We start from the raw sequence: 461373 nt of genomic DNA, 5'->3' as shown, positions 1-461373 counted from the left end.
GGCCGCCGGGGAGACCGTCGCCCTGCTCGGCCCTTCCGGGTCGGGCAAGTCGACGGCGCTCAAGGCGGTCGCCGGGTTCGTTCGGCCGAGCCGCGGGCGGATCCGGATCGGCGGGGTCGACGTCACCGACGTACCGCCGGCCCAGCGCGGGATCGGCGTCGTCGTTCAGCAGTACGCGCTGTTCCCGCACCTGAGGGTCGCCGACAACGTGGCCTTCGGGCTGCGGGCGGCGCGTCGGCCGAAGCGTGAGGTGCAGCAGCGGGTTGCCGAGATGCTCGCGATGGTGGGCATGGAGGCGTATGCCAGGCGATTCCCACGCGAGCTGTCCGGTGGGCAGCAGCAGCGAGTCGCGATCGCGCGGGCGCTCGCGATCCGGCCGCCGGTGCTGCTGCTCGACGAACCGCTGGCGGCGCTCGACGCGCAGTTGCGGGCCGACATGCTGGACGAGCTGCAGAAGCTCCGGCGTGAGGTACCGGACGTCGCGATCGTCTACGTCACGCACGACCAGGCCGAGGCGCTCGCGCTCGCGGACCGGATCGCGGTGATGCGGGATGCTCGACTTGTCGACATCGCGCCGGCGGCCGAGCTCTACCAGGCGCCGCCGTCGGCGTTCACCGCGTCGTTCCTGGGCGGCGCGAACCTGCTGCCGGTCGAGGTGAAGGACGACGAGGTGACGGTCGCGGGTCATCGGGTGCCGGGCGTGAAGCCGGCGAGTGGCGATCTGCTGTGTGTACGGCCGCACGCGATCCGGCTCGAGGCCGGCGGGGTGCCGGCGCGGCTGGTCGGTGCGCAGTGGCGTGGTGCTTCGTACCGGCTGACCTGTGTGATCGACGGGCTGGCCGATCACCCGGTGCACATCGACGTACCGGCTGATCGGGACCTTCCCGCGGTCGGGTCGGTGGTGTCGATGCGGTTGCCGAGCGAGGCGTGCAGCTTGGTGGAGTCGCGATGACCGCCGTCGCGGTTGCGCTGAGCAACAAACAGGTAGCGGTACGCCGTACCTGGTCGCTCTGGCTGATCCCGCCGTTGCTGCTGATCGCGATCCTGGTGGTCTACCCGTTGATCCTGGTGGCGGCCGAGTCGCGCGGGTCGTGGAGTGAGGTGATCGGGTCGAGCGAGTTCCGGCAGGCGTTGCTGCGAACCGTCCAGATCGCGGTCTGCTCGACGGCCGGGTGCCTGCTGGTCGGGACGTTCCTGGCGGTGGTGATCAGCTTCGTGCCGTTCCCGGGCGCGCGGATCGTGTCCGGACTGGTCGACGCGATGCTGGCGTTGCCGTCGTTCCTGGTGGCCTTGTCGTTCACATTCCTCTACGGTTCGGCCGGCGTACTCGGCGCGGTCACGGGTGGGTTTCTCACGACGCCGTGGGCGGTGGTCCTGGCCGAGATCACCTTCTACACCCCGTTCGTGATGCGCCCGTTGCTCGGGGCGATGAGCCAGATCCCGCGCGTCCAGCTCGACGTCGCGGCGAGTCTCGGCGGCGGTCCGTGGCGCGTGCTGCGCCAGGTGATCCTGCCCGAGGTCCGGCCGGCGCTCGCGGCCGGTGGCGGACTGACGTTGCTGCTGACGCTGAACGAGTTCGGGATCGTGCTGTTCCTCGGGGCGCGCGACACGACCACGTTGCCGCTGCTCGTGCACACCAAGGGGATCGTGATGTTCGACTACCCGGCCGCGTGCGTGATCGCGGTCGTCCAGATCGCCTTGTCGATCGGCCTGTACGCCGTACTGCGCGGAACGCTGGGAGGTCGTCGTGCTCGTCTGGTCTAGGGGTCCGAAGCTGGTTGTCCAGGGCATCTTCCTGCTGGTCTTCGGCGTACTCGTGCTGGCGCCGTTCGTCGTGGTCGCGGCCGCGGCGTTCGCCGGGAGCTGGAACGGCGTCCTGCCGTCCGATCCGACCGTCGCCCATGTCAAAGAGGCCTTGTCCGGCGACGAGTTGGCCTCGATCGCCGTGAGTCTGCAGACGGCGTTCCTCGGCGGGTTGCTGGCGGTCGGGTTCGGGACGTGGGCAGCGCTCGCGAGCCGGGCCGCGACGCCGGGGCTCGCGCGGCTGACCGATGCGTTGCACCACCTGCCGATCGCCGTACCGTCGGTGGTTGTCGGACTGAGCCTGCTCGTCGCGTTCTCGCGGCCGCCGCTGCTGCTCAACGGGACGAAGTGGATCGTGGTCATCGCGCATCTCGTGCTGATGGTCGCCTTCACGTACGGGACCGTGACGGCGGCGTTGCAGCGGACGGACGACGTGTACGCCGACGTCGCCGCGTCCCTGGGGGCGTCGTCGGCGCGCGTGCTGTGGAAGGTCCGGCTGCCGATGCTGCGGCCGGCGATCGTGTCGTCGGCGGGGCTGTCGATCGCGTTGTCGATGGGTGAGGTCGGGGCGACGATCATGGTCTACCCGGCGTCGTGGCGGACGTTGCCGGTGGGCGTGTTCGCGTTGACGGATCGGGGGCAGACGTTCACCGCCGCGGCGGAGTCGCTGGTGCTGCTGGCGGTGACCGTCGTTCTGGTGGTCGGGCTGGATCGGCTGCGTGGGCGAGCCGCGGGCTAGAGGAGTTCGGCGAGGAGGTTGGCTGCCCGGTCGGCGCCGTCGGTGCTGACCGGGAGGTAGTCGACGGGGTCGGTGAGGGCTTTGGCGACGGCTTCGGCGAGGAGGTCGGGATCGGCGGCTTCGGCGTACTCGAGTTGGTGGCCGGCGCGGTAGCGGTCGAGGCGGGCGGCGACGTGGAAGTTCTGCTCGAAGTGGTGCTGGAGCGGGACGTAGACGAAGGGGACTCGTTGGGCGGTGAGTTCCATGCAGGTGGTGAGGCCGCCTTGGGTGATCACCACGTCTGCCTTGCCCAGTTGCAGGTGGAGGTCGGGGAGGTAGCCGTGGAGGCGGACGCCGGGGACTACCTGTAGGGAACTGGGATCGATCCGGGGCCCGGTGACGATGTCGAAGGTCAGGCCGGGGACAAGGCGTTGGATGGCTGGTACGGCGTCGAGGACGCGGCCGAGGAGAGCGGCGCCGGCGCCGGAGCCGCCGACCGTGACCAGGCAACGAGGCGATCCGGACAGCTGACGAGGCGGAGGCTCGAAGCCGGTGATGTAGCCGGTGAAGGTGTAGTGCTGCTCGGTCCACTCGCGGATCAAGGGGAGACCAGGGCCGAAGCCTTCTCCAACGATGTCTTCGGGATCACCGACGAACAAGGAATGATCGCGCAGGCGGCGGTAGCGCGCCCGCTGGGTGAGCATCTCCGCGTTGTAATCGGTCGTCAGGGCCGACTCCGAGGCGTCCATCGGGAGCCAGCCGACGAAGTCGGTGAGCCAGGCGTAGGCGAAGCGTTTGAGCTCCGGGTTCTCGTGCAGGAAGTAGTCGACCTCCCAGGCCTCGTCGCCGATCACCAGGTCGTAGTGGCGGTCCTCGACCACGTCGTCGAAGGTGAGGAAGTTGGCGACCAGGATCTCGTCCATCCGCCGCAGCGTCTGGAACGCGTGCAGGTCGTGCTCGGCGAACCCGGCCTCGAAATCCACGTGGTCCGACTCGCTGAGCAGCCAGGCCGACGCCGGGTGCACGACCTCGCCCGCGTCGGCGAGCACGCGCGTCACGGGATCCTGCGCGAGCCACTCGATCTCGACATCAGAAGCGAGTGACCGCAACGACCGAGCGATCGCCAGATCCCGGCGCGCGTGCCCGAGCCCGATCGGCGACGACAGGTAGAGCACCCGCCGAGGCCGGGACGCCGCGCGTTCCCACGTACGCCGTACGGGCTGCTGCGGCATCAGCCGGGATGCGAAGTCCTTCAGCAGGTGATTGACGACGACCGGGTCCCGAGCCTGCGGCGCGTGCCCGCCGCCGACGACCGTCACCAACGAGCCCCCGGTCAGTTCAGCGAGCCGGGAACCCTCGGCCGGCGGCCGGATCCCGTCCTCCGATCCGTGGACGACGAGCACCGGGCAACTCACGTCGGCGAACCGCGCGGGGTCGAGATGCCCGGAGCGCCCAGCCTCGGTGTCGACCAGCAGCGACGGCGTGATCTCGTGCCCCCAGCCGATCCCGTCCTCGACCTGCTTGGTCGAGTGCGGCTCCGGGAACATCTGGTCGAAGAAGAACTCCAGGAAGTCGTCGTACCCGCCCTCGAGCCAGTAGTGCCGGTTGTACTTCGCCCACCCGTCCGTGCTGTCGTGCCGCTCGTCCCACGTCCACCGCGTGCGCTCCTCCAGCATCGGCGTCAGCCTGGTCGCCGAGCCGATGCAGACCACGCCGAGCACCCGCGACGGCTGCCGCAGCGCGACCTCCAGCGCCCAGGGGCAGCCGCGGGAGAACCCCACCAATACACAGGCCGGAACCCCCACGGCGTCGAGCACCGCGATCGTGTCCGCGACCAGCTCGGCATCGCTGTACGCCGAAGCGCCGGCCGGGCGATCCGACGAACCCGAGCCGCGCCCGTCGAAGGTGACCACCCGGAAGTGCCGCGCCAGGTACGGGACCTGCGCCTTCCAGACCCGTGAGGGCACGAGCGACCAGGTCGGCAGCAGGACGAGCGCCGGGCCGTCGCCTTCGCCGTACACCCGGTAGTGAATGTTCACGCCGTCGCGGGCGACCGAACCCTCCCGATCGGCCGCCCGCGCGGGACGTTGCGCCATGCCGCTCACTGTGTCAGGGGCGGACTTCGTAGACCAGGTTGAACGGCGTCTGCGCCGCGACCCGGAACCGGGTGAAACCGGCCGCTGTCGTCACGTCACGGATCCGCGCCGGCCCGGCCTGCGTGCCGAGCCCGAGGCCGACCTCCTGGGACAGCGACGCCGGCGTGCAGAGCAGCGTGGAGAAGCCGTAGTACGCGCGGCCGACCGGGTTCAGGTTGTCCTCGACCTTGTCGCCGGCCATCGGCTCGACGACCATCCACGTGCCGTCGGCCGCGAGCGACTCGCGGACCCGGCGGGCGGCGCCGACCGGGTCGCCCATGTCGTGCAGCGCGTCGAACGTGGTCACCAGGTCGTAGTTCTCACCGCCGTACGCCGTGGAGCCGGCGACCTCGAAGGTGACATCGACACCCGCGGCGGTGGCCCGTTCACGAGCCGTCGCGATCGACTCCTGGTGGTAGTCGGACCCGGTGAAGCTCGACCGCGGGTAGGCCTGCGCCATCAGGATCGTGGAGGCGCCGTGGCCGCAACCGATGTCGGCGACCTTCGCGCCGTTCGTCAGCTTGCCGACGACGCCGTCGAGCGCGGGCAGCCAGCTCTCGACCAGGTTGGCGTGGTAGCTGGGCCGGAAGAAGCGCTCGCAGCCGTCGTGCACGTCGGTGTCGTGCTCGTGCCAGCCGATGCCGGCGCCGCTGCGGGCCGCGTCGATCATCCGGTCGGTCTCCTGGACGGTCCCGAGCGCGATCTGGAAGAAGCCGGGCAGGAACGCCGGGCTGTTCTCGTCGGTCAGCGCGACGGTCTGCTCGGGCGGCAAGGTGTAGTGGCCGGTCGACGGGTCGTAGGTGACGAAACCGCCTGCGGCCTGGGCGTTGAGCCACTCGCGGACGTAGCGCTCGTGGGTGCCGGTGCGGTCGGCCAGCTCGGCCGGCGTGAGGCCGCCGGCGCCGGCCATGGTCCGGTAGTAGCCGAGTTTGTCGCCCATCACGACGAGGGCCGCGTTGAGCGTCGCGCCGACCTCGCCGACGGCCTGGAACACGAACTGCATCAGCTTGTCGCCGTCGATGCTGACGGGCTGGTCGATGGTGGTCATTCTTGGTCCCCTCCCTGGGATCGCTGTACGTCGCTGACGCTACGAACGGACGCTTTTCAGTCGCATCAGGTGGGTCACCTAGTTCTAGACTCCGAAGATGCTGATCGGGCGGGAGGCCGAGCGGCGGGCGATCGAGCGGCTGGTCGCGGGGGCGAGGGTGGGATCCAGCGGGGTGCTGCTGATCACGGGGGAACCGGGGATCGGCAAGACCACCCTTCTCGACCAGGCAGCCGAGCAGTCCGCCGGCCTTCGCCTGCTCCGGGCGCGCGGGACGGAGAACAGGAGGTGCCGTTCGGTGGGTTGCTGCAGTTGCTCCGTCCGGCGTTGGGTGAGTTGGAGCGGATTCCTTCTCCCCAAAGGGCTGCTCTGCAGGCGGCCCTCGCGCTGACCGCACCGGGTGATCCTGCTGGGCGATTCGCTGTCGGCGCCGCGACTCTCAGCCTGTTGTGCCGGTACGCCGAACAAGCGCCGCTGGCGGTCCTGGTCGACGACGCGCAGTGGATCGACCGGCCGTCCGCCGAAGCGCTGGTATTCGCCGCGCGCCGTTTGGTCGCGGATCCGATCGTGCTGCTGGTGGCGGCGCGGGCGGGCGAGTCGCATCCGTTGGCCGAGGCGGACCTTCCCGTACTGCGTCTCGACGGCCTCGGCCTGGACGACGCCCGCGAGCTAATCGGACGTCGTACGGCGGACGTCGCGCAGGTGCACCGCATGGTCGGCGGCAACCCGCTGGCGTTGCTCGAGCTGAATCCCCAGAGCCTGCACAGGATTCGGCCTGGCGCGCCGGTGCCGGTGCCGCGGTTGCTGGCGGAGGCGTTCTCGGCGCAGGCCGACCGGTTGAGCCCGGAGGCCCGGATCGCCTTGCTGGTCGCGGCCTCCGACGACGGCGAGCTGCAACTGGTCGCCGCCGTCTGCGAAGGCCTCGGCGTTGACGTCGCCGTACTGGCCGAGGCCGAGGACGCCGGACTGGTCCGGATCGTCGACGGGCGGGTGGAGTTCCGGCATCCGCTGGTGCGCTCGTCCGTGTACGCCGGTGCTGCGTCGGGTTTGCGGCGTACCGTCCACCAGGCGATCGCCGGCGAGCTGGCCGACCCGGATCGGCAGGTCTGGCACCTGTCCGAAGCCGCGCTGGGCTCGGACGACGAAGTCGCGCGAAGGCTGGAGATCGTCGCCGGGCACGCGGTCGAGCGCGGCGCGCACGCGGTCGCCGCGACCGCGCTGGAGCGGGCCGCGAGGCTGACGGACGACGAGGCCGAGCAAGGCCGCCGACTGGTCGCCGCGGGGGAGGCCGCGTGGTTCGCGGGATTGCCCGGCCGGGCCGAGGAACTGCTGGTCGAAGCGCTGCGCCGGAAGCTCACGCTGGTGGTCGAGATCCGCGCCCAGGAGCTGCGCGGCGACATCGCCGTACGCTGCGGCTCACCTGGCCAGGCCCGCGACATCCTCCTGGCCGCGGCCGAAGCCGCCGACGACCTACCGACCCGGATCAGACTGCTCGGCGACATCGTCAACGCCTGCTTCTACCTCGGTGACACCGACACGGCGCTACGCGTCGCCGAAGACCTCGACGCACTGCTGCCGAGCATCAACCAGCCCGAAGGCCGCTTGCTCGGCCTGCTCGCGAGCGGGGTCGCGCGAGTGCTCGCGGGCAGCGGCGGCAGCGAGCAGATCCGTACGGCGGTCACGCTGTCCGGCAAGGTGAAGCTCGACCGGCGTCACCAGGTGTGGGTGGTGCTCGCGCCGATGTTCCTGCGCGAACGCGAGGGCGGCCGCGAGGTGATCGAGCAGGTCCTGCGCGACAGCCGGGACGGAGTAACCCTCGGCATGCTGCCCGGCGTCCTGTTCCACCTGGCCCGCGACCAGGCGACCACCGATCGCTGGGCCGACGCGGCGACGTCGTACGACGAAGGGATCCGGCTGTCGCGGGAGACCGGTCAGACCACCGAGCTGGCGATCAATCTCGCGGGGCAGGCGTGGTTGTCCGCGCGGCGCGGGCGGGTCGACGACTGCCGCGCGCAGGCGGCCGAGGCGATCGAAATCTGTACGGCGCGGGAGATCCGGCTCGGGTTGGCATGGTCGTCGTACGCGCTGGGGGACCTCGAACTGGGCCGCGGTGACCCCGCCGCTGCGCTGGAGGCATACAACCGGTTGGTTACTACGCTGTCGGACGGCGGGATGCTGGACCCGGATCTTTCGCCGGCGCCTGAGCTGGTGGAGGTGTATCTGCGGCTCGGCCGTCCGGAGGACGCGGCGGTGACGGCTCGTGCTTTCGCCGAGCGGGCTGCCCGCAAGGGGCTGCCGTGGTCGCTCGCGCGGGCCGCGCGAGCGACAGGGCTGGTGGACGACGACGAAGCAGCCTTCGAGCGCGCGCTGCGGCTCCACGCGTTGACTCCCGACCTCTTCGAGACCGCGCGGACGCAGCTTGCCTACGGCTCCTGGCTTCGGCGGGTGCGACGGCGGGTGGACTCGCGGGTTCAGCTGCGGGCGGCGGTCGGGATCTTCGACCAGTTGGGGGCTGGTACTTGGGCTGATCAGGCGGCGGGGGAGTTGAAGGCGACCGGGGAGACGGCTCGGCGGCGGGAGCACAGCAGTGCCGACGACCTGACGCCGCAGGAACGCCAGGTCGCGCAGCTCCTCGCTGGCGGTCACAGCACTCGCGAGGCCGCGGCGAAGCTGTTCCTCAGCCCGAAGACGGTCGAGTACCACCTGCGCAAGGTCTACACGAAGCTCGGCATCCACAGTCGCGCCGAGCTGGCCGAGCAACTCACCGAGACGTGAGCAGCTTCTCCAGGCGGTCGAGCTCGGGCTCCCAGCCCTGCAGGTGGTTGGCGGCGTCGTCGGGGCCGGTGAAACCCGTGTGCAGCAACAGCATCCGGGTGCCTTCGTCGGCCTTGCTCAGTTCGACGCGCACGGTCGACGGCTTGTCGTCGTCCTCGTCCCACTTCCACGTGAAGGCGAGCAGGTGCGGCGGGTCGACCTCCAGGTAGCTGCCGCGGACGACGTACGGGCCCATCTCGACGACGTACGCGCCACCGACCCGGACGTCGGCGTCGACCTTCAGCTCCAGGGCCGGGTTCGGGCAGTACCACTGCGCGAGCAGCTCGGCCCGCGTCCACGCGGCGTACACGTCCTCGAGCCCCGCCTTCAGCACGCGCTCGATCCGGATGTCACTCACCATCGCCGTTCCCCTCCAGAAGGTCCGCCAGCCGGTCGACCGTGCGGTTCCAGGACGTCGTGAGGTCGCCGAGCCAGACCTCCACCTCGGACAGCGCCTCCGGCCGGATCGCGCAGACCACCGTCCGCCCGGCCTTGCGCCGGGTCACCAGCCCGGCGTCGACCAGGATGTGCACGTGCTTGGTGATCGCCGGCGGACTGATCGCGTGCGGCGTCGCGAGCTCGCCCATGGTCGCTTCGCCACGGCTCAGCCGGGTCACGATCGCCAGCCGGGTCGGGTCGGCCAGCGCGGCGAAGGTCGTGGTCAGCACCAGAACACTTCACCATTTGGTGAACTGTTGCGTCAACCCCCAACGCCACGGCTGACAGTCCACCTGTGAACACTGGGTGAATTCAGCCCCAGGGGCCCCGAACCACAGCGTTGGGATTGGGAGCTCTTTGACACCGGATGGCATGCTCGGGGGCGTGACCGAGTTGATGGACGCCGCCCGAGAGCTGCTCAGCATCGCGATGGCGTCCCATTGGCTGCTGCTCATCCTGTTCCTCGCCGCCGCGATCGACGCCGTGTTCCCGGTGATCCCGAGTGAGGGCCTGGTCGTCACCGCCGGGATGGCGGCCGCGGCCGGTCACCAGAACCTGCTGCTCGTGATCGTGCTGGCGATGGCCGGCTCGGTGATCGGCGAGTGCGTCTGCTACTTCATGGGCCGCGGTTCCGGGCCCGCCCTGCGGCGCTGGATGCGCCGGCGAGAGGCCCGGCAGGCGATGTACGACAAGGTCAGCAAGGCGCTGCACACCCGCGGCGGGCTGATCCTGATGACCGTGCGCTACATCCCCGGCGCGCGGATGGTCGCGACGCTGACCGCGGGCGCGACGGCGTACTCGTTCCGCAAGTTCGTGCTGTTCACCGCCGCCGGCGTCACGGTGGCGTACACGTACGTCGCCCTGCTCGGGTACCTGGGCGGCGACGCCTTCGCGCACGACTCGCTGAAGGCGCTCGCGTTCAGCCTGGGCCTGGCCTTCACGATCGGGCTGGTGCTGGAGACGACCCGGCGGGTCGTCGGCCGCCGCAAAGCGGCGAAGGTTGCGGCCGAGTAACGACTAACTGGACGCTTTCGGCCCGGCCGCGTGTCCCGCGCCAACTGGATCGGCCCCTCGTGCGTCAGTAGGTGTATGACGGGGGCCGTGACACCAACACAGTTCTGGGGAACTGTCCAGGTCGTGGTCGAGGCATGCTGAGGCGGCAACGACTGATCGCAGCGACGGCGGTAGTGGCGGCGCTGGCCGCCGGATGCGCGGACACCGCGCCGGAAGGCTCGTCGAGTCCGTCCGGGAAACCACCATCAGGTACGCCGGCGCCGAGCGAGCCCGACCCGTCGACCACGCTGACGCCGGGCGTGAAACCGCCGGCCGCGGCGCCGGTGACCAGGTCCTTCCCGGCCAAGCTGCCGAACGGCAAACCGCCGCTGTTCATCGTCGTCTCCTTCGACGGCGCCGGCGACCTCGCGCTCTGGTCGCACTGGCGCACGGTCGCCAAGCAGGTCGATGCGCGGATGACCTTCTTCCTGTCCGGCCCGTACGTGTACCCCGAGGCGCGCAAGACCGACTACAAACCGCCGTACAAGAAGCCCGGCGCGTCCGACATCGGCTGGGCCGACCCACCCAAGGCGGTCGCGCGGGCGACCGTGCTGCGGCAGGCGATTGCCGAGGGCCACGAGATCGGCACCCACGCGAACGGCCACTTCTGCGGCAAGAACGGGATCGACCGCTGGACCGCGACGCAGTGGAAGGCCGAGCTCGACGCCTTCGACAAGATGGTCAGGACCGGTCCGGCGCTGGCCGCGGGCAAGGCGCTCGCGGCGCCGTTCGACCCGGCCACGGTGAAGGGCATGCGGACACCGTGCCTGGAGGGCAACCGGCCGGCGTACCGGCAGGTGATGCGGCAGCGCGGGATGCTGTACGACGCCTCCGAGCCGGGCTACATCGCCTGGCCGAAGAAGGAGGACGGCGTGTGGGACTTCCCGCTGCAGTCCGTCGACCTCGCCGGGACGCAGAAGAGCACGCTGACGATGGACTACAACCTCTGGTACGCGCAGACTAAGGCCAAGAAGGCGCCGGTCGCGCACGCGCCGAAGCTGAAGGCGCAGGTGCTGGCGACGTACCGGCAGGCGCTCGCGCGGTCGCGGGCCGGGAACAACCCGCCGCTGTTCCTCGGCAACCACTTCAACCGGTGGAACAACAGCGTCTACTCCGACTCGCTGACCACGTTCGTCAAGGAGACCTGCAAACAGCCGGACGTGAAGTGCGTCAGCAACGTCGAGCTGATCGCCTGGCTGACCAAGTACGGCGTGCCGAAAGGCTGAGCCTCACAGCGTGAAGTAGCCGAACGCGGTCTGCCAGGTGCCGCCCGCCCTGATCCGCTCGACGATCAGCCGCTGCAGCGCGGTGTCCTGCGGGAACTCGTCGAGCCGGCCCAGGTCGTGGCTGCGGAACGTGAAGAAGATCGCGCTGTCCTGGGAGTCGTGCGGTTCGCCGTACTGCGTGAAGCGGCGGCCGAAGCGGACCATGTTCGAGTCCTGCGGCAGGTGGTCGAGCAGGTACGGGTCGATCAGCCAGGAACCGAGCGTGACGGTCTTCACCGGGTGTTCGGGGAAGTGCTCGGCGAAGAACGCGCGCGCCTGGTCGATGCTGTCGTCCACGGCCTCCGGCGTCAGCGGGCCGGTCTCGGCGATGTGCACGCCGATCACCCACTCGCCGGGCTCGACGCCGGGCACCGGGTGCGAGTCCGGCACGGGGTGGATCAGGAACTGCAGCCGGCCCAGCGCGTACAGAGCGCCGGTCCAGTACGTCGTGACCCACCAGTGCGTCTCCAGGCCGAACGTGCCGTGCGTCCGCCGGTGCACCTTCAGCTGCTGACCGAGATCGGCCAGGCTGGCCCAGCTGATCTCGTCGCTCACCCCGCGCTCCTGGTGGAAGCGGCGGATGTCCGGCAGGGTCTCCAGGTACGCCGCGAGCGAGACCAGAGGGTCGTCGGGAGCCTCCAACTGACCTTCCACCGGCACACCGCCGATCGCCTTGCGCAGCTGCGCGGCGAACTCGGCCACCTTCACCGGGTCGACGGAAAGCTTCTCGGCGTCGGCCTGGTCCTCGGCACTGAAACCCAGCAGGCGGTACTCCTCAGCGGTGGTCACCGGTCCAGGATGTCAGATCCTCACCACCCGGGCCGGATGCCGGTCAACGTTCTTCGGCCAGGCCCAGGTAGAGGATGCTCGGGTCGGCGGGGTTGAAGGCCAGGCCCGGGATGCCGTCGAAGGTGTTGTGCTGCTTGGTGAGCTCGCCGGTCGAGGTGCGGAAGCGGTAGAGGTCGGCGCCGTAGTTGGCGAACGAGGTGCCGTAGGCGAAGTACAGGAGATCCGGGTCGGCCGGGCTCGGCCAGAGCCTGTTGCCGTTGTAGAGCGTGGCCTGCGACTCGTCCAGCACCGGCCGGAACTTGCGGCCGCCGTCGTCGGACTGCCAGAGGAAACGAGTACTCCGGTCGCGGTCGTAGCCCTCCATCCAGACCCGCCGCGGGTCGGCGGGGGAGATCGCGACGCTGAACGCGTTGACCCGCTCGACCGGCGCGGCCTGGGTCCAGGACCGGCCGCCGTCGAAGGTCGTGTAGACGCCGTCCGACATCACGCCGGCGACGATGTGGTCGGGGTTCGCGGGGTCGATCACCGCGTCGTACACGAACAGGTCGCGCGCCGGGGCCTTGCCGTGGCGCTGCCAGCTCCGGCCGTCGTCGTGGGACGCGAAGACCTGCCCGTCGCCGGCGACGACGGTCAGAACCCCTTGCCCCGCGTGCAGTGCGGCGATCCCGTTGCCTGGCGTCGGACCCTGCACGGTACTGACCCTGGTCCCGTCGACCCGGTGGATCGGCTGGTCGTTCACGCTGTGCACGTACGCCGTACCGCCCGGCCCCGCCGTCACGTCGTACGTGGCGAGGTCGTCCGGCGATTTGTCGATCTGTTGCCAACTGCAACCAGCATCCGCCGACCGCTGGATCGACTGCCGGCCGATCGCGATCAGCACGTTCGGCTCGTCGAGCGTCGCGACCTTGGCGTAGGTGACCCGCTGCAGCTTCCCCTTGGTCGGCGCGAGCCGGGCCCCGTCGTCGGCCGAGAAGGTCACCCCACCGTCGCCGTACACGGTGTCGCACCGCGGCACGGTCCAGAACCACCCGGGCGAGCTGACCGGGATCATGAGCAGGGCGGCAAGTCCGTGGATGAGCATGCGTCAAGATCTACGGGCGGCACGCCGTACGGGCCAGTGCTGACTCTGGCAGACCTACGACATGACGGGAACCGGTCATATCGTGGGGCCGTGGTCGCCTACCTGCGTTTCCCGCCACCGCCCGAGCAGCACGACGTGGTCGAGCACTACTGGATGGTCGAGGGCGAGGGAGTGGCGGACCAGATCCTGATCCCCAATGGACGTCCCGCGCTGGCGATCGCGCTGGGCACTCCGGGCCACCGGCACGACCCGGTGACCGGCAGCACGTGGCTCAACGACGGCTCGCTGTTCGGCGTGATGACGAGACCGCACGTCCTCAGCCAGTCGGGTCCGTCGAGCTACGTCGGCGTCGAGCTGAGGCCGTGGGGCATCGCCGCGCTGACCTCGCAGCAGCTTGTCGACCAGGTGCTACCGATCGACGCATGGGCGGGAGACGGCGCGACCGAGCGGCTCGCGGAACGGCTGCGGGAGGTCGAGTTCGGTCAGGCGCGCGCCGCGACGCTGGCGGACTGGTTGGCTCCTCGCCTCCGGCCGGTCGACTTCGTCGTGGCCGAGCGCGCCGTGCGTTTGATCGAGGACTCCCGCGGAACGCTGCCGGTCGCGACGCTCTCGCGGGCGCTCGACGTCCCGTACAGCACGCTGCACCGGCGGTTCCGCGACCTGGTCGGGGTCGGGCCGAAGCAGTTCGGGGAGATCGTCCGGTTCTTCCACTTCACCGGTGGGCTGCTCGACGGGCCGGCCGACGGCGCCGCGGTGCTGGCCGCGTTGCACGGGTACTACGACCAGGCGCACGCCGCGCGGGACTTCAAGCGGTACACGGGGGTCAGCGCTTCGTCGTTCCGGCGGATGAGCCACGGGATCGCGGCGCTGATGCATGAGAGTTCCGTCCAAGACCCGCCGGGCGGGGAGCAGGCACGCTGACCGCATGGGACGGATCATTCATGTGGAGCTGACCTCGGCCGATCCTCGCCGGGCGGCGGAGTTCTACTGCGCCGCCTTCGGGTGGCAGAGCGAGGCATCGCCTTTCGCCGACGGCTACCTGCTGGCGGCGACCGGCGAAGGGGACGGGATCGACGCGGCGATCATGAGCCGGGATCACCAGGCGCAGGCGGCGATCGTGTGGTTGCGGGTCGACGATCTGGAGGCCAGCCGTACGGCGGTGGTCGCGGCCGGCGGCTCGGTGGTGGGGGAGCCGCAGGAGATCCCCGGTCAGGGATGGGTTGCCTATGTCCGCGACCCCGAAGGCGTGCTGCTCGGCTTGCGCCAACCTGGGTGAGGGTGGCGCAAGCCGAGCCGCGGGTCAGCCCTGGTACTTGGAGTCGATGTAGACCAGTGCGTCGCCGACGGCGCGTTCGGCGCCGCCGGGGTGGTTGACGAGGGCGCCGTTGACGGCCATCGAGGTGGAGCCGCCGCCGTCGAGGTTCATCGCGTCGCGCAGGCCGAGGGCCTTGGCGAGCGCGGCGGACTCGGTCATCGTGGTGCCGACGCTGGTGGTCTGGCGGCCGTCGACGGTGACGAAGACGATCTTGCCGTCCTTGGTGGTGCCGGCCAGCGTCCGCGGGTTGCGGTCGTTGAAGCTGCCGCCGGTCGGCTGCTCGACGACCTTGCCGGCCCGGACGAGCAGGCCGCGCCCGGTCACGCCGTACAGGCTGTCCTTGAGCGCGACCTTCTTGCCGTTCTCGTCCTTCACGGCCAGCGCCGTGGTGACGCACCCGCCGGCGAGCGTCTGGAACAGGTTGATCGTGTCTTGACCGGTGGCCTGGATCGAGGTCTGGCCGGCGCCCAGCGCCGTACCGCGCGTGGTGGCGGTCCGTACGACGCAGCCGCGCTGGTCGAGCACGACCTCGATCCCGGCTCCGGCCGGCGTCGCGGCGGCGAACTCGGGCGTGAACAGCGAGACGTCACCGGGCACGGCGCAGTCGGTCTGCGCGGTCAGCGTCGCGCAGGCGGCGGGGACCACCGGCGGGTGGTTGACGAACTCGAGCGGCAGCTTGGCCTTGGTCTTCTTGTTCGTCACGGTGCCGGTCCAGCTCAGGTGACCGATCAGCGCCTTGCTGGTCTTGGCGTCGATCACGAAGTTCGTCTCGGCCGGGTCGGCCAGCGGCTCGCTCAGCAGCTTGCCGCCGAACAGGCCGAGACCGACCTGCTCGCCCGGGTACAGCTGGCTGGCGGTGAAGGTGAAGAACGACGCGTTCACGCCCGCGAGCGCACCGGCGCCGGTGACCAGCGCGGTGGTCTTCTCGGTCCGGGCCAGGTCCGGCCCGTACGTCGCCTTGACGTAGCCCTTGGCCTTCTTCGGGTCGATCGTCAGCACCTTGATCGACCACGGGCCGCGGGTGGTGGTGTTGATCTGGTCAGCCGGCGCCGGCTCGGTGCCGCGCACGATGCTGGTCAGGGTGACGCCGTCGGTCAGCGTCTGGGCGCTGCGGGTCTCGGTGAGGTCCTGGTCGCCCAGCGGCAGGGTGAGGCTGCCGGCGGCGCCGGCGGCGGCCGGGGCGAGGCTGAGACCGGCGATCGCGGCCAGCAGCACGGCACCGGCCACGGCGGCGCGCGGTCGTCGTACGGAAGAAGTCATGCCTGGACCCAACGCGATCGGGAGGAAACTTTCGCCTGATCTAGTTAACAGGTAAGCAACTTCCGCATGACGCTTTCGGGTGCGTCAGCCCGCGGCGGTGTCGATGTGCCGGGCCAGCACCAGGTCGTCGTCGGTGATCCCGCCGGCGTCGTGGCTGGAGACGCGGAAGGTGATCGTGGTGTAGCGGATGTCGATGTCCGGGTGGTGGTTCATCGACTCGGCCAGCTGCGCGACCGTCGCGACCAGCCGGATCCCGTCCAGGAAGGAGTCCTTCTTGACGCTGCGGACCAGGGCGTTGTCGGCCACCTTCCACTCCGGGAGGTGGTCGCGGATCGCCGCGTCGATCTGGTCATCCGTCAGCAGCTCAGCCATGGCGCACACTCTAGGGCATCGCGCTCAGCCGACCGACGCCCAGAACTTCAGCTGGTGCTCCCGCTCGTAGTCGACCGGCGCGATCGCGTCAGGGGCCAGGGACTGGACGGTGGCCGGGCCGGTGAACTTCGGCCACGACGGGAGGCCGTCGCGGTTCGGGTCGCCGTGGTGGGCGAACGCCGACCAGTAGCCGATGATCTTCTCGGACAAGGCGATCTGCGGCTTGGTCATCGTCTTGTTCTCGCCCGCCGTACGGAACACGTAGCCGACGTCACCGGCGTGCCACGCGCCCGGGTCGAAACCGGGTGGGAACGGGATGTCCAGCGGTGCGTCGCGGTCGGCGAACTCGTAGAACCACAGCGGATTCTTTGCCGAGAGCAACTGGTTCTGCCGGAGCTGGGCCTTCGCCCAGAGCCGGTCGGTGAGCACCGAGGCCCAGGCCAGCGCCGGAGTCTTGTACGCCGACAGCGGGTACTGCGCCGCGATCCTGGTCGCGGCCGGCCCGAACGCCGTCCGCAGCAGTTCCGGGTAGTTGGCCTTCGTCACCGGGCTGCCCGCGAGCTCTCGGAAGAACGCGACGAAGGTCGTGTGCTCGTCCCGCGTCGTCCCCGCGATCACCGGGACGTCGGCGAACTGCCGGGCCTCCAGCGCGCGGACCGGATCCGGCGGCAGCTCGTCGTTGCCGAGGGCGTACGGCTGGAAGATGTTCATCACCTGCGGTACGGCGAGCAGCTTGGCCACCGGCACCTTGCGCAGGCAGTCGAGCGCGGTCGCCGGGTCCTTGCAGCCGAGCTGGTTCGCGACCACCTGGCCCTGCGTCTGTGCGTCCTTGGTCGTCGTCCAGCCGTACCAGGGCAGGGCCGGGATGCCCGGGTACGTCGAGCCGGCGGGCATGTCCATCACGGTGAACGCGCTCTGCAGGATCGCCCGGTGGAAGAGCCCACGCGACTTCTCCGCGAGCAGGTGCGCACCGGTCGACGTCGCGCCGTACGAGACACCGAACAGCGTCACGTTGCCCGGGTCGCCGCCGAACGCGGCCGCGTTGCGCTGCACCCACTCGAGCGCGGCGCGCTGGTCCTGCAGGCCGATCGTGCCGGAGCCCGGCATCTCGGGCAGGCCGAAGCCGCCGAAGACCCCGAGCCGGAAGTTGAAGGTCACCACGACCACGTCGCCGTCGACCACGAGCCGCTCGGGGTCGAACTGGTCGCCGGAGCCGATCGCGCCGTCGCCGTGGATCCAGACCATCACCGGTTTGCGCTGCTCGGGACCGGCCGTCCTCGGCGTCGTGACGTTGAGGACCAGGCAGTCCTCGGTGGTGCTGCCGAGGTCGGCGATCGCGTTCTTGGTCTGAGGGCAGCGGTTGCCGGGCTTCGTCGCTGGGCGGACGCCGGTCCACGGCTGTGCGGGAGCCGGTGGCTTCCAGCGCAGCGGGCCGACGGGCGGTGCGGCGTACGGGATGCCCTGGAAGACGCGGCGGTCCTTCAGGACCGTGCCGCTGACCGCGCCGGTGTCGGTGCGCACGACCGGGCCTGGCGGTTCAGCGGCCTTCGGCGCGGACTTTTCGTTGCAACCAGCAACGAGCGCGAGGGTGAGGACGAGGGGGACGAGTAGGGCGGCGCGTCGGGTCATCGGTCAGGCCTTCCGGGTGGCGAGGTCGACGAGCGTGGTGAACTCGCGGGCTGCGGCGGTCAGGTCGAGGTCCGGTTCGAGGTCGAGCTGACGGATCAGGCCGTCGCGGATCGACAGGATGGAGACGGCGACCAGATGCGCGTCGAAGTCGCGCATCACGCCCGACCGCTGACCGTCGCGCAGGACGTCGGCGAGCTGCGTCTGGTCGGCGCGGGCCAGCGCGACCGGCGCGAGCTCCTGCTTGATCCGGACCAGCGTGGACGCGTGGCTGCGATGGGTGCGGAGGAACTCGAGGTTGGCCTCCACGAACCCGCGCAGCACGGCGGCCGGCTCCTCGATGCCCTCGGTCCGCGCGAGCACGAACTCGCCGAACCGGGCGAGGATCTCCCGGCCGACCTCCTCGACCAGCTCCTGCTTGCCGGCGAAGTGGTACGAGATCAGCCCGGTGCTGCTCAGGCCGGCCTCCTGCGCGATCACCTTGAACGACGCCTGGGCGGCGCCGTCGCGGGCGATCACCTCGATCGCCGCCGCGACGATCTGGGCCCGGCGGGCCTGCTCGGTCAGGCTTCGTTTTGCTCGCATGAGCAAATATTAGCTTACCCGAGCAAATCCGGCGTTCGAGGCTGGATGCGGGCCGAGGTGAGCAGCGCGAGCAGGGCCAGTACGGCGGACGAGGTGATGATGGCGCCGAAGACCCAGCCGGTGGGGTGGTCGGCGTTGACCGCGAGCAGCGTGCCGAAGAGGGCGAACACCGCGGCGATGCTCATCGTGCCGGCCATCTGGGCGCTGCTGCTGTTGCGGCCCGAGTTGGTGGCGTCGGACAGGTCGAGGGTGAGGACCGAGACGCTGGAGGAGTTGAGGCCCATGCCGACCCCGGCGAACGACCAGCAGATCAGGCCGAGCCACGTGTTGCCGGTCCAGGCGAGCAACGACGTACCGGCGATGCCAACGGTCATCAGGGCCAGGCCGGCACGGAGGACGGTGAGGCGCTGAAGTCCGTGGTCGCGGCCTTGCAGCCAGGAGCCGAGGGCCCAGCTGACGCCGGTGATGGACAGCGTGACGCCGGCCTTGGACGGGCTGAACTCGTGGAGGACGGTGAGGAGGAGCGGGAGGTAGGCGCCTGCGCCGGCGAAGGCGGCACCGCCGAGGCCGCGGACGGCGACCACGGCGGGGAAGCCGCGGCGGGCGGTGAAGGTGCCGGCCGGCATTACGCGGACGGCGGCGACGGCGAGGACCGCCAGGCTGATCGGGATCGTGATCCAGGCGGCCGCCGGGTGGCCCTCGAGCTGGTCGCCGGCCCAGGTGAGGGTGAAGAGCGCGACCGAGGCAGCGAGTGCCCAAGGCAACAAAGTTCGCTGGGCGGCCAGGGCTTCCCGGTCTTTGGGGTCGGACGTGGGCCGGCCGGTGAGACGGAGGGCCGGGCGCAGGCAGAGCCAGCTCGGGACCAGCAGCAGCAACGCGCCGAGGAACACCCAGCGCCAGCCCACCTGCTCGGTGACCAGGCCGGTCAGCACTGGGCCGACCACGGACGGCAGGATCCACATCGCCGCGAACAGCGAGAACATCCGTGGCCGCAGGACGGCGGGAAGGGCCCGGGCGACCAGGACCATCAGCGCGACGTCCAGCAGTCCTTCGGCGAAGCCGCTCAGCAGCCGGCCGCCGATCACCATCGGCATCGACTGCGCCGTACCGACCAGCAGCTGGGCCAGCGCGAACGTGATTGCTCCGGCGCGCAACGCGGCGACCGGTCCACGCCGGTCCGCCCACAGTCCGGCGAGCGCGAGCGACACCAGGTACGACGCGTTGGGGGCGGCGTTGGCCAGGCCGAAACTGCCGAGCGCGTCGAACTCCCGGACCATCGTCGGCAGCGCCGTACCGACCGCGCGGTTCTCGAACGCGGCGAGGGTGACCAGACCGACCACGCCGAGCACGAGGGCGAGGTGCTCGCGGCCGAACAGGCGGGGCGGGGCGGCGTGAACCTGAGACATGCGCTTCATCCTCACGGTTCAAGCGCGCTTGAGGTCAACCGCTGCGGCGGGCGTCGGGGAGACGGAAGATCAGGACGAGAACGCGCAGCACGAGGACAGCGCAGATCACCAGCAGGTTGTAGCCGAAGAGCTGGAACAGCGTCATCGTGTCGGTGACCCGCGGCCCGCCCGGCGTACCGAGCAGCAGGACGGCCATCACGCCGGCCGTCGCGCCGAGGATCGCGAGCAGGGCCTGGTGCAGCATCGCGGTGAAGTGCCGCCGGTCGCGTTCGTCGGCGAAGAGCCGGACGTTGAGGCCGAGCCGCCCGGACTCGGCCGCGGCGGCGATCCGGTCGATCCTTCGCGGGAGCCTGCGCAGCATCGGCAGGAGGGTGGCGAGTTCTTCGGTCGCCGTACGGCGTAAGGCGTCGGGCGCGAGCCGATCGGTCACGTGCGCGGCGGCGAACCGGCGGGACGCCGCGATCAGGTCGAAACCGGGCGACAGCCGCGCGATGGTGCCCTCGATCGTCGCGAGCGCGCGGAAGACCGCGGCCACCTCGGGCGGAACGCCGAGACCGTGCGCGGTGATGATGCGGAACAGGTCGTTGAACATCGCCGGCCCGAGCGCGGCACCGGCGCCGAGGTGGCGGGCCATGAACTGACCGACCGCGCGTTCCAGGGCCTGCTCGTCGACGACCTCGGGGCGGTTGACGATCTCGAGCAGCGCGTCCGTCGCGGCGACCGGGTCGCCGTGGTCGACGCCGAGCAGGAAGCGCTGCAGGGCCTCGCGGGTGGACGGGTCGAGGCGGCCGACCGACCCGAGGTCGAGCATGCCGAGCCGGCCGTCGGTGAGCAGCAGGAAGTTGCCCGGGTGCGGATCCGCGTGGAACACCCCGTCGATCGCGACCTGGCTCAGCAGGCAGTCGAAGAGGGTCTTGGCGAGCTGCGCGGCGTCCTGGCCACGCTCCGCCAGTACGGCGGCCGCGTTCCCCAGGCCGACGCCGTCGAGGTGCTGCATGGTGAGGACGCGGTGGGTGGACAGGCGTGGGTAGAGCTCCGGTACGACGACGTCGGCGTTGGCGACGACCGCCCGGCCGGCGGCGACGGTCGTCATGTTGCCGGCCTCGACGGTGAAGTCCAGCTCCTCCAGCATCGCGTCGGCGAACCCCTCGGCGAGCGCGCGAACGCCCATCGAGCGGCCCCAGTCGGTGTTGCGCTCGAGCATCCGGGCCAGGCGGCGGACGATGTCGAGGTCGCGCTGGACCAGGGCGGTGATGCCCGGGCGCTGGACCTTCACGACGACCGCCGTACCGGTGTCTGCGAGGCGGGCTGTGTAGACCTGCGCGACGGAGGCGGCGGCGAGCGGCTCGGTGCTGAAGTCCTGGAAGATCTGCTGGGGATGGGCGCCGAGCTCTTCGGTGAGAGCCTGCTCGATCTCGGGCCAGGGAGCGGGGGAGACCTGGTCCTGGAGGCGGCTGAGCTCGTTGGCGACCGACGCGGGGATCACGTCGCTGCGGGTCGAGAGGACCTGACCGAGCTTGACGAACGTGACGCCGGCTTCGTCGAGGGCGAGGCGCAGCGAGCGGGCCAGGTCGGCCTGGCCGGCGGCGTCCTCGCGGCCGGGGCGACGACGGCCGCGCAGGTACGGGCCGAGACCGCGGCGTACGGCGATGCGGAGGATCTGCAGGTAGCGACGGGTGCGGGCGATCCGTCCGCCGACGTCCCGGCGCAGGTCGCGGACACGGGGGAGCGAGCCGGTCGGGACGAGGGCCTCGGACAGGACGAGGAAGATCAGGCCGGCCAGCATCGAGCAGAGCGCGGTGAGCCCGAGGTACGCCGCGGCGGCGCCGTTCGAGCCGGTCCAGGGCAGCGGGCCGACCAGGGCGTTCATCAACGGACTGAAGATCAGCAGGGTGAGCAGGGCCCCGATCGCCATCCGCCCCAGCCCGAACCGCACCCCGAGCAGCCGCTGCGACACCGGCACGAAGATCACCATGAAGATGACGAGATTGACCAGCCCGATCAGCAGAACGTCCATGCCGAGCACCCTAGAAGACAGAACGTGGCGAATGTCTCACCCACACAGGTGAGCTGCCTCCCCCACAGGAGTGAGCAGCCCCCGAGCCCTACGGGCTCGGCGTCGGGGGAGGACGACGGGGAAACGGAGCGGGAGGCGGAGCGGCGGGATCGTGAGCGAGCGCAGCGAAGCGTTCGGGCGGCACTACTTCTCCACCCCCAAACCCAGAAACCCCCGGGCCGCGCAGCGGGCCGGGGGTTTCTGGGTTTGCTCAGGTCAGCTGGGGCGGCGGCGGATCTTGTTGCCGAGCCAGACGATCGGGTCGTACTTGCGGTCGGCGACGCGCTCCTTCATCGGGATCAGCGCGTTGTCGGTGATCTTGATGTGCTCGGGGCACACCTCGGTGCAGCACTTGGTGATGTTGCAGAAGCCGAGACCGTGCTGGTCCTGGGCCTCGTGCTGGCGGTCGGCCGCGTCCAGCGGGTGCATGTCCAGCTCGGCGATCCGCATCAGGAAACGCGGGCCCGAGAAGGACTCCTTGTTCTCCTCGTGGTCGCGGATCACGTGGCAGGTGTCCTGGCACAGGAAGCACTCGATGCACTTGCGGAACTCCTGCGACCGCTCGACGTCGACCTGCTGCATCCGGTACTCACCGGGCTTGAGGTCGGCCGGCGGCGTGAAGGACGGGATCTCCCGCGCCTTGGTGTAGTTGAACGACACGTCGGTGACCAGGTCGCGGATCACCGGGAAGGTGCGCATCGGCGTGACCGTGACGGTCTCGCCCTCCTCGAACGTGTTCATCCGGCACATGCACATCAGCTTCGGCTTGCCGTTGATCTCGGCCGAGCACGAGCCGCACTTGCCCGCCTTGCAGTTCCACCGGACCGCGAGATCCGGCGTCTGCGTGGCCTGCAGACGGTGGATGACGTCGAGCACGACCTCACCCTCGTTGACGTCGACCTCGTAGTCCTGCAGCTCGCCGCCTTCACCATCCCCGCGCCAGACGCGGAACTTGCCTTTGTAGGTCATGCCGGCAGCTCCTCCTCGGTCAGGTACTTCGACAGCTCGTCCCGCTCGAACAGCTCGAGCAGGTCGTCCCGCATCGGGACCTGGTCCTTCTTCGTGAGGTCGACGCTGCCGTCGGCGTTCAGCCGGCAGACCAGCAGCAGCTTGCGCCACTCGGCGTTCATGCCGGGGAAGTCGTCGCGGGTGTGACCGCCGCGGGACTCCTGCCGGTCCAGCGCCGCCTTGGCCACGCACTCCGACACGGTCAGCATGTTGCGCAGGTCCAGCGCGAGGTGCCAGCCGGGGTTGAACTGCCGGTGCCCCTCGACGGTCATCTTCGCGATCCGGCCGCGGAACTCGGCCAGCCGCGCCAGCGCCTGCTCCATCTCCTCGGCCTTGCGGATGATGCCGACCAGGTCGTTCATCGACTGCTGCAGTTCCTGGTGGATGGTGTACGGGTTCTCCCCACCCTCCAGCTCGAACGGCGCCAGCGCCTCGGCCGCCGCCGTGTCGATGTCGGCCTCGGAGATCTTCGGCCGGTCGTCCCCGAGCGAGTCCAGGTAGATCGCGGCGCCCATCCCGGCCCGCCGGCCGAACACCAGCAGGTCGGACAGCGAGTTGCCGCCCAGCCGGTTCGACCCGTGCATGCCACCGGCAACCTCACCGGCCGCGAACAGTCCCGGTACGACGGACGACGCGGTGTCGGGGTCGACCTCGACGCCACCCATCACGTAGTGGCAGGTCGGCCCGACCTCCATCGGCTCGGCGGTGATGTCGACGTCGGCCAGTTCCTTGAACTGGTGGTGCATCGACGGCAGCCGCCGGGTGATCTCCTCGGCCGGCAGCCGGGTCGACACGTCCAGGAAGACACCGCCGTGCGGCGTACCGCGCCCGGCCTTGACCTCGGAGTTGATCGCCCGGGCGACCTCGTCGCGGGGCAGCAGCTCCGGTGGGCGCCGGTTGTTGTCGGCGTCCTTGTACCAGCGGTCGGCCTCTTCCTCGGTGTCCGCGTACTGCGCCCGGAACACGTCCGGCACGTAGTCGAACATGAACCGCTTGCCCTCGGAGTTGCGCAGCACCCCGCCGTCACCACGGACCGACTCGGTGACCAGGATGCCCTTCACCGACGGCGGCCAGACCATGCCGGTCGGGTGGAACTGGATGAACTCCATGTTGATCAGCGTCGCGCCGGCCCGCATCGCCAGGGCGTGGCCGTCCCCGGTGTACTCCCAGGAGTTCGAGGTGACCTTGAACGACTTGCCGACGCCGCCGGTGGCCAGGATGACGGCCGGTGCGTCGAACAGGATGAAGCGGCCCGACTCACGCCAGTAGCCGAAGGCACCGGAGATCGCGTCGCCGTCCTTCAGCAGCTCGGTGACCGTGCACTCGGCGTACACCTTGAGGTTGGCCTCGTAGTCGCCGGTGGCCTGGAAGTCCTCCTGCTGCAGGGAAACGATCTTCTGCTGCAGGGTGCGGATCAGCTCCAGCCCGGTCCGGTCGCCGACGTGCGCGAGCCGCGGGTAGGAGTGACCACCGAAGTTGCGCTGGCTGATCCGGCCGTCCGGCGTCCGGTCGAACAGCGCGCCGTACGTCTCCAGCTCCCAGACCCGGTCGGGGGCTTCCTGCGCGTGCAGCTCGGCCATCCGCCAGTTGTTCAGGAACTTCCCGCCGCGCATCGTGTCGCGGTAGTGGACCTGCCAGTTGTCGTTGGAGTTCGCGTTGCCCATCGCCGCCGCGCAGCCGCCCTCGGCCATCACGGTGTGCGCCTTGCCGAACAGCGACTTGCACACGATCGCGGTGCGCTTGCCCTGCTCGCGGGCCTCGATCGCCGCGCGGAGTCCGGCGCCGCCGGCCCCGATGACGATCACGTCGTACTGGTGTCGTTCCAGCTCAGTCATAAGTAGCTAACGTCCGAATCAGTTGAAGAAGCGCAGGTCGGAGAACCAGCCCGCCGACAGCGACATGATGTAGAAGTCGGTCAGGATCACGGTGAACAGCGACACCATCGCGAAGGTGCCGTGCTTCGGGTTCAGCTTGGACACGAAGGTCCAGTACCGGTAGCGCAACGGGTGCTTGGAGAAGTTCTTCAGCCGGCCGCCGACGATGTGCCGGCAGGCGTGGCAGGACAGCGTGTACAGCCACAGGGCGACGAGGTTGACCCAGATGATCAGCGTGCCCAGGCCGATGCCGAAGCCGCCGTCGGTGCCGTGGAAGGCGAGCACACCGTCGTACACGTTGAGGATTCCGAAGACCAGCGCGCCGTAGAAGAAGTACCGGTGCAGGTTCAGCGCGACCAGCGGGAACTTGCGCTCACCGGTGTAGCTCTTGTGCGGCTCCGGGACGGCGCAGGCCGACGGCGCGAAGAACAGCGAGCGGTAGCCGGCCTTGCGGTAGTAGTAGCAGGTGCCCCGGAAGCCGGCCAGCACCGCGAAGGTGATGATGCTGAACGGGATCACCCGCGGGAACTCGCCGAACCACGTGCCCAGGTGACTGGACCCGGGGACGCAGGACTCGGTGATGCACGGCGAGTACAGGGGCGTGAGGTAGTGGTGCTCGTCGACCCAGTACCACTTGTTCATGAAGATCCGGATCGTCGCGTAGACGATGAAAAAGCCCAGGATCACGCCGATCCGCAGCGGCGCCAGCCACCAGCGGTCGGTTCGCAGCGTCTTCTGCCCGATCTGCGCGCGACCGGGACTGTTCACCCCGATAGCCATCAGGGCGCGCGCCGGTCCGGTGCTCCGAAGCCTTCGTGCTCTGCTTCTGTCCACATGGACGCGTCATACTCCACGTCGGGAATCTCCTCGAGTTCCTCCGGAACAGGTCCGGGTCTGTGCCGCGGGTCGGGCGGGCCCAGCTCGGCCAGGTCGTCGCTCAACCGGGCCACGTCGGAGACCAGCCGGCGTACGCCGAGGGTGTCGCCGTACTCCTGGCTGAGTTTCCCGACGCTTCCGTGCAGCGCCTCGAGTGCGCGTTGCACAGCTGCCACACTGCTGCTGCCATCGCCCATACCGACTCCAGTAATGGTTTTGTCGCTGTAAGTATGGGCACACTTTGCCCGCGCTCGGCGCACAACGGAAGACCCTTCGGTACGGCGTGTTTCTAGTTAGGTTCCCCTTTGTTGCCGACCGCGCTTTCGTGGAGTAAAGGGACGTATCCGGCCTTCAGCACAACGAGATTCGCCGGTGGGGTCAGCACCGTCACTTCGTCGTACGACGGCCGCGTGGCCCCCGCGGCGTAGCCGTCCCACGACCAGTGGTGAACTCTCCCCGCGAGAACGAGCGCCGGTCCGCCGTCGTCCGCGATCGTCGCGCCGTCAGGCAGTTCCCCCAGGACGGCGCGCGTGGTGCGTTGCCGGCGACTGTGGGGTTCGACTCGTTGGCGGTGCAGCACCGCGTCCATCGCCGCGGCCCGGGGCCGCTCGGCCAGGTCGTGGCCGCGGGCCCACGCTTCGCCGTACCGGACGAAGTCGGTACGGCGGCAGTACGCGCACGGCCGATGCCCGGCGGCCAGCGCGACGGCCTCGTCGAAGAAGAACAGGGCGGTCCACCGCCCGGGTGGCATCGGGTCGCGGCTGACGCCTTTGTAGTCGAGCAGGCAGCACAGCCATGCCTTCGACCGCCACCGCGCCGTACCGAGCCGGCGGTCGGTGTCGTGCAGTGAGCCGCGGTTGCCCATCAGCAACCCGCGGCCGGGCGACGCGACGATCTCCTGACTCGGCAGGACTCTGTTCTGCAGCGGCATGACGACATCCTGCGCGCCGGGACCGACAGTCGCGCGGTCGGTGGCACAGTCGGCGCATGGACAGACGGGTGGTCGTCGGCGTGGCGATCGTCGACGGGGGCCGGGTGCTGGCCGCGTTGCGGCCGGGGCCGGACGGCGGGTGGGAGTTTCCCGGCGGCAAGGTGGAGCCGGGAGAGTCCGACGAAGTGGCCGCCGCCCGGGAAATCGAGGAGGAGTTGGGACTCCGAATCATTGTCGGCGCCGCTTTGCCCGGGGAAGAACTCATCGGGGACAAATACGTTTTACGCGTTTACCTGGCCGAACCGGCCGGTCACGACTGGTTACCGGTGCTGCGCGAGCACACCGAGATCCGTTGGGTGCAGGCCGCTGACCTGGGAACTCTCGGTTGGCTCCCGGCCGACCGGCCGTTTCTGGCCACGCTCGGTCACCATCTGGTCGCCGATGGGTGATCAGTCACGATTCAGCGACGAGGTGGCCCGTCCCGTGGCGTCCACACTGCGAGATTTGTAGGGTTCCGGCCAGGCCGCGAAGACATTTTTCGCTCGACCGGAAGGCTTGGGGAAAAACAATGACTCTGGGAGCGACCGAAGCTTCCCCGCCCGACGGCGGACTCCCCGCTGAACACATCGCCGAGACCGCCGAGGCGAAGCAGATCGAAGGCCGTTCGCTCGGGCAGATCGCCTGGGCGCGGCTGCGCAAGGACAAGATTGCCCTGATCAGCGCGATCGTCATCGTGCTGATCATCCTGATCGCCATCTGTGCCCCGCTGATCGTGAAGATCAGCGGCTTCCCGCCGGATCAGCCGAACTTCAAGGACAGCAACGGCAACGACCTGCTGGACTCCTCGCTGGGTGGTATACCGGCCGGTGGCCTGTTCGGCAGCGGGATGAGCTCCGAGCACTGGCTCGGCGTCGAGCCGCAGAACGGTCGCGACGTGTTCGCGCGGCTCGTGTACGGCGCTCGCTCTTCCTTGCTGGTCGCCCTCGGCGGCACGGTCGTGGCCGTGGTGCTCGGCACCGTCATGGGCATGGTGGCCGGTTACTTCCGCGGCTGGGTCGACGCCCTGATCAGCCGCTTGATGGACATCCTGCTCAGCTTCCCGACGCTGCTGTTCATCCTGGCGCTGACGCCGGTGATCGCGGACCGGGCGCAGGACACCTTCGGGATCCCGGACAACAACACGCTGCGGATGGGCGTACTGATCTTCGTGCTCGGCTTCTTCGGCTGGGCCTACCTGGCCCGGATCGTGCGCGGCCAGACGCTGTCGATCCGGGAGCGCGAGTTCATCGACGCGGCCCGCTCGCTCGGTGCCGGTCCCGGCTACGTGATCTTCAAGCAGATCCTGCCGAACCTGATCCCGACGCTGCTGGTCTACTCGACGCTGATCATCCCGACCTACATCACCGCCGAGGCCGCGCTGTCCTTCCTCGGCGTCGGCGTCAAGGAGCCGACCTCGTCGTGGGGCCGGATGATCTCCGACGCCTCGAACTGGTACGAGGGCAACCCGCTCTACCTCTTCTTCCCTGGCGCGATGCTGTTCATCACAGTGCTCGCCTTCAACCTGCTGGGTGACTCGGTGCGCGACGCGCTCGACCCGCGAGCCGGACGGAGCTGACCGAAGCGTGTTCAACTACATCGTCCGCCGCTTGCTACAGATGGTCATGATCCTGTTCGCGATCAGCGCCATCACCTTCTTCCTGTTCTGGGCGACGCCGGCCAACCCGGCCCTGCTGATCTGCGGCAAGGATTGCAACACCGAGCGGATCGCCGAGGTCAATGCGTCGTACGGGTTCGACGACCCGCTGATCGTCCAGTACGGCCGGTACATGGGCGGTCTGGTCAACCCCGGTGGCCGCGAGCTCGGCACGGAGGGCTCCCAGGAGCACTGCTCGTGGCCGTGCCTGGACCGTTCGCTGCAGAACGGCCTGCAGGTCACCGACTCGATCACCGACGCGATCGGCCCGACGTTCTGGCTGGCCACCGGGGCCGCCGTTCTCTGGCTGGTCTCCGGTGTGCTGCTGGGGCTGATCGCGGCTCTGCGCAAGGGCAAATGGGTGGACAAACTCAGCGTCGGACTGGCGTTGTTCGGTGTTTCGTTCCCAACGCTCGTCCTCGGCTACCTGCTGGTGTTCGTCTTCATCGTCAAGGGCGGGATACTGCCCTATCCAGATCAGGCGAACTCCAGTCCATCGGCCGGGATAGGACCGTTCTTCCAGTTCTACATCCTGCCGTGGGTGACGCTGGCGCTGGTCAACGCGGCGCTCTACACCCGGCTCACCCGGGCCAACATGATCGACACGATGAACGAGGACTACATCCGCACCGCGCGGGCCAAGGGCCTGGGCGAGCGCAAGGTGGTCTTCAAGCACGGCCTGCGCGCCGCACTGACGCCGATCGTGACGATCTTCGGTCTCGACCTGGGCGCGCTGCTCGGCGGCGCCGTGATCACCGAACGGATCTTCAGCATCCAGGGCCTGGGCAAGCTGTCGATCGACTCGGTGCTCGGCAACGACCTGCCGGTGGTGATGGGCGTCGTCCTGGTCGCCGCGTTCTTCGTGGTCTTCGCCAACATCGTCGTCGACGTGCTGTACGCCTTCATCGACCCGCGGGTGCGGCTCTCGTGAGCGCGGCAGTAGTCAGCCCAGAGACCAGCTTCCGGACGGAGTCGACCCTGTGAGCACGACCGCATCCACCGAGCCGACCAAGCCGGCCGGCACGCGGGACCCCGAGGCCTTCCTCGAGGTCCGCGACCTGCAGGTGCGCTTCCCCACCGACGACGGTCTGGTCCGCGCCGTGAACGGGCTGAGCTTCTCGCTGCGGCCGGGCGAGACGCTCGGCATCGTCGGCGAGTCGGGGTCCGGCAAGAGCGTCACCAGCCTGGCGATCATGGGCCTGCACAAGGGCAGCCGGGCGCAGGTCGAGGGCGAGATCTGGCTGGACGGCGACGAGCTGGTCTCGATGCGGGTCGAGGAGATGCGCCGCCTGCGCGGCAACAAGGTCTCGATGATCTTCCAGGACCCGCTGTCGGCGATGCACCCGTTCTACCGGATCGGCGACCAGCTGGTCGAGGCGTACCTGGTGCACAACGACGTGTCCAAGGCGGTCGCCAAGAAGCGGGCGATCGACATGCTGGACCGGGTCGGCATCCCGTCGCCGGCCAGCCGGTTCCACGACTACCCGCACCAGTTCTCCGGCGGGATGCGGCAGCGCGCGATGATCGCGATGGCGCTGATGTGCGACCCACGGCTGCTGATCGCCGACGAGCCGACCACGGCGCTCGACGTCACCGTGCAGGCCCAGATCCTGGACCTGATGAACGACCTGCAGAAGGAGTTCAACTCCGCGATCATCATCATCACCCACGATCTGGGCGTGGTCGCCCAGATGGCGGAGAAGCTGGTGGTGATGTACGGCGGCCGGGTGGTCGAGGCCGGCGACGTCCGGGACATCTTCTACCGGCCCGAGCACCCCTACACCTGGGGCCTGCTCGGCTCGATCCCGCGGATCACCGGTGGCGGCGACCGGCTGAAGTCGATCAAGGGCTCGCCGCCCTCTCTGATCAACCTGCCGACCGGCTGCCCGTTCCACCCGCGTTGCGACTTCCGCGGCAAGGTGCCCGGTGACCTCTGCGTCACCGACGTACCGGAGCTGCTGCAGATCGGCGGTGGCCCGCACGCCTCCCGCTGCCACATCGACAGTCCCGAGCGGCAGCGGTTGTTCACCGAGCAGATCAAGCCGGCGCTGTGAGCGCGGCCACCCAAGGGGACAACGTGACCACGACCTCCACTCCGAAGCCCGCAGGTCGAGCCAAGGGCATGCCCGAACGCACCGGCGGGGTCCGCGGCGAGGTGCTGCTGGACGTGAAGGGCCTGCAGCGGCACTTCCCGGTCACCCAGGGCATCGTGTTCCAGCGCCAGACCGGCGCGGTCAAGGCGGTCGACGGGATCGACTTCCAGTTGATCGCGGGGGAGACCCTCGGCCTGGTCGGCGAGTCCGGCTGCGGCAAATCCACCACCGGGCGGCTCGTCACCCGGCTGGACGAACCGACCGGCGGCACGATCACCTTCCAGGGCACGGACATCACGCACCTGAACCGGGCCAGGATGCGGCCGTTCCGGCGCGACGTGCAGATCATCTTCCAGGACCCGTTCTCGTCGCTGAACCCGCGCCAGACGGTCGGCACGATCATCTCCGCGCCGTACGAGATCCAGGGCATCAAGTCCGAGGGCGGCACGAAGAAGGCCGTCCAGGACCTGATGGCCCGGGTGGGGCTGAACCCCGAGCACTACAACCGCTACCCGCACGAGTTCTCCGGCGGGCAGCGGCAGCGGATCGGGATCGCCCGCGCGCTCGCGCTGCGGCCGAGGCTGATCGTCTGCGACGAGCCGGTCTCGGCGCTGGACGTGTCGATCCAGGCCCAGGTGGTGAACCTGCTGGACGACCTGCAGGACGAGTTCGACCTGACCTACCTGTTCGTCGCCCATGACCTGTCCGTGGTGCGGCACATCTCCGACCGGGTGGCGGTGATGTACCTGGGCAAGATCGTCGAGATCGCGACCCGGGACGAGCTGTACAACCACTCGCGGCACCCGTACACCCACGCGCTGCTGTCGGCGGTTCCCGAGCCCGACCCGGACGCGGTCAAGCGCCGCGAACGGATCCGGCTGACCGGCGACGTACCCAGCCCCCTGAACCCGCCGTCCGGTTGCCGGTTCCGTACTCGTTGCTGGAAGGCGCAGGACGTCTGCGCCGAGCAGGAGCCGCCACTGGTCCAGATCGGAGCCCCCGGCCACGCGGCCGCCTGTCACTTCCCGGAGGAACGCGACGTCGTCTGACGGACACAGACGGTAACAAACGGTCTCCGTCCCGCACTGAAGTCGTCACGATCCGGTGACGGAGGCGGAGAACCGTTGAAGGGAAATCACGGTCATGAGTAGATGACCGGCATTCCAGTCACCAGGGCAGCCGTGACCCGGCGTCCCGATGGAGGAAACAGAAAGAAGGATGGCATGAGACACGCCAAGCGCGCCGGATCCGTGGTCGCCACGGGTCTGGCCCTGACCCTCACGCTGGCGGCATGCGGCGGGGACAACAGCAACGACGACGCCGGCGACCAGAACTCGGAGCAGGGGGCGAAGGGTGGAATCGTCACCGTCTACCACGCTTCGGACTTCGAGCACCTGGACCCGGCGCGAGCGTTCGTCACTGACACCGGCATGGCCGGTCAGCTCCTCTACCGCACGCTGACCGCGTTCAAGTGGGACCCGCAGGCCAAGAAGGTCCAGCTGGTCGGTGACACCGCCGAGAAGTGGGAGAAGTCGGCCGACTTCAAGACCTGGACCTTCACGCTGAAGGACGGCCTGAAGTACGAGGACGGCTCGCCGATCACCTCCAAGGACATCAAGTACAACGTCGAGCGGTCGTTCTCCGCCGACCTGTCCGAAGGTGCGCCGTACGGCAAGAACTACCTGGACTGCAAGGGCTACGCAGGCCCGTACACGCCGGCCGGCAACAACGGCGGCAAGGGCTGCACCGCGATCGAGGTTCCGGACGACAAGACGATCGTCTTCAAGCTGAACCAGGCGGTCTCGGAGTTCGACATGACCGCGTCGATGAAGATCTTCGCGCCGGTGCCGCAGGCCAAGGACACCAAGACCCAGTACGACAACCGGGTGTTCTCCTCCGGTCCGTACAAGATCAAGACCTACACCCGCAACAAGACGCTGGTGCTGGAGCGCAACACCAACTGGGACCAGGCCACCGACCCGATCAACACCGCGATGCCGGACGGTTTCGAGTTCAAGTTCGGTGACGACGAGGCGATCGTCGACCAGCGCCTGATCGCCGGTACCGGCCCCGACGCCAACGCGATCAGCTTCTCCGGCGTCCAGCCGCAGAACCTGGCCAAGCTGACCCAGGCCAGCGTCAAGGACCGGATCGTCGAGGGCACGGACGACTGCCGCCGCTACATCGCGTTCAACCAGCAGAAGCCGCTGCTGAAGAACCAGAAGATGCGCGAAGCGCTGACCTACGCGTTCGACAAGACCGCGTACATCACCGCCCGCGGTGGCGACAAGCTGAACGTTCCTTCGGACTCGATCGTGCCGGAGAGCCTCGACGGCTACCGCAAGAACAGCGCGTTCGAGGTGCCGCTGACCGGTGACCTCGAGAAGGCGAAGGCCGCGCTGGCCGAGGCCGGCTACAAGGGCGAGAAGCTGCAGCTCGGTGCGTCCGACGCGACCGACATCTCGATCAAGGCCGCGGAGTCGGCTCAGGCCGCCTGGAAGAAGATCGGTGTCAACGTCGACATCAAGAAGATCCCGGGCGACAACTACTACTCGACGCAGCAGAACGACGCGTCGGCGACCGACCTGATCACGGCCGGCTGGTGCAAGGACTGGCCGTCGATGTCGACCATCGTTCCGTCGGTGCTCGGCCCGGACAACTCCGCCCCGGGCAAGGCCGCGCAGAACAACTACGGTCGCTCGCAGGTCGGCTGGGACAAGATGAACGAGATCCCGACGATCGCGGACCAGAAGGAGGCCACCACCGCGTGGGCCGACGTCCTGGACGAGGCGATGAAGGCGTTCCCGCTGGTTCCGATCTCCGCGGACAACAACATCTACGTGCAGGGTGGCAACATCACCGGCGCGACGGCCAACCCTGACATCGGTGGTCTGCCGGACCTGACCAAGATCGCCCTGAAGAAGGTCGGCTGATCTCGAGCAGGTAGCACGAACTAGCTGAACCCGAGGGCGGTACCGGATCTCCGGTACCGCCCTCGGCCTGTCCGGGCTCGGTACGCTGTTCGCCCAGCCGGCGGCAGACGGGATCGATCAGGAGTGAACGAGACGTTCGGCGCCGTACTGCGTCGCCTGCGCCACGACCGCGGCCTCACCCAGGAACGCCTTGCGGAGACGGCCGGCATCAGCGGGCAGGCCGTGCGGCTGCTGGAGACCGACCGGCGGCGGTTCCCGCGGCCGTCGACCGTGGCCGCTCTCGCCGACGGGTTGCGGTGCGGCCCCGGGGATCGAGAACTGTTGCTGTCGGCCTCGAAACGGCCGTCCGGCCAGTCGCGCCGGCTGCCGTCGGCACCGCCGGACTTCACCGGCCGTGCCGACGAGATCAAGGAGCTGGCAGGCTTCCTGACCGCAGGTCCGGCCACGCCGGCCGTACCGATCGCGGTGATCACCGGGATGGGTGGCGTCGGCAAGACCAGTCTGGCCCTGAAACTTGCGGAGGGTCTGGCCCAGCACTTTCCGGACGGTCAGCTCCTGCTGGACCTGCAGGGTTTCGGGAGGTCCGGGGCACTCGATCCGCTGGCCGGTCTGGGCGTCCTGCTGCGATCGCTGGGTGCATCGGACGCCGACCTGCCCACGGACGTCGCCAGTGCGTCGGCGCGGTTCCGTAGTGCGGTGGCCGGTCGGCGGATGCTGCTGATCCTCGACAACGCGGCCGACAGCGCCCAGGTCCTGCCGTTGCTGCCGGGGACGAGTGGCACGGCAGTCGTGGTGACGAGCAGGCGGCAGCTGCCCGAGCTCGCCGGCGTACGGCAGATCCAGCTCGACGCCTTCTCCGACCAGGAGGCACTCGACCTGCTCGGCGACGTCGGTGGTGCGACGGTGCTCGCCGAAAGCGATGCCGCAGAGAGGATCGTCCGATACTGCGCTCGCCTGCCGTTGGCGGTGCGGATCGCGGGAGCCCACCTGATCGGTCGGCCCGCGAGCGCTGTCGGGGTGCTCGCAGATCGGTTGGCCGATCTGTCGGACCGGATGTCGATGCTGGACGATCACGGGCGAGGAGTTCGGAGCAGCATCGAGGTCTCGGTCGAACAGCTCACCGCGTCGAGCGATCCGCTCGATGCGGCAGCCGGTCGGCTGCTGCCGAGGCTGGCCGTGCTCGACGGCGCGGATGTCTCGACCCGGGTCGCGAGCCGGGTAGCGCGAGTCGCGCCGGAGCAGGCCGAGCGGCTGCTGGACAGGCTGGCCGACGTCAGCTTGATGGAGGCCCTGACTCCGACCAGGTACCGGTTGCACGACCTGGTCGCCGGCTACTTCGACGAGATCGTGCCGGCGGCCGAGCGCCGTACCGTTCGCTGCGCGGCGCTGGAGACCTACAGCGCGATGGTGTGGCAGCTGTCCCGGATGTCCCGGATGCCGTCAGGGCCGCGGGAGGCGTGGGCGGACGAAATCTGGTGGGCGGACGCTGCCGACCTTCAGGACCGGAACAAGTTGCTCGACCTGCTGGACGACGAGCGGGCCGACCTGGTCGCGACCGTACGGCAGGCCGTCGAGGCGAGTCCGGCCGAGCAGGCGCTGGCCGTCCGTCTGGGGGTCGGGATCAAGTACTACGGCATCGCCCGGAAGCGCTGGGCCGAGTGGCGTGACGTGGCGGGTGCGGCGGCGCCGGCGGCCGTCGAGGCGCTTCCGAAGGCGATGCTGTTCGCCGATCACGGTCTGGCCCAGGCAGAGCTGAACGACTTCGGTCCGGCGGCGGACGCGCTGATCCGTGCTGTCGGCGAGCTGACCTCGATCGAGGTCCCGGAGTACGAAGTGACCACGCTGGCAAACCTGAGCCACGTGCTCGAACGGGCCGGCCGGACCACCGAGGGGCTGGATTATGCCGCCCGTGCATTGGACGGCGCGCTCGCGACCGGGCTGGGGATGGAGGAAGCAGAGGCGTTGCTCGTCCTCGGCATGCTCCACGGCAAGCTGGGCAGTCCGGAGCGGCCTGCCTACTTCGCTCGCGCCATCGAGGCCATGCGCTCGGCCAGTTCGCCCCGCATGCTGGCCATGCCCTTCCAGATGATCAGCCACTCGTACCGGGAGACAGGCGATTTTGCAGCGGCGGTCGAGTCGTCGGCAGAGAGCTTGCGCCTACTGATGGCGGACAACGCCGGCCCCTACCTGCCGGAGGCCCATGAGGATCTCGGCTGGACCCGCTATCTGTCAGGTGATGCTGTCGGCGCGCTCGAGCCGCTCACCGAGGCGCTGCGGGGCGCTCAGGAGTTTCAGCTGTGGGACCGGGAGGGCAGCGTGCGGCTGCGCCTCGCGCAGGTGCTGACGGCGTTGGACCGCCGGGACGAGGCGCGCGAGCACCTGGACCGGGCGCTGGAGATCTACGGGAGCCGGGGGATGGCCGCGGCCGACGAGGCTCGGGCTCTGCTGGACAAGCTCTAGCGGACCGGAGACTGGCCCAGCAGTTCGCGGAGTTCGGCGGTGCCGTGGGCGTTGTGCTGGTCGCGGATGGACAACGCGATGCGCCATTCGCGGCGGGCTTCGGGGAGGCGGCCCTGGAGGTGGCGGACCTCGCCGAGGGACTTGCGGATGTCGGCCTCGCAGAGCCAGTCGCCGTACTGGCCGGCGATCGCTAGGCCCTCGCTCTGGTGGGCTACGGCCTCGTCGAGGTGGCCCTGGGCCAGGCAGAGCTTGCCGAGCTCGTTGAGGACCTCGGCCTGCTGTACGGCGGCGCCGGCCTGGCGGTAGAGGGCGAGGCTCTGCTGGAGGCTGTCGGCGGCCAGCTCGTACCGCCCGGCCTCGCGGTAGGAGACGCCGATGTTCTGGGCGATCATGCCGCGGTAGCGTTCCTGGCCGGGCTCGACCAGGAGGTCGAGGGCCTCGGCGAACAGCCGTTGCGCGGCCGTGGTCGCACCTGTCTTCAGGTAGAGCATGCCGAGGGCCAGACAGGCCCAGGCGGCGCGGGGTGGGATGCCGAGGCGCAGACCGATCTCGCGGGCGCGTTCGGCGTACGGGATGCCGTCGGGGGTCCGGCCGGTGCGTTCGAGGACGTGGCTGAGGCTGCTCAGGCAGAGCGCCTGGAGGTTGCCGTCGCCGGACGCGTCCGCCGCGTCGATCGCTCGGCGCAGTGGCATCACGGCCTGCTGGTACTGGTCCAGCTCGGCGTGGGCGGCGCCCAGGTCGTGCAGGACGAGTCCCTCGGCGATCCGGTCCGGGCCGCCGCTGACCAGGCGCAGTACGGCCTCGTTCACCTGCAGCCAGTCGAGCCATGCGCGCCGCAGCGCGTAGTACGCGTTCAGGCCGACCGCTACCTGTACGGCGAGGTCGGGCTGCTCGGTGGCGGTGTGCTGGAGGGTCGTGACCAGCCCGGAGCGCTGGGCGTCCAGCCAGCCGAGCACGTCCTCCTGCGTCGGCAGGTCGTCGGCGCCCTTCAGCCACTCCTGGTCCAGCCAGTGCTCCCGGGTTACCCCGTGGCCGGAGTACTCGCTGGCCCGCCAGACGACCGCCGAGATCCGCTTGATCCAGCGCGTGGTCACCGCCAGCCGGTCGTCGGGCGAGAGCGTCTGCTCGGCGAACTCGCGGGCAGCGACCCGTACGAGGTCGTGCAACCGGTAGACCCCCGGCGCGGGCGTGGTCAGCAGGTGCACGTCCACCAGCCGCTCCAGCACGATCTCGGCCTCCTGCTCGGGGCTGTCCGAGAACGACGCGGCCAGTGCGGACGTCAGGTCGGGACACTCGGCCAGGCCGAGCAGGGCGAACATGGACACGGCCTGGACGTCGACCGGGTCCTCGCTGCCGGCCAGCTGCTCGATCGACAGCACCAGAGTCGCCCGTACGCCGGAGTCGTCGAGCTGGAGCTCGTCCAGCCGGCGCCGGCCGTCAGCGAGCCGGTCAGCCAGGTGCGCGACCGGCCAGGACGGCCTGGACGCCAGACGGGCGCCGGCCATCCGGATCGCCAGCGGCAGGCCGCCGCACTGCCGGACCACCGCGGCGCACTCGTCCTCCGGAGCGTCCGGACGGCCGGAGATGCGCCGCAGCATCTCGATCGACTCGTGCAGGGGTGGTTCGCCCAGCTGGTACTGGCGGCCGCCCAGCCCCGCCATACTGCGACGGCTCGTCACCACCGCCGCGCAGCCACCGGCTCCGGGGAGCAGTTGACGGACCTGCTCGTGGTCGGCCGCGTTGTCGAGCAGGAGGACGAGCCGACGCTCGGCCAGTACGGTCCGGAACCGGGCCGCGGCGGTCGACAGGTCGGCGGGCGGGGTCTCGCCCAGGTCCTCGAGCAGATAGGTCAGAGCCTCCAGAGGCTCCAGCGGCGGGCCCAGCCCGAAGCCGCGCAGGTCCAGGTACAGCTGGCCGTCCGGGAAGTGTGCGGCCACCTCGTGGGCGACGTGAATGGCCAAAGTGGTCTTCCCGATACCGCCCATGCCGGTGATCGCCGTGACGCTCACCCCGGGGCTGTCGATCAGGTACCGGCTCAGCTCGGCCAGCTCCTGGACCCGTCCGGTGAAGTCGCCACTGGCGAACGGCAGCTGTCGCGGCGAGACCACTGGCGTCGCCGGCTCGTCCAGCGGCAGCCGGTCCGTCCGGCCGCGTCGGGAGGCCGCGGCGACCAGAGCGGCCTGCTGGTCCTTGTCGAGCCGCAGGGCGTTCGCCAGCGCCTGGACAGTGGCCGGCTGGGGGTACCGGCGGGTGCCGCGCTCCAGCGTGCTGATGGCCTGCACGCTGATCCCGGACACCGCCGACAGCTCGTCCTGGGTGAGGCCGGCCGCCGTCCGGTGCCGGCGCAGCAGGGCCGCGAACTGCGACTCCATCGCACCGTCACCCCTCACGATCGCCACTTTGTATGGGTGAACTGTATGGGTTGTACCTGGTGACCTCCCCGGGCCGTCAGAAGAATGGGCTGCGCTGGACCAATCTGGGGAGGAGTTGAGGATGTCCGTTTACCAGGCTGTCCCTGTGGTGCGAAGGGAGGACTTCGCGCCGGAGGTCGTCTGTGAGGTGTACGAGCTCGGTTCGCGGCGGGCGGCACCGGCCGCGGCGAGGGATCTGACCACCCGTCAGGTGATGATCGGCCGGCTGATGGCGACCGGTGCCAAGGACGCCGCGATCGCGCGGCAGCTGGGGCTGTCGCTGCGGACCGTGCGGTCCGAGATCAGCGCGCTGATCGCCGGGCTGGGGGCTCGGTCGCGCTTCCAGGCGGGGTGCCTGCTGGTACGCCGGTTCGGCTGATCCCGGGCAGGGCCGTGACCTGGTGGTAGCGGCCCGCGGCGGCCGGTCTGCGTCGTCCGGAACTGTCCGGGGTGCGACGTAGGCTGGCCGCATGAGTGCACTTCCTGACCGCCGGCTGCTGCTGGTGCACGCCCACCCCGACGACGAGACGATCAACAACGGCGCGACGATGGCGAAGTACGTTGCCGAAGGCGCCCACGTCACGCTGATCACCTGCACCCTCGGTGAGGAGGGGGAGGTGCTGGTGCCGGAGCTGGAGCACCTGGCGGCCGACCAGACCGACGGGCTCGGTCCGCACCGGATCGGCGAGCTGGCCGCCGCGATGGATGAGCTCGGCGTCACCGACCACCGCTTCCTCGGCGGCCCCGGCCGGTACCGCGACACCGGGATGATCTACGACGAGACCGGCAACGCCGCCGTACCGCCGGACACCCGGCCGGACAGCTTCTGGCAGGCCGACCTCGTCACCGCCGCCAACGACCTGGTCCCGATCATCCGGGAGATCCGCCCGCAGGTCCTGGTCACGTACGACGAGTGGGGCAACTACGGGCACCCCGACCACATCCAGGCCCACCGGGTCGCGACGTACGCCGCGGCCCTGGCGGCGGCCCCTTCGTACCGGGAGGACCTCGGCCCGGCCTGGGACATCGCGAAGATCTACTGGACCGCGATCGCGGAGGGGAGGATGCGCAACAGCCTGCGCAGGCTGCGGGAGGCCGGCGACACCACCACCTTCGAGGGGATGGACCCCGACGGCCCGATGCCGCCGATGATCACACCGGACCGGCTGATCGACTGCATCGTGTCCGCCGACGGTTACCTCGACCGCAAGATGAACGCGATGAAGGCGCACGCCACCCAGATCACCGTCGACGGCCCGTTCTTCGCCCTGTCCAACAACAACGGCAGCGAGATGTTCGGCGACGAGGCCTACCGCCTGGTCAAGGGCATCGCGGCTCCGGGGCCGAACGGTCTGGAGTCGGATCTGTTCGCCGGGCTCTGACACCGCGCGACGCCGGCCGTGCCCGCCTGACTACGATCAGGCAGCATGGCCGGTCTCGCTGAACTGCTAAGAGAGTTCCGGGTCGCCGCCGGACTGACCCAGGAACAACTGGCCGAGCGCTCCGAGCTGAGCGTGGGTGCCGTCGCGACGCTGGAGACCGGGCGTCGTCGGTTCCCGCGTCCGGCAACGCTCGACGCGCTCGCGGAAGCGCTCGGACTGTCGACGACCGAGGCCGGCGTACTGCGGGAAGCCGCTGTCCGACCGTCGGGCGAGAGCCGCTCGGAGAGTCTGCCGGCCGACCTCGAGGACTTCGTCGGCCGGGCTGACACCTTGGCCCAGCTGACGGGGGTCCTGTCCGGAGCCGGGCGGCAGTTCGGCACCGTGATCGCGGTCGTCTCGGGAATGGGCGGAGTCGGGAAGACGGCCCTCGCCGTACGGGCCGCGCACTCGTTGGCCGCGGCGTTCCCGGACGGCCAGATCTACCTGAACCTGCGGGCTCACAGTGGTGGTGAGCCGGTGGACCCCCTGGAAGCTCTGACCCGCGTACTCCGCGCGCTGGGGACGCCCGCTGCCCGGATCCCGGCCGACGTGAGCACCGCCTCCGCGAGGCTCAGGTCGCTGGTGGCCGACCGGAAGCTCCTGCTGGTCCTCGACGACGCGCGATCGGCCGAGCAGATCCAGCCGCTGCTGCCCGGTGTCGGCGAGTCCGTCGTACTGGTCACCAGTCGTACCCGGCTGCTCGCCCTGGCCGGAGCTCGGCAGTTCCCCTGGACCTCCTGGACGAGCCGGACGCACTGAGTCTGCTGCGGAAGTCCCGCGGTGGCGTCGTGGACCAGGATCCCGGGTCCACGCGAGAACTGGTCCGGCTGTGCGGACGTCTCCCGCTGGCGCTGCGCATCGTCGGCAGCCAGCTCGCGACCGGCCGGCGGTCGATCGAGGAGATCACCGCGGCGCTCGCGGACGAGCGCGCCAAGCTCGACGTCCTGGACGAGGCGGACCACGGTGTTCGCGCGACGATCGGGCTGTCGGTCGAAGCGCTCCGCCAGGGGACGCACCCGGTCGACCTGAGCGCCGCGGACGCGCTTGCGCAGGTGGCCCTGATCGATGGCGAAGACTTCTCGGTCCGGCTCGCGGCAGCGGCGCTCGACGTCGAGGAGAGCGACGCCGAGGCGGCCCTGGAGCATCTGGTCGACACCAACCTGCTGGAAACTCCCACGCTGCACCGCTACCGCCTGCACGACCTGGTCCGTTCGGTCGGACGAGATCTCGCCCGTCCCGGGGATGCGGCCGCGGTACGCCGCAACATCCTCGACTACTTCGTGGCGCTGGCCTGGCGGCTCGACGACCTGGCGCCGACCCGCCGGACGATCGGCAACGGATGGAACGACCCGGGCTGGTCCCGGTCCGCTGCTCAGCTCGACATCCCGACGACAGCCGACCACCTCGACTCCGATCGTGCCGCGATGCTGCTCGCCGCCCGGACGGCGGCCACCGGCAGCGAGCACGAGCGGGAACTCCTGGTCCGGCTCGCGGTCGGCATCAGCGTGTACGCCATGCACCGGAAGCGGTGGGCGGAGTGGCGCGACCTGCTGCTGATCGGGCTCGACCTGGTGGACGAGCAGCCGGACCCGACGCTGCCCGCGATGCTGCGCTTCGACCTGGGACTGGTCTACGACGAGTTGTACGACTTCGCCGCCGGGGCCGCGCACCTGGAACGAGCACTCGCGCTCGGTCACTCGCTGGAGTCGCGCGCGTTCGAGGTCAGGTGCTTGACCAACTTGGCCCACGCGTACGAGCAGTCCGGCGACGGGCTCGACCGGGCCCGTGTGGTCGCCGAACAGGCGTTGCAGATGTCCCAGGACGACGGCGATGTCGTGCAGGAGTCCTGGTGCCACCTGGTGCTCGGCATGATCGCCGGCCGCGCCGGAGACCTGGTCGCGCAACGCGCGTCGTTCGAGCCCGCGATCGACCTGTACCTGCGGCGCCCGGACGTTCCCCTGTCCCACGCCGCCATGCGCTACTTCATCGTCGGAGCCGCCTACCAGCAGGCCGGGCAGCTGACGGACGCCGGTGCCGCGCTGGAGCAGAGTCTGGCGTTGTACCGCGAGGCCGGCCGGACGAACGGCGCCTGCGAGGCCCAGCAGCACCTCGGGGAGATCGCGGTCGAGCTCAGCCGGTACGAGGAGGCGCTCACCCGGTTCACCGAGGCACTCCGGATGGCGATCGCCAACGAGCTGTGGGACGGCGAAGCGGCGATCCGGGTCGGCCTGGCCCGGACGTACCAGGCGCTGGGCAGGAGTTCCGAGGCGCGGACGGAGCTGCTGGCCGCACGGCAGCTGTACACGGGGCACGGCGTCGCCGTACCGGGCGAGGTCACCGAACAGCTCGCTGAGTGACTCGGGCCACACGCCGGGTTGAGACGTCAGCTACTGGTGGGTCTTAGGCTGCTGGAGTGACCCCGGACTCCAGTGGCAGCATCGCGCCCGCGGACTTCCGTACGGCGCTGAGCCGGTTTGCGTCGGGCATCACGATCATGAGCACGCTGCAGGGTGGGGTCGCGCACGCGATGACGGCGAGCGCGTTCACCTCGGTGTCGCTGGACCCGCCGCTGGTCCTGGTCTGCGTGGACAAAGGCGTGCGGATGCACGAGGCGGTGCTGTCCCGCGGGGACTGGGCCGTCTCGGTGCTGGCTGCCGGTGAGCACGCGGTCGCGGAGCGTTTCGCCCGGTCGGGGCGGGACCTTTACAGCCAGTTCGACGGGGTGCCGACCGTGCCCGGGCCGAAGACCGGCTGCCCGCTGGTGGTCGGGGCGCCGGCCTGGCTGGAGTGCCGCACCTGGGCGACGTACGAGGGCGGTGACCACACGATCGTGGTCGGTGAGGTGCTCAGCCTGGGCGCCACCGATGACCCCGACGCCCTGATCTACTACGCGGGGCAGTACCGCGACCTCAGGGGCAGCTAGGGGCAGCCAGGGGCAGATCGGCGGCTTTTCTGTCGGCCCCGGTCGCGTAGGATGTGCCGTCTGTCATCTGGTTCGAGCAGGAGGACTCTGTCCGGTGGGGAGAAACAAGCTCGCGGGGATCATCGCCGCGGCGGGGTTCGGAGTGCTCGTCGTCGTGTACGGCGTGGCGTTCGCGCTGACCGGCGACAAGGTACCGGGGGACACGACGGTGCTGGGCATCGAGCTCGGCGGACTGTCCGAGGACGAGGCCAAGGCCAAGCTGCAGGCGGGGATCGACGACCGGCTCAAGCTGCCGATCAAGCTCAAGGCCGGCGACTCGACGTACCAGGTGAAGCCGGCCGACGCCGGACTCAGCCTCGACGTGGACGCGACCGTTGCCGACGCCGGTGCGGGCCGCAGCCTGAACCCGGCCCGGATGTGGCAGGTGCTGACCGGCGGTGACGCGGTCGCGCCGGTGGTCGCCAAGGACGAGGGCAAGCTGAAGGCCGCCGTCGAGAAGCTCGCCGGGCAGGTCAACCGCCCGGCCACCGAGGGCACGATCACGTTCCCCGACGCCAAGGCCGTCCAGCACGCGCCGGCGGACGGGCTGAAGCTCGACAACGACAAGGCCACCGAGACCGTGGTGTCCGGGTTCCCCTCCGACGGGAACCCGAAGGACCTGCCGGTCGGCGTGACCAAGCCGCAGGCCGGGACGGACGCGATCACCAAGGCGATGAAGGAGTACGCCGAGCCGGCGATGTCCGGTCCGGTCCGGCTCACCGTCGGTGACAAGGGCGTCAACCTCACCCCGCAGGAGCTGGCGCCGGCGCTGAAGCTGGTCGCCAAGGACGGCAAGTTCACCCCGAGCCTGGACGCGAAGAAGCTCGAGCCGCTGTTCAAGAAGCGGTTCAAGGACCTCGAGACGCTGCCGAAGGACGCCACGATCCAGATCGCCGGCGGCCGCCCGCGGGTGGTGCCCGCGGTCGACGGCGAGATCGTCGCGCGGGACAAGGTGGTCCCGGCCATCCTGTCGATCCTGCCGAAGGGCGAAGGTGAGCGGAAGGCGTCGGTCGGGCTGGCCAAGTCGAAGGCCGCGCTGACCACCGAGGCCGCGCAGGCGCTCGGGATCAAAGAGGTGATGGGGCAGGCGACCACCCGCTTCCCGCACGCCGAGTACCGCAACGTGAACATCGGGACCGCGGCCCGCAAGATCAACGGCGCCCTGCTCAAGCCGAACGAGACGTTCAGCCTGAACAAGATCGTCGGCGAGCGGACCAAGGAGAACGGCTTCACCGAGGGCAACATCATCAACGGCGGCAAGTTCGTGCTCGACCTCGGCGGCGGTGTCTCGCAGTCGGCGACCACGACCTTCAACGCGGCCTTCTTCGCCGGGCTCAAGGACGTCGAGCACAAGGCGCACAGCGTCTACATCAACCGCTACCCGGTCGGCCGCGAGGCGACCGTGGCGTGGCCGTCGGTGGACCTGAAGTTCCAGAACGACTCCGGGCACGGGGTCTTCGTGCAGACCATCTTCTCCGCCTCGACGCCCGGCAAGCAGGGCAGCCTGACGGTGAAGATCTGGGGTACGAAGGTCTGGGACGTCACCGCCGGCCAGTCGGCGAAGTACAACTTCCGCTCGCCCGGCCTGGTCTACAGCCAGGAGGCGGGCTGCCGCCCGCAGGCCCCGACCGGCGGTTTCGACATCAAGATCTACCGCTACTTCGCCAAGAACGGCGCCCGCGTGAAGACCGAGTCCTTCACCACCAACTACAACGCCGCCGACGACATCCGCTGCGGCCCGAAGCCGGGCACGCCGACCCCGCCGAACACCCCGGACACGCCCCCGACCCCGGGCACGGGCAAGCCCACCGGCAGCACCCGCCCACCGAGCTGAACCAAGGACAAGAGCCGCCTGGATCCCCAGGCGGCTCTTGTCGTTGGTGAGCGGGGATGGGGGCGGGGACGGCGATCGCCGCCGGAGGCGCCCCCCGCATCAGCTGGGCCCCGACCCCACCGCAGTAGCCGTTGGAGCCTGCGGCGAGGTGAGGGCAGTGCGTGTGCTGGTGTCAAGCGCGGTGTAGTTCGTGCAGTTCTTGGGCGACCTGGTCGAAAATGTCTTCGCTAATCACAGCACCCTCGCGGCGGACCTGGCCCGGCTCCACCCGCAGCACCCGGTCGAGGCGGACCTCGCTGTTGCGGTTCTCCTTGTCCCACGGCCCGCTGCCGATGTCGAGCCAGACCCGCCCCCAGCGCGCCTCGTCGGCGGCGTCGCGGTCGTGGTCCTTGCTGGTGAGGATCAGCGCCAGCAGGTACGCCCCGTCGGAGCCGACGACCAGCACCGGGCGGTCCTTGCCGCGGCTGTGGTCCTCCTCGAACGGCACCCAGGTCCACACGATCTCGCCCGGGTCCGCCACCCCGTCATCGGGGTGCGGCGTGTACTCGACCCGCACGGTCCCCTCGTAGTCACCCGGGTACTCCGGCCGCTCAACCACATGGTCCGCCATGAGCAGACCCTAGTACGCCGTCCTCACACGACAACCGTTCCGCGCGTTCCACCCCCGTGACAGTGCGGACAACCAGCCAGACGACCACTCCCAGCCGCGGCGCCATGCTCGCCGTCCTCCTGACCGGCCAGTTCATGGCCAACGTCGACACAGCCGTCGCCAACATCGCCGCCCCGGCCCTGCAGACCGATCTCCACGCCACCGAAGGCCAGGCGGCGCTCGTCGTCTCGGCGTACGTCGTCGCCTTCGCGGTGCTGCTCGTCACCGGCGCCCGCCTCGGCTCGTCGATCGGCTACCGCCGCGTCTTCCTCGCGGGCCTGCAGCTGTTCACCCTCGCCTCCCTGGCCTGCGGTCTCGCCCCCGACATCCGCGCGCTCACCGTCGCCCGCTTCCTCCAGGGCGCTGGAGCCGCGCTGATGGTCCCGCAGGTCCTCAGCGGCATCCAGCTCTCGTACGCCGGTCGCGACCGCGTCAAGGCCCTCGGCTGGTTCTCGATCGCCCTGTCCGGCGGCGCGGTCGCCGGTCAGGTCCTCGGCGGCGTCCTGATCTCCGCCGACCTGTTCGGCACGAGCTGGCGCCCGATCTTCCTCGTCAACGTCCCGATCGGCATCGCCCTCACCATCGCGGGCCTCCGCCACCTCGACCCCACCCGCGGCACCAAACAGCCCCTGGACGCCAGGGGAGTCCTCACCCTGTCCGCCACGGTCCTCCTGGTGATCGTCCCTCTCCTCCTCGGCTCCGAACGCGGCTGGCCCACCTGGTCCTGGATCAGCCTGGCCCTCAGCCTCCCCGCCCTGGCCCTCTTCGAGTACGGCGAACGCCGGGCAGCCGCATCCGGAGGCCGTCCCCTGATCGCCCGCCAGCTCCTCCACAACCGCCGCGTCCGAGCCGGCCTGCTCGCCCACGGCGCCACCACCGGCTCGTACTTCGCCCTGCTCTTCGTGCTGGCCCTCTACCTCCAGCAAGGCCTCGGCAAGAGTCCGGCGTACTCGGGCCTGGCCATGGTCGTCTGGGTCGCCGCCTTCGGCATCGCCGGCCCACTGCTCCCCAGACTCCCCGAGGGCATCCTCTGGCTCCCCGTACTCGGCTGCTCGATCCTGGGCGTGGGCTACCTGGCCGTCCTCACCTACCTGCAAGCAGGCGGCACGTCAGGCCCTCTCCTGTTCGCCCTGCTCGGCGTAGGCGGCCTCGGCCTGGGCATCAGCGCCAACACCCTGATCGGCGGCATCACCTCGAGCATGCCCACCCAGTACGCCGCCGACCTGTCCGGAGTGGTCGCCACCAACGCCCAGCTCTCCGGTGCCTTCGGAGTCGCCCTGGCCGGAGCGGTCTACTCCAGCCTGAGCACGGACCCGCAGCACGCGCTCAGCGTCGTACTGGCCGGGTTCGCCGCTCTGAGCGTGATCGGCGCGCTGGCGTCCTATCGGCTGGTCAGATAGCGGTAGCGGTACGCCTCGACGTACCCGAGAGCCGTGTAGATGGTCAGGGCCCCCACGTTCTCCTCCTCGACCTCCAGGTAGGTCCTGCGACCGCCCGCAGGCCCGGCCCAGCGCGCCAGGCCCTGCACGAGTGCTGTCGCCAGACCACGCCGCCGGTACGCCGGATCGACCCGCACCGCGTCCACTCCGAGCCAGTGCCCCGTCATCGACCCCCGCGCGACGGCCACCACGCGCCCGTCGAGCTCCACCGAGGCGAAGGCGGCCTTGGGTGCGCCCTCCATCACCGGCGGGGCTGTGGCGGGCACCTGGTCGTCGAAAGCGGCCTCGTACCACTCCGCGTCCGGCCGGCCCGCCACCAGCACCTCGTACGCCGGTACGCCGTTCACGTGGTCCAGCGTCGTGTGCAGGACCAGCGCGTCGGATTTCGCCGGCCGTGCGTCGATCCAGCCCAGCCCGGTGAACTCCTCGAACTCCGGGTAGCCGATCCGCGCCAGCGCCAGCGGCGGCAGCGCCCGCTCCAGGTAGAACGCCTCCACCTGCTTGGCCGCGTCACTGAACGGCAACCCGGGGTCACCAGCCGGGAGCACCGAGTTCCCCCGGCCGGTCCAACCGCCGGACGCCCTCAGCAACCACTCGCCGACGTACAGGGTCTCGACCGCCGGCCGGCCGAGCGCGGTGGTCAGGAACAGCTGCTCCACGTCCACCCGCCGCAGCGGCATCGGGGGGATCGGCTTGGCCGCCACCACGGCGGTCTGGTGGATCCGGTACGGCGTACTGTCGGCGTGACGGACCTCCAGGGTCTGCTCGTCGTACGACTGCAGCACCCCGATGACGTCGGTCGCCTGACCGCCGTCCAGCCGGTGGCGGACCACGACACGGTGGCCGATATCACGGGTGCTGAGGCCTGACACGATGCGGACTCCTGGCAGAGTGGGTCATCTACTACCGTGATACTAGAGAACCGAGCACTACCGCACCGCAGCATTTTCCCGACCGCTGCGCTTGCCGGCCATAGGAGGAGTACCCAGTGACTTACGTCATCGCGCAGCCGTGTGTTGACCTCAAGGACCTCGCGTGTGTCGAGGAGTGCCCGGTCGACTGCATCTACGAGGGCAACCGGATGCTCTACATCCACCCCGACGAGTGCGTCGACTGCGGAGCGTGCGAGCCGGTCTGCCCGGTCGAGGCGATCTACTACGAGGACGACACGCCGGAGCAGTGGAAGGACTACTACACGGCGAACGTCGACTTCTTCAACGACCTCGGCTCGCCCGGTGGCGCGTCGAAGCTCGGCAAGATCGACAAGGACCACGCGTTCATCGCCGCCCTCCCCCCGCAGGAGCACGACGAGTGAGCTAGTTCCAGCTTGAAGAACTGCGGTGCACCGGCACAGGTGCACCGCAGTTTTGCTGTGTCCTATTGGTCGACTACGTCGACGTGCACGTGGTCGAGATGCCGCAGGGTGTCGCGGTTCCCGGTCCGGTCCGGCGCCTGGTAGTCGCGCCAGCCGCTGTCCGAGCGGCCGCCCGCGGTCCAGATCCTGTCGCTGAAGATGACGGTCTTGATCTTCAGCCGGTCCGCCTGGGCGACCAGGTACTGCGCCAGCGCCCAGCCGCGGGTCGTGTTCGCCGCCGAGATCGGCTTGACGAAGATGTCGACCGCCCGGCCGTCGTAGTGCGCCGAGCCCTCCATGTGCCCCGACCGGACGCCGCCTTCGGCGTACCCGCCGGTGGACAGCTTGCCGAACGTCTTGGCCAGGTCCTGCCGCACCGCGTCGGCCCGCGGCGTCAGGCCGTTCGCGCCGATCGTCTCGACCGCGCCGGACGGGTTGTCCAGCGTGCAGCTGAACGCGCCCTTGGTCTGCCCGGTCAGCGCCGAGGCCAGGATCCGCGCGTCGCCCTCGTGGTCGGCGTACGCGTTGGGGAAGGCGCTGCGCTGGACCCGGTCGGCCGCGACCGTCACCGCGAGCTTCTCGTAGCCCTTGATCTTCACCAGCGCGTCGTAGAACTTCCACGCCGCGTAGTGCGGGTCCCGGACCTGCGCGGCCGTGCCCCAGCCCATCGACGGCCGCTGCTGGAACAGCCCGAGCGAGTCCCGGTCGCCGTGCGCCAGGTTGCGCAGGCCGGATTCCTGGTACGCCGTCGCGAGCGCGATCGTGGCCGCCCGCGGCGGCAGTCCACGCCGTACGGCGACGCCGCTGATCACCGCGGCCCACTGGGCCTGCTCCAGGTCGAGCGTCACGGTGGTCCCGTTGACGGTCGCCTCGCACTGCTCCCGGGGCGGGATCAGCGGCCCGATGCCCTGGCCGCCGACCCACGCGATCGCGCCGCCGACGGCCAGCGCGAGCGCGCCGATCGCGCCGACGGCGACGATCACTCCACGATTCACCGGCATACCGCTCCCAACGTGCGGGGGGCGGGCCCGGGTTCCGGATAGTTGGTCACGAAGTGGTTGACGTGTGGCGGCCCCGGCAGGTTCGCGGTGGCGGCCGCCACCGGGGGAAAATCGTCACAAAGGATGATCACGCGTTCGCGTGCAGGGCCTCGTTGAGCGTGATGCCCTCGCCCTGCCGCGGCCGCGCCTCGACGGCACCGGTGACCGAGTTGCGCAGGTAGAGCAGGCCCGGCCGGCCGGACAGGTCGCGCGCCTTGACGACGGCGCCGTCCGGCAGCGTCACCTTCGTACCGGCCGTCACGTACAGCCCCGCCTCGACCACGCAGTCGTCACCGAGCGAGATGCCGATCCCGCCGTTCGCGCCGAGCAGGCAGCGCTTGCCGATCGAGACGACCTGCTTGCCGCCGCCGGACAGCGTGCCCATGATCGACGCGCCGGCGCCGATGTCGCTGCCGTCGTCGACCACCACACCGGCCACGATCCGGCCCTCGACCATCGACGTGCCGAGGGTGCCGGCGTTGAAGTTCACGAAGCCCTCGTGCATCACGGTGGTGCCCTCGGCCAGATGCGCGCCGAGGCGGACCCGGTCCGCGTCGCCGATCCGGACACCGGACGGTACGACGTAGTCGGTCATCCGGGGGAACTTGTCGACGCTGGCCACCGACAGGTGCAGGCCCGCGGCCCGCGCCCGCAGCCGGACCTGCTCGACCTGGTCGACCGGGACCGGGCCGTGCGACGTCCAGGCGTTGTTCGGCAGGGCGCCGAAGATGCCGTCCAGGTTGACGCCGTGCGGGCGGACCAGACGGTGCGACAGCAGGTGCAACCGCAGGTAGGCGTCCGCCGTACCGTCGGGAGCGGCGTCCAGCGCGATCTCGGCCTTGACCACCTCACGGCGGACCTTGCGCAGGTCGTCGTTGCCCTCGGCAGCGATCAGCTCGGCCGGCGCCTTCACGTCCGCCGGCGCGGTGCCCAGCTCGGGCGCCGGGTACCAGACGTCGAGCACCGAGCCCGACTCGGTGACGGTGGCGAGGCCGAAGCCCCAGGCGTGCGCGGCAGTCTCAGTCATGCGGGCAAGCCTGCCAGACGGCGCGGGCGCGTTCTAATTGGTGGGCACAGTGCGGACAGGGCGTGCTTCACTGGCTGCTCTCGGAAGGTGGTGTACGGCGTGCTGCCGGTGTGGATCGAGGCCGTCGAACCGGCCGTGCTGAAGGCGACCGGCGCTCCCGTGCGGGACGAGGTGAGCGGCGACCGGCTGCGGTACTGGGGGTCGTCGGAGGTGTGGCGGCTGTCGTACGGACTGCGCAGCGTGATCGTCAAGCGGGGGAGTGACGCCCAGAGCACCGAAGGTACGGCGTACGAGCGGTATGTACGGCCGCTGCGGCTGCCGGCTCCGGAGTTGATCGAGCTGGTCCGGCTGGACGGTGCGGTGCTGCTGGTGATGGAGGACGTCGGCCGGGTGACGCTGGAGCAGGAGCCGAGCCTGGACGGGTTCCTCGCGGCTGTCGAGCTGCTGGCGGAGATCCGATCGGTGGAGGTCGCGGGGGAGAGCGAGTTCGATGCGGACCGGCTGGTGGAGTTGGCTGCCGGAATCTCTCACGCTTCTCTTGCCGAGCGGGCCGAGACGCGGCTGCGCCCCGCGGTCGACGAGCTGCACCGGCTGGTGCGGCCGGCCGTGGTGCACGGCGACTACGTCGGCAAGAACCTCGTCACCGACGGCAGGCGCTGGACACCGGTCGACTGGCCGTTGACCTACCTGGCACCGCAACTGCCCGACCTCTACACGATCGCCCGCGAAGCCGTTGCCCTCGGCCACGATCGCGACCTGCTGGTCCGCCGGTACTGCGAGGCCGCCGAGGCCGACCGCGCACTGGTCGAACAGCAGACCCTGATCGGCGGTTGCGGCTTCACGCTGCGCGCGCTGGCCTGGGTGATCGAGGAAGGCGTGCACACGGTGCCGTCGTCGAAGGACTGGATCGACCCGCTGCTCGAGGAGCTCGACGGATTGCTGGATCAGCTGTGAAGCTGCTCGTCCTCGGCGGCACCAAGAACCTCGGCCGCCACGTCGTCGAGGCCGCACTGCGCGACGGCCACGAGGTCACGCTCTTCAACCGCGGACAGACCAATCCCGATCTGTTCCCGGAGGTCGAGCGGATCGTGGGGGAGCGGGCGGCACCCGGCGTACTGGCCGCGGGGGAGTGGGACGGCGTGATCGACATGTCGGGCTTCCTCGTCCGGGACGTCCTGCGCAGTGCCGCGGTCCTGCGCGATCGCGTCGGGCACTACACGTTCATGTCCACGATCGGCGTGTACGCCGACCAGCGGACGCCGCATCAGAGCGAGGACGCGGAGTTGTTGCCCTGGCCAACCGATGCGCCGGAGGACGTCTTCTCGGTGGACCTCTACGGCCCGTCGAAGGTCCGGGCCGAGGCAATCCTGACCGACCTGTACGGCGACCGCACGGCCGCGATCCGCTCCGGTTTCGTGGTCGGCCCGTACAACCCCGACTTCGGCAACTGGGGTCAGGCGATCGCGACCATGAGCACGCTCGAGTGCGCGGCGCGGCCGGACCAGCCGATCCAGTGGCTGGACGCGCGGGACCTGGCCGACTTCCTGCTGCTGGTCACGACTCAGCGGCTCGCCGGCCCGTTCACCGCCGTGAGCGAGACGTGGACGATGCGGGACCTGGCCGAGGCGTGGCGGTCCGTCGTACCGGCTGAGCTGGCGGTGGACTGGGCGCCGGAGATCGATCGGTTCCACCTGCCGCACGACGGGTCGAACGACGGCACCTTCCAGCTCGACAACGCCCGCGCGACGGCCGCCGGGCTGCGCGTGCGTCCGCCGGCGGCGAGCGCCTTGGACTGCGTGCGCTGGATCCGCGAAGGCAACGTCCCGCCACCACCGCCGCACTAGTCCTCTTCACCTCATGTATCTTGATGTCGAGAGATATGGAGGAGAGGATGCCTGGCTTCAGCCTCTGGCGGATCGCGGTGCCCGCCTTCGGCCCGACGGTGCTCAATGCCGTCGGCCAAGGCGCCGTACTCCCCGTCGTGGCCCTGTCGGCACTCCAGCTGGGCGCCTCCGTCGGCTTCGCCGCGTTCCTCGTCGGGGTCCTCGGCATCGGTCAGTTCGCCGGTTCGCTCCCGGCCGGCGCGCTCGTCGTACGGATCGGTGAACGCCGCGCACTCCTCGTGGCAGCCGTCGTCAGCGCGGTCGCGTGGTGCGCCGCGATGGTCGTCCGTACGCCGTGGCTGCTCGGCCTCAGCCTCCTCGTCGCCGGCCTCGCCGGAGCGGTCTTCAGCCTGGCCCGCCAGTCGTACGTCACCGAGGTCGTCCCCGTCGAACTCCGCGCCCGCGCGCTGTCCACCCTCGGCGGAGTCAATCGCATCGGTCTGTTCGTCGGCCCGTTCCTCGGTGCGCTGGCCGGCCACTACTGGGGCATGCCCGGTGCCTACGCTGTCGGCGTCGCGGGCTCGATCGGCGCGATCGTCGTCCTGGTCACCGCCGGCGAACCCCAAGGCGCCCACGAACCCCTCCAGGTCGAACGCCTCTCCCTGAAGCAAGTCCTCTGGGCGCACCGCCGGACGTTCCTCACCCTCGGCACCGGCGTCTTCGTGATCGCCGTCGCCCGCGCCGCCCGCACCAGCCTGATCCCCTTGTGGGGCGAGCATCTGGGCCTGTCCGCGACCGACACCTCGATCGTCTTCGGCATCACCAACGGCATCGAGATGCTGCTCTTCTACCCCGCCGGTCTGATCATGGACCGCCTCGGCCGCGTCTGGATCGCAGTCCCCGCCACAGTCCTCCTGGGAATCGGCATGCTCACCCTTCCTCTCTCCACCGCCTTCACCAGCATCCTCGCCGTAGGCGTGCTGATGGCCGTAGGCAACGGCCTGGGCTCCGGCATCGTCAAGACCCTAGGAGCCGACGCGGCCCCACCCGGCCACCGAGCCCAGTTCCTGGCCGGCTGGACCTTCTGCGCCGAGTTCGGCTCCGTCATCGGCCCGGTCCTCATCGGCGCCATCACCCTCGTCTTCCCCCTGGCCGCCGCCTCCCTGACCCTAGGAGCCCTGACTCTCACCGGCTCCACCTGGCTCGCCAAATGGGTCCCCACGTTCGACCCCCGCAGGGCAACCAAGGGCATCTCGGGGCAGATATCCACAGGCACTCCGTGTCGCGCCCCAGCCCCTGGTGACAACTCGTAAGGTCCAGGGATGTTCTTCCAGCGGCCGCTCGTTCGTGCCTACGTGGACGAGACCGGCGACCGCGGTACGACGGCGAAAGCGTCCCGCTACTTCGCCATGGTTGCCGTCGTCATCGCCGACGAGGACGATCCGGCGCTGAGGTCGGCGATCAGCACCTGCCGGACGCAGCTGTCGGTCCCTTCAGGCAAGCCTTTGCACTGGTCAGAGCACGTGAAGCGCTTCCCACGCAGGCAGTACGTCGCCGGACGGCTGGCCGCCGTACCAGGTGTGGTTCTGAATTACGTCGTCGTCGAGAAGGCAGCTGTTCCAGCGCATGCCGGCCTCAAGACCGATCAGGTGTTGTTCTACAACTACGTCGCAGGCCTGGTCGTGGAGCGCATGCTGCTGACCGCCGCCGAGTGGCCCGGTGGCGCACGGGACGTGGTCGCGAGCTTTGGGCACGTCCGTGGCTTTCCACACCAGCAGACGTTGGAGTAGCTCGAGTTCGGCGGGTTCGAGCAGCACCACCTGCTGGCGGTCAGGCATCAGGTGCGGCGGGTCGAGGGAGAGACCTGGGGGCACGGCTTCAAGGTGATGGCTTTGCCGCGAACGATGGAGGCCTATCCGTGGTGGCCGGTCGACGGGCTGTGAAAGCAAGAGACGAGGCCTTCGATGGTCCGGAGCGCCGCGACCGGGCAACCGGAGGGGTCTGGCAGCAGACCTGGCGTTCTCTCCGCGGCCATCGAAGGCCTCGTGCTCACCAGATTAGCAGCTGCTCAGTTCTTCTTCCGCGAGTTCTTAGGGGCCGACGTCGCGCGGATGTGGAGTTCGGTGCGGAGGGTGACGGTGGACGGCGGGCGGCCGGGGGCGGCGATTCGGTCTTTGAGGAGCAGGCCGGCGGTGCGGCCCAGTTCGTACGTCGGCTGGGCGACCGTGGTGAGGCTGGGGACGACCAGGTCGGCCCAGGGGATGTCGTCGAAGCCGACGACGGCGATGTCGTCGGGGGCCCGGACGCCCTTCTTGGCCAGGCACTCCAGGGCGCCGACGGTCATCAGGTTGTTGGTGACGAAGAGGGCCTCGGGTGGTTCGGGCAGCTCCAGCAGGCTTTCCATCGCGGCGTAGCCGCCGGCCTCGCGGAAGTCGGCGTGGCGGACCAGGTCCTTGTCGTACCGGATGCCGCCGGCGCGCAGCGCGGCGCGGTAGCCGGCGAGGCGGTCCATCGCCGTACTGACGCGGCGCGGGCCCGTGATGCAGGCGATGCGTGAGTACCCGCCGTCGATCAGGTGCTTCACGCCCTCCGCGGCGCCGTGCTCGTTGTCGACCAGGACGGTGTCGGCCTCGACGCCCTCGACGCGGCGGTCGATCAGCACCATCGGGGTCTTCGCGTCGGCCAGCTGCTGCACGCCCTCGGCGGTGGAGGTCGGCGAGATCACCACGCCGGCCATCTGCTCGGTGAGCACCGCACCGGCGTACGCCGCTTCCTTCGCCGGGTCCTCGTCGGAGTTGCACAGGACGACGTGGTACCCCTCGGTCTGTGCGACGTCCTCGAGCCCGCGCACCAGCGACGTGAAGAACGGGTTCTCGATGTCGGAGATCACCACGGCCCACAGGTTCGTGCTGGCCCGGCGCAGGTTCCGCGCGACACCGTTCGGCCGGTACCCGAGCTCGGCGACGGCCGCGCGGACCTTCTCGGACAGCTCCGGGTCCACGTTGCGCCGTCCGCTCAGCACCCGCGACACGGTGGCCGGGGACACCCCTGATCTACGCGCGACGTCGTAGATCGTCGTCATGCTCACTCCCCGCTCAACCCGTAGGTGCCGTCTGGACGGCATCTAGAGTCTCACGGGTTGGGTGGAGCGGCGGCGAACGACGACGAATCGATTTCCGACGAGTCGAGCAGAGCGGCCGCCGAAGCCCGCGAAGGAGCCGACGCGGCGGCCCCGTTCACGGTCGTGGACAGCGCCCCGGCAGCATTCGCGAGCCGTACGGCGTCCGCCAGCGAAGCTCCCTCGGCCAGCGACGCCGCGAGCGATCCGCAGAAGGCGTCCCCGGCCCCGACCGTGTCCACGGTGTCGACCCGATGCGGCCCCACTCGCAGCTCAACCCCCGCCGATCGATCCAGCACGTAAGCCCCACGCGAGCCCAGCGTCACCACGCATCCGCGCAGGTCCCACTCGTCGGCCAGCTTCCGCGCGATCACCGGAACCTGCGACTCGTCGTCGCAGTCCAGCCCGGTCAGCGCCGCCGCCTCCACCTCGTTCGGCACCAGGATGTCTACGTACGCCGCAAGCGAGGGATCGACCGGACCGACCGGCGCCGGCGTCAGGATCGTGGTGACACCCGCGGCCGAGGCGAGCCGGAGGGCAGCGCGGCTCGCCTCGACCGGGAGTTCGAGCTGGACGCTCAGCACCCGGCTGGCGGTCAGTACGTCGCCCGCCGCCTCGATGTCGTCCGGCGTGATCGCCGCGTTCGCGCGCGACACGATGATGATCGAGTTGCTCCCGTCGGGCAGCACCAGCGGCAGCCCGACCCCGGTCCCGAGCGACGGGTGGCGGATCACCCAGTCGGTGTCGACGCCGTCGGTCTTCAGCAGGTCCAGGAACTCCTCGCCGTACCGGTCGTCGCCGATCGTCCCGACGATCGCGGTCCGGGCGCCCATCCGGGCCGCGCCGATCGCCTGGTTCACGCCCTTGCCGCCGAGGAACTCCGCGAACCCCGTGCCGTGCAAGGTCTCACCGGGCAGCGGCCGCCGTTCGGCGCTCGCGACCAGGTCCTTCATGAACGACCCGAGCACGCACACGTCGTACCCGCTCATGCCTGCTCCCCGTCGAGCAGCCGCCGGCCGAGCGCGCCCGAGGGATGGAAGCGCGCGAAGTCGTGGTGGGTGAACTCCCGCAGGACGACGAGCGCGCACGCGAGCGCGTCGCCCATCACCAGCGCGGCGGTCGTCGACGCGGTCGGCGCGAGGTTCAGCGGGTCGGCCTCGCGCAGGACCATCGTGTCCAGCGTGTACGTCGCCAGCCGCGCGAGCGTCGACTCCTCGGCGCCGGTCATCGCGATCACCGGGATCTGCCGCTCGGCCAGCATCCGCGCGAACGCGCACACCTCGACCGTCTCGCCCGACGCCGACAGGGCGAGCACGAGATCGCGCGAGGTGACCGCGCCGGAGTCGCCGTGCAAGGCGTCGCCGGCGTGGATGAAGGTCGCCGGGGTCCCGGTCGAGGCCAGTGTCGCGGCGATCTTGCGACCGACCAGGCCGGACTTGCCCAGGCCGGTGACGACCAGATGCCCTTCGCAAGCAGCCACCGCGGTCAGCACGTCGAGGAAGACGCCGTCCAGCCGGTCCGCCAGGGCGGAGACGGCCGCGGCCTCGGTCTCGATCGCCGTCCGCGCCGCCGCCAGTCCACGGGTGACCAGGTCCCGCGGGAGCTCGTCCGCCGCGACTCCGTCGGCCGCCGGGTGATCGGCGTCGGCGAGCTGCTGCCGTGCGGCGGTGGGGCGATCCGCACGGTTCGGCACTACTGGCATCCTCGACCCGCTTTCCGGTCTGTGTCAGAAATCGATTTCCGAAGCGTAGGCAGCGGGTCGCGGCGGTGTCAACGTCTGCATCCTGTTCAAAACAAGGCCAACCGCCATGTCCGGTCAAAGTCGTCGCGGTCACCCTCTTGACCGTTCCGGCGTCCGCTCGTAGATTGCGAGAAATCGATTGCCCGTTCCGGAGCGCGACCCCCTGGAGCCCTGATGTCCGCAACCCCCAACCTGCACAGGCCGGTCAGCCGGCGTTCCGTCCTGCGCGGTGGTCTCGGCGCCCTGGCCGCCGCCGGTGTCGGCGGCCCCCTGCTGACCGCGTGCGGAGGTGACGGCGGCAGCGGTGGCGACGGCAAGGAGATGTCGTTCTGGAACTTCTACGGTCCCTCCGACGACGGCGGCCCGCAGAGCAAGTGGTTCGTCGACGTGGCCGAGAAGTGGAACGCCAACAACGACGTCAAGGTCAAGCTGCGCTACATCCCGGGCAAGGACTACCTGAACGGGACCACGCTGCAGACCGCCTTCCAGTCCGGCGAGGGCCCGGACATCTTCCTGATCAGCCCCGGCGACTTCCTGCGCTACTACAACGGCGGTGTCCTGCAGGACCTGTCGTCCGCGCTGCCGGCCGAGGCGAAGAGCGACTACCTGCCCGGCCTGCTGGAGGCCCGGTCGGTCGACGGCAAGGTGTACGGCCTGCCGATGGAGATCGAGCCGCTGGCGATGTACTACAGCGAGGCCGCCTTCACCAAGGCCGGTCTGTCCGAGGCTGACCTGCCGAAGACCTGGGACCAGACGCTGGCGGTCGCCGAGAAGCTGACCGGCAAGGACCGGTACGGCGTGATGTTCGAGACGCTGCCCGGCTACTACCAGAACTTCACCTGGTACCCGTTCCTCTGGCAGGGCGACGGGACGCCGATCAAGGACGGCAAGGTCGCGTTCGACTCGCCGGCCGCCGTCCAGGCGCTGAAGTTCTGGAAGGACACCATCCAGGCCAAGGTCGCGCCCCGCAAGGCGCTCGGCGACGGCGGCGGCGACGTGGTGTCCAACCTCGGCTCCGGCGCGGTCGCGCTGCAGCAGAGCGGGATCTGGGCGGTCGCCGACATGAAGGGCAAGGCCGCCAAGTTCAAGTACGGCATCATCCCGCTGCCGACGCCGGACGGCGGCAAGCCGGCCACCGACCTCGGCGGCTGGGCGTTCGTGGCCAACTCCAAGGGCAAGAACCCCGAGGCCGCGGCCAAGTTCATCGCCTGGGCGCTCGGTTCGACCGACGCCGAAGGGGTCGAGCGGCAGCGGCAGTGGAACACCGTGGTGAAGACCAACGTGCCGCCGCGCAAGTCGGTCCAGGCGGCCGCGGACGCCAAGGGCGCCTTCGAGCAGGGTGTGCTGAAGAAGTTCGTCGACGAGATCGCGCCGACCGGGCAGCCCGAGCCGCGGTTCCCACCGGAGGTGTACCAGCCGATCGCCGACGCGATCCAGGCCTGCCAGCTGAACGGGTCCGACCCGGGCAAGGCGGCGGCTGACGCGGCGGAGCGGATCGACACCTTCCTGAAGACCTACCAGGGCGCGCCCATCAGCTGATGACCACGACGACAGCGCCCCCGTCCAAGCCGTCGGTCCGCCGTACGGCGGCCACGCCCAAGGCCGGTATGACGCGCAAGCGGCGCGAGGCCCTGGCGGCGTACGCCTTCCTCGCGCCGGACCTGCTCGGCCTGCTCGCCTTCGTCGCCGTCCCGATGGTGCTCGCCCTCGGCGTCGCGTTCTTCAAGGTCGACGGCTTCGGCAACTACCAGTACGTCGGTCTGGCCAACTACAAGCTGATGGGCAGCGACGACCAGCTCTGGGCGTCGCTGAAGATCACCGCGATCTACGTGGTCAGCTTCGTGCCGATCGCGTTCGTGATCAGCTTCGGGCTGGCGATGCTGGTCCGCAACCACTTCCGCGGCATCGGCTGGGTCCGGTCGGCGTTCTTCCTGCCGCACGTGGTCAGCCTGGTCGTGGTCGGTCTGATCTGGCAGTTCCTGCTGGTCGACAAGCGCGGTGCGGTCTCCAAGCTGCTGGCGCCGTTCGGGCTCGGCGACGTGTCGTTCCTCGGGACGCCATCGCTTGCCCTGGGCACCTATGTGGTGATCAGTGTCTGGTTCGTGATGGGCTACCAGATGCTGGTCCTGCTGGCCGGGCTGAAGGACGTGCCGAAGGAGCTCGAGGACGCGGCGCAGATCGACGGCGCCTCGGCCTGGCAGCGGTTCCGGTTCGTGATCTGGCCGTTGATGCGCCCGACCAGCTTCTTCGTCGTGGTCAACTCGACGATCGGCGCCGTCACCGGCCTGCAGGCCTTCGACCTGGTCTTCGTGCTGACCAAGGGCGGCCCGGCCAGGGCCACCAGCACGGTCGTGCTCTACATCTACGAGCAGGCCTTCACCTTCAACAACATCGGGTACGCCGCCGCGCTGACCACCGTCGTGGTGGGGATCCTCGTGCTCTGCACCGGCCTGATGTTCGCCTTCACGAAGGGAGGCCGTTTCAGTGAGGACTAGATTCTTCCCGATCCTGGCGCACGTGCTGGCGCTGATCGCTGTCGCGCCGTTGCTGTGGGTGCTGCTGAGCGTGATCAAGCCGGCCGAGGACGTGTTCTCGTTCGGCTGGCCGTCGACCTGGACGCTGGACAACCTGCAGTACGTGCTGCTGAAGTTCCCGCTGCCCAGGTTCCTGCTGAACTCCGCGATCGTGTCGGTCGCGGTCACGGTGATCGCGCTGTTCTTCCACTCGATGGCGGCCTACGCGCTGGCCCGGCTGCGGTTCCCCGGCCGCGCGATCATCTTCTCGGGCATCATGTCGACGCTGCTGGTGTCGCTGCCGGTGATCCTGGTCCCGCTGTTCCTGGTCGCCAAGCAGTTCGGCCTGCTGGACAGCTACGCCGGGCTGATTGTGCCGAGCATCTTCCATGCCTTCGGCATCTTCCTGCTGCGCCAGTACTACCTGAACATCCCGCGCGAGCTGGAGGAGGCCGCCGACCTGGACGGCTGCGGCTACTGGCGCCGGTACTGGAGCGTCATCCTGCCGCTGAGCCGTCCGGTCCTGGCCTCGCTGTCGGTGCTGTTCTTCCTGGCCAACTGGAACGCGTTCCTCTGGCCGCTGACCATCACCCGCAACCCGGACCTGCGCGTGGTCCAGCTGGGCATCTCCGGTCTGCAAGGTCAGTACGCCTCGGCGTGGAACCTGATCCTCGCCGCCGCCGTGATCGCGGCGATCCCGACCGTCGTCGTCTTCGTCGCCGGCCAGAAACGCCTGGTCGACGCGATGAAGACCACCGGCCTGAAGTAGGAGTCCGTCGTGAAGCGTGGAGCGTTGCTTGCCGTCCTGCCACTGGCCTTCGGGTCGGTCGCCGTCCTGACCTCGTCCGGGGACAGTGCTTCCCCTGCTGCCGGAGGTGGTGCCAGCACCTACGTCGGTACGGCGTCGGTGGAGACGACCGGGCAGGCCAGCAAGAGTGACGGCGACCTGTGGCCGTCGTGCTGGGCCGGGAACGGGGACCTGTACTCCGCGAACGGCGACGGCAAGGGCTTCAGCCTGGACGCGGAGTTCTCCGACATCGCGGTCAGCGAGATCAAGGGGCAGCCGGGCTCGTTGACGGGCGCGACCGTCGCCCGCGGCGACCAGGTCGGTCCGATCTGGAGCGGTCCGGGGTACAACCGGAAGCCGACCGGCATGGTCTGCGTCGGCGACACGATGTACCTGGCGGTGCAGGATCTCGCGCTCGACTTCAACGACGTACCGGCCGCGACGATCCTCAAGTCGGTGGACCACGGACGGACGTGGACCTGGGACCAGCGCAAACCGATGTTCGGCGACCACGTGTTCACGACGATCTGGTTCGCGGACTTCGGCAAGGGCGGAGCGGCGGCACCGGACGGGTACGTGTACGCGTACGGGCTGGACGGGAACTGGCGGGACTCCTTCGACGACACGGTCGAGGACCCGCAGAGCGTGTTCCTGGCCCGCGTACCGAAGAAGAAGGTGCAGGACCGGAAGGCCTGGGAGTTCTTTGCCGGCAGCAACGACCGGGGGAAGCCGGAGTGGTCACGGAAGCTCGCCGACCGGCGGCCGGTGCTGACCGACCAACGGCGGCTGTACGCGCAGACCTACGGGACCAACGCGAGCAACCTGTCGGTGATCAGCCAGGGCGGTACGACGTACCTGCCGCAGCAGAAGCGCTACGTCTACACCTCGTGGACCGAGTACACCTTCGAGTTCTACGAGTCGCCGACGCCGTGGGGACCGTGGAAGCACTTCCTGTCGAAGGACTTCGGCGGGTACCCGTGGTCGACGTCCAAGTACGGCGGGTACGGCGTGACGATTCCCTCGAAGTTCGTCCAGCCGGACGGGAAGACGATGTACCTGCAGGCCAACGTCTGCCCGTGCGGTGGCGGCGGGATCGGGACGTCGGTCTACAACTTCAACCTGCGCAAGCTGGTGCTGACGCCGTCGGCTCCAGGCCCTGCTGTGGATGTCCCCGGTGCCGCGAACCTGGCCGCGCCCAGCACTGGCGCGGTCGCCGTTTCCAAGTCGTCGCAGTCCGGGAAGCTCGCCCTGCTCAACGACGGCGTGCTGACCGGGAGTGAGAACGACTTCGACGACGAGGTCAAGGGCGCCTCGTGGTGGGGTTACACCTGGCCCTCGAAGCACAAGGTGAACCGGGTCGAGTTCACGTCGGGCGCGGTGTCGGCCGAGGGCGGGTTCTTCACCGGGCGGCCCCGGGTGCAGGTGAAGAAGGACGGCGCCTGGGTCGAGGTCGGCGCGCAGACCGTCAGCCCGGCGTACCCGGGGGATGTTTCGGCCGGCGCGAACAAGACCTACACGGTGACGTTCCCGGCGGTCGAGACCGACGGGGTGCGCGTGATCGGGCTGCCGGGCGGGACGCGGAGCTACACGTCGGTCGCCGAGGTTGCCGTGCGGTACGCCGTACAGGTGGCTGACGGGGGCTTCGAAGGGACCGGCGGCGGCAAGCCCGCGTGGCTGTTCGAGGGATCGGCGGCGAACGGGGTGGACCGCGGGCTCGGGTTCGCGCACTCCGGCGCGAACAACGGGTGGATCCGGACGTCCGGGACGGGGCTCAGCGCGCTGACGCAGAAGGTGCCGGTGCAGCCCGGGTCCACCTACACCTTCGGGTCGTGGATCAACGCGTCGGAGGCACTGCCGGCCGGGCAAGGCCGCTTCGGCGTCCGGCTAGGGGCCGGCGGGTCCACGGTGCTCGGTGAGAAGACGTTCGGGGCCTCGACCGGGTACGTGCACCACGAGGTGACGGTGAAGGTGCCGGCCGGAGTGCACGAGGTGACCGTGTACGCCGGGTTCGAGGCGCCGGGGACCGACACCTTCATCCAGGTGGACGACTTCACCGTCAGTTAGGGCCAGGGGGACAGCTCTGGGAGATCTCCGGTGAGGGGTCCCCGGGGCTGTCGTCCGGCCATCCAGGCGGTCAGGTCGGTGAGCTTGCCCTCGATCACCAGGCGGTCGCCCTCGCCGTGGGCCCAGCGGACGCCGGGCGCCTGCAGGACGAGGCGGGTGCCCTCGGGGACGCGCGGGCGGAGGAACGCGAGCAGGTGCATGCAGAAGTCCTGCGACCAGTCGTCGGTGGTGTAGCTCAGGTCGAGGTCCGCGGCGTGGACGTCGACCTCGCGCCACGCGTTGAGGACCGTGTCGGCCAGCGTGCCGTTGCGGTGGCGGATCGGGCGCGACCAGTCGTCGACGCGTTCCCACGCCGTGACCAGGTTGCCCAGCGCTTCGGTGATGTGCCCGGTCAGCTCGTCGACGGGCTTCGCCGCGTCACTCTCGATCGCCGCGTTCCGGGCCGGCGGGCCGCCGTCGTACATGTCGGCCTGCCGGCCTTCGAGAGCCTCGGTCACCTGCCGCGTCATCGCGTCGCCGAAGTTCCCGATGTGGGCGAGCAGGTGCGCGCGCGACCACCCCGGCAGCGCCGACGGCTCGCGAGCGTTGTCCTCGTCGACCTCGGTGAGCAGCACGTTCAACCGCCGCACGGCGGCCGGGACCTCGGGCTTCAGCATGTCGCTCCTCACGGCAGTCACCAGACCTGACGTCAGAACCCTAGACGAGGTCTCGTCGGTGCCGTCGGCTGCCGGGGCTGCTGGGCGTCAACCGGGCTGTCGCAAACAGTCGGCGGACCCCTCTAGCCTTGGGGAATGAGTGTTGCGCGGTTCAAGGACCTATGTGTCGACGTGAGTTCCGTCGGCCCGATGACCGAGTTCTGGGAGACGGTGCTCGGGCTGTCGTCATCGGCGGACGCCGCGGCGGACGGACCGGTGCCGCTGCGTGGCGACCTGCCGGGGCAGACGGTCTGGATCAACAAGGTGGCCGAGCCGCGGACCGTGAAGCAGCGGGTGCACCTGGACGTGCACACCTCCGCGATCGCGGACCTGGAGACGCTCGGCGCGACCGTGCAGTCGCCGATCAGCGCCGAGCAGAGCTGGGCGGTGATGGAGGACCCGGAGGGTGGGGAGTTCTGCGGGTTCCCGCGGGACAGCGTTCCGGCGTACCGGTTGATGGAGGTGGTCGTCGACTCGGTCGACCCGGAGGCGCAGGCGCGCTGGTGGCACGGTGTGCTCGGCGGCGACTTCAACGCCGGCGAGGGCAAGCCGTACAGCTGGATCGAGAACGTGCCCGGTACGCCGTTCGACTACTTCGTGTTCATCGCGGTGCCCGAGCCGAAGACGGTGAAGAACCGGATCCACTGGGACGTGGACGCCGGCACCCTCGACGCGGTGCTGGCCGCGGGTGCGACACTGCTGCGGCCCCAGGACGACGCGATCGACTGGTCGGTCTGCGCCGATCCGGAGGGCAACGAGTTCTGCGTGTTCCTGCCGAAACCCGAGGACGTTTGATGGCGAAGTTCGACCTGACCCACTCCGGACCCGATCTGACGGCCGCGCTGGTCGACGTCTCGTCGGTGAGCGGGACCGAGGAGGAGATCGCGGACGCGGTCGAGGCCGCGCTGTCGGCGTACGGGCACTTGAAGGTGTTCCGGCACGGGAACACGGTCGTCGCACGGACCGACCTGGGCCGCGCCGAGCGGATCGTCATCGCCGGGCACCTGGACACCGTCCCGCTGAACGACAACCTCCCGTCCCGGCGCGCGGACGGGCTGATCCACGGGCTCGGCGCCTGCGACATGAAGGGCGGGGTCGCCGTCGGGCTCCGGCTCGCTGCCACGCTGGCCGAGCCGAACCGCGACGTCACCTACGTGTTCTACGACTGCGAGGAGATCGAGTCCGAGCGCAACGGGCTGTTCAAGCTCTCGCAGTCCAACCCCGAGCTGCTCGAAGGCGTCTTCGCGGTGGTGATGGAGCCGTCGAACGCGGTGGTCGAGGCCGGTTGCCAGGGCACGATGCGGATCGAGATCACCACCCGTGGTGAGCGGGCCCACTCGGCGCGGTCGTGGATGGGCGTCAACGCGATCCACGCGGCGGGAGAGGTGCTCGCGCGACTGGCGGCGTACGAGCCGCGGCGGGTGCCGATCGACGGGCTGGAGTACCGCGAGGGGCTGAACGCGGTCGGGATCAGCGGCGGCGTCGCGGGCAACGTCGTACCGGATCTGTGCACGGTGACGGTCAACTACCGCTTCGCGCCGAGCCGGTCCGAGGCCGAGGCCGAGGCGCACCTGCGCGAGGTCTTCGACGGGTACGACGTGGTGGTGACCGATTCCGCGCCGGGTGGGCTGCCGGGGTTGCAGCGGCCGGCGGCGGCCGCGTTCCTGGAGGTCGTGGGCGGGGAACCGCAGCCGAAGTTCGGGTGGACGGATGTCGCGCGGTTCACGCTGCTCGGCGTACCGGCGGTGAACTACGGGCCGGGCGACCCGCTGCTCGCGCACAAGCAGGAGGAGTACGTGCCGGAGGCGGAGATCGAGCAGTGTGAACAGCGGCTGAGGAGCTGGTTGACAGCCTGAGTCCTGGGGGCGAGTCCCCGGTCCCTGGCGGTGCGCCGCACTAATCTGGGGGCATGGCAGATTCCCTTCACCCAGACCGCCCCCAGTCCCAGCAGCGGGGGCCGGTGGTCATGCGGCGCAACCAGGTGCAGCAGTCCACCTCGGAGCAACGGCTGCTGGACAGCCGCGGCCCGTCGGACTGGGTGCACACCGACCCGTGGCGGGTGCTGCGGATCCAGTCGGAGTTCATCGAGGGCTTCGGCATGCTCGCCGAGCTCGGTGCGGCGATCAGCGTGTTCGGGTCGGCGCGGACCAAGCCCGACGACCCGATGTACGCCGCCGCGGAGTCGTTCGGGCGCAAGCTGGTCGGCGCCGGGTACGCGGTGATCACCGGTGGCGGGCCGGGCGTGATGGAGGCCGCGAACAAGGGTGCGTCCGAGGCCGGCGGGGTGTCGGTCGGTCTCGGCATCGAACTGCCCTTCGAGAACGGCCTGAACGAGTGGGTCGACATCGGGATGAACTTCCGGTACTTCTTCACCCGCAAGACGATGTTCGTGAAGTACGCGCAGGGGTTCGTCGTGATGCCCGGTGGTTTCGGGACTTTGGATGAGCTGTTCGAGGCGCTCACGCTGGCGCAGACGCGCAAGGTGACGTCGTTCCCGGTGGTGCTGTTCGGTACGTCGTACTGGGGTGGTCTGGCCGACTGGCTCCGGGACACCATGCTTGCCGATGGCAAGATCTCCGCCGCGGACCTGGACATGTTCACGATCACCGACGACGTGGACGAGGCGATCAGCTACATCGTCAAGGCCGGGGAGATGGCGGATGCCGCGGCGGAGGAAGCGGCGGCTGCCGCGGCCGCGGACGTCACCGACAACCCGGAGGCCCGCGAACGGCGAGAGCAGCACCGCCTGGGCTCGGACGGCAGCTGACGCCCGGGGTGCTTCGCGTGCGCAGGTGACCGGCGTCTCGGTGGCGGAAACCCGCGGGGATTGTGCGCCGGTACACCCCGGCGTGGCACGATCGGTCCCGTGATGTGGTTCTTCGGGCTGGTTGTCGTCGTACTGATCGGGGCTGTCGCCGTTGTCGCCTCCGGGCGCTGGGGCGGGATGAGCCCCGCCTACGACGACCGGCCGGACGTGTCCGTACCCGCTCGCCAAGTGCTGTCGTCCGACGACATCGCGACGACGCGGTTCGGGGTCGCGTTGCGCGGCTACCGGATGGACGAGGTCGACGGCCTGCTCGAACGCCTCGGCCGCGAGGTCGCCGAACGCGACCGCCGCATCGCCGACCTCGAACGCGCCGTCACCCCCATCCTGCACGGCCCCGAAGGCGCCGGCTTCGCCTCCCGCGCCGACTACGACCCGACGGACTTCGACGACACGGGCTACCAGAAGCCGATCCTCGTCGGCGGTGACTTCCCGTCGGCCGCCGCGGACCAGCAAGCTGCCGCTGATGAGCAGGCTGCTGCTCACCCGGAGGCCGTCGCCGCTCCGCAGCCGGTTGCCGATCAGCAGGCCGCCCCCGTAGTGCAGCCGCCGGCTGCCACCGAGCAGCAGACCATTCTTGACGCCCGGCTGGCCGCCATCGAGGCACGGACGTCGGCCGCCGAGCCGACACCGACGGACGCCCAGCCTCAAGCCGGCCTGGGCTACCCAACGGACACGCTGCCGCCACAGCCCGAGCCGGAGCTGCCGCCGGAGCCGGTCCTTCCGCCTACGCCGGAGCCGGTACGCCCGCCCGAGCCGGAGCCCACGCTCCCGGAGCCCGAGCCGGTCCTCCCACCTGACCCAGCCCTGCCGGCGCAGCCGGAGGACAACCGGTACGCCGGTCCGTACGCAGCTCCCACCGGCCAGCAGGCCGACCCGTACGCCGACCCCGCAGCCGACCCGACGCAGGCCGTCCCGTACGCCGCCCCGGCGAACACGCCGGCCTCCGCACAGCCGACCCCGCCTGCGCAGCCGGCCGATGCACTGGGCGCCTCACCCTACGAGCCCCCGGCCGACGCGCAGGCGGCAGTACAAGCGGACCCGTACGAGCCCCCGGCCGCCACACCGGCCGCCGGCCAAGCGGACCCGTACAAGCCACCGGCCGATGCATCGGCCGCCGCACAGGCCGAGCCATCCGAGCGCCCGGCCGACGTACAGGCCGAGCCGTCCGAGCGCCCGGCCGACGCACGGGTCGCCGGACAAGCGGACCCCTACGTGCGCCCAGCCGATGGGCCTGCGCAGGCAGGCCCGCACCAGGCTCCGGTGGCTGCGCAGGCTGACCCGTACTCGACGTCGGGGGAGCCGGCCGGAGCGCCGGGGTGGGGTGTCGGGGCGTACCCGATCCGGCAGGTCGATGAGTACTCGCCGACGTTGGACCAGCTCGGGACGCAGCAGCCCGTTGCCGCACCGCAGGCCGAGCCGGAGCCATGGTTCCAGCGCACGCCGCCACCCGAGCCCCCGCAGGCCGAGCAGTTGCCGCTGGACGACGCCGGTGAACCCGACGAGACCGAAGGCGTCTGGCGACCGACCACCGGATCCGCAGACGCTGCACCGGGGTCTGGCGGGCACGCAGGAGCGACAGGCCTGGGAGCTGCCGAAGACGCCACCGCTGGACCCGCCACGGCTGGACCCGCCACGGCTGGACCCGCCACGGCTGGACCCGCCACGGCTGGGCCCGGGACCGCTGGACCCGCCACCGCTAGACCCGGGACCGCTGGACCTGGGACCGCTGGACCTGGGACCGCTGGACCTGGGACCGCTGGATCCGGGGCAGGCGGACCGGCGGCTGGCGGGACCGCGAGCACCGGTCAGCCCGCCGAGAGCGGCGACGCAGGTGACTCCTCCGACGCCGCCCCTCGCGGCCGGCACAGTGCTGCGCCTGATGTGGTTCGGCGTCCCGGGCTGTGAGTGTGCTGGGGGCCGACGGGCGGCCTCGGTGTGACTGGGCGGTGTCGGCGCCGGAGTACGTGGCCTACCACGACGACGAGTGGGGGCAGGAGATCCGGGACGACCGGGGGCTGTACGAGCGGATGACGCTCGAGGGGTTCCAGTCGGGGCTGTCGTGGATCACGATCCTGCGGAAGCGGGAGAACTTCCGGCGGGCGTTCGCCGGGTTCGACCCGGAGGTGGTGGCGGCGTACGGCGAGGACGACCGGGCCCGGCTGATGGACGACGCCGGGATCGTCCGCAACCGCCTGAAGGTCAATGCGGCGATCGTCAACGCCCGCGCCCTGCTGGAGCTGGAGCCGGGGGAGTTCACCGAGTTCCTGTGGTCCTTCCGCCCCGATCACCAGCCCGTCCCGAAGACGCTGTCCGACGTACCGGCGACCACCCCGGAGTCGATCGCGATGGCCAAGGCGCTGAAGAAGAAAGGCTTCGTCTTCGTCGGCCCGACCACCGCCTACGCGCTGATGCAGGCCACCGGCATCGTCAACGACCACCTCGCCGACTGCATCGCCCGCTGACCTGCCCCGGACAGCGACCTACTTGCCCTCGAAGACCGGCTTCTGCTTGGCGACGAACGACGCGACCGCGTTGCGGTGGTCGGTGGTGCTGCCGGTGGACTGCATCTTGCCGGCTTCGAAGGCCAACGCCTCGGCGAGCGTGTGGGAGGCGGAGTAGGCGAGGGACTGGCGCACACCGGCGTAGGCCTGGGTGGGCCCGGTGGCCAGCTTCCGAGCGAGATCCGCGGTGGCGGTGGCCAGGTCGGCGGCCGGTACGACGGACGTGGCCAGGCCCAGTGTCAGCGCCTCGGCAGCCGGGATCGTGCGCGGGAAGTAGAGCAGTTCGGTCGCCTTGGCCTGACCGATCAGGCGGGGGAGCGTCCAGGAGATGCCGGTGTCGCAGGACAGACCGATGCCGGTGAAGGCGAAGTTGAAGCCGGCGGTGTCGGCGACGACACGGAAGTCGCAGGCGAACGCCATCGACGCACCCGCGCCGGCGGCGACGCCGTTCAGCGACGCAATCACGGGCTTCGGCATCTCGGCGAGCGCCAGCGCGATCGGCGCGTAGTGGTCGGGCACCGTGGACCACAGCGCGTCCATGTCGTTGGCCTCGAGCAGACCGATGTGCTCCTTCAGGTCCTGCCCGACGCAGAACGCCCGGCCGGTCCCCGTCAGTACGACGCATCGCACGGCCTCGTCCTCGGCCGCGGCCTTCACGGTATCGCGCAGCGCGATCTTCGTCGCCGTGTCCAGCGAGTTCATCGCGTCCGGCCGGTTCAGCCGGATCGTGCCGACGCCCTCGGTCACGTCGTACACCACAGAGTCACTCATCGTCGCGAGCTCCCAACAATCGGTGAGAAAGGTCAATGAACAGTCAGGCAGTTGTCGACGAAACGCCCGGCCGCGTGACCCAGGCGTGCGGCGTGCGCATCGAAGAACGTGGCGGCCCGCGCACCGGCCCAGCCGGCCGGCAGAAGCTCCGCGGGAAGCCCCGGATCGACGAAGAGGAACTTGCGCCACTCGTGCACCAGTTCCGACCGTACGGCGAACGCCTGCTCGTCGCTCACCTCGCCGTCGGCGCGCGCCACCAGGGCCTTCGCCTCGGCCAGCCACGCGTCGTACGAGGCCCCGAGATCGTCCAGCTTCCAGACCCGCCGGGCGAACTCCACCGCGTCGTTGCCGACCGGCGCCCGGAAGCGGTCCGCGGCGATTCCCTCGACCTCCAGGATCTGGTCCACCTCGGTGTCGTGCCGCAGCCCGACCCAGGCGCCGTCGGACAGCGGAGCCCAACCCAGGAAGGAAAGTTGGCTCACCAGCTGCTCGCGGCGACGGGCGTTCGGGACCTCGCGCAGAATGCACAGGTGCCAGTGCCGGTCCCACCGTCCGGTGGTGGCCGGTACGGCGTCCGGGCCGTCGCCGTCCTGGTCGGTTCGGTAGATCCGGACGGCCGCTTCGTCGAGCCGGCGACGCGCCCGGGTGGTCAGCGCGTACCCGGGCTGGCCGTCGGTCCGGACCGGCTCCAGCCAGCCCTGCCGGACCATCCGCGAGACGGCCGTTCGGACCGCCGGTGGCTGGACGCCCAGGGGCGCGAGCAGCCGGACCAGCGCGGCCACGGGTGCCCGCGCGCCGCGGGCACGCAGGTGGTCGCCGTACAGGTCGAAAAGGGCTGATCGGGCGTGCACGAGACCTGAGTCTGCCGTATGGTGCGCGGCTCTGGCCTCGGATCGGGGATAATGGGTCCTGATACACACTGCGATACGCGCCGACGGCGCATCACCGCGTGGCACCGGCGACGGTCACCGCGCGGTGTCGTCGCTCAAAACCGATGAGGACAGTATCCGAATGAGGGAAGGGGTGCGCGCATGGCGGCGATGAAGCCGCGGACGGGCGATGGTCCGCTCGAGGTCACCAAGGAGGGCCGGGGCATCGTGATGCGGGTTCCGCTCGAAGGCGGCGGTCGGCTCGTCGTCGAGCTGAACGCGGATGAGGCGACCGAGCTGGGGAACGCGCTCAAGGCCGTAGTCGGCTAGCTGTCCCCGCAGGGTGACGCCACGCGCACCCTCCTGACAAAACCCGTAACAACCCCGGTGGCTGCCTGGTTCCAGGCACCCGCCGGGGTTGTTACTTCTGCTCCAGAAGTAAAGTCGCGGTCGTAACGACCCGGCCCGTTCGACATAACCCCGTGAGGTCTCCTGTGGCTCGCCGTAGCGCCAAGTTCGTCTTCCCGACCCTGCCGGCCGTGGCCTGGCAGCCCGGGCTCCCTGTTCACGGTGCCCCCACGTGGGTCGTCGTGGTCGGCGAAGCCGGTCTGCCCGCCGCCGCCAAGGAAGCCGGTGAGCGGCTCGGGGTCGACCTGGACCGCCTGCTCGAGGTGCAGCGCGACACCGGTTTCAGTACGTCGGCCGGCGCCACCGCGGCGTACCCGCTGCTGTCCGGCGAGGTCAGCGAGGTGCTGCTGGTCGGCGCCGGATCCGGTACGTCGGCCGAGCTGCGACACGCCGGGGCGGCGGTCGCGCGGTTCGGCCGCGGCAAGGACGAGCTCACCACACTTGTTGCCGAAGGCATCGATGCTGAGGCGCTCCAGGGCTTCGCCGAAGGACTCGTGCTCGGCTCGTTCACCTACACCCTGAAGACCGTCGACGCCGGGCAGCCGGTGGCCGGCCGGATCACGCTGACCGACGGCTCGGACGCGGACCGGTCGGACGCCGTCGACCGCGGCCTGGTGGTCGGCCGGACCGGCTGGCTGGCCCGCCAGTTCGCCACGACTCCCTCGAACGAGAAGGACCCGGCCTGGCTCGCAGCCCGGGCCACCGAGCTGGCCGCGCACGGCGGGCTCGAGGTGAAGGTCTGGGACGAGAAGCAGCTCGTCGCCGACGGGTTCGGCGGCATCCTCGCGGTCGGCAAGGGCTCGACCCGCCCGCCGCGGCTGATCCGGATCGACTACACGCCCGAGGGCGCGGGCCCCGACACGCCGTACGTCGTCCTGGTCGGCAAGGGGATCACGTACGACACCGGCGGCCTGTCGCTGAAGCCGCGCGAGTCGATGGTGTCGATGAAGCGCGACATGACCGGCGGCGGTTCGGTGATCGCGACGATGTCGGCGCTGCGCGAGCTGGGCGCCAAGATCCGGGTCACCGGCCTGGTCTGCTCGGCTGAGAACATGCCGTCCGGTACGGCGTACCGCCCGGACGACGTGATCCGCCACTACGGCGGCCGGACCACCGAGGTGAAGAACACCGACGCCGAGGGCCGGCTGGTGCTGGCCGACGGACTCGCGTACGCCGTCCAGGAGCTGAAGCCGGACGCGCTGGTCGACATCGCGACGCTGACCGGTGCGATCAAGGTGTCGCTCGGCGCGATGCTGTACGGCGGGCTGTTCGCGACCGACGACGCGCTGGCGGGTCAGCTCGCGGCGGCCGGTGAGGTCTCCGGCGAGCGGCTGTGGCGGATGCCGCTGCCGGCCGAGTACGCCGACCTGATCTCCACCCCGATCGCCGACTCGGTGAACAGCTCGAAGGGCCCGGGGTCGATCACCGCCGCGCTGTTCCTGAAGGCCTTCGCGGGCGACGTCCCGTGGGCGCACCTCGACCTGTCGAGCATCGCCGAGTCCCCGCGCGACGAGTACGAGTACTCGGTCGGCGCGACCGGTGCCGGCGCCCGGCTCCTCACCACGTGGCTCACGTCGGAGGACCCGCTCGCCGGTATTGCCTGACGGCCGACGCGCACCACTGATCAACCCCGGCGGGATCGCAGGCTGCACGCTCAGCTGAGGGTCCGGCCGGGCTCCGCACGGAGGTTAGTCAGTGGTGGGCGTCGACCCGGCGATCCCGTCCAGCTCGGCGATCGCGTCAGCGGGCAGCGTCAGGTCCGCCGCGGCGACGTTTTCGCGCAAGTGGGCGACGGATGACGTGCCGGGGATGACGACGCTGGTGGTGGAGCGCTGCAGCAGCCAGGCGAGCGCGACCTGCTGCGGCGTCGCGTCGAGGCGCTGGGCGACCGCGGTCAGCGTGCCGGACTGCAGGGGAGAGAAGCCGCCGAGCGGGAAGTACGACGCGAACGCGATGTTCTCCTGCGCGCACAGCTCGACCAGGGCATCGTCCTGCCGGTTGGCCAGGTTGTAGAGGTTCTGCACGGTGACGACCGGCGCGACGGCCTGGGCCTCGGACAACTGGTTCGCGGTCACGGTGCTGAGGCCGAGGTGCCGGATCAGCCCTTCCTTCCGCAGGTCGGCCAGGGCACCGAACTGCTCGGCGAGCGACTCCTCGACCGGTCCCTCCGGGGTGCCCATGCGCAGGTTCACCGCGTCCAGCGTGTCGACGCCCAAGTGCTCCAGGTTCTCGCGGACCTGGGCCTGAAGGTCGGCCGGGTCGCGCGCCATGATCCAGCTCGCGTCGGCGCCCCGCCGGGCGCCGACCTTGGTGACGATCCGCAGCTCGTCGCCGTACGGGTGCAGTGCTTCCTTGATCAGCTCGTTGGTGACGAACGGCCCGTAGAAGTCGCTGGTGTCGATGTGCGTGACGCCGAGCTCGACGACCTCGCGCAGAACGGCGATCGCGGCGTCGTGGTCCTTCGGCGGCCCGAAGACGCCGGGGCCGGCCAGCTGCATCGCGCCGTACCCCATCCGGCTGATGACGAGGTCGTCGGCGAGCCGAAGCGTGCCGCCGGGAGTGTTGCTCATGAGGGGGATGCCTTTCGGAAGGAAGTGGATCTACCTCCCACTGTTCGTCGACGGCGGCGGATCAGGGAGTGCCCTGCTGTTCCTGGGACTGACAGGACCCAGTCACCAACCTCGGCCCGCGGCTACCGTGGAGGCATGGAGAGCAACCCGCTCGGTGAGTTCCTCCGCGCCCGGCGCGAGCTGGTCCGGCCCGAGGACGTCGGGCTGCGCAGGGTCGGGCTGCGCCGGGTGCCCGGTCTGCGCCGCGAAGAGGTCGCGATGCTCGCCGGGATCAGCTCCGACTACTACCTGCGGCTCGAGCAGGGCCGCGACCGGCACCCGTCGGTCCAGGTGCTCGACGCGCTCGCCGAGGTGTTGCAGCTGGACGCGGACGCGACGGCGTACCTGGTGGAACTGACCCGTGAGCGGTCTCGCGCCCAGGCCGAGCCGCAGCCTGAGGTGCCGAAGAGCGTGCGGCAGCTGATCGACGGATGGCCGAACAACCCGGCGTACCTGCAGAACAAGTTCTCCGATGTGCTGGCGGTCAACGAGCTCGCCGCTGCGCTGTCGCCGAACTACGCGGTCGGGGTGAACCTGCTGCGAGCTGTCTTCCTCGACCCGGACGAGCAGGCCCTGCGGCGGGACTGGGAGGAGACGGCGACGGAGGGCGTCGCCAGTCTCCGCTCTCACGTGGGGCCGGATGTCGAGGACCCGCGGCTGGTCGAGTTGGTCGGTGAGCTGTCGGTCCGCAGCGAGCTGTTCCGCCGGTTGTGGGCTCAGTACGCGGTCCGGCCGAAGCGGGGTCGGGTGAGCAGGTTGCAGCACCCGCTGGTCGGCGAGCTCGACCTGCAGTCGAACAAGTTCGTCGTCAGTGGCACCGACGACCTCATCCTGGTCGTGTTCCATGCCGAGCCCGCCTCCCGCAGTGCTGAAGCCCTCAGCCTCCTGGGCAGTCTGGCCACTAGTAGCGGCTGAAGGCCCGGATGATCTGCGGGTACGCCGCCATCGCTGTGCCGAAGTGGTCGACGGCGCCCATCGAGTGGATCCGGACGTCGGCGCCGCGGGCGCGGAGCGAGGCTGCGCAGGAGTCGGTGTTGGCGGCGACCACGTCGGTGTCCTTGGTGCCCGAGTAGAGGTGAACCGTGACACCAGGGGTCCAGTCCTTGCAGATCCGGTCGGCCTGGATCAGCGCCTGGCGGAAGCGTCCGGTCGGGTGCTCGAGCTTGGCCAGGAACTGTGGCGTGAACAGCTTGGCCGGGCTGTCCGGCAGGCTGGTGAAGATCTCCTCGTCCGAGTGTGTCCCGTCGAGCAGCCCTTCGACGATGTCCGCGTACGGCGCGCGGAAGGCGTCCCGCGGCTTGTCGTACAGGCCGACGGTCCGGTCCCAGGCGGTCACGAAGTACGCCAGGTAGAGCGTCGCGACGTGCGGCTCGACCTCGCCGCTGAACACCGCCGGCAGCTCGACGTCGAGCAGGTCGTACGGGCCGGAGACACCGTGTACGGCGCCGAGGCGGAACGGTCCGGCCTCGCCCCGGCTGAGCGCTCGCGCGACGCCGATGGCCGCGCGGCCGCCCTGCGAGAAGCCGGTGACCAGGACGTCCCGCTTCAGGACGACGCCGTGCTTCAGCGCGAAGGAACGGGCCGCGAGCAACAGGTCGACCGACGCGCTGGTCTCGGTCTTGGTGTCGATGTAGGGGTGCTTGCCCGGCCCGACTCCCAGCCCGAGGTAGTCGGGTGCGACCCCGGCCAGCCCGGCACCGGCGAAGAGCGACGTGACCACCCGATCGGTCGAGTCGTCCTCGACCGACGGCGCGTAGGCCTTGGTCGCCATCGTGCCGTGCAGCTGCGCGGCCACGGTGAGCGCACCGCGCCGTCCGTCCGGCAGGACGACGAGCCCGCTGGCGGTCGTCGACCGGCCCCAGGGATCGACGGTCCGGTAGATCAGCCGGTACGCCGTGACGTCGTACCGGGCTTTCGGCGCGCCGACGAAGCCGGCGTCGACCGCGGCCTGGTCGACCGCGGCAGCCCGCAGTCGGGCGACCGGGACGGCCGAGACGAGCGCGCCACGAGAGGTGTGCACGCTGGTGACGGCAGCCTCCGACAGCGTCGGCTGTGACACCGTCGACAGCGTCGGCTGGGACACCGCGGCGTACGCGGACAAGGGTGCCGCGAGCAGCGCGGCAGTGGCGAGGGTGGCGGCGATGGCCTTGCCGGCAGGAGATCTCATGAGGCCAGCCAACCGCCGGCGGGAGCGCGGAACGAGGGTGCCGGACCCCCAGCCGAGGGTGGGGTTTTGCCTACTGTTGCGCGAGGAGTGAACTGTAGAGCGCGACGGTCCGATCCGCGACCGCGTCCCAGCCGAACTCCGACACCGCGCGTTCGCGACCGGCCTTGCCCATCGTCTCGGCCTTGGCCGGGTTGGCGACCAGGTCGTTGATGCCCTCGGCGAGCTGCCGCTCGAAGGTGACCACGTCGTTCTCGTCGTACGCGACCAGGGTGCCGGTGACGCCGTCGTTGACAACCTCGGGAATGCCGCCGACCGCGCTCGCGACGACGGCGGTCTCGCACGCCATCGCCTCCAGGTTGACGATGCCGAGCGGCTCGTAGACCGACGGGCAGCAGAACGCCAGCGCGTGCGTGAGCACCTGCCGGACGTCCTCGCGCGGCAGCATCTCCGACACGACGAACACACCGTCGCGAGCTGCCTTCAGCTCGTCGATGAGCGCGTCGGTCTCGGCCTTGAGCTCCGGGGTGTCGGCGGCTCCGGCGAGCAGCACGAGCTGCACGGACGGGTCGAGCTGCAGCCCGGCGCGGAGCAGGTGCGGCACGCCCTTCTGCCGGGTGATCCGGCCGACGAAGGTCACGTACGGCCGGCTCAGGTCGACCCCGAGCCGGTCGAGCACGTGCGTGGCCGGATCCGGGTGGTAGAAGTCCGCGTCGATCCCGTTCGAGATCACGTGGACCTTGGCCGGGTCGATGGTCGGGTAGCACTCCAGGACATCGTCGCGCATGCCCCGGCTGACCGCGACGACGGCGTCGGCCGCCTCGTACGCCGTCTGCTCGGCCCAGCTCGACAACCGGTAGCCGCCGCCGAGCTGCTCGGCCTTCCACGGCCGGCGCGGCTCGAGCGAGTGCGCGGTCACCACGTGCGGTACGCCGTACAGGAGCTTGGCCCAGTGGCCGGCCATGTTCGCGTACCAGGTGTGGGAGTGGACCAGGTCGCTGCCGCCGACCCCGGCGGTCATCGTCAGGTCCGTCGACAGCACGCGGAGCGCCGCGTTGGCTCCCGCGATCCGGGCGTCGTCCTCGGAGTGCGCGGTCGCGCCGGCCCGCGGCTCGCCCATGCAGTGCACGTCCACGTCGATCAGGCGGCGCAGCTCGCGGACCAGGAAGTCCACGTGCACACCGGCCCCGCCGTACACGTCCGGAGGGTACTCACGCGTCAGGATGCCGACCTTCATGACCCCGACCATAGATCAGCTGAGCCGGGTGGGCACCCAGAAACGCAGTTTGCCGTGGCGCTCGTCCTCCAGCTCGCCGCCGGCCGCCTCGATCACCTTGCGGGAGGCGTCGTGGCCGACGTCACAGGTGAGCAGCGCGGGGTCGATGCCGAGCGCGGCCGCGCGGGGGAGTGACTGGCTGAGCATCTCGGCCGCATGGCCCTGCCGGCGAGCTGACGGGCGTACGACGTACCCGATGTGGCCGCCGAGCTCGAGCAGGGCCGGGGTGAGCTCGTGGCGGATCGACAGGCGGCCGAGCCACTCGTCGCCGTCGGTGAACCAGAGCACGGTCTGATGCACCAGGCCGGGCGGCAGCTCGGTGCGCTCATCTGATTCCGACCGGATCCGGCCGACCAGCCGGGCGAACTCCGCGGGGTCCTCGGCCTGGGTCCTGGTCCAGTCCTCGTCGAGGGCGTGCGCACCCATCCACCGCTGCTCCTCCGGCCCCAACTCGTCCCAGGCCGCGAGGAACGATCGGTGAACGGCGACAGTCGGCTCGGTGAGGGTTGGCATGTACCTAGTGTGGCGACACTCGCAAGCGTCTTATGCAAAGGGGGATCCGCGGTTAGGGTGCGGACATGGCGAAGGCACCCAGAGTTCTCGGAATCGTGCTGGCCGGCGGCGAGGGGAAGCGGCTGATGCCGCTGACGGCGGACCGGGCCAAACCGGCCGTGCCGTTCGGCGGGAGTTATCGCCTGATCGACTTCGTGCTGTCCAACCTGGTCAACGCGGGCATCCGCAGCCTGTGCGTGCTGACCCAGTACAAGTCGCACTCGCTGGACCGCCACGTCACGATCACCTGGCGGATGTCGACCTTCCTGGGCAACTACGTCACCTGCGTCCCGGCGCAGCAGCGGCTCGGCCCGCAGTGGTACCAGGGCAGCGCCGACGCGATCTACCAGTCGATGAACCTGATCAACGACGCCAAGCCCGACATCATCGTGGTGTTCGGCGCCGACCACGTGTACCGGATGGACGCCTCGCAGATGGTCGCCGACCACATCGCGCGCGGCAACGGCGTGACGGTCGCCGGGATCCGGGTGCCGCGGGCCGAGGCGTCGGAGTTCGGCGTGATCAAGACCGCCGACGACGGCCACACGATCGCGGAGTTCCTGGAGAAGCCGGCCGACCCGCCGGGCCTGCCGGACTCGCCCGACGAGACGTTCGCCTCGATGGGCAACTACGTGTTCTCGGCCGACGTCCTGGTCGAGGCGCTGCGCAAGGACGCCGCGAACCCGGCCAGCCGGCACGACATGGGCGGCGACATCGTCCCGATGCTGGTTGCCGAGGGCAAGGCCGGGGTCTACGACTTCAAGGACAACGACGTACCGGGTGCGCTCGAGCGCGACCGCTCGTACTGGCGCGACGTCGGTTCGCTGGACTCGTACCACGAGGCGCACATGGACCTGGTCTCGGTGCAGCCGGTGTTCAACCTGTACAACTCCGACTGGCCGATCTTCACCTCGCACCCGCAGCTGCCGGGCGCGAAGTTCACCGACCACGCGACCGTCAGCGAGTCGATCATCTGTCAGGGCTCGATCGTGTCCGGCGCGGTCGTCGACCACTCGGTGCTCGGGTCGAACGTGATCGTTGCCGTCGGCGCGCACGTCGAGCGCGCGGTGATCATGGACAACTGCAAGATCGGCGCCGGCGCCGTGCTGAAGAACGTGATCCTGGACAAGAACGTGGAGATCCCACCGGGAGTGGAGATCGGCGTCGATCCCGAGCACGACCGGGCGCGCGGGTTCACCGTGTCCAAGGGCGGGGTCACCGTGCTCGGCAAGGGCCAGGTGGTCGACCCGCCGGCCGCCGTCGCCGAGCCCGCGGACGAGGCCCTCGAGGCGTGAGCGCGGACAGCGGAGAACCGGCGCGCCCCGGCTCGGAGGCCGAGGCGTTCGCGCTGGACGCCGGGGATCCGGGGCATCGCGAGCTGTTCGACGTACCGCCGGTGGACGACGGGTACTACCCGGACGTCGCGTACTTCGCGGGGAACTCGCTCGGGCTGCGTCCGAGAGCGACGCGCGGGGAGCTGCTCGCCGACCTCGACTCCTGGGCCGCCTTGGGCGTCGAAGGGCATCTGGAGGCCGAGCGCCCCTGGTTGCCGTACCACGAGTTGCTGACGGCACCGGCCGCCCGGCTCGTCGGTGGGCTGCCGAGCGAGACGGTGGTGATGAACTCACTCACCGTCAACCTGCACCTGCTGATGGTCTCGTTCTACCGGCCGACCGCCGAGCGCTTCAAGATCGTCATCGAGGACTCGGCGTTCCCGTCCGACAGCTACGCCGTCCGGTCGCAGGCGCGTTTCCACGGGCTCGATCCGGACGACGCGATCGTCCGCCTCAGGCCCCGCGACGGTGAGGACACGCTGCGCACCGAGGACGTCGTCGGCAAGCTCGGCCCGGACACCGCGCTCGTGCTGCTCGGCGGCGTCAACTACCTCACCGGCGAGCTGATGGACATCCCGGCGATCACCGCGGCCGGCCACGCCGCCGGCGCGGTCGTCGGCTGGGACCTGGCGCATGCCGCGGGCAACGTTCCGCTGCGGCTGCACGACTGGGACGTGGACTTCGCCGCGTGGTGCTCGTACAAGTACCTGAACTCCGGGCCGGGCGCGCTCGCCGGGGCCTACGTGCACGAGCGGCACCACGGTGGCGACCTGCCGCGGTTCGAGGGCTGGTGGAGCACGGAGCCGGCGACGCGGTTCGAGATGGCGCCGGAGTCGCGGCCGCCGCGGTCGGCCGACGCGTGGCAGGTGTCGAACCCGCCGATCTTCGCGATGAGCCCGGTGCGGACGTCGTACGAGCTGTTCGACAAGGTCGGCATGGACGTCCTGCGGGCCCGGAGCCTGCGGCTGACGGCGTACCTGGAGCGGCTGCTCGCGGACGTCACCGTCGGTCGGCCGTTGCAGGTGATCACGCCCGCCGATCCCGCGCGGCGGGGGGCGCAGCTGTCGATCCGCGTGGGTGGCGGGCTGCGCGCGGGGGAGCTGTGCAAGACGCTCCGCTTCGAGTACGGCGTGATCGCCGACGCGCGCGAACCGGACGTCGTCCGGTTGGCACCGGTGCCGTTGTACTCGCTCTACCACGACTGCTGGCGTGCGGCGCAGGCGCTCGCGGCCGCCGTACCCGAGACTGCCTGACGGAGGCCAGATGACTGTCGCGATCGTTGGAGCCGGGCTGACGGGCAGCCTGCTCGCCTGCTTCCTGGCCCGGCGCGGTCTGTCGGTGACCTTGTACGAGAAGCGCGCCGACCCGCGGACCGGCGAGGCCGAGCGCGGGCGGTCGATCAACCTGGCGATCTCCGAACGCGGGCTGGACGCGTTGCGGCGGATCGGGCTGGACGAGGAGGTGATGGCCGACGCGCTGCCGATGAAGGGCCGGATGATCCACCCGGTCGACGGGCCGCTCGACTTCCACTCCTACAGTGCGTCGCAGGACCGGGCGATCAACTCGATCGGCCGGGGCGCGCTGAACAACGCGCTGCTCGACGCGGCCGAGAAGGCGCCCGGGGTCTCGATCGTCTTCGAGCACCGGCTGGTGGCGCTGGACTCGCAGACCGGGGCGATGGGGTTCGAGACGCCGGGCGGGCTGGTCGAGGTGACGGCGGACGTCGTCCTCGGAGCGGACGGCGCGGGGTCCGCGGTGCGTGAGCAGTTGGTCGGCGACGGGTCGGTGGTGGACGACGTCGACTTCCTGGACTACGGGTACAAGGAGTTGTCGATCCCTTCGGCCGGTGGGGAGTTCGTGCTGGATCCGGGCGCACTGCACATCTGGCCGCGCGGGACGTCGATGATGATCGCGCTGCCGAACCCGGACAAGTCCTTCACCTGCACGCTGTTCTGGCCCGCCGGGTCGTTCGACGCGTTGACCACGCCGGCGCTGATCCTGGGGTACTTCGGCGAGCACTACCCGGATTTGTTGCCGGTGGCCCCCACGTTGGTGGACGACTACCTGAACAACCCGGTCGGTGTGCTCGGGACCGTGCACACCCATCCGTGGCAGGCGCACGGGCGGACGGCGCTGATCGGCGACGCCGCGCACGCGATCGTCCCGTTCTACGGCCAGGGCGCGAACTGCGCCTTCGAGGACGTCGTCGCGCTGGACCGCTGCCTGAACGAAACGAGCGGTTCCTGGGCGCGGGCCCTGCCGCTGTTCGAGGCCCGCCGCCGGGACAACACCGAGGCGATCGCCGAGATGGCCCTGGCCAACTTCGTCGAGATGCGCGACAAGGTCGCCTCGCCGGTCTTCCGCCTGACCAAGCAACTCGAGCACGCGGTCGAGCGCTTGCTGCCCGGGCACTACGTGTCACGCTACGAGCTGGTCAGCTTCAGCACCACGCCGTACGCCGAGGTGCGGCAACGCGTCCGGCGCCAGCATCAGCTGCTCGGCGTCGCGGTCGCTCTGGGAGTGGGCGCGGTGGGTGCGTTGGTCAGAGCGGCGGTGAGACGGCGGTGACCACCTTGTGGCGCCCTGAGCTGTTGACCGGGGTGGTGACCGAGCCCGGGTTGTTGCGGAACTTCGTCGACGGCTCCTTTGTCGAGAGTGCTTCGACGTTCGCCAAGCTCAGTCCGGTCACCGGGGCGCACATCTTCGACGTGTGCGAGGCGGACGAGTCGACCGTGGACGCGGCGGTCGGGGCTGCTTCCGCTGCGTTGAAAGGCCCCTGGGGCCGAATGAGCGAGCAGGAGCGGGCCGCCGTACTGCGTCGCGTCGCCGACGAGCTGGAGCGGCGGTTCGACGATCTGGTGGCCGCCGAGGTGGGCGACACCGGGAAGTCGATCAGCCAGGCGCGCACGCTCGACATCCCGCGGGGCGCGGCCAACTTCCGGGCGTTCGCCGACTTCGCGACGACCACGCCGACCGAGTCCTACACGACCACGCTCCCGGACGGCCGCCGGGCGCTGAACTACGCCGTCCGCAAGCCCGCCGGCGTCGTCGCGATCATCGTGCCCTGGAACCTCCCGCTCCTGCTGCTCACCTGGAAGGTCGCGCCGGCGCTGGCCTGTGGCAACACCGTCGTGGTGAAGCCGTCCGAGGAGACGCCGGCGTCGGCGACCGTGCTCGCCGAGGTGATGGCCGCGGCCGGCGTACCGGACGGTGTCTTCAACCTCGTGCACGGCTTCGGCCCGTCGTCGGCGGGGGAGTTCCTGACCACGCATCCCGGCGTCGACGCGATCACCTTCACCGGCGAGTCCTCGACCGGCTCCGCGATCGCCAAGGCCGCGGCCGACGGCGTCAAGGCGGTCTCGTTCGAGCTCGGCGGCAAGAACGCCGGCCTGGTCTTCGCCGACGCCGACCTCGACGCGGCGATCGACGGCTCGGTCCGCTCGGTGTTCACCAACGGCGGCCAGGTCTGCCTGTGCACCGAACGCCTGTACGTCGAACGCCCGGTCTACGACGAGTTCTGCGCCCGCCTGGCCGCTCGCGCCGAGGCGTTGACCTTCGGCTGGCCGTCCGACGAGGCGACGGTGAACATGCCGCTGATCTCCCAGGACCACCGGACGAAGGTCCTGTCGTACTACGACCTGGCCCGCGCCGAGGGCGCGACGGTGCTGGCCGGAGGTGGCGTCCCGTCCTTCGGCGACGCCCGCGACAACGGTTGTTACGTGCAACCGACGGTCGTCACCGGCCTGGCCGCGGACGCCCGGACGAACACCGAGGAGGTGTTCGGACCGATCTGCCACGTCGCGCCGTTCGACACCGAGGACGAGGCGTTCGCCCTGGCCAACCACAGCAAGTACGGGCTGGCGGCAACGGTCTGGACCCGCGACGTCGGCCGCGCCCACCGCGCCGGCGCGGCGCTGGACGTCGGCCTGGTCTGGGTCAACACCTGGTTCCTCCGCGACCTGCGGACGCCGTTCGGCGGCATGAAGCTGTCGGGTCTCGGCCGTGAAGGGGGCACCCACTCGGTCGACTTCTACTCCGACCTCACCAACGTCTGCGTCGAGCTGACCTGACGACCCGCGCCCGCCCCCGGACACGGGCCGTCAGGAGTTCAGCAACCGAGCCGTTGCAGCGTCACCGGCTGGACCACCGCAGCGCCTTGGCGCAGCACCACGGTCAGTGAGGCCGGCCGGTACTCCGGAAGCGCCGCGATCAGACCGGCCTTCGCCTTGCTACCCGGCACCCAGAGCGCGTAGCCACCGTCGGCGCCGCTCGTGAGCGTCCACGAACCGGTCCCGCGGTCGACCGCGATGGTTGCACCAGGCAACGGCACGACCGACCCGTCGCACTGCTTGCCGCTCACGACCCCCGACAGCTTGGCCCAGCTGGCAGGCGCCTGCGCGGTGAGGGTCAGATCGGTCGCAACGGCCGGGTACGGCGTCTCCTCACCCAGCGTCAGCCGCGCCTGGTAGACACCCGGCTGGCTGACCTGCTGGCCGTCCAGCGTGAGAGTGACGGTGACGCTGGACTTCGCCGGGATGGTCCCGGTCGGCGCCGACGCGCTGAGCCACGGAGCATCCGAGCCGGCCTCCTCGCAGTCGTCGTACCCCGGAAGAGACTCGGCGATCGGCAGGGTGAAGTTCGGGCTCTTTCCTCCGACGCGGTAGAGCCCGCACGCACCCGCGCCACGGAACACGCCCTGCGTCGCGTTGGGGATCGCCGTCCACCGATCGAGGTCGGGGTCGTAGCCGAAGCCCTCGTTGGTCAGCACCGACGAGTCGTACGCCGCGCCGCCGCTGACCATCAGGGTGCCGTTCGCCACCGCGTGGCTGCTGGCCCAGAGGTCGACCGGGAGGTCGGCGACCCGGGTCCAGGTGTTCGCCTTCGCGTCGTACGAGTAGGTGTTCTTGGTGCTCACCGGCCGTCCGCTCGCCCCGTCGATCAGACCGCCCGCGCAGTACACGCGACCGTTGATGCCACCGCAGGAGGTCCACGAGACCGGCTCCGGGTACGACGCCGCCTGGCTGAACCGGTTGGTCGTGGGGTCGTAGACCATCACGTCGCTGGTGGCACTCTGGCAGTCGCCCGTGCAGCCGCCGATCGAGTACAGCTTCCCGTCGAGCACGGCCGAACCGGTTGCTCCCCACGGCTTGGGGTTGTCGGCGCCGGTGCTCCACAGGTTCGTGGCCGGGTCGTAGATCAGGGTCTTCTTCGCCGCGCCGGCCTGCGCGCCCCAGCCGCCGACCACGAAGTACTTGCCGTCGACGAACCCGGCCGCCGGTCGCTGCCGGCCTTCCGGCATCGGCGCGAGCTGCTTCCAGGCGAGGGCCGCTGGGTCGTAGGAGTACGCGTCGGTGGTCGCGCCGTACCCCTGGAGGGTGCCGCCGAAGGAGTACAGCCGGCCCTTCGACCAGCCGGCCACGTTGTCCTGGATCGTCGACGGGTAGTCGGGCAGCCCGACCCACGAGCCCGCGGCCGGCGCGGCTGGAGTGCCGCTCACGGGGCCGCTGATCCGGCCCGGCGTCAGGCCCGTGACGGGCGTACGGCGTACGGGGGTGTTGCTCTTCAGGCTCTGGATCCGGGAGCCCTGCTGGGACTCGCCCAGCTTGTACGTCGCCGGCGCGGTGCCGGTGTTCGTGATGACGACCTGGCTCGTGGTCGCCTTGCCCAGCTGGACGGTCGCGGCGACCGTGCCGGGGGTCATCGAGAGACGGCCGGCCTTGAGCGCGACGTTGGCCTGGATCGTCCAGTCCGGATCGACGGCGATCGACTTGTTCAGGGGCTGGTAGCCCCGCTTGGTCGCGGTCAGCCGGGTGGTCCCGGTCGGGGCGAAGGCGTAGTAGAAGCCGTCCGCCCTCGATCGGCCGTCGGCGACGGTGGCGCCTTCGACGGGCTGACGGGTGTTGGCGTCGGTGATCCTGCCCTGGACGAGCCCACCGCGGATCTTCTGGCACTCGGCGTCGTACCCGGGTGCCGTGCAGTTCGCGCTGTCGATCGGGACGCCGAAGTCCTTCGCCACGTCCGCGTGGCCGACCTCGATCTCCGTCGTGGTCGCCGCATAGCCCGGGTAGACCGGCTGCACGGACACCTTGTACGTCGTACCGGCGGGGAGGTCGACCGTGAACCGGCCGGTGGACGGGTTCGTGAACCACTCGCCCGGAGCGCCTTCGACCGTCACCTTCGAGTACAGCGGCCAGCCGTGCCCGGAGGCGTCGCGGACCAGGCCGGTCACGGTCGAGCGGGGCGTCGCGGCCAGGGTGGCGTTCTTGGTCGTCGTGCTCTGCCGGGTGATCACCAGACCGGTGAGGACCTGGGTGTCGTACCCGAAGAGCGCGAGGGTGACGTCGTGCGTGCCCTCGTCGAGGTAGAGCTTGTAGTTGCCGTCAGCATCCGCCGTGACGGTGTTGCCGTCGGGCGTACTGACCGACACGTTCGGGAGCGCCTTGCCGGTCGCGTCGGAGATCTTGCCGGTGACGAGTCCGGCGGCGGCGCGGGGCGCATTGCTGACGGCGTCGAACGCGTCGAGCGTGCCCTCGCCGTACGTGTTGTTGACCGCCGCCGTACCGCCGCAGGTGTCGTCCGCGTGGTCGTGCGCCGAGGCGTCGAGGACGGCGCGGGTCGCGGCGACGTCGCCGATCAGCGAGGGCGCCGCCGACCAGAGCAGGGCGACCGTTCCGCTGACGTGCGGCGTCGCCATCGACGTACCGCTGCTGATCCCGTACCGGGAGCCCGGCACGCTCGAACGGATCGCCTGCCCCGGCGCGCTGAGGTTGGGCTTGCCGTCGTGCGCGGCGTCCCCGCGCGCGGAGAACGAGCTGATCCGGCCGGTCTCGTCGACCGAGCCGACGGCGTACGCCTCGCTGTAGCCGCCCTCGCTCGCGACCGAGCCGCAGCCCGGGCCGTCGTTGCCGGCGGCGAACGCGGGGAAGATGCCGGCGGCGACCCACTGGCGGACGAAGTCGCGGTACCAGCCGCCGGAGCCGGCCGAGCCCCAGGAGTTGTTGACGATGTTCGGGCGGCGCGCCGGGTCCGGGTCGCTGCCGTCGAGCTTGGTCGGGGCGAGCATCCACTGGGCGCTCAGCGCGAGGGACAGGTCGCTGCAGCTGTTGGTCTCGCAGCCCTTGGCGGCGATCCAGGTGGCGCCCGGGGCGACACCGACCTGGTTGCCCGCGTGGTCGTCGCCGACCATCGTGCCCATCGTGTGCGTCCCGTGCCCGGCGTTGTCGCAGGGCGCGGCGCCGCAGATGTTCGCGGGGTCGTACCAGTTGTAGTCGTGGCCGCTCGTCGCCCCGCGGTACGAACCGGCCAGCGCCGGGTGGTCGAACTGGGCGCCGGAGTCGATGCTCGCGATCACGACGCCTTGGCCGGTCGCGCCGTACCTGGTCCAGGTCCGGTCGGCACGGATCGCCTTCAGACCCCACTCGACGCCGTTGACAGCGTTGATCTGCTGGGCCGGCTTCAGCGTCGGCAGCGCGTAGCTTCGCGGGGCCGCCAGCGTGACGACGCCGTTCTGCGCGGCCAGCTGGTCGGCGAGTGCGCGGGTGCCACCGTGCACGTAGATCGAGTTGTCGATGAAGAGTCTCGTGTAGCGGAGGCGCGCCTGGTCGAGCGTCCGGATCACGCTCGCCTGGTCCCGGTTCGCCTTGTCCTGAAGGGTTTTGAGGACCGTCTCGCCGCGGGCCTTCCAGCTGGTTGCCTTGGTGGCCGCGGTGAGGTCGGGCTGGGCGGCGAAGCGTACCCAGAAGTCGGCCGGGCCGTTGGACAGCCGGGCGGCCAGGTCGGGCGGCAGGGCGGCGACCGGCGGCGTCGCGTGGGACGGGCCGGTGGCAACAACTCCCTGGAGCGGGACCAGGAGCAGCAAGGCGAGGGCGGTGAGTTTTCGGCGACGGGACGACGAGACCTGCACGGGGTTCCTCCCCAGACGGATGGCGGCCGGCCGGCACGGGACGGCCGGCGACCGCGTTCGATCCTCGTCAGGGCGGCCGGGGCCCGGCAAGGAGGTCGGCTGGCCTGATACCGCCATGTCGTAGATCAGCCAGTTCCGGGTCCCCGGCCCGGTGCGCGCTGGCCGGATCCGCCGGTCCGGGAGAGGATGCAGCTGTGGCTGACGCGAAGGTGGTCCCAGGCAAGGCGGTCCCGCGCGGGCGGTTCCCGCACGTGAAGGTGGCTGGTGGGTTCGCCTACGTGTCGGGGACGTCGAGCCGGTTGCCGGACAACACGATCGCGGGCGCGTCGGTGGACGAGCTCGGGACGACGACACTGGACATCCGGGTGCAGACGCGCGCCGTACTGGAGAACATCCGGGACATCCTGGAGTCGGTCGGGGCCGGGCTCGACGATCTGGTCAGCGTCACGGCGTACCTGGTGTCGATGAACGACTTCGGCGGGTACAACGAGGTGTACGGCGAGTTCTTCGACGAGACCGGGCCCGCGCGTACGACGGTGGCGGTGCATCAACTGCCGCATCCACAGTTGTTGATCGAAATCCAAGCTGTAGCGGCGATGTCGAGGAGCTGACGATGGTCAATCTGGAGTCGACGAACTTTCCCGACTGGGTCGAGGAGAACAAGCACCTGCTGAAGCCGCCGGTCGGCAACAAGCAGATGTTCCCGACCGGGGACGACTTCATCACGATGGTGGTCGGCGGGCCGAACCAGCGCACCGACTTCCACGTCGACCCGTACGAGGAGTTCTTCTACCAGATCTCGGGTCAGCTCCGGGTCAACGTGATGACCGAGGACGGGCCCGCGACGGTCGAGGTCAACGCGGGCGAGATGTGGGTGCTGCCGCGGAACATGCCCCACTCGCCGCAGCGCGGACCGGAGTCGATCGGCCTGGTGATCGAGCGGGTCCGCGAGCCCGGCGTCCTGGAGAAGTTCCGCTGGTACTGCGGCAGCTGCAACGCGGTCGTCCACGAGGTCGAGCTGCAGGTGACCGACATCGTCGAGGACCTCCCGCCGGTCTTCAAGGCCTTCTACGAGAGCGAGGACGCCCGCACCTGCCCGTCGTGCGGCACGCTGCACCCCGGCAAAGCCTGATGGCAGTTGACGTCCACACCCACCTCGTCCCCAAAGGCTGGCCTGATCTGGCAACAGCCTGTGGGGGGACCGGGTGGCCGTGGTTGCGGGTCGATTCCGAGCGGGCCGCGATGATCATGGTCGGGGAGACCGAGTTCCGGCCGGTCGGGCCGCAGGCGTGGGACACCGGCGTACGGCGTACGGACATGGATGCCGACGGCATCGATCTGCAGGTGGTGTCACCGACGCCGGTGTTCTTCGGGTACGAGCGGCCGGCCGACCAGGCGGTCAAGCTGGCCAGGATCTTCAACGACCGCACGCTGGAGACGCTGGCGGGGGACGAGCGGTTCGTGCCGTTCTGCCAGGTCCCGCTGCAGGACCCGGACGCGGCGTGCGCCGAGCTGGACCGGTGCCTGGACGCGGGCCACGTCGGGGTCGAGATCGGCAACCACGTCGGCGACCGCGACCTCGACGACGACGGGATCGTTGCCTTCCTCACCCATTGCGCGCACGTTGGCGCGCCGGTGCTGGTGCACCCGTGGGACATGCCGGGCGGCCCGCGGATCGACCGCTGGATGGCGCGCTGGCTGACCGGGATGCCCGCGGAGACACATCTTTCGGTGCTCGCGATGATCCTCGGCGGCGCCTTCGACCGGTTGCCGCCGGAGCTGCGGATCTGTTTCGCGCACGGCGGCGGCAGCTTCCCGTTCTGGCTCGGCCGGCTCGACAACGCCTGGCACCGGCGCGGGGACATCGTCCGCGGCGCCTCGATGCATGCCCCGAGCCACTATCTGGACCGCTTCTTTGTCGATACCGTGGTGTTCGACGAAGCCCCGCTGCGGCTGCTGGTCGACACGCTGGGTGAGGACCGGGTGATGGTCGGCAGTGACTATCCGTACCCGTTGGGTGAGCGCCCGGCCGGTGAGGTGGTGCGCAGGGCCGGCTTCCTGTCCGACGGGCAGCGGCACAAGCTGCTGACCGCCAACGCGACGCGTTACCTGGGGAGGTCCGGATGAGCGAAGACCGCTCTGTGCTGTCCCGCGAGGCCCGTGAGCCCGACGAGCAGCTCCGGTACGGCGCGGACGCCGACCACGTGGTCGACGTCTGGCACGCCAAGGAGTACCGCCCGGCCGTCATCTTCTTGCACGGCGGCTTCTGGCGGCCGGAGTACGACCGCATCCATGCCGGCCCGCTGGGCGAGGCGCTGGCCGCTGAGGGCTGGCCGGTGGCGTCTGTGGAGTACCGACGGATCCCCGGGCAGCCTGACCTCACGACGAACGACATCCGCGAGGCCCTGGACCGTCTGCCCGGCCTGATGGACCTGCAGGCCGGGTACGTCCTCGTAGGCCACTCAGCAGGCGGCCAGCTGGCCCTGTGGGCCGCCGCTACCCTCAACCCGGTCCAGCTCCGTGGTGTGGTCGCCCTGGCCCCCGTGGCCGACCTCCTCCTCGCCGACCAGCTCTGGCTCGACGACGGCGCCGTGCAGGCCTTCATCAGCTCCGGAGTCCGCAACGACCTGGACCCGACCCACCTGCCCGCCCCGATCGCCCCGGTCGCACTCATCCACGGCACCCGCGACCAGCGCGTCCCGCTGTCCCTGTCCGAGTCGTACGTCTCAGCGCACCCGACAGCCAAGCTGGACCGCCTGGACGGCGTAGGCCACTACGAGCTGATCGACCCCTTGACCGACGCCTGGCACACGGTCACCAACGAAATCACCCGCTTCACCGGCCACGCAGAAACGAGCCCGCAGCAGCCCGGCTCCCCGGCGTAAGAGCTGTTCAGCTCTCCGCGCGTTTGACGGCCGTGAGGAGGCCGTCGCCGCAGGGGAGGAGGGCCGAGACCAGGTCGTCGTCGTCGCGGATGGCTCGGATGAGGTCGCGGACGGCGGTGGTGTCGGGGTCGCGGTGGGAGGGGTCGGCGACGCGGCCCTCGTGGAGGGCGTTGTCGAAGGCGACGACGCCGCCGGGGCGGAGCAGGCGCAGGGCCTCGTGCAGGTACGCCGTGTACTCGCGCTTGTCGGCGTCGCAGAAGACCAGGTCGTAGTGGCCGTCGGTCAGGCGGGTGACGACGTCCAGGGCGGAGCCGGCGATCAGGCGGAAGCGGTTCGCGGGGACGCCGGCGTCGAGGAAGGTCTTGCGGGCCAGGCGCTGGTTCTCGGCGTCGATGTCGACCGTGGTCAGCGTGCCGTCGGGGCGCATGCCGCGCAGCAGCGCGAGGCCGGACACGCCCGTCCCGGTGCCGATCTCGACCACCGACTTGGCGCCGACGGCGGCGGCCAGCACGCTCAGGGCGGAGGCGGCGCCGGGTCCGATCGCGGAGATCCCGCTGTCGGCGGCGCTCGCCCGGGCACCGGCGACCGTGTCGGTCTCGCCGGTGTAGTCCTCGGCGTACGCCCAGGACGCGGGGTCGATGCCGGTGGCGATGATGCCCTCCCAATGTCTCGCCGCTGCAGTCCTCATCCGTCGAAAGCCTAGCGCCCTGCGGTGCAGGTTCCGTGTCTCCCGCGCTGAGACTGCGCACTCTTGCTCATTACACTGCCACTTGAGTCAGATATGATCGTGCTGACGAGTCAGAGATCGCCCCTGGGAGGTGGCCGTGCGGAAAATCAGTCGATCAGGACCGGATGACGTCGATGCCGGCTTCCTTGAACACGGCCAGCTGGGACTCGTCGGCCTGCGCGTCGGTGACGAGCGTGTCGATCTCGCTCAGCTCGCAGATCCGGGCGAAGGCGCGCTGGCCGAGCTTCGAGGAGTCGGCGACCACGACCACCTTGGCGGCCCGGCTGACGATCAGCTGGTTGATGTTCGCCTCGCCCTCGTGGTGGGCGGTGGCACCGGTCTCGTCGATGCCGTCGACCCCGATGAAGGCGATGTCCAGCGACAGGTCGGCCAGGATCCGGTGCGACAGCGGTCCGATCATCTCGTAGGACTGCGGCCGCGCCACACCACCGGTCAGCACCATCTTCACGTGCGGGCGGACGATCAGTTCGTTGGCGATGTTCAGCGCGTTGGTGACGAGCGTGAAGGCCGGCTCGCCGTGCTCGGCCGACAGCTCCGGCCGGGTCGCCAGCGTGCGCGCCACCTCCGAGATGGTGGTGCCGCCGTTCATGCCGATCACCATGCCGCGCCGGACCAGCGTGGCCGCGGCCTGCGCGATCCGCTGCTTCTCCGACGCGAAACGCGCAGTCTTGTAGCGCAGCGGCAGGTCGTAGGAGACCGCGTTGGCGACCGCGCCTCCGCGGGTCCGGGTGAGGAGCTGCTGCTTGCCCAGGTGGTCCAGGTCGCGGCGGATCGTCGCCGCGGACACGTGCAGCTGCTCGGCGAGCTCGTCGACGTCGATCGCGCCCTTCTCGGCCAGCGACTCGAGCAACGTGTTCAGCCGTTCATAACGCTTCACCCGGGGCTCCTCCTTCACACAATCGGTCAGCCGGGCGGCTGCCGGTTGGCACCATTCGATCACGTTCGAGCAGTTTCGACCATTACATCGACGGAGACGACATGACCGACACCCCGTTCGTGAGCACCGAGATCGCCACCCAGCCGGCCCTGTGGCGACAGGTCGCGGCCGGTTTCGCGCAGTACGGTGGCGCACTCCCGCAACCCGGTCAACGGGTCGCGGCCGTGGGCTGCGGCACCTCCTGGTTCATGGCGATGGCGTACGCCGCGCTGCGCGAGGACCTCGGCCAGGGCGAGACCGACGCGTTCGCCGGCTCCGAGTTCGCCTTCGACCGCGCGTACGACGCGATCGTCGTGATCAGCCGGTCCGGTACGACGACCGAGGTGCTCGACCTGATCCGCCGTACGTCGGTGCCGACGATCGCGATCACCGCGACGCCCGGTTCGCCGATCGTCGAGCTGGCCGACCACACGATCATGCTGGACTTCGCCGACGAGCAGTCGGTCGTTCAGACCCGCTTCGCGACCACGACGCTGGCGCTGCTGCGGGTGTCGCTCGGCCAGGACCTGACCCAGGCCGCCGCCGACGCCGAGACCGCGCTGACGATCGACGTCGACGAACTGGCCAAGCTCGAGCAGGTCAGCTACCTCGGCACCCGCTGGACCATCGGCCTGGCCCACGAGGCTGGCCTGAAGCAGCGCGAGGCGGCGTCGGCCTGGACCGAGGCGTACCCGGCGATGGACTACCGCCACGGCCCGATCGCCATCGCCCAGCCCGGCCGCGGCGTCTGGCTCTTCGGCGAGGCCCCCGACGGCCTCCTCGACGACATCACCGCGACCGGCGCCACCGTGGTGCACCACGCCGACCTCGACCCGATGGCCTCCCTGGTGGTGGCCCAGCGGGTCGCCGTCGCCAAGTCCCTCGCGCTCGGCCTCGACCCGGACCAGCCGCGCAGCCTCAGCAGGTCGGTCATCCTCGGCTAGGGCGTGGCAGGGTGGGCCGCATGACGATCGAGCGGTTCGAGGTCCAGCGGCAGGTCGCGGCGGCACCGGAGAAGGTGTTCGCGGTGCTCCGCGACCCGCAGGGGCACGTCGCGATCGACAGCTCCGGCATGTTGCAGTCGGCCGAGGGGACGCCGGTCGGTGCCGTCGGCGACGAGTTCGTCGTGCACATGGACCGCGAGTCGCTGAACGACCTGCCGATGGGCAAGTACGACGTGACCGTGATCATCACGCGGTTCGTACCGGACGTGGAGATCGAGTGGACGATCTCCGGGACGATCCAGCCGCCGATCCAGCACCTGTACGGCTACCGGCTGGAGCCGTCGGAGACCGGGACCCTGGTCACGTCGTACTACGACTGGAGCCGGATCGCGGAGCGCTACCGCAAGGCGGAGATCTTCCCGGTGATCCCCGAAGCCGGCCTCCGCGCCACGCTCGGCATCCTCGCCCGCACGGTCGAGGTCAGCGCTGGTAGGTGACCACCGGGCTGGGCTGCGGGCGCATCGCGACGACGAAGGCCGCGGTGGCGGCGAGGCAGGCCAGCAGGCGGGCGTGGTTCCACCAGAGCCACTGGGTGAACAGGTCGTCCCAGCGTGCGGCCGTGTCCGGGGCGGCCGGGTCGAGCGCGTCGATCGACGCGCTGATGGGGATGTTGGCCGCACCCGTGATGACGACCGCCGCGAGCAGGAACGCGGCGGTCGCGGCCGCGACCCACGGGCCGGCCGTGCGGTCCCGCCGGACGGCGGCCTGGACGACGACCACGGCGCACACCACGGCGGTGCAGAACGCGATCAGCGCGAACGGGCCCGGCGCCGTCCGGTTGAGGGCTCGCATGGCGGCGATGCCCTGCTCGGCCGGCAGCTCACGGACGGCGGGCATGACGACCAGGGAGAAGTCGAAGAACACGCCACCGGTCAGCGCCGTACCGACCGCGGCCGTGATCGTCAGCCAGTGATTCGTTGTCTTCGTCATGAGTTCCATCGAACCGGCCGGTCCCGCGGGCAGCCATGCCTGAGAAGCTCAGGTCGATACGCCGTCGTCCAGCCGCAGCCCCGGGCCCGGCGGCCGAACACCTAGGATCGGCAGCCAGATCCCCGCAGCAGAGGAGTGCCCGTGAGTCACACCGTGGTGGCAGAGCTCGTGGCCAACGTCCTGAAGGTCACGGCCAAGGCGGGGGACAGCGTCGGGCCGCAGGACACCCTGGTGATCCTGGAGTCGATGAAGATGGAGATTCCGGTGCTGGCGGAGGTGACCGGGACGATCACCGAGTTCAAGGTGGTCGAGGGGGAAGTGGTCCGCGACGGGGACCCGATCGCGGTGATCGAGGAGAAATAGGTCACCCGGTCAACCAGGCGCCGGTCCGATGGCGTCTACTGAGGGACAGGTGACCACCGGGAACTTCCCGTCCACGCGCGCCGTTGGACCGTCGTACCGGCATCTCAGGGTTCGGCCCGGGTGTCCCCGACGTGCGCAGAGGACGGTGAACACGGCACCATGGTGGTCACACTCGTTGCCGAGCGGACCCAGGGAGGCGTTGCCGTGAAGCCGGTCGACACCTCCGTGGTGCCTGCCCTGGCCCCCCAGCCGCTCCCGCAGGACCAGCCGGACGTGCTGCCGTCCTGGGACGAGATCGTCCGGACCCACTCGGCCCGCGTCTACCGGCTGGCCTACCGCCTGACCGGCAACAAGCACGACGCCGAGGACCTGACCCAAGAGGTCTTCGTCCGGGTCTTCCGGTCGCTGTCGAGCTACACGCCGGGCACGTTCGAGGGCTGGCTGTACCGGATCACCACGAACCTGTTCCTGGACGGCGCCCGCCGCCGGCAGCGGATCCGTTTCGACGGGCTGCCCGAGGACGCGCACGACCGGCTGCCGGCCAAGGGCAGCGGCCCGGCCGAGAAGCTCGACCAGGACCAGTTCGACCACGACGTCCAGCACGCGCTCGACGCGTTGCCGGAGGACTTCCGCGCGGCCGTGGTGCTGTGCGACATCGAAGGCATGACGTACGACGAGATCGCCGCGGTGCTGGACGTCAAGCTCGGCACCGTCCGGAGCCGGATCCACCGCGGCCGCTCGATGCTGCGCAAGCACCTCGAGCACCGCGCGCCACGGACCGGCCACTCCCGCGTCAGCGGCCCGCCCGCGGACGGGCCCCTTCCCGGTGGAGGTGACGACCGATGACCGTGCAGCATCCGCTGGACAAGCTGAGCGCCGCCGTCGACGGCGAGCTCGACCACGACTCCCGCGACCGGGTGCTGAGCCACCTGGTCTGCTGCGACTCCTGCCGCGCCGAGGTCGACGCCCAGCGCCGGCTGAAGGCGCAGATGTCGGCCCTGGAGGCTCCGGAGCCGTCGACCGACCTGATGCAGCGCCTGATGGGTGTACCCGCGTTCTCGCTGGAGCCGCGCGAGGAGGTGCGGCCGGTGCTCACGCCGGCTGTCACGCTCAGCCCGCAGCGCTCGGCGTTCCCGGCCGCCCGGACCGGTGCGACCCGGCCGGCAGCTCGTACGACGACGCCGAGGTCGCGCCGCCGGACCGGCGTACTGGGTGCTGCTGGGTCCGCTGCCGCTGTGGCGTCCCTGCTGGGGACGGCCTTCGTGCTGGGCGACCCGGCGCGTGGCACCGAGCAGCCGCCGGTGCTGGCGCCCCCGGTGGCCAGCTTCTCCGCCGACCACGCGGCCACTGCGGGCGGTAGCCCGTTCGGTGACCCGGTGGGCTTCTTCAACTCCTACAACGGGACTGGGTACGCCGGGCTGAGCCCGACGCTGCAGCCGGTGGCTCTGACGGGGCGCTGAGTCCTGTGAGCACTCCCCGGCTGGTCGGCCCTGCCCGGCTCGCGGTGTTGGTCAGCACTGTTCTGATCGGTATCGGCCTGCCCCTGCCCGCGACTGCCGCGCCCGCCCCGGCGGCTTCTCGTGAGGACGCGCCGCTGGCGGTCAGCTGGCTGGAGCGGGCCGCTGCCGCGCCAGACCACATCTCGTACCACGGCACGCAGATCGTCACCTCGTGGGGACCGCAGGGCTCGAGCTCGGCGATGCTCGACATCGTGCACGCGGCCGCGCAGGGCTCGGAGATCAGTCTGGTCGGCTCCGGCTCGTCCGACGCCAAGTCGTTCGTGCAGCGGGGTATCCAGGGGCACAGCCCGGCTGTGGATGGCGGACCGCTCGCGCTGCTCAAGGCGACGTACCAGCTGGTCTACCGGTGCTGCACGGACACGATCGGGCGGGCCGCCGTACTGGTGGAGGCCCTGCGCGGCGACCAGACGCTAGCGGCACGGTTCTGGATCGACCAGGCGACCGGGCTGCTGCTGCAGCGGCAGCTGTTCGCCGCGGACGGCGAGGCGCTGGTGCGGGCGACGGTGTTCACCGACCTCGAGATCGAGAACGGCGAGTTCCTCGGGCACCTGCCGCCGATGCTGCCGGGCGGGTCGGACTCGATGGGCATCGGCGGGGTCGACGGGCTGCGGACCCAGGGCTGGACCTGCACGAGCGAGCTGCCGGCGTCGCTGGAGCTGTACGACGTGCACCAGGACACGGCGGCCGGCGTCCTGCAGTTCTCGTACTCCGACGGCCTGTTCAACGTGTCGCTGTTCCAGCAGCGCGGGGCGCTCGACCCGAAGGCCGTCGCCGGGTACGGGACGATGGGCACGCCCGGAGTGCACGTACGGTACGGGATACCGTCGTACGCCGTATGGTCGTCGGGCGGGATCGTCTACACGCTCGTCGGCGACCTGCCCCCGGACGTGCTGGCACGGGTCGTGGAGGCGTTCCCGCACGAGGTGCCGGCCCGGGTGACACCGGTCCGGCGGATGGGTACTGGACTGGCCCGAATCGCGACGTGGCTCACTCCGATGAGTGCGCTCTCGTGGAAGCTGGGATAATCAAAGCTGGGAGTGACTTCCGGAGCTCCCACCACGAGACAACGACGACGTGAGGCGGCCACCGTGAGCTGGGACGACGCCGAGCCGACAGTACGAACCCCACAGGACGCGGAACCGACCCGCCCGGTCCCCACCGCGGGCCCTGTGGTGCCTCCACCTGCCCCTGACGGGGGGAGGGGAGAGGGGTCCGCGTCCCCGGGGTCCAGCGCCTCCGGCGCGGACGGGCTGGGTGCTGCGTCCGATGGCACTGCCCCCGGCGGCTTGCCCTTCACCAACCCCGCGAGTGGTTCCCCCGGCGCGACGCCGCCGGTGAGTCCTGCGGTTTCCGCCTTGACACCGCCTGCGGCGCAGAACGGGGCTGCGCCTCTGGCGACTCCCGGTGGGGACGCCGCCTACCGGCAGGCCGAGCGGTCGGTGACGCAGCGGAGCTTCGGGCAACCCCAGGAGCCTGGGTTCCGGCCCGTGTACCCGGGGCAGGCGTGGCCGACGCAGCCGCAGCCGGCGTACGTGCCTCCGCCGCCGCTCGACTGGCACCAGCAGCAGGCGCGGGCGTACACCCCGTCCCAGCCGCCGAAGAACCCCAACGGCAACCGGACGATCCTGATCGCGGCGATCGTCTCGCTGATCGTCGCGCTCATCGCCGGTGCCGGTGCGGCCGCGACCGTCGTCGCGCTGGACCGTCCCGACCCGATCGCCGACCAGTCGGGCCCGGAGATCGGCAACGGCACCGACCCGAAGATCCGCACCGGCAGTGTGTCGGCGGTCGCCCAGGCCCTGCTGCCGAGCGTCGTCCAGCTCAAGGTCGAAGGCGCCGACAACAGCAACGCGACCGGTTCCGGGTTCGTGATCGACACCTCCGGGCACATCCTGACCAACAACCACGTCGTCTCGGCCGCGGCCAACGGCGGCTCGATCCAGGTCGTCACCCAGCAGGGCAAGGCGGCCACGGCCCGCCTGGTCGGCCGCTCCCCGGCGTACGACCTGGCGGTCGTGCAGGTGGTCGGGATCAACGCTCCGGCGGTCCAGTTCGGCCGCTCCGACCAGGCGATCGTCGGGCAGGACGTGGTGGCGATCGGTTCGCCGCTCGGCCTGGCCGGCACCGTCACCTCCGGCATCGTCTCGGCCAAGAACCGCCCGGTCACGGCCGGCGGCGAGGGCGAGATCTCCTACATCAACGCGCTGCAGACCGACGCCGCGATCAACCCGGGCAACTCCGGCGGCCCGCTGGTCGACATGAACGCGAAGGTGATCGGCGTGAACTCCGCGATCGCCACCGTGCGCGGCGCCGAGGAGGGCAGCAGCGGCAACATCGGCCTCGGTTTCGCGATCCCGATCGACCAGGCCCGGCGGACCGCGCAGCAGCTGATCGCCAGCGGCAAGGCGTCGTACCCGGTGATCGGGGCGAACGTGGACATGCGGTTCGAGGGCGGCGCGCGGGTCACCGACGTGACGGCGGGCTCGCCGGCGTCGCAGGCCGGACTACGGACCGGTGACGTCGTGACCTCGATCAACAACCAGCCGGTCGACACGGCCGAGGGACTGATCGTCGCGATCCGCACCCACCGGCCGGGCGAGACCATCCGGCTCGACTACCAGCGCGCCGGCCGTCCGCGGCAGGCCACCGTCACCCTCGGCCAGCAGACCGGCTGAGGCCGGCGGGCCATCCGGTCCGCCGAGGGCGCCGAAGACCCGGTACGGCGTACGGCCGGAACCGGGCCCGGCACGGCGGCCGGGAATCGGCTGCCCGGTGACGGGAAAGCAAAGCCGCCGGGTAGAGGCGGACCCGCCCGACGCGCTGACCGCACGCGGGCTACCCTGTCTGCGGACTGGGGAACGACCGGAGAAGGTGGGGACATGTTCGGCATCGGGCCGCTCGAGCTCGTCGTGATCGCCATCGTCGCCGTGCTGCTGTTCGGGCCGGACCGGCTGCCGGAGTTCGCCCGGACGGCGGGCCGCCTGTTGCGCCAGGTGCGGCAGATGGTCAACAACGCCCAGAACGACCTGCGCAACGAGCTCGGCCCGGAGTTCGCCGACCTCGACGTGCGCGACCTGAACCCGCGCAGCTTCGTCCGCAAGCACCTGCTCGACGGCATGGACGACGACTACGACGAGGACAAGCCGGTCTCGAACTCGTCCGACCTGATGGAGTCCGCGCAGCGGCTCCCGGCCGGTCAGCGCGCGCCGTACGACCCGGAATCAACCTGAGCTTCGTCCCGCTGGACGAGACCTGTTGACGGGCCGTCACCAGGCGCCCTCTAGGCTGGGCGCGCGATGAAGACCTTTGAGGAACTGTTCGCCGAAATCGGTGAGAGGGCGCTGACGCGGCCGGAGGGATCCGGCACCGTGGCCGCGCTCGACGCCGGCGTGCACGCGATCGGCAAGAAGCTGGTCGAGGAGGCCGCCGAGTCCTGGATGGCCGCCGAGCACGAGAGCAAGGACCGGGCCGCCGAGGAGCTGAGCCAGCTCTTCTACCACGCGCAGGTGATGATGCACGCGCTCGGCCTCGACCTCGACGACGTGTACCGACATCTGTAGGAGCCACTGCGGATCCCGGGACCACCTCTTCTGAAAGGCCGACCCATGCTGCGCGTCGCAGTACCGAACAAGGGCTCGCTGAGCGAGTCCGCCACCGCCATCCTGACCGAGGCCGGCTACAAGCAGCGCCGGACCACGAAGGACCTCGCGCTGACCGACACCGCGAACGAGGTCGAGTTCTACTACCTGCGCCCCCGCGACATCGCCGTGTACGTCGGGGAGGGCACCCTCGACGTCGGCATCTCCGGCCGTGACCTGGTGCTCGACTCGCACGCCGACGACGACATCCTGATGGAGCTCGGCTTCGGCGGCTCGACCTTCCGGTTCGCCGGCCGGCCCGGCGTCGCGGACTCGGTCAAGGACCTGGCCGGGAAGCGGATCGCGACGTCGTTCGCCGGCATCCTGTCCGACCACCTGGCCGAGCACGGCGTCGAGGCGTCCGTGGTGAAGCTCGACGGCGCGGTCGAGTCCGCGGTCCAGCTCGGCGTGGCCGACGTGATCGCCGACGTCGTCGAGACCGGTACGACGCTGCGCCAGGCGGGGCTCGAGGTGTTCGGCGAGCCGATCCTGTCGTCGGAGGCGGTGCTGATCACGCGGCACGGCGTCGACCAGCCGGCCGGTCTGCAGCAGTTGGTCCGCCGGCTGCAGGGCGTCCTGGTCGCGCGCAACTACGTGATGATGGACTACGACATCCGGGCCGAGTCGGTGGAGGCCGCCAACGCGCTGACCCCGGGCCTGGAGTCGCCGACGGTGTCGCCGTTGCATCGGGAAGGCTGGGTCGCCGTCCGCGTGATGGTGCTCCGGGCCGACGCACAGAAGATCATGGACCAGCTCTGGGACGTCGGCGCCCGGGCGATCCTGACCACCGACATCCACGCAGCCCGGATCTGATGGCCACCCCGGAGTCGCTCGTGACCGGTGTCACCCCGTTGTTCACCTTCCACCCGCGGATCGTCGCGGCGGTGACGACGGCGATGGCGGCGTCGATCCTCGCGGTCTTCGGGGTGATCTGGTTCCGGCTGCCGGACGAGTCGCGGGCGACGTTCACGCTGTTCCAGCGGCTGACGCTGATCGCGTTCTTCGGCACGGTGCTGTACCTGCTCTACCGGATGGCCACGGTCCGCGTCACGGCGTACGCCGACGGCCTGCGGGTGCGCAACGTCTTCAAGTCGTACTCGTACCCGTGGAGCGACGTGAAGGTGCTGCGCTTCACCGCGGGTGATCCGTGGCTGCAGATGTACGACACCGACGACAACCGGCTGGGGATCCTTGCGATCCAGGCGTCCGAGGGCGTCCGGGCGACGGCGGCGGCGAAGGAGCTCGCCGCGGTCGCGCGGGCGCACGGGGCGGGAACGCAGACGTCCTGAGCGAGGCGGCCGCGGCAGGCGGGCGCGACGCCGTACGGGCTAGACGCTCACGGCGAACGTCGTGCTGTGCTCGGCGCCGGGCTGGAGGACGACCAGGTCCTCGCCGGTGACGAAGCTGTCCGGCGGGCAGGTCATCGGCTCGACGGCCAGACCGACGCGGCCGATCGCGTTGCCCGTGTAGAGCTGCAGCCAGCCGGTGTCACCGCTCAGGACGGCGCGGTTGCCGCTGCCCGGGTCGGTCAGCGTCACGACCCAGCCGCTCGGCAGCCCGGTGAACGCGTTGTCGATGTCGAGCCCGCCGATCGTGCGCGCGGTCCCGAAGTCGAAGTCCGACCCGGCGACCGGCCGCTTGCCGACCGGCGTCAGCCGATCCGGCGTGACCTCGAGCCACTGCTCGGCGCGGAACTCCAGCTCGCACTCGTCGAGCTCCCGCCCGACGGTCAGGTACGGGTGCGTGCCGTACCCGTACGGCGCTGCGCTGGTCCCCACGTTCTTCGCCGAGGCGGTGACGGTCAGACCGGTCTCCGCATCGAGCCGGTAGGTCAGGGCGATGTCCAGCTGGTGCGGGTACCCCGGCTGGCCGTGCAGGCGGTACGCGACCTCCACCAGGGACTCGTCGAGGCCGTCGTCGATCCGCTCCCAGTTCGCCCAGCGGGTCAGGCCGTGGATGGCGTTCGCCCGGGTCGGCTCGGTCAGCGGGAGCTGCTGGTCGGAGCCGTCGAAGGTGTACCTGCCGTCGGTGATCCGGTTCGGCCACGGGAAGAGGTGCTGCCCGATCCCGGCGTGCGCCGCCTCGTCCTCGCCGTACCCGACGAGCACCTCGCGGTCGCCGTACGAGAGCCCGCGCAACCCACCGCCGACACTCACCACGGTCCCGGCGTACTCCCCGGCCCGAATGGTCCACTGCTCGCCCGATGGCAAAACGCTCATACGTCCATCCTCACCCGAACCAGAGCCCCAGCAGAGCCTGTCCGGCCTTCGGATTCGTCACAATGCGCGGCTCACGAAGCCGCGGAGTCGTGGTCCAGGTGGACCGACTTGGTGACGAGGTCCGTGTCGGGGTCGTGGGGATGAGTGGGGTTGCCGTCGACGATGACGTGGGCCCGGTCGCGGGTGTGCTGGCTGGCGAAGTGGTCGCGTTCCCAGCGCATCCAGTCCAGCCAGCGGTCGCGGAGGGCTTCGCCGTCGCGCTCGATGCCGCGGTCCAGGCGGACCTCGTTGCTGGTCTCGATCCAGACCCGCAGCGACTGCCAGTGGTCGGCGTCGCGGTCGCAGGACGTGACGCCCTCGACGATCAGCAGGTCGAGCGTGGTCGGTACGACGTGCAGCTCGGCGTACGCGCCCTGGATCCAGTCGTAGCGCCGGTACCGGCCCTCGCGGCCGTCGGCGATCCGCTGCAGCACGTGGTCGCGCAGCAGGCCGAAGCCGCGGACGGCGCCGTCCCAACCGTCGTACAGGTCGTCCATGTGGAGCACCTGGCACCGGAGTCCGCGCGCCTCCGCACGCGCGGCGAAACGGGCGGCCAGGGTGGTCTTGCCGGAGCCGGCCGGACCGTCGACGCCGATCAGGCGGGTCCGCCCGAGTCGGGCCGGAGCGGCCTGGACGTGGTCCAGCAGGCTGTCGACGGTCAGCGTGGCAGGGGCAACGGTGTCAGGGGTGGGGCTGTCAGTTGATTCCATGACGCTTCAGGATGTCCTCGATCTCGTCGAACTCCGACGACTCCTGCCGGCTCGCCTTGGCGCCCTTCGGGGCCTTGGCCGGCTGGGTGGCAGGGGCGGAGGCCGAGGCGGGGGCCGGTCCGGTGCTGGTCAGTTCACCGGTGGCGGCCGTGGGCTTCGTCTTGGCCGGCTTCTCCGCCGCGGGGCTCCGGCGGGCCTTGGCCACACCGGACACGACGTACAGGACGACGGAGACGCCGAACAGCGCGACCCCGGCCCACACCGTGGGGGAGAAGATCAGGTGCGAGACCCAGCTGACCGCCGAGCGGACGACGTCCCAGACCAGCTCCAGCAGGCCGGTCAGGTAGAGCGAGACCGGTAGCAGGGACCAGGCCACGCCTCGTACGCCGGCCGCCGCCCCGCGGCGCCGCCAGGCGGCCCACGAGCCGATCAGGCCGAGCAGGGTGAGACCCGCACAGAACGGCAGCAGCGTCAGATCATTGAAGTCAGGCACACACCCAGGCTCGCACAGACCCGCCCGGAACCAAGCCGGGAACAGCCCTGAGCACACCCTGAAACCGGTGTCCGGGGACAATGGTCGGTGTGCAGCCGGACAAACGCTTGGCCTTCACCGGGTTCGACAACGACGACGGTACGGCGGACGCCGCCCTGGCCGAGGCGCTCGCCCGGCAGGACCTCGGCGCGATCCTGCACGCGCTGACCTCGGCCAGGCTGCTGGTGCCGGTCGTGGCGATGCTCGGCGAGGTCGAGTACGACGACCAGGGCCTGGCCCACGACAAGACCTCCGACATGGCGGTGGCCCTCCTCCAGGGCCAGGACGGGCGGAACGCGCTGCTGGCGTTCACCAGTACGGCGTCGCTCGCCCGCTGGAGCCCCGAGGCCCGCCCGATGCCCGCTCAGACGCAACTGGTCGCCACCGCCGCCGTCCAGGAAGGTGCCGCGGCCATCGTCCTCGACGTGGCAGGCCCGGCCCCCGCCGTCATCGAAACCGACGACGTCCAGCGCCTGGCCGCCGGCCTCCAGGTCGTCCGCCTGGAGGACGGCGCCTTCGGCTGGGCCCACCCCACTACCTAGACCACCGCGTCGATCGGCTTGCCCTTCATCGCCAGGCGGCTGGTGATGGCCGTGGTCGGGAGGACCAGCAGCAGTACCACGCCCACCCAGGCCACCGCGATCCACCACGGGCCCGACGGGATGGGCCAGCCTCGCGTGGCGACAGCGATGGGGAGGACCGTGAAGGCGGCGGCGACCAGTCCCAGTGCCAAGCCGAGTGCGGCGATCACCAGGTGCTCGACGTACAGCATCCGCAGGACCTGGCGACGAGTCGAACCCGTCAGACGCTGGAGGCCGAACTCCCGGCGCCGGTCGAGCACCGCGACGGCGATCGTGTTGATCGACGCGATCGCGGTGTAGGCGATCGCGATGCCCGCCAGCAGGTAGGCGATCCACGCGTCCACGCCGAGGCCGGTGTCGAGGTCGGTGCCCAGCACGTCCCGCGAGCCAACCGTTGCCCCCGGCCACTTCCCGAGGTCGAGCGCCGCGATCACCGCCGTGGGCGACGACGTACGGACCAGAACCTGCGAGGGCAGCCCGGTCGAAGTGTGTGCCGCGAGCAACGCCGACGGCAGCAGCAGCGACTCGTACCCGGACGTCCCCTCGGCCAGCGCCACCACCCGCACCTTCACGAGCGCGTCGTCCCCGAGTCTCACCCCGATCGTCGACCCGACCCCGACCTCGAGACGGCGAGCCACCCCAGGCGGCAGCGCGACCGTCTCCCCGGTCAGGTCGTCCAGCGACCCCGCCTTGACCTTCCCCTTGTACACCGGCCCGTTCACGCCGAGCAGCGGCCACGGATCGCTCGTGTGCGAGCTGTCGTACGGCTCCTCGATCCACCCCTTGCTCCGGACCAGCTCCGATGCCGCCGACACACCCTCCGTACGACGAACAGCCTCGACCACTCCACCCGGCAACCCGCCAGCGCCGGTCACCACCACATCGGCGTACAGGTTGTCCGTATAGGCCTCGACCGCCGCCTTCTGCTGCGTCGTCTGCGAGTAAATGTTGCCCAGGGCAATCGCCGACGCCAGTACGATCGGCACCAGGATCGCCGCGAACTGCACCGCCCGGACCCGCAGGTTGATCACCGCGAGCGCTCCGGTCGGACCGCGCGACGACAGGAACTCCGTGACCCGCGGCGTCAGCGCCCGGCGGATCACCAGCGGCCCCAGGACGGCGACCGCGATCGACCCGGTCAGCACCGCCGGCCCACCGATCGCCGCCGCGTTCGCGGGGCTCATGAAGATCGTCGACACCCCGATCCCGACCGTCCCGACCGCGAACACCGCGCCGATGATCAGCCGCACCCGGCCAACAGCCACCGGCGGTACGGCGGCCTCGGCGAGCGCCTGGATCGGCCGGATCCGCGCCGCCCGGCCGGCCGCGATCCCGACCGTCACGCGCAGAATCACCAGCGTCAGCAGCGCCGAGCCCACGAACGGGAGCACGCCCTGGTCGAACCGCAGGGCCGCCGGGACGATCCCGCCGCCGGTCAGCATCCCGAAGATCCACTCGCCCGCGGTCCGCCCGAGCAGCAGGCCGAGCACCAGCGCGAGCGACGACACCAGCATCGTCTCCGCGACCACCATCTTCCGCACCTGCTCCGGCGTCGCTCCACTCGCGCGCAGCAGGGCCAGCTCACGACGCCGTTGCCGGACCGACAGCCCGATCGTCGCGGACACCACCAGCGCCATCACCACGCCGACCATCCCGCCGAACACCCCGGACAGGATGATCAGCGGCAGACTCGTCGCGATCCCCGCGAACTCGGCCGCACCGCGGTCGTCCCCGGTCAGCGCGACCGCCCCGGTCGGCAGGTCGAGCTGCTCGGCCAGGCCTTTCACCGGCACCCCCGCGGCCGGAAAGACCCCGATCGCGTCGACCAGCCCCGGCCGCGGCGACAGCTCGCGCGCCTCCCGGTCGTCGAAGAAGATCGCCGGTACGTCGACCGCGCCCTCCGCCACACCCGCGAGCACGAAGTCCCGCGGCTCGCCCTTCACGATCAGGCCGACCGTGGACCCGACCCGTGCCGACCCGACCAGCCGACGATCGAGTACGACCTCGCCGACGGCAGGTGCCCGCCCGCTGACCAGCTTGTACGGCGCGAGCGCGGCCGACGCCCACCCGTGCCCGTTCAGCTCGTCGCCCGGCGCCACGGCCGCCGGGACGAACACGTCCGGAACCACCTTCGCGACGCCCGGCGTACTGGCCAGCCTGTCGGCCAGTGCGACGTCGATCGCGTGCCGTTCGGGATACGCCACCGAGCCGCTCCCGTTCGGCGGGTGGTACGCCGGCCGCCCGGTCACCACGATCGGCGCGTCGGCCAGGCGCTGCGGCGCCGCGTTCAGCCGCAGGCCGGTCTCGAGCAGACCGCCGGCGGCGGCCATCAGGGAGCTGCCGAGCAGCACGGCGACGAAGATCGCCAGGAACGCCGCCGTACGGAAGCGCAGGCTGGACAGTGCGAGCCGGATCATCGGGACACCTTCAGACGGGAGAGTTGGGCGAGCTCGGCCGCCACCGACGACGCGGTCGGCGCCGGCATCCGGGACACGATCCGGCCGTCGACCAGGAACACCACGGTGTCCGCGTACGACGCGGCGACGGGATCGTGGGTGACCATCACGACGGTCTGGTCGAGCTCGCGCAGCAGTGCGAGCACGTCCCCGGCGGTCTGGGTGTCCAGGGCGCCGGTGGGCTCGTCGGCGAAGGTGATCGCGGCCCGCCCGGCCAGGGCGCGGGCGATGGCCACCCGCTGCTGCTGGCCGCCGGACAGCTCACCCGGCCGGTGCCCGGTGCGCTCGGCCAGGCCGACGCGCTGGATCACCTCGTTGACCCACGCCTTGTCGGGGCGCTGCCCGGCCAGCGTGAGTGGCAGTACGACGTTCTGCCGCACGGTCAGCGCGGGCATCAGGTTGAAGGCCTGGAAGACGAAGGAGACGTGCTGCCTGCGCAGCTCGGTCAGGGCGGTCTCACCGAGCCCGCGCAACGCCGTACCGGCCAGGTGGACCTCACCGGCGGACGGGGAGTCCAGTCCGGCAGCACAGTGCAGCAGCGTGCTCTTGCCGGAGCCGGACGGGCCCATCACCGCGGTGAACGAGCCCTCGGCGAAGCCGTAGCTGACTCCGTCGAGGGCGGTGACGGCACCGGGACCGGTGCCGTACACCTTGCGGACGTCGGTCAGCTGGACCGGGGCCGTCATCAGAGGGCCCGCAGCTGGGACTTGCGGTGGTAGGACTCGTTGGTCCTCCACAGGACGCCGACGGCAGCACCCAGTCCGAGGTCGGACCAGAGCCACCACGGGCCGTCGAAGTGCCCGAAGGCGGCCAGCGTCAGCCAGACGACGAACTGCACGGCGCAGACCGCCAGCCAGCCGACGGCCGCGATCCGCAGCGCCAGCGTCAGCCCGTACGGCGGTACGGCGTCGGCGAAGCCGTCGAAGACCCGGCGCAGCTCGCCGCGGGTCCTGGCGACGCCGACCAGGTCGTGCCGGTCGGCCGCCTGCTGCGGTGACAGCCCGCCGAGCCGGGCCGCGGAGTCGATCTTCTCGTGGGCGGCGCGCCGGTCGGTGTCGGTCAGCTCCAGCTCGTCGGGGGACAGCAGCGGGCCGAGGGTGGCGGTCAGGGTGCTCATGGTGGGCTCCTTGCTCGAGGGCCGCTCATCGGCCGACAAGAAATAGCGTAGGGATTGAACAGTTTCACTCCGAGGGGTCTGCGTCCCGTTGTCGAGGTGGAGCTAGCACCCCGAACCGGCACCGAAGCTCGGTTCGCGGTCCGATCTGAGCCAGGATGGTGCCCGTGAGTGACGACCGGACCCAGCTGCCGCCCGGGCTCGCCCTGTCCTGGGGCGTGCTGCCGGTCCAGCGGCGTGGGCCCAAGCCGGCGCTGAGCGTCGACCAGCTCGTGGCCACCGGCATCGAGTTCGGCGACCGCGACGGCTTCGAGGCGATCTCGCTGCAGAAGATCGCGGCCCACCTCGGCGTCACGACGAACGCCATGTACCGCTACGTGCGCTCCAAGGACGAGCTGCTGGTCCTGGTCCTCGACGCCGCCTTCGGCCCCGCGCCGGACCTCGGCACCGGCGACTGGCGCGCCGGTGCGACCGCGTGGGTCAACGCCCAGATCGCCCTGTACGCCGAACGCCCGTGGCTGCTCGACTTCCCGATCCGCGGCGCCCCGGTCACGCCCAACCTGCTCAGCTGGGTCGAGACCCTGCTGCAGTCACTCGACTCGACCGGCCTGAGCATGCACGACAACCTCGGCTGCGTGCTGCTGCTCGACGGCTTCGTCCGCAGCTACGCCAACCTGGCCCGCCAGCTCGGAGCGAGCGAACAGGTCCCGGTCCAGGCCGAGCACGTCGGCGCCTTCCTGGTCCCGCGGCTTGCCGCAGGCAACTACCCGATGCTCACCAGGCTCTACACCCACCACGAGTACGAGGACGAGCTCGACGACGACCTGGAGTTCGGCCTGACCAGGATCCTGGACGGCATCCAGGTCCTGATCGACCAGAAAGCCTGACCATCCGCCCGCCCGTGTGTCGGCCGGCTACGGCAGTGCGATCCGGACCGGCCCTTGAGTGCGCGCCTTGACCCACTCAAGGTGAAACGCACTGCCCGGCGCGATCTCCGCGCGACGGTGCAGGTCGGTGCGCAAGTTGTACGGCGCCGTCAGCGTGGTCGCCTCTGCCGGCTGCACCCCACCGGAGCGAACCTCAGCGATCACCTCGGCCAAGGCGATCGCGGCCGGCTTGGCCCGGTGGTCGACGGTGAACAGCCCGAGGTCGTACTCGCGGTCCGGGAAGTCCAGCAGCCTGCGGTCGATGTCGTGGGACGACCACCAGGTGATGCCCCACAGGGCCGGGTTGTGCACGACCTGCTCGACGGTACGGCGTACGAACTCGGCCTGGAGATCCACCGGGATGTCAGGACCCGGTACGCCGATCTCCTGCAGCCAGACGGGCCTGGTCGGGTCCAGCGAGGCCGCGGCGGCGAGCTCGACCAGGTAGTCGGCGTGCGTGAGGGTCGCGGGGCCGAGCGGCCCGTCCACTCGGGAGACCCCGTTGAACACCCACGAGTGGACGGTGCTCAGCTCGCCCAGGTCGACCACGTCGACAGGGCTGAACGGGTGGTTTGGCTTGTACCAGGCGTCGTCGAAGACCGAGTGCAACGCGAGCACGTCCGGCGCGGCCTTCTTCACCGTGGTCAGCAACTCCCGCGCCCAGGCGGTCGAGGCCTCGGGCGTGGTCGGGCTGTCCGGCCAGAGGTTGTTGACCTCGTTGCCGAGGGTGATCGCGAAGACGTTCGGCCGAGTGGCGACCGCGGCGGCGACCTTCTCGCAGTACGCCGTGAGGCCGTCGCGCACTGTGGGGTCCTCGAAGAGGCTGGCCTTGTGCCAGGTCAGCGCCCACGACGGCAGGAAGTCGAAACTCGACAGGTGCCCTTGGATCAGGTCGACCGCCACGCTCAGCCCGTGCTCGGCGGCCGCGTCGATGGTGTCCAGCAGGTCGTCGATCGGCTGTTGCCGGATGATCGCCCGGTTGGGCTGGATCCAGGGCCAGACCGGGAACACCCGCACGTGGTCGAGCCCGATCCCGGCCAGGTCGGCGAAGTCCCGGCGGACCGCCGCCGGGTCGTAGTCCAGCCAGCTGTAGAACCAGCCGGCCGAGGGAACGTAGTTCGCGCCGAACCGGGGCGTGGCGGGATCCGAGAGCATGGAGATGATGCTAAAACGGTTTAGAGGATCGGGCAAACAGCGTCTGATGGCCGGCCGCCGCTGTCCCGCCGGGTGACGTCCCTGGAACGTCCCGCCGCTGCCGGCGGCGAGAGATTGGGAGGGCCGATTCTCCTCAGGCGGGCGGGGCTGTTGATTCCCTCACCGTGAGTACCGGGTCCGCTGTGCGGCGGTTGATGGTGGCGGTCGGGTCGGCGATGACCTCCAGCAGGACCTCCGCCGCCTGGCGGCCGAACTCGAAGGTGTCTCGGGACAGCGCGGTCAGGGCCGGGTGCATCAGTTGGGTCAGGATCGAGTCGTCGAAGGCGACGATCGACAGCTCGCCGGGGACCGAGACGCCCATCTCCATCGCGACGCCGAGCCCTGCGACGGCCATCACGTCACTGTCGTACACGATCGCGGTCGGCCGGACGGCCTGCGACAGCAGCTTCCGCGTCGTCGCCGCGCCCTCGGCGTCGCTGAAGTCCGTGGCCAGTGACGGCGCCTCCACCAGCCCGAGCCGCGGCGCCGCGTCGCGCAGCGCGCGCATCCGCCGCTGCGTGTGCTGGAAGTTCGGCGTACCGGCGACGTGCGCGATCCGCCGGTGCCCGAGCGCGGCCAGGTACTCCACCACCGCGAGCATCGCATCCCGGTCGGACGCCCACACCGACGGCAGCGCGCCCTTCCCGCCGCGCCCGCCGATCACCACCGCCGGCAGCTCCAACGCCTTCAGTTCGTCGATCCGCGGGTCCCGGACGGTCAGGTCGACCAGGATCACCCCGTCCACCCGGTGCTCGGAGTTCCACCGCCGGTAGACCTCGATCTCCGCCTCGGTGTCCTCGACGATCAGCAGCTGCAGCGAGATCGAGTGCGCCGACAGCCCGGACTGCAGCCCCGACACCAGGTGCGCGAAGAACGGCTCCACCCCGAGCGTCCGCGCAGGCCGCGCGATCACCAGCCCGACCGAGTCGACCCGGGAAGCACCCAGCGCGCGCGCCGCGCTGTGCGGCCGCCAGGCCATCTGCTCGGCGATCGCCAGGATCCGCGCGCGCGTCGCCTCGCTCACCCCCGGCCGCCCGTTCAGCGCGAAGGACACCGCGCCCTTGGACACGCCCGCGCGGTCCGCGATGTCCGCGATCGTCGGTCTGGCCATCGGCCACCTCCTGGTCGGTCCCCACCCTTGACAGCGGATTCTACGATGTGGATAGTGCAGGAGCTATACCGGTTTATCACTTCAGGAGAATTCCATGCGTAGTCGTCGTCTCGCCCCGGTGGCAGCTCTCGCCGTCGCGGCGCTCACCCTGGCCGGTTGCGGCCTCGGATCGTCCGAGGAGTCTTCGTCCGGCGCCCAGCCGACCGTCGACGCGAACGCGAAGGTGACCGGCGAGGTCAGCTTCCAGACCTGGGCGCTGAAGCCGAAGTTCACGTCGTACATCGAGGGCGTGATCAAGGCCTTCGAGGCCAAGTACCCCGGGACCAAGGTGACCTGGCTGGACCAGCCGGGCGACGGGTACGACAAGAAGGTGCTCAGCCAGGCCTCGGCCGGCCAGCTGCCCGACGTGACCAACCTGCCGCCGGAGTTCGCGCTGCCGCTGGCCAAGCAGAGCCTGCTGCTCGACGTCGCCGCGGCCGACCCGGCCGTGAAGACCGACTACGTCGAGGGCGGCGTCACGGCGTACCAGTACCAGGGTGTCGACGGCACCTTCGGCTACCCCTGGTACCTGAACACCGACATCGACTACTGGAACTCCAGCAAGTTCGCCGCGGTCGGTCTGGACGCGAAGAACCCGCCGAAGACCTTCGACGAGCTGCTCGCGGCCGCCAAGGTGATGCACGACAAGTCCGGCGGCAAGGAGTACCTGATGAGCCGGCTGCCCGGCATCGGCGACTTCACCAACGCCGGCGTCAAGGTGATCAGCGACGACGGCAAGAAGTTCACCTTCAACACTCCCGAGGCGGTCGCCCTGCTGGACAAGTACGCCGACGCGTACAAAAACGGCTACCTGCCGCGCGACATCCTGACCCAGGAGTACCTGGGCAACTCCAAGCTCTTCACCCAGGGCAAGGTCGCCTGGACCACCGGTGGCGGCAACGCGATCGTGGACTTCCAGAAGGACAACCCGTCGCTGAAGGGCAAGGTCGTCCCGTCGCCGGCGCTGGACACCCCGCCGCTGTACGTGCAGGGTCTGTCGGTCTCGGCCAAGTCGAAGAACCAGGCCGCCGCGATCGCGCTGGCCAAGTTCGTCACCAACGCCGAGAACCAGGCCGCGTTCGCCAAGATCGTGAACATCTTCCCGTCCACCAAGGCGTCCGCGAACGACCCGTACTTCTCCAAGTCCGACGGTACGCCGGAAAGCGACGCCAAGGTGCTCGCGTTCGAGTCGCTGGCCAAGGCCAAGTCGCTGCAGCCGGCCGTGATCAGCGGCGCCACCAACGACTTCATCAACCAGCAGATCTCGCTGGCGATCTCCGGCAAGGTGACGTCGCAGAAGGCGCTGGACGCCGCGGTGGCCAAGGCCGACCAGCTGCTGGCGCAGTAACGCGATGCGCTACCAGCGGTGGTTCTCCCCGTGGGTGCTGGTCGTCCCGGCCCTCACCTGGTTGCTGGTGTTCAACCTGTGGCCGTCGATCAACACCGTGATCCTGTCGTTCACCAACGCCCGGCCGATCGGCGGCGGGACCTTCGTCGGGCTGAAGAACTTCGAGGCTCTGCTGCACGACGAGCAACTGCGCTACGCGTTGCTGAACAGCGTCATCTACATGGTCGTCTGCCTGCCGTTCCTGACGATCGTGCCGTTGGCGCTGGCGGTCCTGGTCGAGAAGAAGCTGCCTGGGATCACGTTCTTCCGGACCGCCTTCTACACCCCGGTGGTGGCCTCCGCGGTCGTCGTCGCGCTGATCTGGCAGTGGATCCTGGACGACCGCGGCCTGGTCAACGGGATGGCCGAGAAGCTCGGCGTGATCTCCGGGCCGCTGCCGTTCCTGTCCGACCAGTGGCTGCTGCTGTTCAGCGCGATCAGCCTGACGATCTGGAAGGGGCTCGGCTACTACATGATCATCTACCTGGCCGCGCTCGGGAACGTCGGCCGGGAGTTGCACGAGGCGGCCGCGGTCGACGGCGCGAGTGCGTTCCGGCGGTTCACGAACATCACCATCCCCGGCGTCCGGGGCACGATGATCCTGATCGCGATCCTGATCTCGGTGTCGGCCCTGCGGGTCTTCTCCGAGCTGTTCATCCTCAGCGGCGGCAACGGCGGTCCCGGCGGCCGCGACTCGTCGGTGGTGATGCTGATCCAGCAGTACAGCCAGGGCTTCGAGGGCAACCTCGGGTACGCGTCCGCGCTGTCGATCGTGCTGTTCTTCGTCACCGTCGTCCCGATGCTGGCCTTGGCCCGGCTCAACCGGAAGGCGGCGGACGCATGACCGTGGTGACCGATCCGGCCCGGCCGGTCGCCGTACCGGACGAACCCGGTACGCCGGTACGCAAGCGCAGACGCGGCACGTTCAGCTTCAACGCGATGTCGCCGACCGAGAAGGTGGTCCGCTACGTCCTGCTCGTGTTCGTGCTGCTGATCACGATCGGGCCGTTCCTGTGGCAGTTGTCCACGTCGCTGAAGGGATCGGGCGAGGACATCTACACCCGGATCCCGCGGCTGCTGCCGGGCCAGCCGACGCTGGAGCACTACGGCGCGGTGGCCGACACCATCCCGGTCTGGGACTACATGCGCAACTCGCTGCAGGTCGCCGTACTGGTTGTCGGAGGCAACATCATCGGCTCGTCGCTGGCCGGCTTCGCGCTGTCGCGGCTGCAGTTCAAGGGCCGCAAGCTGGTGCTCGGGCTGTTCCTGGCGACGCTGGTGCTGCCGGGCGAGGTCACGATCATCTCCCAGTACGTGACGGTCCGGGAGTTCGGTCTGGCCAACACGCTGTTCGGGGTCGCCCTGCCCGGCATGATCGGCGCGCTGAACGTGCTGCTGATGTACAACGCGTTCCGCTCGCTCCCGATCGAGGTCGACCAGGCCGCGATCGTCGACGGCGCGAACGTCTGGCAGCGCTTCCGCTACATCGCGCTGCCGAGCGTGCGCGGCACGATCAGCGTGGTCGCGATCTTCGCCTTCATCGGCGCCTGGGACGACTTCCTCTGGCCGCTGATCGTGCTCACCGACCCCGACAAGTACACGCTGACCGTCGGCCTGCAGTACCTGTCCGGCACCTTCAGCAACAACCCCCGCCTGATCGCCGCCGGCACGATGATCGCCTTCATCCCGATCGTGATCGTCTTCGCCGCCCTGCAACGCTTCTTCTTCAAGGGCGTCGAGGAAGGCGCGGTCAAGGGCTAGTACGCCGTTCAGCCGAGATCGCACCGGCCGGCTCGGTGGACCTTTCCACCAGCCGGCCGGCGGCCGGCGCCGGTCCATCTTTGGTCGCCCGGCACGCGTCTTTGGTCGCCCGGCACCCGACCATCGGCGGACTCGCCGGACCAGGCCCTCGCGGCAGGGTCAGGGCATGACTGTTTCCGGACGCTCCAAGGCGCTGCGCGCCGTCGCGATCGCGACGGCTGCCGCGCTTGCTGTCAGTCTCGCGGTGGTTGCCGGGTCCGCCGCCGATCAGGCGCACCCGCAGGCGGCGGTGCGGGTCGTCGTGCCGACGGACAAGGGCCGGGTGGAAGGTCTCTCCGAGGGCGGGACCAGCGTCTTCCAGGGCATCCCGTACGCCGCGAGCCCGGCGCGGTGGACGCTGCCCCGACCGCATGCCGCGTGGCCGGGAGTCCGCGACGCCACCCGGCCGGGCGCCAAGTGCGCGCAGCTCGGGGCCACCGGAGGCCTGGACCCGGAGTCCGCCGAGGACTGCCTGTTCCTCAACGTGACCACGCCGGACGAGCGACCCGCCGTACGGCGTACTGCCGGTGGCCGGCCGGTGATCGTGTGGTTCCACGGCGGTGCCTGGGCGTCCGGCCAAGGCTCGGAGTACGACGGCCGGTCGCTGAGCCGGATCGGCGACGCGGTGGTGGTCACGGTCAACTACCGGCTGGGGATCTTCGGCTTCTTCGGCTACCCGGGCCTGGCCGGGTCCGGCACCTTCGGTCTGGCCGACCAGCAGGCCGCGCTGCGATGGGTCCGCCAGAACGCGCGGGCCTTCGGCGGTGACTCGTCGAACGTGACGATCATGGGCGAGTCGTCGGGCGGCGCGGCGGTCTGCGCGCAACTGGTCTCACCGGCGTCGGCCGGGTTGTTCCAGCGCGCGGTGGTCCAGAGCGGTTCGTGCCGCCAGAACTGGCCGCGCAACGTCATGGTCCCGGACTCCGAGCCGATCAGGTACTGGGCCCCGAACTCCGAACTCGCGGCCCGTGGGCGCGAGGCCGGCCGGGAACTCGGCTGTTCGGCGCTGGCCTGCCTGCGCGCGCTGGACGACGCGGCCGCGCTGCTCAACCGCAACGGCGATTTCACCTCGCCCGGTTATGGCACGCCGATCCTGCCGGTCGATCCCGTGCGTGCCGTCCGCGCCGGAGCGTTCCACCGGGTGCCGGTGCTGCAGGGCAACACCCACGACGAGCACCGGTACTTCGCCCAGTTCGCCGGGGACATGGACGTTCCGGCGTACCGGGCCAGTCTGGTCAAGAGTTTCGGCGCCGGGGCGAAGGCGGTCGAGGAGCGTTACCCGGCCACGGCGTACCCGTCGCCGCTGCTTGCCTGGGCGGCGGTGGGGACGGACAGCAGCTGGGTCTGCCCGACTCTTCGGACCGACCGGGAGCTGGCCCGCCGGACGAAGGTGTTCAGCTTCTCCTTCGACGATCCGGCTGCCGCGGTTCTCGAAGGCTCGTTCCCGCCGGGATTCCCGTCCGGTGCCTACCACGCCTCGGAGGTGGGCTACCTGTTCGACTTCGGGCCGTACGCGCCGATGACGCCGGCCCAGCAACGCCTGGCCGACCAGATGCGGCGTTACTGGACCAACTTCGCCCGGTCGGGCGATCCGAACGGGCCGGGCCTGCCGCACTGGCCGTCGTACCGGGGTGGGGCGTCGAGCCAGTCGCTCGCGCCGGAGGCCGTTGGTCAGGTCGACGCCGGCCGTGAGCACCAGTGCGCCTTCTGGCAGCCGTCCACCTGAGGGCGCACGGGCTCAGCGGCGGCGGGCGGCCTTCGGGTGGACTTCGCCGGTGTACTTCTCGCCGGGGCCGGTGCCGGGCTCGTCGGGGATGGTGGAGGCTTCCTTGAAGGCGAGCTGCAGGGAGCGGAGGCCGTCGCGCAGGGGAGCGGCGTGGTGGTGGCCGAGGCTCGGGGCCGCGGCGTCGAGCAGGCCGGCGAGGGCGTCGATCAGGGAGCGGGCTTCGTCCAGATCCTGGTGGTCGGGGAGGTCCTCGGCCAGGCCGAGGTTGACGGCGGCGGCGCTCATCAGGTGCAGGGCCGCGGTCGAGATGATCTCCACGCTCGGTACCTCGGCGATGTCGCGGGAGACGGTCGACATCGGGTCCACCCGCGACTCCTCGACAGCCGGGGAGTCGGTGGGGGTGTCGGGCGAAGTGGAGATCGGGTCGGTCATGCTGTTACTCTTACATGGCGACCGACTCGGTCCGACGGTGACCCCTGAGCGGAATACTCGGGGGCCGGCAACGGTTCGAGTCTAAGCGGAGGGCCACCTCCCACCCAGTCGACGAAGAGTCGGCGGGTCCCGGTCACGCCGAGGTTCCCGGCTTCATCGCCGGACCAACCGCGGCGATCGTACGGCGAACCACCCCGCGGTCAGGGGTTGGTGGGTCGTCGATCTGGGAATTGGGCCTTCGTGTGGATCGCGCACGGAGGCCTTCGTCGTTCCCGGCGACGTTCTCCGGAGCGGTCAGCAGGTGGCACCAGTTTCGAACAACCCAGGAGGACCCATCACCATTGAACTGCGCGTCAACGAGCGCATCCGCGTTCCCGAGGTGCGTCTGGTCGGACCGAACGGTGAGCAGGTAGGCATCGTCCGGATCGAAGACGCTCTTCGGTTGGCACAGGAAGCCGATCTCGACCTGGTCGAGGTTGCGGCCACGGCCCGCCCGCCGGTCTGCAAGCTGATGGATTTCGGCAAGTACAAGTACGAGACCGCGCAGAAGGCGCGCGAGTCCCGCCGGAACCAGACCAACACCGTCATCAAAGAGATGAAGCTGCGGCCGAAGATCGACCCGCACGACTACGAGACCAAGAAGGGTCACGTCGTCCGCTTCCTCCGTGCCGGTGACAAGGTGAAGATCACGATCATGTTCCGTGGTCGCGAGCAGTCCCGCCCCGAGCTGGGGTTCCGGCTGCTGCAGCGGCTGGCCGAAGACGTCACCGAGCTCGGCTTCGTCGAGTCCTCGCCGCGTCAGGACGGCCGGAACATGATCATGGTGCTCGGACCGCACAAGAAGAAGTCCGAGGCGCGCGTGGACGTGGAAGCCGAGAAGGCCAAGAAGCTGGCCGAGCACGAGGCCGAGCAAGAGGCCGAGCGCCTCGAGCGGGCCGCGCAGCTCAAGCAGTTCGAGGCCGAGAAAGCAGCCGGCGCCACCAAGAAGCCGAAGGGTCCGGCCGACAACCTCGACCCGGAGTGATCCGTCGCTCCGGCCGCGAGGCCGGAGCCGGACCACCGGATCGAGTCGACGAAAGAAACGAGAGAACACAGCCATGCCGAAGATGAAGACCCACTCGGGGATGAAGAAGCGTGTCCGGGTCACGGGCTCGGGCAAGCTCCGCCGTGAGCAGACCGGTGTCCGCCACCTCGCCGAGGCGAAGTCGTCCAAGCGCAAGCGTCGCCTGTCCGGCACCGTCGAGGTCGCACCGTCGTACGTCAAGAAGGCCAAGAAGCTCCTCGGTATCTGAGCCTCGCCCCCTTTTCCCCGGACATCCCCGCCGCGTGGGTCCAGCCCCGCCGGCGCAGAAGTACAAGGAGTAACACCTCATGGCACGCGTGAAGCGGGCAGTCAACGCCCACAAGAAGCGCCGGGTCGTACTCGAGCAGGCCAGCGGTTACCGCGGCCAGCGCTCGCGCCTGTACCGCAAGGCCAAGGAGCAGGTCACCCACTCGCTCGTCTACGCCTACCGTGACCGCAAGGCGCGCAAGGGCGACTTCCGCAAGCTGTGGATCCAGCGGATCAACGCGGCGACCCGCGCGGAGGGCCTGACCTACAACCGGTTCATCCAGGGTCTCCGCCTGGCCGAGGTCGAGGTCGACCGCAAGATCCTGGCCGACCTCGCCGTCAACGACCCGGCCGCGTTCAGCGCGCTGGTCGTCGTGGCCAAGGCCGCTCTGCCGGCGGACGTCAACGCGCCGTCGACCGCGGCCTGAGCATCACCGCACCCAGTAACAGCACTCGAGTGGCGAGCCCTGGTCTGCTGACCGCGCAATCCGTGCGGATCAAGCAGGCCCGTAGGCTCGCCACTCGCGCGTTCCGCCGCAAGACCGGCCGCTTCCTGGTCGAAGGCCCCCAGGCCGTCCGGGAAGCGCTCGAGCATCGCGAGCGGGTCGTCGAGGTGTACGCCGAGCCGGACGTCGCCACCCGGCACCGCGACCTGCGGGACCTGGCGACGGTCGCCGACGTGCCCTGGTTCGAGGTGAACCGGGCGGGAGTCGAAGCGCTCAGCGAGACCGTCACGTCCCAGGGCGTGGTCGCGGTCTGCTCACTCGTCGACGTCTCCCTCGACGAGGCGGTCCGTCGTACGGCGTCGCTGGTGGCCGTCGGGGTCCAGGTCCGCGACCCGGGCAACGTCGGCACCCTGATCCGGACCGCCGACGCGGCCGGCGCGGACGCCGTCGTACTGTCCGCGGAGTCCGTCGACCCGCACAACCCGAAGGCCGTCCGGGCCAGCGTCGGCAGCCTGTTCCACCTGCCGATCTCGCTCGACGTGGACGTCCCCGCGGCCGCGAAGGCGTGGCGGGACCAGGGCATCCAGGTTCTCGCCGCGGACGGCTACGGCAGCGTCGACCTCGACGAGTGCATCGACGACGGCACACTCGCCAAGCCGACTGTCTGGCTATTCGGCAACGAGGCCCACGGCCTGCCCGACGGGTACGACGCAATCGTCGACCGCTCGGTGAAGGTCCCGATCTACGGCCGCGCCGAAAGCCTCAACCTCGCCACCGCGGCGGCTGTCTGCCTGTACGCCTCAGCCCGCGCCCAGCGCCGGTGAGCACCCCGCCCGGCGAGGCCGCGGCAACGGCCCTGGGCTTGCCCAGCGCGACATCCACCTCGGACCTGCCTGGCGAGGCGCCGGCCTCGGTCCTGTCCGGCGAAGCGCCGGCCTCGGACCTGCCCGGCGAAGCGCCGGCCCTGGACCTGCCCAGCGCGGCGCCGGCCCCGGACCTGCCCAGCGCGGTGCCCACCCCGGACCTGTCCGGCGAAGCTGCGGCGACCGGCTGGGGCCTTCCGTTCGGCCGGCCTGGCCGGTTCTGGCGCGGCAACCTGCACACCCACTCGAACCTCTCCGACGGCGCACTCTCACCGGCCGACACCGCGCAGGTCTACCGCAACGCCGGCTACGACTTCCTCGCGATCACCGACCACTTCCGCCCGGAGCACGACTACCCGGTGACGGACACCCGCGACCTCCGCTCGGACACCTTCACCACGCTGATCGGCGCCGAGCTGCACGCGCCGGCGACGGAGGCCGGCCAGCAGTGGCACATCATCGCGGCGGGTCTGCCGCTCGACTTCGCGCCGCCGACCGAGGGCGAGACCGGCCCCGAGCTCGCCCGCCGAGCGCGAGCGGCCGGCGCCTTCATCGGCATGGCCCACCCGTCGGCGTCGTTGCTCACCGCCGTCGACGCGACCAGCCTCGACGCGGCCCACGCGGTCGAGGTCTACAACGCCCTGGCCGACCGCGAGAACCGCGGCGACAGCTGGCACCTCACCGACGTACTGCTCAATCGCGGCCACCGGCCGACGACGTACGCCGCCGACGATGCTCACCTCCAACCTCAGGACCCGCCGCCGTGCCAGGCGTGGGTCCACGTCCGCGCCGAGTCCCTCGACCCAACAGACCTCCTATCTGCCCTGAAAGCCGGCCACTACTACTCCAGCACCGGCCCCGAGCTGTACGACGTACGCGTCGAGGACGAGCTGGTCGTCGTCCGCTGCTCACCCGCGACGAAGATTCTGCTGAGCGGCGGTCACCCCGGCGCGGAGGTTCTCGAAGGCATCGGACTGACCGAGGGCGCGCTCCCGCTGGCCTTGTTCCGCGGCACCCACTGCCGGATCACCGTCCAGGACGCCACCGGCGGCCGGGCGTGGACCAACCCGATCCACCGCTAGGTGCTGAGGCGTTTCTCCAGGCCGTCCAGGAGGCTGTCGAGGCCGTAGGAGAAGGACTCGTTCAGGAGTTGGTCCATGTCGACCACCCGGCGCCGCTGGACCGACTCGTGCATCATCGGGTCCATCGCGGGGAGCTGGGCGACCTCGGCGAGGATCTCGCGGTTCAGCTCCTCGACCGAGTAGCCCGACCGTCGTACCGTCGCCTGCCAGGTGGCGTGCGGGCTCACGTTGCCGAAGACGAACGACAGGACGGCGTTCATCGCGTAGTCGATGTCGCGGCCGGTGAACCCGGCGGCGGTGAACAGGGCCAGACCGCGTGACCCCATCACCACCGCGTTCGGCCCGATGCTCGGGCGGATGTAGATCACCTCGGGCAGCCAACCGTGCCGCAGGATGACAGCCCGCAGGCTGTGCGCCAGCAGCAGTGCGCCGCCCCGCCAGCCGGCCAGTTCGGCGTCGGGAACGTCGACCTCGCCGTACACCTGGTCGATCACCAGATCGATCAGGTCGTCCTTGGTCTGCACGTGCCAGTACAGGCTGGTCGCGCCGGAGTCGAGGCGGGCAGCCAGCTTGCGCATGCTCAGCCCGGCCAGACCTTCGGCGTCGAGCAGTTCCATCGTCGCTTTCACGATCTGGTCGCGGCTCAGTGTCTCCCGGGCCGGGGAGGCGGTCCGCTGCCGGGTCCAGATCGATTCCATGGGCTCATTCTAATCCGACTCGCACACTGTTCCAGTTAGTCGTACAGTGTGCGAGTGACTAGTACATCGTTCGAGTCGAGCCAGACGGGGCATCCCCGGCGCTGGTGGATCCTGCTGATTCTGTGTCTGAGCGTGATGGTGCTGGTGGTCGACAACACCGTCCTCAACCTGGCCATCCCGTCGCTGATGCGCGACCTGTCCGCCACCCCGGCCGACGTGCAGTGGATCATCGACGCCTACATCCTGGCGTTCGCCGGTCTGCTGCTGACCGCCGGAAGCCTGTCCGACCGGTACGGCCGGCGCCGGATGCTGGTCGTCGGGCTGGTCGTGTTCGGCCTGGCGTCCCTGCTGGCGACCCTGGCCACGAACCCGTGGCAACTGATCGCCTGCCGCGGGCTGATGGGCGTCGGCGGCTCGCTGCTGATGCCGAGCACGCTGTCGTTGCTGTTCACCGTCTTCCCGCCGGAGGAGCAGCGCAAGGCGATGGCCGCCTGGTCCACCGTCGCGATGGTCGGGGTGGTCGGCGGTCCGACCATCGGCGGCGTCCTGCTCGAGCACTTCTGGTGGGGCTCGATCTTCCTGATCAACGTGCCGATCGCGGTGCTGGCGATCATCGGGACGCTCGTGCTGATCCCGGAGTCGAAGGGACCCGCGCGGGCTGTCGATCCAGTGGGCGCGTTGCTGTCGGTCGTCGGAATGTCCGCGGTGGTCTGGGCGATCATCTCGATCCCCGCCGACGGTCTCGGCTCGGGCCGGGTGCTCGGCGGCCTCGCGATCGGCGTGCTCGGACTGGTCGCTTTCGCCCTGTGGGAACGCCGTACGCCGCACCCGATGGTCCCGCTGCAGCTCTTCAAGGACCGCAACTTCAGCGGGACCAGCCTGTCGATCGTGCTGCTGTCGTTCACCGCGGGCGGGCTGCTGCTCGCGCTGACGCAGTACCTGCAGTTCGTGCTGGCCTACAGCCCGCTCAAGGCCGGCCTCGCCCTCATTCCGTACGCCGTGTCCGCGATGCTCTTCAACGGGGTCGGTGCGACGCTGGGCAAGAAGTTCGCCGACCGCACGCTGATCGCGACCGGCCTGGTCGTCATCGCCGCCGGCTTCGGGATCCTGACCCAGGTCACGATGGACACCGGGTACGGGGTGCTGATCGCCGGCCTGATGGTGATGGGCATCGGCGGCGGCCTGGCCGGCCCGGCGGCGTACACGCTGCTGATGCAGGCCGTCCCCGCCGAGCACCGCGGGGTCGGCTCAGCGATGAACGACACCGTTCAGCAGACCGGCGCCGCGCTGTCGGTCGCCGTACTGGGCAGTGTGCTGGCGGCGGCGTACTCGGCGGCTCTGCCGGACTCGGTGCCTGCCCGCGACTCCATCGCCGACACCCTGGCCCTGGGTCCGGAGTTCGTCCAGGTGGCCCGCGAGGCGTTCACCGACGCGATGTCGATCGCGATGACGGCCGGTCTGGTCGGCGCGGCCGCCGGTGCGTTGGTCGCGCTGTTCGTCCTGCCGCGCCGGTCAGCCGTTCCCGAGCCAGAAGCGGGTCAGGATGATGCCGGTGACGAACAGGGCCCAGGCCCCGATCACGACCGCGTGGTAGCCGCTGAGTGAGCGGACCCAGCGGGAGTCGCGGAAGTTGTGCAGGGTGACGTACCAGAACATCGGGATCGTCACCGCCCACACGACCATGCAGTACGGGCAGAGCGCGCCGATCGTGTAGATGCTCTGGTAGGCCAGCCAGTGGATCAGGACGGCGGCCGCGCTGACGCCGACCTGCAGACCGAGCCAGATCCAGCGCGGGAACCGCACCCCGCTGAGCAGGAGGACGCCGAGGGTGGTGACGATCGCGAAGCCGCCGATGCCGAGCAGCGAGTTCGGGAAGCCGAAGATGGAGGCCTGCGGTGTCACCATCACCGAGCCGCACGACAGCACCGAGTTGATGCTGCAGCTCGGCGTGTAGTTCGGGTCGGTGAGCAGGTGGAACTTCTCCACCGTCAGCACGAACGCCGCCAGGAAGCCGATCGCCCCGCCAACGGCCAGCAGCCACTTCAGGCCGGTGGCGGGGTCACCGGTCTCTGGACTGGCCTCGGTCGCTGAAGCGGTGAGGTCCGCGTTCGTCATCACGTGCTGCCTTCGGTCGTCGGACGATGCATCGATTGTGCCGCACCGTCACACACCGGTCACCGCAGCGGTAGCTGGACCAGGTCGCGATCGGCCAGGCCCCACGCGTGGTGGGTCGGTCGGCCACGCACGGGACTCAGCTGCGGGACCGTGTACCAGCCGTCGCCGAGCTTGTTCACCAGCAGCCGGGCCTGGCCGAGTCCGGGGCCGAGCTGGTAGAGGTTGCCGCCGAAGTTCGTCTCGACGTACACGCGGTCCTCGTGGACGAAGATCTCGCCGTAGCCGGACAGGTTGGCCGTCGCGCGCACCACCTCGCCGGTGCGCAGGTTGTAGGTGAACCAGCCGCCGCTGGTGCGCTTCAGTACGCCGTACAGGAGGCCGCGGTGGACCGCGACGCTCTGGATGGACCGTTCGCCGGCCAGCGGTTCGGCGGTCCAGAGCAGGCGGCGGCGCCGGAGGTCGAACGCGCCGATCGCGGCCGAGGTCCGGGTCGGGGTGATGCCGCCACCGCCGACCACGTCGCCGCCGAGGTAGGCGATGCCGTCGACGATCGAGACCGACATGATGCTCTGGTCCGGCAGCAGGTTCGGGTGGACGTCCATCCGGCCGGTCCGGACGTCCAGCAACGTGAGCGCGCCGACCAGCTTTCCGGTCCCCGGCGCGGAGGCGATCGCGAGCAGTCCGCTCCGTTCGTCGTACGCCGCCTGCCAGGGGCGGAGCTGCTGGTGGCCGATGAACCCGAAGCTGTGCACGTCCGTGGTCCGTGGGTCGATCCGGACCACCTCGGTGCTCGGGTAGAGCGCGGAGTAGAGGTGGCCGTCTCGCCAGGTCAGCGTCTTGGCCTCGCCCGGTACGCGGATCCGGCGGCTGGTACGCCGGGTGAGCGAGTGCTCGGTGACGACCCAGTGGCCGCCGACGTACAGGTGGGGCATCCCGAGCTCGATGGACTGCGGCTTGTCGGCGGCCGGGACGAACCCGGCGTCGACCAGGTCCAGCAGCTCGAACTGTCCGGTGCCGAGGTCGAGCCACCACAGCACGCCCGACCCGGTCGCGCCGAGCAGCGTCGTGCCGTCGAGGAGCACCAGCCGGCGGTGCTCGTCGGCCGGCGCCGGCGTCGCCACCGCGGTGAGCGTCACGTCGTCGGGACCGCAGGACCACACGCTCCCGGCGCCGCGCGTGGTCACGTACGCCGTACCGTCCGCGGCGACCGTGATCGCGTCGATGCCGGTCTGGCCGTTCGGCAGCGGCACCACGCGAACGTTCCCGCCGTCGAGATCCATGCTCAGCAAGGCGCCGCTGCTGCCCACGAAGAGCCGGTCGGTCGTGGCCGCGAACGGTCCGAAGGTCTGCCCGCGGACGGCGTCCGGTGTGAGGTCGCGGAATCCGCCGCCGGTCCGGTCGTAGGCGACCAGCTGGGACGGCGTGTAGATGCCCGCGTACACCGACGAACCGGCCGCGCCGACGTACCGGCCGTACTGCGCTCCGGTCACCGGGGCGCCGAGTCGCGTCAGGGCCTGCGTGGCCGGATCGATCTGCCAGACCGTGCCGTTGGGATAGCTGACCGCGAAGACCTGGCCGTCGGGAGCCGTCACCAGGTCCCAGACGAACCCGCCCGCGCCGGCCAGGCTGCCGACCCGGGTCAGGGCGGCGGTCGCCGGGTCGAAGCAGTAGACGTCGGCGACCGGGTACAGCCCGACGTAGATCTTGCCTGCGGCAACCGTCATCGCCCAGCCGCCTTCGCCGACCGGGAGGTCGGTGGTGCGGACGACCCGGCGGGTGGCGAGGTCGACCTCGACCAGCTTCGGCGGCACGATGCCGCGGGTGATCAGGTACGCCCGCCCGTCGTGCACGACCATCGCGACCACCGCTGCCGTCGAGCAGGCCGGGCCGAACCGGGGAAGGGCGGAGCCATCGATCGGTGCGGCAGAGGGGCTTGGGAGCGCCGCCGTCGTGGCGGACGGGCCTGCGAGCGCCGGCGTTGTGGTCAGGGCGGCCGCCGTACTGGCGACGATTCCGCCGGCCAGCACCGTGCGCCGCGACACCATCCCTGCTGCGTGTTCCGTCATCGGTGGGCTCCCGCCGGGTTGGTGATGCGGATCAGGTCGCGGCCCTTGATCGTGTAGAGGGCGTCGCCGGAGTGGGAGGCCGTGATCAGTGGGTAGCTGTAGATCTGGGCGTCCAGTCCGTCGACGACCGTGCTCACGGCCGGCACGCGTCCCGGCCTGACTTCGAAGACGCGTTTGTTGTCCGCACCGAACAGCCGGCCGCGGGCGATCGCCAACCGGCTCTGGCCGGCGCCGATCGTCTGCGTGCTGAGCACCTTGCCCGTGCGTTGGTCGAGTACGGCGAGCCGCCCGTCGTCGGTGGTGGCGTAGAGGCGTCCGCGGAACGGGACCACATCGCTGAACGTCTGCGCGCCAGCGACCGCCGCGACCTCCCACAGCGTCCGGTTACGGCGCAGGTCGAAGGCGACAATCGTTGCTTCCGGCAACAGCGGGGTGGTGCCGAGGCTGTTGCGGGTCGCACCTCCGAGGTAGGCGATGCCGTCGTCGGCGCCGACCGACCGGACCGACTGATGCGGTACGACGCCGCGGTGCACCTCGCGCCGCCCGGTCCCGAGCTGCTGCTCGGTCAGCGTTCCGTCGTACTTGCCGTAGTCGGGCTCGGTCGAGATCAGCAGCGTCCGCGTCCGCTCGTCGTAGGCCTCGTCGGTCGGGCGGGTCTGCTCGTTCTCGATCCGGCCGTACTCGTGCAGCCCGGTGCCGTCGGGTTTCATCGCCCAGAGCCGGGCCAGCGTGTAGACGCCGAGGTGGACGTCGCGCCCGACCGGCGTGAGGGTCTTGGCCTCGCCCGGCAGGAAGACCCGGCGGTTCGTGCCCGCCTTCAAGGCGTGCACCTGGATCCCCGCCTTGCCGCTGACCAGCACCGTGTCCCGCGTCGCGGCGATGCCCATCGCCTGCTCCGGCGCGGGTGGGAGCCCTGCGGCGCCGAGATCGGTGCCGCTGAAGGTGCCGGTCGCCTCGTCGAAGGTGACGACCTCGCTGGTCAGCTCGGCCCGGATCGTGGAGCCGTCGACGAAGATCCGGTTGAAGTACGCGCCGTCGTACGGCGAACCGAGCCGCTGCAGCTCGCCGCCCCGGCTGCGGTAGAGCGTGCCGGACGGGCGGGTGCCCAGGTACACGTCCCCGGTGGGTTCGTCGACGGTGATCGCGGTGACGTACTGGTCGCCGCCCGGAGGCTGCACCTCGACCGGCTCGGCCAGGTTCGCGGTGTCGAACACCAGCATCGTCCCGGTCGGGGACAGGCCCGCGGCCAGCTTGCCGCCGGCCAGCGCGAGAGTGGCGACGAACGTCCGGTCGGCGTACCGGGCGGGCAGGATGTCGCGGCGCTCGCCGCTGGCCCGGTCGATCGCGACCAGGTGGGCCTTGGTGCCGACGCCCGCGTAGATGGTGGTCTCGTCGGCCGCGATGCTGCGCACGTACTGCTCGCCGGGGAAGGCAGCGCCGTACGAGCGGGTGGCGCCGGTGGCCGGGTCGTACTCGTGCACGCCACCGTCCGGGTAGGTGCCGGCGACGATCCGGCCGTCCGGAGTGGCCGCGATCGACCAGATGAACGAGCCGAACCGCGCGACCTTCGTCAGGGCGCCCGTGACGGTGTCGATCTTGTAGACGTCACCCGGCGTGTAGAGGCCGATGTAGAGGTCGGTGCCGAGATGGGTCATCGCCCAGGCGCCGGCGCCGGTGGGCAGCGCGATCTTGCGATCGATCGTGCGGGTGGCTGGGTCGAACGCGCCGACCTGGACGGGGGAGACCCCGGAGGTCGCGGTCCAGATCCGGTCGCCGACCTGCTCGGCGACGCTGGTCGAGGTGACCGCGGAGGCCGGGCCGAGGTTCTCCACCGTGACTGCGGCCGGTGGGGGCGGTGCGGCGGCCGCGCTCGGGCCGGGGTTCGCGGTGAGGGTGAGGATCAGGGCGACGGCGACGAGGACCGCCGATGGTGCGAAACGCTGGTGCACAACGCCTCCCGGGACGGACGGGCCCTGGTTACGGGCATGGCCGAAGTCGACTTAGGAGCATGCTGAAATTAACCGGGACCCTACGAGCGGCGGCCCGGGGAGTCAACAGATCGGGCGCTTGAACTTGCGCAGGGCTTGTCGCGACCGCGCAACAACGCGCAGCGGCGCGGCCTGTGGACAACCGATTCACGCTCGGGCGCCGCGGGTTCCTAGACTGCCAGCAGCCCCGTTAGGTACCAGCGACCCGAGAGCGAGCCATGTCCGGTCCCAACAAGAACTACGACCCCGTCGAGGTGACTCCGTTGCACGCCGACGAGGTCGAACGGACGCGGGACGAGGCCGTGTCCGCTTTCCTTCACGCCGTGGACCTTGCCGGGTTGCAGGAAGCCAAGCTGGCCCACCTCGGCGAGCGGTCGCCGATCGCACTGGCCAACCGCGAGATCGGCGCGCTGCCGCCGCAGGGCCGCAAGGAGGCCGGCCAGCGGATCGGCTCGGCCCGCAAGGCGATCAACGACGCGTACGCCGGCCGCCTGACCGTGCTCGAGGCCGAGCACGAGGAGCGGATGCTGGCCACCGAGCAGGTCGACGTGACGCTGCCGTGGACCGGCCCGCAGCCCGGTGCGCGGCACCCGCTGTCGCTGATCTCCGAGCAGGTCGCCGACGTCTTCACCGCGCTCGGCTGGGACGTCGCCGAAGGTCCCGAGGTCGAGGCCGAGTGGCTGAACTTCGACGCCCTGAACTTCCAGCCCGACCACCCGGCGCGGCAGATGCAGGACACCTTCTTCGTCGAGCCGGCCGGCTCCGGGACGGTCCTGCGGACCCACACCTCGCCGGTGCAGGCCCGCTCGATGCTGACCCGCAAGCCCCCGATCTACGTGATCTGCCCGGGCCGCGTGTTCCGCACCGACGAGCTCGACGCGACGCACACGCCGGTCTTCTACCAGGTCGAGGGCCTGGTGGTGGACGAGGGCATCACGCTCGCGCACCTCAAGGGCACGCTGGACCACTTCGTCGTGTCGATGTTCGGCGAGGGCCTGGAGGCGCGGCTGCGGCCGAACTTCTTTCCCTTCACCGAGCCGTCGGCCGAGGTCGATCTCAAGTGCTTCGTCTGCCGCGGCGCCTCCGTCGGCAACCCCGATCGCCCGTGCCGCACCTGCGGCAGCGAGGGCTGGATCGAGTGGGGCGGCTGCGGCGTGGTCAACCCGCGGGTCCTGCAGGCCTGCGGCATCGACCCCGAGCGGTACTCGGGGTTCGCGTTCGGGATGGGCCTGGAGCGGACGCTGATGTTCCGCAACGGGGTGGAGGACATGCGGGACATGGTCGAGGGTGACGTGCGGTTCAGCCGCCAGTTCGGGATGGAGATCTGATGCGGGTCCCACTGTCGTGGCTTCGTGAGTACGTCGAGCTGCCGGACGACGTGACCGGCCGGCAGGTCGGCGAGAAGCTGATCCGGGCCGGGCTCGAGGTGGAGACCGTCGTCGAGTCCGACCTGACCGGTCCGCTGGTGGTCGGCAAGGTGCTGACCTTCGAGCCGGAGCCGCAGAAGAACGGCAAGACCATCCGCTGGTGCTCGCTCGACATCGGCAAGGACGAGCCGCAGTGGGTCGTCTGCGGGGCGAGCAACTTCGAGGTCGGCGACCTGGTCGTCGTCGTGCTGCCCGGCGCGGTGCTGCCGGGCGGGTTCGCGATCGCGGCCCGCAAGACCTACGGCCACGTCTCGGCCGGGATGATCTGCTCGAGCGCCGAGCTCGGGCTGGGCGACGACGGCACGCACGGCATCGTGGTGCTGAAGCCGGGCGAGGCGACGCCGGGCGACGACGCGATCGACCTGCTCTCGCTGCGCGACGACGTACTGGACATCGCGGTCACGCCGGATCGTGGGTACTGCTTGTCCATCCGCGGGGTGGCCCGCGAGGCTGCGACGGCGTACGGGGTGCCGCTGAAGGATCCGGCCGGGCTGGCGGTCAACGGTTCGGGCTCCGGCGGGTATCCGGTGCGCGTCGAGGACGCCGACGGGTGCAGCGTGTTCGTGACCCGGACGGTGACCGGCATCGACCCGAAGGCGCCGTCGCCGCGCTGGCTGCAGCAGCGGCTGGTCGCGTCGGGGATGCGGCCGATCTCGATCGGCGTCGACGTCACCAACTACGTGATGCTCGAGCTGGGCCAGCCGATCCACGGGTACGACAAGGACCGGCTGAGCGGCGACATCGTCGTCCGGCGCGCGACGGCCGGCGAGAAGCTGATGACGCTCGACGACCAGACGCGTGAGCTGGACACCGAGGACCTGCTGATCACCGACGACTCCGGCCCGATCGGCATCGCCGGCGTGATGGGCGGCGCCTCGACCGAGATCTCCGAGTCGACCACCGACGTGGTGATCGAGGCGGCGCACTTCGACCCGATCGTGATCGCGCGCGCCTCGCGGCGGCACAAGCTGTCGTCGGAGGCGTCGCGCCGCTTCGAGCGCGAGGTCGACCCGGCGCTCCCGCGGTACGCCGCGCAGCGGGTCGCCGACCTGCTGGCGGAGCTCGCCGGCGGGACGATCCTGGCCGAGGAGACCTTGATCGACACGCATCCGGCGGCCCCGGCGGTGACCTTCCGGGCGGACCACGCGGCGCGGGTTGCTGGTGCGTCGATCACGGTGGAGGAGACGCTGCGGCACCTGCGGTCGGTGGGTTGCGCGGTCGCTCTCGCGCCCGCCGACGCGACCCCGTCGGCGTTCGCCGTCAGCTCGGCGGGCGCGATCGCGTCGGCGTTCGCCGTCGGCTCGGCGGGCGCGACGGTGTCCGGCGCCGTTCTCGGCGGACTCGACCCCGTTCTCGGCGGACCCGACGCCGCGCGTGCCCTGTCGGGCTCCGGCTCCACCGGGTCGTCGCGCGGCGAAGCCGTCGCGGATCGGGGCGACGGCACCTCTCTCCCCACCTCATCCATCAACGGCACCGACCTGGTGCTGGCGACCCCGCCGTCGTGGCGGCCCGACTTGCGCGACCCCAACGACTTCGCCGAGGAAGTCATTCGGCTGTTCGGGTTCGACAACGTGCCGTCGGTGTTGCCGCCCGCTCCTGGTGGGCAGGGGCTGACGGTGTCGCAGCGTCGGCGTCGCCGGGTCGCCACCGCGCTGGTGGGTGCTGGGCTGACCGAGGTCGTGTCGTACCCGTTCGTGGGGGAGGCCGATTTCGACGCGATGGGGCTGCCGGCGGACGACGTACGCCGTACGACGGTGAAGCTGGTCAACCCGTTGTCCGACGAGGAGCCGTCGATGCAGACGACGCTCCTGCCGACGCTGCTGCGGACCGCCGAACGCAACGTCGGTCGCGGTTCGACCGACCTGGCGATCTTCCAGACCAGCCTCGTCTTCACCCCGCGCCCGGACGCCAAGCCGGCGCCACTGCCGGCCGTCGCGCAGCGTCCGACCGACGCCGAGCTCAAGGCCCTGTACGACGCGCTGCCCGAGCAGCCGCTGCACATCGGCGTCGTGCTCACCGGTGCGCGGACGCCCACCGGCTGGTGGGGCAAGGGCCAGCAGGTCAGCTGGGCCGACGCCGTCCAGGTCGCGCGCGCGATCGCGACGTCGGTCGGCGTCGAGCCGGCCGTTCGCAACGTAGAGCGCGCGCCGTGGCACCCGGGGCGCTGTGCTGAGTTGACGGTCGCCGGCCCGGCCGATGCTCGCGCGGGAGGCGACGTCGCGATCGGTCGCGTTGTCATCGGGTACGCAGGTGAGTTGCATCCGAAGGTGTGTCAGGCGTTCGGCCTGCCGGCGCGTTCGAGTGCGGTCGAGCTGAACCTCGACGCGCTGATCGCGGCCGGTCCGGCCACGGTCACGGCGCAGCCGTTCTCGTCGTACCCGGTGGCCAAGGAGGACGTGGCGCTGATCGTCGCGGCCGACGTACCGGCCGCCGACGTCGAGGCCGCGCTGTCCGAGGGCGCCGGCGACCTGCTGGAGTCGATCCGGCTGTTCGACGTCTACACCGGCGAGCAGATCGGCGAGGGCAAGAAGTCCCTCGCCTTCGCGCTCCGCTTCCGCGCACCGGACCGGACCCTCAAGGAGAACGAGGTCGCCGACACCCGCCAGGCCGCCGTCCAGGTCGCCGTCGACCGCTTCAATGCGGTCCAGCGCGTCGGCTGACCGATGAACGCCACTGCCGTCGGGGTCGCCCCGCATCGGTTCGCCGGTGCGGGGCCGACCGGTACCAGGTCTGTGGCAGGTGCGGGCGAGTTCGCGGCCTGCCGCGGCGGGGCGGAGTCGGCGGTTCGGCTTGCCGGTGCGGGGGAGCGGGCAACTGCTCGTCGGGCCGGGTGTGCTCGCAGCCGTCGCCGAGGACGCCGAGTCGTCTCCGTGCAGGGGCGGTTGGGTCGCCTTCCGGTGCTGGGCCGACGGGCGGCAGGTGCTGGGTGTGCAGGTGCTCGCCGTGCCGGGTGTGCGGCCGCCCGTCGTATCGGGTGTGTGGGCTGATGGGGGCGCATCCTCGGGTGGCGGTGGCTGCGCCCAACCGGACGGCGGCTGAGGCGGGCGTGCGGTTGGCGGCGGAGGGCGGTAACGCGGTGGATGCCGCGATCGCCGCGACGCTGGTCACGATGGTGAACGAGATCGGGGTGGTCTCGCCGGCCTCGGGTGGGTTCGTCACGTTGCAGGTGGCCGGTGGTGAGCCGGTCACCATCGACGGCTGGGTGGAGATGCCGGGCCGCGGGCTGCCCGAGGACCGGTTCGGGCGTGGGATCTGGGACGTGACCACCGACTACGGCGGCGGTACGACGACCACGGTCGGGCACGGTTCGGTCGCGACGCCGGGCGGCATGAAGGCGCTCGACCTCGCGCACCGCCGTTCCGGCAAGGCGCCGTGGAACGAGGTCGTGAAGCCCGCGATCGAGGTCGCGCGGCAGGGCTTCACGCTGAGCCGCACCTCGGGGTACTACCTCGGCTACACCCACGACATCATCTTCGGTTGGCACCAGCCGAGCCACGGCGTCGTACACGACGACGAGGGCCAGGTGATCAAGGCCGGCACCACCGTCGTCATCCCCGAGCTGGCCGAGGCCCTGGAGCTGATCGCCGAGGCCGGCGCCGAGACCATGTACACCGGCGAGCTCGCCCGCCTGCTCGTGCACGACATGCAGACCAACGACGGCATCCTCACCGCCGAGGACCTCGCGGCGTACGAGGCGATCGTCCGGCCGGCGCTGGTCGTCAAGCAGAACGGCTGGAGCCTCGCGACCAATCCGCCGCCCGCCGTCGGCGGGGTCGCCGTCGCGGCGATGCTGGCGCTGCTCGACGGCGTACCGGCCCAGGGCGCCTGGAACCCGGCCGAGCTGGAGCGTCTGGTCGAGGTCCAGCATGCTGTGTTCGGCCGGCGCTTGGCCGAGCTCGACGAGGAGGACGTACGCCGCCTCGAAGGCCAGAAGCTGCTCGACCTTGCCTCGGCCGGCGACCTGCGCGCGCTCACTTCACCCAGTACGGCGACCGTCTCCGTCGTCGACGACGAGGGCGACGCCTGCGCGATCACGGTCTCGTCCGGGTATGGCTCCGGGGTGATGACGCCCGGCACCGGCATCTGGCTCAACAACGCCCTCGGCGAGCAGGAGCTGCTGGCCGGCGGCCCGCACAGCCTCGCCCCCGGCACCCGCCTCACCTCGAACATGGCCCCCAGCGTCGCCCGCCGCGCCAGCGACGGCGCGGTCCTCGCCATCAGCTCCCCAGGCTCGGACCGGATCCCCACCGCGATCGCCCAGACCTACGCCCTCTACACCCACGGCGGCCTGTCCCTGGAGGAAGCCGTCGAACACCCCCGCCTCCACGTCCGAGTCCGCGCGGACGTCGTAGTCGACCACGAGGACGACCTAGAACTCACCGCCGCAACCACCAGCCTCCCTCTCCGCCCCATGCCACCCCACTCCATGTACTTCGGTGGCGTAGCCGCCGCCTTCTGGTCCCCCGACACCGGCCTACAAGCAGTCGGCGACCCCCGCCGCACCGGAGCAACCGCAGTCTCCAACCCCTGACCCGCAACACCACCTGCCACCACCACCCTCGCGACACCAGCGCCCCCTAGCCCCGCGCCCCGGCACCAGCGGCGCGCGGTGCACCAGCCCTGCGGAACCAACTCCGCGCACCCCGCTGCCCGCGCAGCACCGCGGCTCGGCGCACCGCCAGCGTCCCTCGCGCCCCGGCGCTTCGCGCACCCCCGCGCACTCCGCGCGTGTCCGCGCCCCCGGGTGTCCGCGCACCCGCGCGCGCCGCGCACCCGCGCGCGTCTCCGCGCACCCGCGCGGCCTGGCGTCGCCCCTCGCCGCCCCGCACCGCCTGCGCCCGCGCTTTGCGCACTCCGTGCACTCCACGCACCTCGCGTGTCCGCGCACCGCCCGCGTGTCCGCGCTCATCTCGCGCACCCCCGCCTTCACCTAGGCACCACCCTGTTGTGCCGGCCTGGCTGGCTCGGTGGGCTGGGCTGGAGCCCGGCAACGTCGGGCTGCTGCTGGTACTGGCGGCTCGTTCTCGGTGCGGGCGGGCACCTCGTTCAGCGCGTTTGACCGGCTCGGGCAAGTCTGGCTGTGATGTCTGGGGTGGTTGCGGACATGGACAGGTATGACCCGCTACTCCGATCCGTCCGAAGGCGTTGTGCTCGAAGGGGCCCGACACCGCACGCAGCGTTCCGTGGGGCTTACAGGAAGTTGCCTTCGTCAACGGGACAACACCATCGGCGGTCGGATCCGTCTTCTGGGTATGGTGCTGGTCGAGAAGCTTCCGGGCCCGGTCGTTCAGCGGTGGACGGGTCGGGGTGGCCTCCGATTGTTGCCTTGGGCACTTACTGTGCTGGTGGCGGTCTTCGGGGCGGTTCACACGGGTGTCCCGCTTGCGACGGTGCTGGGCTACGACTTGTACTTCGTGGTCGGCGTCGTGCTGCCCGGGCTTCTACTGGTCCGCGCGTTCTGGCGCAGTACCGGCAACTGGGTGGAGGACTTCGCGCTCGGTGCGGCGGTCGGGATCGTGTACCAGTTCGCGGGCTGGGCCGGCTTCACCGCGCTCGGCATCCAGCCCTGGCTGAAGCTCTGGCCGGCTGCGCTGCTCGTCGCCTTCGCCGTCGTGCCGAAGCTCAGGCAGTACTGGCGAATCGCCACCCCGGCGCCGTTGCCGCACGTGTGGTCCTGGGGTGTGGCCCTCTCGCTCGCCGTGATGCTGTTCGCGGTGCTGACCGGCCCGATGCTGTACCACCTCGCACCTGGTGTCGCCGAGAACAACCTCGACCAGCAGTTCACGCCGGCGTACCACCAGGACATGCTCTTCCACCTGTCGATGGTTCATGAGCTGATGCGGTCGGTGCCGCCGCAGTTGCCGCAGGTCGCCGGGCTTCCGCTGGACTACCACTGGTTCGCCAACGCCGACATGGCCGCGGCCGCGCACCTCACCGGCCTGTCGCCGGAGCTCGTCCTCTTCCGGCTGTGGCCCGTCCCGCTCACCGCCGTCGTCGTCCTGCTGACGGCGACGCTCGCCCGGCAGGTCAGCCGGCAGTGGATCGCGGCGGTGATCGCGGTCGCGATCCTGGCGGTCCCGGCGTCCGGAGCGTTGATCGGCCACCGTCGGCTCTCGGTCGTCGGCAACCTGATCTACTACCCGAGCCCCTCGCAGACGTTCGCGCTGGTCGTCCTGACGGCGGCCGCGGTGTTCTTCGTCGAGGCCCTCTACCGCCGTGGCCGACCAGGTGTCTGGGTGCTGGCCACAGCACTGGCCGTCGTCGGTGGAGGTGCCAAGCCGACAGTGCTTCCGCTGCTGCTGGGTGGTGCCGGCCTTGCCGGGCTCTACCTGGCCGTGCGCAAACGAGGGGTCCCCGCCAGGTCTCTGCTCGCCTGCGGGTTCCTCCTGATCGCCGGAGTGATCGCGATGCTGACCGTCACCGGCAGCACCGGTGGATCCGGTCTGAGACCACTGGCTGTCCTGCGGACCATGGGTACGCCGTACAGGGCGACAACCGGCGACACCTCCCTCGCTGCGACCGGGGACTTCCTGCTGCGGCCGATCGCGGAGGGGCGAGTCAGCGCGGTGCTGGTCCTGCTGGCCGTGGTCCTGATCGGTCAGGTCGGCCTGCTGGTCGGAGCGGGGTTGCTGGCGTCCCGGCGCACCCGCACCGACCCCACGGCCTGGTTCCTGCTCGGGACGCTGGCTGCGGCCTGGGCAGCCTTCCTCCTGGTGGATCACCCGTCATCGAGCGAGTTCTACTTCCTCCGCGGAGCAGTCCCCTTCGCGGCCGTCGCTGCCGCCTGGATGGTGACTGTCGCGATCCGCGGTCGCGCCGTCCACCATCTCGCCGGACCAGTAGTGGCCAGCCTGCTGTACGGCGTACTGATCTTCGCCGCGCAGCAGTGGGTCGAGGAGCCAGTCCTCGGCACCGGCTGGACTGCTGTGCTCTCAGTGGCTCGTGGCGTGGTCGTCTTCGTGGTGCTCGCCCTGCTCGCCTGGTTCTGCTGGCACCGGGTAGTGGCCGCCCGAGCTGACCTGGCAGGGGTGGGCTTGCTCGTGCCCGTACTGGTCGTCATGGGCATGGCGTTCAGCAGCATGGTCGACCAAGCCCGGAGCTCTCGGGAGTCGACGGCGCCACTGGTCTACTCCGCCAAGTACGGCCTCTACAACGCGGACGAGCAGGAGGCCGCGAGCTGGCTGCAGCAGCACTCGGCGCCGGACGACGTCGTCGCGACCAATACAGCCTGCTTGTCCCAACGCCGGGACTGCGTCGCACTGGGCTACCTCGTCAGCGGTCTGGCCGGTCGCCGGACTCTGCTGGAAGGCTGGGGCTACACCCAGCAGGTGATGAGCCTGCACGGCATCGGCGGCAAGGGCTACATGCTGCAGCCCTCGCCTTGGCGGGACCGGTGGGAGCTGACGACCCGCCTGTTCTCGCGGCCGGACCCCTCGGCCATCCGGAGCGCCCGCGATCGGTACGGCGTGCGCTGGCTCTTCGTCGACCGCGTGAACGGGCGCCCGGCCACCGTCGCCACCGGCGAAGGCGTCGAAGTGGCGTTCCGCAACCGCGGCGTCACCGTGGTGCGAATCACCGGCAACTAACTGCCAATTCACCGGCAGAAGCATCTTTTCGGGCTTTTGGAGCGTTCTTGTTTACTGTGGAGAGAAAATCAGCTGGGGGTGGGTTCGATGGGCGAGCAGGTTCCTGACCTGTCCGTTGTCGTGCCGATGTACGACGAGCAAGAGGTGCTGCCGATCTTCTTCGACCGGATGCGGCCGCTGCTGGACGGACTCGGGGTCAGCTACGAGCTGCTCGTCGTCGACGACGGCAGCCGCGACGCGACCGCCTCGATGCTGCTCGCGGCCGCGACCGACTGGCCCCAGCTGCGCCTGGTCCGCCTGCTGCGCAACTCCGGGCACCAGGCCGCCATCTCGGCGGGCTTCCGCCGGGCTCGCGGCAACTACGTGGTCACCATCGACGCCGACCTGCAGGACCCGCCCGAGGTGATCGCCGAGCTGCTGGCGACCGCGCGGGACCGGGACGTCGACGTCGTGTACGGCGTCCGGTCGGACCGTTCCAGCGACAGCTGGGCGAAACGCACCACCGCGAGAATGTATTACCGTTTGATGTGTCGCCTGGTCGGCCGCGACATTCCTTTCGACGCCGCCGATTTCCGGCTGGTCTCGCGGCGGGTGGTGGACGCGGTGAACGCGTTGCCCGAGGACGGTCGCGTGTTCCGGCTGGTGATTCCGTGGCTCGGTTTCCCGAGTGCCGAGGTCCGGTACGTCCGGGCCGAGCGGGCCGCCGGCGTGACGAAGTACAACCTGCGCAAGATGCTCCGGCTCGCGTTCGACAGCGTGACGGCCTTCTCGGCCGCGCCGCTGCGCCTGGCGACCTGGCTCGGCCTGTTCGGCGGGCTGCTGTCGGTGGCGTTCGTGATCGGCGCGCTGGCGATCAAGCTGACCGGCCAGAGCATCCCTGGCTGGACGTCGACCGTCCTGGCCGTGGCCGTGATCGGTGCGATCCAGCTGCTGTGCCTGGGCCTCCTGGGGGAGTACGTCGCCCGCCTGTTCCAGTCGAGTCAGAAACGGCCGCAGTTCCTGGTCGGCTACGACAGTCTCGACGACAGCGGCCACCAGGCCCTGGAGCGGGAAATCCTACCGACTTGACCCTCGTCGACCTTGCTCCCGCCGGTCCGACGGAGCGTTCCGCCCGACCGATGACCCGGCTGATGCCGTGGTTGCTCCCGCTCGTCGTCGCGCTCGCGGGCCTGCTGTCCGTCGACGTACCGATCACCGCGATCCTCCGGTACGCCGTCTACTTCAGCGCAGGCGTTGCCCTGCCCGGCGTCCTCCTGCTGCGCGCACTCTGGCGCAGCACCGGGAACTGGGCCGAGGACCTGGGCCTGGGCGCCGTCGTCGGCATCACCTATCAGCTGCTGGGTTGGGCCCTGTTCACCGTGGCTGGCTGGCAGCAGGCGCTTGTCGTCTGGCCGGCGCTGGTGCTCGCGCTGTTCGCTGCCGTACCGCGGCTGCGCAGGCACTGGCGGATCGCTGAGCCCAGGCCGCTGCCGATGGCCTGGACGTGGGGACTCGCAGCGGCCGCGGCAGTGATGGTCGGCGGTGCGACCTTCGGCGTCTACGCGTACCACCCGATGCCACCGGCCGGTACGGCGTACTACCCGGACCTGCTGTTCCACCTGTCGATGGTGAACGAGCTGACCCGATCCGCGCCGCCGCAGCTGCCGCAGGTCGCCGGGCTCCAGCTGGACTACCACTGGTTCGCCAACGCGGACATGGCCGCCGCCGTCGACATCACCCGGCTGTCGCCGATCCTCGTGCTCTACCGGCTTTGGCTGCTCCCGATGCTGGTCGTCGGCCTGCTGGTCTTCGCCACCTTCGCCCGGACGGTCAGCCGCGCCTGGTGGACCGGCGTCCTGGTGGCCGTCGCCGTTGCCGCGCCGCAGCTCGCGCTGTTCGTCGACAACGGTGTGGACCTGGCACCGCCGTTCAGCCTGGTCAGTCCGTCGCAGACGTTCGGCATGCTCGCCGGTACGGCGGCCGCCGTGTTCCTGGTGGAGCTGCTGTTCCGCGGCCGGCAGCCGAAGGGCCTGTGGGTGCTCGCGCTGTCGGTCGCCGTGGTCGGTGGTGGGTCCAAGCCGACCATCCTGCCGATCCTGGTCGGTGCGGTCGGCCTGTCCGCGCTGTTCGTCCTGATCCGGGACCGCAAGCTGCCTGCTCGCTTCATCGCGGCCGGTGCACTGCTCGTGGCTGCCGCGGTCGGCACGCTGCTGACCGTGGCCGGGAGCACCAGCGGCTCCGGCCTGCAGCTGCTGGCGATCGTCAAGCTCCAAGGCGGGTACCGGGCCGCCACAGGCGACGCGACGCCAGCCGGTGGCGGCGGGCTCCTCCTCCCGGCGCTGACCTCCGGCCGGTTCCTGTCGGTCGTCGGCGCACTGGTCGTGTTCGCCCTGATGCTGGTTGCCCAGGCGGTCGCACTGGCCGGCTACGGGCTGCTCGGACGCCGTGAGGTCAGACGGGACCCGCTCGGCTGGTTCCTGCTCGGCGGGCTCGTCGCCGGTTGGGCCGGGTTCCTCCTGGTCGACCACCCGTCGGCCAGCGAGTCGTACTTCGTCCGCAGCGTCGTGCCGATGAGCCTGGCCGCGACCGGCTGGCTGGCGGCGCTCTGGTTCAAGCAGCTGCAGGACCGGCGGCGCGCGGCGATCGTCGTCGGCGTACTGGCGGCTGGACTCGGCCTCGTCTACACGGCCGCCCTGACGGCGGCCAAGGTCACGCCGAGGGGTGACCAGCTCGACCGCGTCGTCCTGGTGGCTCGTCCGCTGGTCGCCGTGCTGGCAGTGACTGTTGTGCTCACGATGCTGTGGCCGCTGGCGGCGAAGCGCTGGTCCCAGCTGGCGGGGCTCGGGGGAGTCGTTGCCCTGGCAACGATCCTCGCCGTGCCGGCGGCGAGCACGTTCGCACTCGGCGTCCGGGCGACCGCCAGCCACCAGTCCAAGTCGTTCACGTCGCCGCACTGGCGGGTCCATCCCGACGAAGCCGCCGCGGCGCTCTGGCTGGCGCGCAACTCCCGGCCGAACGATGTCGTCGCGAGCAACACGTGGTGCCGTCCGGCCGGGCCGGAGCGCCCGGGCTGCGACACCCGTGGTTACCTCGTCAGCGGGATCGCCGGCCGTCGTACGCTGATCGAAGGCTGGGCCTACACCCAGCAGGCGATGAGCAGGCAGGGCGTCAACGGCAGGCGCTACACAAACCAGCCGTCGCCCTGGCCGGACCGCGTCCAGCTCACCAACGAGGCCATCGACTCACCGACGCCCGAGGTCCTGCGCCGTCTGCGCGAGCAGTACTCCGTGCGCTGGCTGTACGCCGATCTGTACGACGGCCCGGTCTCGCCGCGGCTCGCCCAGCTGGCTCACCTGAGACACCGTGAGCAGCACGTCCACATTTACGAACTGACCCGGTGATTCCCGCGTAACATCTACTCCGCGTGGAGCGTTGTCTCTGCGCTGGCCCGTTTCGCCCCGGTGCCGACGCGATGCAGGACGTGCGTTTTGGGGAGGGGCGGAACTGTGGGCAGGAGCTCGGGAGTTTCCCGACCGGTACTGGCGATTCTGCTGACCTCGGCGGTGCTGGGCGCGGTGACGCCCGCGGCCGGCTACCAGGTGCCCTCGGCACCTTTCAGCCAAACCGCCACGGCGACCATGCCCGGCTCCGGCCTGACCCAGACGATCGCCGTCACCGGCCGGACCGAGTTGCTCGACGCAACGACCGTCGGTGACCACGGCGCGGCCGCGGACACCTTCCGGCCGGCCGTCGCGCGGACCACGCCGGCGCAGGACCTCCTGGTCAACACCGGCGACTGCGCGGCCACCGGCAGCTGCGGCAACCGTGGCGCCCTGACGATCACTTTCTCGCAGCCGGTCCGCAACCCGGTCCTGCACCTCGCCGGGATCGGCGGCGCGTCCACCCAGAGCGTCAACGGGCAGCCGCGCGGCCAGTCCGAGCTGCACACCGTGCTCACGCTCGGCACGCCCGGCGTCAGCCTCCGGAAGGTGGGCCAGGGTAACAACCTCGCCGTCACCAGCGACACGATCACCGCCGCGAACCACGACGCCGGCCCGAACTGCGTGAACACCGACACCGGCGACGGCCTCGACTCCACCGCGACCGCGGCCTGCGGCTCGGTCCAGGTGAACGGCATCGCCAAGGAGCTCAGCTTCGACCTGACCGCGCTCTTCACCAGGCACCCGAAGCTGCCCGCCTTCAACACCAAGACCTCGGCCGACGCCTTCTCGATCGTCGCCTCGGTCGGCGAGGACTTCGGCGACGCGCCGTCGTCGTACGGCGCCGCCTGGTCGGTGCTCAGTGACCTGCGGATCGGCGCCGACGCGACCGAGGACAACGCGGCCGTCGCCAACGCGAAGACCGGGCCGACGGTCTCTGACCAGGCCGACGACGGGGTCACCTTCGGGCCGCTGCTCACCAGCGCCACGTCGTACGCGGTGCCGGTCGCGCTGACCGGCGCGTCGAAGCCCGGCGAGGTCTGTGGCTGGATCGACCTGAATCGCAACGGCACCTTCGAGGCCGTCGAGCGGGCCTGCTCGAGTTTCGCGGCCGGGCAGGGCGAGACCCAGCTGAGCTGGGCGAAGTTCGCCAAGCTCGGGCCGGCCGGGCTCACCACCGCGCGGATCCGCGCCGGGTACACGGCCGCCCAGGTCGAGAAGCCGACCGGCGCGGCCGACTCCGGCGAGGTCGAGGACTACCCGCTCGCGATCGCCCCGCCGCCTCCGCCGGTCGCGGTGAACGACACCGCCAGTACGCCGTACGACACCGGTGTCACGACCGATGTCCTGGGCAACGACAAGGCGGGCGACCCGAGCACGCCGCTGCAGCCGAGCTCGCTGTGCCTGATCGACGGTGCGGCCTGTCGCCAGATGGTCAACGTCGTCGGCCGCGGCAAGTACGTCGCCAAGCCGGACGGCCGGATCGACTTCGACCCGGTGCCGGGCTTCGTCGGTGTCGCCGAGCCGGTCACCTACCGCGTTGCCGACAGCAACGGCGCGACCGCCAAGGCGACGCTGACCGTGACGGTCGAGCTGCCGGCCAGGCCGGTCGCCACGCCCGACAGCGCGACCACCGCGCAGAACGTCAGCCTCGGGATCACCCCGCTGGCCAACGACAAGGCCGCGCCGGGCGTCACCCTCGACCCGAAGACCGTGGAACTGCGCGACCCGGCCGGCGGCACGGCCAAGGAGGATCCGGCCTTCAAGAAGAAGGTCGTCGTGCGGGGGGAAGGCAGCTACACGGTCAAGCCCGACGGCGGCGTCGACTTCGTCCCCCTGCCGCGGTTCACCGGCGTCGCGACCACGATCGGGTACCGGGTCGCCGACAGCACCGGCCAGCTGACCGAGTCGACGCTGGTCGTCACCGTCACGCCGGTCACGCCGAAGGCGCTCGGTGACTCGGTGAGTACGCCGTTCGACACCAACGCCGTGGTCCCGGTGCTCGACAACGACGAACCCGGGTCGCCGGACGCTCCGCTCGACCCGGCGTCGCTGCTGCTCGTCGAGCCGGGGTCCGGCAAGCTGGTGAGCAAGGTCGCCGTCGCGCGGCAGGGCGAGTTCCAGGTGACCGAGGGCAAGATCGCCTTCGCGCCGGCGGACAGGTTCCAGGGCAGCACGACCGCGCTGACCTATCGGGTGCTGGACAAGAACGGGACCGCCGCCCGCGCGCAACTCGTGGTCAGCGTCGACGCCCCGGGGCCGCCGGTGGCGAACCCGGACACCCTGACGACGCTGCAGGGCACTCCGGCGTACGCGTCGGTGCTGGGCAACGACAAGCCTGGTCCGACCGGCTCCGCGCTGGATCCCGAGAGTCTGCGGCTGTTCCCGACCGCCGGGCGGAGCGAGGCGGGGACCACGCTGCAGATCCCGGGCCAGGGCAAGTACTCGACCCGCCCCGACGGGCGGATCCTCTTCGAACCGCTGCCGGCGTTCCACGGCAAGGCGACACCGGTCAGGTACCAGGTGGCCGACGGCAACAAGGCGATCGGCACGGCCACGCTGAGCGTCGAGGTCACCCGGGTCCAGCCCGACGCGACCGACGACACCGCGAGTACGGCGTACGACACGAACGTGACGGTCAAGGTGCTGGCCAACGACACCGCGGGCGATCCGGCGCTGCCGCTGGTGCCGACCAGTGTGCGGCTGATCGACCCGATCGGCGAGGTGCCGCGTCAGGTCGTGGTCGTCGCCGGCGAGGCGACCTTCACCGCCAAGCCGGACGGCACCGTCGACGTGGACCCGCTGCCGTCGTTCACGGGAGTCGCGACGCCGCTCGCGTACACGGTCTCCGACGTGAACGGTACGCCGGCCGGCGCGGCCCTGACGGTCACGATCGCCAAGCCCGTACCGCCGGTCGCGAAACCCGACACCGGCCGGACGCCGCAGGACGTGACGCTGCAACTCGATGCCCTCGCCAACGATCTCGCCGGGCCGGGCACCGGGCTCGATCCGCTCAGCCTGGTGCTGATCGATCCGGCCGACGGCTCGCTGCGCAAGGTGGTCACGGTTCCGGGGCAGGGCCGGTGGACCGTGGATCCGGACGGGACCGTGGCGTTCGACCCGATCCCGTCGTTCACGGGGACGGCGACCACGCTGCGGTACCGGGTCTCGGACTGGTTCGACCAGGCGACGCGGTCGACGATCGCGGTGACCGTCACGCCGGTGACGCCGGTCGCGACGGACGACAGCGCTTCGACGCCGTACGACAGGGCCGTCACGCTGAAGGTGCTGGGCAACGACAAGGCCGGGGATCCGACCGCGCCGCTGGTGCCGGGGAGTCTGCGGCTCGAGGACGCGGCCGACGGGGTGTTCAAGCCGTCGGTGACCGTGAAGGGGCAAGGAGTCTTCACCGCTCGCGACGGGGTGGTGGTCTTCGATCCGGCGGCCGGGTTCAGCGGGTCGGCGACGGACCTGACCTATCAGGTGGCCGACGACAACGGGACGCTCGCGACCGCGGTGCTGCGGGTCACCGTCGGGGCGCCGCCGATCGCGCGGCCGGACACGGCGTCGACGCTGCAGGACGTGACCGTGACGGTCAACGTGCTGAGCAACGACAGCCCGGGGACGGACGCGCGACTGGATCCGGCGTCCGTCGTACTGCGGGAAGCGTCGGCGCGGTCGGACTTCGCGCGGTCGGTGACCGTGGCCGGGCAGGGTACGTACACCGTGCAGGACGGCGGGGCGGTGATCTTCGATCCGCTGCCGACGTTCCGGGGCAAGGGCCGGGCGATCACCTATCTCGTTGCCGACAGCAACAAGACGACCGCGACCGCGACGTTGCTGCTGAGCACGACGCCGATCGACCCGTTCACGGCCGACGACTCGGCGATCACGCCGTTCGGCCAGGCGATCACGGTCGACGTCCTGGCGAACGACAAGCCGGGCGATCCGAGTGCGCCGCTGGTCGCCGGGAGCCTGCTGCTGAAGGATCCCGCGGACGGGGTGTACCGGGCGAAGGTGACGCAGCCGCGCGAGGGGACGTACGTCGCCGACAAGACCGGGCGGGTGACCTTCACGCCGGTCAAGGGCTACCAAGGGGTGACGACACCGGCGACGTACCGGATCACCGACGACAACGGGACGACCGCCGAAGGGCTGCTGTTCCTCACCGTCGGGAAGGGGCCGGAGGCGAAGCCGGACAGCGTCACGACCAAGCAGAACGGCGAGGTGACGTTCGACCCGCTGGCCAACGACGTGCCGGGGACGGCGGCGGAGCTGGAGAAGACGTCGGTCCAGCTCTACGGCACCTCGTCGATCCGCGTCTGGGAGCGGAAGGTGACGATCGCGGGGCAGGGGACGTTCGAGGTCGACGCCGTGACGGGCGCGATCACGTTCAAGCCGGTCGCCGCGTTCAGCGGGCGGAGCGCTGTCGGGTATCAGGTGACCGACACGAGTGGGAACAAGGCCGCCGCGACGGCGACCGTGACGGTGACGCGGATCGAGCCGGTGGCGGTCGACGACGCTGCGACCACGGCGTACGACACTCCGGTCTCCGTGCCGGTGCTCGGCAACGACAAGGCCGGCGATCCGAGCGCGCCGCTGGTGCCGTCGTCGGTGCGGGTGGTCGATCCGGCGACCGGCGATGCCGTGTCGTCGCTTCGGGTCGCCGGGCAGGGAGTGTGGACGGCGCAGCCCGATGGGGGAGTGCGGCTGGTGCCGGAGGGCGGTTCGACGGGCTCGGTGACGCCGGTGAAGTACCAGGTGAGCGACAAGAACGGCAGTATCGGTACGGCGACGGTGACGGTGACGGTCGAGGCCAAGCCGGTCGCGCAGCCTGATCGGGTGAAGACGAAGCAGGGTGTGGCGGTTGTCGTCGATCCGCTGACCAACGACAAGCCTGGTCCGGGGGCAAAGCTCGACCCGGCGTCGTTGCTGCTGGTGGGGTTGGACGGGGACCTGGTCGGCCGGGTGACGATTCCCGGGCAGGGCACGCTGGTGGTTGCTGAGGGCAAGCTCACGTTCAGCCCGGTGGCGACGTTCACGGGGACGAGCCGGCCGACGCAGTACGAGGTGAAGGACAGCAACCGGAACGCGGCGCGCTCGACCGTCGCGGTGACGGTGCTGCCGGTTCGGCCGGTCGCCGTCGACGACAGCGCGCGGACGGCGTACGGGAAGGCCGTGGTGGTTCCGGTGCTGGACAACGACAAGCCCGGTGACGCGTCGGCGGTGCTGGTTCCGGGGTCGGTGGTCGTCCGGGATCCGGTGGACGGCAAGGACAAGAAGACGGTGACGATCCCGGGGGAGGGGACGTTCACGGTCGCCGCGGCCGGGACGGTGACCTTCAACCCTGCCGGCGGATTCAGCGGTACGACGCGTGCGGTGGGCTACCGGGTCACCGACAAGAACGGGACGTCGGACACCGCCCGGCTGGAGATCACGGTGACGGCGCCGCTGAGCGCGAAGGCGTCGCCGGACGGCGGGACGTCGACGCCGGGCAACCCGGTCGTCGTCAACCCGCTGCTGAACGACACGGCGACCGAGGGCGCTTCGTGGATCCCCACGACCGTTTGCCTTGCCACCGGAACGGCCACCTGCGTGCCGCGTCTCGCCGTACCGAACGTCGGCGTGTGGACGGTCCTCCCCGACGGCACGATCCGCCTGGTCCCGGAGCGAACGTTCTCGGGCATCGCCAAGGCGGCCTACCGAGTCACCGATTCGGACGGCCGTACCGTCGAGTCCCACCTGAAGATCGCCGTCGGCGGGCAGCCGCCGGCCGACCAGCCGGGCGGCGCGGCACCCGCGGCCGCAACGCTTCCGGACACCGGCGGCCCGCCGGCGATCATCCTGACCATGGGCGGCCTGCTCGCAGCCCTCGGCCTCACTCTGCTGCGCCGACGCCGCTGACCCCAGAGCAGCAAGGCCGGGTCCCGCTGAGGAGCAGGACCCGGCCTCGCTTCACTTCGTCCGGTAGCGCAGCAGCACCACGCCGGGGCTGAACGCCCGCGTCTCCACCAGCGCGAACCGCCGCAGCTCCCGCCCGTCCTCGAACAGCCGCCGCCCGTGCCCGGCCGTCACCGGGTAGACGAACAGCCGGTACTCGTCGACCAGCTTCCGCTCCGCCAGCTCCTGCACGAGGCCAATGCTCCCGGTGACGGTGATGTCCTTGCCCGGCTGCTCCTTGACGCCAGCAACCTCGTCGCACCCACGCAGGACCGTCGTGGGCTCCCACCCGGGGTCCTGGAGCGTGCTGGACACGACGTACTTCTGCACCTCGTTCAGGTACTGCGTGATGCCGGTCTTGTCATCGGTCTGCTCAGGCCAGAACCCACGCATCGACTCGAAGGTCTCGCGGCCGACCAGGAACGCGTCGGCCGCCGCACTGTGCTGCCGGCTCACCTCGAGCAGGTCGCTGGTGTCGGCTCCGGCGTCGTACACCAGGAACCAGTCGTCGCTGGCCTCGACGACTCCGTCGAGGGTGATGTTCTCGGTGACGATCAGATCGCGCATCGCAGGCTCCTTCGTGGTCGGTCGGACGCCCGGGACGTCGGGGCGAGCCGTCGTCCCTCGACATTTCGTTCTAGGAGCGTCTCAGGTCCGTGACCAGCATGATCTCGTCGCGGTAGTCGTCCGGGGCGACGCGGACCGCGCGGGGGTGGCTGCCCACGACGCGGTAGCCGAGCTTCGTGTAGAAGGCGTCCAGGCCGCCGTCGCGGATGGTGAGCATCAGCTGCTCCAGGCCGAGGTGCTCGGCCGACGAGCGCAGCCCGTCCATCAGCCGCCGCCCGGCGCCGCCGCCCTGGTACTTCGGGTGGACCATCACTCGCAGCACCGTCCGCCAGTGCGAGCTGAGCTGCCCGCTGTTGGCGACCAGCAGTCCCATGCCGACGTACCGATCGCCGTTGTGCAGTACGCCGAGCAGATCACGCCCGGCCGCCACCCGCTCCAGCGCCAGGTCCAGCGTGTCGGCGACCAGGTGCACCGGTGCCGGCGCGGTGAAGCCGACGCTGCCCCCGGCGTCCGTCGCCGCGATCCAGGTGTCCAGCAGATCCGCCCGCAACCCGGGATCCGACACCGCGTCCGCTTCGATCACGACGTATTCCACCAGAACCTCCTAGATGCGACTGGGTTGCACCTAGCCTAGTTGGTCCCGAGTTGGAACCCCGGTGAGCTTGTCCGGGTTGCGGACGACGTAGATGTGGCTGATCAGGCCGTGCTCGTCGAGCTGCAGGAAGCCGGCGGTGTCGACCGTGTTGCCGTTGTAGGCCAGGTAGGCGATCTCGCCGTTGAGCTCGGTGGTGCCGAACTCCATCCCGGCGGTCTCCGGGGAGTTGACCACCGCGACGAGCCAGCGGCCGACCTTGTCGGCGCCGTACATCGGCCGGAGGGCGGCGCGCCGCTTGCCGCCGCCGTCGCTGATGAGCTCGACGTCCGGCGCGAGCATGGCGACGACCTGCTCGAAGTCGCCGGACGCGGACGCCGCCATGAACCGGTCGGTGAGCTCCTGGTGCCGCGCCTTGTCGACCCGGTGGCGCGGCTGCCGCGCGTGCACATGCTCCCGCGCGCGGTGCGCGAGCTGCCGTACGGCGGCCTCGGACCGGCCGAGCGTGTCACCGATCTCCGCGAACGGCAGGTCGAACACCTCACGCAGTACGAACGCGGCCCGCTCCAACGGCGACAGCGTCTCCAGGACGACGAGCATCGCCATCGACACCGAGTCCGCCACCTCGGCGATGGCCGCCGGGTCCTGCTCCTGCGGCGTCGCCACGATCGGCTCGGGCAGCCACGGGCCGACGTAGTTCTCCCGTCGGGACTTCTGCTGGCGGAGCCGGTTCAGCGCGAGCCGGGTGGTGATGCGGATCAGGTACGCGCGGACCTCGCGCACCTCGGTCCGATCCGCCGCGGACCAGCGCAGCCAGGTCTCCTGGACGACGTCCTCCGCGTCGGTCACACTCCCGACCACCCGGTACGCCGCACCGACGAGCACCGACCGGTGCTCGTCGAACTCCGCGGCCAGCTCCGCGTCGCTCACGCGGGCCTCAACTCGCAGGTCTCCTTGAACCCCTGGCTGGTCAGCCCGAGCGACGCGTTGATCCGGGACCGGTAGTTCTCCAGCGAGATCTGCGCGGTCAGCTCGACCAGGTCGGCCTCGGACAGGTCCTCGAGCAACCGCTCGACCTGCTCGTCCGTCACCGCCGGCGGAGTCGCCGTCGCCGCCACCGCGTAGCTCATCACCGCGCGCTCCAGGTCCGAGTAGACGTCACTGTCCCGCCACTGTGGCACATCCCGCAGCTTGGCTCGATCCACCTTCTGGTGGTGGTACTCCCAGAAGCCGAAATCCATGCACCAGCTGCACCCGATCTCCGCGCTCACCACCATCGTGGCCAGCGCCTTCAGCGTCGGGTCCAGCCCCTTCCACCGCGCCGCCGACCCCTCCATCACCATCATGGTCGTCAGCACGCCGCGATGGTGCAGTGCCACCTTGCCCGGGTCCAGCACCTGCCCGTACTTCCGCCTGCTGTACCACTCCATCATCCGCACCAGCCCGGTTCGCCGGTGCTCCAACCTGATCCGTGCCATCGCCGACCTCCTTCGCTCACCGGCCTGACACGCCTGGCCTACAGTGATGTGACATCAGAACAGGGTTGGATATTCATGCGTCGTCTGACATACTCATTCACATGACGCTGAGGGTCGCGGTCGCAGGGGCCAGTGGGTACGCCGGGGGAGAGCTGCTCCGGCTGCTCTCGACGCACCCGGAGGTGGAGATCGGGGCGCTGACCGCGGGCGGCAACGCCGGGTCCACCCTGGGGCAGCACCATCCGCACCTGACGCCGCTGGCCGGCCGGGTGCTCGAGGAGACCTCCGCGGCGACGCTGGCCGGGCACGACATCGTGTTCCTGGCGCTCCCGCACGGACAGTCCGCCGAAATCGCCGAGCAGCTCGGCGACAACGTCACCGTGATCGACTGCGGCGCGGACTTCCGGCTGGTCGACTCCGAGGCCTGGGTCGAGTTCTACGGCGGCAAGCACGCCGGCCACTGGCCGTACGGCCTGCCCGAGCTTCCCGGTCAGCGCGAGAAGCTCCGCGGCGCCAACCGCGTCGCCGTACCGGGCTGCTACCCCACCGTGTCCACCCTTGCCCTGCTCCCCGCCGTCCAGGCAAGTCTGGTCGACAGCGCCCAACTGGTGGTGGTCGCTGTCAGCGGTACGTCGGGAGCGGGCAAGGGTCCCAAGCCGAACCTGCACGGCGCCGAGGTGATGGGCTCGGCCAGCGCGTACGGCGTCGGCGGCGTGCACCGGCACACTCCGGAGATCGAGCAGAACCTCGCGCCGCACACCGACGGCCCGGTCAGCGTCTCCTTCACCCCGGTGCTCGCGCCGATGGCCCGCGGCATCCTCGCGACCGCCAGCGCGCCGGTCACCGAAGGCACCACGATCGAGCAGCTCCGCGCCGTCTACGAGCAGGCGTACGCCGACGAGCCGTTCATCTACCTGCTGCCCGAGGGCCAGTGGCCGCAGACCCAGGCCACCCTGGGCGCCAACACCGTGCACCTGCAGCTCGCCCTGGACCAGCGCACCGGCCGCGCCGTCGTCGTGGCCGCTCTCGACAACCTCACCAAAGGCACCGCCGGTGCCGCCGTGCAGTGCATGAACCTGGCCGCCGGTCTCGACGAGACCCTGGCCCTTCCCCTGGTAGGAGTAGCACCGTGACCGCAACCGTCACCCCGTCCGCCTCGGTCGATCGGAGCGCCGGAGTCACCGCGCCGGCCGGCTTCCGCGCGGCCGGAGTGATCGCCGGGATCAAGCCCGCGGGCAAGCCCGACCTGACGCTGGTGCTCAACGACGGCCCGGAGTACGCCGCGGCCGGTGTGTTCACCACGAACAAGGTCAAGGCCGCGCCCGTGCTCTGGTCGCAGCAGGTGCTGACCGCCGGGAAGCTGAAGGCCGCCGTACTGAACTCCGGCGGCGCGAACGCGTGCACGGGTCCCGAGGGATTTCAGGACACGCACAAGACTGCCGAGGAGCTGGCCTCGATCCTGGGCGTCGGCGCGGGCGAGATCGGCGTCTGCTCGACCGGCCTGATCGGTGAGCGGCTGCCGATGGACAAGCTGCTGCCCGGACTCAAGGCTGTGGTCGATGCTTTGGGCGACACCGCGGAGCACAGCCTGGCCGCGGCGACCGCGGTGATGACGACGGACAACGTGGCGAAGCAGGCTTTCCTGACCCACGAGGGCGGCTGGAGCATCGGCGGTTTCGCCAAGGGCGCCGGCATGTGCGCGCCGAACATGGCGACCATGCTGAGCGTGATCACCACCGACGCCGTACTGGACCAGCCGCACCTCGACCACGCCCTGCGCAACGCGGTCGGCAAGACGTTCAACCGGCTCGACGTCGACGGCGGTACGTCGACCAACGACACCGTGCTGCTGCTCAGCTCGGGCGCGTCCGGGGTCACGGTCACGCCCGAGGAGTTCGAAGCCGCGCTGACCGCGCTGGCCGGCGACCTGGTCCAGCAGCTGCAGGCCGACGCCGAGGGCGTCACCAAGCACGTCAGCATCACCGTGAAGAACGCCGCCACCGAGGCGGAGGCGGTCGCCGCCGCGAAGGTTGTTGCCGAGGACAACCTCTGCAAGACCGCCTTCTTCGCCGCCGACCCGAACTGGGGCCGGATCGCGATGGCGGTCGGCAACGCGCCGACCGCGTTCGACCCGCAGCTGCTCGACATCACGCTGAACGGCGCGGCGATCTGCGTGGCCGGCGGCAAGGGCGTCGACCGCTCCGAGGCCGACCTGTCCGGGCTGGAGATCGACGTGGTGATCGACCTGCACGCGGGCGACGCGTCGGCGACGGTCCTGACCACCGACCTGTCGCACGCGTACGTCGAAGAGAATTCGGCGTACTCGTCGTGAGCTGTGCTTTTGGCGTCGACTTCGTCGCCGCGGGTTTTGGGGCTTTGTCGCCCGTTCTTCCCTCGTCGGTCGGTCGCTGCGCTCCCTCCCTCCTCAGTCCAGAACGGGCGGCCCCAAAACCTTGTGGTGCACCTCATCCAAGCTGGGAGGCCAAGTGACCGCGATCGAGAAGGGCGCCAAAACGGTGACGATCAGCGCGGCCGCGGCGCAGGCGAACGCGGTCGAGAAGGCCGCGGTCCTGACCGAGGCGTTGCCGTGGCTGAAGGAGTTCCACGGCAAGACGATCGTGGTGAAGTACGGCGGCAACGCGATGGTCGACGACGAGCTGAAGCAGGCGTTCGCGTCCGACATCGTCTTCCTGCGGCACTGCGGCGTCCGGGTCGTCGTCGTGCACGGCGGCGGTCCGCAGATCAGCGAGATGCTCGGCCGGCTCGGCATCGACAGCGAGTTCCGCGGTGGGCTGCGGGTGACCACGCCCGAGGCGATGGACGTGGTCGGCATGGTCCTGGTGGGCAAGGTCGGCCGCGAGTTGGTCGGCCTGCTGAACGCGCACGGCCCGTTCGCCGTCGGGATGTCCGGTGAGGACGCCGGGCTGTTCACCGCCGAGCGGCGCGGGCTGATGATCGACGGCGAGGCGGTCGACATCGGCCTGGTCGGCGACGTCGTCGACGTCCGCCCCGAAGCCGTGATCGACCTGATCGACGCCGGCCGGATCCCGGTCGTGTCGACGATCGCGCCGGACGAGGACGGCCAGGCCCACAACGTGAACGCCGACACCGCCGCGTCCGCGCTGGCGGTCGCGCTCGGTGCCGAGAAGCTCGTCGTCCTGACCGATGTCGCCGGGCTGTACCGCAACTGGCCGGACAGCGACGACATCATCACCCAGATCGACGCCGCCGAGCTGGCCGAGCTGCTGCCGTCGCTGGCCTCGGGCATGGTGCCGAAGATGGAGGCCTGCCTGCGGGCGGTCCAGTCCGGCGTCTCCCGGGCGACCGTGATCGACGGCCGGGTGCCGCACTCGTTGCTGCTGGAGATCTTCACCGACGCCGGAAGTGGAACCCAGGTGATCCCGTCATGACTGAACTCATGCCTGCTGAGCTCGGTGACCTGTCAGCCACCGGCGCCGCCCTCACCGAGCGCTACACGCACTCGCTGATGAACACCTTCGGCCCGCCGAAGAAGGTGCTGGTCCGCGGTGAGGGCGCCTACCTGTGGGACGCCGACGGCAAGAAGTACCTCGACCTGCTCGGTGGCCTCGCGGTGAACTCGCTCGGCCACGCGCACCCGTTCATCGTGTCCGCGGTGACGAGTCAGCTCACCACGCTCGGCCACGTGTCGAACTTCTTCGCCTCCGCACCGCAGATCGCGCTGGCCGAGAAGCTGCTCTCGCTGATCGACGCGCCCGACGGCAAGGTGTTCTTCACCAACTCCGGCACCGAGGCGAACGAAGCGGCGTTCAAGATCACCCGCAAGACCGGCCGGACCAAGATCGTCTCCACCGTCGGCGCCTTCCACGGCCGGACGATGGGGGCGCTCGCGATCACCTGGAAGCCGGCGTACCGCGAGCAGTTCGCGCCGCTGCCCGGCGACGTCACCTTCGTCCCGTACGGCGACGCCGCCGCGCTCGAGGCCGCCGTCGACGACGAGACGGCCGCGGTCGTGCTCGAACCGATCCAGGGCGAGAACGGCGTCGTCGTACCGCCTGCCGGTTATCTCCAGGCGGCGCGGCGGATCACGTCGGAGCACGGCGCGTTGCTGTGGATCGACGAGATCCAGACCGGTGTGGGGCGGACGGGGGACTGGTTCGCCTTCCAGGCCGAGGGGATCGTGCCGGACCTGGTGACGGTTGCCAAGGGCCTCGGTGCGGGGATCCCGATCGGCGCGTGCCTCGGCTTCGGGGCTGCGTCGGAGCTGTTGCAGCCGGGGAACCACGGGACGACGTTCGGCGGGAACCCGGTGGCCTCGATCGCTGGGCTCGCTGTTCTGACTGTGATCGAGCGTGACGGTCTGCTGGCCAACGTGAGTGCCATCGGCAACCACCTTGCCGCGGCGATCGAAGCGTTGGACCACCCGCTGATCGGCGGTGTCCGCGGTCGCGGTTTGTTGCTGGCGATCCAGCTGACGCAGCCGGTGTCGGACCAGATCGCGGCGCTCGCGATGGAGGCCGGGTTCGTGATCAACAACCCGATTCCCGACGCGTTGCGCCTGGCGCCGCCGTACATTCTGACCAAGGCGGACGCAGACAGCTTTGTTGCCGCACTCCCGGCATTGCTCGACAAGGTGGAGGTTCCATGACCAGGCACTTCCTGCGGGACGACGACCTCAGCCCGGTCGAGCAGGACGAGGTGCTGACGCTGGCCGCGCAGTTGGCGGGGGACCGGTTCGGGCATCAGCCGTTGGCCGGGCCGCAGACGGTGGCGGTGATCTTCGACAAGTCCTCGACCCGGACGCGGATCTCGTTCGCGGTGGGGATCGCCGATCTCGGCGGCGTACCGCTGATCATCGACGCGCAGACCTCGCAGCTCGGCCGGGGTGAGCCGATCGCGGACACCGCGCGGGTGCTCGACCGGCAGGTCGCGGCGATCGTCTGGCGGACGGCGGGACAGACCCGGATCGAGGAGATGGCCGGCGCGTCGAAGGTCCCGGTGATCAACGCGCTGACCGACGAGTTCCACCCGTGCCAGATCCTCGCCGATCTGATGACGGTCCGGCAGCACAAGGGCAAGACGGCTGGGCTGAAGCTGGCGTACCTCGGTGACGGCGCGAACAACATGTCCCACTCGTACCTGCTGGGCGGCGCGACCGCCGGTATGCACGTGGCGATCGGTTCGCCCGCGGAGTACCAGCCGGACCCGGCGATCCTGGCCAAGGCCGTGGAAATCGCCGCCACGACCGGTGGCTCGGTCAGTTGGACCGACGACGCCTCCGAAGCCGTCTCGGGCGCGGACGTCGTTGCCACCGACACCTGGGTGTCGATGGGGCAAGAGACAGAGGCCGTGGAGCGGGAGGCGCCGTTCGTGCCGTACGCGGTCACCGAGCAGCTGATCGCGAAGGCCGACGCCGACGCGATCGTGCTGCACTGCCTGCCGGCGTACCGCGGTAAGGAGATCGACGCCGCGGTGCTCGACGGGCCGCAGTCCGTCGTCTGGGACGAGGCCGAGAATCGCCTGCACGCCCAGAAAGCCTTGCTTTCCTGGCTCCTGGCCCGAAACTTCTCCTCATGACTCCGAACGACACGGACGCGACCGGCCGGGCGATCGCCGCCACCGGCGCCGAGCAGCGGCTGATCGCACCGACCACGAAGACCGCACGTCAGCAGCGGATCGTGGAGTTGCTGGGTCGTCAGCCGGTGCGGTCCCAGACCGAGCTGGCCGAGCTGCTGTCCGAGGCGGGGCTCGGCGTGGGCCAGGCGACGTTGTCACGGGATCTGGTGGAGATCGGCGCGGTCAAGGTCCGCGACGCGATCGGCCAGCTCGTGTACGCCGTACCGGGGGAGGGCGGGGATCGCAGCCCGCGCGCCGGCGAGGCGGCCGCGTTCGAGGCCCGCCTGGCGCGCGTCGCGTCCGAGCTGCTGGTCTCGGCGGAGGGCAGTGCGAACCTGGTGATCCTGCGGACGCCGCCGGGGGCCGCGCAGTACTTCGCGTCGGCGATCGACCATGTCGGGCTCGACGACGTGCTCGGGACGATCGCGGGGGACGACACCGTGATGGTCGTGTCGCGGAACCCGGTCGGCGGCGAGGCGCTCGCGGCGCGTTTCCTGAGCCTGGCCGCGCGGAGCGACAAGGACCACAGCTAGTTGCTGTTAGCAACTGTCTGAGCTGACCCCACCGACCGTGTTTTCGTGGTGTTTTGAGAGGATTGCTGGATGAGTACGGGAGAAAGCCTGTGGGGCAGCCGGTTCACCGGAGGGCCCGCGGACGCCCTGGCGGCGCTGAGCAAGTCGACCCAGTTCGACTGGCGGCTGGCGCCGTACGACATCGCCGGGTCGAAGGCGCACGCGAAGGTGCTGCACCGCGCCGGGCTGCTGACCGACGACGACCTCGAGGGCATGCTCCGCGGGCTCGACGAGCTGCTGGCCGACGTACTGTCCGGTGCTTTTCTTCCCGCTGAGGCTGACGAGGACGTGCACACCGCGCTCGAGCGGGGTCTGCTGGAGCGCCTGGGTGCTGAGCTCGGTGGGCGGCTGCGGGCGGGGCGCTCGCGGAACGACCAGGTCGCGACGCTGTTCCGCAGCTACCTGCGTGAGCACGGCCGGATCATCGCGCGGCTCGTGCTCGACCAGATCACCACGCTCGCCGACCAGGCCGAGAAGCACCTCGGCGTGGCGATGCCGGGCCGGACGCACCTTCAGCACGCACAGCCGGTGCTGCTCTCGCACCACCTGCTCGCGCACGCCTGGCCGCTGATCCGCGACCTCGAGCGGCTGGCCGAGTGGGACGCGCGCGTCGCGGCCGACTCGCCGTACGGCGCGGGTGCGCTGGCCGGATCGTCGCTCGGGCTGGACCCGCTGTTCGTGGCGACCGAGCTCGGCTTCACCAACTCCTCGCCGAACTCGATCGACGGGACGTCGGCGCGGGACTTCGTCGCGGAGTTCGCGTTCGTCACCGCGCAGGTCGGCGTCGACCTGTCCCGGCAGGCGGAGGAGATCATTCTCTGGGCGACCAAGGAATTCGGGTTCGTCAAGCTGGACGACGCGTTCTCGACCGGGTCGTCGATCATGCCGCAGAAGAAGAACCCCGACATCGCGGAGCTGGCCCGCGGCAAGTCGGGCCGGTTGATCGGCAACCTGACCGGCCTGCTGGCGACGCTGAAGGCGCAGCCGCTGGCGTACAACCGGGACCTGCAGGAGGACAAGGAGCCGGTCTTCGACTCCGTCGACACGCTCGAGGTGCTGCTGCCGGCGTTCACGGGGATGATCCGGACGCTGGTGTTCGACACCGCGCGGCTGGAGGAGCTGGCGCCGCAGGGGTTCTCGCTGGCGACCGACATCGCGGAGTGGCTGGTGCGCCAGAAGGTGCCGTTCCGGGTTGCTCATGAGCTGGCCGGCGCTTGTGTGCAGGAGTGCGAGAAGCGCGGGATCGAGCTGTGGGATCTGACCGACGCCGAGCTTGCGGCGATCTCGCCGCACTTGACTTCTGAGGTCCGCACTGTCCTCACCGTCGAAGGCTCCATCTCCTCGCGTAACGCCCGCGGCGGCACCGCGAAGGATCGCGTCGCCGAACAGCTGGTGGAGCTTCGTGCCCAGGCGCTGCGTTTCGCCGAACGCCTCGCCTGAGCTCCCCACCGCCCGGCCAGTAGGGTCCAGCCATGCCTGTTCGTCGTACTCAGCTGGCCTGTCCGGTGCTGGAGGTCGCCCCTCGGCTCCTCGGCAGGGTCCTCCGCCGGACCACCGAGGAGGGCACCGTCGCCGTCCGCATCACCGAGGTCGAGGCGTACGACGGGCCGAACGATCCCGGGTCGCATGCTTTCCGGGGCGAGACTGCGCGCAACGCGGTGATGTTCGGGCCGGCCGGCTTCTTGTACGTGTACTTCACGTATGGCATGCACTACTGCATGAACGTCAGCGTCGGGCCTGATGGTCGGCCGTCGGCGGTGTTGTTCCGTGCTGGTGAGGTGATCGAGGGCGTTGAGCTGGCGCGGGCCCGCCGGGGGACTGTTGCGCCGGTGGTCGAGAAGTTCAACTCTGCGCTGCCCACCAAGCGGCGGGTTCGGAACCCCGACTGGGATCTGGCACGGGGGCCGGCCCGGCTGTGTGTTGCCTTGGGCATCAGCAGTCGAGAGCCCAACGGCACCGACCTGCTGTCGCCGAAGTCCGCCGTACGGCTGCTTCCCGGAGAGGGTTTCGACGGAGTGCCGTCGACCGGTCCGCGGGTGGGGTTGCGGGAGGCGGCCGACAACCCGTGGCGCTTCTGGATCCCGGGGGATCCGACGGTTTCGCAGTACAAGCCGCACGTGCCCAAGCGGCGGGCATGACAACAGCCCCACAGCAGGAAGCTGTGGGGCTGTCGTCGTCGGTCAGAACAGCTTCTGGGCGAGCAGGATGTCGGTCTTGCGCTTCGGGGCGCCGTCGACCGGGGCGGGGTCTTCGGCGGTGGGGACGATGCCGGCGGCGGCGACGCGGTCGAGGACCTTGAGGCCGAGGCGGTCGATGGTGCCGAAGACGGTGTAGTCGGGGCGGAGGCGGGAGTCGCCGAAGGTGAGGAAGAACTGGCTGCCGTTGGTGTTCGGGCCGGCGTTGGCCATCGCCAGCGTGCCGCGGGCGTACAGGCGCGCGACGCTGGTCGGCGGGTCGTTCGGCCACAGTGGCAGGTCGGTCGGGAGCTCGTCCTTGTAGCTGTAGCCGGGACCGCGCTCGCCGGAGCCCGTCGGGTCGCCGCACTGGAGGACCTTGAGGGTCGGGTACAGCGTGAGCCGGTGGCAGGTGGTGAAGTTGTAGAACTTGCTCTTGGCCAGGTGCAGGAAGCTCTGCACCGTGCACGGCGCCTTGGCGCGGTCGAGCGTGAGCAGGACCGGCCCTTGGTTGGTGGCCAGGAGGACCCGTACGACGCCCTTCGACGGAGTCGGAGTCGGGTCCGGCGGCAGCGACACCGGTCGCGGCGACGGGTCGTCGGGCGTCGCGGTGTACTTGCACGGGCCGGTGGTGGTCCCGGTCGGGGTGGTCGGCTTGCCCGCCTGCGCCGCGGCGGGCTGCGGGGCCTCGGCAGAGCCCGGCTGGACTCCCAGCTGCAGCGGGGCCTCCGCCGGTGCCGGGGCGGGGGCCGGCGCGGACAGCGCCGTACCGGTGGTGGCGAGCAGGCCGGCGACGCTCAGGGCGGCGCAGGCGATGACGCTGGTGGCTCTCATCGTGGTTCTCCTTCAGGGCGGTTCGGGATCAACCGGTGGCCAGCGTGAAGATCCGCAGGTCGCGATTCTTCGGCAGCGTCACGCTAACCGGAATCCTGCCCGCGGCAACAGGTACCGGCGCGGTGGCGAAAAGGTGGGTCGCCACGTTGTCCCGTCCACCACCGGACTCGTTCCGGTACGGCGTGGAGGCGACCACCAGGTTGCCGAAGTGCACGGTGTCGCCGCCACCACCCAGCGTCCAGTCGCTGAACGACAGGTCCACCTCGCTCGTCGTACCGTCCGCGTACTTCAGCGTGGCCTTGCCCTCCTGGTTGCCGTTGACCGCGCTCCCGACGAACGACAGCTTCGTCGTCCCGGCCGGAAGGTTCAGGTCGAGCACCTGCCCGTCAGCCGGGACGTTGTCCGGCTCACCCACCGGTACGCCGGGCCAAACGAAGGTGAGCCCCTCCTTCGTCACCGTCCCACCAGGTGTGAGTCCAGCCGCGGCCAGCGCCTGCCGCGAGTAGCTGACGCCGCCGCCGTCGAAGTCCGCCTCGGTGTGGTCACTGGCATCGTCCGACGCCGCCACACCCTCGCGGAGCACGGAGAACGAGTTCGGCTGCCCGACCACCACAGTGAACCCGAGGCGCGGCAGCGCAGTCCCGTCGGCTGCCTTCGGCGCGACCGTGACCGGGTAGCGCCCGTCCGGCGTACCGGCAGCGGCCGTCACGCGCACGGGTGCGCCGCCGGACTGGTCCACGGTGAAGGAGCCGCTCGCGGGTGAGGCCGTGAGTCCGGCAGGGGTTGTCACCGTGTACGAGACGCTGGTCGCCGTACCGCTGAGTCGGTGTGCCTTGATCGTCACGGGCTCGGAGGTGGTCCCCGGAGCGACGACCAGGCGGCCGATGTCGGTCGAGGTCTGGAACGGGATCTCACCGGTCCGCCAGGACGGCGGCGCGTCCTTCGCGGCCGAGCCCCACGCCGGGTTGGCTGTGGCGGAGACCTTGAAGTCGAGCGTGCCACCGCGCTGGACGAAGCTCGCGCCGAGCCAGGGCTTGGTCGACGTACGGCCGTTGACCTTCAGGCTCTGCACGTACTTGGTCGCCGTCGTCGCGCCCGGTGCGTTGATGCGGATCGTCCGGCCCTTGTCGCGGTGGATCACCGCGCGCGGGAACAGCGGCGCCGCGACCTGCAGCTCGGCGCGGCTCGGCACCTCGGGGTACAGGCCGAGCGCGGTCCACACGTACCAGGACGACATCGCGCCGAGGTCGTCGTTGCCGGGGATGCCGCCGGTGGTCGTGTTCCACAGCTGGGTCATCGCCTGCCGCAGCGTCTCCTGCGCCTTGTAGGGCTGACCGCTGTAGTTGTAGATCCACGGCGTGTTGATCGACGGCTCGTTGTCCATCTCGGCGTGCAGGTCACCGGACTTGGTCAGCGCCCAGTTGCCGTCGGCGTCCTTGAAGAACGCGTCCAGCCGCTGGTTCACGACGTCCTTGCCGCCCATCGCCTCGAACAGGCCGGCGCGGTTGTGCGGGATCATCCACGTGTACTGCGCGCTGCTGCCCTCGGCGAAGCCGTCCTGCGTGGCGGGCGTGAAGGCGGGCCAGGCGCCGTTCTCGTCGCGGTTCTGGATGTAGCCGCCGTTCTCGGGGTTGAAGACGTTCTGCCAGTACTGCGAGCGCTTCACGAACTTGGCGGCGGTCTTGCGATCACCGATCGCGGAGGCCAGTTCGGCCAGCGCGAAGTCGGCGGTGGTGTCCTCGAGCGTCTCGACCGCGCCGCCCCAGGCGTTCGACTTGGTCGGGATGTAGCCGAGCGCCAGGTACTTGTCGAGCGAGGGGCGCTGCCCGATCGACATCACCGGCTTGCCTTGGGAACTGAGATCTTTGGCCGTCGGGACGGTCGCTGCCTTGACCAGCGACTTCAGCGCGGTCCGTACATCGAAGTTGGTACCGCCGAACGCGTGGATCCCCGCCAGGGCAGGCGCTGACGGGTCGCCGGTCATCACCGCCGTACTGCCGGAGGCGTGGGTCCAGCGGTCCCAGATGCCGTCGTTCTGCTGGGCCTGGTTGAGCAGGGACTGGGCGACGTCGCCGGCGCGCTGCGGCTCCAGCAGAGCCAGCAGCTGGACCTGCGAGCGGTAGACGTCCCAGCCGGAGAAGGTGGCGTACTGGTTCTTCTGGCCGCGGCTCAGCTTGTGCGCCTTATGGTCGAAGCCCCAGTACTGGCCGTTGACGTCGCTGAACACGTTCGGGTGCAGCAGGGCGTGATAGAGCGCGGTGTAGAAGGTGGTCCGGTCGGCGGTGGCGCCGCCGGTGATCTCGATCCGGTTCAGCTGGTCGCGCCAGGCCTGCTTGGCCTTGGCGGCCGTCTTGGCCAGTGTCTGGCCGCGCGGGTTCTCCTTGGCGAGGTTCTCGGCCGCGTTGGCCTTGCTGACGTAGCTGATGCCGATGCGCATGTTGACCGTGCTGCTGTCGAAGCCGAGGTAGGCGCCGGAGCCCTTGCCCGCCGGCATCCAGCCGTCCGGCCCGTACGTCGAACCGCCGCCGGCCGACGTACTGCCCGGGCTGACAGCCGCGTCCTTCCAGGTGCCGTGGTTGGCGAACGGCTGGTCGAACTGGGCGACGAAGTGCAGCGTGTAGTAGCTGCGCTGGCCTACCGACGCCAGGTAGCCGCAGAAGTTGCCGCTGGTCACCGAGCCGGTGACAGTGCGCTTGGCCGGGTCGATGGTGACCGCTGCGTCGCTGGAGCCGACCTCGGAGTTCGCCGTCCGGAACAGGAGGGACTTGGCCTTGTCGGCGGGGAAGGTGAACGTGGCGGAGCCTGTGCGGGTGGTGGCGGCCAGCTCGGCGGTGGCACCTGAGTCGAGGCCGACCTTGTAGTAGCCGGGCTTGGCGGTCTCGTTGGCGTGGGAGAACGTGCTGGCGTACACCTCGTCCTTGGCATCGGTCTGCGGGGAGGTGGTCACCGCACCGGCGTACGGGAAGATGGGGATGTCACCGGAGCCGCCGGCGCAGCCCGTGCCCGACATGTGGGTCAGGCTGAAGCCGCGGATGCGCGTCGCGTCGTACAGGTAGCCACCGGGCGCGGCGGTCCGGAAATGGTTGCCGCGACTGGTCTCCGGGCTGAACGAGAACATCCCGAACGGCGTGACCGCGCCGGGGAAGACGTCACCGAGGTTCGACGTACCGATCAGCGGGTCGACGTGCTCGGTCGGGTCGGGCGAGCTGCTGGTGATCCGGCTCTGCCCTAGCGTCTCCTGCGCTCTGAGGCCTGGTGGAGTGGTGCTGGGTGGGGCAGTGGTCGGCTGTCCGTCGTACTGGGGAGAAGGGCTCGGCACTGCGGAGGCCAGCGCTGTCGAGACCAGCGCGGTGATCAGGGAGCCGGCTAGGACGGCAGCGATACGACGGTGCTTCATCACGGGCGGTCCTTCGACGTCGGGACGGCACCGTGCACTCCACGCGGCCGCACCCCGCTCCGCACACGCCGTCCAGGGCGGCGGACGACGTGCGGGCGAGCGGGGCGCCGCAGCGTTTCGGGGCGGTGCTGTCACGGGCGGTGTGACATCGTTGTCAGCAAGAGATACCCGACCGTCACAGGCCCCGTCAAGGTTTCCAGCACGTTCCGCAACCGAACAACCGCGTTCCGCAACTCGGTCGGTGCGACAGAAAGGGCCGTCCACTCACGTGGACGACCCTTTGCGTTGGTTTGTCAGCGGCCGACCGGAGAAAGGCCGAGTTGGCGGCCGAGGAGGCCTCGGGGTTTGCCGCCGAGGCGTTCGGCGATGTCGACGATGACCTGGGAGGCGGGGGTGTCCGGGTCGGACATCGCCAGGGGCTGGCCGAGGTCGCCGCCGCTGCGGAGGCGTTCGTCGAGCGGGATCTCGCCGAGCAGGGGGATCGGGTAGCCGAGGCGGGCCGAGAGGGTCTCGGAGACGCGCAGGCCGCCGCCGGTGCCGAAGATCTCGATGCGGTGCTCGGGGCCGCAGTGCGGGCAGGGCAGGAACGACATGTTCTCGATGACGCCCGCGACGCGCTGGTGCACCATCTGCGCCATCGTGCCGGCCCGCTCGGCCACCTCGGCGGCGGCCTCCTGCGGGGTCGTCACGACGATGACCTCGGCGGTGGTCAGCCGCTGGCCGACCGAGATCGCGATGTCGCCGGTCCCCGGCGGCAGGTCGAGCAGCAGGACGTCGAGGTCGCCCCAGTACACGTCGGCCAGCATCTGCACCAGCGCGCGGTCCAGGATCGGCCCGCGCCAGGCGACCACCTGGTCGCGCTTCGGCTTCAGCATGCCGATCGAGATCACCTTCACGCCGTACGCGGGCACCGGCATGATCATGTCGTCGACCGCGGTCGGCTTCTCGTCGGCGATCCCGAACATCGCGGGGATCGAGTGCCCGTAGATGTCCGCGTCCAGTACGCCGACCGACAGCCCCTTGGCCGCCATCGCGACCGCCAGGTTCACCGTCACCGACGACTTGCCGACGCCGCCCTTGCCGGAGGCGATCGCGAACACCTTCGTCAACGAGTCCGCCCGCGAGAACGGGATCTCCTTCTCCGCGACCCCACCCCGCAACTGGGTCTGCAGAGCCGCGCGCTGCTCGGTCGACATGACCCCCAGCTCGACCTCCACCGCGGTCACGCCGTCGAGCGCACTCACCGCGGCGACCGTGTCCCGCCGCAGCGTGTCCTTCATCGGGCAGCCGGACACGGTCAGCAGGATCTTCACCGCGACCACGCCGTCGGTCTTCACCACGACGGACTCGACCATGCCCAGCTCGGTGATCGGTTTCTTGATCTCGGGATCGATGACCGACCCGAGCGCAGCGGTCACCTGGTCAGCAGAGGGAGCCATGCACACAGGCTACGTGCTCACCCACAACCGCCCCACCACGGTCCACTGTGACCTGAGTCCGGCAAGGCAACCCTAACCAGAGCTTGAACTATCACCGTCCCCAAGGCCGATAGCTCAGACCCGGTCGTCCTCGCGGTCCTTGTCGAGTTCGGCCAGGAGGGAACGTAGTTCGGAGCGGAGGAAGTCCCGGGTGGCGACCTCGCCGACGGACATGCGCAGCGATGCCATTTCGCGGGCGAGGAACTCCATGTCGGCGCGGGAGCGGGCGTCGACGTCGCGGTCGCGTTCGTACTGGACGCGGTCGCGGGCCTCCTGGCGGTTCTGGGCGAGCAGGATCAGCGGGGCGGCGTACGACGCCTGGAGGCTGAGCGCGAGGGTCAGGAAGATGAACGGGTACTGGTCCCAGCGCAGGTTCTCCGGCGCGAAGATGTTCCAGACGACCCAGAACACGATCGTCGCGGTCATGTAGACCAGGAACTGCCCGGTGCCGAGGAAGCGCGCGATCCGCTCCGACAGCCGGCCGAAGGCGTCCGCGTCGTACGCGCGGCGCCGGACCAGCGTGCGGCGCAGTTCGCGCGGGACGTCGAGGCGGTCGGCGGCCGGGCGGGTCAGCCGGCGTTCCTCCGAGCGAGCCGGCCGGCGGTCGTCGGACCTGTTGCTCCGGCGGTCGTCGCGGTCCTCACGGGGCATCCCGGTCCACCTCCAGGTGCGCGGATCCGCGCCAGTCGTCGGGCAGCAGATGGTCCAGTACGTCGTCCACGGTGACCGCGCCGAGCAGGCGGCCCTCGTCGTCGAGCACGGGAGCGGCGACCAGGTTGTACGTCGCCAGGTACTTGCTGACAGCCTGCAGCCCGTCGTCCGGGCGCAGTCCGTCCAGATCCGTGTCCAGTACGCCGGACACGAGCGCCGACGGCGGTTCGCGCAGCAGCCGCTGGATGTGCCCGATCCCGATGAACCGGCCGGTCGGCGTCTCCAGCGGCGGCCGGCAGACGTAGATCATCGCGGCCAGGGCCGGACTCAGCTCGGCGTTGCGCACGTGGGCGAGCGCGTCGGCGACCGTCGCGTCCGCGGGCAGGATCACCGGCTCGGACGTCATCAGGCCGCCCGCCGTGCGTTCCTCGTACGTGAGCAGCCGTCGTACGTCCTCGGCCTCGTCCGGCTCCATCAGCGTCAGCAGCCGCTCGGCCGTCTCGGTCGGCAGCTCGGCGATCAGGTCGGCGGCGTCGTCCGGGGACATCTCCTCCAGGACGTCGGCCGCGCGCTCGGTGTCGAGCCCGGCCAGGATCTCGACCTGGTCGTCCTCGGGCAGCTCCTCCAGTACGTCGGCCAGCCGCTCGTCGTTCAGCGCGGACGCGATCTCCTTGCGCCGCTTGGGCGACAGCTCGTGCAGTACGCCGGCCAGGTCCGCGGGCTTCATCGTGTCGAACGCGGCCAGCATGTGGGTCGCGCCCTGGGCCTCCTCGGTCTGCGCGAACCCGCTGACGTCGGCCCAGTCCAGCACGTGCGACTGCCCGCGGCGCCGGAACCGCTTGGCGCCCTCGGTCACGGCGACCTTCGACAGCACCCAGTCGCGGGTCCGCCACTGCTCCATCGCCAGGTCGAACACCACCGCGGACGCGTCGGTCTCGCGGATCGTCACGGTCCGGTCCAGCAGCTCGCCGAGCACCAGTACCTCGGTCGCCCGCTGCTCGAACCGGCGCATGTTCAGCAGCCCGGTGGTGATCACGTGGCCCACGTCGACCGAGGTCACCCGCGTCATCGGCAGGAAGATCCGCCGCCGGGTGAACACCTCCACCACCAGCCCGAGCACCCGCGGCGGTTGCGTGTCCTGCTGCCGCAGCATCACCACGACGTCGCGGACCTTGCCGACCTGGTCCCCGTTCGGGTCGTACACGGGCAACCCGGCCAGCCGGGCCACGTACACACGCGCCGGAGATCCGCTCATGCCCCGAGGCTAACCGCCCGAGGCGGCCCCACCCGCACACAGTGCCTCCCGAGGCCGTGTCGACTTCCCTGGTACGACGGGCACTCGGCGGGAGGAACGTAGGCGGGAGGCCGGACTCCACCAGCCTCCCGCCGACTTGGGAACCCCGCCCCGGCCGAATGCGCGCAGGCCAGGGCGGGGAGGTGGGACTGCCTCGGGTGGGTCAGCGGGCGGTGTCCAGGGTGGGGTCGGTGACCGTGGCCACCAGCTGGGCGAGGGTGATGCTGGGCTCCTCGACGGGGGTCACCTTGGTCGGGTCGGGGCCGAGGGTGCCGGGGTCGGCTCGGCGGCCGTCGCCTTCGACGGTGGCGATCGCCAACTGGCCGTCGGGACGGACGTAGCCGGCCCAGTACGCCTGCTTGCCTCGGGTGCCGACGCGGACCTGCTCGCCCTTCGGGGTGGTGGTCACCCAGCACTTGGTGAAGGTCGACCGGTCGTCCATCAGGCCGCAGGCGTCCGCGCGGGGGTGCGGGATGCCGCCGTCGTTCGGCGGCTCGTGCCGGTCCTTGGGGATCACGGTCACCTCGGCCCACCCGAGGCCGCCGGCCTCGCTCCAGTCGGAGCGTTCCCCGGCCGAGCCGTCGCCGAGGCCGCCGCACAAGCCTTGGCCCGGAACGATCTCGACGACCGAGTGGCCGACCAGGTGCCGGCGGTCCGGGTCGGCGTACGACGCGAGGACGTCGATCTGGTTGGAGTCGGGCAGGATCGGTCCGACTTTGCCCGGTCCACGGGTCGCGGGAGCCGTCGCCGGCGTCGGAGTGCACGTGGACGACGGCCCGCCCGGCGTCTGCTGGATGACGTAGCTCCCGTCGGCCCGGAGCGAGACGCTCCCCCCGGGCAGGCTCCGCTCCACCTGTGCGGACCCTGCTGGGTCCGTCGTACCGCCGAAGTGCGTGCTCGCCAGGCTCCCACCCGTGGCAACCAGAGCGACAGCGAACGCGCTGCCGGCTCCGACAGCGGCGCGGCGGCGGCGCAAGCGGCGCCGCCCGCGGGCGAGGTCAGCAGCGGGATCGGCGGGTAGCGAGTCGGTCCAGGCCGTCGTACGGGTCATCCGCTCCTGCAGGTCGTGCTCGTTCATGACGCGTCCTCCATCAGTTCTGCGAGTCGGGGGTCGGTCAACTGACCTCGGAGGTTCTGCAGGGCCTTCGACGACTGGCTCTTCACCGTGCCGGTGGTGATCTGCAGGTCGGCGGCGGTCTCCTCGACGGACAGGCCCAGCCAGAAGCGCAGGACGATGATCCGCCGCTGGCCGGCCGCCAGAGTGCTCAGCGCCGCCATCAGCTCGTCGCGGTCCTCCAGGCCGAGCCCCTCGTCCACCGGCTGCTCCGGCAGCTCGCTGGACGCGTGCTCGCGCCGCCAGGCCCGCCGGCTCGCGTCGATCCCGGCGTTGACCAGGATCCGCCGGACGTAGGCGTCCGCGCCGTCCGAGCGCCGGACCCGCGGCCAGGCGACGTACAGCTTGGCCAGCGCGGTCTGGACCAGGTCCTCGGCCTGGTGGCGGTCCCCGCAGAGCAGGTACGCGGTGCCGACCAGTCGCGACCGCCTGGTCGCGACGTACTCGGAGAACTCCTGGTCCCGCCGCTGTTTGCCCAGCAGGTGGTTGCCCAGCATCTGCGCGTCCCGTCGTCGCCGGATCAGTTGACGATCACAAGTACGGGACCCGGTCCGAACAGGTTGCCTCGGCCAGGGGTCGTGTCGTCCCCTGGACGGCGGGGTGCCAACTCGGCAAACGGTTTCTAGACTCCTCGGGCCGGTCCGACGGGGTGGCCGGGGTCAGGGCGGATGGGGCTGGGCATGCTGAGATCCACTGGACTGGGGACCGAGAACGAGGCGACGTACCTGGCGCTGATCCGGCAGGGCTCGACGACCGCGCAGGAGCTGGCCGACCGGGTCGGGCTGTCGGAGGCGGACGTCCTGCGGGCCGTCGACGCGCTGCAGCGGGAGGGGTTCGTGCACCGGACGCCCCCGCCGCGTGAGCTGGTGGTGCCGGTGCCGCCTGACCTCGCGGTGGAGCAGCTGGTCCAGCGGCAGGAGGAGGAACTCGAGCGGGTCCGCGAGGCGGCGTACCGGCTGACTGCCGCGGCGTACAACCAGGCCAGCGACCGGCGGACCGAGGAGCTCATCGAGATCGTGTCCGGCCAGACAGCGGTCGGGCTGGCCTTCGACCGGGTGCAGCGGACGGCCCGGGAGCAGATGCGCGAGCTGGTCGCACCGCCGTACGCGGCGACGGCCGAGGTGAACCGGACGCAGCTCGCCCGGCAGGCGGAGGGCGTCGCCTATCGGGTCGTGTACGACAGCAGTGCGCTCAGCGACGAGCTGCTGGCGGCCAGCGCGGTCAGTCACGTGCAGGCCGGTGAGCAGGCGCGGATCGTGGACGACCTGCCGACCAAGCTGGCTGTCGCGGACCGGGAGCTGGCGCTGCTGCCGCTCGACTGGGCCACTCCGGCGCGTGACGCTGCGCTGCTGGTCCACCCGTGCGGTCTGCTGGACGCCCTGGTCGCGCTGTTCGAGACGGTCTGGTCCCGGGCCAGTCCGCTGGTGGTGACGGCCAAGAAGACGCTCTTGGCGGAGGACTCGATGTCCGCGGAGGACAGGTACCTGCTGTCGCTGCTGGTGGCCGGTCTGACCGACGACGCGGCGGGGGTCCGGCTGGGGATCAGCCGGCGGACTGTCGCGCGCAGGGTCCAGCTGCTGATGGAGCGGACCAACTCGCGGTCACGCCTCCAGCTCGGCTGGCACGCGCGGGACCGGGGCTGGCTCTGAGGCTTGTCAGCTCAGCTTGGGGCGTCGGGAGGCGCGGCGGTGCAGGGTGATCGGGCGCTTGCCTCTGGTCGTGGCGGAGGTCTCTGGGGGCGTCACTGCGGGGTGCGCGTCGTCGTACGCCGCAGTGATGGTGCCGGTGGGCTCCAGGACGAGCAGGTCGGCCTGCGTCTGCCAGCGGTCGAGCTGGTTGCCCAGGCCGGCGGCGTTGAGGCGTTCGGTCCGCAGCACCTGAGCTGCAGCGGTCCACTCCTCGCTGCCGGGCTCCAGCCGCCGTACGGTCGCACTCCACCCAGACAGGCGACTAGTAGCCGGCTTGGCCGGTACGACGACCTCAACCGCGTCCGCGTCGACCAGTCCAGGCAGCGGCTGCTCAGCACTGCCGTCCCGGTCCGCCAGTACGACGTACGCGCCGTCGACCGCGGCGAACCAGGCCGGTACGGCCCGCCGTCCACCCCAGGACAGCCAGACCAGTCCGGCCTTCTTCATCACGCCGGCGATCTCCGCCACGGCCTCGTCCGTCGTCACGCTCCAAGACTGTCACAGCCCTCGCCGGGCGGATGCCGAGCGCGCTGACCGGTCGCCGACCAGCGGCTCGGTCCGGTGAATCCGGCCACATCCTGTGCCGACGTGAGCCGGGTCACCGGCCCCGCCGCCGTTTCGCCGTACGCTCTCGTGAAACCGGTGGGTAACCACCTTCTCTGGAAGGGGTAGGCGATGGGTGACGAGACGGCCACCAAGGCGCTGCGGTCCAGGCGGTCCTGCTTGGCGACACCGGGGTCGAACCCGCGGTTCCTGGCCAAGGCGAAGGGGCTGGACGCCGACCAGGTGTTCCTCGACCTGGAGGACTCGGTCGCGCCGATCGCCAAGGTGGACGCCCGCAAGAACATCGTCGCCGCGCTGAACGAGGGCGGCTGGGGCAGCAAGGTCCGCGTGGTCCGGGTGAACGACTGGACCACCGAGTGGACGTACGCCGACGTGATCGAGGTCGTCGCCGGTGCCGGTGCGAACCTCGACTGCATCATGCTGCCGAAGGTGCAGACCGCCGAGCAGGTGGTCGCGCTGGACCTGCTGCTCACCCAGCTGGAGAAGGTGCACGGGTACGAGCCGGGGCGGATCGGGATCGAGGCGCAGATCGAGAACGCGCTCGGGCTGACCAACGTGAACGCGATCGCCACCGCGTCGCCGCGGGTCGAGACGATCATCTTCGGGCCGGCCGACTTCATGGCCTCGATCAACATGAAGTCGCTGGTCGTCGGCGAGCAGCCGCCCGGGTACGACGTCGGCGACGCCTACCACTACATCCTGATGCAGATCCTGATGGCGGCCCGCGCTCACGGCAAGCAGGCGATCGACGGCCCGTACCTGCAGATCAAGGACGTCGACGGCTTCCGCCGCGTCGCCGGCCGCTCGGCCGCGCTCGGCTTCGACGGCAAGTGGGTCCTGCATCCTGACCAGATCGCCGCCGCCAACGAGGTCTACTCGCCGCGGCAGGAGGACTACGACCACTCCGAGAACATCCTCGACGCCTACGACCACTTCACCTCGGCCGCCGGCGGCGCGCGGGGTGCGGTCATGCTCGGCGACGAGATGATCGACGAGGCCTCGCGCAAGATGGCGCTGGTCATCTCGGCGAAGGGCCGGGCGGCCGGGATGACCCGCACGAACATCTGGCAGCCCCCGACCGACTGACCTCCAACGTCCGAAGAAAGCCGATGCGTCCGAAGAAAGCCGATGCGTCCGAAGAAAGCCGATGCGTCCGAAGAACCCGAGGCTATAGCGCTCGGGTCTTCGGACGCATCGCGGTTGTTCGGACGCTACGGCGGGCTCAGCGGCCCAGCGTCAGGACCTTGAGGATGCGGACCGGGCGGGTGGGCGGGCCGTCCTGGTCGGGGTCGGCGATGCCGGCCGCGACGATGCGGTCGAAGGTGGACATGCCGAAGGTGACCTTGCCGAGCACGGTGTAGTTCGGGTCGATGTTGGCGAACGAGTGCACGACGAAGAACTCGCTGCCGTTGGTGCCCGGGCCTTGGTTGCCGTAGGCAACGGTGCCGCGCGGGTAGGTCTCGGTGCCGTCGACCTCGTCGGGGAACTTGTAGCCCGGGCCGCCCTCCTCCTGGCGGTAGATGTCGCCGCACTGCAGCACGCCGAGGCGCGCGGAGTTGGTCAGCCGGAAGCACTGGGTCCGGTCGTAGAACCGGCTCTGCACGAGGTGCACGAAGTTGTGCACGCCGCACGGTGCGGTCGCGCGGTTCATCCGGACCACGAACGGGCCGTAGTTGGTGACGAAGAAGACGTCGACGGTGCCCTCGGCCTTCGCGGTCGCCTTCGGCACCGTGACCGGCCGGGCGGCCGGGTTCTCCGGTGTCGGGGTGAACTCGCACTTCACCGTCGGGGCGGGACGGCCGGACGGCGCGGCGGGCGTGGCCGAGGCAGGCGTCGTGGTCAGCGTCGCGGCGAGCAAGGTCGTCGCGATCAGAGCAGGGACAAGTGATCGCTTCATGCGATCAACCTAGTACGCGCCGTGGCGATCGGCACCGGTTCTGTCCACAGGAGCAGGTTAAGACCGTCCAGTACGGCGTCCGACGGCTCGCTTACCGGCCGGAGGCCACCTAAGGTAAGGCGGCGATCCGGCCGAAGCTGACTGTTGTGGGGTGTTGGTGTGAACGGCGAGGTACTCGCAGGGCGTTACCGGTTGCTCAGCCTGCTAGGGCGAGGTGGTGCCGGTGAGGTCTGGCGGGGCGAGGACACGGTGCTGGCGCGCCCGGTGGCGATCAAGCTGCTGCGCGCGCTCGACGGCGACCCGATGGACGAGGTCCAGCGGTTCCGCATCGAGGCCCAGGCCGCCGCCCGGCTGCAGCACCCGAACGTCGTCGCCACCTACGACGTGGGCGCCGCGGACGACCAGGTGTTCCTGGTGATGGAGTTGGTGACCGGCACCGACCTGGCCCAGCTGATGCGCAGCAAGGGTCTGCCGGGCACCAAGCTGGTCGCCGACATCGCCGTACAGGGTTCTCGCGCGCTGGACGCTGCGCACGGCGCCGGCATCATCCACCGCGACGTGAAGCCCGCCAACCTGCTGCTGGCCGGTGACGGCACGCTGAAGATCACCGACTTCGGCCTGGCCCACGCCGGCGGCCTGAACGGCGCCACCGGACAGGTCCTGCTCGGTACGGCGGCCTACATCTCCCCGGAGCAGGTCACCGGCGGCGCCGCCACGACTGCCAGCGACTGGTACTCGCTGGGCTGCGTGCTGTACGAGTTGCTCGAAGGCGTCCCGCCGTACGTCGCCGACACGGTCGAAGGCGTGCTCCGCCAGCACCTGGAGGCTCCGGTCCCGCCGGTACGGCGTACTGACGAGGTGCCCGGCCTGGCCGGCCTGGTCGAGCAGATGCTGGCCAAGGACCCCGCCCAGCGCCCGTCGTCCTCAGCAGCTGTCCTGGCTCTCCTGAGTGGGTCTTCAACTCAGGTACTGCCGATTGCTGCTCCAACTCCTCCTCCGCTGGAAGAGGAACTGCTGGGCGCGCCCGTCGAAGCCCGCACCACCAGCCACGTGGCACCTGAGCGGCGCTCCCTGTTCACCAAGGTGCTCGTCGGTGCCGCCGTACTGGTGGTCGGCGTGATGGCCGCGGCCCTGCTGCGTGAAGGCGTCTCCCAGGACCCGCCGGCCCAAGCAGGCGGTACGCCGACCGTCGCCCCGACCGTGGCGTCGAAGGTGACCACCAAGCCGAAGGCGACACCCACTCCGACGCCGAAGCCCAAGGTCACCCCGTCGCCGAAGAAGACCCCCAAGAAGTCGCCGTCGAAGCCGGCGGAGACCGGCACGGTGGGTCAGCTGCGGACGCTGGCCCAGCTGCTCCGCCAAGGCCGGCAGGGCGAGGGCAGCAAGGCCGTGCGCGAGGCGGCCAAGGACCTGGACCAGGCAGCCAAGGCGCTCGGCGAGGACGACGACGAAGAGGCCGCGCAGCAGTACCGCAGTGCGCTCCGCAGGCTCGGCAACGCACAGCGGAGCGGCCAGTGGCAGCCGACACCGCAGCAGTTCGTGCTGATCGCCGCGGTCAACCGCGACCTGGGCCGCTCCGGCTACGGCCAGGGCGACAACGAGGAGCGCGACTCCGACGAGTAGTACCAGTCGGCGTACTGGGCGTGAGGCACCTGACGGGAATCAGGTGGTCGGTGTCACAGCGGGTGTCGGGGTGTACCGGGATGCTGGGTAGTCGCGATACTCGCGAGTAAGCATCGAGCCGAGGAGCCGCCGAGATGAGCAGGTTGCAGCAGACCGAGGGACTGACCGACGTCCAGGAGGAGATCCTCAAGACGGTCCGGGCCTTCGTCGAGGCGGAGATCCTGCCGGTGGCCACCGAGCTGGAGCACCAGGACGAGTACCCGACCCAGATCGTCGAGGGGCTGAAGGAGCTCGGCCTGTTCGGGCTGATGATCCCCGAGGAGTACGGCGGCCTGGGCGAGTCGCTGCTCACCTACGCGCTCTGCGTCGAGGAGATCGCCCGCGGCTGGATGAGCGTGTCCGGCATCATCAACACGCACTTCATCGTCGCGTACATGCTGCTGCAGCACGGCACCGACGAGCAGAAGCAGAAGTACCTGCCGCGGATGGCGACCGGCGACGTGCGCGGCGCGTTCTCGATGTCCGAGCCGGGCTGCGGCTCCGACGTCTCCGCGATCAAGACCAAGGCCGTCAAGGACGGTGAGAGCTACACGATCAACGGCCAGAAGATGTGGCTGACCAACGGCGGCTCGTCGAACCTGGTCGCCGTCCTGGTGAAGACCGACGAGGGCCAGGACTCGGTCTACAAGAACATGACCACGTTCCTGGTCGAGAAGGAGCCGGGCTTCGGCGAGGTCGACCAGGGCCTGACGGTCCCGGGCAAGATCGAGAAGATGGGCTACAAGGGCGTCGACACGACCGAGCTGATCTTCGACGGCTACCGGATCGACGCCGCCCAGATCCTCGGCGGCGTGCCCGGCAAGGGTTTCTACCAGATGATGGACGGCGTCGAGGTCGGCCGGGTGAACGTGGCCGCGCGCGGCTGTGGCGTGGCCCGGCGGGCCTTCGAGCTCGGCATCTCCTACGCCCAGCAGCGGGAGACGTTCGGCAAGAAGATCGCCGAGCACCAGGCGGTGCTGTTCCGGCTGGCCGACATGGCGGTCAAGGTCGAGGCCGCGCACGAGCTGATGGTGAAGGCGGCCCGGAAGAAGGACGCCGGCTCACGCAACGATTTCGAGGCCGGCGTCGCGAAGTACCTGGCCAGCGAGTACTGCTCGCAGGTCGTGGAGGACTCCTTCCGGATCCACGGCGGCTACGGGTTCTCCAAGGAGTACGAGATCGAGCGTCTGTACCGGGAGGCGCCGATGCTGCTGATCGGCGAGGGCACGGCCGACATCCAGCGGATGATCATCGGCCGGCGCCTGCTCGAGGACTACAAGCTCTGACCAGCTGCACGCGGCAGGACCAGGTCTGACGGCGCTGCGACTGCCGGGCCCGGTCATCCGATCGGCGCCCCGCAGCCGTCGAGGACCAGCCGGCCGAGGGTGGTCAGGTCGTGGCGCACGGCCTGGCCCGCCCGGCGCGTGGTGATCAGTCCGGCCTCGCGCAGGATGCCTGCCTGGCGGCTGGCTCCGGCCAGCGAGATGCTGCAGCGCTGGGCCAGCTCGGTCGTCGTACAGCCGTCTGCGATCGCCTCCAGCGCGGCTGCGCGGGTGGTGCCGAGCAGTGCGGCCAGCGGGCGTGACCGCTGCTCGGCTGTGCCGCGCCGTAGTGCGCCCACGCCTTGCTTGACCGGGTAGACCAGTACCGGCGGCAGGTTCGGGTCGAGCAGCTTGGTCGGCGTACGCCAGCAGAACACCGACGGCTGCAGGCGAAGGCCGCGGCCGTCCAGGTGCAGGTCCGAGTCCGGCAGCCCGTCGACAGTGAGGACCGGGGACTCCCAGCGGACGGCTGGGTGGATGTGGCCGAGCAGCCGGTCCACTCCGGCGCCTGACAGGTGGCTGACCTTCTGCTGGTGATCCGCACGGACGATGGTCCGCATCGACTCCCAGTACGGCGCGATGGCCGACTGGTGGTAGGTGTGCATGGCCTGGCCGAGGCCCTTGACCGCCTCGCCGCGGCCGTGGGCCAGCTCCCGCGTCCAGCTCGACGCAGGACGCCGTACGGAGAGCAGTTGGAGCTCCTGCTGGAAGCGGCCGCGGGAGGTGCACAGCACTCGCTCGACTCCCTCGTCGAAGGTGCCGGTGTGCTGCGCGGGGGTCAGGAAGTCAGGGGAGTAGCCGCGCGGGGGAGCGAGGTGCAGCAGCCGGGAAGCGGGCCGGGGCAGCTGCCGGCGGGTCCGCTCGCGCCAGTGGCCGTAGTGGGCAGTACCGTCCTGGACCTGCAGCTGGTGCAGGCTCAGCAGCACCTCCCACAGCGGGTCCGGTTCTTCGGCGAGCGTGGTCCGAGCCAGGTCCTGACTGGTGAAATGAATCCGCAGCACGACAGGTACTCCTCTCTCCACCACCATCGTGCAAGGGACCACCTGTCAACTTCCTGTCACCGGCCACGTCGCACACGTTCCGTGCACGATCAGGCAGCCCGACGGGAAACCGCTGTCACGACTCGTCACCGAGGGTGTCCACCGATGGCTGGAAATCGTTCCCACGCGATATCCTCCGGGCTGCGGCTGGGGAAGCGGAGAGAGATGACGGCACGAGGGCTGGAGCGGCCGCAGGTCGCCATCCGGTTGCTCGGTGCTGTCTCGGTCCAGCTGGACGGCCGCTCGGTCGAGCTCGGTGGGGACCGGCTGCGGTCGTTGCTCGCGATCCTCGCGCTGACCGCCGGCGACAGCGTGCCGACGGCGCTGCTGGTCGAGCGGATCTGGGGTGAGGCGCCGCCGGCGAACGCCGGGCCGAGCCTGCATACGTTGATGACCAGGCTCCGGCGGGCTGTCGGGGCCGAGCTGGTGACGACCGGTCCGGCCGGGTACAGCCTGCGCGTGGAGCCCGAGCAGGTCGACGTACTGCGGTTTGCCCGGCTGCTGCGGGCGGCTGCTCAGTCCGTCGAGCGCGTGGAGGAGCGGGATGCGATCGACGAGGCCCTGGCGTTGTGGGGTGGTCGGCCGTTCGCCGGTGTGCGGTCCGACTGGCTGGAGACGGTCGAGCTGCCGCGACTCGAGGAGCAGTACCTGGCCGCAGTGGAGCGTCGCTTCGACCTGCGCTCGCTGGAACGGTCACCGCAGAACCGGGGCGAGGAGCTGTCCGAGCTGCGCCGGCTCACCGTGGCGTACCCGTTGCGGGAGTCCCTCTGGGCGCGCTTCCTCCGCCTGCTCGCCCGCAGCGGCCGTACGGCGGAAGCACTCGAGCTGTACGACGAAGTGCGCAACCGCATCGCTGACGACCTCGGTGTCGACCCCGGCGCCGAGCTACGCACGGTCTTCGACGAGCTGAACGGGACGCGGACCAGGTCGTCCCGCCGGGTCGCACCGAGCCAGCTGCCGTCCGACGTACTCGGCTTCACCGGTCGCAAGGAGGTCCTGGCCGAGCTGGACGGCGTACTGGCCGGCCGTGACCCGGAGAGCACGGTCGCAGTGGTCCTGCACGGACCAGGCGGCGTCGGGAAGACCAGCCTGGCTGTGCACTGGAGTCATCTGGCCGCCGAGCAGTTCCCGGACGGGCTGCTCTTCGTGGACCTGGGCGGCTACGGGCCGGGCGCACCCGTGGATCCCTCGGTGGCGCTGGGCTATCTGCTGCACGCTCTCGGCGTACCGGCTTCGCAGATCCCTGCGGAGGTCGACGGACGGAGTGCGCTGCTGCGGTCCACGCTCGCCAACCAGCGTGTCCTGCTGGTCCTCGACAACGCGCTCAACGCCGAGCAAGTCAGGCCGCTGCTGCCAGGAATGGGCGCAGTCGTGCTGATCACCAGCAGGAGCAGGCTGCGTGGCCTGGTCGCGCGGGAGGGCGCTCGGCAGGTAGCGGTCGACCAGCTGTCGACTGCTGACGCCAGGAGCCTGCTCACCGGCCGAATCGGGCTGCCGGACTCGGGAAGCGTGCAGCTGCTCGACCAGCTGGCGGATCGCTGCAACCACCTGCCGCTGGCACTGGTGATCGCGGCCGAGCAGGTGGCCAGGAGGTCGGGCTCAGCGCTGGCTGAGCTTGTCGGTGAGCTGACCGAGCACCAGCTGGACGCGTTCGACGCGAGCGACGACCCGGCGACCGACCTGCGCGCGGTGTTCTCCTGGTCGTACCGGACGCTCGACCCGGAGGCAGCGCGGTTCTTTCGGATGCTGAGCATCTATCCAGGACGGCGGTTCGCCCCGCAGTCGGCGGCAGCGCTCACCGGCCACGACGACAGGACTGCCGGCAAGCTGCTGCGGCGACTGACCGACCTGCACCTCGCTGTGGAGACCAGTGCCAACAGGTTCCAGCTGCACGACCTGCTGCGCGCCTACGCGGCAGAGGAACTGGTGAAGGCGACCGACGACGTCGATGCGGCCTGGGAGCGGTTGCTGGACTGGGCGGTGCAGTCGGCGGTTGCAGCGCGGCTGGTGCTCGGCGAGCCCCGCAAGCTGCACTACGTCGACCAGCCGCTGCCCGGGACGGTCCCGCTGACGTTTGCTGACCAGCCGGCCGCGCGGGCGTGGTTCGACCTCGAGCTGCGTGGGCTGATGGCGGTGGTGGTCGGTGGTGCCGCGCGGGGGATGCACGCCCAGGCCGCACGGCTAGGACTGCTGCTGTGGAACGCGTTGTCGCGGCTGGTGAGTCCGGACGAGGCACTGGCGATCCAGCAGGTCGCGGTGGAGTCAGCCCGACAGGTCGGCCACCCGATGCTGGCGGCGCTCGCGACGAACCAGCTGGCCACCAGCCACGGCGCACGCGGTGACCTGGTGCAGGCGGAGGCGGAGCTGGTCAGCGCACTGGCGATGTTCACCCAGATCGGCAACCCGGCGGGCATCGCGCTGGTCCGCGGCAACCTCGGCTTCCTGCGGCAGCTCGAGGGCAAGTACGACGAAGCCGTCGAGCACCAGCGGGCGGCCCTGGAGATCACCCGGGCCCAGGGCGACGACCACGCCACGGCCGGACTGCTGAACAACCTGGCGATGACCTACAACGAGTCCGGCCGGTACGCCGAGGCGCGGCTGACCGCGATCGAGTGCGTCCGGATCTGCAAGGACCTCACCGACCTGCGGCCGCTGTGCTTCGTCAACGACACCCTCGGCCAGGCGTACGTCGGGCTCGGCGAGGTCGAGCTGGCGACCGAACGGTTCGCGGCCGCGGTGATGCTGAACCTGCGGATCGGCAGCCCGGCCGCCGCGGTCGGTTCGCAGGTCCGGCTCGGCCGCGCGTGGCAGGGCACGGACGACGCCGCCGCCAAGCAGGCGTGGACCTACGCGCTGGAGCTGATCGACGACCACGGCCAAGGCCTGCTGGACAACCTGCGCGCCGAGGTCGAGGGCCTGCTGGCCGACGTGCAGAGCTGACGGGCTACGGCGTGGGGGCCGGCCGCTTGTCGTGGCGCAGCCCGCCGGAGCCGTACCCGGACAGCAGCCAGATGCCCAGCTGGGTGACCTCGTGCTTCACCGACGCACCTGCTCGGCGGGTGGTGATCAGCCCGGCCTCGCGCAGCACGGTCGCCTGGTGGCTGGCTGCGGCGGGGGAGATGCTGCAGCGCTTGGCCAGCTCGGTCGTCGTACAGCCTTCGACCGCTGCCTCCAGCGCCGCTGCCCGGGTGGAGCCGAGCAGGGAGCCGAGGGCGTCGGACGGCCGGCCCGCGTCGGAGGACTGCCGCAGGATGCCCGGCGCGTGCTGGATCGGGTAGACCAGGATCGGCTTCAGCCCCGGGTCGCGCAGCTTGGTCGGCACCTGCCAGCAGAACGCCGACGGCTGCAGCTCGATGCCGCGGCCGTCCAGATAGAAGTCGCGGTCGTTCATGTCGAGCACCTGCAGCACGGGCGCGACCCAGCGGACCCGAGGGTGCAGCGACGAAAGCAGGCGGTCCACCCCGTGCCGGGCGAGCGCGTCACCGCGGTGTGCCTGGTCGGCCGCCACATGCGTACCGATCGATCTCCAGTACGGCGCGATGGCGGCGTCGTGGTACGTCCGGATCGCGTGACCCAGCTTCCGCATCGCCGAGCGGTCGCCCTGGGCCAGCTCACGGGTCCACGGCGAGACCGGCCGGTACTTGCTGAGCAGGTCGAGCTCGGAGCGGACCTGCTGCTGCGGAGTCGACAGGGCCTTCTCCAGCGCGCTGTCGAAGTCCGACGGGCAGTCGGCCGGCGTCAGGAAGTCGGGGGAGTAGCCGCGGGCCGGCATCAGCTCGAGCAGCAGGCGCATCTGGTCCGGCGCGACCTTGGTCCGGACGTGCTTGCGCCAGTCGTCGAACACCAGCCGCCCGTCGGAGTGCTGCAGCATGTGCAGGCTGAGCAGGATCTCCCACAGCGGGGCGGGCTTGGTCGAGATCGTCACCCGGGCGAGATCGCGCGGGGTGAAGTGGATGCGGAGCACAGGTCCTCCCCAGCAGACGCTCTTCGCATTCAACCAAAGGCACGCCAGGTAGCACAACAGCTACAACCAGTTGTTCTTCCTGAACAACCGGTAGAGCACGGTGCAGGCGACCAGCATCCCGCCGAGTACGACGTAGTAGCCGTACCGCGTGGTCAGGATCGGCATGTTGTCGAAGTTCATCCCGTAGACACCGGCGATCAACGTCGGCACGGCGATGATCGCCACCCAGGCCGAGATCCGGCGCATGTCCTCGTTCTCCGAGACCTGCACCTGGGCCAGGCCGGCCTGCAGGATCGAGCTGAGCAGCTCGTCGAACGACACCACCTGCTCCTTGACCCGCAGCAGGTGGTCGTCGACGTCGCGGAAGTAGTCCCGGGTCTCGTCGGTGATCATCGGGTGCCGCAGGGTGGCCAGCGCGCGCATCGGCCCGGTCAGCGGCGCGACCGCCCGCTTCAGCTCCAGCACCTCGCGCTTGAGCTGGTACACCCGGTCGATGTTGCGCCAGCCGCGCGGGCTGAACATCTCGATCTCGATCTGGTCGATGTCGGCCTGGACGGCCGCCGCGACCTCCAGGTAGCTGTCGACCACGTGGTCGGCGATCGCGTGCAGCACCGCGCCCGGCCCGGCCGCCAGTCGCTTCGGCTCCTTCTCCAGCTCCTGCCGCAGCCCGGTCAGCTCGCCGTGGTCCCCGTGCCGCACGGTGATCACGAAGCCGGGGCCGCAGAACACCATCACCTCACCGGACTCGACCACCTCGCTGGTGGCGGTCAGGTCGTCGTGCGGCACGTACCGCACGGTCTTCAGTACGGCGAACAGCGTCTCGCCGTACCGCTCGAGTTTGGGCCGCTGGTGCGCCTCGGTCGCGTCCTCCAGCGCCAGCGCGTGCAGGCCGAACTGCCGGCCGATCACGGCCAGCTGGTGCTCGTTCGGCTCGAACAGGCCGATCCACACGTAGCCCTCACCCCGCCGGGCCCGCTGCAGGGCGTCGACGTAGTCGCCGTCGTGGGTGTCGCGCCGGCCGTCGCGGTAGTAGGCCCAGTCGACCAGTGCGCCGTCCAGCTTGCCGCTGCCGACCAGGTCGAACTCCGGAACCTCGGGGACGGCGGTGCCGCCGGACCGCCGGGCGAACACCCGCCCGACGCGCCGGGAGGCGCCCATGTCCCACCTTCGTCCGGTCATCGACGCGAGGCTATCAACGCCCCGCCGGTGTGGCTGCCGCGCTGTCCTTACCAAGCGTCGGCAATGATGGGATGGAAGCAACAGCGGAGAGGAACGACGATGACCACCCAGCGCATGCCCTCGATGGACCCCCGTCCGACGGGACTGACGATCGGCACCTACGACACCTACCTGCAGGCGCAGCGCGCAGTCGACTACCTCTCGGACGAGAAGTTCCCGGTGGAGCACACCACCATCGTCGGCAACAACCTGCGCCAGGTGGAGAAGATCACCGGCCGGCTGACCTGGGCGCGGGCGCTGACCGCCGGTCTGGCCAGCGGCGCGTGGTTCGGCCTGTTCGTCGGGGTCCTGCTCGGCCTGTTCACCACCGACGGTGGCTGGCTGGCCGCGCTGGTCACGGGTGTCGTGCTCGGCGCGGTCTTCGGCATGGCGTTCGGCGCGATCGGCTACGCCCAGCTGGGCGGCCGCCGCGACTTCACCTCGCGCACCGCGGTGGTGGCGACGACGTACGACGTGCTCTGCGACTTCAAGTTCGCCGAAGAGGCCCGCAACCACCTGGCCAAGCTGGCCCTCAAGGGCGAGGTCACGCCGCGGCTGCCCGAACAGTCGAACTGAGTCAGTGAGAGCAATACCACTGGCTTGAGAGGTGCGGTGGTCCGCCGGACCGGGCAGCATGGGCCGGAACCGGAAGGAGCACGGATGCAGTTCGGGCGCAGTTACGAGGAGTTCGAGGTCGGTGCGGTCTACAAGCACTGGCCCGGCAAGACGGTCACCGAGTACGACGACCACCTGTTCTGCCTGCTGACCATGAACCACCATCCGCTGCACCTGGACACCAACTACGCGGAGACCACCACGCAGTTCGGCCAGAACGTTGTGGTCGGCAACTACATCTACTCGATCCTGCTCGGTATGTCGGTGCCCGACGTGAGCGGCAAAGCGATCGCGAACCTGGAGATCGAGTCGCTGCGGCATGTCGCGCCGACCTTCCACGGCGACACGATCTACGGCGAGACCGTCGTGCTGGACAAGTGGGAGTCGAAGTCCAAGGACGACCGCGGCGTCGTGGCCGTCGAGACCAAGGGCTACAAGCAGGACGGCACGGTCGTCTGCCTGTTCAAGCGCAAGGTGATGGTCCCGAAGAACTCGTACCTGGAAGCGCGGGGCGGCGAACAGCCGGGCCGCCCCACGCCTCTCAGCTAGACCGGCCGGAACTCCACCAGCACGGCGGACGGCATCGACAGCGTCAGCCGCACGGTGTCGCCGTCCCTCGCGACGCGCTCGCTCTTCAGCACCGAGTGCGCGGCCAGCTGCGTCCACTGCTCGTAGGTGGGCCAGTCGCCCACGCCCAGAGCACCAGCTGCCGCGACCAGGTCGCCTGACTCGCCTGGGGTCAGGTAGGTCGCCGTAGCTGTCCAGCTGTCGTCCACACCCGGCACCGACAGCTCCACGGTGCGTGCCAGGTCTGCGTCGCCCGCAGCCTTCGTCTGGTCCAGCGTGAGGTTCCACAGCAGTACGGCGACCCGGTCGCGGTCCCGCGACGCCCAGGCCTCGACCAGGCTGCCCGCACCGTCTCCGTCGACGGCTACCGGCAGCTCCACCGGGCCCAGCCGGCTCAGCAGCGACATCGCGTGGAAGCGCGGCTTCGGCAACCCACCGACCGTCTGCAGCCCGAAGCCACCGTGCAGCAGCCGCGGCGGCCGGCCCAGCTCCTCGAAGTGGTCGGACGCGACCCAGTAGGCCAGTGCGTCCACCCGCCCGGCTGCCGACTTCATGCCGCGCAGCAGGAACACCCCGGAGAACAGCGAGTCGTTGATCGGGTTGAAGTGGGTCGGCGTGACGCCCCACTCCGTCCACAGGATCCGCGCGTCGCCGAAGCCGTGCCGCTCCAGCGAAGCCCGTACGTCGAGCGGCGGGCTCCCGTAGGTGTGCGTCGTCACGAAGTCCACCGGGGACCCCACCGAAGCAGCGTGCGCGAGCAGGTCGTCCACCCAGCCGGCTGCGGCCGACGAGGGGCCGCCGACGGCCAGCCGCTGGTCCACCGCCTTCACTGCGGCCGCGCTGACGTCGTACAGGCGCATCCACTCGGCCTTGGTGCCGGACCAGAAGACCTCCAGGTTGGCCTCGTTCCACACCTCGAAGTCCCAGCCGAGCACCTCGTCCAGCCCGTACCGCTCAACCAGGTGCTGCACCAACTCCTGGACCAGCGCGCCCCAGCGCTCGTACGAGTGCGGCGGCGAGATGATCGCGCCGTACTCGAAGACCGTCTTGCTCGGGTCCGACGCCAGATCGCGCGGCATGAACCCGAGCTCGACCACCGGCCGCAGCCCGAGCCCCAGCAGCTTGTCGTAGATCGCGTCCACCACGGTGAAGTCGTAGACCGGCGAGCCGTCGACCTCGGTGTAGACCCGGGTGTCGTCGTGGAAGATCGCGTGCGCCCGCACCGTGCGCACACCGATGTCGTCGTGCATCCGCCGCAGCGCCTGCTCGAGCTCCGGCCCGATCTCCCGGCCACCACTCAGGTCGGTGCACAGCAGCTGGCTGAGCCGCTCGCTGCCGACCATGGGCACCCACGGCTTCGGCAGCTCGACCCCCTCGGCGTGAGCGTCCACCGCTACCTGCAGCACCGGCACCGACCCGTCAGCGACCAGCGGCACGGCTCCGACGACCTCACTGGCCCGCCCGGCGACCGTCACCTCCGGCACACTCGCCACGGCGTACCTGTACGGCGTACCGGGTGTGCAGGTGGTGTCCACGTACGGCGGCAGCGGCACGGACAGCACGTCGCCACTGTGGTGGTCGACCGGCTCCAGCGGCCCGTCCTCGAGGCCGCGCAAGATCAGGTACCCGACCGCGCCGGGGACCAGTGACCAGTCGACCGTCACCTGGCCGACGCCACCGACCGCGCTCACCTCCTTGGGCGGGTCCAGGTCCGGGAACCCGAACTCCCGGACCTCGTCGCTGCGGACCGCGATCCGCGCGTCCCAGTCGGCCTTGGCATCGCTCTGCATACGAAAATCTCCCGTGGTGGTTGTCAGTCGAGGCCGGCGGTGAACTGCTCCATCGCGATCAGCGGCTTGACCCGCCGCTCGACCGCGCCGCGGCTGAAGTTGCGCCGGATCACGTCGTTGCCGAACACGTTGCCGATGGCCCCCATCACCATCGCCTGGTCCAGCGACAGGTAGCGCTTGGCGATCAGCCCGGACTTCACCGCGACCGAGTCGTAGAACCCGCCGCCGGCGTACGCCTTCAGGCGGGACTCGATCTTGGCCAGGTTGTCGATCGCCTGCCGCGGCGCGTACTGCATGGCCAGGAACGCCGCGTGCGGGGTGACCACGCCGTCGCCGTACGCCGGCGTCGGGTTCACGCCGTCGCGGCAGCCCTCGAACCCGGCGTCGAAGTTGGTCGCCTCCAGGTCCGACGGGTAGCCGTTCGGGTCCATGCCGATCGCGTCCACGCCGTACACGCTGTAGCCGCCCTTGGGGTTGGAGGCCGGCGAGAAGCCCCAGTAGCCGTACTTCGCCTCCTTCAGCCCGTGCTCGATGTGCGCGCGCACGGTCAGCGGGTGATTGACCGCCCAGCTCCGCTTGGCCCACGTCCCCTCGGGCACGAACAGGTCGGGCATCAGCGACTCGAACATGTCGCCGCCCCACGACGGCACCAGCCGCATGCCGCGGTAGGCGTAGCTGCCCTCGAACACGTCGATGCCGAGGTAGTTCCGCGTCACGCCGACCGGCCGCTGCTCGACCCACGACCAGTCGCAGGATTCCGGGAAGGTCCGGTACGTCGCGAAGTAGTGCTCGCGCGGCACCTGACCGAGCGCGATCCCGATGTACGGCGCGATCCGGGCCTCGGTGTTGCAGGTGTCGTAGTGGAACTTGCGGTAGTACACGTCCGGGCCGGTCCCGGCGTGGTTGCCCTTGTCGGTCTCCTCGTCCGGCGGCGAGGTCTCGAAGAAGCCGCCGCGCATCAGGCCGGCACCGACGCCCGGACGGGCGTCCGGGTTGTAGTAGTAGGCGAAGTTCATCTTGCCCAGCAGCCCGTCGGCCAGCCGGCGGACCCGCGGTTCGGCGTTGCGGACCACCATCAGCGCGGCCGCGAACCAGCCGTTGTCGACGCTGGACACGAACGGCGTGATCGGCCGGGTCCCGTCGGGATCGACGTACCGGACCTCGCCGGTCGCTTCGTCGTACCAGTTGAAGTACATGCCGCTGGGCTCGTGGTGGTCGACCTTCGTCATCGTGGTGAGGGTCTGGGTCAGGCGGCGCAGCGACTCGTGCGGGGAGATGATCCCGAGCTCGCGGGCGACCACCGTGCTCCACAGGTAGCCGCCGATGTTGGTCGGCGACGTGTACTGGCTGCGGACCGGGTCGGTGACCGAGGCACCGATGTTGTCGGCGGGCAGGCCGGTCTTCTCGTCGGTCATCGCGACCAGGCTGCGCCAGGTGTCGCGCGCCCAGCGGCCGACCAGGGCCTTGTCGTGACGGTCTGGCTTCCAGCCGCCCTTGAGCTGATCGGCTGGTGAGGTCGTTCCTCCGTACGCGGGAACTGCGGTGCCGACCAGGGCGGCCGTTCCGGTCGCTGCGAGGAGGGTCCGGCGACTGATGTTGGCGGTCATCATGCGTCTCCTTATTTGAGGCCAGTACTGTGCTACTTCAGTCCAGTGATGGCGATGCCCTTGGTGACGTGCCGCTGGAAGACCAGGAACATCACCAGCACCGGTACGACGACCACGACCGCGCCGGCCATCAGCAGGCCGTAGTTCTGCGCGTTCTGCCCGGTCGAGTACAGCGCCAGGGCGACGGGAAGGGTGTACTTGTCCTCGGTCTGGGCGATCACCAGCGGCCAGAGGAAGTTGTTCCAGGAACCGAGAAAGGTCAGGATGCCGAGCGTGGCCAGCGCGGGACGGGTCAGCGGCAGCATGATCCGGGCGAAGATGCCCAGCTCGCTGGTGCCGTCCACCCGCCCGGCGTCCATCAGGTCGTCCGGCAGCCCGGAGAAGAACTGCCGCATCAGGAACACGCCGAACGGCGAGACCAGGAACGGCAGGATCAGCCCGGGGTAGCTGTTGGCCAGCCCGGCGTTGGTGACGAACACGAACAGCGGCACGAAGGTGACCATCCCGGGCACCATCAGCGTCGCCAGCACCAGCACGAACAGCGCGTTGCGGCCCTTGAACCGCAGCTTGGCCAGCGCGTACCCGATCATCGAGCAGAACGCCAGGTTGCCGGCCGTCACGGCGAGCGCCACCACGGTGGAGTTGAAGAAGTACCGCGGGAAGTTCGCCTTGTTGAACAGGTCGTCGTAGTTCTGCGAGGTCGGTGCCTGAGGCAACCAGGTCGGAGGGACCTGGAGCAGCTCGCCCTGGGTCTTGAAGCTGCCCAGCAGCATCCAGACGAACGGCGCCGCGACCGCGACCAGCCCGAGCACGGCGATCAGGTAGATCCACCAGGTGCGGCGCATCACTTCTCCCTCAGCAGCCGGAACTGGATGAACGTGATCACGGCGATCACCACGAACAGGATGTAGGCCATCGACGTGGCCAGCCCGTAGTTGCCGAAGCCGAACTGCTGGTAGGTGTACATCGACACCGACAGCGTCGAGTTCAGCGGACCGCCCTGGGTCATCACCAGCGGTTCCTCGAAGAACTGCAGGTAGCCGATCCCGGTGGTGACGCTGGTGAACAGGATGGTCGGCCGCAGCAACGGCACGATCAGGTACCGGAACCGTTGCCACGGGCCCGCACCGTCGATCTGGCCGGCCTCCTCGACGGTCGCCGGGATGCCCTGCAGCCCGGCCAGGAAGATGATCATCGCCGAGCCGAAGTTGCGCCAGACCGCCATCGCGATCAGCGACGGCATCGCCCAGGTCTTGGACGCCAGCCAGTTCGGCCCGTCGATCCCGAACCAGCCGAGCACCGTGTTCAGCAGACCGGCGTCCGGGGCCAGCACGAACCGCCAGATCACCGCGATCGCGACGATCGAGGTCACCACCGGCAGGTAGTAGCCGACCTTGAACAGCGCCTGGAACCGCTTGATGCCACGGTCCAGCAGCACCGCCGCGGCCAGCGCGACCGCCAGCGTCAGCGGTACGCCGACCACCACGAAGTACGCTGTGTTGAACGCGGCCTTGCGGAACGTCTCGTCGGACAGGGCCTTCACGTAGTTGTCGAGACCGACACCCTCGACCGCGAACGGCGTCCGCAGGTCACGCTGCTTGATGTCGGTGAAGCTCATCCCGAACGAGCCCAGTACCGGCCCGGCCGTGAAGGCCAGGAACAGCACCACGAACGGCAGGACGAGGATCCACGCGGCGGCGGTCTCGCGTCGAAGCGATCGCATCGGTCAGCTACCGGTGCCGATCGACGAGGCCTTGGTCTGGATCGCCTTCGCGGTCTCCTCCGGGGACTGGCCGGCCTTGGCCATCTTCTCCACCTCGGTGTCGAACGCGGTCGCGACCTGCTCCCAGTTCACGATCGCGGGCGGCGCCTTGGCGGTCTCCAGCTGCTTGCCGAACACCGGCAGCAGCGGGTCGTTCGCGATGCTCGGGTCCTTCCAGGCGGCCTGGACGGCGGGCAGGTCGGTCGACAGCTTGAACCAGTCGGCCTGCGTCTTGCCGTCGGACAGCCACTTGACCAGCTTCCAGGCGCCGTCCTTGTTCTTGCTCGCCTTGAACACGACGAAGTTGCTGCCACCGACGAACGACGTCGAGGTCTTGTTCTTCGGCAGCTCGAAGACGCCGATGTTCGGCTTGATCTTGTCGCCGCCGAGCTTGGCGATCGAGCCGGCCATCCACGGTCCGGAGATGAACATCGGGGCCTGACCGCTGACGAACTGCGCCTCGGTCTGGTTCGGCGGCAGGTCGGTCCCGGCGATCTTCTCGGTGAAGAACGACTGGTAGTACTTCAGCCCCTCCTGCATCTCCGGCGTGTCGAGCGTGAACTCCTTGTCGTCGTCGGAGGTGATGTTCGCCCCCGCCGACCAGGCGAACGGCATCACGCTCTGCCAGGAGCCCTGGCCGCCCGGCTGCAGGTTGATGCCGTACTTCGCACCGGCCTTGTCCTGCATCGCCTTGGCCATCGCCTTCAGCCCGTCCCAGTCGGTCGGGGGGGTGGTGATGCCGGCCTTCGCGGCCAGGTCCTTGCGGTAGTAGACGACCCGCGTCTCGACGTACCAGGGCACGCCGTAGCCGACGTCCTTGACCTTGGTGGTGTCCAGCGCGCCGGGGAAGAAGCTGCTGGTGTCGATCCCGGCCGGGGTCGGGTCGAGCGCGCCGAGATCGGCGAACTCGCCCATCCAGGTGGTGCCGACCATCGCGGCGTCCGGCAGCGACTGCGCGGTGATCGCGGTGGTGAACTTGTTGTGCGCGGCGTCCCATGGGATCGGCGTGACCGTCACCTTGGTGCCGGGGTTGGCGGCCTCGAACTCCTTGGTCAGCTTGGGCAGGTTCTCGCCCTCGGTGCCCATCGCCCAGACGGTCAGGTTCCCGGTGGCCGGGTCGCTGCCGATGCTGGTGCTCGCCTGCGGTGCCGACTCGGGGGATTCCTCGGACCGGCCGCAGCCGGACAGGGCCAGCGCCGCGGCGGTGAGTACGGCGCCGCCGGTCACCAGCCGGCCACGGGTGCTCTGGGTGATCATGCTCGTCTCCTCAGTTGTCTACTGCTGTGTTCGTGCCGTCGTCCCCCGGTGCGGTGCCGCAGGAGTCCCGCAGCACCAGTTCTGTCGGTAGTACGTCGTTGCGCGCCCTGGTGCGTTCCCCGGTCACGCGTTCGTGCAGTCGCTGGGCCGCCAGCCGGCCGAGCTCGGCCATCGGCTGCCGGACGGTCGTCAGCCCCGGCGACACGTACCGTGCCGCCATCACGTCGTCCCACCCGGTCACCACCATTTCGCTGGGGACACCGACTCCGCCGTCCCGCAGGGCCTGTACGGCGCCGAGTGCGATCTCGTCGTTCGCACAGACCAGACCGTCCGGCCGGGTGGTTGCCCTCAGCAACTCCCTGGCGAAGGCAGTACCTGCTGTTTCGGTCAGTGGTACCCGCTCAGGCTCCGGGACCTTGAAACCTCGCGCGTCCAGTGCTTTCGCGAACCCCTCGTAGCGCTGCGACACGTCGTACGAGCTGGCCGGATCGCCGACGAACAGCAGGTCCTGCCGTCCGTGGTCGAGCAGTCGCGTCGTGAGCCGCTCGGCGCTCGCCGCGCTCTCGGTCCGGACCGAGTCGCAGCCGGTCACGGGCGGGTGCGCGACCACGACCACCGGCACGTTCGCGCGGCGCAGGTCCTGGATCACGTCCAGCCCGAGCGCGTTGCCGTGGACAACGATTCCGTCCACCCGGCTCGCTAGGTCCCGCACCGTCTTGGCGGGATGGGGATTCCCGTGCGTGACGGTCAGTACGACGCTCTGCCCGTGCTCGCCGGCCCAGCGTTCGTAGCCCATCAGCAGGTCGCCGTAGAACGGGCCGGCCAGGTCGGGCAGCACGAGCCCGTGCGCCTCGTGACGTTGCACCGCGAGGCTTCGGGCGGCGCGCAGTGGAACGTAGTTGAGCTCGTGCGCCGCCTGGTCGACCCGGGCGCGGGCTTTCGCGGAGACCGGTCCGGTGCCCTGCAGTACCCGCGAGACCGTCGCGATCGACAACTGCGCCAGCGCGGCGACGTCGTAGATCGTCGCCGGCTTGCCGGTCGGTCCGGGGGGCATCGCGGGGACTCCTTTAGGAAGCTTCGGCGCCGAATGGAAGCGCTTACAGTTTTCGACCCTGCCTTGTCCCGGGGTGGTTGGTCAAGGGTTCGGGCCTGCTCGATCCGTGGTCTGAGACGATGACCGGGTGACCACACACGCAGCGTCAGGGGAGCGGAAGGACCGGCTCTGGCTGGTCCGCCACGGCGAGACCGAGTGGAGCAAGAACGGCCGGCACACGTCGACGACCGACCTGCCGCTGACCGCGGAGGGTGAGCGGATCGCGGGAGAGTTGCGCGACCGCCTGCAGGGGCACGACTTCGACCTGGTGCTGACGAGCCCGCGGCAACGCGCCCGGCGTACGGCGGAACTGGCCGGCTTCGCGGACGCCGAGGTCGACGACGACCTGGTCGAGTGGGACTACGGCGACTACGAAGGCATCACCACCGCGCAGATCCGCGAGACCGTGCCCGGCTGGACGGTCTGGGCCAACCCCGTACCCAACGGTGAAACGCCCGCCCAGGTCGCGGCGCGCCTCGACCGCGTGAACGCCCGGATCGCGGCCGTCGACGGCGACGTCCTGGTGTTCGGCCACTCGCACGCGCTGCGCGCATTGACCGCCCGCTGGCTCGAGCTGGACGTCACGGAGGGTCGCCACTTCGTGCTCAACACCGCAACGGTCTCGATCCTCGGCTGGGAACGCGGCTCAGCGGTCATCCATCAGTGGAACTCGTAGCGGTCGCATTCAGCCGGGAAGGGCGTTCCACTGGGCCAAGGTGGAGGCCAGCAGGGTCGCCGTCGGCAGGTTGTCGAGCTCGTCGCGGCTGACGAAACGGGCGTCGTCGGCGTCGTCGCCGGCTTTGAGCGTCCCGCCGACCTGCTCGGCCTGGTAGTCGCGGATCACGTACAGACGGTGCTCGGGAGCATCCCGTTCGACCTCTCCGACGAGATCGCCGACGACGACCTGGAGACCGGTTTCCTCCGCGACCTCGCGGGCCACGGCGGTCGGGTCGTCCTCACCCGGTTCGACCCGGCCGCCCGGCAGCGACCACAGCCCGCGGCCGGGCTCGTTGGCCCGCTGGACGAGCAGCAGACGGTGCTGGTCGTCGTACACCAGGGCTCCGACACAGTCGATCCGGTCACGCTCCATGTGGATAACAGTAAGGAGAGGGGTGCGGTCCGGATAGCATCAGTGCCGAGACTTGTCCAGAACTGATCTCTCTTGTCGCGAACTGTCTCTCTTGACCAGAGAAAGGATCCCGATCGCTCGTGCGCATCGACCTGCACACCCACTCCAACCGCTCGGACGGCACCGACCCGGTCGACGTCCTGATCGCGCACGCGCAGCGGGACGGCCTGGACGTGATCGCGCTCACCGATCACGACACGGCCGACGGGTGGGCCGAGGGCCGGCGCGCCGCGGAGGAGCTCGGGATCGGCTTCGTGCCCGGGATCGAGATCTCCTGCAAGCTGCGGGGGATCGCGGTCCACCTGCTCGCGTACCTGCCCGACCCGTCGTACCAGCCGCTGGCCGAGGAGCTGCGCGTCATCCGCGACGGCCGCACCGACCGGCTCCCGTCGATCGTCGCCCGGCTGAACGGGCTGGGCGTCCAGCTCACCGTCGACGAGGTGCTCGCCCAAGCCACCGGTACGCCGTCGGTCGGCCGCCCGCACGTCGCCGACGCGCTGGTTGCCAACGGCACCGTCGCGAACCGCGGCGAGGCGTTCGACCGGTTCCTGGCCGACGGCCGGCCGGGGCACGTGTCGCACTACGCGATCGACCCGGGCCGGGCGATCGAGCTGGTCCGCGCGGCCGGGGGTGTCCCCGTGATCGCGCACCCGTGGGGCCGCTCGAGCTACAAGGTGGTCACCGCCGAGACGATCGCCCAGCTGGTCTCCGACCACGGGCTGGCCGGGATCGAGGTCGACCACCAGGACCACTCGCCGGAGTCGCGGGCGACGCTGCGCGGGATCGCCGAGGACCTGGGCATCATCTGGACCGGTTCGAGCGACCACCACGGGCTCGGCAAGGTGAACCACGAGCTCGGGGTGAACTCGACCGACCCGGAGCAGTTCCAGCGGCTGCTCGAGGTCGCCAAGGAGAACGCCGCCGCGAGCGGCGCCCGAGTGCCCGAGGCGTACCTGCCGTGAACTCCGTCATCAACCTCGGCCTGCTCAGCGAAGTCTTCGTCACGCTGTTCGTGATCATGGACCCGCCCGGCACGGTGCCCGTGTTCATCTCGCTGACCGCCGGGCAGTCCCGCGCGGTCCGCAAGAAGGCCGCCTGGCAGGCGGTCCTGGTCGCCTTCGGCGTGATCGTGGTGTTCGCCGCCTTCGGCCAGCAGATCCTGCACAACCTGGGCATCACGCTCCCGGCCCTGCAGGCCGCCGGCGGACTGCTGCTCCTGCTGATCGCGCTGCAGTTGCTGACCGACACCGCCGAAGACCCGGTGCAGACGAAGAACGTCAACATCGCCTTCGTCCCCCTCGGCACGCCGCTCCTGGCCGGCCCCGGCGCGATCGTCGCCACCATGGTGTTCGTCCAGCGCGCGGACGGCTCCGTGCCCGAGGTGGTCGCGATCTCGGTCGGCATCGTCCTGATCCACCTGGTGATGTGGCTCACGCTGCGCTTCTCCGGCGTCATCATGCGCATCCTCGGCGAGAACGGCGTCCTCCTGGTCACCCGCATCGCGGGCCTCCTCCTGAGCGCCATCGCCGTCCAGCTGGTCGCCGACGCGGTCTCGGACTTCATCAAGGCCGGCTGAGCATCAAGGCCGGCTGAGCGTTCGCCGTACCAGCGCCGTGTGCGCGGCGTGCCAGCGCGGGGCTGGACAGTGGGGTCACCGATCCACAGAGGGGTGACCATGACCACCAAGACCGTGAACAAACTGCCGGTCCCCGGCGCGACACTGCACTACGAGGTCACCGGCACCGGCCCGATCCTGCTCCTGATCGCCGGCGGCTTCACCGACGGCGGCGTCTTCGACTCGATCGTCGGCCAACTGGCCGCCGACTACACCGTCGTCACCTACGACCCCCGAGGCAACTCCCGCAGCCCGTACGACGCCCAGCGCGCCCGCCCCACAAGCCAGCCGCCAAGGTCCCAAGTAGTCGCCACCGCCGAGCACTCCCGCTCCGAAACAGTCCCCGCCGACGCGCGCTCCACCGATCCCCGCCCGGCTGGCCCCCGCCCTCAAGTAGTTGCCACCGACGAGCTCCCACAGGCAGTCCCCGCCCACCCGCACGACGAACGCATCGACCAGTCGGCCGAGGACGCCCTCGCGCTCATCGACGCCGTCGGCGGCGGCGAGCCGGCGTACGTGTTCGGCAGTTCCTCCGGCGCGATCACCGGCCTCAACTGATCACCCGCCACCCCGACCGCGTCCGCATGCTCATCGCGCACGAACCACCCGCCGTCGGCGTCCTGGCCCGACGCCACCACCGCGCACGCGTTCTTCGAGGACGTCCACAGCACCTACACCACCGACGGCCCGGTCCCGGCGTTGCACCTGTTCGCCGGCGGCCTCGGGTTCGACGACGACGACCAGCCGGCGCCCGAGGACCTCCGCCCGGAGTACCGGCACGCCGTCGAGCGCATGATGGGCAACACCAACACCTTCTTCGCCCACAAGTTGTTGCCCTTCACCCGCTACCGCCCCGATCTCGACGCGCTCCGCGAGGTCGCCGCCAAGATCGTCCCCGCGGCCGGCGCCGACTCCGCCGAACACCTCCCGGCCCGCCCGATCGGCGTCATCGCCGACGAGATCGGCTGGCCGGTCGTCACCTTCCCCGGCGGCCACTCCGGCTACGCGTCCCACCCGGTCCAGTTCGCCACCCTGCTCAACCGCCTGCTGGAGTCCGACCAAACCACCTGACCCAACCTGGCCACCAGTAAGAAACCAGGTTGACGCCCCGCGCCGGCCCGGCGTACCGTCACTCTCCTTCCCTTGACAACGGCGCGTTCAGCGTGCCGCCACAGTGGTGTCCGAACCCCCGGGTCCTTCAGGATCCGGGGCAGTTCAGCGTGCCGCTGTGCCTCCGGACACCACTCACCGATGAGTGAAAGGAGGTTGCCGTGGGCGTCTACTGGGCGATCGCGGTCCGGTCGTTCCGCCGGTTCTCGACGTACCGGATCGCCACCCTGTCGGGCGCGTTCACCAACACCGTCTTCGGGTTCATCTTCTGCGGCGTGTACCTGACGCTGTGGGAGCAGCGCCCGAACCTCGGCGGGTACGACGTCACCGACGCGCTCACCTTCGTCTGGTTGCAGCAGGGCCTGCTGGTCCCGATCGGGATCTTCGGCGCGCGTACCACCGTCGAGCTCGGCGAGCGGGTCCGCACCGGCGAGATCGCCGTCGACCTGTACCGGCCGACCCACCTGATGCTGTGGTGGTTGTCGATGGACGCCGGCCGCGCCGCGTTCGAGCTGCTCGCCCGCGGCGGTGTCCCGTTGCTCGTCGGCTCGCTGGTCTTCGACCTGCGCTTCCCGTCGTCGCCGCTGCAGGGGTTCGCGGTCGGGGTCGCGCTGGCGTTCGGGATCCTGGTCAGCTTCGGCATCCGGTACCTGGTCGCGCTGTCCGGGTTCTGGATCACCGATTCGCGCGGCCTGGAAGGGCTCGCGCTGGTGCTGTCGCTGTTCTTTTCCGGCACGATCCTGCCGCTGGTGGTGTTCCCGGGCTGGTTCGGCGAGTTCGCCCGCGCGACGCCGTGGGCCGCGACCATGCAGGTACCGATCGACGTCTGGCTCGGCCAGAACCTCCCGGCCCGGGCGCTCGCGTTCCAGCTCGGCTGGATCGTCGTCCTGCTGCTGATCGGCCGGCTCGCGACCGTGCTGGCGACCCGGAAGGTGGTGATCCAGGGTGGCTGACGCTTCGTTGCGTAGGGCAATGGCCTGGCCAGGCCAGTACTGGATGCTCGTGCTGATGTGGATCCGCTCGTCGCTGGCCTACCCGGCGTCGTTCGTGCTGCTGCTGATCGGGTCCGCGCTGATCACGGTGACCGACTTCGTCGCCGTCCTGATCATGTTCAGCCACATCGAGAGCTTCGGCGGCTTCGACCTCGGCCAGATGGCGCTGCTGTACGGGACCGCGTCGATGACGCTCGGCATCGCCGACCTCGTCACCGGCTCGATCGAACGCGTCGGCCAGCGGATCCGGACCGGCGACCTGGACGTCTGGCTGGTCCGCCCGGTCCCGGCGTTCATCCAGGCGATCGCCGACAACTTCGCGCTCCGGCGCCTCGGCCGCCCGCTGCAGGCCGGCCTGATCCTCGGTCTCGGGATCGGTGCCGTCGACATCGAGTGGACCGTCGTGAAGGTGCTCTTCCTGGTCGTCTCACTGGTCAGCGGCGCGGTCATCTTCGCCGCGATCTTCGTGCTCGGCGGCGCGTTCCAGTTCATCGCGATCGACTCGGCCGAAGTCGCCAACTCGTTCACGTACGGCGGCCAGCAGCTCACCCAGTACCCGCTGTCGATCTTCGGCCAGGACATCGTCCGGGCCGTCACGTTCGTCGTACCGCTTGCCTTCGTCAACTACTACCCGGTGCTCTACGTACTGGGCAAGCCGGCCCCGCTGGGCCTGCCGTCCTGGATCGGCCTGCTGGCCCCGGCCGTCGCGGTCGTGATGACCGCGGTCGCGTCGCTGGCCTGGCGAGGCGGTCTCCGCCGCTACCGCAGTACAGGGAGCTGATTGTCGTGCCCGTCATCGAGCTGGACCAGGTGTCCCGCGCGTTCACCGTCTCCACCCGCACCGGCCTGCGCCGGACCCGCCGCGAGGTCCGCGCCGTCGACGACCTCTCGTTCACCGTCGAACCCGGCGAGGTGATGGGCTACATCGGCCCGAACGGCGCCGGCAAGTCCACCACCATCAAGATGCTCACCGGCATCCTGGTCCCGACCGGCGGCACCATCCGCGTCGCCGGCGTCGACCCGTCCCGCCACCGCACCCGCCTGGCCAAACGCATCGGCGTCGTCTTCGGCCAGCGCACCACCCTGTGGTGGGACCTCCCGCTGAAGGACTCCTTCGCCGTCCTCCAGAAGATGTACGGCGTCCCGCCCGCCCGCCACCGCGAGAACCTGGACACCTTCGTCGACCTCCTGGACCTCGGCGACCTCCTCGACGTCCCCGTCCGCGCGCTGTCGCTGGGCCAGCGCATGCGCGGCGACATCGCCGCCGCCCTGCTCCACGACCCCGACATCGTCTACCTCGACGAACCCACCATCGGCCTCGACATCGTCAGCAAGGCCCGCCTCCGCACGTTCCTCGCCCAACTCAACAAGGCACGAGGCACCACGGTCATCCTCACCACCCACGACCTCGACGACATCGAGGCCCTCTGCTCGAGAGTCATGGTCATCGACCACGGCCAGCAGGTCTACGACGGCACCTTGACCGGCCTCAGAGCCTCCCAATCAGCCCCACGCACCCTCGTCGTGGACCTGGCCACCCCCCACCCACCCATCACCATCGAAGGCGCCACCGTCACCCGCACCGACGGCCCCCGCCAGTGGCTCTCCTTCCCACCCACCACCTCAGCCGCCCCCTTGGTCGCCCAGATCGCCGCCACCTACCCCTTGGTCGACCTCTCCGTCCAGGAGCCCCCCATCGAATCCATCATCACCAAGCTGTACACGTCCCCGATGGAACCGGTAGCCGAGTAGGGCGATGCGGCTTCAGGCGAGATCAGCAACCTTCGACGCGAAGACGACCTCCGGGTCCACAGCCGTCCGGTCGTCCCGCCATTCCTGCACGATCTCCGGGTCCTCCGCCTCGTCGAAAGTCCCGACTCCCGCGGCCATCAGGCGCTGTGCTTCGGCGATCGTGATCTCGACGTACTCGAGCTCGTGCAGGAAGTAGTAGTCGTGCCGGGCGGTCTCGTTCCGGTGGAACTTCCCGGTGTTCGCGACGTAGGTCCAGACGTCGAGATCGATCACCGCCGCCACCAGGTGTGGTTCGCCGTCCTCATCCTTGACCATGAACAGTCGTGTCATCGTGCCAATCCGTCCCGTCCGTCGTCGCGCCAGCGCTCCTGTGGCTCCTGCCCGCGCTCGGTCTCCGTCGTGGGCGGGAGCTCCTTCGACGCGCGAGGCGTCGTACCGCGTTCTCTACCGTAACTTCTCCGCTCGACCGGTACGCCGCCCAGGTTCGTCAAGGTCTCGATCCCAGCCGGCTGCGTCAGCTCGGCCGAACAACCAACGGCGAAGGTGAGCATCTCGTCGCGAAGATGCTGAGGTTGCCGGTGGTCTCGCTCGATCTCGTACGCCGCGGTGGTCTCCTCCTTCACGGCGATCGACTCCCGGGAGTGCACCTGGACCTCGATCAGCTCCCCGTGCGCGCGAAGGAAAATGTGGAGGCCCTTGTAACGACTGCCCTCGGTGTAGGAGTGATGAGCCGACTCCGTACTCCACCCCCGAGCCGTCAATCTGTCCACCACTTGCTCTGCCGTTCCAACGACCTGGTCCGGTCGATCGACCCCGACGGTGTAACGCAGCACGTCCTCGGGTTCCTTGGCCGGCCTCGCGTACCGCCTGTTGCCCTTCAGCTTGCGCGCCAAGGACTGAGGCGACTTCAGGCGATTCTCGAGGTGGTACGGAACATGGCGCCGTCCATCGAGGCCAGCATGTCCGCGGTGACCCGAGGCTCCACCCGAGCGGCCCGAGCCAGCAACGCAAGGCTCCGCTCCGTCGCGTTGACACCGAACTCGGCCACGATGCTCTGCCGATCCGGCAGGTCACCCCAGTCGAGTCGGTACCGCCGGCTGAGATGGGCATGCAACTCCGCCGGCTCCGGCAAGCGGTCGTCCCGCATGTAGGCCCCCCAGTGGTCGTCGTCCTTCGACCGTAGTTACTGGAGAAGCCGCCGTGGGGCAGAGATCTGAATCTGTGGACAACTTCCCACGTTTTAGTTGCCCCGAGCACCGGCATGGACGCCGCGCCGGCCCAGCCGAGAGCCCCGGCTGTCTCGTCGTACTACTCAGCCGAGGTCGGCGGCCATGGAGGCGAAGACGATCTCGGGGTCCATGGGGGAGGGGTCGTCGAGCCATTCCTGGAGGGTGTCGGGGTCGACTTCGCCGTCGAAGGTGCCGAGCCCGCCCGCGATCAGCCGCTTGGCCTCGGGGATCTCGATCGCGTCGTACAGAAGCTGCTGCAGGTAGAAGTAGTCTTCCTGCGCGGACGAGTTGCGGTGGAACTTGCCCGTGTTGGCGACGTACGTCCACACGTCGTCGTCGATGACGGCGGCGACCAGGCGGGGCTCCCCGGTCCTGGACTTGATCAGATACAGCCTCGTCATCGGTCGATCTCGTCCCGTCCGTGGTGGTTGCGGCGCCGGTGCGGCTCCTGCCGCTGGTCGTTGTCCTGTCCCGCTGCGGAGCCCTCGGTCGCCCTGGGCGATCTGGCGGGTGTCCTACCGTAGCCTCTGACCTCGACCGGAACGCCGCCCAGGTGTGTCAGTGCGTCGATCCCGGCGGGCTGGGTCATCGGGTCCGAGTACTTGATGCACTTGTCCAGCGCCTCGTCCTTCTCGGCCTTCGGTCGGTCGCGGTCCCGGAAGACCTCGTACCACCTGGTCGTCGCCTCCTTCACGGCGATCGACTGGCGGGAGTGGACCTGCAACTCGACCACCTGTCCGTGGCCACGGAGGAAGAAGTGCAGGCCTTTGTAGCGGCTGCCCGGCTGGTAAGAGTGATGCGCCGACGCCATCGACCAGCCACGCGCCCTCATCCGGTCGACCAGCTGCCGGGCGGTTCGCACGACCTGGTCCGGGTGGTCGACGCCCACGGTGTACCGCAGGATGTCCTCCGGCGGTGTGTACGGCGGACCGAGCCGATTCTCCTTCTTCAGCTTGCGGGCCAGCGACTGCGGCGACTTCAGCCGGTTCTTCAGGTGGTACGCGAACGCGTCGTCGTCGATCGATCCCGTCACGTCGGCCGTGACCCGCGGTTCGGCGCGAGCGGCCTCGGCGAGCAGGGCGAGCGCGCCGTCCGCCGCGTCGGCGCCGTACTGCGCGGCGATCTCCTCCCGGGTCGGTAGGTCGCCCCAGTCGAGGGGATGGGCTCGGCTGACGTGGGCGTGCAGCTCCGCCGGTTCCGGTAGGCGGTTGTCCCGCATCTGATCCCCCAGGTGGTCGTTGTTCTTCGAAGGTAGTGAGTTCGGGAGTGGCCGTGGGGTGGGGATTTGGATCTGTGGATAACTGGTGAGGAGGTTTCAGGTTGTGACCTGGTGGGGGTGGGGTCGTTGGGGGTTTGGTGGAGGGACCCAACCGGACGTGGGGTGGAGAGGGTAGACAGGGTGTGGCTGCGACGATGATCGAGCGGGGTGGGGTGGTGGCGCCTCCGGCGGACGGGGCCGGGTTTGTCGCGTGGGTGCGGCCGCATCTGCCGGCGATGGCGCGGGTGGCCGGGCGGTTGGGGGTGGGGGCCGACCGGGACGACATCGTGCAGGAGGCGTTGACGCGTGCCTGGATGAAGCGTGGGCAGTACGACGCGGCGCGCGGGTCGGCGTCGGCGTGGTTGCTGGCGATCACGGCGGACCAGGCGCGGAAGGCGGCGCGGCGGGTTCGGCCGGTGGTGGAGTTGGCCGAGCACGACGCCGCGGCGACGGGTGGGGACGTCGACGGGCGGGTGGACGTCGGGCAGGCGATGGAGGCGTTGTCGGTGCGGCAGCGGCTGGCGGTGGACTGTTTCTACTTCGCCGATCTGTCGGTGGCCGACACGGCCGCCGTGATGGGGTGCTCCGAGGGCACCGTGAAATCAACTCTTTCCGACGCGCGGGCGCGCCTGCGGTCCTTGCTGGAGGTCAGCGAATGACACCGACCGACGAGATCGACGAGCTGCTGCGGCAGGCGGGTTCTCGGTGGCGTGCCGAGCAGCCTTCGCCACCGGAGCCGGATCTGGAGCGGATCACGCGGAAGCCGAGGCGGCGATGGGTCGTTCCGGCGCTGGCCGCGGCGAGCGTCGCGGCGATCGCGGCGGCGGCGCTGGTCGTCCTGCCCGGCGGCGACGACGAGCCGGTGGTTGCCCCGGGCAACGGGAAGACGCATCCGCTGGAGGTCCGGGACGGGGACCGGGTGGAGGTCAGCGGTCAGGTGGTCGCGGCGCCCGGCGTACCGGTGCGGTACTGCTTGCCGGTGCCGGCGATCTCGGTGGGCGGTCCCGGGGGCGAGGCGCCGGCGTGCGCGCCCGGTGCGGCGGTGGATCTGACCGGGGTCGATCTCACGCGGCTGATCGACCTGAACGTGATCGGCGGCGTCAAGACCGGCAACGCCAAGCTGGTCGGGATCTGGAAGGCCGGGACGATCGCGGTCGAGGAACAGGGACCGCCTGCGACAGTGCAGCCGGGCGACGCGGCGCCGACGGTTCCGTGTGCGGCGCCCGCCGGTGGATGGACGAAGGGCGACGCGAGTCAGTCGATCACCCCAGCGATCGAGCAGTTCGTGAAGGCTCGTACGGCGGACCTGCAGAACCCGTGGATCGGCTGGCCGGAAGGGTTCCCGACCGAGACGACGCCCGGTGCCCCGCCGAACAAGCCGAGCGTCCTGATGATCGGTGTCGCGCACGGCGATGTCGCGGCCGTACGGCGGGCGCTGGAGCCGCAGGTCAAGGGCAACCTGTGCGTGACGCAGGTGAAGGTGAGCCAGTCCGAGGCCGCGAAGCAGCAGGCGGCCGTGGAGGCGCTGCCGATTCGGGAGTACGGGATCACCTCGGTGGGGCTTGGCGTCGGCGACAAGCCCGTGCGGGTGGAGCTGCGGATCCTGGATGAGAAGACGCTGACCGCGCTGAAGCCGGTCGGGGTGGACTCGCTGGACCTGCAGCCGTACATCCGGCCGGTCAGCTGAGCAGGTCGACCAGGGCGTCGCCGCGAGGGGTGCGTTGGATGCGGACCTCGCGGCCGGCGCGGTGTCGGACGACCAGGCCGGCTGCCGCGAGCTGGGTGCAGTGGTACGTCGCCGTGCTGGGCCCGGCGTTCAGCTGGCGGGCCAGGCGGCCCATGGAGACAGGGCGGACCAGGGCGCGCAGGATGGCGGCGCGGAGCGGGCCGATCAGCAGGGCGAGGCTGTCGGCAGCTGGTGGCGGCGCCTCGCCCAGGCGGTCCAGGCCGGGGACCGGGTAGCCAAGCCACACCCGGTCCGGCTCGTCCAGGTTGAAGACCGACGCCGACGTACCGGACACCAGCGGGACCAGTACGACGGGCCGGTCCTTGAGGACGACCCGGTACGGGTGCTGGTCGGACAGGTAGAGCGTCTGCTCGCCGTACCGGGCACGGGTGCTCAGGTTGGACAGCAGTACGTCGAGCCCGCCCGTCACGGTCGCAGCGCCGATCCGGTCGGTCTCCCGCGCGCGGATCCCGCTCGACTCCTGCCAGATCGGCGCGTACGCCGTCCAGGCCGCGGTCAGCAGCCTCACGTACAGCCCGAGCCACTGGCGCGGCCGCCGCAGTGCACCCCTCCAGGGCATCGGCGGCTCGCCAGGTGTCATGAGTTCGACGTCCTCGCCGAGCTCGTCGGGCGTGACGTTCGCGATCCGGTCGAGCTGCTCCTGGACGGGCGAACCGTCGATCCCGAGCGGGGTCAGGCAGGCCGGCAGCAGCGCGCCGGTGCGGTTGAACATCGGGATCACCGCTTGGGCCGCGTCGGGCGGCAGCGCCCGGCGGATCGTGCGGATCCAGTCCGGGGCGATCCCCTGGCGGGGGCCACCGAGCGTGTCGACGACCAGCGAGATCAGGCTCGCCATCGGTGCCGGCGCGACGCCGATCCGGACCCGGCTCAGCTCGCCCAGGACCAGCTCGGTGTGCCGAGGGCTGACCGTCGCGTTCATCGGGGACCCTCTCGAGTGGCCGGTCGGACTAGACCAGATTAACCACCGCAGAGGGCCAGGTGACGGCTTGTCCTCAGTGGTGGTCGTGGAAGAAGTCGACCAGGATCCGCGCGGTCGCGGCCGGTTGCTCGATCGCGGGGGAGTGGCCGGCGTCGGCGATCACCTGCGGCTTCACGCCGAGCAGGTCGGCCATCCGGTCCTGCACCGCGAGCGGCCAGCCGTCGTCGGTCTCGCCGTACGCGACCTGAGCCCGTACGCCGGACGCCGCCAGCTTCTCGGTCCGGTCCTCCGCGTCGATCAGCCGCTTGCTGATCTCGGCCAGGCCCACCGGCACGTTCCCGGTGAACCGCCGGCGCAGGAACGCCGCGATCTCGGTCGCGGGCGCGACGTACCGCGGCTCCTTGCTGTCGTGCTCCAGCTTCAGGTCGTACACCTGCTCGATCGGCAGGTTGTCGAGGCCGAACGCCAGCATCTGCAGCCCCTGCACCTTCGCCTCGTCGCTGAAGCCGCCCGGCCCCGAGCAGAGCAGCGTGATCGTGGAGAACACCGACGAGTCGGCCAGCACCGCCTCCCGCGCGACCAGCCCGCCGAACGAGTGCCCGACCAGCTGGCTGTAGCCGCCCAGCTCCTTGCTCATCGCGACCACGTCGAGCGCGAGCTCCTTCAGCGTGTACGCCGAGGGGTCGGCCGGTCCGGGCGTCTCGTACTGTCCCCGCTGGTCGACCGCGACCGCGCGCCAGCCGAAGCGGGCCAGGTGGTCGACCAGCGGAGTGAAGTCCTCCTTGCTGCCGGTCCAGCCCGGGACCAGCAGCGCCGTACCGAGCGGCGTACCGACGTCGGGCACGGCCTGCAGGGTGGCGAAGTTGCCACGGTCGGTCTCGAGCGTGACGGGACGAACCCCGTCGGGCAGGGTCAGCGTGCGCGGCGTACTCACGACTCCACGGTATCCCGCTGCTTGGTTCGCAGCAGGGTGGCGGTGGCCACAGCCAGCACGACGACGATGCCCAAGCTGACGAGGGCAGCGACCTGTACGCCGTTCGTGTACGCCGACCTGGTGAGCTCCAGGACCTGCCTGGCCAGCGGGCCAGGCAGCTGCTCGGCCACTGCGACCGCGCTGCCCAGTGTGTCGCGTGCGTCGCTGGAGACCCCAGCGGGCAGCGTCTGCTCGGTCACCTGGCTGCGGTAGACCGCTGTGACCAGACTGCCGGCTACAGCGACGCCGAGGGCCATGCCGAGTTCGGTGCCGGTCTCGCCCATGCCTGACGCGAGTCCGGCGCGCTCCGGCGGAGCACTGCCGACCACCAGGTCGTACGTGAGGGCCAGGACGAGCTGGATGCCGAAGTTGGCGATCACCAGGCCGACGACGGTCGTCGTGAGGCCGGACACAGCCATCAGCGCCAGACCGGGGACAGCGATGAGGAAGCCCAGCGTCATCGCCGTACCGGCGTTCAGCCGCCGGACGATCAGCGGCCCACCGAGCGTGCCGAGGATCCCGGAGACAGCTGACGGCATCATCCACAGGCCTGCCTTCAGCGGCGACAGGCCGAGCACCAGCTGGAAGTACTGGACCGACAGGAAGCCGGTAGCGGCCAGGACGAACAGGCCGAAGGTCTGTGCACCCAGCGAGACGCTGAACGACGGCAGGTGGAACAGGCGCAGGTCCACCAGCGGCTCGGCCAGGGTCAGCTGACGCCGTACGAAGGTGTAGCCGGCCAGCAGGCCTGCGGCCAGTACGGCGAGGGTGATCAGGTGTACGCCATCCTTGGCGGTCTCCTTCAGGGCATAGACCACCGCGATGATTGCACCGGTGGACAGCACCACGCTGGGCAGGTCGATCCGGCCCGCACCGGGGTGACGGAACTCGGGCAGCAGCGGCCGGGCCAGCACGAGCAGGAGCAGCAGCGGCGGGATGCCGATCAGGAACACCGCGCCCCAGTGGAAGTTCTCCAGCAGGACGCCGCCGACCAGCGGACCGGCGATCCCGCCGACCATGAAGTTGGTCATCCAGATCGCGATCGCCAGCTGGCGCTGCCGCGGGTCGCGGAACATGTTGCTGATCAGCGAGAGCGTCGACGGCATCAGCGTGGCCCCGGCCAGACCGAGCAGCGCCCGGGCGCCGATCAGCATCGCCGCGCTGGTCGCGAACGCGGCGATCAGCGACGCGACCGCGAACCCGGCGGCGCCGATCATCAGCAGCCGGCGCCGGCCGATCCGGTCGCCGACCGTGCCCATCGTGATCAGCAGGCCCGCGACGACGAAGCCGTACACGTCGATGATCCAGAGCAGCTCGGAGCTGCTCGGGCCGAGATCGGCGGTCAGCATCGGGGCGGCCAGGTGCAGGACGGTCATGTCCAGGCCAATCAGGATGGTCGGCAGGGCCAGGACGGCCAGGCCGAGCCACTCGCGGCGGCCTGCCCGGGTCGGCGGGTTCACGGTCGTAGTCATGCGGATCATCCTGAAACTTCAACAATGCTTTAAGTCAACAGGCGCCCCGGCAGGCGGCCTGTTCCACCGTGCGGCACAATGGCCGGGTGCCGCGGACGCTGGCAGTCGCCAATCAGAAGGGCGGGGTGGCGAAGACCACCACCGTCGCCACGCTCGGTGCTGCCCTGACCGAGCTCGGGCAGCGCGTGCTGCTCGTCGATCTCGACCCGCAGGCCTGCCTGACGTTCTCGCTCGGCGTCGACCCCGAGGACCTGGAGGTCTCGCTGCACCACGTGCTGCTCGGTGGGTCCAAGGCGCGCGACATCCTGATCGCGCTCGACGAGGGGCCGGACCTGGTTCCGGCGACGATCGAGCTGGCCACGGCCGAGGTCCGGCTGTCCCGCGACAGCGGTGCCGAGCAGTCGCTGCGGACGGCGCTGCGGCCGCTGGCGTCGTCGTACGACTGGATCTTGATCGACTGCCCGCCGACCCTCGGCCTGCTCACCGTCAACGGGCTGTCGGCGGCGTCCGAGGTGCTGATCCCGCTGCAGTGCGAGACGCTCGCGCACCGCGGTGTCGGCCAACTGCTGGACACCATCCACGACGTCCAGCAGCTGACCAACCCGGGCCTCGAGATCCTCGGCGTCCTCCCGACCCTGTACGACGGCCGCACGACCCACGCGCGGACCGTGCTGGAGACGATCGCCGGCACGTACGAGCTGCCGGTCCTCCAGCCGCCGATCCCCAAGTCCATCCGCTTCGCCGAGGCTCCCGCGATCGGTCAGACGATCCTCACCACCGCGCCCACCAGCCCCGGCGCGGCGGCGTACAGAGAACTGGCGAAGTCGCTGCTCTAAGGCTGTTCAGGCGTGGCGACCGGCGTACGGCGAAGGCGGTGGCGGTAGCGGTAGAGCGGATAGCCGAGCAGGGCCAGGGCGACCAGGAACGGGAGCACGGCGCCGAGCACCGTCGTCAGGGCGAAAAACGTTGTGGTGAAGGCGTTCCAGCCTCCGCTGAGACCGGCGAGGAAACCCCGGTCGTCCGTCTCCACGACCGGCGCCTTGCCCGGTTCGGCGATGACGAGGGACAAGGTGGCGAGCTCGGTCTGGCCGGACAGGGCCTTCTGCTTGGCGAGCAGGGCTTCGAGGTCGGCCTCGCGCCGGGTCAGTTCCGACTCCACCGAGACGATCTCGGCGATCGTGGTCGCCTTCGCCAGCAGGGCGCGCATCCGCTCGAGGCTGGCGCGCTGGGAGGCGATCCGGCTGTCCACGTCGACGACCTGCTCGGTGACGTCACTGGACTCCTGGCGGATCCCGGTCCGGGTGCCGAGCTCGGACAGGCGCTGGATCGCGGTCTCGTACGCCGCCGTCGGCACCTTGAGCACGAGGTTCGCGCGGGTGATCCGCCCGTCGTCGTCGCTGCCGGTGTCCTCGGACGCGACCTGACCGCGCAGGCTCGTCACGACGCCTATCGCGGCCTGGCGCTGCTTGTCGACGTCGTTGTCCTCGACGGTCAGCGAACCGGTCTTGACGATCGCCCGCGTCAGGTTCGGCTGCGCCGGAGCACCGGCTTTCTCCTTGCTGCCTTGGTCCGTGGCCGACGAGTCACCGGCCTTGTCCTGCGGCCCGCTGAACTCCGGCGCCGCGGCGCTGCCCGCCGTCGAGTTCGACTCGTTGCCGCCACCGCTGCAGCCGGACAGCGCCACGGCCGCCAGCACAACCCCTGCCGCTACGGCGGCCCACCGTGTCTTCACCATCGCCCCACACCCTCTTTCCCCTCGACGATCTGTCCAGCTAGGACGGTCGTACCGGGGGACGGCGTTGCGGTGTTCGGTCACGGTCGGGCAACAGAAAACCCCGCCCAGAACTGGACGGGGTCGTCTGCGACGTTCGGTGTTACTCGGGTGCGGTGAAGGTCGGTACGGCGGGCGCGGCCTTCTTGCGCGCGCGCTTCACCGGCTTCTCCCCGGCCGCCTCGTCAGCAGCAGGCTCGGCCGCTGCTTTCTTCGTCACGGCCTTCTTGGCCACTGTCTTCTTGGCGGCGGCCTTCTTCGCCGGTCGCTTGGCCGCGACCTTCTTGGCGACCGGAGCCTCCTCGACCACCGGGGCCTCCTCGGCAGCCGGCGCCGCGACAGCCTTCTTCCGGGTCCGCTTCGGCTTCTCCTCAACGGGAGCCTCCGCCTCGACCGGAGCAGCAGCGGCCTTCCGCGTACGGGTCCGCTTGGGCTTCTCCTCGGCCGGTGCGTCAACAGCCTCGGCCACCGTGGCCTCGGCCGGAGCCGCTGCCTTGCGAGTCCGCGTACGCCGAGCAGGCTTCTCCTCAGCAGGTACGTCGACAACCTCAGCAACCGTTGCCGGTGCTTCGACTGTCTCCTGCGGAGCAGCAGCTTCCACCGACTCGGTGCGCCGACGGGTGCGCGTCCGGCGCGGCTTCTCCTCGGTTGCCTCGGCCGGCACGGCTTCCGCCTCCACAGCAGCCGGCTGCGGCGCCAGCGACTCCGTGCTCTCGCCGGAGTCACCACCGCGACGACGGCGGTTGCGCTGGCGGGGCTTGCGCTCGCCGCGCTCGACCGTCGCGTGCTCGGCGGCCTCGGTCGACGTCGCCGCGTTCGGCGGGACCAGCGTCTTCGCGGTCACGTCGGCGTCGGTCTTCTGCTCGACGCTCTCCACGGCCTGGCCGCTCCGGGTGCGGCGACGGTTCCGGTTCCGCTTGCGGCCCGGGCGCTCGCCCGAGGCCGGCGCCGAACCCGACTCGCCCTCGCTGCGCCGCGGCGGACGGTCGCGCTCGGGCTTGTCCTCGCGCGCGGCCTTGATCCGGCCCTTCGCGTCGGTCGGGATGCCGAGGTCGTGGTACAGCTCCGGCGACGTGGAGTAGATCTCCTGCGGCTCGTCGTACGGCAGGTCGAGCGCTTTGTTGATCGTCTTCCAGCGGACCAGGTCGGCCCAGTCGACGAACGTCACCGCGATCCCGCTCGCACCGGCGCGGCCGGTCCGGCCGATCCGGTGGATGTAGGCCTTCTCGTCCTCGGGGCAGGTGTTGTTGATGACGTGCGTGACGCCCTCGACATCGATACCCCGCGCCGCGACGTCGGTGCAGATCAGAACGTCGACCTTGTCACCGCGGAACCGGGCCAGCGCCCGCTCGCGGGCCTGCTGGTTCAGGTCGCCGTGGATCGCCGCGGCCTTGAACCCGCGGTCGGTCAGCTCGTCGGTCAGCCGGCCGGCCTCGCGCTTGGTCCGGCAGAAGATCATCACCCGGCCGCGGTCCTCGGCCTGCAGGATCCGTGCGACCACCTCGGGCTTGTCCAGATCGTGTGCCCGGTAGACGAACTGGGCCGTGGTCGGCACCATCTGGGTGTCCTCGTGGGACTCCGCGCGGATGTTCAGCGGGTGCCGCATGTGGGTCCGGGCCAGGCCGATGACCGCCGACGGCATGGTTGCCGAGAACAACATTGTCTGGCGCAGCTCGGGCGTCTTGCGCAGGATCCGCTCGACGTCGGGCAGGAAGCCGAGGTCCAGCATCTCGTCGGCCTCGTCCAGCACCAGCACCTTGATGTGCGACAGGTCGAGCACCCCGCGGTTGGCCAGGTCGAGCAGCCGGCCCGGCGTACCGACGACGACGTCGACGCCCGACTTCAGGGTGTCCAGCTGCGGCTCGTACGCGACGCCGCCGTAGATCGTCATCACCCGGACCGTGCGCACGGTCGAGGCGGTGGTCAGGTCCTTGGCGACCTGGATGGTCAGCTCACGCGTCGGGGTGACGACCAGGGCCTGCGGCTTGCCAGGGGCAGCCAGCTCCTCGTAGTCGGGCTCGCCCGGCGAGATGGTGCGCTGCAGCAGCGGGATACCGAACCCGAGGGTCTTGCCGGTCCCGGTCCGGGCCTGACCGATCAGGTCGGTGCCCATCAGTGCGACGGGGAGCGTCATCTCCTGGATCGGAAACGGCTCCACGATGCCGACGCGGTCGAGCGCGTCACAGATCTCGGGCAGGACCCCGAGCTCTCGGAAGGTGGTCAGGCTGATCGCCTCTCACATGCTTGTACGGACAGAATGCACAGGGCCGGCGCCAGGGTCAGGTGTCCTCGTTCGGAACACCCGGAGCCCTTCATCGTGAGGCGCGGGACACTGTGCAAGCGGCTCGCACCAGCTGCCCATCTGGGCGCGTCACCGGCGAAACACCGTCCAGTGTAACCGCAAAGGCCGTCCACGCCGCCCAGCTCGGATTTCGCCTCCTGGTACGCCGGGGCCGATATGGTGCGGGGCATGACCGAGACGACGGCCTTCGACGATCCCGCCTACCGGGCCGCGGCGGTGGATCTGCTGGGCGTGCTGGCCTACGGCGAGCTGACCGCGTTCGAGCGGATCGCCGAGGACGCCAAGCTGGCGCCGACCCTGAACGACAAGGCCCAGCTGGCCCAGCTGGCGACGACCGAGTTCGGGCACTTCGTGCAGTTGCGGGACCGGCTGGTCGCGCTCGGGGTGGACCCGATGGACGCGATGCAGCCGTTCGTCACGCCGCTGGAGGCGTTTCACGACCACACCGCGCCGTCGGACTGGCTCGAGGGCCTGGTCAAGGCGTACGTCGGGGACGGGCTGGCCAACGACTTCTACCGCGAGATCGCGTCGTTCGTGGACGGCGAGACGCGGGCGCTGGTGCTCGAGGTGTTCGCCGACTCCGGGCAGGCCGAGTTCGTGGTGGACCGGGTGCGGGCGGCGATCGACGAGGACCCGAAGCTCGGTGGGCGGCTCGCGTTGTGGGGCCGCCGGCTGGTCGGCGAGGCGCTCAGCCAGGCTCAGCGGATCGCGGCCGATCGTGACTCGCTGACCGCGCTGCTGGCCGGGTCGGTGGATCGTCCGGGGCTGGACCTGGCGGCGATCGGGCGGATGTTCACCCGGCTGACCGAGGCGCACACGGCGCGGATGACCGCGCTCGGGCTGCAGCCGTAGTACCGCCGGAAACGCGAAGCGGCCGCCTGCCCCCGGGTGGGGGTGGCGGCCGCCGGTCAGGCTGCGGTCAGACCCTGGCCTTGCCGCTGTTGCGCGACGAGATGAACGCGACCACGATCGCGGCGCAGATGATCTGGATCAGGTACTGGATCCAGTCCGGGCCGGAGGTGTCCTTGACGCCGAGCAAGTAGGCGATCACACCGCCCAGGAAGGCGCCGATGCCGCCGCCCAGGATGGTCCAACCAAGACTGATGTTCTGCTTGCCGGGGAGCACCAGTCGGGCCAACGGCCCGAAGATGACTCCGGCGATGAGACTGACGATGATCATCCAGACCCAGAATCCCACGGTTCCTCCTCGAAAATGACTACCTGCGCCTGTCCAGTGCCCGAGGTCAAACGGGTACGTCGTCAGACCACCTGAACGCAGGTCTCATCTCTCATCGTGCCCCGATCGCCGGACTCCGCAACCGGGACACGCGTTCGAGTCCGGACCGATCCCAGACCGTGGCCGGGTGGTGTCTCAGACCGCGCCGAAACCGACCTTGCGGATCTCGGACTCGCCGATCTCGACGTAGGCGAGCTTCTCGGCCGGCACGATCAGCCGGCGGCCCTTCTCGTCGACCAGCGTCAACAGCCCGGTCTTGCCGGTGAGTGCCTCGGCGACGGCCGACTGGACCTCCTCCGGGGTCTGCTCGCTCTCCAGCACCAACTCACGATTGGCGTGCTGCACGCCGATCTTGACCTCCACGGAACCCTCCCGGGCACGTTCCGACCGGCGCGTCTCGCCGGTACGCCGACGAGCCTATCCGCTGCCGCCGCCGCGTTCTCACCAGTCCGCCAACAGCAGAACTCGGAGCAAGCTGTACGCCGGGTAGGTGCTCTCGTTTCGCCCCGCCGGTGGCTGAGGTTGCTTGCGATGCGGCCGGGTAGGTCGCGTGCGCTGAGGTCGCACCGGCCGGAAAGAGCTGGGGAGGAGGGCCGGGGAGACGGTGGCAGAGGTGTCTGCCAGCGTCCCCTCCGCACCAGCCGGCTGCGCCGGTGGTGCCCCTCCAGTTCAGCCTTCCGTGCGGGGGAAGCCTCGAATGCCTCGCCAGGCGAGGCTGGCGACCAGGTCGGCGGCTTGTTCCTGGGCGAGGGTGGGGTTGTCGGAGGCCAGCCAGTAGCGGGCGCTGACCTGGGCCATGCCGACCAGGCTGACGGCCAGGACCATCGACTGTTCCTTGTTCAGGCCGGCGTCGGCGCTGATCACCTCGGAGCAGGCTTCGGCGCAGGCCTGGGTGACGCGGTCGACGCGCTCGCGGACGGCCGGCTCGTTGGTCAGGTCGGACTCGAAGACCAGCCGGAACGCGCCCTGGGCGTTGGCGACGTACTCGTAGAAGGCGTGGATGGTGGCCGCGACTCGCTGCTTGTTGTCCTCGGTGGACTTCAGCGCGTCCCGGACCGACGCGACGATCGCCTCGCAGGAGCTGTCCAGCAGCGCCAGGTAGAGCTCGAGCTTGCCGGGGAAGTGCTGGTACAGGACCGGCTTCGAGACGCCGGCGCGGTCGGCGATGTCGTCCATCGCGGCGGCGTGGTAGCCGTTGGCGACGAAAACCTCCTGGGCGGCTTCGAGCAGCTGCGCGCGGCGAGCCAGCCGGGGCAGGCGACTGCCACGCTTCGGTGCGGTCTCCGGTGTCGTCGACACATCGGCTCCTTACGGTGGTGCGGCACCGGCGACGACCCGCCCCCGGTGTATACCGTCCGAATCCTACCTAGCGGTAGTCACTCGTGTTTCCTTCCCTGAGCAAGTCGCGCACATTTGTACAGACCAGTGGACCACTGGTTCTATTTCGATCCAGGCAGCGGCCGCGGATCGTCGTACAGGCCCTCCAGCACGTCGCCGTACTCCTCGACCCGCGCCAGCACCTCGTGCGGGAGGAAGGTCAGCTCCTCCTGCGAGGTCGCTGCGGCCACCTCGTCCCAGTCGATCGGCGTGGAGACCCGCGGCTCCTCCGCGCCGCGCAGCGAGTACGGCGCGAGCGTGGTCTTGGCGCTGGCGTTCTGGCTCCAGTCGATGAAGACCTTGCCGGGCCGCAGCGCCTTGGTCATCGTGGCGGTGACGTTCTCCGGCAGCGCCTCGGCCAGCTGCTCCGCGAGCTGCTTGGCGAACGCACTGGCCGTCCGCGACGACGTCGGCACGATCGGCACGTACAGGTGCATCCCCTTGTTTCCGGACGTTTTCGGCCACCCCTCCAGCCCGTAGTGGCCGAGCAGCTCACGCAGGGCGAGCGCGACGTCGCAGCACTCGACGATGGTCGCGCCGGGCCCCGGGTCGAGGTCGAAGACCACCAGGTCGGCCTGCGGGTCCTTGCCGCCGTCGGACAGCCCGATCCGCCACTGCGGCACGTGCAGCTCGAGCGCGGCCAGGTTGGCCAGCCAGACCACGGTCTGTACGTCGTCCGCGACCACGAAGTCGGCCTCGTCCCGGCCGGTCGAACTCCCGGGCGTCGGCAGGGTCTCGGTGCGCACCCAGGGCGGCGTACCGCGCGGTGCGTTCTTCTCGAAGAAGTACGCCGCGCCGGTGCCGTCCGGCCAGCGTTTGCGGGTCAGCGGCCGGTCGGACAGGTGGGGGAGCAGCAGGGTGGCCATCTGGTGGTAGTAGTCGATCACCTCCGCCTTGGTGAACCCCGTCTGCGGGTAGAGCACCTTGCCGAGGTTGGTGAGCTTCATCGTCTGCCCGTCGACCTCGGTGGTCAGTTGGGTCTGTCCGGCCGCCATGGGTCCCAGTGTCCCGCCTTGAAGGGGTTCTACCATGGCTCTGTGGACAGTTACGCGGGAGTAACCAACGCTTCAGTGCCGCTGGGTGCCCAGGCATGGCCGGATCGGAAGGTGCCGGTCTCGGGCGTGGACGTGCTGGTCAGAGACATCCCGGGCACGGCATCCGACCTGCCACCGGCACTGTTCGTGCACGGGCTCGGCGGCTCGTCCCTGAACTGGACCACGCTCGGCCTGCTGCTGAGTGACACCGTCCGCGGCATCGCCCCCGACCTGCCGGGCTTCGGCCAGACCCCGCCGGCCGCGCGCGGCGGAATCAACGACCAGGCCGAGGTCGTCGGCCGGCTGTGGGACGCCGAGTTCGGGGACGAGCCGATCCATCTGTTCGGCAACTCCATGGGCGGCTCGGTCGCGGTGGCGCTCGCGGCCCGTCGACCGGAGCGAGTGGCGTCACTGACTCTGATCTCTCCGGCACTACCGCATCCCAGGGCGTCTGTGACCGCGCTCTGGTTCGCCGCGCTGTCCACTCCGCGCCTCGGCCGAGTGGTCCTGGAGCGGAGCAAGCAGTTGCCGTTCGAGCGCCGGCTGCAGGCCGGCTACGGGCTGATCTTCGGTGAGCCCGACGCGCTGCCGCCTGACGTGCGACAGGCGTACGAGGAGGAGCTGCGCGCCCGCGACGCCTCGCCGTGGGGTCCACAGGCCACGCTCGACGGAGCCCGCAGCATCCTGCTGTCGTACTTGGCTCCGCCGCGCCGTTCGCTGTGGGTGGAGGCGTCCAAGATCACCTGCCCGGTCCTGCTCGTGTACGGCGGCCGCGACCGGCTGGTGGACGCCAAGATCCGTACCAAGGCCCAGGCCGCGTTCCCCGACGCCCGGTCGCTCTACCTGCCGCAGTCCGGTCACGTGGCCCAGATGGAGCACCCGCAGGAGGTCGAGCGGGCCTTCCGCCAGCCGTGCACGTAGGTGCAAAGGTGACACCGGCGTGCAACGTTTTGCCCCCGCCGGCGTCTAGGTAGGGGGAGGGGCCCGCACGCGCGCGGCCCATGGCACCAAGGGGGCAGTTGTGCGGTTGTTCGCGAGGCTGGGGGTGGTGCCGGTCCTAGCGTTGGCACTGCTGGTCCCGGCGAACCAGAGTCAGGCAGCACCCATGACCGGCCAGGCGTCGCCGACCGAGAGCAAGGACTGGTCGATCAAGCCGGTCGCCACCGGGTACGAGGTCACGCTGCGGCTGGCCGAACCGGTACCGATGCGTGCGGCCCTGCCGCTGCTGGCGGTCGACGGCCGGGTCGTCGGTACGGCGAAGGCGTCGGCGGACCGCCGTACGCTCACCGTCGTCACCCAAGACAAGTCGGTCCGCAGCGGTCAGCAGGTCACGCTGGTCTGGTCGACCGAGCTCAACAGGGGTAAGGGCGGACGCTCCACCACCGACCCGACGCTGCTCAAGGAGTGGCAGCAGCTGCCACCGGGCCCGGCGAACGCAGTCGACCCCGCTGCGCTCGGCCAGTACGGCGTCGGCCTGTCGGAGTACAACCTGGGTGCCGAGGCGATCAACCTGCCGGACCTGGGCCACAAGGCCGAGCTGCAGGGCCGGGTCTACACCCCTGTCGGTGCGACTGGGCCCCGGCCGCTGGTGGTGTTTCTGCACGGCCGCCATCAGGTCTGTTACGGCGGCAACGAGAACGGCCCGTACCCGGACAAGCCCTGGCCGTGCACCGGCCAGTGGAAGCCGATCCCCAGCTTCCGCGGCTACGACAGCCCTGCTTGGGCACTGGCCAGCCACGGCTACCAGGTCGTCTCGATCAGCGCGAACGCGATCAACGCCTGGGACGACGGCACCTACGACGGCGGTGCGATGGCCCGCGCGCAGCTGGTCCTGGCCCACCTCGACCTGTGGAAGCAGTGGTCGACCACCGGCGGCGGCCCGTACGGCAAGCAGTACGTCGGCAAGGTCGACCTCGGCAGCGTCGGCCTGATGGGCCACTCGCGCGGTGGCGAGGGCGTTGCCCGGGCCGCGCTCCTCAACGCTGACCGAGGTGGCAAGTACGGCATCCGCGCGGTGCTGCCGCTGGCACCGGTCGACTTCTCCCGGCCAACCGTGCCCGGCGTGGCGATGAGCGTGCTGCTGCCGTACTGCGACGGCGACGTCGTCGACCTGCAGGGCCAGAAGCTCTACGACGACAGCCGGTACGCCGTCACGCCGGACCAGGCCCGCCGGTCGACGCTGCTGGTGCTCGGCACCAACCACAACTTCTTCAACCGCGAGTGGACGCCCGGCCAGTCGGTCGCGCCCTCGTTCGACGACGGCTACGACGACGGTACGACGACCAGCCCGTGCTCGGTCCGAGGCGGCATGCGGCTGACCGCCGTACAGCAGCAGGCCGTCGGCCGGGCGTACATCGCGGGCTTCTTCCGGCTCGAGCTGGGCCGCGAGCAGGCACTGCTACCGCTGTTCGACGGGTCTAACACCCGCGCCGAGTCGGTGGGCAAGGCCGTCGTCCGCGTGGTGTCGCAGGCACCGGGGGCACAGCGGCGGGACGTGAACCGGCTGGACGCCGCGCTGCCGGCCGGCGCTGTCAGCGGAGCCGCGAAGGCCGAGGTCTGCGCGGGCCTGCCCGACGACAGCGGACCCGCCCCGGCGCTGCCTCCGTGCTGGACGTCGTACGACGGCTGGAAGATGCCGCACTGGAACTCGTCAGCCATCGCCAGGACAGCACCGACCACTGCCGTCACCAGGCTGCGGTGGACAGGCCCGACCGGCTCGGTGCGCTTCGACCTGCCCGCCGGGCAGCGGGACGTCACCAAGTACACCGCGCTGAGCTTCCGCGCCTCGCCAGAGCCGACTGGTCTGGCCAGGCCGGACCTCTCGCTGCGGGTCACGGACGGGCGCGGCCAGTTCGTCAACGTGCCGGTGTCGGCGATCAGCGACGCGTTGCTCCGGCTGCCCGGCGCGAACGACTTCGCGCTGCCGAAGACACTGCTGCGGACGGTCCGGCTGCCGCTGTGGTGGCTGGGCAAGCTGGACCGGAAGGACATCCGCTCGGTCGAGCTCCGCACCGACCGGACTGCTGCCGGTGCCATCTACCTGTCCGACCTGGCTTTCTCCGGCGCCGGTCTGGGCACGTCGGCTCCGGTCAAGCTGCCTAGTGTGTCGGTGGCCGACGCCAAGGCGACCGAGGGCAACACCGGGACCACCTCGCTGGACTACTGGGTGTCGCTGTCGCGGCCGTCCGCCGTACCGGTCACTGTGTGGGCCGAGACCAGCACCGGGAATCCGTGGGAGGCCCGGCCGGAGGACGTGAGCCGGCGGCTGGTGTTCGCGCCGGGGCAGACGAAGCAGAAGGTCAGCGTCGTGGTGAAGGCGAACACCGTGGACGGCTACGACCTGAAGGGCACGCTGCAGCTGTCGCTGCCGACGCAGGCGATCGTCGGGGACGCGCAGGCCGACGGCGTGGTGCTGGACGACGACCCGGCGCCGGTGCTGACGATCGGCGACGCCGTCGGCCACGAGGCGTCCGGCAGGCTGCGGTTCCCGGTCCGGCTGTCGGCACCGACCGGGAAGGAGATCACCTTCGAGGGCCAACTGATCAACGGGACGGCCAAGCTCGGGTCCGACCTGCAGGGCTACGCGCCGGGCATCCCCAAGGCGTTCGGCCACGTGAGCGCCGGCGAGCGGGTCGGCTGGATCCAGGTCGACCTGCTGAACGACAAGGTCGTGGAACCGGCCGAGTCGTTCTCGATCTGTGTCGGCACCGTCGACGGCGTCGTGTTCGCCGGGCCGGTGACGCGGTCCGGGCTGATCGTGGACGACGACCGGAGCTGATCACACGTCGGTGGTTGCCGCGTCAGACTGTGGCATGACGCGGCCTCGGACCGTGGCATGATTTTCGTCCCGATCCGTTGACCACGACAACCAATGCGCCGCCTCGGGGGTCTGACGGACGACCTGTTCGTCGACGAAGGGAACCTCGTGCGGTTGATCGGCAGCAAAACACTGTCGCTGGGGATGGTCGCACTACTGGGCTGGGGACTGGTGCCGCAGGCATCGGCGGCACCGTCCCCCGCTCCGCATACTGTTGCCAAGAGCAATGACTGGCAGATCGAACGCGTCGCCGGCGGGTACCGGGTGACGCTCGACCTGGATCGTCAGGTCCCGTTACGAGACGCGCTTCCGGTGCTGTCGGTCGACGGCCGCGTGATCGGCGTGGCCAAGGAGTCGGCCGATCGCCGGAGCGTCTCGCTGATCAGCAAGGACCCGGCCGTGCTGAAGGCCCGGGACGTGAAGTTGACCTGGTCCGGCGACCCGGACGGCGACGGCAAGCGGTCCAGGGCCGCGGCCGGACCGACCGACGCGGACTGGCTGAAAGCGAAGATGGGACCGGCGCTGGCCGACGATCCCGGCGCCAAGGGCAGGTACGCGGTCGAGACCTCGGAGTACAACCTCGGTGACGAGGCCGTCTACCTGCCCGGGCTCAAGCAGAAGTCGGAGCTTCGCGGCAAGGTCTACGCGCCGCGCGGTGCGACCGGCCCGCGCCCGCTGGTCGTCTTCCTGCACGGCCGTCACCAGGTCTGCTACGGCGGCGACGAGAACGGCCCGTACCCGGACAAGCCCTGGCCGTGCACCGGCGTCTGGAAGCCGATCCCGAGCTACCGCGGGTACGACGGCCCGGCCGAGGCCCTGGCCAGCCACGGCTACCAGGTCGTCTCGATCAGCGCCAACGCGATCAACGCCTGGGACAGCGACGCGTACGACGCCGGCGCGCAGGCCCGGGCCGAGCTGGTGCTCGACCACCTCGACCTGTGGACGAAGTGGTCGACCGTCGGCGGCGGTCCGTTCGGGACCAAGTTCGTCGGCAAGGTCGACCTGCGCACCGTCGGTCTGATGGGTCACTCGCGTGGCGGTGACGGCGTGGCGCGGGCCGCCGTACTCAACGCCGATCGCGGCGGCAAGTACGGGATCCGCGCGGTGCTCCCGCTCGCGCCGACCGACTTCGCCCGGGCGACCGTGCCCGGGGTCGCGATGAGCGTCGTCCTGCCGTACTGCGACGGTGACGTCTCCGACCTGCAGGGCCAGAAGTTCTACGACGACACCCGCTACGCGGTCACCGGCGACAACGCGCCGCGCTCGACCGTCACGGTGCTGGGCGCCAACCACAACTTCTTCAACACCGAGTGGACCCCTGGCCAGTCGGTGGCCCCTTCCAACGACGACTGGTACGAGGAGGGCGCCGAGTCGCCCTGCGGGCCCAAGTACGCGGGCCGGCTGAAGGCCAAGGAGCAGCAGGCCGTCGGTACGGCGTACGTGGCGGGCTTCTTCCGGCTGCAGCTGGGCCACGAGAAGCAGCTGCTGCCGCTGCTCGACGGCTCCAACGGCAAGGCCGCTTCGACCGGCAAGGCCGTCGTACGGGTGGTCGCGCAGGCTCCTGCCGCTGACCGGCGCGACCTGTCCAGGCTGGACCAGCCGCTGCCGGCCGGAGCGGTCTCCGGGAAGGCCAAGGCGACGGTGTGCTCGTCGGACTGCGTGCAGGTCGAGGACCCGAGCCAGACGCCACACTGGATCCCAGCGTGGTTCGCGGCGCAGACGCCGACGCTAGGTGTCACCAAGCTGAGCTGGACCGGCAAGGACGGCGTACTGCGGGTTCCGGTGGCTGCCGGCCAGCGTGACGTCCGTCGGTACGCCGCTCTGACGTTCCGGGCGGCCCCTGATGCGGCCGGAGCGCCGCGGACCGACCTGAGCGTCCGGGTGGTCGACGGGCACGGCCGGGCCGCGTCGGTGCCGGCCTCCACCCTCGGCGACGCGCTGGTGCGGATGCCTGGCGCGGGTGACATCACGCCGAAGAACCTGCTCCGGACCGTCCGGGTGCCGATCGCGTCGCTGAAGGGGATCGACCTGAGCGACGTCCGGGCGGTCGAGCTGCGGACCGACCGGGTGGCGAGTGGCACGGTGCTCCTGAGCGACCTGTCGTTCTCGCGGCCGGGTGTCGGGACGTCGGCGCCGGCAGTGCTGCTGCCGAAGCTGTCCGCGTCGAACGTCAAGGTGCGAGAGGGCGACACCGGGACCAAGAACGTCGACTTCTTCGTGACGCTCTCGCGGCCGAGCATCCGCCCGGTCAGCGTGTACGCCGAGACGAACGGCGACCTCGGCAGCTCGGTCGGCCAGGTGGCGCGCAAGATCGTGTTCAAGCCCGGTCAGACCCGGGAGAAGATCACCGTGCCGATCACGGCGAACACCCGCGACAGCGCCGACCTGGCCTTCAGCCTGGTCCTGTCGGTCCCGCACGACGGGTTGCTGGACGAGTCGTTCGGGCACGGGCTGGTCATCGACGACGACCCGACGCCGACGCTGAAGGTCGGCACGGCGACGGCGAAGGAGAACGCGAAGGTGCTGAAGTTCCCGATCACGCTGTCGGCCCCGAGCGACCAGTACGTGTCGGTCGAGGGCGAGCTGAAGGACGGCACCGCCGTTCTCGGCAAGGACTTCAAGGCCCTCGACGAGGAGCCGCCGTCGCGTTCGTTCTACGGGTACGTCGAGCCCGGCCAGACCAAGGGCGTGATCGAGGTCCGGCTGATCGACGACAAGGTGAAGGAGCCCGCCGAGACCTTCACCGCGGCCGTCACGGAGGTGGTCGGTGGCGAGCTGAAGCTGCCGTTCAGCGTGACGGGGACGATCACCGACAACGACTGACCCCAGGGCGGCACCGCCGGCCGGCGGTGCCGCCCGCTCGTCTCGTTGCTGAGACGGCTGTACCGGAATGCGGACTCCTGACCAGTGGCTTGGGCCGGTGCGGGAACATGGGAGAGGGAAGGACGGTTGAACCCGGAATCCCCCCGATATTCCCGCTGACGAGGAGCGCCCGTGTCACTGCCACCGCTGGTCGAACCGGCCGACGAGCTGACCATCGACGAGGTCCGCCGGTACTCGCGGCACCTGATCATCCCCGAGGTCGGGATGGCCGGTCAGAAGCGGCTGAAGAACTCCAAGGTGCTGGTCATCGGCGCCGGCGGGCTCGGCAGTCCCGCGCTGCTGTACCTGGCCGCGGCCGGCGTCGGCACTCTGGGCATCGTCGAGTTCGACACCGTCGACGAGTCCAACCTGCAGCGCCAGATCATCCACGGCCAGTCCGACGTCGGCCGGTCCAAGGCGCAGTCGGCCAAGGACTCGATCCTCGAGGCCAACCCGTACACGAACGTCGTCCTGCACGAGACCCGGCTCGACAACGACAACGTGTTCGAGATCTTCGAGCAGTACGACCTGATCGTCGACGGCACTGACAACTTCGCCACCCGGTACCTGGTGAACGACGCCGCGGTGCTGCTCGGCAAGCCGTACGTCTGGGGCTCGATCTACCGCTTCGACGGCCAGGTCAGCGTGTTCTGGGCCGAGAACGGTCCCTGCTACCGCTGCCTCTACCCCGAGCCGCCGCCGCCGGGCATGGTCCCGTCCTGCGCCGAGGGCGGCGTCCTGGGCGTGCTCTGCGCGTCGGTCGGTGCCGCTCAGGTGACCGAGGCGATCAAGCTGCTCACCGGGATCGGCGACCCGTCGCTGGGCCGGCTGAACATCTACGAGGCCCTCGACCTGAACTGGCGCGCCCTGAAGGTCCGCAAGGACCCGAACTGCGCGATCTGCGGCGAGAACCCGACCGTCACCGGGCTGATCGACTACGAGAACTTCTGCGGCGCGATCACCGAGGAGGCGGCCGACGCCGCCGCCGGCGCGACCATCTCGGTCAAGCAGCTGAACGAGTGGATCAAGCTCAAGGACAACGGCGAGAAGGACTTCGTCCTGGTCGACGTCCGCGAGCCGAACGAGTACGAGATCAACAAGATCCCCGGCTCGGTGCTGATCCCGAAGGACCAGTTCCTGACTGGTGTCGCCCTGGAGAAGCTCCCGCAGGACAAGCAGCTGGTCTTCCACTGCAAGTCCGGCGTGCGCTCGGCCGAGGTCCTCGCGATCGCCAAGGGCGCCGGCTTCTCCGACGCCGTGCACGTCGGCGGCGGCGTGGTCGCCTGGGTCGACCAGATCGACCCGTCCCAGCCGTCGTACTGAGTCATCGCCCGAGCAAGCCCCCGCCGTACTCCGGTCCGGCGGGGGCTTCGCTGATCCGGTGCAGGACCTCCCCGCGGTACGGCTCACTCGACGACGAGGCTCCAGTCGTCGGAGACGCGGGTGGTACGGAGGCCGACCGACTCGTAGAGGCCGAGGGCCGGGGTCGGGTTGTTGCTGTCGACGTCGAGCATCGTGCCGGTCAAGCCGGCTGCGGCGTCGGTGGCGAAGGTGTGCTGGAGGAAGAAGCGACCCAGTCCGCGGCCGCGGGCTTCGGGGAGGACGGCCAGGCGGGCTACGTAGCCGCAGTGGTCGGTTTCGGCGTAGGTGTTCTCGGTGACGATCGCCGCGACCGGGCGCCCGTCGAGGGTGGCCAGCGTGACTCCTGACCCGGGCCATTCGTCGTACGGCGGCATCGCGTCCGCCGCCTGATCGGCGAAACCGTCGGCCAGTACGCCGTACGCCGCGCGGCGCGTCTCCTCGTCGTACGGGCTGGTGAGCGCGACCCCGGCCGGCGGCTCTGGTCCGGCGATCGGCGCGGTGTGGTCGACGCGCATCTGGAAGTAGCTGGTGCCGCGGACGAACCCGCGGGAGGTGATCAGCGCGCGCAGCGGCTCGTTCTGGCGGAGGACGGCGATCTCCAGCCTGGTGCCGCGGGTGACCCGCGTGATCGCGCTGTCGAGCAGCCAGTCCGCGCCGGGGGAGTCGGGGCCGCAGATCATCAGGTCGGCGTGCCGGCCGAGGACGACCGCGCCGAAGTTCACCGCACGGTCGGCGTCGTCGACGATCAGCCAGCCGTCGGTCTCGCGCTGGAACCCCGGCGCGGTCAGTCCCGCCGCGACACCGGCGAGCGTGGCGTCGGGCGAGCCGGTCAGACGGGTGTTGGAGGCCGCGAGCAGCTCGAAGATCGCGGCCGCGTCGGTCAGCCGCGGGGCGCGCGCGACGAGCCCGTCGGGGAGTCCCATCGAGTCAGTCTGAGGCCGTTGCGGGGTCAGTCGCGGCGGATCCCCGCGGCCGTCGCAGGGCCAGCGGTGCGGTCGCGCCGGACGCTCGCCGGATCGCCGTTGCGGGGTCAGCAGTTGCGGTCGCGCCGGACGATGGTGGGATCCCTGCGGCCGCGGCCGGTCATTGCGATCGGCTCCAGCCGGAGGTGGATCTTGACCGCGCGGGCGCCGGCGATGTCCCAGAAGCCGAACCTGAACGGCTGGTCCGGGTCGTAGGGTTCCCAGAAGGCGAACTGGAAGTCGCGGTCCTTGGGGTAGTGCTTGTCGGGCTCGTCGCCGGCGGCGATCCGGGCGGCGTCCTGGGCGCACGCGGCGACCTTGCGGGTGCCGCCGTTCGCGGGAGTCCAGACCACGTCGGTGGTCGACGGGCCGTGCTGGGCGTTGAAGTAGCAGGAGACGCGGCGCTCGGGGATCGGGCGGCCGGTGACTCGGGCCTGGACGCAGGCGATCGCGTACCGCCCGTCCGCCAGGGCGGCGGTCACACCGCTGACCGCGTCGAGGTCGTCCAGCCGGGGGACCGCGCGCTTCGCCTGCTCGTACAAGTCGAGGGAGGTCTGGTAGTCCGCGCGTGCCGCCGCATCCAGCTCGCGCCCGGCGAGTACGTCGCCCAGCCGGGCCAGCTGTTCGCCGTACTGGGTGACGTCCTCGTCGGCGAGCCGCCGTACGTCGGCCAGCTCGGCGGCCTGCCGGCGCTTGGCCATCCGCCGGGCCCAGGCGTACCGCCCGGCCGCGGCGACCCCTCCGCCGCCCAAGACGAACAGCACCAGCTCCATCTCAAAACTGTAACCGCGACGCCGCCGGTTGTCCCCGGCTCCGCGTACCGTCGGAGCATGTGCCGAAACATCACTGTCCTGAGAGGCCTGGAGCCGTCCGCGACCTCCGAGGAGATCTACGCGGCGGCCCTCCAGTACGTCCGTAAGGTGACCGGCGTCGGTTCGCTCAGCGCCACCACCCGCGAACCGATCGAGCGCGCCGCCGCCGAGGTCGCCCGCATCACCGAGGCGCTGCTCGAGGAGATGCCGGCCCGCCGGGTGCCGCCGCAGACGGTCCCACCGCTGCGCCGCCCGGAGGTCCGCGCCCGCCTCGGGCTGGACTAGCCGCCCGGGGCGGGACTACTTCACCAGCAGCCGGAGCGCGGCGACGACGTCCGCTCCGGTCGGCGCGTGCTCCGGATCGACCAGCGCCTGCAGCGCCACGCCGTCGATCAGCGCCAGCGCCAGCGAGCCGACGCGCTGTGCCGTCGCGTCGTCCACCTCGTCCGGCTGCTTGCCCAGCACCGCCGCCGCCACTCCGCGCCGCGACTGCTGGTACACCGTCGCGAGCCGCTCCTTGATCTCCGGCGAGTGCGGCGAGCGCGCGAACGCCTCGATGCTCGCGGTGGTCCGCCGCGGGTCCTCCCCGAACAGCTGACCCAGGACGTCGAGCACCTCCGCGAGCCGGGCCGCCGGGCTCCGCCCGCTCAGCTCGCCGAGCAGCTCCGCCTGCTCGTCCGCGGCGAACGAGTCGAGCACCGCCTCGGTGAGCAGCCCCTCCTTGGACCCGAAGTGGTACCCGATCGAGGCGAGGTTCGTCCCGGACCCGTTCACCAGGTCCCGCGCGGTGATGTCCCCGTACCCCTGCTCCGCGATCAGGCGTTTGGCCGTCGCCAGCAACTTCTCCCGGTTTCCCACGATCCGCATCCTAGGTCGTCGGCGTACACATTTGTCGTATACGCTTGTCATAGACAAATGTATATGACGATGACCGGGAGGTCCTCTGATGTTCGCGCTCGAAGTCACCGGCAACATCGCCGTGCTCGGCTACGGCCTGGCCGCGATCGGCTCCGCGATCGGGGTCGGGATGATGTTCTCCGCCGTGATCAACGGCACCGCCCGCCAGCCCGAGGCCCGCGAGACCCTCCAGTCGATCGCCTGGATCGGCTTCGGCGTCGTCGAGGTCCTGGCCGTCATCGGCATCGCCCTGGCCTTCGTCTTCCGGGTCTGAAAGCCCACCCCGTCAGGGAATCGTCAGCGCCGAACGACGGCCGGAAGCGCAGCATGGAAGGGACATCCCTCCCAGCGGAAAGAAGCTGTCGTGACCGCATCGTTGAAGGACAGGTCCGTGCTCGTGGTCGGCCGGGGCGGCGGCATCGCGCGCGCCGTCGTGGAGGCCGCCCGGGACGCCGGCGCGCTGGTCACGGCCGCCGGCCGCGACCAGGAGGCGCTGAAAGCGGCGTACGACGGGCAGCCGGCGATCGGCACCGAGCAGGTCGACCTGACCGACGAGGCGTCGATCGCCGCGCTCGCCGAACGGCTCGGGACGGTCGACCACGTGGTCTCGACGGCCTCGGCCCGGGCCCGCGGGAAGCTGGCGGACCTCGACCGCGACGCGCTCCGGCTGTCGTTCGACACCAAGGTGATCGGCCCGCTGATGCTCGCCAAGCACCTGGCGCCGCGGATGAGCCCGGGCGGGTCGATCACGCTGTTCTCCGGCGTCGCCGCGGCCAAGATCGCGGTCGGGACGCTCGGCGTCGCGATCACCAACGGTTCGGTCGAGGTGCTGGCCCGTTCGCTCGCGCTGGAGCTCGGCCCGCTCCGCGTCAACGCCGTCTCGCCGGGCGTGATCGACACCGGGGCGTGGGACGCGTTCGGCGAGCAGGGCAAGGCGGACTACTTCGCCGACCTCACCAGCCGCAACCCGGTCCGGCGGATCGGCACGATCGACGACATCGCGGCCGCGGTCCTGTTCGCGATGACCAGTACGTTCCTGACCGGAACGACGCTGCACGTCGACGGCGGTGAACCGCTGATCTGAGACTGCCCGTAGGCGGCGGGGTAGGTTGCTGGGCAGGTAGACCCTGACCCCAGCGGAGGCGTGCGATGCGGTTTGCGATCAAGACCCGGCCCGAACACACCACGTGGCAGCAGATGCGGGACGTGTGGGTGGCCGCGGACCAGTTCGAGATCTTCGAGTCGGCCTGGCACTGGGACCACTTCTACCCGCTGACCGGGGACATGGCCGGCCCGAACCTGGAGGGCTGGACGACGCTGGCCGCGCTGGCCCAGGCGACCAGCCGGATCCGCGTCGGCTGCCAGGTCACCGGCATGATCTACCGGCACCCGGCCGTCCTGGCGAACATGGCCGCGACCACCGACATCATCTCCGGCGGCCGCCTCGAGCTCGGCGTCGGCGCGGGCTGGAACGAGATGGAGACCGCGGCGTACGGGATCGACCTGCCGCCGTTGAAGGAGCGCTTCGACCGGTTCGACGAGGGCGTCGAGGCGATGGTCGCGCTGCTCACCGAGAAGGTCGCGAACTACGACGGCCGGTACGTGAAACTCACCGACGCGTACTGCGAGCCGAAGGCCGTCCAGACCCCGCACCCGCCGATCACCATCGGAGGCAAGGGCCCGAAGCGGACGCTGCGCGCGGTCGCGCGCTGGGCCCAGCAGTGGAACGTGATCGTGGCGGGCCCGGAGGAGTGGACGCCGCTCAAGCAGGTGCTCGTCGACCACTGCGACAAGCTCGGCCGCGACGTCGGCGAGATCACCTGCTCGGTCAACGTCCGGATCGACCCGGACAAACCGCTCGACGACGCCGTCGCCCTCGCCGCGGCGTACGGCGAGGCCGGTGTCGACCTGGTCGTGATGAACCTCCCGGTCGACTCCTCCCCGTCGGTCCTCGAGCCGCTCGCGAAGGCGCTGGCACCACTGGCCTGAAACTGTCGGTCCCGGGCGATACCGTGTCGCCCGTGGATCGCGAGGAGTACGTCGAGGCGGTGCTGCAAGCGGTCGAGTCGATCCCGCCCGGCAGCGTGGCGACGTACGGCGACATCGCCCAGTACGTCGGCCAGGGCGGTCCCCGGCAGGTCGGCGCGATCATGCGCGAGTACGGCGGCGGCGTGCCGTGGTGGCGGGTCATCCGGGCCAGCGGCGTACCGGCCGACGAGGTCGTCGACCATCAGATCGAGTTGCTGCGTGGCGACGGCGTCCGCGTCACCAACGGCAAGGTCGACCTGCGGCAGGTCCGCTGGGACCCGGAGGACTAGGCCGCGGCTTTACGCGCGGGCCATCTTGAGCAAGTACAGCGGCGTCGGCGGCACCCAGCCGAGCTGCTCATCCTCAACCGCCGCTGGCCTCTCGACCGCTCCACGGCCTGGCTCGGCCGGACCCACGTTTCAGCGCTGTGCGACTGACGCTCCCAACGCTAAAGTCGGAGGCGTCGAGAGGGGCGCTGCGTGCTGGAGATCCGTCTGCTGGGGCCCTTCGAGGTCCTGCGGGACGGTGTGCCGGTGACGCTGCCCGGTCGGCAGCTGGTCGCGCTGACCAGCCTGCTCGCGCTGTCGGCGAACCGGCCGGTCCCGTTCGAGGTGCTGGCCGACCGCCTGTGGGGTGAGCGGCTGCCGCAGTCGGTCAAGGCAACGCTGCACACGTACGCGACCCGCCTCCGCAAGCACCTGGGCGAGGACGCACTCCGGACCAGCCCGGCCGGGTACTCGCTCACCGTGGCTCCGGCGCAGGTCGACGCGCTCCAGCTGGCCGCCGTACTGGGTGAAGCGGGCAGGGAGTCCGATCCGGCTGGCCAGCGCGTCCTGCTGACCACCGCGATCGACCTGTGGCGAGACCTCCCGTTCGCCGGCTCGCCGTCGGACTGGCTGGCGACCGGTGAGGCCTCCCGGCTCACCGAGCTCTACTTGTCCGCCGTCGAGCAGCGCCTCGACCTCGACCTCGCCGACGGCCGGTACGACGGCCTGCCCGCCGTACTGCAAGGCCTGACCGCGCGGCACCCGCTCCGCGAGTCGCTGTGGCAACGGCGGATCGCCGTACTGCGCTCGAGCGGCCGGCCTGCCGAGGCACTCGAGTGCTACGAGCAGATCCGGAGCACGGTCGCGGCGGAGCTGGGTGTCGACCCGTCGCCCGCGCTGCAGCAGGAGTTCGCCCGTCTGCTGGAGGCCGACTCGTCCGGTCCCTCCGACGGCTTCGAGGAGAACGCCGTCCCGGGTGTGCCGCGTCAGCTGCCGGCTGACCTGCGGCAGTTCACCGGCCGGGCGAACGAGCAGCTGCAACTCATGAAGCTGCTGGGCAACGCACCTGCCGACCAGCCGACGATCATCACCCTCACGGGTCCGGGCGGAGCAGGCAAGACCGGTCTGGCCGTCCACTGGGCTCACCAGGTCCGGGACCGCTGTCCCGATGGCCAACTCTTCGCCGACCTCCGGGGCTTCGCTGCCGACGAGCCGGTGCCCCCAGCGGCTGTCCTGCACGGGTTCCTCCAGGCGCTCGGCGTACCGGCGAACGGTATCCCCACCGACCAGGCAGGACGTGCGGCCTTGTTCCGTACGGTGACTGCCGACAAGCGTCTGCTCCTGCTGCTCGACAACGCCCGCAACGCCGAGCAGGTCAGTGATCTGATCCCGGCGTCCGGCTGCCTCGTCCTGATCACCAGTCGCAACCAGTTGCGGTCCCTGGCGGCCCGGCTGGGCGCGGAGCGGATCACGCTCGAGCCCCTGCCGCCGGCCGATGCGGTCAGTCTGCTCGCTGCGGCAGTGGGCGCCGAACGGGTGGCCGCGGAGCCCGAGGCGGTGCAGGAGCTCACCTCCATCTGCGCGGGCCTTCCGCTTGCTCTCGCGGTCGCGGCCGAGTCGGCCCGCCGAACGAGCGGAAGTCCCTTCGCCGACCTGGTCGGCGCGCTGCAGGAGCACACGCTCGACGTACTGGCCGTTCCCGACGACGACCACTCGGACCTCCGCCGAGTCCTGTCCTGGTCGTACCAGGCACTGGCCTCTGACGCCGCCCGTCTGTTCCGCCTGCTCGGGCTGCACCCGGCCACCACCATCCGTACGCAGGCAGCCGCCGCACTCGCCGACCTGGACCGGCGAACCACCACGCGTCACCTGGACCGCTTGGTCGCCGCCAACCTGCTGAGCGTGGTCCGGCCTGGGCACTACCGGCTGCACGACCTCCTGCGGGTCTACGCGGCGGAGCTGACACTTCAGCACGACTCCGGCGACGAGCGCAGGGCCGCACTGGAGCGGGCACTGGACTGGCTGCTGCACTCGCTGCAGAACGCCCAAGTCCTGCTCGGGTCTGATGCGAGCCGCTCGTTCCTCGCCCGGTCCGAGCACTCGCTCACGTTCGACCGGCAGCGCGATGCCGTGCAGTGGGTCCTGGCCGAGCAGTCCTCGTTCGTGCCCTGGATGCTGGCAGCGGTGGAGGCCGGGGACGACTCCCACGGCTGGCGGATCGCCTGGCGGTTGCGTCGGCTGCTCGACGTCGCCTACCTGCGCGAGCTGGCGGTGGAGACCGCTCGGATCGGTGTGGAGGCGGCCGAACGGCTGGGCGACCCGCGGCCGCGCTACCTGGCGTGGAACACCCTTGCCGGTGCGCACCACTGGATGGGGATGGCCGAGGAGTCCGAGCAGTGCGTACGCCGGGCGATAGAGATCGCCCGGGAGCATGGCGATGTGGGGGCCGAGGTGGCCTTCACCGGGAACCTCGCGGCGTTGCACTGGCGCGCGGGGCGGCTGGACACCGCGCTGACCGAGATCACCGGTGCGATCGCTGCCGGAGCAGGCCGGCCACGCTCACCGGACGAGCCCTTGCCGTTCAGCGCCGCCGCGCTGCCCTTCACCCTCGGTGGGATCCACGTGTCACTGGGAAACCACGAGCTCGCCCGGGACCCGATCGCGACGGCGATCGCCTTCGCCCGTGCGGATCAGGACTGGCACAAGGAAGTCCTCGGACTGTGCAATCTCGCGGAACTCCACGAGCGTCAGGACGACGACACGGCCGCGGACTTCTACGCGGGAGAGGCTCTGGACCGTCTCCAGGCCTACCTCGATCCGTCCGCGACAGTGGCGGCCCTTGCCGTCCGTACGAGGGTCGCCGCCCGCGCCGGGCGCGTGGCCGATGCCCGGGAGCTCGGCGACCGGGCCTTCGCGCTGCTGCCGGCCGACGACCGCCGGCTGGTCGAGCTGCGCGCCGTGCTCGACGAACTGTGAGGACGTCCGCAATGCGGCTGCTTCCGTCGTACGGCGGGGTGGGTCGCGGGGTTTGTCGGTGGCGTCTGATGGGATGGGGGAGTGGTCAGCAGAACAGGGTCCCGGTATCGGCTCGTGAAGCCGGCAGGGCGAGCGGAAGGGCCTTCCCCTGCGCCGGTTCTGGACGCTGACCAGCAGTCGGTCGTCGATCACCCGGGTGGGCCGCTGCTCGTCCTGGCCGGGCCGGGCACGGGCAAGACGACGACGCTGGTCGAGGCTGTCGTCGATCGCGTCGCGAACCGCGGGCTGAGCCCCGACCAGGTGCTGGTGCTGACGTTCGGGCGCAAGGCCGCGACCGAGCTGCGGGACCGGATCACCGGGCGGCTGGGCAAGACGACGCGCGTGATGCCGTCGATGACGTTCCACTCGTTCTGCTACGCGTTGCTCCGGCGGTTCACCCCGGCCGACGCGTTCGACGTACCGCTGCGGCTGCCGTCGGGCCCGGAGCAGTCGCTGCGGTTGAGCGAGGTGCTCGGCGGGAGCCGCGAGGTCGGCGTGGTGCACTGGCCGTCGAGTTTGCACCCGGCGCTGAAGACGCGCGGCTTCACCGACGAGGTGCAGGCGGTGATCGGCAAGGCGCGCCAGCTCGGGCTCGACCCCGAGGACCTGTCCGCGATCGGCCAGTCGGCGAGCCGGCCGGAGTGGGTCGCGGTCGGCGACTTCTTCGAGGAGTACCTGCAGATCCTCGACCACGAGCAGGTGCTGGACTACTCCGAGCTGATCCACCGCGCGGTGATCCTGGCCCAGCAGCCGCAGGTCCAGGCCAAGCTGCGCGAGGAGTTCAAGGTCGTCTTCGTCGACGAGTACCAGGACACCGATCCCGGTCAGACCAAGCTGCTGCAGGCGATCGCCGGCGACGGCCGCGACCTGGTCGCGGTCGGCGACCCGGACCAGTCGATCTACACGTTCCGCGGCGCCGACGTCCGCGGGCTGCTCCGGTTCACCGAGGAGTTCCCGACGGCCACCGGTGAGCCCGCGGCCCAGATCGCGCTGGCGACGACGCGCAGATTCGGTACGACGCTGCTGCGCGTCTCGCGCAACGTGGTGAACCGGCTGGGGGTTCCGGGGACCTTGGACCGCGACACCTTCGACCGGTTCCGCAACCCGGATGCGAGCGGCTGTGTGTTCGGCCCGGGCAAGGTCGAGGCCAATCTGTACTCGACCAGCGGTGCCGAGCTGGAGCACATCGCGGACCTGCTGCGCCGGGCGCATGTGCAGGATGGCGTCGGCTGGCACGAGATGGCTGTGCTGGTCCGGTCCGGCAGCATCTCGATCCCGCCGCTGCGGCGCGCGCTGGCGGCCGCGGGGATTCCGGTCGACGTGGCCGGTGACGAGCTGCCGCTGTCGCGCGAGCCCGCCGTACGGCCGATGCTGCTGGCGCTGCGGGCCGTTGCGGATCCGGCGACGCTGACGGTCGACGTCGTGCGGGCCCTGGCGTTGTCGCCGTTGGGGGCGATGGACGCCGGGCAGCTGCGGCGGCTGGCGCGCGTCCTGCGGAAGCGGGACCGTGAGGTCGCGGGCGGTCAGCGGCTGCCGCGGTCGTCGGACGAGCTGCTGCGCGAGGCGATGCTCGACCCGTTGCTGCTGGACGAGCAGGCGTCCCCGGCCGAGGCGCGGTTCGTGGCGCTCGGCGAGAGGTTGCTCAAGGCAAGGAACATCGTGAACGCCGGCGCCGCGCCGGACGAGGTGATGTGGTCGCTGTGGTCGGAGTCGCCGTGGCTGCGCCGCCTGCGCGGCCAGGCGAACAGCGGCGGCGAGGTGGCCCGTTCGGCGAACCGGGACCTCGACTCGCTGTGTGCGCTGTTCGACGCGGCCGGGCGGGCCGAGGAGCAGATCGGGTTCAAGGGTGTCTCGGCGTTCCTGAACGAGCTGGAGAACCTGGACATCGCCGGCGACAACCGGTACGACGCGACGTACCGCGAAACCGGCGTACAGCTGATGACCGCGCACCGGTCGAAGGGGCTGCAGTGGCGGCTCGTCGTCGTCGCGAGCGTGCAGGAAGGGCAGTGGCCCGACCTGCGGCGGCGGGGATCTCTGCTGGAGCCGGACCGGCTCGGGCCGGACGGACTGGTCGAGCCGCTGTCCGCGGGCGCGATCCTGGCCGAGGAGAGACGGCTGTTCTACGTCGCGATCACGCGGGCGCGGGAGCGGCTGATCGTGACGGCGGTGCAGGCGCCGGAGGCCGACGGCGATCAGCCGTCGCGGTTGCTGGCCGAGCTGGACATTCCTTTGAAGCTGGTCGCGGGCCGGCCGCGGCGGCCGTTGTCGTTGCCGGGGCTGGTCGCGGATCTGCGCTGCGTGCTGGCGGATCCGGCGTCGTCGCCGGCGTTGAAGCGGGTCGCGGCGGATCGGCTGGCTTCTTTGGCTGATGCGGTGGACGAGCGGGGGTACTCGTTGGTCCCGGCGGCTGAGCCGGAGCGTTGGTGGGGGGTGCGCGAGCGCACTCGGTCGGAGGTGCCGATCGCGGTCGAGGACGAGCCGGTGCCGCTGTCCGGGAGTGCGCTGACGACGATCGTGGACTGCCCGCTGCGCTGGTTCCTGCAGCGGAAGGCCGGCGGCGAGACGCCGAGTACGTCGGCGATCGGGTTCGGCATGGTGCTGCACACGCTGGCCGACGCGGTCGCGACCGGGACGCTGCCGCCGGACGCCGACGAGCTGAACGGATGGCTCGACAAGGTGTGGACGCAGCTGGAGTTCGAGTCGTCGTGGATCTCGGACCGGGAGCGCGTCGAGGCCGAGCAGGCGCTGCGGCGGTTCGTCGCCTGGCACCAGGGACGGCCGGATCGGCGGTTGGTGGGTTCCGAGGTCGACTTCAGCGTGCTGCTGCCGGACGAGGAGAAGCCCGGCGTCCAGGTGAAGGGCCGGATGGACCGGATCGAGCAGGACGGCGACGGCAAGATCCGGGTCATCGACCTGAAGACCGGGCGCACGGTGCCGACCAAGCCGGCGCTGGAGCGGCACGTGCAGCTGGCGATCTACCAGCGCGCGATCGCTTCGCGGCAGTTGAAGCTGCTCGGTGAGGATGCTGAGAGTGGTGGTGCCGAGCTGGTGCAGCTGAGGCACGACGACATCGGGCTGCCGAAGGTCCAGGGCCAGGCGCCGCTGGAGCCCGACGACGACGGCCGGACTTGGCTGGACGACGCGGTGGAGAACGCGGAGGCGATGGTGCGCTCGGAGGAGTTCACGGCCAAGCGGAACGACGGGTGCACGCGGTGCGACGTACGGGGTTTGTGTCCGATCCAGCCTGAGGGGAGGGAGATCGTCTGATGGCGGCCAAACTGGAAACCACGGCTGACCTTGTTGAACTGCTGGGGATTCCCTTCAGCGACCAGCAGTTGGAGGCCATCACCGCGCCTTTGGCTCCGGGGGTCATCGTCGCGGGTGCAGGATCCGGCAAGACGACGGCGATGGCCGCGCGGGTGGTGTGGCTGATCTGCACCGGGCAGGTGAAGCCGGAGGAGGTGCTCGGGCTGACCTTCACCAAGAAGGCGGCCAACGAGCTCGACGTCCGGATCCGCGAGGACCTGACCAAGGCCGGTGTGCTCGGGTCGACGCTGCCGCGCGACCAGCATCCGGTGCTCGCCGCGCACCTGCGCAAGAACGTGCCGAACTGGGAACCCGAGGAGCCCGGCGAACCGGTCGTCTCGACGTACCACGCCTTCGCCGGAACGCTGATCTCCGAGCACGGCCTGCGGCTCGGTCTCGAACCCGACGTCCGGGTGCTGGCCGACGCAACGCGCTTCCAGCTCGCCGGTCGCGTCGTACGGCGCTCGGCCGGTCCGATCCGGCACGCGTCGCACCACGTCCCGACGCTGGTCAACAGCCTGCTCTCGCTCGACGGCGAGCTCGCCGACCACCTGCTGAGCGCCGACGAGATCCGCGACCACGACGAGGCCGTCCGGCAGGAGGTCGCGGCCGCGCGCAAGCAGACCGTCGACGTGAAGAAGCTCGGCGAGACCGCGTTGAAGCGTGGCGAGATCCTGCAACTGGTCGAGGAGTACCAGGCGTACAAGGTCGAGCGCGGTGTCGTCGACTTCGCCGACCAGATGGCGCTCGGTGCGCGGCTCGCGGAGGAGTGCCCGGAGGTCCCGGCGATCGAACGCAGCCGGTACAAGGTGGTCCTGCTCGACGAGTACCAGGACACCTCGGTGTCGCAGCGGCGGATGCTGACGGCCTTGTTCGCCGGCGCGGATCCTGTCTCGGGTCGCGGGCATCCCGTGACCGCCGTGGGCGACCCGTGCCAGGCGATCTACGGCTGGCGCGGCGCCTCGGTCGCGAACCTCGACGAGTTCCCTTCGCATTTCCGGCAGGCTGACGGGTCGCCCGCCCGCCGGTACGTGCTGAGCGTGAACCGTCGCTGTGGCAGCCGCATCCTCGCCGCGGCGAACGAGCACGCCACCGAGCTGTACGAGCAGCACCCGGGCGTCATCCCGCTGGAGGCGCCGGAGGGGGCACCGGAGGGCGCGATCACCGTCGGGCTGTTCGAGACGCGTTCGCAGGAGATCGAGTGGATCGCCGACTCGATCGTCGCCGCGCACAAGCTGCCGCACCGGAAGTGGAAGGACATCGGCATCCTGATGCGGACCAACGTCGACTTGTCCGCCGTGCACGAGGCGCTGATCGCGCGCAAGGTGCCGGTCGAGGTCGTCGGGCTCGGCGGTCTGCTCGCGCTGCCCGAGGTGGTCGATGTCGTCGCCACGCTGCAGGCCGTCAACGACCTGACCGCGAACGCCGCGATGCTGCGGATCCTGACCGGGCCGCGGTTCCGGATCGGGCACCGCGACCTCGCCCTGCTGGCGAACCGTTCGCGCAGGCTGGCCGACGGCGGCGACCGCCCGGCCGCCGACGACCTGGTCGCCGCGCTCGACGCGGCCGTCGCGGGGATGGACTCGACCGAGGTGATCTCGCTCGCCGAGGCCGTCGACGATCCGGGGCCTGCTGCCTGGGGTTACTCCGCGGAGGCTCTCGAACGGTTCACCGAGCTGTCGGCCGAGCTGCGCGAACTGCGCGCGCACGCGGGGGAGCCGTTGCTCGACCTGGTCCGCCGCGTGATCAGCACGATCGGGCTCGACGTCGAACTGACCGCGACCCCGGACCACGTCGACTCCGGCCGGCGCGACCACCTCGCCGCGTTCTTGGATGCCGTGGGCAACTTCGTGTCGACCGAGTCGGACGGCTCGCTGGACGGGTTGCTGGCGTACCTGGCGGCCGAGGAGGAGTACGCCGCCGGCCTCGACCTCGCCGTACCGAGTGAGGCCGACTCGGTGAAGCTGCTCACCACGCACCGGTCGAAGGGACTGGAGTGGCCGGTCGTGTTCGTGCCGACCCTGGTGAACAAGGTGTTCCCGTCCGATCGCGGGCGGGACAAGTGGACGACCAACGCGAAGGTGCTGCCCTGGCCGCTGCGCGGTGACGCTGACACGCTGCCCGATTTCCACGACTTGTCGAACGCCGGGCTGAAGGCGTTCGCCGACGAGTGCAAGCAGGTCAACGCGCTGGAGGAACGCCGGCTCGGGTACGTCGCGTTCACCCGCGCGAAGGAGGTGCTGATCGCGACCGGGCACTGGTGGGGCCCGACGCAGAAGCGCCCGCGCGGCCCGTCGGCGTACTTGGAGGTGCTGAAGAAGCATGCCGGGGAGCGGGTGGTCGCCTGGGCTCCGCAGCCGGAGTTGAGCGAGGAGAACCCGGAGCTCGCCGAGCAGACCCAGGCCGCCTGGCCTGCGCCGTACGACTTGCCGGCGTACGAGCGTCGGCTCGAGGGCGCGGCGCTGGTCCAGCTGTCGCGCGCCGAGGGGCCGTCTGTCGACGCCGAGGAGTCGCTGTTCCTGGACGAGCAGGCGACCGTCGCCCGCTGGGACTCCGAGCTCGAGCGCCTGCTGACCGAAGCGCGCGAGAGCCGCAGCCGCAAGGCGTACGACGTCGAGCTGCCGCGCGCTTTGTCGGCGACCCAGGTCATGCGCCTCGCCAAGGACCCCGACGCCCTGGCCTCGGAGCTGGCCCGACCAATGCCCCGCAAACCCAACCGCGCCGCCCGCTTCGGCACCCGCTTCCACGCCTGGGTCGAGAGCTACTTCGGCCAGCAGTTCCTGATCGACCCCGACGACCTCCCCGGCGCCGCCGACGAGGGCATCGTCGACGACACCGACCTCACCGAACTGATGGACGCCTTCCGCGTAGGCCCGTACGGCGAACGCGCCCCGTACGAGATCGAAGCCCCCTTCGCCCTGTCCATCGGCGGCCGAGTCGTCCGCGGCCGCATCGACGCCGTCTACCAGTCCGTCCGCCCTGACGGCTCCCGCGGCTACGACGTCATCGACTGGAAAACCAGCCGCTCCGAAACCGCCGACCCCCTCCAACTGGCCATCTACCGAGTCGCCTGGGCCGAACTCGTCGGCCTCCCCCTCCACCAGGTAGGCGCCGCCTTCTACTACGTCCGCACCGGGGATGTGGTCCGCCCCGACAACCTGCCCACCCGAGAAGCCTTGATCGAGCTCCTCAACAACTGAGCACCTCACCCACCGGGCTCTGGGAGCAGCTTCGACGGAGTGACACGGACGGGGAACGGGATAGTGGTTTTGTAGGGGTCTTCGCCCTTCACCACTGCCGCTTCCACGTACTTGCCTCCAGCAAGTTCCAGGACGGTCAGCTCCTGAGCCACCGGATCGAACAACCAGTACGCCGGTACGCCCGCGCGTTCGTACAGCGTCCTCTTCAACACCTGGTCGATCGTCCGCGTCACCTCCGACACAACCTCGACCACCAACTGCACCGCCCCTCTGACCGGCCCGCGCGGCAGGCTCCCGCCGTGGCACACCAGAGCATCCGGCTGCAACAAGGTCCGCTCGCCCAGCTGGTACTCCACCGGACCGACCATCACCTGAAACTGCGCCGGGCTGTTCCGGCGCAGGAGAAATCCCAGTTCCAGCACGACCGCCTGCTGCGCCGCCCCACCATGCGGCGCCGCCACCAGAACCCCATCCACCAACTCGCACACCAAACGCCCCGGCAGCTTCCCCAGTTCAGCTACCGAGAACCCATCACCCGCAGGAACGAACCCACCCACGCAACCGTCGCTCATGCACCAACGCTCACCCGCCGGCCCCTTCCCCAGCAGGCCAGATCCCCATCTGCCCCGAGATGCCCCGCTCAGCGCGAACGCCGAGTACCGGCCCCCGATTGGTGGTCGGTACTTGAAAGGTGTGTCCGCTGCCGCGTGGTCCTCGACGTGCGCGCCGGGTCCACCCCGCATGCCGGCCTAGCGGTCCGCTCGGTGAACCAGAGCCGCGATCTCGCGCACGCGACCACCGCGGCGCTGGAGGCAGGCCCGTCGCACCCGGCTGCTGGGTCGAGCCGTCGAGCGTCGCGTGCGTGCGGCTTCCGGGCCGGGCGATCAGCCGCCGTTGACCGGCCGCACCAACTCGCCCGGGACGATACGCACGGCGAACGGAAGCTCCGCCTCGAACGTTTCGTTGCCCTTGGCGACAACCCGCTCGACGTAGTTGCCGTCGACCAGCTCGAGCACCGTCAGGGTCTCGGCCTCCGGATCGACGATCCAGTACGAGGAGACTCCGGACTCCTCGTACAGGGCGCGCTTGAGCAGCAGGTCGGTCATCCGGGTGCTGGGGGAGAGGATCTCGACTGCCAGCAGCAACGGACAGAACTCGACTCCGCGGGGTCCGACGTCACCGGAGCGGCAGACGAGCAGGGCGGGTTGCAGCGAACGGTGCCGGCTGGGCCGGAAGTCGAACGGTGCGAAGAAGACCTCGAGCCCCTCCGGGCAAGCCGGCTGCAGCCGGAGGAAGAGCTGACCGGCGACCCGCTGGTGGATCGCGAGTTGTGCAGGCGTCACGAGCAGTTGGCCGTCGACCAGTTCGTAGCGCATCCCGTCGTCGGGGAGGGCGTCGAGGTCCGCCAGCGTGAACCCGCCCGGCTCAAGCGTCTGCGCGCTTCCCATGGTGGCTCCTTCGTGGACATGCGACCAGCATGGCCGGATCGCCGGGCCGCCGCGCCGTGATCCGGCGGACTGCCCTTGGGTGCCCCACGATCTGCCCCGCGCTGCCCCGGTCAGGTCCCGTTGACCGGCTTGACCAGATCGCTGGGGGCGATCGACACGGCGAACGGCAGTTCGGCCGCGAACACCTCGTCACCTGCTACAACAGCGCGCTCGACGTACCCGCCGTTGGTCATCTCCAGGACGGTCAGTTCCTCGGCTGCGGGGTCGAACAGCCAGTACGATTCGACGCCTGCATCTTCGTACAGGGCGCGTTTCAGGATCAGGTCGGTCATTCGGGTGCTGGGCGACAAGATCTCGACCGCGAGGAGCAGGGGACGGAACTCGATGCCTCGCTCGCCGACGTCCTCCGAGCGGCACACCAGGACGTCGGGCTGCAGCGATCGCAAAGGAGTCGGTCGATAGGTGAAGGGGGCAACGAAGACCTCCAGCCGGTCCGGGCACGCGGCTTTGAGCTGGAACGCGAGCTGGAGGACCGCACGCTGATGGTTCGGGCGTGGTGCAGGGGTCACGAGCAGTTGGCCGTCGACCAGTTCGTAGCGCATCCCGTCGTCGGGGAGGGCGTCGAGGTCGGCCAGGGTGAACTCGCCGGGTTCCAGTGTCTGCACGGTTTCCATGGTGCCTCCTTCGTGGACATGCGGCCAGCATGGACGGTTCGGCGGGCCGCCGAGCCGTGATCCGGCGGACTGCCCTGTGATGCCCCGCGATCTGCCCCGATCAGGCCCAGCATTCGCTCACCTGAGGAGTTCGGCGGGGCTTAGGTCCACCGGGAACGGCAATGCCGCGTGGTGGGACTCGTCGTACTGGACCACCGCCTGGCAGGTGTAGCGGCCGGCGACCAGTTCGAGGACGGTGAGTTCCTGGCGGTCGGGGTCGAGGAGCCAGTACGACGGGACGCCGAAGCGTTCGTACAGGGATCGTTTGTGGACCACGTCGGTGACTCGGGTGGTGGGGGAGAGGACCTCGACGGCCAGCGAGAGGCGTGGGGTGGAGACCGGGCCGGCGTCGGTGGCAGGGCAGATGAGGAGGTCGGGGTGGAAGGTGTGGTGGGGCGTCGGGCGGAAGTCGAGGGAGTCGACGGCGACGCGGAGGTGGGATGGGCAGGTGGACTTGAGTTTGATCATCAGGGCGACGATCGCCGCCTGGTGGGCGGGTGGTTGGGGGCGGTGATCTGCAGGCGGCCTCCGATCACCTCGTAGTGACCGTCGTGGGAGGCGGTGGATGGCTGGTGTCTCACGTCAACAGGTTGCCCGAAAGCGACGAAGTGGCGGAGAAGTTATCCACAGGCCCCACTACCGAAGGCGGATCCACCAAGTACGCCGCGCGGCTGATGTCGCGTGAGGCCGGCAGGTTCTACGTTGAGAGACATGTTGATCGCAGAGGACCTGCTGTTGCTCCTGTACGACGACGAGACCGGTAAGCCGCTCACCGGCTCGCCCGGGCTGGACTACGCCCTGGCCGGAGCCGTCGTGGTCGAGCTGACGCTGCTGGGCAAGGTGGACATCACCACCGAGGCCGACGACGGCAAGCCGGGCCGGCTGAAGGTGCTGGACCCGTCGCCGACCGGTGACCCGCTGCTGGACGAGCGGCTGGCCGTGGTGGTCGAGAAGGCCGGCAAGAAGCCCAAGGACGTGATGGGCAAGCTGTCCAAGAAGCTGCGCGACCCGGTCCTGCAGCGGCTCGCCGAGCGCGGCATCCTCCAGGCGGAGGAGAACAAGGTGCTGGGCCTGTTCCCGGTCACCCGCTGGCCGGCCAAGGACGCGCAGCACGAGGGAGAGATCCGGGCGTCGCTGGAGAACGTGCTGAAGCTCGGCACCCAGCCGGACGAGCGGACCGGTGCGCTGATCGCGCTGCTGAGCGCGCTGGACGTCGTACCGAAGGTGGTGACCGACGCGGTCGACCGGAAGGCCCTGAAGCGCCGGGCGAAGGAGATCGCCGAGTCGGACTGGGCCGCGGCCGCCGTACGGCGTGCTGTGCAGGACATGCAGGCGGCCATCACTGCCAGCATCGTCGTGGCGTCGTCCAGCGCCGCCGCGTCCGGCAGCTCCTGAAACCGACGGGGTGCCACCAGCCAGGTGGCACCCCACAGAGCTACTCGGCCGCGCAGTCGGCCTTGCAGAGCCGGTCCATCAGCGAGAGGTGCGCACCCGGTTCGTCGGTGTCCACCTCCACGGACAGCTCGACCTGCCAGTCACCCTCGGTCAGCTGGGCGGTGGTCTTGCCCGCCTGCTGACCGAACCACTCGGTGATCTTCTGAGCCGGTACGACGTGCGCGATCTCCAGCGCCTGCGGCAGCACCTTGCCGATCGCGGCGGTAGCCGTCGCGGCGGTGCCGAGCGAGTGCAGCGACACCACCGGCGGCCGCTTGTGGTTGCCGGTCAGCACCCACACGGCCACCGGGCCGGTCGTACAGATCGCGTAGTCGCCGTCCCGGCCGCACTTGTAGCCCGCACCGGTCAGGCCGGCGACGACCTGGGCAGCGGGAAGGTCGGACGGGGTAGTACTAGCTGCTGCGTTGGTGGTCGCAGCGACCGGAGCCTCACCGGACGTCTTCTTGTCGTCACTGGAGCAGGCCGTGGTACCGATGAGCAGGGCAGTGCTCACCAAGGTGACGGCGTACCGGTTCAGACCGGCACCTCGACGGCGGCGTCGAGCGCGATGGTGATCATCTCGGAGAAGGTGGTCTGCCGCTCCTCGGCCGACGTCTCCTCCTTGGTGATCAGGTGGTCGGACACGGTCATGATGCCGAGCGCGCGGCGGCCGAACTTCGCGGCGAGCGTGTAGAGCGCCGAGGCCTCCATCTCGATCCCCAGTACGCCGTACTCCGCGGTCCGCGAGACCAGGTCCGGCCGGTCGTTGTAGAACAGGTCGCCGGAGAACACCTGGCCGACGTGCACGTTCAGCCCGGCCGCCTCGGCGGCGTCGGCCGCGGCGCGCAGCAGCTGGTAGTCGGCGGTCGGCGCGTAGTCGATGCCGTGGAAGCGCAGCCGGTTCATCTGCGAGTCCGTGCTGGCCGACATCGCGACGATCACGTCGCGGATCTTCACCTTCTCGGTCAGCGCCCCGCAGGTGCCGACCCGGATCAGGGTCTGGACGTCGTACTCGGCGAACAGCTCGTTGGCGTAGATCGAGGCCGAGGCCTGACCCATCCCGGACCCCTGGACGGAGACGCGCTCGCCCTTGTAGGTGCCGGTGAAGCCGAACATGTTCCGGACCTCGTTGTACTTGATCACGTCCGACAGATAGGTCTCGGCGATCCACTGCGCCCGCAGCGGGTCACCGGGGAACAGAACCCGCGGAGCGATCTGTCCCTTCTCGGCGGCGATGTGAATACTCATGCCGGGATGCTCTCACGGTTGGCGGCCGGGATAGTTTGAACCTGTGGCCTACTCGATCGTTCCAGGTTCTCTAGCGCTGTCCCGTTCCGTGCTCGACCGGGCTGCCGACCGCAGACGCGACGACGAGTGGCTGGCCAAGGCCTGGGCCGCGCCGGACACGCAGGTGGCGCTGCTGACGGGCGAGAAGCTGGCCGTCGACGAGTCCCGGACGGCGCTGCGCTTCGTGCCGCCCGCGGGTGCGCCGGAGGGGCAGCGGATCTTCCTCGGCATCGACCGCGAAGCCGGAGCCGGCCGTACGGCGGAAGGCCACGCCGTCTTCGGCGTCATCGTCCCCGGCGACCCCGAGGAGTCGTACGCCGGCCTGCGCGAGCTCGGCGCCGTCCTGAACGACCGCGAGGCCGGGATCGCGGTCAACCTGGTCGGCCTGGCCAACTGGCACGCGATCACCACCCACTGCTCGAACTGCGGCGGGCACACGGCCGTCACCAACGCCGGTCACGTCCTCGAGTGCCCCGACTGCGGCATGCACCACTTCCCGCGCAGCGACCCCGCCATCATCGTGCTCGTCACCGACGACCAGGACCGCGCCCTGCTCGGCCGCAATGACAACTGGCCCGAGGGCCGCTACTCGACCTTGGCCGGGTTCGTCGAGCCGGGCGAGTCGCTGGAGGCCGCCGTACGGCGTGAGGTGCTGGAGGAGACCGGCGTCGTGATCGGCGACGACGTCGAGTACGCCGGTTCGCAGCCCTGGCCGATGCCGCAGAGCCTGATGCTCGGGTACTACGCCAAGGCGACCGGCTTCGCGATCGAGGTCGACGACGACGAGATCGTCGACGCGCGCTGGTTCAGCCGCGCTGACCTCGCCGCGCAGATCGCCGACGAGACCCTGGCACTGCCCGGCAACATCTCCATCTCGCGCCGCCTGATCGAAGGCTGGTACGGCGAAGAGCTCCCGGGCAGCTGGTAACTCAGGCGACGAGCTTCTCCGCGACCTGCGCGAGGCTCGGGTTGGTCATCGACGTCCCGTCCGGGAACACCACGGTCGGGACGGTCTGGTTGCCGTTGTTGATCTTCTCGACCAGCTCGGCGGCGCCGGGCGTCTGCTCGATGTCGACCTCGGTGAACTCGATGCCGGCCCGCTTCAGCTGGCCCTTCAGGCGGTGGCAGTAACCGCACCAAGGCGTCGAGTACATCGTGAAAGCCGCCATCGCAGCTCGCTCCTTCGCTGTCGTGGGCGACTTGTCCGTCGGCCCGTCTAGGGTTGACCCCGTCCTACCGGAGAACCACAGCGTCAGGGGTCCTGTTCCCGCATGTCTCACCCCGTGAGCGACATCACACGAGCCGTTGCGAGCCGCTCGGCCGACGAGCTGCTCGAGGCCCTCGATCCCGAGCAGCGTGCCGTCGCCACCGCCCTGCACGGACCGGTCGTCGTGATGGCCGGAGCAGGCACGGGCAAGACCCGCGCGATCACCCACCGGATCGCGTACGGCGTGAAGACCGGCACCTACGACCCGGTCCGGGTGCTCGCGGTGACCTTTACCCAGCGCGCCGCCGGCGAGATGCGCGGCCGGCTCGCCCAGCTCGGCGCGGACGGCGTCCAGGCGCGGACGTTCCACTCGGCCGCGCTGCGCCAGGCCCGCTTCTTCTGGCCGAAGGTGTACGGCTCGGAGCTCCCGCCGATCGCCGACCGCAAGTTCCCGCTGCTCACCGAGGCGGCCGGGCGCTGCCGGGTCCGCGTCGACACCCCGGCGCTGCGCGACCTGGCCGGTGAGGTCGAGTGGGCCAAGGTCAGCAACGTCCGCCCCGACGACTACGCCCGGATCGCGCCGACGTCCGGGCGCGCGCTGGCCGCGTTCGACCCGGCGACGATCGCGCGCGTCTTCGCGGCGTACGAGGACGTGAAGCTGGAGCGCGGCCGGATCGACCTGGAGGACGTGCTGCTCTGCGCGGTCGCCCTGCTGGCCGAGGACGAGCGGGTCGCGGCGGAGATCCGCCGGCAGTACCGGACCTTCGTCGTCGACGAGTACCAGGACGTCAGCCCGATCCAGCAGAGCCTGCTGACCCTGTGGCTCGGCGGCCGCGACGACGTCTGCGTGGTCGGCGACCCGGCGCAGACCATCTACTCCTGGGCCGGCGCCGACCCGGAGAACCTGGTCCGCTTCGCCTCCAAGCACCCGGCCGCGAACGTGATCAAGCTGGTCCGCGACTACCGGTCCACCCCCCAGATCGTCGACGTGGCGAACAAGGTTCTCGACGCCGCCGGTCCGGCCGGGCTGCCCGGCCGGGTCACGCTGCGCTCGCAGCTCGAGCCGGGGCCGGCGCCGACGTACCGGGAGTACTCCGACGAGGTCGCCGAGGCGGACGCCGTCGCCCGCGCGGTCCAGCGGCTGAAGGAGGAGGGTGTCGCGCTGCGCGACATCGCTGTCCTGTTCCGGACCAACGCCCAGTCGGAGAACTTCGAGCAGGCGCTGGCCGAGCGCAAGCTCCCCGCCGTACTGAAGGGAGCCGAGCGGTTCTTCGAGCGGCCCGAGATCCGGCAGGCGGCGATGCTGCTGCGCGGCCAGGTCAAGGGCGGCGACCCGGGCGACGACCTGCAGGAGACCGTCCGCGGCGTCCTGGGTGGTGCCGGCTGGACGCTGGAGCCGCCCGCCGGCAAGGGCGCGGTCCGGGACCGCTGGGAGTCGCTGAGCGCGCTGGTGACGATGGCCGCCGACTTCGCCAAGGCGCACCCGGAGGCCGGGCTGGCCGACCTGATGAACGAGCTCGACCGGCGGGCCACGATCCAGCACGCGCCGCTGGCCGAGGGCGTCACGCTGGCGACGCTGCACACGGCCAAGGGTCTGGAGTGGGAGTGCGTGTTCATCGTCGGGGCCCACGAGGGGACCTTGCCGATCAGCTACGCCCAGACCCCGTCCCAGGTCGAAGAGGAACGGCGGCTGTTCTACGTCGGGGTGACGCGGGCCAAGCAGCAGCTGTTCGTCAGCTGGTCGACGTCGCGCTCGCCCGGTGGCCGCGGGACGCGCGGGCCGACCCGGTTCCTCGACCCGATCGGCATCCGCGGATCGTCGCGCCCGGCCGCGCAGGAGTGGCAGCCGGCGGGCCGGACCGGCCGGGAGCGGACGGACAAGCCGATCCCGAAGTGCCGGGTCTGTGGGCGCGGCCTGCTCGACCCGGGCGCCCGCAAGCTCGGCCGTTGCGAGGACTGCCCGTCGACGATGGACCAGCAGCTGTACGACGCGCTGCTGGCCTGGCGCGCCGAGCGGGCGGCCGAGGAGAGCGTCCCGGCGTTCGTGATCTTCACCGACGCCACACTGACCGCGATCGCCGAGGCCCGGCCGACCGACGAGCGCGAGCTGCTCTGCATCCCGGGCATCGGCCGGACCAAGCTGACCAAGTACGGCGAGCCCGTGATCGTGATCTGCACCCGCTAGGGCGTAGCTCGAGGTACGCCCTGGTAATTGAAACCTGTTGCAGGGTTGGCCGTCCGGGGCGCACGATGGTCAAGGTGCTTCTGCCGCCAGCAGACGGAGTGGCACTTAGATGACAGAGGCAACGATTTCGCAGCGTGCGGGACGGGCGCCGGAGCGTGCCGGACCGGTGACTTCCGGGCCACCGGGCGGCAACTTCCGGCCAATGTCAGAAACTGCCGTTAAATAGTTTGCGGGGCTCGCGCGCCTCGGCGTACTGTTCTTTCTGCGGTCACCGGTGTGGCCGAAAACTTCAAACTACAGCGATCGAGCTTGCCGCCCGTTCGCGACAACGAGAGGAGGTGCCTGGGAAATGATGACGAACATGACGATGAAGCCGAAGTTCGCCGGCGACGCGCTGCCGTGCGCCCTGATCCCGGGTGCCGTCTCGCGTCTGCACGTCGAGACCGTTGTTCTCACGGCCAAGGCCTACGCCCCGATCCAGGGCGGAGCTGTCGGCGATGTGAAGCGTGGCGGTTCGGGTTCTCGATCTTGGAGTCCACCGGTCTGACTCTCGAAGTCAGCCGGCACCTCCAAGGCCGCGGAACCCACCAAGGGTCCCGCGGCCTTTTTGTTTGTCAACCCACAGTTTGCCGGCCACCAACCGGTGGCCGGTCCGGACGACAAGAGATCAGTAAGACAGTCACTAGGAGGTGACCGGTTATGAGCGTGAGCTTCCTCGATCAATTCACCGAGGTTGCCGCGTCGGAGGACCTGCCCTGTCGGTCCTACGCGCCCGAGCTTTTCTTCGCAGAGTCCCCGTCGGACGTGGAGTACGCGAAGTCTCTCTGCACCACCTGCCCCTTGATGGCCGAGTGCCTGGCCGGCGCGCTGGAGCGCTCCGAGCCGTGGGGTGTGTGGGGAGGCCAGCTGTTCGTCCAGGGAGTGGTGGTGGCGCGCAAGCGTCCCCGCGGACGTCCCCGCAAGAGCGACACCGTCACCGCCGCCTGATCCATCCATCCGAAACGAGACTCGAACCATGAACCCGAACCGCACTCACAGGAGCACTCAGATGAACTTACTTCAGGAAGACCTCGCACGAGCTCACTGTCGATCTTTACTGAACGACGCCGAGCAGAACCGGCGCTTCCGCCTGGCGACGCAGGTCGCCCGGGCGCAGAAGCAGGCCGAGCGGGCCACCCGGCGCGCGGAGAGGGCCAGCGCAAAAGCGCGCCTCACCCTCGCCCGTCTGGTCTGATCCACCCGGACGCCGATCCACCGGCCGGACCCCACGGTCCGGCCGGCCGGCGCCCTAGTACAACCGGCTGACGCGGCCGGAGCAGATCTCCAGCACGCCGCGGGCAGCCCGACTCAGCAGCCGTCCGCTGGTCCTCGGAGCAGGGGCCAGGACCAGCGAAGCTGCGGCCCGAGGGGCGGCATCCACCCGGATGCCGCCCCTCGGCGCGTTTCCGGGGCCTCGAGTGGCCGGATCGGCCGCCGCAGTAGATTGGTCCGGTGACCACCACTCCCAGCTGCGCGCTGTGCGGTACGGCGGCGCCGACCGAGGACCTGCCGCTGACCTGGGTCACCTCGGTCGAGAACGGGCGCAAGCTCGTCTACTGCGACCGCTGCGCGCGCGAGAACGTCCGCAGCATCGAGGGCAAGCTCGACAGCGCCTGGTGGTGACCCCTACTCGTCGGTGAAGCCCGGCAGGAACTCCTCCAGCACCGACTTGAACGGCGCTTCCGTCTCCAGCTGGGACAGCACCGCGATCCCACCGATCCAGACCCGGTGGATCAGCAGGTACGACGGCGGCATGTTCAGCCGGAGCGCCAGGGACGCGTTGGGGGAGCGGAAGTCGCCGGTCCGGTTCGCCTGCTCGCGCATCCAGGCGCGGCTGAACTGGAACGTGTCCGCCCGGGCCGGCTCCGCGAACGGCGCCAGGTAGTCCATCAGCTGCGCCGGGTCGATCTCCATCCGGGGCTTGACGAACCCCTCGGCCCGCAGACCGGCCAGGACCTCGTCGCCGTCGCCGTTCAGCGAGATCCGCAGCAGCCGCCCGATCGCCGGCGGCAGGCCGTCGGGGAGCCGCGCGCAGAGCCCGAAGTCGACCACCCCGAGGCGGCCGTCGGGTAGGACGCGGAAGTTGCCCGGGTGCGGGTCGGAGTGCAGCAGCCCGGCCAGCCGCGGCCCGCTGAACATGAACCGGACGTACTTCAGCCCGAGCTCGTCGCGCTCGGCCTTCGTCCCGTCCGTGATGTAGCCCGAGAGCGGCTTGCCCTCGATCCACTCCGAGACGATCACGGTGGGGGAGTGCTTCACCACGCGGGGGACGACGAACTCCGGGTGGTCCTTGAAGGCGTCGGCGTACTGCTGCTGGGCCTGTGCCTCGCGGTCGTAGTCGAGCTCCTCGCCGATCCGGTCCTGCAGCTCGGCGATCAGCGGCTTCATGTCGAGCCCGGGGACCAGCGTCCCGAAGGTCCTCGCGAACCGGCCGAGCTGCTTCAGGTCGGCCCGCAGCGCCTCGGCGGCGCCCGGGTACTGCAGCTTCACGGCGACCTCGCGGCCGTCCTTGAGCACCCCGCGGTGCACCTGGCCGATCGACGCGGCGGCGGCCGGCTTGTCGTCGAACTCCGAGAACCGGCTGCGCCAGCGCTTGCCCAGCTCCTCGGACAGGATCTTGTCGACCGTCGCGGCCGGCATCGGCGGAGCGGAGTCCTGGAGCTTGGTCAGCGTCGCCCGGTACGGCGCCGCGAGCTCCTCGGGCATCGCCGACTCCATCAGGCTGAGCATCTGCCCGAACTTCATCGCGCCGCCCTTGAGCTCACCCAGGACGGAGAACAACTGATCGGCGGTCCGGCGCTGGAACTCGGCCATCACCGCCTCGGCCGGCGCACCGCCGATCCGCTTGCCGAGCCCGACGGTCGCGCGCCCGGCGGCACCGAGTGGCAGGCTCGCCAGCTTCGCCGTACGGCTGAGCGCCTTGCGGGGGAGGTCGGACACGACCCCATTCTGTCGCCTCGCCCAAGCCCGCTCCCGGCGGGGTCTCCGGCGCGTCGTACCGGGTGGGTCACGACGAGGGGCGGAGGCCCGGCCGAAGCCGGACCACCGCCCCTACGACGTGGTGCTGGTGCGTCAGGCCTTGCCGAGGATCCGGTTCAGGTTCGTACCGCACTCGGGGCACTTGGCCTTGGCCATGCGCGTGCCCTTGTCGTTGACCTTGACCTCGCCGTCGGCGGTGCGCTTGGCCTTGCACTTGACGCAGTAGAACTCGCCGCTCCAGGTCTCTGCCATGAGGGCCTCTCTCCTTGCTCTGAATACCAGCCGGGCTTGTCGGCCCTGGCCGTCGTGGATGCTAACGGCAGACCGTCCTGCCGTAGGCCGTTCGGCCCAGTCGAGATTCACCCTACGGCAGGCTGAGCGTGGCTCAAGCGCACCCCAGTGCCCGCGTGCCGCGTGGAAACCCCTTTCCGAGATCCGTCCCGGCACGGAACAGGCTCCCGGGAGTCCGCCTGCGGAACCACTCGGCTTCCCCTCCGAGTGACCCCGGAGGCGGTCCGGGAGCCTGTTGGACCTGACGCTAGAAGGCTGCCGCCGCGCTGACAAGCCCACGTTGTCCACCCCTGTGGATAACTCTGTGGGCAAGCTGTGGGGCACGCCGGGCGGCACTGTGGACGAGCGGGGGAACAGGGTGTGAACAACACCCGTCCACGAACCCGCGATCACCCGTCTGACCTGCGAAAACGTCCGTGCACAGGATGTGGACGCAAGAAAGTCGCCGGTTTCGGGCGATACCGTTCGTCCTATGGCCGACTCTCCACCGCGCCCGATCCCGCCGTACGTCGACATCCGGCGCAGCAAGCGGCGCAAGCGGACCGTGAGCGCGTACCGCGACGGCGAGCGGGTGGTCGTGCTGATGCCCGACCGGCTGTCCGCGGCCGAGGAGGCGCGCTGGGTGGAGACCATGCTCCAGCGCCTCGATCGGCAGCGCAGCAGATCCCGCGTGTCGGACGAAAAATTGTTGGCCAGAGCACACGAACTCGCGTGTCGCCACCTCCCCGAGGTGCCCGAACCTGCGTCGGTCCGCTGGGTTTCGAACCAAAACAGACGGTGGGGATCCTGTACTCCGGCGGACCGGTCGATCCGTTTGTCGACCCGTCTGCAGTCGATGCCGGCCTGGGTCGTCGACTACGTGCTGGTGCACGAGCTGGTCCACCTGGTCGAGCCGTCGCACAACGCCGCCTTCTGGGAGCTGGTCCACCGCTACCCCAAGGCCGAGCGCGCCGAGGGCTATCTCGAGGGCGTCTCGGCCGCCGCGAGCCTCAGCCTCGACGAGTTCTGACCGGCCCGCGCACGCCGTAGCGCGGCATTTCCCGTACGCCGTACGAGTGACTCCGGCCCGGGGTGAGGTGTGGTTTTCCCCAGGGTCGAGGTGGGGCCTGCCCCAGGGGAAGACGGGGGTTCCCTGCATGGTGGCGAACCCCTTCCGGACGCGAGGCTGATGGGCATCGGCAGCGGGGCGGAGGGGTTCCGCTGCCAGGGTGCGCGTCGTTGCGCAGAGGGGCAGGGAAGCCAGATGACTGGCCAGTCGAACAGCCGGGCCGAGCGCCGGTCGAGAGGACCGCTGACGGTCCGGGCGGCACGATGGAGCGCCACTCACCCGTGGCGGGCGATCGCGCTCTGGGTCGCCGTCGTGGTGGCGTGCTTCGCGCTCGGCAGCATGACCGGGACGAAGGAGTCGACCAACGAGGGTGACATCGGCGAGGTGACCCGGGCCGACGACATCGTCAAGTCCGGCAACTTCGACGACCCGGACGTGGAGAGCGTGCTGATCACGCCGACCTCGGGGTCGCTGAACCAGGCCGAGGCCAACCAGGTCGCGAAGGTCGTGACGGAGCGGATGCGCGCCCTCGGTGGGGTCGCGGACGTCGCCCGGCCGATCCTCGCGCCGGACAAGAACGCGCTGATCGTCCGGGTCGAGCTGAAGGACGGCGACGACGAGAACCGGGTCCAGCCGCTGCTCGACGCGACCGCCAAGGTCCAGCAGGAACACCCGGGGCTCAGGGTCGAGCAGGTCGGCGGCGAGTCGATCGGCAAGGCGCTGAACGAGACGCTCGGTGAGGACTTCAAGCGGGCCGAGATGTTCAGCCTGCCGGTCACGCTGGCGATCCTGCTGGTCGCGTTCGGCGCGCTGATCGCCGCGACCGTGCCGCTGCTGCTGGCGCTGTCCGCGGTCGCCGCCGCGATCGGGCTCGCCGCCGCTGCCTCCCAGTTCGTCCCCGCGGTCGACGCGGTGAACAGCGTGATCCTGCTGATCGGCATGGCGGTCGGCGTCGACTACTCCCTGTTCTACCTGCGCCGCGAACGCGAGGAGCGCGCCAAGGGCCGCGGTCACGTCGACGCGGTCGAGGTCGCCGCGGCAACGTCCGGGCACGCCGTCGTGGTCTCCGGTACGGCGGTGATCATCTCGATGGCTGGGCTGTTCCTGGCCCGCGACGCGGTGTTCTCGTCCTTCGCGGTCGGCTCGATCCTGGTCGTCGCGGTGGCCGTCGCCGGTTCGCTGACCGTGCTGCCGGCGGTGCTGGCCAAGCTCGGCCGCTGGGTGGACCGTCCGCGCATCCCGCTGCTGTGGCGCCTCACGGCCCGGACGTCGGAGCCGCGGTTCTGGCCCGCCGTGCTGAAGCCGGCTCTGAAGCACCCGGTGGCCACCCTGACCGTCGCGGTCGTCGCACTGCTCGCGGTCGCGTCGCCGGCGCTCGGGATGACGCTGAAGTTCCCCGGTACCGAGGACCTTCCGCGCGACACCGCGGTGATGCAGGCGTACGACCGGCTGACCGCGGCCTTCCCCAGCACGGGGACGAGCCACGAGGTCGCCATCAAGGCCCCGGCCGACCAGCAGACCGCCGTACAGGCTGCGTTGACCGACCTGTCCAAGCGGACCGAGGGCGACTCGCTCTACGCCCAGGACGGGTTGGAGAAGCCGCGGGTGTCGGCCGACGGTCGCGTCACGGTGGTCGAGGTGGCCACGCCGTACGAGGGTGGTAGTGAGCAGGCACGGGACTCGCTGGCCAAGCTGCGCAACGAGCTGATCCCGCAGACGGTCGGCAAGGTGCCGGGCGCCGAGTACGCCGTCGGTGGGTTCGTCGCGGCGGACGTGGACTACGCGGCGCACACCCGGTCGAAGCTGCCGCTGGTGATCGGGTTCGTGCTGCTGCTGACGATGATCGTGATGATGGTGACGTTCCGGTCGGTCGTGGTCGCGGTGACCGCGATCGGGCTGAACCTGCTCAGCGCCGGCGCGGCGTACGGCGTGGTCACGGCGGTCTTCCAGAACACCTGGGCCGAAGGGCTGCTGGACTTCCGGTCGAACGGTGCCGTCGTGTCCTGGCTGCCGCTGTTCCTCTTCGTGGTGCTGTTCGGGCTGTCGATGGACTACCACGTGTTCGTGGTCAGCCGGATCCGCGAGGCGGTACTGCGCGGAGTGCCGACCAAGCAGGCCGTGGCCGAGGGCATCACCGGCTCGGCCGGCGTGGTGACCAGCGCGGCGGCGGTGATGATCGGGGTGTTCGCGGTCTTCGCGACGCTGAGCACGCTGGACATGAAGCAGCTCGGCGTCGGCCTGGCGGTCGCGATCCTGATCGACGCGACGATCATCCGGGCCGTCGTGCTGCCGAGCATCATGACCCTGCTCGGCGAGGCGAACTGGTGGGCCCCGAAGTGGCTCCGCCGGACGCCGCCCAAGCACGCGGCGACCCAGGCGCCGGAAGAGGAGCGCGAGCTGACCCCGGTCGGCTGACCGCACGCAAGGCGAGAGGCCCTGCCCCCTTCGCGGGGTAGGGCCTCAGAGCTGCCGGGCGCGGTGGGCAGCAGCCTTGACCCGGCTTTGGCACTGCGGTGAGCAGAAGCGCCGCTGGCCGTTGCGGGAGACGTCCACGAATACCCGATCGCAGTGTGGCGCCGCACAGACTCCCAGCCGCCCGGCGAGATCACTGCCCACCGCCAACGCCAACCCCGCCGCACATCCAGCTGCCCATCCGTTCACGAGGCCGTCGTCCGGCCCGTGGAAGTGCAGGCTCCACCCGCGCTCGCGGCGATCCAGCTGCGGCCGTGCGTTGGTGTCGAGCAGCAACGCGTTGATCTCGTCGGCCGCCCGATCGAGATCTCCGGTCTGTGCCGCTTCGAAGACGATCCGCATCCGCCCGGCCAGCTCCGCGAGCCGCCGCGCGTCGGCCGCCAGCACCGACGGCCGTGGGTACCCGATCGCTGCCAGCGCCTCGACGACCGCCTCCGCCTCATCGGCCGGCCCCTCGAAGGCCGCGCCACCGGACCAGCCCGGCGTCAGACGGTTCACGTACTCGACCGACGCCGCCAGCACGCTTCGCGTATGACTATCAAAAGACACTTGACCAGTCACGACCTGCCTCCGTAAGGTCTCACGTGACTAACCATACCCGTTTAGACAGTCATGGAGGCGTCGATGAGCATCACGGCACCCGTGTCCTGGCGAGGACTGTCGCCGACCGTCTGGGTCCTCGTCGGGGCCCGCGCGGTCAACAAGATCGGCGCGTTCACGCTGCCGTTCCTCGGTGTCGTGCTGACGGTCGAGTTCGGCGCCTCGCTGGCGCAGACCGGGCTGATCCTCGCCGTCTTCGGCGCCGCGACCATCCCGTCCCGTCTGCTCGGCGGCCAGCTCGCGGATCGGTTCGGCCGCCGGCGCACGATCGTGCTCGGCCTGACCGGCTGCGCCGTCGCCCAACTCTGGATCGCCCTGAGCGACGAGCTCTGGTCCGCCGTACTGGCGACTGTCCTGCTCGGCCTGGCCTTCGAGATCTACGAGCCGCCCAGTCAGGCGACCATCGCCGACGTCACCGAGCCGGCCGACCGGCCCACGGCGTACGGGCTGCTGGGTGCGGCGATGGCGGCTGCCGGTGTGCTGGCTGGTCTGCTTGCGGCCGCGGTCAGCCACTTCGACCTGCGCTGGCTGTTCGTCGCCGACGCGATCACCTGCTTGGCCTGCGCTGTACTGGTCGCACTGGCCCTGCCGGCAGACGCACGGCAAGCCCCTCGCCCCCAAGTCTCAGAAACCGTGTGGCGAGATCGAAGACTGCTCCTGCTGCTGGGTAGTGGCACGGTGTTCGCCACCATCTACATGCAGCTGGTCATCGGCATCCCGCTCACCCTGCTCGACCAGGGCCTGCCCGAGTCGGGCACCGGCTTCATCCTGGCCGTCTCCGCGGTCACGCTGATCCTCGCCCAGCGTCTGCTCCGCGTGCAGCGCCTGGACGACTTCCGCTCGATCGCCATCGGCTACGGCCTGCTGGCCGCAGGCCTGGTCGTCACAGCCTTCGCGCACAGCCTCACGGTCTTCCTGCTCGCCACAGTCCTCTGGAGCCTGGGCGACCTGTTCCTGCTCACCCGCTACCTCACCCAGGCCTCAGGCCTGGCTCCCGACCATGCAAGAGGTCGGTACCTGGCCGTCTTCGGCCTCAGCTGGGGCATCGCGACAACCATCGCCCCGCTGACCGCGACCCAGCTCCTGAAGGCAGCAGGCCCCGAAGGCCTCTGGCTCGCCAGCGCCGCAACTGCCGTAGTACTGGCGAGCCTCCAGCCGTGGTTCAGGAAACGGCTGGCTCCAGCCGGACCGTGAGGCCCTTGGCCACCGGGGTGTTGCTGCCCTTGGCGACGTCGTCGGCCGACATCAGCACGTTGGTCTCCGGGTAGTACGCCGCGACGCAACCCCGAGCGGTCGGGTACGAGACGAGCCGGAAGCCCGCCGCCCGCCGCTCCACCCCGGCGAACTCGCTCACGATGTCGACGTACTGACCGTCCTCGAGCCCGAGGTCGGCCAGGTCGGACGGGTTCACGAACACCACCTCGCGCGTCCCGTGCACCCCGCGGTAGCGGTCCTCGAGCCCGTAGATCGTGGTGTTGAACTGGTCGTGGCTGCGCATCGTCTGCAGCAGCAGGCGTCCCGGCTCGGTCGGCAGCCAGGTCAGGTCGTTCGCGCTGAACTGGGCCTTCGCGTCGGAGGTGCGGAACTCGCGCTTGTCCCGGGCGGCGTGCGCGAGCAGGAAGCCCCCCTCGTTCGCCCGCAGCCGGGCCTCGAAGTTCTCGTAGCCGTCGCAGACCCGGCCGATCCGCTGCCGGACCAGGCTGTAGTCCTTGGCGAAGTCGGCCCACGGGATCTCCCCGACGTCCGGCACCAGCAGCTCGCCGAGCGCGCAGACGATGCCGACCTCGGACAGCAGGTCGGGGCTCGGCGGGTGCAGGTTCCCGGTCGACAGGTGCACGGCGCCCTGGGAGTCCTCGACCGTCACCGACTGCGGCCCGAGCACGGTCCGGTCGTGGTCGGTCCGGCCGAGCGTCGGCAGGATCAGCGCCTCCTTGCCGGGCACCATGTGGGACTTGTTCAGCTTCGTGGACACGTGCACGGTCAGGTCGCACGCCCGCAGCCCCTGGTGCACGACGTCGGTGTCCGGCGTGGCCATCGCGAAGTTGCCGCCCATCGCGAAGAACACCCGTACGTCGTTCGCCCGCAGCCGCTGCACGGTCTGCGCCGCGTCGATGCCGTGCTCACGCGGCGACGTGAACGCGAACTCGGCGTCCAGCTTGTCGTGGAACCTGGCCGGCATCTGCTCCCAGATGCCCATGCTGCGGTCGCCCTGCACGTTGGAGTGCCCGCGGACCGGGCACGGCCCGGCGCCGGGCTTGCCGATGTTGCCCTGCAGGAGCAGCACGTTGACGATCTCGGTGATCGTCGCGACCGCCTCGCGGTGCTGGGTCAGGCCCATCGCCCAGCAGATCACCGTCGCCTTCGACGTGAGGAAGCGCTGGGTGAACTCCTCGATCTCGGCCCGGTTCAGGCCGGTCGCCTGCTCGACGGCCGGCCAGTCCAGGTCCGCGTTGTGCTTGGAGTACAGCTCGTACCCGCTGGTGTGCGACTCGATGAACGCCTTGTCCAGAACGGTCCCCGGCGCGGCCGCCTCGGCCTCGAGCAGCAGATGGCCGACGGCGAGGAACAGCGCCTGGTCGCCACCGATCCGGATCTGCAGGTGCTGGTCGGTCAGCGCGGTGCCCTTGCCGACCCAGCCGGACGGGCGCTGCGGGTTCTTGAAGTTCATCAGGCCGGGCTCAGGCAGCGGGTTCACTGAGACGATGTCGGCGCCGCGCTTCTTGGCGATCTCCAGGTGGCTGAGCATCCGGGGCGCGTTGGTGCCCGGGTTCTGGCCGACCACGACGATCAGCTCGGCCTCCTCGAGCATCTCCAGTGTGACCGCGCCCTTGCCGCTGCCGATCACGCGGGTGAGCGCCGTACCGGAGGATTCGTGGCACATGTTCGAGCAGTCGGGCAGGTTGTTCGTGCCGTACGCGCGCACGAGCAGCTGGTAGAGGAACGCGGCCTCGTTACTGGTCCGGCCCGACGTGTAGAAGACGGCGTCGTCCGGGTCGTCCAGCGCGCGCAGGTGCCGCGCGACGACGTGCAGCGCCTCGTCCCAGCCGACCGGCTCGTAGTGGTCGGCGCCGGCCCGCAGCAGCATCGGCTCGGTGATCCGGCCGAGCTTGCCCAGCTCGAACTCGGAGATCCGGTTCAGCTCGTCGATCGAGTGCTCGGCGAAGAAGGCCCGTGGCACCTTCTTGCGGGTCGCCTCCCAGGCCACCGCCTTGGCGCCGTTCTCGCAGAACTCGGCGGCGTGCTTGCGCTTGTGGTCGGGATCGGGCCAGGCGCAGGACGGGCAGTCGAAGCCGCCGTCCTGGTTCATCTTCAAGAACACCTTGCCGGTCCGCGCCGGGCCCATCTCGCGGAACCCGAACTTGAACGACGAGAGCACGGCCGGTACGCCGGCCGCTTTCTTCTTCGGCTGTTCGATGTCGACCATGGTTCAACTGTAAATCTTCCTATCAGCACAGGCCTTGTTGATAGGCGTCGCTGTGGTTGCGGTCAGGTGACGGCCGATAGCGGACAGAAGTCTCGACAGCGCGGCGACCCGCGCCCTAGCGTGCTGAGGAAAGCGTTTGCCGCCGCCACTCCGCCCGAGGGATCCGCTCATGCTTTCCAAACTCACCGTCCTGCTGACCTCACTCGCGCTGCTGCTGCCGCCGACTCAGGCCAGTGCCGCATCTCACTCCGGATCTGACCTGGAGCACCTCGACCGCGGTCTGGTCGCGACCAGTACCAGCGAGGGCGTCTTCCTCAGCTGGCGCCTGCTCGGCCCCGAGGCGACCGGCCACTCCGGCCACGGCCTGACCGGTACGGACTTCGCCGTCTACCGGGACGGCCGCCGGATCGCCAAGGTCACCGACAGCACCAACTACGTCGACCCGGCCGGTACGCCGACCTCCCGCTACCGCGTCGTCTCGCTGGTCAACGGCCGGGAGCGGGACCGCAGTGCCACCGTCACCCCGTGGGCCAACGGCTACACCGAGCTGCCGCTGCGCAAGCCCGCCGACGGTGTCACTCCGGTCGGTGAGACCTACACCTACTCAGCGGGCGACATGAGCGTCGGCGACGTGGACGGCGACGGCCAGTACGAGTACGTCGTGGTCTGGAACCCGTCGAACGCCAAGGACGTGTCGCAGGTCGGCTACACCGGCAACGTGTACGTCGACACGTACGAGACCGACGGCACCCTGCTCCACCGGCTCGACCTGGGCGTGAACATCCGGGCCGGAGCGCACTACACCCAGGTGCTGGTCTACGACTTCGACGGCGACGGCCGGTCGGAGACGATGCTCAAGACCGCGCCCGGTACCAAGCTGACGACATACGACCGCTCCGGCCGGGTCAAGTCCCAGCGGTACATCACCATGCCCGCTGCTGATCGCCGGGCCGGCTACAGCAACCAGGACGACTACCGGGTCAGCAAGGCCGACTACTACGACCACCTGGTCGACTTGTTCCTCCAGTGGAAGCAGCAGCCGGAGGTGAAGAGCGGCCAGTGGCCCGCGACGCTGGAGGCGGCCTTCGGCATCCCCAACCGGTACAGCTATCCGCTGAACACCACTGATGCCCAGGCGCTGGTCGACCACTTCATGGACGTCTACGCGCCGGCCCGGAGCGCCCGTAACCAGCTGCGGTCCTTCGAGGGCTTCATCCTCAGCGGACCCGAGTACCTGAGCGTCTTCCGCGGCTCCGACGGCAAGGAGCTCCAGACCATCCGCTACGAGCCCGGACGGACCGACGACGGACTCCGCTGGGGCGACTACGCGATGGCCCGCATCGAGCCCGGCAATCGGGTCGACCGCTTCCTGGCCGGCGTGGCCTACCTGGACGGCAAGCACCCGTCAGCTGTGTTCGCCCGCGGCTACTACACCCGTACGACGCTCGCGACGTACGGCTGGAACGGCCACCGGATCACCAAGGGCTGGGCGATCGACAGCGGCTGGACCCCGATGACCAACCCCTTCAACGACAGTCCGCACGGCCGCGACGGCACCGACCCGACGTACGGGTCGATCACCACGCAGGGGTTCCACTCGCTCAGTGCGGCGGACGTGGACGACGACGGGCGGCAGGAGATCGTCTACGGCTCCGCCACCATCGACGACGACGGCAGCGTGCTCTACAGCTCGAAGGACGTGCTCCCGCCGGGTAGTGCGGCTCCTGGTGAGCTGGCCCGGCTCGGGCACGGCGACGCGATGCACGTGACCGACATCGACCCGCAGCGACCGGGTAAGGAGATCTTCACCGTCCACGAGGGCGCCACCTCCGCGCCGTACGGGTACGCCCTGCGGGACGCCTGGACCGGTGAGGTGATCTACGGCGAGTACTCCGGACGCGACACCGGCCGCGGCATGGTCGGCGACATCCTCCCGGACCAGCCGGGGCTGGAGACCTGGGCGATGCGACTCCGGACGGCCGACGGCGATGCGCTCGGCACGGCGATGCCCGGCACCAACCAGAGCATCCGTTGGGCCGCTGACATGACTACGCAGATCGTGAACGGCACCACGCCGACCATCGAGGACTGGCGGCGCGGGACCCTGCTCAGCGCGGAGGGGACGCTGACCAACAACGGCACCAAGGGCAACCCGTCGCTGGTCGCCGACATCTTCGGCGACTGGCGGGAGGAACTGCTGGTCCGTACGGCGGACAGCAGCGCCATCCGGATCTACCTGAGCACCGAGCGCACGGACCGGAAGCTGTACACGCTGATGCACGACCTGCAGTACCGGGTCGAGGTGGCGCGGCAACAGACGACGTACAACCAGCCGTCGTACACGGGCTTCTACCTCGGCTCCGACCTCGACTGGTCGAAGGTGCCGCTCATCCGCTGACAGCACATGGCTGGCGGCGCAGCTGTGTGCCGCCAGCCCATAGCTGCAAGGCATTCAGCTTCCTACAGTCTCCGCATGACCACACCACGTCGTGCCCTAGTCACCGGCGCCGCGTCCGGGATCGGCGCGGCCTGCGCCCACCGGCTCGCCGCTGAGGGCCTGCGCGTCGTGGCGGTCGACTACGACGCCGACGGGCTGCAGGCGGTGGCCGGTGACGGCATCGACGCCGTACAGGCCGACCTGTCCGACCTGGACCGGCTGCCGGACCTGCCGACCGACGTCGACGTGCTGGTGAACAACGCGGGTGTCCAGCTGGTCGCTCCGGTCGAGCAGTTCCCGCCGGAGCGGTTCGGCTACATCCTGCGGCTCATGCTCGAGTCACCGTTCCGCCTGATCCGGCAGAGCCTGCCGCACATGTACGGCGCCGGCTGGGGCCGCGTGGTCAACATCAGCTCGGTGCACGGCCTGCGGGCCAGCCCGTTCAAGGCGGCGTACGTCGCGGCCAAGCACGGGCTCGAGGGCCTCAGCAAGGTCGTCGCGCTGGAGGGCGCCGCGCACGGCGTCACCAGCAACTGCGTGAACCCGGCGTACGTGAGGACGCCGCTGGTCACTGCCCAGCTCGCCGACCAGGCCGTCGTCCACGGCCTGACCGAGGCGGAGGTGCTGGACAAGATCCTGCTCGAACCGGTCGCCGTGAAGCGGCTGATCGAGCCGGCCGAGGTCGCCGAGGTGGTCGCGCTGCTCTGCGGCCCGTCGTCGGCCTCACTCACGGGGAGCTCGTTCGTCCTCGACGGCGGCTGGACCGCCCACTAAGGAGCCCGCATGTCCACGTCCACAGAACCGGTCCGCGAGCGGACCCCGATCGCCCGCGTGGTCGGCGCCAGCCTGGTCGGCACCACCGTCGAGTGGTACGACTTCTTCCTGTACGGCGTCGCCGCGTCCGTCGTCTTCGGCGACCTGTTCTTCCCCAAGGGCGAGCAGCTCACCGGCACCCTGCTCAGCTTCGCCACCTTCGCGGTCGGGTTCTTCGCCCGGCCGATCGGCGGGGTCGTGTTCGGCCACTTCGGCGACCGGATCGGCCGGAAGAACCTGCTGGTGCTGTCGCTGCTGATGATGGGTCTGGCCACCTTCGCGATCGGGCTGCTGCCGACGTACGCGCAGGTCGGTGCGCTGGCCCCGATCCTGCTGACCGTGCTGCGGCTGATCCAGGGCTTCGCGCTCGGCGGCGAGTGGGGTGGCGCGGTGCTGATCGTGTCCGAGCACGGCGACCCGGCCCGGCGTGGTTTCTGGGCGTCGTGGCCGCAGGCCGGCGCGCCTGCCGGGCAGCTGATCGCGAACGGCGTCCTGGCGGGGCTCGCGGCCTTCCAGAGTGACGCGGCGTTCAACTCATGGGGCTGGCGGATCCCGTTCCTGCTGTCCGCGGTGCTGGTTCTGGTGGGTCTGTGGGTGCGGCTGCGAATCGAGGAGTCGCCGCTGTTCAAGCAGGCGCGGGCCAACCAGGAGCCGAGCGAGAAGATCCCGTTCGTCGAGGTGATCACCAAGTACCCGCGCGAGATCCTGACCGCGATGGGCGCCCGGATGGCCGAGAACGTCAGCTACTACATCTTCACGATCGTGATCGCGACGTACGCCAAGGACCACCTCGGGCTGGGCAAGTCGTTCGCGCTGAACGCCGTCCTGATCGCGGCGGCGATCCACTTCTGCGCGATCCCGCTGTGGGGCGCGCTGTCGGACCGGATCGGCCGCAAACCGGTGTACCTGTTCGGCGCGGCCGGGGTCGGGATCTGGGCGTTCGTCTTCATCGCCTTCGTGGACACGAAGAACTTCGCGCTGGCGACCTTGGCGGTGACCGTCGGGCTGGTGCTGCACGGCGCGATGTACGGGCCGCAGGCGTCGTTCTTCACCGAGCTGTTCGGGACGAGAGTCCGGTACTCCGGGGTCTCGGTCGGCTACCAGTTGGCCTCGATCGTCGCGGGCGGCCTGGCGCCGTTCATCGCGGTCGCGCTGCTGAAGGCGTACGACACGGGCTACGCGATCTCGATCTACGTGGCAGTGTGTTCGGTGATCTCGCTGGTCGCCGTGATGAGCTACGGCGAGACCAGCAAACGAGACCTCGCACAGGTGTAGGAGGAGGGCCATGGACGCCGGCCGGAAGCGTGAAGCCGAGCTCACCGCTCTGGTGGACATCGCTCTCGAGCTGGCGTCGGCCCGTGCCCCGGGACGGGTCCTGCACACCATCGTGCACCGCGCCCGCACCCTGATCGGCACCGACGTCGCCTACCTGACCCTGTACGACGACGCGCGCGGCGACACCTACATGCGCGCCACCGACGGGTCGATCTCGGCGACCTTCCAGCAGGTACGCCTCCCGCTGGGCGCCGGACTCGGCGGACTGGTCGCCGAGACCCACAAGCCCTACTGGACCGCCGACTACCCGAGCGACCACCGCTTCCGGCACACGGGACCGATCGACTCGGCCGTCGGGGAGGAGGGCCTGGTGGCCATCCTCGGTACGCCGCTGATCGTGGACGGCGCGTTCGTCGGCGTGCTGTTCGCCTCCAACCGCACCGCCCGGCCCTTCAGCCGTGACGAGGTGGCCCTGCTCGGCTCGCTGGCGGCACTGGCCGCGGTGACCATCGTGCAGGTCCGGGCCGCCGCTGAGACAGCTGCAGCGCTGGAGCAGTTGTCGGAGGCTCACGCCGGAGTGGAGCACGCCGCGGCTGCGCACGACCGGTTCGCAGACATCGTGCTGTCCGGAGGGGACGTCGACGCGATCGCTGCCGCGCTGGCCGAGCTGCTGGACGTGTGGGTCGTGCTGTTCGATGCGCTGGGCAACGAGCTTGCCGCGGCCGGTCAGGTCGACAGGGCCCTTGCTGCCAAGGCTGTTGCGGCGTCTGACTCGGGCCGCTTGGTCCGGAGCGGTTCGGGCTGGATGGTGGCGGTCACGGCTCAGGGGGAGCGGCTGGGTGCGCTGGTGATCGGGGGAGTGGCCTCGCTGCCCGCCGCGGACCAGCGGATCGTGGAGCGGGCTGCTGTCGTCACGGCTCTCGTCCTGCTGTTCCGCCGGCAGGCGGCCGAGCAGTCGCAGCGGGCGCAGGCCGACCTGCTGGCTGATGCTGTCAGCGGCACCGCCGACCCGCGTGCGCTGGCTGACCGGCTCCGGCTGCTCGACCCGACCCGGCGTCTGCCGACGCAGCTGGTCGTGGCGGTCTGCCGTGGCGACCACACCGGCGTACTGGCTCGTCTGCCTGCTTCACTGCGCCTCGTACTAGCAGGCCCGTACGCCGGTGACCTCGTGCTACTGCTCGCCGAGCCCGACACGGTCGCGACAGCGCGAGCCCTGAACGACGTCGCCCGTCGCTGCGGGCTGACGATTGCCATCACCGGTCCGGCGCGCTGGGGCCAGCCGCTCGTCGACACCTACCAGCAGGCGACCCGGCTGGCTTCGACCATGCTCCGCCTCGGCAAGTCCGGCCAGGCAGCCACACCGGACGACCTGGGCGTCGCCGGGCTGGTCGGAGCAGCCACCGTCGACGTCAAGGCGCACGTCGCCCACGTCCTCGGACCGGTGACCGCCTACGACTCCCAGCGAGGCACCGACCTGGTCGGCACGCTCGAGGCCTACTTCGCCGCCGGGCAGAGCCCGACCCGAGCCGCCACGGCCCTGCACATCCACCCCAACACGGTCCAGCAGCGCCTGGATCGGATCACCGCTCTGCTTGGCGACGGCTGGCAGGAGCCGGAGCGCGCCCTCGACGTACAGGTGGCACTGCGCCTGCTGCGGACACTGCACGGCTAGGCTCAGCCCGGTGATCGACCGACGGGTAGTAGTGCTGGTGGTGCCGGCGGTCGGCACGTGGGCCCCGCCCGGCCGCGAGCCGGAGGCCTGGCGGCTGGCGCTGGCCGAGGACACCTACGAGGTGCTGGCCGCGCTCGATCTGGTCGAGGTGGCTGTTGCTGTCGTCGGGGGAGACGCTGCTGGGCTCGCAGCGATCGCAGCCCTCACCTGGCCCGGTACTCCGGTGTACGCCGCGGACTCGGTGCTGGACGCCGTCGACAAGGCCGGCGCGACCGCGGCGACCGTGGCCGTCAGCCACGACGTACCGGATCTGCCCGGACTCCTGATCGGCAAGCTCTTCCGAGCCCTCTCGTCAGCGGACATCGCGGTGACGCCGGCGGAGGACGGCTCCCTCTGCGCGATCGGCGTACGGCGGCCGGTCGCTCCCTGGGTCGCCGCGGCCGACCCGGCCTTCGACACCCCGCTGGGCACGCTCGAACACCTCAAGCCCCGCCGCCACGCGGTAGCCCTCGGCCCCGGCTGGCACCGCCTCCGCTCCGGCGCGGATCTGGCCCGCCTCGATCCCGGCCTCGAAGGCTGGGACGCCACCCGCGCGCTTCTCCGCGGAAAGTAACTACCTGATCCGTCACCTTCACGGGTCTGGCTCGTTTCACCTGTCAGCGGGGACCTGGGGGTGTCCACCAGGGCTGTTCGCCGCAACCGGGACAAACCCGTCGGTGCCGTTCAGGGGCGGTGATACCGGCGGGTCCGGGCGTTGGGGGGAGCGACGAACGCCGGACAGACGTGCGCGGGCCGGATCACAGGGACCGGCCCGCGCACCCCTCAGAGGCGTCCGACCAACTCGGCGACGGTGTGGTCGAGATCAACCGGCAATGCGTCGACGCCGAACCACGCCAGGTCGTGCGACTCCTCGCTGACCACGTAGTCGGTCCCGGCCGTAGCGGTCACCAGGAACTGCACATCCAAGTGGTGCGCGCCGCTGCACCCACCGGCCTCGATCAGATGCCGCGACAACTGCAGCGGCTCAGCGCTGACCTTCAGGTCGGACAGCCCGGACTCCTCGGTCGCCTCGCGCAGCGCGGCCCCGGCCAGCGTGGTGTCACCAGACTCGCAGTGCCCACCCAGCTGCAGCCACCGGCCGACCAGCCGGTGCAGGGTGAGCAGCACCCGGCCCTGCCCGGCGTCGACGACCAGCGCCGACGCCGTGAGGTGCTCCGGCCGGCTACTGCGCCACATGCCGTCCGCGTGCTCGGCCAGGTAGCGCAAGTAGTGCTCCCGGAGCGCGGCCTGTGCCGCGTCCGGGGGAGTCCAGCGAGTCAGTACGGCGGTGGCGTCGTCGTGCAGCGTCACTTGTCCTTGTCGCCGTCGCTGCCCGGGGCCGAGTCGCCGCCCTCGTCCTTCGGTGCCTGGTCGTCCTTGTCGGCCTGGTCCAGGAAGTCCGAGATGTCCGAGTCGGACAGCTCTGAGCCGGCCGTCTGCTGGGCGAAACCGATCGGGTCGTCCAGGTCGCTCGTTGTCGGCAGCAGGTCCGGGTGCGACCACAGCTCGTCGCGGCCTTCCGAGCCCCGGGCATCCCGTACGGCGGCCCACAGGTTCGCAGCGTCCCGCAGCCGGCGCGGCCGCAGCTGCAGACCGACCAGCGTGGCGAACGTCTGCTCGGCCGGGCCGCCCGCCGCGCGGCGCCGCCGTACGGTCTCTGCCAGCTGCACCGCCGCCGGCATCCGGTCCTTGGTGGCTTCCCGGACGACGTCGTCGACCCAGCCCTCGACCAGCGCGAGCGCCGTCTCCAGCCGGACCAGCGCCGCCTTCTGCTGCTCGGAGTCCTCGGGCTCGAACAGCCCGCCGGCCAGCGCGGACTGCAGGGCCTCCGGGTTCTGCATGTCGACCTCGGACATCGCGGACTCGATCTTGCCGGTGTCCACCTGGATGCCGGCCGCGTAGTCGGCGACGTGCGAGAACAGGTGCTGCCGCAGCCACGGCGCACCGGCGAACAGCCGCTGGTGCGCGCACTCGCGCAGCGCCAGGTAGAGCCGGACGTCCTCGTCGGTCACGCCGAGGCCCTCGGAGAACTTGGCCACGTTGTCCGGCAGCAGGATCGCCTGCCCGGCCGGTCCCAGCGGCAGCCCGATGTCGGACGAGCTGACGACCTCGCCGGCCAGCTCGCCCAGTGCCTGGCCGACCTGTGCGCCGAAGACGGTGCCGCCGAGCTGGCGGAGCATGCCCGCCATCGGCCCGGCCAGCTGCTGGGCCTCGGCCGGCAGCGCCGTACCCATCGCGCCGGCGACGTGCTCGGCCACCGGGTCGACCACGGTCTGCCAGGTGGGCAGTGTGTTCTCCACCCACTCCGCCCGGCTCCAGGCCGCGGAGGTGGTCGAGGCCTCGGGCAACGTCGTCGCCTGGTCGAGCCAGTGCTCGGCCAGCCGGACGGCGTCGGCGACGCGGTCGTTGTCGTTCGCCGTGACGGACCGGTCGCCGTTCGCGGCGACGGTCTTGCGGGCGATGTCCTTGGCCAGGTCCCAGTTCACCGGCTTGCCGTCGGTCTGGCCGCTCAGCAGTTGCTGCACCTGCGCGAAGATCGCGTTCAGGTCAGGGGTGCCGCCCGGGCCGGCCGCACCGGAGAACTGCTGGAACATGGCCTCGAACGGAGTTCCCTTGAACGGGTTGTCCGGTTCGTCGCTCATCTCGGTGGCCTTCCTGTGCAGGTGGGGCGTACAACTCCAACGTACCGGTGGCGGGCTACCGTTCCTCCAGGGGCGAACGGTTTGCCGGTACGCCGTCCGCGAACCCGCTGGGATACCGTGTGCAATCACGGTCGGAAACGAGGAAAGTCATGAGCGACGCGATCAGGCTGCTGGACATCCGCGACACGGTGCTGTCGAGCGACGAAGTCCTGGCCGCCGTCGCGGACCCGTCCGCCGGCGGCACGGCGCTGTTCGTCGGCACGGTGCGCAACCACGACGACGCGCGCCCGGTCGATCAGCTGACCTACGAGGCGCATCCCGAGGCGCTCGAGCACCTGCGCAAGGTGGCCGAGCGGATCTGCGCGGACCCCGGCGTGACCGCTCTCGCGGCGGTGCACCGGACCGGTCCGCTGGTGATCGGCGACGCCGCCGTGATCGTCGCCGTGGCCGCCGCGCACCGCGACCTGGCCTTCGCCGCCTGCCGCCGGTTGATCGACGATCTCAAGGCGGAGGTCCCGATTTGGAAACACCAGCACTTCACCGATGGTGCGAGCGAGTGGGTCGGTGCCTGCTGACCCGTACGCTGGGCCCATGACAGCAATTGGGACGGTGACTGCGAAGGTGACCGGATGAGGGTCCTGGCCTGGCTGGCGTTCCCGCTGGCCGCGACCGTCCTGGCGATGGGCTGGGCGGCCTGGCGCGGGCGCAGGCGCGGCTCCCGGCGTACCGGTGGAGCCTTCGCCTCGGTCGAGGACTTCCGCCGCTTCACCGACGCGCTCGCCGCTCCCGGCCCCCGGGCCACTCCCGCCCGGCGCCCAGGGCTGCGCGGTTTCTTCCACAAGTCCACTGTTCAGGGGCAAAGGCAGGGTTCGTGACACGTCGTACCGCCACGCTGGTCACCGCCATCATCGTGCTCGTCTTCTCGCTCGGACTGGTCACGGTGTTCCCGGTGCCGTTCGTGTCGTTCAGCCCGGGCCCGGTGAAGGACACGCTCGGCACGGCCAACGGCAAGGCGGTGATCGACGTCACCGGCCACGAGGTCTTCCCGACCACCGGCCAGCTGGACCTGACCACGGTCTCGGTCACCTCGCCGGACCGCGACCTGACGCTGCCGCAGGCGATGCGCAACTGGCTCGACCCGCACCACGACCTGTTCCCGCGCGACATCATCTACCCGCCCGAGCAGAGCGCGGACCAGGTGGAGGAGCAGAACACGGCCGAGATGACCGGCTCGCAGGACAGCGCGGTCGCCGCCGCGCTGCAGGCCGCCAAGGTGCCGTTCCACCCGAAGGTCTCGTCGGTGTCGAAGGACAGCCCGGCCGACGGCAAGCTCAAGCCCGGTGACGTCGTGCTGAAGGTCGGCGGCGTGGCCGCAACCCAGGTCCCGCAGGTCGGCGAGCTGGTCCGCAAGAACAAGGTCGGCGCGGACGTCAGCTTCCTGATCCGCCGCGGCGGCGCCGAGCAGACCGTGGTGGTCAAGGCCGCCGCGACGCCCGGCGACGAGACCCGGCCGATGGTCGGCATCACGATCGGCGTCGACTCGCCGGTCAAGGTGAGCGTCAACCTCGGCCAGGACATCGGCGGACCGAGCGCCGGTACGGCGTTCGCCCTGGCCATCTACGACAAGCTGACGCCGGGCCCGCTGCTGGCCGGCCGGCACGTGGCCGGCACCGGCACCATCGACGCGCTCGGCCAGGTCGGCGCGATCGGCGGCATCCAGCAGAAGATCGCCGGCGCCAAGAACGACGGTGCCACGGTCTTCCTGGTCCCGGCCCCGAACTGCGAAGCCGCCCTGCACGCCGGCGTGGACGGCATCCAGCTGGTGAAGATCAGCACCCTGAACGACGCCATCGGCGCCCTGAAGGCACTGTCCGCCGGAACTGGAGACGTCCCCGCATGCACGCGATAGACAACCTGCCCGCCGACGCGCTCAGCCGAGCGGTGGTGGAGATCGAGAAGCACGTCAGCAGCGCCGGCTGGGACCAGCCCGCGCAGCTGTTCGCGCTGGTGGCCACCAAGGAGCTGCTGGCCGCCGAGCCGCAGCTGGCGGCCGAGCTCGGCGCCGACGACGCGGCCCAGCCGCTGACGCCGGTGGCCCAGGGCGAGCTGCCCGGCGGGGTCGACGACAGCGACCTGGCCGACGTACTGGGTCAGATCGAGTGGCCCGACGGAGTGTCCGGCTGCGCGCTGGCGCTCGAGCGCGTCGTACTGCCGGCCTCGGTCGAGTCGGGTCTGTCCGAGGCCGAGTCCGACGCCGAGCTGGCCCGGATGGCCGGCAGCGACCCGCGCCGGCACGAGGTGCGGATGGTGGCCGCCGTACTGCGTGACGGCGAGCAGTTCGGCGCCGTCCGGCTCCGTACGCACGACGAAGACAGTGCCGTCCTGACCGGCATCGACTTGGTTCCTACCCTCTGCCAAGTACTGTCACTGACATTCGAGCCTTCCAGCGGCGAGGAGAAGTAAGCCATGAGCGACGGCGTTTACGACATGCCGGAGGAGCCGCGGCGTTCGCGGCGAACTCCCGGCCAACGCCCCAAGGCGTTGCTGCCAACGATCGCCACGCTGGTCGTGCTGCTCATTCTTTTCAGCGTCTTCACCGACGTCTGGACGCAGCGGCTGTGGTACCGCTCGGTCGACCTGAGTTCGGTCTTCAGCACCGTGCTCGGCACCCGGGTGCTGCTGTTCGTCGTCGTCGGTCTGCTGATGGCGGCCGCCGTCGTGGCCAACGTCATCGTCGCGTACCGGACCAGGCCGCGGGTCGCCCTCGCTCCGTCGCCCAGCCCGGGCTTCGAGCGGTACGGCGAGCTCCTGCAGTCGCGCGGCAAGATCGCGGTCGGGGTGCTCGGCACGCTGATGCTGGTCTTCGGCGGCTCCGCGGCGTCGGGGGAGTGGAAGGTCTTCCTGGCCTGGCGCAACCGCACGCCGTTCGGGGTGACCGACAAGCACTTCAACATGGACATCGCGTTCTTCGTCTTCGACTACCCGTGGCTGCGCGTCCTGCTCGGCTTCGGCTACTCGATCGTCCTGCTGTCGCTGGTCGCCGCGATCATCACCCACTACCTGTACGGCGGCTTCCGCCCGTCCGCGAAGGGGCAGAAGGCCTCCGGCGCGGCGCAGGTGCAGTTCTCCGTGCTGCTCGGTCTGCTGGTCCTGCTCAAGGCGTTCAGCTACTGGCTCGACCGGTACGGCCTGACGACGTCCGACAGCCGCCTGTTCACCGGTATCTCCTACACCGGTGACAACGCGGTCCTACCGAGCAAGGAGATCCTGGCGGTCATCGCGCTACTCTGCGCCGGGTTGTTCTTCGCGAACGTCGTCCGGCGGACGTGGCTGCTGCCGGGAGTCGGGACCGTCGTCCTGATCCTGTCCGCCGTCCTGCTCGGTGCACTCTGGCCTGCGGCGCTGCAGCAGCTCAGGGTCCGCCCGAGCGAGCCGGTCCGCGAGGCGCCGTACATCACCAAGAACATCGAGGCCACCCAGCAGGCGTACGGGCTGGAGAACGCCAAGGTCGAGAACTACGCGGCCAAGACCAACCCGGACGTGACCGCCGCGGAGCTGCGCTCCGACGCCGACGTCCTGCCCGGGATCCGGCTGATCGACCCGAGCGTGGTCGGCCCGACGTTCGAGCAGCTGCAGCAGGTCCGTGGCTTCTACTCGTTCCCGACCGATCTCGACGTCGACCGGTACAAGATCGGCAACGAGACCCGCGACACCGTGATCGCGGTCCGCGAGGTGCAGGTCGACCGGCTCCCGGCCGGCCAGCGCAACTGGAACAACGACCACACCGTGTACACCCACGGCTACGGCGTCGTCGCGGCGAACGGCAACCAGAAGGCCGCCGACGGTTCGCCGGTCTTCTCGTCCAAGGACCTGCCGCCGACCGGCGACCTCGGCGAGTACGAGCCGCGGATCTACTTCGGTGAGCAGTCCCCGGACTACTCGGTCGTCGGTGCGCCCAAGGGCGCTCCCTCGGTCGAGCTGGACACCCCGGAGGGCAAGAGCGGCGGCGACCCGACGCTGAACACCTACGAGGGCAAGGGCGGCGTCCAGATCGGGTCGTTCTTCAACCGGTTGCTGTACGCCACCAAGTTCCGCGACGCGAACCTGCTGCTGTCCCAGCGCGTCAACGAAGAGTCGAAGATCCTGTACGACCGCAACCCGCGCGAGCGGGTCGAGAAGGCCGCGCCGTGGCTGACCCCGGACGGCGACCCGTACCCGGCCGTCGTGGACGGCCAGGTGGTCTGGATCGTCGACGGCTACACCACCTCGGCGAACTACCCGTACTCGCAGAAGGTCGCGCTCGACGACAGCACCCGGGACACCACCACCGGGCGCGGGGCGGTCGCGACCCAGCCGAGCGAGGAGATCAACTACATCCGCAACTCGGTCAAGGCCGTCGTCAACGCGTACGACGGTTCGGTCGAGCTGTACGCCTGGGACGAGAAGGACCCGGTGCTGAAGACCTGGATGAAGGCGTTCCCGGACACCGTCAAGCCGCGGTCGGAGATCTCGCCGGCGCTGATGTCGCACCTGCGCTACCCCGAGGACATCTTCAAGGTGCAGCGCGACCTGCTGGCCAAGTACCACGTGGACGACGCCGGCACCTGGTACCAGAACAGCGACCTGTGGCGCGTCCCGGCCGACCCGACCGGCTCCGGCACGGCGGACTCGCCGGCGCAGAACCAGCCGCCCTTCTACCTGTCGCTGCGGATGCCCGGGCAGGACTCGCCGAAGTTCTCGCTCACCTCGGTCTACGTGCCGAACGCGGAACGGGAGAACCTGACCGCCTTCATGGCCGTCGACGCGGAGGCGTCGTCACCGGACTACGGGCAGTTCAGGATCCTGCGACTACCAGGGAACGTGCAGATCCCAGGTCCTGGTCAGGTCTACAACAAGTTCCAGACCGACGAGGGGATCAGACAGGCGCTGCTCCCGATCAACCAGCCGAGCAGCGGCGCGCGGGCTCAGTACGGAAACCTGCTGACGTTGCCGCTGGGTGGCGGTCTGCTCTACGTGCAGCCGGTGTACTCGGTGCGGACGTCGGGTGCGGGTAGTTACCCGGTCCTGCGGTACGTGCTGGTGTCGTTCGGTGACCGGGTCGCCTTCGGTGGCTCACTGTCGGAGGCGCTCACCAAGGTGTTCAACACCTCGGTGAACACGCCTGACGACCAGACACCCGACGACCCGAACCCGCCGCAGCAGCCACCGGCGAACCAGACGATCAAACAGGCGCTGGCGGATGCGGACAAGGCGTTCACCGACGCCGACGCGGCGCTGAAGCGCGGCGACCTGAGCGCCTACCAAGCGAACGTCAAGAAGGCGGAGGCGGCGGTGGCCAGGGCGGTCGCGGCCGGTGCACTGTTGCCGAACCCGACGACAACGCCGACACCGACGCCGACAGCCCCACCGACGCCGACCAGTCCACCGACGTCACCGACCGGCTGAGCCCCTGGAACGGCGGCCTTCCCCCTGGGGGAGGCCGCCGTTCTCCTTTGTCCACAGCTCTTTTTCCGTTGCTCTGCACCGGGTACTTTCCCGGCATGTTCTAGGCATGATCTGTCTCGTCGTGATCGCCCTGTTCGCCGCTTTGTTCCCCCCACCGGAGGTGTGCACCTTGGACGGCTTCACCATCACCCACGTCCCCGCAAACGTCGGCACCTCGTCCGACTTCGAGTACGAGTGGGAGGAGGTGACGTTCCACAGCCGGGTCTGGGAGACCACGGCCGGCGACGCGACCACCGTCGACCTCAGCCTGAAAACCATCCGCGGCGACCGCATCGCCGACGTGGAGTCTCTCCGCGAGTTCCTCACCGAGTACCACGAGAAGGACCCCGCGACCTGGGAGCTGACCCCCCAACGCATCGGCTCGTACGGCGGCTATGTGACGGACGGCCAGGCCTTCTACTTCGTCGAACCAGGCCTGGCCGCCGAGCTCACCATCGATCGCTCGCGGTTTCCCCAGGAAGCGCTACTGGCCACCGCGGAAGGCTTCCACCCCTAGGAGCCGGTCGGCGGGTGTCACCGCTGGACGCCGGGAGCCCCCAAATCCCTCCCGCCCCGATTTGGTTCTGCGTGCCCTCATCCCCTAAGCTCAAGACACGACAACGGCGCGGGGTGGAGCAGCTCGGTAGCTCGCTGGGCTCATAACCCAGAGGTCGCAGGTTCAAATCCTGCCCCCGCTACCAGGAAAGACCCTCTGACTTGGGGAAATCGACCGGTCAGAGGGTCTTTGTCATTTCTGCTCGACGGAGCTGCGGCCGGTTCGCATTCTTGATCTGTCGGGGGAAATCCCAGTGAATTCGTCCGAATTCCCGGACGAGCACACTGGGTCCGGTAACGCCATGACCAATTGTTTGTTCAACCGTGAGGGTACGGGCGCGATCTGGTGCACCAAGCGCAGTGCTGACGGCGCCGGAACCAGCCTGGCAGTGGGGTGCGCGGACAACCGCGCGTCCCACCGTCCCGGGGCCAAGCCGACCGGACCAGCGGCGTTTCCGTGTGGCGTGCAACATTCGGAGGGGTCACCTGTCTGTTGAACAGATGGTTCTGCCAGGACCACGTTCACGACAGGAGAGCCCAGAGTGTTCAGACGATCCGCGGTACTCATCGCCTTGGTGCTGTTGGGGGCGGGCCTGACGGGAGTGGCCACCGCCACGCCGCCGCCGGCCGACGATTCGCCGGCCGGCGCTGCCGCGGCGCGGCCGTCGCCTCCGGCCGAGGCGCGGGTCATCCGCCAGGTCCCCGCGACCGGTGGTGCCGCCGGCCGACCGGCCAAGCCACGCTCGGTCGCCGTTCTCCACGGCCGCGGTGCCGGCGACAAGGACAGAGTGTGGCTGGACGGCGTACAAACAACCGGGAGCAAACCCGCCCCGCCCAAGGACGGCCAGGATTTCTTGCTGACCCTGCGGCAGATCGGGCCCGACGGCACACCGAGTGTGTCCGCGGCCGGCACGATCTTCGGTGTCGGCAACGGACTGGTGGAATCCATCACCGGCACCGCGCAGGTTCGCCTGCCACAAGGTGAGTACGCCGTATCGAGCAGTCAGATCGTCGATCAGCCCGATGGCGTCGGGCAGGACGCCTATGAGTTGACCCAACCGGTCGTCGAACTGACCAAGGACTCCACGGTCGTTCTGGACGCCCGTACCGCCCGTCAGGTCACCGTACGGTCATCGGCCCGTCCTGAGGCCCGGTCGAGGCTGCTGGCCGTTGGCCACGACCGTCGAAGTGCGGACGGCGCGAACTCGTTCAGCCGCGTTGTCATGGCCGAGCCGGCCGATCGGTTGTTCACCGCGCAGCAAGGCCCGGCCGCGGGGCCGGACGAGCTGACCGGTCACGCGGTCGCCTATCTGATTGCTCCAGGCACCAACACGCCCTACCTCTACGCAACGGCCGACCGGCGCGCAGGGGCGTTCTACACGGGTTGCGCCGCGTCGTCAAAGATCGGGACCTGGGGATCGTCGAGAGGAGTTTCAACGCGACGTCGAAGCGGCAGGTGATGACCAGCCTGATCCCGACGCTGCCCGGCGTCTCCCGTCAGTGGGTCACGACCGTACGCTTCGACACCCCGGCCACCACCCGAATGCTGTTCGAGCCAGGGTACGCGTGGGAGACCGAAGTGTCCGAGATCGAGCCCGGCCCGGACCCGAACGACACGTGGCCGCTGGAAGTCACGCAAGCTGTGGACTCACCGACCCGGTACGCCGCCGGCCGAACGTACCGGGACCGCTGGAACGCGGCAGCCCTGGTACCGGCCCCCGCGATCGCGGAACGGGCCGGGGACGATCTGCAACTCGCCTTCTCCCCTCACCTCGATGCCGACGGGCACGGGTGGTTCACGGTCACACCGGACAGCGCGGCGGGCAAGCTGTACCGGGACGGCAAGCTGCTCGCCGAATCCTCCGACTTCGGGTACGTCGAAGTGGGCGACGTACCGGCGGCCCCGGCGCGCTATCGGTTCGAGACCTCGATGACCCGATCGGTGTCCGAGTTGAGTACCCGGATCGACGTGACGACGACGTTCACGTCGGCCGGGGGCGACCGGGAGCAGTTCCCGCTGCGAGCCGTCCGCTACCTGCCGGACGTGGACGCCCGCAACACGGTCAAGCGGGCTCCGGTCACCGTGCTTCCTGTCCTGGTGCAGGGACTTCCAGGGCAGCGGCTGCCCGCCGTGCAGAGGCTCGAGGTACAGGTGTCAGGTGACGGTGGTGCGAGCTGGCGGCCGGCCCGGGTGGTCCACGACGGAGTGGACAAGTACCGGGCGGTGTTCCCGACCCCGGCGGGGCAGACGGTGTCACTGCGGGCTCACTTGGTGGACAGGGCAGGTAACAGCACTGATCAGACCGTGGTGGGCGCGTACAAGGTTCGCTGAGGACACCAGTGTCTGACCAGGTCCAGGTCCGGCTGTTGCCGTGGGCATCTACATCAGAAGTTGGGCTGTGCCCACCCCAGGTAGTTGGAGAAGTAGGGCAGCGTGGCCTTACCGATTTTGCCGTTGACGCTGGTGGCCCAGAACTTGCCGTCCCCGGTGGCGATGCCGACGTGGCCGTAGGCACTGATGTTCCAGAACACCAGGGCACCCTTGGGCGGGTTCCGGTCACCACGATGAGCGGCGCCTCGGTTGACCGCCGCGTTCCAGTTGGCGATGGCCGACGCGTAGATCCCGGTGGTGCCGTAGGCGTTCTCGACTGCTTTCTCGCAGTAGCCCTGGTACGCCGTCGAGCCCTGGCGGGCGGCGAACCAGGCGATCGCGTTGTCGGCGCGGGATTGTGGGCCGGCGGTCGCATCGGTGACGGCTGGTGCGGGCGACGCTGAGGCGGGACCGGTGGACACGGCCGCGCCGCCGGCGACGACGGTGGCGATCGCGACGGCTGACGCCAGCTGGTTGAGCAGACGAGATGACAAGAGCTTCATGGTGTTCGCCTTTCGCTGGACTGACGCTGGACGGCGGTAGTGGTGCGTTGCGGCTCAGCCAAGCAGAGCGTGATCGTGTTGTCGCAGTGGGCAACCGGGCGCTACGGCCCCCAGGCCTCCAGGCCCGATTTGGGCGCGCGGCGGGAATGATCTAAACTCATCGAGTAACAAAGCGGCGCGGGGTGGAGCAGCTCGGTAGCTCGCTGGGCTCATAACCCAGAGGTCGCAGGTTCAAATCCTGCCCCCGCTACTGTGGAAGGCCCGGATCATCGGATCCGGGCCTTCGCCTTTTCCTGGGTGCTCTGGCCTGCGGTTCGTTCAGGCGGCCCACGCTCCGTGCGGAGGGGCTGGCGATTCCGTTGCGCACGGCATCGATCGGTTGCTGGATGCTGTCGAGGACGACGTCCAGCCCGCCGTACTGCGCGACGCCTTGGCCTGCCGGCGACGTGTCTATCAGCGGCCGTCGACGCAGAGCAGCGGGCGCACGCTCGCTCGCCCGGCTCGGCACGGGAGTGGTCCACGCCACAAGACCATTCAGTTTAGGTAAGGCTAAGCTAATCGCTGCAGACTGAGCGGCTCGGTTGCCGAGGAGTGTAGTTGTCGGTGGGGGAGGTGGACATGCGCGATCCGGAGGTTGTGGTCGTGGGCGGCGGAAATGCCGGTTACTGCGCGGCGCACGCCGCGGCCGAGCGGGGGCGGCGCGTCGTACTGCTCGAGAAGGCGCCGCGGGCCCATGCCGGTGGGAACAGCTACTACACGCTGGGGTCGACCCGGATGGTGCACGACGGGCTCGATGACCTGCTCGACGTCCTCGAGCCTGATGAGCGTCACGCGCGGACCGAGGTTCCGTCGTACTCGGCGGCGGAGTTCCTGGCCGACCTGGAGCGGGTCACCGGGGGACGCGGCGACAAGGAACTCGCCGAGGCGGTCGTCGACGGCTCGCGGGACGCTGTCCGCTGGCTGCACGGGTTGGGACTGCGATTCCAGTTGATGTACGAGCGGCAGGCTCACGAGAGTCCCGAAGGGACCTTCGTGTTCTGGGGTGGATCGCACGTGAGCAACGTCGACGGCGGTCCCGGGCTGATGGCGGTCCACGAGCGGATCGCATCGCGACTCGGAGTCGAGGTGCAGTACGACTGCCCGGTCACCGGGCTGATGACTGACGGTGGTTCGGTCGTCGGCGTTCGGATCGGTGACCAGGAGCTTCCGGCGGAGTCGGTGGTGATCGCCAGTGGCGGTTTCGAGGCGAACGCGGAATGGCGTCAGCGCTACCTGGGAGACGGCTGGCAGCACGCGAAGGTGCGCGGTACGCCGTACAACACCGGTGACCTGATCAGTGCGGCGCTGGAGATCGGTGCGGATCGTGGAGGTGACTGGTCGACGTGCCACAGCGTTCCGTGGGACGCGTCATTCCCCGAGAACGAGAGCAATCGTGCCCTGACGAACCGGCTCAGCCGGTACGGCTATCCGCTCGGCATCGTGGTCAACCGCCGGGGTCAACGGTTCCTCGACGAAGGCGCTGACTTTCGCAACTACACGTACGCGAAGTACGGCAAGGTGATCCTCGAGCAGCCGGGGTCGGTGGCGTTCCAGGTCTTCGACGCGCAGTCGCGCTCGATGCTGGCGGCGTACGAGTACGAGATGCCCGGGATCGTCCCGGTGGTCGCCGACAGCATCGAAGAACTCGCCGCGGCCCTGGAGATCGATGTCGACGGATTCGTGCGGACGGTGCGGGAGTTCAACTCGTCGATCGACACCAGTCGTCCGCTCGATCCGACGGTCAAGGACGGCCGCAGCGCATCGGTGGAGCCGGTCAAGAGCAACTGGGCCTCGGCGGTCGAGGTGCCGCCGTACTCCGCGTACCCGGTGACGTGCGGAATCAGCTTCACCTTCGGTGGCCTGCGCGGTGACGTCGACGGCCGGGTGCTCGATCGGGCCGACGTGCCCATCCCCGGACTCTTCGCGTGCGGTGAAACGCTCGGGGGGCTGTTCAGCGGGAACTACCCGACGGGCGCCGGCCTGACCGCGGGCATGGTGATCGGGCGACGCGCGGGCTCGCTCGCGTGAGCAGCGGCGTCCGCCAACTGTGGTTAGGCTTACCTAAGTCGCGGTGCTATTGTCATCGCTCGATGAGGGATGGCCGGTCAGTACGCCGTTCGTTCGCGACCTGTGGCAAGAGGGGCCGATAGCCGGATGACGATGGATGAGTTGAGTGGTGAGGTCGACGTTCTGGGGATCGGATTCGGGCCGTCGAACCTGAGTCTGGCGATCGCGATCGAGGAGCTGAACGATCGTCGTGGGGCCGGCCGGCCGCTGACGGCGCGGTTCGTCGACGTCCGGCCGCGGTTCGGGTGGCACGACGGGATGTTGTTGCCGGGCACAACCATGCAGATCAGCTTCCTGAAGGATCTGGTCTCGCTGCGGACCCCGACCAGTCCGTTCACGTTCCTGAACTACCTGCAGGAGCAGGGGCGGCTGTCCGACTTCATCAACCTCAAGACGTTCTTCCCGACCAGGCGTGAGTTCCACGGGTACCTGAGCTGGGCCGCGAGCCGGATCGGCCTGCCGGTCTCCTACGGTACGAGGGCGACCCGTATCGACTGGAGCGACGGCAGGTTCGAGGTCGCGCTCGAGTCCGTGGCCGACGGCTCGGAGGTGACGAGGGTCGCGGCCCGCCATGTCGTGATCGGTTCCGGGATCCGTCCGGTGCTGCCGGAGGGGGTCGTGCCGGGCCCCCGGGTGTTCCACAACCATCAGCTGCTGGACCGGCTCGCCGGACTGCCCTCGCGGCCGCACGGCCGGTTCCTCGTCGTAGGGTCCGGGCAGAGCGCCGCGGAGGTCGCTGCGTACCTGCACGACTCGTATCCCGACGCGGAGGTGCACGCGTCGTTCCGCCGGTTCGGCTACTCCCCGTCCGATGACACGCCCTACGCCAACCGCATCTTCGATCCGGAGGCGGTCGACGAGTTCTTCACCGCGCCGCCCGAGCTCAAGCAGCAGCTGCTGGACTCTCACTGGCAGACCAACTACTCCGCTGTCGACGCCGACCTGATCAGGGATCTCTTCCGGCGCGAGTACGACGAAAGCACGCGGGGTGTGCGCCGGCTGGTCGTGCACAACGTCACCGGCATCGAGCGGCTGAGCGAGAGTGCCGACGGGGTCACGGCGACGATCCGTGACCTGGGAGACCGGGGCAGCACCACGCTCGAGGTCGACGCTGCCGTCTTCGCCACCGGGTTCCGCCCTGCAGACACGCGCAGCATGCTCGGGCCGAGCATCGACGGGTCGTCCTCGTTCGAGGGGGAGCGCCCGATTGTCGAGCGGGACTACCGGCTGCGGCTGCCCAGCGTTCCCGAACGGATCTTCCTCAACGGCGGGGTCCAGCACAGTCACGGGTTGACCTCGTCCCTGCTGTCGAACGTCGCGGTCCGCGCCGCCGACATTCTGCGGGCGATCACCGACGAGCAGCCCGCGACGCAGCCCGATCACCACGCCACCCAGCAGCGCTAGGAACGACGAGGAGCAGCACCGATGGCCCAGAACCCGTTCGACGACGACAACGGTTCCTTCTACGCGCTGACCAACCACGAGGAGCAGCACTCGTTGTGGCCGACGTTCAAGCCGGTCCCGACCGGCTGGAGCATCGCGTACGGCGAACCCGCCGGCCGGCCGCGCCAGGAAGTCCTCGACTGGATCGACGAGCACTGGACCGACATCCGCCCGAAGTCGTTGCGCGACCACATTTCCCAGTACACCTCCAACAACTGATAGAGGAGCCCCACATGCTTCGCGAAGTCCTGGGCGGAAAAATCCACCGCGCCACTGTCACCCAGGCCGACCTGCACTACGTCGGATCGCTGACACTCGATGTAGAGCTCGCGCAGGCCGCCGGCCTGATGGAGGGCGAGAAAGTGCAGGTCGTCGACATCACCAACGGGGCCCGCCTCGAGACCTACATCATCAACGGGCCGGCCGGAAGTGGCGAGATCTGCATCAACGGCGCCGCGGCCCATCTCGTCCACCCCGGTGACCTGGTGATCATCATGTCCTTCGTGCAGGCCGAGGAGTCCGAGCTGATCGGCTACCAGCCCAAGGTCGTCCACGTCGACGGCGCCAACCGCATCATTGCCTTGGGCAACGACCTCGCCGAGCCCGTTCCAGGGGCGGACGACCAGCTGTCTGCTCGCCTGGCGTGAGACCCAGGACACTGGGCCGCGCGATCAAGTTAGGTTAGGCTACCCATATGACTCGTATTGCTGTGGTGGGCGCCCGCGGGCGCATGGGCGTGGCGTCCGTCCGCGCCATTGAGGCCAGCTCCGATCTGACCATGGTGGCCGAGATCGACATCGACGACGACGTCCAGGGCATCGTCGACCACAACGCCGAGGTCGTGCTCGTGTGGTCGCCGCCGGACGTTGCCCACGAGCAGGTCCAGTGGTGCATCAAGCACGGGATCCACGTGGTGGTGGGGACGTCCGGTTTCGACGAGCAGGCGGTGGAGCAGATCCGCGCCGCGCTGGTCGACCACAGTGACGTCAACGTGTTCGTCGTTCCGAACTTCTCGGTCGGTGCGGTGCTGCTGACCAAGTTCGCCACCCAGGCCGCCCCGTTCTTCGAGTCGGTCGAGATCGTCGAGATGCATCACCCGGGCAAGGTGGACGCGCCCTCGGGAACGGCCCTGCACACGGCCGAGTTGATCGGTCGCGCTCGCGCCGCGGCGGGCTGTGCCCCGTCACCCGACGCCACCTACCTCGACCCGCACGGCGCGCGCGGCGGGCGGATCGAGGGAGTCGGTGTCCACTCGGTCCGGGTTCGTGGATTCATGTCGTCGCAAGAGGTGCTGTTCGGGGTCGACGGCGAGATTCTGAAGCTGCGCTACGACTCCGTGACCCGCGAGTCCCTGATGCCCGGCGTGCTCACCGCGCTGCGTGCCGTCCCGACGCTCACCGGAGTGACGGTCGGGCTCGACGCCGTACTGAGCCTGGGCTGACCCACAGGCATCAGCCCGACCAGTGAAGAGGGAGTGCTGATGCCGGTCCTGCCGGTCGGCGGCCTGGAGCTGAGGTACGACGTGGCTGGCGACGGCGACCTCGTCGTCCTCGTGATGGGCACCGGCGCGAAGGGCAACGTGTGGACCTTGCACCAGGTCCCGGCGCTGGTCGGCGCCGGGTACCGGGTGGCGACCTTCGACGCCCGCGGGATCAGCCCGATGCCTCGGCAGGCAGACACCGACTTCCCCCGGATGACGATCGACGACCTGGTCGACGATGTCGCCCAGCTGATCGAGCACCTCGGTGGTCCCGCGCACGTGGTCGGAACGTCGCTGGGCGCGCGCGTCGTACAAGAGCTGGCGCTGAGTCGCCCGGAGCTCGTACGGCGAGTGGTGGCGATGGCGGCGCACGGGCGCCTCGGCGAGGTGAACCGGCGCCTGACCGCCGGCGAGCGACAGCTGTTCGACACGTCCGTGGCGTTGCCGGCCGAGTACAAGGCCGCACTCGACGCGATCGTGAACCTGTCTCCCGCGACCTTGAACGATCCCGCCAAGGCACGGGACTGGCTCGATGTCCTGGCCTACTCGGCGGGACCGATGGATTCCGGCAAACGCGGTCAGCTCGAGGTGTCCGCCCAGCTCGAGAACCGGCTCGCGGCGTACGAGGCGATCGCGAGGCCGCTGCTCGTCCTCGGCTTCGCCGACGACCGGCTGATCCCGCCCTACCTGTGCCGCGAGGTCGCCGACGCCGTACCGGGCGCGCAGTACGCCGAGATCCCCGACGCCGGCCACTTCGGCTACCTCGAGCAGCCGCAGAAGGTCAACCAGTTGATCCTCGACTTCCTGGCCGAGCGGCCAGGGAGACATCCCCTCGAAGGAAACCCATGAGCATCGAACCGCTGGCCCTCGACGGGGTCGTCCCGTTTCCGCCGGAGACGGCAGCCGAGTACCTCGCCCAGGGATACTGGCGCGATCAGACGCTTCCGGAGCTGCTGTTCGCCACCGCGGAGCGCTGTCCCGACAAGCTCGCCGTCATCGACCGCAAGGCCGAGTTGAGCTATGCGCAGCTCACGGACGAGGTGCTGCGCCTCGCGGCAGGCCTGCAGGACCTGGGGCTGAACCGTGGCGACCGGGTGGTGGTCCATCTGCCGAACATCTACGAGTACATCGCCTTCGTCTTCGCCCTGTGGGAGATCGGGGCGGTTCCGATCGTCGCTCCCGTCGCGCACCGGCGGGCCGAGATCGAGCACTTCATCGAGATCGGCGAGGCGCGGGCCTACATCACGGTCGCCTCGGACAGCGGCACCGATCTCGCGGCGATGGCCGCCAACCTGAAGCAGCGCTGGCCCCAGCTGGAGCACACCGTCGTCCTCGAACGTGATGGCGGCGGCGCCGAGTACGAGGCGTTGCAGTCGAAAGGATCGCTCGAGCACGTCCGCCGGTGCAGCCCGCAGGACGTCGCGCTGCTGCAGATGTCAGGCGGTACGACGGGCGTTCCGAAGCTGATGCCGCACACTCACCAGACGTACGGCTACGCCCTGCGGCGAAGTGTCGGGGAACGCGGCATCACCGAGCGCACCGTGCATCTGCTGGTGATCCCGATCTGCCACAGCATGTCGACGCGTTCGCCCGGGTTCCTCGGTGCGTTCAGCGTGGGCGCCACCATCGTGATCGCACCGAACGGCAGTCCCGACACGGCGTTCCCGCTGATCGAGAAGCACGGGGTGACCCGCGTTTCGCTGGTCCCTCCGATCCTGCTGGCCTGGCTGAACTCCTCGCTGCGGAAGTCCTACGACCTGTCCAGCTTGAAGGTGCTCATGTGCGGCGGCGCGAAACTGGTCGAAGCGGTGGCGAGCCGGGTCGAGCCGGAGTTCGGCGTACAGCTGTCGCAGAGCTTCGGGATGGGCGAGGGCCTGGTCGTCAGCAATCCTGCCGACGTCGATCGGGCCACCAGCGTGCGCTACCAGGGCATCCCGGCCTCGGCGGCCGACGAGATCCAGGTCATCGACGACGAGGGGAACGACGTACCACCCGGCGCACCTGGTCACTTGCTGACCCGCGGACCGTCGGTGATCCGCGGCTACTACCGCAACCCCGAGCAGAACGCGCTGGCGTTCACCAGCGACGGTTTCTACCGCACCGGTGACATCGTCGAGCGCGACGAGCGCGGATTCATCCGGGTCGTCGGCCGGTCGAAGGACCAGATCAACCGCGGCGGCGAGAAGATCGCGCCCGAGGAGCTGGAGAACGCGCTGCTCACGCACGCCGGCGTCCACAACGTCTCCGTCGTCGGCATCGACGACGACGTACTCGGTGAACGAGTCAAGGCCTACCTGATTCCCCGGTCGCCGGAGAGCGCGGCCGAGCTCGCCTTGGGCAAACTGCGCCAGTTCCTGCGCGACAAGGGCCTCGCCACGTTCAAGCTTCCCGACGTCGTGGAGGTCGTCGACGAGTTCCCGTACACGGCGGTCGGCAAGGTCAGCAAGCGTCTGCAGCGTGAGCTGAACTAGACGCATGCCGACCGAGAAGACACGTGTCCTCATCGTGGGCGCGGGCCCCGTCGGCATGGTCTGCGCGCTGGCGCTGAACCGGCGGGGCATTCCGGTGACCGTCGTCGAGTCGGAGCCGGCACCGGTGAAGGACCAGCGCGCGGCGACCATCCATCCGAGCACCCTGGAGATGCTCGACGACCTGGGCGTCACCGAGAGGATCCGGGACCACAGCCTGCTCTCGAGCACCTATCGCTTCCACGACCGGCCGACCGGCGAGGTCGTGGCGGAGTTCGATCTCGGCCGACTCGAGGAGCTCCGGTTCCCGTACGTCCTGCAGTACGAGCAGTACAAACTGACCGCCGCCATCGCCGAGGAGTACGCGGGCGAGTCCGACTTCGACGTACGGTTCTCCCACACGCTGACCGGTCTGACCGAGACCGCGAACGGCATCGAGGTGGAGTACACCTCACCCGCGGGCACCGAACGGATGTCGGTGGCCTATGTCGTCGGCTGTGACGGTGGCCGGTCGACGGTGCGCAAGCTCGCCGGGATCGAGTTCGAAGGATTCACCTACCAGGAGCGGTTCATCAAGATTGCGACCAGCGTCGACCTCAGGACCATCAAGCCGGAGCTGTCGTTCCGCAACTACTTCTCCGACCCCGACGAGTGGGCCAACGTGTTCAAGGTCCGCGGAGAATCCGCCGCGGGGCTCTGGCGGGTGATTCTGCCGATCGGCCACGCCGAGGACGACGCCACCGCCTTGTCGCCGGCCCGCGTCGAGCAACGGCTGCAGAAGTTCCTCCCGAAGGCCGGCCCGTACCACGTCGAGTACATCAACGTGTACGGCGTCAATCAGCGCGTGGCCGCGACCTTCCGGCAGGGACGCATCCTGCTCGCCGGTGACAGCGCGCACGTCAACAACCCGATCGGCGGCATGGGCATGAACGGCGGGATCCATGACGCCATCAACCTGACGGACAAGCTCGCGGCGGTGATCACCGGTCAGGCCGGCGACGACGTGCTCGACCTGTACAGCCGCCAGCGTCGCCATGCCGCGGTGAACTACGTCCAGGCCCAGACGATCGCCAACAAGCGGCTGCTGGAGGAACGCGATCCCGAGGTACGGCGCCAGAACTTCGACGCCTTGCGCCGCACCGCCGAGAATCTCGACACGGCCCGCGCCTACATGCGGCGCGCGGCCTTGTTCGACAGCCTCCAGGACGCCGCCGCCATCACCTGACCAGCAACGTCGTGAGTCGCGGGCCCCATTTCGGGAGACCGGAATCGGGCTCGACGATGGACTGGTGGTCTTCGTCCTCGGCGACGAAGAACGAGTAGTTGGTCAGATAACCGTCCCAGCCCAGCGCGTCCTCCCGACCCAGCTCCGCCACTCGGGGGGTGTGAGTCGCGTCCGAAGCGATCACGAGCGCCTCGACGTCGAGACGGCCCCGTGTCGGAGCGGCCGTCATGGCATCGCACCGCAGGCCGGCCGTCTCGACTGCCTTCAGCTGCTTCGCGTCGGCGAGCAACTCGTTGAACGCCTCTTCACCGAAGGCCTTCAGCATCTCCTCGCGCATCGAATCGCCGGTTCCCGGTCGTACGGCGCGCTCCGTCGAGTCTTCCGACCCGGCCGGCATGGCGTCCACGATCACCAGGGTTTCGACGCGCTCGCCGCGGGCGAGGAGCTGACGCGCCACGGCGAACATGATGTGTCCGCCGTACGACCAGCCCAGCAGTTCGTACGGGCCGGTCGGCTGCAGCCCCTGGATGACGTCGGCATAGGCCGACGCGAGGGCCTCGAGATCATCGAACTCGAGGTCCAGGCCGACGATCGCCGGGTCGTCGATGCCGACCAGTCCGACCCCGTGCGGCAGGTAGCTCGACAGTTCCGCGTACATGAACGAGGCGCCGAACTTCGGGTGCGCGCAGAACACGTTGCGGCCGTTCAGGGACGGCACGAAGCGGGTCGCGATCGCGGTGATGTCCACCTCGGGCTCGGCATCCTGCAGCTTCGCGTCGACCACCGAGCTCAGCTCGCCGATCGTCGACGCGGTGATGACGTCCCGCATCGCTACGGCTACGGGGAACGTGCGGTTCATCTTCGAGGCAAGCCGCATGGCCGCGAGCGAGTGCCCGCCCAGCCGGAAGAAGTCGCTGGCCGCGCCCAGGAGCAGTTCCTCATCGAGGTCGAGCACCTCACGGAAGATCGCGGCCAGCGCCAATTCCGTGGCCGACTCGAGGGCCCGGCCCGCGCCGACTCCGGACGCGGCGACGTCAGCCGGCGGCAACGCCCGGCGATCCAGCTTCCCGGTCGGGGTGAGGGGGAAGGAGTCCACCACGACCAGGGCTGCCGGGACCATGTAGTCAGGCAGGTACTTGGCCAGGTGGTGACGCAGCGACTCGCTGATGTCGTGGTCCGCGGTGGTGCTGTAGTAGGCCGCCAGTTGCAGCCCTGTGGAGTGCTCGAAGGCGACCACTTCGGCGCGCGTCACCTCGGGGAACTCCTGGACGACGTCGCGGATCTCGTCCGGTTCGATGCGGTACCCGCGAATCTTGATCTGCTCGTCGGCGCGACCGAGGAAGCCGATCATCCCGTCGTCGTTCCACCGGGCGAGATCGCCGGTGCGGTACATGCGTTCGGCCGGCTCCCAGGGGCAGGCGACAAAACGTTCGGCGGTCAGCGCGGATTGACCCCAGTACCCGCGCGCGGTTCCCTCACCGGCGAGGTAGAGCTCGCCCGCGACACCGGGAAGGGCAGGCTGCAGGTTCTCGTCGAGGATGTAGGCCCGCGTGTTGAAGATCGGCGTACCGACACTCGATGTGGTGCTGTCGGCCAGATCGGCACCGAGGGCGTTGATCGTGTACTCGGTCGGTCCGTACAGGTTGTACGACTCGACTCCGGGTGCGTCGCGCAGCTGTTGCCACAACCGGTCCGGCACGGCCTCGCCGCCAAGGGAGACGAAGACGACACCGGCCGCATCGGAAGCCACGGACCGTCCGGCCGGCCGGTCTCGCTCGAGCAGCCCTTCCTCGACCAGCAGTTGCCCGTACGACGGGGTCACGTCGAACCCGTCCATGCACACCTCGTCGTAGTGAGCCAGCAGCCGCTGATGGTCGCGGCGCATCTCCTCGTCGATGACGTGCACCTCGTGCCCGTTCAGGAGCCAGAACAGCTGCTCCCAGGAGGCGTCGAAAGAGAAGGAGGTCGTGTGTGCGATCTTCATCCGGCGCCCGCGCTGGTGGTCCACCACCCGGTCGAAGATCTTCTCGACGTGGTTGACGTACATGTTGGTCAGTCCGCGGTAGCCGACGGCGACGCCCTTGGGCCGTCCGGTGGTTCCGGAGGTGAAGATGATGTAGGCGAGGTTGTCGAGCGAGATCTGCCCGCCGCGTTCGGCTGCCGTGATGGGATCTGTCGCCAGCTGTGCGAGGCGATCCAGCGTCGTCGGGGAGTCCAGGTCGATCACCGTGCCGACGGCGCCGGTGAGCCGATCCACGTCGCGGCCGGTCACCAGCGTGACGGTCGGTTCAGCGATCTCGACCATGTAGCCGATGCGTTCGTCCGGCAGTTCGGCGTCCACCGGGACGTAGGCAGCGCCGATGGCGAACACCGCGAACATCGCGATGACCGTACGCTCGTCGCGCGGCAGCAGCAGTGCGACCCGATGCTCCGGGCGCACGCCCGCTTCCAGGAGCAGGCGGGCGTAGCGATTCACCGCAGCGAAGAACTCCCCGAAGGTGAAGTGCTGATCTCCGGCGACCAGCGCCGTTTCCGACCCGGACAGCAGCACCTGCCGGTGCAGCAGCTCGGCGACCGTGACCGGCTCGATCTCGCGGACGAGATCAGCGGCGATTCCCGTGTGCGGGGTGGTCTCGTCCGGCAACAGGGCGGACAACGTACCAACGGGCTCGTCAAGCCGGCGGGTGAGAGCAACGAGGACCTGGACGTAGCGCTTGAGCAACAGCTCCGCGGCCGGGGCATCGAAAACGTCCTGGCGGTACGACAGGCGCACGTGCACGGTCGCCGAACCGTCGCGTTCCTCCGGGTCGATCGCGAACGTCACCGGGTAGTGGGTCGAGTCGTCGACCTTCGCGCCGACGACCTTCAGCCCGGCGGTGTCCGACCCGTCCGTCGTACCGAGTGGCACGTTCTGGACGACGAACAGCGTGTCGAACAGAACGGGAACGCCGGCGTTGGTCTGGATCTGGGTCAGCGCGGCCTGCGGATGGTCGATGACGAGCAACTGGTCGGCCTGGACCCGGGCGAGGAGCTGCCGATTCGTCGCGAACGGCGGCAGCTGCACCCGCATCGGAACGGTGTTGAACAGCAGCCCGATGATGCGGTCGGCGTCGGGCAGCAGCGGCGGCCGACCGGAAACGGTGTTGCCGAAGACGACGTCGTTGCTGCCGGTGAGCCGGCTGAGCGCGATTCCCCAGGCGGTCTGCAGCAAGGTGCCCACCGTGACCTTGGCATCGCGTGCGCTCCCGAACACCATCGCGGCCTCTGCCGGGCTGAGGTCGAGGTGAAGTTCACCGGTCTTGCCCTGGGCGTCACCGGCGTCGACGAAGTCCGGGCACAGCAACGTCGGACCGGTCAGCTCCGCAAGGTAGCCGTCCCAGGCGCGGTAGGCGGCGTCGGGATCCTGGTCGTCGACCCAGTCCAGGTAGGAGCGGAACGACGCCGGTCGCACCCGATCGGCGTACCCGTCATCGGCGTAGATGCTGAGGATCTCCGCGAGGATCGCGTTGATGGACCAGCCGTCCAGCAGGATGTGCTCGAAGCTCATCACCACCGTCCACGCCTGGTGGTCGTGTTCGAGCAGGGTGAATCGGATCAGCGGCGGCGTCTGGAAGTCGAACGGCTCACCGCGCTCGGCCGCCAGGAACTGCTCCACATCGATTCCGAGGCCACCCCACTCGTCCAAGCGGATGACCCGCACCGGGACCTCGACACCGGACGGGATCACCTGGACATCGCCGGGAGGGACGAACGCTGCCTGGAGGTTGGGGTACCTCTTCATCGCACTGGCGATGGAAGCCTTCATCCGCCCGGGATCGAGATCTCCCGCGATCTGCCGGAGGATCTGCGAGACGTAGGTGTTGTGGTCGTCGGACTCCTGGGACCGCAGCAGGTGGTAGAACAGTCCGCGCTGCAACGGGGCCAGCGGAAGGATCTGGGCGTCCTGCCCGTAGCGGGCCCGGATGGATTCTTCTTCGGCGGGCGTCAACGTGACCCGGTCGGCGCGCCGCAGAGTGAAGGCCTCTCGACGCTCGTTGCCGGAGGCAGGGATTCCGGCTGCGCCGATTTCTTCGGTGATGGCGCCGGCCAGTGCCTCCGTGTCGACCTGCGCCGACTCCACCCACACGCGGACTGAGCCGTCCGCGACGAGGACGTGAATGCCGAGCCCGTCCTCTGGTGCCTCGGTGATCAACTCCGCCTGGCTGCGGAACACGCCTACGCGGATCGAAGGGATCGGAACATCGTCGAAGAAGCGGCCGAACCGGGGGTGTCCGGCTAGCGCGGTGTACTCGGCCGCTCGTTCCGGGCTCAGGCCGGTATCAGGAAGCACCACAGGGAACTTGCGCGTCAGCAAAGGACCGTCAGATTCGTGGAGCTCCACCAGCAAGTCGGCCTCGCCCAAGGCCTTGGCCACGGCCGTCAGCACAATGGATCGCAGGGAGGTCTCGTTCGCGGAGGAAGCCGCTGGTCCAGTCGTGACACCAGCGAGCTGATCGACCCAGTCCTCCCAGAACGGATCGTCGAGGATCGCCGTCAGTTCGTCGTCACTGTAGTCAGCCGTCGCCCGGGCGGACGGTACGACGACCATCGGGATCTTCGCCTGGTAGGCGGCGACCAACTCGGTGAGCTTCTCCCTGACTGCGTCCAGCAGCTCGGGGTTGTTGGTCTCGGCAACCAGTTCACCGGCGCCGTTGTCGCGGATCGCCAAGCGCAAGCCGAGGCCGACCTGATCGATCGCCGCCCGCCAGAGCGGAGCTGCACCGAGGTCGAAGTCCTCGAGAGGCACACGGAATTGGCGAGTGTCACCGACGTCGACGGCACCGTCGCCGGCCCGAACGATCTGGGCGAGCTGCTTGACCGTCACCTCCGGGTGCCGCGCACCGAGCACCAGGAAGCGCGCGGTGTTCCGCAACAGGCGTGACGTGGTGTCCGCCGAGAACAGCTCGCGGGCCGCGTTCAGATTCATGCCGAACGCCCCGCTGTCGAGTCTTTCGATACTCGACACGAGATCGAACAGCGCAGGCTGAGCTGCCAGCGGGCCATCCGCAGTGGTCGACGCGTAGTTGGTGAGCGGCGGCGCCGTACCCAAGTCTCCACCGCGGTCCACGTAGGCGGCCATCACCTGGAACAGCGGACTGATCCCCACCCGCCGCGGCGGGTTCACCGCCTCGACGACGTGCTCGAACGGAACGAGCTTGTGGTCAGCGGCTTCGAGCATGCGATCGCGGCACCGCAGCAGCGTCTGCGCGAATCCGGTGTCAGCGTCGATATCGGCGCGTACGACGACGGTGTTCACGAAGTAGCCGATGAGGTCCTGCAACTCGGGCTGGTCGCGCAAACTGGCTGGGGTGCCGACAGGTACAGCTTCGCCGGCCCCTTCGTCCCAGAGCGCCAACGAGAACGCCGCGATCAACGCCTGCAGCGGGGTTGCCTTGTGCTCGACCAGCAGTTCGTCGACGGTGGCGGTCTCATCGCTGGTGAGGGAGGTGGTCGCAGGTCGGATGGTTCGTCCGTCGGATCCGTCCCGGGACTGGTCGAGGGGGAGGGCGGTTTCCGTCGGGAGATCCGACAGCACGTCCTGCCAGTACTGCAGGTCCGCTTGGTAGCGGGACTCCGGGTCCTTCCGGTTTCCCAGCACGTGCCGCTGCCAGACCGCGAAGTCGGCGTACTGCGTCGGCAACGGCGCGACCGCGGCGGAAGTGCCAGTGGCTGCTTCGAGGTAGAACTCGTTCAGCTCATGAATGAGGGTCCCGAAGGAATCCGCGTCGGTGACGATGTGATGTCCGTAGGCCACCAGCACGTCGCCGTCGGAGTGGCGCAGCAGATGGAACTTCAGCCCGAACTCGGAGGTGAAGTCGAGTGGCAGTGCGGCAACCTGAGCGATCTTGTCGTCGAGCAGCCCGGGACCGACGTGTTCGACCTCCAGGACCTTGGCGTCCTCGTCGGGTGCCGGGTGGATGACCTGAAGCAGCGATGAGGCCTCCTCGTCCGGGACGAGGACGGTGCGCAAGATCTGGTGCCGAGCGACGATCCGGCGTATCGCCGTGGCCAGAGCGTCCAGATCGAGGTGCGCGCCTGCTTGCAGCACGACCTCGGTCCGGTAGATCGGACGCCCGGCGATCTGCTCGGTGAACCAGAGTGCTTGCTGGCCGTAGGAAACGGGCAGGAGGTCGGGGCGTGGTAGGTCGCCGATGCGCGTGGCGGGTGTTCCGGTAGCTGTGGTGTTGTCGGCGATGCGGGCGAGCTCGCTGATGCGGGGGTGGTCGAAGACATCGCGCAGTGTCAACGCGGTGTCGAGCAGGGCATTGGCCCGTGCGACGACGCGTGCGGCGAGCAGTGAGTGGCCGCCGAGGCGGAAGAAGTCACTGTCGACGCCGAGATCGTTGTCGAGGTGGAGTACGTCGCGGAAGATGCCGGCGAGGGCGATCTCGGTGCCGGTTTCCGGCGTCCGGCCGCCAGCTGTGCCTGCGGCCAGGTCCGGTTGCGGCAGCGCGCGGCGGTCGAGCTTCCCGTTGGCTGTCACGGGGAATCGGTCCAGGCGGGTGAACGTGGTGGGAACCATGTAGTCCGGCATGGACTGTGCGACCTGCTCGCGCAGTACGTCGAACAGCGCGGCGTCCTTGGCCTCCGTGGTGACGTAGGCCGCGAGATACTTGCCGCCGGCCGGGTGGTCGAAGGTGGCGATCGCTGCGCCCGTGACCCGTGAGTGCTGTTCGAGGACAGCGCGGATCTCGGCGGGCTCGATCCGGTACCCGCGGATCTTCACCTGGTCGTCGCTGCGGCCGAGGTAGTCCAGTTGTCCTTGGGCGTTCCACCGGACGACATCGCCGGTGCGGTACAACCGCGTGCCGTCGTCAGCGGCGACGAATCGGTCGGCGGTTTGGGCCGCGCGAGCGACGTACCCGTCGGCGAGTTGTACTCCGCCGAGATAGAGCTCACCTGCGACACCGACCGGCACCGGACGCAACCAGGCATCGAGAACGCGCGCCGTGGTATTCGCTACGGGGACGCCGATGGGGGTGTTCTTGGTGTCGGTGATAGTGGCTGTTGTGCCGTCGCCGGTGACTTCGGTGGAGCCGTAGAAGTTGAGCAATTCTGCTTGCGGTGCGGCGGTTTGCATGGTGTTCGCGGTGCTCTGGGTGAGTGCTTCGCCGGAGGAGATCCAGTACCGGACCGAGGCCAGTGCGGCGATTGCGTCGTCGTGGCGGACCAGGACATCGGCGAGGCTGGGCACGGTCAGCAGGTGTGTGACGCGGTGCCGGGCGATGGTGGCGAGCAGTCCGGTTGGGTCTTGGGCGGTTTCTGTGGGGACAACGATTGTTCGGGTGCCGGCGATGAGGGGTCCGAACAGTTCGGTGACCGCGTCGACGAAGCCGACGCCGCTCTTGGAGAGTGCTACGTCGTCCGGCCCGTAGTTCAGGATTCGTTGACCCCAGGCGAGGCGGTTCACCAGCGCTCGGTGGGAGAGGACGACGCCTTTCGGGTTGCCGGTTGTTCCTGAGGTGAAAATGACGGCGGCGGCGTCGAGGTCGTTCAGGGGCCGGGCCAGGACCGGTGGGGTTTTCTCACCCTGGGGTTGCTGTACTTCGGTGATCACCGCGGCGGGTGCGGCGAGGTCGAGGATGTGTTTGATGCGTTCGGCAGGGTAGGCCGGGTCGATGGGTACGTAGGCCGCGCCTGCTCGCAGTACTGCGGCTAGTGCGACTACGAGGTCTACTGAGCGGGTCATGGTGACGGCGACTCGGTCGCCGACCTGTACGCCGTCGTCTACGAGCTGGTGGGCCAGTGCGTTGACCCGCGCATCGAGCTCGCCGTACGTGAGTTCGGTGCCGTCAGCAACGACCGCGACCACGTCCGGACCGGCCTGCACGCGGTCGCGCAGCAGTGCGTCCACCGTCACCGGTGCAACCTCGAGCGCCCACGACGGATCCGGCCCATCAGTACCAGGGGTGAATCCGGTACTCAGTTCGTGCAGGGTCTGCTCGTCGAGTGCGGCGGTGAGGAAGCGGCTGAACTGTTCGGCGTGCAGATGTGGGTCTTTGGTGGTGGAGCCTGCGGAGAGTTCTAGACGGAGTCCGATGTCAGGGCTGCGGTAGACGGCGAGGTCGAGTGAGCCGACCGGGCCGGTGCTGATCGTTTCGCTGTGGCCCAGGGCCGGTGTTGATTCGAAGAGCCTGATGTTGATCGTCGGGAGTGCGAGGAAGGACGCTTGGCCGCTGGGCCAGGCACGAGCGATCTGGTGATCTTCGACGGCCGCGTGACGCCGCGAGTTCTTCAACTGGTCCGCGACGATCTTCAGGACATCGGTGAAGGTGTAGTACGGGCTGAGCTCGGCGACCACCGGGACTGATCGTGAGAGCGCGCTGGGTGTTCTGAGCGACTCGCGGTCGTCGCGCAGCATCAGGGGAACGCGGACGGCCAGGTAGTCGCGGCTGTCGATCAGCGCGTTGTAGACGCCCCAGAAGGCGATCAGGGAGTCGGTCCACGAGACCCGTGCGGTGCGCGCGAACTGCTGGACCTTCGAGTACGTGTCGTCGGGGATCGGAACGACCACCGGCTGGGAGGAGGAGACGAAGGCGTCGGAGAGGTCTTCCGCGCCTTCGTGGCCGGCGTTGTCGATGCCGAGGACGCCGCTCCAGTAGGTGTCGTCGTCTTCAGCGGTGGTGCCGAGGACGTTCTTCAGGTCGCCGAACCAGCGGTCCGGGACCGGATCGCCGGCGTAGAGCTCGGCGACGCGGCGAACGAAGAGGGAGATGCTGTAGCCGTCGACGAGCAGGATGTTGGTGACCAGGATCCAGGCCCAGCGTCCGTCGTCGCGGCGGACGAGGGTTGAGGAGGTGGTCGGTTCCGCGGCTGCGGTGAGTTGTTCGCGGGCCATCGCCCGGATCCGGTCGTCGCTGTGGCCGGCGTCGACGATCTCGGTCGCCAGCGTGGTGGCGGTGTCGACGTACTGGAAAGGGACGCCTTCCTCGTCGCCGAAGCGGACCCGGAGCGCGTCGGTCTCGGAGAACGCAGTACTGACTGAAGAGGCGAAGACGGCCGGATCGATCGGGCCGTCCAGCCAGATCAGTTGGCCCGCGCTGAAGACCGACGACTCGGGAGCGAGGCTCCGTGCCACCCAGTTCCCTCGCTGGCTGGCAGTCAACTCCACGTGATCAAAAGCCGTCAACGGAGGCACATCCACTTCTCTCGAGACCGGGTCGAGCCACACTAATGAAGGTTAGGCTAACCTTTCAACGTGCCGCCGCCCATCTCACCGCCCACCCGACTGGACTCCGACCTCTCGGGGCTGGGCCGGGGACCTCTGACCCGTCGGATGCCTGTGCTGTGGCAGGCGCCCACCGATCCGCCCGAGGTCCAGCCGTTCGAGGCCGGCGCGGGGATCACGGCCGGTCGATTCCTCCTGCGCGTGATCCTTTCGGTGCGGCGGATCACCGTTCCTGCGGCGCTGGCCGCGACCGTTTGGCAGGTGGGCGAGGCGGCGGTCCCGGTGGTGATGGGCCTCGCGATCGACCGGGCGCTGGCCACCGGGGACGCGGGGCAGCTGGTGCTGTGGATCGGCGCACTGGTGGGCTTGTACGTCGGGTTGACGGCGGCGGCGAAGTTCGCCACCCAACTGACCGCGTACGCGATCCAGCTGCTGCAGCACCGCCTCCGGAGCACCCTCTCGACCGGCGTACTGCATCCGGCCGGCGGCGGTGCCCACGCGCCGGACGGGGGCGTCGTGTCGGTGATGACCAACGATGTTGCCCGGATGGCCAACGGGGTTCAGCTCGTGATCATGCCGGTCGCGAGGATCGTGACCATCGGCTTCATCGCCGTGTCGCTGCTGACGACGCACTGGCTGCTCGGGCTTGCGGTGCTGGTGGGGGCGCCGCTGGCGGTGTGGTTGATGGGCGTGCTCAGCGAGCGGCTGTCCCGGGACACTCGCGAGTACCAGGGACTGCTGGCCACGACCGTTGGACTGGCCACGGATGTCGTGGCCGGATATCGGGTGGTCAAGGGGATCCGCGCCGAGACCGAGGCGACCAGACGGTACCGGCAGGCAAGCCAGGAGACGCTCGTCGGCGCCAAGCGCAATGCGGGACTGCTGGGGCGGTTTCTGATGGGCTCCGGTGTGGTCACCGGCGTCTTCGTCGCAGCGGTGATGGGGCTGGCGGGCTGGTTCGCCGTGGACGGACAGCTGAGCATCGGCGAGCTGATCGCCGCGGTCGGACTCGCGCAGGCGTTGCTGCCGCAGATCCAGTCGATCGCGAACGACTCCATCCCCAACCTCGCCGGATCCCGCGCCTCGTCCGCGCGGATCGTCGACGTACTGAAGACCGGCCTGCAGGCCGACCCGAAGACCGACGCCGCCGTGGCGCCCGAGCCTGACGGCGCGACCCGGCCGGAGGTTCCGCAGCTACCGGTGCTGGAGGTGGCGACGCCGAGCGCGACGATCCGGGTGGAACCCGGCGAGCTCGTGGGAGTGCGCGCCGACGACCTGACCGCTGCCCGCCTCGCGGAGGCGCTGCTGGATCCGCGCGAGCGTGGCGGTGAGCTGGCGGTGCGGCTGGACGGGATCGCCACGGGGGAGTTGACCGCGCAGGAGTACCGCTCCCGCGTCACCGTCACGCCGCACCGGGTCATGCTGTTCAGCGGAACGATCCGCGACAATCTCACCGCCACGGCGGCCACACCCGAGCTGGTGACCGCTGCGGTGCGAGCTGCGGCCTGCGACGACTTCGCCGCCGATCTCGACCTCTCGGTCGGCGAGGACGGCAACCGCCTGTCCGGCGGCCAGCTCCAGCGACTCGCGCTGGCCCGCGCCCTGGCGAGCGACGCGCCGGTGCTCGTGCTGCACGACCCGACCACGGCGGTCGACTCGGTGACCGAGCACACGATCGCGGAGCGGTTGCGCGACCTCCGCGCGGGCCGCTCGACCTTGCTGATCACCTCGTCTCCCGCGTTGCTGGCCAGCTGCGACCGCGTCGTCGACCTGCTCGAGGACGCGCTGGCGCCCGCGGGGACAACGCTGTGAGCGCGGCAACCGGGCACGCGTTGCCGGTCGCGGGCGGCAGGGAGACAGCCAGGGAGGTGTGGCGACTCAGCCGTGGGCATCGACTCCGGCTTGCCATTGTCGGAGCACTGGGGATCGTCAGCACCGGCGTCAACGTGATCCCGCCGGTGATCATCGGATTCCTCGTCGACCGCGTGCGGGCAGGGACCGCCGACCTCGGCACCGTGCTGACGGTCACGGCAGTCATGGCGCTCTCGGCAGTGCTCGGCGCGGCCGGCACCGCCGTCACGATCGTGCTGGCCACCCGCGTCTACCACACCATCCTCGCCGGGTTGCGCGAACAGCTCGTGGGCCGCGCGATGACGCTCCCGCAGCACCTCGTCGAACGCGCCGGGACCGGGGACCTGATCTCCCGGACCAGCGACGACGTCACCGCTGTGGCCGACGCTGCCCCCGCTGTTATCCCCGCGCTCACCGTCACCGCGTTCACTATCGTCGTGTCGCTGGGCGGGCTCGCGGCGCTGGAATGGCCGTACGCCGCCGCGTTCGCCGTCGTACTACCTGTCTACGTCCTCGTCATGCGCTGGTACCTCCGCATCGGCCCGCGGGTGTACGGCGCCGAACGCGCGGCGATGAGTGCCCGGGCCCAGCAGATCCTCGAGTCCCAGCGCGGCTACGCCACCGTGCTCGGGCTCGGGCTCACCGAGCAGCGGCACCAGACCGTGATGACCGCGTCGTGGGGTGTCGCGGTGTGGACGCTTCGCGCCCGCGCCGTGCAGGTGATGCTCAGCCTCCGCCTGAACTTCGGCGAATGTCTGAGCCTGGTGACCGTTCTCGTCGTCGGCTTCGTCCTGATCGAGGCGGACGCATCCACCGTCGGAGCCGCCACTGCCGCGATGCTGCTCGTCCTGCGCCTGCTCGGGCCGATCAACGAGCTGGTGTTCGTCGTCGACGACCTCCAGTCGGCCCTGGCCTCGCTCAGCCGCATGATCGGGGTCGCCACGATCCCGGAGGAAACGGACGAGCCGGCAGCGACAGCGGACGCCGGCATCGCCGTACGGCTCCACGACATCGGATTCCGGTACGCCGACGGCCCCCGCGTGTTCGACAACCTCACCCTCGACATCCCCACCGGTCAGCGCCTCGCTGTGGTCGGCGCCTCCGGGGCGGGGAAGACGACGCTGGCCGCCGTCATCGCCGGCATCCATCTGCCCGACGCCGGGACGGTGGCCCAGCCCGGCCGGACGACGTTGATCACCCAAGAGACCCACGTGTTCGCCGGCACCCTGCGGGACAACCTCACGCTGGCCGCGCCCGGGGCCACCGACGACGACATCCACGCGGCGCTGGACGCCACCGGGGCGGCCGGTCTGCTCGACCTGCTGCCGGACGGCCTCGACACGACGATCGGCACCGGCGGACAGCCGCTCACCGATGCCCAGGCTCAACAGCTCGCCCTCGCCCGGCTCCTGCTCGCCGACCCGGAACTGGCGATCCTCGACGAGGCGACCGCCGAGGCCGGCTCAACCCACGCGGGGTTGCTGGACCGTGCCGCCGAGGTGGCGTTGCAAGGGCGCACTGGGTTGGTGATCGCGCATCGCCTCTCCCAAGCCGCGACCTGTGACCGGATCGTCGTCATGGAGCACGGCCGGATCATCGAGAGCGGAACCCATGACGAGCTGGTCGCCGCCGGCGGCGTGTACGGCGGGCTGTGGAGCGCGTGGGAGGCCGGACGGAGCATGAACAACAAGTGAGGAAGGACTCGGTCATGACGGGAAATGTCGTCGGCACACCGGACAACACGGCGGTGCGGACCGCCTTGTGGCGCGCCTTGCACACGCAGGTGGACGAGCCGCCGTACGTCCTCGAGGACGAGGTGGGTGCCCGGCTGGCGGGCGAAGACGGATGGCGCGAGCGCGGAGACATGGTGCCGGCCGCCTCGCGAGGAAAGCGCGGCACGGTGGTCGGGCGGGCGCGGTTGACCGAGGACCTGGTGGCTGAGGCCGCGAGCCGTGGCGTGGACCAGTACGTGATCCTGGGCGCGGGCCTGGACACGTACGCCCAGCGTCATCCCGAGGCGGGCTCGACGATGACCGTCTTCGAGATCGACCAGCCGGAGACGCAGGCCTGGAAGCGGGACCGACTGGTCGAGCTCGGCTATGACGTCCCGGAGTGGTTGCGCCTGGTTCCGGTCGACTTCGAAGCGAACGACGACTGGTGGGATCGCTTGCAGGCGGCGGGATTCGACACCTCGCGTCCCGCGGTGGTGTCCTGGCTGGGCGTCACCATGTACCTGACCGAAGAGGCCACGACGGCGACGCTCAAGCAGGTGGCGAGTCTGCCGGCCGGCTCCTCGCTCATCCTCACGTTCTTCCGTCATCTCGAGGATCTGTTGCCCGAGGACGTCCAGATTCGGCGCGCCTCCAGAGAGGGCGCCCGGCGGGCCGGTACGCCGTTCATCGGCTTCTACACCCCTGACCAGATCAGCGAACTGGCACGGCAGGCAGGCTTCGCCGGCGCCGACCATGTCTCGGCGGCCGGCCTGGCCGATCGCTACTTCGCGGGCCGCACCGACGGCCTGCGGCCCTACAGCGGCGAGGAAGTCCTGATCGCCACCGTCTGACCGTCATCACAACGAGCAAGGAAACAAGGAGTTCTGATGAGTCTCACCACCGAGCAGTTGATCGCCGATGTCGCCGACGTGCTGTACATCGAGCCGAAGGAGATCGACTACGAGCTGAGCCTCCGCGACCAGGGGATGGACTCGGTGCGGCTGATGGATCTGGTGGAGCGCTGGCGCACCGCGGGAGTGGACCGGATCGACTTCATCACCCTGGCCGAGGACTCGCGACTGGGGCACTGGATCGAGGTCATCGAGAAGCTGCAAGCCGGTGAAGAAGTGCCTTCCTGATCCTGCGGTAGCGGTGTGGTGCGGTCGACGAAGACCGCGCCACACCTACGGCGTCAGGACTCGCAAGGTGTTACCCCAGCCCACGAGCGACGTCTCGATGACCTTCAGTCCGGCACTGGCGATGACCGCCTCGAGCTCTTCCTCGGTGCGGTAGCCGGAGCCGTGCAGCGTCAGCCGCAGGAGGTCGAGCTCCGCGTCGTGCTCGTCCAGCTCAGCGGGATCGAAAGTTGCCTCCGACAACAGTATCCGGCCACCGGGGTGCAGACTCGCGGCGGCCTGCTGAAGAATCAGCCGCGCCTCCGCGTCACGATGCTGCCCGAGCGTCTCGATGATCAGTACGGCGTCCGCGGGGTCGGTCTTCTCGAACACCGACTGCTCGACGATCCGGACCCGGTCACGTCGCGCCGTATCCGCGATGCTGGTCGGGATGTCCTTGCGGAACCACTCCGCCGCGGTAGGAAGCGCGACGATCGTCACTCGGGCCTCCGGATGCCCCGCAGTGAGGTGGTCGGCGTGGACCGCTGCGCCGGCTGCATGGACGACTACCGTGCCGGCGCCCTGGAGCGCGGGTGCCTTCGCGAGCGGTTCGGCGAGGGTGTGCACGAACCGCGACTTGTTCTCCAGATACTTGTGCTCGAAGGTCGCATCGCCGCGGAGGGCCTCCCAATCCTGCACCGGACGATCGTGGCGGACCGCCTCTTCCAGGCCGTAGAAGCCTTGTGACATCCGGGATTCGACCCCGTTGGACACCAGGTGATCGAGCACGGACTCGTCGGTCAGGAACTCGCCGGTCTCACTGAGCGTGTAGTCATCGCCTTCTTGTTCCAGGAGCTCGATCGCCTGGAGGTAGCGGAGGAACTTCGCCAGCGAGCGTTCGTTCGCGCCGGTGTGCTGTGCGAGCGCGGGGACGGTGCGTACGCCGCGGCTGATGCAGTCGGCGATGCCGAGATTCGCGGCCGCCCGAATGGCCAGCGGCGGAAGCAGCTCGGACAGCTCATGGAACTTCTCGAAGGCCTCGTCGTTGCGCTCGAGGTCCGGCAGGGCGGGGTCCTCGTCCGACGCCACGACCTCGGCGCGCCGCCAGTAGCCGGTGAAGTCGATGTCGGCCTTGTCGACGCCGCGCTCCTCGATGAGGTACCGCCGCAGGTCACGGACCACGGACTGTTCTCCGGCAAGCCAAGCGAACATCGCGCCCTCGCGTCGGCCGGCAGCGCGTACTGCCTCCAGGAGCAAGGGTTGGGCGGCCGCTGCCTGTCCGTTGCGCACGACCCAGGTCACCTCGACACCGGGGTGTGCCGGGAGCTCGATCCGGTGCGACTCCTCAGCCACCTCGAGGTAGACCTCGGCCTGTGCGTCGGCGGGCAGTTCCCCGAGCAACCGGTCGATCGCCGGGACGGCCGTGTCGTCACCGACCACGAGGTGCCAGTCGTAGTCCTCGGGCCGCCTCTCCGAGACCGACGGTCCACCGACATGGAGACGATCGCCGGGGTTCGCCCGGTACGCCCACGTCGTCGCGACGCCCACACCATGCTTCACGAAGTCGATGTCCAGCTCGCGAGCCTGCGCGTCGTACCGCCGTACCGTGTAGACGCGCCACAGCGCCGGCGGGTCGGCCGGCCACCTGAACTTGCCGTCCTTGTAGACCGGGACCACCGGCTCGCTCTCGCCGGGGTACGGGAAGATCAACCGGACGCTGTCGTCGAAACCCTCGCTGGCGAACGCGGGGAACGTCGTACCGTCGCTGGCGGTGAACGATCCCAGCTGGTCACCGGTCAGCGTCACCCGGCGCAGTCCGGGAGTGACGTCGACAACCCGCGTCACCTCCAACTCCCGCAGGGCAATGGTCTGTACGACGGTGGGACGGGCGCGACGCGGCATGGTAAACCTTAGCATTGCCTAACCTAACGAAGCTCGGCTGTCAGAGCCTCTCGGAGCGCGGTGACCACGGTGTCCGCGAAGCCGAGGAACGTGATGGTCGTCGTGTCGGGGGCGAGGTGATAGCGGATCACCGCGCGATACAGCTGCTCGGTTCCTTCTGGGGTTGCTGACCCAACGTCGTAGATCCGCGTGACGAGTACCGCGGGGGAGGGAGTACGCCGCAACGCTCGCCGTCCGGTCTTGTTGTGGTAGCGGAGTAGCGCCAGCTCGGTGGTCGTGGTTGGCTCGGGCTCATCGAGAGCGACGGCGGCTGCCGCGGTGAACGGACCGATCGTGGTGTCGTCGGGAGTCAGCGGGACCTCTTCGTCGACGACGGCGATCCCCGTTGAACGGAGCGCGGTGCGGATGGCTTTGCGTACGACGTCTTCGGTCAGGAAGCCGTCCCGGTGGAAGCCGGAGACGTTGCCAGAGGCAAAGGTTGCCTCGTCGACCGGCTGCGCTCGGGCGAGCAGGCCTTTCCAGTGATCGAGGCCGTCCGTGGTCACCGCGTCACCGGCTGCTTCGATGGCTTCGAGCGCAGGGACGAGCGCTGGAGTCACCTCTGCTCCACCGGACAGGGCCTCCGTCAGACGATGCAGCGAGGCCCGGTCGATGGTTCCCGCGTGAACGGCCAGCACCGCAGCCGTCTGGGTGTAGGCGAGTGCGGCCGGGCGGCCGGTAGAGAGGTCGACGAGCTCGACGGCGGCCGCCCTGAGGTTGCTCTCAGCAACCATCTCCACAGTCTGGGGATCGACTGTCTCCGAAGGCAGGAGAGAGGTGAACCAGAGCCGTCGGTTGGTCGCGTCGACTGAGAGACGAAGCGCATCCGTGGTGGCGACGAGTGAGCGGAACGACGAGACCATTGGTTCGGTCGTCCGCAAGGCGATGAGCTCGGTGAAGACGTACTCATCAGGTGCGGCATCCGCCTCGCGTAAGCGCTCCAGGGCAGCGGGAGTTGGGATCAGAACCGGCTCGGCCGCAGGCACCGGCGGCTCGAGCAGCGCAGCGAGTGCGCCGATCGTGCGCTGCACGAACACGTCGGACAGGTTGAACGTCAACTGGCGTTCGCGAGCGTAGGCAACGAGTCCTGCCGCGGAAATGCTGTCGCCACCGATGCGGAAGAAGTCGCTGTCCACGCCGAGGTCGGTGTCTTCGCCCAGCCGGAGTACGCCGCGGAAGAGGCCGGCGACGGCGATCTCGGTGTCAGTCTCCGGTGGCCGGCCATTGGCCGCACCTGCGGCCAGGTCCGGTCGCGGCAGCGCCTTGCGGTCCAGTTTCCCGTTCGCTGTCACGGGGAATCGGTCCAGGCGAATGAACGTCGCGGGCACCATGTAGTCCGGCAGCGACCGCGCGAGCTGCTCGCGGAGCGCTTCCTCGGTGCTGGTCGTGGTGACGTAGGCGGCAAGGTACTGTCCGCCGGCCGGGTGCTCCAAGGCGACGACCGCCGCACCCGATACTTCTGGGTGCTGTGCGAGGACCGCCTGGATCTCGCCGAGCTCGATCCGGTTGCCGCGGATCTTCACCTGGTCGTCGCTGCGGCCGAGGTACTCCAGCTGCCCTTGGGTATTCCACCGCACGACATCGCCGGTGCGGTACCACCGCGCACCGTCGTCGGCAGCTACGAATCGGCCGGCGGTCAGGCCCGCGCGTGCCACATAGCCATCTGCGAGCTGCACGCCACCGAGATAGAGCTCACCCGCCACACCGACCGGCACCGGACGCAACCAGGCATCAAGAATCCGCGTCGTCGTGTTCGCCACCGGACCACCGATCGGCACGCTGACCGCATCGCCCCCGACCACCGGGTGAGCGGTCACATCGACGGCTGCCTCGGTCGGCCCGTAGAGGTTGTGCACCTCCGCGTTCTCGAACAGCGCAACGGCATTGGCCGCGGGCGACACCGGCAAGGCCTCGCCGGAGCAGAACACTCGCCGGACGGAGGCTACTGAGGACTTGTCCGGGTTCGAGGTGAGGAATGCCTGCAACATGGACGGCACGAAGTGGGTGACGGTCACGGCGTGACGCTCGATGACTTCGAGCAGATACTGCGGATCCTTGTGCCCGCCGTCTCTCGCCACAACCACCGTTGCGCCGGTCATCAGCGGCAGGAAGAACTCCCACACCGACACGTCGAACGTGAACGGGGTCTTCAGCAGCACCCGGTCCGACGTACCGATCCGGTAGTCGTCACGCATCCACCACAGGCGGTTGACGATCGCCTGATGGCTGATCTGGACGCCCTTGGGGCGTCCGGTGGTGCCGGAAGTGAAGATCACGTACGCCGGATCCGTCGGGAGCAGCGGACGCGAGAGCTGCGGTGAGTCGACCACGCCGGCGTCGAAGTGCTGCTGCACGAATTCGTCGTCGATCACCACACGGGGTGTGGCGTCCGCGAGGATGTGCTTGACCCGTTCGGCCGGATACTCAGGGTCGATCGGCACGTACGCCGCCCCGGCGCGGATCACGCCAGCCAGAGCGACCACCAGCTCGGCCGAGCGTGGCAGCGCGACTGCGACCCGCTCCCCGACCTGCACGCCCTGCTCGACGAGGAGGTGCGCGAGAGCGTTGACCCGCGCGTCGAACTGGCGGTAGGTGAGTTCGGTGCCGTCGTCGGCGATGACCGCGGCCGCGTTCGGGGTCGCCGGTGCTTGCCGGCGTACCAGCTCGTCGAGAGTCGTCGCGGGGACATCGACCGTCTCACCCCGCGACTGTTGCAGCGCCGGTTCGAACGACAGGTCGCCGATCAGTGTCTCCGGACCTGCAGCGATTGCCTCCAGCACCGACTTGAGAACCACGACGAACCGGTCAGCGGTAGCGGCATCGAACAGGTCGGTCGCATAGGCGAGCTTCCCACCCAGCTCGGCGGGTGAATCGAAGATGTCGAGGTCGAGGTCGGTCTTGACCGCGCCTACTGCCGCTGGAGTCACTGTCGTGTCGGCGCTCCCGAGCTGCACCCGGCGGCTCTCGATGACGCGGTGGGTGAGCATGATCTGGAAGAGCGGGTTCCGGCCGACGGATCGCTCGGTGTCCAGCGCACGGGTGATCTCCTCGAAGGGCGCGGCCTGGTGCTCGAACCCGCCGAGTACTGTCCGCTTGGTGTTCTGCAGTACGTCGGCGATCGAGTCACCGGCGTGGAACCGATGGCGGATCGGCAGCGTGTTCACGAAGTAGCCGACCAGCTCTTCCAGACCGTCCTCGGTGCGTCCACCGACCGGTGAGCCGATCACGACATCCGCACCGGCGCCCAGCGCCGAGACGGTCAACGCCGTTGCGGCCTGGAGGGTCATGAACATGCTCACGCCCTGCTCAGCCGCAACCTGACGCAGGCCGGTCGCGACCTGCGGATCGATGGTGAACCGTAGATCCGCACCGCGGTGGGTCGGTGCCACCGGTCGGGCCCGGTCCGGAGTGAGCGTGGACTCCTCGGGTGCATCGGCGAGCACGTCAGACCAATAGGCAAGGTGCCTCGACAGCGGTGAGCCCGAATCGGACGCCGCACCCAGGACCTCACGCTGCCAGATCGCGTAATCGGCGTACTGCGCCCGCAACGGCGTCCAGCCCGGCTCCTGCCCTGCAGCCCGCGCCTGATAGGCGGTCGACAGATCGCCCAGGAGCGACGGGAACGACCACTCGTCCACTGCGTGGTGATGGACCGCGACAACGAACGCCCAGTCGTTCTCGTCCGTGCGCAGCAGCGCGACGCGGATCGGAAGATCGGCCGCGAGATCGAACGCGGCCTGCACCACCTCGGCCACCCGCGCATCCACCTCCGCGACATCCTCGACCGGCAGCGAGATCCGGTCGGCCGCTTCCTTGGCCGGTACGACGACCTGCCGGAGCGTGCCGTCTTGCTCCACCAAGAGCGTGCGCAGCGCCTCGTGACGAGAAACCACATCCCGTACCGCCGCGATCAGAACCTCAGGATCCAGCGCGCCGGACAAACGCAGTACGACCGGTACGACGTACCGCCCACCCGGCCCACCCAACTGATCGATCAGCCAGAGCGCTTGCTGTCCGTAGGAAACGGGGAGCACGGCGGGGCGTGGTAGGTCGCCGACTCGGATCCCGGCGGTCGCGATGGTGTTGTCGGCGAGGTGGGCGAGTTCGCTGATGCGGGGGTGGTCGAAGACGTCGCGCAACGTCAATGCGGTGCCGAGTTGTGCGTTGGCGCGTGCGACGACCCGGGTGGCCAGTAAGGAGTGGCCGCCGAGGCGGAAGAAGTCGCTGTCGACACCGAGGTCGTCGTTGAGGTGGAGTACTTCGCGGAAGATGCCGGCGAGGGCAATCTCGGTGTCGGTCTGCGGTGCCCGGCCGTCGGCTGTGCCTGCGGCGAGGTCGGGTTGTGGCAGGGCGTGGCGATCGAGCTTCCCGTTCGGCGTGACCGGGAATCGGTCCAGGTGCATGAACGCTGTCGGGACCATGTAGTCCGGCAGCGACCGTGCGACGTACTCACGCAGCTCGTCGGTTGGCACAACGTCCCCGGTGAAGTACGCGGCGAGGTACTTGCCACCGGCGGGATGGTCCAAGGCGACGATCGCGGCGCCTGACACTGCTGGGTGCTGTTCGAGGACGGCGCGAGTTTCGGCGGGCTCGATGCGGAAGCCGCGGATCTTCACCTGGTCGTCGCTGCGGCCGAGGTACTCCAACCGTCCTTGGGTGTTCCAGCGGACGACGTCGCCGGTGCGGTACAGCCGCGCGCCGTTGTCGTCGGCAACGAACCGGCCGGCGGTCAGGGCCGCGCGGGCGATGTATCCGTCGGCGAGTTGGACGCCGCCGAGGTAGAGCTCTCCTGTCGCTCCGGCCGGTACCGGCCGCAGCCAGTTGTCGAGGACGTGCGCTGTCGTGTTGGCGACCGGCGTACCGATGGTGGTGTTGCCGGCGGTGGTGGCGTCGCCGGCGACCTCGGTGGAGCCGTAGAAGTTGTGCAGTTCTGCTTGTGGTGCAGCCTTTCGCAGGGAGTCTGCGGTGAGCTGGGTGAGCGGTTCGCCCGAGGAGATCCAGTGCTCGAGCGTGGTCAACGCTGCATCGTGACGGACGAGAACGTCAGCAAGGCTGGGCACGGTCAGCAGATGGGTGACGCGGTGCCGGGCGATCGTGTCGAGCAGTGCGGCTGGATCCTGAGCGGTCACAACCACGATTCGGCTCCCGGCGATCAGCGGCCCGAACAGCTCGGTGACCGCATCGACGAAGCCCACGCCGCTCTTCGAGAGCGCCACGCTGCCGGGCTCGTAGCCCAGGACTCGTTGACCCCAGGCAAGGCGGTTCACCAGCGCGCGATGCGACAGAGTGACGCCCTTCGGGTGACCTGTCGTACCCGAGGTGAAGATCACCACGGCGGCGTCGAGGTCGTTCAACGGCCGAGCCAGGACCGGAGGAGTCTTCACACCATCGAGTTGCTGTACTTCGGTGATCACCACGGCAGGCGCGGCGACGTCGAGGATGTACTTGATGCGTTCCGCAGGGTAGGCCGGATCGATGGGTACGTAGGCCGCGCCTGCTCGCAGTACTGCGGCTAGTGCGACGACGAGGTCTACTGAGCGGGTCATGGTGACGGCGACTCGGTCGCCGACCTGTACGCCGTCCTCAACGAGCTGGTGGGCCAGCGCGTTGACCCGTGCATCGAACTGGCCGTAGGTGAGTTCGGTGCCGTCCTCGGAGACCAGTGCGATCGCATCCGCGGTCTGCCGGCGCAGCAGTTCGTCAACCGTCGCGCTGGGAACCTCGAGCGTCTCGCCTTGACGCGCCTCGGGCGTGAACCCGGTCCTCAGCTCGTACAGGCTCTGCCCGTCGAGTGCGGCGGTGAGGAAGCGGCTGAACTGTTCGGCGTGCAGATGTGGGTCTTTGGTGGTGGAGCCTGCGGAGAGTTCTAGGCGGAGTCCGGTGTCCGGGCTGCGGTAGACGGCGAGGTCGAGTGATCCGACCGGGCCGGTGCTGATCGTTTCGCTGTGACCCAGGAGCGGTGTCGATTCGAAGAGCCTGATGTTGATCGTCGGGAAGGCCAGGTACGACGCTTGGCCGCTGGGCCAGGCACGAGCGATCTGGTGATCTTCGACGGCCGCGTGACGCCGCGAAGTCTTCAGCTGGTCCGCGACGACCTTCAGGACATCCTCGAAGGTGTCCCACGGGCTGATCGTGGTGACGACCGGGATCGCTCGCGAGAGTGCGCTGGGGGTTTTCAGCGCTTCGCGGTCGTCGCGCAGCATGAGCGGAACGCGGACTGCCAGGTAGCCGCGAGCGGTGTAGACGCCCCAGAGTGCGATCAAGGCGTCGGTCCAGGAAACCCTTGCGGTGCGCGCGAACTGCTGGATCTTCGCGTACGTGTCGTCAGGTGCCGGGACGAGGACCGATTGGCTGGCGGAGACGAAGACCTCGGACAGATCCTCTGGGTGGCCCGAGGCGTCGATGCCGAGGACGCCGCTCCAGTAGCTGTCGTCTTCGTCGGTGGTGGAGCCCAGGACGTTGTCCAGGCTGCCGAACCAGCGGTCGGGGACCGGATCGCCGGCGTAGAGCTCGGCAACGCGGCGAACGAAGAGGGAGATGCTGTAGCCGTCGACGAGCAGGATGTTCGTGACGAGGATCCAGGCCCAGGTGCCGTCGTCGCGACGGACCAGCGTCGACGAGGTGGCTGGTTCCGCGGTCGCAGCGAGTTGTTCGCGGGCAATGGTCCGGATCTGCGCGTCGTCGTGACTTGCGTCGACGATCTCGGTCGGCAGCGTGGTGGCGGTGTCGACGTACTGGAAAGGGACGCCGTCGTCGTCGCCGAAGCGGACTCGCAGTGCGTCGGTTTCGGAGAACGCGGTACTGACCGAGGAGGCGAAGGCGGCCGGGTCGATCGGGCCGTCCAGCCAGAGCAGTTGGCCTGCGCTGAAGACCGAGGAATCCGGAGCGAGGCTCCGTGCTACCCAGTTCCCTCGCTGGCTCGCAGTCAACTCCACGCGCACACTCACTTCTCTCGGCGTTCGCGGCCCAAGGGCACCACAGACGGCGTACCGGCGACCGGATCGGGGACGACGAGGCAGCGCAGCCCGAAGACCTCGTGCACGAGGTCGGCGGTCACGATCTCGGCCGGCGGGCCTTCGGCGACGACATGGCCCTCCTTCATGGCGATCAGGTGGGTGCCGTAGCGGGCGGCCTGATTCAGGTCGTGCAGTACGGCGACCAGGGTGTGGCCGACGTGGTGCAGGTCGGTGAACAGTTCCATCAGCTCGATCTGATGGGTGATGTCCAGGAAGGTGGTCGGCTCGTCGAGCAGCATGATGTCGGTGTGCTGTGCGAGCGCCATGGCCACCCACACCCGCTGGCGCTGACCACCCGACAACTCGTCGACCAGACGGCCGGACAGGTCGGTGACCGCGGTTTGGTCCATCGCCCGCAGTACGGCGTGCTCGTCGGCCTCGGTCCACTGCCGGGCGAACCCCTGATGCGGATACCGGCCGCGGGCCACCAGGTCGGCCACGGTGATGCCGTCGGGCGCGATGGAGGCCTGCGGCAACAATCCGACCCGCCGTGCCACCTCCTTGGTCTTGAAGGAGTTGATGTCGGCACCGTCGAGAACGACCTGCCCGGCCGACGGCTTCAGCAGCCGGGACAGGCCGCGGAGCAGGGTGGACTTGCCGCACGCGTTCGGACCCACGATCACGGTGAACGACTCGTCGGGGATCGCCACCGACAGTTCCCGGGAGATGACGCGTTTGTCGTAGCCGATCGTCGCCGACTCGACGTGGAGTCGTGAGCCGGTGGACGCAGGTGCGTCCTCCGCTGCCGCAAGACCGTTGTCGATGTGGGTGCTCACAGGCGTCTCCTGGCTTCGGTGATCAGCAGCCAGCCGAGGTACCCACCGCCGAGCATGACGGTGATGATGCCGACCGGCAACGGGGTAGGGGCGACGTGCTGGGCGAGGTAGTCCGCCGCCAGACAGAGCAGTGCGCCGACGAGAGCGGCGGGAGCGAGGGTGATCCCCGCGCTGCGGGTGAGCCGGCGTCCGATCTGCGGCGCGACCAGCGAGATGAACGCGATCGGGCCCGACGCGGCGGTGACCGTTGCCGTCAGCGCGACTCCCAGCACGATCAGGCCGAGACGAACCGCTGAGACCCGCGCGCCCTGGGCGGCGGCCGCATCGTCACCCAGCTCCAGTTGCCGCATCGGCCGGCTCGACAGCGCCGCCAGCAGCAGGAGTACGGCGATGCAGGCGCCGCCGACGAGGACCTGCGGCCAGGAGACGCCGTTGAGTGATCCGGCACCCCAGGTCGCGGCGGCCATCGCCTGGTCCAGGTCGGCTTTGAGGATCAGCCAGGTGTTGATCGAGCCGAGCATCGCCGAGATGCCGATGCCGACGATGATCAGGCGGAACCCCTGCACCCCACGCCGGTAGGCGAGCAGGTACACGGCGATGGCTGTGGCGATCCCTCCGACCAGCGCTCCGCCGACCAGCTGCCAATAGGTGCCGTTGACAACGAGGATCACGATCAACGCGCCGATGTAGGAGCCCTGGGAGAACCCGATGATGCCGGGGTCGGCGAGCGGGTTGCGCAGCGTCGACTGAAAGACAGCCCCGCTCACCCCCAGAGCGGCGCCGAACACCAGCGCCGCCACCACGCGGGGCAGCCGCCACTCGACCACGATGTCGTGGACGAGCCCGGTCGTCCCGCCGGTCAGGGAGGAGATCACCTGACCTGGACTGAGCTGGTACGAGCCGGTCATCAGTGCGAGTACCGCCATACAGACGACCGCCAGCGCGAGGACCGAGCAGATGACGACCGAGCGCCACTCGAACCGTACGGCGACCTTCCGGCGCCGCAGCACCAGTATCCGCCGCCCGAAGTCCACGCGACGCGTCTCCGGCGACCAGGCGGTCCGGGAGGAACCAGTGTGCGGATCGAGTCCGCTGCGGGTGCTCATAGCCCGCTTGCTTTCTTCTGCCGTACCAGCGCGATGAGCACGGGGGCGCCGACGAAGGCGGTGACGATGCCGACGGGGATCTCGCCCGGCCGCATCACGACCCGGCCGAGAATGTCGGAGGCCAGCAGCAGGCTCGGCGCGAGCAGCACGCTGTAGGCGAAGATCCAGCGCTGGTGCGGGCCGACGATCCAGCGCGCGACGTGCGGGACCATCAGCCCGACGAAGCCGATGGGGCCGGCGATCGCGGTGCCGCCGCCGGCGAGCAGGGTCAGCGCGATGATCGCGAGGACCCGGGTGCGGACCAGCCGGACGCCTTGCGCGACGGCCAGCTCGTCACCGAGGGCCATGGCGTTGAGCGGGCCGGACACCGCGAAGGCGAGCAGGAGCCCGACCGCGAAGAACGGCAGGATCGGCCACACCAGGTCGAGCGGACGGCTCACGATCGAACCGGCGTTCCAGGACCGCATCGCGTCGAAGGCGTCCGGGTTGGTCAGCTCGAGCGCCGAACCGGCACCACCGAGCACCGCGCCGACGCAGACCCCGGCGAGAACCATCATCACCGGCGACTGGCCGCGGCGGGTCGAGCCGAGGGCGAGCACCATCAGCGTGACGATCAGCGCACCGGCGAACGCGAACCACAGGTAGCCCTGGATGTCGCGGATGCCGAGCAGTCCCACGGCGACCGTCACCGCGAAGGAGGCACCCGCGTTCACGCCGAGGATGCCCGGGTCGGCCAGCGGGTTGCGGGTCAGGGCCTGGATCAACGCTCCCGCGACTCCGAGCGCCGTACCGACGACCAGCCCGACGACGGTGCGCGGCAGCCGGAAGTCCCGGATCGCGAACTGATCGATGTCGTCCGACGGATGGAACAGGGCGTTCCACACCACCGTGGGCGAAATGGCCGTCGACCCGATCATCACGCTGGCCACCAGCAACGCCAGGAGCACCACGAGCGCGACGACCAGGCCGATCAGACGACGCCGCGATCCGGGCACCGTGACGGTGCCCGGATCGCTGGGTCGACGCAGGGTGAGAGCGGTCACTTCTTGGCGGGGAGGGTCGCCAGCGCCTTGTCGAGCGAGTCGAGGTACCGCAGAACGGCGCCGTACGAGTTGTTGCCGGGGCAGAAGACGCCGAGCGCACGACCCGACGTCACGAGCGGCAGTGCCTTCCACGTGTTGGTGCCGACCACCGGCGCGAAGACCTCGGTCGGCTGGCCCTTGTCGTCGGCGGGGTAGGTGACCACGTCGTACTGGGACAGCTTGGTGAGCTGCTCGAACGGCAAGGACTCGTAGGCCAACGGGTCCTTACCGGCGGCCGCCTTGGGGAAGTTGAAGCCGATGTCGTCCTGGGCGATCTCGACGCAGCCGATGTCGCCGATGACGTACGTCCCGGGATCGGAGTTCGAGTAGCGGTCGAGGTTGACGAACTTGGTGGTCTTGATGAGGTCCGCGTAGGTCTGCTTCATCTTGGCGACCTGTCCCTCGAAGTCCGCCTTCTGCCGGGTGAGCGTGTCTTTCACGTTGCCGGCCTCGGCGAGCGCCTCGGCGAGTTCCTTCCACTCGGTGTCGAGGCCCCAGAAGACGGTCGGGGCGATCGTCCCGAGCTGCTTCTCCATCTTCTTGAACTCGGCATCGGGAATCTGGACCAGGATGAGGTCCGGCTTGAGGGCGGCGACCTTCTCGAGGTCCACCTCCTCGCCGACATTCGTGGCTTTCCCATACGTTGTTCGCTGCTCCTCCGGCAGCAGACCGAGCTCGGACGGAGCCGCCCCGGACACACCCACCGGCGCACCGCCCATGTCGATGAACGGCAGGTCCGTGTTGCCGATCGTGACGACCCGCTGCGGTTCGGTGGGAACCTCGATGCTCCCGTTGCCGGCCGTGACGGTGTGGGTCTTGGGAGCGCTGTCGTCAGTCTTGGCGCCGGCGTTGTCGCCGCTGTCGTCGCCGCTGCCGCAGGCCGTGAGGACGAGCGTGATGCTCAGGATCGCGGCGGTCAGCGCCGCGCCGCGTCGCCTCAGGGGTGTCGTGGTCATGGGTGTGCTCTTCCTCTTCTTCTTCAGGGGAACGGGAAGTCAGTGGGTACCGGCGGGGACGAGTTCGTGGACGGTGGTGCCCCATCCGACGGTGTGTGTGGTGGTGCGGACCAGTCCGGCGCGAGTGATCACCGCGTCGAGCTCGGCTGCGGTGCGCAAGCCGGCGCCGTGCACGGTGAGGCCGATCAGGTCTGCTTCGCCGTCGTGCTCGTCCAGGGCGCCGGTGTCGAAGACCTCCTCGATCAGCAGCACCCGGCCGCCCGGGAGGAGGTTCTCGGCTGCTCGGCGCAGCGCATGGGCGGCGTCCGGGTCGGGGAGGGCTTTGAGGGCGCGGCTGATGAACACGGCGTCGGCGGCCGGACCGGCCTCGAAGACGGACTGCTCGACCACACTGACCCGCGCGCGTTGCTGCTCGTCGGGGATGGTGGCGGGCAGGTCGCGGCGCAGCCAGTCGGCCTGGGCGGGCAGCGCGCAGATCGTCACGCGCAGGTCGTCGTGAACGGCGACGAACTCACGAGCCTGGGCGGCCGCGCCGCCGGAGTGGATCACCAGCTGACCGACCCCGGCGAGCAGCTCGGACTTGGCGATCGACAGAGCCAGCGCGGGCTGGAACTTCGCCAGGCGTTCCAGGTAGCGATCCTCGTAGCCCTGTTCGGCTCGTACGTCAGCGAAGGTCTGCCCGGTCACAGCCGCGTACGACGGGTGGCCGGTGCGGATCGACTCGGTGAGTCCAAGGATGCCGAGCATCTCCCGGCCTACCACCCCAGCAGGGTGCAGCGTGTCGGCCATGAACTCGTTGGTCAGCACCTCGCCCACCGCCGTCAGCCCGAAGCGGCCCGGTTCGGTCTCGGTCACGATGTTCACGGCGTACAGGTAGCGCAGCAGCTTGCCCAGCGCTCGCTCGTCGCTGCCGGTCCTGGCGGCCAGGTCCGCGACGCCGGTGACGCCGCGGGAGATCAGCTCGGGTACGCCCAGCTCGACCGCGGTGCGGATCGCGATCGGCCGGATCAGCTCGGTCAGCTCATGCAGCTTCTCGAACGGCGTACTCGACTTCTCGGGGTCCGGAACCGCCTCGTCGGTGTCCAGTACGACGACCTCGCCGCGGCGCCAGTACCCGGTGAACTCGATGTCCTCCTTGGGCACGGCCCGGTCTTCGAGCAGATGACGGCGCAGATCCCGTACGGTCGTCTGCTCCCCGGCGACCCAGGCGAACGGACGACCCTCCCACCAGTCGGTGTTCCCGACCGCGTCCCGCAGGTGGTTCGTCGTACCGGCCTCAGCGCCGTCGCGGACCAACCAGGTCACCTCGACGTGCGGCAGCGCCCGCAGCGCCAGCCGGTGAGCATCCTCGGCGACCTCCAGGAACACCTGCGCCCGCGCGTCGTCAGGGAGCTCGTCGAGCAGGCGGGCGATCGCGGGGATCGCCGTGTCGTCGCCGGCGACCAGGAGCCAGTCCGCGTCGTGCGGGAGCGCACGCGACGCGCTCGGGCCGTAGAAGTTGATGCGGTCACCGACCTGGGCGCGGTACGCCCAGGTGGTGCCCACGCCGACACCGTGCCGGACGAAGTCCACATCCAGCTCGCCGGCCTCGGCGTCCCACCGACGTACCGTGTAGACCTTCGACAAGGGCCGGGGATTCCTCGGCAGGTCCAGGCCTCTCTCCTGCTGCACCGGCAGCACCGGCTCGGCCTGGCCGGGGTACCGGAACACCAGACGGATGTCGTCGTCGAATCCAGGAGCGTCGAACGCCGGCTGCGGAAAGCCGTTCGCCGAGGTGAACTCACGAAGCTGCCGGCCGCTCAGCGTGATCCGTCGCATACCCGGCGTCAGGTCCACCACCCGAACGACCTCGACCTCCCGCAGGGTCAGAGGGTGCACCGTGAGACGGCGCGAGGTCTTCGGCATGCTGAGAGCGGGCCTTTCCGATCTTCTCCGGTGAGGCCGCGCTCCATCGACGCAGGGACCCCCGCGTAATATTAGGTAACCCTTACCTAAAAAGCTAGCCGTGAACTCCGCTGGCCCGGGCTCAGCCCACGTTCACCCTCGGTCGAGGTCGTCGGAGGAGCTCGTCGTCGTACACCGTGTCACCGGACAACAAGATCCGGGTCGCTTCTTCGTGAAGGGCGATCCCGCCTGGGCTGTGGCCGGGCACATCCAGGACGGTGAACCGACGATCGCCGAGGTCGCTGACCGCGAACCATTTCGATGCGGCAGGTGCTCCGCGTCCATGGTCTGCTCCTCACTGAGGTCGTCAGCAGCGCCCGTGGCCCATGTCGGGTTGAGGCTCTGAGCGGTCCGTGACGCAGACTGGTCGAGTACGACGCAGGTAGGACGAAGCTGCCACGAGCAGCGCCCATCCGTAGCCGCCGAACGCCAAAGATCCTGCGCCCCCGAGACTCAACAGGCGATAGCCGTGCACGAGTGCGTACACCAGGCTGCCCACTCCGTAGAGGGAAAGGGTCGGGGCCACGAGAGCCACCGCGGTCAGCGGCAAGTACCTGGGGACCCTGCGACCGGCCAGCGGGCCGGTCCATGCTGGGAACTTCATTCCCCATGGTCTGACGAGGCCAAGCATCAGGAAGACGGCGGGTCCGACGAGACCTACCGCGAGTACTGCGAAAACCAGGAGTGCCGGCCCAGGAAGGATGGGCTTGTCGTTGTACAGATCATCGAGCCACGGCGCCAGACCCGCAGCGTGAAGCCCGTGAACGGCCAGATAGGGACCGAACGCCAGGCAACCCGCCGCGGCGGCCAGACAGGTTCGTCGAGATGCCGCCGAGACCGGTGGTCGTGCAACGCGCCGGACCGGCAGATCGTGAACCCCGCCGCAGGACGGACATCGACTCCACGCGCGACGGTGCCAGTGAGTTGCCAGGCGTAGCAGGGCAGTTCCGGCCACCGCGGACGCCATCCGCAAGCCGACTCCGTCCCAGTCCGTCCGACCGTGCCGATCGGTGACCGTGCCCGTGAGGACGAGCTGAACCAGGTCGAGGAGGACGAAGCAACTGGCGGCAAGGCCGGCAGCACCCAGGACGCAGAGGCCGACGAGCAGCAGCCGGCGGGGCCAGGTCATGTCATCTCCTTGGTCGGCGATGACTTTGATCGTCCCGGCCGAGGAAGACCGAGAGATCCCCCGTGCGGAGGAACAGAATCCCCCGTACGGGTGAGGTTTTGTCAGGACTCCGGTCCTACCAGGACAGCTGACAGCAACAGTCGTGCAGAGCATCTGAATCTTCGCGCGCCGGCCGCAACGCGTCGGAGACTGTCGCCATCCTGTTCAGGTGGTCGGCGGCCTTGGTCCGGTACGGCGGGTCATTGCGGGGAGGCCGTCGATCGAGCGTGCGTTCGTGGTCTCGCCGTAGTCCAGATAGGCCGCCGAACCCTTCTTCTCCTGATGGAGGTCCAGGATGGTCCGGTCGCCGACGAAGTCCATCCGCGGCACCGCCCAGCCGCAGGCGTCGCTGATCCGGTCGGCATCGATCACGATGACGGCACGCTGGCCCACCACCCGCTCCTTGCCGAACTCCCGGCGTAGCTCGGCGAACTCGGCATCGTCCTTGCGCACCACGGTGCCGCGGCCGTGGATGCGCACGACCTGCGGCCTGCCGTCGAAAGCGCAGAACATCACACAGACGCGTCCGTTTCCCGGCTCCCGGAGGTGAGCGATCGTCTCGACCCCCGAGGCGTGGAAGTCGAGATAGGCGACCCGGCGCGGCCCCAGGACCCGGAACGTACCCGCCATCCCCTTGGGAGACACATTGACGTGTCCCGCTCCGGACAGCGGCGCCGTCGCAACGAAGAAGATCGGCTGCGCCTCCATCCATGCCGCCAACTCGTCGTCGATCGCCGAGAGAACACTGCTCACGAGGAACTCCCTTTCTCCACAAGGCTTTGCTCACAGGTTTCGTCCGTGCCGAGACTACGAGAGCGCTCGCCCGTCGGCCATCACCTTCCGTCGTCGATGCCCTGCGGCCCGGGTCCACGGACCGACCCGCACCAGCGTGAATCACCCCAACGGGGGATGCGTTCTCCCTCGTACGGGTGAGGCCGAACGGCGGGAGTCGCGGCTAGGTTTGCCGCATGAGTTCTCTCGAGGCGTGAAAGGTGCGGTGTCCCCGTGATCAAGGTCCAGGTACAGGAAGTCATCAGGGCCGGCCCGGACGACATTCTCGACCTCGTCATGGACATCGAGCAGTACGCACAGCAGGTCGACGACAAGATCAGGCCGGTGCTGTGGGTACGGCGCGAGCAGAACAGGGTCGAGTTCGCCTGCCGGCCAAGAATTGCCGGACTACGGCAGCCCAAGGTCGTCCAGTTCGTCGAACTCACACCCGGCCGGCGGATCGATATCGGGCTGCTGCCCAAACCGCTCAATCGGCTCGCGCACGCGGTGGCACGGTTCGAGGCAAGTTTCGAGTGCGAGCCCTCGGCCGGCGGCACGCTGGTGACCCGAACGTTGCAGTTCACCTTCTCCCGCGTCGCGCGCCCCTTCGTCGAGCCGCTGTTCCGGCGCCGCCTCGAGCGCGAGGTAGTGGAAGAGATCCAGCGCGCCAAACGGTACCTGGAAAGCTGCTAGCGCCGAGAGTCCGCTCGTGCTGTTCGATGACATCACAGAGCCGGGGAGCCATGGCATTCGTCCTGCGAGTTGTCGAGTGCCGAGCGGTAGCGGTGGTAGTGACCTCAGTCGACCCCCTGGCACTCCATGTCAGGAAGCACGGCTGATCGGTGCTTCGGCGAGGAAGCTTTCGATGTGTTGGGCCAGGAGTTCGGGTGCCTCGAGCATCGGGAGGTGCCCGGTGCTGATGGACTCGTTCCACGCCGGGGTGAGGTTCTGGGCGAAGCGCCGTTGCAGTCCGGTCGGGAGCTCGGCGTCCTGCGCGGTCGACAGGTAGCCACGGTGCTCGGGGAAGGTGCCCTCCGACTTGTCCCGGTAGAGGTGTGCCGACTCGGCGGTGAAGTCCGCCACGATGCGGTCGGCCGTCTCCTGGTCGAGCCGTCCGGCCAGACCCTTCCGGATGGCGGAGTCGGGCGGTCGCGTGCCGGCGAGGCGCATCGCCAGGCTCAGTGCGAGCCGTCGTGGAAACGGCATCGACGTGACGAAGCTCCGTCCCGGCTGCGGAACCACGGCCGTGACCGCCAGCAGTGCGGTCACCCGATCGGGGGCGAGGGCAACCATCTCGGCGGCCACGGTTCCGCCGCTGGAGTGCGCGACGACCACGAAGCGGTCCCACGGCGCCGAGTCCAGTGCCGCGGCGGCGTACTCGGTCAGTGAAGCGTGAGCCTGACGCGGTCGCTCGGCGACCACGGTCGGGGACGCGGACAGTTCCTTGCGGACCTGGTCCCAGATCCAGTGCGGAAGTCCGGCGCCGCTCAGCAGCAGGATGGGGTCTGGCGTCTGTGTCATGGTCCCATTGTGCTGGCGCGCGATGTCACCGTTATGGCACCGTTTCCCCATGAATCGTACCGACCGGCTGTACGCGATCCGCGAGGAGCTCCGCCGGGCCGGCCCGCGGGGCCGTACCGCGGAGCAGCTCGCCACGGCGTTCGAGATGAGCGTGCGCACCGTCAAGCGCGACATCTCCGCCCTGCAGCAGGCCGGCTTCCCGGTGTGGGCGCGCACCGGCCGGATCGGTGGGTACGTCGTCGACCGGGCGGCCACGCTGCCGCCGGTCAACTTCACCGCCGCCGAGGCCTCCGCGATCGCCGCGGCGATCGCGGCCCATCGCGGACAACCGTTCGACCAGTTGGCCCGCGCCGCGCTGGTCAAGGTCCTGGCCGTGATGGACCCGCAGGCGAGGCAGCACGTGGACGCCCTGACCGAGCGCATCTGGATCAACCACACCACCGAGCCGGCCTCGCCACGCCGCCGTACAGCCGTCGAGCGCGCCCTCCAGGAGCGCAAGGTGCTCTCCCTGCACTACCGCAACCAGTACGGCGAAACGTCAGCCCGCCGAGTCGATCCACAGCTGCTCGCGTTCAGGGACGGCCAATGGTTCCTTGTCGCCCACTGCCGCAGCCGCGACGCCATCCGCTGGTTCCGTCTCGACGGCATCGAACGCGCGACTCTCACCACCCAGCGCGCCACCGACGTACCGGTCGAGGACCTGGGGACCCCACCGCCCACAGCATCCTCGGTCCGGGCCGCCCTCTGAAATCCACTGGCCGACGACCGGGCGGAGGCCTAGGCTCCGGACCGATGGATGCTGCCGAGTTCTACACAGGAATCGTCGTCGACGCCTACGCCAAGCTGAAGTCGTCGAGCTTCGACCCAGCGCCGTACGCCGCCTTCGTCGCCGCGGCCGGTGAACCAGCGCTCGAGCTCGGCTGTGGCGACGGCGAGCCGATGCTCTCGTTGCTCCAGGCCGGCCTCGAGGTCGAAGGTGTCGACTCCTCTGCCGACATGCTCGACCGCTGCCGCGCCAACGCGGCTGCTCTTGGCCTGCAGGTCGCGCTGCACCACCAGCGCATGGAGGAGCTGAGCCTGGTACGCCGTTACCGCGCGATCTACCTGGCCGGTCCGACCTTCACCCTGCTCCCCGACGACGAGACCGCCGGCCGCGCGCTCCGCGCCATCCGCGAGCACCTGACTCCCGACGGCCGGGCGATGATCCCGCTCTGGATCCCCGAGCCCACGCCGGCCTCCGACCTGGGCGTCCAGCGCGAGGCCGTCGACGACCAAGGCGCCACGCTCGTCTACACCCCTCTGTCGGAGACCTACGACCAAGCCCTCCGGACCCGCACCACAACAGTCCGGTACGAACGCCGCGCCCCGGACGGCACGGTCGAATCAGCCGACCGCGACTGGATCATCCACTGGCAAACCCAAGCCTCGGCCCAGGACCTCTGCCGGCAAGCCGGCCTGTCGATCACCCGAATCGACGACGAAGCCGGCAACCTTGCCACGGCCGACGCCGACGAGTTCACCCTGATCGTCCAGCCACGGTGACCCTCGAAGAAGTCACCGTCCTCCACCGCACCGGCCAGTGGTGCCCCGGCGTCCGCACGACGAACAACGCCATCGCGTACGACGTCCCGATCCTCCCGCAGTACCAAGCCCCCGGCCGCCCCACCACCGACCGCTGCTTCGTCCTCCCCGACGAAGGCGTCCAGCTCACCAAACCCAACACCTTCACCGGCTCGTACGAAGGCGGCTGGTACATCGACCTGATCGAAACCGAAGAGCCGGAACCGCAGCGCTTCGTCATCCACGACCTCTACGTCGACCTCCTCATCCCGCCCCGGGCCGTCCGCTACGACGTCCTCGACCTCGACGAGTTCGCGGAGGCCTTGCAGATCGGCGCGATCGACATCGCCACGGCCGTCAAGGTCCTCCGCGACACCCAGCTCTTCATCGACCGCCACCTCCGCACCCCGAACGAGGCACACCCGACCGCTTGGCCCGACTTCCCACCGGCCGCGTTGCTCCCGCTACTCGAGCTGCCGGCCTTCGGCTGAGGTCGTCGCGCAGAGACCGACGTGGTCGGAGACGTACGCCGGGCCTTGGGGCAGGTCCAGCTTGTCGGTGAGGATCTGCTCGGCGGTGAGGATCTCGAGTCCGCGCGTCAGGATGAAGTCGATGCAGTGCGGGCTCTTGCCGGGCCCCAGGTACTCGGCGTGGAACGTCGGTGGACACTCGCCGCCGAACGCGTCGACGAGGCCGGTGCGGTCCAGGAATTCCTTGTACGGCGTGGATTCACGGGCGACGTTGAAGTCCCCGCAGAGGACGATCGGCCCTTCGAGGCTTGCGATCACGCGAGCCAGCGCGTTCAGCTGCGCGCGATGGATCGGTGTAAAGCGACTCGCGTCCGACCAGTCGCCGTCGAGGTTGGCCAGCAGGTGCGTGTTGGCGATCCAGACCTGATCGAACCGCGTCAGAAGCACGCCCTTGAAATGCGCCTTGGTGCGCGGCCACCGGGGGACGCCGGGGCCGGTCGGCAAGCGACGGTAGGACCGCGTCGCGGCGGGCCGGCGTACGAAGGTCACGACGCCACCGGCGGGCCCGGCCAGCGACGGCTGAAAGCTCACGGCGTACGACGGCATCGCGGTCCGCAGCAAGCGCAAGTGGTAGTACGTGTGGACCTCCTGGAAGGTGACGACCGCGGTCTCCGAGCCGTCGAAGTACGCCCCGATCGCGCGGTACCGATCGGCGAGCTGCGAGCCTCGGAGCGGCGTGCCGCGGGTGTTCAGCGTCGCGATGGTCAGCTGCTCGCGAGAGCTCAACTTCAACCGTCCTTCCAGTCTCCGGAAGCTTAACGGTGTTGGCTCTTGTGCGGCCGACACCCACGGGAGTTAGATGAGCGCCTTCCGCCTGCTGGAACCCGTTAAGGAGCACGAGATGTTCGCGATCATCGCCGCAGTGATCTTCGGCCTGGCCCTCATTCTGGACTGGGCCAACGCCACCGTCAGCGACGCCTTCACCCCCCAGACCCTGCTCATGGCCGGCCTCCTCTGCCTCGCCCTCCACCTCGCCGGCATCGGCGCCTCCGCCAAGTGGGGCCGCCGCCGCTGACCCAAGGCACCGTGAGCGAGCTCGAGCTGGTCCGCCGCCGAACTGGTCGCGGACCAGTTCGGCGTCCGGCCTCGAAAAGGTGCTTGAGGCAACGGTTCAGAGGTGGGGGAGTGGGTCGCCGGGGTGGACCCGGATTGGGTTCTCGTCCGGGGTGGGTGGTTCGAAGTCGTCAAGGTGCTGGGCCAGTACGGCGTCCGTGACGTGCCGGCGGTGAGGGTCGGCCTGGTTGGCGGTACGGCGCTGGTGGATGGTCGCGTGGTCGACGTCGAGGTGGATGAGGTGGAACTCGGCGCCGAGTTCGGCGGCGAGGGCGCGCCAGCCGTCGCGCAGGAATCGGGGCGAGCTGGTGTCGTCGAGGATCACCGTGGGCTGGGGCTCGGTCTGCGGCGGGCGGGCGCTGCCGTGATCGGGCGCCGGCGTACTGCGGGCCGGACCGGGCGCCGCGGCGAGGCGTTCGCGGACCTCGGCGGTGGCGACCGCGTGCGTGGTTTGCCATTCCTCGACGGGGATGCCGTCGCCGCCCCAGAGGCCTCGGCGTTCGTTGATCTCGTCGAGGCTGACGACGTGGGCGTCGAGGTGGTCGGCGAGGGCGGTGGCGAAGGAGCTCTTGCCGGAGTACGACGTACCGCAGAGGACGACGAGGCGGGGGCTCATCAGGGGATCCCACCTGATCGGGTCAGGGGTGTCAACGGGATTGTCCCGATGCGGTGGGCAACTGTCGCCGTCTACGGTCGGGGGATGGTTGCTGGTTACGAGGTGTGGATCCACGGCGCGGGGCTCGAGCTGCAGGAGCCGGTGGCGCGGACGATCTGCCCGGTGGAGGAGCACGACGGGCCGTGCGAGGTGCCGTGGGGGTTCACGGTCGCTGACGAGGGCGGCGGCGTACTGGTGCTTGGGATTCATGCGTCCGCGGACAAGGCGGAGGAGATCGTACGACGGGTGGCGGCCGTTGCCGGCGACCGTCGGGTCGAGCTGCGGCCGGGGCGGTCGGGGGTGTTCGACGAGCTGCGGGTGCAGTACGAGATCGAGAACCGGGGTTGACCTCAAGGGGACTTCAACTCCGAGGATCGTTGCCATGGACATCACCGGAACGATTCCCAGCCAGGACGACGTCGACCAGATCCTCGCGCTGCTGACCACGGTCGACCGGGCGCAGCGCACGGAGGACGCCGAGGCGTTTCTCGGGGTGTTCCGCGAGGACGCACTTTGGGTGACTGGACATGGGAAGCGGCTGTACGGGCGCGACACGATCGGCGCGTTCACGCGCAAGGTGCTGCCCGGCGCGACGACCGACACCCACGCGACGTACGAGGCTGATCATCTGCTCTTCGTCCGGCCGGACATCGCTGTGCTCAACGTCAACCAGACGTACCTGCAGCGCGAGGACGACAAGGTGCTCGACCACGGCAGCCCGGTGTACTTCCTCGCCAAGGACGACGGCGTCTGGCGCATCGCGGCGGCGCAGAACACGATCGTCGTCGCCGAGTAACGAACCGGCAAAGTTCCCCCTTGGGCTTCGCCGAACCGTCGCGGACAGTGACGATTGGGTGGTAGGCATGACGCGCCCGGCTGGTTCCGGCCGGGCGACGACTACCGCCACCGGGGGGCCGAGGGCGGATTTGGGGGACCAACCATGGACCGTGGCCGCGCCGTGCTCGCAGTCGGCACCGGACTCATCGCACTCACACTCACCGCCGCCTGCGCCGCACCGGAAACCACCCCGGCCGCCGCGCCGGTGACGGTCACCGTCACGACCGCCGCACCACCGGCCAGCAGTACGCCGACACCCACGCCGGCCGCGACGCAGCGCCCAAGCGCCAAGCCGACGAAGCCCGTCGGCCTGCTCTCCAAACCACCCACCACCAAGCCGAAACTCCCGCCGATCACCAAGAAGCCGACCACCAAGCCGACGGTGAAGAAACCGACCACCAAGCCCACCACCCGCCGTACGACAACCAAGCCACCGGTCTCCGACGCGTACTACGCCAACTGCTCCGAAGTCCGCGCCGCCGGCGCCGCGCCCATCCACGCGGGCGACCCCGGCTACTCCAGAAAACTCGACCGAGACGGCGACGGCATCGCCTGCGAGAACTAGATGTACGGCGAGGAGTCTCATCGCCCGCGCATCCTGAGCGCGATCCGCGCGAGAGCGGTCCCGCTGGATGACGACCAGTTGTCGGCGGTGACGGGGATCCAGCCGCGGCAGGCGGTCAACCAGATCTGCCGACGGTTGGCCACCGAGGCCGTCATCAGCCGGGGCATCGGAGCAGGCGGAAAGCTAGTCAGCTGCATCGCGCAGCCGACGGACGATGAGCCGCAGGCAGTTGATGGGCCGCTGATCGCATTGGGTGCGCTGGCGACCGTCGGGCCAACTGCGGCAGATGTGGAGAGACGCCGGAGAGCGGTGAAGCGCCTGGGGATGTGGCATCGGCGGTGCGGCCCGGGAGTTCGGGGGAGCAGCGGAAGGCTGAGGGCGTGATGCTCGCGGTGCTCGGGGTGCAGCTCACGCCGGGACGTGTCCTGCACCCGAGCGGGACGCGCGTACTCGCGAAGCTGCTGCTCGAACACAACCCAGGACGCTTCCTGCTCTACCTGCGTGAATCACCCACCGCTCGCCAGATACTCACCGACATCGGAACAGGAGGCCGCGCACTCAGCCACGAGACGCTGGACGCCCGAACGACAGGCGCCCACTGTGACCCGTCCATCGCCTACCTGCGCGCCGTTCTCGTGTCGGTCGGTGCCCTACCCGTACGCGACGAGTTCCTGGCGCGACTCGAACGCTGGATCGACCACAAACTCGCCAGCATCGACGACCCCGAACACCGTCAGCTGCTCACCGCCTTCGCCCGGTGGGACCGCGTCGCCCGCATCCGCCGACGAGCCAGCGGCAAGCCCGTGTCCGCCTCAGTCGCGGATGTTGCCCAAGCCCAGATCAGCAAAGCCGCCGAGTTCCTGAACTGGCTCACCGACAGCGGAACTGCCCTGGCGACTGCCGGCAAGCACATGTCGATCGATGTCTCACCTCCGCACCTCACCAACGCCCCTACGCCGCCCGGCCATTCGTCACCTGGGCAGTCCGCAGCAAGCTCGCCACCAACATCCATATCCCCACCCGACCTCGAAAGGTGCCGCAACGGCCGCTGGACGCCGACGACTCCCACGAGACCAGAGACCGAGTCGCAGGTCTGCTGATTCTGCTCTACGGGCAAACCCCCGCCCGCATCTGCCGCCTCACCACCGCACACATCATCCAACACCGCGAGGGCGCTACATTGCAGCTCAACCAGACCCCGCTGAAACTCCCGCCCCCGCTAGATCGTCTGGCACTCCAGCTTGTCGACGTCGCTCACGACAAGGCATCAGTCGTGAACGCCAGCCCGCACAACGCGCCCTGGCTGTTCCCTACCCAGCCACCCGGAAATCCCCTCGGCAGCACCCAACTCGCCCAACGGCTCCGCCTGCCAGCCGAATCCGCACGCTGCGCAGCCATGCTCGACCTCTGCGCACAGCTCCCACCCGCCGTCATCCAACGCCTCCTCGGCGTCACCACAGACGCAGCCCAACGCTGGTCGTCCGGAGCCGTCAGAACCACCTACGCAGCCGAAATCGCACGACGATCATGGCCCTATTCCGCCAGCGAGCCAAAGTTTCTAGCCTGCAAGAGATCGTCATCATTGCGCCGGTGTTGGCTGAGTGGCGCGCAAGCGAATTGCAGGTTGCTGCAACCGGTTCACCGGTCTGATCTGTTGCCGGTGACTAGCTAGCCACGTACCGTCGCGCGTGTTCTTCCCTGGCTTGGGGGCCGTGACGGGGAAGCCATACAGCTACTGGGGGTCTGTTTTGTCTGCCCGAAGTCTGTCTTCTTACCGTTCGATCGGCGTGGCTGCGGCCGCGCTGATGCTGTTTTCCGGGGGTGCGATCGTTGCGCTCCCGGCCCAGGCCGGAACAGCTGCCGTGCTGACTGCGCAGTTCACTGGGGCGCGTCCGTCGGCGACCCGGATTCCGTTCTCGATCTCTGACAAGGTGTCGGCCTCGGTCGACGTCGCGACCGGCAACTTGCTGGTTACTACCTCTGAGTTGTCGTTGCCGGGGATCCAGAGCGATCTGCAGCTTGGCTTGACCTACAACAGCCTGCGGCTGGCGGCCGGTGCGGCGTTGCCGTCCGGGTCAGCGGGTGCCGGCTGGGCGATGCGAGTCGGCCAGGACACCAAGGTCATCCTGAACTCCGACAACTCGGTGCTGTACCTGGCGCCGGAGGGTCGCGAAGGCTTGTTCAAGCCCGCTGGTACGACGGCGTACACGGCGCCGGCGGGGTTCAAGGTCGCGATGGTGAAGACCAGCACCGGCTGGACGATTTCCGACCACTCCAGCAACACGGTGTCGACGTTCAATTCGACCGGGCAGTTGGTGTCGATCAAGGACCGCAACGGCCAGTCCGCGACCTTCACCTACACCGCAGGGAAGCTGTCGCAGGTCGTTTCGACGCGCGGTGGCGCGGGTGCGAAGACGGCGAACTTCACCTGGTTGGGCAGCCTGGTCACGATCGCCCAAGCCGGCGACGACGGCACGCCGCGCTCAGTGGGCTACACCTATACGGCGGGCAAGTTGACCAAGATCACCGACCCGACCTCGAAGGACACCGTGTTCGGGTACGACGCGACCACCGGTGATCTGACCACGATCACCAACGGCGCGGGCAAGCAAACCGCGATTCAGTACGACGTCTCGCATCGGGTGAAGAAGGTGACCCAGCAGAACCCAGCCGGTAGTGCGGGGACCCGGTTCACCTACTACTCCAACGGCGAGACCTACGTCGCGGACCCGAACAACACCGCGACCAACCCGGTCGACGGTCCGCAGACCTACTACCGGCTGAACGCCCAGGAACTGGTGGTGTCGGCGTTCGACCCCCTGGACCGGTCCACAGCGAAGACTTATACGGCGTTCAACGATGTCGCGACCTCGACCAACGGCGTCTCCGGTGTCACCACGTTCGGATACGACCCGGCGGTCAATGGAGGCGAATCGCTGACCGGCGTCACGTCCGCGACGGGAGCGAAGTCGTCCGCGGCGTACGCGAACACCGGTGCGTCGAAGTTCTTGCCGTCGGGCGGGACTGACGGTCAGGGCAACAACAAGCTGTTCACCTACGACGGTGCCGGCAACCAGCTCACCTCGGCGAACAGCGTCGCGACCGCGACGTCGAAGGTTGACTACAACGCCGACGGCACGCTGAACACCTCGACCGACCCTCGCGACAATGTCACCGTTTACACCGCAAATGCTCAGAATCAGGTCACCAACATCACCCCACCGAGCGGGTCAAGCCTGGCGCCGGTCGTGATCGCCTATGACGGGTTCGGGCGGCTGCAGGCGGTCCGTGACGGGCGTGGGCTGCGCACCACCTATGCCTACGACCGTGCGGACCGGATCAAGACGATCCAGTACTCCGACACGACCCCTGACGTGGCGTTCACCTACGACGGCGCCGGCAACGTGCTGACCCGCACCGACGCCTCCGGAACTACGACGTTCACCTACGACGCTCAAAACCGCGTCACCTCCCGCACCTCGACGTCGGGCGGCGGGACGCTCGGGTACGGCTACGACAAGGCCGGAAACCTCACGTCGAAGACCGACCCGCGCGGCACCACGGCCTACACCTACGACGTCGCCAATCAGGTCGTGTCGATGACGACGCCTAACGGGCAGGCCACCGCGTTCGCTTATGACGCGAACGGCAAGCGCACCGACACCTGGTTCAACACCAACACCGCCCGAACGACGTTCGCCGCGCACACCAGGACGACCTTCGACAAGGCCGGCCGGATCTCGCGCACCTGGACCTCTCGCGCCTCGAACGACGCGACCAAGGTCTACGACACCTCGTTGTGCTACTCGCCCTACGTCGCGGGCCAGGCCTGCCCGTCCGCATCGGCCACCACCGACTCCGGCGTAATCCGCTGGTCGGTCAACAACCTGAACGCGGCCCGGTCGCTCTACAGCTACGACACCTCCAACCGGCTCACCGCCGTGACGAACTACGGCGGTCACAACTACGCCTACGCCTACGACAAGGCCAGCAACCGCACCTCGACCAAGATCGACGGCGTCCAGGTCCAAGGCCTGGCCTATAACACCGCCAACCAGATCAGCTCCGCTGGCTACAGCCACGACGCCGCCGGCAACCGCACCGCCGACCCGGCCCAAGGCACCTTCACCTACAACGCCGCCGGCCAGATGACGGGCCGCACCAACGGCTCAACCACCACCAGCTACAGCTACGCCGGCGGTGACCAGAACGAACTCGTGGCCACTACCACCGGCGCCAACACCACCAGCTACGTCTACGGCCAGAACGATCGCAACGGTGTGCCGATCATGCAGTCGTTCATCAAGAACGGCCAGACCAGCTACCTGGACACCGATCCCACCGGATCACCGATCGCCCTCAACACCGGCGCCGGCGTCGACTACTACACCCTCGACAACCAAGGCACCCCCACCGGCCTGGTCAACAACACCGGCACCGTCACCGCGACCTACACCTACGACCCGGCCGGTAAGCAGATGACCGCCACTGGCGCCTCCGCTACCACCAACCCCTTGCGATACACCCAAGGCCTGCTCGACGAGCAGACCGGCTGGCTCAAGCGCGGCGTCCGCTTCCACGACACCACCACCGCCAACTGGACCGCCCAGGACCTGCTCAGTCAATTGTTGAAGCCGAACTCGGCGAGCAGGTACTCCTACGTCGCGGGCAACCCCGTCAACTCAATTGATCCCAGGGGCCTCGAGGACATCCCGTATCCGGACGAATACGACCTGCCTTCAGAGTACGACAAGGACGACTTCGAGTTCGATCTTGCCGTCATCGGAGGTGGCGCCACGATCGGGACGATTGTCTCCGGCGGCAGCCCGTACGGTGGTATCGCCGGTCTTGCAGTCGGCGTCGGCGTCGCGTTCTGGGCTGATACCTGCAGTATGTGGTGCGACTGATGTCTCGACCCGTGGGGTACCGAATCCCGTAGCGTAGATCAACGACGACGCGTGCGTGTGGCTCTGGACGCGGCTCCAGGGCCACACGCAGGCCAACCAAAGCAGTTCTCGACCCAGGAGCACCCGAATGCGCGATGCAGCACAACCTGAAACCTGGACCGCTGAAATCGATCTAGGTAGCGGCGTTGACGTTCCCGCGCGACGCGGCCGAGCGGTATTTTGGCTTGTCGGTCTGATCTTGGTTGTGCTGTGGTGCATCTACCTGATCATCGACAACAACACCTCGAGCGAACCGCGCTCCAGGGTCCTCGTGTGGGTCGGTATCGTCGGTCTTGCACTTCTCGTACCACGGGGTCTTTGGCTTGTGTGGCGGCTCGTCAAACCGTCGGTCCTTACATTCGACCTGGAAGGCGTTCAGCTCGGCCCACGCAAACTAAAATGGACGCAGATCCGAGATGTCACCCTGCGACCAAAGTCGCCGGTTTTTCGCTACCTTGCGATCGGTAAAGCCTCTGTCAGGATCAGGGACATTCACGGCACGGCCATCAATGTGACCCACGAGCATGTCGACGATCTTGACCCACTTGCCGAGTGGCTCCGGCGGATGCACGACGTTCGGACGAGCGAAGTCGAGTAGCTTCTGCCTGGCTGCGGAGCGGGCACGGTTTCTGCGGCACCACTTGGCAGCGCCATCGGCATTGTTGTCGGACTCGCGTACGCAATCGGAGCGAGGCTGGATTGATCAACAGCCGTGCTGCCATTGGCTCTGAGCACCGGCATTGGAATCGACAGCCACGCCCTCGACCAGCGGAGCTATTCCGCGCCCCGGGATATCCGCACCTGCCGATAAGCGACGAGCTCACGGTCAAGCATCTGCGGGGGAGATCCTGGCAGGGGCAGGCGATCGCGGAACTCGGCGTCGAGATCTGTGTTGTGCGGATCCCGGACGACCTCGTGCGGGACATCCTTGCTGCTCAGGAACGCCAGTTCCGGTGAGCCGGGTCAGCGGTTGACGGCTAGTTCGCCCAGTTCGGACCAGTTGTTCTGGTCGAGTTTGAAGTTGACGATGCGGGGCGTCTCGAGCAGGTGGGGTGGGAGGGACTGCTGGGCCGCCTTGAAGTGGGCTGAGGTGACGTGGGCCGAGGCGGCGTCGTCGTCGGCGAAAGCCTCGACGAGGACGTACTCGGTGGGGTCGTCGACCGAGCGGGACCAGTCGAACCACAGGCAGCCGGGCTCGTTGCGGGTCGCAGTGGTGAAGTCGGCGGTGATGGCGGGCCAGTTGTCGGCGTCGTCGGGCAGGACGCGGAACTTCGCGGTGATGAAGATCATGGAGGGGATGTTACCGACGCACGCCCGCTTCCGGGGGTGCTCGGGCGGCCGAATCGATTGGCTGTATGCGGGCGGCCATGCGGCCGATGAGGTCGCGCGGAGCTGAGGTCGCATCGGCCGACTGCGAAGCGTTTGAGCCATCCGGGCAGTGTGCGCGCCCGACCGTTGTGGGCGGGTAGGCCTCCGCCGGGGCGGGACGGCGGGCCTGGCAGGTTTCCGACCCGGGCATGATCCCACGGCGGCCCGGGCAGTATCCCGGCCGCAGCACGGTGGCATGGACGGGGGCCGGTTAGCCGCCGTGCGGCGGGCCGCGCTGCGCATGGTGCACCGCCGAGGCTTGCCCGCGGAGTCGGGTGTACACCTGACGGCCCTGGCGTGCCGCCTAATCACCCGCCGTGGGATGGAACGTCAGGCGTAGTGACTGGAGCGCGGCTGGAAGCGGCAGCTCCTCATCGCGGGGTCGGCGCACCTACCGACCGTTGTGTGCTGTCCAACCACCCAACCGTGGGATGGAACGTCAGGCGTAGTGGCTGGTGCCCGGCTGGATGCGGTAGCTCCTTTCCCCCGGGTCAGAAGCCCAACTGCTGGCGGATGGTCGCCAGCGTGTGGGCGGACTCCAGCGTGTGTTCCGTGTCGGCTGCCGCGACCGCCTGGGCGAGGGCGTCGGTGACGACGATCGAGGTGAGGACCTCGGCGGTGATGCCGGTGACGGTGTTGGGGACGTGCATGGCGACCGTGACGTCGCCGGCGAGGCGTTCGGCGACCTTTTGCTCCGAGAGCAGGATGATGTGCGCGCCGACCGAGCGTCCGCGGGCGATGACGGCTTCGGCGTCCAGGATCAGGCGGCCGGGGGCGATCACCACCACGACGTCGCCGTGCTGGATGCCGATCAGGTCGTCGGCCAGGCGGAAGCCCGAGTTGGTGATCGCGCGGGCGGGGCGGCCCAGGCGGCGGAGCTTCAAGGTGAGGTGCTCGGCGGCGACGTAGTTCGCGCCGAAGCCGTACGAGACGATCTCGCGGGCGTCGAGCAGGAGCCGGACGGCTTCGGCGTACGCGTCCATCGGGAAGCCCTCGTTGAGGAACTCGATCCGCTCGATCGCCTCGGTGATCACCTTGTCCCAGACGTGCTTGGGGTCGCCGCCGGTCGACGTGATCCGGTCGCGCAGCCGCTGCTCGCGCTGCGCGGTGCCGAACGGGGACGCGACCTGGTCCTTCAGCTCGGCCAGGCCCTTGTACCCGAGTGCCTGCAGCGTCCGGATCACGGTCGCGTTGCTGGTCCGGCTCTCGACGCCCAGATCGGCCGCGGACAGGTACAGCAGCCGCTCGGGAGAGATCTCGGACAGCGACCGGCAGACCGCCTGCGCGGCGGGGGTGAACTCGTCCCAATGGTCACGAATGCGCGCCCGAAGCTCCGCGATCGCCGGATTCTTTGCCGTAACCCCTGTTACCTCATCGGTCATCTGTGTATCATCCGATCCCATCGAGCCTGTAACGAACCGTTCAAAGACGGTCCCCCTGTAATGCCATGGTAAGTCCCCACAAGGAGTTCCGTCCTGATGAGGATCATCGAGGTGTCGAGTCCGTCGGCCTATGATCGCGGACTGCAGTACGGACGCGCAGCCGCCGACCTGGTCGGGGCGTCGATCGCGTACTACCGGGCCGCGTTCGAGGAGCAGCTCGGCCGGACCTGGACCGAGATCCAGACCCTGTCCGCGCCGTGGGAACGCCTCGTGGCCACCGATTTCCCCGAACTGTACGAGGAGCTGCGGGGCATCGCGGCCGGTGCGGGTGTGGCGGTCCGCGAGATCGTTGTCCTGAACTGCCGCGGCGAGATCGTGTACGACGCCGCCAAGTACCGCAAGACCGACGAAACCGACGGCTGCACCTCCTTCTCGATCACCGGCCAAGCAGCCGCCGACGGTCACGTGTACGCCGGCCAGAACTGGGACTGGCGGCACGCCGTCAGGGACACCGTCGTGGTCCTGAAGATCGTCCAGCCGCCGAAACCGACCGTGATCATCCAGACCGAGGCCGGCCAGATCGGCCGGCACGGTGCCAGCAGTAACGGCTTCGCGCTGAACGCGAACGGCCTCGGCGGCCGTTTCGACGAGACCGTCGGCATACCGCAGACGGTGATCCGGCGCCTCGTCCTGGACTCCACGACGATCTCCGACGCCCTCAAGGTGCTCATCCGCACGAGGGCGCACATCGCGAGCAACGCCCTGCTGACCGACCGATCCGGTTTCAGCATCGATCTCGAGACCACGCCGGGCGCCCACGGCTGGGAGTACCCGGTCGACGGGTTGCTTGTGCACGGCAACCACTACCAGGCGTTCGTGCCCCCGCAGCTGGCGGCACAGCACCGGCCGATGTCCCCTGACTCACTCCTCCGGGTGCCACAGGCCCGGAAAGGCCTGCAAGAGGCGGCCACCACCACCGACGTACCGAAGGCAGTGCGGAGCGCGATGTCGGACCACCTGGGGCAGCCCGACTCACTCTGCGCCCATCCCGACGACCGGCTCGGCGCGCTGAGCCAATGGTCGACCGTGCTGTCCAGCCTGGTCGATCTCACCACCGGCGACTACCGCGTCGCAGCAGGCACCCCGTGCGAGCACGACTACGAGCTCGTGCCCTTCAATCTTTACGACTAGGAGCACCTATGTCCGCCTCCTCTCTGAAGAGGTTCACCACCGGTACGGCGTTCGCCGCGGCCGGCGTGCTCGTCGCCGCCGGCTGCGGTGACAGCGGCAGCCCGGCGCAGTCGCCGGTGCTGGACCAGATCAAGCTGGTCGACAGCACCCCGGCCGCGGCCGGTCAGCTCGACAAGGCGATCTGGTTCATGCCGAAGGAGCCGCGTTCGCTCGATCTCGACAACGACGCGGCCAACTCGCAGAGCGATCTGATCCTGGCCAACGTCTGCGACCGCCTCCTGCAGCTGCAGCCCGACCTGACCCTCAAGCCGGGGCTGGCCGAGAAGTACGCCTGGAAGGACGCGACCACACTGGTCTTCACGATCCGCCAGGGCGTCACCTTCCACGACGGCAGCCCGATGACGGCCGACGACGTGCTGTGGAGCCTGGACCGGCACCGCGCCGACGGCGCCTCGGAGTCCGACGAGTACGTGAACGTCACCGGGGTCACCAAGACCGGCCCGAACGAGGTGACGGTCAAGTTCAAGCAGTCCGACGCCGTCTTCGTCGAGGCGATCGCCGGCGACGCGGGCGTCGTCCTGAGCCGCAAGGGTGTCGAGTCGCAGGGCAAGAAGTACGGTACGCCGGCCGGGACCGACGCCTGCACCGGCCCGTTCCAGCTGAAGGAGTGGCAGTCCGGCAAGTCGATCACGCTGACCAAGGCGCCGAACTACTGGAACAAGCCGAAGGCCGCGAAGACCGACGAGATCACCTTCAAGTGGGGCAGCGACGACGTGATCGTCAACTCCCTGAAGACCGGCGAGGCGACCGGCTCGTACCTGGAGAACCTGTCCTCGGCGACCCAGCTCGCCACCGGCGGTGCCACGACGGTCAGCCAGGGCCCGGACACCCGGGTCTGGAACATGATGATCACCGACCGCGGCGGCCTGAAGGACGTCTGGCTGCGCAAGGCGCTGGCGATGTCGATCGACCGCGCGGGCGTGGCCAAGGCCGCGTTCTCGGGTCTCGGCCAGCCGTGGAAGGAGCCCGTCGGTTCCGGTGCCTGGGGCTACGAGAAGGACAAGTTCAAGGCCGCGTACGACGCCCTGCCGGGCCTGCCCGCCAAGCCCGAGCAGTCCGACCTGGACGCGGCCAAGAAGCTGGTCCAGGAGGTCGGGGAGACCCAGCCGCTGATCATCGCCAGCGACGGATCGCCGGTCCGCAACGTGATCGCCAACGCGTTCGTCGACGCCGCCCAGAAGATCGGGCTGAAGGCAACGATCACGCAGATCCCGACCGCGCAGTACGACCCGTACGACGAGACGATCCGCAAGAGCGTCGACATCCTGACCGACGACTACTTCGTCTCCAAGAACGACCCGGTCGGCTTCTACAAGAACGGCGTCAGCACCTCGACGGTGCAGTGGCTGCTCAAGGACCCGGCGTACGACGCGCTGGTCAGCAAGGGCCGCGCGGCCTTGGACGACGGAGAACGGGCCGGCATCGCGATCGAGCTGGCCAAGAAGTGGTCCGAGGCGATGCCGTGGATCCCGGTGGTGGACAGCCCGAGCACGGTGGCGCTGTCGTCGAAGGTGACCGGCGTTCCGGCCAGCGGTTGCTACCGCTACTCGCCGTGGGCCGCCGACCTCGGGACCAAGGGGGCCTGACATGGTCGCACTGCGGCGCCTTGGCGCGATGGTGCTCACCCTGGTGATCAGCTCGTTCGTGATCTTCGCCGGGATGTACGCAGCGCCCGGTGACCCGGTCGCGTTCCTGATCGGCAACCCGGAGAACATGACACCGGAGCGGATCGCCGCGGTGCGGGCCGAGTACCACCTGGACCAGCCGTTCCTGCACCAGTACTGGATCTGGGCGACCGATCTGCTGCACGGTGACTTCGGCTCGTCGTTCATCTACCAGCAGCCGGTCACCGACCTGCTCGGCAGCCGGCTGCCGGTGACGCTGTCCCTGGTCGCGTACTCCGGGGTGCTGTTCATCGTGATCGGTGTCCTGCTCGGCGTGGTCTCCGCGCTGCGCAAGGGCACCGCGATCGACTCCTTCATCACCGGTATCACCACGTTCGCGACCTCGATCCCGAACTTCGTCGTCGCGGTCGTGCTGATCTCGGTGTTCGCGGTGAAACTGCGCTGGTTCTCGGTGTCGGGCCCGGGCGAGGGTTTCTTCGGCCGGATCCACCACCTCACCCTGCCGGCCATCGCGCTCGCGCTCGGCGCGATCGCGGTGGTCAGCCGGGTCACCCGGCAGACGATGGTCGAGCAGCAGAGTCTCGACCACGTCGAGGCGGCCCGCAGCTACGGTCTTCAGTCCCGGAAGACCGTCCTGCGGCACGTCCTGCGGAACTCCCTCGGCCCGATCGTGACGATGTGCGGGCTGATCCTGGCCGGCATGCTGGCCGGCACGGTCGTGGTCGAGGGAGTCTTCGGGCTGAACGGGATCGGCAGCCTGCTGGTGGAGGCGATCAACACCCACGACTTCCCGGTGGTGCAGGCGATCCTGCTCTACATGGTGATCGCCTACATGGCCGTCACTGTGCTCGTCGACCTGATCTATCCGTTGCTCGACGCAAGGGTCCTGGCCAGGAGCGTCTCATGACCGTTGATCTGTCCGCGCCCGTCCTGACCGCCACGGCCACCCGCCGTCGCCAGGAGTGGCCGTTCTACCTGAGTGCCGCCGTCCTGGCGCTGGCCGTGATCGCCGCGGTCTTCGCGCCGATCGTCTCGCCGTTCGATCCGTCCCAGACCGACTTCGGCGCGCTCTGGGAGCCGCCGAACGCGACCCACTGGCTCGGCACCGACCAGTTGGGCCGCGACATCTTGTCGCGGATCATCCACGGGGCGCGGCCGAGCCTGCTCGGCGCGATCGCGCTGCTCGCGGTCGCGACCGTGATGGGCGTCGTGATCGGCATCACCGCTGCCTGGAAGGGCGGCTGGGTCGACACGGCGCTGAGCCGGGTGACCGACGTGATGTTCGCGTTCCCGGGCCTGCTGTTCGTCGTCCTGGTGATCGCGGTGTTCGACCGCGGGCAACTGACCTCGGTCCTGGGGATGGCGCTGGCCTACGCGCCGGCGATCGCCAAGTTCACCCGCGCGATCGCGCTGGAGGAGATGGCCCGCCCGTACGTCGACGCGTACCGCCTGCAGGGAGTCGGCGGTGTCGTGCTGTGCGGCAGGTACCTGTTGCCCAACCTGATGCCCACGCTCGTCGGCTACCTGGTCGTGCTGTTCGGCGAGGGCCTGATGAGCCTCGCGTCGCTGAACTTCCTCGGCTTCGGCTCGCAGCCGCCGAGCTCGGAGTGGGGCCTGATGGTGCAGGAAGGCCGGACCGGTGTCATCCAGGGCATCGTCGGCCCGGCCCTGATCCCCGGGCTGACGATCGCGATCGTGGTGGTCGCGACCAACGTCATCGGCGTCCGGCTGTCCGACAAGCTGGCGGTGAGGAAATGAGCATGCTGCTCGAGATCGAGGACCTGACGCTGCGCGTCCCGACGGTGGAGATCCTGCGCGGGATCTCGTTGCAGGTGGCAACCGGTGAGACGGTCGGGCTGGTCGGCGAGTCCGGGTCCGGCAAGTCGACCACCGCCCGCGCGGCGCTGCGGCTGTTCCCGGACGAAGCCCAGGCCGGCGGCCGGGTCAGCGTCGGGGGAGTGGACGTGCTGTCCGCCGCCGACGCGACCGTGCAGAAGATCCGGGCGAACGACGCCGCGATGATCTTCCAGGCACCCCGTACGGCGCTCAACCCCGTACGCCGGATCGGCGACTCGGCGACCGAGCGGCTGGTCCAGGTGCACGGGCTGACCAAGAAGGCCGCGCGGTCCAAGCTGCTCACGCTGTTCGAGCACGTCGGGCTGCGGGACCCGGAGAGTCTGCTGAGGAAGTACCCGCACCAGCTGTCGGGCGGGATGCTGCAGCGGGTCGTGATCGCGGCCGCGCTGAGCATCGACCCGAAGCTGCTGCTGGCCGACGAGGCAACCAGCGCTTTGGACGTGACCACGCAGGCCGAAGTACTTGCCTTGCTCAAGCGGTTGCGTGGCGAGCGGGACCTCGGCGTCCTGTTCATCACCCACGACCTGCACCTGGCGGCGGCGTACTGCGACCGCGTGTACGTGATGCGCGAGGGGCTGATCGTCGACCACCAGCCCGGGGCGACGATCTTCGAGAACCCGGCCAACGAGTACACGCGGCAGCTGTCGGAAGCCGTTCCGACGCTGCCCGAGCAGGACGGCGAGGTGGTGACCCGATGACTGTTCTCGCGGTCGACAAGCTCTGCAAGACCTTCCACGGCCGCCGCGGGCAGGCGCCGGTGGTGGCCGCTCGCGACATCAGCTTCTCCGTCGAGGCCGGTGGTTCGCTCGGCGTCGTCGGCGAGTCCGGCTCCGGCAAGACCACGGTCGCCCGGATGCTGGTCGGCCTGGCCACGCCCGACGGGGGCACGGTCACGGTCGACGGCCGGGAGACCGGCCGGTCCGAGCGCGGTAAGGCGGCCCGGCTGCGCCGCGCCCGGGAGATCCAGATGGTGTTCCAGGATCCCTACACCTCGCTCGACCGCAGGCTCAGTGTCGAGTCCTGCCTGCGTGACGTCCTGAACCGGCACCGCTCGGACCTGGCCAAAGCCCAAGCCGCGGCCGAGGTCGCCAACCTGCTCGACCAGGTCGGCCTGGCGAGCAAGCTCGCGGCGTCCCGGCCGCACGAGCTCAGTGGTGGCCAGCGGCAACGGGTCGCGATCGCGCGGGCGCTCGCCGTACGGCCGAAGGTGCTCGTGCTGGACGAGGCGGTCTCCGCGCTCGACGTCTCGGTCCAGGCCAGGATCCTTGCCCTGCTCAACGAGCTCCGCGCCGCGCTCGGGATCGCGCTGGTCTTCGTCAGCCACGACCTGGCCGTGGTCGGTGAGGTCACCGACCACATCCTGGTGATGTACCGCGGCGACGACGTCGAGCAGAACGCCACGGCCGAGCTGCTCCGCCGGCCACGTCACCCCTACACCCAGATGCTGCTCTCCTCCGCCCCCGGACCCGGCTGGCAGCCGGAGCGGGTGGCCGAGCTGCGCGCGGCATTCGCTCTCACCGAAGGACGTTCATGACCGACACCCAGCAGGTCGCCCCTACCGCTGCGTTCTACCAGCGCGGGTCGATCCCGATCTTCGCCTCGCAGGCCGACCCCCGGCTGCACTACCTGCTCTACGTGCCCCAGCAGCTGAAGGACGACGACCAGGCGCCGCTGCTGGTGGTCCAGCACGGGACCGCGCGGACCGCGGCCAAGTACCGCGACCACCTGAAGCCGTTCGCCGACGAGCACGGCGTGGTGATCCTGACACCGATCTTCCCGGCCGGGCTGATCGACCCGACCGACCTGCACAACTTCAAGTTCATCGAGTACCAGGGCATCCGGTTCGACCACATGCTGCTGTCGATCGTCGACGAGGTGGCCGAGCGGTTCCCGGTCGCGACGGACAAGTTCTACCTGCACGGGTTCTCCGGCGGCGGGCAGTTCGTGCACCGCTTCCTCTACCTGCACCCCGAGCGGTTGGCCGCGGCGTCGATCGGTGCGCCCGGGCGGATCACGCAGCTGGACGACAAGCTCGACTGGTGGCTCGGAACGCGGGGGTTCGAGGAGAAGTTCGGCCAGACGATCGATTTCGACGCGCTGCGCCGGGTCCCGATCCAGATGGTCGTCGGCACCGAGGACGTCGAGACCTGGGAGATCAACAACCCCGGCGAGTCCAACTGGATGGACGGCGTCGAGAAGACCGGGAACACCCGGATCGAGCGCCTGCGCACCCTCGAGGCCAACTTCCGCTCCCACGGCCTGGACGTCACCTTCGACCTCGTCGAGGGAGCGGCCCACTCGGGGAGCCTGATGCTCCCGACCGTGACGACCTGGATGGAGTCCTTGATGAACGCCCACGCCTGATCAGGCGGCGGCGCGGGTCCGGTTCTTCTCGGCCCACACGGCCCGGCGCAGCTTCGCCTTGTCCGGGTAGCCGGCGGCCTGGCCGATCAGGTAGACGTCGTGGCTGCGCATGTTCACCATCGCCGCGACGAACCACACCGGGTTCCCCTCGGCCAGCATGGTGACGATCATCTGGTTGGCGCTGTTCTCGTTCATGCTGACCCTCTCCCTTGGTGTCTCGCTCTTACTGGTACGTCGGACCAGAACCGCCGAAATCGACACGACCGGAAAAGAAGTACGGTGGGTAGCTGTGAGGACGGACAGCGACCGTTGGGCGCACCGATCGACCGCTCAGCGGACAGCCTTTCGAGAATCGCCGTCCCGGTTCCGGGCTGACCCTTCGGAGGCGATAGATTTGAGGTCCCCCCCACGTGTGGAGGTCCCACTCCCCCCGGGACCCGCACGGGCGAGTGCCCCGATCCAAGGTCGGGGCATTCGTTTTTTCAGCTGTTGCCACGGCGCCGGTAGAGCAGCGACGCGAAGCCGACCGAGAAGACCAGCAGGCCGCCGCACCAGGCCAGTGCGATCCAGCCGCTGCTGCCCAGCGGCGTACCGGTCAGGAAGCTGCGCACGGTCTCGATCACCGGTGTGATCGGCTGGTGCTCGCTGATCGGCCGCAGCCAGCGCGGCATCGTCTCGGGCTGCACGAACGCGCTGCTCAGGTAGGGCAGGAACAGCATGAAGAAGCTCAGCGTGCTGGCCGACTCGACCGTCTTCGCGATCACCCCGAGCCCGGCCGCGAGCCACGACAGCGCGATCACGTAGAGCGCGAGCAGCCCGATCGCGCCGAACCACTCGGCCACCGACGCGTCAGGCCGGAAGCCCATCGCCAGCGCTGCGAGCAGCACGATCGCCGTCGACACCGCGTTGCGCGCGACGCTCGCCGTGACGTGCCCGGTCAGGACGGCGAAACTGCGCACCGGCAGAGAGCGGAGCCGGTCGATCATGCCCTTGGTCATGTCGTCGGCGACCGCCATCGCGGTGTTCGACGCGCCGTACCCGGTGGTGAGCAGCAGGATCCCCGGTACGACGTAGTTGATGTACTGCGTCCCGGTCTCGATCGCGCCGCCGAACACGTAGACGAACAGCATCATCATCAGCAACGGCAGCAGGATCGACACGAACAGGGTGTCGACGTTGCGCCGGCTCAACCGGACACTCCGGTCGATCATCGTCACGGTGTCGCTCACCGCGGCACCGAATCCCTCGTGGCTCATACCGGCTCCTTGGCGGTCAGGGTGAGGAAGACGTCGTCCAGCGTCGGCCGGTGCGACGAGACCCGCGCCGGCTGCAGACCGTGCGCGCGCAGGTCGTCCAGTACGGCGTGCAGCTGCGCCGCCGTACCGTCGGACGGAAGATTGACCAGTACGCCGTCCGCGAGCCCTTCGAGCAGGTGCGCGGCCATCCGCGCGTCGGCCGGCTCGGCGAAGTACAGCTCGATCCGCTCGCCGCCGATCTGCGTCTTCAACGCGTCGGCGGTCCCGGCCGCGGTGATCCGGCCGTGGTCGAGCAGCACGATCCGGTCGGCCAGGCGGTCGGCCTCCTCGAGGTACTGCGTCGTCAGCAGGATCGTCGTCCCGTCGCGGACGAGCTCGCCGATCGCCTCCCACATCGTCAGCCGGCTGGCCGGGTCGAGCCCGGTGGTCGGCTCGTCCAGGAAGATCACCCGCGGCCGGCCGATCAGGCTCATCGCCAGGTCGAGCCGGCGGCGCATACCGCCGGAGTAGGTCTTCACCCGGCGGTCCATCGCGTCGGTGAGGCCGAAGCGTTCGAGCAGCTCTCGAGTGCGCTGTCTCGCCGGGCCGCGCCCGAGATGCATCAGCCGGCCGACCATGACGAGGTTCTCCCGGCCGGTCTGGTTGTCGTCGACCGCGGCGTACTGGCCGGTCAGGCTGATCACGCCGCGGACCTTCGTCGCCGCGCGGACGACGTCGTACCCGGCGATGGTGGCGCTGCCGGCGGTCGGGCGGGTGAGCGTGGTCAGGATCCGCACGGTGGTGGTCTTGCCGGCGCCGTTCGGGCCGAGCAGGGCGACCACCTCACCCTCGCGGACGGTCAGGTCGACCCCGGACAGCACCTCGGTGCCGCCGTACGACTTGGTCAGGCCGGTGGCCTCGACGATCATGGACTTCCCCCTTACTGCGTATCGGGTACGCTAAATAGCGTAGCAGGTACGCAGTACACGTTTCTAGACTGAGGCGGTGGAGATGAGTGAGCTACCCGCGGACGTGGCGCTGATGTGGGGACTGAAGGACGCGACCCGGCGCGGACCGAAGCCGGCGCTGACGGCCGAGGACATCACTCAGGCGGCGATCGAGCTCGCGGACGCCGAAGGGCTCGCGGCGGTGTCGATGGCGCGGGTGGCCGAACGGCTCGGCAACTCCACGATGGCCCTGTACCGGCACGTGAAGAGCAAGGACGAGCTGCTCACGCTGATGTCGGACGCCGCGCTGGAGTACCCGGCGCCGATGCCGGACGGGACGGACTGGCGGACCGGGCTGACGTTCTGGGCCGACAACGTGCTGACGGTGACGCGCCAGCACCGCTGGTACGCGCAGATCCCGATCACGGGCCCGCCGGCCGGTCCGCGCAACCTCGCCTGGTTCGACGCGGCGCTCGGAGCGCTGGCCGGGACCGGCCTGAGCGAGGAGGGCAAGGTCGGTGTGGTGATGGGCGTGATGACGTACGTGCACGGCCAGATCCGCCTGTCCATGGATCTGGCCGCGGGCTTCGCCGACCAGCCCGAGATCTTCAGCCGGTACGGCGCGATCCTGTCCACCGTCGTCGACCGCCGAAGCCTGCCCGCCCTCGGCCGGGTCCTCGACGCCGGCGTCTTCGACGTGGACATCGCCTTCGAGGAAGCCGACAACCAGGACTTCGACTTCGGCCTCCAGCTCTACCTGGACGGCGTCGCCGGTTTCATCGAGCGGACCTGTAGTTAGCTGAGGTGCAGCACCGCATCTGCTGACGGCCTGGTGGAGGCGATCAGTTCGGCGTTGCGTTCGTCGGACCCGTACGTGCGGTCGTGGGCCTCTTCGGAGGAGCGCCCGAAGCGGCGGTGCCGGGCCTCCAGGCGAGCGTGCCGGACGTCCTCGGGAAGGTCGATGTACCAGACCTCGTCGAGCAGCTGGCGACCCGTTGCCCAGGGCTCCTGGTCGAGCAGCAGGTAGTTGCCTTCGGTGACGATCAGGTCGATCTCCGGCCCGATCTCGATGCTGGCGGCAATCGAATCCTCCAGCTCGCGGTCGAAGCGTGGGGCCCACACCGTGCCGTCCCGTTCGTGCAGGCGCCGCAGCAGCGCGACGAAACCCGCCGCGTCGAACGTGTGCGGCGCGCCTTTCACCGACGCCAGGCCCAGCGTGTCCAGCGCGGACTGTGCGAGGTGATACCCGTCCATCGGCAGTGACGCGACCTTCAGTCCGTCCGCGATCAGCTCCGCGACCAGTCGTTCGGCGTACGTCGACTTGCCGGCCGCGGGGGCCCCGGTGATGCCGAGGACCGCCCGCTCGGGTCGCGTTGCCAGCTCGGCAGCACGTTCACGGGCGGCAGCTGGGTCGAGTGAGCGCATCCCCAGATCCTAAGCGCGGACCTCCACCACTCAGTAACCTTTGCGCAACACGTGGTCTCCCGCCTGAAACTCGCTGATCATCCGCTGCCCACCGGGGTTGGTGAGTGGTGGAGATCCGCCCAGAGCTTCCCGAGATCGCTCGCGTGTTGCTCTCCGACCAACCGGCGCGCGATCGAGCCCGGGCCTTCGAGCTGCAGCGTCTGCGGCGCCTCCGGTAGACGGTGCCCGAGCGTGGTGATGCTGTCCAGGCACCGAGCCTCGCCCAGCACAGCCCACCCCGAACGCACCCCGGGCGCCAGATCCAGGTCCTCGACCAGCAGCTCGCTCGGGCTGGAGCTCCCTGGGCCGGAGTTCGCCAGGCTGGAGCTCGCCGGGTCGGCTCCGCCGGAGAGGAACGCTCTCGTCCTCGTCCGGAGTCGCCCGCCGGCCTCGCCGTGGCGGCCGAGAACCAGCGACTCGCGCAGCGTCGCCCGGCAGCCCTCATCCAGCGTGATCGAGCTCGACCGCTCCACATCCGCACCCTCGGCGACAACGAACGGTTCGCCGTGCCAGCTCAGCTCAGCGCCGTCGGTCAGCGCGATGTCCACCTCCCACCGAGCCGATCCGCCCCGCATCGCGTAAGCGACTGCTCCGGCGATCTCCACGATCTCCAGCTTGACCTTGCCACTGGCAACTACTTGAAGACGGACGTCGTCCCCCGCCAGCAACAACGCGCCCGCGGCCACCAGTGCGACCCGCACCACGCCGTACGGCGCCGGCAGTCGCCGGGGGGAGAGGTTGCCGGTGCGTAGTACGCACCGATCCCGCACGGGATCGGCAACGACGTCAATGCGAGTGAGCATGAACGTGGGTGAGGATCTCGCCGTCCTCGCCGGCATGCGAGTGCGGCGCCATCGGGCCAGGATCGACCGGCACGTGCGCGCCTCCGCGCACGATCGCCGTCATCTCCAGCACCCACCGCTTCAGCGCCGCGACCGAATCAGCATCCGTCCGCGACAACGCCAGCACAGGCTTGCCGGCCCGCGCGGCCTCCGCGTCCGCGACCATCCGCGGGACATCCACCCCCACGTACGGCGCCAGGTCGGTCTTGTTCACCACCAGCAGATCGGCGCGCGCGATCCCCGGACCACCCTTGCGCGCGACGTCCCCACCGCCGGCGACGTCGAGTACGAAGATCTGCGCGTCGACGAGCGCGGGGGAGAACGTCGCGGTGAGGTTGTCACCGCCGGACTCCACCAGGACGACGTCGAGCGGGGCGAAGTCGCGTTCGAGATCCTCGACGGCGATCAGGTTCGGCGTGACGTCGTCGCGGATCGCGGTGTGCGGGCAGGCGCCGGTCTCGACCGCGCGAATCCGCTCGGCGTCGAGCACCCCGGCCGACCGCAGCAGCCGCGCGTCCTCGTCGGTGTAGATGTCGTTGGTGATCACGCCGAGCCTCAACTCGGAGGCGAGTTCGCGGCAGACGGTGGCGATCAGCGAGCTCTTCCCGGTACCGACCGGCCCTGCGACACCGAGCCGGAACGACCTGCTGGACTCAGGCATGGAACAACCTCATTCTCTCGACGGAGTGGTTCTGGGCGAACACATCGATCAGCGGAGCCCCGTACGCCGGTACGTCGGCCGCGCGGGTCAGCCCGGCGACGTCGACGACAAGCTCCTCGATGTCGGGGTGCAACGCGGCCAACCAGCACGCCGCATCGGCGGGGTCAACCGGCAACAGTTTGAGCGACGCGGCAACGACCGTCTGCGCGTCGTCGTACGCGATCAGGCGAGCGGTCTGCGTGGCCGACAGCTCGTTGACCGCAGCAACCACCCCGACGACGATCGGCCGCGGAACCTCGCCATCGGCCAGCAGATGCTCGGCCACTTGGGGCCAAACCCTCGTCGCCAACCGCAGGTAGGCCCGCCCTTGCCGCCGGGCCACGCTCCGAAGAACGTGACTCGGTACCCGAGCAGCCCAAGCGGCCTCGAGAGCTTGCAGACCTTGGTCGACAGTTGCGGTGAGGTGGCGGGCGACTACTGCCACTCCTGCTTCGGCCCGCGTGACCGTGCGGAGGCGGTCTCGCGCGTACTGCTCGACCTCAGCCAGCTTGTTGCCGTCGGCGCCCAGTCCCGCGCGGACGGCAGGTTCGAGGCCGGCGGACTGGGTGTGCCCACCGGTGGGAAGGCGCGCGTCGGCGAGCATCATCGCGACCAGTTCGGGCGATCCCATCAGAACATCTGGTACAGCTGGGCCAGTGGCAACCGGTCGGCCGGGGCGGGCTCGATCAGACCGCCGTCGACGGTGATCGCGAACGTCTCCGGATCGATCTCGATCGACGGCAGGGCGTCGTTGTTCTTCAGCTGCGCCTTGCCGACGTCGCGCGTCGGGCGTACGGCGAGCAGTTCGCGCCGGAGTTCGAGGCGCTCGGCCAGGCCGTTCTCGAGCGCAGCCGGAGCGACGAACGAGTACGACGTCCGCGCGCCGATCGCGTCCCCGAACGCCGGCCGCATCAGCACCGGCTGCGGCGTCGGGATCGAGGCGTTCGGATCGCCGAGCGCGGCCCAGGCGATCGTCCCGCCCTTGATCACCAGTGCCGGCCGGACGCCGAAGAACGCGGGCTCCCACAACGCCAGGTCGGCGAGCTTGCCTGGTTCCACCGACCCCACCAGGTAGTCGATTCCGTGGGCAATTGCCGGATTGATGGTGTATTTGGCGACATATCGCCGCACGCGATCGTTGTCCGCCAGCGAGCCGATCAGCGCCACGCCGGCGCCGCCGCCCGTCGGGTCGGCGGGGCCGAGGTCCGGCGGGCCACCGGCGTCCAGGTGCCCCCGGCGGAGTTTCATCACGTGGGCTACCTGCCAGGTCCGCGTGATGACCTCGCCGATGCGGCCCATCGCCTGGGCGTCGGACGAGGTGATCGACAGGGCGCCGAGGTCGTGCAGGACGTCCTCGGCGGCGATGGTGGTGGCGCGGATGCGGGACTCGGCGAAGGCGAGGTCCTCGGGGAACTCGGGGTTGAGGTGGTGGCAGACCATCAGCATGTCGAGGTGTTCGGCGACGGTGTTGACGGTGTGGGGGAGCGTCGGGTTGGTCGAACCGGGGATGACGTGCGGGTGCGCGGCGATGGAGAGGATGTCGGGTGCGTGCCCGCCGCCGGCGCCCTCGACGTGGAACGCGTGGATGGAGCGCCCGGCGATCGCCGCGAGGGTGGATTCGACGAAGCCGGCTTCGTTCAGCGAGTCGGCGTGCAGCGCGACCTGGAGCCCCCAGTCGTCGGCGGCTCGCAGGGCGGCGTCGATCGCGGCGGGCGTCGATCCCCAGTCCTCGTGGACCTTGTAACCGGCAGCCCCGGCGAGTGCTTGTTCGGCGAGGCCTTCGGCGCTGACGGTGTTTCCTTTGCCGAGCAGTAGCACGTTGAGCGGGAAGTCGTCGAGGGCGCGATGCAGTTGCTGGAGGTGCCAGGCGCCGGGCGTGACAGTCGTCGCCTTGGAGCCCTCGCTCGGCCCGGTCCCACCGCCGACGATCGTGGTGATTCCGGATGCGCTGGCCTCGTGCAGCTGCGACGGCGAGAGCAGGTGGACGTGCGAGTCGATCCCGCCGGCGGTCAGGATCCGCCCTTCGCCCGCGATCACGTCGGTCGACGGGCCGATGCGCAGGTCGGGGTGGATGCCGTCGGCAATGTCCGGGTTGCCCGCCTTGCCGAGCGCGACGATCTTCCCGTCCCGCAGACCGACGTCCGCGCGGACGATGCCCCACCAGTCGATCACCAGCACGTTGGTGATCACCGTGTCCGGCGCGCCCTCGGCGCGGGTGGTCGTCCCCTGGCCCATCGACTCGCGGATCGACTTCCCGCCGCCGAAGACCACCTCCTCCCCGCCGACGGTCAGGTCGCGTTCCACCTCCACCCACAGGTCGGTGTCGCCCAACCGCACCTGGTCGCCGACGGTCGGCCCGTACAAGGCGGCGTACGCCGCACGCGAGATCTCAACCATGCTTCACCTGCAGACCCGGTACGACGCGTCGCCCGCGGAGGCTCACCGCGGCGACCTCACGCGAGGCTCCAGGTTCGAAACGCTGCGAAGTACCGGCAGGAATGTCCAGCCGGAACCCCTCAGCGGCCTCCCGATCGAAGGCAAGTGCGGAGTTCGCATCAGGAAGATGCAGGTGCGAACCGATCTGCACCGGACGATCGCCGGTGTTGAGGATCACCAGCCGCAGCCGCTCGGACGGCGTCCGGTCGGCGTTCAGTTCGATGGTGCCGGGAGCAACCCGGACGGCTCCAGGGCCTTCAGCTGACATGGGCAGCTCCTCAGATGATCGGGTGGTGGATGGTCACGAGCTTGCGGCCGTCGGGGAACGTCGCTTCGACCTGGACGTCGTGCAGCAGGTCGGCCACGCCCTCCATCACGTCCGAGCGGGACAGCACTGTCCGTCCGGTTTCCATCAGGTCGGCGACCAGCGCGCCTTCGCGGGCTCGTTCGATCACCCAGGTGCTGAGGAGGGCTACGGCTTCCGGGTGGTTGAGGAGGACTCCTCGCGACAGCCGGTCGCGGGCGACCATGCCCGCGACCGACAGCAGGAGCTTCTCGACCTCGCCGGGAGTGAAGTTCATGAAGCGGGCAGGACGTGATCGGCGACCTTGTCCGTGCTCAGGCACAGCGAGCAGACGTACGCATCGTGCGTCGCACAGGCCGCCATGTCGGGCCGTTCGTAGTCCTGCCGGCAGACATGACAGGTCAGTACGGCGCCCGACGGGTTCCCGTGCTCGTCGAGCATCGGGAGTTCGATGCCGTCGTCGGTACGGCGCAAGTAGTACCGTCCGCCGGTCGCGACAGCCAGCAGAGGCGGCAGCACGAGCGCCAGACCGATCGCGACCAACGGCGAGTACGGCCTGATCGCAGAGCCGAGCCCCCCGAAGAAGACCAGGATCGAGACCCCCGCGGCGACCGCCATCGAGACGAAGCCGACCGGGTTGACGGCGTACAGCATCCCCCGGCGGAACTCCGGCCGCAGCGGCGAGAGCTTCAGCAGGTACTTGTTGAAGACGATGTCGGAGGCAACGACCACGATCCAGGCGATGCCGCAGTTGGCGTAGAAGCCGAGGATGGTGTTGAGGAAGTCGAACATGTTCGCCTCCATCAGCACCAGCGCGATCAGCAGGTTGAGGCCGAGGAAGACCAGCCGGCCGGGGTAGTGCCGGGTCAGTCGCGTGTAGGAGTTCGTCCAGGCGAGCGAGCCGGAGTAGGCGTTGGTGACGTTGATCTTGATCTGGCTGATGACAACGAGTACGACGGCCAGCGTCATCGCGAGCCAGCCCGGCAGGAATCCGTTGTAGATCTCCAGGAACTGGTGCACCGGCTCGTTCGCGACCGACGCGCCGTCGGCGACGTTCGCGATCAGGTAGACGGCCAGGAACAGCCCGATCGCCTGCTTCAGCGCGCCGAAGATCACCCAGCCCGGTCCCGCCAGCAGCATCGCCGACCACCAGCGGCGCGAGTTCTCCGGCGTCTTCGGCGGCATGAAGCGCAGGTAGTCGATCTGCTCGGCGATCTGCGCGATCAGCGACAGGCAAACGCCGGCGGCGAGCAGCATCGATCCGACGTCGGTCGCGCCCTGCCCGTTCTCGCCTTGGTAGGCGAAGAACGACGACACCGACTCCGGGTGCGAGACGACCAGGTACACGAACGGCAGCACCATCAGCACCAGCCACAACGGCGTCGTCCAGACCTGCAGCGTCGACAGCACCTTCATCCCGTAGATCACCAGCGGGAAGATCACCAGCGTCGACACGGCGTACCCGAGCCAGAGGGGAACGCCGAGTCCGAGCTCCAGCCCCTGCGCCATGATCGAGCCCTCGAGGGCGAAGAAGATGAAGGTGAACGACGCGAAGATCACGTTCGTCACCACCGATCCGTAGTACCCGAAGCCGCTGCCCCGGGTGATCAGGTCGAGGTCGACGTTGTAGCGCGCCGCGTAGTACGCCAGTGGCAGGCCGGTCGCGAAGATCACCACGGCGAAGATCGCGATGCCCCACAGCGCGTTCGTCGTGCCGTACGAGATGCCGATGTTGGCGCCGATGGCGAAGTCGGCCAGGTAGGCGATCCCGCCGAGCGCGGAGACACCGACCACGCCGGTCGACCACTTGCGGTAGCTGCGCGGGGCGAACCGCAGCGTGTAGTCCTCGAGCGTCTCGCGGGTCGCCGTACTGGGAGCGGGTGGATCAGTGCGCTGGTCGAGCGAGGGTTCAACGGTCATCACGAACTCCTGGCGGGCACCTTCAGGCGGGTGGTGCAGTCGATGCACCCGAATGGAAGGAACCTAGGAACCGTCTGTTACCGGCAGATGACGCAACCGCTACGTTCTTGTATTTCCATCTGGAAGCAAACCGGCGACGTCCAGTTCACGCTCGACCCGGCGCTCCGCGCCGCGCACCCGGGCCGCGACGGTCGCACCGACCGGCGACAACGCGGTCACGATGCGCCGCTTGTCCTCAGGGTGGACCCGGCGCAGCACCAGCCCGCGCTCGACCAGCTTGTCGACCTGCCGGGTGAGACTCGCGGGCGGCAGGACGGCGGTCTCGGCGAGCGTCGTCATCGGCAGGCCCGGCTCCGCGTGCAGTGCCGACATCACCCGCCACTGCTCGATCGTCAGCTCGAACTCGTCCAGCTCCGGCAGCAGTCCGAGCTCGATCCGGCGCTCGGCCTGCTTGAGCAGGAGGAGCAGGCTGGTCGACATGTTCCTCCCCGGGTCGTTGTCGCCGGTACGGCGGCGACACCGCGGCGAGCGGCGTCTCACCCTGCGGTGAATATAGCCCAGCGCTCGGAGAACCGGGGCCCGTTGGCCCACACTGGTCGGCATGCCAGGCTCCGCGGAGGTGATCTCGATCGCCTTCGTCGTGCCGCGCCAAGGGCCGACCGGGATCTACGGCCCGTCCTGCCTGGCCTGCGGGCAGCTCGCGGTCGAGCAGCTCAACGCGCGCAACGGGATCGCCGGCCGCCGGGTCGAGCTGCTTCACGTGGACGCCGGGCGCGCGCCCGCGGTGGTCGCCGAGGAGGTCGGCCGGCTGGTCGACACCGGCCGGGTCGACGCCGTCGCCGGCTGGCACATCTCCGCCGTACGCGTCGCTCTCACGCAGCGGATCGGCGGCCGGGTCGTCTACGCGTTCGCGGCGATGCACGAGGGTCGCGATAACACGCCGGGTCTCTTCATGCTCGGGGAACGCCCGGTCAACCAGTTGTTGCCCGCGGCCCATTGGTTGCGCGACCAGTACGGCGTCCGGCGATGGGTGGCGGTCGGCAACGACTACGTGTACCCACGGGTGACCGGCGGAGTGGCGACTTCGGCCTTACAGGGCTCAGGATCCGAGATCATTGGTACGTCGTACGTCCCACTCGGCACGACGGACTTCAGTACCGTCCTGCGCGCGCTCGGCCGCAGTGCGGCGGACGGCGTGATCATGCTGCTGATGGGCCAGGACGCCGTGCACTTCAGCCGCCAGTTCGCACGGGCCGGGCTGAGTGAGCGACTCGTCCGGCTGAGCCCGGCGGTCGAGGAGAACACCTTGCTGGGTGCCGGCGCCGCCGCGAACCACGGCCTGTACGCCGCCGCGGCGTACTTCGACGGCCTGGCGACGGTCGAGAGCAGCGAGTTCGCGCGCGACTACTACGCGCGCTTCGGAGCCTGGGCTCCGGCTCTGAACGCGGTGGGCGAGTCCTGTTACGAGGCGATCCATTTCCTGGCCCGGCTGGGCGAGGTGGCCGGCTCGGTCGCCATCACGGACGTCGCGGCGATGGGCAGCGGGCAGTTCTACAGCAGTCCGCGCGGGCTTCTCCGGCTCGACGGCAACCTGCTCGACCAGGACGTCTACCTGGCCGCGGCCGATGGTGTGCAGTTCCGGATCGAGGATCGGATCACCCGTCTCAGTTGAGCTGTGACACTCCGGTTGGTTCGTGGCGTCGAAGAGTTGACGGCGGGCAGAACTTTTCCGAGGGGTGCCAACGTCTTTGTGGGTAAGGGATCCGATCACGCCGACCCGGAGGTGCCTTGTGCTGGCGACGACTCTGAGTCCGACTCGACAAACCCGGCTGACAGTGGGAGCTGTCGACGCGATGACGTACCTGGCCGCCGGCGACCTGTACGGCGGCCGGAGCTTTCTGCAGAACCCGTCGTGGGCGCAGGTCAAGCCCGACTGGCGGCCCGAGCTGCTCGCCTGGCGCGACGCGGACCACGAGATCGTCGGTACGGCGCTCGTGCTGCACCGCTCGGTGCCCGGTCTCAAGCGGTCCTTCGCCTACCTGCCCGAAGGACCGGACATCGACTGGACCGACGCGTCGCTGGAGCGGTGGCTCACGCCGCTGATCGAGCACCTCGTCGAGGCGGGCGCGTTCGCCGTACGGGTCGGTCCGCCGCCTGAGCTGCGGCGGTGGAAGGCGGCGACGTTGAAGGCGGCGGCCGGTCCGTCGCTGCGGATCGGTGACGTGCTGCCTGATCTGGTCGAGCCGGTGGGGTCGTCGGTGAGCGATCGGCTGCGGACGCTCGGGTGGAGCCGGTGCGAGGACGGCGGGGATGCTCAGCCGCGGTACGTCTTCCAGGTCCCGCTGCCCTCGCTGGACGGCGTGCTCACCGCGATGAACAGCGAGTGGCAGCGAAACCTCAAGAAATCGGTGCGTTCCGGGATCGAGACCCGGATCGGTGACGAGAGTGATCTGCCGACGTTCTACGGGTTGCTGCAGACCACCGAGCAGCGCAACGGCTTCCGCCTCGGGCGGACGCTGGGGTACTACGAGCGCCAGTACCGCGTGCTGAACGCCGAGGCGGACGGGCGGATGCGGTTGTACCTGGCGTCGTACGAGGGAGAAGTGCTGGCCGCGCACACGATGAACGTGGTCGGGCGCCGGGTCTGGTACCAGACGGGCGCGTCGGCGAGCCATCGGCGCGACGTCCGGCCGAGCCACGCGTTGCAGTGGCGGATGATGCAGGACGCGTTCAGGCACGGTGCCGCGTACTACGACATGCGGGGGATCTCGGACTGTCTCGATCCGGAGCGGCGCGAGTTCGGCCTGCTGCGGTGGAAGCTCGGGACCGGCGGCGACGTGGTCGAGACGCTGGGGGAGTGGGAACTGACTCTCCCCGGCGTCGTCAACCAGACGCTGCACCACGCGATGCGGCGTTACCGCGCGCGGTGACTCCGCCAGGCTGCGATCGCGACGTCGACGATATCGGCGCGCGGTCCCTCCAGGTCGAGCGACTTCCACTCGGCGAAGTCCGTGGTGCCGCCGATCTCGAGCGTGCCGAGGGTTCCGCCGGTGATCGTCCCGCGATAGACGATCCGGACCGACTTGTACGGCAGCGGCCGGTCCGGTTCGCCCGGTGCGGTGAACGAGTGCACCGTCAGTGGGTCGCCGAGGACGACCTGGTAACCCGTTTCCTCCAGGACCTCGCGGACAACGCCGTCCTCGACGGTCTCGTCGTACTCGACGCCGCCGCCGGGGAGCGACCAGCACGGCTCGTTCCGGTCGTTGCCGTTGAACCAGGTGAGCAGGATCCGCTCGTTCTCGTCGACGATCAGCGCGTACGCCGCGAGCCGCGTGTGGTACTCCGTGAAATGCACCCGGTCATCGTAGGGCGCGCTCGGTCCGGCCGACATAGCCGTCGGGCCGGATCAGCAGCTCGTCGCCGTCGTGGGCGTCGTAGTAGGTGAAGGCTTCGGGAGAGACGTAGGACTTGCCGGTCGGGGTGTGGGTGATGTCGATGGTGTGGGGGTGGTAGGACGGGCCGGTCGGGCTGAAGCGGAGCAGGGTCTCGTGCGGGCCTCGGTAAAGTTCGAAGAGTCTGGTTTTGTTGCCCTGGGCATCCAGGAGCGGTGAGTCCGGTGCGCGGTCGCCGGTGGTCAGGGCGGCGGGGTCGGCCAGGTCGCGGTAGGTGATGTCCAGCTGCTGGGTGTCGCGGCCGCGTTCGTGGGCGCGGTCGTCGCCGTCCTGGTACTTCTTCATCAGGCCGGTGCTGATCCCGAGCACCCGCTCGGCGTTCGTCCAGCGTTCGGTCTCGTACGTCGCTAGTAGCTCTTCGTTGCCGCTGGCAAGTTTCCAGCCGAGGTTGTACGCGTCCTGGACGCCGGTGTTCAGGCCCTGGCCGCCGGTCGGCGGGTGCACGTGGGCCGCGTCGCCGGCCAGGAACACGCGACCGTCGCGGAACCGCTCGGCGAGCCGGATGTTCGGCCGCCAGATCGTCGACCAGGTCAGGTCGCGAAGCTTCGCGACGCCGGGGCCGGCGAAGCGGTCGACCAGCTCCTGCAGGGTCTCCAGGCTCGGGTCGACGTGGTCGTCGTCGAGCGGCGTACCGAACTGGAACTGGTCGCCGCCGGACAGCGGGGTCAGGATGACCCCGAACATCGGGTTGGTGCCGTGCGCGAACCAGTACCCGAAGTCGTGGTCGAGGCCGTCGGCCGCGACGTCGCCGAGCAGCATCCGGATCGACTCGTCGGTGGTGCCGACGAAGGGAATGCCGAGCGTCTTGCGGACCGTGCTGCGGCCGCCGTCCGCGCCGACCAGATAGTCGGCGGTCACGGTCTCGCCGGTGGACAGCCGCGCGGTCACGGCGTCGGGGGTCTGGGTGAAGGTCTCGAGGCCGGTGCCGAGCTCCACCTGGACGCCGTACTCCGAGAGCTTGGCACGCAGGATGGTCTCGATCCGGGACTGGCCGAGCATCCGCGCGTTCGGGTACGGCGCGTCCGGGGTCGGGTCGACGGTCGGGGCCATCCGGCGTTCCTGGACGAATCGGCCGTCGATGATCACCTTCATCGCCGGGGCCGGGATGCCCTGGGTCAGCACCTCGTCGAGCACGCCGAGGTCCTCGAACACCTCCAGCGTCCGCGGCTGCAGCCCGTCGCCGCGCGATCCCTCGAAGTACGCCGCGGCCTGGTCGACCAGCCGCACGGCGATCCCGCGGCGGGCCAGGTCGATGGCCAGCGTGAGTCCGGTCGGTCCGGCGCCGGCGATCAGTACCTTCATAGGCTTCTCCCTTTCACTGAATCATGATTCACTGAATCTGAATTCAGTGTGCGCGTCGCTAGTCTTCGCTGTCAAGGAGGTGGTCGGGGTGCTGACGGGCAGTCGCAAGGAGAAGGCGGCCGGGACCGAGGCCGCGCTGAAGCAGGCCGCGCGCGAGGTGTTCGCCGAGCGCGGGTACCTGAACACCAAGATCACCGACATCACCGCCGCGGCCGGGCGGGCGACCGGGTCGTTCTACAACCACTTCGCCGGCAAGGAGGAGCTGCTCGAGGCACTGCTCACCGACCTGCTCGCCGAGGCGGACACCGTCGTGCTCGAGGATGCGGAACACTCGGCCGACTTCAGCGATCGCGCGGCGATCCGGTGGCACGTGGCGATGTTCTGGCGGTTCTACCAGCGGCATCTGCCGGAGATGGTCGCGCTGAAGCAGGCGTCGATGGTCGACCCGGTGCTCGGCCGGCGGCTGCAGCAGCTCATGGCCGACGACGACGCGCATCTGGTCGAGCACTTCGCCCACCTGCCGACGGACGACCCGACCCTCCACATTTCGGCGATGAACGCGCTGATGGAGGGCTTCGCCTACCAGTGGCTGGTCGTCAATGCCGCCGCCGGGCGCACGATCGCGGACGACGAGGCGATCGAGCTACTGACCGACTTGCTGCACCACGGCTTCGCCGGGAGCTGAGCGCTGGAGGCCGCGGCTACTCCTCCGGCGGTGGCGGTTCCTCCGCGCCCTCCTGCTCGTCGCGGTCGGCCCACTCCAGCAGCGTGTCCAGCGTGTACGGGTTGTCGTCGATCGTCTCGTGCAGATCACCGAGCTCGGCGAACCGCGCGGGGACCGTGGCGATGGTGAACTCGCGCGGTTCGACGTCGTCGATCTCGTCCCAGCGGATCGGCGTCGAGACCGTGGCCTCGGGGTTGCCGCGGACCGAGTACGCCGCGGCGATCGTGTGGTCTCTCGCGTTCTGGTTGAAGTCGACGAAGAGCTTGGCCGGGTCGCGGTCCTTGCGCCACCACGTGGTGGTGACGTCGTCCGGTGCCCGCCGCTCCACCTCACGGGCGAACGCGAGCGCGGCCCGCCGTACGTCGGTGAAGCCGTGCTCGGGCTTGATCCGGACGTACACGTGCAGGCCCGAACCGCCGGAGGTCTTCGGGTAGCCGACCGCGCCGAGCTCGTCGAGCAGCTCGTGGGTCACGTGCGCGACCCGCCGTACGCGGTCGAACGGGCAGTCCGGCATCGGGTCGAGGTCGATCCGCCACTCGTCGGGCTTCTCGGTGTCGGCGCGGCGACTGTTCCACGGGTGGAACTCGACGGTCGACATCTGCACCGCCCAGGCCACGTGCGCGACCTCGGTGACGCACAGCTCGTCGGCGGTCCGGTTGTAGCGCGGGAACTTCACCCGCACGGTCTCCATCCAGTCCGGCGCGCCGTGCGGCAGCCGCTTCTGGTGCACCTTCTCGCCCGCGACGCCCTCCGGGAACCGGTGCATCATGCACGGCCGTTCCCGCAGCGCGCGGACGATCCCGTCCCCGACCGACAGGTAGTACTTCACCAGGTCGAGCTTGGTCTCGCCGCGCGCCGGGAAGTACACCCGGTCCGGGTTGGAGATCCGGACGATCCGCTCCCCGACCTCGAGCTCGATCGCCGGACTCTTGCTCTTGGCAGCCTTCTTCTTCGCTGCACCCGTGGACCCCGCCGAGGACTCCGCCATACGGCCAACCTAACCGGGGAGGGGGACATCCAGCACTCACCAACCCGGAACACGCCGCCATTCCCACGCTCGCCCACGCCTAAGCCCTGCCCCGCGCCGCCGGTTACTGAGTGCTGCAGGTCCGCCCGGCCGGCCATCGGTCGATGGCACGAAGCATGCACGGGCCGCGTCCCAACCCTTGAGCCCGGGGCGGACGAGTCGGCTCAGACCAACCGGGTCAGCCAGCCGCGGTCGTCGGGGATCCGGCCGTACTGGAGGTTGAGCAGGGTTTTGCGCAGGGTGGCGGTGATCGGGCCGACGCCGTGGTTGGCCGTGTGGTCGCCGATCAGCAGCTCGTCGTCGGGCCAGGCGAGGCGGCCGATGGGGGTGATGACGGCCGCCGTACCGGAGGCGAAGACCTCGGTGATCTCGCCGGAGCGGACGCCGTCGCGCCAGTCGTCGGCGGAGACGCGGCGCTCGACGACGGTGTGGCCGAGGTCGCGGGCCAGGTCGATCACCGACGTCCGGGTGACGCCCTCGAGGATCGAGCCGGACAGCTCGGGCGTGACGATCGTACCGTCGGAGTGCACGAAGAACAGGTTCATGCTGCCGATCTCCTCCAGCCAGCGGCGCTCGACCGCGTCGACGAAGGCGACCTGGTCGCAGCCGTTGGCGACCGCTTCGGCCAGCGCGGCCAGGCTGGCGGCGTAGTTCCCGCCGCACTTGGCCGCGCCCGTGCCGCCCGGAGTCGCGCGGATCGACGAGGTGGTCAGCCAGATCGACACCGGCTTCGGGCCGGTCTCGAAGTACGCGCCGGCGGGTGAGGCGATCACGCCGAACAGCACCTCGTTGGCCGGGCGCACGCTCAGCGCGGCCTCGGTGGCGATCATGTACGGCCGCAGGTACAGGCTGCTCTCACCGGAGCCCGTCGCCGGCACCCAGGCCTCGTCGACGGTCAGCAGCGCGCGCAGTGCGGCGATGAAGTCCTGCTCCTCCACCTGCGGCAGCGCGAGCCGCTGCGCGCTCCGGCGGAAGCGGGCCGCGTTGAGCTCCGGACGGAACGACCAGACCGAGCCGTCCTCGTGCCGGTACGCCTTCAGTCCTTCGAAGATCTCCTGCGCATAGTGCAGTACGGCGGCCGCCGGGCTCACCTTGAGCGGCGCGTACGCCGTGACCTTCGGGTCGAACCAGCCGCGGTCCGCCGACCAGTTCGCGACCACCATGTGGTCGGTGAAGGCCTGACCGAAGCCGGGCTCGTCCAGCACCGCCGTCCGGGCCGCCGTACTGGCCGGGTCGCTCCGCAGCTCGAGCTGGAAGTCCCACGCGTTTGTCACTGCCACTCCACCGTCTGCTGTCGTCACTCTCGGCACGCTACCCCTGCCCGTCCCCAGCGCTCGACCCGCTGCCCACACTCCGACCCGCGAACGGCCGGCGCCGCAGGAGCTCCCGGTAGTCCCGCACGGCCGGCCTGGTCAGCTCCTTGCCCTGTACGGCGGCCAGCACCCGGCCGCCCGCGTCGTACAACCCCGGGCTGTGCCACTGATCCTCGAGCTCGACCAGAGTCGCCATTGCCATCGCCAACCCGGTCGACACGTCGCCGTCCAGCACCAGGCACTCCGCCAGCAACAGCCGAAGCTCGGCCCCCTCCCGCGGTCGCTCGGCCGGGCACAGCCCGAGCGCCCGATCCAACGCCACGTACGCCGGGCCCGTGTCACCCAGCACGGTGTGCACGAAGCTCTCGACGCTTGGTGGCTCGTAGGCAGCCCAGCCGAACACGGAGCCTGAGCTGTCGATCCCGTCCGGCAGCAAGCGCACCGCCTGCCGAGCCTCCTCAGGTCGGCCGAGCACAGCAAGCAGGCGAGCCTGCGCAGCAAGAGCACGAGCCTGGTCCCGGGGGTGCTCGGCCAGGGTGAGCGCCTCGACTCCCAACTCCAACAGCTCGGCGCCGTCGGCGTCGGTCGTGCCGATCACCTGCCAGCTCCTTGCCTGGCTGGCGATCCGGCCCGAGCCGGACCTGTCGGCGGTCGCGCGGCCGGTCCGCCACCAGCGCTCGGCGGCGCGGGATCTGCCCGAGGAGGAGAGCGCCAGAGCGATCAGTACGGCGAACTCCGCGGCGGGAACCGCCAGCTCGGCGGCGTCGGAGCCGGCCGTCCGGTGCAGGATCTCGAGGTCGGCGGTCAGCTCCGGCAGCAGGTCCGCGGCCGGCGTGAGGCTGAAGGAACTCGCGTAGGCGGCGGTCACCGTCGACCACTCGGCTCCCACCGAGGACTGTGCGAACGCTTCGATCACCCCGTGCCGCACAGCTTCCAGTGGCCCACCGTGGACTGCTGGGAGGGGTCGCGCCTGACGGTCCCGCTGGAAGGCTTGGGTCAGAGTGCCGGCACCGGCCAGCTCTCGGTCGCACAGGTGGGCCAGGTGGGCGGAGCCCGGGCGGCGGCCGCGTTCGACCTGGGACAGGTAGCTGTGGTCGTAGCCGACGCGGGTTGCGAGCTGGCGCAGGCTCAGGGCGGCTGCCTGGCGGCACCTCCTCAGCTGTACGCCGAACGGTTCCAGTGCTGTCTCGGCCACAGGTCCTCCCCCCACTGCTCACGCCCGGTGGTTGCGGTGCGTGTCCGGAACGCTACAAGGGCCTACCGACAGAAAGTGAGCACAGCGAGCACACCCGACGAGCTGGGGGCTGTGGGCTGTTTGGAGAGCCCACAGATCACACCTGGTAGGGCAAGTGGCCGGTGGTGATGCTTGGTGGTGTGGACCGGCAGGGGATGACACGGGGGATGACACAGCAGGGGCCGCCGCGGGCCTTCTGGCTGGTGCGGTCCGACGGTGGTGGCGCGGTGGCGGAAGGGGTGCTGTGGGGGGATGGGGTGGTGGCCGTGCGGTGGTGCGGGCAGGGGACGGCTGTCTCGGTGTGGTCGGGCGGACTGGACGCGTTGCTCGCCGGGCACGGCCGGGACGGCAGCACCGAGGTGCGGTGGACCCCGCTGCACGACGAGCACACCCACGAGCACCACGACCAGCCGCGCGACCAGGCCGACGAGCCCGTCCGCCGGCCGCCGCCGTACCTGCCGGCACCGGGAGTCGACGGGCGGTGCGTGCGCTGCGGCGGATCCTGGCCGTGCCTGGACTGCGGCCTCTGAACCGCCGGTGCCGCGTCGGCATCCGGACAGCGTCGGTAAGCCGACAGCCGTGGCGCATTGACGGTCTACTTCTGAAAGCTCTCTACTTTAGTCCATGCGCACCCGCCTGCTCGCAGCCCTCCTGCTCGTCGTCGCCGGACTCGTCGCTGTCGTGTCGCCCGCACAGGCGGCCAACCTCCTGACCAACCCGGGCTTCGAGAGCGGCTCGCTGAGTGGCTGGAGCTGCTCCGGCGGCTCGGTCGTTTCCAGCCCGGTCCGGACCGGCAGCCATGCCCTCCAAGGCGGAGTGACCAGCTCCGACTTCGGCCAGTGCAGTCAGACGGTCGCCGTACAACCCAGTACGGCGTACACGCTGTCGGCCTGGGTGCGCGGCTCCTACGTCTACCTGGGCGTGACCGGCGGCGCCTCCACCTGGACGCCGTCGGCCACCAGCTACACCCAGCTGACGGTCTCGTTCACCACGTCGGCCTCGCAGACGTCGGCACAGATCTATCTGCACGGCTGGTACGGGCAACCGGCGTACCAGGCGGATGACGTGAGCCTGGACGGTCCTGGCGGCAACCCGCCGACCCAGGGCGCCCCCAGCGTTCCCGGTACGCCGTCTGTCACCAGCACGACCAACAGCTCGGTCGGCCTGACCTGGGGAGCCTCGACCGGCACGGTGACGGGCTACCGCGTCTACGAAGGCTCCAGCGTGGTCAAGACGGTCACCGGCACCAGTACGACGGTCGACGGGCTCGCCGCCTGCACGAGCCACAGCTATTCGGTCGCGGCGTACAACGCACAAGGTGAATCGGCCAAGAGCAGCCTGGCCAGCGCGACCACCACCGGCTGCGCCAGCACCGGACTGCCCAAGCACGCGCTGATCGGCTACCTGCACGCCAGCTTCGCCAACGGCTCCGGCTACGTCCGCATGGCCGACATCCCGGCGCAGTGGAACATCATCAACCTGTCCTTCGGTGAGCCGACCACAGTGACCTCGGGCGACATCCGGTTCAACCGCTGCCCGGTCGCGGAGTGCCCGAACGTCGAGAGCGACGCCGAGTTCCTGGCCGCGATCAAGGCCAAGCAGGCCGCCGGCAAGAAGGTGCTGCTCTCGATCGGCGGCCAGAACGGCCAGGTCCAGCTGACGACCGCGGCCGCCCGCGACGCCTTCGTGAGCTCGGTCGCCTCGATCATCGACCGCTGGGGCCTGGATGGTCTGGACGTCGACTTCGAGGGGCACTCGCTCTACCTGAACCCCGGCGACACGAACTTCCGCAGCCCGACCACCCCGGTCGTGGTGAACCTGATCTCGGCGCTGAAGACCCTCAAGGCCCGGTACGGCGCGAACTTCGTGCTGACGATGGCGCCGGAGACCTTCTTCGTCCAGGTCGGCTACCAGTTCTACGGCGGCAACGGCACCGGCGACAACCGGACCGGCTCGTACCTGCCGGTGATCCACGCGCTGCGCGACGCGCTCACCGTCCTGCACGTCCAGGACTACAACTCCGGACCCGTGATGGGTCTGGACAACCAGTACCACACCATGGGCGGCGCGGATTTCCACATCGCGATGACCGACATGATCAAGGCCGGTTTCCCGGTCTCGACCACCGGCCAGACCTTCCCGGGTCTGCGCGAGGACCAGATCGCCTTCGGCCTGCCGGCCGCCGTCAGCGCCGGGAACGGCCACACCGCCCCCGCGGCCGTTCACCAGGCGCTGGACTGCCTGGTCAAGGGCCAGAACTGCGGCGGCTACAGCCTGCGCGGCGGCGCCAGCCCGTCGTTCCGGGGGCTGATGACGTGGTCGATCAACTGGGACAAGTTCTACAACTGGGAGTTCCAGAACGCCCACGCGCCGTACCTCGCGGCTCTGCCGTAACCCGGTGGATCCCCGCGCCCGGTCAGCCTGTGGAGGAATCGCTCCCGGAGTTGGCCGGGCGCTGGTATGAAAGAGACATGACAGCGTCGACTTCCCGCCCGGTGATCATCACCGTGGACGACGACCCCGGGGTGTCCCGGTCGATTGCCCGTGACCTTCGCCGCCGGTACGGCGAGGAGCACCGGATCGTCCGGGCCGAGACCGGTATGCAAGCCCTGGAGGCGCTCCGCGAGCTGAAGCTCCGCGGCGAGCCGGTCGCGCTGCTGCTGGCCGACTACCGGATGCCCCAGATGACCGGGATCGAGTTCCTCGAGCAGGCGATGGACCTGTTCCCGCTCGCCCGCCGCGTGCTGCTGACGGCGTACGCCGACACCGACGCCGCGATCCAGGCGATCAACGTCGTCGACCTCGACCACTACCTGCTCAAGCCGTGGAACCCGCCGGAGGAGAAGCTCTACCCGGTGGTCGACTCGATGCTGGAGTTGTGGAAGTCGACCCCGGAGCCGTCCACCGACGAGACCCGCGTGATCGGCCACCGCTGGTCGGCGCCGTCCTTCGCGGCCCGTGACTTCCTGGCCCGCAACGCCGTGCCCTACCGCTGGTACGGCGTGGACGACGACGAGAGCAAGCGCCTGCTCGAGGCCGCCGGTGTCGACGGCGCGACCCTTCCGGTCGTGATCACCACGGACGGCACGGTCATGGTCGCGCCGACCGAGGCCGAGCTGGCCGCGAAAGTCGGCCTGTCGACCGCGCCCGCCGAGGCGTTCTACGACCTGGTCGTGGTCGGCGGTGGACCCGCCGGACTCGGCGCAGCCGTGTACGGCGCCAGCGAGGGGCTGCGGACGGTCCTGGTCGAGCAGCTGGCGACCGGTGGCCAGGCCGGCCAGTCCAGCCGGATCGAGAACTACCTGGGCTTCCCGGACGGGGTGTCCGGCGCACAGCTGACCGACCGGGCCCGGCGGCAAGCGGTCCGCTTCGGCGCCGAGTTGCTGACCGCCCGTCAGGTGGTCGGGCTGGACACGCTCGGCTCCGCCCGGCGACTGACGTTCTCCGACGGCAGCGAGATCTCCGCGCACTCGGTGATCCTGGCGACCGGCGTCTCGTACCGGACGCTCCAGGCGCCCGGCGTCGAGGACCTTTGTGGTCGCGGCATCTACTACGGCTCCGCGACCACCGAGGGCCCGAGCTGCGTCGGCCAGGAGGTCTACATCATCGGCGGGGCGAACTCTGCCGGTCAGGCCGCGGTCTACTTCAGCAACCATGCCCGGCGCGTGCATATGCTGGTGAGAGGGCCGTCGCTCGAGGCGACCATGTCGTCGTACCTGATCAACCAGATCGAGGCCATCGACAACATCGAGGTGCACACCTGCACCCAGGTGGTCTCCTGCAAGGGGTCGGACCACCTCGAGGTGCTCACCTTGGAGAACAGCTCGACCGGAGAGACGCGGGAGGTGAACTCGGAGTGGTTGTTCGTGTTCATCGGCGCCGCACCCCGGACCGACTGGCTGCCGGGCAACCTGCAGCGCGACGACCGGGGGTTCGTGCTGACCGGTCCCGACCTGCACAGCAAGCCGGCGGGCTGGGCGCTGGAGCGCGAGCCGTACCACCTGGAGACGTCCATGCCGGGGGTCTTCGCGGCGGGCGACGTCCGGGCCGAGTCGGTCAAGCGGGTCGCCTCGGCGGTCGGCGACGGAGCCATGGCCGTGACGCTGGTGCACCGCTACCTGGAGATGCTGTGACGAAGGAGAGGGACCGATGAGCGCCGAGGCCGTGCCCGAGTCGCAGCGGATCAGCATCGACGAGCTGCGCACGCTGTTCCTGTTCGAGAGCCTGACCGACGAGCAGCTCGGCTGGCTGGCGCGCGAGGGCACCGTCGAGGCGTACGACGACGGCGTCGTCTTCACCGAGGGCGACGAGGCGGTCTGCTGCTACATCCTGCTGACCGGCGGCCTGCGGATGTGCAAGCTGTCGCACGGCGAAGAGGTGGAGATCAACCGCAGCACCCAGCGCGGCGTGTACGCCGGCGCCGTGACCGCCTTCCTCGGCGCCGACGAGCGCAAGTCGTACAACGCGACCATGCGGGTGCTCGAGCCGTCGACGTTCTTCGTGATCACCGCCGAGACGATGGCCACGATGATGAACCAGTGGTTCCCGATGGCGGTGCACCTGATCGACGGGTTCGTCCAGGGCATGCGGCGGACCAACGAGACGATGGGGGAGCGCGAGCGGCTACTCGCCCTCGGCTCGCTGTCGGCGGGACTGACCCACGAGCTGAACAATCCGGCCGCGGCCGCCGTACGGGCCTCGGCGACGCTGCGCCAGCGGGTGGCCGGGATGCGGTCGAAGCTGGGGATGCTGGCCGACGGCACGCTGGACGCGACCAAGCTGCACGAGATCGTCGAGCTGCAGGAGGCCGCGGTCGAGCGGCTGGCCAAGACCGTCGGCAAGGAGGTCTCGCCGCTGGAGCTGTCCGACCTCGAGGACACCCTGGCGGACTGGCTCGACGACCACGACGTCCGGGCCAGCTGGGACGTCGCGCCGGTGCTGGCCGCGGCCGGCCTGGACGTGCCCTGGATGGAGAACGTGCTGACCGCGGTCGGCCCGGCGTACCTGGAAGGCGCGGTGCGCTGGCTGATGTACACGGTCGACACCGAGTCGCTGATGAACGAGATCGACGACTCCGTCACCCGGATCTCGACCCTGGTCGGCGCCGCGAAGCAGTACTCGCAGATCGACCGGGCGCCGTTCCAGGTGGTCGATCTGCGCGAGCTGCTGAAGTCGACGCTGGTGATGATGTCGGGCAAGCTGCAGGGCATCCAGATCGTGAAGGACTTCGACCCGGAGCTGCCCGCGATCCCGGCGTACGCCGCGGAGCTGAACCAGGTCTGGACCAACATCATCGACAACGCGGTCGGTGCGATGAACGGCTCCGGCACGCTGACCCTGCGCACGCACAAGGACGGCCACTACGCGGTCGTCGAGATCGGCGACACCGGTCCGGGCATCCCGGCCGAGATCAGGCGCCGCATCTTCGAGCCGTTCTTCACCACCAAGCCGATCGGCGAGGGCACCGGGCTCGGCCTCGACATCTCCTGGCGCATCGTGGTCAAGAAGCACCACGGTGACCTCCGCGTCGAGTCCGAGCCGGGCAACACGGTCTTCAAGATCGTGCTGCCGCTCGACCCCCAGCAGGAGATCGAGGCCCAGGCCGACCTGATCTGATCAGCTGGTTGCTGCTGGCAACCAATCGAGGATCGCCTCGAGGGTCGCGGGATCGACGTGGCCCTCGAGTGCGTAGTCGGCCGGGGTCGAAGGGGCGGTCCCGTGGTGGTTGTCGGCGGGCAGGAGGCGTACCTAACGCCTTCGGCGACGTCCTGGGCCGGAGCGGACCGAGGCGTACAACTGCGCCGTCCCGCCCAGGACCCAACCCCGTAACGACCCACGTGCCGACCCGGCCCCCAGCGACCGTGGAGGCTTCGATGACTGACGCGTGTTGTGCGACGACTGGTGCGTTGTACGGGGGCAGCCGTGAAACTAGGAAACAGTCGTGCGAATAGGGAGCAGTCGGCGGGTGGCTGGGCCGCAACTCGCCGAGAGGGGGGGTGCGGCGCCCTAGCGGAGGGCGGTGCCGTGGGTGTGGGTGATGAGGGTGAGGTCCTCGCGGGTGGGCAGGGACTCCCAGTCGCCGTACGCGCCGACGCAGAAGGCTCCTGAGGTGGTGGCTCGGGTGAGACGTTGTTCGGGGGAGAGGTCGTCGAGGGTGGCGGAGAGGTAGCCGGAGACGAAGGCGTCGCCGGCGCCGATGCTGTCGACGACGGTCACCGGGAGGGCCGGCTGGTGGAGGGTGCCGGTGGGGGAGTGGGACCAAGCGCCCTTGCCGCCGGCGGTGACGACGACCTCGGTGATGCCGCTGTCGAGCAGGGCGGCGACGGGGTCGGTGGCGTCGGTGAGGAGGTCGAGCTCGTCCTCGGAGGCGAAGACGGTCTGCACGAACGGCAGTAGTTGCCTCAGGCAAGCGGCTGCTGCGGTGCGGGACCATAGGCGGCTGCGGTAGTTCACGTCGAGGGACACCTGGGAGGCGGATTCCGCGGCGGCGAGGGTGGCCGCGCGGGCGGTGTCGGAGAGCGCCGGGGTGATGCCGGTGAGGTGGACCAGCTTCGGTGCCGCGCTGGTGATGGCTGCGGTGCACTCGTCGGCGGTGAGCGTGGAGCCGGCCGAGCCGCGGCGGTGGTAGCTGACGCGGGTGATGTCGTGTGCGGGCTGATCGAACGCGATGAACCCGGTGAAGTCGGTGTCGGAGAAACGGACGTACGACGTATCGACGCCCTCGGCGCGCAGGGTGCGGTGGATCAGCCGGCCGGGCTCGTCGCTGCCGACGGCGCCGAGCCAGGCGGCGTGGTGTCCGAGGCGGGAGAGCCCGATCGCGACGTTGCTCTCGGATCCGGCGATCGACAGGTGGGCTTCACCGCCGAGCCGCATCGCTGCCCGGGTCCGGAGGGACACCATGGTCTCGCCGAGTGTCAGGACCTCGAGGCCGGGGGAGCCGGAGCCGGGGGTGCCGGAGCCGGGGGTGCCGGGGGTGGCGTCAGGCATCGGCGACCGCCTTCAGGAAGTCGGTGGCTCGGGTGGCGAGCTGCTGCTGGGAGCCGCCGGTGCCCGCGTCGCCGAGGAGCGGGGAACCCACGCCGACGGCGAGAGCGCCGGCGGCGAGGTACTCGGGTGTGATCGCGGCGTCGACGCCGCCGACGGCGATGAGGGGTGCGCCCGGAAGGGGGCCGCGGAGTTCGCGGAAGTAGCTGGGGCCGTAGACCTTCGCGGGGAAGATCTTCACCGCCAGCGCGCCGAGGTCGAGGGCGGCGATGATCTCGGTGGGAGTGAGGGCGCCGCACAGGAGTGGCAGACCGAGCTCGACGCTGCGGTGGGCGCCGCGGGTGATCCCGGGGGTGACGACGAAGCCCGCGCGGGCGGCGGCGACCTCGTCGGCCTGGGCGGCGGTGACGACCGTGCCGGCGCCGATCAGCACCGACGGGTCGAACTCCGTGCGCGCCTTGGCGATCGCCTCGGCGCCGCCGGGCGTGGTCAGTGAGACCTCCAGGGTGGTGATCCCGGCGCCGACGAGCGTCCGGATGCAGTCCAGGGCGCGGTCGGGTCCGTCCGCGCGGATGATCGCGAGCACCTTGCGGCGCCGCAGTTCGGCCAGCAGATCCATGTCTCCTCCAAAGCTCGAACGCTAGTTGATCCGGTCCAGGGTCTTGCAGTTGTCAGATAACTGGAGAAAAGTTACCCAAGTAGGCACCCGCCCCGTTGTTTACTTTCCGTTCACCCGGAAGGCAGGACATCCCATGCCCAAATCCCTTCGTCTGTTGTGTGTTCTCACACTGCTTCTTCCCGCCCTGGTCACCGGTACGCCGGCATCGGCCGCGATCACCCAGACCGTACTGTTCGACAAAGGCGGCGCCGGCTACGGCTGCTACCGCATCCCCGCCATCGTCCGCACCAAGGCCGGCACCCTGCTGGCCTTCGCCGAAGCCCGCCGGACCTACTGCGCCGACTCCCAGGAGATCGACCTGGTGATGCGCCGGTCCACCGACGACGGCCGCACCTGGTCGGCGCAGAAGATCGTCCTGTCCGGGACGGACGCCGACCCGAACGCGGTCGCGACCCGCGGCAACCCGACCCCGATCGTCGACTACGAGACCGGCCGGATCGTGCTGCTCACCACGATGGACCCCGGTAACGGCACCGACCGCCCGCGGACGCCGTATGTGCAGTTCAGCGAGGACGACGGGCTGACGTTCAGCAAGGCGCGCAGTATCGGCGGGCAGATCGACGACCCGAGCTGGGGCTGGTACGCGACCGGGCCGGTGCACGGGATCCAGCTGACCCGCGGCGCGCACCAGGGCCGGCTCGTGGCCGGGACGAACTACGACGTCGGCGGCAAGCACGCCGGGCAGCTCGTCTACAGCGACGACCACGGCGACACGTGGCACAAGGGCGCGACGGATCTGCGGTCCGACGCGTTGGTGCCGCAGGAGATCAGCGTGGTGGAGAAGGTTGACGGCGGCATCTATGCCGGTGCCCGCAACAACGGTGGCGGCGGAGGCAACAGCCGGGCGTTTGCCGTCAGCAACGACGGTGGGCAGACCTACGCAGCGCCGTACGCGTCGATTCCCGGCCTGACCACGCCGACCGTGCAGGGCTCGCTGCAACGGCTCCGGGCCACCGACCAGGGTTCGAAGTACAACCGGATCCTCTTCGCCTCGCCGGCCGATCCCGAGCGTCGCCGGTACATGACGATCCGCTCGAGCTTCGACGAGGGCAAGACCTGGCAGACCGTTGCCCAGGGCACGCGGATCACCAGCGACTGGTCCGGATACTCCGACATGGCGATCCTCGACACCGGAGAGATCGGACTGCTGTACGAAGGTGGGACGGTCGACGCCCGCGACCAGGTCCGGTTCGCGCGGTTCACCGAGACCGACATCGGCCACCCGGACGGCGCGAGCGGGACGACCACGCCGGACGTGTCCGGGCTCGGCAACAACAGCTACCTGCGCGGCGGGACGACCTCCGTCGCCGGCAAGTTCGGTCAGGCCCGTGATCTCGACGGCACCGACGACGCGATCCAGCTCCCGTACGCCGAGTCGCTGGCGCTCGGCTCGGGTGACTTCACCGCGATGACCTGGCTCAAGTACGGCGCGAGCACGGCGCCGCAGGCGATCTTCTGGGGCTACGGGATCAACGAGTTCTCCCAGTTCTGGCTGCGCGCCGAGCCGGCCGACCAGCGGATCCGCGGGCTGATCACCGTCAACGGCAGTACGGCTTCGGTCGCCTCGACCAAGGCGTACAACGACAACGCCTGGCACCACGTCGCCCTGCAGCGCAAGGCGGGCACCTTGAGCCTGTGGGTCGACGGCACCCAGGTCGCCACCGCTGCGGCGCCCACCGGGTCGATCAGCCCCGGCCGTCCGTTCAAGATGTACGTCGGCCAGCGGCTCGACGGCGCGCACCACCTCGACGGGTCGCTCGACGAGGTCCGTATCTACAAGCGCGCACTCACGGCCGCCGAGATCGGCAGCATCCGGACAAGCAACGTCACCACGGTCCCGAACGCCGTACTCGACCTGCCGCTCGGCTGACATCACACTGGCCTGGCGGACACAACCAGCCGCCAGGCCAGTTCGCCGCCGGCAGGCACCACCGCGGCATCACCCGGCCCGGCCTCGTCCAGCCCGAACACCCGCCCGAGCATCGGCTCGACCCCGAGGCTCCGGTACGGCGCGCCGACCGGGAACCCGCCGAGGTTGCGCCACAACGCCGTCGAAACAGGTTGCCCAGGGCAACTCAAGGCGAAGGTCAGCTCCTGCCCGCGATCACGCACGCAGGCGGACGGGGTCTCAAGAACGGCCCCAACCGCCGTCCCATCAGTCGGCCCGTAGGTCCCCAACGAAGCAGACCAAGAGCCCTCGACCCAAGGCCCATCATCCGGATAGAGCCGGCACCCGGTTCCCTCCGGGACTTCGACAACCGCACCCACAGCACAGTCGAGCAACGCATGCGCCGCCCACACGAACCGATAACCCGCTGGAGCAGTCAGCAAGTAGTCCGCCCAGACGACACCCGTCGGCCCGTCGACGACACCCGGCGGACGCTCCCCGCCGTTCATCCGGCGGCGCAGCTCGGCCTCGCCCCACCGGACGACATCCCACTCGCCGTCCGCGCTCCACACCTGGTTCCACAACCCGCCGTGGTCAGGCGTGCCGCGGACGGTCGGGAAGCACTCGTCCAGCCCGCCCGCATCGGTGAAAGCGATATCGCCGGTCCGAGGCCCGGACGCCAGTCCCGGCCCCGACCACAGCCACTCGCGACCGGCGAGCCGCAAGGAGTTCCAGCGACCACCGTCCGTCAGGTCGACGCCAACAGCCGCGCTCACCATTCGGCGAAGGACCCGTCCTCGTGCGCCCACAGGGGATTACGCCAGGCGTGCCCCTTCCGATCAGCAGCCCGTACGGCGGCCTCGTCGACCGTGATCCCCAGCCCCGGCAGCGGGTTGTACTCCGCGTGCCCGTCCACCCACGTGAACGGCGCCGGATCCACGACGTACGACGTGAGGTCGCTCGCCACGTTGTAGTGGATCCCGCGGCTCTGCTCCTGGATCAGGAAGTTCGGCGTCGCGAACGAAACCTGCAGCGAAGCCGCCAGCGAGATCGGCCCCAGCGGGCAGTGCGGTGCGAACAACGCACCGTGCGACTCCGCCAGCGAAGCGATCCGCCGCAGCTCCGAGATCCCTCCGGCATGCGACACATCCGGCTGCACCACAGCAACCCCGGCATCCAACGCGGGCAGGAACTCCGACCGGCTGTAGAGCCGTTCACCCAAAGCGATCGGCACCGTCGACCCGTCCACGATCGACGGCAGATGCCGCAGGTGCTCGGGCAGTACCGGCTCCTCCACGAACAGCGGATGCAGATCCTCCACCGCGTGCAGAATCCGTCGAGCCCCAGCGACTCCGACCCGCCCGTGCAGGTCGATCGCGACGTCCAGCGAATCCCCGAGCACCGAGCGCGCGGCCGCCAGCCGGTCGACGATGCCCACGATGTCGGCCCGCGACGGCGACGGCTGGATCCGGCCGCTCGCGTTCATCTTCACCGCGGTCATCCCGGCCGCGACCTGCTCGGCGACCTGCTCCGCGATCTCGCCCGGTTCGTCGCCGCCGACCCACGCGTAGACCCGCGCCCGGTCGCGCACCCGGCCGCCGAGCAGCGACGACACCGGAGCGCCGTACACCTTGCCCGCGATATCCCAGAGCGCATGATCGAGCCCCGCGACCGCGCTGCTCAGCACCGGCCCGCCGCGGTAGAAGCCGCCCTTGCTCAGGATCTGCCAGTGTCGCTCGATCTGCAGCGGGTCCTGGCCGATCAGGTACTCCGACAGCACCTCGATCGCGGTCCTTACCACCTCGGCGCGGCCCTCGACCACCGGTTCGCCCCAGCCGACGACGCCGTCGCTGGTCTCGATCCGGCAGAACAGCCAGCGCGGCGGGACCAGGAACGTCTCGATCCGCTCGATCTTCACTTGCGGCCTCGAACGGTGCCGGGCTTCTTCCGCACGTCCGACAGGTCCTCGGCGGCCTTCGCCAGCAGTTCCCGCATCGCCAGCTCGGCGCCCTCGGGATCGCCGGCCCGGACGGCCTCGACCACGCGCTGGTGACTGGGGACCGGGTCGTCGGACGGCTTCGCCTTGTGCACCAACCGGTCGCGGCCGGCCAGACCGGTCTCCATGATGACCTCCATCTTGGTCAGCAACTCGTTCCCGGTCGCGGCCAGCAACGCCTTGTGGAAGGCCAGGTCGGCGTTGACCGCGGCCAGGTCGTCGGTCGCCGAGGCCATCGCGGCCAGCGCTGCGTCGAGCGCTGCCAGGTCGGTGCCGTCGGCACGGATCGCGGCCAGCCGCGCGGCCGCCGGTTCGACGATGCCGCGCACCTCGTGCAGCTCCTCGAGCAGCTCCGGCCGTACGTCGTCGTCGAAGTGCCAGCGAATCATGTCCGCGTCGAGCAGGTTCCAGTCCGAGCGCGGCCGGACGAACGTGCCGCGCTTCTGCCGCGCGTCGACCAGCCCTTTCGCGGTCAGCACCTTCAGGGCTTCCCGTACGGCGGTCAGACTGACCCCGAGATCGGCCTGCAGGTCGGGCACGTTGATCGTCGCGCCCTCGGGGATCTGCCCCGACAGGATCCGCTGCGCCATCACCTCGACGATCTGCCCGTGCAGTCCCCGCGACATCCCTCGCTGAATCCCCGTCACGCCGCTCTCCCCATCACCCTGGTCGTCGAAGTCGTCATACCCGCTCCGCTGCCGCTCACGCCGAATCCTTCTTCGCGGACCAGCCGCCGTCGACCGTGAGCGTCGCCGCGGTCACGAACGACGCCTGGTCCGACAGCAGGAACGCGACCGCCGCCGCCACCTCGCCGGGCCGGCCGAGCCGGCCGATCGCGGTCGCTCGCGCGCTCTGTTCCTTGCCCTCGGCGCTGACCCGGTCCCAGGCCGCGGTGTCGACTGGGCCTGGCAGCACGGTGTTGACCCGGATCTTCCCGCCGTACTCGACCGCCAGCTGCCGACCCAACGCGACCAGCGCGCCTTTCGTCGCGGCGTACGCCGGGTGGCCGGGGATCCCCGCGACAGCGTGCACCGACGACACCAGCACCACCGATCCTTCAGCGGCCGCGAGATCGTCGTACAGAGCACGGAAACCGAGGAACGCGGCGGTCAGGTTCACGTCGAGCTGCCGCTGCCAGGACGCCGGCGCGAGCTCGTGGGCCGGCCGGACGTCGACCGTGTACGCGTTGCTGACCAGACCGGTGACCGGTCCGAGCTCGTCGCGTCCGCGGGACAGCACCTCGGCCCAGGTGTCCGGCGCGGAGACGTCACCGACCACGGCGATCGCGCGCCCGGGGATCTCCCGGCAGGGCTGGAGGTCCACCTGGACGACGGCGTCACCGTCCGCGAGCAGCCGCTCCACGCAGGCAGCACCTATCCCGGTAGCAGCGCCGGTCACCACGATCACCTGCACGTAAGTGTTCCTTTCGACGATGCACGATGCATTAGTTGATCGCGAGCCGCGCTCCGCGTCAACCTGTTTCTCATAATTTACGAATTAATATTGACACTCCCGAGCTCCCGGCCGCAAGATCGTCCGCAGCAAGCACCAACGGACCACTCGATGCACTGGAGCAGTGATGGCACCTGATCGGCGGACGTTCCTCAAGGGCCTCGGAGTACTCGGGGCCGCGGCCCTGGTGCCCGGGTGCGCCACTTCGACCTCGAGCAGCGGCAGCGGCGGTGGCGCGGCAACTGGTGAGCTCGCGCTGCAGTCCAACCTGTCGGCCGAGCAGGCCAAGGCCGCGATGGAGAAGCTGGTCGAGGCCTACAACAAGACCGGCGGCGGCACGGTCAAGCTGAACACGGTCGCGTCGGAGATCTTCCGCACCCAGCTGCCGACGTACCTGACCTCGGCCAACCCGCCGGACCTCTACACCTGGTACGCCGGTTCGGTGGCCAACTCGTACGCCGAGAAGGACCTGCTGCTCGACGTGACCAGCGTCTGGGACACGATGGGCAACTACCCGAAGTCGATGCAGACGCTGTCCACCAGCGCGGCCGGCCAGAAGATCTTCGTGCCGACCAGCTACTACTGGTGGGGGATGTTCTACCGCAAGTCCAACTTCGCCAAGTGGGGCGTGACTCCGCCGAAGACCTGGGCCGAGTTCCTCGCGGTCTGCCAGAAGATCCAGGCCCAGGGCATCCCGCCGATCGGTATCGGCCTGGGCGACACCCCGTGGGTGGCGTCGGCCTGGTTCGACTATCTGAACATCCGGATCAACGGCGCGCCGTTCCACCGCGACCTGCTGGCCGGCAAGGGCGACTTCACCGACCCGAAGGTGAAGGCGGTCTTCACCCGGTGGCGCGAGGTGCTCCCGTACTTCGACCCCAAGGGCAAGTCGTTCCCGTTCCAGGAGGCGACGTCCGCGCTGCTGGGCGGCAAGACCGGGATGTTCCTGATCGGCACGTTCTTCGCCGACAGCGCCCCGAAGGACGCGCTCGACGACATCGACTTCTTCCAGTTCCCGATCATCGACCCGAACGTGCCCGTCGCCGAGGAGGCCCCGACCGACGGCTACTTCGCCAGCAAGAAGGCGAAGGACCCCGAGGCGGTGAAGAAGTTCCTCACCTATCTGGCCACGCCCGCGGCGCAGGAGCTGTACGTGCAGAACTCCTCCGGTACGGCGATCCCGGCCAACCCCGACGGCAAGGCCGCCGACACCCCGTTGGTTGCCAAGGGCAAGGCGATGGTGAACAGCGCGGCCGAGCTGACCCAGTTCTTCAACCGCGACTCCAGCGACGCGCTGCAGCCGACCGCCGACGCGGCGCTGACGAAGTTCCTGGACAAGCCCGACCAGATCGACCAGATCCTCAAGGACTGGCAGGCCGCAGCGACGAAGGTCTTCAAGGCGTGACGGCAACAGCCGTCGAGGTGAAGACCCGCCGGCGGTCGGCCAAGCGCCGGTCGCTGGGGGTCTCGCCGCTGATTCTCGTCTTCGTGTTCGTGCCGTTCGCGGTCGAGGCGGTCTGGGTGTTCTGGCCTGCCCTGCAAGGGTTCTGGCTGTCGCTGACCAACTGGGACGGCTTGTCCGCCCCGACCTTCGTCGGCCTGGGCAACTTCCGCGAGATGGTGTCGGACCCGATCTTCCGTACGGCGCTGAAGAACACCGCGATCTGGCTCGTGCTGTTCGGCGGCCTGAGTGTCGCCGGTGGGTTCGGGATGGCCCTGCTGCTGCAGAAGGAACGCCGCGGCGTCGGGATCTACCGGGCCGCGCTGTTCACCCCGGTGGTCTTCTCGCTGGTGGTCACCGCGCTGATCTGGCGCGTCTTCTACCAGCCGGACGGTCTGGTCGACTCGGTCCTGCGCGGCATCGGTCTCGGTGACCTGATCCGCCCGTGGCTGGCCGATCCCGACACCGCCCTGTACGCCGTGATCGTGCCCGCGCTCTGGCGGCAGATCGGGTACGTGATGGTGCTCTACCTGGCCGGCCTGAAGGCGGTCGACCCGGCGCTGTACGAGGCGGCCCGGGTGGACGGCGCGTCGGCCTGGCAGCGCACCCGGTACGTGACGATCCCGCAGCTCAAGGGCGTGAACTCGGTCGTGCTGTCGGTGATCGTGATCGACTCACTGCGGTCGTTCGACATCGTCTGGTCGATGACCAAGGGCGGCCCGTACCACTCCTCGGAGCTGCTCAGCACATACATGTACTCGACCGCGTTCCAGTCCACCCAGCTGGGCTACGCCTCCGCGATCGCCGTGGTGATCTTCCTGCTCGCGCTCGCGGTCATCCTCGGCTACCTGATCCGTGCCTTCCGGGAGGAGACATGAGCAACCGTCTGAAGACCGGCGGGTACCACCTGTCGATGGGCCTGGTCTCGCTGCTGTGGGTCGCGCCGATCCTCTGGGTGATCGTGATCTCGTTCCGCAGCTTCGACGACGTCGCGGCCAACGGGCTCGGCTCGCTGCCGCACTCGTTCACCTTCTCGACGTACGTCCAGGCCTGGCAGGACGCCGAGGAGTTCCGGGCCCTGGTCAACAGTTTGCTGGTCACCATCCCGGCGGTGCTGCTGAGTCTCGGGCTCGCCTCGATCGCGGCGTACGGGCTGGCCCGCTACAACATCCCGTTCCGCCGGACCGTGCTGCTGCTGATGCTGATGGGCAACCTGCTGCCGCCGCAGATCCTGCTGATCCCGATCTCGCGGTTCGTCGAGCTGATCGGGTACTACGACACGCTGATCGCGCTGATCGCCGTGCACGTCGGGTTCGGGCTCGGCTTCTACACCTTCGTGCTGCACGGCTTCATGCGCGACCTGCCGAAGGAGATCCAGGAGGCCGCGACGATCGACGGCGCCGGTCCGGGCAAGATCTTCCTGAGCGTGATCCTGCCGCTGACCCGGCCCGCGCTCGCGGCCCTCGGCGCGCTGTCGTTCACGTGGATCTTCAACGACCTGCTCTGGTCGATCACGGTGATCCGGTCCGGCGACAAGATGCCGGTCACGCCGGCGTTGCTCGGGCTGCAGGGACTGTTCGTCTCGTCGTGGAACGTGATCGCGGCCGGCACGGTGATCGCGGCGGTGCCGACGGTCGCGGTGTTCCTGCGCTTCCAGAAGCACTTCGTCGGCGGTCTGGCGATCGGAGCGGTCAAGTGACCCGATGGACGCTGCGCGGCGCCAGCACGGCGTACGTCGTGGGAGTGCCGGACCACGGTCAGTGGGCGTCACTTGTTGCCTGGGGCCCACAAGCCGTTGCCGAGGGCCCGTCGTTGACCGAACCGGTCGGGACCGAGCACTTCCTGCCGCGAGCCGACGTCGAGCCGCTCGAGTACGCCGTCCGAGGTGTGCGCTACACGAGTCCCGCCGAGCTGGTCGTGAGCGGTCCGGACGGGAGCGACGAGTGCCGGCCGGTGTTCGTCGACGCCGTCCAGGACGAGGACGCGCTGGAGCTGACGTTCGCCGATCCGCTGCGGTCGCTGCGCGTCGTACTGCACTACCGGATGCCTGCCGGGCTCGATGTCGTCGAGCGATGGGTTGCCGTGCACAACGACGGTCCCGACGAGCTGCGGCTGCACGAGCACGACTCGGCCGGGTTCGTGATCCCGACGTCCGAGGGCGCGGTGATCCGGTCCCTGTGGGGCGAGTGGAACAGCGAGTTCCAGCAGGAGTTGGTCACCCTGCAGCGGGGACGGTTCACCGTCGACAGCCGGCAGGGCATCACCGGCCATTCGTACTCACCCTTCCTGTCCGTGAGCGACGCCGGCGATCCGGCCGGTACGACGTACGGCGTTCAGCTGGCGTGGTCCGGAGACTGGCGGTTGAGCGCGGACGTCGACACCACCGGGCAGACCCGGATCCAGGCAGGCCGGGCTCCGTCCAGCTTCGGCCTCGCCCTGGTCCCGGGATCGTCGTGGGTCTCCCCGGTGGCCGTCGGCGGTTGCAGTGCCTCAGGCCCGGACGGATTGGCGCGGGCTTTTCACGCCTACCAGCGGTCGTTGGCACGGGACCTGCCGCGGCGGGTGCTGTACAACTCGTGGTTCGCAACGGAGTTCGACATCCGGGCCGATCACCAGCTGGAGCTGGCCGAGCGAGCGGCCTCGGTCGGTGCCGAGTTGTTCGTGGTCGACGACGGCTGGTTCGCCGGGCGCGACGACGACCGGTCGGCGCTGGGGGACTGGGAGGTCGATCCGGCCGCCTTCCCGCGTGGGCTCGACACGTTCATCGCCGAGCTGGGGGAGTTGGGGCTGGACTTCGGGCTGTGGGTCGAGCCGGAGGCGATCAGTCCTTCGTCGAAGCTGGCGGCCGAGCATCCCGAGTGGGTCCTGCGGACCGACGGCCGTGAACCGGTGCAGATCCGGAACCAGTGGCTGCTCGACCTGAGCCGGGACGACGTGACGGAGTGGATCTGGTCGACGCTGGACCACCTGCTGACGGCGTACGACATCACGTACCTGAAGTGGGACGCGAACCGGGCCCGGCTGGACGCGGGGGACCGGCGGCGTGATCTCGACGGGCTCGTGGTGACGAACCTGTACAAGATCCTCGACCGGCTGCGGGAGCAGCACCCGCGGGTCTTCGTCGAGGGCTGCGCCGGTGGTGGCGCGCGCGTCGATCTCGGTATGGCCGCGCGGGTCGACACGCTCTGGCCGAGCGACAACACGGCGCCGCTGGACCGGCTGAAGATCCAGCGCGGGTTCCTGACCGGCTGGTCGCCGCACCTGATGAGCTCGTGGGTGACCGATGCCGAGGGCACCCACGACGGGCGGGAGCGATCGCTCGACTTCCGCTTCCACGTCGCGATGGCCGGCGGCCTGGGAATTGGTGCGGACCTGTCGCGCTGGTCGGACGAACAACTCTCCATCGCCCGACGCAATGTCCTCAAGTACCGGCATATCCGGGAAACAGTTGCTAGTGGCACTTTGTATTTCCTGGACCACGGTCTGCAGTACGTCGACGCAGACCGCTCGGTCGTTTTCCTCTGGGACACCACCGACGGGAACGTCCGCGGCACTCTCCCGACCCGTCCTCGCCGAGTCCGGCTGGCCGGCCTCGATCCGTCCAAGAACTACCGGGTGGGCGAAGCAACCTACCCGGGGAGCTACCTGCTGGAGGTCGGTGTCAGCCCCGAGGGCGCCGACTCGCACTGCCTGGTCGTCGAACCCCTCGACCGACCCGCCCGTCATCACTAGGCAGCAAAGGAAGACAGCGTGAAACGACTCTCCGCTCTGCTCGGCGGTCTGATCGCGGCGGCCCTGGTGTCCGCCTCGCTCGTCACCCCGACCGTCCCAGCCGCAGCCACGCCCGCAGCGCCCTCCGCCCCGGTGCTCAGCCCCACGCCGTACCAGGGCTGGAACACCTACTTCGGCCTCGGTGGCGACTTCACCGAGGACACCGTCAAGTCCGTCGCCGACACGATCGTCAGCCGCGGGCTCGCCAAGGCCGGCTACGACATCGTCTGGCTGGACGGCGGCTGGCAGGCCGACCAGTCCCGCAGCCCCGAGGGTGACCTGGTCGCCAACCCGGCCAAGTTCCCGAGCGGCCTCAAGTCGCTGGTCGACTACATCCACGGCAAGGGCCTGAAGGCCGGCATCTACACCGACGCCGGTCCGTTCATCCCCGGCAAGTGTGGTCTCGGCAGCGGTGGCGGCTACTACCAGCACGACGCCGACCAGTTCGCCGCGCTGGGCTTCGACGCGGTCAAGGTCGACTTCCTGTGCGGGATCGCCGCCGACCTCGACCCGAAGACGGCGTTCACCGAGTTCGCCAAGGCGCTGCGCAACAACGCGAGCAAGCGGCCGATGATCTTCAACCTCTGCAACCCGGTCACCTCGCCGGACTGGGGCGACTACCCCGAGTCGCAGCAGTCGATCAACTCCTGGACCTACGCGCCGGACATCGCGCAGTCGTGGCGGACCTACACCGACGTCGGCTTCGTGTTCGACATCAAGTACAAGGACGTCATGCGCAACTACGACGCGAACGCCCGGCACCCGGAGGTCGTCCGGCCGGGAGCGTTCAACGACCCCGACTACCTCGCGCCCGAGCTCGGCATGTCCGACGAGGAGTTCCGCAGCCAGATGACCCTGTGGGCGGTCGCCGCGGCGCCACTGGTCATCGGCAGCGACGTCCGCAAGCTGAGCAACACCTCGATCGCGACGCTGACCGATCCTGACGTGCTCGCGATCAACCAGGACAAGGCGGTCGTCCAGGCCGTGCGCGTCGGCGCGGCCGGTACGACGGAGACGTGGGTCAAGCGCCTCGCCGACGGCGGTCGTGCGGTCGTCCTGCTGAACCGTGGCGACAGCGCGAAGACGCTCACCACGACCACCAAGGCCGTTGGCCTGAAGGGCGCTCGCTTTACGTTGAAGAACGCGTGGACCAACAAGGTCACCGAGAGCGCGGGCACGATCAGCGCCGCGGTGCCGGCGCACGGTACGGCGCTGTTCCGCGTCGAGCCGGCGCGCGGTCTCCCGGGTGTCCCGCACGTCACCGCGGGGATCCCGACCGTGACCAAGGTCGGCAACGCCACGCAGCCGGCCGACGCCGCGGCGGTGGTTGCCGGTGGCGACGAGCTGCGCGTCGAGGTCGCCGTGCGCAACGACGGGATCCTGCCGGTGCTGAAGCCGGCCGCGACGCTTGCCGGTGGCACCGGGTGGACGATCAAGTCGCTGACGAAGGCGCCGGTCCTGCTCGCGCCGGGCAAGCAGTTGACGTTCGCCTTCACCGCGAAGCTGCCGGCGGGCGCGGCACCGGGGAACGCGGCGCTGACCGCGCGGACGTCGTACGAGGCGATCGGGTACGGCAAGCAGAACCAGACCACGGTCTCGCCGGTCGTGGTCGCGCCGGCGCCGCCGTCCGGGACGGTGCAGCTGTCGCACCACGACTGGATCACCGCGACGTCGGGCTGGATGACGCCGACCGTCGACCATTCCGTCGGCGGTGGGTCGCCGATCAGCCTGGTCGGCCAGACGTACGCGACGGGCATCGGCGTCGCGTCGCCGTCGCTGGTCCGGTACTACGTCGGGCAGCAGTGCAGCCGGTTCACCGCGACCGTCGGCATCGACGACGCCGTCCGCAACGTCGACACGGCCGGTGGCACGTCCACCTTCCAGGTGGTTGGCGACGGCAAGGTTCTGTACGACAGCGGCACCGTCGGCCGCGACGACCCGAAGCAGATCGACGTCGACCTGACCGGCGTCCGGGTGCTGGACCTGGTCGTCGGCGACGCCGGCGACGGCGGCTACAACGACCGCGCCGACTGGGCGGCCCCGACCGCCACCTGCTGAGTCCCGACGAAGGGGCAGACCGGAGAGCCGGTCTGCCCCTTCGTTGTGTTTGGGTGGTTCTCGCTGCATCCGCCTGTACGTCGTGAGGACCCCTGCATGAAACTGCGTCACCGCTGGAAGCTCGCCACCGCCGCCGTCGTCAGCATGGGACTGGTTGTCGGTGGAGTCGCCCACATGGCGACCGCCGACACCGGCGCCGGTGCCTCCACCGACACGACTGCCTCAAGTCTTCCGCCCGTCAAGGGCTCCGTTCCGCTGACTGCTGCGGAGGCCGGAGCCTTCGCGCCGAACGCCGTCTCGCGGTCGAGCGCCTCCGGCCCGGCAGTTGCCCCGCGCCCCCAGTCGTCCCAGCAGCTCGCCCGTGCGGCCGCCGCCGTACCGACGTCCGGCAAGCTGTCGATCAAGGGCGTCTACCAGAGCACCAACTACTTCTGTGTCCCCGCCTCGAGCCAGGTCACGCTCGCGACGTACGGCGTGAACGTCACCCAGCAGACGCTGGCCAAGGAGATGGGCACGACCACCGAGGGGACCTACAACCGGACCTCGATGCCGGTGGTCAACAAGTACGTGAACCCGCTCGGGTACTCGATCTGGAGCAGCGACACCACCGGCAACGCGACCAACCTGCTGAACTGGGCGGCGTACGACATCGGAACGCTGAAGCGTGCGCCGATGATCGGCGTGTGGATGGAGAAGCTGCCCTGGAACAAGGGCCTGAGCGGCCACTTCGGCCACGCGATCCTCGTCCACGGCTACGACAAGACCGCGAAGACGCTGACCGTCTGGGACCCGTGGAAGCCGACCGGCGGCACGCACACCATCGCGGCCTCGACGCTGAACGCGGCGATGCAGAGCTACGGGCTCTCGTACGTCGCCGGGCACTCGGACGCGGACCTGACCAACGCCGGCGACCTGACCGGTGACGGGCTGCCGGACATGATCGCGGTGCACCGGCCGACCGGCGATCTGTACCGGTACACGAACAACGGCAAGGGCTCGTTCGAGGGCGGCGCGAACGCGGTCAAGATCGGGACCAGCTGGAACGGCCTGACCGAGCTGACCGGCGTCGGCGACCTGACCGGCGACGGCAAGGCCGACGTCGCGGCCGTCGAGAAGTCGACCGGTAAGCTCTGGCTGTACCGCGGACCGTCGCTGTCCGGCACCACCCGGCTGCTGATCGGCAACTCGGGCTGGACCGGCATGCGCGACCTGGTCGGCCTCGGCAACATCACCGGCGACGCCAAGCCGGACCTGGTGACCATCGAGAAGTCGACCGGGAAGCTGTGGGTCTACCCCGGCAAGCTGAACGGCCTGGCCGCGCGCAAGCAGCTGGGGACCAGTTGGCAGAAGCTGACCAAGCTCGCCGCGATCGGCGACCTGTCCCGCGACGGCAAGCCCGACTTCGCCGCCGTCGACTCCTCGACCGGCAAGCTCTGGCTCTACAAGGGCCTCACGTACGCCGGCGGCACCTCCCGCGTCGAGATCGGCACCGGTGGCTGGAACGGCATGCGCTCGCTGACCGGCTTCGGCGACCTCACCGGCGACGCCGTACCGGACCTGGTCACCGTCGCCAACACCGGCGGCGACATGTACGTCTACCCCGGCAAGGCGAACGGCCTCGGCACCCGCGTGAAGCAGGGCGGCGGCTGGAACGGCTGACCCCTCGGCAGCACTGAACACCGGGCCCGAAGTCCGGTGTCCAGCAGGGTGGTGGCCGGTGACTTCGCGGGAACACCGGCCACCACTACCTGCTATTTGATCAGATCTTCAACACCTTGGGCAGCGGCCGGATCCTGCAGCTTCGTGCAGGGCCCGGCCGCTTGCCAGTTTCCTGCGGAGTTCGCTGATCGGCCGTCAAGTAGTGACATTCCGTTCGATCTCAGGCAGTCTCCTGGTGCCGGTAAGTGCTTGACCTAGCCCATCAGGAGACACTTATGCGCATTCTTCGCTCGTTCGCGGTGGTAGTCACTGCCACTTTGGCCGGTTCGGCGCTGACGCCGGCCGCCGACGCCGTTACCACATCGGTACCGGTCCAACTCGTCTCGATCACCGACTTCCACGGATATCTCCGGCCGCCGTCGGTCGCCGACGGCGGGACGATCGCCGGGCCCGACGGGCAGCCGGTGACGGTGGGCGGTGCGGCGTACCTGGCGACGCACCTGAAGGCGATCCGGGCCGGGAAGGCCAACTCGATCTTCTTCACCGACGGGGACAACTTCTCCGGGTGGCCGTTCGAGGTGGACGCGCACGCGGACGAGCCGACGGTCGAGGTGCTGAACGCGCTCGGGGTGGAGTTCTCGTCGGTGGGCAACCACGAGCTCGACGTGTCGAAGAGCTTCCTGGTGGACCACATGGAGAAGGGCAAGTGCTTCGGCAAGGTCGGGGTGGACAGCTGCTTCACCGACTCGACCGGCCGGCGCTTCCGCGGGGCCGACTTCGAGTTCCAGTCGGCGAACATCGTCGACCGGCGCGGGAAGACGATCGTCGCGCCGTACACGATCCGATGGGTGCGGGACCACGGGCGGTCGTACCCGGTGGGGTTCATCGGGATGACCGTGCCGGACACGCCGGTCGGCTCCACGTCGTACCAGCCGGACCTGCGGGCGCTCGATCCGGTGGCCTCGGCGGATGCCGCGGCGGCCGAGCTGAGCCGGCGCGGGGTGAAGGCGATCGTGCTCAACCTGCACGACGGCGGCACGGACGCGTCGGCGACGTACGACAACTGCGTGAATCCGACCGGGCCGGCGATCGACCTGGCGCGGAAGGTGAGCTCGTCGATCGACGCGATCGTCACCGGGCACTGGCACGCGGCGTTCAACTGCTCGCTGCCGGATCCGGCCGGCAACCCGCGGCCTGTCGTCGAGGCGGCGAACCACGGGCGACTGATCAACGAGATCACCCTGCGGCTCGATCGGCGTACGGGTGAGGTGCTGCGCTCCGCGACCACCTCGGTCAACCACGCCGTCACCCGCGACGTCCCCGCCGACCCGAAGATCCAGAAGATCGTCGACTACTGGACCGCCGCGGGGGAGCGCAAGTACGCCGAACCCGTCGCGACTGTGACCGGTGACTTCACCCGGACGCCGAACGCCGCCGGCGAAAGCACCTTCGCCGATCTCGCCGCGGACGTCCACCTCTGGACCGCGCGTCAGGACGGCCGCGCCGATCTCGGCCTGATCGCCGCCCAGCCGGCCGTCGGCAGCACCGCTCTCCGCGGTGACCTGCTGGTTGCTCCCAGCAACAAGCCGGGCGATGCGCCCGGGCGGGTCCTGCTCGGCGAGTCCTGGGACGCGTACGGCTACGGCAATCCTGTCCTCACCGTCAGCCTGACCGGCGCGCAGTTGGACGCCGTACTCGAGCAGCAGTGGCAGCCTCAGCCCAACGGCACCGTGAAGTTCGCACCCTTGGCGGTCTCCGCGAACGTCCGCTACACCTACGACACCACCCGCCCGATCGGCGACCGTGTCGCGCCCGCCGACGTCCGGATCAACGGCGCCGCCCTCGACCCGAGCAAGACCTACCGAGTCGCCGCCCTCGCGTACACGGTCATCGGCGCCGACGGCTACCCGGCCTTCAAGTCGGCCACCCACCCCGTGCGGAACAACACCGACCACGAGACCTTCGTCGACTACCTGAGGTCCCACCGCACCCTCACCCCCGCGCCCCTCACGCGGGTCACCTCCCGCGGGTAGTACCCGACGCAGCGGCTGCCACCAACAGCCGCTGCGTCGGACGTCCGCTGCGGGCGATCGAACAGTGGACCTAGCACCACCATGGATCGGCGGGCTGGGCCCCTGATCGAACGCCGGAAAAGGCGCCAGGATTCAGGCATGGAGTTGACGAGATGCTTGATCGGAGGCGGCCCCGGTGTCGATGGCTGAGGCGGTACGGGTCGGTCGCCGCAGGGACGTCCCGGAGCGGCGGTTGTCGTGGTTCTTCGGGGTCTGCCTGCTGCTGAGCTGGGTGCCGTGGATCGTGCTGGGCGTGGTCGGTGCGAACGTCGACGAAGGGGCCGGCGCGCTGGTCTTCGGACTGGCGGCGAGCGGGCCTTCGCTGGCCGCGTTGGTGATGTGGTTGCGGTACCGGCGTACCGATCGGATGCCCCGGCAGGTCACCTGGTCGTTGCGGTGGCCTCTGGTCGCCGTGGTCCTCGGTGCGGCTCCGCCGATCACCGCCGCGCTGTTGCTCGGCGTCGACGGCATTCCCGCGCACGCCTCGTCGGTGATCGCCGGCGCCGGCGGACCGCTGGGGGCCTTGGCCTACACACTGATCGCCGGGCCGCTGTCCGAGGAGTTCGGCTGGCGCGGATACCTGCAGCCGAGGCTTCGCCGGTACTCCGGGCGGATCGCCGTGACCGGCATCATCGGCGCCGCCTGGGGACTGTGGCATCTGCCGCTGTTCTTCCTCGACGGCACCGGCCAGCACGACAAGGGCCTGATCAGCCTCGAAGGACTGCTGTTCTTCCTCGGGCTGTTCCCGCTGACCTACACCATCCTTTTCGTCTCCGAGCGGCTCCGCGGTGGGGTGTGGGCGGCCGTCCTCGTGCACGCGGCCTGGAACCTGACCGAAGAACTGGTCCCGGCCCTCAGTGCGACCGGCCTGTGGGTGGAGTTCTTCCTGACCACCCTGATCGCCGTCAGCGTCGGCCTGATCTGGCGCCGCTCGCCCCAGCTGTGACCGAGGCGACCGCCGCTGCCCACTGGGCGCGGCGGTCGTCGCGCGCCGCGGCAGTGGCCGTGGCCGGCTCGAAGGTCCGGTAAGTACGGCGTTCCGCCCAACCGGTTGGTTGCCCCAGAGTGGTCCAGGCGAGCTCGGCGGCGCCGAGGGCCGAGAGCTCGGGGACGTCGGCGACCTCGACCGGACGGCCGAGAAGATCGGCCTGGGTCTGCATCAGGAGACTGGAGACCGTGGCGCCGCCGTCGCCCCGCAGGCGCTCGGCCACCGGGAGCGTTTCGACGAGGTCGCAGATCTGATGGGCCACGGCGTCGACCGCTGCCCGCGCGATGTGAGCGCGCGTCGTCGCGCTGCTCATGCCGGTCAGCGCGGCCCGGGCCTCGCGATCCCAGTGCGGCGCTCCTAGACCGGCGAAGGCCGGGACCAGCACGACGCCTTCAGCAGAAGGCACCGTGGAGGCCAGCTCGACCAGAGCGCCGACCTCGGCAAGACCGAGGAGCGAGGCCGTCCACGCGAGAGCGGCACCCGACGAGACGATGTTGCCTTCCAGCGCGTACGTCGGCCGCTCGGTGAGCCAGGCCAGCGTGCACCCGTCCGCCGCGAAGGCCTCGACCGGAGTCATCACCGACGAGCCGGTTCCGTACGTCGCCTTGACCATGCCGGGAAGAACACATCCCTGCCCGTACATCGCCGCATGCGAATCGGCGAGCACCGCAACGATCGGGATGCCGTCGCGCAGACCAGGAACCCCGGACGTCACGCCGAAGCCCGCGTTCGACGGCCGGACCTCGGGCAGGACCGGCAAGGGAATGCCGAACGCGTCCAGCAGATCGGGCGACCACGCTAGCTCGGCGATGTCGTAAAGCAAGGTGCGGGAGGCGTTGCCCGCCTCAGTTAGATGCTCTCGGCCACCAGTGAGTCGATGGACGAGCCACGAGTCGATCGTTCCGACTTGGTCGGCGGAGGTCTGGGCCAACAGCCAGTGCAGCTTCGGGGCCGAGAACATCGCGTCCACCCGGAGCCCGGTACGACGGCGGACGAGCTCGTCGACACCAGCAGGCAATGCGGAGCACCACCCCGACGTACGGACGTCCTGCCAGCCGATGACCGGGCCGACGGCCGCGCCGGTCCGGCGGTCCCAGCCGACGACCGACTCGCGCTGCGTGGACAAGGCGATCCCCACGATCTCCGCCGACGACGACGGGATCGCGGACAGCACGCTCGCCCACAGCTCGTCGGCGTCCTGCTCCACCCATCCCGGTCGAGGTGTCGACAAACCGACCGGCGCCGAGCCGCCGGCCAGTACGGCGCCGGAGGCGTCGACGAGCACGGCCTTGGTGTTCGTCGTGCCCTGGTCGATCGCGAGCACCGCACTGACCATCCGGCCGACCTCCCGCCGTCCGACAACTTTCCACCGAGCTCTTGACGGGACTCTAACGCCGTGGCGACACTCAAGGCGACAGGCTATGCACTAGTGAATTTCTATTCAAGAAGGTGGCAGCCGTGAAGCCGAGCCGACGCCGGGTGATCATCGACACCGACGCCAAGAACGAGGCCGACGACCAGTTCGCGATCGTGCACGGGCTGTTGTCGCCGACCTTCGACGTCCGGGGACTGATCGCCGCCCACTTCGGCACCCGCCGGTCGGACCGCAGTATGGAGGAGTCCCGCGAGGAGATCGACCTGCTGCTGGACCTGATGGACCTGACCGGCAAGGTCCCGGTCGCCAACGGCGCACCGACCGGCATCCCCGACGAGCGGACCCCGCTCGACTCGCCCGGTGCCCAGCTGATCATCGAGGAGTCGAAGCTGGCCTCGAAGGACGATCCGCTGTTCGTCTCCTTCCTCGGCCCGCTGACCAACATGGCCTCGGCGATCCTGCTCGATCCCGGCATCGTCGACCGCGACGTCGTGGTGATCTGGATCGGCGGCCGCGGTTACCAGGGCTACACGTCGTACCCGGGGATGGAGTTCAACCTGTCCAACGACATCCACGCCGCCAACGTCGTGTTCGGCTCGGGGATGACGGTGTGGCAGGTGACGAGTGACGTCTACACCAAGGTCTCGGTCGGTTACGCCGAGCTCGACGAGAAGATCGGGGACGCCGGCCCGCTCGGCAGGTACCTGATCGACCAGCTGCACGAGTGGAACGCGATCCACCACGGCGAGCCGATCGAGTCCCGCTCCCTCGGCGACTCGCCGGCGATCGCGCTGATGCTGTTCCCCCGCAGCGGGGACCTGCGGGTCCGGCCGGCGCCGCGGTTCGGCGTCGACGGCTGGTACCTGCCCGGGACCGACAACCCGATCCACGTCTGCGAACAGATCGACGTCCGCTTCCTGCTGGAGGACATGTTCGCCAAGATCCGCCGCTTCGCCCGCCAAAGGAGCCAGTCATGACCTACACCCGCCGGGGATTCCTCGGCCTCACCTCCGCCGCCGCGCTCGGCGCCGGGCTGTCCGCCTGCACCGGCGCCGGTACGACGTCCAGCAGCGGCGGCGGCGCCACCGCCGAGGCCTCGAACAACCTGCGCCTGTTCACCTACGAGGACGACGCGACGATCGGCCTGCTGAAGGCCCAGGTGAAGAAGTTCGACGAGCAGAACGGTACGACGACCACCGTCGACAGCCTGCCCGGTTCGGGCGCGGCCGTGTACCCGGACAAGCTGCGCACCGAGCTGCTCGGCGGCAAGGGCCCGGACGTCTGGCGGATCTGGGGCGGCCAGATCGGCAGCCCGTTCGCGAAGGCCAAGCAGGCGCTCGACCTGGCGCCGTACTACGCGAAGTTCGGCTGGGACAGCAAGCTCAACACCGCGGCGATCAGCGGGATGACCTTCGACGGCGTCAAGACCGGCGTCCCGTTCATTGCCCTCGGCATCGGTGCCTGGTACAACAAGTCGCTGTTCGCCAAAGCCGGCGTGAGCGCCCCGCCGACGACGTACGCCGAGCTGGAGGCGGTCAACGACAAGCTCGTCGCCGTCGGTGTCACCCCGCTCGCGACCGGCGGCAAGTACGGCTGGCACGTGATGCGGCTCTTCGAGTACCTGCTCGAGCACACCGCGGGCCCGGAGCTGCACGACAAGCTGCTGACCGGTGCCGAGAGCTGGGACCGGCCCGAGGTGGTCGAGGCGTTCGCGCTGTTCAAGAAGTGGCAGGACAAGAAGTGGTTGCCGCAGGGCGCGCTCGGGCTCGACCCGGCCGACATCGAGCCCGGGTACGTGCAGGGCAAGACGGCGTACACGATCACCGGCCCGTGGACCGAGGCCCAGGCGATCCTGTCGGCCAAGAAGCCGTCGACCGCCTTCGGGACGTTCGAGCTGCCGACCGACCAGAAGCCGGCCCGGCACTCGGGCTTCGTCGAGGGCTACATGATCAACGCCAAGTCCGGGAACGCCGACAAGTCCGCCGCGCTGATCGACTTCATCCTCCAGCCCGCGGCCCAGAAGGCGATGCAGATCACCGCCTCGACGGTGAAGGGTGCCGAGCCCGACCCGAAGGCGCTGCCGCTGGCGGCCGAGTGGTCGCAGAAGTACGCCGGCAACCCGTTCTACACGATCCAGGACCAGGCCTTCCCGAAGAAGGAGGCCGACCAGTACTTCAGCGTGCAGAGCGACCTGCTGCAGGGATCGGTCACTCCCGACGCGGCGGCCAAGAAGATGCAGGAGATCGTCTCCGCCTGGGCCAAGGGCTGAGTCGGTGGCAACGGTCGCGCTGTCCGAACCGGGCAAGGTCAAGGGTGGCCGCTGGTCGCCCTGGCTCTTCGCCCTGCCCGCAGTGGTGGTGTACGTCGGGTTCCTGGTGTACCCGGCGATCTCCTCCCTGTTCTTCAGCCTGACCAACTGGGACGGGCTGAGCGCGACGTACGACTTCGTCGGCCTGGACAACTACGCCAAGCTACCGAGCGACCCGGTCGTGGTCACCGCGGTCCGCAACAACCTGATCTGGACCGTGGTGACGATCGCCGTCCCGACCGTCGTCGGCCTGGTGCTGGCGATCGCGCTGAACGGCAAGGTGCACGGCAAGCCGGTCCTGCGGCTGATCTTCTACACGCCGGCCGTGCTGCCACTGGTCTCGATCGCGAGCATCTGGGGCTGGCTCTACAACCCGCAGTACGGCGCGATCAACTCGTTCCTCGAGCTGATCGGCCTGGGTGGGCTGGCGCAGCCATGGCTCGGGCAGGACTCGACCGCGCTGTGGGCCGTGATGGTCCCGGCGATCTGGTTGCGGACGGGCTTCCCGATGCTGCTCTACCTGGCCGCCCTGCAAGGGATCCCGAACGAGCTGTACGAGGCGGCGACCGTGGACGGTGCCAGCCGGTGGCAACAGTTCTGGCACGTGACGATGCCGAGTCTTCGGCCGGCGCACTACATCGTGCTCGCGCTGTCGCTGATCGACTCGTTCAAGGTCTTCGACATGATCTACGCGATGACGTACGGCGGACCGGGGACGTCGACGCAGGTGATGGGGACGTGGATGTACTTCAACGTCTTCCAGTACTACGAAGCCGGGTACGGCACCGCGATCGCGGTCGTGATCACGCTGGTGGCCGTTGCCGTCGGCATCCCGTACGTCCGCTCGCAGACCAAGGAGGCCTCATGACCTCGATCGCGCCGGTCCGGGTCGAGGCGCCGGTGCTCACCGAGGAGACCACACCGCCGAACCAGCAGTCGCGGGGCCGACGGGGGCTCGTGATCACACTGGTGCTGGCGGTGGCGGCGATCTTCTGGATCTCGCCGCTGGCGTTGCTGGTGATCACCGCGGTCCGGCCGCTCGCGGACTTCGTCGGCAACGGGCCGCTGTCGTGGCCGGACGAGTTCACCTGGTCGAACTTCGGCGACGCGTGGGGGATCGGCAACTTCGCCACGACGTACAAGAACAGCGCGCTGCTGGCGCTGATCAAGGTGCCGCTCGGCGTGCTGATCTCGGCGATGCTCGGGTTCGCGCTGGCCAAGCTGCGGATGAAGTTCCGCCGGACGGTGATGTTCACCGTGTTCCTCGGGCTGACCATCCCGATCTACATCGCGATCGTGCCGGTGTTCATCATGCTGCGCTCGGCCGGCGCGACCGACAGCCTGTTCGGGCTGATCGGGCCGTACCTGGCCTTCGGCATCCCGTTCGAGGTGCTGGTGCTGCAGTCGTTCTTCCGGCAGATCCCCGACGAGATCATCGAGGCCGCCAAGGTCGACGGCGCCGGCGACTGGCGGGTGTTCTTCACGATGATCCTGCCGCTGTCGCTGCCGGCCCTGGTGACGGTCGCGATCCTGGACGCGGTCGCGACCTGGAACGAGTTCCTGTTCGCGCTGATCCTGCTCAACTCCGACGCGAACAAGACCATCCCGGTCGGCCTGCTGAACTTCCAGGGCCAGTTCGCCAACAACAACACCGGGCTGGCGGCGGGCATCCTGATCGCCGTCGTCCCGATTCTCATCGCCTACACGCTCCTGCAGCGCTGGATCGTCGGCGGCCTCACCGCCGGCTCTCTGAAGGGTTAGGACCATATGACTGACATGCCGGTGTTCGGTGCGGGGATCTGGCACTTCGCGACGTACCAGGACCGCTACGCCACCGACGGCTACGGGCCGCCGGTCGGGCTGCTGGAACAGATCGACCGGGCGGGCGCCGTCGGCGACCTGTCCGTGGTCGACCTGAACTGGCCGTTCGCCGGGTACGACGGGACGCTCGACGAGGTGAAGGCCGCGCTCGCGAGGAACAACCTGAAGGCGATCGCGATCACGCCCGAGATCTACACCCGCGACTTCGTCAAGGGCTCGATCACCAACCCCGATCCCGGCGTCCGCAAGCAGGCGCTCGAGTTGTTGCACCAGGCAACCGAACTGGCCAAGGACCTGGGCTGCTCGTACGTGAAGCTCTGGCCGGGCCAGGACGGCTGGGACTACCCGTTCCAGGTGAACTACCACGACATCTGGAAGCTCGCCCTGGACGGCCTGACCGAGCTGGTCTCGGCGCACCCCGACATCAACTTCGTGATCGAGTACAAACCGCGCGAGCCGCGGGTCAAGATCATCTTCCCGAACGTCGCCCGCACGCTGCTCGGGATCGAGAAGATCGGCCTGCCCAACCTGGGGATCCTGCTGGACTTCGGCCACTCGCTGTACGGGCAGGAGACACCGGCCGACGCCGCCCAGCTGGCGATCGACTACGGCCGGCTGTTCGCGATCGACGTGAACGACAACCTGCGCGGCTGGGACGACGACATGGTGGTCGGCTCGGTGCACCTGGTCGAGACGTTCGAGTTCTTCCACACCCTGCGCCGCAACAACTGGGAGGGTGTCTGGCAGCTCGACCAGTTCCCGTTCCGCGAGGACAGCGTCGAGGCGGCGAAGCAGGCGATCCGGTTCCTCAAGGCGGTGCACCGCGCGCTCGACGTACTGGACGAGGAGGCGCTCGCCGCCGCGCAAGCGTCGCACGACGCGCTCGCCGCGCAGCGGCTGGTCCAGAAGGTGTTGCTCTCGTCGATGGCGGAGACGGCATGACACTGACCGCCGAGCACACGACGATGCCCGTGCTCGGGCGACTGCCGGTCCACAGCAGCCGCTCGGCGCAGGTCGCGCACATCACCGAGGCGGCCCGGCAGATCCGGATCCAGGACCTCAAGCTCGTCCACCACGCCGGGGCCGGGCACATCGGCGGCGACTTCTCGTCGATCGACATCCTGGCCACCCTGTACGGCGCGGTGCTGGACGTCGCGCCGGACCGGGTGGACGACCCCGAACGCGACCGCTTCATCCTCAGCAAGGGGCACGTCGCGGGCGCGCTCTACACGACGCTCGCGGCCTTCGGCTTCCTGCCCGTCGAGGAGCTGGCGACGTTCCTGAAGCCGCTGTCGGCGCTGAACGGGCACCCGAACCGGCGCAAGGTCGCCGGCGTCGAGGCGAACACAGGTCCGCTCGGGCACGGCCTTCCGGTCGCGGTCGGGCACGCGCTGTCGGCCAAGCTCGACGTGTCGTTGCGGCGGACGTACGTGCTGGTCGGCGACGGCGAGCTGCAGGAAGGCAGCAACTGGGAAGCGATGATGGCAGCCTCGCAGTACCAGCTGGACCGGCTGACCGTGATCGTCGACCGGAACCGGCTGCAGCAGGGCGCGACCACCCAGGAGACCAACGACCTGGATCCCTTGCCGGACAAGGCGGCGGCGTTCGGGTTCGCGGTGGTCGAGGTGAACGGGCACGACCACGGCGAGCTGCTCGACGTGCTGTCCGCCGTACCGTTCCGGCCGGGCAAGCCGACCTTCGTGATCGCCCACACGCACAAGGGCCACCCGATCTCGTTCATGAGCAACAACGTCGCCTGGCACCACCGGGTGCCCGACGCGGCCGAGTTCGCCCAAGCACTCAAGGAGCTCTCATGACTGTCACCGACAGTCCCTCGATCGCCGACCGGCCGCGCTACGACTGCCGGGACGCGTACGTCGAGACGCTGGCCGAGCTGGCCCACGCGGACCACCGGATCGTCGGCGTCGTCAACGACTCGGTCGGGTCGAGCAAGCTGAACAGCTTCCGCAAGGCGTTCCCGGACCGGCTGATCAACGTCGGTATCGCCGAGCAGGACATGGTCGGCGTCGCCTCCGGGCTGGCCAACGGCGGCCGGATCCCGTTCGTGTCGGCGGCGTCCTGCTTCCTCACCGGGCGCGCGCTGGAGCAGATCAAGGCGGACGTCGCGTACTCGCACACCAACGTGAAGCTGTGCGGCATGAGCCCAGGCGTCGCGTACGGCGAACTCGGGCCGACGCACCACTCGATCGAGGACATCGCCTGGCTGCGGGCGATCTCCGGGATGACGATCATCGTGCCGGCCGACCCGGTCGAGACCGCGGCGGCGCTGCGCTGGGCGGCCGCGTCCGACGGGCCGGTGTTCATCCGGGTCAGCCGGATGAGCGTGCCGCGGATCTACGCCGACGACTACACGTTCGAGCCGGGCAGGGCGATCACCGTCCGGGCCGGCGACGACGTGACGCTGATCAGCAACGGCACGGTGCTCTGGCGGGCGCTGGCCGCGGCCGAGCAGCTCGCGACGGAAGGGATCTCGGCCCGGGTGCTGTCGATGCCGACGGTGAAGCCGCTCGACACCGGCGCCGTGGTCGCGGCCGCGCGGGAGACGGCCGGGATCGTGACCGCCGAGGAGGGGGTGAGCGGGGGTGGGCTCGGCGGCGCGGTCGCGGAGGCCGTCGTACAGCATCATCCGGCGCGGGTGTCGATCCTCGGGATCCCCGAGTTCGCGCCGACCGGCTCCGCGGCGTACCTGCTGGACCGGTACGGGCTGTCCGCGGACGGTATCGCGTCCGCGGCCCGCGCGCTGGTCAGCCGAGGAAAGTGACCAGGTCGGCGATCGAGACCATCGCGAAGTCGTGGGCGTCGGCGAACGCGCGCAGGTCGGCGCCGGTCATCAGCGTGCCGTCGTCGTTCATCAGCTCACCGATCACCCCGACCGGCGGCAGCCCGGCCAGCCGGACCAGTTCGACGGTCGCCTCGGTGTGACCGGGCCGCTGCCGGACGCCGCCCGCGACCGCGCGGAGCGGGAGGATGTGGCCGGGCCGGATCAGGTCGGTGGGCCGAGCCGTGCCGTCGGCCAGGACGTTGACGGTCCGCGCCCGGTCCGCGGCGGAGATGCCGGTGCCGACGCCGGTGCTCGCGTCGACCGACACCGTGTACGCCGTACGGAGGCTGTCCTGGTTGTTCGGGACCATCAGCGGCAGCTCGAGCCGGTCGAGGACCTCCGGCGCGGCCGGGGCGCAGACGTACCCGCTGGTGTAGCGGACCAGCAGCGCCATCAGCTCCGGCGTCGCCAGGCTCGCGGCGAAGGTCAGGTCGCCCTCGTTCTCGCGGTCCTCGTCGTCGACGACCACCACCGGGCGCCCGCGCCCGATCTCGGCGATCGCGTGGTCGATGGTGTCCAGGCGGGTCGTGCTCGCCACGGTGCTCACAGTCGCTGTCCTCTCGGCCTGGCACTCCGGGGGCAACGACAAGCTCCGCGACTCCTCTCTGGGGCACGCTTGTGGGCGCGCGCCGGACAGGCATCGCGAAGTCTGCCACGTGCGTCTTCCCATCCGGACTTTCACCGTCGGTCCCGGAGTTCCACCAGGTCAACCGGACCTCCTTGCGGAGGTACGGGTCGCGGACTTTAACCGCCGGCTCGGAATTTCACCGACCCCAGAGCACGTGTGTGATCTTGCAGATTCACTGCGCAGTGTATCCGTCTCGACTGTTTCCGGGAGTGTCATGTCCATCTCATCCGTTTGGCGGTCGGTCGAGCTCTCGGCATCCGTGGAGGAGCGGTACGGCGCGGAGGTGTGGGCGGAGTTCGTGCACGAGAGCGGGGTGACGCTGCGGAGGCCGGCGTTCTGGGACGGGGACGGCGTGTGGAGGGTGCGCTTCGCCGCGCCGACGCCAGGGGAATGGCGCTGGACTTTTGGCTCCTCTTCAGGCGTGCTTGACGTCCAACAAGTACCAGCCGGCGAGGCCAATCCGTTCTACTCCCACGGGTTCTGGCAGATGTCCCCCGGCGGCCGGAGCCTGGTCCACGCGGACGGCACTCCAGCACTTCTGGTCGCCGACACGGCGTGGGCGCTCCCATGGCGAGCGACCGTCTCGCAGGTCCGCGAGTACGCCGCCGATCGTCAGGCGAAGGGCTTCAACGCCGTACTGCTGATGTCCGTGCAGCCCGACATGCGCGCGGTCGGGCCGCGGGACCGGACGGCGGACGAGGGGTTCGACGTCGGGTTCGAGGACCTGGTTGACGGGCACCTGCTGCGGCCTCGGGCGGAGTACTTCCAGTACCTCGATCAGCTGCTGGAGGTGCTGGCCGAGCACGGGATCGTGCCGGTGCTGCAGCCGGTGTTCCAGGGGTTCGGCTGGAAGGGGCTGGACGTCGCGGGGACCGTCGTACCGGCTGAGGAGTATGCGACGTACTGCCGCTACCTGGTCGCGCGGTACGGCGCCTCACCGGCGATCTACCTGGTCGGCGGGGACGGGACCGGGCTGGAGCCGCAGGTCGCGGCCGGGGGCGCCGAGGTGCACGCGGTCGACTGCTACGGGCAGCCGACCGGGATCCACTACCGGCCGCACATCCGCGCGTCGGCTCATCAGGACGCGGAGTGGCTTGACTTCCAGTGGTGCCAGACCGGGCACACCGGCGAGCACGTGGCCGAGCGGGTGGCCGACCTGTGGCGGAACGAGCCCGTACGGGGTGTGGCGAACGGCGAACCGACGTACGAGAAGCACGGCGGTCTTTCAGTCGCGAATGGGTGGTGGCAGGGGCACGAGGCGTGGAGCAACCTGTGCGCGGGCGGGACGATGGGGGTCGTGTACGGCGCCGGGAGTCTGTGGCAGTGGCGGCTGCACGCGTCGGAGCCGGGGCATTCGTCGTTCTTCATCGCGCCGGACGCCGGGTGGCGGGAGGCGATGGATTTCGAGGGGTCGACGTACGTCGGGCTGGTCGGGCGGGTGCTGGCCGGGCTGCCGGTGGCGGACCTGCAGCCGGACTGGACGCGGGTGATCTCGGGGCGCGCGCTGCGCGGTGCCGGTGGTCTGCTGATCGTCTATCGCGAGCACGGGGGACCGGTGATGGTGTTCGACGACTCGGTGCCGCTGGACTACCGGATCGTCGATCCGCGCGACGGGTCGGTGGTGGCGACCGGCCGCCGGGACACGCCGGGCGACCCGCTGCCCGATGCTGGTGGCGCACCGCGGGTCTACATCTGCCTATAGTCCAGTCCTGATCGAAGGGGGCTACGCATGAGCGCTCACCGTGGCGTACGTCAGCCGGGGCTGGACGAGCTGCGGCTGCTGGCGAAGGTGGCCCGGATGTACCACGAGAAGGGCATCCGGCAGCCACGCATCGCCAGCGAGCTCAACCTGTCCCAGGCCCGGGTGTCGCGGATGCTCAAGCAGGCGGTCGAGGTAGGGATCGTGCACACCGTCGTGACGATGCCGAGCGGGGTGCACAGCGATCTCGAGGACGAGCTGCAGGGGCGGTACGGGCTGCGGGATGCGGTGGTCGTGGACACGGGTGGTCTGTCTGTGGGACCGAGTGGTCTGGCGGAGGGTGTGGACGAGGACGTCCTGCCCGCGCTGGGATCGGGCGCCGCGGCGTACCTCGACATGACGCTCACCGGCGGGCACCTGATCGGCATCTCGTCCTGGAGCGAGACCCTGATCAGCGCCGTCGACCGGATGCCGCGCAAGAGCGTCCCGGTCGCCGAGAAGGTCGTCCAGATCGTCGGCGGCCTCGGCGACGCCGCCGTCCAGATGCAGGCCACGCGCCTCACTGCCCGCTTCGCCGAACTCACCGGCGCGATGCCCGTCTACCTCCCCGCTCCGGGTCTGGTCGGCACACCCGCCGTACGCCGCGCGATGATGAACGACGTCTCCGTCCGCGACGTCCTCGGCACGTGGGGCCAACTCACCGACGCTGTCGTCGGAATCGGCAGCCTCCAGCCGTCGCCTTTGTTGCAGCGCAGCGGCAACGCGGTAGCCCAGGCCGACCAGGACGAACTCCGCCGCCTGGGCGCCGTCGGCGACGTCTGCTTCCGCTTCTTCGACGAAGAAGGCCACCACGTCCGCTCCACCTTCGACCAACGCGTCATCGGCGTCACGGCGAAGGAACTGCTCGCCGTCCCCCGCCGCATCGGCGTCGCCGGCGGCGACCGCAAGTACTCGGCCATCCGCGCTGCTCTGCTGGGCGGCTGGGTCAACATCCTCATCACCGACCTGTCGATGGCCCAGCGCTTGCTCGCCGACTGACGCCTCTCCCACGCGTGCCCCTCCGTTCGCCGGCGCTCGCTGCGGGGCGTGCTCCCGCCCGCCTTCTTGGTGGGTACGCGTGCTGTCGCGCGCTTCGTGCGGTGGGCTGTCGCCCACGTTCGCGTGCTGTCGCGCGCTTCGGTGCGCGGCTGGCGCCGCTTCGTGTGCGCGCTGGCGCGCGAGCAACCACTTGGTGGTGGGCCGGGTTGGGTGCGTGCAAATGGTGACCCACGCAACCGCTCCGGTCGCTGGCGCTCCCTGCACCCGCCCACCGGTCAAGTTGGGGGGATGCTGTCGCCCGCTTCAGGTGATGGGCTCTGGCGCCCAGGTGAGCGCTGGCGCTCGGTCGACGGCCCGTGCTGAGTCCGGTGCCTGCGTGCAGGTGGTGGTCGTCCGCTGCCGCCGGTGCCTGCCTATGGCTGGTCCACTGCCTCGGATTGTGACGACTGGCGCGGTACATCGCGTCAGTGGTCGAACAACGCATCAGTCGACCAACGCGTCAGGACGTCGACCGGCGGGTCGGGGTAGCGCGGGAGATACCCCGGGTCGGGCGTGCGGGCCCCGGACCGGGCGTCTCAAGGCGCCTAGCGTCTGGGTATGCGAACTGTGGCGGTGCTGGCGGCGTTCCTGTTGTTGCCTGGGGCAACTGTTGTGTCGCCTGCGGCGGCGGAGACCGCCGGCCTGGTCTGGCGGGCGTGTCAGAACGGCAGCGGCGACGACCAGGGGAAGGCGCTCGATGAGGCCGGCGCGTCCTGCAGTTCCATGCGGGTGCCTGTCGACCATCTGCGCCCCGACGGCCAGACCATCGACATCGCCATCTCTCGGCTTCCCGCCGACCCGAGCGTACGGCGCGGCGTACTGCTGGTGAACCCCGGCGGACCAGGCGGCTCGGGACTCGACTACCCGCTGGCCTTGCGGCCGCTGCTCGGGGACGTCGCGAAGCAGTACGACCTGATCGGCTTCGATCCTCGCTTCGTCGGGCGGAGCGCGCCGGCGAGCTGCGGTGAGGTTCGCGTGGCTGATGTCTTCCGATCGTCTCTCAACCGTGCCGACTTCGCGGAGTCCGCCCGCCGGGCGAAGGCGTTCGTACGGACTTGTCCCGGAGGACTAGAGCACGCGAGCATCCGGAACGTGGCGCGCGACCTGGACGTCGTACGGAAGGCGCTCAAGGAAGACAGGCTGAACTACTACGGGGTGTCCTGGGGCGCTGATCTGGGGGTTGTCTACAGCCAGTTGTTTCAAGGCAAGGTCGACCGCATGGTCGTCGACAGTGTGACCGACGTCGAAGGATCCGAGTATCACCACCTGGCCACCGGTGAACGCGCCGAAGCAGCCTTCGACGAGTGGGCAGCCTGGGCAGCCTGGCGGGACGACAAGTATCACGTCGGCGGAAGCGGTCAGCAGATCCGGGCAGCGGTGACCCGCTTGATGCAGCGCGACCTGACGATCGCCGGCCATAAGGTCGACTCGGCAGTCCTGCCCTGGCTGCTCCAGTCAGCCCTCGGCGACGAGAGTGACCGCGACCTGATGGCCCGCAACGTCAGCACCCTGCTCCGCAACACCCCGCCAACCCCAGAACTCAAAGCCTGGCTCGACCAGTACTACGGCCGCGCGCCCGTGTTCTCCCAGTTCATCGCCGCGTCGATCGCCTTCACCTGCAACGACACGGGCTGGCCGAAGAACCCGGCGACGTACTGGCGCGACGTCCAGCGCACCCGAACCACGCAGCCCCTCTTTCCGACGACGTTCCTCCCGTGCGCCTACTGGACCCAGCACACCACCGAACCACCGCTTGCCATCAGCAACAAAACCCCGATGCTCATCGTCCAGGCCGAACGCGACAACATTCCCCTCACCTGGGCTGAGAGCCTCCATCGCAAACTCCCCAACTCGACTCTCAAGACGATCGACCGCCGAGCCCACGGCGTCTACGACGACCGCGTCCCGACGATTGTCAAGACCGTCAACGACTACCTGGCTTCGTGATCAGTCGGCGATCAAGCGTCGCGTGTAGCCGGCGTCGACCAGCAGCTGAAACGCTCGGCGTACCTCGTCCGGCATCTCCTGCGGTATCGCGAACCCCTTCACCGCGAACAGCTCGATGCGTTGGGTGTCGCCGACGAGCATGTTCAGGACCCGGTCGGGATCACCAATCGACTCGACGTACTGGTCGAGCGGCAGCGGTAGCGACGCGCAGATCGGCCGGACCTCCGGCCAGAGCTTTCGGCAGGTCGCGAACGCTCGGCGTTGCTGGTAGGGCCTTGAGACCAGGATGACCGTTGCGATCGAGACCTGCTGCTCGGCCAAGGCCGCGCGGGCGAGCGTGATGTTCTCGCCGGTGTTGGTGGCAGCAGGCTCCACGATGATGTCCGCCAGCGGTACGCCGAGTGCCACCGCGTGCTCGGTGTAGTGCACGGCTTCCCCGCGAGGGAACCGCTCGACCGTGGTCGGGGCATTCGCGCCGGTGAAGAGGATCCGCGGAACCAGGCCGCGTTGGTACAACTCGGCCGTGAAGGTCGCGACGCCCAGGTCGTGGCTGCCGAGTCCGATCGCCACATCCGCCGGCTCGAGTTCGTGCCGGAGGTCGTGGTAGTCCCAAAGGGTCTGTGTCGCCGAGCGAAGCTGCGGAGGAATTCGGGGCGTGCTCACTCGGGAATCCGGAAGGAGTAGGTCCAGGCGAATCGACTGGCCGCATGGACACCGCGGGCGAACTCCACGACCCGGCCGTCGCGGGTCGCCGTCGTTCTGTGGAGAACCATCACCGGCTCGCCCGCCGGGAGGTCCAGGCCGGCGATCTCGTCGGGGGTCGGCATGCGGGAGTGGATGGTCTCCGTGATCGAGTCGGGTTCGAGTCCCTGGTGAGTCAGGACGGCGAAGCCGCCCCCGCGTCCGGCAGGCCCCGGCGTGGGGTCGACCAGTGCGGTGCCCTCGACGTCGTCGGGCAGGTAGTAACTGGTCAAGGTATGAGTGGGTCGGCCGCCGGCGTCCCGGACTAGACGCGCCCGCTCGTACACCACGGCGCCGGCCTCGATCCCCAAGGCCTCCGCGACCTCGACGTCGGCCTCGGTGGTGGCGACCGTCTGGGTCTGGTCGGTCCGCTTCCACTCCTGCCCAGAGACTTCGCGGTCGGCGACGAAGGCCACGACATCGCCGTGCTTCCACTTGCTCTTCGCGTACCGGTCCGGACCGAGCCGACGCATCGGCGGGCGGGCCCTAACGACGGTACCGCGACGACGGACCGGGGTGACGAGGCCTTCGGCCGTCAGCAGGGAGACCGCGTTGCGAACCGTCTTCACGTTGACTCCGTGGAGTTCCGCCAGGTCGTCCTGCTTGGGCAGGGTCGAACCAGCCGGGTAGTCGCCACGGACGATGGCCTCCCGCAGCGTCGCCGCGAGGTCCCTGTAGCCGCCGGTCAATTGCCCTCCTTGGATGTCGGACAAGAGTAGCCCCGGGCGGCAGTAGAGGGGGTTCTATTGACATCTCGGTCGACGAGTGGCGCAATAGAGCCACCTGTAACACTGTGTCGCATCCGCTACCTCCAGTGATGACGCCGGCGAAGGGATCACCATGACGACGACCGCAACTGCTCGGCCGTGGGGCGTACGACGAGCCGCCCGGTGCGCCTCCCCGCCCGACGACAGCTCGATCCTCACGGCCGAAGCGATCGACCCCGCGACCCAGCTCGGGATCTTCCGGGACGAGGACGGACGCCAGGTCCAGGCTGGACCGCCGAAGCACGGAACCTCACGCGCACAGTTCAAGAGTCTGCCGACCGGAGGCGGAGACGGCGCCAGACCGGGGAAGCCGGACGACACCAAGGTCGTCGAGTACGTACCGGACTGATGGGCATGGACCGACCTGTCCTGGTGCTGACCTGCGCGGATGATCCCACCTCCGACGTGGTCGTGGGCGAGCTGAACCAGCGCGGCGTGCCCGTGGTCAGATGCGACCCGGCCGACGTCCTCGCCGGTGGCCTGGAGGTCTCGGCCACCTTCGGCGAGCAGCGCATGGGCGGTCGCCTGCGGACGGAGTCCCGAGCGCTGGACCTCGCGGCCGTACGGGCTGTCTACTATCGCCGGCCATCGTCGTACGTCGCTCCTACCGAGCTGTCCGATCAGGACGGTCGGTTCGCTCGGGAGCAGGCGAAGTACGGCATGGCGGGGATCTTGGCCGAAGTCCGCGGCCGCTGGGTCAATCATCTCTGGCGAAGCCTCGAAGCGGAGTTCAAGCCGACCCAGCTGGCCGTCGCGCACGAACTCGGATTCGTGGTCCCGCCGACCATCATCACCAACCAGCACCACGACGTCCGCGAGTTCGCGGCGACCCACGGCAGGCTGGTCTACAAGCCGTTGCAGAACGCAGACCTGACCGGCCCGGACGGCGACGCGCTGATGATCTGGGTGGACGAGGTCGATCCGGCAGAGCTGGACGAGACCGTTCGGCTGACCCTGCATCTGTTCCAGGCGAAGGTGGACAAGATTGCCGACGTACGGGTCACCGTGATCGGTGACGAGACGTTCAGCGTTCGGATCGACTCGCCTCACGTGGACTGGCGACGGGACTACAGCCAGGTTTCTTACACAGTGATCGACGTACCTGACCCAGTGGCGCGAGCTTGCCGGCGTTACCTCCAACGGTTCGGGCTGCTCTTCGGGGCCTTCGACTTCGGGCTGGACCACGACGGGACCTGGATCTGGTACGAATGCAACACCGGCGGGCAGTGGCACTGGCTCGAGCTCGAGACCGGGCTGCCGATGACGGCAGCGATGGTGGATCTTTTGGAGACGGCATGACGGCTGCTGAGGTCGATCAGGAGTGGCGTCGGCGCGCCTCGGAGCTGGTGGCTTCTCTTCGACGTGGGGGCAGGCTGTCCGACGAGCGGTTGGCTGTGGCGTTCGGCGAGGTGCCCCGACACGTGTTCGTTCCCGAGTTTCTTCGGCTCGAGGTGGATTCTGAGGGGTTCGCCGCCGTGGACGGCATGGTGGACGCGGCGAGTGCGGAGTACCTGGACGCGGTCTACTCCGATCAGGCGTTGATGACGCAGACGAAGCCGGTCAGGGGGCAGCCGGAGAGCTTTGTGTGGAGTTCTTCGTCGTCGATGCCTTCGGTGATGGCGGACATGATCGAGGAGTTGGAGATCGTGCCGGGGACGACGGTGCTGGAGAGTGGGACCGGGACCGGGTACAACGCGGCAATTCTGTGTCGGCTGCTGGGGGACGAGGCAGTGACGACGGTGGAGATCGATCCGGAGTTGCGGCGTACGGCGGTCGAGCGGATGGCGACGTTGGGGTACCGGCCTTCGACGGAGCCGGTGGTGGACGGGTACGACCGGATCCTCGCGACGCATGCTGTGGACGACATCCCGGCCGACTGGATCGTCTGGGGGAAGCCGGGCGCGGTGATTCTCACCGATCTGCGGCCGCCGTCGAACACCCAGGTCGGAGCTTGGGCGAAGCTGGTGATCGATGCTGACGGCAACGGTGCGAGCGGCCGGCTGATGGCGCCGCGAGGGTACTTCATGAGCGCGCGGAAGGTTCCGGAGTACGCCGATGACGGGCAGAGCTTGCCGGAGTTGACGCTGGAAGAGCACCAGCAGCGGGCCGAGTCGATGACGGTGCGGGAGAGCGCGCTGGCAGGGGAGGTCTTCGATGACGAGGCCTTCGGGCTGTACTTCTGGCGGCGGCAGCCGGGCGTGTGGTTCTGGCAGTACGACGGCGAGATCACCCTCAGCTCGGACGACGGATCCTGGGCTCAGGTGGGGAAGGACGGCGTACGGATGCTGGGGCGCGATCTCTGGGCCGAGGTCGAGCAGGTCTTCGCGGACTGGCAGCAGGCTGGTAGGCCGCCGATCACGGAGTGGACCGTCCGGTGCGCGGCCGACGGTCGTCTCACGATCGAGCTGCCCGGCTAGTCAGCCGGCGCGAAGGCCTCGGCCGCGGCGCGGACCTTTGCGAGGTACTCGGCGGTGTCGACGGGGTGGTTGCTCGGGCTCGTGGTGCCGTCGAGGAGTTCTCGGAGGATGTCGAGGTGGCCGCCGTGGCGGAGTTCTTCGTTGAGGACTCGGAGGATCATCGCGGCGAGGGTGGTGGTCTGGTGGCCGGGGGTGAAGTGTTCGACCCAGCCGGGGGAGTCGAGGGCGTGGAGCTCGATGGTTCGGTCGGCGTTGGTGCAGGTCTGGTGGTACCAGTCCAGGATGTACGCCGAAGTCTCGTCGGGGCGGGCCCACATGTCGGCGCCGCCGAGGAGGTCCTCGTCGCCGGGGATCTCGCGGTCCAAGTCGCGGCCGAAAGCGCCGCCCAGGTAGCCGTACTCCATGCCGCCCAGGTGCTTCAGGACGCCCAGGACGTTGGTGCCGGACGGCGTGATCGGGCGGCGGAGGTCGTACTCGGACAAGCCCGCGGCCTTCTGCAGGTTGGTGGCTCGGGCGGTGCGGAGGGACTGGTGGAGCTCGGCCTTCAGGTCCATGGGGCAACGATAGAAGCCGCGGTGATTCAGTGGTGAGCACGGATGCCGGGAGCAGGGCCGTCGGCCGATCCTCGTCGTACCGAACGACAACCCGAGGAGACACCATGAGCAGCATCGGTACGACGGTCAGGACGTGGAAGATCCAGCCGGGCACGATCGGGCTCTGGATCCTGCGGCTGGTGCTCACCGCCGAGTTCGCCGCCGCAGGGATCATGAAGCTGGCCGGTAACGAGCAGATGGTCGCCATGTTCGGCGAACTCGGCACCGGCCAGTGGCTGCGGTACGCCGTCGGCGTGCTCGAGATCGCCGGGGCGCTCGGCCTGCTGATCCCGCGCCTGTGCGGCCTGGCCGCGCTCGGCCTCGCGGCCCTGATGACCGGCGCCGCGCTCACCAACGCGTTCGTGCTCGACGTATCCCCGGCCGTCCCACTCGCCATGCTGGCAGTCGCCGGCCTGGTCGCCTGGTTCCGCCGGTCGACGATCCAGGCCCTTTTCCGGCGATGAACGGGCCCGGCACGAACTGCTTCAGGAGACCGAACCGAAGCGGGCGAGACAGTGCCAGACGCGCTTGAGGTCCTGGGCGTCGTACTGGCCGAACGCCTGGGCGAGGACGTGAGGAGTCAACCAACCGTCGTCGGCCAGGTGTTCGGCCAGTACGACGTACTGCGGTCCCCGGAAGTATGGGTGACGTCGGAGTTCTTCGACGGTCAGCTTGAACCCGTCGTGCCATTCGAGGGGGCAAGGGAGTCGTCGGGCGGCGCGTTCGACGGGGGTGCCGCGGAAGCTCGGGTCGAGGACCAGGGCCTCGACATCGCGGTCGATGCGGAGCGGTCCGTGGACCTGGGCCTCGATGTAGTCGTCGAGCGGATCCTGGTGATCGGCCTCAGCGAGCGCGATCAGCGACATCCTGGCGGCGACGCCGAAGTGGGTCGGCTCGAACGTGCTGTCGGGGTAGCAGAACGTCGTCCGGGGGAGGACGTCCGCGGTCAGTCGAAGATGGGCGGAACCGAAGCGTGGGGCCGCGCCGGCCGATCGGCGGCGGAAGTTGAGCGCGCCGTAGACGGGACGGATGTGAGCCGGCGCCTCGTCGTACGCGCCGTTGAAGATCCTGCTCTCCCAGCGCCAGCGGTCGCCGCCGGGGTGGGCGGTGAGACCGCCGTTGCTGGTGCCGGTCGTGAACTGGGAGACATAGGTGCCGGTCGAAGCCAGCGCGTCGAGCAGACCCGGCCGGTCGGGCTGGAAGTTGAGGGTCACGCGCAGAGCCGGATCGAGCGGCGGGCCTGATGACAGTTCGGTGAGGTGCCGAACGGCGTTCTCGGGTGGCGTCGGCATGCGGAGATCGTAGAGCGCAGGGAGCCCGCGTCCACCGTCAGGGGACGCGGGCTCCAACAGGGACGTGGTCAGCGGGTGCGGTGCTGCTGGGCCAGGTCTCGGAGGTACAGGGCGGACTGCTTCGGGGTGCGCTTCTGGGTGTCGTAGTCGACGCGGACGATGCCGAAGCGCTTTTCGTAGCCGTAGGCCCATTCGAAGTTGTCGAGCAGGGACCAGGCCAGGTAGCCGCGGATGTCGGCGCCTTGGTCGATGGCGTCGGCTACGGCGGACAGGTGGGAGGTGAAGTACGCCGTACGGCCCTCGTCGGCGACGAAACCTGAGGCGTCCGGTTCGTCGTCGAAGGCGGAGCCGTTCTCGGTGATCACCATCGGCAGGCCGGGGTAGTCCTTGCTGATCCGGACCAGCAGGTCGGTGAAGCCCTCGGGGACGATCTCCCAGTCCATCGCGGTGCGAGGGCGATCGAGCGGGACGGTCCGGCTGACGGGGAGGCCGGCAGCGTCGACGGTGCTGCCGTCCTCGGCGTAGCCGGTGAACTTCTGGCTGAAGTAGTAGTTGATGCCCAGGACATCGATCGGCGTGGAGATGGTCGCGAGGTCACCGTCCTCGACCGGCAGCGAAATACCCTCCGACGCCAGGTCCGCGATCACGTCCGCGGGGTAACGCCCGTGGACCAGCGGGTCCAGGTACAGGCGCGCGCCCATTCCGTCGGCCCGGCGGGCAGCCTCCCGGTCCGGTGCGGCGTCCGAGGCCGGGTACGCCGTGGCGGCGTTCAGCGTGATCCCGATGTCGAGCTTGCGCGGCGCCGCCTCGCGCATCCGCTCGGTCGCGAGCCCGTGGCCGAGCAGCAGGTGGTGGACGGCGGAGACGGCGGCCGGGTAGTCGCGCTTGCCGGGCGCGTGCGCGCCGTACGCGTACCCGAGCATCGCCGAGCACCACGGCTCGTTCAGCGTCGTCCAGGTGTCGACCCGGTCGCTCAACGCGTCGAACACCAGCATCGAGTAGTCCGCGAACCGGTACGCCGTGTCACGCACGGGCCAGCCGCCGGCGTCCTCGAGCTCCTGCGGCAGGTCCCAGTGGTAGAGCGTCACCCACGGGTCGATGCCCTGGGCAAGGAGTTCGTCGACCAGCCGGTCGTAGAAGGCGATCCCGGCCGGGTTGACCCCGCCGCGGCCGTGCGGCTGGACCCGGGTCCAGGACACCGAGAACCGGTAGGTGTCCATCCCGAGATCCTTGATCAGGGCCACGTCCGCGGGCATCCGGGTGTAGTGCTCGCAGGCGACGTCACCGTGGTCGCCCGCGTGCACGGCGCCGGGGACGCGGCAGAAGGTGTCCCAGATCGAGGGGGTCCGGCCGTCGACGTCGACGGCGCCCTCGATCTGGTACGCCGAGGTGGCCACCCCCCAGCGGAAACCGCTCGGCAGTCGCGCCGCGAGGTCCGCCTCGGAGGTGGTGGTGGGGGCAGCAGATGTGTTCATGGTGGACGTGCGGCGTTCCGCGCCCGGCCGGTGGGCAGGCGCGGAACGCCGTACTGACTCCCTTCGGGAAGAGTTAGGCGACGGGGACCCGGCCGGGCAGCCAGCAGGCCACCTGACGGTTCGGGTCGTTCCTGGCCTCCGGGACGCCGAGGACGGGGATCTCCGTCGAGCAGCGGTCGAACGCGTGCGGGCAGCGAGGGTGGAAGGCGCAGCCGGTGGGCATGCCGCGCAGGTCGGGCGGCGAGCCCGGGATCCCGCTCAGCTCCCGGCGCGGGCCACGCAGCGCCGGGAAGGACTTCAGCAGTCCTTCGCTGTACGGGTGCAGGGAGTCCTTGTAGAGGTCGGCCGAGCGAGCCTCCTCGACGATCCGGCCGCCGTACATGATCGCGATCCGGTCCGAGAACTCGACCAGCAGCGACAGGTCGTGGGTGATGAACAGCACCGAGAACCCGAGCCGCTCGCGCAGCTCGACCAGCTGGGCCAGGATCTGGCGCTGCATCACCACGTCCAGCGCGGTGGTCGGCTCGTCCATGATCACGATCTGCGGCTCGAGCACGAGCGCCATCCCGATCATCACCCGCTGCCGCATGCCGCCGGACAGCTGGTGCGGGTAGGCGTCCATCCGGTCCGCGGAGATGCCGACCAGCTTGAGCATGTCCTTGGCCCGGGCCCAGCGGGCCTCGGAGCTGAGCTGCGGCTCGTGCGCGCGGATCACGTCGAGCATCTGGGTGGAGACCTTATGCACCGGGTTGAGTGAGTTCATCGCGCCCTGGAACACGATCGAGGTCTCGGCCCAGCGGAACTTGCGCAGCTCGGCCGGCGACAGCGCCATCACGTCGTACGGCTGGTCGCCCGGCGGGTGGTACACGACCGAGCCGCCGCTGATCACGCCGGGCGGCGGGAGCAGCCGCGTCACGCCGTACGCGAGGGTCGACTTGCCGGAACCGCTCTCGCCGGCCAGGCCGAGCACCTCACCGCGGTGCAGGGTCAGCGTGACGTCGCGGACCGCGCGCACGGCCTGGTCGCCCAGCCCGTAGTCGACGTTGAAGTCCTTGATCTCCAGGACTGGTTGCTTCGCCATCAGACCGTGCCCTTCGCTTCGCCGGCGCGGACCACCGGGGTGACCGGGGCCTTCCTGCCGGAGGTGTTCAGCACCGGGGTGAACCCGACCTTCATCCGGACCGTGTGGCCGTCCTTGGTCTTCACCCGGGTGTGCCCGCTGCTGCGCAGCCGCGGGCTGACGAACTCGTCGATGCCGAAGTTGACCAGGGACAGCGCGGTGCCCAGTACGGCGATCGCCAGGCCGGCCGGGACGAACCACCACCACGCGCCCTGGGCGAGGGCCTGCTGGCTCTGCGCCCAGAACAGGATCGTGCCCCAGTTCCACTCCGAGATCGTCGAGATGCCGATGAAGGCCAGCGTGATCTCCGACATCACCGCGAAGATCACCGTCCCGACGAAGCCCGAGGCGATGATCGCGGTCAGGTTCGGCAGGATCTCGACGGTGATGATCCGCCAGGTGCTCTCACCGGTCGCGCGGGCGGCCTCGACATAGTCGCGGCGCCGCAACGACAGCGTCTGTGCTCGCAGTACTCGAGCACCCCACGCCCACGAGGTCAGACCGATGACGAGGGCAACCATCAGGTCACCGGCGCCGGGAATGGTCGAGGCGACGATGATGATCAGCGGCAGCGCCGGGATGACCAGGAAGACGTTCGACAGCGCGGACAGCCCCTCGTCGGCGACGCCGCCGAGGAACCCCGAGCTGACCCCGATCAGGACCGACAGCGCGGTCGCGATGACGCCGGCCAGCAGGCCGACGAACATCACGCCGCGGGTGCCGACCAGGATCTGGGAGAAGATGTCCTGCCCCAGGTGGGTGGTGCCGAACCAGTGCGCGCCCGACGGCGGCTGGATCAGGTCGGCGCTGCGCGCGGACGGGTCGTACGGCGCGATCCACGGCCCGATGATCGCGATCAGGCAGAACAGCGCGAGCACGATCAGGCCGGTGGCGGCCTTCGGGTTCGCGACGAACCGCAGCCGCTGGCGCTTGGCCGGCGCGGCCGCGACCTCGGGGCCGTCGGGGGTGACCGCCGTGATGGTGCTGGTCGGTGCGGACATCGGTCAGCCCTCCTTGCGGGTACGCGGGTCGAGCAGCAGGTACGCGATGTCGGCGATTAGGTTGGCGACCAGCACCGAGATGGTGATCACCAGGAAGACGCCCTGCATCAGCGGGTAGTCCTTCGCGCCGACGGCCTGGAACAGGTTGTAGCCGATGCCGGGGTAGGAGAAGACGATCTCCACCAGCAGCGTGCCGCCGACGATGAAGCCGAGCGACAGCGCGAAACCGGACACGTTCGGCAGCAGCGCGTTGCGGGCGGCGTAGCTGAGCATCACCCGGCGCTCGGACAGGCCCTTGGCGTGCGCGACGGTGATGTAGTCCTCCGAGGCGACGGTGACCATCATGTTGCGCATGCTGAGGATCCAGCCGCTGACCGACGAGATCAGGATCGTCAGCGCCGGCAGCAGGCTGTGCTGGACGGCGCTGCCGATGAACACGCTGTCCCAGGCCGGCACCAGGCCGGGCTCGTACCCGCCCGACGACGGGAAGAAGCTGCCCGAACCGGCCAGCAGCGTGATCGCGATCAGGCCGAGCCAGAAGTACGGGATCGACGACAGGAACGTCGTCACCGGGAGCAGCCCGTCCAGCCAGGAGCCGCGCCGCCAGCCGGCCAGGACTCCGAGGCCGGTGCCGATGACGAAGCTGGCGAACGTCGTGATGCCGACCAGCGCGATCGTCCACGGCAGGCTCTGGCCGAGGATCTCCGAGACCGGCGTCGGGAAGAAGGTGAACGACAGGCCGAGATCGCCCTTGAACACCTGGCCCCAGTAGTCGACGTACTGGCTCCACAGGCTGGCGTTCTTGTCCAGGCCGAACAGCACGTACAGCGAGTTGATCGCCTCGGTGCTCATCTGGCCCTGGAACTTGTTGATCAGCGAGGTGACCGGGTCACCGGGGATCATCCGCGGGATGAAGAAGTTGATCGTGATCGCCGCCCAGGCGGTGAACAGGTAGAAGGCGATCCGTTGCAGCAGGAACTTCACTTCGCCGCTCCTTCCTCGTAGAGCCAGCAGGCCGCCCAGTGGGCCTGGCCGCTGTCGACCAGCGGTAGCTCGAACCGCGGCGGCAGGTCGGTGGAGCACTTCGGCATCGCGTGCACGCAGCGCGGGTGGAACCGGCAACCGGTCGGCGGCGCGATCAGGCTCGGCGGCTCACCCCCGGCCTCGTCCTCGGGCGCGTCCTTGGCGTCACCGACCCGGTCCAGCCGGTCGGGGTCGGGCGCGCTCTCGATCAGTAGCCGCGTGTACGGGTGGGCCGGGTTCTGCGTGACGGTCTCGGAGTCGCCGCCCTCGACCATCCGGCCGGCGTACATCACCAGGGTCTCGTCGGCGAAGTACCGGGCCGAGGCGATGTCGTGGGTGATGTAGAGGATGGCCAGGTCGAGGCGTTCCTTCAGGTCCCGCAGCAGGTTCAGTACGCCGAGCCGGATGGACACGTCGAGCATCGAGACCGGCTCGTCGGCCAGCAGCACCTCGGGGTTGGCGCCGAGCGCGCGGGCGATCGACACCCGCTGGCGCTGGCCGCCGGACAGCTCGTGCGGGAACTTGTCGAGGTAGCGCTCCGGCGGGGTCAGCTGGACCCGCAGCAGCAGGGCGTTCAGGTTCTGCTCGAGATCGGCGCTGCCGTTGCCCGCGCGGCCGTGGATCTTCAGCGCGCGGGTCAGGTGGTAGCGCACGGTGTGGACCGGGTTCAGCGAGGCGAACGGGTCCTGGAAGATCATCTGCACCCGGCGGCAGTAGGCGCGGAACGCGCGGCCGCCGTTCACGGTGATCAAGTCGCCGTGCAGCCGGATGTCGCCGTCGGTGCGCTTGTACAGCTGCGCCATCAACCGGGCGACGGTCGACTTGCCGGAGCCGGACTCGCCGACCAGGGCGGTGACCCGCCCGCGGCGCAGCGTCAGCTGGATGTCGTCCACCGCGTGCACGGCCTTGCGCTCCTTGGTGAACAGGTCGCGCAGGCCCCGGCGTACGGGGAAGTGTTTGGTGAGGTTCTCGGCCTCGAGGACCACGTCGTCGGTCGTGGTCGGTGGTGCTGCTGGCGTCGCCGTCATTTCCGACTCCTCGCTCGGTGGGCACAGGGAACCGCGGCCGGGAGCCCCAGGGTGGAGAGCTCCCGGCCGCGGCGGGGTGTCAGGCCCCTGCGGGCTTGAGCTTGAGGACGATCTCCAGCGCGTTCTGCTGGGTCGGCTGGGCCGGCCCGTACGGGTTGGTGTCGTCCGGCCACCCGACCCAGTTCTTGGTGCTGTAGAGCGCACCGATGTTGGAGGCACCGGTCGGGATGATCGGCATCTGGTCGACCATGATCTTCTGCAGCGTGTTCAGCGCCGCCGTCCGGGCCGCGTCGTCGGCCGCGTTGGCGTACTCGTCCAGCGCCTTGGTCGCGTCGGCGTTGCTGAAGCGGCCGTAGTTGCCGCTCACGCCACCCTTGCCGACCGGCTTCAGGATCTTGCCGTCCATGATGTTCTGGTAGATGTCGTACGGCGTCGCGCCGCCGTTGGTCCAGTGCATCCCGGCCTGGAAGTTGCCCTCGTCGAACGCCTTGAACCAGGCGTCCTGGTTGGCCTTGTCGACGGTGGCCTTGATCCCGATCTGGGACAGGTTGTCCTTGATGATCTCCAGACTGGTGACGTAGTCGGACCAGCCGGCCGGGTTGGTCAGCGTGATGGTGACCGGCTTGCCGGTCGGGTCCTTCAGCGTCTCGCCCTCGAGCTTGAAGCCCGCGCCGGTCAGCTCGGTCTTGGCGGCCTCGACGTCGACGGCGTGCTTCTTGTCCTTGAACTCCGGCGCGATGAACGACTCACCGGCCGGGGCGGGGATCCCGGTGACGGACTCGATCTTCGGGTAGAAGTACCCGGCCTCGGCCTGGGTGAAGATGTCGTCGCGGTTGATCACCTTGTCCATCGCCCGGCGCAGCGCCGGGTTGTCGAACGGCTTCACGGTGGTGTTGATCCACAGGCCGTGGATGCCCAGCGTGCCCGGCGCCCAGACCTTGTGGTTCTTCTCGTCTTTGGCCTGGAAGACCGTCTTCACGTTCGGGACGAAGACGAAGCTCCACTCCGAGGCGCCGTTGGCCAGCGCGGTGGTCTGCGCGTTGTTGTCGTTGTACGACGTGTAGCGCAGCTCCTTGACCTTCGGCAGCTCCTGCCAGTACTTGTCGCGCAGCTCCAGCGTGGTGGTCTGCGGGGTGAACGACTTCAGCTTGTACGGGCCGGTGCCGATCGGGTTCTTGACGGTGTCCTGGCTCGGGTCCTTGAACGCCGACCACTGGGCCTTGGGGATCACGAAGACGCCGAGGATCTTGTTCTGGTTGACGAACTGCGACCGGGTGAAGGTCAGGTCGACCTTGTTCCCGGACTGGGTGATCGTGCCGTACGGGATCGCGTCCTGGTTCAGCCCCTCGTTGTCCTTGCGGAGCTGGAAGGAGTAGGCCACGTCCTCGGCGGTCATCGGCTTGCCGTCGGACCAGGTGACGCCGTCGCGGATCGTGAAGGTGACCTTCTTGAAGTTGTCGGCCCAGACGAAGTCGGTGGCCAGCCAGGGCTTGCCCTTCTCCTGCGGCTTGAGCGCGTTGATCATCACCAGCGGCTCGTAGATCATCCACCGGTACCCGAGCGAGGCGCCCGAGGAGGAACCGAGGAACGGGTTGTGGTTCTCCGTCTGCGGGCCGTTCGGCATGCCCACGTTGAGCACCGTGGCGCCGCCGCCGGAGCTGGCGTTCGAGTTGTTCGTGTCCCCGTTGCTGCAGGCAGCCAGTGCTGCCGCGAGCAGGCCCGCGAGGGCCAGCGCGACTGGGCGTCGTGCTCGCATCGTTCCTCCTGTGTTCGTCCACTGCTGGCGGATGACGGTCGGATGACTGTCGGATGGTGCGGTTGGGCTCGCATCGTGCCGTGAAAGCGCTCTCATGGAAAGAGCGGGCGGCTTAACGGATCGGTATCGGCGGTCTGGGAGGGTGCCGGTGGCGAAGCAGGGGCAGCTACCTCGCCACCGGACGCTCTACGAGGGGCGGGCGGGGGCGGTTGAGCTGCGCACGATCAGCGTCGTGGGCAGCACCTGGGGAGCCTCCGGCAGCGGCTTGCCGCCGAAGTAGTCCATCAGCATCCGGGCCGCCGCCTGGCCCATCTGGCGCATCGGCTGATGCACCGTGGTCAACGGCGGCTCGGTGTGCTGGGCGTACGGGATGTCGTCGAAGCCGACCACCGACACGTCGTTCGGCACGTTCCGCCCGGTCTCCCGGACGGCCTGGATGGCACCGCCGGCGGACAGGTCGTTGTGCGCGAAGATCGCGTCGAACTTGATGCCGGCCTCGAGGGCCTGCTGGACGCCGCGGCGTCCGCTTTCGTGGGTGAAGTCGCCTTCGAAGACGAGCCGTGGGTCCAGCTCGAGACCGGCCGCCGCGTAGGTGTCGCGGAAACCGTCCAGGCGTTCCTGGGTACAGCCGAACCAGTCGACGCCGGTGATCACCAGCGGGCGGCGGCGACCGAGCTCCAGCAGGTGCCGGGCGGCGGCCTCACCTCCGGCCCGGTTGGTGGTGGCGACGGACGGGAACACGGGTTGCTTGGCCCGGTCGTCGATCAGGACGACCGGCAGGCCACGCGAGTGCAACTGCTCGATGTAGGCGAGCGTGCCTTCCGGCTCGATCACCAGCAGGCCGTCGAACGACTGCGCCGAGACCTGCGAGGCGAACTGCTGCATCGACTCCTCACCCCGGTTGCAGGTGAACAGCAGCAGGCCGTAGCCCTCGGTCTCGACCACGTCGACGGCGCCTTGCAGCACCTCACCCATCCAGGGCCAGGTGAGCGAGGGGACCAGCATGCCGACGATCCGGGTCCGGCCGCGGGCCAGGCCGACGGCCCGGGCGCTGGGCACGTACCCGAGCTCGTCGATCACCTGGCGGACCCGTTCGGCGGTCCGCAGGTCGAGTTCGCCCTTGCCGTTCAGGACCCGCGAGACGGTCGTCTTGCTGACTCCGGCACGGGCCGCGACATCGGCGATCGTGATCGACATTCACAGCTCCCCTCGGGCGGTGGGGTGGTGCGGGGCGGTTTGTTGCCGATTCGTGAACGCGGTGTTCGGAACCGGTTTCGGAAGCGGTTCCGTAGAGTGAAGCCGAGTGGGCCAGGTCACGTCAATCACGACGCGATAACGAAACCAGGACTAAGTTCACGTTTTGTAAGAAGTCCGGCGCGCGGTCGGCCTCCGGGTCTGGCGACCCGGCGCTGCGGCATGATGGACTGCGGGGGAGGGATCGATTTCAGGGGCCGCCGGGGTGGCCCGGCAGCCGGGGTCGCAGAGGGCGGGTCGAGAAACACCATGGACGGACGCCGGACGACTGTGCGCGACATGCGGCGGTCCAACCGGTCGGTGATCCTGACCAGCATCTACCGGCAGGGACCGCTGAGCCGGTACGAGCTCGGCCGCGAGACGTCGCTGAGCGCGGCCAGCGTGAGCAACCTGGTCGGCGAGCTGCTGGAAGAGGGCATCGTCGAGGAGGCCGGGTCGGTCGAGTCCGACGGTGGCCGGCCGCGCGTGCTGCTGCGGGTCGCGCCGGCTTTTGGGTACGTCGTTGGTGCCGAGGTCGGTGAGACGAGGGTCAGGGTCGAGCTGTTCGACCTGGCGATGTCGGTGCTCGCGACCGTGGTCTACCCGATCGAGACGCCGAAACCCGCGCCCGAGCTGGCGGTCAAGTACGTGCTGCAGGGACTCGACGCGGTGATCGCGCAGGCCGGCGTACGGGCTGATCGTGTGCTGGGGTTGGGGGTTGCGGTCGCCGGCGTGGTCGAAGGGCCGGCGGACGCCGTCGTGCACGCGCAGACGCTGGGGTGGGACGGCGTTCCGCTGGGCGCGATGCTTGCGGCGGGGACGGACATCCCGATCCAGGTGGACAACGGCGCGAACACGTTGGGCCAGGCCGAGATGTGGTTCGGTGCCGGGCGTGGTGCGACGGACGCTGTGGTGGCGCTGGTCGGGTCCGGTGTCGGAGCGGCCCTGGTGACCGGCGGGACGAGCTACCGCGGCACGCGCAGCAGCGCGGGCGAGTGGGGCCACACCACGATCATGTACGGCGGCCGCCGGTGCCGGTGCGGCGCCGAGGGCTGCCTCGAGGCGTACGTCGGCGCTGAAGGCGTGCTCGATCGGTACCGGTTGGCGGGTGGGTCTGCTGCTCGGTCCGATGACGACGAGGCGGAGTTCATCGCGTTGCTGGGGGCTGTCGAGTCGTCCGAGGTGGCGGCGAAGGTCGTCGAGGACACCATCGGGTATCTGGCCGCGGGATTCGCGAACTTGGTGAACCTGGTCAACCCCGAGCGGATCGTGCTGGGTGGGTGGTCGGGCTTGCTGCTGGGGGAGCGGTATTTGCCCGAGCTGCGCGAGGCGGTGGGGAAGCACGCACTGCATCGCCCGTACGCCCAGGTGACGATCGAGCTGTGTGAGCTGGGTCGAGATGCAGTTGCTCTGGGGGCGGCGACGCTGCCGGTCCTCCGGTTGCTGCGTGAGGGCGGCACCACCAAACGGCTCGCTGCCAGCTGATTCCTGGAGTTCCGCAACCTGAACTCGCTGCGCGAGGTTCAGGACTTCAACTATGCTTTGAAAAAACCGCCTTTCCACCCTTTGGGGGTCACCGATGGTCGAGCTCTCCCCGCTTCGGCAGGACTTCGTCTGGGGTACCGCCACCTCGGCGTACCAGATCGAGGGCGCTGTCGACGCCGACGGCCGGCTGCCGTCCATCTGGGACACGTTCTGCCGGGTTCCCGGCGCGATCGACAACGGCGACACCGGCGACGTCGCCTGTGACTCCTACCACCGCTGGCCCGAGGACCTCGCGCTGATCAAGCAGCTCGGTGTCGACGCGTACCGGTTCTCGATCGCCTGGCCGCGGGTGATCCCGACCGGGTCCGGCGCGGTCAACGAGGCCGGTCTGGCCTACTACGACCGGATGGTCGACGATTTGCTTGCCGAAGGCATCAAACCCTTCGTCACCTTGTACCACTGGGATCTGCCGCAGGCGCTGCAGGACCTGGGGGGCTGGGACCACCGCGACACGGCGTACCGGTTCGCCGAGTACGCCGCGGTGGTCGGCGCGCGGCTCGGCGATCGCGTCCGCGACTGGGTGACGCTGAACGAGCCGCTCTGCTCGGCCTGGATCGGCCACTGGGAAGGGCGGATGGCGCCCGGTATCACCGACCCGGCGACGGCCGTGCGCGCGTCGTACAACCTGTTGCTGGCGCACGGTCTCGGCGTCCAGGCGCTGCGCGAGGGGTGCCCCGAGCCGCCGTCGGTCGGTCTGGTCGTCAACCTGAGCGGCTGCGAGCCGGCCAGCCAGAGCGCCGAGGACATCCGCGCCTCGCGGATCGCCGACGGGCACATCAACCGCTGGTGGCTCGACCCGACGTCCGGCCGCGGTTTCCCGACCGACATGGTCGAGACGTACGGCGTCGAGCTGCCCGAGCAGCCCGGTGATCTCGACATCATCGCCGCGCCGACCGACTTCATCGGCCTGAACTACTACTTCCGCCAGATCATCAGGGCCGACGACAGCGTCCCCGTTCTCGGCTTCAGCCAGGTCCCGGGCCCGAACGCCGAGCACACGATGCTCGACTGGGAGATCCACCCGGCCGGCCTGGAGGAGCTGATCCTGCGGCTGGCCAAGGAGTACGGCGCCGAGAAGATCTACATCACCGAGAACGGCTCGGCCTGGGTCGACCAGCCCGACGCGGACTTCGTCGTCGACGACACCGACCGTACGGCGTACCTCGAAGGGCATCTCGCCGCCTGCGTCCGCGCGGTGCAGCAGGGTGCGCCACTGGCCGGGTACTTCGCCTGGTCCCTGATGGACAACTTCGAGTGGGCCTACGGCTACGCCCCGCGCTTCGGCCTCGCCTATGTCGACTACCCGACCGGCAAGCGCGTGCTGAAGACCAGCGGCACGACGTACGCCGAGCTGGTGCGTTCGCACCGCGCCTGACCTAAACGCAACGAAGCCCTCCCGGACTCGAGGTCCGGGAGGGCTTCGGCGTACTGACGGTCAGACGGTCCACTTCTGGTTGGCGCCGCCGCCGCAGGTCCAGATCTGCGTCGGGGTGGCGTTCGCCGCGTTGTTGCCGGTGACATCGAGACACTTGTTCGCCCGTGGGTTCACCAGGTCCCTGGCTCCGGAGTACGTCCACTGCTGGGCCGCATTCCCGTTGCAGGTGGCGATCTGTACACGGGTGCCGTCGGCAACACCGGCGTTCGCGACGTCCAGGCACTTGCCCAGGGCACGGATCGTGCCGTCACCCGGCCGGGTCCACTTCTGCGCGTTGCTGCCGTTGCAGTCGTAGAGCTGGACGGTGGTGCCGTCGGCCGCGTTCGCGCCGGCGACGTCCAGGCACTTGCCGGCCAGGCCGGTGATCTGGCCGCCGCCGCCACCGCTGCTGCCCAGGGTCGAGACCCGGACGTAGTCGACGACCATCGACTGCGGCATTACCGTGCTGCCGTCGGGGTAGCCCGGCCAGTAGCCGCCGACCGCGACGTTCATGATCATGAAGAACGGGTGGTTGTAGACCCACTGGCGGCCACCGAGGTCGGCCGGTGTCCGGCGCTGGAACTGCACGCCGTCGACGTACCAGGTGATCGAGTCCGGCGCCCAGTCGACCGCGTAGGTGTGGAAGTCGTTGCGGAACGGCTGGCCGTTCGGCGACTGGTACGACGCGCCGATGCCACCCTCGCCGGAGTAGCCCGGACCGTGCAGCGTGCCGTGCACGGTGTTCGGCTCGCGGCCGATGTTCTCCATGATGTCGATCTCGCCGTCGGTCGGCCAGTTGCCGCCGCCGAGCATCCAGAACGCCGGCCAGACACCCTGCGTGCCGGGGATCTTGATCCGGGCCTCGAAGCGGCCGTACGTCTGCGTGAACGTCTGCGCGGTCAGCAGCCGGGCCGAGGTGTACTCGCAGGTGCCGTAGTGGCACTGGAAGCCGCCGCTCTCGCGGCGGGCGGTGATCACCAGGTTGCCACCGCCGTCGAGCGCGGCGTTGCGGGTCGAGTTGGTGTAGTACTGCCGCTCGTTGTTGCCCCAGCCGCCGCCTCCGATGTCGAAGCGCCACTTGCTCTGGTCGGGGCCTTGGCCGGACGGGCCGTCGAAGTTGTCCTCCCAGATGGTGGCCTGGGGGGCCATCGCCTGGGCGGCGGCGTCGTCGCCCGGCGTCCGGGCGTCGGCGGGGGACTGGAGTACGGCGGTGCCGAGCAGTGCGGCGCCTGCGGCGAGCAGGGCGGCGACCCGGAACCGGGAACGCGGGAACCTCATGCGTGCCTCATTTCTCGCGCGGCCGAACGGGGCGGTCCGGCCGTCGTGGGGGCGGGGGCGGGACGGAACGAGACAAGGAATCGCTGGGAGGGAGCTTGCTGTGAGAACGCTCCCACGTCAAGACCACACGTAAATACAAGGCGTGAAAAAAGGCGCCGTCCGGCATTGACTCCGACAGGCACCGATGGTTACCTGCTGATGACCACCAGTTGCGGCGCGGGCAGACGCCGGACCCGGGGTTCTCTTCGTCCCCTGTGCAACCCCTTGAGCAAAAGGGAGATCCGCCCATGCCCCGCACCCTTCGTCGTGCCCGCCCCGGACGACGACGCCTGCTCCCCGCCCTGGCGGGATTCGCGGCCCTCTCGGTGGTCGCCACCGGCCTGAGCCTCGGCAACCCGCAGCCCGCCCACGCCGCCGGCGAGCAGGTCAACGTCTGGCTGACCACGACCAACGACGGCGCCGGCCGCAACGTGACCCGCGGCCTGCAGCAGCAGACCCCGGTGAACTTCGGTCCGGCCGGCGGCACCGCCAACCAGACCGTCACGGTCAACGAGAACACGACGTACCAGACCTTCGAGGGCGGTGGCGCGTCGTTCACCGACAGCGCCGCGTGGCTGCTGAACAGCAGCAACACGATCACCGCCGCGACCCGCAACCAGGTCATGAAGGACCTGTTCGACCCGGTCAACGGGATCGGCCTGGCCTTCACCCGCAACCCGATGGGTGCGTCCGACCTGGCCCGGTTCAATTATTCGTACGACGACACCTGTTGCGACCTGAACGACTTCACCATCAACCACGACCTCGCCGACGTCGTACCGCTGACCAAGCAGGCCAAGCAGCTGAACCCGGCGCTGAAGGTGAAGGGTGCGCCGTGGAGCGCGCCGGCCTGGATGAAGGACAACAACAAGTTCACCAACCGCGGCTGGCTGAAGGCCGAGTACTACCCGCTGTACGCGCAGTACTTCGTCAAGTACGTGCAGCAGAACGAGGCCCAGGGCAACCACATCGACTACGTGTCGGTGCAGAACGAGCCGACCTGCTGCGGCAACGACAACACCGGCTACGCCTCGATGAACTGGAACGGCGCCGGTCTGCTGAACTTCACCAAGAACCACCTGCTGCCGGCGTTCCGGGCGGCCGGGATCACCACCAAGGTGATGGTGCTGGACTACAACTGGGGCAACTACAACGACCTCGGGTCGGTCCCGCTGGCCGACGCCGGGCTGCGCAACGACCCGCTGTTCGGCGGGATCGCCTGGCACGGGTACGGCGGTGACGTGAACCTGCAGACCACCGTGCACAACCAGTACCCGGCCGTGAACCACTACATGACCGAGCACTCGGGCGGCACCTGGATCCCGAACCAGCAGGTCGAGGACATGAACAACCTGATCGACTACACCCGCAACTGGAGCAAGTCCTGGGTGAAGTGGAGCCTCGGCCAGGACCAGAATATGCTTCCGTACGTCGGGGCCGGCTGCAACGTGTGCACCGGGCTGGTCACCATCCAGCGCGGTGGGTCGCGGGCCGGTCAGGTCGACAAGACCGTCGAGTACTACACGATGGGCCACCTGACGAAGTTCGTGAAACCGGGGGCGGCGCGGATCCAGTCCGACGCGAACAACTCGGTGAAGAACGTCGCGTGGAAGAACCCGGACGGGTCGAAGGCGCTGATCGCGTTCAACACCACGGGCAGCGCGCAGTCGGTGCGGGTGAACTGGGGTTCGCAGTCCTTCGTCTACACGCTGCCGACCAAGACCTCGGCGACCTTCACGTGGTCGGGGACGCAAGGTGGCGGTGGTGGTGGGACCGGCGGTCAGATCACCGGGCTGGCGGGGAAGTGCATCGATGTAGCGGGTGCGAACTCGGCGGACGGGACCGGCGTACAGCTCTATGACTGCAACGGCTCGACCGCTCAGCAGTGGACGCGCCCTGGTGACGGGACCGTTCGTGCGCTCGGCAAGTGCCTGGATGTCGCGAGTGGTGGTACGGCGGATGGGTCTCGGGTGCAGCTGTACTCGTGCAATGGCTCGGCTGCTCAGCAGTGGACGTACACGGGCGGGAAGGATCTGGTGAACCCTGCTGCGAACAAGTGTTTGGACGTGACGGGGAACAACTCTGCCAATGCGACGCCGCTGCAGATCTGGTCGTGCACGGGGGCGGCCAACCAGAAGTGGAACGCCTAACCCTCTAGTCGTGGGGTCCGCACGGGGACCCCGCTCGACCGACCGCGCCCCGCGCCCCCGGGGTCGCGGTCGGTCTGTTGTTGACCCTCCGGTGGCCGGAGGGTGCAGAGTTTGCTGCATGACGGCTTCGGTGACCATCGGGGAGTTCTCCCGGCTCACACATCTGAGCGTGAAGACGCTGCACCACTACCACGACATCGAACTGCTCGCGCCCGCCGCGATCGACCCGAGCTCCGGCTACCGCCGGTACGAGATCACCCAGGTGCCGACCGCTCAGCTCATCCGCCGGCTGCGCGAGCTGCAGATGCCGCTCGCGCAGGTCCGGGCGGTGATCGAGGCCCCCGACCTCGCCACCCGCGACCAGACGCTGCGTCTGCACCTCGACCAGATGGAACGCGAGCTGATCCGCACCCAGGAGGTCGTCGCGTCGCTCCGCTCGATGCTCACCCTGTCGCCTGTGGAGCTGGCGGTCGAGTACCGCTTCGTCCCGGCCTTCCGCGCGTACGCCGTCGCCGACCGCGTCGCGCGTGACCAGATCAGCGCCTGGTGCGAGGCGACGTTCGGCCGCCTCGGCGCGATCGCCGGTCAGCTCGGCATCAGCGCCACGGCCGGTGCGACGTACAGCGACGAGTTCTTCGCCGACGACGTCGGCGAGGTCGTCGGCTTCCTGCCCGTCGCGCCCGCGCAACCGCCGTACGAGGGTGTGGAGCTCGTCGATCTCCCGGCCGGTTTCTTCGCGGTGACCGTGCATGCGGGTCCGTTCACGGACTTCGACCGGACCTACGGCGCGCTCGGCAGTCATGTCGCCGAGCACTGCGCGATCGCGCCCGGGCCGATCCGTGAGCTGTACGTCGTCGGGCCGGGCGAGAGCAGCGACCCGACCACTTACCAGACCGAGATCTGCTGGCCGATCCAGCGGATCCCCAATGTCACGACGAAAGGCTGAACCATGTCCGTCACCTTCGCGCAGATCGCCGTCGACTGCGCCGACGTCCAGTCCCAGGCCGCCTTCTGGGCCGAGGTCTTCCAGACCGAAGTCGATGCCGGCAGCAACCAATTCATGGCGACCGTGAACCGCGCCGCCACGGGTGGGCCGGCGATGATGTTCCTCCAGGTCCCCGAGAAGCCGGCCGGCGTCAAGAACCGCCTGCACCTCGACCTCGGCAGCTCGGACTGGGCCGCCGACGTCGACCGCATCGTGGCCCTCGGTGCCAAGCGGGAGGTCGAGTTCACCGAGTACGGGACGCACTGGATCACGCTGACGGATCCTGAAGGCAACGTCTTCGACCTCGCCGAGGCGCACTAGCTCGCGCTGCCCCGCCCGGTGCGTTCGTGCGTCGGACGCGGCGGGCGGTGTCAGTCCATCGTGTCGAGGTGTGCCTCGAGCGCGTCCAGCCGCCCGCGCCACAGGTCGCGGTACGGTTCCAGCCAGGCGTCGATCTCGGCCAAGGGCGCCGGCCGCAGCCGGTACCACCGCCGCTGCGCGTCCTGCCGGACTTCCACCAGCCCGGCATCGCGCAGTACTTTCAAGTGCTTCGACACCGCCGGCTGACTCAGCTCGAGCGCATCCACCAGTTCCCCGACCGGCCGCTCGCCGGCGCGCAACAGATCGAGGATCTCCCGCCGCCGCGGTTCTGCCAGCACCTCGAACGTAGTTGCCATAAGAGGAATATACGCCCGTCGTAGGCGGCGGCCTGTGCTCCCCGGCGAGGCTGCGGCACTCAGCAACCTCGCCGGGCAACAGACGAACAGGCGGGCGTCGCTCGTCAGGTGTAGGGGTCGGTGATTTCCCGGAGGGTGGTGAGGGCCTGGCGTACGGCTCGCCACGGACATCGATTGGTCGGCCGGTGAAGGTGGAGAGCTGGGAGGGCCGATCGGGTTGCTGCTGCAGCTGTTGAGCGGGCGCACCTACGTCACCGCCCAGCTCAGGTGAGGAACGCGGTGTACTGCGGGTCGTTGAGGAGTTTCGCGGTGAGCGGTACGCCGGAGTCGCGGTCGAACGGGTCGGTGTCGTGGGCGTTGCCGATGAGCAAGGCGTGGATCGCGCGGTAGGTCAGCAGGCCGTCGGCGTTGTGGTCGAGGCGGGCGATCAGTGCGGCGTCGAAGTCGGCCTCGATGGCGCGGGTGTCCGGCGACCAGAGTGCGTAGAGCGCGGCTGCGCTCGCGCTGTCGAACACCGGGTCGCCGGCCATGCTCAACAGGCCGAAGTCGAGCACGCTGACCGGCCGGAGTTGGTCGTCGACGAGGATGTTGCCGGCGGTGACGTCGCCGTGTACGAGCTGGGTGTCGTGCGTTGGATTGATTGCGTGAAGACGTTGCTGCAGGCAATCGAGCTTGGTGTCGAACTTGTCGACGAGGCGGTCGAGCTGGTCGCCGTACGTCGCGACGCGCCGGGCGAGAAGGCTGGAGAGCGCGTCGAGCCACGACCCGCGGGCCGCCGTCTGCTGCGCGGGGGCAGTGGGCGCCTCGGCGGAGGAGCGCGGCCGGTAGTCGTGGCGGATTGGTTCTGTCTCGTCGAGGACGGTCATGGCGAAGAGGGCTGGTGGGGCGGGTGTGGTCGCGAGTTCTCCGAGGACGTCGATGACGCAGTCGCGGGCCGCGGGCCAGGTGGTGGTGCCGAACTCGGGGGCGATCTCGTGCAGCGGGCGGCCGGGGAGTTCGGCTTCGATGGTGACGAGCCAGCGGGAGCCTTGGTGGATCTCGAGGATCTCCGGGGTGTGGAAGGGGAGCCGGATCTCGGCGTACAGGTTCTGCAGGCGGTCGAGTTCGGCGCGGGGTGCGTGGAACCAGACTTTCGCGACGCGGTGATCGGCGAGGCGGAAGACGGCGCCTTGCATGCCGATCGCCAGGAGTTCGGGGTGCTGGTGGCCGAGGGCGCGGACGTGCTCGGGGATGACGTCGTCGGTGAACTGCATCCGGGTGAGCCTAGGTGGCCTTGCGGCTGATGCCGACCTGTTTTCAGCTGAAGTCCGCTGGGAAGGTGGCGGTCAGGGCCTCGCGGATCAGGGTGGGGAGGTGTTGCTTGCCGTCGGTGCGGGCCCAGTGGACCAGGGCGATGTGGGTGGCGCCCAGGCAGGCGCCGGAGATCGCGCGGGTCTGGAACTCCTGGTCGGGGTCGGGGTCGTCGCCGCAGAGGGCGGTGACGATTGCGTTCTGGGTGGCGTACTGGTTGTCGAGGTGCCGGGCTCTGAGGGCCGGGACGTCGACCATCAGCTGGAGGCGGGCGAGCAGGAGGTCCCGGTGGTCGGGGGTGGTGCCGGCTGTGGCGGTCTCGATCAGGGCGTGGCCGATTCGGCGTACGAGGGGGTCGTCGGTGGGGCTGTTGACGAGGACGTCGAGGCTGACCGGCGTGTACTCGTCCCAGATGACGAGGTCCTCCTTGGTGGGGAAGTGCCGGTACACGGTCATCGCGGAGACGCCGGCCGCTTCGGCGACCGTGTTCATCGTGGTCGCGTCGTAGCCGTCGCGCTGGAACAGGCGGATCGCCTGGCGTTGGAGCAGCTGCCGGGTTTCGGCCTTGCGGCGTTCGCGAAGACTTGACATGTGGTAGACAGTATCAAAGTGTTAGTAACTACCACTTAAGGGGATTCGATGAGTACGAGAGTCGCGCTGGTGACCGGAGCGTCGCGGGGGATCGGGCGGGCGGTGGCCGAGCGGTTGGCGGCGGACGGTCTGCACGTGGTCGCGCACTACAACGGGCATGAGGCGGAGGCGAAGGAGACGGTCGCGCGGATCGAGCGAGCCGGCGGTACGGCGGTCGCCGTTCAGGCTGAGCTCGGTCGTGAGGGGGGAGTGGAGAAGCTGGTCGACGCCGTACGGACGGAGTCGGGTGGTCGGCTCGCTGTGCTGGTCAACAACGCGGCCGCGGTGCCGGCGGGGCCGATGGTGACGGATACGCCGGAGCGGTTCGACCGGTTGTTCGCGGTGAACGTCAAGGCGCCGTACTTCCTGGTCCAGCAGGCGCTTCCGCTGCTGGTCGAGGGTGGCCGGATCATCAACGTCTCGTCGGTCGCGACCCGGATGGCGAATCCGACGCAGACGTCGTTCGCGATGACCAAGGGTGCGCTCGAGGTGATGACCCGGACGCTCGCGCAGGAACTGGGCGGCCGGGGGATCACGGTCAACGCCGTCGCTCCCGGCGGAACCCGGACGGCGGACAACGCGGAGGCCTTCATCGGACTGGAGGACTTCATCACCAACCTCACCGCTCTCGGCCGCCTCGGGCAGGCCGAGGACGTCGCCGACGTGATCGCCTGGCTTGCCTCCGACCGGTCCCGCTGGGTCACCGGCCAAACGATCGACGCCAGCGGCGGCCTGCACCTGGGGCCGAAGATCGCCTAGCTCTCGGGCATTAGTTGGTGAGGTACTTGGCGATGGCGAGGCTTCGGCGGTTGTAGGTGGGGTCGTCGTCGAGGGCCAGTTTGTCGAAGATGGCGTAGACGTGTTTTTCGACGGCGCTCTGGGAGATGAAAAGCTTCTTGGCGATCCCCCGGTTGTTGTGGCCTTCGGCCATGGTGGCGAGGACTTCGTGCTCGCGCGGGGTGAGGGTGCTGAGCGGGTCGGTGTGGGTGGTGCGGGCGAGGAGCTGGCGGACGACGTCGGGGTCGAAGGCGACGCCGCCGGCGCCGACGCGGTCCATGGCTTCGAGGAACTCCTCGACGCGCATCACCCGGTCCTTGAGCAGGTAACCGAAGCCTTCCTGGCCCGAGGTGATGAGTTGGGTGGCGTAGGCCTTCTCGACGTACTGGGACAGGACGAGGACGCCGACCTCCGGCCACTCGGTGCGGATGGTGAGGGCGGCGCGGAGGCCTTCGTCGGTGTGGGTGGGCGGCATGCGCACGTCGACCACGACGAGGTCCGGTGCCTCGCCGGTCGCGACGGCGGTGCGGACGGCGGCGACCAGGGAGTCGCCGTCGCCGACCGCCGCGAGGACCTCTTGGCCCTCCTCTTCGAGCAGCAGGACCATTCCCTGGCGCAGAAGGATGTTGTCGTCGGCGAGCATCACTCGCATGGCAGCTCCGCTCGGATCGTGGTGGGCCCGCCGGGCGGGCTGTCGATGGTGAAGGTGCCGTCGTACGCCGCGACGCGGCCGGCCAGGCCGGTGAGGCCGCGGCCGCGGGGATCGGCGCCGCCGCGACCGTCGTCCGTGACGGTCACGACGACCGCGGTCGGCTCGGTCGCCGGTGCGAAGCCGAGCGGCGCTGGGACTGCTGCCTGGACACTGATCCTGATCCGCTCCGCTCCTGAGTGCTTCGAGGCGTTGGTGAGCGCTTCGGAGATCACGAAGTACACCGCGGTCTCGACCGGCGCCGGCGGGCGGATGGGCAGGTCGTACCTCAAGGTGACCGGGATGCCGGAGCGCTCGGCCAGGACACTGACGACCTCCTGCAGGCCCAGCTGGTCGAGCACGGTCGGGTAGACGCGCCAGGCGACGTCGCGGAGGTCGGCCAGCGCCTGCTCGGACTCGTCGTGGGCCTGGCGAACCAGGTCGGCGGCGTGCACCGGGTCGCGGGACCGGCGGGCCCGGCTGAGCAGCAGGCCGAGCGCGACCAGGCGTTGCTGGACGCCGTCGTGCAGGTCACGCTCGATCCGGCGGCGTTCGTCGTTCACGACCTGGATGACCTCGGCCCGGCTCAGGGTGAGCTCGGAGACCCGCCGGGCCAGCACGTCCTCGGCCGACGGGGTCAGGTGGTGGCGGGCCAGCGCGACGTCGAGCTGTCTGACGCCGGCGATGCCCATCACGTTCAGGTAGAGCAGGACCAGGCCGGGGATCGCGGCGACGGCGATCGTCGCCGAGCTGACCGCGCCGCCGTCCTCCTCGATGAATCCCCAGGCGCCGCCGAAGATCCACGCCGACAGCATCGACCCGGCCACCACCAGGCCGAAGACGAGCAGCAGCAGGACCAGCCCGCCGAGCAGGCCGAGCGGCCAGCGGCGCGCGACGTACCCGAAGGCTTGGCGGTCGCCGTACGGACCGAGGTCGTGGACGTCGTGGAACCGGACCAGCCGGCGCTGCTCGAGGGTGGCGAGTTGCCGGGCGCAACGATGGGTGAACCTGATCACCGCCCGGCGGGAGCGGGGGACGGCGACGATCGGGATCAGGCCGAGCGCGAAGACCAGCAGGAATCCCAGCTCGGCCACGGCCAGCAGCGCGCCGAGCATGACGCCCGCGAGAGTCCGCAGGCTCCGCCCGGGCAGCGTGCCGCGCCATGAGGAGGCGGTGGCGCCGTACGGCGTGCTGTGCCCGAAGGTCTTGCCGGGACGCGGATCGATGGCCTGCATACGCACCAGGCTAGTGGGCACCGGGCGAACGGAGACTGTGGTTTTCCACAGTTCTGTACTGTGGAAAAGCCGAGCAATTACGACGGTCGACCACAGGGCGCGAGCAGGCCTCGCGCACCTAGCGTCGACGCCATGAACTCGACGAGCCAGGTGATGATGACCGCGCTAGCAACGCAGGAACCGACCGGTGGGGTGGCCGGCTGGGCCATCGACATGATGGAGAAGCTGGGGGCGCCGGGCGCGGGCCTCGCGGTGGCGCTGGAGAACCTGTTCCCGCCGCTGCCCAGTGAGGTGATCCTGCCGCTGGCGGGATTCGCGGCCAACCGCGGCGATCTCGGGCTGATCAGCGCGATCCTGTTCACCACGCTCGGCTCGGTGGTCGGCGCGCTCGCGCTGTACGGCGTGGGCGCGGTGCTCGGCCGCGACCGGACCAGGGCGCTGGCGGCCCGGTTGCCACTGATGAAGATCGAGGACGTCGACAAGGCCGAGCAGTGGTTCGTCAAGCACGGGCCGAAGGCGGTGCTGATCGGGCGGGTGGTGCCGGTGGTGCGCAGCCTGATCTCGGTGCCGGCCGGGGTGGAGCGGATGTCGCTGCCGCTGTTCCTGGCGCTGACCGCGTTCGGCAGCCTGGTGTGGAACTCGGCGCTGATCATCGCGGGCTACGCGCTCGGCGAGAAGTGGCACGTGGTGGAGTCGTCGGTCGGCGTGTTCCAGTACGTCGTGATCGCTGCCGCGGTGGCCGCGGTGACCTGGTTCGTGGTTGTCAAGGTGAAGGCGAAACGTTCGGATCCTGAGAAAGTCAAGTAGGCCGCTCGACTTTGGTTACGCTCGGGGAACCTCACTGCCGAACCGCTGGAGAGATCCCCGATGCCCTCAGCCGCTTTCGAACCGCGCGTCGTTCCCGATCCGCCGGTCTGGCCGCAGTCCGTGGTCACCGTGGTCGGCAACCCGCGCGCGGGCTCCCGGACGGCGGCCGCCGCGGCGTCCGTCGCGGAACTGCTCAGCTCCGAGCTCGGTACGCCGTACCGGCTGAACGACCTGGTCGATCTGGTGACGTTCGCGCCGGCGATCTTCCAGGGGGACGACGCCTCGGACGAGCAGCGGGCCGCCTTGGAGAACGCGATCGATCTGGTGTCGTCGGCGTCGTTGGTCGTCGTCGCCACGCCGGTGTACAAGGGGAGCTACACGGGGTTGCTGAAGAGCTTTCTCGATGTACTGCGGCCGGAGGCGCTCGGCGGGGCGGTGGTGGTGCCGGTGACGGTGTCGGCGGCGCCTTCGCACAAGTTGCTCGCCGACCAGCACCTGCGGCCGGTGCTGGCGGAGCTGGGGGCGAGTGTGCCGGTGCCGGGGGTGATTCTCGAGGAGCGGGATCTGGAGGATCTGCAGGTGGTGCTCTCGACGTGGATCCGGCAGAACGCCGGCATCGTCCAGGCAACCACGATCGCTCTCCAGCCGATCGCCGAGCCGACACCGGCGCGGTAACACCTTTCAGTCGGGGCGGGAGGTTGTCTCCGCGGGGCTGGTGCGGAGGACGCCGGTGGCCGGGATGAGGGTGGACAGGTAGGTCAGACCGGCGGCCGCGGCGACGATCGCCAGGTAGATCCACCAGGGGCCGTGCGGGACACCGGAGCCGGAGACAGCCGCGGCGAACGGGATCAGCGTGGCCAAAGCGACGGCTGTGCCGAGGACGACTCCGGCGGTGACGACCAGCGTGCTTTCCGTGGTCAGCATCCGCAGGACCTGGCCGCGGGTCGAGCCGGTCAGCCGCTGCAGGGCGAACTCACGCCGCCGTCGGATCGTCGACGAGGCCAGGGTGTTGACCACCGAGACCGCCGTGTAGCCGATCAGCAGGCCGACGAGCATGTAGTTGACCCAGGCCTGCGTCTGCAGTTCCTCGCTGTTCCCGGCGATCAGCGCCTCCCGGCCCGACACCTGTACGCCGGGGTGCGTGTCGGCCAGCTTGGCGAGCGCCGGAACAGGATTCGCGCCGGGTTCGTAGCGCACGAGGATCTGCGGAACCAGCCGATCGGTGGTGTGGGCGGCGAGCAGGCCGGCCGGCAGGACGAGGTTCTCGTACCCGGACTCGGCGGCGAAGGTCGCGATCACCCGGAGCTCGACGGGAGTTCCGTCGCCGAGCGTCAGCTTGATCGTCGAGCCGATCCCGCGACCGGTCTTCTCGACCAGGCGGTCCGGCACCGCGACCGTCGTACCGGTCAGGCCTTCGAGCGATCCCGCGGTGACCCGGACCGGCGCGGCGCCGTCCTTGCCCTGGGCGCTGACGCCCAGCAGGGGTGCGCCGTCCTCGTCGAAGGGCGCGTTCCGCGGTTCGTCGACAGCGCCGTAGCTCGTCACGTACGCCGAAGCGCTGGCGACGCCCGGCACCTCGCGGACGGCGGGCAGCAGCGACGTGGGCAGCCCGGTTCCGGTGACCGAGCCCAGTACGCCGTCCGCCTTGAGCTCCTTCGTGAAAGCCTTCTCGGAGGCGTGCACCTGGGTGGTCTGCATGTAGATGTTGGCCGTCGAGATGCCGACCGCGAGCATCACCGGCATCACCGCGGCGGACATCGCCACCGAGCGTGCCGTCACGTTGATGATCGCGAGCCGGCCGTTGACGCGGCTCACGGCGTACAGGGGCCAGCGGACGAGCGCCAGGACGAGCTTGGTCCAGAACGGGCCGAGCAGCGTGACGCCGATCGCCCAGCACAGGACGGCGGGGCCGGCGGTCGCGCCGGCGAGCGGACCGGACATCACGGTGCCGGTCACGATCACCAGCGCCGTCCCGCCGCCCAGGAAGAGCACGCCGAAGAGGAGGCGGATCCAGCCGAACCACTTGCGCTGCAGGCCTGCCTCGACCAGCGCCTCGACCGGCTTGATCCTGGCCGACTTGCGGGCCGCGATCAGGGCGGCACCGACAGCGGCCAGTACGGCGGCGCCCGCGCCGGCGGCGAACGGGATCCAGCCCTGGTGGAACTCCAGCAGCGGTGAAGCGACGCCGTTCTCGGCGAGCTGGTCGAACAGGAAGCGGCCGAGCAGGACGCCGGGCACGAGGCCGATCAGTACGGCGGGGATCGAGACCAGCAGGGACTCGCCGAGGATCATCCGGCGGACCTGCCCGGGTGTGGTGCCGATGCTGCGGAGCAGGGCGAACTCGCGTTCGCGGTGCTGCGCGGACAGGGCCAGGGTGGAGGCGACGACGAACATCATCGTGATGGTGGCGATACCGCCGAAGGAGCCGGCGACCGCGATCAGGGCCTCGCGGGACTGGGACGCCTCCGGGTGCTCGGCGTGGCCGCGGTCCGCGCCGGTGTGCAGGGTGAGGCCGCCGGCGATGGTCTCGGTCACCTCCTCGACGGCCTTCCTGACGGTGGCGATGTCCTTGCCAGGGGCAACCAGTACGCCGAGGCTGGAGAAGCGGCCGGGCGTCGCGGCGAGGCGGGTGGCCTCGCGGGAGGAGAAGAAGGTGTGGCCGGCCGGGCCGTTGGCGATGCCGCGGACGGTGTAGGTGCTGGGTTCCCCGTTGGTGAGGAGGGTGACTCGCGAGCCGACGCGCACGCCCGCGGAGCGGGCGGACGAGCTGTCGAGCACGACATCGGTCGCCCGGGTGGGTGCTGCGCCGGAGACGAGCTTGTACGGCGCGAGGCGGGCCGAGGTCCAGGAGTGACCTTCGGCCTGCAGGAAGCTGTTGGGGGTTTGTACCGGCGTCGCGAAGCTGAGGTCGCCGATGACCTCGGCGACGCCGTCGACGGCGCGGAGCTTCGCGGCGGCTTCGGCGGGGACGCCGACCCGCTCGCGCAGCGGCGTGGGGTCCTCGGCGCCGGGGCGCGGGTGGCTCTGGTTGCCGGTGACCAGGATCTCGGCGGTCGCGAGCCGCTCGGCGGGCACGTTGGAGCGGATGCCGGTCTCCATCAGGCCACCGCAGGCCAGCACGATGGCGGTCCCGAAGACGACGGCGACGAAGGTGGCGACGAACCCGCCCTTGCGGAAGCGCAGGGTGCGGACGGCGAGCTTCATCATCGTGCGACCGCCAGGTTGCGGGCGCGCGCGCCGAGGTGGGTGAGGCGCTCCGCGACCTGCTCGGCGGTGGGCGTGATCAGGCCGCCGGCCAGCTGACCGTCGGCGAGAAACACGACCTGGTCGGCGTACGACGCGGCGACCGGGTCGTGGGTGACCATGATGACGGTCTGGCCCTGACTGCGGACCGGTTCGCGGAGCAGGTCGAGCACGTCGGCGGCGGTCTGCGTGTCCAGCGCGCCGGTCGGCTCGTCGGCGAAGATGACCGCGGGCCGTGCGACCAGCGCGCGGGCGATCGCGACGCGCTGCTGCTGACCACCGGACAGTTCGCCCGGGCGGTGCTTGTGCCGGCCCGACAGGCCGACCCGCTCGAGCACCTCGGCGACGGCGGCGCGCTTCGGGCGCCGTCCGTCGAGCTCCTGCGGCAGGGTGACGTTCTGCCAGACGGTCAGGGCGGGCAGCAGGTTGAACGACTGGAAGACGAACCCGATCCGCTCCCGGCGCAGCTCGGTCAGCTTGCGCTCGCTCAGTCCGGCCAGCGGCTGGTCGTCGATCGACACCGACCCCGAGGTCGGCCGGTCGAGTCCGGCGGCGCAGTGCAGGAAGGTGCTCTTGCCGGACCCGGACGGGCCCATCACCGCGGTGAAGGTGCCGCGGGCAAAGCTGATGCTGATCCCGTCGAGCGCGACCACCGCGCCGGCGCCCTTGCCGTAGACCCTGCGAACGTCGTTCAGCACGACGGAGTTCGACGTTCTCTGGATTGTTTCCCGCTTGCGCTTCATACCGAGAACGCTATGAAGATCCGGCCGGCCGTCCCAGGGAGCTGAGCCGCCGATCTGGGTGGTGCTAGGCCTACCCCAGCAGGTAGGCGCGGAATCCGCCGGTCAGCGAACTCACCAGCGGCTCGGTCCAGTCCGTGCCGTCCCCACTGAAGTGTCCGGTCAGTACGCCGTCCGTCGTGGGTCGCACCCGGATCGCCAGCGCGTCCGCCAGACCGGTGTCCTTCGGACCGGCCGCCCCGACCACCTCGGCCTTCACCGGCCCGAAGGAGTACGCCCCCGGCCACTGCTGCGGCACGTACTCGAAGAACGGCGTCCGCGCCGGCACCTCCACCGACAGGATCGGGAAGCGCGCGTACCGGCTGCAGCCGACCACTGCGTCCCGCATGGCCGGTACGTCGGCCGCCAGCGAGCCCGTCGAGCGCGGGACGGCCAGCACCGACGGGACGATGCAGGGGCCGAGCACCCGCTGCCAGGCCGGGCGGTCGCGCTTGCTGAACAGGGTGTTGAAGACGAGCGTGTCGCCGTCGCCGGGGTTCATGGCTGCGCTCAGCGCAGCCAGGAGGGTGACGAGCGGAGTGCTGCGGTGCTCGCGGGTGAGCTGCTCGACCCGGGAGACCTCGAGCGGCGAGAGGAGGTCGCTGCGGTAGGCGAAGGGCGAGCCGGCCGAAGGGGACACGGCGGAGGCGGCAGGGGACGGCTGTGGGCAGACCTTGGCGTCGGTGACCCGGCTCCGCCACCAGTCGCTCGCTGGAGAAGCAGTGCGGTCGAGCTGAGCAGCCTCGTCACGGATGTAGTCGGCGAACTGCACAGCAGGCGGCAGCTCTTCACCGGAGTACAGGGCAGCCAGCTCACTCAGGGCCAGCCAGAGAGTGGCCGGGTCGGACACCAGGTGATGCAGGTGCAACGTCAGGTGGTCACCGGAGAGCTGCAGCCGGACAGGAGCATCCGCAGGCACCGGGACGTGCAGCGCGGACTCAGAGACGAGTTCCAGCGAGGCCCCGGCATTCAGTACGTCGTGCCGTCGCTGCAGTTCCCCGAACGCCGACGCCAGCCGGTCGGCGTCCAGCTCGCCGTCCAGGGCGAGCATGGCGTTCATGGTGAACCAGGGTCCCAGGGCGAAGCCGGGTCTGCGGGCGTCCAGCTCCAGGGCGAAGGTCTGCCAGAGAGACGTCTTCACAGCAGCTCCTTCGAGTAGTCCGGTACGTCGGCGGTGAGCAGAGCGGCGTGCAGTTCCTCCAGCACCTCCACTGCGAAGTCCTTGCGCTGCCAGTCCTCGAAGGAGATGCCGTAGCCCAGCGAGATCCACAGGTCCGCGTTGCGCTGCTCGTGCGCGCCGAAAGGCTCCAGCAGGACCAGCGGTGTGGCTGACCAGAGTGAGTCGAGCAGGGTGCCGCCGCCGGGCTTGCTGACCGACGCCAGTGCCTGCCGGCACAGGTCGAACGAGCCGTGATGGCCGGTGCGTTGGACGGGCTGTGCGCCTGCCGGTCCGAACGGCGGGTAGCCGTCGTCGAGCCACGGGTGCCAGTCGGGGTCGATCATGAAGTACCGGACGCCATCACCCGACAGGTCGCGCTGCTCGTAGGCGACGACGTCCAGGGCGAAGCCGGCGTCCACCAGTTCGGTGGCGCGCTCGCGGTAGGTGCCCATGCCCCAGCCGCCGCCGTGGACGAGCAGGCGGTGGTCCCGGGAAGTCCACGGCACTGGAGCGTCGCGGGTCACGGGGATGCTGCAGGGCACTAGGCCGCCGGCCGCATCGGCCAGCCACACGTGCCGCACCGGCAGCTCGACAGACCCGGCTTTGTCGAACGACGGTGACTGCACTGAGTCGACGTGGCAGATGTCCACCGGGACAGGGCCGTGAGCGTCGACGTACTGCTCGAGCAGGGCCAGCCAGAAGCCGGAGAAGACGACGAACCGGGTGACGCCGCGCTGCTGCCAATCGGTGAAGAGGCGGTCGACTGCTGCGGAGTCGGTGGCTACGGCGGCATTGCGGGCGAGCTTCTGGCCGGCCAAAGCGACGCGGAAGTCGCGGTGGAAGGCTTGCTTGGAACGAGCCGTCGTCTCCAAGGTCTCGGGGCGCATCAGGCTTTCCAGTACACGGACCTGCGCCGTACCGCCTTGCTCGCGGATCCGGTCGGCCAGCAACAACCCCGGCACGTGAACTCCCAGTGCGACTCCTGAGGTGAGGATCTCGATCACAGGGCCGCCAGCTCCTTGGCCAGGTGCCGCTGGATCAGCTTCAGCATCCCCTCGTCGTTGTCGCCGCGCGGCGTGCGCTCGACCAGCATGATCAGGTACAGGTACACCCGGTACAGCGACAGCCGCTCGCGGTCGATGTCCGCGCCGTACCCGGCCAGCAGTTCGTCGTCCATCGAGCCGAACAGCGTCAGCGAGACGAACTCCGCGACCGGATCACCCCAGAACGCGCGCTCCCCGTCGACCAGCCCGCTGATCCGGCCGCCGTCGACCAGGAGGTTGCCGTCCCACAGATCGAAGTGGATCAGCCGCGGCGTCCGGACCGTGTTCAGCAGCTCGAAGCGGTCCAGTGCCAGGTGCCGCGTCACGCCCGTTGGCAGTTCGACGCCGTACCTCTCGGCATCGGCCAGTACGTCGTCCAGCATCCGCTGGAACGCGACCGCCCACGTCGACACCAGCCCACGCTGCGGATACCCGAACCCGTCGGCACCGACCACCTCGTGCAGGCTCCGCACGATCGTGCCCAGCTCCCGCCGGTACGACGCGCGCTCGGTGGCCGGGAGCCCCAGCATCGTTGTCCCCGGCAACGAGGTCATCAGCAGCGACTCGGCGTCGGCGTACACGACCTCCGGCACCGGCGCCTTGCCACGGGCGGCGTGGTAGAACGCGGTCTCGGTCCGGATCAGGGCCTGCTCGTGGGAGAGCCCGGGCGAGGAAGGATCCGGCGCGACCTTGAGGACGAGCTGCCGTTCGCCGACGGTCAGCCGGTAGACCGTGTTGTAGGTGCCCTCGGTCAGCTCCTCGTGGGCGCTCAGCGCGTGCGGCGCGATCCCGGCGCGGTCGAGCACCGCGTGGATCGCGGCGAGATCGATCTGTCGCTTCACCCGTTCTCCCTTCGGGACAAGGCGTCGGCGGAGATCGCCTCCATCAGCTCGATCCGCGGCCAGGCAGCCGCCAGATCGTCGTCCTCGCAGTCGAGGATCCTGGCGAGCTGGTGCTCGTAGTACGCGGTCGGCGGGAACCCGATCACCTCACGCTCACCGGCGGTCGTCGTGACGACGAGGTTCAGCGGTACGGCGCCCAGCACCGGGCGGAGGAAGTTGCGCAGCTTCACCGTCGCGTCCCCGAAGACGAACAGGTGCTCGGCAACGTGCTCCGCACCGACCGCGCAGGTCATCGTCGCCTCCGCACCCGAGGCCCAGCGCAACGACGCCTCGAAGTCGCGGTCGACACCGTTCGGTCCGTCGAAGGTCGAGCGGCCCTCGTACGCCGTGGGGCCGAGCCCGATCGTTGCCTGCAGCGCCTGAAGCCAGTAGCTGGCGCAGTCGTAGAAGATGCCGCCGCCGAGTTCGGGACGGTCGCGGTAACCGCCGGGCTTGGGGACGGCGAAGGTCATCCGGGTCCGCACAGACTGCAGCGGGCCGTAACGACCGTCCTGAACGAAGTCCCGGACAGTGGATTGCCACGGGTGTCCGGCGGTGGCGACGGCTTCGAAGACGCGGGTGTGCTCGGCGGCGAAGGCGAGCTCCTCGGCCTCGGCCGCCGTCAGGCAGAGCGGCTTCTCGACGATCACGTCCTTGCCGGCGACCGCCGCGCGGACGGCCCAGCGGTGGTGGGCGGAGTTGTGCAGGGAGATGTAGACAGCGTCGATCGCCGGGTCGGCGAGCAGGGCCGAGTAGTTCTCGTAGACCAGCGGGATGTCGTACCGGCCGGCGAACTCCTTGGCCCGCACGGGATCACTGGCGGCCACCGCGCGGACGTCGACGCCGGGCTTGCCCAGCATCGTCCGGACGGCGATTCCGGTGGCGCCGATCAGGCCTATCTCAAGCGGCATCGGTCATCCCTCGTGGGGTCAGACCGGCCGCGGTGACCGCGGCCAGCAGGCGGTGCTGCCAGCTGGGGAGCCGGCCGTCCGGGCAGAAGATCGCGACGTGCACGCGACCGCCGGGCGCGGTCAGGTGGGTGCCGTTGAGAACCATCGCGCCGGGCCGGTCGCCGGTACTCAACAGGCCTTTCAGAGCGTGCAGGAGATCGCGGATTCCGTGGCCTGGTGCGACGTTCAGCTCGAGTTGCCACAGATGGGCGGTGAGGTCGTCGGACCGCCGGTTCAGGTGCAGGGCGAGCAGGCCGAGGGACTGGCGGGCGTTGATCTCCAGGACCGGTACGACGGAGTCGTCGTCGAGGACCATCGCGTCGATGCCGACCGGACCCCAGTAGCCGGCGGTGTGCAGGGCGGCGACGACTTCGGTCAGCGAGTCGGCGTACCAGCCTTCGTCGATGAGGGCGGTGGGTGCGGGGGAGGAGCCGTAGTGGCGGAAGCCCTTGTTGGTCATCTGCTGGAGGCCGAGGAAGTCCCAGGTGCCGTCGCGGGCCAGCTCCACATGGCCGGAGAAGTCGTGCTTCTTCGGGTACTTCGGTTGGACGATCAGCTCGACGCGTCTGTCGGGTTGTTTGCGGAGGACGCGTTCGATGGCGCGGAGGACGCCGGGGGTCGGCACTTCGAGGAGGGAACGGCCCGAGACGCCGTACGGGTCCTTGACGAGAACCGGGAAGTCGGTGACGGCGGCAACGAGTTCGTCGGCGGAGCGGACGACCTGGCCGGCGCCGGGGAGGCCTAGCTCGACGACCAGGTTGTTGGACCAGGTTTTGGAGTTGACCTGGGCGACTACTTCGGGGGTGGGCAGGGAAGGAAACGGGGCGAGGACTGCGTAGGGGGCGACTACTTGGTTGTCGAGCGGGGGGAGGAATTGTTCGACGGGACCTGGGCCGGGGTGGTCGACGGACTGGTGGTCGAAGGAGGTGCCGTAGCCGGCGAGAACCCCTTCGAAGACAGGCTGCCGGGTGATCAGCAGATCGCCTGGCGTGCAGAAGCCGGCCAGGAGTTCGTCCATCGTGGCGACGGCGGGATCGCCGCTGCCGGCCGACGGCAGCACGGCCAGGTCGTCGGGCCGCCACCAGGACTCCGCGTCGAAGGTGCCGAAGCGGATCCGGCGGCGGCCGGCGTACGGGGCGGTCATGGGGCTTCTTGCGCCAATCGGGCCACGAAGCCGCTGAACTGGCGGACCGAGCGCAGGTCGTCCAACTGCAGTTGCGGGTAGTCCAGCTCGAGGTCGAACTCGTCCTCGATCGCGAGCAGGAACGTGATCGTCTGCAGCGAGTCCAGCCCGTACTGCTCGACCAGGTCGGCGTCGGGCCCGATCTCGGCGGCGGTGGTGCCGTTGTCCAGGACGGTGGCCAGGACGACCTTCACGCGGTCCTCGATGACAGTGGTGGACATGGTCAGACTCCGTTCAGGTACAGGAGGATGCACTTCGAGCAGACCGGCATCATGCCGTTCTCGGACATGATCCGGCGGACCTCGCGGAACGACGTGCTCTGCCACAGTTCGTTCACCGGCTGGTCGTACAGGTTGCCGACCACGAACTCGGGGAAGAACTTGCACGAGCTGACCGCGCCGTCGGCGTGCACCTCCATCCGGTTCGACACCGCGAGGCACTTGCTGCGGTGCTGCGCCGGCCGGGAGGTGCCGAGGATGAAGTCGGTGACCTCGTCGTCCTCGAGCTGCGGCTGGTAGCGCAGCCGGACGTTCCAGGCCCGCGACGCGAGCCGCGCCATCGAGTCGCGCAGCGCGGGCAGCTCTTCCTCGGGGAGCTGGTAGGTGTAGCTGTGCCAGGTCGGCTTCTTGGTGTCCGTGCTCGGGTTCAGCCAGGAGAACGTCTTCTCGTACAGGCGGTCCATCGACTCGGCGACCTCGGGACTGATGTACCAGGGGAACTGGAAGTAGACCGTGTTCACACCGAGTTCCTCGGCCCACTCCATGAACTCGTACATCTTGTGCACGGTGACGTGGCTGACCATGCAGGACAGCGACAGCTCGCCGTCCCACTGCCCCGAGCGCTTGAGGTCCAGCATCAGCTGGATGTTCTCCATCGTGCGCTTGAAGGTGCCGCGGCCGCGCAGCGCCTCGTGGTCCTCGCCGAGACCGTCCAGGCTGACCAGCAGGTTGAGGTTCTCGCCGATCCGCAGCAGGTCGTCCAGCTTGCGCTTGAACAGCAGGCCGTTGGTGCACATGTTGACCGTCCGCGGGTACTGCTCCAGCAGCGCGGCGACCTGGTCGAACTTGGTGTGCATCAGCGGCTCGCCGCCCCACAGGAACAGCTTCGAGCGCACCGGCGCCGTGGTCCGCAGGACGTCCTCGACCACCGCCAGGTCCAGCTCGGTCTTCTGCTTGGCCGCGCTGAAGTCGCGGAAGAAGCCCTGCTCGTTCCACTGGTAGCAGTGGGTGCAGCGCAGGTTGCAGCGGTACGTGAGCTGCAGGCTGACCTCCTGCGGCAGCGGTGCGGCGTACGACGGGTCCGCGAGCAGGTTGCGCCGCGCTTTGGAGCGGATCGACACGGTGTGCTTGATGTCGGCGAACTCTTTGGTGTTCAGCGTGCGGGTGGTGGTGGGACGCATCAGACCTCCTGGTGGGTGGCTGTGGCGACAAGCAGTGCGCTGGCTCCGGCGATCACACCTCCCGTCGCGAGGACGAGGACCAGACCGGTCGCCGCACCGAGCTGTGCGCTCAGTACGCCGCCGGTCAGGCCGCCGGTGATCGCGCCGAGCGGCACGGTGGACGAGGTGAGCGTGCGAGCTGTGGCGTGCACCGTGCTCTGCAGAGCGGCCGGTGTGACCTCTTGGCGGACGCTGGTGGTCACGACGTTCCACACCGGCAGCCAGACCGAGGCGCAGATCCGGATCAGCACCAGTGCGAGCGCCGGAGCGCTCAGCAGGCAGAGCGGAACGGCCAGCCAGCACAGGGCTTCCACGCCGGTGAGCACCAGCGTTCGCCGTACGCCGATGGTCGTGGCCAGTCTGTTCGCGACGAAGGCGCCCAGCAGTCCGCCGACTGAGCCGGCCGCGATCAGCAGCCCGCCGGCCAGGCTGGACAGGCCTAGGACCCGGTACGCGAACAGCAGCAGGACGGCGTCGACCATGCCCGAGCCGAAGCTGCGGATCGCGGCCGCGCAGACCAGTCGGCGGAGCAGCGGGTGCTGCCAGACGAAGGTGAAGCCGGTGCGGATCCGGTGGGGGAGTGGTTCGCGGATCGGCTCGGGTGGGGGCTCGACGGTCTGGATCCGGGTGCGGCCGAAGGCGGAAGCCAGGAAGGGGAACGCGCAGAGCAGCAGACCGGCGTACGGGCTGGTGGTGCGGAGCAGGAGGCCGCCGAGGGCCGGTCCGACGAGCTTGGACAGGCTGTCGGAACTCTGGAGCTTGGCGTTGGCGCCGACCAGGTCGCGGGAGCCGACCAGCGCGGGCAGGTAGGACTGGCCGGCGATGTCGACGAAGACCATCGCGGCTCCGGCGACGGCGACCACGACACACAGCTGCGGGACGCTGACCCAGCCGGCCAGTGCGGCGAGCGGGACGCTGGCGAACGCGGCGAAGCGCAGCAGTTCGCCGGCGATCATCACGCGGCGGCGGGGGACGTGCGCGAGCGCGGCTCCGGCGACCAGGCCGAGTGCGGGGTAGGCGAACCAGCCGAGCGCGGCCAGGACACCGACCTGCGCTTCGCTCGCGTCGAGCGTGAGGATCGCGATCGTCGGTACGGCGAACCCGGTCAGCCGGTCCCCGACGAAGCTCGCCGTCTGGCTGCCCCAGTACCACGGCAGGCCGGTCCGCGCGCGCACGGCCGGTGTGGTTGTTCGCCCCACAGAACCCCTAAATTCAAAGCTTGAAATAAGAGTTCAGTCAACTTAACCGGGTGAGCGCCACGACTCAAGCCCTCTGTCACCAAGTGGTCACTGAAGGTGCTAGGAGTTCGAGCCGAGCAGCGCGTCGAGGCCGGCGGAGTAGGTCTGGGGACTCACGTCGCCGAGCAGCAGGCGCTGGAGGATGAAGCCGGGCAGCATGCCGAACAGCACCTGGGCGACATGCTCGGGGTCGACGTCGGACGGGAGTGTGCCGTCGGCCTGGGCGCGGCGGGCGACCGTCGCGTAGTGGGTGCGCAGGATCGTGTACTTCTCCCTGGCGATCGTGGCGATCGCCGGGTTGTGCACCGCCTCGGCCCACGCCTGCAGCCCGACCCGGGTCACGTCGCCGTCGTGCCGTTCGGCGACCGTCACCACGTGCTCCAGCACCCGCCGCATCACCGCGGCCAGGGAGAGCGGCTCGTCGGTCGACAGGATGCCTTCGAAGAGCTCGTCGACCGTGCTGAGCGCCTGGTCGGCGATCGCCGCGATGATCTCGTCCTTGCTCTTGAAGTAGCCGTAGACCGCGCCCGCGGACAGGCCGGACTCGCGGATCACGTCGGCCATGGTCGCCTTGTGGAAGCCGTGCTCGGCGACGCAGTGCAGGGCCGCCCCGACGATCTGCTCGCGGCGGGCGAGACGGTGCTCGGCGGTGACCTTGGGCATACCGCGAACATAAAACGAATGTCCGTTCTTGACAACTTGCCTCGATCGGGACCAGGCTCGGAGACGATAAAGAACGGTCATTCGTTTTCAGGGGAGTGCTTACTGATGTCAACACCCACCACCGCCGAACGCCGGCGTCCTCCGGTGGCGGTCGTCGTCGCCGGACTCACCGTCTTGCTGACGGTCCTCCTGGTCGCGTTCGCCTGGCCGGCCGCCCGGTCCGAGCCCAGGGACATCCCGCTCGCCGTCGCCGGACCGCAGTCGGCGGTCGGGCAGGTCGCCGCCGCGCTGGAGCAGGCGATGCCCGGTGGCTTCGCGATCGAGCCGGTCGCCGACCGGGAGACCGCCGTGCAGGCGATCAAGGACCGTGACGTGTACGGCGCGATCGTGCTGGACCAGGCGGCACCCGAGGTGCTGACCGCGTCGGCCGCCGGCCCGGTGGTGGCCCAGTTGCTCACCCAGGTCGCGGGCAAGCTGGCGGCGCAGAACCCGGCCGCCGCACCGAAGGTGACCGATGTCGTCCCCTTGCCCGCCGACGATCCGCGGGGTGCGGGCCTGGCGGCGGGCGCGCTACCGCTGGTCCTGGGCGGGATCCTCGCGGCCGCGATGCTGACGAACTTCGCGAAGGCAGGCGCGACCCGCGTCGTCGGCGCGGTGACCTTCGCCGCGACGGGTGCGCTCGCGCTGACCGCCGTACTGCAGTTCTGGCTCGGCTCGTTCGAGGGCAGCTACTGGGCCAACGCGGGCGTGATCGCGATGTCGATCGGAGCGATCAGCCTGACCCTGCTGGGCCTGGAGTGGTTGCTCGGTACGGCGGGACTCGGGCTGGGTGCCGCGACGATGATGCTGCTCGGCAACCCGCTGTCCGGTCTGACCAGCGCACCGGAGATGCTGCCGAGCGGCTGGGGAACGCTCGGCCAGTTCCTCCCGCCGGGAGCCGCCGGTACGGCGTTGCGCTCGGTGAGCTTCTTCGACGGAGCGGGGGCCGGGCAGTCGCTGCTGGTGCTGGCAGGATGGTTGCTGGTGGGTTTGGTGCTGTGTGGACTCGGTGCGGCTCGAATGCCCCTCACGACTAGGACAACGTTGTCTGTCAACCATTGACTTGATTGGCCTGCGCCTCCTACCGTCACGGAAAGCCCACGGGGTTTGAGCGGTGGTACCGGGATGACAACGATTGCCCGAAGGTGGACGTGATGGTCATGAAAAACGGTTTCAAGACGGCGGGTGTCCTCGCCGTCGGCGCACTCCTGCTGGGGGTCTCGGCCTGCAGTCAGGGATCGACGACCAAGACGCCGGAAGCAGGCGGTTCCAGCTCCGGCCCGGCGAACATCAAGATCGCCTACCAGCAGTGGGGCCCCGGCACGGTGATGAAGAACTTCCTCACCGGCGCCAAGGCCGAGTACGAGGCGGCCAACCCCGGCTCGAAGGTCGAGATCGTGCCGATCGTGGCCAGCGAGAACGACTACTACACCAAGCTCCAGCTGATGATGCGCTCGGCCAACACCGCGCCGGACATCGTCTACGAGGACACCTTCCTGATCAACTCCGACATCACCGCGGGCTACCTGAAGCCGCTGGACGACTACATCAAGGACTGGTCGGACTGGGGTCAGTTCCAGGACACCGCCAAGGGCGCGGCCAAGGGCCAGGACGGCAAGACGTACGGCGTACCGGACGGCACGGACACCCGGGCCCTTTGGTACAACAAGGAAATCTTCGCCAAGGCCGGCCTGCCCGCGGACTGGCAGCCGAAGAACTGGGACGAGGTGCTCACCGCGGCCCGCGCGATCAAGCAGAAGGTACCCGGCGTCATCCCGCTGAACGTCTACTCGGGCAAGCCGATGGGTGAGGCGTCCGCGATGCAGGGCCTGGAGATGCTGCTCTACGGCACCAAGGACACCCTCTACAACTTCGACCAGCAGAAGTGGGTCGTCGGCAGCCAGGGCTTCAAGGACTCGCTGAACTTCGTCAAGACGATCTTCGACGAGGGCATCGCGCCGCAGCCCAAGCAGTCCCTGGACCCGAACTGGGGCAACAAGGTCGGCAGCGACCTGCTCCCGAACGGCAAGCTGGCGATCGCGCTGGACGGCTCGTGGCTCTACAACAACTGGCAGAAGACCGGCGCCAAGCCGTGGCCGCAGTGGTCCGAGGTGCTCGGCCAGACCGCGATGCCGACGCAGGACGGCGGCGGCAAGGGCAAGGTCAGCCTCTCCGGCGGCTGGACCTGGGCGATCCCGGCCAAGTCGAAGTCCCCGGACGCCGCCTGGAACTTCATCAAGACCCTGCAGACGCAGAAGAACGCGACCAAGTACGCCACCGACGGTGCGCAGATCGCGGTCCGCAAGGACGTCGCCGCGGACGAGGGCTACAAGACCTCGGCCAAGTCCACGCAGTTCTTCACCGACCTGGTGGCGGTGACCGTGTACCGGCCGGCGCTGCCGGAGTACCCGAAGGTCTCCAACGAGATCATCACCGCGATGGAAGCGGTGATGACGAAGCAGTCGTCGCCGGACGAGGCGGCCAAGAACTACGACGAAGCCGTCGAGAGCATCGTCAGTAAGGACAAGACGACCACCCAGAGTCAAGGTCAGTAAGACCTCCCCTGACGAAGGACTGCTCCTGTGACTGTTGCTACCACGGCAGCAGCCCCCGCTCCGACCGGTCTCCCGACCGGCCGGAACGGGCGGCCGCGCGCCGTTCAAGTGGTGAAGATGTTGCCGTTGGCCCCGGCCATCGGGCTGATGGTGGTCTTCCTGGCCGGCCCGATCATCTACTGCGTGTACGCCGCGTTCACGAACATGGCGCTCACCGGGACCGGTGCCAACAACGTGCAGTTCGTCGGCCTGGACAACTTCCGCAAGGCCTTCGGCAGCAGCGCGTTCACCAACTCGATCTGGCTCACGCTGGTGTTCACGCTGATCTCCGCGATCATCGGCCAGAACACCCTCGGGCTCGGTCTGGCGCTGCTGATGCGGCGCTCGACCAAGCTGGTCCGCAACTTCGTCGGTACCGCCGTGATCGGCGCGTGGGTGCTGCCCGAGGTGGTCGCGGCGTACCTGCTCAGCGCGTTCTTCAACGACGAGGGCACGCTGAACGTGATCCTGCACAAGGTCGGGCTGCCCGGCCAGGACTGGTTGTACGCGGCACCGATCATCGCCGTCTCGATCGCGAACATCTGGCGCGGTACGGCGTTCTCGATGCTGGTCTACTCCGCGGCGCTCAGCGAGGTGCCGAAGGAGATCGAGGAGTCGGCCGAGATGGACGGCGCGGCCGGGCTGCGCCGGCTGATCTGGGTGACGCTGCCGATGATCAGCCGCGCGATCATGACCAACCTGATGCTGATCACGCTGCAGACGCTGAGCGTCTTCGGCCTGATCTACGCGATGACCCGCGGCGGGCCCGGCACCAAGAGCCAGACGCTGCCGCTGTACATGTACGAGCAGGCGTTCAGCTTCTCCCAGATCGGCTACGGCACCGCGATCGCCCTGGTGATGCTGGCGATCGGCGCGGTCTTCTCGCTGATCTACCTGCGTGGGTTGAACTCGGAGGCCGCATGATCGCCCGGGACCGCGTCAGCAAGCTCACCTCGAACCTGGTGCTGCTGGCGATCGGTGTGCTGTTCGTCCTGCCGTTGCTGTGGGTGCTGTTCGCCTCGATCAACCGGACGGCGGGGTTGCGGGTCGAGTTCCCGACCGACCCGACGCTGGGCAACTTCAAGGCGGTGCTGAACACCGACACGACGTACCGGCCGGTGCTCAACGGCATCGTGCTGTGCGGTGGCGCGGCCCTGCTCACGATGATCTGCGCGGTGCTGGCGGCGTACCCGCTGTCGCGCTTCAAGACCCGCTTCAACCGGCCTTTCCTGCTGACCGTGCTGTTCTGCACCGGGCTGCCGATCACCGCGGTGATGGTCCCGGTCTACGGGCTGTTCGTGCAGCTCAACCTGGTCGACACCCTCGGCGGCACGATCATGTTCATGGCCACCAGCTCGCTGCCGTTCGCGATCTGGCTGACCAAGACGTTCATGGACGGCGTCCCGATCTCGCTCGAGGAGGCGGCCTGGGTCGACGGCGCCGGCAACATGCAGGCGCTGCGCCGCATCGTGCTCCCGCTGATGTGGCCCGGGATCGCCGTCGTACTGATCTTCACCTTCATCGGCATGTGGGGAAACTTCTTCGTCCCGTTCATGCTGCTGCTGTCGCCGGAACGGCTGCCCGCCTCGGTCAGCATCTTCACGTTCTTCGGCCAGTACGGCGAACCGAACTACGGCCAGCTGGCGGCGTACTCGCTGATCTACACCTTCCCGGTCCTGATGCTCTATCTCCTGCTGAGCAGAAAACTGGGCGGCGCGTTCGCCCTGGGCGGAGCGATCAAGGGCTGAGGGTAAGTTGTCCGTATGCCGCTGACGTATCCGCTCGCTGAGCAGACTCTGGACAACGGGTTGCGCGTGGTTGTGAGTATCGACCGCGCGGTGCCGATCGTCGCCGTGAACCTCTGGTACGACGTGGGGTCGCGGCACGAGCCGCCGGGCCTGACCGGGTTCGCGCACCTCTTCGAGCACCTGATGTTCCAGGGGTCGCGGAACGTGAAGTCCGGGGACCACTTCGGGCTGCTGGAGTCGGCGGGGGCGAGCCTGAACGCCTCCACCTTCTTCGACCGGACCAACTACTTCGAGTCGTTGCCGAGCGGCGGTCTCGACCTCGCGCTGTGGCTCGAGGCGGACCGGATGGGCTACCTGCTCGACGCGGTGAACCAGGAGAACCTGGACAACCAGCGCGACGTCGTGAAGGAGGAGAAGCGGCAGAGCTACGACAACCGCCCGTACGGCGACTCGTACGAGCGGCTGGTCCGGCTCGCCTTCCCGCAGGGCCACCCGTACGGGCACATGACGATCGGGTCGATGGAAGACCTCGACGCCGCGTCGGTCGAGGACGTGCACGCCTTCTTCCGCAAGTACTACGGCCCGAACAACGCGGTTCTCACGATCGTCGGCGACGTCAACGAAGAGGACACGTTCGCGGCGGTCAAGCGGTACTTCGGCCACCTGCCGGCGATCCCGCAGCCGCCGCCCGCGCCGGACGGGACGATCGGCGCGATGCAGGGGGTCGCCCGCGACGACGTCGTCGAGGACGTGCCGTCGGACCTGATCACGATGATGTTCCGGCTGCCCGTCGACGGGACGCCCGAGCTCGACGCCGCGGCGCTCGCGCTCGACGTCCTGGCCGCCGGACAGAGCGGCCGGCTGAACCGGCGGCTGGTCCGCGACGAGCAGATCGCGCAGTCGGTGTCCGGTGGGGCGCTGCCGCTGATCGGTGGGGTGTCGTTCGGGACGCTGACCGGGATCGCGTCGGACGGTGTCGACCTGCAGAAGGTCGAGGACGCGCTGCTCGAGGAGGTGGAGAAGCTCGCGGCCGACGGGATCACCGAGGACGAGCTGGCCACCGTGCAGGCCCAGGCCGAGCGCGACTGGCTGGAGCAGCTGGCGACCTGTTCGGGGCGGGCGGACGAGATCTCCCACCACACGTTGCTGTTCGGCGAGCCGAACCGGATCAACACCCGGATCGACGAGCTCCGCGCGGTGACGGTCGAGCAGGTCCAGCAGGCGGCGGAGCAGTGGATCAGAGCCAACGGCCGTGTCCAGGTGACGTACAGGAAGAACAAATGACCCAGAGTCTCACCACACCCCCCGTCGTCGCGCCGCCGAGGCCGTGGACGTTCCCGGCCTCCACGACCACCAGCACCCGCGCCGGGACTCCGGTGCACGTGTTCGACCGGCCCGGTCAGTACGTCGCGACCGTGCGGGTGACGATCGCGCTGCCGCTGTTCGCCGAGCCGCGTGAGCTCGAAGGCGTCGCGACGATCATGTCCCGCACGCTCGACGAGGGCACCGAGCTGCACTCGGCCAACGACTTCGCGGCGGCGCTCGAGCGCCACGGCGCGGCGTACGGTGTCGACGTCAGCTCGGACGCGCTGCACGTCGAGATCTCGGTCCCGACCTCGCAGCTGGCGCCCGCGGTGAAGCTGCTCGCGGAGGCGGTCACCCGGCCCGCGTTCAACACCGCCGACGTCGGCCGGCACGTGACGATCCGGCTCGGCGAGATCAACCAGGAGCGCGCCAACGCCGGGTACCGCGCCCGTGAGGCGTTCGCCGCGCACCTGTTCGACCCGAGCATGCGCCGCTCCCGTCCGACCGCGGGCCGGCCGGACACGATCCGCCCGCTGACCAACGTCGAGGTCGCCCAGTTCTACCGCGACAACGTCGGTCCGGCCCGCGCCCAGATCCTGTTCGCCGGCGACGCGACCGGCGTCGACGTGGCCGCTGTCGTCGACGACGCGTTCGGCGACTGGACGTCTTCCGCGGGGCCCGCGCTGGAGACCCCGGAGCCGCTGTACGTCCTGGGCGAGTGGATCGTGCTGGTCGACCGGCCCGGCTCGGTGCAGAGCCAGCTGCTGATCGGCTGCCCAGGTCCGGACCGTCGCGAGGACATCTGGGGCGCGGCCGCGGTCGCGAACCACGTCGTCGGCGGCACCATCACCTCGCGCGTCGACACCGTGCTGCGGGAGGAGAAGGGCTACACCTACGGCACCCGGTCGAGCTTCACCGCGCCGCGCAAGGGCGGCACGTTCAGCCTCGGCGGGTCGGTGCGGACCGAGGTGACGGGCGCCGCGATCACCGACGCGCTGCGGATCCTGCGCGAGGCCCGCGACGGGCTGACCGACAAGGAGGTCGGGGAGTCCAAGGACAACCTGATCCGGACCGCGCCGCTGCGCTACGAGCAGGCCGACTCGATCGCCCAGCAGGTCGGCAGCAACATCGCCGCCGGCGTACCGCTGGACTTCGCCGACACCTACCTGGCCCAGATCGCCGCGACCACCGCCGAGGTCGCCACCGAGGCGTACCGCCGGTACGTGGGAACCAACGGGCTGCTGGTGGTCGTCGTAGGGGAAGCCAAGGATGTTCGCGACCAGCTCACCGGACTGGGCGACGTGACGGAACTGAGCTGAAGGACTGGCATCCTCTGCTCAGGACCACTCGGCCCTGAGCAGAGGAGCAGCCATGTCGTTCAACGAGCGACCCCAGGACCAGCCGCCGCCGTACGGGCAGCACCAGCAGCAGGGGTACGGCAACTACCCGCTGCAGCCGGGCTTTCCCGACCAGCCGGCGTACGGCGTACTGCGCGACAACTCCAACGCGACGATCGCGCTGGTGCTCGGGCTGCTGCCGTTCATCACCGGGCTGCTGATCCTGTCGCCGTTCGCGTGGTGGAAGGGCAACCAGGCGATCGACGAGATCGACGCGGCGCCGGGCGTCTACAACAACCGCGGGATGGCCGTCGGCGGCCGGATCGCGGGGATCATCGGAACGGTTCTGCTGATTCTGTGCATCCTGGCCGCGCTCGCGATGGTGCTGCTGTTCGTGGTCTTCGCGTCGTCGTCGACGTCCTCCGGCTGAACGCCACCGTCGACACCTCACAAGTACCGGCCCCCGGTCGGTGGTCGGTACTTGGTTGGCTGACGGGTAGTTCAGTGGTTTGTTTGGAAAAGATGACAACGTCGGCCCCCTCCCGGAGTCCGCACGGCTGATTTACGTTGTGGCCGTCACACTCACTTCAGGGAGGGGATCCGCTCGTGAGAGACGTCCGCAGATCGTTGTACGCGGCATCGGGTGCGTTCGCACTGGTCGCCGCCGGCCTGGCCGTTCCGGTGGTCGCCGGGGCCCAGGCGCAAGGCGGCAGCACCGAGTACCTGGTGCTGGTCGAGCAGGGGGCCGACCGGGCCCAGGCGCTGGCCGCGGTGAAGGCGGCCGGCGGCGAGGTGGTCAAGGAGAACGCCAACCTGGGCACGATCACCGTGCGGGCGGCGTCGTCCGGATTCGCCAGTCAGGTGTCGGCCTCGGGCGCGGTCGAGGGCGCGACCCGGAGCCGGCCGATCGGCCAGCTGCCGCGGGCCAAGCCGGCCCAGATCGAGCAGGAGAACCGCGGCCAGGGCGCGAAGTCGAAGTCGGCGGCCAAGGGCTCCAAGAGCCTGGACCCGCTGGACGCCCAGCTGTGGGGCCTGAAGATGGTCCGCTCGGACCTGGCCCGCAAGGTGCAGCCCGGCAAGAAGCAGGTCAAGGTCGGCGTCCTGGACTCCGGGATCGACGCCCGCAACCCGGACATCGCGCCGAACTTCGACTGGAAGCTGTCCCGCAACTTCGCCTCCGACCTGCCCGAGATCGACGGGCCGTGCGAGTTCCGCGGCTGTGTCGACCCGGTCGGCTGGGACGACTCCGGCCACGGCACCCACGTGGCCGGCACGATCGGTGCCGCGGTCAACGGTCTCGGCGTCTCCGGCGTCGCGCCGAACGTGTCGCTGGTCGAGATCCGCGGTGGCCAGGACAGCGGCTTCGTCTTCCTCGGCCCGGTGCTCGACGCCCTGACGTACGCCGGTGACGTCGGCCTCGACGTGGTCAACATGTCCTTCTACGTCGACCCGTGGCTGTACAACTGCACGAACAACCCGGCCGACAGCCCGGAGGCCCAGCTCGAGCAGCGGACCACGATCCGGGCGATGCAGCGCGCGCTGAACTACGCGCACAAGAAGGACGTCACGCTGGTCGGGTCGCTCGGCAACAACCACGAGGACCTGGGCAAGCCGCGCACCGACATCAGCAGCCCGGACTTCGGCGACGTCCCGCCGTACCCGCGGCCGATCGACAACGCGACCTGCGTCGACCTGCCGGTCGAGGGGGCGCACGTGATCGGCGTGTCCGCGCTGGGCCCGTCGTCCAAGAAGGCGGACTACTCCAACTACGGTGTCGAGCAGGCCGAGGTGTCGGCGCCGGGTGGCTGGTTCCGTGACTACTTCGGGACGCCGGACCACCGGGTGAACGAGAACCTGATCCTGTCGACGTACCCGGTCAACACGCTGCAGGCCGACGGCCTGGTCGATGCCGCGGGCAACATCACCCCGGCGGGTGTCACGGGCGGCGTGCAGAAGCAGTGCAAGCCGGGCGTGACGGACTACACCAAGTGCGGGTACTACAACTGGTTGCAGGGGACGTCGATGGCGTCGCCGCACGCGACCGGTGTGGCCGCGCTGATCGTCAGCGAGTACGGCAAGAAGGGCCGGGGCAACTCCTTCGGCCTGGACCCGGACCGGGTGCGCAACATCCTGCTCGGCTCGGCCCAGGAGCGGGCCTGCCCGAACCCGCCGCTGGTCTCGTACGCGAACGAGGGCCGTCCGGCCGAGTTCGACGCTTTGTGCGAGGGCAACCGGTCGTTCAACGGCTTCTACGGCCACGGCATCGTGGACGCCTGGGCCGCGGTGACGCGGTACTGAGCCGGTGACAAGGGCCCCGGTCGCGGCTGCGACCGGGGCTTCGTCTCGGACTCGAACTGAACAATGGTCAACGGGAAAGGTTTTGGGGCCGCCCGTTCTGGACTGAGGAGGGAGGGAGCGTAGCGACCGACCGACGAGGGAAGAACGGGCGACCAAGCCCCAAAACCCGCGGCGACGAAGTCGACGCCGACAGTAGAGTTCAGCCGGCGATGTAGTTGGAGAGTTGTTCTTTTTCGAACTCGAGCTCGCCGATGCGGGACTTGACCACGTCGCCGATGCTGACGATGCCGGTCAGGGTGTCGTCGACGACGACCGGGACGTGCCGGATCCTGCGGTCCGTCATCATCCGCATCAGGTTGTCGATCAGGTCGTCGGGGGTGCAGGTGTGCACCGGCGACGTCATGATCGCGCTGACCCGGACCTCGCCCGCGTCGGGAGTGCCGTTGAGGAGCCGGACCACGTCCCGTTCCGAGACGATGCCGGCCACGCTGGAGCCGTCCGGACTGACCACGAGCGCGCCGACGTTGTGCTCGGCGAGCAGCGCGAGCAGCTCGGTGACGGTGGCTTCGGGGGAGATGGTGACGACCTGGTTGCCTTTACCGCGCAGTACGTCGTTGATCTTCACGGAGCCTCCTGCTGGTTCGAGAGCCCAAGACCCCACGGTAGCGGTTCGGAGCCGTCTGCGGCAGGTCTGGGAGAACGCACGCGGTGACCACCAGCCGTCCCGCCCGCTGGAACCGAGGTCCGTTCAGTCACCCAGGGTGACAAGTAGGGTGGCCGAAAGTACGACGTGGCGGGTGGAGTTCGTTCGGGTGGTCGAGGTGGTGGGAGCGGGGGTGGACCTAGTTTCGAGGGGTCGGCTCCGGTGGGGAGCCGCTCGTGGGAAGGAACTGGGATGAACGAGAAGCGGGTGTGGCCGGAGGACGAGCCGTGGTGGCAGTCCACGCCGCGGAACCTGGGGACGGGGTACCTGTCGTGGGTGGCGGGTGGGGCGTTGCTGGTGTGGGGTGGGATGGAACTGCTCGGCGGGGGACTCCGGACCGGCCAGACGGTGCTGTTCGCGATCATCACGGTGTGTGGGATCGCGATGCTGTTCCAGTCGACCTACGGGATCCGGAAGCTGCGGCGACGGAGAAGCTGAGCTTTGGCCGGTTCGTGCAAGTCGCGACGCCGGGCGGCGGCGCGGGTGTCTGATGGGGCGATGGGACTGTTCTCGAGGAAGCGACGGGACGCGTTCGATCTGGGGGAGCTCGGGCTGCCGCGGGTGATGCCGGGGGTCGAGGAACGGCCGGCGGGCAACGTGGTCTGGCGGCTCAGTAGTTGCGACGACCTGGCGCGGTCGGCGGTGCCGATGTCGCCGTTCGTGATGGATGTGCAGGGTACGCCGACCGTGCTGGTCAAGCTCGCGGGGCTGACCGCGCGTGAGTCCGCTGAGCTGGCCAGGGCCGTCGCGGCGGGGGACAGCCTGCTGGTGGCGGCGTACCGGTCGTACCCGACGTACCCGGTGCTCGTGCTCGCGTTGTTCGTCTACGACTCGCCCAACGATCCACTTCGCTTCGAGGGCTATCGCGACCTCGCCACCGTCGACGTGCAGGACTTCGCCGCCGGTCTCGACCACACCGACGGCATCGGCCAGGTCCGCCTGTACGACGAGTCGGCGCAGCTGCTCGCCACCGGCCAGTTCGGGCTGCGCATGCCGCCGTTCAGCAGTACGTCGTTCCCGTACCGGTCGACCACCCAGGACCTCAACCGCCTCTGGGAGATCTGCAGGCTCGGCGCGGCCTGGTACCACTCGCTGCCGCCCGCCCGCCGCGACTTCGGCACCGCCGTCGACGCCTACATCAGCGCAGAGCCGCCACTCTGAGCTGGACTCACCAGGGACCCTCGCGGACCTGGCTCCTGTCCTCGGTGGCAACCAGTACGTCGAGCAGGAACTCCTGCAGACCGGTCCGGATCTGTTGGTGGTCTGCGGAGGCCCACAGGTTGTCCAGCTCCGCTGGGTCTTCGTGCAGGTCGTACAGCTCACCGGTCCGGGCCGTGCCGGTCGTCGGGTCGCCGTGCTGGACCACCAGCTTCCAATGGTCGCGGCGGAGCATCGTGAGGTGGACGGGGGTCTCGTACGGGTGGCCGCTGTTGCGGTACTCGCTCAGCGCCCAGCCCCGGCCCTGCCCGGTCCCGCGGGCGAGCGGCAGCAGGTCCATGCCTTGGTGACGCGGCTGGGCCGGTGTGCTGGTGGCAGCGAGGATCGTGCTGGACAGGTCGATCCACTGGACCAGCTCGGGGCAGCGCGTCCCCGCGGGCAGGTCGCCGTTCGGCCAGCGCATCAGCAGCGGAACGCGGACCGCCTGCTCGTACAGCATCGGACCCTTCAGCATCAGTTGGTGATCACCCAGCATTTCGCCGTGGTCGCTGGTGAAGATCACGACGGTGTCGTCGGCCAGCCCGGTGGCGTCGAGCGCCGCGAGGATCCGGCCGATCTCGTCGTCGACCAGTGTCACCATCGCGTAGTACGCCGCCTTGACCTGCTGCAGTTCCTCGTCCGAGTACGACGTGTAGCCGCGCGCGTGGCCGGCGTACGAGTGGTGGGAAGCCTCGGTCTGGACCGGCGGCTTGGTGGCCAGCTCGCCGGGCTGCGTGACGGGCCGGGTGAGATCGCGGTCGCGGTAGCGCGCGAGGTACTCCTCGGGGGCGCCGAAGCCGTGGTGCGGGTCGAAGAAGTTCGCGACGAAGAAGAACGGTTCGCCGTCGTGCCGGTCCCGGGTGAGGAAGTCGACGGTCTGGTCGCCGATCCAGCGGCTGTAGTGCGCCTCGGTGGGCAGGCTGTCGAAGTCGACCGGTGAGTTCTCGTCGAGCGCGGCCGTCAGCAGGTCGGGCCGGACCGTCCGCAGCCAGCGGTGGTACTCGTTCTCCGACGAGCCCGGGTACGGGTCGTGGGCCCAGCGGTAGACGCGGAAGCCGTCGTCCTGCCGGTGCTCCTCGCGGCCCCCGAAGCAGGAGCTCAGGTGGAACTTGCCGACCAGACCGCAGTCGTAGCCCGCGTCGGCGAGGGCACGGCTGAACAGGCGTTCCCCGGCAGGCAGACCGACACCGTTCGCCCACAGGCCGTGCGCGTGCACGTAGCGCCCGGTCATCAGACTGGCGCGCGACGGCGCGCAAACCGGGTTCTGCACGTAGCACTGATCGAACAGCACGCCCTGGTCCGCCAGGCGGTCCAGGTTGGGGGTGTCCACCTCGTCGTTGCCGTAAGCACCCAACGCGCTGAAGCGTTGCTGGTCGGTACAGAGCAGCAGGACGTTGGGGCGCGTCATGCCGGTCAGTCTGGGCAGGCCGCTCGGTGCCCGTCAAGGAGAAGTACGCTCGATCGCGGATCATCACCCCGCGACCTGAGGAGAGTCTCGTGGCTGAGGAGAGCTGCTGCAGTCCCCGGCGCGACGCAGCCGGTGGCTCTGTACGCCGACCGGTGCCGCTTGCCGCGGCGTCGGACTCGACCCTCGAGCGGGTGCAGCTCGACGCCGGCACGTTCTTGATGGGTACCGAGGACGCCGACGGCTTCCCGGCCGACGGCGAAGGGCCGATCCGGGAAGTGGCGGTGGGCAACTACGCGATCGGCGTCACCGCGGTCACCAACGCGCAGTTCGCCGAGTTCGTCGCGGCGACCGGGTACGTGACGGAGGCCGAGCACTTCGGCTGGAGTTTCGTCTTCGCCGGGTTCCTGCCGGCCGCCGTACGGAAGGTCAGTGAGCGGCCGCCGGCGACGCCGTGGTGGTGCGGCGTTGCGGGCGCTACCTGGGACCATCCCGAAGGCCCGGAGTCCGACCTGGCCGCGCGGTCCGATCACCCGGTGGTGCACGTCTCCTGGTCGGACGCCGTCGCGTTCTGTACGTGGGCTGGCGGCCGGCTGCCCACCGAGCCCGAGTGGGAGCGGGCCGCCCGGGGTGGTCTCGAGCAGAAGCGCTTCCCGTGGGGTGACGAGCTCACGCCCGGCGGCGAGCACCGGTGCAACATCTGGCAGGGCACGTTCCCGGTCAAGAACACCCTGGACGACGGCCATCGCGGCACAGCGCCCGTCCGCAGCTACCCGCCGAACGGCTACGGCCTGTACGAGGTCGTCGGCAACGTCTGGGAGTGGACCGCGGACTCCTGGAACGAGAACCGTGCCATGCGAGGCGGCTCGTACCTCTGCCACCACTCGTACTGCAACCGCTACCGCGTAGCGGCACGCTCCTCCAACGACCCGACCAGCAGCGCCGGCAACCTCGGATTCCGCTGCGCCTGGTGACCCCTCGCCCCGCCCGGGCGAGGGGTCAGTCAGCTCGTCACGGCGCGAAGGACTCGCTGAGCTTCGTCTGGTCGATTCCGCCGTTGAGGGCTTGGTAGAACGGGTGACCCGGGACCAGGTCGGCACGGCGTACGGACTGCCCTGTGAGGGCTGACGCGTACAGGGCGGTGACGAACTCCATCGTCGGCCGGGTGCTGGCCAGGGTCGTGTCGTGCGTGCGGCCGGCGAGCAGATCGTCGACCAGGCGGCCGAGCTGGGCCTCGTGGCTGCTGGCGACGTCCTCGCCTGCCGAAGACGTCCACGCGTCAGCTGCGTCGGGCGCCGGCGTGAACTTCCAGTCGGCGTCCTTGTAGCCGTACAGGTGGTTGACCTCCAGCGATCCGCCGGTGGTGTCGATCCGGATCCGGCTGAGCTCCTGCGGCGACAGCAGGCTGTTGATCACACTCGCCACCGCGTTGCTCTCGAAGATCACCGACGCCATCGAGACGTCCTCGAACTCGACCGGACGATCCAGCCGTACGGCGGTGGCGTTGATCGTGCGCCACGGTCCGAGCAGGTGCAGCAGCAGGTCGATCTGGTGGATGCCGTGGCCCAGCGTCGGCCCACCACCCTCACCGACCCACGTCCCGCGCCACTCCGGGTCGAAGTACGGTCGCGGCCGGAACCACAACGTCTCGCAGACCGCGACCTGCGGAGCACCCAAGGCGCCGCCGGCCAGGAGCTCGGCGGCGCGCACCGCCCCGGATCCGTGCCGGTGCTGGAAGACGACGTACACCGAGCCTCCGCTGGACGCCTCGGCCTCGGCCACCGCGTCCAGCTCGGCCAGGCTCAGCACCGGCGGCTTCTCCAGCAGCACGGACTTCCCGGCGGCCAGGACCTCGATCGCGATCTCGGCGTGGCTGCCCGGCGGTGTCGTCACCGCGACCAGGTCGGGATCGGCCGCGGCCAGCAGTTCCGTCACGCTCTTGAACGGCTTCGACCCGTGCTGGTCGGCGAGTGCCTGCGCGTTCTCGGCGACGAGGTCGGCGACGCCGACGAGCGTCGTACGGCCTGTGCTCGCGAAGGCCTCGGCGTGCCGGCGACTGATGCCGCCGGCACCGACCACCGCGACCTTCAGGATGGCTGTCACTGGGCGGCTCCCCGGACGGCGGCATTCTGCTGCGCCGTCAGCGCAAGCCGCATGGTCTCGAAGGTGTGCTCCTGCGGCGCCGCCGTGGTGGTCCGGTCCCGGACGTCGCGGACGAGGTCGGGGTAGTAGGTCAGCTCGACGTCGGAGCAGTCGATGTACTCGGTCTTCTCCCCGTCGACGACGAACAGGTGGTTGCCGCCGTCCCGGCCGGCGATGTCGACGTACTTGCGCAGCTCGATGTAGCCCTCGGTGCCGAGGATCATCAGCCGGCCGTCACCCCAGGTCCCGAGTCCGGCCGGGGTGTACCAGTCGACCCGGATGTAGCCCTGGGCGTGGTCGCTGCGCAGCAGCAGGTCGCCGAAGTCCTGCAGACCGGGCTTGTCCGGGTTCGCGAAGTTCCCGACCGAGCTCGTCACCACCTCGGCCGTGCGCGAGTCGGTGTACCAGAGGAACTGGTCGATCTGGTGCGAGGCGATGTCGGCCAGGATCCCGCCGTAGCGCTCCTTCTCGTAGAACCAGTCCGGGCGCCCGGCGTTGCCGCCGAGGTGGCCGCGGTCACCGATCCGGTGCGGGCCGAGGCCGATGGTCTGGACGACGGTCCCGATCCGGCCCTCGCGGACCAGGTGGCCGGCCTTCACCGCCGACGCGACCTCGAAGCGCTCGGAGAACGTCACCGACCAGAACCGGCCGCTCTCGGCGACCGCCTTCTCGATCTCCTCGAGCTGGTCGTGGGTGACGCAGCCGGGCTTGTCGGCGACGACGTCCTTGCCCGACCGGAGCGCGGCGACGGCGATCGGGCCGCGCTGGTCCGGGATCGCGGCGGTGACGATCAGATCGAGGTCGTCGCGGGCGATCAGCGCGTGACCGTCGTCGACGTACGGTACGTCGGGGTACCGCTCGCGGACCTGGTGGGCGACGCCAGACGACGGGTCGTCGGTCGCCATCGCGACGAACTCCGCGCCGGCTTTGATCAGACCGGCGATCTGGCCGTGAATGTGCGCGTGGTCGAGTCCGACCGCGGCGAACCTGACAGGTGACGTGGATGTCAAAGGTCTTCCTTTCGCGTCAACGCGATGCTTCGAGTGCTTCGGCGTACTCCTCGGCGATCTTGTCCCCACCGCCGCTCTTCCACTTCTTGACCGCATCGGCCCAGGCCGAGACGGGTTTGCGGCCCTGGATGATGTCGTCGGTCACCTGGTCGATGTTGCTGGTGAGCTGCGAACCCTTGCGCACGTTGGTCTCGGAGTACAGTCCGGCCGCCGGATTGGCGAAAGCGTCCGGGCAGATCTCCTTCATAGCATTGAACTGCACCTCGGCGTTGCCCTTCTGCTCGGGCAGGAAGATCGTCCACGGCTCGTCGGCCTGGTACTTCAGGCCGAGCTGGGACTCGCTGAAGCCCTTGGCGGTCAGGACCGGGTTGCCGTCGACGACCTTGTGGTGCACGACCGGCAGCCCGAACTTGCGGAACAGGTACTCCTGGGTGCCGAAGGGCGCGGCCAGGTAGTTCAGGTATGCCAGCAGGCTCTCGACGCGGCCTTCAGCCTTCTTACTGATCGCTGTCGTGTTGCTGGTGGGCCCGCCCAGCCAGATCTTGCCCTTGCCCGAGCCGTCGTGCTTCGGCGGTGCGATGATGCCGATCCGGGCCTGGTCGCTGACCGCCGTCTGCAGGTAGTCGGGCCAGCCGCTGAAGGTGTCGACGACCAGCGGGCTCGATCCGTTCCCGAACCGGATCTTCAGGTCCACCTGCTGCCCGGAATAGGCGTCGGGGTGGATGTAGCCCGAGCTCCACAGCTTGCGCAGGAACTCGAAGATCTCTTCGTGCGCCTCGTGCTCGAGGTAGCTGACCAGCTTCTTGCCGTCCTCGCTCCAGGTGTTCGGAATGTCGAACATGTTGCGGACGAACAGCGTCGGTGACGAGGCCAGGGCGAACCGGTTCGCGCGCTTGTCGGTCAGCGCCTTGCACAGCTCGAGGAAGTCGTCGAGGCTCTTCACCTCGTCGCTGAGTCCCTGCTTCTCGAGCAGGTCCACGCGGGTGTACAGCGCCTGGGAGCTGATCGCTCCTCGCGGCACCGGGACGGCGTAGATCTTGTCGCCGAAGATGCACGAGTTCCAGCCGACCGAGGGCAGGTTGGCCAGGAACGGGTACTTCTTGATGTTGTCCCCGGACAGGTGGGGGGTGAGGTCCGCGGCCTTGGTCTCGAGCAGCTGTGGGACCTGGGGAACGCCACCAACCTGAAAGATGTCGCCGAGCTGGTCGCCGGCGACCGAGGTGGCGAACTTCTGGGCGTAGTCACCCGACGGCGTCAGACTGACCGAGATCGGTGAACCGACCCGCCTGTTCAACTCCTGCCAGAAGCGGTTCTGCTCGAGCTTCGGCGGGACAGGGGTGTTGGTGGAACCCAGGACGTTGATCGGTTTGCCGTCCCCGGGCGGGTTCTCGATCGCCCTGACCGGATTGGCCGGGTAGCGGGTGAACGCGTTGGGGATGTTGTACTCGGCGCCGTCCAGATCCGGCTTGACCCCCTTGTAGGGCACGTAGGCCGGTCGGACGCCAGACTGGTTCCCGCTGTTGTTCAGCCCGCTGTTGCCGCCGCGGCCCTCGTTGGAGCAGGCGCCGACGACGCCGGTCAGCCCGAGGGCTCCGACACCGCCCAGCAAGGCCCGGCGGCTGAGCCGTGAATCATTGGTGGTCATGGTTCTGCCTCTCGTGTCAGCCCTTGACGGCGCCGGTCAGAACGCCCTTGGCGAAATGCCGCTGGACAAAGGGGTAGACGCACAAAATCGGAATGATGGAAATCATCAGAATTGCCATTTGAATCGAAGTCTGAGGAGGCAGTGCCTCACCCGCGGCTCCCAGGTCCTGGGCGCCGATCTCGACGCCGTCCACCACGTAGGTCCGTAGGACCAGTTGCAACGGCCATTTACTGGCGTCGTTCAGGTAGAGCAGGGCGCCGAAGAAGCTGTTCCAGTACCCGACGCCGTAGAACAGTCCGACCACGGCCACCACCGCCTTCGACAGCGGCAGCCCGATGTGCCAGAACACCTTCCACTCCGAGGCGCCGTCGATCTTGGCCGAGTCGAGGACCTCGGTCGGCAGCCCGGCGAAGTAGGCCCGGACGACGATGACGTTGAACGCGCTCACCGACGTCGGAAGGATGATCGCCCACAGGCTGTCCAGCAGACCGAACTGCTGGACCACCAGATAGGTCGGGATCAGGCCGGGGTTGAACAGCAGGCTGACCAGGACCATCAGCAGCAGAGGCTTGTTGCCGACCGTGCCCCGCCGGCTCAGTGCCCAGCCGAGCGTGCAGGTGAGCACCAGCGAGATCGCCGTACCGACGGCGGTGACGAAGGCGCTCACCAGAAGGGCCTGCGTCACCGTCCCGCCGGACAGGATCGACCGGTACGCCGACAGGTCGAACCCGTGCGGCAGCAGGACGAAACCGCCGGCCTCGACGACTTCCTCCGGACTGGCCAGGCTGGTGGAGATCACCCCGACGAACGGGAGCACCACCGCCGCGCAGATCGCGGTCAGGAAGACGGCCTTGACGACTCGTTCCGCCATGCTCGGCATCGGCATCCCACCCACCAGGACCTGGCGCCGGCTGCGTGCTGGGCTTCGATCGCTCATCCGCGGTACACCCCTTCCTCGCCGAGGCGGTGGGCGAGCTTGTTGGCGGTCAGCACCAGGGTCAGCGCGACGACGCTCTTCACCAGCCCGACCGCGGCCGAAACGCCCCAGTCGCCGCCGAGGATCCCGTTGTTGTACACGTAGGTGTCGAGCACTTCGCTCGCATCGACCCCGACGCCCTGCTGCTGCAGGATGATCTGCTCGAAACCGACCGTCAGCGAGTCCCCGAGCTTGAGGATCAGCAGCAGGATGATGATCGGTTTCAGGCCCGGCAGCGTCACGTGCCAGGTCTGCCGCCAGCGGCTCGCGCCGTCGGCGGCGGACGCCTCGTACAGGGACTTGTCGATCTGCGACAGCACGGCCAGGAACAGGATCGTCGCCCAGCCGGTGTCCTTCCACATCACCTGCGAGGTCAGCAGGCCACGGAACGCGTCGGCGTTGCCGATGATGTTGATCGGATCGTAGCCGTGCGAACGCAGCCAGTTGTTGATCATTCCGGTGCCACCCAGCATCTGCTGGAACACCGCGACCACGATCACCCACGACATGAAGTGCGGGACGTAGATGATCGTCTGGACGATCTGACGCAGTTTGTTCGACAGCAGGCTGTGCAGGACCAGCGCGACCACGATCGGGGCCGGGAAGACGATGACGGTCTGGATCAGGGTCAGCACCAGGGTGTTCTTGACCGCGTTGAGGAACTCGGGGTCGCCGTTGAAGACGATCTTGAAGTTCTCGATGCCCGACCAGAGGCTCTGCCCGACGCCCAGGTACGGCTGGTAGTCCTGGAAGGCAATGACGTTGCCCCACAGCGGGTAGTACTGGAAGGCAAAAATGACCAACATGCCGGGAATGGCCAGCAAGAGGACAGGATAATCTCGTCGTAAACGCTCGCGAAAGGAAAGTTTTCGGCTGCGGGCGGTATCGCTCATAGGCGCTCCCGGGGTCAATCAATAAAATGTGATCGATCCACTTCTGATCCGGTAGCTAACCGCAGGTGTCTGGGGGTGTCAACCCCTCGTTCCGGTATCGGACAGGCGCAAGGTCAATCGTTGTAGATCTCGCCGAGCCGGTCCTGGGATCGGCTAACGTGTGGGGCGCAGCCAGGCTGCGGAGGGGAAGGTGGCCAAGACGTGGAGCCGAAACGGCCGGCGACGATCCATCAGGTGGCACGGCTGGCGGGGGTCTCGCACACGACCGTGTCCCGCTACCTGCAGGACGCGGACAGCCTGAAGCCCAAGACGCGGATCAAGGTCGAGTTCGCCGTCAAGTCGCTGGACTACCGCCCGAACCTGGTGGCCCGGTCGATGCGGACCCGGCGGACGAACCGGCTGGCGATCGTGCTCGCCTCCGGCCCGCACTTTCCCGGCCGGCTGCTGGTCGCGGCGTCCGAGACGGCGCACCGGGCGGGCTACCAGGTCGACATCGTCAGCGTCGAAGGTGGCCAGCGGGCGCGATCGGCGCGGATCGAGGATCTGGCGCGGTCCGGTCAGGTCGAGGGGATCCTGGCGATCTCACCGACCGGGCTGAAGAGCAAGCGGCTCCAGCAGGTCCCGATCGTCGAGAGCGAGACGTACGACGACAAGCTGCGCGGGCTCGGTGAGCTCGCGGCCGCGTCCGAGATGGTGGAGATCGTCGAGTACCTGGCGTCGCTGGGGCACCGGTCGTTCTTCCACGTGTCCGGTGACCAGGACTTCGGCTCGGCGCGCAACCGGAAAGCCGTGTACCTGGAGGCGATCGAGCGGCTCGGGCTGTCGTCTGTCGGGGTGTACGACGGCGACTGGACGGCGCAGTCGGGTTTCGACGCGATCACCGCGTTGCCTGGTGACTGCGGTGTCACGGCCGTTGTCGCTGCCAACGATGTGGTCGCGATGGGCGTGGTGCGGGGTGCGCTGTCGCGTGGGTGGTCGGTGCCTGGCGACCTGAGCGTCTTCGGCTGGGACGACGAGGTGATGGGCAAGTTCGCCACGCCGTCACTGTCGACGGTCGCGGTCGACCGCGAGGCGCAGGGGCGGGACGCGATCCTCCGGCTGCTCGCCGAGATCAGCGGCGAGCCCGCGCCGGAGCCGGCCGCACGCACGATCAACCGCCTGATCTTCCGCGAGTCGACGGCGCCTCCGCCTGGGGCCTAGGCGGCTGGGTCCTGGGCGGCTGGGTTTCTGGGCGCCTGGGCTCTGGGGCTGGATCCTAGGGCTGGGCGAGCCGGGTGATGACGTCTTCGTGGAGGCGGCCGTTGGTGGCCACCGCGTTGGCGCCGTTCGGGCCGGGCTCGCCGTCGACCGAGGTGAAGGTGCCGCCGGCCTCGTCGACGATGATCGACAGCGCGGCCATGTCGTACAGGTTGAGCTCGGGCTCGGCCGCGATGTCGACGGCGCCTTCGGCCACCAGCATGTAGGACCAGAAGTCGCCGTACGCGCGGGTGCGCCAGGCGTCGTCCATCAGGCCGGCCCACTGGTCGCGCTTGCCGAGCTTCTCCCAGCCCTTGAGCGAGGAGTACGACAGCGAGGCGTCCTCGATCTTGCTCACGTCACTCACGCGGCACGGCTGCGCGGACATCAGCGCGCGGCCGGTCCACGCGCCGTCGCCGTACGACGCCCACCACCGCCGCTGCAGCGCCGGCGCGGAGACCACACCGACGACGACCTGGTCCTCGATCATCAGGCTGATCAGCGTCGCCCAGACCGGGACGCCGCGGATGTAGTTCTTCGTCCCGTCGATCGGGTCGACGACCCAGCGCCGCGGACCCCACCCGGTGGTGCCTTCCTCTTCGCCGACGAACGCGTCGCGCGGCCGAGCCCGCGAGAGCGTCTTGCGCATCACGTCCTCGACGCGGCGGTCGGCGTCGCTGACCGGGGTCAGGTCCGGCTTCGTGGCGACGTGCAGGTCGAGCGCCTTGTACCGATCCATCGTGGTCGAGTCCGCGTCGTCAGCCAGGATGTGCGCGAGCCGCAGGTCGTCCGTGTGCGAAGGCATGCCGGAAGGCTACCTGCGCGGGGCTCACCCCGGGCGCGTGGTCCGGCGTACGGCGGTCAGAAGGTGGCGATCGGGTTGACCGGGCTGCCCGACGTACCGGCGAGGCGGACCGGCGCGACGGCGAGCTGGAAGTCCCACTGGCCGAGCTCGGCGGCCGTCGTCGCGCACGCCTCCAGGTCGCAGTTGTCGAGCAGCCACAGGCCCATCGCCACCAGGCTGACGGCGTGGACCGGCATCAGTACGTCGTCGTACCCCGATGGCTGAACGTCCTGGGGAGTGTCGGCGCCGATCAGCGCGACCTCGCGCTCCCGCAGCCACGGTAGGCAGGACGCGTGCCAGCCGGCCTGCGTGATCCCGCCGGCCGCGCCGGCCTCGTGCCGGGAGCGGCCGTTGCCGGTGCGAATGAGTACAGCGTCGCCGGACTGCACCCGCACGCCTTGGCGGCGCTCGGCCTCCTCGAGGTCGTCGGGCGTCACGCCCTGCCCCGGCTCCAGCCACGGCACCTCGCGGACCTTCGCGATGTCCAGCAGGACGCCGCGGGTGACGATCCCGTTCGCTGCCGCGGTGACGGCGGCCCAGGCCGAACCCGTCGCGGCGTCGACCAGCGAGTGCGACCGCCCGTTGTACATCTTGCCGTCCCAGAAGAGATGGCACGGCGAGTCGAGGTGGGTGATCGTGTTGCCGTGGAAGAAGATGCCGAGCCGCTCGTTCGAGAAGCCCCAGCGGCGGTCGTTGTGGAACAGCGCGGGCATGTGCTCGGCGCCCGGCATGTCGGCGGCGCACGGGCACGCCGTCGTCGACCGCTCCATCTCCTCCGGTACGGCGACCTCCCACGCGCACGACACGCTCCGGCCGTGCCGCACGGCCCGCGCCGCTGCCCGGCGTACGTCGTCGGTGATGTGGTTCAGCGTGCCGAGCTCGTCGTCGTCACCCCAGCGTCCCCAGTTCGACAGGGTGTCGAAGTACCCGAGTACGTCGTCCTGGGTGGGTAGCGGTCGTCCTGCCGTCATCGGCGCGTCAACTCCTCCGGTCACGTGGTGCGAGGGCCCGTGCACTGTACTGCTCTAGGCTGATTGAACCGTTTCGGGTGGTTGAACGTGCAGTTAGTGTTAGTCCACTTCGGCCGAGCCACGGGAGTCCTCATGTTCGAGCGCTTCGGAGACCTTCCTCTGCATGTGCTGGTGATTCACGCCGCGGTGGTGCTGCTGCCGGTGGCCGCGCTGACGGCGATCGTGTTCGCGCTGGTGCCGAAGTGGCGGTGGCTGCTGCGGTGGCCGGCCCTGCTGCTCGGGCTGGCCGGGCTGGTGGTTGCGTTCGTCGCCAAGGAGAGCGGCGAGGCGTTCCTGGCGGCGATCCCGGAGCTGGAGGCGGCGGTGAAGGTGCACCAGGACCGCGGGGATCTGCTGTTCTGGTTCGTGCTCGGGTTCGCGGTGCTGGTGGTTCTTGCGTTCCTGGTGCTGGCTGGGCCCTCGGCGTTGGCCAGTGGAAAGGGTGCGAAGGCAACCAAGAGCCAGCCGCTGGAATGGGTGCTGAGCGCGGCGGTGGTCGTGGTCGGCGTACTGGTGATCTATCAGACCATTCGGACCGGGGACGCCGGCGCGAAGGCTGTGTGGGATGGGCAGTTGCCGCCGAAGTAGGTTGGGCGTGTTTCCTTAGCCCTCCGACTGGCCTGCCTTCCAGTAACCGCCGAAGTAGTGGGCCTTGCTGTCCCACTCGAGGGTGCCGGTGAGGTGGCGGCGGATGTCGCGGACGATGCCGGCCTCGCCTGCCACCCACGCGTACGGCGTACCGTCGGGAAGCTTGGCGGAACGGACCGCGTCGGCGAGGCCGCTGCCGATTGACCAGGCGATCTCGAGGTCCGCCGCGGTGTCGAAGTCGCGGACGTCGGTGGCGTGCGGGACCTGGACGAAGGCGCGCGCGACGGTGCCGGCCGGGAGGGACTCGATGATCGAGGCCAGGGCCGGTACGGCGGTGTCGTCGCCGACGAGCAACTGCCAGTCGGGCGAGTCCGGCGCGTACTGGTACGCCTTCGGGCCGTCGCCGATCTCGGGCCCGATGATGCCGAGCCGGCTGCCCGGCTCGGCGGACTGCGCCCAGGCCGACGCGGGTCCCGCGTCGCCGTGCAGGGCGAACTCGATGTCGATCTCCGCGCCCCGCTGGGCCCGGATGGTGAACGTGCGCATGATCGGGCGGACGTCGTCGGCCAGCTCGCGGTAGGCGCCGTACCAGTTGTCGGCCGGCGGGAGCACGGGCTCGGCCTGGCCGGGCTGAGCGAGCAGGATCTTGATCCGCTGGTCGAAGCCACCGGTCTCCAGCGTCGCGCAACCGGCCAGGGTCACGGTGAGGAACGACGGGCTGGTCCGCCGTACGGTGGTCACGGTGCCCATCACGACGGCGGTCATCGGGCCACCTTCGCGAGCAGGCCGGCGAGGTCGTCGAGCACGGCCATCGCGCTCAGGACCGTGCCGAACGCGACGCCGTCGGCGACGTCCTTCGGGAGCCGGACGAGGGCTCCGCGGCGTACCGCCGGGACGGACTGGAAGAGTTTGTTGCGCTGGGCATCGATGGCCTCCGAGCCGTAGGACTGGGCGACGATCGCGTCGGCGTCGTACTTGAGCAGGCCTTCGGAGCCGACCGAGGCGTAGAACTCCGCGGGGTTTTCCTTGCTCAGGGCAATCGCCGTGTCGGTGAGCTCGAAGCCGAGCTCCAGCAGGAGTTGCACGCGGGGGTCGACGTCGAAGTACAGGAAGTAGTCGGGCGCGGTCGGCCAGACGTAGCTGAGGGTCTTGCCGGCGAACTCGGGGTGAGCCCGGCGGGTCTCGGCGTACCGGGTCTCGGCGTCGGCGATCACCTGCTCGGCGCGCTCCTCACGGCCGAAGATCGTGGCCATCCGGCGGGTGTGCTCGCGCCAGGGCGTGCCGTACGCGCCGTCGGAGCGGATCGGGCCGACGGTCGGCACGACGGCCGACAACTTGTCGTAGTCCGGGCGCTTCAGGCTGTCGGTCGCGACGACCAGATCGGGCTCCATCGCGAGGATGCGCTCGAGGGGAAGGCCGTCGGTGAGCTCGAAGGCGTGGCTGATCCGGCGGGTCTGGTTGGCCGGCGCGGGCTTGGGCGAACTGCCGCAGGCCGACAGCACCGCGGCGCCGCCCCCGATCGCCAGCAACCGCCGCCGAGTCAGAGCATCGGCAGGCGGAACGAAGTGGACGGGGTCGAAGCGCATACCCCGATCCTATCCTTAGGTAAGCCTAGCCTCACAAGTGATCAGGGTTGTTGGTGATGCGGCCGGGGCGGTTGGTGTGGGCTGAGGCCGCTGCGGCCGGGAAGAGATGGGGAGAGTGCCGAGGCCCGCAGGTGGTTGAGCCCAGGGCGGTGGGGCTCGGCCCGGGGTGGTGGGGCTCGGCCCGGGGTGGTGGGCTCGGCCCGGGGTGGTGGGGTCAGCCCCCGGCGGTGGGTGGGGCCGGGGCTCGGCCCGGGCGGGCTCAACCCAGGGTGGCAGGTTCAGCCCAGGGCTGCCGGTTCAGCCTGGGGTGGTGGGTTCAGCCGGCGCGGAATGGCCGGGTCAGGCTGGGTCGGGGCGGCCTTCTCGGCTGGCTAGGAGGCGGCGGAAGGAGGCTACTCGTTCGGCTTCGATGCGGCCTTCGGTGACTGCTTCGTCGAGGGCGCAGCCGGGGTCTGATTCGGAGTGGCCGCAGGCTCGGGGGCAGTTGGTGGTTTCGGCGGCGAGGTCGGCGAAGGCGTGGATGAGTTGGTCCGGTTCCACGTGGGCGAGGCCGAAGGAGCGGATGCCGGGGGTGTCGACGATCCAGCCGCCTTCGGGGAGGCGGAGGAGGAGGGCGCTGGTGGAGGTGTGGCGGCCGCGGCCGGTGTTGTCGTTGACGACGCCGATGGCTCGGTTGGTGCCGGGGACCAGGGCGTTGACGAGGGTAGACTTGCCGACGCCGGAGTGGCCGACCATGACCGACGTGCGGTCGCGGAGTTGTTCGTTCAGGTCGTCGAGGTTGCCGCCCTGCTGGGTGGCCACCGACTCGACGCCGAGCGGGCGGTACGTCGACAGCAGCGGCTCGGGGTCGGCCAGGTCGGTCTTGGTGAGGCAGAGCAGCGGCCGCATGCCGGCGTCGTACGCCGCGACGAGGAAGCGGTCGATCAGCCGCGTGCGGGGCTCGGGGTTGGCGACGGCGACGACGATGACCAGCTGATCGGCGTTCGCGACCAGCGGGCGCTCGACCGGGTCGTCGTCGTCGGCCGAACGGCGGAGCAACGTCGTCCGGGGGAGCACCTCGACGATCCGCGCCAGCGTGCCCTCGGCGCCGCTCGCGTCGCCGTCGAGCTTGACCCGGTCGCCGACGATGACCCCCTTGCGGCCGAGCTGGCGGGCCTTCATCGCGGTGACGACGCGATCGCCCTCACCGACCCACGTCGTGTACCGCCCGCGGTCGCGGGTGATCACGAACCCGGTGACGGCGTCGTCGTACGCCGGCCGGTCCTTGGTCCGCGGCCGGGTCCGGCGCTTGGGCCGGTCGTACTTGGCCTCCTCGTCGTACCGCGACATCAGCAGTCAACCCCAGTACGACGCTGAGGTCGGCGGCCATGCGGCCGGGAGGGTGGTCTGTGGCTGAGGCCGCGGCGGCCGAGGGAAAGCGGAGAGTCCCCAGAGCTGCCGAGGGTGGGGAGGCTGGTGGGGGTGCTTTCTGTGGTGATGCCGCCGGTGGGGGCTGCCGCGTGGTTCTGCATCAGCTGACCAGGCTCGACCACAGCTCGGGGAACTCCGGCAGTGTCTTCGCGGTGGTCGCGATGTTCTCGATCGCGATCCCGTCGACGGCCAGGCCGACCACCGCGGCGGCGTGCGCCATCCGGTGGTCGTGGTACGTGCCGAACAGCCCACCGTGCAAGGGTTTCGGCCGGAACTCCAGCCCGTCCGCGGTCTGCGTGACGTCGCTCCCGAGCGCGTTGAACTCGGTCTCCAGCGCGGCCAGCCGGTCGGTCTCGTGGTTGCGCAGGTGCGCGATGCCACGGAAGTACGACGGCCCGTCGGCCAGTACGGCGATCGCCGCCAGCACCGGCGACAGCTCACCGACCTCGCTCAGGTCCAGGTCGACCGCGGCGATCCGCCCGGTCCCGCGCACGGTCAGCTCACCGTTGGCCAGCAAGACCTCGGCCCCGAACCGCGACAGCAGCTCCGGCAGCTGCCCTCCGGGCTGTGTCGTCGAGGTCGGCCACCCGGTGACGGTCACGGAGCCGTCGGTGACGACGGCCGCGGCCAGGAAGGGCGCCGCGTTCGACAGGTCGGGCTCGATCACCGTGTCCAGCGCGCGAATCGGGCCGGGGGCAACGATCCAGCGGTTCGGCTCGCTGTCGTCGACCGCGACGCCACGCTCGCGCAGCATCGCCACCGACATGTCCAGGTGCGGCTGCGAGGGCACCGGCTTGCCGTCGTGCCGCAGGTCGACGCCGAGGTCGTACCGGGCGCCGGCCAGCAGCAGCGCGGAGACGAACTGCGACGAGCCGGACGCGTCCAGCGTGACCTCGCCGCCGCGGACCGCGCCGGAGCCGCTCACGGCGTACGGCATCCGGCCGGTGCCGTGGTCGTCGATCTCGACGCCGAGCGTGCGCAGGGCGCCGAGGATGACGTTCATCGGGCGCTCACGAGCGTACGGATCGCCGTCGAAGGAGATGACGCCGTCGGCGAGCGCGGCGACCGGCGGGACGAAACGCATCACGGTGCCGGCCAGGCCGCAGTCGACGTCGGCCGGGCCCTTGAGGGAGCCGGGCGTGACGGTGACCAAGCCGTCGCGCTCGCTGATGCCGACGCCGAGCGAGACCAAGGCGGCCTTCATCAGCGCGGTGTCCCGGGCGGCGAGCAGGCCGGAGAGGGTGGAGGGTCCGTCCGCGAGCGCAGCCAGGATCAGCGCACGGTTGCTGATCGACTTCGATCCGGGCACGGTGACCCGGCCGTTGACAGCCCCGGCCGGGCGCGGCGCCGGCCAGCCCTCTGACGTCCCCATTGCACTCCTTCAGCTCACTGCGATGTCGCTCAAGAGCCTAGGGCATGCGGGTCGGACGGCGTCGCGCTCTATCCACAGGGTCAGATGAAGGGCAGTTCGGCCCTCGCGGTCTGAGCCGCGAGCTTGGCCTCGCGGCGCGCGGTCTTCGCCAGCTGCTTGGTCTCGCGCTTGGCGAGCTTCGCGCCGCGCTTGGTCTCCCGCTTGGCCGCCTGCGCGCCGTGCGAGGCGCGCCAGGCCAGCCCGGGCTGACCCTCAGTGTCGACGACCGCGAGCAGCAGGCCGCCGAGCAGGCCGAGGTTCTTCATGAACTGGACGCGCTGGGTCTGCTTGACCTGCTTGTCCTTCTCCAGCCAGAACGAGTGCCCGGCCAGCGTGGTCGGCACCAGCGACGCGGCCAGTACGGCGGCGCCGACGCGTCGGCCCTTGCCGCTGGCCAGCGCGAGGCCACCGAGCACCTGGGCGGCGCCGTTGAGGCGGACGAGGTTCGCTGTCGTGTCAGGGATCCGGTCGCCGACCTGCGGCGGCGCGACCCGCTTGACCAGCGGCACCAGGCGGTCGGTGACCGGCTGCGCCTTCGGAACCAGCGGCTCCGGGTTGCGCACCTGGTTCGCGCCTTGCACGACGAAGAGAACGGACAGCAACGGCCTGGCCAGTGCGCGCACGACAGTCATGGCTCCTTCTTACATCGTCCGGCAAGCGATCTGGGCTTCAGGTACCCGTGTGTCTCGCGCCCAACCGTCAGATCGGGCAGCCGTCCGGGCCGCAGGCGGCGTCGTCGGTGCTGCCGGGGGAGGTGATCAGCGTCACCGGCTTGCGGTCGGCGGCGGCCCGGCGCAGGGCTTCGGTGAAGACCTCGGTCGGCTGGGCGCCGCTCACGCCGTACTTCTCGTCGATGACGAAGAACGGGACGCCGTTCGCGCCGTACGCGAGGGCCTGGGCCTGGTCGGCCGCCACCTCCTGCTCGTACGCCGTACCGGCCAGCACCTCGGCGACGCGGTCGGCCGGGAGGCCTGTCTCGACGGCGAGCCGGGTCAGCGTGGTGGGGTCGCCGACCGGCAGGCCGTCGGTGAAGTAGGCCTTGAGCAGCCGCTCCTTCAGACGGGCCTGGGTGTCGGCGGGGACCTCGCCGGAGGAGCCGAGCTCGCGGGCGAGGTGGAGGAGGCGGTGCGCGTCGACGGTGTTCGCGGACTTGGCGATGGCGAAGTTGAAGTCGAGGCCGACCTCGCGGGCGACGCCGGTGACGTGGTCGTTGGCCTGCAGACCCCACTCGCGGCCGCGGCCGTACTTCTCGCCGAGGCGGGTGGCGAGGTCGCGGGGGTCGTCGCTGCTGGCCTCGGGGTCGAGCTGGAAGCTGTGGTAGACCACCTCGGCCTGCTCGCCGGAGGTCGCGAGCGCCTCCTCGAGGCGGCGCTTGCCGATGTAGCACCAGGGGCAGACGACATCGGACCAGACATCAATACGCATACCCACAACAACTACTTCAGTTGTTGTGGGTATTCCCGTGGGAGGTGTTCAGCGGGCGGCGCGTTCGATCAAGTTGGTGACCTTTTCCGGCTGGGAGAGGGCTACCAGGTGGGAGCCGTTGACCTCGATCGTCGTGGCGTGGGCTCGGTGGGCCATGTAGCGCTCGCCGGCCGGGGGGATGGCCTTGTCGGCGGTGGCGACCACGGCGTACTTGGGGAGGTTCGCCGGGGCCGTCTTGAGGACCTTCTCGCCGAAGACGGCGGCGGCGACCGGGCGCTGGGAGGCGCCGAGCAGGGCGGCCTGCTTGCGGGGGAGGTCGGCGGCGAAGACCTGGCGGAAGGACTCGGGCTTCATGATCAGGTCGGCGCCACCGGGGTACGTGATCGTGTTGGTGGTGTCCGGGCCGATCTGGCTGCCGGGGTACTTCGCGTTCAGGTCGCCGATGGTCTCGCCGGCCTGCGGGATGAACGCCGCGACGTACACGAGCGCCTTGACCCCAGGCGTGTCGGCCAGTTGGCTGACCAGCGCACCGCCGTACGAGTGACCGACGAGCACCTTCGGGCCTGCGATCCCGGCCAGTACGCCGGACAGGTACTCCGTGTCACCCGCGACGCTGCGCAGCGGGACCGCCGGTACGACGACCTTGTAGCCGTCACGCTGGAGGCGTTCGGAGACCTCGTTCCAGCTGGAGCCGTCCGCGAACGCGCCGTGCAGGAGGACGACGGTCGGCTTCGGGGAGCTGTGGTGGACTGGGTTCGCGGCGGCGGTGGTGACGCCGGCGGTCAGCAGGGCGGCGGAAGCGACACCGGCGACGGTGCCGAGGAAGCGGCGACGGGTGCTCACTGGTCCGCACCTGCCTCGACGACGGTCGCGACGAACTCGGCGACGGCCAGCGGCTGCGAGACCGCGACCGCGTGCGAGCCGTCGACCTCGGTGACCTTCGCGCCGGCCCGCTCGGCCATGGCGCGCTGCGCCTCGACCGGGATGGCGTTGTCGGCGGTGGCGACCAGGTAGTAGCTCGGCAGGCGCTTCCAGCTGGCGGCGCCGGACTTCTCGTCGAAGGCGGAGGCCGCGATCGGTCGCTGCGAGCGGCCCATCACCAGAGCCTGTCCGGCCGGGAGGTCCCCGGCGAAGATGGTCGCGAACTTGTCCTCGGTGATGCTCAGGTAGGTGTCCTCGCCGAACTGGTGCGGCGCGAGCGACGTACCGAGCTCGTTGGCCGGGAAGCCGCCGAGCAGCTCCAGGATGCCCTCACCCTCCTCCAGCGCGAAGGCGGTCACGTAGACCAGCGCGGTGACGTTGCCGGCGTCGTTGGCGGCCGAGGTGATCACGGCCCCGCCGTACGAGTGGCCGACCAGCACGACCGGACCGTCGATCTCGCGGGCCAGCGCGGCCACCTTGCGGCCGTCGGCGGCCGCTCCGGACAGGTCGTTCGGTACGGCGACCGCCTTGATGCCACGGTTCTCCAGCTCGGCGATCACGCCGGCCCAGCTGCCACCGTCGGCGAAGGCGCCGTGCACCAGCAGCGCAGTGGGGTTCTTCTCACTCATCGTCTTGTCCTCGGTTCTCGTTCGCGGTTTTCCTTGTGCCCCTAGAGAACCGCTCCGGGGCGCTTCGCCGGATCGACCGAAAACGGGAACTTCACCACCCGCGGGCCGTGCTCAGCCGAGGGAGGTGCACCCAAGACTCATGCGTTCGGGGGAGACGTGAACCGCTGGAGCACGAGCCGGGTGAGCTGGACGCGTGAGTTGACGTCGAGCTTGCTGAAGACGTTGCGCAGATGGGTGCCGACCGTGCTGGCCGACAGCACCAGCTCCTCGGCCGCCGAGCGGTTGGTGTGGCCGTCCGCGACGAGCAGGGCGACCTTGCGCTCCATTGGTGTCAGCGCCTCCCAGCCGGACTCCGGCCGGGCCGGTACGGCGGACCAGCGGCGCCGGCGTACCCCTGCTGCCTGCAACACAGCCTGCACCGGTACGGCGAACGCCATGGCGCCGAGCTGCGTGTAGGAGTCGAGTGCACGCTCCAGCGCGGCAATGCCCGTACTCCGGTCGCCGTGCTCGAGCTCTACCCGGCCGTGCAGCTCCTCGGCCGCCGCCACGAGCAGCGGGCGCTGGCTGCCGCGCAGCTGCTCGACAGCCTCGGCCAGGGCGGTCAGATCACGCTGGTTGGCGGCAGCAACCAGCTGAGCGGCACCGGTGGAGGCTGCGGCCGGTGCGGTCGCTGCCTGGTCGGCCAACAGCTCGGCGGCAGCCTGCACGGTGCCAGGGGAGCGGGAGGCCGCATCGTGAGCATGCGTCGCCGCGTGGAGCAGGAGCTCTAGGCGGATCGGGTGGTCCAGCGGGGTGGCCAGGAGGCGCTGCGCTGCAGCGGCGTCGCCGTCGGCCATGGCGAGCAGAGCGCGGACTGGCTCGTCGGGGACCTTGCGCGCGGCGGAGAGGTCTCCCTGGAGCAGAGCGATCAGGGCGAGGACCTGGCGGGCCATCGGCTCGGGGGACGGGTCGTGGAACTCGGCGGACCAGCGGAGGCTCGACTTGGCCGCGTCACGCGCCGCGGGGAGGTTGCCGACAGCAAGCTCCAGCTGAGCCCGCAGTACGGCGACCTGCGGTGCCAGCCACGAGTCGCCGTCGATGCCCTCGGAGAGGCGCTGGAGCGCGGCGGCCGGTTCACCTGCTTGGGCGAGGCAGAACAGCTCAGCCAGCTCGACCCGCACGGCAGGGGGCGTGCCGACCTCGCTGGGTCTCGAGGTTGAGCGTGCGGCGGCGTACGCAGCTGCTGCGTCGGCGAAGCGGCCTTCGGTTGCTGCTTGCTCTGCTTGGGCTAGCTGCAGCAGTGCGCTTGTCACCGGGTCATCTGTCGCGAAGGGCTTGGCTGCGCCGGCTAGTACTTGGTAGGCCGCGAGGCGGTCCGCAAAGGGTTGCGGTGCTGCGGCGACTATGAGGCGCGAAGGGTCGAGCGTGCCGGTGGCCCACTCGTGCGGGGCCAGCAGCAGCCTGACCCGAGCAGCGAGCTCAGGTGTCACCGGGCCCTGGTAGAGCGGCGTACCGCCGAGCAGGTCGTCGGCGAACGCCCGTGCGGCGTCGTACTGGCGGGCGACCAGCAGGATGTCGACCACGTCCGCACCGACCTCGCCGCGGATCGGCTGGTCGACCGGAGTCAGCTCGAACGTCTCCTGGATCACCGACAGCGCGGTGATCGACATGGTGGTCAGCAAATCGCGCGCAGCCGAGCGGAGCATGCTGATGGCGCCCAGGTCGCCGACAGCTGCCGTCGCCAGGATGTGTGGAGCCGCGGCCGACGCGCCCTGCTCAGTCAGCAGCAGCTGGTCCGCGATCGCCGAGTGCAGTGCCCGCTGGGCAGACGGCGGCACATCAGCCAGTACGGCGGCCCGCAGCAGCTCGTGCCGGAAGGTCAGGTGGGCTCCGCTGTCCGCCAGCAGCCCGGCCCGGATCGCCTCGTCTAGCGGCTCGGCCAGCCGAGCAACGCCCTCGGCCATCAGCGCAGCAACGTCCTCCAGCCGGAACTCGCTGCCAAAAACAGCCGCGGTCCGCAGCAGCGAACGGCACAGCTCGCTCGTCCCAGCGGTCCGCCGCCGGACGCCCTCGACCAGTCCGTCGGGCAGCGGGCCCTGCGGCGATCCGTCAGTCAGGTAGAGGCCCGCCACGACCTGCTCGACCAGAAACGGAACGCCCTGGGCGCTGCCGAGCCGGACGGTCAGTGCGGCGTCGGCGGGCTGGTTCAGCCGGTCGGCGGCGATCTGCAGTACAGCCTCGGTGTCCAGTGGAGCCAGCTGGAGATGGTGCACCGGCAGCTGATCGCCCAGAGCGTCGACGACTTGGTCGGTGACACCGCCCGGCGACGGACGCGTCGCCAGCAACCACATGGTCTGGGTGTCGGCCAGCCGCGAGATCACCACCCGCAGTACGAAGCCGGTGAGCGGATCGGACCACTGCGCGTCGTCCAGCACGATCAGTGCGGCCGTGCCCGCCAGCCGCTGACCGATGAGGTCGGCCAGCCGCTCAGCGAGCCACAGCGGCTGAGTGTTGAGCGCGGCCAGCTCCAGGAAGTGCTCGGTCCCGATCAGCGGGTCCTTGCCTGCCCGGAGCGCCGGAGCCAGTGAGGACAGCGGACTGATGTTGTCCGTCTGGTGTGCGACCGCCGTAGCGACCAGCAACCCGTGCCGCTCAGCCTGCTCGACCGCAGCGTGCACCAGAGCCGACTTGCCGATGCCGGGCTCACCCGTGACAACGGTCAGCGACGCAGTGCCCTGGTCCGCTGCGCGCATGGCCTCCAGCAACCGGCCCAACTCGGCCGAGCGCCCACGCAGCGGTTCCATGGCCACTTTGTACCACTACGCGCAGCGGCGTACGGCGAGCAGCGCGTAGACCCGCGCGCAGTGGAATACCTCCGCGAGGGAGACGTGCTCATCGCTCGCATGGGCCACGCGGACGTCGCCGGGCCCGTACTGCAGAGTCGGTACGCCGGCCGCCGAGTACTGCCGCAGGTCGGACCCGTACGGCCCACCTCTGACCTCCGGCGCCCCAGCGCCAGCGTCCACCACAGCCCGCAGCGTGTCGTCCAGCAGCGGGTCGCCCTCCGGCAGCAGTCCGGAGGCGAACACGCCACCGGGCCAGGTCACCTTCGCCGGGTGGTCCCTCAGCCAGTCGTCCTTGTCGCAGGCGGCAGCGACGGCCTGTGTGAAGGCATCGAGCGCGTCCGGGACAGGCTCACCCAGCCGTACGCCGTACCGGCCCTCCGCCACGAGCAGGTCGGGCACCGTGCTCGCCCAGTCGCCGGAGTGGATCGTGCCGATCGACAGGGGATAGGCCAGGTCGAGGTGCTCGAGCAGTGGGTGCGGCGAAAGATTCCGTGACGCCTCCAGCTCGCGCAGCGCCGCGTGCACCACCTCGAACTTCTCGATCGCGCTGACGCCACTGGTCCGGGTCGAGCCGTGCGCGGCGTGCCCGGCGATCTCCAGCCGGAAGGTGAGCGAGCCGGCGTTCGCGGGGATCACCGTGCCGGCCGTCGGCTCGGCGATCACGCAGGCCGCGCCGGAGTGCCCGCGGCGCAGGGTCGCGAACGTGCCGAGCCCGCCGTCCTCCTCGCCGACCACCGTGTGCACGGCCAGCGGCCGCCGCAACTCGATGCCCGAGGCAACGACCGCGCGCACCGCGCCGAGGAACGCCGCGATCCCACTCTTCATGTCGCAGGTCCCGCGGCCCCACAGGATGCCGTCGCTGACGCGCGCCGAGTACGGGTCGCCGTCCGGCCACTGCGTCAGATCACCCGGCGGTACGACGTCCACGTGCCCGTTGAAGATCAGCCCCGGCACGCCCTCGCCGAGCGTCCCGACGCAGCCCCAGGCGTCGCTGCGCGGAACCTCCATCCCCGGAAAGGCAGGATCCGACGTCAGCGCCGGCAGATCCAGTTGCCAGTGGTCCACCGTCAGGCCGAGCCCACGCAGCCGCCCGGCGACCCACTCCTGGGCGACGTTCTCCTCGGCGGTCCCGTCGACACTCGGGATCCGCACCAGCTCCCGCAGCTCCTCGACGATCAGGTCGTCGTCCAGAGCCGCCAGCACCGCCCGCTCCACCTCAGCACCCATGGCGCACATCATGCACCGACCGAGCCGCCCATCACCTCTCGAGCAAGAGGCGATGGGCGGACCGGGCCCTAGCTCACGGAGTCAGCCGGTGCAGGTCCCGCGGGAACAGCGTGACCTCCCGGACGTTCTCCGCACCGGTCAGGCGAGCCACGAACCTCTCCAGCCCGATGGCGAAACCGCCGTGCGGCGGCATGCCGTGCTGGAACGCCTGCAAGTAGGAGCTGTACGCCGGAGCCTCGGCGGACTCGCCCCTGGCCTCCAGTGCGGCCACGTAGTCGCTGTAGCGGTGCAGACGCTGCCCACCGGTCACCAGCTCGACCCCGCGGAACAGCAGGTCGAAGGAGTTCGACCAGGTGGGGTCCGACGGCTGCGGGTGCGTGTAGAACGGCCGCTTCACCATCGGGTAGCCCTCGACCGCCACGAAGGCGCTGCCGTGCTCCCGCAGCGCCCACTCGCCGATGGCCCTCTCGTCAGCAGGCGACAGGTCGGGCTCACTAGGGTCCGCTCCCGCCAGCTTGAGCGCCTCGGAGAAGTGCAGCACCGGTACGTCGACCGGGATCTCCGGCAGCTCCACACCGAGCCGCTCCAGCGCCGTACCGGCTCTGGACCCGACTGCCGCAAGCATGCCCGCCAGTACGTCGCGCAGCATGGCCAGTACGTCGCGGTGGTCGCCGATGAAGCCGAACTCCGCGTCCAGCGACACGTACTCGGCCAGGTGCCGGACGGTGTCGTGCGGCTCGGCCCGGAACACCGGACCGACCTCGTAGACCCGCTCGAACACACCGACCATCGTCTGCTTGTAGAACTGCGGCGACTGGGCCAGGTACGCCGGACCGCCGAAGTAGTCGAGTGCGAACACGTTGGCGCCGGACTCGGTCGCCGTACCCACGATCTTCGGCGTCTGGATCTCCGTGAAGTCCAGACCGTCCAGCGTGCTGCGGAACCCGTGCAGCGCGGCTGCCGCGACCTCCCAGCCGGCCCGGACCGCCGGGTGCCGCAGGGCCACCGGCGCGTTGTCCAGCACGACCGGCAGACCAGCGCCGACCGTGGGCCGCCACAGCTCGATCGGCGGCGTCCTGGCCGGTTCGGTCAGCGGGACGATCAGTGGGTCGACCAGCTCGGCCCCACCGGGGGCCTGCGGGTTGGCGGCGACCGTACCGGTCACCTGGACGACGGTCTCCTCGCTGAGCTCGTCCAGCTGTTCCTGAGCGCCCTTGAGGACGACCTGGGCCAAGCCGGACCGGTCCCGCAGGACCAGGAAGCTGACCGCGGCCAGCCGTCGTCTTCGGTGCACCCAGCCGGCCACCGTGACGGTCTGGCCTACTGCTGAGGGGATCTCGTGGTTGAGAATGCGCATCGCTGTTTCACCTCCGTCGGATTACTCGAACCCCGGAGGTGTGGGCGAAGGGGACTCGCGGTGCCACCACACCTTCACCGAGCCACGCTCGGCCTCTTGCTGTCGCAGTCGCTCGGGAGTGTCTTCACGGCCGGACCTGTGCGTCGCCTTCGCAGCTACCGGCGACTCTCTCGACCACAGGTGTCCGGGGCTACTCGGTTCCGTCAGCGCGAACGTGTCCAGCCTAGGGCGAAGGCCGTACGACGCCAAACCCGTTTAGCGCTTGCCGTGTTTCGTCGGCGGGATCTGCGCGGTGTCGGTGTCGTACCGGCCCGGGGTGACCGCCTTGACGGTGATCTGGTTCTTCGTCCCGGCGCCCGGCCAGGCGGCCCACTCCGTGTTCAGGGACTTCGTGTAGCGGTCCGTCGAGCAGGTGGCCCGCCGTACGTCGGTCGATCGTGAGCAGGTCCAGCCCTTGGAGATGTAGCTGACCAGGGTGACGTACTTGCCCCAGGAGATCTCC

The 461373-nt window shown here is 69.6% G+C and carries 413 protein-coding genes, 2 tRNA genes, 1 pseudogene and 1 riboswitch (2 of these 417 only partly in view); of the genes and pseudogenes, 224 read left to right on the top strand and 192 right to left on the bottom strand.

The window, feature by feature from the left end; translation table 11 throughout:
* The 3 genes in view from HDA39_RS20755 to HDA39_RS20745 are tightly spaced (each overlapping or abutting the next) and all read left to right on the top strand, a layout consistent with a single transcriptional unit that may run on beyond the window.
* Positions 1–952, top strand: partial view of an ABC transporter ATP-binding protein gene (locus HDA39_RS20755; protein ID WP_184797479.1) — the 3' portion only. The gene continues 74 nt to the left of window position 1, outside the view; the window shows 952 of its 1026 coding nt (coding positions 75–1026); its start codon lies beyond the left edge, outside the window; its stop codon occupies positions 950–952.
* Complete coding sequence (locus HDA39_RS20750) at positions 949–1764, top strand: 2-aminoethylphosphonate ABC transporter permease subunit (RefSeq protein WP_184797477.1); 816 nt, start codon at positions 949–951, stop codon at positions 1762–1764. Before HDA39_RS20755 ends, HDA39_RS20750 begins: the two co-directional genes overlap by 4 nt.
* Positions 1748–2542 carry an ABC transporter permease subunit gene (locus HDA39_RS20745; RefSeq protein ID WP_184797475.1) on the top strand — a complete coding sequence of 265 codons (795 nt, stop codon included), beginning with the start codon at positions 1748–1750 and terminating at the stop codon, positions 2540–2542. Before HDA39_RS20750 ends, HDA39_RS20745 begins: the two co-directional genes overlap by 17 nt.
* On the opposite strand, the gene HDA39_RS20740 is transcribed toward HDA39_RS20745, so the two are convergent.
* Positions 2539–4617 carry an alpha/beta hydrolase gene (locus HDA39_RS20740; RefSeq protein ID WP_184797472.1) on the bottom strand — a complete coding sequence of 693 codons (2079 nt, stop codon included), beginning with the start codon at positions 4615–4617 and terminating at the stop codon, positions 2539–2541. The genes HDA39_RS20745 and HDA39_RS20740 overlap by 4 nt on opposite strands.
* A gap of 13 nt (positions 4618–4630) precedes the next feature.
* On the bottom strand, positions 4631–5704 hold the full coding sequence (locus tag HDA39_RS20735) for a class I SAM-dependent methyltransferase (RefSeq protein WP_184797470.1): 1074 nt from the start codon (positions 5702–5704) through the stop codon (positions 4631–4633).
* Between the two features lie 157 nt (positions 5705–5861).
* On the opposite strand from HDA39_RS20735, the gene HDA39_RS41850 reads away from it, so the two are divergent.
* Positions 5862–6092 carry a hypothetical protein gene (locus tag HDA39_RS41850; protein WP_337926131.1) on the top strand — a complete coding sequence of 77 codons (231 nt, stop codon included), beginning with the start codon at positions 5862–5864 and terminating at the stop codon, positions 6090–6092.
* Complete coding sequence (locus HDA39_RS43780) at positions 5990–8476, top strand: helix-turn-helix transcriptional regulator (protein WP_337925825.1); 2487 nt, start codon at positions 5990–5992, stop codon at positions 8474–8476. Before HDA39_RS41850 ends, HDA39_RS43780 begins: the two co-directional genes overlap by 103 nt.
* Here the strand turns inward: HDA39_RS43780 and HDA39_RS20725 are convergent.
* Both HDA39_RS20725 and HDA39_RS20720 read right to left on the bottom strand, forming a co-directional pair.
* Positions 8463–8876, bottom strand: coding sequence for an SRPBCC family protein (locus HDA39_RS20725; protein WP_184797468.1), 414 nt, complete (start codon positions 8874–8876; stop codon positions 8463–8465). The two genes, HDA39_RS43780 and HDA39_RS20725, sit on opposite strands and share 14 nt — an antisense overlap.
* Entirely contained in the window at positions 8866–9183 is a 318-nt protein-coding gene (locus HDA39_RS20720) for a metalloregulator ArsR/SmtB family transcription factor (protein WP_184797466.1), read from the bottom strand. Before HDA39_RS20720 ends, HDA39_RS20725 begins: the two co-directional genes overlap by 11 nt.
* A gap of 154 nt (positions 9184–9337) precedes the next feature.
* Between HDA39_RS20720 and HDA39_RS20715 the strand changes: the two genes are divergently transcribed.
* Together HDA39_RS20715 and HDA39_RS20710 are read left to right on the top strand one after the other, a co-directional pair.
* Entirely contained in the window at positions 9338–9967 is a 630-nt protein-coding gene (locus HDA39_RS20715; RefSeq protein ID WP_337925824.1) for a DedA family protein, read from the top strand.
* A 134-nt stretch (positions 9968–10101) separates the two neighbouring features.
* Complete coding sequence (locus HDA39_RS20710) at positions 10102–11232, top strand: polysaccharide deacetylase family protein (RefSeq protein WP_184797463.1); 1131 nt, start codon at positions 10102–10104, stop codon at positions 11230–11232.
* Between the two features lie 3 nt (positions 11233–11235).
* Here the strand turns inward: HDA39_RS20710 and HDA39_RS43775 are convergent, their stop codons facing one another.
* Together HDA39_RS43775 and HDA39_RS20700 are read right to left on the bottom strand one after the other, a co-directional pair.
* Positions 11236–12060 (bottom strand): acyltransferase domain-containing protein, encoded by an 825-nt coding sequence (locus HDA39_RS43775; RefSeq protein WP_184797461.1) that lies wholly within the window; start codon positions 12058–12060, stop codon positions 11236–11238.
* Positions 12061–12103: 43 nt separating this feature from the next.
* Positions 12104–13141 (bottom strand): WD40/YVTN/BNR-like repeat-containing protein, encoded by a 1038-nt coding sequence (locus HDA39_RS20700; RefSeq protein WP_184797459.1) that lies wholly within the window; start codon positions 13139–13141, stop codon positions 12104–12106.
* A 90-nt stretch (positions 13142–13231) separates the two neighbouring features.
* On the opposite strand from HDA39_RS20700, the gene HDA39_RS20695 reads away from it, so the two are divergent.
* Positions 13232–14062 (top strand): helix-turn-helix domain-containing protein, encoded by an 831-nt coding sequence (locus HDA39_RS20695; protein ID WP_184797457.1) that lies wholly within the window; start codon positions 13232–13234, stop codon positions 14060–14062.
* Positions 14063–14066: 4 nt separating this feature from the next.
* Positions 14067–14417 (top strand): VOC family protein, encoded by a 351-nt coding sequence (locus tag HDA39_RS20690; RefSeq protein ID WP_184797455.1) that lies wholly within the window; start codon positions 14067–14069, stop codon positions 14415–14417.
* Between the two features lie 24 nt (positions 14418–14441).
* Here HDA39_RS20690 and HDA39_RS20685 read toward each other — a convergent pair whose 3' ends face one another.
* The 11 genes from HDA39_RS20685 to HDA39_RS20635 all read right to left on the bottom strand — a co-directional run bounded on the left by HDA39_RS20685 (position 14442) and on the right by HDA39_RS20635 (position 26450).
* Positions 14442–15716 carry a phosphodiester glycosidase family protein gene (locus HDA39_RS20685; RefSeq protein ID WP_202893072.1) on the bottom strand — a complete coding sequence of 425 codons (1275 nt, stop codon included), beginning with the start codon at positions 15714–15716 and terminating at the stop codon, positions 14442–14444.
* Between the two features lie 84 nt (positions 15717–15800).
* Entirely contained in the window at positions 15801–16088 is a 288-nt protein-coding gene (locus tag HDA39_RS20680; RefSeq protein WP_184797453.1) for a 4a-hydroxytetrahydrobiopterin dehydratase, read from the bottom strand.
* 24 nt (positions 16089–16112) lie between these two features.
* Positions 16113–17717, bottom strand: a complete 1605-nt coding sequence (locus HDA39_RS20675; protein WP_184797451.1) for a carboxylesterase/lipase family protein — start codon at positions 17715–17717, stop codon at positions 16113–16115.
* Between the two features lie 3 nt (positions 17718–17720).
* Positions 17721–18299 (bottom strand): TetR family transcriptional regulator, encoded by a 579-nt coding sequence (locus tag HDA39_RS20670; RefSeq protein ID WP_184797449.1) that lies wholly within the window; start codon positions 18297–18299, stop codon positions 17721–17723.
* A gap of 14 nt (positions 18300–18313) precedes the next feature.
* Positions 18314–19705 (bottom strand): MFS transporter, encoded by a 1392-nt coding sequence (locus tag HDA39_RS20665; RefSeq protein WP_184797447.1) that lies wholly within the window; start codon positions 19703–19705, stop codon positions 18314–18316.
* A gap of 34 nt (positions 19706–19739) precedes the next feature.
* Positions 19740–21722 (bottom strand): ABC1 kinase family protein, encoded by a 1983-nt coding sequence (locus HDA39_RS20660; protein ID WP_184797445.1) that lies wholly within the window; start codon positions 21720–21722, stop codon positions 19740–19742.
* Between the two features lie 255 nt (positions 21723–21977).
* A complete protein-coding gene (locus tag HDA39_RS20655; protein ID WP_184797443.1) occupies positions 21978–22730 on the bottom strand; it encodes a succinate dehydrogenase/fumarate reductase iron-sulfur subunit in 753 nt (250 codons plus the stop codon).
* On the bottom strand, positions 22727–24604 hold the full coding sequence (locus HDA39_RS20650; RefSeq protein WP_184797441.1) for a fumarate reductase/succinate dehydrogenase flavoprotein subunit: 1878 nt from the start codon (positions 24602–24604) through the stop codon (positions 22727–22729). The genes HDA39_RS20655 and HDA39_RS20650 overlap by 4 nt, the downstream gene beginning before the upstream one ends.
* Before the next feature lie 18 nt (positions 24605–24622).
* Complete coding sequence (locus tag HDA39_RS20645; protein ID WP_337925823.1) at positions 24623–25411, bottom strand: hypothetical protein; 789 nt, start codon at positions 25409–25411, stop codon at positions 24623–24625.
* An 11-nt stretch (positions 25412–25422) separates the two neighbouring features.
* Positions 25423–25686, bottom strand: a complete 264-nt coding sequence (locus tag HDA39_RS20640; RefSeq protein ID WP_337925822.1) for a hypothetical protein — start codon at positions 25684–25686, stop codon at positions 25423–25425.
* A 122-nt stretch (positions 25687–25808) separates the two neighbouring features.
* Positions 25809–26450, bottom strand: a complete 642-nt coding sequence (locus HDA39_RS20635) for a hypothetical protein (protein ID WP_184797435.1) — start codon at positions 26448–26450, stop codon at positions 25809–25811.
* Positions 26451–26506: 56 nt separating this feature from the next.
* Here HDA39_RS20635 and HDA39_RS20630 point away from each other — a divergent pair, with 56 nt between their 5' ends.
* The 7 genes from HDA39_RS20630 (at position 26507) to HDA39_RS20600 (ending at position 35629) form a co-directional block, all read left to right on the top strand.
* Positions 26507–26899: a (deoxy)nucleoside triphosphate pyrophosphohydrolase gene (locus HDA39_RS20630; protein ID WP_184797433.1), complete on the top strand. Its 393-nt coding sequence runs from the start codon at positions 26507–26509 to the stop codon at positions 26897–26899.
* A 119-nt stretch (positions 26900–27018) separates the two neighbouring features.
* Positions 27019–28065, top strand: coding sequence for an ABC transporter permease (locus HDA39_RS20625; RefSeq protein WP_184797431.1), 1047 nt, complete (start codon positions 27019–27021; stop codon positions 28063–28065).
* Positions 28066–28072: 7 nt separating this feature from the next.
* On the top strand, positions 28073–29074 hold the full coding sequence (locus HDA39_RS20620) for an ABC transporter permease subunit (protein WP_184797429.1): 1002 nt from the start codon (positions 28073–28075) through the stop codon (positions 29072–29074).
* Between the two features lie 49 nt (positions 29075–29123).
* Positions 29124–30197, top strand: coding sequence for an oligopeptide/dipeptide ABC transporter ATP-binding protein (locus HDA39_RS20615; protein WP_184797427.1), 1074 nt, complete (start codon positions 29124–29126; stop codon positions 30195–30197).
* Between the two features lie 68 nt (positions 30198–30265).
* Entirely contained in the window at positions 30266–31285 is a 1020-nt protein-coding gene (locus HDA39_RS20610) for an ABC transporter ATP-binding protein (RefSeq protein WP_184806360.1), read from the top strand.
* A 174-nt stretch (positions 31286–31459) separates the two neighbouring features.
* Positions 31460–33169: an ABC transporter substrate-binding protein gene (locus HDA39_RS20605; protein ID WP_184797425.1), complete on the top strand. Its 1710-nt coding sequence runs from the start codon at positions 31460–31462 to the stop codon at positions 33167–33169.
* Between the two features lie 123 nt (positions 33170–33292).
* Positions 33293–35629 (top strand): helix-turn-helix domain-containing protein, encoded by a 2337-nt coding sequence (locus tag HDA39_RS20600; RefSeq protein ID WP_184797423.1) that lies wholly within the window; start codon positions 33293–33295, stop codon positions 35627–35629.
* Here the strand turns inward: HDA39_RS20600 and HDA39_RS20595 are convergent.
* A complete protein-coding gene (locus tag HDA39_RS20595) occupies positions 35626–38019 on the bottom strand; it encodes a tetratricopeptide repeat protein (RefSeq protein WP_337925821.1) in 2394 nt (797 codons plus the stop codon). The two genes, HDA39_RS20600 and HDA39_RS20595, sit on opposite strands and share 4 nt — an antisense overlap.
* 103 nt (positions 38020–38122) lie before the next feature.
* On the opposite strand from HDA39_RS20595, the gene HDA39_RS20590 reads away from it, so the two are divergent.
* The 6 genes from HDA39_RS20590 to HDA39_RS20565 all read left to right on the top strand — a co-directional run bounded on the left by HDA39_RS20590 (position 38123) and on the right by HDA39_RS20565 (position 44257).
* Positions 38123–38419, top strand: coding sequence for a response regulator transcription factor (locus HDA39_RS20590; protein WP_184797421.1), 297 nt, complete (start codon positions 38123–38125; stop codon positions 38417–38419).
* 91 nt (positions 38420–38510) lie between these two features.
* Complete coding sequence (mshB, locus tag HDA39_RS20585) at positions 38511–39422, top strand: N-acetyl-1-D-myo-inositol-2-amino-2-deoxy-alpha-D-glucopyranoside deacetylase (protein ID WP_184797419.1); 912 nt, start codon at positions 38511–38513, stop codon at positions 39420–39422.
* A 45-nt stretch (positions 39423–39467) separates the two neighbouring features.
* Entirely contained in the window at positions 39468–40220 is a 753-nt protein-coding gene (locus HDA39_RS20580; protein WP_184797417.1) for a helix-turn-helix domain-containing protein, read from the top strand.
* 29 nt (positions 40221–40249) lie between these two features.
* Positions 40250–41818 (top strand): tetratricopeptide repeat protein, encoded by a 1569-nt coding sequence (locus HDA39_RS43770; protein WP_184797415.1) that lies wholly within the window; start codon positions 40250–40252, stop codon positions 41816–41818.
* 56 nt (positions 41819–41874) lie between these two features.
* On the top strand, positions 41875–42384 hold the full coding sequence (locus tag HDA39_RS20570) for a flavin reductase (RefSeq protein WP_184797413.1): 510 nt from the start codon (positions 41875–41877) through the stop codon (positions 42382–42384).
* Between the two features lie 94 nt (positions 42385–42478).
* Positions 42479–44257 carry a VanW family protein gene (locus HDA39_RS20565; RefSeq protein WP_184797411.1) on the top strand — a complete coding sequence of 593 codons (1779 nt, stop codon included), beginning with the start codon at positions 42479–42481 and terminating at the stop codon, positions 44255–44257.
* Positions 44258–44429: 172 nt separating this feature from the next.
* On the opposite strand, the gene HDA39_RS20560 is transcribed toward HDA39_RS20565, so the two are convergent.
* Complete coding sequence (locus tag HDA39_RS20560) at positions 44430–44867, bottom strand: type II toxin-antitoxin system PemK/MazF family toxin (protein ID WP_184797409.1); 438 nt, start codon at positions 44865–44867, stop codon at positions 44430–44432.
* Positions 44868–44929: 62 nt separating this feature from the next.
* Between HDA39_RS20560 and HDA39_RS20555 the strand changes: the two genes are divergently transcribed.
* Positions 44930–46306, top strand: a complete 1377-nt coding sequence (locus tag HDA39_RS20555) for an MFS transporter (RefSeq protein WP_337925820.1) — start codon at positions 44930–44932, stop codon at positions 46304–46306.
* Here HDA39_RS20555 and HDA39_RS20550 read toward each other — a convergent pair.
* Positions 46288–47217 carry a GNAT family N-acetyltransferase gene (locus HDA39_RS20550; RefSeq protein WP_184797407.1) on the bottom strand — a complete coding sequence of 310 codons (930 nt, stop codon included), beginning with the start codon at positions 47215–47217 and terminating at the stop codon, positions 46288–46290. The two genes, HDA39_RS20555 and HDA39_RS20550, sit on opposite strands and share 19 nt — an antisense overlap.
* A 116-nt stretch (positions 47218–47333) precedes the next feature.
* On the opposite strand from HDA39_RS20550, the gene fdxA reads away from it, so the two are divergent.
* A complete protein-coding gene (gene fdxA, locus HDA39_RS20545; RefSeq protein WP_184797405.1) occupies positions 47334–47660 on the top strand; it encodes a ferredoxin in 327 nt (108 codons plus the stop codon).
* A gap of 62 nt (positions 47661–47722) precedes the next feature.
* Here fdxA and HDA39_RS20540 read toward each other — a convergent pair whose 3' ends face one another.
* Positions 47723–48700 carry a VldE C-terminal domain-containing protein gene (locus HDA39_RS20540; RefSeq protein WP_184797403.1) on the bottom strand — a complete coding sequence of 326 codons (978 nt, stop codon included), beginning with the start codon at positions 48698–48700 and terminating at the stop codon, positions 47723–47725.
* 127 nt (positions 48701–48827) lie between these two features.
* Positions 48828–49766: a 2,3,4,5-tetrahydropyridine-2,6-dicarboxylate N-succinyltransferase gene (gene dapD, locus HDA39_RS20535; protein WP_184797401.1), complete on the bottom strand. Its 939-nt coding sequence runs from the start codon at positions 49764–49766 to the stop codon at positions 48828–48830.
* Between the two features lie 87 nt (positions 49767–49853).
* Between dapD and HDA39_RS20530 the strand changes: the two genes are divergently transcribed.
* The 4 genes from HDA39_RS20530 to HDA39_RS20515 are packed head-to-tail and all read left to right on the top strand — an operon-like array spanning position 49854 to position 53379.
* A complete protein-coding gene (locus HDA39_RS20530; RefSeq protein ID WP_337925819.1) occupies positions 49854–50720 on the top strand; it encodes a phosphotransferase family protein in 867 nt (288 codons plus the stop codon).
* Positions 50717–51610, top strand: coding sequence for a Rossmann-fold NAD(P)-binding domain-containing protein (locus HDA39_RS20525; RefSeq protein ID WP_184797399.1), 894 nt, complete (start codon positions 50717–50719; stop codon positions 51608–51610). The genes HDA39_RS20530 and HDA39_RS20525 overlap by 4 nt, the downstream gene beginning before the upstream one ends.
* A 47-nt stretch (positions 51611–51657) precedes the next feature.
* Positions 51658–52902, top strand: a complete 1245-nt coding sequence (locus HDA39_RS20520) for an MFS transporter (protein WP_238356107.1) — start codon at positions 51658–51660, stop codon at positions 52900–52902.
* A gap of 9 nt (positions 52903–52911) precedes the next feature.
* Complete coding sequence (locus tag HDA39_RS20515; protein ID WP_184797395.1) at positions 52912–53379, top strand: hypothetical protein; 468 nt, start codon at positions 52912–52914, stop codon at positions 53377–53379.
* Positions 53380–53657: 278 nt separating this feature from the next.
* On the opposite strand, the gene HDA39_RS20510 is transcribed toward HDA39_RS20515, so the two are convergent.
* The 3 genes from HDA39_RS20510 to HDA39_RS20500 are packed head-to-tail and all read right to left on the bottom strand — an operon-like array spanning position 53658 to position 56409.
* Entirely contained in the window at positions 53658–54713 is a 1056-nt protein-coding gene (locus tag HDA39_RS20510; RefSeq protein ID WP_184797394.1) for a LacI family DNA-binding transcriptional regulator, read from the bottom strand.
* A gap of 8 nt (positions 54714–54721) precedes the next feature.
* Positions 54722–55696: a ribokinase gene (locus HDA39_RS20505; RefSeq protein WP_184797392.1), complete on the bottom strand. Its 975-nt coding sequence runs from the start codon at positions 55694–55696 to the stop codon at positions 54722–54724.
* Positions 55693–56409: a KpsF/GutQ family sugar-phosphate isomerase gene (locus HDA39_RS20500; RefSeq protein ID WP_202893071.1), complete on the bottom strand. Its 717-nt coding sequence runs from the start codon at positions 56407–56409 to the stop codon at positions 55693–55695. Before HDA39_RS20500 ends, HDA39_RS20505 begins: the two co-directional genes overlap by 4 nt.
* Before the next feature lie 213 nt (positions 56410–56622).
* On the opposite strand from HDA39_RS20500, the gene HDA39_RS20495 reads away from it, so the two are divergent.
* The 4 genes from HDA39_RS20495 to HDA39_RS20480 are packed head-to-tail and all read left to right on the top strand — an operon-like array spanning position 56623 to position 61812.
* Complete coding sequence (locus HDA39_RS20495) at positions 56623–57987, top strand: ABC transporter substrate-binding protein (RefSeq protein ID WP_184797387.1); 1365 nt, start codon at positions 56623–56625, stop codon at positions 57985–57987.
* Positions 57987–58943 carry a carbohydrate ABC transporter permease gene (locus HDA39_RS20490; RefSeq protein ID WP_184797385.1) on the top strand — a complete coding sequence of 319 codons (957 nt, stop codon included), beginning with the start codon at positions 57987–57989 and terminating at the stop codon, positions 58941–58943. The genes HDA39_RS20495 and HDA39_RS20490 overlap by 1 nt, the downstream gene beginning before the upstream one ends.
* Complete coding sequence (locus HDA39_RS20485; protein ID WP_184797383.1) at positions 58933–59730, top strand: ABC transporter permease subunit; 798 nt, start codon at positions 58933–58935, stop codon at positions 59728–59730. Before HDA39_RS20490 ends, HDA39_RS20485 begins: the two co-directional genes overlap by 11 nt.
* Positions 59731–59739: 9 nt before the next feature.
* Positions 59740–61812: a DUF4185 domain-containing protein gene (locus HDA39_RS20480; RefSeq protein WP_184797381.1), complete on the top strand. Its 2073-nt coding sequence runs from the start codon at positions 59740–59742 to the stop codon at positions 61810–61812.
* On the opposite strand, the gene HDA39_RS20475 is transcribed toward HDA39_RS20480, so the two are convergent.
* On the bottom strand, positions 61809–62468 hold the full coding sequence (locus tag HDA39_RS20475; protein ID WP_184797379.1) for a maleylpyruvate isomerase family mycothiol-dependent enzyme: 660 nt from the start codon (positions 62466–62468) through the stop codon (positions 61809–61811). The genes HDA39_RS20480 and HDA39_RS20475 overlap by 4 nt on opposite strands.
* Positions 62469–62603: 135 nt before the next feature.
* Between HDA39_RS20475 and HDA39_RS20470 the strand changes: the two genes are divergently transcribed.
* The 5 genes from HDA39_RS20470 (at position 62604) to HDA39_RS20450 (ending at position 67796) form a co-directional block, all read left to right on the top strand.
* Entirely contained in the window at positions 62604–63302 is a 699-nt protein-coding gene (locus HDA39_RS20470; RefSeq protein ID WP_184797377.1) for a VOC family protein, read from the top strand.
* Positions 63302–64363 carry a succinyl-diaminopimelate desuccinylase gene (gene dapE / locus HDA39_RS20465; protein ID WP_184797375.1) on the top strand — a complete coding sequence of 354 codons (1062 nt, stop codon included), beginning with the start codon at positions 63302–63304 and terminating at the stop codon, positions 64361–64363. The genes HDA39_RS20470 and dapE overlap by 1 nt, the downstream gene beginning before the upstream one ends.
* A 53-nt stretch (positions 64364–64416) precedes the next feature.
* Positions 64417–65274, top strand: coding sequence for an LOG family protein (locus HDA39_RS20460; RefSeq protein ID WP_184797373.1), 858 nt, complete (start codon positions 64417–64419; stop codon positions 65272–65274).
* A gap of 102 nt (positions 65275–65376) precedes the next feature.
* Positions 65377–67239: a DivIVA domain-containing protein gene (locus HDA39_RS20455; RefSeq protein ID WP_273482813.1), complete on the top strand. Its 1863-nt coding sequence runs from the start codon at positions 65377–65379 to the stop codon at positions 67237–67239.
* Positions 67236–67796, top strand: coding sequence for a DNA-3-methyladenine glycosylase I (locus tag HDA39_RS20450; RefSeq protein WP_184797369.1), 561 nt, complete (start codon positions 67236–67238; stop codon positions 67794–67796). Before HDA39_RS20455 ends, HDA39_RS20450 begins: the two co-directional genes overlap by 4 nt.
* Before the next feature lie 18 nt (positions 67797–67814).
* Here the strand turns inward: HDA39_RS20450 and HDA39_RS20445 are convergent, their stop codons facing one another.
* Positions 67815–68606, bottom strand: a complete 792-nt coding sequence (locus HDA39_RS20445; RefSeq protein ID WP_184797367.1) for an enoyl-CoA hydratase/isomerase family protein — start codon at positions 68604–68606, stop codon at positions 67815–67817.
* A gap of 32 nt (positions 68607–68638) precedes the next feature.
* A complete protein-coding gene (locus HDA39_RS43765; RefSeq protein ID WP_184797365.1) occupies positions 68639–69457 on the bottom strand; it encodes a PaaX family transcriptional regulator C-terminal domain-containing protein in 819 nt (272 codons plus the stop codon).
* Between the two features lie 180 nt (positions 69458–69637).
* On the opposite strand from HDA39_RS43765, the gene HDA39_RS20435 reads away from it, so the two are divergent.
* Both HDA39_RS20435 and HDA39_RS20430 read left to right on the top strand, forming a co-directional pair.
* A complete protein-coding gene (locus HDA39_RS20435; RefSeq protein ID WP_012923066.1) occupies positions 69638–69805 on the top strand; it encodes a DUF3117 domain-containing protein in 168 nt (55 codons plus the stop codon).
* Between the two features lie 164 nt (positions 69806–69969).
* Positions 69970–71487: a leucyl aminopeptidase family protein gene (locus HDA39_RS20430; RefSeq protein ID WP_184797363.1), complete on the top strand. Its 1518-nt coding sequence runs from the start codon at positions 69970–69972 to the stop codon at positions 71485–71487.
* An 84-nt stretch (positions 71488–71571) separates the two neighbouring features.
* Here HDA39_RS20430 and HDA39_RS20425 read toward each other — a convergent pair whose 3' ends face one another.
* Positions 71572–72453 (bottom strand): oxidoreductase, encoded by an 882-nt coding sequence (locus HDA39_RS20425; protein ID WP_184797361.1) that lies wholly within the window; start codon positions 72451–72453, stop codon positions 71572–71574.
* A 135-nt stretch (positions 72454–72588) separates the two neighbouring features.
* Between HDA39_RS20425 and HDA39_RS20420 the strand changes: the two genes are divergently transcribed.
* Complete coding sequence (locus HDA39_RS20420) at positions 72589–73407, top strand: helix-turn-helix domain-containing protein (protein ID WP_184797359.1); 819 nt, start codon at positions 72589–72591, stop codon at positions 73405–73407.
* Here HDA39_RS20420 and HDA39_RS20415 read toward each other — a convergent pair.
* The 3 genes from HDA39_RS20415 to HDA39_RS20405 all read right to left on the bottom strand — a co-directional run bounded on the left by HDA39_RS20415 (position 73394) and on the right by HDA39_RS20405 (position 76445).
* Positions 73394–74659: an alpha/beta hydrolase family protein gene (locus HDA39_RS20415; protein ID WP_184797358.1), complete on the bottom strand. Its 1266-nt coding sequence runs from the start codon at positions 74657–74659 to the stop codon at positions 73394–73396. The genes HDA39_RS20420 and HDA39_RS20415 overlap by 14 nt on opposite strands.
* Before the next feature lie 70 nt (positions 74660–74729).
* A complete protein-coding gene (gene glgA, locus HDA39_RS20410) occupies positions 74730–75893 on the bottom strand; it encodes a glycogen synthase (RefSeq protein ID WP_184797357.1) in 1164 nt (387 codons plus the stop codon).
* A 15-nt stretch (positions 75894–75908) separates the two neighbouring features.
* Positions 75909–76445 carry a GNAT family N-acetyltransferase gene (locus HDA39_RS20405; protein WP_184797355.1) on the bottom strand — a complete coding sequence of 179 codons (537 nt, stop codon included), beginning with the start codon at positions 76443–76445 and terminating at the stop codon, positions 75909–75911.
* Between the two features lie 65 nt (positions 76446–76510).
* On the opposite strand from HDA39_RS20405, the gene glgC reads away from it, so the two are divergent.
* The 4 genes from glgC to HDA39_RS20385 are packed head-to-tail and all read left to right on the top strand — an operon-like array spanning position 76511 to position 81888.
* Positions 76511–77779: a glucose-1-phosphate adenylyltransferase gene (gene glgC / locus HDA39_RS20400; protein WP_184797353.1), complete on the top strand. Its 1269-nt coding sequence runs from the start codon at positions 76511–76513 to the stop codon at positions 77777–77779.
* A complete protein-coding gene (gene kynU / locus HDA39_RS20395) occupies positions 77776–79071 on the top strand; it encodes a kynureninase (protein WP_337925817.1) in 1296 nt (431 codons plus the stop codon). The genes glgC and kynU overlap by 4 nt, the downstream gene beginning before the upstream one ends.
* A 10-nt stretch (positions 79072–79081) precedes the next feature.
* The gene (locus HDA39_RS20390) at positions 79082–80386 is read left to right on the top strand and encodes an FAD-dependent oxidoreductase (protein WP_184797351.1); all 1305 of its coding nucleotides are present in this window, start codon (positions 79082–79084) and stop codon (positions 80384–80386) included.
* Positions 80383–81888, top strand: a complete 1506-nt coding sequence (locus tag HDA39_RS20385; RefSeq protein WP_337925816.1) for a 2-hydroxymuconic semialdehyde dehydrogenase — start codon at positions 80383–80385, stop codon at positions 81886–81888. The genes HDA39_RS20390 and HDA39_RS20385 overlap by 4 nt, the downstream gene beginning before the upstream one ends.
* Positions 81889–81926: 38 nt before the next feature.
* Here HDA39_RS20385 and HDA39_RS20380 read toward each other — a convergent pair whose 3' ends face one another.
* Entirely contained in the window at positions 81927–85721 is a 3795-nt protein-coding gene (locus tag HDA39_RS20380) for a S8 family serine peptidase (RefSeq protein ID WP_184797349.1), read from the bottom strand.
* Between the two features lie 194 nt (positions 85722–85915).
* On the opposite strand from HDA39_RS20380, the gene HDA39_RS20375 reads away from it, so the two are divergent.
* The 4 genes from HDA39_RS20375 to HDA39_RS20360 are packed head-to-tail and all read left to right on the top strand — an operon-like array spanning position 85916 to position 88606.
* On the top strand, positions 85916–86332 hold the full coding sequence (locus HDA39_RS20375) for a RidA family protein (RefSeq protein WP_337925815.1): 417 nt from the start codon (positions 85916–85918) through the stop codon (positions 86330–86332).
* A 2-nt stretch (positions 86333–86334) separates the two neighbouring features.
* Positions 86335–86853 (top strand): 3-hydroxyanthranilate 3,4-dioxygenase, encoded by a 519-nt coding sequence (locus tag HDA39_RS20370; RefSeq protein ID WP_184797347.1) that lies wholly within the window; start codon positions 86335–86337, stop codon positions 86851–86853.
* Positions 86853–87848 carry an amidohydrolase family protein gene (locus HDA39_RS20365; RefSeq protein ID WP_184797344.1) on the top strand — a complete coding sequence of 332 codons (996 nt, stop codon included), beginning with the start codon at positions 86853–86855 and terminating at the stop codon, positions 87846–87848. The genes HDA39_RS20370 and HDA39_RS20365 overlap by 1 nt, the downstream gene beginning before the upstream one ends.
* Positions 87845–88606: an alpha/beta hydrolase family protein gene (locus HDA39_RS20360; RefSeq protein WP_184797342.1), complete on the top strand. Its 762-nt coding sequence runs from the start codon at positions 87845–87847 to the stop codon at positions 88604–88606. The genes HDA39_RS20365 and HDA39_RS20360 overlap by 4 nt, the downstream gene beginning before the upstream one ends.
* A 7-nt stretch (positions 88607–88613) precedes the next feature.
* Here the strand turns inward: HDA39_RS20360 and HDA39_RS20355 are convergent, their stop codons facing one another.
* Positions 88614–89294 (bottom strand): O-methyltransferase, encoded by a 681-nt coding sequence (locus tag HDA39_RS20355; protein ID WP_184797340.1) that lies wholly within the window; start codon positions 89292–89294, stop codon positions 88614–88616.
* Positions 89295–89448: 154 nt separating this feature from the next.
* Entirely contained in the window at positions 89449–90231 is a 783-nt protein-coding gene (locus HDA39_RS20350; RefSeq protein WP_112244167.1) for a DeoR/GlpR family DNA-binding transcription regulator, read from the bottom strand.
* 101 nt (positions 90232–90332) lie between these two features.
* Between HDA39_RS20350 and HDA39_RS20345 the strand changes: the two genes are divergently transcribed.
* Entirely contained in the window at positions 90333–91214 is an 882-nt protein-coding gene (locus HDA39_RS20345) for an SIS domain-containing protein (RefSeq protein WP_184797337.1), read from the top strand.
* Between the two features lie 20 nt (positions 91215–91234).
* Positions 91235–91711 (top strand): SRPBCC family protein, encoded by a 477-nt coding sequence (locus HDA39_RS20340; protein ID WP_184797335.1) that lies wholly within the window; start codon positions 91235–91237, stop codon positions 91709–91711.
* Here the strand turns inward: HDA39_RS20340 and HDA39_RS20335 are convergent.
* The gene (locus HDA39_RS20335) at positions 91695–92204 is read right to left on the bottom strand and encodes an anthrone oxygenase family protein (RefSeq protein ID WP_202893070.1); all 510 of its coding nucleotides are present in this window, start codon (positions 92202–92204) and stop codon (positions 91695–91697) included. The two genes, HDA39_RS20340 and HDA39_RS20335, sit on opposite strands and share 17 nt — an antisense overlap.
* A 141-nt stretch (positions 92205–92345) precedes the next feature.
* On the opposite strand from HDA39_RS20335, the gene HDA39_RS20330 reads away from it, so the two are divergent.
* The 9 genes from HDA39_RS20330 to HDA39_RS20290 all read left to right on the top strand — a co-directional run bounded on the left by HDA39_RS20330 (position 92346) and on the right by HDA39_RS20290 (position 99014).
* Positions 92346–92567 (top strand): biotin/lipoyl-binding carrier protein, encoded by a 222-nt coding sequence (locus HDA39_RS20330; RefSeq protein WP_184797331.1) that lies wholly within the window; start codon positions 92346–92348, stop codon positions 92565–92567.
* 159 nt (positions 92568–92726) lie between these two features.
* A complete protein-coding gene (gene sigE / locus HDA39_RS20325; RefSeq protein ID WP_184797329.1) occupies positions 92727–93413 on the top strand; it encodes an RNA polymerase sigma factor SigE in 687 nt (228 codons plus the stop codon).
* Complete coding sequence (locus HDA39_RS20320) at positions 93410–94027, top strand: anti-sigma factor family protein (RefSeq protein WP_184797327.1); 618 nt, start codon at positions 93410–93412, stop codon at positions 94025–94027. Before sigE ends, HDA39_RS20320 begins: the two co-directional genes overlap by 4 nt.
* Positions 94028–94032: 5 nt before the next feature.
* Positions 94033–95112: a sigma-E factor regulatory protein RseB domain-containing protein gene (locus tag HDA39_RS20315; RefSeq protein WP_337925814.1), complete on the top strand. Its 1080-nt coding sequence runs from the start codon at positions 94033–94035 to the stop codon at positions 95110–95112.
* A gap of 330 nt (positions 95113–95442) precedes the next feature.
* Entirely contained in the window at positions 95443–96762 is a 1320-nt protein-coding gene (locus HDA39_RS20310) for a S1C family serine protease (protein ID WP_202893069.1), read from the top strand.
* 204 nt (positions 96763–96966) lie between these two features.
* Positions 96967–97317, top strand: a complete 351-nt coding sequence (locus tag HDA39_RS20305; RefSeq protein ID WP_184797323.1) for a sec-independent translocase — start codon at positions 96967–96969, stop codon at positions 97315–97317.
* A gap of 66 nt (positions 97318–97383) precedes the next feature.
* Positions 97384–97647 (top strand): phosphoribosyl-ATP diphosphatase, encoded by a 264-nt coding sequence (locus tag HDA39_RS20300; RefSeq protein ID WP_184797321.1) that lies wholly within the window; start codon positions 97384–97386, stop codon positions 97645–97647.
* Between the two features lie 45 nt (positions 97648–97692).
* The gene (hisG, locus tag HDA39_RS20295; protein WP_184797318.1) at positions 97693–98538 is read left to right on the top strand and encodes an ATP phosphoribosyltransferase; all 846 of its coding nucleotides are present in this window, start codon (positions 97693–97695) and stop codon (positions 98536–98538) included.
* Positions 98538–99014 carry a PH domain-containing protein gene (locus tag HDA39_RS20290; RefSeq protein WP_184797316.1) on the top strand — a complete coding sequence of 159 codons (477 nt, stop codon included), beginning with the start codon at positions 98538–98540 and terminating at the stop codon, positions 99012–99014. The genes hisG and HDA39_RS20290 overlap by 1 nt, the downstream gene beginning before the upstream one ends.
* A 39-nt stretch (positions 99015–99053) precedes the next feature.
* On the opposite strand, the gene HDA39_RS20285 is transcribed toward HDA39_RS20290, so the two are convergent.
* The 3 genes from HDA39_RS20285 to HDA39_RS20275 form a co-directional block, all read right to left on the bottom strand.
* Positions 99054–99944 carry an aldose 1-epimerase family protein gene (locus HDA39_RS20285; protein ID WP_184797314.1) on the bottom strand — a complete coding sequence of 297 codons (891 nt, stop codon included), beginning with the start codon at positions 99942–99944 and terminating at the stop codon, positions 99054–99056.
* A gap of 71 nt (positions 99945–100015) precedes the next feature.
* The gene (locus HDA39_RS20280; RefSeq protein WP_184797312.1) at positions 100016–100693 is read right to left on the bottom strand and encodes a uridine kinase family protein; all 678 of its coding nucleotides are present in this window, start codon (positions 100691–100693) and stop codon (positions 100016–100018) included.
* A complete protein-coding gene (locus HDA39_RS20275; RefSeq protein WP_184797310.1) occupies positions 100680–101186 on the bottom strand; it encodes a hypothetical protein in 507 nt (168 codons plus the stop codon). The genes HDA39_RS20280 and HDA39_RS20275 overlap by 14 nt, the downstream gene beginning before the upstream one ends.
* Before the next feature lie 89 nt (positions 101187–101275).
* Between HDA39_RS20275 and HDA39_RS20270 the strand changes: the two genes are divergently transcribed.
* A complete protein-coding gene (locus tag HDA39_RS20270) occupies positions 101276–101767 on the top strand; it encodes an SseB family protein (RefSeq protein ID WP_420488733.1) in 492 nt (163 codons plus the stop codon).
* On the opposite strand, the gene HDA39_RS20265 is transcribed toward HDA39_RS20270, so the two are convergent.
* Genes HDA39_RS20265 through HDA39_RS20255 form a run of 3 tightly spaced genes read right to left on the bottom strand, consistent with a single transcriptional unit; the run spans position 101764 to position 105379 of the window.
* On the bottom strand, positions 101764–104223 hold the full coding sequence (locus HDA39_RS20265) for an ABC transporter permease (RefSeq protein WP_184797306.1): 2460 nt from the start codon (positions 104221–104223) through the stop codon (positions 101764–101766). The genes HDA39_RS20270 and HDA39_RS20265 overlap by 4 nt on opposite strands.
* On the bottom strand, positions 104220–104948 hold the full coding sequence (locus HDA39_RS20260; RefSeq protein ID WP_184797304.1) for an ABC transporter ATP-binding protein: 729 nt from the start codon (positions 104946–104948) through the stop codon (positions 104220–104222). Before HDA39_RS20260 ends, HDA39_RS20265 begins: the two co-directional genes overlap by 4 nt.
* On the bottom strand, positions 104948–105379 hold the full coding sequence (locus HDA39_RS20255; protein WP_184797302.1) for a DUF1707 domain-containing protein: 432 nt from the start codon (positions 105377–105379) through the stop codon (positions 104948–104950). Before HDA39_RS20255 ends, HDA39_RS20260 begins: the two co-directional genes overlap by 1 nt.
* Positions 105380–105543: 164 nt before the next feature.
* Here HDA39_RS20255 and HDA39_RS20250 point away from each other — a divergent pair, with 164 nt between their 5' ends.
* Positions 105544–106263: a TetR/AcrR family transcriptional regulator C-terminal domain-containing protein gene (locus HDA39_RS20250; RefSeq protein WP_184797300.1), complete on the top strand. Its 720-nt coding sequence runs from the start codon at positions 105544–105546 to the stop codon at positions 106261–106263.
* A 27-nt stretch (positions 106264–106290) separates the two neighbouring features.
* Here HDA39_RS20250 and HDA39_RS20245 read toward each other — a convergent pair whose 3' ends face one another.
* Complete coding sequence (locus HDA39_RS20245; RefSeq protein ID WP_184797298.1) at positions 106291–107457, bottom strand: glycoside hydrolase 5 family protein; 1167 nt, start codon at positions 107455–107457, stop codon at positions 106291–106293.
* Positions 107458–107590: 133 nt separating this feature from the next.
* Entirely contained in the window at positions 107591–108607 is a 1017-nt protein-coding gene (locus HDA39_RS20240; RefSeq protein ID WP_184797296.1) for a LacI family DNA-binding transcriptional regulator, read from the bottom strand.
* Positions 108608–108701: 94 nt separating this feature from the next.
* Here HDA39_RS20240 and HDA39_RS20235 point away from each other — a divergent pair, with 94 nt between their 5' ends.
* From HDA39_RS20235 to HDA39_RS20220, 4 genes are all read left to right on the top strand, one after another.
* The gene (locus HDA39_RS20235; protein ID WP_184797294.1) at positions 108702–109994 is read left to right on the top strand and encodes an ABC transporter substrate-binding protein; all 1293 of its coding nucleotides are present in this window, start codon (positions 108702–108704) and stop codon (positions 109992–109994) included.
* 4 nt (positions 109995–109998) lie between these two features.
* The gene (locus HDA39_RS20230) at positions 109999–110877 is read left to right on the top strand and encodes a carbohydrate ABC transporter permease (protein ID WP_184797292.1); all 879 of its coding nucleotides are present in this window, start codon (positions 109999–110001) and stop codon (positions 110875–110877) included.
* On the top strand, positions 110874–111794 hold the full coding sequence (locus HDA39_RS20225; RefSeq protein WP_184797289.1) for a carbohydrate ABC transporter permease: 921 nt from the start codon (positions 110874–110876) through the stop codon (positions 111792–111794). The genes HDA39_RS20230 and HDA39_RS20225 overlap by 4 nt, the downstream gene beginning before the upstream one ends.
* A gap of 166 nt (positions 111795–111960) precedes the next feature.
* Positions 111961–113559 carry a carboxylesterase/lipase family protein gene (locus HDA39_RS20220; protein WP_184797287.1) on the top strand — a complete coding sequence of 533 codons (1599 nt, stop codon included), beginning with the start codon at positions 111961–111963 and terminating at the stop codon, positions 113557–113559.
* 12 nt (positions 113560–113571) lie between these two features.
* On the opposite strand, the gene HDA39_RS20215 is transcribed toward HDA39_RS20220, so the two are convergent.
* Positions 113572–113991 (bottom strand): DUF1844 domain-containing protein, encoded by a 420-nt coding sequence (locus tag HDA39_RS20215; protein ID WP_202893067.1) that lies wholly within the window; start codon positions 113989–113991, stop codon positions 113572–113574.
* 301 nt (positions 113992–114292) lie between these two features.
* Between HDA39_RS20215 and infC the strand changes: the two genes are divergently transcribed.
* The 5 genes from infC to HDA39_RS20190 all read left to right on the top strand — a co-directional run bounded on the left by infC (position 114293) and on the right by HDA39_RS20190 (position 117712).
* Entirely contained in the window at positions 114293–115015 is a 723-nt protein-coding gene (gene infC / locus HDA39_RS20210; RefSeq protein ID WP_184797285.1) for a translation initiation factor IF-3, read from the top strand.
* 73 nt (positions 115016–115088) lie between these two features.
* Positions 115089–115283: a 50S ribosomal protein L35 gene (gene rpmI, locus HDA39_RS20205; RefSeq protein WP_184797284.1), complete on the top strand. Its 195-nt coding sequence runs from the start codon at positions 115089–115091 to the stop codon at positions 115281–115283.
* Positions 115284–115362: 79 nt separating this feature from the next.
* The gene (rplT, locus tag HDA39_RS20200; protein ID WP_184797282.1) at positions 115363–115749 is read left to right on the top strand and encodes a 50S ribosomal protein L20; all 387 of its coding nucleotides are present in this window, start codon (positions 115363–115365) and stop codon (positions 115747–115749) included.
* A 29-nt stretch (positions 115750–115778) separates the two neighbouring features.
* The gene (locus HDA39_RS20195) at positions 115779–116591 is read left to right on the top strand and encodes a TrmH family RNA methyltransferase (RefSeq protein ID WP_184797280.1); all 813 of its coding nucleotides are present in this window, start codon (positions 115779–115781) and stop codon (positions 116589–116591) included.
* The gene (locus HDA39_RS20190) at positions 116588–117712 is read left to right on the top strand and encodes a CehA/McbA family metallohydrolase (protein WP_337925813.1); all 1125 of its coding nucleotides are present in this window, start codon (positions 116588–116590) and stop codon (positions 117710–117712) included. Before HDA39_RS20195 ends, HDA39_RS20190 begins: the two co-directional genes overlap by 4 nt.
* Here the strand turns inward: HDA39_RS20190 and HDA39_RS20185 are convergent.
* Entirely contained in the window at positions 117709–118410 is a 702-nt protein-coding gene (locus HDA39_RS20185) for a TetR/AcrR family transcriptional regulator C-terminal domain-containing protein (RefSeq protein WP_184797278.1), read from the bottom strand. The genes HDA39_RS20190 and HDA39_RS20185 overlap by 4 nt on opposite strands.
* 54 nt (positions 118411–118464) lie before the next feature.
* On the opposite strand from HDA39_RS20185, the gene HDA39_RS20180 reads away from it, so the two are divergent.
* On the top strand, positions 118465–120015 hold the full coding sequence (locus HDA39_RS20180; RefSeq protein ID WP_337925812.1) for an MFS transporter: 1551 nt from the start codon (positions 118465–118467) through the stop codon (positions 120013–120015).
* Here HDA39_RS20180 and HDA39_RS20175 read toward each other — a convergent pair.
* From HDA39_RS20175 to HDA39_RS43760, 3 genes are read right to left on the bottom strand one after another with little or no spacing between them, the layout of a single operon-like run.
* The gene (locus HDA39_RS20175; protein WP_184797274.1) at positions 119923–120525 is read right to left on the bottom strand and encodes a vitamin K epoxide reductase family protein; all 603 of its coding nucleotides are present in this window, start codon (positions 120523–120525) and stop codon (positions 119923–119925) included. The two genes, HDA39_RS20180 and HDA39_RS20175, sit on opposite strands and share 93 nt — an antisense overlap.
* A gap of 59 nt (positions 120526–120584) precedes the next feature.
* Positions 120585–122591 carry an NHL repeat-containing protein gene (locus HDA39_RS20170; protein ID WP_184797272.1) on the bottom strand — a complete coding sequence of 669 codons (2007 nt, stop codon included), beginning with the start codon at positions 122589–122591 and terminating at the stop codon, positions 120585–120587.
* Positions 122588–124540, bottom strand: coding sequence for an outer membrane protein assembly factor BamB family protein (locus HDA39_RS43760; RefSeq protein WP_184797270.1), 1953 nt, complete (start codon positions 124538–124540; stop codon positions 122588–122590). Before HDA39_RS43760 ends, HDA39_RS20170 begins: the two co-directional genes overlap by 4 nt.
* A 257-nt stretch (positions 124541–124797) precedes the next feature.
* Here HDA39_RS43760 and pheS point away from each other — a divergent pair, with 257 nt between their 5' ends.
* The 7 genes from pheS to HDA39_RS20130 all read left to right on the top strand — a co-directional run bounded on the left by pheS (position 124798) and on the right by HDA39_RS20130 (position 142915).
* Entirely contained in the window at positions 124798–125907 is a 1110-nt protein-coding gene (gene pheS / locus HDA39_RS20160) for a phenylalanine--tRNA ligase subunit alpha (protein WP_184797268.1), read from the top strand.
* Positions 125907–128666 carry a phenylalanine--tRNA ligase subunit beta gene (gene pheT / locus HDA39_RS20155; protein ID WP_184797266.1) on the top strand — a complete coding sequence of 920 codons (2760 nt, stop codon included), beginning with the start codon at positions 125907–125909 and terminating at the stop codon, positions 128664–128666. Before pheS ends, pheT begins: the two co-directional genes overlap by 1 nt.
* Positions 128667–129016: 350 nt before the next feature.
* On the top strand, positions 129017–130537 hold the full coding sequence (locus HDA39_RS20150; protein ID WP_337925811.1) for a gamma-glutamyltransferase: 1521 nt from the start codon (positions 129017–129019) through the stop codon (positions 130535–130537).
* Between the two features lie 814 nt (positions 130538–131351).
* A complete protein-coding gene (locus tag HDA39_RS20145; RefSeq protein WP_184797262.1) occupies positions 131352–133592 on the top strand; it encodes a hypothetical protein in 2241 nt (746 codons plus the stop codon).
* A gap of 87 nt (positions 133593–133679) precedes the next feature.
* Complete coding sequence (locus HDA39_RS20140; protein ID WP_184797260.1) at positions 133680–134660, top strand: glycosyltransferase family 2 protein; 981 nt, start codon at positions 133680–133682, stop codon at positions 134658–134660.
* 62 nt (positions 134661–134722) lie between these two features.
* Positions 134723–136972 carry a hypothetical protein gene (locus tag HDA39_RS20135; RefSeq protein ID WP_238356104.1) on the top strand — a complete coding sequence of 750 codons (2250 nt, stop codon included), beginning with the start codon at positions 134723–134725 and terminating at the stop codon, positions 136970–136972.
* Between the two features lie 105 nt (positions 136973–137077).
* On the top strand, positions 137078–142915 hold the full coding sequence (locus HDA39_RS20130; RefSeq protein WP_184797256.1) for an Ig-like domain-containing protein: 5838 nt from the start codon (positions 137078–137080) through the stop codon (positions 142913–142915).
* A 51-nt stretch (positions 142916–142966) separates the two neighbouring features.
* Here the strand turns inward: HDA39_RS20130 and HDA39_RS20125 are convergent, their stop codons facing one another.
* The 4 genes from HDA39_RS20125 to HDA39_RS20110 form a co-directional block, all read right to left on the bottom strand.
* Positions 142967–143518 carry a dihydrofolate reductase family protein gene (locus HDA39_RS20125; RefSeq protein WP_184797255.1) on the bottom strand — a complete coding sequence of 184 codons (552 nt, stop codon included), beginning with the start codon at positions 143516–143518 and terminating at the stop codon, positions 142967–142969.
* 70 nt (positions 143519–143588) lie between these two features.
* Positions 143589–144113, bottom strand: coding sequence for a GNAT family N-acetyltransferase (locus tag HDA39_RS20120; RefSeq protein ID WP_184797253.1), 525 nt, complete (start codon positions 144111–144113; stop codon positions 143589–143591).
* Between the two features lie 30 nt (positions 144114–144143).
* Positions 144144–145040, bottom strand: coding sequence for an RNA polymerase sigma-70 factor (locus HDA39_RS20115; RefSeq protein WP_184797251.1), 897 nt, complete (start codon positions 145038–145040; stop codon positions 144144–144146).
* Positions 145037–145588, bottom strand: a complete 552-nt coding sequence (locus HDA39_RS20110; protein ID WP_184797249.1) for a carboxymuconolactone decarboxylase family protein — start codon at positions 145586–145588, stop codon at positions 145037–145039. Before HDA39_RS20110 ends, HDA39_RS20115 begins: the two co-directional genes overlap by 4 nt.
* A 101-nt stretch (positions 145589–145689) precedes the next feature.
* On the opposite strand from HDA39_RS20110, the gene argC reads away from it, so the two are divergent.
* The 8 genes from argC to HDA39_RS20070 all read left to right on the top strand — a co-directional run bounded on the left by argC (position 145690) and on the right by HDA39_RS20070 (position 153893).
* Positions 145690–146721 carry an N-acetyl-gamma-glutamyl-phosphate reductase gene (gene argC / locus HDA39_RS20105; RefSeq protein WP_184797247.1) on the top strand — a complete coding sequence of 344 codons (1032 nt, stop codon included), beginning with the start codon at positions 145690–145692 and terminating at the stop codon, positions 146719–146721.
* The gene (gene argJ, locus HDA39_RS20100) at positions 146718–147920 is read left to right on the top strand and encodes a bifunctional glutamate N-acetyltransferase/amino-acid acetyltransferase ArgJ (RefSeq protein ID WP_184797245.1); all 1203 of its coding nucleotides are present in this window, start codon (positions 146718–146720) and stop codon (positions 147918–147920) included. Before argC ends, argJ begins: the two co-directional genes overlap by 4 nt.
* A gap of 184 nt (positions 147921–148104) precedes the next feature.
* Positions 148105–148998: an acetylglutamate kinase gene (gene argB / locus HDA39_RS20095; RefSeq protein WP_184806331.1), complete on the top strand. Its 894-nt coding sequence runs from the start codon at positions 148105–148107 to the stop codon at positions 148996–148998.
* A complete protein-coding gene (locus HDA39_RS20090) occupies positions 148995–150215 on the top strand; it encodes an acetylornithine transaminase (RefSeq protein ID WP_184797243.1) in 1221 nt (406 codons plus the stop codon). The genes argB and HDA39_RS20090 overlap by 4 nt, the downstream gene beginning before the upstream one ends.
* Positions 150212–151144, top strand: a complete 933-nt coding sequence (gene argF / locus HDA39_RS20085; RefSeq protein ID WP_184797241.1) for an ornithine carbamoyltransferase — start codon at positions 150212–150214, stop codon at positions 151142–151144. Before HDA39_RS20090 ends, argF begins: the two co-directional genes overlap by 4 nt.
* Positions 151141–151716, top strand: coding sequence for an arginine repressor (locus HDA39_RS20080; RefSeq protein ID WP_273482022.1), 576 nt, complete (start codon positions 151141–151143; stop codon positions 151714–151716). Before argF ends, HDA39_RS20080 begins: the two co-directional genes overlap by 4 nt.
* Before the next feature lie 69 nt (positions 151717–151785).
* Complete coding sequence (argH, locus tag HDA39_RS20075) at positions 151786–153195, top strand: argininosuccinate lyase (RefSeq protein WP_184797239.1); 1410 nt, start codon at positions 151786–151788, stop codon at positions 153193–153195.
* 32 nt (positions 153196–153227) lie between these two features.
* Complete coding sequence (locus tag HDA39_RS20070; protein WP_184797237.1) at positions 153228–153893, top strand: DNA-3-methyladenine glycosylase; 666 nt, start codon at positions 153228–153230, stop codon at positions 153891–153893.
* A gap of 42 nt (positions 153894–153935) precedes the next feature.
* Here the strand turns inward: HDA39_RS20070 and HDA39_RS20065 are convergent, their stop codons facing one another.
* The 7 genes from HDA39_RS20065 to HDA39_RS20035 all read right to left on the bottom strand — a co-directional run bounded on the left by HDA39_RS20065 (position 153936) and on the right by HDA39_RS20035 (position 163194).
* Positions 153936–154763: a peptidylprolyl isomerase gene (locus tag HDA39_RS20065; RefSeq protein WP_202893065.1), complete on the bottom strand. Its 828-nt coding sequence runs from the start codon at positions 154761–154763 to the stop codon at positions 153936–153938.
* Positions 154764–154791: 28 nt separating this feature from the next.
* Complete coding sequence (locus HDA39_RS20060; RefSeq protein WP_202893064.1) at positions 154792–158160, bottom strand: GH92 family glycosyl hydrolase; 3369 nt, start codon at positions 158158–158160, stop codon at positions 154792–154794.
* Between the two features lie 293 nt (positions 158161–158453).
* On the bottom strand, positions 158454–159599 hold the full coding sequence (locus HDA39_RS20055) for an Mrp/NBP35 family ATP-binding protein (protein WP_184797235.1): 1146 nt from the start codon (positions 159597–159599) through the stop codon (positions 158454–158456).
* A gap of 114 nt (positions 159600–159713) precedes the next feature.
* Entirely contained in the window at positions 159714–160289 is a 576-nt protein-coding gene (locus HDA39_RS20050; protein WP_238356103.1) for a DUF1003 domain-containing protein, read from the bottom strand.
* Positions 160279–161544, bottom strand: a complete 1266-nt coding sequence (locus HDA39_RS20045) for a magnesium transporter MgtE N-terminal domain-containing protein (protein WP_184797233.1) — start codon at positions 161542–161544, stop codon at positions 160279–160281. Before HDA39_RS20045 ends, HDA39_RS20050 begins: the two co-directional genes overlap by 11 nt.
* Positions 161545–161746: 202 nt before the next feature.
* Positions 161747–162661, bottom strand: coding sequence for a hypothetical protein (locus HDA39_RS20040; RefSeq protein ID WP_184797225.1), 915 nt, complete (start codon positions 162659–162661; stop codon positions 161747–161749).
* Positions 162658–163194 (bottom strand): SigE family RNA polymerase sigma factor, encoded by a 537-nt coding sequence (locus HDA39_RS20035; protein ID WP_184797223.1) that lies wholly within the window; start codon positions 163192–163194, stop codon positions 162658–162660. Before HDA39_RS20035 ends, HDA39_RS20040 begins: the two co-directional genes overlap by 4 nt.
* 183 nt (positions 163195–163377) lie before the next feature.
* Between HDA39_RS20035 and HDA39_RS20030 the strand changes: the two genes are divergently transcribed.
* Positions 163378–164346, top strand: coding sequence for a winged helix-turn-helix transcriptional regulator (locus HDA39_RS20030; RefSeq protein ID WP_184797221.1), 969 nt, complete (start codon positions 163378–163380; stop codon positions 164344–164346).
* Positions 164347–164352: 6 nt separating this feature from the next.
* Here the strand turns inward: HDA39_RS20030 and HDA39_RS20025 are convergent, their stop codons facing one another.
* Positions 164353–164871 (bottom strand): hypothetical protein, encoded by a 519-nt coding sequence (locus HDA39_RS20025; protein WP_184797219.1) that lies wholly within the window; start codon positions 164869–164871, stop codon positions 164353–164355.
* A gap of 189 nt (positions 164872–165060) precedes the next feature.
* Between HDA39_RS20025 and HDA39_RS20020 the strand changes: the two genes are divergently transcribed.
* Positions 165061–166035, top strand: a complete 975-nt coding sequence (locus tag HDA39_RS20020) for an HpcH/HpaI aldolase/citrate lyase family protein (RefSeq protein WP_184797217.1) — start codon at positions 165061–165063, stop codon at positions 166033–166035.
* 136 nt (positions 166036–166171) lie between these two features.
* Here HDA39_RS20020 and HDA39_RS20015 read toward each other — a convergent pair whose 3' ends face one another.
* The gene (locus HDA39_RS20015; RefSeq protein WP_184797215.1) at positions 166172–166846 is read right to left on the bottom strand and encodes a peptidylprolyl isomerase; all 675 of its coding nucleotides are present in this window, start codon (positions 166844–166846) and stop codon (positions 166172–166174) included.
* Between the two features lie 159 nt (positions 166847–167005).
* Between HDA39_RS20015 and HDA39_RS20010 the strand changes: the two genes are divergently transcribed.
* Positions 167006–168469: a serine/threonine-protein kinase gene (locus HDA39_RS20010; RefSeq protein ID WP_337925810.1), complete on the top strand. Its 1464-nt coding sequence runs from the start codon at positions 167006–167008 to the stop codon at positions 168467–168469.
* A gap of 134 nt (positions 168470–168603) precedes the next feature.
* Entirely contained in the window at positions 168604–169794 is a 1191-nt protein-coding gene (locus HDA39_RS20005; RefSeq protein ID WP_184797211.1) for an acyl-CoA dehydrogenase family protein, read from the top strand.
* 53 nt (positions 169795–169847) lie between these two features.
* Here the strand turns inward: HDA39_RS20005 and HDA39_RS20000 are convergent, their stop codons facing one another.
* On the bottom strand, positions 169848–170831 hold the full coding sequence (locus HDA39_RS20000) for a helix-turn-helix domain-containing protein (protein ID WP_184797209.1): 984 nt from the start codon (positions 170829–170831) through the stop codon (positions 169848–169850).
* 204 nt (positions 170832–171035) lie between these two features.
* Between HDA39_RS20000 and HDA39_RS19995 the strand changes: the two genes are divergently transcribed.
* Positions 171036–173810: an AfsR/SARP family transcriptional regulator gene (locus HDA39_RS19995; protein ID WP_184797207.1), complete on the top strand. Its 2775-nt coding sequence runs from the start codon at positions 171036–171038 to the stop codon at positions 173808–173810.
* A gap of 4 nt (positions 173811–173814) precedes the next feature.
* Here the strand turns inward: HDA39_RS19995 and HDA39_RS43755 are convergent, their stop codons facing one another.
* Both HDA39_RS43755 and HDA39_RS19985 read right to left on the bottom strand, forming a co-directional pair.
* Entirely contained in the window at positions 173815–174834 is a 1020-nt protein-coding gene (locus HDA39_RS43755) for a helix-turn-helix domain-containing protein (RefSeq protein WP_184797205.1), read from the bottom strand.
* 60 nt (positions 174835–174894) lie between these two features.
* Complete coding sequence (locus HDA39_RS19985; protein WP_238356102.1) at positions 174895–176013, bottom strand: magnesium and cobalt transport protein CorA; 1119 nt, start codon at positions 176011–176013, stop codon at positions 174895–174897.
* A 99-nt stretch (positions 176014–176112) separates the two neighbouring features.
* Between HDA39_RS19985 and HDA39_RS19980 the strand changes: the two genes are divergently transcribed.
* Positions 176113–176628: a YflT domain-containing protein gene (locus HDA39_RS19980; RefSeq protein ID WP_184797203.1), complete on the top strand. Its 516-nt coding sequence runs from the start codon at positions 176113–176115 to the stop codon at positions 176626–176628.
* A gap of 84 nt (positions 176629–176712) precedes the next feature.
* Entirely contained in the window at positions 176713–177216 is a 504-nt protein-coding gene (locus HDA39_RS19975) for a MaoC family dehydratase (protein WP_184797201.1), read from the top strand.
* On the opposite strand, the gene HDA39_RS19970 is transcribed toward HDA39_RS19975, so the two are convergent.
* From HDA39_RS19970 to HDA39_RS19945, 6 genes are read right to left on the bottom strand one after another with little or no spacing between them, the layout of a single operon-like run.
* Entirely contained in the window at positions 177213–179024 is a 1812-nt protein-coding gene (locus HDA39_RS19970) for a GH39 family glycosyl hydrolase (RefSeq protein ID WP_184797199.1), read from the bottom strand. The two genes, HDA39_RS19975 and HDA39_RS19970, sit on opposite strands and share 4 nt — an antisense overlap.
* 23 nt (positions 179025–179047) lie before the next feature.
* Positions 179048–180631, bottom strand: coding sequence for a glucoamylase family protein (locus HDA39_RS19965; RefSeq protein ID WP_184797197.1), 1584 nt, complete (start codon positions 180629–180631; stop codon positions 179048–179050).
* A gap of 32 nt (positions 180632–180663) precedes the next feature.
* On the bottom strand, positions 180664–181476 hold the full coding sequence (locus tag HDA39_RS19960; protein ID WP_184797195.1) for a carbohydrate ABC transporter permease: 813 nt from the start codon (positions 181474–181476) through the stop codon (positions 180664–180666).
* Positions 181476–182354, bottom strand: coding sequence for a carbohydrate ABC transporter permease (locus tag HDA39_RS19955; protein WP_184797193.1), 879 nt, complete (start codon positions 182352–182354; stop codon positions 181476–181478). The genes HDA39_RS19960 and HDA39_RS19955 overlap by 1 nt, the downstream gene beginning before the upstream one ends.
* Before the next feature lie 3 nt (positions 182355–182357).
* Positions 182358–183650 carry a sugar ABC transporter substrate-binding protein gene (locus HDA39_RS19950; RefSeq protein WP_184797191.1) on the bottom strand — a complete coding sequence of 431 codons (1293 nt, stop codon included), beginning with the start codon at positions 183648–183650 and terminating at the stop codon, positions 182358–182360.
* Between the two features lie 10 nt (positions 183651–183660).
* A complete protein-coding gene (locus tag HDA39_RS19945; protein ID WP_184797188.1) occupies positions 183661–184704 on the bottom strand; it encodes a LacI family DNA-binding transcriptional regulator in 1044 nt (347 codons plus the stop codon).
* Between the two features lie 127 nt (positions 184705–184831).
* On the opposite strand from HDA39_RS19945, the gene HDA39_RS19940 reads away from it, so the two are divergent.
* Complete coding sequence (locus HDA39_RS19940) at positions 184832–185419, top strand: histidine phosphatase family protein (RefSeq protein ID WP_184797186.1); 588 nt, start codon at positions 184832–184834, stop codon at positions 185417–185419.
* A gap of 9 nt (positions 185420–185428) precedes the next feature.
* On the opposite strand, the gene HDA39_RS19935 is transcribed toward HDA39_RS19940, so the two are convergent.
* A complete protein-coding gene (locus HDA39_RS19935) occupies positions 185429–185833 on the bottom strand; it encodes an NUDIX hydrolase (protein ID WP_184797184.1) in 405 nt (134 codons plus the stop codon).
* Between the two features lie 119 nt (positions 185834–185952).
* Between HDA39_RS19935 and HDA39_RS19930 the strand changes: the two genes are divergently transcribed.
* The 7 genes from HDA39_RS19930 to HDA39_RS19900 all read left to right on the top strand — a co-directional run bounded on the left by HDA39_RS19930 (position 185953) and on the right by HDA39_RS19900 (position 191341).
* A complete protein-coding gene (locus HDA39_RS19930) occupies positions 185953–186834 on the top strand; it encodes a PHP domain-containing protein (protein ID WP_184797183.1) in 882 nt (293 codons plus the stop codon).
* Positions 186831–187448 carry a MarC family protein gene (locus HDA39_RS19925; RefSeq protein WP_184797166.1) on the top strand — a complete coding sequence of 206 codons (618 nt, stop codon included), beginning with the start codon at positions 186831–186833 and terminating at the stop codon, positions 187446–187448. Before HDA39_RS19930 ends, HDA39_RS19925 begins: the two co-directional genes overlap by 4 nt.
* Positions 187449–187547: 99 nt before the next feature.
* Entirely contained in the window at positions 187548–188045 is a 498-nt protein-coding gene (locus tag HDA39_RS19920) for an alpha/beta fold hydrolase (protein ID WP_184797164.1), read from the top strand.
* 141 nt (positions 188046–188186) lie between these two features.
* Complete coding sequence (locus HDA39_RS19915; protein ID WP_184797162.1) at positions 188187–188558, top strand: hypothetical protein; 372 nt, start codon at positions 188187–188189, stop codon at positions 188556–188558.
* A gap of 200 nt (positions 188559–188758) precedes the next feature.
* Positions 188759–189550 carry an ABC-2 family transporter protein gene (locus tag HDA39_RS19910; RefSeq protein ID WP_184797160.1) on the top strand — a complete coding sequence of 264 codons (792 nt, stop codon included), beginning with the start codon at positions 188759–188761 and terminating at the stop codon, positions 189548–189550.
* A gap of 19 nt (positions 189551–189569) precedes the next feature.
* Positions 189570–190370, top strand: coding sequence for an ABC transporter permease (locus HDA39_RS19905; protein ID WP_238356101.1), 801 nt, complete (start codon positions 189570–189572; stop codon positions 190368–190370).
* 5 nt (positions 190371–190375) lie between these two features.
* The gene (locus HDA39_RS19900) at positions 190376–191341 is read left to right on the top strand and encodes an ATP-binding cassette domain-containing protein (protein ID WP_184797158.1); all 966 of its coding nucleotides are present in this window, start codon (positions 190376–190378) and stop codon (positions 191339–191341) included.
* Positions 191342–191353: 12 nt separating this feature from the next.
* Here HDA39_RS19900 and HDA39_RS19895 read toward each other — a convergent pair whose 3' ends face one another.
* The 5 genes from HDA39_RS19895 to HDA39_RS19875 form a co-directional block, all read right to left on the bottom strand.
* Positions 191354–191671, bottom strand: a complete 318-nt coding sequence (locus HDA39_RS19895; protein ID WP_184797148.1) for a hypothetical protein — start codon at positions 191669–191671, stop codon at positions 191354–191356.
* Complete coding sequence (locus HDA39_RS19890; RefSeq protein WP_337925809.1) at positions 191668–192111, bottom strand: hypothetical protein; 444 nt, start codon at positions 192109–192111, stop codon at positions 191668–191670. The genes HDA39_RS19895 and HDA39_RS19890 overlap by 4 nt, the downstream gene beginning before the upstream one ends.
* A gap of 137 nt (positions 192112–192248) precedes the next feature.
* Positions 192249–192488, bottom strand: coding sequence for a hypothetical protein (locus HDA39_RS19885; RefSeq protein WP_184797144.1), 240 nt, complete (start codon positions 192486–192488; stop codon positions 192249–192251).
* Positions 192489–192653: 165 nt separating this feature from the next.
* Complete coding sequence (locus HDA39_RS19880; RefSeq protein WP_184797142.1) at positions 192654–192971, bottom strand: hypothetical protein; 318 nt, start codon at positions 192969–192971, stop codon at positions 192654–192656.
* A complete protein-coding gene (locus HDA39_RS19875; protein WP_184797140.1) occupies positions 192968–193789 on the bottom strand; it encodes a nucleotidyltransferase family protein in 822 nt (273 codons plus the stop codon). Before HDA39_RS19875 ends, HDA39_RS19880 begins: the two co-directional genes overlap by 4 nt.
* A gap of 182 nt (positions 193790–193971) precedes the next feature.
* On the opposite strand from HDA39_RS19875, the gene HDA39_RS19870 reads away from it, so the two are divergent.
* Together HDA39_RS19870 and HDA39_RS19865 are read left to right on the top strand one after the other, a co-directional pair.
* Entirely contained in the window at positions 193972–194487 is a 516-nt protein-coding gene (locus HDA39_RS19870; RefSeq protein WP_337925807.1) for an RNA polymerase sigma factor, read from the top strand.
* A complete protein-coding gene (locus HDA39_RS19865) occupies positions 194484–195515 on the top strand; it encodes a hypothetical protein (RefSeq protein ID WP_184797138.1) in 1032 nt (343 codons plus the stop codon). The genes HDA39_RS19870 and HDA39_RS19865 overlap by 4 nt, the downstream gene beginning before the upstream one ends.
* Here the strand turns inward: HDA39_RS19865 and HDA39_RS19860 are convergent.
* From HDA39_RS19860 to HDA39_RS19850, 3 genes are all read right to left on the bottom strand, one after another.
* Positions 195508–196494: an ArsR/SmtB family transcription factor gene (locus HDA39_RS19860; RefSeq protein ID WP_184797136.1), complete on the bottom strand. Its 987-nt coding sequence runs from the start codon at positions 196492–196494 to the stop codon at positions 195508–195510. The genes HDA39_RS19865 and HDA39_RS19860 overlap by 8 nt on opposite strands.
* 73 nt (positions 196495–196567) lie before the next feature.
* Positions 196568–197428: an alpha/beta fold hydrolase gene (locus tag HDA39_RS19855; RefSeq protein WP_184797134.1), complete on the bottom strand. Its 861-nt coding sequence runs from the start codon at positions 197426–197428 to the stop codon at positions 196568–196570.
* Complete coding sequence (locus tag HDA39_RS19850) at positions 197425–198939, bottom strand: MFS transporter (RefSeq protein WP_184797132.1); 1515 nt, start codon at positions 198937–198939, stop codon at positions 197425–197427. Before HDA39_RS19850 ends, HDA39_RS19855 begins: the two co-directional genes overlap by 4 nt.
* Positions 198940–199025: 86 nt before the next feature.
* Here HDA39_RS19850 and HDA39_RS19845 point away from each other — a divergent pair, with 86 nt between their 5' ends.
* A complete protein-coding gene (locus HDA39_RS19845) occupies positions 199026–199775 on the top strand; it encodes an AAA family ATPase (RefSeq protein WP_184797130.1) in 750 nt (249 codons plus the stop codon).
* Here the strand turns inward: HDA39_RS19845 and HDA39_RS19840 are convergent.
* Positions 199772–200674: a DUF4349 domain-containing protein gene (locus tag HDA39_RS19840; protein ID WP_184797128.1), complete on the bottom strand. Its 903-nt coding sequence runs from the start codon at positions 200672–200674 to the stop codon at positions 199772–199774. The two genes, HDA39_RS19845 and HDA39_RS19840, sit on opposite strands and share 4 nt — an antisense overlap.
* A gap of 139 nt (positions 200675–200813) precedes the next feature.
* A complete protein-coding gene (locus tag HDA39_RS44125) occupies positions 200814–202844 on the bottom strand; it encodes a DEAD/DEAH box helicase (protein WP_238356100.1) in 2031 nt (676 codons plus the stop codon).
* Between the two features lie 336 nt (positions 202845–203180).
* On the opposite strand from HDA39_RS44125, the gene HDA39_RS19830 reads away from it, so the two are divergent.
* Positions 203181–203864 carry a ferritin-like fold-containing protein gene (locus HDA39_RS19830; RefSeq protein WP_238356099.1) on the top strand — a complete coding sequence of 228 codons (684 nt, stop codon included), beginning with the start codon at positions 203181–203183 and terminating at the stop codon, positions 203862–203864.
* A gap of 67 nt (positions 203865–203931) precedes the next feature.
* Here the strand turns inward: HDA39_RS19830 and HDA39_RS19825 are convergent, their stop codons facing one another.
* The 4 genes from HDA39_RS19825 to ligD (HDA39_RS19810) all read right to left on the bottom strand — a co-directional run bounded on the left by HDA39_RS19825 (position 203932) and on the right by ligD (HDA39_RS19810) (position 206621).
* The gene (locus HDA39_RS19825; protein ID WP_337925806.1) at positions 203932–204210 is read right to left on the bottom strand and encodes a GlsB/YeaQ/YmgE family stress response membrane protein; all 279 of its coding nucleotides are present in this window, start codon (positions 204208–204210) and stop codon (positions 203932–203934) included.
* 174 nt (positions 204211–204384) lie between these two features.
* Positions 204385–204612 carry a DUF3107 family protein gene (locus HDA39_RS19820; protein WP_184797124.1) on the bottom strand — a complete coding sequence of 76 codons (228 nt, stop codon included), beginning with the start codon at positions 204610–204612 and terminating at the stop codon, positions 204385–204387.
* 306 nt (positions 204613–204918) lie between these two features.
* Positions 204919–205548: a TetR family transcriptional regulator gene (locus HDA39_RS19815; RefSeq protein ID WP_184797122.1), complete on the bottom strand. Its 630-nt coding sequence runs from the start codon at positions 205546–205548 to the stop codon at positions 204919–204921.
* Between the two features lie 140 nt (positions 205549–205688).
* Positions 205689–206621 (bottom strand): non-homologous end-joining DNA ligase, encoded by a 933-nt coding sequence (gene ligD / locus HDA39_RS19810; protein WP_184797120.1) that lies wholly within the window; start codon positions 206619–206621, stop codon positions 205689–205691.
* A 42-nt stretch (positions 206622–206663) separates the two neighbouring features.
* Between ligD (HDA39_RS19810) and HDA39_RS19805 the strand changes: the two genes are divergently transcribed.
* The 4 genes from HDA39_RS19805 to moeZ all read left to right on the top strand — a co-directional run bounded on the left by HDA39_RS19805 (position 206664) and on the right by moeZ (position 214662).
* Positions 206664–207581 (top strand): alpha/beta fold hydrolase, encoded by a 918-nt coding sequence (locus tag HDA39_RS19805; protein WP_184797118.1) that lies wholly within the window; start codon positions 206664–206666, stop codon positions 207579–207581.
* A gap of 184 nt (positions 207582–207765) precedes the next feature.
* Positions 207766–210438, top strand: coding sequence for an alpha/beta hydrolase (locus HDA39_RS19800; protein WP_238356098.1), 2673 nt, complete (start codon positions 207766–207768; stop codon positions 210436–210438).
* 93 nt (positions 210439–210531) lie between these two features.
* Positions 210532–213300 carry a Calx-beta domain-containing protein gene (locus tag HDA39_RS19795; protein ID WP_202893060.1) on the top strand — a complete coding sequence of 923 codons (2769 nt, stop codon included), beginning with the start codon at positions 210532–210534 and terminating at the stop codon, positions 213298–213300.
* Positions 213301–213471: 171 nt separating this feature from the next.
* A complete protein-coding gene (moeZ, locus tag HDA39_RS19790) occupies positions 213472–214662 on the top strand; it encodes an adenylyltransferase/sulfurtransferase MoeZ (RefSeq protein ID WP_184797113.1) in 1191 nt (396 codons plus the stop codon).
* Between the two features lie 83 nt (positions 214663–214745).
* Here moeZ and HDA39_RS19785 read toward each other — a convergent pair whose 3' ends face one another.
* Positions 214746–215624 (bottom strand): GNAT family N-acetyltransferase, encoded by an 879-nt coding sequence (locus HDA39_RS19785; RefSeq protein WP_184797111.1) that lies wholly within the window; start codon positions 215622–215624, stop codon positions 214746–214748.
* 107 nt (positions 215625–215731) lie between these two features.
* Positions 215732–216436 (bottom strand): hypothetical protein, encoded by a 705-nt coding sequence (locus tag HDA39_RS19780; RefSeq protein WP_184797094.1) that lies wholly within the window; start codon positions 216434–216436, stop codon positions 215732–215734.
* 57 nt (positions 216437–216493) lie between these two features.
* Between HDA39_RS19780 and HDA39_RS19775 the strand changes: the two genes are divergently transcribed.
* Positions 216494–216760 carry a DUF2277 domain-containing protein gene (locus tag HDA39_RS19775; RefSeq protein WP_184797091.1) on the top strand — a complete coding sequence of 89 codons (267 nt, stop codon included), beginning with the start codon at positions 216494–216496 and terminating at the stop codon, positions 216758–216760.
* Between the two features lie 15 nt (positions 216761–216775).
* On the opposite strand, the gene HDA39_RS19770 is transcribed toward HDA39_RS19775, so the two are convergent.
* Entirely contained in the window at positions 216776–217333 is a 558-nt protein-coding gene (locus HDA39_RS19770) for a TetR family transcriptional regulator C-terminal domain-containing protein (protein WP_184797089.1), read from the bottom strand.
* Positions 217334–217421: 88 nt separating this feature from the next.
* Between HDA39_RS19770 and atpE the strand changes: the two genes are divergently transcribed.
* The 7 genes from atpE to HDA39_RS19735 all read left to right on the top strand — a co-directional run bounded on the left by atpE (position 217422) and on the right by HDA39_RS19735 (position 229187).
* The gene (gene atpE / locus HDA39_RS19765) at positions 217422–217646 is read left to right on the top strand and encodes an ATP synthase F0 subunit C (RefSeq protein ID WP_184797087.1); all 225 of its coding nucleotides are present in this window, start codon (positions 217422–217424) and stop codon (positions 217644–217646) included.
* A gap of 90 nt (positions 217647–217736) precedes the next feature.
* Positions 217737–218456 carry an SDR family oxidoreductase gene (locus tag HDA39_RS19760; protein WP_184797085.1) on the top strand — a complete coding sequence of 240 codons (720 nt, stop codon included), beginning with the start codon at positions 217737–217739 and terminating at the stop codon, positions 218454–218456.
* A 65-nt stretch (positions 218457–218521) separates the two neighbouring features.
* A complete protein-coding gene (locus HDA39_RS19755) occupies positions 218522–219361 on the top strand; it encodes a TIGR03560 family F420-dependent LLM class oxidoreductase (protein WP_184797083.1) in 840 nt (279 codons plus the stop codon).
* A gap of 32 nt (positions 219362–219393) precedes the next feature.
* Positions 219394–219690, top strand: a complete 297-nt coding sequence (locus HDA39_RS19750; protein ID WP_184797081.1) for an MGMT family protein — start codon at positions 219394–219396, stop codon at positions 219688–219690.
* Positions 219691–219879: 189 nt separating this feature from the next.
* Positions 219880–222642, top strand: a complete 2763-nt coding sequence (locus tag HDA39_RS19745) for a BTAD domain-containing putative transcriptional regulator (protein ID WP_184797078.1) — start codon at positions 219880–219882, stop codon at positions 222640–222642.
* A 114-nt stretch (positions 222643–222756) separates the two neighbouring features.
* Positions 222757–225948 (top strand): ATP-dependent helicase, encoded by a 3192-nt coding sequence (locus tag HDA39_RS19740; protein WP_337925805.1) that lies wholly within the window; start codon positions 222757–222759, stop codon positions 225946–225948.
* Entirely contained in the window at positions 225948–229187 is a 3240-nt protein-coding gene (locus HDA39_RS19735) for an ATP-dependent DNA helicase (RefSeq protein ID WP_184797074.1), read from the top strand. Before HDA39_RS19740 ends, HDA39_RS19735 begins: the two co-directional genes overlap by 1 nt.
* A gap of 5 nt (positions 229188–229192) precedes the next feature.
* Here the strand turns inward: HDA39_RS19735 and HDA39_RS19730 are convergent, their stop codons facing one another.
* The 4 genes from HDA39_RS19730 to HDA39_RS19715 all read right to left on the bottom strand — a co-directional run bounded on the left by HDA39_RS19730 (position 229193) and on the right by HDA39_RS19715 (position 231816).
* On the bottom strand, positions 229193–229744 hold the full coding sequence (locus tag HDA39_RS19730) for a Uma2 family endonuclease (RefSeq protein WP_184797072.1): 552 nt from the start codon (positions 229742–229744) through the stop codon (positions 229193–229195).
* A gap of 327 nt (positions 229745–230071) precedes the next feature.
* Positions 230072–230635 carry a Uma2 family endonuclease gene (locus tag HDA39_RS19725; protein WP_184797070.1) on the bottom strand — a complete coding sequence of 188 codons (564 nt, stop codon included), beginning with the start codon at positions 230633–230635 and terminating at the stop codon, positions 230072–230074.
* Between the two features lie 110 nt (positions 230636–230745).
* Positions 230746–231309, bottom strand: coding sequence for a Uma2 family endonuclease (locus HDA39_RS19720; RefSeq protein WP_184797068.1), 564 nt, complete (start codon positions 231307–231309; stop codon positions 230746–230748).
* Between the two features lie 117 nt (positions 231310–231426).
* The gene (locus HDA39_RS19715) at positions 231427–231816 is read right to left on the bottom strand and encodes a Uma2 family endonuclease (protein ID WP_184797066.1); all 390 of its coding nucleotides are present in this window, start codon (positions 231814–231816) and stop codon (positions 231427–231429) included.
* 243 nt (positions 231817–232059) lie between these two features.
* Here HDA39_RS19715 and HDA39_RS19710 point away from each other — a divergent pair, with 243 nt between their 5' ends.
* Positions 232060–232743, top strand: coding sequence for a GOLPH3/VPS74 family protein (locus HDA39_RS19710; protein ID WP_184797064.1), 684 nt, complete (start codon positions 232060–232062; stop codon positions 232741–232743).
* A 40-nt stretch (positions 232744–232783) separates the two neighbouring features.
* On the opposite strand, the gene HDA39_RS19705 is transcribed toward HDA39_RS19710, so the two are convergent.
* Together HDA39_RS19705 and deoD are read right to left on the bottom strand one after the other, a co-directional pair.
* Positions 232784–233296 carry a hypothetical protein gene (locus HDA39_RS19705; protein WP_184797062.1) on the bottom strand — a complete coding sequence of 171 codons (513 nt, stop codon included), beginning with the start codon at positions 233294–233296 and terminating at the stop codon, positions 232784–232786.
* 20 nt (positions 233297–233316) lie between these two features.
* Entirely contained in the window at positions 233317–234030 is a 714-nt protein-coding gene (gene deoD, locus HDA39_RS19700; protein WP_184797060.1) for a purine-nucleoside phosphorylase, read from the bottom strand.
* Between the two features lie 43 nt (positions 234031–234073).
* Here deoD and nudC point away from each other — a divergent pair, with 43 nt between their 5' ends.
* Complete coding sequence (nudC, locus tag HDA39_RS19695) at positions 234074–234997, top strand: NAD(+) diphosphatase (RefSeq protein ID WP_184797058.1); 924 nt, start codon at positions 234074–234076, stop codon at positions 234995–234997.
* Position 234998: 1 nt separating this feature from the next.
* Here the strand turns inward: nudC and HDA39_RS19690 are convergent, their stop codons facing one another.
* The gene (locus HDA39_RS19690; protein ID WP_184797056.1) at positions 234999–235238 is read right to left on the bottom strand and encodes a mycoredoxin; all 240 of its coding nucleotides are present in this window, start codon (positions 235236–235238) and stop codon (positions 234999–235001) included.
* Between the two features lie 102 nt (positions 235239–235340).
* Here HDA39_RS19690 and HDA39_RS19685 point away from each other — a divergent pair, with 102 nt between their 5' ends.
* The 5 genes from HDA39_RS19685 to HDA39_RS19665 all read left to right on the top strand — a co-directional run bounded on the left by HDA39_RS19685 (position 235341) and on the right by HDA39_RS19665 (position 239123).
* On the top strand, positions 235341–237461 hold the full coding sequence (locus tag HDA39_RS19685) for an ATP-dependent DNA helicase UvrD2 (protein WP_184797054.1): 2121 nt from the start codon (positions 235341–235343) through the stop codon (positions 237459–237461).
* Positions 237462–237810: 349 nt separating this feature from the next.
* A complete protein-coding gene (locus HDA39_RS19680; RefSeq protein ID WP_184797052.1) occupies positions 237811–238008 on the top strand; it encodes a hypothetical protein in 198 nt (65 codons plus the stop codon).
* Between the two features lie 152 nt (positions 238009–238160).
* Positions 238161–238448, top strand: coding sequence for a WhiB family transcriptional regulator (locus HDA39_RS19675; protein ID WP_184797050.1), 288 nt, complete (start codon positions 238161–238163; stop codon positions 238446–238448).
* A gap of 61 nt (positions 238449–238509) precedes the next feature.
* Positions 238510–238695, top strand: a complete 186-nt coding sequence (locus HDA39_RS19670; protein ID WP_184797048.1) for a hypothetical protein — start codon at positions 238510–238512, stop codon at positions 238693–238695.
* Positions 238696–238952: 257 nt separating this feature from the next.
* The gene (locus HDA39_RS19665; RefSeq protein ID WP_202894541.1) at positions 238953–239123 is read left to right on the top strand and encodes a hypothetical protein; all 171 of its coding nucleotides are present in this window, start codon (positions 238953–238955) and stop codon (positions 239121–239123) included.
* Between the two features lie 3 nt (positions 239124–239126).
* On the opposite strand, the gene HDA39_RS19660 is transcribed toward HDA39_RS19665, so the two are convergent.
* Both HDA39_RS19660 and HDA39_RS19655 read right to left on the bottom strand, forming a co-directional pair.
* Positions 239127–240440 (bottom strand): AarF/UbiB family protein, encoded by a 1314-nt coding sequence (locus HDA39_RS19660; protein WP_184797047.1) that lies wholly within the window; start codon positions 240438–240440, stop codon positions 239127–239129.
* Between the two features lie 132 nt (positions 240441–240572).
* Positions 240573–240731, bottom strand: a complete 159-nt coding sequence (locus HDA39_RS19655; RefSeq protein WP_012922897.1) for a DUF5679 domain-containing protein — start codon at positions 240729–240731, stop codon at positions 240573–240575.
* A 511-nt stretch (positions 240732–241242) separates the two neighbouring features.
* Between HDA39_RS19655 and HDA39_RS19650 the strand changes: the two genes are divergently transcribed.
* Both HDA39_RS19650 and HDA39_RS19645 read left to right on the top strand, forming a co-directional pair.
* Entirely contained in the window at positions 241243–241779 is a 537-nt protein-coding gene (locus tag HDA39_RS19650) for a M48 family metallopeptidase (RefSeq protein WP_184797046.1), read from the top strand.
* 234 nt (positions 241780–242013) lie between these two features.
* Positions 242014–244233 carry an MMPL family transporter gene (locus HDA39_RS19645; RefSeq protein ID WP_184797045.1) on the top strand — a complete coding sequence of 740 codons (2220 nt, stop codon included), beginning with the start codon at positions 242014–242016 and terminating at the stop codon, positions 244231–244233.
* A gap of 45 nt (positions 244234–244278) precedes the next feature.
* Here the strand turns inward: HDA39_RS19645 and HDA39_RS19640 are convergent, their stop codons facing one another.
* Positions 244279–244812, bottom strand: a complete 534-nt coding sequence (locus HDA39_RS19640; protein WP_337925804.1) for a CGNR zinc finger domain-containing protein — start codon at positions 244810–244812, stop codon at positions 244279–244281.
* A gap of 102 nt (positions 244813–244914) precedes the next feature.
* Here HDA39_RS19640 and HDA39_RS19635 point away from each other — a divergent pair, with 102 nt between their 5' ends.
* Positions 244915–246084 carry an MFS transporter gene (locus HDA39_RS19635; protein ID WP_238356095.1) on the top strand — a complete coding sequence of 390 codons (1170 nt, stop codon included), beginning with the start codon at positions 244915–244917 and terminating at the stop codon, positions 246082–246084.
* Here HDA39_RS19635 and HDA39_RS19630 read toward each other — a convergent pair.
* A complete protein-coding gene (locus HDA39_RS19630; RefSeq protein ID WP_184797039.1) occupies positions 246053–248314 on the bottom strand; it encodes an FdhF/YdeP family oxidoreductase in 2262 nt (753 codons plus the stop codon). The genes HDA39_RS19635 and HDA39_RS19630 overlap by 32 nt on opposite strands.
* A 169-nt stretch (positions 248315–248483) precedes the next feature.
* Here HDA39_RS19630 and HDA39_RS19625 point away from each other — a divergent pair, with 169 nt between their 5' ends.
* The 5 genes from HDA39_RS19625 (at position 248484) to HDA39_RS19605 (ending at position 255124) form a co-directional block, all read left to right on the top strand.
* Complete coding sequence (locus HDA39_RS19625) at positions 248484–250712, top strand: rhamnogalacturonan lyase (RefSeq protein ID WP_184797037.1); 2229 nt, start codon at positions 248484–248486, stop codon at positions 250710–250712.
* A 75-nt stretch (positions 250713–250787) separates the two neighbouring features.
* Positions 250788–251525 carry an SDR family NAD(P)-dependent oxidoreductase gene (locus HDA39_RS19620; RefSeq protein WP_184797035.1) on the top strand — a complete coding sequence of 246 codons (738 nt, stop codon included), beginning with the start codon at positions 250788–250790 and terminating at the stop codon, positions 251523–251525.
* Positions 251526–251534: 9 nt separating this feature from the next.
* Entirely contained in the window at positions 251535–252839 is a 1305-nt protein-coding gene (locus tag HDA39_RS19615) for an MFS transporter (RefSeq protein WP_184797033.1), read from the top strand.
* A 10-nt stretch (positions 252840–252849) separates the two neighbouring features.
* The gene (locus tag HDA39_RS19610) at positions 252850–254511 is read left to right on the top strand and encodes a helix-turn-helix domain-containing protein (RefSeq protein WP_184797032.1); all 1662 of its coding nucleotides are present in this window, start codon (positions 252850–252852) and stop codon (positions 254509–254511) included.
* Positions 254512–254521: 10 nt separating this feature from the next.
* Positions 254522–255124 carry a DUF2064 domain-containing protein gene (locus tag HDA39_RS19605; protein WP_202893058.1) on the top strand — a complete coding sequence of 201 codons (603 nt, stop codon included), beginning with the start codon at positions 254522–254524 and terminating at the stop codon, positions 255122–255124.
* Between the two features lie 209 nt (positions 255125–255333).
* Here HDA39_RS19605 and HDA39_RS19600 read toward each other — a convergent pair whose 3' ends face one another.
* Positions 255334–255861: an NUDIX domain-containing protein gene (locus HDA39_RS19600; protein ID WP_184797030.1), complete on the bottom strand. Its 528-nt coding sequence runs from the start codon at positions 255859–255861 to the stop codon at positions 255334–255336.
* On the bottom strand, positions 255858–257192 hold the full coding sequence (locus HDA39_RS19595) for a zinc-dependent metalloprotease (RefSeq protein WP_202893057.1): 1335 nt from the start codon (positions 257190–257192) through the stop codon (positions 255858–255860). The genes HDA39_RS19600 and HDA39_RS19595 overlap by 4 nt, the downstream gene beginning before the upstream one ends.
* 149 nt (positions 257193–257341) lie before the next feature.
* On the opposite strand from HDA39_RS19595, the gene HDA39_RS19590 reads away from it, so the two are divergent.
* The 9 genes from HDA39_RS19590 to HDA39_RS19550 all read left to right on the top strand — a co-directional run bounded on the left by HDA39_RS19590 (position 257342) and on the right by HDA39_RS19550 (position 265563).
* On the top strand, positions 257342–257767 hold the full coding sequence (locus HDA39_RS19590) for a molybdenum cofactor biosynthesis protein MoaE (protein ID WP_184797028.1): 426 nt from the start codon (positions 257342–257344) through the stop codon (positions 257765–257767).
* Positions 257768–257821: 54 nt separating this feature from the next.
* A complete protein-coding gene (locus HDA39_RS19585) occupies positions 257822–258067 on the top strand; it encodes a hypothetical protein (RefSeq protein WP_184797026.1) in 246 nt (81 codons plus the stop codon).
* Positions 258064–259101 (top strand): PDZ domain-containing protein, encoded by a 1038-nt coding sequence (locus HDA39_RS19580; RefSeq protein WP_184797023.1) that lies wholly within the window; start codon positions 258064–258066, stop codon positions 259099–259101. Before HDA39_RS19585 ends, HDA39_RS19580 begins: the two co-directional genes overlap by 4 nt.
* Complete coding sequence (locus tag HDA39_RS19575) at positions 259089–259655, top strand: PPA1309 family protein (RefSeq protein ID WP_184797021.1); 567 nt, start codon at positions 259089–259091, stop codon at positions 259653–259655. Before HDA39_RS19580 ends, HDA39_RS19575 begins: the two co-directional genes overlap by 13 nt.
* A gap of 3 nt (positions 259656–259658) precedes the next feature.
* Positions 259659–262637, top strand: coding sequence for a UPF0182 family membrane protein (locus tag HDA39_RS19570; protein ID WP_184797019.1), 2979 nt, complete (start codon positions 259659–259661; stop codon positions 262635–262637).
* A gap of 106 nt (positions 262638–262743) precedes the next feature.
* Positions 262744–263193, top strand: a complete 450-nt coding sequence (locus HDA39_RS19565; protein ID WP_184797017.1) for a hypothetical protein — start codon at positions 262744–262746, stop codon at positions 263191–263193.
* A 107-nt stretch (positions 263194–263300) separates the two neighbouring features.
* Positions 263301–263377: transfer RNA gene (locus tag HDA39_RS19560), tRNA-Met, on the top strand.
* 642 nt (positions 263378–264019) lie between these two features.
* A complete protein-coding gene (locus HDA39_RS19555; RefSeq protein WP_184797015.1) occupies positions 264020–264691 on the top strand; it encodes a hypothetical protein in 672 nt (223 codons plus the stop codon).
* The gene (locus tag HDA39_RS19550) at positions 264691–265563 is read left to right on the top strand and encodes a hypothetical protein (protein ID WP_184797013.1); all 873 of its coding nucleotides are present in this window, start codon (positions 264691–264693) and stop codon (positions 265561–265563) included. Before HDA39_RS19555 ends, HDA39_RS19550 begins: the two co-directional genes overlap by 1 nt.
* A gap of 53 nt (positions 265564–265616) precedes the next feature.
* Here HDA39_RS19550 and HDA39_RS19545 read toward each other — a convergent pair whose 3' ends face one another.
* The gene (locus HDA39_RS19545) at positions 265617–266105 is read right to left on the bottom strand and encodes an NlpC/P60 family protein (protein WP_184797011.1); all 489 of its coding nucleotides are present in this window, start codon (positions 266103–266105) and stop codon (positions 265617–265619) included.
* A gap of 176 nt (positions 266106–266281) precedes the next feature.
* Here HDA39_RS19545 and HDA39_RS19540 point away from each other — a divergent pair.
* From HDA39_RS19540 to HDA39_RS19500, 9 genes are all read left to right on the top strand, one after another.
* A tRNA-Met gene (locus HDA39_RS19540) sits at positions 266282–266355 on the top strand.
* 368 nt (positions 266356–266723) lie between these two features.
* Positions 266724–268172 (top strand): FAD-dependent tricarballylate dehydrogenase TcuA, encoded by a 1449-nt coding sequence (gene tcuA / locus HDA39_RS19535; protein ID WP_184797009.1) that lies wholly within the window; start codon positions 266724–266726, stop codon positions 268170–268172.
* A gap of 132 nt (positions 268173–268304) precedes the next feature.
* Positions 268305–269615 (top strand): lysine N(6)-hydroxylase/L-ornithine N(5)-oxygenase family protein, encoded by a 1311-nt coding sequence (locus tag HDA39_RS19530; protein ID WP_184797007.1) that lies wholly within the window; start codon positions 268305–268307, stop codon positions 269613–269615.
* 21 nt (positions 269616–269636) lie between these two features.
* Positions 269637–269873: an MbtH family protein gene (locus HDA39_RS19525; RefSeq protein ID WP_184797005.1), complete on the top strand. Its 237-nt coding sequence runs from the start codon at positions 269637–269639 to the stop codon at positions 269871–269873.
* A 14-nt stretch (positions 269874–269887) separates the two neighbouring features.
* The gene (gene panD / locus HDA39_RS19520) at positions 269888–270301 is read left to right on the top strand and encodes an aspartate 1-decarboxylase (RefSeq protein WP_184797003.1); all 414 of its coding nucleotides are present in this window, start codon (positions 269888–269890) and stop codon (positions 270299–270301) included.
* A gap of 47 nt (positions 270302–270348) precedes the next feature.
* Positions 270349–271095: a 4-hydroxy-tetrahydrodipicolinate reductase gene (gene dapB, locus HDA39_RS19515; protein ID WP_184797000.1), complete on the top strand. Its 747-nt coding sequence runs from the start codon at positions 270349–270351 to the stop codon at positions 271093–271095.
* A gap of 39 nt (positions 271096–271134) precedes the next feature.
* Positions 271135–271983, top strand: coding sequence for an alpha/beta fold hydrolase (locus HDA39_RS19510; RefSeq protein WP_184796998.1), 849 nt, complete (start codon positions 271135–271137; stop codon positions 271981–271983).
* Positions 271980–273605, top strand: a complete 1626-nt coding sequence (locus tag HDA39_RS19505; protein WP_184796996.1) for a (2,3-dihydroxybenzoyl)adenylate synthase — start codon at positions 271980–271982, stop codon at positions 273603–273605. Before HDA39_RS19510 ends, HDA39_RS19505 begins: the two co-directional genes overlap by 4 nt.
* Before the next feature lie 4 nt (positions 273606–273609).
* Positions 273610–274827, top strand: coding sequence for an FAD-dependent oxidoreductase (locus HDA39_RS19500; RefSeq protein WP_184796994.1), 1218 nt, complete (start codon positions 273610–273612; stop codon positions 274825–274827).
* On the opposite strand, the gene HDA39_RS19495 is transcribed toward HDA39_RS19500, so the two are convergent.
* Positions 274820–283978 (bottom strand): amino acid adenylation domain-containing protein, encoded by a 9159-nt coding sequence (locus HDA39_RS19495; RefSeq protein WP_337925803.1) that lies wholly within the window; start codon positions 283976–283978, stop codon positions 274820–274822. The two genes, HDA39_RS19500 and HDA39_RS19495, sit on opposite strands and share 8 nt — an antisense overlap.
* 165 nt (positions 283979–284143) lie before the next feature.
* Here HDA39_RS19495 and HDA39_RS19490 point away from each other — a divergent pair, with 165 nt between their 5' ends.
* Genes HDA39_RS19490 through HDA39_RS19475 form a run of 4 tightly spaced genes read left to right on the top strand, consistent with a single transcriptional unit; the run spans position 284144 to position 288737 of the window.
* Positions 284144–285847, top strand: coding sequence for an ABC transporter ATP-binding protein (locus HDA39_RS19490; RefSeq protein ID WP_202893055.1), 1704 nt, complete (start codon positions 284144–284146; stop codon positions 285845–285847).
* Positions 285844–287580 carry an ATP-binding cassette domain-containing protein gene (locus HDA39_RS19485; protein ID WP_184796990.1) on the top strand — a complete coding sequence of 579 codons (1737 nt, stop codon included), beginning with the start codon at positions 285844–285846 and terminating at the stop codon, positions 287578–287580. The genes HDA39_RS19490 and HDA39_RS19485 overlap by 4 nt, the downstream gene beginning before the upstream one ends.
* A 14-nt stretch (positions 287581–287594) precedes the next feature.
* Positions 287595–288449 (top strand): class I SAM-dependent methyltransferase, encoded by an 855-nt coding sequence (locus HDA39_RS19480; protein WP_184796988.1) that lies wholly within the window; start codon positions 287595–287597, stop codon positions 288447–288449.
* 36 nt (positions 288450–288485) lie between these two features.
* The gene (locus HDA39_RS19475; protein ID WP_184796986.1) at positions 288486–288737 is read left to right on the top strand and encodes a phosphopantetheine-binding protein; all 252 of its coding nucleotides are present in this window, start codon (positions 288486–288488) and stop codon (positions 288735–288737) included.
* A gap of 45 nt (positions 288738–288782) precedes the next feature.
* Here the strand turns inward: HDA39_RS19475 and HDA39_RS19470 are convergent, their stop codons facing one another.
* The 9 genes and pseudogenes from HDA39_RS19470 to HDA39_RS19430 all read right to left on the bottom strand — a co-directional run bounded on the left by HDA39_RS19470 (position 288783) and on the right by HDA39_RS19430 (position 305455).
* Positions 288783–290615, bottom strand: a complete 1833-nt coding sequence (locus HDA39_RS19470; RefSeq protein ID WP_184796980.1) for a siderophore-interacting protein — start codon at positions 290613–290615, stop codon at positions 288783–288785.
* A gap of 23 nt (positions 290616–290638) precedes the next feature.
* Positions 290639–297589: a non-ribosomal peptide synthetase gene (locus HDA39_RS19465; protein WP_184796978.1), complete on the bottom strand. Its 6951-nt coding sequence runs from the start codon at positions 297587–297589 to the stop codon at positions 290639–290641.
* An 8-nt stretch (positions 297590–297597) separates the two neighbouring features.
* Positions 297598–298446 (bottom strand): ABC transporter ATP-binding protein, encoded by an 849-nt coding sequence (locus tag HDA39_RS19460; protein WP_184796976.1) that lies wholly within the window; start codon positions 298444–298446, stop codon positions 297598–297600.
* Positions 298443–299552, bottom strand: coding sequence for a FecCD family ABC transporter permease (locus HDA39_RS19455; RefSeq protein ID WP_184796974.1), 1110 nt, complete (start codon positions 299550–299552; stop codon positions 298443–298445). Before HDA39_RS19455 ends, HDA39_RS19460 begins: the two co-directional genes overlap by 4 nt.
* Entirely contained in the window at positions 299549–300595 is a 1047-nt protein-coding gene (locus HDA39_RS19450) for an iron chelate uptake ABC transporter family permease subunit (protein ID WP_184796972.1), read from the bottom strand. Before HDA39_RS19450 ends, HDA39_RS19455 begins: the two co-directional genes overlap by 4 nt.
* Positions 300592–301590 (bottom strand): ABC transporter substrate-binding protein, encoded by a 999-nt coding sequence (locus HDA39_RS19445; RefSeq protein ID WP_184796970.1) that lies wholly within the window; start codon positions 301588–301590, stop codon positions 300592–300594. Before HDA39_RS19445 ends, HDA39_RS19450 begins: the two co-directional genes overlap by 4 nt.
* Before the next feature lie 39 nt (positions 301591–301629).
* Positions 301630–303495, bottom strand: a complete 1866-nt coding sequence (locus HDA39_RS19440) for a siderophore-interacting protein (protein ID WP_184796968.1) — start codon at positions 303493–303495, stop codon at positions 301630–301632.
* Between the two features lie 121 nt (positions 303496–303616).
* Positions 303617–303766, bottom strand: a pseudogene (locus HDA39_RS19435) (MBL fold metallo-hydrolase); the annotation flags it as partial.
* Between the two features lie 1101 nt (positions 303767–304867).
* Positions 304868–305455 carry a pyridoxamine 5'-phosphate oxidase family protein gene (locus tag HDA39_RS19430; RefSeq protein ID WP_184796966.1) on the bottom strand — a complete coding sequence of 196 codons (588 nt, stop codon included), beginning with the start codon at positions 305453–305455 and terminating at the stop codon, positions 304868–304870.
* 252 nt (positions 305456–305707) lie between these two features.
* Here HDA39_RS19430 and HDA39_RS19425 point away from each other — a divergent pair, with 252 nt between their 5' ends.
* The gene (locus tag HDA39_RS19425; RefSeq protein ID WP_184796964.1) at positions 305708–306166 is read left to right on the top strand and encodes an SRPBCC family protein; all 459 of its coding nucleotides are present in this window, start codon (positions 305708–305710) and stop codon (positions 306164–306166) included.
* A gap of 129 nt (positions 306167–306295) precedes the next feature.
* Here HDA39_RS19425 and HDA39_RS19420 read toward each other — a convergent pair whose 3' ends face one another.
* Positions 306296–306994, bottom strand: a complete 699-nt coding sequence (locus HDA39_RS19420; protein WP_184796962.1) for an alpha/beta fold hydrolase — start codon at positions 306992–306994, stop codon at positions 306296–306298.
* A gap of 49 nt (positions 306995–307043) precedes the next feature.
* On the opposite strand from HDA39_RS19420, the gene HDA39_RS19415 reads away from it, so the two are divergent.
* From HDA39_RS19415 to HDA39_RS43310, 3 genes are read left to right on the top strand one after another with little or no spacing between them, the layout of a single operon-like run.
* Complete coding sequence (locus HDA39_RS19415) at positions 307044–307742, top strand: helix-turn-helix transcriptional regulator (protein WP_184796960.1); 699 nt, start codon at positions 307044–307046, stop codon at positions 307740–307742.
* A 44-nt stretch (positions 307743–307786) separates the two neighbouring features.
* Positions 307787–308536, top strand: coding sequence for a class I SAM-dependent methyltransferase (locus HDA39_RS19410; RefSeq protein ID WP_184796958.1), 750 nt, complete (start codon positions 307787–307789; stop codon positions 308534–308536).
* Entirely contained in the window at positions 308533–309045 is a 513-nt protein-coding gene (locus HDA39_RS43310; protein WP_184796956.1) for a DUF402 domain-containing protein, read from the top strand. The genes HDA39_RS19410 and HDA39_RS43310 overlap by 4 nt, the downstream gene beginning before the upstream one ends.
* Here HDA39_RS43310 and HDA39_RS19400 read toward each other — a convergent pair.
* Positions 309019–309810: an endonuclease/exonuclease/phosphatase family protein gene (locus HDA39_RS19400; protein ID WP_238356093.1), complete on the bottom strand. Its 792-nt coding sequence runs from the start codon at positions 309808–309810 to the stop codon at positions 309019–309021. The genes HDA39_RS43310 and HDA39_RS19400 overlap by 27 nt on opposite strands.
* Before the next feature lie 73 nt (positions 309811–309883).
* On the opposite strand from HDA39_RS19400, the gene HDA39_RS19395 reads away from it, so the two are divergent.
* Entirely contained in the window at positions 309884–310099 is a 216-nt protein-coding gene (locus HDA39_RS19395; RefSeq protein ID WP_184807060.1) for a hypothetical protein, read from the top strand.
* A 96-nt stretch (positions 310100–310195) separates the two neighbouring features.
* On the opposite strand, the gene HDA39_RS19390 is transcribed toward HDA39_RS19395, so the two are convergent.
* Positions 310196–310753, bottom strand: coding sequence for an ATP-binding protein (locus HDA39_RS19390; RefSeq protein WP_184796952.1), 558 nt, complete (start codon positions 310751–310753; stop codon positions 310196–310198).
* An 84-nt stretch (positions 310754–310837) separates the two neighbouring features.
* On the opposite strand from HDA39_RS19390, the gene HDA39_RS19385 reads away from it, so the two are divergent.
* The 6 genes from HDA39_RS19385 (at position 310838) to HDA39_RS19360 (ending at position 317738) form a co-directional block, all read left to right on the top strand.
* On the top strand, positions 310838–311140 hold the full coding sequence (locus HDA39_RS19385) for a hypothetical protein (protein ID WP_184796950.1): 303 nt from the start codon (positions 310838–310840) through the stop codon (positions 311138–311140).
* Between the two features lie 34 nt (positions 311141–311174).
* On the top strand, positions 311175–311588 hold the full coding sequence (locus HDA39_RS19380) for an SgcJ/EcaC family oxidoreductase (protein ID WP_184796948.1): 414 nt from the start codon (positions 311175–311177) through the stop codon (positions 311586–311588).
* Positions 311589–311732: 144 nt separating this feature from the next.
* The gene (locus tag HDA39_RS41845; RefSeq protein WP_202893054.1) at positions 311733–312194 is read left to right on the top strand and encodes an excalibur calcium-binding domain-containing protein; all 462 of its coding nucleotides are present in this window, start codon (positions 311733–311735) and stop codon (positions 312192–312194) included.
* 380 nt (positions 312195–312574) lie between these two features.
* The gene (locus HDA39_RS19370; protein WP_184796947.1) at positions 312575–313294 is read left to right on the top strand and encodes a hypothetical protein; all 720 of its coding nucleotides are present in this window, start codon (positions 312575–312577) and stop codon (positions 313292–313294) included.
* Positions 313295–313981: 687 nt separating this feature from the next.
* Positions 313982–317101 carry an RHS repeat-associated core domain-containing protein gene (locus HDA39_RS19365; RefSeq protein ID WP_184796946.1) on the top strand — a complete coding sequence of 1040 codons (3120 nt, stop codon included), beginning with the start codon at positions 313982–313984 and terminating at the stop codon, positions 317099–317101.
* Between the two features lie 127 nt (positions 317102–317228).
* Positions 317229–317738, top strand: a complete 510-nt coding sequence (locus HDA39_RS19360) for a hypothetical protein (RefSeq protein ID WP_184796945.1) — start codon at positions 317229–317231, stop codon at positions 317736–317738.
* Between the two features lie 365 nt (positions 317739–318103).
* Here HDA39_RS19360 and HDA39_RS19355 read toward each other — a convergent pair whose 3' ends face one another.
* Positions 318104–318430, bottom strand: coding sequence for a putative quinol monooxygenase (locus HDA39_RS19355; RefSeq protein WP_184796944.1), 327 nt, complete (start codon positions 318428–318430; stop codon positions 318104–318106).
* A 569-nt stretch (positions 318431–318999) separates the two neighbouring features.
* A complete protein-coding gene (locus HDA39_RS19350; protein ID WP_184796943.1) occupies positions 319000–319890 on the bottom strand; it encodes a MurR/RpiR family transcriptional regulator in 891 nt (296 codons plus the stop codon).
* A gap of 96 nt (positions 319891–319986) precedes the next feature.
* On the opposite strand from HDA39_RS19350, the gene HDA39_RS19345 reads away from it, so the two are divergent.
* Genes HDA39_RS19345 through HDA39_RS19315 form a run of 7 tightly spaced genes read left to right on the top strand, consistent with a single transcriptional unit; the run spans position 319987 to position 326987 of the window.
* Entirely contained in the window at positions 319987–321081 is a 1095-nt protein-coding gene (locus HDA39_RS19345; protein ID WP_184796942.1) for a C45 family autoproteolytic acyltransferase/hydrolase, read from the top strand.
* An 8-nt stretch (positions 321082–321089) separates the two neighbouring features.
* Positions 321090–322727 carry an ABC transporter substrate-binding protein gene (locus tag HDA39_RS19340; protein WP_184796941.1) on the top strand — a complete coding sequence of 546 codons (1638 nt, stop codon included), beginning with the start codon at positions 321090–321092 and terminating at the stop codon, positions 322725–322727.
* A gap of 1 nt (position 322728) precedes the next feature.
* Positions 322729–323673, top strand: coding sequence for an ABC transporter permease (locus HDA39_RS19335; RefSeq protein ID WP_184796940.1), 945 nt, complete (start codon positions 322729–322731; stop codon positions 323671–323673).
* On the top strand, positions 323670–324524 hold the full coding sequence (locus HDA39_RS19330; protein ID WP_184796939.1) for an ABC transporter permease: 855 nt from the start codon (positions 323670–323672) through the stop codon (positions 324522–324524). The genes HDA39_RS19335 and HDA39_RS19330 overlap by 4 nt, the downstream gene beginning before the upstream one ends.
* A 2-nt stretch (positions 324525–324526) precedes the next feature.
* The gene (locus tag HDA39_RS19325; protein WP_184806290.1) at positions 324527–325321 is read left to right on the top strand and encodes an ABC transporter ATP-binding protein; all 795 of its coding nucleotides are present in this window, start codon (positions 324527–324529) and stop codon (positions 325319–325321) included.
* Complete coding sequence (locus HDA39_RS19320) at positions 325318–326157, top strand: ABC transporter ATP-binding protein (RefSeq protein WP_184796938.1); 840 nt, start codon at positions 325318–325320, stop codon at positions 326155–326157. The genes HDA39_RS19325 and HDA39_RS19320 overlap by 4 nt, the downstream gene beginning before the upstream one ends.
* Complete coding sequence (locus tag HDA39_RS19315; protein ID WP_184796937.1) at positions 326154–326987, top strand: alpha/beta hydrolase family protein; 834 nt, start codon at positions 326154–326156, stop codon at positions 326985–326987. The genes HDA39_RS19320 and HDA39_RS19315 overlap by 4 nt, the downstream gene beginning before the upstream one ends.
* On the opposite strand, the gene HDA39_RS19310 is transcribed toward HDA39_RS19315, so the two are convergent.
* The 3 genes from HDA39_RS19310 to HDA39_RS19300 form a co-directional block, all read right to left on the bottom strand.
* Positions 326988–327182, bottom strand: coding sequence for a hypothetical protein (locus HDA39_RS19310; RefSeq protein WP_184796936.1), 195 nt, complete (start codon positions 327180–327182; stop codon positions 326988–326990).
* A gap of 287 nt (positions 327183–327469) precedes the next feature.
* Entirely contained in the window at positions 327470–328243 is a 774-nt protein-coding gene (locus tag HDA39_RS19305) for an ABC transporter permease (protein ID WP_184796935.1), read from the bottom strand.
* Positions 328240–329151 (bottom strand): ATP-binding cassette domain-containing protein, encoded by a 912-nt coding sequence (locus tag HDA39_RS19300; protein WP_184796933.1) that lies wholly within the window; start codon positions 329149–329151, stop codon positions 328240–328242. The genes HDA39_RS19305 and HDA39_RS19300 overlap by 4 nt, the downstream gene beginning before the upstream one ends.
* Before the next feature lie 82 nt (positions 329152–329233).
* On the opposite strand from HDA39_RS19300, the gene HDA39_RS19295 reads away from it, so the two are divergent.
* A complete protein-coding gene (locus tag HDA39_RS19295) occupies positions 329234–329968 on the top strand; it encodes a TetR/AcrR family transcriptional regulator (RefSeq protein ID WP_184796931.1) in 735 nt (244 codons plus the stop codon).
* On the opposite strand, the gene HDA39_RS19290 is transcribed toward HDA39_RS19295, so the two are convergent.
* From HDA39_RS19290 to HDA39_RS19250, 9 genes are all read right to left on the bottom strand, one after another.
* Positions 329965–330594 carry a nucleoside/nucleotide kinase family protein gene (locus HDA39_RS19290; protein WP_184796929.1) on the bottom strand — a complete coding sequence of 210 codons (630 nt, stop codon included), beginning with the start codon at positions 330592–330594 and terminating at the stop codon, positions 329965–329967. The genes HDA39_RS19295 and HDA39_RS19290 overlap by 4 nt on opposite strands.
* Positions 330595–330671: 77 nt before the next feature.
* Positions 330672–331436 carry an urease accessory protein UreD gene (locus HDA39_RS19285; RefSeq protein WP_184796927.1) on the bottom strand — a complete coding sequence of 255 codons (765 nt, stop codon included), beginning with the start codon at positions 331434–331436 and terminating at the stop codon, positions 330672–330674.
* Positions 331420–332136 (bottom strand): urease accessory protein UreG, encoded by a 717-nt coding sequence (gene ureG / locus HDA39_RS19280; protein WP_184796925.1) that lies wholly within the window; start codon positions 332134–332136, stop codon positions 331420–331422. Before ureG ends, HDA39_RS19285 begins: the two co-directional genes overlap by 17 nt.
* A complete protein-coding gene (locus tag HDA39_RS19275; protein ID WP_184796923.1) occupies positions 332129–332806 on the bottom strand; it encodes an urease accessory protein UreF in 678 nt (225 codons plus the stop codon). The genes ureG and HDA39_RS19275 overlap by 8 nt, the downstream gene beginning before the upstream one ends.
* Positions 332806–334572 carry an urease subunit alpha gene (locus HDA39_RS19270; protein ID WP_184796921.1) on the bottom strand — a complete coding sequence of 589 codons (1767 nt, stop codon included), beginning with the start codon at positions 334570–334572 and terminating at the stop codon, positions 332806–332808. The genes HDA39_RS19275 and HDA39_RS19270 overlap by 1 nt, the downstream gene beginning before the upstream one ends.
* Complete coding sequence (ureB, locus tag HDA39_RS19265; protein WP_184796919.1) at positions 334565–334879, bottom strand: urease subunit beta; 315 nt, start codon at positions 334877–334879, stop codon at positions 334565–334567. The genes HDA39_RS19270 and ureB overlap by 8 nt, the downstream gene beginning before the upstream one ends.
* A 10-nt stretch (positions 334880–334889) precedes the next feature.
* Complete coding sequence (locus tag HDA39_RS19260; RefSeq protein WP_184796917.1) at positions 334890–335192, bottom strand: urease subunit gamma; 303 nt, start codon at positions 335190–335192, stop codon at positions 334890–334892.
* A complete protein-coding gene (locus HDA39_RS19255; protein ID WP_184796915.1) occupies positions 335189–336835 on the bottom strand; it encodes a purine-cytosine permease family protein in 1647 nt (548 codons plus the stop codon). The genes HDA39_RS19260 and HDA39_RS19255 overlap by 4 nt, the downstream gene beginning before the upstream one ends.
* A 99-nt stretch (positions 336836–336934) precedes the next feature.
* The gene (locus tag HDA39_RS19250; protein ID WP_184796913.1) at positions 336935–337315 is read right to left on the bottom strand and encodes a MarR family winged helix-turn-helix transcriptional regulator; all 381 of its coding nucleotides are present in this window, start codon (positions 337313–337315) and stop codon (positions 336935–336937) included.
* A 121-nt stretch (positions 337316–337436) separates the two neighbouring features.
* On the opposite strand from HDA39_RS19250, the gene HDA39_RS19245 reads away from it, so the two are divergent.
* On the top strand, positions 337437–338507 hold the full coding sequence (locus tag HDA39_RS19245) for a substrate-binding domain-containing protein (protein ID WP_184796911.1): 1071 nt from the start codon (positions 337437–337439) through the stop codon (positions 338505–338507).
* A gap of 181 nt (positions 338508–338688) precedes the next feature.
* Positions 338689–339765, top strand: a complete 1077-nt coding sequence (locus tag HDA39_RS19240; protein ID WP_184796909.1) for a lipid II:glycine glycyltransferase FemX — start codon at positions 338689–338691, stop codon at positions 339763–339765.
* On the opposite strand, the gene HDA39_RS19235 is transcribed toward HDA39_RS19240, so the two are convergent.
* Together HDA39_RS19235 and HDA39_RS19230 are read right to left on the bottom strand one after the other, a co-directional pair.
* Positions 339750–340190 carry an NUDIX domain-containing protein gene (locus HDA39_RS19235; RefSeq protein ID WP_184796906.1) on the bottom strand — a complete coding sequence of 147 codons (441 nt, stop codon included), beginning with the start codon at positions 340188–340190 and terminating at the stop codon, positions 339750–339752. The genes HDA39_RS19240 and HDA39_RS19235 overlap by 16 nt on opposite strands.
* A 4-nt stretch (positions 340191–340194) precedes the next feature.
* Entirely contained in the window at positions 340195–341589 is a 1395-nt protein-coding gene (locus HDA39_RS19230) for an FAD-dependent monooxygenase (protein ID WP_184796904.1), read from the bottom strand.
* A gap of 88 nt (positions 341590–341677) precedes the next feature.
* Between HDA39_RS19230 and HDA39_RS19225 the strand changes: the two genes are divergently transcribed.
* The gene (locus HDA39_RS19225) at positions 341678–342274 is read left to right on the top strand and encodes a TetR family transcriptional regulator (protein WP_184796902.1); all 597 of its coding nucleotides are present in this window, start codon (positions 341678–341680) and stop codon (positions 342272–342274) included.
* Positions 342275–342290: 16 nt separating this feature from the next.
* Here the strand turns inward: HDA39_RS19225 and ligD (HDA39_RS19220) are convergent, their stop codons facing one another.
* The 3 genes from ligD (HDA39_RS19220) to HDA39_RS19210 all read right to left on the bottom strand — a co-directional run bounded on the left by ligD (HDA39_RS19220) (position 342291) and on the right by HDA39_RS19210 (position 345848).
* Positions 342291–343301 carry a non-homologous end-joining DNA ligase gene (gene ligD / locus HDA39_RS19220; protein WP_184796900.1) on the bottom strand — a complete coding sequence of 337 codons (1011 nt, stop codon included), beginning with the start codon at positions 343299–343301 and terminating at the stop codon, positions 342291–342293.
* Positions 343302–343504: 203 nt separating this feature from the next.
* Positions 343505–344614 carry a branched-chain amino acid aminotransferase gene (locus HDA39_RS19215; protein ID WP_337925802.1) on the bottom strand — a complete coding sequence of 370 codons (1110 nt, stop codon included), beginning with the start codon at positions 344612–344614 and terminating at the stop codon, positions 343505–343507.
* A 37-nt stretch (positions 344615–344651) separates the two neighbouring features.
* Positions 344652–345848, bottom strand: a complete 1197-nt coding sequence (locus tag HDA39_RS19210; RefSeq protein ID WP_184796896.1) for a helix-turn-helix domain-containing protein — start codon at positions 345846–345848, stop codon at positions 344652–344654.
* 206 nt (positions 345849–346054) lie between these two features.
* On the opposite strand from HDA39_RS19210, the gene HDA39_RS43305 reads away from it, so the two are divergent.
* The 4 genes from HDA39_RS43305 (at position 346055) to HDA39_RS19190 (ending at position 351503) form a co-directional block, all read left to right on the top strand.
* Positions 346055–346417: a hypothetical protein gene (locus HDA39_RS43305; protein WP_184796894.1), complete on the top strand. Its 363-nt coding sequence runs from the start codon at positions 346055–346057 to the stop codon at positions 346415–346417.
* 94 nt (positions 346418–346511) lie between these two features.
* Complete coding sequence (locus HDA39_RS19200; protein WP_184796892.1) at positions 346512–348281, top strand: chitinase; 1770 nt, start codon at positions 346512–346514, stop codon at positions 348279–348281.
* Between the two features lie 77 nt (positions 348282–348358).
* Positions 348359–350020 (top strand): NAD(P)/FAD-dependent oxidoreductase, encoded by a 1662-nt coding sequence (locus HDA39_RS19195; protein WP_184796890.1) that lies wholly within the window; start codon positions 348359–348361, stop codon positions 350018–350020.
* A gap of 16 nt (positions 350021–350036) precedes the next feature.
* On the top strand, positions 350037–351503 hold the full coding sequence (locus HDA39_RS19190) for an ATP-binding protein (protein WP_184796888.1): 1467 nt from the start codon (positions 350037–350039) through the stop codon (positions 351501–351503).
* A 390-nt stretch (positions 351504–351893) separates the two neighbouring features.
* Here HDA39_RS19190 and HDA39_RS19185 read toward each other — a convergent pair whose 3' ends face one another.
* Both HDA39_RS19185 and HDA39_RS19180 read right to left on the bottom strand, forming a co-directional pair.
* Positions 351894–352874, bottom strand: a complete 981-nt coding sequence (locus HDA39_RS19185; protein ID WP_184796886.1) for a sugar kinase — start codon at positions 352872–352874, stop codon at positions 351894–351896.
* Positions 352867–353490 (bottom strand): bifunctional 4-hydroxy-2-oxoglutarate aldolase/2-dehydro-3-deoxy-phosphogluconate aldolase, encoded by a 624-nt coding sequence (locus HDA39_RS19180; RefSeq protein ID WP_184796884.1) that lies wholly within the window; start codon positions 353488–353490, stop codon positions 352867–352869. The genes HDA39_RS19185 and HDA39_RS19180 overlap by 8 nt, the downstream gene beginning before the upstream one ends.
* Before the next feature lie 133 nt (positions 353491–353623).
* Here HDA39_RS19180 and HDA39_RS19175 point away from each other — a divergent pair, with 133 nt between their 5' ends.
* Positions 353624–355420, top strand: a complete 1797-nt coding sequence (locus HDA39_RS19175) for a sialidase family protein (RefSeq protein ID WP_184796882.1) — start codon at positions 353624–353626, stop codon at positions 355418–355420.
* 2 nt (positions 355421–355422) lie between these two features.
* On the opposite strand, the gene HDA39_RS19170 is transcribed toward HDA39_RS19175, so the two are convergent.
* From HDA39_RS19170 to HDA39_RS19155, 4 genes are read right to left on the bottom strand one after another with little or no spacing between them, the layout of a single operon-like run.
* Positions 355423–356217, bottom strand: coding sequence for a hypothetical protein (locus HDA39_RS19170; protein ID WP_184796880.1), 795 nt, complete (start codon positions 356215–356217; stop codon positions 355423–355425).
* Positions 356211–357356: a galactonate dehydratase gene (dgoD, locus tag HDA39_RS19165; RefSeq protein ID WP_184796878.1), complete on the bottom strand. Its 1146-nt coding sequence runs from the start codon at positions 357354–357356 to the stop codon at positions 356211–356213. The genes HDA39_RS19170 and dgoD overlap by 7 nt, the downstream gene beginning before the upstream one ends.
* Positions 357353–358081 (bottom strand): FadR/GntR family transcriptional regulator, encoded by a 729-nt coding sequence (locus HDA39_RS19160; RefSeq protein ID WP_337925801.1) that lies wholly within the window; start codon positions 358079–358081, stop codon positions 357353–357355. The genes dgoD and HDA39_RS19160 overlap by 4 nt, the downstream gene beginning before the upstream one ends.
* Before the next feature lie 55 nt (positions 358082–358136).
* Complete coding sequence (locus HDA39_RS19155) at positions 358137–358847, bottom strand: SDR family oxidoreductase (RefSeq protein WP_184796876.1); 711 nt, start codon at positions 358845–358847, stop codon at positions 358137–358139.
* A 166-nt stretch (positions 358848–359013) separates the two neighbouring features.
* On the opposite strand from HDA39_RS19155, the gene HDA39_RS19150 reads away from it, so the two are divergent.
* From HDA39_RS19150 to HDA39_RS19115, 8 genes are all read left to right on the top strand, one after another.
* Positions 359014–360291 carry an ABC transporter substrate-binding protein gene (locus tag HDA39_RS19150; RefSeq protein WP_184796874.1) on the top strand — a complete coding sequence of 426 codons (1278 nt, stop codon included), beginning with the start codon at positions 359014–359016 and terminating at the stop codon, positions 360289–360291.
* Entirely contained in the window at positions 360288–361205 is a 918-nt protein-coding gene (locus HDA39_RS19145; RefSeq protein ID WP_337925800.1) for a carbohydrate ABC transporter permease, read from the top strand. The genes HDA39_RS19150 and HDA39_RS19145 overlap by 4 nt, the downstream gene beginning before the upstream one ends.
* Positions 361202–362026 carry a carbohydrate ABC transporter permease gene (locus tag HDA39_RS19140; RefSeq protein ID WP_184796872.1) on the top strand — a complete coding sequence of 275 codons (825 nt, stop codon included), beginning with the start codon at positions 361202–361204 and terminating at the stop codon, positions 362024–362026. The genes HDA39_RS19145 and HDA39_RS19140 overlap by 4 nt, the downstream gene beginning before the upstream one ends.
* Positions 362023–364059, top strand: a complete 2037-nt coding sequence (locus HDA39_RS19135) for an alpha-galactosidase (protein ID WP_202893051.1) — start codon at positions 362023–362025, stop codon at positions 364057–364059. Before HDA39_RS19140 ends, HDA39_RS19135 begins: the two co-directional genes overlap by 4 nt.
* A gap of 18 nt (positions 364060–364077) precedes the next feature.
* Entirely contained in the window at positions 364078–366156 is a 2079-nt protein-coding gene (locus HDA39_RS19130) for an NPCBM/NEW2 domain-containing protein (protein WP_184796868.1), read from the top strand.
* 96 nt (positions 366157–366252) lie between these two features.
* Entirely contained in the window at positions 366253–367815 is a 1563-nt protein-coding gene (locus HDA39_RS19125; RefSeq protein WP_184796866.1) for an FG-GAP-like repeat-containing protein, read from the top strand.
* Between the two features lie 275 nt (positions 367816–368090).
* Complete coding sequence (locus HDA39_RS19120; RefSeq protein ID WP_184796864.1) at positions 368091–369848, top strand: bifunctional metallophosphatase/5'-nucleotidase; 1758 nt, start codon at positions 368091–368093, stop codon at positions 369846–369848.
* Between the two features lie 181 nt (positions 369849–370029).
* On the top strand, positions 370030–370833 hold the full coding sequence (locus HDA39_RS19115; protein WP_238356795.1) for a CPBP family intramembrane glutamic endopeptidase: 804 nt from the start codon (positions 370030–370032) through the stop codon (positions 370831–370833).
* Here HDA39_RS19115 and HDA39_RS19110 read toward each other — a convergent pair.
* Entirely contained in the window at positions 370793–372211 is a 1419-nt protein-coding gene (locus tag HDA39_RS19110) for an FGGY-family carbohydrate kinase (RefSeq protein WP_184796859.1), read from the bottom strand. The genes HDA39_RS19115 and HDA39_RS19110 overlap by 41 nt on opposite strands.
* A 122-nt stretch (positions 372212–372333) precedes the next feature.
* On the opposite strand from HDA39_RS19110, the gene HDA39_RS19105 reads away from it, so the two are divergent.
* From HDA39_RS19105 to HDA39_RS19075, 7 genes are read left to right on the top strand one after another with little or no spacing between them, the layout of a single operon-like run.
* Positions 372334–373227, top strand: a complete 894-nt coding sequence (locus HDA39_RS19105) for a nucleoside hydrolase (protein ID WP_337925799.1) — start codon at positions 372334–372336, stop codon at positions 373225–373227.
* Positions 373224–374519, top strand: a complete 1296-nt coding sequence (locus HDA39_RS19100) for an ABC transporter substrate-binding protein (protein ID WP_184796855.1) — start codon at positions 373224–373226, stop codon at positions 374517–374519. The genes HDA39_RS19105 and HDA39_RS19100 overlap by 4 nt, the downstream gene beginning before the upstream one ends.
* 4 nt (positions 374520–374523) lie before the next feature.
* A complete protein-coding gene (locus tag HDA39_RS42390) occupies positions 374524–375426 on the top strand; it encodes an ABC transporter permease subunit (protein WP_202893050.1) in 903 nt (300 codons plus the stop codon).
* Positions 375423–376319 (top strand): carbohydrate ABC transporter permease, encoded by an 897-nt coding sequence (locus tag HDA39_RS19090; protein ID WP_184796852.1) that lies wholly within the window; start codon positions 375423–375425, stop codon positions 376317–376319. The genes HDA39_RS42390 and HDA39_RS19090 overlap by 4 nt, the downstream gene beginning before the upstream one ends.
* A gap of 6 nt (positions 376320–376325) precedes the next feature.
* Positions 376326–377321 (top strand): sugar phosphate isomerase/epimerase family protein, encoded by a 996-nt coding sequence (locus HDA39_RS19085; protein ID WP_184796851.1) that lies wholly within the window; start codon positions 376326–376328, stop codon positions 377319–377321.
* On the top strand, positions 377318–378196 hold the full coding sequence (locus HDA39_RS19080; RefSeq protein ID WP_184796849.1) for a transketolase: 879 nt from the start codon (positions 377318–377320) through the stop codon (positions 378194–378196). Before HDA39_RS19085 ends, HDA39_RS19080 begins: the two co-directional genes overlap by 4 nt.
* Positions 378193–379161, top strand: coding sequence for a transketolase family protein (locus HDA39_RS19075; protein ID WP_184796846.1), 969 nt, complete (start codon positions 378193–378195; stop codon positions 379159–379161). Before HDA39_RS19080 ends, HDA39_RS19075 begins: the two co-directional genes overlap by 4 nt.
* Here HDA39_RS19075 and ribB read toward each other — a convergent pair.
* Positions 379145–379768: a 3,4-dihydroxy-2-butanone-4-phosphate synthase gene (gene ribB / locus HDA39_RS19070; RefSeq protein ID WP_337925798.1), complete on the bottom strand. Its 624-nt coding sequence runs from the start codon at positions 379766–379768 to the stop codon at positions 379145–379147. The genes HDA39_RS19075 and ribB overlap by 17 nt on opposite strands.
* A 105-nt stretch (positions 379769–379873) precedes the next feature.
* Positions 379874–380007: riboswitch (FMN riboswitch) on the bottom strand.
* 56 nt (positions 380008–380063) lie between these two features.
* Between ribB and HDA39_RS19065 the strand changes: the two genes are divergently transcribed.
* The 3 genes from HDA39_RS19065 to HDA39_RS19055 all read left to right on the top strand — a co-directional run bounded on the left by HDA39_RS19065 (position 380064) and on the right by HDA39_RS19055 (position 384572).
* Complete coding sequence (locus HDA39_RS19065) at positions 380064–381551, top strand: glycoside hydrolase family 140 protein (RefSeq protein WP_184796842.1); 1488 nt, start codon at positions 380064–380066, stop codon at positions 381549–381551.
* A 27-nt stretch (positions 381552–381578) separates the two neighbouring features.
* Positions 381579–382586, top strand: coding sequence for a sugar-binding transcriptional regulator (locus HDA39_RS19060; RefSeq protein WP_184796840.1), 1008 nt, complete (start codon positions 381579–381581; stop codon positions 382584–382586).
* Positions 382587–383183: 597 nt separating this feature from the next.
* Positions 383184–384572 carry an alpha/beta fold hydrolase gene (locus HDA39_RS19055; protein WP_238356092.1) on the top strand — a complete coding sequence of 463 codons (1389 nt, stop codon included), beginning with the start codon at positions 383184–383186 and terminating at the stop codon, positions 384570–384572.
* Here HDA39_RS19055 and HDA39_RS19050 read toward each other — a convergent pair whose 3' ends face one another.
* Both HDA39_RS19050 and HDA39_RS19045 read right to left on the bottom strand, forming a co-directional pair.
* Positions 384573–385235 carry an ElyC/SanA/YdcF family protein gene (locus tag HDA39_RS19050; protein ID WP_184796838.1) on the bottom strand — a complete coding sequence of 221 codons (663 nt, stop codon included), beginning with the start codon at positions 385233–385235 and terminating at the stop codon, positions 384573–384575. It lies immediately after the preceding gene.
* On the bottom strand, positions 385232–386002 hold the full coding sequence (locus HDA39_RS19045) for a GntR family transcriptional regulator (RefSeq protein WP_184796836.1): 771 nt from the start codon (positions 386000–386002) through the stop codon (positions 385232–385234). The genes HDA39_RS19050 and HDA39_RS19045 overlap by 4 nt, the downstream gene beginning before the upstream one ends.
* Before the next feature lie 151 nt (positions 386003–386153).
* On the opposite strand from HDA39_RS19045, the gene HDA39_RS19040 reads away from it, so the two are divergent.
* The 3 genes from HDA39_RS19040 to HDA39_RS19030 are packed head-to-tail and all read left to right on the top strand — an operon-like array spanning position 386154 to position 388497.
* Positions 386154–386429: a putative ATP-grasp-modified RiPP gene (locus HDA39_RS19040; protein WP_184796834.1), complete on the top strand. Its 276-nt coding sequence runs from the start codon at positions 386154–386156 to the stop codon at positions 386427–386429.
* A gap of 5 nt (positions 386430–386434) precedes the next feature.
* Positions 386435–387379, top strand: a complete 945-nt coding sequence (tgmB, locus tag HDA39_RS19035) for an ATP-grasp ribosomal peptide maturase (RefSeq protein ID WP_202893049.1) — start codon at positions 386435–386437, stop codon at positions 387377–387379.
* A complete protein-coding gene (locus HDA39_RS19030; protein ID WP_184796830.1) occupies positions 387376–388497 on the top strand; it encodes a methyltransferase domain-containing protein in 1122 nt (373 codons plus the stop codon). Before tgmB ends, HDA39_RS19030 begins: the two co-directional genes overlap by 4 nt.
* Here the strand turns inward: HDA39_RS19030 and HDA39_RS19025 are convergent.
* On the bottom strand, positions 388494–389051 hold the full coding sequence (locus HDA39_RS19025; protein WP_184796828.1) for a DinB family protein: 558 nt from the start codon (positions 389049–389051) through the stop codon (positions 388494–388496). The two genes, HDA39_RS19030 and HDA39_RS19025, sit on opposite strands and share 4 nt — an antisense overlap.
* Before the next feature lie 104 nt (positions 389052–389155).
* Here HDA39_RS19025 and HDA39_RS19020 point away from each other — a divergent pair, with 104 nt between their 5' ends.
* Positions 389156–389554, top strand: coding sequence for a DoxX family protein (locus HDA39_RS19020; protein WP_184796826.1), 399 nt, complete (start codon positions 389156–389158; stop codon positions 389552–389554).
* A gap of 21 nt (positions 389555–389575) precedes the next feature.
* Here the strand turns inward: HDA39_RS19020 and HDA39_RS19015 are convergent, their stop codons facing one another.
* The 8 genes from HDA39_RS19015 to HDA39_RS18980 form a co-directional block, all read right to left on the bottom strand.
* The gene (locus tag HDA39_RS19015; protein WP_184796824.1) at positions 389576–390382 is read right to left on the bottom strand and encodes a DUF3626 domain-containing protein; all 807 of its coding nucleotides are present in this window, start codon (positions 390380–390382) and stop codon (positions 389576–389578) included.
* A gap of 68 nt (positions 390383–390450) precedes the next feature.
* Positions 390451–391857 (bottom strand): GH1 family beta-glucosidase, encoded by a 1407-nt coding sequence (locus tag HDA39_RS19010; RefSeq protein WP_184796822.1) that lies wholly within the window; start codon positions 391855–391857, stop codon positions 390451–390453.
* 73 nt (positions 391858–391930) lie between these two features.
* Positions 391931–392938, bottom strand: a complete 1008-nt coding sequence (locus HDA39_RS19005) for an ABC transporter ATP-binding protein (protein WP_184796820.1) — start codon at positions 392936–392938, stop codon at positions 391931–391933.
* Positions 392938–393978 (bottom strand): ABC transporter permease, encoded by a 1041-nt coding sequence (locus HDA39_RS19000; RefSeq protein WP_184796818.1) that lies wholly within the window; start codon positions 393976–393978, stop codon positions 392938–392940. Before HDA39_RS19000 ends, HDA39_RS19005 begins: the two co-directional genes overlap by 1 nt.
* 3 nt (positions 393979–393981) lie before the next feature.
* Positions 393982–394962 carry an ABC transporter permease subunit gene (locus HDA39_RS18995; RefSeq protein ID WP_184796817.1) on the bottom strand — a complete coding sequence of 327 codons (981 nt, stop codon included), beginning with the start codon at positions 394960–394962 and terminating at the stop codon, positions 393982–393984.
* Positions 394959–396029, bottom strand: a complete 1071-nt coding sequence (locus HDA39_RS18990) for an ABC transporter ATP-binding protein (protein WP_184796815.1) — start codon at positions 396027–396029, stop codon at positions 394959–394961. Before HDA39_RS18990 ends, HDA39_RS18995 begins: the two co-directional genes overlap by 4 nt.
* A 79-nt stretch (positions 396030–396108) precedes the next feature.
* Complete coding sequence (locus tag HDA39_RS18985; protein ID WP_184796813.1) at positions 396109–397785, bottom strand: ABC transporter substrate-binding protein; 1677 nt, start codon at positions 397783–397785, stop codon at positions 396109–396111.
* 186 nt (positions 397786–397971) lie between these two features.
* The gene (locus HDA39_RS18980) at positions 397972–398982 is read right to left on the bottom strand and encodes a LacI family DNA-binding transcriptional regulator (protein ID WP_184796811.1); all 1011 of its coding nucleotides are present in this window, start codon (positions 398980–398982) and stop codon (positions 397972–397974) included.
* A gap of 336 nt (positions 398983–399318) precedes the next feature.
* Here HDA39_RS18980 and HDA39_RS18975 point away from each other — a divergent pair, with 336 nt between their 5' ends.
* Together HDA39_RS18975 and HDA39_RS18970 are read left to right on the top strand one after the other, a co-directional pair.
* A complete protein-coding gene (locus HDA39_RS18975; protein WP_238356091.1) occupies positions 399319–400503 on the top strand; it encodes an ROK family transcriptional regulator in 1185 nt (394 codons plus the stop codon).
* A 94-nt stretch (positions 400504–400597) separates the two neighbouring features.
* Positions 400598–401938, top strand: a complete 1341-nt coding sequence (locus HDA39_RS18970; protein ID WP_184796807.1) for a GH1 family beta-glucosidase — start codon at positions 400598–400600, stop codon at positions 401936–401938.
* A 60-nt stretch (positions 401939–401998) separates the two neighbouring features.
* Here HDA39_RS18970 and HDA39_RS18965 read toward each other — a convergent pair whose 3' ends face one another.
* The gene (locus HDA39_RS18965) at positions 401999–403255 is read right to left on the bottom strand and encodes a glycoside hydrolase family 16 protein (protein WP_184796805.1); all 1257 of its coding nucleotides are present in this window, start codon (positions 403253–403255) and stop codon (positions 401999–402001) included.
* A 287-nt stretch (positions 403256–403542) separates the two neighbouring features.
* Here HDA39_RS18965 and HDA39_RS18960 point away from each other — a divergent pair, with 287 nt between their 5' ends.
* The 3 genes from HDA39_RS18960 (at position 403543) to HDA39_RS18950 (ending at position 406750) form a co-directional block, all read left to right on the top strand.
* A complete protein-coding gene (locus HDA39_RS18960) occupies positions 403543–405444 on the top strand; it encodes a ricin-type beta-trefoil lectin domain protein (RefSeq protein ID WP_184796803.1) in 1902 nt (633 codons plus the stop codon).
* A gap of 118 nt (positions 405445–405562) precedes the next feature.
* Positions 405563–406390, top strand: a complete 828-nt coding sequence (locus tag HDA39_RS18955) for a MerR family transcriptional regulator (protein ID WP_184796801.1) — start codon at positions 405563–405565, stop codon at positions 406388–406390.
* A 3-nt stretch (positions 406391–406393) separates the two neighbouring features.
* Complete coding sequence (locus HDA39_RS18950) at positions 406394–406750, top strand: VOC family protein (RefSeq protein ID WP_184796799.1); 357 nt, start codon at positions 406394–406396, stop codon at positions 406748–406750.
* Between the two features lie 50 nt (positions 406751–406800).
* Here HDA39_RS18950 and HDA39_RS18945 read toward each other — a convergent pair whose 3' ends face one another.
* From HDA39_RS18945 to HDA39_RS18935, 3 genes are all read right to left on the bottom strand, one after another.
* Entirely contained in the window at positions 406801–407106 is a 306-nt protein-coding gene (locus HDA39_RS18945; RefSeq protein WP_184796797.1) for an ArsR/SmtB family transcription factor, read from the bottom strand.
* Between the two features lie 263 nt (positions 407107–407369).
* Positions 407370–408359 carry a phosphotransferase gene (locus HDA39_RS18940; RefSeq protein WP_184796795.1) on the bottom strand — a complete coding sequence of 330 codons (990 nt, stop codon included), beginning with the start codon at positions 408357–408359 and terminating at the stop codon, positions 407370–407372.
* A gap of 43 nt (positions 408360–408402) precedes the next feature.
* A complete protein-coding gene (locus HDA39_RS18935; protein ID WP_184796793.1) occupies positions 408403–408987 on the bottom strand; it encodes a TetR/AcrR family transcriptional regulator in 585 nt (194 codons plus the stop codon).
* 48 nt (positions 408988–409035) lie between these two features.
* On the opposite strand from HDA39_RS18935, the gene HDA39_RS18930 reads away from it, so the two are divergent.
* Positions 409036–409785, top strand: coding sequence for an SDR family oxidoreductase (locus HDA39_RS18930; protein WP_184796791.1), 750 nt, complete (start codon positions 409036–409038; stop codon positions 409783–409785).
* A gap of 10 nt (positions 409786–409795) precedes the next feature.
* Here the strand turns inward: HDA39_RS18930 and HDA39_RS18925 are convergent, their stop codons facing one another.
* Together HDA39_RS18925 and HDA39_RS18920 are read right to left on the bottom strand one after the other, a co-directional pair.
* Positions 409796–410455 (bottom strand): response regulator transcription factor, encoded by a 660-nt coding sequence (locus tag HDA39_RS18925; RefSeq protein ID WP_184796789.1) that lies wholly within the window; start codon positions 410453–410455, stop codon positions 409796–409798.
* A complete protein-coding gene (locus tag HDA39_RS18920; protein WP_202893048.1) occupies positions 410446–411726 on the bottom strand; it encodes a sensor histidine kinase in 1281 nt (426 codons plus the stop codon). The genes HDA39_RS18925 and HDA39_RS18920 overlap by 10 nt, the downstream gene beginning before the upstream one ends.
* 132 nt (positions 411727–411858) lie before the next feature.
* Between HDA39_RS18920 and HDA39_RS18915 the strand changes: the two genes are divergently transcribed.
* Together HDA39_RS18915 and HDA39_RS18910 are read left to right on the top strand one after the other, a co-directional pair.
* Positions 411859–412533 carry a DedA family protein gene (locus HDA39_RS18915; RefSeq protein ID WP_184796787.1) on the top strand — a complete coding sequence of 225 codons (675 nt, stop codon included), beginning with the start codon at positions 411859–411861 and terminating at the stop codon, positions 412531–412533.
* Between the two features lie 60 nt (positions 412534–412593).
* Positions 412594–413208 (top strand): NADPH-dependent FMN reductase, encoded by a 615-nt coding sequence (locus tag HDA39_RS18910; RefSeq protein WP_184796785.1) that lies wholly within the window; start codon positions 412594–412596, stop codon positions 413206–413208.
* A 6-nt stretch (positions 413209–413214) separates the two neighbouring features.
* On the opposite strand, the gene HDA39_RS18905 is transcribed toward HDA39_RS18910, so the two are convergent.
* From HDA39_RS18905 to HDA39_RS18855, 11 genes are all read right to left on the bottom strand, one after another.
* Positions 413215–415740 (bottom strand): FtsX-like permease family protein, encoded by a 2526-nt coding sequence (locus HDA39_RS18905; RefSeq protein WP_184796783.1) that lies wholly within the window; start codon positions 415738–415740, stop codon positions 413215–413217.
* Positions 415737–416519 (bottom strand): ABC transporter ATP-binding protein, encoded by a 783-nt coding sequence (locus tag HDA39_RS18900; protein WP_184796781.1) that lies wholly within the window; start codon positions 416517–416519, stop codon positions 415737–415739. The genes HDA39_RS18905 and HDA39_RS18900 overlap by 4 nt, the downstream gene beginning before the upstream one ends.
* A gap of 70 nt (positions 416520–416589) precedes the next feature.
* The gene (locus HDA39_RS18895; protein WP_184796779.1) at positions 416590–417696 is read right to left on the bottom strand and encodes a condensation domain-containing protein; all 1107 of its coding nucleotides are present in this window, start codon (positions 417694–417696) and stop codon (positions 416590–416592) included.
* Complete coding sequence (locus tag HDA39_RS18890; protein ID WP_184796777.1) at positions 417693–418718, bottom strand: hypothetical protein; 1026 nt, start codon at positions 418716–418718, stop codon at positions 417693–417695. The genes HDA39_RS18895 and HDA39_RS18890 overlap by 4 nt, the downstream gene beginning before the upstream one ends.
* Positions 418715–419599, bottom strand: a complete 885-nt coding sequence (locus HDA39_RS18885) for a phosphotransferase (protein WP_202893047.1) — start codon at positions 419597–419599, stop codon at positions 418715–418717. Before HDA39_RS18885 ends, HDA39_RS18890 begins: the two co-directional genes overlap by 4 nt.
* A complete protein-coding gene (locus HDA39_RS18880) occupies positions 419596–420549 on the bottom strand; it encodes a Gfo/Idh/MocA family protein (RefSeq protein WP_184796775.1) in 954 nt (317 codons plus the stop codon). Before HDA39_RS18880 ends, HDA39_RS18885 begins: the two co-directional genes overlap by 4 nt.
* Positions 420539–421732: an ATP-grasp domain-containing protein gene (locus HDA39_RS18875; protein WP_184796773.1), complete on the bottom strand. Its 1194-nt coding sequence runs from the start codon at positions 421730–421732 to the stop codon at positions 420539–420541. Before HDA39_RS18875 ends, HDA39_RS18880 begins: the two co-directional genes overlap by 11 nt.
* Positions 421729–421992 (bottom strand): acyl carrier protein, encoded by a 264-nt coding sequence (locus tag HDA39_RS18870; protein WP_184796771.1) that lies wholly within the window; start codon positions 421990–421992, stop codon positions 421729–421731. Before HDA39_RS18870 ends, HDA39_RS18875 begins: the two co-directional genes overlap by 4 nt.
* Positions 421993–421994: 2 nt before the next feature.
* Positions 421995–423170: a radical SAM protein gene (locus tag HDA39_RS18865; RefSeq protein WP_184796770.1), complete on the bottom strand. Its 1176-nt coding sequence runs from the start codon at positions 423168–423170 to the stop codon at positions 421995–421997.
* A complete protein-coding gene (locus tag HDA39_RS18860; protein WP_184796768.1) occupies positions 423170–424384 on the bottom strand; it encodes an MFS transporter in 1215 nt (404 codons plus the stop codon). Before HDA39_RS18860 ends, HDA39_RS18865 begins: the two co-directional genes overlap by 1 nt.
* A gap of 123 nt (positions 424385–424507) precedes the next feature.
* Complete coding sequence (locus tag HDA39_RS18855) at positions 424508–425110, bottom strand: TetR/AcrR family transcriptional regulator (protein WP_184796766.1); 603 nt, start codon at positions 425108–425110, stop codon at positions 424508–424510.
* Between the two features lie 105 nt (positions 425111–425215).
* On the opposite strand from HDA39_RS18855, the gene HDA39_RS18850 reads away from it, so the two are divergent.
* The 8 genes from HDA39_RS18850 to HDA39_RS18815 all read left to right on the top strand — a co-directional run bounded on the left by HDA39_RS18850 (position 425216) and on the right by HDA39_RS18815 (position 434431).
* Positions 425216–426211 (top strand): hypothetical protein, encoded by a 996-nt coding sequence (locus tag HDA39_RS18850; RefSeq protein ID WP_184796764.1) that lies wholly within the window; start codon positions 425216–425218, stop codon positions 426209–426211.
* Between the two features lie 98 nt (positions 426212–426309).
* The gene (locus tag HDA39_RS18845; RefSeq protein ID WP_238356090.1) at positions 426310–427704 is read left to right on the top strand and encodes an extracellular solute-binding protein; all 1395 of its coding nucleotides are present in this window, start codon (positions 426310–426312) and stop codon (positions 427702–427704) included.
* Positions 427705–427821: 117 nt separating this feature from the next.
* Entirely contained in the window at positions 427822–428667 is an 846-nt protein-coding gene (locus HDA39_RS18840; protein ID WP_238356089.1) for a carbohydrate ABC transporter permease, read from the top strand.
* Entirely contained in the window at positions 428664–429491 is an 828-nt protein-coding gene (locus tag HDA39_RS18835) for a carbohydrate ABC transporter permease (protein WP_184796757.1), read from the top strand. Before HDA39_RS18840 ends, HDA39_RS18835 begins: the two co-directional genes overlap by 4 nt.
* Before the next feature lie 15 nt (positions 429492–429506).
* Positions 429507–430775 carry a M16 family metallopeptidase gene (locus HDA39_RS18830; protein WP_184796755.1) on the top strand — a complete coding sequence of 423 codons (1269 nt, stop codon included), beginning with the start codon at positions 429507–429509 and terminating at the stop codon, positions 430773–430775.
* Complete coding sequence (locus HDA39_RS18825; RefSeq protein ID WP_184796753.1) at positions 430772–432115, top strand: M16 family metallopeptidase; 1344 nt, start codon at positions 430772–430774, stop codon at positions 432113–432115. The genes HDA39_RS18830 and HDA39_RS18825 overlap by 4 nt, the downstream gene beginning before the upstream one ends.
* 52 nt (positions 432116–432167) lie before the next feature.
* A complete protein-coding gene (locus HDA39_RS18820; RefSeq protein ID WP_184796751.1) occupies positions 432168–432563 on the top strand; it encodes a DUF4190 domain-containing protein in 396 nt (131 codons plus the stop codon).
* A 176-nt stretch (positions 432564–432739) separates the two neighbouring features.
* Positions 432740–434431 (top strand): S8 family serine peptidase, encoded by a 1692-nt coding sequence (locus tag HDA39_RS18815; RefSeq protein ID WP_184796749.1) that lies wholly within the window; start codon positions 432740–432742, stop codon positions 434429–434431.
* 199 nt (positions 434432–434630) lie between these two features.
* Here the strand turns inward: HDA39_RS18815 and HDA39_RS18810 are convergent, their stop codons facing one another.
* Positions 434631–435056: a CBS domain-containing protein gene (locus HDA39_RS18810; protein ID WP_184796747.1), complete on the bottom strand. Its 426-nt coding sequence runs from the start codon at positions 435054–435056 to the stop codon at positions 434631–434633.
* A gap of 270 nt (positions 435057–435326) precedes the next feature.
* Here HDA39_RS18810 and HDA39_RS18805 point away from each other — a divergent pair, with 270 nt between their 5' ends.
* Together HDA39_RS18805 and HDA39_RS18800 are read left to right on the top strand one after the other, a co-directional pair.
* Entirely contained in the window at positions 435327–435572 is a 246-nt protein-coding gene (locus tag HDA39_RS18805; RefSeq protein WP_184796745.1) for a hypothetical protein, read from the top strand.
* 60 nt (positions 435573–435632) lie between these two features.
* Positions 435633–436295: a hypothetical protein gene (locus HDA39_RS18800; protein WP_184796743.1), complete on the top strand. Its 663-nt coding sequence runs from the start codon at positions 435633–435635 to the stop codon at positions 436293–436295.
* 7 nt (positions 436296–436302) lie between these two features.
* On the opposite strand, the gene HDA39_RS18795 is transcribed toward HDA39_RS18800, so the two are convergent.
* Complete coding sequence (locus HDA39_RS18795; protein WP_184796741.1) at positions 436303–437739, bottom strand: sulfatase family protein; 1437 nt, start codon at positions 437737–437739, stop codon at positions 436303–436305.
* 89 nt (positions 437740–437828) lie between these two features.
* On the opposite strand from HDA39_RS18795, the gene HDA39_RS18790 reads away from it, so the two are divergent.
* The gene (locus HDA39_RS18790) at positions 437829–438710 is read left to right on the top strand and encodes a formylglycine-generating enzyme family protein (protein WP_337925797.1); all 882 of its coding nucleotides are present in this window, start codon (positions 437829–437831) and stop codon (positions 438708–438710) included.
* A gap of 37 nt (positions 438711–438747) precedes the next feature.
* On the opposite strand, the gene HDA39_RS18785 is transcribed toward HDA39_RS18790, so the two are convergent.
* The 5 genes from HDA39_RS18785 to HDA39_RS18765 are packed head-to-tail and all read right to left on the bottom strand — an operon-like array spanning position 438748 to position 444315.
* The gene (locus tag HDA39_RS18785; protein WP_184796739.1) at positions 438748–439839 is read right to left on the bottom strand and encodes a Gfo/Idh/MocA family oxidoreductase; all 1092 of its coding nucleotides are present in this window, start codon (positions 439837–439839) and stop codon (positions 438748–438750) included.
* Complete coding sequence (locus tag HDA39_RS18780) at positions 439836–440888, bottom strand: Gfo/Idh/MocA family protein (protein ID WP_202893046.1); 1053 nt, start codon at positions 440886–440888, stop codon at positions 439836–439838. Before HDA39_RS18780 ends, HDA39_RS18785 begins: the two co-directional genes overlap by 4 nt.
* A gap of 16 nt (positions 440889–440904) precedes the next feature.
* Positions 440905–442533, bottom strand: a complete 1629-nt coding sequence (locus tag HDA39_RS18775; protein WP_184796735.1) for an extracellular solute-binding protein — start codon at positions 442531–442533, stop codon at positions 440905–440907.
* Positions 442534–442549: 16 nt separating this feature from the next.
* The gene (locus HDA39_RS18770; RefSeq protein ID WP_184796733.1) at positions 442550–443470 is read right to left on the bottom strand and encodes a carbohydrate ABC transporter permease; all 921 of its coding nucleotides are present in this window, start codon (positions 443468–443470) and stop codon (positions 442550–442552) included.
* The gene (locus HDA39_RS18765) at positions 443467–444315 is read right to left on the bottom strand and encodes an ABC transporter permease (protein ID WP_184796731.1); all 849 of its coding nucleotides are present in this window, start codon (positions 444313–444315) and stop codon (positions 443467–443469) included. The genes HDA39_RS18770 and HDA39_RS18765 overlap by 4 nt, the downstream gene beginning before the upstream one ends.
* A 288-nt stretch (positions 444316–444603) precedes the next feature.
* Here HDA39_RS18765 and HDA39_RS18760 point away from each other — a divergent pair, with 288 nt between their 5' ends.
* Positions 444604–445602: a LacI family DNA-binding transcriptional regulator gene (locus HDA39_RS18760; protein WP_337925796.1), complete on the top strand. Its 999-nt coding sequence runs from the start codon at positions 444604–444606 to the stop codon at positions 445600–445602.
* Positions 445603–445657: 55 nt separating this feature from the next.
* Here HDA39_RS18760 and hisN read toward each other — a convergent pair whose 3' ends face one another.
* The gene (gene hisN, locus HDA39_RS18755; protein ID WP_184796729.1) at positions 445658–446443 is read right to left on the bottom strand and encodes a histidinol-phosphatase; all 786 of its coding nucleotides are present in this window, start codon (positions 446441–446443) and stop codon (positions 445658–445660) included.
* 56 nt (positions 446444–446499) lie between these two features.
* Positions 446500–447453 (bottom strand): cyclase family protein, encoded by a 954-nt coding sequence (locus tag HDA39_RS18750; protein WP_184796727.1) that lies wholly within the window; start codon positions 447451–447453, stop codon positions 446500–446502.
* A gap of 132 nt (positions 447454–447585) precedes the next feature.
* On the opposite strand from HDA39_RS18750, the gene HDA39_RS18745 reads away from it, so the two are divergent.
* Positions 447586–448080, top strand: coding sequence for a DUF2231 domain-containing protein (locus HDA39_RS18745; RefSeq protein WP_184796725.1), 495 nt, complete (start codon positions 447586–447588; stop codon positions 448078–448080).
* A 15-nt stretch (positions 448081–448095) separates the two neighbouring features.
* Here the strand turns inward: HDA39_RS18745 and HDA39_RS18740 are convergent, their stop codons facing one another.
* From HDA39_RS18740 to HDA39_RS18685, 12 genes are all read right to left on the bottom strand, one after another.
* Complete coding sequence (locus HDA39_RS18740) at positions 448096–448845, bottom strand: siderophore-interacting protein (RefSeq protein WP_184796723.1); 750 nt, start codon at positions 448843–448845, stop codon at positions 448096–448098.
* On the bottom strand, positions 448842–449666 hold the full coding sequence (locus HDA39_RS18735; protein WP_184796721.1) for an ABC transporter substrate-binding protein: 825 nt from the start codon (positions 449664–449666) through the stop codon (positions 448842–448844). Before HDA39_RS18735 ends, HDA39_RS18740 begins: the two co-directional genes overlap by 4 nt.
* A gap of 339 nt (positions 449667–450005) precedes the next feature.
* Positions 450006–450995, bottom strand: coding sequence for a ribosome small subunit-dependent GTPase A (rsgA, locus tag HDA39_RS18730; protein ID WP_184796719.1), 990 nt, complete (start codon positions 450993–450995; stop codon positions 450006–450008).
* 181 nt (positions 450996–451176) lie between these two features.
* Positions 451177–452448 carry a 3-phosphoshikimate 1-carboxyvinyltransferase gene (aroA, locus tag HDA39_RS18725; RefSeq protein ID WP_184796717.1) on the bottom strand — a complete coding sequence of 424 codons (1272 nt, stop codon included), beginning with the start codon at positions 452446–452448 and terminating at the stop codon, positions 451177–451179.
* Between the two features lie 80 nt (positions 452449–452528).
* A complete protein-coding gene (locus tag HDA39_RS18720; RefSeq protein ID WP_184796715.1) occupies positions 452529–453119 on the bottom strand; it encodes a DoxX family protein in 591 nt (196 codons plus the stop codon).
* Between the two features lie 67 nt (positions 453120–453186).
* The gene (locus tag HDA39_RS18715; protein ID WP_184796713.1) at positions 453187–453912 is read right to left on the bottom strand and encodes a DsbA family oxidoreductase; all 726 of its coding nucleotides are present in this window, start codon (positions 453910–453912) and stop codon (positions 453187–453189) included.
* A gap of 48 nt (positions 453913–453960) precedes the next feature.
* The gene (locus HDA39_RS18710) at positions 453961–454755 is read right to left on the bottom strand and encodes an alpha/beta fold hydrolase (protein ID WP_184796711.1); all 795 of its coding nucleotides are present in this window, start codon (positions 454753–454755) and stop codon (positions 453961–453963) included.
* Positions 454752–455462, bottom strand: a complete 711-nt coding sequence (locus HDA39_RS18705) for an alpha/beta hydrolase (RefSeq protein WP_184796709.1) — start codon at positions 455460–455462, stop codon at positions 454752–454754. The genes HDA39_RS18710 and HDA39_RS18705 overlap by 4 nt, the downstream gene beginning before the upstream one ends.
* A 137-nt stretch (positions 455463–455599) precedes the next feature.
* Positions 455600–458245, bottom strand: a complete 2646-nt coding sequence (locus tag HDA39_RS18700) for an ATP-binding protein (RefSeq protein WP_184796707.1) — start codon at positions 458243–458245, stop codon at positions 455600–455602.
* A gap of 15 nt (positions 458246–458260) precedes the next feature.
* A complete protein-coding gene (locus HDA39_RS18695; RefSeq protein WP_184796705.1) occupies positions 458261–459514 on the bottom strand; it encodes an ArgE/DapE family deacylase in 1254 nt (417 codons plus the stop codon).
* A 73-nt stretch (positions 459515–459587) separates the two neighbouring features.
* On the bottom strand, positions 459588–460871 hold the full coding sequence (aspS, locus tag HDA39_RS18690; protein ID WP_184796703.1) for an aspartate--tRNA(Asn) ligase: 1284 nt from the start codon (positions 460869–460871) through the stop codon (positions 459588–459590).
* A 255-nt stretch (positions 460872–461126) separates the two neighbouring features.
* A protein-coding gene (locus HDA39_RS18685; protein ID WP_184796701.1) for a sigma-70 family RNA polymerase sigma factor crosses the window boundary here: on the bottom strand, positions 461127–461373 show its final stretch. It continues 2048 nt past the right edge of the window; 247 of the gene's 2295 nt are visible here — the last part of the coding sequence; its start codon lies off the right edge, out of view — the gene reads right to left on this strand; it ends in the stop codon at positions 461127–461129.

Source organism: Kribbella italica, assembly GCF_014205135.1.
In the GTDB taxonomy this organism is placed as follows: Bacteria; Actinomycetota; Actinomycetes; order Propionibacteriales; family Kribbellaceae; genus Kribbella; species Kribbella italica.
This window is presented reverse-complemented; position numbering and strand designations above follow the sequence as displayed.

Bases quoted from the DNA above. Each gene is read 5' to 3' on its own strand.
- HDA39_RS20475 (WP_184797379.1), bottom strand. From the start codon at position 62,468: ATGCTGAAGCCCGAGGTCCCGGCCGCCGTGCGGCGGTTGAACGTGCTG.
- HDA39_RS18915 (WP_184796787.1), top strand. From the start codon at position 411,859: ATGAACTCGACGAGCCAGGTGATGATGACCGCGCTAGCAACGCAGGAA.
- HDA39_RS20455 (WP_273482813.1), top strand. From the start codon at position 65,377: ATGTGGTTCTTCGGGCTGGTTGTCGTCGTACTGATCGGGGCTGTCGCC.
- HDA39_RS19725 (WP_184797070.1), bottom strand. From the start codon at position 230,635: ATGGGAAGCGCGCAGACGCTTGAGCCGGGCGGGTTCACGCTGGCGGAC.
- HDA39_RS18770 (WP_184796733.1), bottom strand. From the start codon at position 443,470: ATGAGCGATCGAAGCCCAGCACGCAGCCGGCGCCAGGTCCTGGTGGGT.
- HDA39_RS18970 (WP_184796807.1), top strand. From the start codon at position 400,598: ATGGTCGAGCTCTCCCCGCTTCGGCAGGACTTCGTCTGGGGTACCGCC.
- aroA (WP_184796717.1), bottom strand. From the start codon at position 452,448: ATGGGGACGTCAGAGGGCTGGCCGGCGCCGCGCCCGGCCGGGGCTGTC.
- HDA39_RS19950 (WP_184797191.1), bottom strand. From the start codon at position 183,650: ATGATCACCCAGAGCACCCGTGGCCGGCTGGTGACCGGCGGCGCCGTA.
- HDA39_RS19025 (WP_184796828.1), bottom strand. From the start codon at position 389,051: ATGGACCTGAAGGCCGAGCTCCACCAGTCCCTCCGCACCGCCCGAGCC.
- HDA39_RS18840 (WP_238356089.1), top strand. From the start codon at position 427,822: ATGTTGCCGTTGGCCCCGGCCATCGGGCTGATGGTGGTCTTCCTGGCC.
- HDA39_RS19530 (WP_184797007.1), top strand. From the start codon at position 268,305: ATGGATGAGTTGAGTGGTGAGGTCGACGTTCTGGGGATCGGATTCGGG.
- HDA39_RS20040 (WP_184797225.1), bottom strand. From the start codon at position 162,661: ATGAACGAGCACGACCTGCAGGAGCGGATGACCCGTACGACGGCCTGG.
- HDA39_RS18965 (WP_184796805.1), bottom strand. From the start codon at position 403,255: ATGAGGTTCCCGCGTTCCCGGTTCCGGGTCGCCGCCCTGCTCGCCGCA.
- HDA39_RS19040 (WP_184796834.1), top strand. From the start codon at position 386,154: ATGACGACGACCGCAACTGCTCGGCCGTGGGGCGTACGACGAGCCGCC.
- HDA39_RS18850 (WP_184796764.1), top strand. From the start codon at position 425,216: ATGTCAACACCCACCACCGCCGAACGCCGGCGTCCTCCGGTGGCGGTC.
- HDA39_RS19345 (WP_184796942.1), top strand. From the start codon at position 319,987: ATGAGGATCATCGAGGTGTCGAGTCCGTCGGCCTATGATCGCGGACTG.
- HDA39_RS19090 (WP_184796852.1), top strand. From the start codon at position 375,423: ATGACCTCGATCGCGCCGGTCCGGGTCGAGGCGCCGGTGCTCACCGAG.
- HDA39_RS20055 (WP_184797235.1), bottom strand. From the start codon at position 159,599: ATGGCTCCCTCTGCTGACCAGGTGACCGCTGCGCTCGGGTCGGTCATC.
- HDA39_RS19655 (WP_012922897.1), bottom strand. From the start codon at position 240,731: ATGGCAGAGACCTGGAGCGGCGAGTTCTACTGCGTCAAGTGCAAGGCC.
- HDA39_RS19330 (WP_184796939.1), top strand. From the start codon at position 323,670: ATGACCGTTGATCTGTCCGCGCCCGTCCTGACCGCCACGGCCACCCGC.
- HDA39_RS19610 (WP_184797032.1), top strand. From the start codon at position 252,850: ATGGACGCCGGCCGGAAGCGTGAAGCCGAGCTCACCGCTCTGGTGGAC.
- HDA39_RS20405 (WP_184797355.1), bottom strand. From the start codon at position 76,445: ATGCCAACCCTCACCGAGCCGACTGTCGCCGTTCACCGATCGTTCCTC.
- HDA39_RS19290 (WP_184796929.1), bottom strand. From the start codon at position 330,594: ATGCGCTCACTCGACCCAGCTGCCGCCCGTGAACGTGCTGCCGAGCTG.
- HDA39_RS20110 (WP_184797249.1), bottom strand. From the start codon at position 145,588: ATGGCACGGATCAGGTTGGAGCACCGGCGAACCGGGCTGGTGCGGATG.
- HDA39_RS20005 (WP_184797211.1), top strand. From the start codon at position 168,604: ATGAGCAGGTTGCAGCAGACCGAGGGACTGACCGACGTCCAGGAGGAG.
- HDA39_RS19395 (WP_184807060.1), top strand. From the start codon at position 309,884: ATGAGCGCCTTCCGCCTGCTGGAACCCGTTAAGGAGCACGAGATGTTC.
- HDA39_RS20520 (WP_238356107.1), top strand. From the start codon at position 51,658: ATGCCTGGCTTCAGCCTCTGGCGGATCGCGGTGCCCGCCTTCGGCCCG.
- HDA39_RS19785 (WP_184797111.1), bottom strand. From the start codon at position 215,624: ATGGGACTCCCCGACGGGCTCGTCGCGCGCGCCCCGCGGCTGACCGAC.
- HDA39_RS20065 (WP_202893065.1), bottom strand. From the start codon at position 154,763: ATGAGAGCCACCAGCGTCATCGCCTGCGCCGCCCTGAGCGTCGCCGGC.
- HDA39_RS20045 (WP_184797233.1), bottom strand. From the start codon at position 161,544: ATGAGCGGATCTCCGGCGCGTGTGTACGTGGCCCGGCTGGCCGGGTTG.
- HDA39_RS20660 (WP_184797445.1), bottom strand. From the start codon at position 21,722: ATGGACGTTCTGCTGATCGGGCTGGTCAATCTCGTCATCTTCATGGTG.
- HDA39_RS20505 (WP_184797392.1), bottom strand. From the start codon at position 55,696: ATGAGCGGGTACGACGTGTGCGTGCTCGGGTCGTTCATGAAGGACCTG.
- HDA39_RS20240 (WP_184797296.1), bottom strand. From the start codon at position 108,607: ATGGCCAGACCGACGATCGCGGACATCGCGGACCGCGCGGGCGTGTCC.
- panD (WP_184797003.1), top strand. From the start codon at position 269,888: ATGCTTCGCGAAGTCCTGGGCGGAAAAATCCACCGCGCCACTGTCACC.
- HDA39_RS19780 (WP_184797094.1), bottom strand. From the start codon at position 216,436: ATGGAGCTGGTGCTGTTCGTCTTGGGCGGCGGAGGGGTCGCCGCGGCC.
- HDA39_RS19200 (WP_184796892.1), top strand. From the start codon at position 346,512: ATGCGCACCCGCCTGCTCGCAGCCCTCCTGCTCGTCGTCGCCGGACTC.
- sigE (WP_184797329.1), top strand. From the start codon at position 92,727: ATGGTGGTCACACTCGTTGCCGAGCGGACCCAGGGAGGCGTTGCCGTG.
- HDA39_RS18845 (WP_238356090.1), top strand. From the start codon at position 426,310: ATGAAAAACGGTTTCAAGACGGCGGGTGTCCTCGCCGTCGGCGCACTC.
- deoD (WP_184797060.1), bottom strand. From the start codon at position 234,030: ATGAGTATTCACATCGCCGCCGAGAAGGGACAGATCGCTCCGCGGGTT.
- HDA39_RS18880 (WP_184796775.1), bottom strand. From the start codon at position 420,549: ATGCCGCTTGAGATAGGCCTGATCGGCGCCACCGGAATCGCCGTCCGG.
- HDA39_RS19570 (WP_184797019.1), top strand. From the start codon at position 259,659: ATGAGCGACGGCGTTTACGACATGCCGGAGGAGCCGCGGCGTTCGCGG.
- HDA39_RS43305 (WP_184796894.1), top strand. From the start codon at position 346,055: ATGACACAGCAGGGGCCGCCGCGGGCCTTCTGGCTGGTGCGGTCCGAC.
- HDA39_RS19920 (WP_184797164.1), top strand. From the start codon at position 187,548: ATGACCACCAAGACCGTGAACAAACTGCCGGTCCCCGGCGCGACACTG.
- HDA39_RS19275 (WP_184796923.1), bottom strand. From the start codon at position 332,806: ATGGGATCGCCCGAACTGGTCGCGATGATGCTCGCCGACGCGCGCCTT.
- HDA39_RS20335 (WP_202893070.1), bottom strand. From the start codon at position 92,204: ATGACGAAGACAACGAATCACTGGCTGACGATCACGGCCGCGGTCGGT.
- HDA39_RS20070 (WP_184797237.1), top strand. From the start codon at position 153,228: ATGCCTGTTCGTCGTACTCAGCTGGCCTGTCCGGTGCTGGAGGTCGCC.
- HDA39_RS19635 (WP_238356095.1), top strand. From the start codon at position 244,915: ATGAGCATCACGGCACCCGTGTCCTGGCGAGGACTGTCGCCGACCGTC.
- HDA39_RS19545 (WP_184797011.1), bottom strand. From the start codon at position 266,105: ATGAAGCTCTTGTCATCTCGTCTGCTCAACCAGCTGGCGTCAGCCGTC.
- HDA39_RS19320 (WP_184796938.1), top strand. From the start codon at position 325,318: ATGACTGTTCTCGCGGTCGACAAGCTCTGCAAGACCTTCCACGGCCGC.
- HDA39_RS19100 (WP_184796855.1), top strand. From the start codon at position 373,224: ATGACCTACACCCGCCGGGGATTCCTCGGCCTCACCTCCGCCGCCGCG.
- HDA39_RS19060 (WP_184796840.1), top strand. From the start codon at position 381,579: ATGAGCGCTCACCGTGGCGTACGTCAGCCGGGGCTGGACGAGCTGCGG.
- HDA39_RS18775 (WP_184796735.1), bottom strand. From the start codon at position 442,533: ATGACCACCAATGATTCACGGCTCAGCCGCCGGGCCTTGCTGGGCGGT.
- atpE (WP_184797087.1), top strand. From the start codon at position 217,422: ATGTTCGCGCTCGAAGTCACCGGCAACATCGCCGTGCTCGGCTACGGC.
- HDA39_RS19830 (WP_238356099.1), top strand. From the start codon at position 203,181: ATGACCGAGACGACGGCCTTCGACGATCCCGCCTACCGGGCCGCGGCG.
- HDA39_RS20060 (WP_202893064.1), bottom strand. From the start codon at position 158,160: ATGAAGCACCGTCGTATCGCTGCCGTCCTAGCCGGCTCCCTGATCACC.
- HDA39_RS19960 (WP_184797195.1), bottom strand. From the start codon at position 181,476: ATGCGCCGCACCTGGTGGATCTACCTGATCGCCGTGCTCGGGCTGGTC.
- HDA39_RS19055 (WP_238356092.1), top strand. From the start codon at position 383,184: ATGCGAACTGTGGCGGTGCTGGCGGCGTTCCTGTTGTTGCCTGGGGCA.
- HDA39_RS20625 (WP_184797431.1), top strand. From the start codon at position 27,019: ATGACTCTGGGAGCGACCGAAGCTTCCCCGCCCGACGGCGGACTCCCC.
- HDA39_RS19685 (WP_184797054.1), top strand. From the start codon at position 235,341: ATGTCTCACCCCGTGAGCGACATCACACGAGCCGTTGCGAGCCGCTCG.
- HDA39_RS20020 (WP_184797217.1), top strand. From the start codon at position 165,061: ATGGGTGACGAGACGGCCACCAAGGCGCTGCGGTCCAGGCGGTCCTGC.
- argF (WP_184797241.1), top strand. From the start codon at position 150,212: ATGACCAGGCACTTCCTGCGGGACGACGACCTCAGCCCGGTCGAGCAG.
- HDA39_RS19085 (WP_184796851.1), top strand. From the start codon at position 376,326: ATGACTGACATGCCGGTGTTCGGTGCGGGGATCTGGCACTTCGCGACG.
- HDA39_RS19195 (WP_184796890.1), top strand. From the start codon at position 348,359: ATGACAGCGTCGACTTCCCGCCCGGTGATCATCACCGTGGACGACGAC.
- HDA39_RS18750 (WP_184796727.1), bottom strand. From the start codon at position 447,453: ATGACGGCAGGACGACCGCTACCCACCCAGGACGACGTACTCGGGTAC.
- HDA39_RS19480 (WP_184796988.1), top strand. From the start codon at position 287,595: ATGACGGGAAATGTCGTCGGCACACCGGACAACACGGCGGTGCGGACC.
- HDA39_RS19340 (WP_184796941.1), top strand. From the start codon at position 321,090: ATGTCCGCCTCCTCTCTGAAGAGGTTCACCACCGGTACGGCGTTCGCC.
- HDA39_RS20285 (WP_184797314.1), bottom strand. From the start codon at position 99,944: ATGAGCGTTTTGCCATCGGGCGAGCAGTGGACCATTCGGGCCGGGGAG.
- HDA39_RS19245 (WP_184796911.1), top strand. From the start codon at position 337,437: ATGCCAGGCTCCGCGGAGGTGATCTCGATCGCCTTCGTCGTGCCGCGC.
- hisN (WP_184796729.1), bottom strand. From the start codon at position 446,443: ATGCCTTCGCACACGGACGACCTGCGGCTCGCGCACATCCTGGCTGAC.
- HDA39_RS19350 (WP_184796943.1), bottom strand. From the start codon at position 319,890: ATGACCGATGAGGTAACAGGGGTTACGGCAAAGAATCCGGCGATCGCG.
- HDA39_RS19470 (WP_184796980.1), bottom strand. From the start codon at position 290,615: ATGCCGCGTCGCGCCCGTCCCACCGTCGTACAGACCATTGCCCTGCGG.
- HDA39_RS19585 (WP_184797026.1), top strand. From the start codon at position 257,822: ATGAGGGTCCTGGCCTGGCTGGCGTTCCCGCTGGCCGCGACCGTCCTG.
- ligD (WP_184796900.1), bottom strand. From the start codon at position 343,301: ATGGCGGAGTCCTCGGCGGGGTCCACGGGTGCAGCGAAGAAGAAGGCT.
- HDA39_RS20420 (WP_184797359.1), top strand. From the start codon at position 72,589: ATGGAGAGCAACCCGCTCGGTGAGTTCCTCCGCGCCCGGCGCGAGCTG.
- HDA39_RS19880 (WP_184797142.1), bottom strand. From the start codon at position 192,971: ATGACGAGGCTGTATCTGATCAAGTCCAGGACCGGGGAGCCCCGCCTG.
- HDA39_RS20125 (WP_184797255.1), bottom strand. From the start codon at position 143,518: ATGCGCGATCTGATCGTCACCGAGAACATCACCCTCGACGGAGTCGTC.
- HDA39_RS44125 (WP_238356100.1), bottom strand. From the start codon at position 202,844: ATGACGCTCCCCGTCGCACTGATGGGCACCGACCTGATCGGTCAGGCC.
- HDA39_RS19000 (WP_184796818.1), bottom strand. From the start codon at position 393,978: ATGTCCGCACCGACCAGCACCATCACGGCGGTCACCCCCGACGGCCCC.
- HDA39_RS20355 (WP_184797340.1), bottom strand. From the start codon at position 89,294: ATGAGGACTGCAGCGGCGAGACATTGGGAGGGCATCATCGCCACCGGC.
- HDA39_RS19315 (WP_184796937.1), top strand. From the start codon at position 326,154: ATGACCGACACCCAGCAGGTCGCCCCTACCGCTGCGTTCTACCAGCGC.
- HDA39_RS18695 (WP_184796705.1), bottom strand. From the start codon at position 459,514: ATGGGTGCTGAGGTGGAGCGGGCGGTGCTGGCGGCTCTGGACGACGAC.
- HDA39_RS20220 (WP_184797287.1), top strand. From the start codon at position 111,961: ATGACTGTTTCCGGACGCTCCAAGGCGCTGCGCGCCGTCGCGATCGCG.
- HDA39_RS19980 (WP_184797203.1), top strand. From the start codon at position 176,113: ATGACCACCCAGCGCATGCCCTCGATGGACCCCCGTCCGACGGGACTG.
- HDA39_RS19680 (WP_184797052.1), top strand. From the start codon at position 237,811: ATGATGACGAACATGACGATGAAGCCGAAGTTCGCCGGCGACGCGCTG.
- HDA39_RS20700 (WP_184797459.1), bottom strand. From the start codon at position 13,141: ATGCTCATCCACGGACTTGCCGCCCTGCTCATGATCCCGGTCAGCTCG.
- HDA39_RS18705 (WP_184796709.1), bottom strand. From the start codon at position 455,462: ATGAGTGAGAAGAACCCCACTGCGCTGCTGGTGCACGGCGCCTTCGCC.
- HDA39_RS19510 (WP_184796998.1), top strand. From the start codon at position 271,135: ATGCCGGTCCTGCCGGTCGGCGGCCTGGAGCTGAGGTACGACGTGGCT.
- HDA39_RS20185 (WP_184797278.1), bottom strand. From the start codon at position 118,410: ATGGAATCGATCTGGACCCGGCAGCGGACCGCCTCCCCGGCCCGGGAG.
- rsgA (WP_184796719.1), bottom strand. From the start codon at position 450,995: ATGTCGCGGTACGACGAGGAGGCCAAGTACGACCGGCCCAAGCGCCGG.
- HDA39_RS20605 (WP_184797425.1), top strand. From the start codon at position 31,460: ATGAGACACGCCAAGCGCGCCGGATCCGTGGTCGCCACGGGTCTGGCC.
- HDA39_RS19965 (WP_184797197.1), bottom strand. From the start codon at position 180,631: ATGACCGCCAACATCAGTCGCCGGACCCTCCTCGCAGCGACCGGAACG.
- HDA39_RS20090 (WP_184797243.1), top strand. From the start codon at position 148,995: ATGACTGAACTCATGCCTGCTGAGCTCGGTGACCTGTCAGCCACCGGC.
- HDA39_RS19260 (WP_184796917.1), bottom strand. From the start codon at position 335,192: ATGAACTTCACTCCCGGCGAGGTCGAGAAGCTCCTGCTGTCGGTCGCG.
- HDA39_RS19630 (WP_184797039.1), bottom strand. From the start codon at position 248,314: ATGGTCGACATCGAACAGCCGAAGAAGAAAGCGGCCGGCGTACCGGCC.
- HDA39_RS19675 (WP_184797050.1), top strand. From the start codon at position 238,161: ATGAGCGTGAGCTTCCTCGATCAATTCACCGAGGTTGCCGCGTCGGAG.
- HDA39_RS19325 (WP_184806290.1), top strand. From the start codon at position 324,527: ATGCTGCTCGAGATCGAGGACCTGACGCTGCGCGTCCCGACGGTGGAG.
- tcuA (WP_184797009.1), top strand. From the start codon at position 266,724: ATGCGCGATCCGGAGGTTGTGGTCGTGGGCGGCGGAAATGCCGGTTAC.
- pheT (WP_184797266.1), top strand. From the start codon at position 125,907: ATGCGGGTCCCACTGTCGTGGCTTCGTGAGTACGTCGAGCTGCCGGAC.
- hisG (WP_184797318.1), top strand. From the start codon at position 97,693: ATGCTGCGCGTCGCAGTACCGAACAAGGGCTCGCTGAGCGAGTCCGCC.
- HDA39_RS20035 (WP_184797223.1), bottom strand. From the start codon at position 163,194: ATGCTGGGCAACCACCTGCTGGGCAAACAGCGGCGGGACCAGGAGTTC.
- HDA39_RS20510 (WP_184797394.1), bottom strand. From the start codon at position 54,713: ATGCCGTCCAGACGGCACCTACGGGTTGAGCGGGGAGTGAGCATGACG.
- HDA39_RS19505 (WP_184796996.1), top strand. From the start codon at position 271,980: ATGAGCATCGAACCGCTGGCCCTCGACGGGGTCGTCCCGTTTCCGCCG.
- HDA39_RS19415 (WP_184796960.1), top strand. From the start codon at position 307,044: ATGAATCGTACCGACCGGCTGTACGCGATCCGCGAGGAGCTCCGCCGG.
- HDA39_RS19985 (WP_238356102.1), bottom strand. From the start codon at position 176,013: ATGACCGGACGAAGGTGGGACATGGGCGCCTCCCGGCGCGTCGGGCGG.
- HDA39_RS18740 (WP_184796723.1), bottom strand. From the start codon at position 448,845: ATGACCGCCGTCGTGATGGGCACCGTGACCACCGTACGGCGGACCAGC.
- HDA39_RS20490 (WP_184797385.1), top strand. From the start codon at position 57,987: ATGACCACGACGACAGCGCCCCCGTCCAAGCCGTCGGTCCGCCGTACG.
- HDA39_RS20635 (WP_184797435.1), bottom strand. From the start codon at position 26,450: ATGCCGCTGCAGAACAGAGTCCTGCCGAGTCAGGAGATCGTCGCGTCG.
- HDA39_RS20685 (WP_202893072.1), bottom strand. From the start codon at position 15,716: ATGACTTCTTCCGTACGACGACCGCGCGCCGCCGTGGCCGGTGCCGTG.
- HDA39_RS20690 (WP_184797455.1), top strand. From the start codon at position 14,067: ATGGGACGGATCATTCATGTGGAGCTGACCTCGGCCGATCCTCGCCGG.
- HDA39_RS19120 (WP_184796864.1), top strand. From the start codon at position 368,091: ATGCGCATTCTTCGCTCGTTCGCGGTGGTAGTCACTGCCACTTTGGCC.
- HDA39_RS20345 (WP_184797337.1), top strand. From the start codon at position 90,333: ATGACCGACACCCCGTTCGTGAGCACCGAGATCGCCACCCAGCCGGCC.
- HDA39_RS19115 (WP_238356795.1), top strand. From the start codon at position 370,030: ATGGCTGAGGCGGTACGGGTCGGTCGCCGCAGGGACGTCCCGGAGCGG.
- HDA39_RS19840 (WP_184797128.1), bottom strand. From the start codon at position 200,674: ATGGTGAAGACACGGTGGGCCGCCGTAGCGGCAGGGGTTGTGCTGGCG.
- HDA39_RS19295 (WP_184796931.1), top strand. From the start codon at position 329,234: ATGAGTGAGCTACCCGCGGACGTGGCGCTGATGTGGGGACTGAAGGAC.
- HDA39_RS20265 (WP_184797306.1), bottom strand. From the start codon at position 104,223: ATGATCCGGCTCGCACTGTCCAGCCTGCGCTTCCGTACGGCGGCGTTC.
- pheS (WP_184797268.1), top strand. From the start codon at position 124,798: ATGTCCGGTCCCAACAAGAACTACGACCCCGTCGAGGTGACTCCGTTG.
- HDA39_RS19550 (WP_184797013.1), top strand. From the start codon at position 264,691: ATGACCAGCCTGATCCCGACGCTGCCCGGCGTCTCCCGTCAGTGGGTC.
- HDA39_RS20680 (WP_184797453.1), bottom strand. From the start codon at position 16,088: ATGGCTGAGCTGCTGACGGATGACCAGATCGACGCGGCGATCCGCGAC.
- HDA39_RS20305 (WP_184797323.1), top strand. From the start codon at position 96,967: ATGTTCGGCATCGGGCCGCTCGAGCTCGTCGTGATCGCCATCGTCGCC.
- HDA39_RS18765 (WP_184796731.1), bottom strand. From the start codon at position 444,315: ATGTTGGTCATTTTTGCCTTCCAGTACTACCCGCTGTGGGGCAACGTC.
- HDA39_RS19080 (WP_184796849.1), top strand. From the start codon at position 377,318: ATGACACTGACCGCCGAGCACACGACGATGCCCGTGCTCGGGCGACTG.
- HDA39_RS19380 (WP_184796948.1), top strand. From the start codon at position 311,175: ATGGACATCACCGGAACGATTCCCAGCCAGGACGACGTCGACCAGATC.
- HDA39_RS19455 (WP_184796974.1), bottom strand. From the start codon at position 299,552: ATGAGCACCCGCAGCGGACTCGATCCGCACACTGGTTCCTCCCGGACC.
- HDA39_RS19390 (WP_184796952.1), bottom strand. From the start codon at position 310,753: ATGAGCCCCCGCCTCGTCGTCCTCTGCGGTACGTCGTACTCCGGCAAG.
- HDA39_RS20435 (WP_012923066.1), top strand. From the start codon at position 69,638: ATGGCGGCGATGAAGCCGCGGACGGGCGATGGTCCGCTCGAGGTCACC.
- HDA39_RS19755 (WP_184797083.1), top strand. From the start codon at position 218,522: ATGCGGTTTGCGATCAAGACCCGGCCCGAACACACCACGTGGCAGCAG.
- HDA39_RS20370 (WP_184797347.1), top strand. From the start codon at position 86,335: ATGGTCAATCTGGAGTCGACGAACTTTCCCGACTGGGTCGAGGAGAAC.
- HDA39_RS20425 (WP_184797361.1), bottom strand. From the start codon at position 72,453: ATGAGCAACACTCCCGGCGGCACGCTTCGGCTCGCCGACGACCTCGTC.
- HDA39_RS19150 (WP_184796874.1), top strand. From the start codon at position 359,014: ATGGCACCTGATCGGCGGACGTTCCTCAAGGGCCTCGGAGTACTCGGG.
- HDA39_RS19305 (WP_184796935.1), bottom strand. From the start codon at position 328,243: ATGAGCCACGAGGGATTCGGTGCCGCGGTGAGCGACACCGTGACGATG.
- HDA39_RS18720 (WP_184796715.1), bottom strand. From the start codon at position 453,119: ATGACTGTCGTGCGCGCACTGGCCAGGCCGTTGCTGTCCGTTCTCTTC.
- HDA39_RS18955 (WP_184796801.1), top strand. From the start codon at position 405,563: ATGACGGCTTCGGTGACCATCGGGGAGTTCTCCCGGCTCACACATCTG.
- HDA39_RS20260 (WP_184797304.1), bottom strand. From the start codon at position 104,948: ATGACGGCCCCGGTCCAGCTGACCGACGTCCGCAAGGTGTACGGCACC.
- HDA39_RS19385 (WP_184796950.1), top strand. From the start codon at position 310,838: ATGGTTGCTGGTTACGAGGTGTGGATCCACGGCGCGGGGCTCGAGCTG.
- HDA39_RS20725 (WP_184797468.1), bottom strand. From the start codon at position 8,876: ATGGTGAGTGACATCCGGATCGAGCGCGTGCTGAAGGCGGGGCTCGAG.
- HDA39_RS18805 (WP_184796745.1), top strand. From the start codon at position 435,327: ATGAACGAGAAGCGGGTGTGGCCGGAGGACGAGCCGTGGTGGCAGTCC.
- HDA39_RS19575 (WP_184797021.1), top strand. From the start codon at position 259,089: ATGCACGCGATAGACAACCTGCCCGCCGACGCGCTCAGCCGAGCGGTG.
- HDA39_RS18950 (WP_184796799.1), top strand. From the start codon at position 406,394: ATGTCCGTCACCTTCGCGCAGATCGCCGTCGACTGCGCCGACGTCCAG.
- HDA39_RS19110 (WP_184796859.1), bottom strand. From the start codon at position 372,211: ATGGTCAGTGCGGTGCTCGCGATCGACCAGGGCACGACGAACACCAAG.
- HDA39_RS19615 (WP_184797033.1), top strand. From the start codon at position 251,535: ATGTCCACGTCCACAGAACCGGTCCGCGAGCGGACCCCGATCGCCCGC.
- HDA39_RS20540 (WP_184797403.1), bottom strand. From the start codon at position 48,700: ATGCCGGTGAATCGTGGAGTGATCGTCGCCGTCGGCGCGATCGGCGCG.
- HDA39_RS18865 (WP_184796770.1), bottom strand. From the start codon at position 423,170: ATGCGTCCCACCACCACCCGCACGCTGAACACCAAAGAGTTCGCCGAC.
- HDA39_RS19970 (WP_184797199.1), bottom strand. From the start codon at position 179,024: ATGCAGAGCGATGCCAAGGCCGACTGGGACGCGCGGATCGCGGTCCGC.
- argC (WP_184797247.1), top strand. From the start codon at position 145,690: ATGACGCTGAGGGTCGCGGTCGCAGGGGCCAGTGGGTACGCCGGGGGA.
- HDA39_RS19800 (WP_238356098.1), top strand. From the start codon at position 207,766: ATGACCGGCCAGGCGTCGCCGACCGAGAGCAAGGACTGGTCGATCAAG.
- HDA39_RS19335 (WP_184796940.1), top strand. From the start codon at position 322,729: ATGGTCGCACTGCGGCGCCTTGGCGCGATGGTGCTCACCCTGGTGATC.
- HDA39_RS20445 (WP_184797367.1), bottom strand. From the start codon at position 68,606: ATGAGTGACTCTGTGGTGTACGACGTGACCGAGGGCGTCGGCACGATC.
- HDA39_RS41845 (WP_202893054.1), top strand. From the start codon at position 311,733: ATGGACCGTGGCCGCGCCGTGCTCGCAGTCGGCACCGGACTCATCGCA.
- HDA39_RS20460 (WP_184797373.1), top strand. From the start codon at position 64,417: ATGGCAGATTCCCTTCACCCAGACCGCCCCCAGTCCCAGCAGCGGGGG.
- HDA39_RS18735 (WP_184796721.1), bottom strand. From the start codon at position 449,666: ATGCGCTTCGACCCCGTCCACTTCGTTCCGCCTGCCGATGCTCTGACT.
- HDA39_RS20675 (WP_184797451.1), bottom strand. From the start codon at position 17,717: ATGACCCGACGCGCCGCCCTACTCGTCCCCCTCGTCCTCACCCTCGCG.
- HDA39_RS19170 (WP_184796880.1), bottom strand. From the start codon at position 356,217: ATGGTGAGCGCGGCTGTTGGCGTCGACCTGACGGACGGTGGTCGCTGG.
- HDA39_RS19255 (WP_184796915.1), bottom strand. From the start codon at position 336,835: ATGACCGTTGAACCCTCGCTCGACCAGCGCACTGATCCACCCGCTCCC.
- HDA39_RS20360 (WP_184797342.1), top strand. From the start codon at position 87,845: ATGAGCGAAGACCGCTCTGTGCTGTCCCGCGAGGCCCGTGAGCCCGAC.
- HDA39_RS20320 (WP_184797327.1), top strand. From the start codon at position 93,410: ATGACCGTGCAGCATCCGCTGGACAAGCTGAGCGCCGCCGTCGACGGC.
- HDA39_RS20735 (WP_184797470.1), bottom strand. From the start codon at position 5,704: ATGACCACCATCGACCAGCCCGTCAGCATCGACGGCGACAAGCTGATG.
- HDA39_RS19475 (WP_184796986.1), top strand. From the start codon at position 288,486: ATGAGTCTCACCACCGAGCAGTTGATCGCCGATGTCGCCGACGTGCTG.
- HDA39_RS18700 (WP_184796707.1), bottom strand. From the start codon at position 458,245: ATGGAACCGCTGCGTGGGCGCTCGGCCGAGTTGGGCCGGTTGCTGGAG.
- HDA39_RS20670 (WP_184797449.1), bottom strand. From the start codon at position 18,299: ATGCGAGCAAAACGAAGCCTGACCGAGCAGGCCCGCCGGGCCCAGATC.
- glgC (WP_184797353.1), top strand. From the start codon at position 76,511: ATGGCGAAGGCACCCAGAGTTCTCGGAATCGTGCTGGCCGGCGGCGAG.
- HDA39_RS18910 (WP_184796785.1), top strand. From the start codon at position 412,594: ATGCCCTCAGCCGCTTTCGAACCGCGCGTCGTTCCCGATCCGCCGGTC.
- HDA39_RS18820 (WP_184796751.1), top strand. From the start codon at position 432,168: ATGTCGTTCAACGAGCGACCCCAGGACCAGCCGCCGCCGTACGGGCAG.
- HDA39_RS19030 (WP_184796830.1), top strand. From the start codon at position 387,376: ATGACGGCTGCTGAGGTCGATCAGGAGTGGCGTCGGCGCGCCTCGGAG.
- HDA39_RS18990 (WP_184796815.1), bottom strand. From the start codon at position 396,029: ATGACGGCGACGCCAGCAGCACCACCGACCACGACCGACGACGTGGTC.
- HDA39_RS19525 (WP_184797005.1), top strand. From the start codon at position 269,637: ATGGCCCAGAACCCGTTCGACGACGACAACGGTTCCTTCTACGCGCTG.
- tgmB (WP_202893049.1), top strand. From the start codon at position 386,435: ATGGACCGACCTGTCCTGGTGCTGACCTGCGCGGATGATCCCACCTCC.
- HDA39_RS20630 (WP_184797433.1), top strand. From the start codon at position 26,507: ATGGACAGACGGGTGGTCGTCGGCGTGGCGATCGTCGACGGGGGCCGG.
- HDA39_RS19300 (WP_184796933.1), bottom strand. From the start codon at position 329,151: ATGATCGTCGAGGCCACCGGCCTGACCAAGTCGTACGGCGGCACCGAG.
- ureG (WP_184796925.1), bottom strand. From the start codon at position 332,136: ATGCCTGAGTCCAGCAGGTCGTTCCGGCTCGGTGTCGCAGGGCCGGTC.
- HDA39_RS20365 (WP_184797344.1), top strand. From the start codon at position 86,853: ATGGCAGTTGACGTCCACACCCACCTCGTCCCCAAAGGCTGGCCTGAT.
- HDA39_RS19875 (WP_184797140.1), bottom strand. From the start codon at position 193,789: ATGCGGGACAACCGCCTACCGGAACCGGCGGAGCTGCACGCCCACGTC.
- HDA39_RS19230 (WP_184796904.1), bottom strand. From the start codon at position 341,589: ATGAAGGTACTGATCGCCGGCGCCGGACCGACCGGACTCACGCTGGCC.
- HDA39_RS20710 (WP_184797463.1), top strand. From the start codon at position 10,102: ATGCTGAGGCGGCAACGACTGATCGCAGCGACGGCGGTAGTGGCGGCG.
- HDA39_RS19490 (WP_202893055.1), top strand. From the start codon at position 284,144: ATGCCTGTGCTGTGGCAGGCGCCCACCGATCCGCCCGAGGTCCAGCCG.
- HDA39_RS19075 (WP_184796846.1), top strand. From the start codon at position 378,193: ATGACTGTCACCGACAGTCCCTCGATCGCCGACCGGCCGCGCTACGAC.
- argH (WP_184797239.1), top strand. From the start codon at position 151,786: ATGAGTACGGGAGAAAGCCTGTGGGGCAGCCGGTTCACCGGAGGGCCC.
- HDA39_RS18795 (WP_184796741.1), bottom strand. From the start codon at position 437,739: ATGACGCGCCCCAACGTCCTGCTGCTCTGTACCGACCAGCAACGCTTC.
- HDA39_RS20235 (WP_184797294.1), top strand. From the start codon at position 108,702: ATGCGTAGTCGTCGTCTCGCCCCGGTGGCAGCTCTCGCCGTCGCGGCG.
- HDA39_RS20050 (WP_238356103.1), bottom strand. From the start codon at position 160,289: ATGCCCCGTGAGGACCGCGACGACCGCCGGAGCAACAGGTCCGACGAC.
- HDA39_RS19885 (WP_184797144.1), bottom strand. From the start codon at position 192,488: ATGCGGGACGACCGCTTGCCGGAGCCGGCGGAGTTGCATGCCCATCTC.
- HDA39_RS19975 (WP_184797201.1), top strand. From the start codon at position 176,713: ATGCAGTTCGGGCGCAGTTACGAGGAGTTCGAGGTCGGTGCGGTCTAC.
- HDA39_RS19650 (WP_184797046.1), top strand. From the start codon at position 241,243: ATGGCCGACTCTCCACCGCGCCCGATCCCGCCGTACGTCGACATCCGG.
- HDA39_RS19620 (WP_184797035.1), top strand. From the start codon at position 250,788: ATGACCACACCACGTCGTGCCCTAGTCACCGGCGCCGCGTCCGGGATC.
- HDA39_RS19735 (WP_184797074.1), top strand. From the start codon at position 225,948: ATGGCGGCCAAACTGGAAACCACGGCTGACCTTGTTGAACTGCTGGGG.
- HDA39_RS20495 (WP_184797387.1), top strand. From the start codon at position 56,623: ATGTCCGCAACCCCCAACCTGCACAGGCCGGTCAGCCGGCGTTCCGTC.
- HDA39_RS19625 (WP_184797037.1), top strand. From the start codon at position 248,484: ATGCTTTCCAAACTCACCGTCCTGCTGACCTCACTCGCGCTGCTGCTG.
- HDA39_RS19285 (WP_184796927.1), bottom strand. From the start codon at position 331,436: ATGCTCACTCGCATTGACGTCGTTGCCGATCCCGTGCGGGATCGGTGC.
- HDA39_RS19010 (WP_184796822.1), bottom strand. From the start codon at position 391,857: ATGAACACATCTGCTGCCCCCACCACCACCTCCGAGGCGGACCTCGCG.
- HDA39_RS19670 (WP_184797048.1), top strand. From the start codon at position 238,510: ATGAACTTACTTCAGGAAGACCTCGCACGAGCTCACTGTCGATCTTTA.
- HDA39_RS19995 (WP_184797207.1), top strand. From the start codon at position 171,036: ATGACGGCACGAGGGCTGGAGCGGCCGCAGGTCGCCATCCGGTTGCTC.
- glgA (WP_184797357.1), bottom strand. From the start codon at position 75,893: ATGAAGGTCGGCATCCTGACGCGTGAGTACCCTCCGGACGTGTACGGC.
- HDA39_RS20135 (WP_238356104.1), top strand. From the start codon at position 134,723: ATGCCGTGGTTGCTCCCGCTCGTCGTCGCGCTCGCGGGCCTGCTGTCC.
- HDA39_RS19795 (WP_202893060.1), top strand. From the start codon at position 210,532: ATGCGCCGCCTCGGGGGTCTGACGGACGACCTGTTCGTCGACGAAGGG.
- HDA39_RS18800 (WP_184796743.1), top strand. From the start codon at position 435,633: ATGGGACTGTTCTCGAGGAAGCGACGGGACGCGTTCGATCTGGGGGAG.
- HDA39_RS20590 (WP_184797421.1), top strand. From the start codon at position 38,123: ATGTCCGTTTACCAGGCTGTCCCTGTGGTGCGAAGGGAGGACTTCGCG.
- HDA39_RS18870 (WP_184796771.1), bottom strand. From the start codon at position 421,992: ATGTCCACCACTGTCATCGAGGACCGCGTGAAGGTCGTCCTGGCCACC.
- HDA39_RS19015 (WP_184796824.1), bottom strand. From the start codon at position 390,382: ATGCCGACGCCACCCGAGAACGCCGTTCGGCACCTCACCGAACTGTCA.
- HDA39_RS20610 (WP_184806360.1), top strand. From the start codon at position 30,266: ATGCCCGAACGCACCGGCGGGGTCCGCGGCGAGGTGCTGCTGGACGTG.
- HDA39_RS20175 (WP_184797274.1), bottom strand. From the start codon at position 120,525: ATGACGAACGCGGACCTCACCGCTTCAGCGACCGAGGCCAGTCCAGAG.
- dapB (WP_184797000.1), top strand. From the start codon at position 270,349: ATGACTCGTATTGCTGTGGTGGGCGCCCGCGGGCGCATGGGCGTGGCG.
- HDA39_RS20170 (WP_184797272.1), bottom strand. From the start codon at position 122,591: ATGACGGAACACGCAGCAGGGATGGTGTCGCGGCGCACGGTGCTGGCC.
- HDA39_RS19310 (WP_184796936.1), bottom strand. From the start codon at position 327,182: ATGAACGAGAACAGCGCCAACCAGATGATCGTCACCATGCTGGCCGAG.
- HDA39_RS20580 (WP_184797417.1), top strand. From the start codon at position 39,468: ATGGCCGGTCTCGCTGAACTGCTAAGAGAGTTCCGGGTCGCCGCCGGA.
- ligD (WP_184797120.1), bottom strand. From the start codon at position 206,621: ATGGCGGCCGGACAGACCCAACTGACCACCGAGGTCGACGGGCAGACG.
- HDA39_RS18855 (WP_184796766.1), bottom strand. From the start codon at position 425,110: ATGCCCAAGGTCACCGCCGAGCACCGTCTCGCCCGCCGCGAGCAGATC.
- HDA39_RS19140 (WP_184796872.1), top strand. From the start codon at position 361,202: ATGAGCAACCGTCTGAAGACCGGCGGGTACCACCTGTCGATGGGCCTG.
- HDA39_RS20740 (WP_184797472.1), bottom strand. From the start codon at position 4,617: ATGGCGCAACGTCCCGCGCGGGCGGCCGATCGGGAGGGTTCGGTCGCC.
- HDA39_RS19710 (WP_184797064.1), top strand. From the start codon at position 232,060: ATGTTGATCGCAGAGGACCTGCTGTTGCTCCTGTACGACGACGAGACC.
- HDA39_RS20030 (WP_184797221.1), top strand. From the start codon at position 163,378: ATGCTGAGATCCACTGGACTGGGGACCGAGAACGAGGCGACGTACCTG.
- HDA39_RS19445 (WP_184796970.1), bottom strand. From the start codon at position 301,590: ATGACCACGACACCCCTGAGGCGACGCGGCGCGGCGCTGACCGCCGCG.
- HDA39_RS19690 (WP_184797056.1), bottom strand. From the start codon at position 235,238: ATGGCGGCTTTCACGATGTACTCGACGCCTTGGTGCGGTTACTGCCAC.
- HDA39_RS18985 (WP_184796813.1), bottom strand. From the start codon at position 397,785: ATGCGAGCACGACGCCCAGTCGCGCTGGCCCTCGCGGGCCTGCTCGCG.
- aspS (WP_184796703.1), bottom strand. From the start codon at position 460,871: ATGCGCATTCTCAACCACGAGATCCCCTCAGCAGTAGGCCAGACCGTC.
- HDA39_RS19125 (WP_184796866.1), top strand. From the start codon at position 366,253: ATGAAACTGCGTCACCGCTGGAAGCTCGCCACCGCCGCCGTCGTCAGC.
- HDA39_RS19065 (WP_184796842.1), top strand. From the start codon at position 380,064: ATGTCCATCTCATCCGTTTGGCGGTCGGTCGAGCTCTCGGCATCCGTG.
- HDA39_RS20215 (WP_202893067.1), bottom strand. From the start codon at position 113,991: ATGACCGACCCGATCTCCACTTCGCCCGACACCCCCACCGACTCCCCG.
- rpmI (WP_184797284.1), top strand. From the start codon at position 115,089: ATGCCGAAGATGAAGACCCACTCGGGGATGAAGAAGCGTGTCCGGGTC.
- HDA39_RS20470 (WP_184797377.1), top strand. From the start codon at position 62,604: ATGAGTGTTGCGCGGTTCAAGGACCTATGTGTCGACGTGAGTTCCGTC.
- HDA39_RS20255 (WP_184797302.1), bottom strand. From the start codon at position 105,379: ATGAGCACCCTGACCGCCACCCTCGGCCCGCTGCTGTCCCCCGACGAG.
- HDA39_RS19190 (WP_184796888.1), top strand. From the start codon at position 350,037: ATGAGCGCCGAGGCCGTGCCCGAGTCGCAGCGGATCAGCATCGACGAG.
- HDA39_RS18905 (WP_184796783.1), bottom strand. From the start codon at position 415,740: ATGATGAAGCTCGCCGTCCGCACCCTGCGCTTCCGCAAGGGCGGGTTC.
- HDA39_RS19355 (WP_184796944.1), bottom strand. From the start codon at position 318,430: ATGATCTTCATCACCGCGAAGTTCCGCGTCCTGCCCGACGACGCCGAC.
- HDA39_RS18930 (WP_184796791.1), top strand. From the start codon at position 409,036: ATGAGTACGAGAGTCGCGCTGGTGACCGGAGCGTCGCGGGGGATCGGG.
- HDA39_RS20225 (WP_184797289.1), top strand. From the start codon at position 110,874: ATGACCGTGGTGACCGATCCGGCCCGGCCGGTCGCCGTACCGGACGAA.
- rplT (WP_184797282.1), top strand. From the start codon at position 115,363: ATGGCACGCGTGAAGCGGGCAGTCAACGCCCACAAGAAGCGCCGGGTC.
- HDA39_RS18980 (WP_184796811.1), bottom strand. From the start codon at position 398,982: ATGTCGATCACGATCGCCGATGTCGCGGCCCGTGCCGGAGTCAGCAAG.
- dapE (WP_184797375.1), top strand. From the start codon at position 63,302: ATGGCGAAGTTCGACCTGACCCACTCCGGACCCGATCTGACGGCCGCG.
- HDA39_RS19860 (WP_184797136.1), bottom strand. From the start codon at position 196,494: ATGAACGCGACGGTCAGCCCTCGGCACACCGAGCTGGTCCTGGGCGAG.
- HDA39_RS18875 (WP_184796773.1), bottom strand. From the start codon at position 421,732: ATGACCGCCCCGTACGCCGGCCGCCGCCGGATCCGCTTCGGCACCTTC.
- HDA39_RS20290 (WP_184797316.1), top strand. From the start codon at position 98,538: ATGGCCACCCCGGAGTCGCTCGTGACCGGTGTCACCCCGTTGTTCACC.
- HDA39_RS18920 (WP_202893048.1), bottom strand. From the start codon at position 411,726: ATGCAGGCCATCGATCCGCGTCCCGGCAAGACCTTCGGGCACAGCACG.
- HDA39_RS19850 (WP_184797132.1), bottom strand. From the start codon at position 198,939: ATGACTACGACCGTGAACCCGCCGACCCGGGCAGGCCGCCGCGAGTGG.
- HDA39_RS18960 (WP_184796803.1), top strand. From the start codon at position 403,543: ATGCCCCGCACCCTTCGTCGTGCCCGCCCCGGACGACGACGCCTGCTC.
- ureB (WP_184796919.1), bottom strand. From the start codon at position 334,879: ATGTCAGCTGAAGGCCCTGGAGCCGTCCGGGTTGCTCCCGGCACCATC.
- HDA39_RS20230 (WP_184797292.1), top strand. From the start codon at position 109,999: ATGCGCTACCAGCGGTGGTTCTCCCCGTGGGTGCTGGTCGTCCCGGCC.
- HDA39_RS19250 (WP_184796913.1), bottom strand. From the start codon at position 337,315: ATGTCGACCAGCCTGCTCCTCCTGCTCAAGCAGGCCGAGCGCCGGATC.
- HDA39_RS20655 (WP_184797443.1), bottom strand. From the start codon at position 22,730: ATGACCTACAAAGGCAAGTTCCGCGTCTGGCGCGGGGATGGTGAAGGC.
- HDA39_RS19645 (WP_184797045.1), top strand. From the start codon at position 242,014: ATGACTGGCCAGTCGAACAGCCGGGCCGAGCGCCGGTCGAGAGGACCG.
- HDA39_RS19020 (WP_184796826.1), top strand. From the start codon at position 389,156: ATGAGCAGCATCGGTACGACGGTCAGGACGTGGAAGATCCAGCCGGGC.
- mshB (WP_184797419.1), top strand. From the start codon at position 38,511: ATGAGTGCACTTCCTGACCGCCGGCTGCTGCTGGTGCACGCCCACCCC.
- HDA39_RS20500 (WP_202893071.1), bottom strand. From the start codon at position 56,409: ATGCCAGTAGTGCCGAACCGTGCGGATCGCCCCACCGCCGCACGGCAG.
- HDA39_RS19720 (WP_184797068.1), bottom strand. From the start codon at position 231,309: ATGGAAACCGTGCAGACACTGGAACCCGGCGAGTTCACCCTGGCCGAC.
- HDA39_RS19180 (WP_184796884.1), bottom strand. From the start codon at position 353,490: ATGGATCTGCTGGCCGAACTGCGGCGCCGCAAGGTGCTCGCGATCATC.
- HDA39_RS20650 (WP_184797441.1), bottom strand. From the start codon at position 24,604: ATGACTGAGCTGGAACGACACCAGTACGACGTGATCGTCATCGGGGCC.
- HDA39_RS19360 (WP_184796945.1), top strand. From the start codon at position 317,229: ATGCGCGATGCAGCACAACCTGAAACCTGGACCGCTGAAATCGATCTA.
- HDA39_RS18745 (WP_184796725.1), top strand. From the start codon at position 447,586: ATGTTCGAGCGCTTCGGAGACCTTCCTCTGCATGTGCTGGTGATTCAC.
- HDA39_RS20750 (WP_184797477.1), top strand. From the start codon at position 949: ATGACCGCCGTCGCGGTTGCGCTGAGCAACAAACAGGTAGCGGTACGC.
- HDA39_RS20340 (WP_184797335.1), top strand. From the start codon at position 91,235: ATGACGATCGAGCGGTTCGAGGTCCAGCGGCAGGTCGCGGCGGCACCG.
- HDA39_RS20300 (WP_184797321.1), top strand. From the start codon at position 97,384: ATGAAGACCTTTGAGGAACTGTTCGCCGAAATCGGTGAGAGGGCGCTG.
- HDA39_RS19775 (WP_184797091.1), top strand. From the start codon at position 216,494: ATGTGCCGAAACATCACTGTCCTGAGAGGCCTGGAGCCGTCCGCGACC.
- HDA39_RS20245 (WP_184797298.1), bottom strand. From the start codon at position 107,457: ATGCTCTCGGATCCCGCCACGCCCCGGTTCGGCGCGAACTACGTTCCC.
- HDA39_RS19945 (WP_184797188.1), bottom strand. From the start codon at position 184,704: ATGCCCCCCGGACCGACCGGCAAGCCGGCGACGATCTACGACGTCGCC.
- HDA39_RS20080 (WP_273482022.1), top strand. From the start codon at position 151,141: ATGACTCCGAACGACACGGACGCGACCGGCCGGGCGATCGCCGCCACC.
- HDA39_RS20560 (WP_184797409.1), bottom strand. From the start codon at position 44,867: ATGGCGGACCATGTGGTTGAGCGGCCGGAGTACCCGGGTGACTACGAG.
- HDA39_RS19895 (WP_184797148.1), bottom strand. From the start codon at position 191,671: ATGACACGACTGTTCATGGTCAAGGATGAGGACGGCGAACCACACCTG.
- HDA39_RS18925 (WP_184796789.1), bottom strand. From the start codon at position 410,455: ATGCGAGTGATGCTCGCCGACGACAACATCCTTCTGCGCCAGGGAATG.
- HDA39_RS19500 (WP_184796994.1), top strand. From the start codon at position 273,610: ATGCCGACCGAGAAGACACGTGTCCTCATCGTGGGCGCGGGCCCCGTC.
- HDA39_RS20280 (WP_184797312.1), bottom strand. From the start codon at position 100,693: ATGGAATCAACTGACAGCCCCACCCCTGACACCGTTGCCCCTGCCACG.
- HDA39_RS18900 (WP_184796781.1), bottom strand. From the start codon at position 416,519: ATGAAGCGCAAGCGGGAAACAATCCAGAGAACGTCGAACTCCGTCGTG.
- HDA39_RS19715 (WP_184797066.1), bottom strand. From the start codon at position 231,816: ATGATCAAACTCAAGTCCACCTGCCCATCCCACCTCCGCGTCGCCGTC.
- HDA39_RS19410 (WP_184796958.1), top strand. From the start codon at position 307,787: ATGGATGCTGCCGAGTTCTACACAGGAATCGTCGTCGACGCCTACGCC.
- HDA39_RS20390 (WP_184797351.1), top strand. From the start codon at position 79,082: ATGACTGTCGCGATCGTTGGAGCCGGGCTGACGGGCAGCCTGCTCGCC.
- HDA39_RS19270 (WP_184796921.1), bottom strand. From the start codon at position 334,572: ATGGTTGAGATCTCGCGTGCGGCGTACGCCGCCTTGTACGGGCCGACC.
- HDA39_RS19935 (WP_184797184.1), bottom strand. From the start codon at position 185,833: ATGGAGCGTGACCGGATCGACTGTGTCGGAGCCCTGGTGTACGACGAC.
- HDA39_RS19240 (WP_184796909.1), top strand. From the start codon at position 338,689: ATGACGTACCTGGCCGCCGGCGACCTGTACGGCGGCCGGAGCTTTCTG.
- HDA39_RS20665 (WP_184797447.1), bottom strand. From the start codon at position 19,705: ATGTCTCAGGTTCACGCCGCCCCGCCCCGCCTGTTCGGCCGCGAGCAC.
- HDA39_RS18940 (WP_184796795.1), bottom strand. From the start codon at position 408,359: ATGCAGTTCACCGACGACGTCATCCCCGAGCACGTCCGCGCCCTCGGC.
- HDA39_RS19595 (WP_202893057.1), bottom strand. From the start codon at position 257,192: ATGAGCGACGAACCGGACAACCCGTTCAAGGGAACTCCGTTCGAGGCC.
- HDA39_RS19185 (WP_184796886.1), bottom strand. From the start codon at position 352,874: ATGCCTGACGCCACCCCCGGCACCCCCGGCTCCGGCACCCCCGGCTCC.
- HDA39_RS18830 (WP_184796755.1), top strand. From the start codon at position 429,507: ATGCCGCTGACGTATCCGCTCGCTGAGCAGACTCTGGACAACGGGTTG.
- dapD (WP_184797401.1), bottom strand. From the start codon at position 49,766: ATGACTGAGACTGCCGCGCACGCCTGGGGCTTCGGCCTCGCCACCGTC.
- HDA39_RS18935 (WP_184796793.1), bottom strand. From the start codon at position 408,987: ATGTCAAGTCTTCGCGAACGCCGCAAGGCCGAAACCCGGCAGCTGCTC.
- HDA39_RS20515 (WP_184797395.1), top strand. From the start codon at position 52,912: ATGTTCTTCCAGCGGCCGCTCGTTCGTGCCTACGTGGACGAGACCGGC.
- HDA39_RS19590 (WP_184797028.1), top strand. From the start codon at position 257,342: ATGAGCGACGCGATCAGGCTGCTGGACATCCGCGACACGGTGCTGTCG.
- HDA39_RS19420 (WP_184796962.1), bottom strand. From the start codon at position 306,994: ATGACACAGACGCCAGACCCCATCCTGCTGCTGAGCGGCGCCGGACTT.
- HDA39_RS20415 (WP_184797358.1), bottom strand. From the start codon at position 74,659: ATGAGATCTCCTGCCGGCAAGGCCATCGCCGCCACCCTCGCCACTGCC.
- HDA39_RS18945 (WP_184796797.1), bottom strand. From the start codon at position 407,106: ATGGCAACTACGTTCGAGGTGCTGGCAGAACCGCGGCGGCGGGAGATC.
- HDA39_RS19905 (WP_238356101.1), top strand. From the start codon at position 189,570: ATGGCCTGGCCAGGCCAGTACTGGATGCTCGTGCTGATGTGGATCCGC.
- HDA39_RS19175 (WP_184796882.1), top strand. From the start codon at position 353,624: ATGCCCAAATCCCTTCGTCTGTTGTGTGTTCTCACACTGCTTCTTCCC.
- HDA39_RS19565 (WP_184797017.1), top strand. From the start codon at position 262,744: ATGATCTGTCTCGTCGTGATCGCCCTGTTCGCCGCTTTGTTCCCCCCA.
- HDA39_RS18835 (WP_184796757.1), top strand. From the start codon at position 428,664: ATGATCGCCCGGGACCGCGTCAGCAAGCTCACCTCGAACCTGGTGCTG.
- HDA39_RS19865 (WP_184797138.1), top strand. From the start codon at position 194,484: ATGACACCGACCGACGAGATCGACGAGCTGCTGCGGCAGGCGGGTTCT.
- HDA39_RS18715 (WP_184796713.1), bottom strand. From the start codon at position 453,912: ATGCGTATTGATGTCTGGTCCGATGTCGTCTGCCCCTGGTGCTACATC.
- HDA39_RS18975 (WP_238356091.1), top strand. From the start codon at position 399,319: ATGCGGCGGTCCAACCGGTCGGTGATCCTGACCAGCATCTACCGGCAG.
- HDA39_RS20015 (WP_184797215.1), bottom strand. From the start codon at position 166,846: ATGAAGCGATCACTTGTCCCTGCTCTGATCGCGACGACCTTGCTCGCC.
- HDA39_RS20140 (WP_184797260.1), top strand. From the start codon at position 133,680: ATGGGCGAGCAGGTTCCTGACCTGTCCGTTGTCGTGCCGATGTACGAC.
- HDA39_RS19440 (WP_184796968.1), bottom strand. From the start codon at position 303,495: ATGCCGAAGACCTCGCGCCGTCTCACGGTGCACCCTCTGACCCTGCGG.
- HDA39_RS19955 (WP_184797193.1), bottom strand. From the start codon at position 182,354: ATGCGATCGCTTCGACGCGAGACCGCCGCCGCGTGGATCCTCGTCCTG.
- HDA39_RS19005 (WP_184796820.1), bottom strand. From the start codon at position 392,938: ATGGCGAAGCAACCAGTCCTGGAGATCAAGGACTTCAACGTCGACTAC.
- HDA39_RS18825 (WP_184796753.1), top strand. From the start codon at position 430,772: ATGACCCAGAGTCTCACCACACCCCCCGTCGTCGCGCCGCCGAGGCCG.